The organism is Mycobacterium basiliense (assembly GCF_900292015.1).
In the GTDB taxonomy this organism is placed as follows: Bacteria; Actinomycetota; Actinomycetes; order Mycobacteriales; family Mycobacteriaceae; genus Mycobacterium; species Mycobacterium basiliense.
Genome location: NZ_LR130759.1, coordinates 1,613,207 through 2,074,579, shown reverse-complemented (window position 1 = coordinate 2,074,579; position 461,373 = coordinate 1,613,207). Strand labels below are relative to the sequence as shown.

Genomic DNA, 461,373 nt, shown 5'->3' with positions numbered 1-461,373 from the left:
TCTACGAGCGCCTTGGGATCCCCACCATCGCCACCGTGCCCTGGACAACCGATCGGTTGCTCAACTCGTTGCTGCGGGAAACCGAAACCGCAAAATGGCGTGATCCTACGGGTACCGTCGCGGTCTGCGAGGTCGTCCTGCACGAGGACTGGGTGGGGCGCCGAGTCTTTGAACTGCAGCAGGCTACCGGCGCGCGAGTGGCGTTCCTAATCCGGTTCGGAACCGGCGTGCTGCCGGAACCCAAGACGGTTCTGCAGGCCGGGGATCAGGTGTACGTCGCAGCCATCTCCGGACGGGCGGCCGAGGCCGTGGCCATTGCGGCCTTGCCGCCCAGTGAGGATATCGACTCGGGAACAGGAAAATGAGGCGCAACGAGCCCCACCGACTCCTACCCAGCCGTGGTCGGGGCGTCACGCAGACGAAGGTTCGCAAATGAAAGTCGTTGTCGCAGGGGCCGGCGCGGTCGGCCGTTCGGTGGCCCGCGAACTCATCGGAAACGCGCACGATGTGACGCTGATCGAGCGCAACCGCGATCACCTCGACCCGGACGCTATTCCGGCCGCGCATTGGCTGCTGGGCGATGCCTGCGAGCTGAGCCTGCTGGAGTCGGTACACCTTGAAGATTTCGACGTGGTGGTCGCTGCTACCGGCGACGACAAGGCCAACGTGGTGCTCAGCCTGCTGGCCAAGACCGAATTCGCGGTACCGCGGGTGGTGGCCCGGGTCAACGATCCCCGCAACGAATGGCTGTTCACCGACGCTTGGGGCGTCGATGTCGCGGTGTCGACCCCGCGCATGTTGGCCTCGCTCATCGAGGAAGCCGTCGCGGTCGGTGACCTGGTGCGGCTGATGGAGTTCCGCAGGGGTCAGGCCAACCTGGTGGAGATCACCCTGCCCGACGACACGCCATGGGGCGGCAAGCCGGTGCGCAAACTGCAGCTGCCCCGCGATGCGGTGCTGGTGACGATCCTGCGCGGACCACGCGTCATCGTCCCGCAATCCGATGAGCCCTTGGAAGGCGGCGACGAGCTGCTGTTCGTTGCGGTCACCGAGGCAGAAGAAGAGCTAAGTCGGCTGTTGCTGCCGTCCAGCTCGCCGGCGGAGTGAGCGGCGGCCCGACTGACCGCCGGTTGCGCCGAACTCGCTAACCGGCCGGCTATAGCTCACGGTCGGCATCGGCATCGATGTCAGCCAGTGCCGTCGGCGCGAGGCTATCGACGACGGGCATCGCTCGCCGGACCGCCTTGATTGCCACATACGTCGCCAGCGCCGCTATGGCCGTCAACGGCCAGCCCATGCCGATGCGGGCCACCCCAAGCCAGCCGGTCTTGTCGGCATCGTAGAGCAGCCGCTGAACAATGAACCGCGCAGCAAACACCAGGGTCCAACCCAAGGTGGCGACATCGAACGCGTAGACGGCCCTGGGCACATCGCGCCAGCCCTGATCGCGCCCGCTGGTCCAACTCCAGAGGACACCGACCGCCGGCCGACGGCAAAGGACCGAGAGGGCGAAAATCACCGCCCACAGCAATGACATCCAGATGCCCAGCAGGAAGTAACCCTTGGACTGGCCCACCAGGTAGGCGACCAACGCGCAAGCAGCGACCCCGAAGAACCCGGAAATCGCTGGTTGGGTGGACTCTCGGCGGAGCATGCGGACGAGAAATACCAGCGCCGCGGCGCCCAGCGCGGCGCCAATTGCGGGCAGTAGTCCGGCGGCACTGGAAACTGCGACAAAAATCACTACCGGCAGAGACGAATAGATCAGGCCGCTCACCCCACCGGCCTGCGCCAGGATGCGCTCGGCGCTGACGCGGTTACTGCTCACACCGCGCCCACTACGGGATTGGTCACCGCTGAATTTCGTAGTGCGGGTTGTAGATGGCCTTGCTCCCGTTCTCGAGCTTGCCCAATCTGCCCCGCACCCGCAGCGTACGGCCCGAGTCGATGCCGGGGATCCGGCGTTGACCCAACCACACCAGCGTCACGGTGTCGCTACCGTCGAACAATTCGGCACGAACACCGCCGGAGCAACCTTTGCCGTTGGTTTCCACACTGCGCAAGGTGCCCACCATCGTGACCTCCTGGCCACGCTCACAATCGATCGCGCGTTGCGCGCCGGTATTGACGACTTCGTCGGACAACTCTTCGACGTCGCGTTGTTCCGGGTCTTCGGTCAACCGACGGCTCAGCCGGCGCAGATAACCTTGGGCCCCCATGGCCTCTCCTGACAGTTCAACGTCGTTACCGAAGCTCTAACAACTAGCAGCCTTCCATCTATGCCAACGGTCACCGTAGACCTGTTGGTTCCCGGACGCCACACGGAACGCGGGACGGCGTTGGAGTAGTCGCGATTGCGGGGCACTATCTAGGGGTGCCAGTCAATTTGCGCGGTGTCACAACCGTGTTGTTGCCCGGAACCGGTTCCGATGACGACTATGTCTACCGCGCGTTTTCGGGTCCGCTGCAAGGGGTCGGCGCGGTATTGGTGACCCCGCCACCGCGGCCGGATCACTTGATCGAGGGCTATCGGGCTGCCCTCGATGAGGCGGCGCGCGCGGGTCCCATCTGCGTCGGCGGCGTCTCGATCGGAGCCGCCGTCGCCGTCGCCTGGGCGCTGGCCCATCCCGGCCGCACCCGTGCCGTCCTGGCCGCGCTACCGGCCTGGACCGGAGCGCCCGGAGCAGCGCCCGCGGCCCACGCGGCCCGGCATACGGCGGCACAACTGCGTCGCGACGGCCTGGTGACGACGACAACGCAGATGCGCGCGTCCAGCCCACGCTGGTTGGCCGACGAGCTGGCACGCTCCTGGCAGGTTCAGTGGCCGCGATTGCCCGATGCGATGGAGGAAGCCGCGGCCTACGTGGCGCCCAGCGACGCGGAGTTGGCCTGGCTCGCCGTGCCGCTGGGGGTAGCTGCCGCCGCCGACGATCCGATTCATCCGCTGCAAGTCGGCCTCGACTGGGTGCGCGCCGCGCCCAGGGCGGCGCTGCGCACGGTGACGCTCGCTGAGATCGGCGCGGACGCCGCCGCGCTGGGCGCCGCCTGCGTGGCCGCCGTCGCCGACGCCTAGGAGTTGCGTGGCGCGGCTAGCCGCCCGTGGTGCTGCTGGTACTACGCAACTGCTGCATTGCCGAGCCCTGAGCCCCGCGACGCGGTGCCGGCTGGTCGGCTTCCTGCTCGGCCTCCGCGTGCTGTGCGGCCGCGGCGTCTCTGAGCTGCTCCACCATCGGTTCTGGCAACTGCACCGGCAACGGCGTCCGAACCGGCAGCGGCGTATCTCCGCGGCGGACCACGGTGTCGGCCAACGCCTCGCGCGCCTCGTCGGTGAGCGCGTCGATGGTCTCGTGCGGGCCGTTCACAACGCACCGGACCATCCATCGATATCCATCGACCCCAATGAAGCGCACGGCACCGGAGGCGGTTCCGAGGACCTCCCGGCCCCACGGGCCGTCCTTGATGGTGACCTGCGCCGAGTCTTTGCGCAGCGAGTCGGCCAGCTCCCCGGCGACCTCGCGCCACAGGCCCGCGGACTTCGGCGCGGCATAGGCGGCAATGGTGAAGCGGCCATTGGCGGTGACCACCCACACGGCGCTGGGAACCCCGCTCTCGGTCAGCTCTACCTGCACCTGCCCCCCTTCGGGCATCGGAATCAACACCGATCCCAGGTCGAGTCGAGCCAGCTCAGCGACCGACGGGTCATCGAAATCCTCGATGTCGAACGGGCCAAGCAGCTCATCGTCTTCGGGCGCCTGCTCGGAGGCCTCGTCCGCGGTTGGCGCCTCGGGATCGACCGACCGACTCTCACTCCCACCTTTGCGTCTACCCATTGCCATCACCAATACCTATCGCCATCACAAACTCGCATGTCCGCCGGAGGAACCGTGACCACCATCGCCACGGGTTGTCGGGGCCAGCCCGGCCTCGTCGAACGACGACACCTCAACCAGCTCAACTAGCTCGACCCGCTGCACCAGCAGCTGGGCGATACGGTCACCGCGATGGACCACGATCGGGTTGGTTCCATCCAGGTTGATCAACGCGACCTTGAGTTCGCCGCGGTAGCCAGCGTCGATGGTGCCCGGGCTGTTGACGATCGAAAGCCCCACCCGGGAAGCCAAGCCCGAACGCGGATGAACCAACCCCACCATCCCGAACGGGATCGCGACCGCTACGCCCGTCCGCACCAGGGCACGATGTCCCGGCGCCAGGTGCACCTCTTCGGCGCTGTAGAGGTCTACCCCGGCATCGCCATCGTGAGCGCGGCTGGGCAACGGAAGTCCGGGGTCGAGGCGCACAACGGCCAGAGTGGTCGACACGGGGCCACAGACTACTCTTGACCGGATGTCCGACACGCGCGTCGCGCCGCACAGCGTGCGATATCGCGAACGATTGTGGGTGCCCTGGTGGTGGTGGCCGATGGGTTTCGCGCTGGCGGCACTCATCGCGTTCGAATGCAATCTCGGCATCGCCGCGCTACCCGACTGGCTCCCGTATGCCGTTCTGTTCACGGTCGCCACCGGAGCGCTGCTGTGGCTGGGCCGGATCGAGGTCCGCGTCACAGCAACCGCAAGTGGCGTCGAGTTGTGGGCCGATGCCGCGCATTTGCCCATCACCGTGGTGTCCCGCTCCGCTGAGATCCCGCGCACGGCCAAGTCTGCGGCGCTGGGCCGTCAGCTTGACCCCGCGGCGTTTGTGCTGCATCGAGCGTGGATCGGGCCCATGGTTCTGCTCGTTCTCGACGATCCCGACGATCCGACGCCCTACTGGCTGGTGAGCTGCCGCCACCCGGACCGGGTGTTGTCGGCATTGCGCAGCTGACCGATCAGGCTGCGCAGTCGGTACAGATCATCAAGCCGTTTTTCTCGCTGGCCAGCCGGCTGCGGTGCTGCACCAAGAAGCAGCTCGAGCAGGTGAACTCATCGGCCTGCTTTGGAACCACACGCACCGATAGCTCTTCGCCGGACAAGTCGGCGCCCGGCAGCTCGAACGACTCAGCAGATTCGGACTCGTCCACGTCGACAACCGACGACGCCGCCTCATTCCGTCGAGCTTTCAGCTCCTCCAGCGAGTCCTCTGACACATCGTCAGTCTCGGTGCGCCGTGGAGCGTCATAATCGGTAGGCATTGTTCCGTCCCCTCGCATGCCCTCATCACTTCAAGCAACGCTTTGTACCAGCGTCGAACGCATCCACCAAACGATTCGTGCCCGTATCGGGCAGGATTCAACTGTGATTTACGTCACATTAACCATCGACCGTTGTGATCTCCGCAAAATCGTGCGATTCGCGCGCGGACTAGAGTGCACGTGTGGTCGCACAAATCACCGAGGGTACCGCCTTTGACAAACACGGTCGGCCATTTCGGCGACGCAATCCTCGACCCGCCATTGTTGTGCTGGTCCTATTGGTGGTCGCCACCGGCGTGGTGTGGACCGCTGCCCTGACCCGCCCACGCGATGTCCGAGAGGCCGCGGTGTGTAATCCGCCACCACAGCCGACCGGCACGGCGGCGCCGACCAATCTCGGCGAGCAGGTGTCGCGGACCGAAATGACCGACGTAGCACCCGCGAAACTCAGCGAAACCAAGATCCATGTGCTCAACGCCAGCGGCCGGGGCGGCCAAGCGGCCGATATCGCGGGAGCCTTACAGGATCTGGGTTTCGCTCAACCGACCGCCGCCAACGACCCCGTCTATGCCGGCAGCCGGCTGGATTGTCAGGGCCAGATCCGCTTCGGCACCGCCGGGCAAACGACGGCGGCCGCGGTGTGGCTGGTGGCGCCGTGCACCGAGCTGTTGCACGACAGCCGCGCCGATGACTCCGTCGACCTGGTCCTCGGCACCGACTTCACCACCTTGGCGCACAACGCCGACATTGACTCCGTGCTCACCAGCCTGCGCGCGGGTGCCAGCGAGCCGCCTGACGCCGAACTGGTGGCAAAGATCCACGCCAACAGCTGCTGAGGATTTCAATCCTGGATCGGGGCGAGGCCGTTGAATTGCGCCAGTGCCCCCAGCAGCTGCTCGGCAATTCCCGGCGCAGCGGCGACCACCAATCCGGCGCCAGGCACATCCGGGGCGGGCAACACCACGCGCGCTCCTGCCTCGGCGGCTATTAGCGCACCGGCGGCGCGATCCCACACTTGTAGCCCGTGCTCGTAGTAGGCATCGAGCCGGCCTTCAGCAACCATGCACAGGTCCAACGCCGCCGAACCGATCCTTCGCACATCACGCACCACTGGCAACATCCGGGCCAACAGGTTGGCCTGGGCCGCACGGCGTTGCGGTGTATATGCGAATCCGGTCCCCAACAACGCCAACGACAGATCATCGCCCTTGGCGCAGTGCAATTCGTGAGTCCCCCGATCGTCCGTGACGTGTGCGCCGCCGCCGATTGCCGCCGAATAGACCCTGTTACCGACAACATCGGCGACCGCCCCTGCCACCGACACCCCACCCACTTCGACCCCCACCGACACCGCATATGCCGGGATGCCGTAGACGAAGTTGACGGTGCCGTCGATGGGGTCAAGCACCCAGGTGACGGCGTCGGCGGGAGCAGCAAGCGGCCCGGCGGGCCCACCCCCCTCCTCCCCCAAAATCGCGTCCCCAGGCCGCAGTTGAGCCAAACGATCACGCAGCAACCGTTCCGTCTCAGTGTCGACGACGGTGACCGGATCGGTCGGAGTGCTCTTGGCCTGCACTGCGTCCCCACCAGCACCGTCGGCCGGACGCAGGCCAAATACCTCGGCACGCCGAGCGCGCACGAATGCGGCCGCCTCAGCGGCGAGCGCTTCGGCAACCGAACGTAGACGGGCAGGCTCGTTGTCAGGTCGTGTCACCGCCCTATCGCATCACAGTCGCCGCACTCAGCCCGCATCGTCGCCGGCCCAACCCACCTCGCCCACTCCTCAGCGGGCTCAGCCCGCATCGTCGCCGGGCTAAGGTGATCGGACACAAACGTCTCGCCGAGGAGGTCCGATGACCAGCCCCGACCCCTTGTCCGAAATCGCTGGTGCCGCACCGCAACGTCGTGGCTTCGGAATCGACGTCGGCGGCAGCGGTATCAAGGGCGCAATCGTCGATTTGGACACCGGCCAGCTAATCGGCGAGCGCATCAAACTTCTGACCCCGCAACCGGCCACTCCGTCGGCGGTTGCCAAAACCATCGCCGAGGTCGTTGACGCATTCGGCTGGACCGGCCCACTCGGAGTGACCTATCCCGGCGTTGTCACGCATGGCATCGTCCAGACGGCGGCCAATGTCGACAAGACCTGGATCGGCACCAACGCGCGCGATGTCATCAGCGCCGAACTCAACGGTCAACACGTGACGGTCCTCAACGATGCCGATGCGGCCGGCCTGGCCGAAGAACGCTACGGCGCCGGAAAAGGCCACGCTGGGCTCGTTGTGCTGCTCACCTTCGGAACCGGAATCGGGTCCGCGCTGATCCACAACGGCACGTTGATTCCCAACACCGAATTCGGGCACCTCGAGGTCGGCGGTAGGGAGGCCGAGCAACGAGCCGCGTCATCGGTCAAGGAAAGAAAAGGCTGGAGCTACGAAAAGTGGACCAAGCAGGTGACGCGGGTCCTGGTCGCCATTGAGAACGCAATCTGGCCTGACCTTTTCATCGCCGGCGGCGGTATCAGCCGCAAGGCCGACAAGTGGGTGCACCTGCTGGAAAACCGCACCCCCGTCGTACCCGCCGCCCTGCAAAACGCGGCCGGGATCGTCGGGGCGGCCATGGCGTCTACCACCGACGTGACGCACTGAATTTGCCCGCTGGGCCAGTACTGGTGCGGGTTGAAGTTACAATGGTCGTCGGCGACCGCCCAACCGATAGCGCGCGAGTATTCACGCTGATATCAAACGCCGACATTCGACATAGCAGACACTTTCGGTTAAGCACGCCCAGACCCAACCGGAAGTGAGTACGACCGAAGGGGTGTATGTGGCAGCGACCAAGGCCAGCCAGGCGACCGGTGAGCCGGTGAAACGCACCGCCACCAAGTCCCCGGCCAAAGCCGGCGCGAAGCGACCCGCGGCGAAAGCCGCCAATGGCTCTCCCCCCGCTAAGCGGGCCGTAAAGGCAGCGGGCCGGACGGCCAAGGACGCATCGGCGCCCGAAGACGCCACGACGAGCGACAGCCCGAAGAAGACCCGTGCGGCGGCCAAAGGCGCCAAGTCGCCTGCCGCCCGCGGGTCCAAGGCGGCTGACGGAAGGGATGCGTCGGCGGATCCGGACATCGAGCTGGACACCGCTGAGGACCTTGACGACGATCCCGACATCGACGTTGAGCCTGACGACGACCTCGAACTCGAGGCCAACCTTGGCCTCGACGACCTCGAAGACGGCGACGACGCTGACCTCGACTCGGACGAGGCCGACGAAGATGATGGCGACGACGCCGAGGATGACACCGCGGACACCGAAGACGAGGCAGCACCCAAGGCTGCGAAGCCGAGAACTCCCGCCGACGAGGAAGAGGAGATCGCCGAGCCGAGCGAAAAGGACAAGGCGTCCGGCGATTTCGTGTGGGATGAAGACGAGTCAGAGGCGCTGCGCCAAGCCCGCAAGGACGCCGAACTCACCGCTTCCGCCGACTCGGTGCGCGCTTACCTCAAACAGATCGGCAAGGTGGCTCTGCTCAACGCCGAGGAAGAGGTTGAGCTGGCAAAACGGATCGAAGCCGGGCTGTACGCCACACAGCTGATGACCGAGTTAACCGATCGTGGCGAGAAGCTGCCCGCCGCCCAGCGCCGCGACATGATGTGGATCTGCCGTGACGGTGATCGCGCCAAAAACCATCTGCTGGAAGCCAACCTGCGGCTGGTGGTGTCACTGGCGAAGCGCTACACCGGCCGAGGGATGGCATTTCTCGACCTGATCCAGGAGGGCAACCTGGGCCTGATCCGTGCGGTGGAAAAGTTCGACTACACCAAGGGCTACAAGTTCTCCACCTACGCGACGTGGTGGATCCGCCAGGCCATCACCCGTGCCATGGCCGACCAGGCCCGCACCATCCGGATCCCGGTGCACATGGTCGAGGTGATCAACAAACTGGGTCGCATCCAGCGCGAGCTGCTTCAGGACCTGGGCCGCGAGCCCACGCCCGAGGAGCTGGCCAAAGAAATGGACATCACCCCGGAGAAGGTGCTGGAGATCCAGCAGTACGCCCGGGAACCGATCTCGCTGGACCAGACCATCGGTGACGAAGGCGACAGCCAGCTCGGCGACTTCATCGAAGACAGCGAAGCGGTGGTGGCCGTCGACGCGGTGTCGTTCACGCTCCTGCAAGATCAGCTGCAGTCGGTGCTCGACACACTCTCCGAACGCGAGGCCGGCGTAGTACGACTGCGCTTCGGCCTCACCGACGGCCAGCCTCGCACCCTGGACGAGATCGGCCAGGTCTACGGAGTAACCCGGGAACGGATCAGGCAGATCGAGTCCAAGACGATGTCGAAGCTGCGCCACCCGAGTCGTTCCCAGGTTCTGCGCGACTACCTGGACTGACGCCTCCTCAGACATCGCGCGCGTTGTGCCGCACATGGTCGCGATCTTGCCGGTATCGTTGCCGATCATTGCCCTGGGCTATGGTGCGAGACCATACTGTACGGAATCGTTTGGTACTCGTCGACAGCTCTAACGGTTCCCGGGAGGTCGCGGATGTCCTCTTATGTGTTGGCAACGCCCGAGGCTTTGACCACGGTGTCGTCGGATTTAGCCGGACTCGGAAACGCGATTCGGTCGGCGAATTTGACGGCTGCCCCGTCGACGACGCAGGTGTTGGCCGCGGCACAGGACGAGGTATCGGCGGCGATCGCGCAATTCTTCAGCGGACATGCCCAGCAGTTTCAGGAACTCAGTGCGCGAGCGTCGGCGTTTCACTCCCAGTTCGTGGCGGCGTTGAACAACGCCAGTAGCTCGTATACGGCCGCCGAAGCGGCTAGTTCCTCGCCGCTGCAGGCCCTCGAGCAGAACTTGCTGGCCGCAATCAACGCCCCCAGCCAGGCGCTCACGGGGCGCCCGCTGATCGGCGACGGCGCGCATGGGGCCCCGGGTACCGGGCAAAACGGCGGTGACGGCGGATGGCTGTGGGGCAACGGCGGCAATGGCGGATCAGGGACACCCGGCGGCGCCGGCGGCGCCGGCGGATCGGCCGGCCTGTGGGGCCGTGGCGGCAACGGTGGCGCCGGAGGCGACGCGACGACCGCCGGTGGGCCTGGCGGCAATGGTGGTGACGGCGGTGCCAATGGGCTGATCGGCGGCGGCAACGGCGGTGCCGGTGGTGCCGGTGGTGCCGGTGCCGCCGGCGGCAACGTGGCCGGTGGTGCCGGTGGTGCCGGCGGCATTGGCGGGGCCAACCGCCAGCTGTTTTCGCTAACCGAAACCGGCGGTGCCGGAGGTACCGGGGGCGCCGGAGGTACCGGAGGTCCCGGTGCGGCCGGAGGCGATGCGGGAGCCGGCGGGGCCGGTGGGGCCAATCAGGCGCTGTTGGGCGGCGCCGGCGGTAACGGCGGTAACGGCGGTAACGGAGGCGACGGCGGCACCGGCGGGGGACTCGGCGGCCACGGCGGCCTCGGTGGTACTGGCGGTGCCAACCAGGCGTTGTTGGGTGGTACCGGCGGTCACAACGGCATCGCCGGCCACAACGGCACTGACAGCATCCTCGGAACAGGCTCGACTGGGGTGTACAAGCCCTATGTCGATATCACGCTCTATCCCTACGCGGACGGATCCGGATACAACTTCCAGGACGCCGCCAACGCGGGCATCACAGACGTCACGCTCGCGTTTATCACCGCCGACGCAAATGGCCAAGCGGCCTGGGGTGGATATACGGCCTATGACGTCACCGGCGGCTCCCAAATCTCGTACATCAATAACCAGATCACCAACATGAACGCCGCCGGCATCACCGGGACCATCTCGTTTGGGGGCCAGGCCGGCACCCCGCTCGCTGTGTACGCCGCGACCAACGGTGTGACCGCCGCCGAGCTGGCCCAGCAGTACCAACAAGTGATGAGTACCTACAGCATCTACAGCATCGATTTCGACGATGAAGGCGCCATTTTGACCAACAGCTCAGCACTGACATTGCAGGCGCAGGCGATCGCCCTCGCGCAGGCGTGGGGTACCGCCAACGGCACCCCCGTCACGGTCTCCTACACCGTTCCGGTGACGCCATCGGGTCTGACCGCCGACAGCACCGCCCCCATCAACGCCGCTATCACCAATGGCGTACAAGTCTCCACGGTGAACATCATGGCCATGGATTACTACGACGGCACCACCCAGATGGGTACCGCAGCGGTCAACGCGGCGACCGCCACCCATGGTCAGTTGATGACGCTGTATCCCTCGCTCAGCAGCGATCAAGCCTGGTCCATGCTCGGGGTGACGCCCATGATCGGAGTCAACGACAACACCAGCGAGATCTTCACCCTCACCGACGCCCAGACGTTGACCGATTTCGCGCAGGACAACAACATTGGTCAACTTTCCATGTGGCAGCTACCTCGCGATCAGACGGGCGATATTGGGGTTTCGAACAACAATGGCAGCGGAGTGCAGCAAACGCCGTTCGAGTTCTCCGGGATCTTCGGACAGTACGCCAGCGCGTCCTAGCAACGGCTGCAGCAAAACGCCGTCGTGGTGCCTGCACCCCGTGCTAGGTCCCGCCGAATCGGTATTTAGCTGCAGCACAAGAAAATAAGCTGCGCCCATGCCGGTTTACGTCATACCGTGATGGCCATGTCGGCCGGCCGCTCCACCATTTCGTCAGGATCTGAATTCGAATCAGCCGTTGGCTATTCGCGTGCCGTGCGCGTCGGACCTCACGTCGCGGTGGCCGGGACTACCGGTAGTGGACCCGGCGGTGACATCGCGGCTCAGACGCGAGACGCATTACGGCGCATCGAGGTCGCACTGGAGCAGGCGGGCGCCACCCTTGCCGATGTGATTCGAACCCGCATCTACGTGACCGATATCTCCCGCTGGCGCGAGGTCGGCCAGGTGCACGCGCAGGTCTTCGGCGACATCCGTCCGGTTGCCACTATGGTCGAGGTTTCCGCGCTCATCACACCCGAATTGTTGGTGGAGATCGAAGCCGAGGCCTATGTGCACTCAGCCTGCGGATAGTTACCGGGCGGGCGCTCAAGCCCCGCGCCCGACGGGAAGCTGCCGTCCGGGCCCGGCCGGTACGCGGTCACCTCGACCACTGCCTGCACCGGCAATGGGCCATACAGGTGTGGGAATAGCATCGCCTCCGGATCCGTTGCCACTCCCGGTTCCCACCGCACCGGCGACTCAAGAACGGCGGGGTCGATATGCAGCAGAACCATGTCTGCGCGCCCGCGGAAAAGCCGATTAGCCGGTAGATGTACCTGGTCGGGCGTGGACAGATGGATGAACTGGGCGCCCGCCTGCAGCTGGATGCCGCCGCGGTGACGAGCACGCGACCATTCCTCGGCACCGCACATGTGCACCAGCACATCACCGGTTGCGGAACCATGTGGGGAACCAGTTGAGGGCATACCGTCAGCTTGCCCGACGCGCAGGCCGAAAACTCGTGAGAAACGACACACCTGATAGCGGTCGGGGAACACGGCGAAACCCCCATACGTCTGACAGAGTGAACTTACGCCAGGAACGGAGAAGCCATGAACGCAACTCTGACCAGTCCCGAACTGACTAGAGCGGACCGCTGCGACCGCTGCGGAGCAGCGGCCCGGGTGCGCGCCAAGCTGCCCTCCGGAGCCGAACTTCTCTTCTGTCAGCATCACGCCAACGAGCACGAGGCCAAGCTCATCGAATTGGCCGCCGTGCTGGAGGTCAGCGACCAGTAGATGCGCCGAACTCGCCCGGGGCCAATGTCGGCAGGCCGAGCGGTCTTCGGTAATGCTGGACTGGTATGAGCGACGAAGTCCGCACGCCGTCCCGCCATCACATCTGGCGCATCAGTTTGAGAACCCTCTCCAAGAGCTGGGACGACTCGATCTTCTCGGAATCGGCACAGGCGGGCTTTTGGTCGGCGCTGTCGCTGCCGCCGCTGATGTTGGGAATGCTGGGCAGCCTGGCCTACGTGGCACCGCTTTTCGGCCAGGACACGCTACCCGCGATTGAAAAAACCATAATCTCCGCGACCCACCGCTTCTTCTCCCCCAGCGTGGTCAACGAGATTATCGAACCCACCATTCGCGATATCACCGCCAACGCCCGCGGTGAGGTGGTCTCGGTGGGTTTTTTGATCTCGCTATGGGCGGGATCGTCGGCAATCTCGTCATACGTCGACGCAGTGGTCGCGGCGCACGACCAGACTCCGCTGCGCCACCCGGTGCGGCAACGGTTCTTCGCCCTGTTTCTCTACGTCGTAATGCTGGTGTTCGTCGTGGCGATGGCGCCGGTAGCGGTGGTGGGACCGCGGAAGGTTAGCGAACACATCCCGGACAATCTCGCCAATCTCTTGCACTACGGCTACTACCCGGCGCTGATCGTCGGGCTGACGGTCGGGGTGATCATCCTCTACCGTGTCGCGCTGCCGGTACCGCTGCCCACTCATCGGCTAATACTGGGAGCCGTACTGGCCATGGTGGTGTTTCTGATCGCCACGTTAGGCCTGCGGTTCTACCTGGGGTGGATCACCAGCACCGGCTACACCTACGGCGCGCTGTCCACCCCGATCGCGTTCTTGTTGTTCGCGTTCTTCGGTGGATTTGCGGTCATGATCGGCGCCGAACTCAATGCCTCCATCCAAGAGGAATGGCCGGCGCCGGCCACACATACTCACCGGCTGCGCACCTGGCTAAAGGCACGCACCGCCGCCATCACCGGAACGGCCGATTCAGCGTCGTCTCAGGCTGAGGCGCCGGCGGTCGACCCCCCGTCCTGATCAGTCCCGCTTTAGCCGCTCGTAGATCTGTTTGCAGTCCGGGCACACCGGCGAACCGGGCTTGGCCGCGCGGGTGACGGGAAAGACCTCACCGCACAGCGCCACCACGTGGCTGCCCATGACTGCACTCTCGGCGATCTTGTCTTTCTTGACGTAGTGAAAGTACTTAGGGGTATCGCTGCCGGTGCCGTCGTCGACGCGTTCTTCGGTATCGGTGCGTTCGATCGTCTGCGTCTCCATAGCTGACATTGTGCCTCCTGACCGCCTCCTGCCGGAATCGGCTGGATGTGCAAGAGTGGAATGATGAAGCGAGACTCGGAGCCGAGTTTCGACGACTTCGACGAAACGGGTCGCCCGGTACTGATCACCGGAGCGGCGCCTTCCTACGAGGTGCAACATCGCGCCCGGGTGCGCAAGTACCTGACGCTAATGGCGTTTCGAATCCCCGCACTCATCCTCGCCGCCGTCGCCTACGGCATCTGGCACAACGGCCTGATCTCGCTACTGATCGTGGCGGTGTCGGTGCCGCTGCCGTGGATGGCGGTGCTCATCGCGAATGACCGACCACCCCGTAGCCCGGATGAGCCCCGACGATTCGACAACGCCCGCCGGCGCACCCCGCTGTTCCCGACCGCTGAGCGGCCGGCGCTGCCGGCCCGACCGGACTCGGCACCGCAACCCAACTCCCGGAACGTGGACGATCGCGGGTGGCCGGGTTCCGACTAAGCCGGTGCTGCGGCGCACTTCTCAGGACATTCTCAGGTCATCGGCACATTTCTGCACGTCACGGGGTGTGAGATGGCGCGCTCCCGGGAACTCTGCAATCGGGATTGTCGTTAGACCTCATGACAGCACAAGCCGATCGGGAGGGCGTTATGGCCAACGTAACCACAAGGGCCACCACAAGCCGGGTTGACAGTGATCTGGATGCTCAAAGCCCTGCCGCGGACTTGGTGCGCGTATATCTCAACGGCATCGGCAAGACGGCATTGCTCAACGCCGCGGGCGAGGTAGAACTGGCCAAGCGAATCGAAGCGGGGCTGTATGCCGAGCATCTATTGGAGACCCGTAAGCGCCTCGGCGAGAACCGGAAACGGGAACTCGCCGCCGTGGTACGCGATGGCGCGGAGGCACGTCGCCACTTGTTGGAGGCCAACCTGCGACTGGTGGTGTCGCTGGCCAAGCGGTACACCGGACGCGGCATGCCGCTCCTGGATCTCATCCAAGAGGGCAACCTGGGCCTGATCCGCGCGATGGAAAAGTTCGACTACACAAAGGGATTCAAGTTCTCCACGTACGCCACCTGGTGGATCCGCCAAGCCATCACCCGCGGCATGGCCGACCAGAGCCGCACCATCCGGCTGCCGGTTCATTTGGTTGAACAGGTCAACAAACTGGCCCGGATCAAACGAGAGATGCATCAGAATCTGGGTCGTGAAGCCACCGACGAGGAACTGGCCAACGAATCCGGCATTCCCGTCGAGAAGATCAATGACCTGCTTGAGCACAGCCGTGACCCGGTAAGCCTGGATATGCCGGTTGGTTCAGAAGAGGAAGCCCCATTGGGTGATTTCATCGAGGACGCCGAAGCAATGTCGGCGGAGAACGCGGTCATCGCCGAACTTCTGCACACCGATATCCGTAGCGTGCTCGCCACCCTGGACGAACGTGAACACCAGGTGATCCGGCTGCGTTTCGGCCTGGACGACGGCCAGCCACGCACCCTCGATCAGATCGGCAAGCTGTTCGGCCTCTCCCGCGAACGGGTGCGCCAGATCGAGCGTGACGTGATGTGCAAGCTGCGCCACGGCGAACGCGCCGATCGGCTGCGGTCATACGCCAGTTGAGGTGCGGCCCCACCTCTGAGAAGCTAGGTGCTAGACGGTGTGCCCGCCGCGCTGCGCGGCGGGCATACTGCTGCAGTGGGGTGTTTTGGAGAACCACGTAGGCAGCTGGCCAAGTAGACTCGGCGGCAACGGAGGATGCTGAATGAACGACTTGGTTGATACCACCGAGATGTACCTGCGGACGATCTACGACCTCGAGGAAGAGGGCGTCACGCCCCTGCGCGCCCGAATTGCCGAGCGACTCGACCAGAGCGGTCCCACCGTCAGCCAGACCGTATCCCGGATGGAGCGCGATGGGTTGCTGCGCGTCGCCGGTGATCGCCACCTCGAACTCACCGACAAAGGCCGCGCGCTAGCGATTGCCGTGATGCGCAAGCACCGGCTCGCCGAACGCCTACTCGTCGACGTCATCGGCCTGCCGTGGGAAGAAGTACACGCCGAGGCGTGCCGCTGGGAGCACGTGATGAGCGAGGATGTCGAGCGCCGGCTGGTCAAAGTGCTCAACAACCCGACCACCTCGCCATTCGGCAACCCGATTCCGGGTTTGCTCGATCTAGGGGTGGGCCCGAAATCCGGTGCCGACGATGCCAACCTGGTGCGCCTCACGGAATTGCCCGCGGGATCCCCGGTGGCCGTCGTCGTTCGCCAGCTCACCGAGCACGTTCAGGGTGACATCGATTTGATCACGCGCCTCAAAGACGCCGGCGTTGTGCCCAATGCCCGCGTGACTGTCGAAACCAGCCCGGGAGATGGGGTCACCATCCTCATCCCAGGCCACGAGAACGTCACCCTGACGCACGCGATGGCCCATGCCGTCAAGGTCGAGAAGGTCTGATCTACCCCGCGCATTGCCCCGAAGGGCCAAAGCCCCGTTGCGCCGGCAACCGCACGCCGAGCCGCCTCGCCAGCTGGTAGCCGGTGCCCGCGAGTTCACGGATGTGCTCCGGGCGCAGCCCTGACTGCAACGCGGAATCCAGCATGCCCGCCATCCGATGGCCCGGAGCGGCGCGAAGCGCGGCCTCCAGCGACACCCCGGCCAGTGGCCCATCGCCGCGGGCATACGCGCTGAAGGCAAGCAACACCAGCGCCTCCACCCGCCACGGCTCCGGGAGCGCACGTGCCAGGACCGCCCACAACGACTCTGCCTGGCCGGCGTTCTCACCGACGGCAAGGGCATAGAGGGTGTCGCGCACCTCGACGTCGGTCAGCGCGCACCCCAGCTGCACCAACTCCCGATCGGACAGCGGCTGCCCGTCGGCGAGTCGGGCGGCGACTGCTATCGCGTTTTCCACATCCCGACGTCTACAGCTCGAAGGGTCAGCACGATGTGCGGCTTCCCGCTGGGCCGCCTGTTGCGTTAGCTGGGGGCCTAACGCAACCGCCCGCTCCGAGTCGTCGACCGCGACGACGGCCTGCAGATCGGCACGCCGCGGATAGAGTCGCCGTCCGTCCAGCACGGCCGCAACTGCCAACGGGGATGCCCCCGGGTCATCGATCACGCCGCCGGAGCCGCAGCCGTCGACACAATGCCAGCGGCCTCCCGCGGCGATCCGGTCCACCACATGCGCAGCCAGGAGCACAACGTCGCGCCGCGCAAGGGCCTCGTTGAGCGCATCGCACAGCCGCAGATAGTTTTCGTTGCATCCGGGACATTGGGCTCCGCTCGTGTCGATGATGATCGCGATCGCGGCCGCGGGAGCCGCCGCAGCGGCGAGCTCGGCGAGGTGCTCAACCCGTTCGGCAAGCTCCTCGGTCAGGTCGGCGCGCATGACCGACCCAAGTTCTCCGTCGTCCAATGTCACCAGGACCAGAGATCTTTCCGGCACGAAGCCGAGGATGGCGGGAAGTGCGGCGATCAGCGCTGCTGGGCGATTGAGTTCAAAGTCAGCTCGATGCTTGGTCATAAGCCTCAACGCTGCTGACCTACACCGTCAACTGGTGCGCATTCACGCCGCTGAGTCGCCCTCCTGTGGACGAACTCCACACTGTGCGTTCTACTGTCTATTCCATGGGGTCGATGCGCGAGTACGACATGGTGGTTCTCGGTTCTGGGCCTGGCGGCCAGAAGGCCGCCATCGCCTCGGCCAAATTGGGTAAGTCCGTCGCCATCATCGAACGTGGCCGAATGCTGGGTGGGGTCTGCGTCAATACGGGCACCATCCCGTCAAAGACGTTGCGCGAGGCGGTGCTCTACCTCACCGGCATGAACCAGCGCGAACTCTATGGGGCGAGCTATCGGGTCAAGGACCGGATCACCCCCGCCGACCTGCTGGCACGAACTCAGCACGTAATCGGCAAGGAAGTCGACGTGGTGCGCAACCAGCTGATGCGCAACCGCGTCGACCTGCTGGTGGGCCACGGCCGGTTCATCGATCCGCACACCATCATGGTCGAGGACCAGTCGCATCGGGAAAAGACCACTGTCACAGGCGATTACATCGTCATCGCCACCGGTACCAGGCCAGCACGGCCGTCCGGGGTCGAGTTCGACGAAGATCGGGTGCTCGACTCCGATGGAATCCTGGACCTCAAATCACTACCGTCCTCGATGGTGGTGGTCGGTGCCGGGGTGATCGGGATCGAGTACGCCTCGATGTTCGCCGCGTTGGGCACCAAGGTGACCGTGGTGGAAAAGCGGGACAACATGCTGGACTTCTGCGACCCCGAAGTCGTCGAAGCGCTGAAGTTCCATCTGCGCGACCTGGCCGTGACGTTCCGGTTCAGCGAGGAAGTCACCGCGGTCGACGTCGGCTCGGCGGGCACGGTGACCACGCTGGCCAGCGGCAAACAGATCCCCGCCGAGACGGTGATGTACTCCGCGGGACGCCAGGGCCAAACCGACCACCTCGACCTGCACAACGCCGGCCTGGAGGTCGAGGGCCGGGGACGGATCTGGGTCGACGAAAAGTTCAAGACCAAGGTGGAGCACATCTACGCCGTTGGCGATGTTATTGGCTTCCCCGCCCTGGCGGCGACATCCATGGAACAGGGCCGACTGGCCGCCTACCACGCATTCGGCGAACCGACCGACGGCATCACCGAATTGCAGCCGATCGGCATTTACTCGATACCCGAGGTGTCCTATGTGGGCGCGACCGAAGTCGAACTGACCAAAAACGCCATTCCGTACGAAGTCGGCGTGGCGCGGTACCGCGAGCTGGCCCGGGGCCAGATCGCCGGCGACTCGTACGGCATGCTCAAACTGCTGGTGTCAACCGAGGACCTCACCCTGCTCGGTGTGCACATCTTCGGCACCAGCGCCACCGAGATGGTCCACATCGGACAGGCCGTCATGGGGTGTGGTGGCACGGTGGAATATTTGGTAGACGCCGTCTTCAACTACCCCACATTCTCGGAGGCATACAAGAACGCGGCGCTGGACGTGATGAACAAGATGCGCGCACTCAACCAGTTCCGTCGCTGATCGCAGATGTCCTAGCCCTCAACCAGTCCGTCACATGCCAACGATGGAAAGCCGCCCGCGGCAACACCGGTGTGGCCCGCACAGGCGATGGGCCGGCCGCCCACGCCGGCCGGGTAGCCGGCTACGGTCACACGGGTGCCCGCGGCAGGCGCAACGCCCAACGACCACGCGGGGCCGACCTGTGCCGCCACCGGTCCGTCGCCGCTCACCCGTGCGATCGCGTAATCGGCCCACGGATCCATGCTGGCGATCCAGCGTGCATCGAAATAGACCTGGTCAACCTGCCACCTGCCAGACGGCGTGTCGTCCCCGGACAGACCAGGGACGAAAAACGCCTGCGTATCGCCGCCCGGCAGGCAATGTGCGGCGGTCACAACCAGGTCGCCGCCCGCAGAATGCACCACCGAACCGGTGCATACGTGGATCGGGCCATCGTCGAGGAAGGATTGCGCCCACGCGCGGATCCGGATCCACCGGGTTGGCTACCCGCTGATGGTCGTCCAGCGGGCCGAACTGCCCATCTGACACCCTGCCCCGCGTTTCCGGCTCGCTGGGGATGAAGGCATCATTAGCTGGCCGGTTGCATGATGTGAGTAGCATCGCCACGCTGACCGGCAGATTAAGCACTACCGCCACGGTGCGCATCGGTGACCATCATGCCTGACCACCCGGTGCCACGCTCGGGCGAACACCGCACGACGAATACGCGTTACCCCCGTATGCGCACAAATGAGTTCGCTGTTCGATTATGGGGCCCGTCGATATGAGGGACACTAGACAGGGCACCCTGGTCAGACCCCCGAAAGGAGGCAACACCCATGGCGCACGATCCAGGTCGAGACGAGGCGCAGGATTACCAACCCGGCCAATCCGGCATGTACGAGCTGGAGTTCCCGGCCCCCCAGTTGTCCACGTCCGACGGCCGTGGCCCGGTATTGGTGCACGCGTTGGAGGGCTTTTCCGACGCTGGTCACGCGATTCGACTGGCCGCAGCCCACCTCAAGGCCGCCCTCGATACCGAACTGGTCGCATCCTTTGCGATCGACGAACTGTTGGACTACCGCTCGCGGCGACCGCTGATGACGTTCAAGACCGACCACTTCACCAGCTATGACGATCCAGAGCTCAGCCTGTACGCGCTGCGTGACACGGCCGGCACCCCGTTCCTGCTGCTGGCCGGCATGGAGCCGGACCTGAAATGGGAGCGTTTCATCACCGCGGTGCGCCTCCTATCCGAACGGTTGGGGGTACGGCAGACCATCGGTTTGGGCACCGTTCCCATGGCGGTGCCACACACCCGACCGATTACCCTGACCGCACACTCCAACAACCCGGAGCTGATCGCCGACTTTCAGCCGTGGATCTCCGAAATCCAGGTACCCGCCAGCGCGTCGAACCTGTTGGAGTACCGAATGGCCAAGCATGGCCACGAGGTTGTCGGGTTCACCGTGCACGTCCCCCACTACCTGACGCAAACCGACTACCCAGCGGCCGCCCATGCGCTGCTGGAACAGGTAGCCAAGACGGGATCGTTGGAACTGCCGCTGACGGCACTTACCGAAGCTGCGGCGGAGATCCGCAACAAGATCGACGAACAGGTGCAGGCAAGCGCAGAAGTCGCTCAAGTGGTGGCCGCCCTTGAGCGCCAGTACGATGCCTTCATCGACGCTCAGGAAAACAGATCGTTGCTAACGCGCGACGAGGATCTGCCTAGCGGCGATGAGCTGGGTGCTGAGTTCGAGCGATTTCTGGCTCAGCAGGCAGAGAAGAAGTTCGACGACGACGACCAGGCGTAACGCCCCAAGAGCCCCCAGTCGGCCTGACAATGAGGTTGCCGAGATGAGTGAGCGTAAGCGGAAACTTCGTCCGGTGCGAGAAGTGACTGCGCCTTCGCTACAGTTCCGCACCGTTCACGGTTACAAGCGCGCGTTTCGCATCGCCGGATCCGGTCCGGCGATCCTGCTGATCCACGGCATCGGGGACAATTCCACTACCTGGACGGGAATCCACGCCAAACTTGCGCAGCGGTTCACTGTCATCGCCCCAGACCTGTTGGGCCATGGGAAGTCCGACAAACCGCGTGCGGACTATTCGATCGCCGCTTATGCCAACGGCATGCGTGATCTGTTGAGCGTGCTCGACATCGAACGCGTCACCATCGTCGGGCATTCGTTGGGTGGTGGGGTGGCGATGCAATTCGCCTACCAATTCCCCCACCTGGTCGATCGGCTGGTTTTGGTCGGCGCCGGCGGTGTCACCAAGGACGTCAACGTCGTGTTCCGGTTGGCCTCATTGCCGATGGGCGCCGAAGCGCTGGCATTGTTGCGGTTACCCATGGTGCTGCCCACGGTGCAGTTGCTTGGGCGCGTGGTGGGCCTGGCACTGGGCTCAACCGCAATCGGACAAGACATCCCCAATGTCTTACGGATCCTAGACGACTTGCCGGAGCCGACGGCCTCCTCGGCGTTCACCCGCACCCTGCGGGCGGTAGTGGACTGGCGCGGGCAGATCGTCACCATGCTGGACCGATGTTATTTGACCCAGGCCATCCCGGTGCTGATCATCTGGGGCGGCCGGGACGTTGTCGTCCCCGTCCGACACGCCTTAATGGCTCACGCCGCAATGCCCGGTTCCCAGTTGGAAATCTTTGAGAGCTCCGGCCATTTCCCGTTTCACGACGACGCCGCCCGCTTCATCGACCTTGTCGAGCACTTCATCGACACCACCGAGCCCCCCGAATATGATCAGTCCGCCCTGCGGGAGTTGCTCCGCAACGGCGGTGGAGAAGGCACCGTCTCGGGCCCGCACGACACACGTGTCGCCGTGCTCAGCGCCATGGGTTCTGACGAACGCAGCGCCACCTAGAGGGCCCGCCCGCGGCCAGTTCGCCCGGCGTCGTACAGTCGGGCCATGGGCATCGAGGTCACGGTGTTGCGGGTTTTCACCGATTCAAACGGAAACTTCGGCAATCCACTGGGCGTGGTTGATGCCAGCCAGGTCGAGCCGCGAGATCGCCAGCACCTGGCAACCCAATTGGGCTATAGCGAAACCATATTCGTCGATCTCCCCAGTGCCGGCGCACACACCGCGCACGCCACCATCTACACACCCCGCACCGACATCCCGTTCGCCGGCCATCCGACCGTAGGCGTGTCCTGGTGGTTGCGCGAACAGGGACTGCCGATCAACACCCTGCAGGTGCCGGCCGGTCTGGTACAGGTGAGCTATGCGGACGACCACACCACGATCAGCGCCCGCGCGGAGTGGGCGCCCGAATTCGCGATCTGTGAGCTCGACTCACTCGATGCGCTGGCGGCCGCTAGCCCCTCGGACTATTCCGACGACGCCGCGTATTACCTGTGGACCTGGATCGACGAATCCGCCGGGTCGCTTCGAGCCCGGGTGTTTGTCGCAAATCTGGGAGTCTCGGAAGACGAGGCGACCGGTTCTGCCGCAATGCGAATTACCGACTACCTCAGCCGCGACCTCACCATCACCCAGGGCAAGGGATCTGTGCTGCAAACCACCTGGAGCCCCGAAGGCTGGGTCGCGGTTACTGGACGGGTGGTCAAAGACGGTGTGACACAAGACAACTGATTGCTGGATGGTCACGCCATTCGGCGTAAGGCAGCGGAGAGGTGGTGCTGCAGGGGTTGTCCGACAGCTCCCATTCGCAACGAATACGAGAGCTCGTCGCCGGCGATGCGGAAGGAACGACTCAGCGCGGCTACCTCTTTCGCGGTGGGGGTCAAGCCGACCGTCGTTGTGACCAACTCGATTTCGATGACGCCCCGACTCACCGAATAGGTGCCCACCTCGATTTCGGTGATGCCGCTCGGATGGGCAAGCACCAACTCGACGCGACCGGGACGCGGCACGCGAAGATAGCCGGTCTCGGCGTGCAACGGCTTCCCATCGGCGACCGACCGGGTTTTTTGCCCGTATGCTAGAAAAGGCTTGCCGACATGGGAAAACACGACCTCTTCGAGGTACTCGAACGGCTGAATCGTCGGGTACTCCCCCACGCCCGATCCCGCCCAGGTACCCAACAGCGGCGCCAACACCGTGAGATCAGGATGCAGGTCGGAAGGCATGGAGCCGGTCAGCTCGAGGTCGGCACCTGGCGGTGCGCGCGCAGCGTCTCGATCTCACGCTCGAAGTCCTCGGCCGACGAAAAGGACCGATACACCGACGCGAACCGTAGGTAGGCCACCTCGTCGAGTTCACGCAGCGGCCCCAGTATTGCCAGACCCACCTCGTGACTCGGGACCTCCGGCGAACCCGCGGCGCGAACGGTGTCCTCAACCTGCTGAGCGAGCACGTTGAGTGCATCGTCGTCGACCTGTCGCCCCTGACACGCCCGGCGCACCCCGCTGATGACCTTTTCCCGACTGAACGGCTCTGAGACGCCGCTACGCTTGACCACGGCCAAGACCGCAGTCTCCACGGTGGTGAATCGTCGCCCGCACTCGGGGCAGGACCGGCGCCGCCGAATGGCTTGGCCTTCATCGGTTTCACGCGAGTCAATCACCCGGGAATCGGGATGCCGACAGAACGGACAGTGCATAAAAGCTCCTTCGCCGTCCTGATATCCGGATATCGCAGACCTCTCCGAGAGTACCTGCGCGCCGCCTCGCACTGCCAATGCCGTCACCATCCACGCGCGCTCGACACCTCGGAAACCGCAAAACATTGCCGCGGAGCGATTTTCGCCGTAACCCATGAGCCTGTCAGCCGATCGGGGCGATCAGCGTCTGCCCGGCGGCCGGCGTCGAAACCAGGGCATTGAGTTCGCGGATACGTTCGACCACCTGACGAACCGGAGCGTCCGGTGCCACCCGAGCCGCCACGTCCTGCAACGATTCCCCGGCCTCCACCCGCACGACGGCAAGACGGTCGGGCACATCTGCGGACGAATCGCCGGTTGCTCCGTTGAACATATCGCCGAACTGCGCCATCAAACCTAGCCAGAGGGTAATCATCGAGGCCGCCAGGGCCAGGCCGACCGTCGTCGCCGCGCTGACCGGGCGTTTGCGATGCCCAACCAGTGACATCGTCACGCCGGTGCCCCGGTAGTGCAGCGGTGCGCCAACCGGCCGGGCCGGCACCGGCCGCCGTCTCGGGTAGGCCGGCCCGCTGCGGGCCGCAAGCGGCTCCCGGATCGGCCTCCGCGCGCAACGGGTGCGCGGCGAGACTAGCGAAACTGGCGAATCTAGCGGTGCCTGCATGACGGTCATCTTCGCTCCTCCGGCTGGCGGTTTGTCGCTCGTGTGTTCGACACCATACTCGCCCATCTGTTCGATTACCGAACATTTGATCGAAGCGTGTCGCGCGAGCAAAACGCTAGACCAAGCCACCGACAAGATCCGCGGTCGGCAACCCGCTGCCATACGCCTCGGCATACCCGAGCATCCACAGAGTTACACCTTTGTAATTCGAGAGCTCAGACGCTTCCGGCGGGCGGAGCCGGCTGCGCGACACACTGGTCGAACACATGTTTGATTCTCAAGGGACATGCCGCTACATTCAGTGCCATGAGCGACAGCAACGACACCCTGGTCGGCGGCGGCGCCGCCGGCGCGGCCGAACGATCGCATCCCCTGGACCCGACCCTTACCGAGCGACAGCGCACCATCCTCAATGTCATCCGCGCCTCGGTCACCACCCGTGGATACCCGCCAAGCATCCGGGAGATCGGCGATGCCGTCGGCTTGACGTCGACGTCCTCGGTGGCTCACCAATTGCGCACGCTCGAACGCAAGGGCTATTTGCGCCGCGATCCGAATCGTCCGCGAGCTGTCGACGTGCGGGGAGCCGACGACGCCGCGACAGGCGCGCCGGTCACCGAAATCGCCGGCTCCGACGCCCTGCCCGAGCCCACCTTCGTCCCGGTGCTTGGACGTATCGCGGCCGGCGGCCCGATCCTCGCCGAGGAAGCCGTCGAAGACGTGTTCCCGCTACCCCGTGAGCTCGTCGGCGAGGGCACGCTGTTTCTGCTCAAGGTCGTCGGCGATTCCATGGTCGAGGCCGCGATCTGCGACGGCGACTGGGTCGTCGTGCGCCAGCAGAATGTCGCCGACAATGGCGACATCGTGGCGGCAATGATCGACGGAGAAGCCACCGTGAAGACCTTCAAACGCGCCGGTGGTCAGGTATGGCTGATGCCGCACAACCCGGCCTTCGATCCGATCCCGGGCAATGACGCAGTGGTGCTCGGCAAGGTCGTGACGGTGATCCGCAAGATATAGCGCCGATGACCCCACGCCGTGGGCGGCATGCCGCCTAGTCCGCCTTGATGAAACCGTTGGCCTGGGCGGCCTCTTCGCTGGTGAACCAAATTTCGGCGAGCGTGTCGTAGTACAGCGCGCTGCTGGGCGTGTAGTACAGGCCAAAGCGGGCACTGGCCTTGATCGGATATCCATCCGGCGCCTGGTACGGGTCGTGGTCAAGCGGCATGTGGATCGTCGGCCGTGCTGCCTGCTCTTGCCCCACCGCAACGGGCGGCGCGGAAGCCGCTTCCGCCGTCACCCTGGGGGCCCCTTCCGCCCCTGACACGGACACCTCGTCGGACTCATAGTCTTCCGGCTCGGCGGCGGCATGGCGCCCAATTCGCGGCGGGTGAGTCGCCGTATCCGCTTCCGATCGATCGTCCGCCTCGGGCTGGAGTTCCTCGGCGGGGTCCACGCTCGCCGGGTAGTCATCCGGGTATACATCGGGGAACGTGAGATCCGGAACGGAAGTCTCCCGAACCTCGCTTTCCGCGACCGCAATTTCGGGAACCGCGGTTTCGGGCACAACCGGACGATAGGTTTCTGGAACATCGAATGCTTCCGTGGCCGCGGCCTCAGGCGCAACGGCCTCGGGAAGCGGGGCTTCCAGGAGATCGGCCGGCGTCACGACGGGCGTCGGCGTGGTGTCTACCGCATCGGGGTCTTCGTCCTCGCGTTCAAATTGTTCGAATTCCGGTTCGAAGTCCTCATCGGAGCCGGCCAGCAGATCGCCAGCGTATGCCCCGCTGTCCGGGCCGAAGTCATCGTCAGGGGCGGTGAATCCCGCGCCGCGCGGCCAGCTGACCCGCGACGCCAGGCCCGCATCGGGCGCGGCATATTCCGGCTGCTGACGGTCGTCGGGAGGGAAGTGTTCGGTGCCGAAATCGATCTCGTCGTGCGGCCAGCGGCGATCAGCGGTGTCATAGCCGAGGTCCTCGTGGTCCCCATGGTCCTCGTGGTCCCCGTGATCCCCATGGTCGTATGCGACGGGCTCTTGACCGCCGCGCCGTCGCCGCAGGCCGAACACCACCACCACGAGCAGCACCACCAACAACAGCACCGGGATCACGGCCACCAGCCACCACCAATGCCAGGTGAACTTCTTACCGTGTGGCGGCGCCGCCGACGTGCTGGGCTGGTTCTGCCCGGACACCTGTAGGCCGGACAACAAGGGAGCGAGGTTGGCCGGATCGGTGCTGTAGGCGTTGCTCGCGCGGTTCCACGAGATCGTGCCGCCGGTGAACTTCTGCGACACCACGTCGCCGTCAACGGACTGGTCGGCGACCGGTGCTCCCAACTTGCCGGTCGCACCCTTGAGCTTGTCCCACGCGGCCTTCATGGCACCGCGCACGACGAAAGCACCATGGTCGGGAGTCCAGAAGATCACCGGCTTGTCGGCCGCCGCGAAGGTAGCGATCCGGCTCGCGGGTTCGATGCCGCCGTCGGACTCGTTGGCGATCGGGAAACCCAGATCGCTGCCGACCGGGCCACCCAATGACTCGTATTTCGCCAGAATCTCGCCCTCGACGGCGTTGGCGCCGGTGGCCGGGCTGAAGAACACCTTCCCACCCTCGAAATCCTGGGCGATACCGTCGCCGCCAATCGGGTACTGGCCGCCCTTCTTCGCGCCCAGCGGGCCGGCGGCGCCACCGGCGGCGCGCCAGGCCATGTTGATGGCCGCGGCGGGGTCGATCGCTACCTGCAGCCCATTGAGCTGATCGGCCAACACCGCCGGGGTGGTGGTGAACTCCTTAGACTGCCTGTTCCAGGACACCTCACCGCCGGTGAACTTTTGCGACGTGACCTCGCCGTCGTAGGTTTCGCCCCCTACCGGGGCGCCCAGAACACCGCCCGAGCTACCCAACTTGTCCCACGCCGCGTTGATCGCCCCGCGCACGACGAATGCCCCGTGGTCGGGCGTCCAGAAAATCACCGGGTTGTCGCTGGCGGAGAATGTGCTCACCCGACTGTCGGGTCCGGCAAGGCCGGGAACTTCGTTGATCGTCGGAAAACCCAGATCGCTGCTCGCTGGGCCGCCCAGTTCCTCATATTTGGCCAGTATCGGGCCATACATGAACTTGGCCCCCGTCTCCGGGGTGAAAAACATCTTGCCGCTATCGAAGTCCAACGCGAACCCGTCGCCGACCGGGTAGACGTCACCCTTCCTGGCGCCCAGCGTTGACGTGTCCCCGCCGGCCTTCTCCCACGCGTCCATCATCGCCGCCTCGGCGTCGCCTATCGGCGACGCCGACGCGGTGGGCGCCAACAGTCCCACTGCCAGCGCCGAAGCTGCCAAGCTGAGCAACGCACGCCCGACCAGCCTGCTCAATTGACCTCTCTGCCCGTTCACCAAGCCTCCCAGCCGATGCCCTGCCCGCCCCGCGAGCTGGTGGATCTCCCACTGTGGGCCGTCCCCAGCTTCGATCCGCATCGTTGCCGGGCTCGCATTACTTTGCTCTAGCGAATGACATATGCGAAGCCAATTCGCAAATATTGCGAAAACGGATACCCAGCCGATGTCGAAATGATGCCAGGCCGAGCCCGTTTCGCGAGGAAGCGAACTGCAGCCCACACTGTGGTTAAGTTACCGTGCCGAAGAGCCTAACCCTACTGACGCCGCGAGGAGAAACCCAGCTGATATGGGTGTTTCCGAACTCATCTGGGCTCTCACGATCGTCTTGATCGTGGCCGTCGTGCTCTTCGACTACGTCTTTCACGTCCGCCATGCGCACGTGAACGCTGCGCGAGGCGCGCACGCTGGTACGCGCTCTATGTCAGGATTGCCATCGTTTTCGGCATCGGGGTGGTGGTGTTCACCAATGTCGACAAGGGCATGGAGTACTTCGCGGGCTACTTGAGCAACGATGCCCTGTCCGTCGACAACCTGTTTGTCTTTCTGGTGCTCATCAGCAGCTTTGGGGTTCCGCGAGTAGCCCAGCAGAAGGTGCTGTTGTTCGGCATCGCCTTTGCGCTCGTAGCGCGTAGCGGATCCATCCTCCTCGGTACGGCGCTGATCGAAACTTCAACGCCGCGTTCTGCGTATTCGGCCTGGCCCTGCTGGTGATGGCCGGCAACTCGCCAAACCCGCAGAAGCAGAAGGCCGTAACACCGACAACCTCACCATCCGGCTGGCCAACCGGTTTTGCGAACCTCACAGAACTACCACGGCGACCGATTGTTCATCGTGGACAACGGAAACGCGGGTCATGACGCCGCTCCTGCTCGTCATGATCGCCGTCGGGGCCAGTGTCGTCCTGTTCGCATTCGATTCCATGCCAGCGCTGTTCGGCCTGACCCAAGACGCCTACCTGGTGTTCGCGGCACCCGCGTTTTCGCTGTTGGGCCTGCGCCAGCTGTACTTCTTGATTGACAATCTGCTGTATCGGCTGCCCTACCCGTCCTACTGGCTGGCAGCGATTCTCGGCTTCATCGGCGTGAAACTGATGCTGGAAGCATTGCACCACAACATTGTTCCATTGATCAATGGTGGCAAACCGGTGGAAATCGTGGAAATCAGCACCACGATGTCGTTGCTGGTGATCGTGGGCGTCGTGTTGATCACAACCGTGGTCTCCCTGTTCTCGGCGCGTGGACGTAGGGAAAACGCCATTGCCCGGGCACGCCGGCATGCTCTGGAGTACCTCGACCTGCATTACGAAGCGGATCCGGCCGAGCGCGCGAAAATTTTAGGCGAACTGCTGGCCGCTGAACGTGAGATCGAGGCGCTCGCAACCAAACAACGCACACAATCCGAGGAAGACGAGCTGACCGTGCTGCTACGCAGGGCCCACGCTGCGCACATCGGGAAACCGTGAACCCCACCAGCTCCCACCGCGCCGGCTAAACCCCCAGGGCGCGACCGATGATCTCTTTCATGATTTCGGTCGTGCCACCGTAAATCGTCTGTACTCGCGAATCGAGATAGGCTCGAGCGACCGGGTATTCGCGCATGTACCCGTATCCACCGTGCAGCTGCAAACAGCGGTCGTTCAAGGAGACCTGCTTTTCGGTGGCATACCACTTGGCCATCGCAGCCTGCTCCGCGGTCAGCTTTCCTTCGAGATGCAACGCGATGAATTCGTCGACCATGATGCGTACCACGGTGGCCTCGGTCGCCAGCTCCGCCAGCACGAAGCGGCTGTTCTGAAAACTTCCGATCGACCTACCAAATGCCTTGCGTTCCTTGGTGTATTGCAGCGTCTGCGCCAACACGGCCTCCATGCCCGCGGCGGCCATGATCGCGATCGAGATGCGTTCCTGCGGCAGGTTCTGCATCAAGTAGATGAATCCCATGCCCTCTTCACCCAGCAGGTTCTCGACCGGAACCTGCACATCAGTGAACGACAATTCGGCAGTATCCTGCGCATCCAATCCGATCTTGTCCAGGTGGCGGCCGCGTTCGAATCCCGCCATACCGCGTTCCACCACGAGCAGCGAAAAACCTTGCGCGCCCTTCTCCGGATCGGTCTGCGCCACCACTATCACAAGGTCTGAGTTGATTCCGTTGGTGATGAACGTTTTTGACCCGTTCAGTAAATAGTGGTCACCGTGTTTGACCGCACGGGTCTTGATACCTTGCAGGTCACTCCCGGTACCCGGCTCGGTCATCGCGATCGCCGTAATCAGCTCCCCGGTACAAAATTTGGGCAACCAGCGCTGCTTCTGCTCCTCGTTCGCCAGCGACAGCAGATACGGTGCCACGATGTCGTTGTGCAGGCCAAAGCCGATGCCGCTATAACGTCCGGTGGTCGTCTCCTCGGTGATGATCGTGTTGTAGCGGAAGTCCGAGTCACCGCCGCCCCCGTATTCCTCGGGCACCGCCATGCCGAGGAATCCCTGTTTGCCGGCCTCGAGCCACACCCCGCGGTCGACGATCTTGGCTTTTTCCCACTCCTCGTGATACGGCGCCACGTGGCGGTCCAAAAAACTGCGGTAGGACTCGCGAAACAAATCATGCTCGGGTTCGAACAGAGTGCGCTCGTACTTGATGGTGCTGCCCATGGCTGACCTCCAGCGAAGAGTACTGTGCTGCCCACGGTATACCAACCATACGGTTGGTAGGCAGCTGCCGCGGGGGCTAATCGCACGCCACGGCGCGATCTGGGCAGGCGTTACGTGCGCGGTGTCGTGGATGAGGTAGCGAAATCGCGCAGGCTAGCAGCCAACGCGCTGGGCACCCTGGCTTGGATCCGGGTGCCCTCGGGCGTGTGTTCTGCGTGCCGGACTCGTCCGTCGGCGTGCACGCGGGCCGCCAAGTCGCCGCGGTCATATGGAATCATCACGTCTACCGCGGTGTCGGTGGGAGCCACCAGCTCCGCCATTCGCCGCCGCAGCGCGCCGATGCCGTCGCCGGTGCGCGCGGAGACGAATACCGCGCCGGGCAGCGCGTGCCGCAGCTTGGCCAGTGCCAGATCGCCGGCGGCGTCGACCTTGTTCACCACCAGCAGCTCTGCGGGCGCGCCGGGTTCATCAGCGCCGTGGTCGGCCATCACCTCAGAGATCACCTGGCGCACCGCATTGATCTGAGCCAGCGGATTGAGGTCCGACCCGTCGATGACGTGCAACAGCAGGTCGGCTTCGACCACCTCTTCCAGCGTGGACCGAAATGCCTCCACCAGCTGGGTGGGCAGGTGCCGGACAAAGCCGACGGTGTCGGTGAGCAGGAAGGGCCGGGCTCCCATCGCGTCGGCGTCCAACTCCGCGCGCCGGGTGGTCGGTTCCAAGGTTGCGAACAACGCGTCCTCAACCAGCACTCCCGCCCCGGTTAACGCGTTGAGCAGGCTGGATTTGCCGGCGTTGGTGTAACCGACGATGGCGATCGACGGTACGTCACTGTGCAGGCGCCGGCTGCGCTGGGTGTCGCGGACCTGTTTCATTGCCCGGATCTCGCGCCGTAGCTTTGCCATCCGTTCCCGGATGCGGCGCCGGTCGGTCTCGATCTTGGTTTCGCCGGGGCCCCGCAGGCCCACCCCACCGCCGCTGCCGCCGGCCCGACCGCCGGCCTGCCGCGACATCGATTCACCCCAGCCGCGCAGCCGCGGCAGCATGTACTCCATCTGAGCCAACGACACCTGAGCCTTACCCTCACGGCTGGTCGCATGCTGGGCGAAGATGTCGAGGATGAGCGCGGTTCGGTCGATAACCTTGACCTTGACGGCCTTCTCCAGGGCGGTCAGCTGGGCCGGCGACAGTTCACCGTCACAGATGACGGTGTCGGCACCTGTCGCCACCACGACATCGCGCAGTTCGCGCGCCTTACCAGCGCCGATGTAGGTCGACGGGTCGGGCCGGTCTCGGCGCTGAATGAGCCCCTCGAGCACCTGGGAGCCGGCGGTCTCGGCCAGTGCAGCCAACTCGGCCAGGCTGGCCTGGTTGTCCGCGGCGCTGCCTTCGGTCCACACGCCCACCAGGACCACCCGTTCCAGCCGCAGCTGCCGATACTCGACCTCGGTAACGTCGGCCAGCTCGGTCGACAGCCCGGCGACCCGGCGCAATGCGGATCGGTCTTCAAGAGCGAGCTCGCCGGTGCTGGGCACTGACACCGTCGGGTCGGGAACTTCAGGATTTGTCATAGGCGATTAGCAGTCAATTAGCGGTCGTAGGCAATTAGCGTTCATAGGCAATTAGCAATAGTGCACGCCCAAGCGTCGACATGCATCCGAATTAACGTTGTTGCGCCCGCCACCATTCCTCGCTGAGTTCGCCGCGGGCCACCAGCACCGACGGTCCGCGCAGCAGGCTGGTCGCGTTGGTGATGCTGACCTCGACCTCGCCGCCGGGCACACGCACAATGAGCGTGCCAGTGGCGGCGCCCTCGCCGGCCAACGCGGCGACGACGGCAGCGACCGTGCCGGTGCCGCATGAGCGGGTTTCCCCCACCCCACGTTCATGCACGCGCATCCAGACCACGCCACCGGACGGAGCCGTGAGCACTTCGACGTTGACACCTTCGGGGAACCGCCCGTGGTCGAAATCGACCGGCGCACCGATATCCAGTGCGGCCAGCGCTGCCGGCGTCAGCTGCGGGTCCAGGCACGCCAGGTGGGGGTTGCCGACGTCAACGGCCACGCCGGCAAACCGCTGGCCGCCGATCACGGCCTCCCCCACGCCCAGCGTGTTGGCCTTGCCCATGTCGACCGTGACCTCGGCGTTGGTCTGATCCATCTGGTGCACGGTGACCGGCCGGGGGCCGGCCAGTGACCCGACAACGAATTCGCGACGACGTTCCAGACCGCTGGCATGCAGGTAGTGGGCAAACACCCGTACACCGTTGCCGCACATCTGCGCGGTCGAGCCGTCCGCGTTGCGGTAGTCCATGTACCAGTCGTCCGCGCTGACGCCGTCGGGCAGACGATCGAGCACACCGGCGGCCAGGGCCGCGCGCGCCGTGGTGACCCGCAGCACGCCGTCGGCGCCCAGTCCCTGGCGACGATCGCAGAGCGCGGCGACCTGAGCAGCCGACAGCATCACCTGGGCATCGACGTCGGGCAGCAGCACAAAGTCGTTCTGGGTGCCGTGGCCCTTGGCGAAGATCACCAAATCAGGTTACGTCCCGCCACACTCGCAGTGCGTCACGGACGGTACGGGCGATGCCGTCTGCCGCTCCCACATCGAGCCAGTGCACCCGGTGGTCCCGACGGAACCAGGACCGCTGTCGTCGCGCGTAGCGACGGGTACCCAGGTAGGTGCGCTCGTGCGCGTCGCTCAGCAGCTCGGCGCTCCCGCCGGCGTCGAGTGCCGCGATCACCTGGGCATAACCCAGCGCACGCACCGCGGTAGCCCCATCCCGCAGGCCCAGACGCAGCAATTCGCGCACTTCATCAACCAGGCCCCGGTCGAACATCCCATCGGTTCGCCGTGCCAGCCTTTCATCGAGAACCGTTGTCTCACAATCTAATCCGACGATAACCGTGCCCCACCGAGCGGTGCCGATGCGCGGCGCGGAAGCGGCGAAGGGACGCCCGGTGAGTTCGATGACTTCGAGTGCACGCACAGTGCGCCTGCCGTCGGTGGGCAGGATCGTGGCGGCGGCGGCCGGGTCGCGGCGAGCCAACTCGGCGTGCAGTTCACCCACCCCGACCTCGGCGAGGCGCCGTTCCCAGCTGGCGCGCACGGCTGGATCGGTGCCCGGAAACGACCAGTCATCCAGCAGCGACTGAACGTAAAGCATCGAACCGCCCACCACCAGCGGTACCGCCCCGCGGGCCGCGATCGCCTCGATGTCAACGGCGGCGCACTGCTGAAAGCGGGCCACCGTCGCCGTCTGGGTGACGTCAAGGACGTCGAGTTGATGGTGCGGAATACCCCGGCGCTGCGCGACGGGCAGTTTCGCGGTCCCGATGTCCATGCCCCGGTAGAGCTGCATCGCATCGGCATTCACGATTTCCGCGCCTACCTCGCCGGCAAGCCGCTCCACCACCTCGATCGCCACTTGCGATTTCCCGGTGCCCGTCGGGCCGATAATCGCCAGTGGCCTCATGGCTGCCAAACGCCCACAAAATAGCCCACGCCATAGGGTGCCCCACGGTAGAGCTCCTTTGCCGAACGCGGTCCAGCTTCGACCAGACCCGCAAGCACCTGAAAGGCGACGCGGCCAAGGATCCGTGCGGGTAACCGAGCCAACGCCGGCGCATCACCGGCCGCCAGCGCGTCGGCCAGGCGCAGCTGTGCATCGGCTCCTGTGGGGTCATACCCGCCGGGTGCGCCGGGTGTCAGCGTGTTGACGCCGTCGGCGACTACCAGCACACCGATCGGATCGGGCAGCCGGTCGATCTCCGCGCGCAAGTGCTTGCCCCTGGCCAGCGCGACCGCAGGATCCAGATCGTCGGCGTAGACACGTACCCGTGCAGTGGCCTCCGGCGCGGCCTGGCCCCGCACCCAGGCCGCTACCAGGGCGCAGAGGGGCACATCGGCCGGAACCTCGCACCGATCTGCGCCCGACGGCGCCAGCCGAACCCGCACGTCTGCACCGAAGCCCGCGAACGTGCCGACGGCATTGGAATCGACCACCGCCTCGACGCTTCCCACCCCGACGGCGACCCACCGTGACGGCAACAAGTCCGCCGCCGCGATCACCGCCGACCCGAGGTCGGCCAGTTCAGCAGCGGCACGTCCGGCGAGTTGGGGAACAAGCACCGGCGCCGACGGGACGATCGCGATGGCGCTCAACACGCCACCAAACGTAGTGTCTACCCGCGCAGCCCGAGCACACCGGTCTGGTGGGATCGCGCGCACTCATCAGGTCAGACCGACTGGCCCGCCCTGCGTAATCGGTCCGTTCGGGCGTCGTCGTCAACCGACCGGAACCGCAACGGCACCCCAGACCCAGGCTTTACTACCGGAATGCGGCCGCTCTCGGCCGCCTCCTCGGACACCTTCTCGGCCTCGCCGCGGGCCAGCGCTATCGTCGCAACGAGCACTAACACCACACCGATGGCCACCACAACAAGCCCGGGGCCGCTGGTGTCCAATGTCTCACCAAGCAGCACGATGCCGAGCACCGCACCGATCAGTGGTTTGGCGACCACCACGGTGGGCAACGAGGCGGTCAACGCACCGGCCCGGAACGACGACTGTTGGAAGATCATCCCGCCCAAGGCGGCGGCAATCCATGCGTAGAACTCCGGCGCGCTGAACAGCGCCGCTGCTCCCCCACGGACCACCTCAACAACCGCTTTGGTCAGCACCGCGAACAGGGCCAACGAGCAACCGGCGACCACCGCCAACAGCACCGCGGCCACTGAGCCCGACCAGATCCGTGCGCCCAGCACACAGAACAACATCACCGGACCAAGCACCGCGGCCACCACGATCCAGGTGGTGATTGAGCCGCGTGACGCGCCGACGTCCGGATCACCGACGATGACCACCACGGCGAGCGAAGCGGCCAGCAGCACCGCCCAAGTCCATTCCCAGCGGGTGACCCTGCGTCGGGTGACGCGGGCGTAGATCGGCAGCGCGAAAAGCAACGCCGTCACCTGTAGCGCCGACACCAGCACGACCGATCCCAGCGACAGAGCTGCCGCCTGCAGCAAATAGTTGCCGATCGCCCCGAGGGCTCCCAGCCACCACCGAGTGTCGCGCAGTGAAAGCCAGAACAATCGCAGGTGCCCGACCTCCTGATCGGTGATCTCCTGCGCCGAGCGCTGCCGGGTTACGTTGCCCAATGCGGACGCCAACGCGGCAAGTAGTGCAAGAACAACCGCGATGTCCGCGTTCGTCATGGTCAACCTCCTTGCCGCTGCACGGCCCCCGGGAGCGCTGTGTCCATCCGGTATCCACTACCCGTTTCCCAAACGTTTCCAACCAGGGTGACCCCCTGCGGTCGGCTACAGCCACGTCATTAGGAACGGACCCGAACACTCGCCTGTCCCTAGCTAACGTCGACAACCGTTTAGGAACCTATGCAGAACCTGTGCAGCAGATGTGCTTCGCTTCCGCACGAAACGGCTTGCCGTGGCGACCACCGCCACGGCGCGATACCGGTGGCGCTCCACCCCAAAAACACCAGCACGACCCCCTTAGCCAGGCGCCGCATCCCCCCAGCGCCTGGCCGGCCACGTTACCGGGCCACTAGGGGTCATCGCACGACCCGGCAGATAAACAAGATCGATTCGTTACCGGCGCTAGCGCATGGCCAACTGGCCGGTGGCTTCTATACGGCGGCGCGGCGACGCCATCATCGCGGCCTCGTCGCGGGCCAGGGCTATCGTCGCGGCGACCACCACCGCCACCGCGGCTACCAGCGCGAACAACGCGAATTCACCGGTGTGCAACGTCTCGTCGAGCACACTGATCCCTAGTGCTGAAGCAATCACCGGCCTAGCCACGATGATCGTCGGCAACGAGGCGGTCAGCGCCCCCGCGCGCAACGACGATTGCTGAAGCATCAGCCCCAGGGGCAACACAATGATCCACGCATAGAACTCGGGAGTATCAAACACCGCCGCAAACCCACTACCCAGCACGGTCACCACGCCTTTGGTCAGCACCGTGAAGACCGCCAGCGTTGCCGCCGACGCCACCGCCAACAGCACCGCCGATGGCGCGCCCACGATCATCCGCGCCCCCAACACGCAGAGAAACACCGCGGGAACCATCACCACGGCAACGACTGCCCAGGTCGAGAGCGGGGCTCGCGCATGGCCGGCCGCCGGATCACCCGCCATCACGATGACGGCCACCGAACTGGCGAGCAAAACCGCCCACATCCACTCTTTGGGGGTACAGCGGTGATTGGTCAGCCGGGCATCGATCGGCAACGCGAACAGCAGTGCGGTCGCCTGCAGGGACTGAACCAACACCACCGACCCCATGGTTAGGGCGACGGCCTGCAAGGTGAAGCTGGACAGGGCCGCGGCGCTGCCCAGCCACCACTGCGCGTGCCGCAGCGATAGATGAAACAGCGTGAAGTGACCGACCTCTTCGTCGGTGACCTGCTGCGCGGACCGCTGCAGGACTACATATCCGATGCCGGCCAGCAACGCTGCGGCCAGTGCGAGCAAGGTCGATATCTCGACCTTTGTCATAGGTGACCTCCTAGCGATCCGATTCGGAAGCTGTCGGGTAAACCTCCTGTTAAGCAGTTGTTCAATAATGACCCTTGTGCGGTGGATAAGCAGCACAACTGGGCAATCCCACATAAATGAGTACCGAGCGCAGGCCTCGGGCGAGCCGCTGGCCGCGGGTCACCGGAGACCGCCGACGGTAGGCTTTCGGGACCGCGGCCGCGGCGCTCAACTGCGGCGATGCGGAAGGTCGGCGGTCGCTCCATGTTTGCCGGCCGAGCTCGCCCGCCGCTGGCCGAGACCGCGCGCAGCAGCTAACGGAACGATTGCAGCTGTGGGACGGATGCCGCAGTTTTGGTGCGCCCGCAATGGTGAGGAATTAGCGTCATGGTTGCTGCACCGGGGTATGCGGTCGGCAGGTGGGCCGCCAAGTGCGGCTTGCTGCGATTGCCCGTTGGTCTGAGGAGTCGGCGATGAGCGCCTCCCCGCGAGGTTCGCGAGTAGGTACCCAATTCGGGCCCTACTACCTCAAGCGGCAGCTGGGTAGCGGCGGAATGGGCGAGGTCTATGAGGCCGTCGACACCGTGCGTCAGCGGGTGGTGGCGCTGAAGCTGATGTCGGAGTCACTGAGCCACGATCCCGTGTTTCGCATGCGGATGCAGCGCGAAGCCCGTAACGCGGGCAGATTGCAAGAACCACACGTGGTGCCCATCCACGATTACGGGGAAATCGATGGGCAACTGTACTTGGACATGCGCCTCATCGAGGGCACCCACCTGGCGGTGCTGCTGGAACGATTCGGGCCGGTGACACCGCCGTGGGCGGTGGCGCTGGTGCATCAAGTGGCCTCGGCGTTAGACTCCGCGCACGCGGCCGGGGTGATGCACCGCGATGTGAAGCCGGAGAACATTCTGGTCACCCAGGACGACTTCGTGTATTTGGTTGATTTTGGGATCGCCAGCGCGGCCACCGACGAGAAACTGACGCAGCTCGGCAGCGCGGTCGGCACCTGGCGGTACATGGCCCCGGAGCGATTCTCCGACGCCGAGGTCACCCACCGCGCGGATATCTATTCGCTGACCTGCGTGTTGCACGAGTGCTTGACCGGCACCCCGCCCTACCGAGCCGACAGCGCCGGCATGCTGATCACCGCGCACCTGATGGCGCCGATTCCGCGCCCGAGCCAGCTGCGACCCGGGATCCCGGCCAGCTTCGACGCGGTAATCGCGCGCGGAATGGCCAAACGGCCGGAGGACCGCTATGCGAGCGCCGGTGAGCTGGCCCAGGCCGCGCACCAGGCGCTCAGCGCGCCCCACCAAGCCCAGGAGTTCCGCATCCTCAAACGCAGCGAGGAGGCCGGCGGCCTGCACACCGAGGCCGCGGCCGAAGCGGGCATGATCTTTGCGACGCCCTCGACTTCGCCACCATCGGCGGCCACCCCGGTGGCCCACCCACCCCAGACCTCCCAAGCCTCCCAGACCTCCCAGACCTCCCAGACCTCCCAGACCTCCCAGACCTCCCAGACCATGAGAGCTTCCGGACCCCAATCACCCCCACCAATTCCGTCGTCTCCGGCGTCGCTATCGTCGCCAACCTCGGACGTGAACCTCCCATCGTTCGCGACCGACATCACCTCATGGCCCAACGTGGCCAGCACGCCCCCAGCACAATCGCCGCCGCCGCCACAGACCGGCCCCGTTGCCCCCGCGTCGCCATCGACGCCGTCCAGCCCTGGTCGGGTCGAGTGGGCCGGGCGCCTGCGCAACCCGTGGACGCTGCTGACCGTCGCAGCGGTGGTCGTGGTGCTGGTCTTCGCGGCCCGGGGAATCTGGCTGACCCTGCGACCCGAGACGACGTCGGCTCCCAATGCCGCCACCAGCGCCGCCACCACATCGGCCGCCGCGCCGTCGGCGGTATCGGCGGACGCTTTGGCGCGGCTGCTTAGTTCGCTGCCGTTGGGCTACGCGCCCGGAACCTGCAGGACCTTTCTGCCCCCAAAAGACGGGCTGGCCAGGGTGATATGCGACAAGAACGTCGACGCCGGTGGCCCGTCGCGGGCAATTTTCACACTGTTCGGGGAAACCGCGACGCTGCGCCAGTACTTCGACGGCTTACTGCGCACAGACATCATGGTCGACTGTCCGGGCCAGATGAAGTCGCCAGCCGACTGGCACCGGCCAGACAACGCACAAGTCGGCGGAAGAGTGTTTTGCGCCGTTCAGGACAGCAGCCCGACCGTGGCGTGGACAAACGAAGCTCAAATGATGATGTGCGTGGCCCAAGGCGATCCACAGGGACCCAACCTGGACCAGCTCTTCGGCTGGTGGAGAAAGCACTGGTAATAGCCGGCCGGGTTTGTGAAGCTGTGCAGGCGGGCAGAACACCAACACCGACGTAAGGTGGCGGCGTACCGCCTGACAAGCTGCTTCAATACTGTTGGAAGCGGTCGGCAGTTCCCGATGGCGGCAGGGCCGCCAACCGACAACTGCCGACCGCGGAGGTGTCGCTTCGCGCGGCAGGCGCGCGGGATACGGACCGTGCGGAAGGGTGCAAAGGGTAGGTGACGACCTTATGACTGCTGACGAGCCCCGCAGCAACGATCCGCACCCATCGGTTCCGGGCCCGTCCCCGGGGCCCGTGCCACGTCCGGGACCACGACCTGGCCCGCGTCCGATGCAACGGCCGACGGTGCATCCGTTGGTGCCGCCGCCACACAGCGACCCACACCAGTTCGGACGTGTCGACGATGATGGCACGGTATGGCTGATCACCGCGGCCGGCGAGCGCAGCGTCGGCTCCTGGCAGGCCGGCGATCCCGAGGCCGCGTTCGCCCATTTCGGCAGGAGATTCGATGACCTGAGCACCGAGATCACGCTGCTGGAGGAGCGGCTGACCTCGGGCAGCGGGGATGCTCGCAAGATCAAAGCAAACGCGATAGCACTGGCCGAGACATTGCCGACGGCATGCGTGCTGGGCGATGTCGATGCGCTCGCGGGACGGTTGGCCAGCCTTCAGCAGCACGCCGATGCCGTGGCTACCGCCGAGCGCTCCAAGCGCGACGAGCACCGAGCCACGCAGACCGCACGCAAGGAGGCGCTGGCGGCCGAAGCCGAGGAGCTGGCCGCCGACTCCACCCAGTGGAAGCTCACCGGCGACCGTCTGCGGGCGATCCTCGACGAGTGGAAGACCATCACCGGTCTAGACCGCAAAGTCGATGACGCGCTGTGGAAGCGCTACTCCGCCGCCCGGGAAACGTTTAACCGGCGCCGCGGATCGCACTTCGCCGAGTTGGACCGGGAACGATCGAGTGTCCGGCAGTCCAAAGAACGGCTCTGCGAGCGGGCGGAAGAGTTGTCCGATTCGACGGACTGGAGCGCCACCAGCGCCGAATTCCGCAATCTGCTCACCGAATGGAAGGCGGCGGGGCGAGCGAGCAAGGACGTCGACGACGCCTTGTGGCGTCGGTTCAAGGCTGCGCAGGATTCCTTCTTCACCGCGCGCAACGCCGCGACGGCAGAAAGAGACGCCGAGTTGCACGCCAATGCTGTCGCAAAAGAGGCCCTGCTGGCCGAAGCGGAAAAGCTCGACACCACCAATCACGACGCCGCCCGAGCCGCGCTGCGCACGATCGCTGACAAGTGGGAGGCAATCGGCCGAGTGCCACGGGAGCGCTCCGCGGAATTGGAGCGCCGGCTGCGCGCGGTAGAGAAGAAGGTCCGCGAGGCCGGCGAAGCCGATTGGACCGATCCGCAGGCGCAGGCCCGCGCGGAGCAGTTCCGCGCTCGTGTTGCGCAGTTCGAACAGCAGGCCGAAAAGGCGGCTGCGGCCGGAAAGGTCAAGGAAGCCGAGGAAGCCAGGGCGAACGCCGAGCAGTGGCGCCAGTGGGCAGCGGCGGCCGCTGACGCGTTGACCCGCAGGTCCTAGCGATCACCGTTGCCGGCGGCGGTTCCGTTGCGCGGTTCCTCGGTGTCGCCCAAGGTGTCCAACAACGATTTGGACTGCTGTTCTGCGGCCAGGCGGCGACGCTGCTCCTCGGCGGCAAGTTGCACTACGGTGCGTTGCCACACCACTCGCGCCCAGTGAAACGTCAATAACATCACCGTCACCCACGACACAATGAGCCCGATCCCGGGCCCGGGATGACCCGCTGCCACGGTCTGACGCGACCACACGGCCAACAGTCCGGTGCCACTCGCCAACGCCGAACCCGCCAGGGCCAACCAGGCCAACGCCCAGCGCCGGGTCAGCAGCGCCAGCATCGACAAACCGACGCCGAACACCAACGCCAGCCAGGCGAAGACCCGCGAGGGCAGTGCGACCGCTGCGGCCGCGGCATCGTGGCTGCTGAACAGCACGTCCCACCCCCGCACGTCGCCGGTGTGCGGCAAGATGAAGGATCCCAGCAGAATAAACACCAGAATCGCCACGACGAGCGCTCTTGCGCCCGGATCTATCTCGCGAGCAACACGACGTTCTGCCGCTTCGATTTCGGTCCGGTAGGCGTCGAAATCCGCCACCTCAGCTTCTCCATTCATTCTGCGTGGGCGTGCCGGTCAACCGGGCCGCCGATACCGCATCCCGCGCCGCACGCGACCGCTTCGGCGGCAACGGTAGCGCGCCCGACACCGGGCATTCCCAAACCGACTCCCCGAGCATTCTGCCCGGACGCGTATGCGTCACCCGCGCGAGTGCGGCGGTGGGTCAGTATCCCGGCGTCGGCGATGAGATGGTGCGGGGCGGCGTCGGTGATCACCGCGGTGATAATGTCGCCGGGATGCACCCGCCGGTCGGCACCCTGATCCTCGGCCCTGAAATGGACCAGCCGTCCGTCGCGCGCCCGCCCGCTCATGCGCGATGTACGGGAGTCTTTGCGCCCTTCGCCGGTGGCGACCAGCAACTCGACGGTCTGTCCGACGAGGGCTCGGTTGCCGTCGAGGGAGATTTGCTCCTGTAGCTCAACCAACCGCTCATACCGTTCCTGCACAACGGATTTCGGCAGCTGCGCTGTCAGTTCGGCGGCCGGTGTTCCGGGACGCTTGGAGTACTGGAAGGTGAACGCGGCCGCGAACCTGGCCTGGCGCACCACGTCAAGGGTGGCCGCGAAGTCCTCCTCGGTTTCCCCCGGAAAACCGACGATCAAATCGGTGGTGATGGCCGCATGCGGCATGGCGGCTCGGACTCTCTCGATGATGCCGAGGTAGCGCTCGGCCCGGTAGGACCTCCGCATCGCGCGCAGTATCCGGTCCGACCCGGATTGCAGCGGCATGTGCAGGGCGGGGCAAATGTTGGGTGTCTGCGCCATCGCCTCAATGACATCGTCGGTGAACTCTGCCGGATGCGGGGAGGTGAAGCGCACGCGCTCCAGGCCGTCGATGTCTCCGCAGGCCCGTAGCAGCTCCGCGAAGGCGCCTTTGTTGCGGGGCAACGCCGGATCGGCGAACGAGACCCCGTAGGCGTTGACGTTTTGACCCAACAGAGTGACTTCGAGTACACCGGCATCCACCAGAGACCGGACTTCGGCCACCACGTCAGCCGGATTGCGGTCGATCTCCTTGCCGCGCAGCGACGGAACGATGCAAAAAGTACATGTGTTGTTGCAGCCAACCGAGATGGAAACCCAAGCCGCATATGCGGATTCACGGGCGCTCGGCAGCGAGGACGGGAATTGCTGCAGCGCTTCGGCGATTTCCACCTGGGCAACCCGGTTGTGCCGCGCCCGGTCCAGCAGCGTGGGCAGCGACCCGAGGTTGTGCGTGCCGAACACCACGTCCACCCACGGGGCCTTGCGCAGCACCGCGTCCCGGTCCTTCTGGGCGAGGCAACCACCGACGGCGATCTGCATATTCGGGTTCGTGCGTTTGCGCGGAGCCAAATGACTGAGGTTGCCGTACAGCTTGTTGTCGGCGTTCTCGCGCACAGCGCAGGTGTTGAAGACCACCACGTCGGCGTCTCCGATGGCTGAGCCCTCGGCCGCACGCTGGTAGCCCGCGGCTTCGAGCAGTCCGGCCAACCGTTCGGAATCGTGGACATTCATTTGACAGCCGTAGGTGCGGACCTGATAGGTGCGCACGGCCGACGAAGTATCCCCAGCAGCGGCCTGGGCGCTGGCGGTCACCATCGAAGTCACGGGGCCATGGTACGGCGCCCGAGTGCCACCGGATTAACCAGCAGCTAGACTCGCCGACGCTCCCGTTCGGTGGCCAGCTCGGCGAGGGCGACCTCGCATGCCACCGTTTGGCCGTAGCCGCGCCGGGCCAGCATGGCCACCAGTTTGCGAATCACTCGCGTGTCATCCTCGGTCAGCGCCTCCCGCCGCAACCTGGCGCGAACCAGCTGCTCGGCCCGCGCCCGCTCGGCCCCGGCATCGATCCCGGCCAGCACCTCGGTGATGACGTCGTTGTCGACGCCCTTGTTGTGCAGCTCGGCAGCCAATGCGCGCTTGCTTTTTCCCGAGTTTGCCCGCCGGGTTTGCACCCAGTTTTCGGCGAAATCGGTGTCATCCACCAGACCGACCGAGGCCAGCCGATCCAGTACCCGGTTGCTGATGTCGTCGGGATATCCCCGTTTCGCCAGCTGGCCGGCCAACTCGGCCCGGGTCCGCGATCGCGCGGTGAGCAGGCGCAGGCACAGCGCCCGCGCCCGCTCTTCGCGAGACGGCTCAGAAGTCGACGGGGGCGGGCAGGGCGCTGTCATTTGACTGGTCGTCGGTCACCACCGCACCAATACCGAGCTTTTCCTTGATCTTTTTCTCGATCTCATGAGCCACATCGGCATTCTCCAGCAGGAAGTTGCGGGCGTTCTCCTTACCCTGGCCGAGCTGCTCACCTTCGTAGGTGAACCAGGCACCGGCCTTGCGGATAAAGCCCTGATCCACGCCCATATCGATCAGCGAGCCTTCCCTGCTGATACCTCTGCCATAAAGAATGTCGAATTCGGCCTGTTTGAACGGCGGCGACACCTTGTTCTTGACGATCTTGACCCGGGTGCGGTTACCCACCGCATTGGTGCCGTCCTTGAGCGTCTCGATCCGCCGCACGTCCATACGCACCGACGCGTAGAACTTCAGCGCCTTACCGCCGGTCGTCGTTTCGGGCGAACCGAACATCACCCCGATCTTTTCGCGGAGCTGGTTGATGAAGATCGCTGTGGTTCCCGAGTTGTTCAATGCACCAGTCATTTTCCGCAACGCCTGACTCATCAGCCGAGCCTGCAGACCGACATGGCTGTCCCCCATCTCGCCTTCAAGTTCCGCGCGCGGCACCAGTGCGGCCACCGAGTCGATCACCACGATGTCCAGCGCACCCGAGCGGATCAGCATGTCGGCGATCTCAAGCGCCTGTTCACCGGTGTCCGGCTGGCTTACCAGAAGGGAATCGGTGTCGACACCGAGCTTCTTGGCATACTCCGGATCCAGCGCATGCTCGGCATCGATGAACGCCGCGACACCCCCAGCGGCCTGGGCGTTAGCCACGGCATGCAGTGCCACGGTGGTCTTACCCGAGGATTCCGGGCCGTAAATCTCTATCACCCGGCCTCGCGGCAGACCGCCGATGCCTAGCGCCACGTCCAGTGCGATGGACCCGGTCGGAATGACCGAGATCGGCTGCCGCACTTCGTCGCCCAGGCGCATCACCGAGCCTTTGCCGTAACTCTTCTCGATCTGGGCCATTGCCAGTTCGAGCGCCTTCTCGCGGTCAGGGGCTTGCGTCATGGTGCCTCTCCTGTAGTCGGTGTTCGATGACCGGTCTCGGTCGGTTGGCCGTGACACTAGAGAAGGCCACCGACAAATCGGGTCTCCGAATGATCACCACAGTAGACGAACACTTGTTCGATTCAACTTCGACACGCCGCGTGTGGCAGTATCGGCTACCGATGACCAGATGAACATATCCGCCGAATTAGCCGAAATTCGCTCCTACGGTGGCTTTTTCGCCCTTGCCGTGGGTGGGGACGAAGCAGGATGGCATCCGGTCGCTCAGTCCTACCACGCCGGATTCGCGGATTTGATCGACGCGACCGTCCGGCGCTACCGCACCACGCAGGTGCGCATCGCCGCCTCCCTGGTCCACCTCGGCCATGCCGCCCGCCTATGGTCCCCCGTGCTGGCATGCGTCGTGGGACACGGCGTCATTCCGGACCTGAGCGATCTGCAGCGCGCCGACAACACAGCGCAGCTGCGGCTGCCCAAGCCAGTCGGACAACCCGTCTCGTTGTCCCCGGACCTGCTCTACCGCGCAGTCGTGCGGGACCATCTGGAACGGTTGGCGGCCGGTCTCCCGGTGAACCTGGCGCCCGGCCTGCTGACAGGAAACATCGCGTCCGCGCTGGTCGGAACGTCGCGAATGTTGGTTTCGGCGCGACCAGACCTGCGCGCGCGAATCATCGAGATCACCGACGCCCTGCTGGAAACCGGCGACCTGGCCGGATCGGGGGTGATCACCGGCCCGGAGCTGACCTTTCGCCGTCGCAGCTGCTGCCTCTGGTATCGCCTGCCCGCCGGCGGCAAGTGCGGCGATTGCCCGCTCTAAACGTCGAGTCTGTGCTCAGGCTGGAGCGTTCTCGAGTTCTCGGCGCAGACTCCCGTATCCGGCAGCCATCACCACTGATCGCGGGGGACATCGAAGTCGGCGCACAGCGCGCGCCACACGTCTCGGGGCTCAACACCAGCCTCGATCGCCTGAGCGGCGGTACGCCCGTCAAAACCGCTGAGCACGTGATCGACCAGCACCGAGGCACCGTAGGCAACCCCGAATCGCAGCGTGACCCGCTCGTGGAACTCCGTCAACCGCACGCCAGCCAACATACCCAGCAAGCTAACCCGTCAGCGCGAGCGCTTCGTGGCAGACCCGCACCGGATCGGCGACCCCGGCGATGCTGGCCGCGGCCCGTTGCGCCGCCGTCCGGTATCTCGGTACCGACAGCACCTCGTTGGCCGCGGCCACCAGCGCGTCGTGGGTGAGCGGACGAATCAGCCGCGCGCTCCCCTGGCGCACCACCCGATTGGCCATCTCCCACTGGTCTCCGCCACCGGGAACCACCACCAGTGGCACCCCGGCTAGCAGCGTCTTTGCCACCATCCCATGACCGCCGCCGCAGACGACCAGATCGGCGTGCGTCAACAATTCGGACTGACGCCCCAGCCCGACCACCGCCCAGGGCCGCGCGCACAGATCCTGACCGCCCAGCCGTGAGACCACTAGGCGCGCGCCCGGTGGCAGCGTGTCCCCTGGCACCAGGCACTCCAGCGCGCATTCGGCCAGTCCGATGGTCCCCGTCAACGCGGTGGATGGCGCTATGACCACCACCGGTCCCGAGCCCGGTGGGATCTCGAGCACCCGGTCGGTCGGCTCAAAGTGCAGCGGCCCCACCACGACGGCCTCGGCGGGCCAATCCGGACGAGGCACCTCCAAGGCCGGCAGCGTGGCGATAAGCCGGCGCAGCGGCCCCGGATCGCGCGCCGGCAGTCCGATCTCGGCCCGGACCGCGGCGCGTTGGCGCAGGCCCGCTCGCCAGGACCTGGCCGTCAGCGCTCGCATGGTGGCGTCGCGCAGGCGGCCGCCGATGCCGGTGCCTGGTGCCAGTCCGCTGCCAATCGGTGGCAGACCTTTCGAAGGCAGGTACAGCGGATGGGGGTTGAGTTCGATCCACGGAATATCCAGCAGCTCGGCGGCCAAGCCACCGCCGGCGGTGATCACATCGGAGACCACCAGATCAGGCGCCAGATCGCGTAGCGCGGGCACATTGAGCACCGCCATACGTGCGGCTCGTCGATGGATTCTGGCCCCAGCGTCCAGGTCGTCGTCGTCGGCCACCAGGCCGTCCAACTCCACCGCGTCGATCCCGGCGGCACGGGCAGCCGAGGTCCATTCCTCCCCGGTGAACAACGTCGGTGTGTCGCCGGCCTTCGCAAAACGTCGGCACAACGCGATCGCGGGAAACGAATGCCCCGGATCCGGCCCGGCAACCACGGCGACGCGCATCCGCCTTACCCTGCCACAGCGCTAGGCCGTCGCTCTTGCCGATGCTCGCCTACGCTGGCAACCATGACCGAGCCGACTCAGATAGCTACCGACAACATCCGCACGGTCGAGCGGTTCTTGAACGCGCTGCAGGACGCGGATTTCGAAACCGTAGACGAGGTGTTGGACGACGACCTCGTGTATCAGAACGTTGGACTGCCAACCATCCGCGGCCGCAGCCGAACAATGCGGCTGTTCCGGCGGATGGACGGCCGCATGGGGTTTGCGGTGAAGATCCACCGCGCCGCCGCCGACGGCGCCGCGGTACTCACCGAACGCACCGACGCCTTGATCTTGGGCCGGCTGCGCATTCAGTTCTGGGTCTGCGGCGTTTTTGAAGTCCACGGCGGGCGCATCACGCTGTGGCGGGACTATTTCGACTTCTACGACATGACCAAGGCGTTGGTACGCGGGCTGGCCGCGCTGGCGATCCCGTCGCTCAAGGCGACGATGTAGGAACCGAAGATGCAGGGAACCAGGGCGTCGCGATCGGGCGACTAGCGGCGCGGCAGACCGCCGAGTTCATCGAAGGCCTGCGCCCAGCCGACCAGACGATCGGTGGCGCCCACCAGCTCGTCGCGGTAGCGCTGTTGCGACCCCGGCTCGCCGACCGCGGCACCATTAGCCGATGAAACCAATTGCGCTGCAGCGGTAACCATTTCGTTGTACTGGCGTACGCCGGCGCTCAGCTGCGCGGTGAAGGCGTTGATGGTGGGCACCAGGTAAGAGCGGGATGATTCGGAGTACCGCGCGGCCCGCTCCATCGACACCACCTCAGCGGCGGTGGCCGCCATCGCCGAGGCGGTCTGGTTGGCCGCGTCCGTCAACTCCTGGACTTCAGCTGGCGGCAGCAGGACTCCCCGTTCCATCACGCCTAACAGCGAGAAGAACCCGCGTTCGGAGGCGCCCAGCGCGGACATCGCCGGTCGCGCTGCGGAACCGGGTGGCGGCAGGCGGCGGGTGCTCGCCGGCCGCTGCGCCGGCAGCGGCTCGGACCGTAGCCAGTGATAGCGAAAGAACAACAGCGTCGCGGGAATAACCTGCACGACCGCGATCGCCCCGGTGACCTGTAGCAGCAACGCGAACCAGCCCCAGGCCGCCAGCACCGCGGTCACCAATCCCCAGAACACGCACCCGGCGGTGAAGATGAGGGCCCACCGCAGCGCCCGGCGGCGCCGACGAAGCAACCTGGCCCGCGGGTCGGTGGCGGCGCTGATCCTTCGGGCGGCGAAATCGGACCACTCACCGAGAAAATCCAACCCGCGCTGCAGCGCGGCACGCCAGTGCCCACGCTGAGTCGCCCTAACCGCCACGTGCGGACGCCCGTCCTACTGCTGACCGAAAGGTTTCTCGGCGACCGGTCCGCCGGCTTCGGCCGCCGGGGCGGCGCCGGGAGTGGCACCGCCGGCCGGTAGGGCTTCTCCACGCATCGACGCCCGGATCTGTTCCAACCTGGAATGGCCCGCCATCTGCACGCCGGCCTGCTGGACCTCGAGCATGCGGCCCTGCACCGAGCTCTCGGCCAGCTCGGCCTGCCCGAGCGCGGTGGCGTACCGACGTTCGATCTTGTCGCGCACCTCATCGAGGCTCGGGACGTTGCCCGGGGCGGCGAGCTCACTCATCGACCGCAGCGACGCACTGACCTGCTCCTGCATCTTCGCCTGCTCGAGCTGGCTGAGCAGCTTGGTACGTTCGGCGATCTTCTGTTGCAACACCATCGAGTTCTGTTCGACAGCCCGCTTGGCCTGGGCGGCCGCGTTCAGCGCCTGATCGTGCAGCGCCTTGAGGTCTTCGACGCTTTGCTCGGCGGTCACCAGCTGGGCGGCGAACGCCTCGGCAGCGTTGTTGTACTCGGTCGCCTTGGCGGCGTCTCCGGTTGCGGTGGCCTGGTCCGCTAGAGTCAGCGCCTGGCGCACGTTTACCTGCAGCTTTTCGATGTCCGCCAGTTGCCGGTTGAGCCTCATCTCCAGTTGGCGCTGGTTGCCGATCACTTGCGCGGCCTGTTGGGTCAGCGCTTGGTGGGTACGCTGTGCTTCCTCGATGGCCTGCTGAATCTGCACCTTTGGGTCGGCGTGCTCGTCAATCTTGGAGTTGAACAGCGCCATGAGGTACTTCCACGCTTTGACGAACGGATTGGCCATCAGTTAGCTCCGCCTTCGTTACTTGTATTCCCGGGGTCGGCCCGGATGGGCCCAGTTGGGCTCAGCGCTTACCCTGTCGCTCAATTTAGTGGGTCGGGGCCGATCTCCCCACCCGTGGTCGGATAACTAGTCGCCACCAGCTTCGCCGGTTGACGTTCAAGCCACCGCTAGCGACGCCACGGCTGGAATGACCACCTTGGTCTGGGCATCGATGGTGGCGCCGGTCGCCGTTGCGGCCTGCGTTGGTGCGGCCTGCGTTGGTGCGGCCTGAGAGGCGCGCTCCTCGGACGCCATCCGCTCGCCCGCGCCGACTAGTACCCCCGACAGCGGGATCTGCAACGCGTCACAGATCGCGTTGAGCAGCTCGCTGGACGGCTCCTTGCGGCCGCGCTCCACCTCCGACAGATATCCCAGGCTTACCCGCGCCGCATCGGATACCTCGCGCAGCGTCCGGCCCTGCGAAGTCCGGGCTTCGCGCAGCACGTCGCCAATGACCTCACGCACCAAGGACGTCATCGTGGTCTCCTTCATCCGCCACAAGCCTGTTACGACACCGAATAAGTACCCAAAAGCAATGGTCTTTAGGTGAACGCCGCGCGACGTGGTGTGGTTCCCGGTACCTAGGATCCGCGGTTGGTCGCGCGAATCTCCCTGACTGTCGATAGCAGGTAGTCGATGCCGGTCACCACGGTGAGTACGACGGCAATCGCCATCACCACCACGGCCACCATGTGCAGCGCCCCCGAGAGCGGCAGCACGAACAGACCGATCGCCACCGCCTGTACCACGGTCTTGAGCTTGCCACCCCAGCTGGAGGGAATGACATTGCGGCGAATCAGAGCCAGCCGTAACGCGGTCACCCCGAGTTCGCGGGTCAGGATCAATACCGTCACCCACCACGGCAGATCGCCCAACATCGACAGGCCGATCAGCGACGCCCCCATCAGCGTCTTGTCGGCTATCGGATCGACAAAAGCGCCGAATTCGGTGGCCATGCCATAGTTGCGGGCCAGCAATCCGTCGAAACGATCGGTAATGCTGGCAACCGCGAAAATCGCCCATGCCACAACTCGAGCCGTCGTTTGGTGACCGCCGTCATAGAACAGCGCATACAAGAAAATCGGGACCAGCACCAGCCGCAGGCCAGTCAGGATATTGGCAAGGTTAGCGATACGTGCGGTTCCTGGCATCTGACCCGTTTGCGGCTGCCCTGACACGGCAACAGAATAGCGGTTGATCAGCCCACCCGTCCCCGATGTCGATACTGTTCTCCCGTGACTGAAAGCCAACCGGATTTCCGACCGGTCGTCCGGCGCGCCCGAACTTCAGATGTTCCAGCGATAAAAAAGCTCGTCGACACCTACGCGGGACGGATCCTGCTGGAAAAGAACCTGGTGACGCTTTATGAAGCGGTTCAGGAGATCTGGGTGGCCGAACACGAGGGCAACGTGGTCGGTTGCGGGGCGCTGCACGTATTGTGGTCGGATCTGGGTGAAATTCGCACCGTCGCCGTGGACCCCGCTATGACCGGACACGGTGTCGGGCACGCAATTGTCAATAGGCTGCTCGAGGTCGCCCGGGAACTTCAGCTGGAGCGGTTGTTCGTATTGACCTTTGAGACCGAATTCTTTGGCAAGCATGGCTTCACCGAAATCGAGGGCACACCGGTTACCGCGGAAGTATTCGAAGAGATGTGCCGGTCCTACGACCTCGGTGTCGCCGAATTTCTTGACCTGAGCTACGTCAAACCCAACATCTTGGGCAACACCCGGATGCTGTTGGTGCTCTGATGCGCTGGGCACAGCTGGACGCCCGCTTGGTGGATTGTTCCGCCTGCCGGTCGGCAACACTCGATTCGCCTGCCACCGACCGCTGATGGTAGCCAACTCCGCACCGCTGTCTTCCTGAAATTTCGGCTTCATCCAGGGGATTTTGCCGACCGGGTCCGCCCGATGGCGCCGTCCGGTGCACCGGCGAAACCAAGGCGCGGCCCGACGACGATCAATCCTCGTCTGGCGCGTCGTCGGATCCCCCACCCCTGATCAGTGCCAGCGTTCCGGCCAGCTCGTCGGGCTTGACCAGCACCTCGCGGGCCTTCGAGCCCTCGCTGGGCCCGACGATGTTGCGGGTCTCCATCAGGTCCATCAACCGGCCGGCTTTGGCGAATCCGACCCGCAGCTTGCGCTGCAACATCGAGGTGGAGCCGAACTGACTGGACACCACCAACTCCACGGCCTGCAAGAGCACATCCATGTCGTCGCCGATGTCCGGGTCGACGTCCTTACGCTCGCCGCCGGGTTTGGCAGCCGTGACGCCCTCGGTGTACTCGGGCTCGGCTTGCTCCTTGCAGGCGGTGACGACGGCGTGGATCTCGTCGTCGGTGATGAACGCGCCCTGCAACCGGATCGGTTTGCTCGCGCCCATCGGCAAAAATAGGCCGTCGCCCATGCCGATCAGTTTTTCCGCGCCCGCCTGGTCCAGGATCACCCGGCTGTCGGTCAGCGACGACGTCGCGAACGCCAGCCGGGATGGCACGTTGGTCTTGATTAGCCCGGTAACCACGTCCACCGACGGGCGCTGGGTGGCCAGCACCAGGTGAATGCCCGCGGCGCGGGCCTTTTGGGTGATCCGCACGATGGCGTCCTCGACGTCGCGTGGCGCGGTCATCATCAGGTCCGCCAATTCGTCGACGATAGCCACGACGTAGGGGTAAGGCCGGTACTCGCGCTGGCTGCCCAAGGGCGCGGTGATCGCTCCCGATCGCACCTTGTCGTTGAAGTCGTCGATATGGCGCACCCGGGAAGCCTGCATGTCCTGGTAGCGCTGCTCCATCTCATCGACCAGCCAGGCCAGCGCGGCGGCCGCCTTCTTGGGCTGCGTGATGATCGGGGTGATCAGATGCGGGATGCCTTCATACGGGGTCAGTTCCACCATCTTCGGGTCGATCAGGATCATCCGGACCTCTTCCGGGGTGGCCCGGGTAAGCAGCGACACCAGCATGGAGTTGACGAAGCTGGACTTGCCGGAGCCGGTAGAGCCGGCGACCAGCAGGTGCGGCATCTTGGCCAGGTTGGCCGAGATGAAGTCTCCTTCGATGTCCTTGCCCAGCCCGATCACCAGCGGATGATGGTCACGCCGGGTCGATGGCGCGGTGAGCACGTCGGCCAGCCGCACCATTTCGCGGTCGGTGTTGGGCACCTCGATGCCTACCGCGGACTTGCCCGGTATGGGGGCCAGCATGCGCACGCTCTCGGTGGCCACCGCGTAGGCGATGTTTTTCTGCAGTGCGGTGATCTTCTCCACCTTGACACCGGGCCCCAACTCGACCTCGTAGCGGGTCACGGTGGGCCCGCGGGTGCAGCCGGTGACGGCGGCGTCCACCTTGAATTGGGTGAGCACCTCCCCGATGGCGCCGGCCATATGGCTGTTGGCGGCGCTGCGCTTCTTGGGTGGGTCGCCGGCGACCAGCAGGTCCAGCGAGGGCAGCGTGTAGGGACCTTCGACGACGCGGTCCAGCGGCGGAAGGCTCTGCTTGGCGGACCGAGAGCCACGGCCGCGTTTTGCGCCGCCCCGCGAGACTGCCGGTTCCGGGATGGTCGGTTCATCATCGTCAAGCTCCGACGAGTCAGCCGTCGGCCAGGCCGGTAGTTCGCCCGCGGGTCCGAGCGGGTCCTCGTCGTAGTAGCCGTCCGAGAAGTCCTCGCACGCCACTTCCACGGTGTCGGCATCGTCACCCGCGAAATCGCCGTAGTCCTGGTCGTAGCGGCCGTCGTCAGAGTCTGCACGCTGGAACAACCCGGTGCCGAACAGACCGCGCAAGGCGTCGGGCACCTCGCGGATGGTGGTCCCGGTCAACAACAGCACCCCAAACAGGGCACCGATGAACAACAGGGGGGCGGCCAGCCATGGTGTCAACCCATCCGACAACGGCCCACCGATCGCGAAACCCACGAAACCCGCCGCGTGTTGCCGCAGCGCCGGGGCTTCCGGCGAGCCCGCCCACAGGTGCCGCAGACCGAGGAAGGACAGGGCGATCAGGCTGGATCCCAGGATCAGCCTGGGCCGGGTGTCGGGATTGGGCTGGGTCCGCATCAGCACTATTGCGGTGGCGGCCAGGACGATCGGCAGAAGCACGACGGCCGAGCCGATGAACGTCCGTAACACCGCGTCGACCCCGACACCCACCGGGCCGGCGGCGGCAAACCACGAACTTGCCGCAACGACAAACCCCAGGCCCAGGACAACCAGCGCGATTCCGTCCCGGCGGTGTCCGGGCTCGATGTCGCGGGCTCGCCCGATCGATCGCGCCGCCCCACCGGTCCCCTTGGCCGCCATCATCCAGGTCGCGCGCATGGCCCGGCCGCAAGCGACCCCGGCCAAGGCCAACATCGAGCGATTGCGTCGCCGGGCAGGTCTGCTTGGCCGCTTGGCCGGCCGGCTCGCCGTCTTCTTGGGAGCTGTCGATCTCCCACTTCGAGCGTTGCCCCGCGAAGTGGCCTTTGACCTGCTCGTTCGGGTTCCGGAGCGGGCGGCGGTCTTACTAGCCATGCGTGCCAGCCTAGTCGCAATTACCTCATCCGCACCACATGCCACACTGGTAACGGCAGCTTCTCCAGTACGTGCCCGTCTCGTTATCCGGAGACCTGAGTAGGGTGACGAAAAGTGACCTAGTCATGCCGCCCGTAACCCGCGGAATAGCCAGGAGGCTCAAAGCATGCCCGTCGTTGTCGTCGCCACGCTGACCGTCAAGCCCGAATCGGTCGACACCGTCCGCGACATCCTCACCGCCGCGGTCACCGAGGTACACAACGAACCCGGCTGCCAGCTCTACTCGCTGCACCACACGGGCGAGACCTTCGTGTTCATCGAGCAATGGGCCGACGAAGAGGCACTTCGCGCACACAGCACCGCGCCCGCGGTCGCCAACATGTTCACGGCGGCGGGCGAGCATCTTGCCGGGCCCCCGGACATCAAGCTGATGCAGCCTATTCCCGCCGGCGACGCAGGCAAAGGACAGCTCCGCCCCTGATGGGCCGACCACTCGAAGGCCCCCTAAGCGGCCGGGTCGCGTTCATCACCGGAGCCGCACGCGGTCAGGGGCGTGCGCACGCGGTGCGGCTGGCCGGTGCCGGCGCCAACGTGATCGCGGTCGATTTGTGCGAGCAGATCGACAGCGTGCCATATCCGCTGGGCACCGCCGACGACTTAGCGCTCACCGCCAAGCTTGTAGCGGACACCGGCGCCCACGTCGTGGCCGAGCAAGCCGATGTGCGTGATCGCGCCTCGCTGACCAACGCGTTGCAAGCTGGCCTGGGCGAGTTCGGCCGACTCGATATCGTCATCGCCAACGCCGGCATCGCCCCAATGCAGGCGGGGGTGGACGGTTGGCACGATGTCATCGACGTCAACCTCACCGGCGCCTTCCACACCGTGGATATCGCAATTCCGACCATGATCGAACAGGGCGCCGGCGGATCGATTGTCCTGATCAGTTCGTCCGCCGGGCTGGCCGGTATCGGCAGCGCCGATGCCGGCTCCATCGGCTACACCGCCGCAAAGCACGGACTTGTGGGTTTGATGCGGCTATACGCTAATTTGCTTGCACCGCATAGCATCCGGGTAAACTCGGTACATCCATCGGGGGTTGACACCCCGATGATCAACAATGAGTTCACCCTGCAATGGCTTGCCGAGTTGGCTGCAGGCACAGGTGCGCTGGGCGCAGGAAACGCCTTGCCGGTGCAGATTCTGCAGGCCGATGACATTGCCGATGCCGTTGCGTGGCTGGCGTCCGACGAGGCCCGATACATCACCGGCGTCGCCTTGCCGGTCGACGCGGGCTATGTGAATAAGAGGTAGTTGATGGCCCGAAATCCCGCTGCGCAGACCGCCTTCGGCCCGATGGTGTTGGCTGCCGTGGAACAAAACGAGCCGCCCGAACGTCGGCTGGTCGACGACGACCTGGCGGACTTGTTTCTGCCCAGACCGCTGCGCTGGCTGGTCAGCGCCACCCGACCCGCTCCGATCAGGCGCTTCGTTATCGGCTGGTCAGAGTGGTCCGGCCGGGGACTGTGGGCGAACCTGGCCTGCCGCAAGCGGTTTATCGGCGACAAACTTTCCGAGGCACTCGATGGCATCGACGCCGTCGTCATTCTCGGTGCCGGACTAGACACCCGCGCCTACCGATTGACCCGCCGCATTCGGATGCCGATCTTCGAGGTGGATCTGCCGATCAACGTTGCCCGGAAGGCGAAGACGGTACGACGGGTGCTCGGTGAGCTGCCGCTGTCGGTTCGGCTGGTGGCGTTGGACTTCGAAGAAGATGACCTCCTGACCGCATTGGCCGAGCACGGCTATCTCCCCGACCATCGCGTGTTTTTCATCTGCGAAGGGGTCACCCAGTACCTCACCGAACGGGCGGTCCGGCGAACCCTGGAGGGACTGCGGGTGGCCGCGCCCGGCAGTCGCCTGGTCTTCACCTACGTGCGGCGCGACTTCATTGACGGCACGAATCGGTACGGCACGCGCACGCTCTACCGGTCGGTCCGGCAACGACGGCAGCTGTGGCATTTCGGACTGCTGCCCGAGCAGGTACCGGAATTCCTTGCCGAGTACGGGTGGCGGCTGGTCGAGCAGGCCGGGCCGGACGACCTCGTTCACCGTTATGTCGAACCCACCGGCCGTACGCTCAAGGCATCGCAGATCGAATGGTCAGCGTATGCGGAGAAGATCTGAGCCCCTCAGACCTCGATAACCGTCGGCACAATCATCGGCTGCCGGCGGTAGGTTTCGCCCACCCACTTGCCGAGCGTGCGACGCACACCCTGCGCGATCCGGATGGGGTCAATGACGCTGGCAGCGACCAATGATTCCAGCTCGGCTTCGACCTTGCGCACGGCAGGTTCGAGCGCCTTGGGATCCTCGGAAAAGCCGCGCGAATGCAGATGCGGCACCGCCGCCGGACGCCCGGTGCCACGATGCACCACCACGGTCACGGCGACGAAGCCGGACGACAGGATGAGCCGTTCACCCAGGGTGATCTCGCCGACGTCGCCGGTGATCAGCCCGTCGACGAACATCTTGCCGACCGGCACCGCGCCCGCGATCGAGGCCTTGCCATCAACCAGGTCGACGCTGACACCATTCTCCGCCAACAGAATTGAGTCCTCCGGCACCCCGGCGCTGGCGGCCAGTTTGGCGTTGGCCCGAAGCATCCGCCACGTTCCGTGCACCGGCATGACGTGACGGGGCCGCACCCCGTTGTACAAAAAGAGCAGTTCACCGGCGTACGCGTGGCCGGAAACATGCACTCTGGCTTGGGCGTTGGTGACGACCCGGGCGCCGATCTTGGAGAGCGAATCGATAACGCCGTAAACCGCCTCCTCGTTGCCTGGGATCAGTGACGACGACAGCACGATGAGGTCACCCGAAGTCAGTGTGATGCTGCGATGTTCGCCACGCGACATGCGCGACAGCGCCGACATCGGCTCGCCCTGGGTGCCGGTGGTGATCAGCACCACCTGGTCGGGCGGCAACATCTCGGCGGCAGCGATGTCGACCAGGTCGGAATTGTCAACCCGCAGGAATCCCAGTTCCCGCGCGATACCCATGTTGCGCACCATCGATCGCCCGACGAACGACACCCGCCGGCCCAACGCCACCGCGGCATCGATGATCTGTTGCACCCGGTCCACATTCGAGGCAAAACACGCCACAATGACCCGGCCCCCGGCGCCCCGTATCAGCCGGTGCACCGTCGGGCCCACTTCACTTTCGGACGGTCCGACACCCGGGATTTCGGAGTTGGTGGAATCACACAGAAACAGATCCACACCGGCGTCACCGAGCCGTGACATCCCAGGCAGATCCGTCGGGCGGCCGTCGAGGGGTAGTTGATCGAGCTTGATGTCGCCGGTGTGCAGGACGGTTCCCGCGCCGGTGTAGACGGCGATGGCCAGCGCATCCGGAATCGAATGATTAACTGCGAAGTACTCGCACTCGAAAACCCCGTGTCTGCTGCTCTGTCCCTCCGCGACGTGGACCAACACCGGCTTGATGCGGTGCTCCCGACATTTGGCGGCAACCAATGCCAAGGTGAACTTCGAGCCGACGATCGGGATGTCTGGCCGCAACTTGAGCAGAAACGGGATCGCCCCGATGTGGTCCTCGTGGGCGTGGGTGAGCACCAAGGCGTCGATGTCATCCAACCGATCCTCGATATGCCGCAGATCGGGCAGGATCAAATCGACGCCCGGCTCGTCGTGGGTCGGAAAAAGTACCCCGCAGTCGATGATCAGCAGCCGTCCCAGATGTTCGAAAACCGTCATGTTGCGGCCGATTTCGTTGATTCCGCCGAGAGCGGTGACCCGCAGCCCACCTGCGGCCAACGGGCCGGGCGGGGGAAGGTCTTCGTTCACCTGTGACTCACCTACAGCTCACCGCAGTACCGAGGCCGCGCGCATGTCCGCGGCCAAGGACTCGATCTGCTCCGCTGTCGCGGCCACCTGCGGAAGACGCGGGTCGCCGACCTCGATGCCCTGCAACCGCAGACCCGCCTTGGATAGCGTCACCCCGCCGAGGCGGCCCATCGCGTTGCACAGCGGACTGACCGCGGTGTTGATCTTGCGGGCGGTTGCAATATCCCCGGAACCGAAGGCAGACAACAACTCCCGCAGTTGCCCGGAGGCCAGGTGGCCGATCACGCTGATGAAGCCGATCGCGCCCATGGCCAGCCACGGAAGGTTGAGCGCATCGTCGCCGGAGTAATACACCAGGCCGGTATCGGCGATGATCTGGGCACCACTGGGCAGGTCGGCTTTGGCGTCCTTGACGCCGACAATGTTCGGGTGCGACGCGAGCGCACGCAACGTGACCGGCTCGATCGGCACCGCTGAACGCCCAGGGATGTCGTAAAGCAGCACCGGTAGCTCGGTCGCGTCGGCGACGGCGGTGAAATGCGCCAACAACCCGGATTGGGGCGGTCTCGAGTAGTACGGCGTGACAACCAGCAGGCCATGCGCACCTTCCGCCGCGCAGGCCTTGGCCAACCGGATGCTATGCGCGGTGTCATAGGTACCGGCGCCAGCGATCACCCGGGTCCGATCCCCCACCGCCTCTAGGACGACACGCAGCAATTCGAGCTTCTCGTCGTCGGTGGTGGTGGGTGACTCACCGGTGGTTCCCGAGACCACCAGGCCGTCGCACCCCTGGTCAACCAGGTGGTTAGCCAGTTGCGCCGCGGCGGCAATGTCCAGGGCGCCATCGGGGCCAAATGGTGTCACCATCGCGGTCAGCAGGGTTCCCAGGCGCGCGGGAGCGTCAAATCCGACGGTGCTCACGGTTCCCAAGATTACCTGGCGGGACCAAGCTTTTTCCGCCCGCCGGTCCGGCCACTTGCGGTCGGGCCTCGATGGCAGCCCCTCGACGACCCCGCTCAGCCTTCTCAGCTGCGCCGACTCAGGCTTCGGTGGCAAAAGGGCTGGTGGCAACCTCGGTACCGTCGGCCAGGGTCGAAACCTCGAAGTCGGCAAACACCGCGGGTGCCAGGTCGACGAGCTGGCGCAGGCATTCGATGGCCAACCGGCGGATCTCCACATCGGCGTGCTCGCTGGCCCGCATCGCGATGAAGTGCCGCCAAGCCCGGAAGTTGCCCGTCACCACAATGCGGGTTTCGGTGGCATTGGGTAGCACGGCGCGCGCTGCCTGCCGGGCCTGCTTGCGACGCAGGACCGCGTTCGGCTGATCGGCGAACTTGGCTTCCAGCTTGGCGAGCAATTCGGTGTAGGTGGCCCGGCTGGCGTCGGCCGCGGCCGCCATGATCTGTTGTAGTTCAGGGTCATCGTCCATGCCCGGCGGCACCACTATCTGCGAATCACCTTCTGGCACGTAGCGCTGCGACAGTTGCGAATAGGAGAAATGCCGATGCCGGATCAGCTCATGGGTGCACGACCGCGAAATCCCGGTGATGTAGAAGGACGCGGTTGCGTGCTCAAGCACCGAGAAATGCCCGACATCGATGATGTGCTTGAGGTAACTGGCGTTGGTCGCGGTCCTGGGATTGGGCTTGCTCCAGCTTTGATAGCACGCCCGACCGGCAAACTCGACGAGCGCCGAGCCGCCGACGGCGTCAGTGGTCCAGGGCACGTCAGGCGGCGCCAAGAACTCGGTCTTGGCGATCAGTTCGACGCGTAGCGGCGCGGTTTCGGCCACGGCGCTCACCCTAGCGCCGAGCAAGCATCCGGAGTTGCCCGGCATTCGGTCCGGGTGGGTGTCCAGGTGGGCACGTGGGCGGTCGGCACCGCCGCCGAACGCGACCGTCGCAACGACCCAACAAACACCACGAGCACATCACACCGCAAATATGCATACTGCACACCCGTTCGCTACCGGTTCGGAAGAAATGCCCGTGAATTGCTGCGACAAGCTGTGCATCATTAGCCCGCATGGACGTCATTGCGGCCCCCTGACATGACGATTCCTCCAAACTGCTTTGCCTGTCAGCGAACACCAGCCGACGGCCGAGTTGTCGTGGGTTGCGGAGAGGGTGCACAAATGTGCCACCAGATCGATATTTTATCGCGGGAAGGTTCGCGACGGATGGGTCAACAAACGCCGTGCGACTCCGGGAAAATATCGTGAACTGGTCACGCCCAAAATATGTCGATATCGGCATCCAGCTACCGAAAACAATATGCGCGCTCTAGACCTCTCATATCGATTCGATGCGATAGTAGTCGGCAGTGGCATCGCCGGGCTCACCGCCGGCATCTATCTCCAGCAACAGGGCATTAGCACTCTGATCCTGGAGCGCCGCACGGTTCCGGGCGGACTCTGCGGGACATTTTTCATCGATGGCTACGAGTTTGTCACCGGCTGCAACGACTTCGGTCGCGGCCTGGAACAAAGCCTCGTCGCGCTGGGTGTCAAAGCTGAATTCCTGGCGCCCAAGGCCCGCTTTCATCTCGGAAGTCATGCCATCAATCTGCCGCCGACCGTGTCGACGTCGCTGAAACTCGTTCGCCGATCCCCCGGCATTCTGTCCGCAATCCGCGCTGCGCGCCGGACCCCACAGCAGACGGTTGGCCAGCTCATCGACGCACATCTGCAAGATCCGCTGCTTGCGGCCGCCGCTTGCATTCCTATCTACGCGTTGATGCGTTCCCCAGACGATGTGACGGTCGGCGAAATACAGCAGAATTTCTCCAAAGAACTCGATTACGGCTACGAGAAAAGCCGCACCCCGGTCGGGGGTCCGCGCCGAATGATCGACGCGATGGTCCGGCGTTTTGAGATGCTGGGCGGACAACTGCGTTTTGGGTGTGCATCCCTAGCCGTCGAGCCCGACGGTACCGACAAGCGCGTACACACATCCGCCGGAACTTTTTGGGCGCGCGCCGTCCTGTCCAGCCAGGGCCGTTGGAACCATTTCCCGTCAGGCACTAAACCCGGCCTCGAGGCGGCATTGTTTCTCCTTGCCGTCCGCAAATCCTTTCCCTACCCACGCCGCTACCACACAATCGCATGGTTTCACGCGGGCATCGCTGAGGAGTTGCGCCGACTCGACGCCGGTCTGCGGGCTCATCCACCAAGCTTCCACATCTTTCGTTCTGACCTACCGGAGCAGCCGGATCACTACACCATCAACGCCGTCATTCCCCTGCCACGGGGCGAGCGAAATCCATCCACCGATCGGCGGCAAGAGCTCTGCGCGTACATCCTGAGCACTATCGAACAAAGCATGCCGGGATTCCGGGAATCCGTAATCTATCAGCGCTTCCTATCTCCCGCGGAGTACGAAGACCTCCTCGGCCTTTCCAGCGCCCCGAGCCCATATGTACCGCCGGCCGGCTTTGGCAAGCTTTCCAGCTACGACCCCGATACCGACATCTATTTTCTAGGCACTTCGGTCGGTCCCCCCGGCGAACATGCCGGCGCCGCAGCCAAGTCAGGAAAAAATGCGGCACATATGGCATCGCGACGACTCACCAATTAGCAAGTTCGCTGCACGGTAGGCCATTAGCCGGGCTCCCACCGAAAGGATATTGCCGGTATGGACAGCAAACTGATCACAGTGGTTAAAGACGTTATGGACGATGCCAGACAACGCGGGGTGGTGTTCCTAGACACCGAGGATGAGTATTTTCACGGGCGATCCGTCACGCTCGACGGTCGCACCGTCACCTCCTTCTCGTCGTGTTCCTACCTGGGCTTAGAGTTCCATCCCGCCCTCATCGGCGGCGTCATCGAGGCGGGACAACGCTACGGCACCCAGTTCTCGTGTTCGCGGGCCTATCTTTCACACCCGCTCTACAGCGGGGCCGAGTACATGCTGTCCGAGCTTTTCGGTGGTCACGCCCTGCTGACACCCAGCACGACGTTGGCGCATCTGGCCGCTCTACCTGTATTGGCAGACGAACGGGACGCGATCGTCCTGGATCATCAAGCTCACCATTCGGTACACCTCGGCGCCAACCAGGCGCGTGCGGGTGGGACCCGGGTCGAGTTAGTGCGCCACGAGCAGCTGGAGCGGGCCGGTGACACCATTGCGCAACTGGCTCGCCGGCATCGGACGGTGTGGTTCTGTGTCGATGGCGTCTACTCCATGTATGGCGACCTCGCGCCTGTCCAACTCCTGCAGGAAGCCCTGGCAATCGCGCCCAACGTGCGGCTCTACGTTGATGACGCGCACGGAATGTCGTGGGCGGGACTGCACGGCCGAGGCAGCTTTCTGTCCAGGTTTCCGCGAGACCAGCGGGTAGTGGTCGCGACGTCGTTGAACAAAGCATTTGGCGCGGCCGGAGGCTGTTTGGTGTTCGACGACCCCGCGGAGTTGGATCTGGTCCGTACCAGTGGCGGTCCCCTGATGTTCGGTGGTCCCGTCCAGCCGCCGATGATCGGCGCGGTACGAGCTTCGGCTCTGATACACCTGGGTCCAGAAATTGTCGTGCTGCAGACAGCTCTGCGGGCCCGCGTGGACCGGGTCAATGCGCGGCTGGCCGAGGCCGGGCTCTCGGCCATGGCGATCAATGAGACCCCGATCTTCTTCCTACATTGCGGTCTTCCCCGGGTCGCCTACGAGGTCGCCAGCCGGATGCTCGATGACGGCATCTACGTGAATTCCTCGGTTTTTCCCTCGGTCCCGATGAAGCACGGAGGCATTCGGCTCAGCATCACCGCTGCGCACAGCTTCGCCGAGATCGACCGGGTCGTCGATCGATTGGCCGTTCATATCCCCGCGGTCCTCCGCGATTTCCAGGTGCCCGAGAGTCAATCGACCGATGTGCTCGCAAGCGCGAGCCCGCGCGCGTACCTTACGGCACAGTCGCTGGCAGGCACCGAGCTACGGATGGAGAGCGCGACCTCGATCCGACACCTCGACCGGGCTACCTGGGACAGCGTTTTGGGCGAGGCCGCGCATTGCAGCTGGGAGGCGATGGCTGCCGCCGAGGCAGTTTACGACGTTGGAAACGCAAGGCCCGAGCACCGCTGGACGTTCCGTTATCTCCTTGTCCGCGACCGCACTGGGCGTGTCATCGCGGCTACGTTTGTCACCACACTGCTGTTGAAGGACGACATGCTTTCCGCGGAGGAGGTTTCCCGAGAACTGGAACAGCGGCGCGCAACAGACCCGTACTATCTCACGTCCAAGGCGGTGATGACCGGTTCTCCGTTGTCCGAGGGAAATCACGTCTACCTCGACCGGACAGCCGCCTGGCGGGACGCGCTGCGAATGATATTGGCCGCCGTCGACGACGAAGCCGAACGCAGCGAGGCACGAACGATCATCTTCCGCGACCTGCCCGCCGGCGATCCCGAAATGCAGGCATTCATGCTCGACGAAGGCCTATCGAGGGTGCCGATGCTCGACACTCACACACTAACCCTCGACGGCATGGATGAGGCGAAATGGTATGCCGCGCTTGACAAGAAGAAGCGTTATCAGCTGCGGCCCGTTTTCGAGCACGTGAAGGCAACGGACGTTAGTTTCCACGGAGCCGGACTGGCGTCGTTGACCTTCGAGGAGACCATGCATCTGCACGGCCTCTTTGAGCAGCTGGAGGGAAGAAAGTTGCGGCTCAACCTATTCCGCCTGCCGGCCACGCTCCTGCCAGCGATGCTGCGCAGCCCCTCCTGGGAGCTTGGTGTGATACGGATTCGCGCCGACGCTGGGGGCCCCCCGCAGCCGGTCGCATTCTGGGCCGCGCACAAGCACGGCAAGACCTACGCACCCTTCCTCTGCGGCCTCGACGACAGCTGGCGCGATCACGACATATACCGTTCGATGATTCTGCACTGGGTTCGCAGGGCACGCGCCCTTTCGATGTGCGCACTACGGATGGGTATGGACGCCGAGATCGAGAAGCGCCGCTTTGGCGCCCGTACCGAACACACCTGCCTTTATGTGCGAACCAGTGATGACTACTCCGGCGCCCTACTCAGCGAGGCGGTCGCTAACGTTGCCGTGGGCCAACAGATTCGCCCAGCCGGTGACCAATCCTCGCCGGTGCCGTCGGCCACCGAGAGCAACGAGGATCAGCGGTGCCGCGCCACCGCCGAAACGTAGCCACTCGGGGACCGTTACTCCGGTGTCGCCGCTACCGCCGAACCTCGAGCCGGACCCGACCGGACATCAGCAGCGGAAGCAACGCGTCGCGCAGGACAGAGAGCCTGATGCACTCGGTGCGGTGTGCCTGACACATGGCCCCAAGACTGGTGATCGTCTGCGCCGCCACGCTCGTCAGGCGACGCACATCCGGTACCCGGACATCGAGCAAATCGCGCGGCTGGATGCGCTGGTGACTCCCCGACGTTCCAGCAACCTGCTGTCGTAAGGTGTTGGTGACTTCGGGTTGTCGTAGCGCCGACCACAACGCCGAGGTGTCGATGTCGATGGGCCGCAGTACGACGAACTCCGTGCTTGCCAACGCCATCCGCGTAGGCAGCGTCAGCACGTTCCAGACCCGCGGAATCCTCGGATTGAGCTTTGCGAATAGCACGCACGGCACCGAGAGCACAAACTTTCCGCTCCGTACCGATCCACCGTTGACCAGCTGTGGTTGCGCACCATCGTCGAACGCCGGAAGGCTGAAATGCGCTACGACGTCATCGAATTCTTCAGGATCGAGGAATGCGGCCGAACGAATCGCCAGGCTCGACAGCGGCACGTGGTCGCAGATCGACTCGACAATGGCAATCATCAAGGCCTCTGCGGCCTCGATCACGCGTTGGTTGGCGGCAATCTTGTCGTCGAGGGCGCCGAGCAACTCTGCGACCGGCCGACGTTGACGAGGCTCGAGAACCTGCACCGAAACATCGCGGATCGTCCGCTGATTGAGCAGTGGCTGGCCGGATCCGACGCGGTACTTGTTGAGGCGGCAGAGTTGCAACGCGTAATACCAGAATCGCGTCTCGTCGGCCTCTTTAGCTCGGCACAGATACGCGTTGTCGGTGACCCAGATATCGGCCTCGCAGTAATGCAGGCTGCCGCAATATGATCCGACGCGTCCCACTACGATCAGGGGGCCGGTCGCGTTGTGTTCTGCCGCGAATCCGATCGCGCCGTTGGAGCCATAGACGGGAATGTGCCCGCCCGCCGTGCGCGTGGGCGAGCAACTTCCGTTGCGGAAGTCGAGATGATCACCCAGCCTCACGTGCACCGAAGGCGCTCCACCTGGTCGCGCACGATCTTGTCCAGCCGCGCGGACTCATCGAGCGCGGCCACCAGGTCCGTCGTCAACCGGGCCATCTTCTCGTCAACGGGTTCGGCGTCGCCCAGGCCCGCGGGCGCACCCACATATCTTCCCGGCGTGAGCACGTACCCGCCGGCCCTGATGTCGTCCAGCGAAGCCGATTTGCAGAACCCGGCAACATCCTTGTATACGAGTCTTTTCGCGAACCAGGCGTGGTATGTATCGCCAATGCGGGCAATGTCTTCACGGGTCAGTACGCGCTCCGTGCGGTCCACCAGGTGCCCGAGGCCGCGCGCGTCGATGAATAACACCTGACCAGATCGCTCGCCCTTGTCCCGGGCAAAGAACCACAGACACACCGGAATTCCAGTGCTGCGGAACAACTGGGTGGGCAAGGCGACCATGCACGACACCAGGTCGGCCTGGACGATCCGAGCGCGAATTTCACCTTCCCCGTTGGTTGTCGACGACATCGAGCCGTTGGCCATCACCACACCGGCCTTGCCGCGTGGCGCCAGTTTCGACAGGATGTGCTGAATCCAAGCGAAGTTTGCGTTTCCGGCAGGTGGGACGCCGAAGCACCACCGCGGGTCGTGCTGGTCTCGGGCCCAATCCTTGATATTGAAAGGCGGATTGGCCATCACGAAATCCATCTGAACGCCAGCGTGGTGATCGGTGACGAATGTATCCGCCCAGCAGGTACCCAAGCCGATGTCGTCGATGCCGTGGACCGCCAGGTTCATTTTCGCCATTCGCCAGGTCTGCTCGACACTCTCCTGGCCGTAGAGCAACACCTTATTGCGGTCCCCGTCATGTTGGGCGATGAACCGTTCGGTTTGTACGAACATCCCGCCGGAACCGCAGCACGGGTCATACACCCGCCCCTTTGACGGTTCGAGAACTCCGACGATCACCGCAACAACACACGGCGGCGTGAAGAACTCGCCGCCCCGCTTGCCTTCCGCGCGGGCGAAATTGCCGAGGAAGTACTCGTAGACCTCACCGATCAGGTCACGCGCTCGACGATTACCCGACCTACCGAACCGCGTTTGCCCAAGCACGTCGATCAGTTCTCCGAGCCGACGCCGGTCCACGTTGCGAAACAGCAGCGGCAACATCCCGGCAAGCGACGGATTATCCCGCATCAGCGCCCGCATCGCCTCGTCGACAAGCTGACCGATCGTCGGCGACGTCGCGTTGGCCGCCAACGATTCCCAGTGCGCCGCGGGCGGCACCACAAGTGCGTTGTGCTCCTTGCGCGCGTCAGAGACGTACTTCAAGAAAACAAGCCCCAACACGACGTCCTTGTATTGGCTGGCCGGCAGCGATCCGCGCAGCTTTTCGGCGGCCTTCCAGAGGGTCTCGTTGAGGTCCCTGGTCGTCGAGGTGGCCATCAGCCGGCCCGGGTGATTTCTGTGCGCAACTGCCCGGCCAGATCACCCCGGTCGGAAACGCTGACCCCACCCAGCCCGAGCCAGGACGCCATCGCGGTCAGCTCCCCGGCCAGCGCTGCGGCCACCCGGGGACCGGACACGTCAGGTTCGCCGAAAGTGCCTACCACGCGCAATGTGTCGGCGGCCCGGTCCGCCTTGAGATCCACTCGAGCGACGAGCTGCCCGTCCAGCAGCAGCGGCCACACGTAGTAGCCGTAGCGGCGTTTGGCCGCCGGAGTGTAGATCTCGATCCGGTAGTGAAAGCCGAACAGCCGCTCCACTCGGGGCCGAAAGAAGATCAGCGGGTCAAACGGACACAACAGCGCGGTACCACGGTCTCGGCGCGGCAGCGACCGGCCCGCGGCCAAATACGCCGGCGCAGACCAGCCCTCGACGTTGAGGCGCTCGAGTTCACCGGCAGCCGCCAAGTCCGCGATCGCGGGCTTGACCTGTTGCGCGGACAGGCGAAAATAGTCGCGGATGTCGGCTTCGGTGCCCACTCCCAGAGCGGTGGCGGCCCGCAATGTGAGCTCGCGAACGGCCTCGCCGTCGTCGACCTGCCGGGCCAGAACGTGCGGCGGCAGCACCCGTTCTACCAGGTCGTAATGCCGGGCGAAGCCGACCCGGGTGGCCGTGGTGAGCACTCCCGAGGCGAACAACGCTTCGGCGACCCACTTGGTGTCGCTGCGATTCCACCAAGGGCCCTTGGCCGCAGTCGGCTCCGCCGCCAGGTACGCCTCGATCTGGCCGGCGGTACTGGGCCCCAGCTCGGTGACCGCGGCTACGATGTCGTCGGCCAACCGGGGATTGCCTTTCACGATGTGAGTCTCCCAGCGACCGTGCCGGTATTGGCGCATCCGCCAACGCAGCAGCGGCCAATCGTCGACGGCCATCAGGGCGGCTTCGTGCGCCCAGTATTCGACCAGCAGCCGCGACGAGCGCGGGCCCCAAGTCACCCGGTCCAGCACATCGCGGTCGTACCCGCCGAGCCGGCTGAACACCGGTGCATAGTGCGCGCGCACGGCCACCGAAACCGAGTCCAGCTGAAGAACCTGGATGCGCGAGATGAGCCGCTTGAGGTGCGCCCGCGTGACCGGACCGCTCGGTTTGGGCTCGGCGAGACCCTGTGCGGCGACCGCCACCCGACGGGCCTGCACGGCGGTCAAGGTGCTCATGGCCGGTGGTAGCGGTGCAACCGGTAGCGCAGGCCTGACCGGCTGACCTGCCACGCCCCCGTCTCACCCCGCCACGTCTTGTCGAGCACGGGGGCCCGCGCGTCGCCCTCCTCACCCGCCAGGTCAATCTCGACCTCGGTGACCTCGCACCGGCTGGCCCGCGGTAGCGCCAGCGCGTAGATCTGCCCACCCCCGATCACCCACGTCTCGGACTCGGTCAGCACCGCATCGAGGGACTCGACCACCTCGGCGCCGTCAGCCACGAAATCAGGCTGGCGGCTCAGTACGACATTGCGGCGCCCGGGCAGCGGGCGCACTTCGGCCGGCAGCGACTCCCAGGTGCGCCGACCCATGACAACCGTATGACCCATGGTGACCCGCTTGAAGTGGGCCAGATCCTCGGGCAGACGCCACGGGATATCCCCGCGGCGACCGATCACCCCGGATGTCGACTGAGCCCAGATCAGGCCCAGCCCGTTCATAATGAGGTCATACTGCGACGGGCGCCTTGATCGCTGGGTGCGGGTCGTAATTCTGCACGACGATGTCCTCGTAGGTGTAGTCGAAGATTGAATCCCGATGCGCCAACCGCAGTTCCGGATACGGTCGCGGATCGCGCCGCAATTGCTCGCACACCTGCTCGATATGGTTGTCGTAGATGTGGCAGTCCCCACCGGTCCAGATGAACTCACCCACGCAAAGACCTGCCTGAGCGGCCATCATATGCGTGAGCAGCGCGTAACTGGCGATGTTGAACGGCACCCCGAGGAATAGGTCGGCGCTGCGCTGGTAAAGCTGGCAGCTCAGCCGGCCATCGGCGACGTAGAACTGGAAGAAGGCGTGACATGGCGGTAGCGCCATCTGCGGGATTTCGCCGACGTTCCAGGCCGACACGATGATGCGGCGGGAATTCGGGTCGGTGCGCAACAAGTCCAGCGCCGCACTGACCTGGTCGATGTGTTCGCCTGACGGGGTCGGCCACGATCGCCATTGCACCCCGTAGATGGGTCCGAGATCCCCTGTGCTGCTTGCCCACTCATCCCAGATCGTTACCCCGTGTTCGTGCAGCCAGGCGATGTTGGAATCACCCCGCAAGAACCACAGCAACTCATAGACCACGGATTTGAAATGCACCTTCTTGGTGGTGAGCAACGGGAAACCGGCCGATAGGTCATAACGGATCTGCTGGCCGAACAGGCTGCGGGTCCCCGTGCCAGTGCGGTCGGCCTTGACGGTGCCGGTGTCGAGCACCCGCCGCAATAGGTCCTCGTAGGGCGTCGCGATCGGCACGCGGTCAGCTTAGCGGCGATCGTGGGCGCGGCGAAGTGGGCGCGGCGGGTTGGCGCCGATGAATGTACGTCGAGCCGCGGGGAGTAGAACTGGTGCCATGCCGAACATCACCGACGGCGTCAGCACTCCCGACGGCAACTGCACGGTCAGGTTGTTCACGCCCACCGGGGCCGGGCCCTGGCCCGGTGTGATCATGTTCCCCGATGCCGGTGGGGTGCGCGACACGTTCGAGCAGATGGCGGCCAGGCTGGCCGACGCCGGTTATGTCGTGCTGCTCCCCGACGTCTACTACCGCGAAGGCCAATGGATAGCGTTTGATATGGCCACGGCATTCGGCGACGCCGCAGAGCGCACACGGCTGATGTCTTTGATCGCAACCCTGACACCGGACCGAACTACCCGGGATGCCGACGCGTTGTTCGACTACCTGGCCGGGCGCCCGGAGGTGACCGGAGCACGCTTCGGCGTGTGTGGCTATTGCATGGGTGGACGAATATCGGTGCTGCTGGCGGGCCGCCTGCCGGAGCGCGTCGCGGCCGCCGCTTCCTTCCACGGCGGCGGCCTGGTGACCGATCGCCCCGACAGCCCGCATCTGCTGGCCGACCGGATGCGCGCCGCGGTGTACATCGGGGGCGCCGAGAACGACCAGACGTTCACCGCCGAGGACGCCGAACAGCTCGACAAGGCCCTGACGGCGGCGGGCGTCGAACACCGCATCGAGTGGTATCGGGGCGCCCACGGGTTCGCGGTTCCCGACAATCCGCCCTTCGACGAGGCCTGCGCGGAACGGCACTGGGCCGCGCTGGCGCAGGTCTTCGCCGCGGCGCTGCCGCGCTAACCTCGCCAGCGAGCAGACGCAGAATCGCCCACAACATCGGCGTGTCGCAGGAGTCTGTGTCTGCTCGCCGAACGACTCAGCTCACCGGCAGGTTGACCAACTTGGCCAGCCGAGTGCGGTGCCGGTAGGCGGTGCCCAGCGCCAACTGATCGCTCTTGGCCCGCTTCAGATAAAGGTGTGCAGGATATTCCCAGGTCATCCCGATGCCGCCATGTAACTGCACACACTCCTCGGCAGCATGTAGCGCAACTCCGCTGCAGTAGGCCTGCGCCATGGCAGCGGCGACGGCGGCATCGTCGTCGCGCCGGGCGGCGGTGTCGGCGGCGTAGCGGGCCGCCGCGGTCGCCGAACCGATCTCCAGCCACAGATCTGCCAGTCGATGCTTGATCGCCTGATAGGAGCCGATCGCGCGGCCGAACTGTTTGCGTTCCTTGGCGTAGGCCAATGTCGTGTCAAAACACCACCGCGCAAGCCCGAGCTGTTCGGACGCCAGCAACGCCGCTCCCGTCTGAAGCGCCTCGGCCAGCGCGGCGTCCGCCGGCCCCAGTCGTGACGACGCCGCACCCGAAAACTGCACATCCGCAAGGGGTCTAGTCATGTCGAACGCCAACACCGGCAATACCTCCACACCGGCGGCGTCGGTCGCCACGGTGTGCAACTCCAACCCGTTCGGACCCGCCACCGGCACCACCAGCACATCGGCTTCTCGGGCACCTGCCACACCGCTGACCTGCCCGGTCAGCCCATCGCCACCATTGCTCAATCCGGTGACCGAATCACCCGGTGCGGCCGACAACGGCACCACCAGTGCCGCGGTGCTGGCACCTTCGGCCAACGCCGGCAGCATCTTCGTGTCGCCAGCCCCTAGGAGCGCCACGGTGGCGAGAACCGCGCTGGACAGGAAGGGCACTGGTGCGACGGCCCGGCCAATCTCCTCCATAACGACGGCCGCCTCGCGAGCGCTGGCCCCGGCGCCGCCCAGCGACTCGGGCACCAACAGTCCGGCAACTCCCAGCTCGGCCGCCAACGTGCGCCAGACACCCGAAAAGTCTTGCGGTGGTGAATCATAGGACCGCATCACCGATTCCGCCGGACACCGGTCGGCAAATAATTGCCGAACACTGTCCCGCAACGCCTCCTCGGTGTCGGAGTACAGCAGGTTCGCGGTGGTCATCGAGGCAAGTCCTGCCACGCGACGGTCTTGTCGACGCGGTGCTCGCCGGGCAGGCCCAGAACCCGCTCGGAAATGGTGTTGCGCAGGATCTCCGAGGTACCGCCCTCAATCGAGTTGCCACGGGCCCGGAGATAGCGGTAGCCGGCACCGCGACCTGTCAAGTCGACGGTGTCGGGCCTGCGCAGCGTCCAGTCGTCGTACTGCAAACCCGATTCTGGGTGCAATTCCATTTCTAAGCTCGAGATCTGTTGCGCCAGACGGGCAAAAGCCACTTTCATGCCGGCACCCTCCGGTCCGGGCTGACCGGACGCGGCCTGTTGACGCAGACGTTCGCCACTGAGTCGGAGCACTTCCGCCTCCACCCACAGCCGCATCATCTCGTCGTGCATGGCCGCGTTACGCAGTGCGGGTTCGCCGCGCCACGTCTCGGTGAGCTTGCCGATCATCCCGCCCTCGCGGGGGAGGCCGGTGCGGGATCCGATGGCGACTCGCTCGTTGTTGAGGGTGGTGGTCGCTACGCGCCAGCCGCCGCCTTCCGGACCGAGCCGGTTCGCGTCAGGAACCCGGATATCGGTGAGGAACACCTCGTTGAACTCCGCCTCACCGGTGATCTGTCGTAACGGACGGATGTCAATACCCGGCTGCGTCATGTCGCATAGGAAGTAGGTCAGGCCAACGTGTTTGGGCACGGTCGGGTCGGTGCGCGCAACGAGGATGGCCATCTGCGCGTGCTGCGCCATTGAGGTCCATACCTTCTGCCCGTTGACGATCCAGTCATCCGGATGCTGCGCATCCCGGACGGCGCGGGTCGCCACGGCGGCCAGGTCCGAGCCGGCACCGGGTTCGCTGAACAGCTGGCAGTAGAGGTGTTCGCCGGTGAATAACGGACGCAGGAATTTATCCTTCTGCGCCTCGGTTCCAAACGCCGCAATCGTTGGGGCCGCCATACCGATTCCGATGATGTTTCTGCCGCCACCTGCCGGCGGTGCGCCGGCGGCGGCCAGTCGCGCGTCGACCTGCGCCTGGTAGGTGCGTGCCAGATCGAGCCCGCCATGTCCGGTGGGAAAGTGCACCCAGGCCAGCCCGGCGTCGAATCGTGCGCCCAGGAATTCGCGAGGGTCGCTGAAGGCCGGGTCGTGCTCGTCGAGCAGAGTCCGCACCCGGGCTTCCAGCTCATCGGCGATGCTCACGGTGTGCCTCCCGGCCGCGCCCGGAATCCCGAGGCGTCGCCCAGCAGCAGACCACCGTCGATCACCATTGTCTCACCAGTCATCCAGCTCGCGGCATCCGAGACCAAGAAGGCGACCGCATCGGCCACATCCACCGGTTCACCGATTCGCCCCAGTGCGATGGTCGCTGCCAGCGGATCCTCGTGGTCCTTCCAGAGCGCTTCGGCAAGCCTGGTGCGCACCACCCCTGGGCAGATCGCATTGACTCGCACCTTCGGCGAAAGTTCCAGGGCAAGTTGTTTGGTCACGTGAATCAAGGCGGCCTTGGTGGCGTTGTACATGCCCATGGCCGGCGCTTGATGCATGCCACCGATCGAGGCCGTGTTGATCACAACACCTCCATGCTGGCCCATCCATGCCTTGACGACAAGCGACGTCCACATCAGCGGTGCCCACAGGTTTACATCGAAGATCTTGGTGAAGCGCGCGTGGTCCTGCTCGATCAGCGGACCAAACGCCGGGTTGGTCCCGGCGTTGTTGATCAGGATGTCCACGCCGCCGAAACGCTCTAGCGCCAGGTCCACACAGTCGCGCGCGGCATCTTCATCGACCGCGTGGGCACCAACACCCAGCGCACGGTCGCCGACCTCGCTGGCGGCCGCCTGGGCGGCCTCCTGTGTGCGGGCGGTGAGCACCACGTTGGCGCCCGCATCTGCCAGGCGCTGCGCAATGGCCAATCCGATTCCGCGGGAAGCGCCGGTGATTATCGCCGTGCGGCCGGTCAGATCCAATGAGGTCATTTGCTATGCCTTCGGTCGTTGCCTTGGTGGCCGGGCTCACCGGCCGAACGCTTCGGCTGTACTCGTTTTCTCCGTACAACGTTTCGTCCGCGCATGCCCGTGGTAAGCAAAATGCATGGTAGCGAAACTAAACCCCAGGAAACCACCGATGTGGGCCGGGGTTGTCGCTACTGCTGTCATCGCGTTACCAGCGGAGGACGCCGACCTCGGTGCCGTCGGGCCGCCCACGATAACCGCTGTGATCACCCATGTCGGCGCCGACGATCCGGCTAAAGACCGCTGCAACCTCGCCGGCTGCGGTCCGGGCGGTCCGAACGGTGGCCCGGGTGCACCACCGGGGTTCGATTGCCTACCAAGAATCGGCTGCGGCCCGGGTCCGATATAGCCGGCCCAAATTCGATCGGTTTCGATCGGTTTCGATCGGTCAAGCATCGATAACGGCCGATCTCTTCTCCACGTTTCGCCAACCCCTCCACGTGGTATGCGAAAAGCATGTTAGCGAAATTGAACCTCATGAAACCAATGGTGGTGGCTGGGGCTATCGCTACCGCGATCGCTGCCGCACCAGTTGCCGCAACCGTTGCGGCAGCTGGCCCGGCGACGGCCACCACTGCGATCACCTATGTGGCCACGAATGAACCGGGCGGAGGCGGGTGCGATAGCAATGGCAACTGTGGCTCCGGCGGGGTGACCGGTGGCCCCGGTGGGGGTCCGGGTGGTAGCGGCTGCGTCCCGGGTGTCGGTTGCGGTTCCGGAGGCCAGTTCACCGGCCCCGGCGGCGTGCCGGGTGGTAGTGGCTGCATACCCGGCGTCGGATGCGGTTCCGGCCACGCGTAACAGGTTTGATCCGACCGTCATCAACGCGCCTGGAGGTGGGTGAATCGGGCGCGGTGTCATACGACGACCTGCTTGGGCATGACAATCGGCTTAAATCCGTACCGGGGTCCGGCGAAACCGCCGGCGCCCTTGCCGGCAACGGCCATGCCCGGGGCGCCTGGCATCGCTGCGATTGGTCCGGCCTCCTCAGGCACCGCCCAACCACTGCCGTCCAAAGCGGTGGCGCCGGAAGTCGTAGCCGGAACGGCATTGGACCATTCCACCGGAACCGACAGCTTGCCGACCGACGAGGCGTCTCCCAGACCCGCCGAGACCGGCGTGCCGCCGTAGCCAGCCGGGGTCACGGCATGCCTCAAACTGGCGGCGGGGGCAAGCGCCGGAGCAAGATCGGCGGCAGCGGGTGCACCCACGGCCTCGACCGCGCTGAGCGTGTGCCCGAGGAAGACCGCGTTCGGGACGGCCGCCATCACAAACCAGGCCGCGGTGTTGACCGCTCCGTTGATGGCATTCTGCACGAAGGGAATACCAAGCACGCTGGTGATGTCCTGGATGACCGAGTCCAGTCCGGTGGACGCGGCAACCGCGGCGGCCGGCGACGAGAGCCCCATAATCGCGTTGGGCAGGTTGGTGATCAGGTTGCTCAGGCCGACCTGTCCGATGGTGTTGGACGCGGCCGCTTGGCTGACCGCGGCGGCCTGACTGGCCAGCCCCGCAGGGTTTGCGATCTGCGATGGCGTGGTCAACGGGTTGAGCGTGCCGGCGGCCGCCGACGATGCCGCGTACCCGTACATGGCCAGCGCATCCTGCGCCCACATCTCGCCGTACTGTGCCTCGGTGGCCGCGATCGCGGGGGTGTTTTGTCCCAGAACGTTGGTGGCCACCAGCATGGCCAACTGCGCCCGGTTGGCGGCGACCTCCGCTGGAGGCACGGTGGCGGCAAACGCCGCCTCGAAGGCGGCCGCGGAGGCCGTGGCCTGCGAGCCCGCGCGCGCCGCTGATTCCGCGGTGTAGGTCAGCCAAGCCAGATACGGCTGGGCCGCGGCCGCCATCGACATCGATGCCGGACCCATCCACTGTTCGGTGGTCAGCTGGGTGATCACCGACTCGAAGGATACGGCCGTAGTGCTCAACTCGACCGCCAACCGGTTCCATCCGGCCGCGGCGGCCATCATCGGTGCCGCGCCCGCGCCGGCATACATGCGTGCTGAGTTGATCTCAGGGGGTAATGCTCCGAAATCCATTTTCCCTATCCTTCGTTGTGCGAGTGGTGCGAGTTATGCGCTCGTTGGCTGAATTACGCGTGTTTCATTTGCGGGTAATTGGGCGGCAGTTCGTTTGCTAGCCGGCCGCCGGTTTGGGCATCACGATGGGCTTGACGCCGTAGCGCGGCGCACCGAAGCCGGCACTACTGCGTGCGGCCGAAGCCAATCCCGGCATTCCGGGAATGATGGTCCCCGACACTTCCTGGGCCACGGGCACGGTCCAGCCCGCCCCCCGCAGCGCGCCGGATCCCACGCTCGTCGACACCAAGCTGGCCTGCCCCGCCCAGCTGGGCGACACCGAGGCCGTGGCAATGGCGGACGCCGAACCCAAGCCGGCGGCCATCGGCGCCTCGCCGAGCGCGGCGGCCCCGGCCGCCGAAGCGGCCGCTTCGGCGCTCCCCGCCGCCTCGGCGACGTCACCCTCGGCGGCCTGGACCGCGGCAGGAAGCAACCCACCGCCCGCCAAGGCGAGCAAGTCCGACGAGGCAGAAGCCCAGTTTCCGATGCCGATATTGACCAGGTTGGCGATATCTGACGCGGGGGTCGATGCGGTGAGGGCGTCGATGATGCCCGACAACGGGGATGCAGCGGCCGACGAATTGGCCTCTTCGGTGGCCGCGTACGTGCCGGCGCTCGCCCCGAGGGTGTTGACCAAAAGGTCGTACATCGTCGCCGCTTCGGCGCTGATCTCTTGATAGAGGGTGCCGTACGCGGCGAACAAGGACGCCTGTAGCGCAGATACCTCATCAGCCGCGGCAGGGATCACGCCCGTGGTGATAGGAACCGCCGCGGCGACGTTCTCGGCATTCATCACCGCGCCGATGGCCTCCAACTTGCCGGCCGCGGCGGCCAGCTCCTCAGGTTGTGTAGTCAGGAATGACATCCGGTGTTCCTCCTGTTTGAAACGCGCCCCCCGGTAACGACGGACGACTTTCCTGTATATTTGCTGATCTATTTCTGTGCATTTGCTGATTGGCTCCTGTGCATTGAGATAAGGCTAGTGAGTTACACCCCCGCGTCTCCGGTCGAAAGGCACCAGCGACGAATCCATTTACGGTTTCTTAACGCCAACGCCGGCAGTGCTAACACTGTCCAGTCGAGCGTGTCACTTTGTCCCGGCTAAGCGCACCGGAATGAGATGTGTGGAATGCGATTTCTCTGCGCAATCCGCCGGGTCATCGCAGCGGCGGTCCCCACCGGATCTGGTCGCGCAGTCGTGCCTTGAGCAGTTTTCCGCCGGCGTTGCGCGGCAGCGCGCCGGTCACCACCGTCACATATTGGGGAATCTTGAAGTCGGCCAGTTGCCGGCGGCAGTGTTCGAGCACCTCCGCCACATCGATCGCCGCCGTGCCTCCGAACAGCAACGCACCGACCTTCTCCCCCATGACGTCGTCGGGCACCGCCAGCACACACGCGTCCGCGACATTGGGGGCAGACAGCAGCGCAGCTTCCACCTCGACGCTGGAGATGTTCTCACCGCCTCGGTTGATGATGTCCCTGAGACGATCGACGACGTATACACGGCCTGCGGCATCCACACGGACGACATCGCCGGTGTGCAGCCAGCCGTCGATGATGGTGGCCGAGGTGGCCTCCGGCCGATTCCAGTAGCCAGCGGTCACATTCGCCCCGCGCACCACCAGCTCGCCGATCAGTTCGCGCGGTGCCGGGTGGTCGCCGCGGTAGGCAACCACCCCGAGATCCACTGAGGGGACCGCGTATCCGACCGAATCGGCGTGTTCGAGCGCCTCCCGGTCGGGCAGCACCGTCATCAGCGAGGCGGTCTCGGTCATGCCGTAGCTGTTGAACACGGCGGCTTTCTCGAACGCGTCCTTGACCATTCGCACCAACGACGGCGCGATCGGTGCTCCCCCGTAACAAACCCACCGAACACGGGAGACATCCGTCGTCGCAAAATCCTTGTGTCGCAGCACTAACGAGTACACCGCCGGGACAGTCACCATCAAAGAAACGCGCTCGGCGGGCAGCGTCACCAGCAATTGATCAAGGTCTAGCGTAGGCAGTATTACCGATGCGCCGCCGAGTCGGACGGCCAGCAAGAGCTGCGAGTTGCAGCCGGTCACGTGGAACAACGGCACCGAAATCAAGGTGCGCAGCTCCTCGCCGAGATGTCCGGTGAGTCCGAGACATCGGAGCCCGTTCTCGGTGTTGGTTACGAAGGCCTCGTGGGTGGTCGGCACGCCCTTGGGATGGCCGGTGGTTCCTGACGTATAGAACAGTGCAGCCGTATCCGCGGCACCGACGTGCTCGGTGACGTACGGTTCCCCGTCGGGCAGCGCGGTGTCCGGGCCCAGATCCATCCGAGCCCCAGCGTCGGTGAGAATGAACTCGACCTCCGGCCGGGTCAATCGCGTGTTGATCGGCACCGCAACGCCACCGGCCATGACCGTGCCCCAAAACGCCAGCACCCAATCGATGCCCCCGGGATGCCGAACCGCCACGCGCTCACCGGGTTTCAAACCACCCGCCTGTAGCCCTCCGGCCACCCGCGATGCGCGGCTCCACAGCTGTCGATACGTCAATCGATCGGCGCCGACCTCGACCACCGCCTCACCGTCCGGGCGGGCGTCGACCTGCTCGGCGAGCATATCCAGCAACGTAGCCGGCACGGCACCGTAGTGCGCGATACCCCCGATGCCCCGGTGATCGTAGGAAACACCCGCTTGCGGGAACGGGTTACCGCTACGAGGAATTCCGATCACCGAGGACATTGATGACATGCCCGTGCTTCCCTGTTGTTGGTCGAATCGCCAGTCGCGCAGGCGTCGGATCAGCGCACAAGCGTGCTCCGCCAGCCTACCGCCCGCGGTGGGCGACGCGCCGACTCGGACGGTCACTGCGCCAAGCCCACCAGGTCAGGGGGCTGCCGGGTCAGCCCTCGGGTGAGCCACAGCAGGTAGAGGAAACCGATTCCGGCCCAAGATAATCCAATGATCAGCGCATCCAGCTCCAGATGGGTGAGCAGATACACGTCGACGGCCGCGCCCATGACCGGCAACACGACGTAGCGCCATCGTGACAAGCGATCGCTGCGGTTGCGCAGAAAATAGACCACGACCGACACATTCACCAGCGTGAAGGCGGTGAATGCGCCGAAGTTGATGAATGAAGTCGACGTGGCGACACTGAGCAGGATTGCGATCAGGCCGACCGCACCAGTCAGCACGATATTGACGACCGGGGTGCGAAACTTCGCCGACACCATTCCGAACACGCACCTGGGCAGGACGCCGTCACGACCCATCGCATAGAGCAGCCGAGATACCGCAGCCTGCGCTGCCAGGCCGGACGTGAACTGGCCAATGATTAACGCGGCAAGAAAGATCGCACCGAACAGGTTGCCGCCGATGGTCTTGGCGATGCCCTCGGAAAGCGAATCGGCGTCGGGAAAGTAGCTGCCTGGAGCGACCAAGGTCACCACATAAGCGACGGCAACAAAGATGGCGCCGCCGATGAACGCGATCAGCAGGATGGCCCGCGGGATGGTGCGTGCAGCGTCGTGGGTTTCCTCGGTCAATGTGCTGACGGCATCGAAGCCGAGAAACGAGTACGCGGCCACCGCTGCGCCGGCGACCACCGCTGAGAACCCGCTGTCGCCGACGAAGGGGCCCAGCGATAGCAGTGACTGCGCATGGCCCACCAGATGAGCCACCGTCAGCGCCACGAATATCGCGAGGATGAGAAGTTGAAACACCATCAAGACGAGATTGGCGCGATCGGCGACCTTGAGGCCGACGAGGTTGAGGGCGGTCGTGATGACAGCGAAGCTGACGATCCACACCCAAAACGGCACGGCGGCGAACTGGCCTTGTAGATACGAACCTCCGATCAGCCAGATCACCAGCGGGAGGAACAAATAGTCCAGCAGGATCGCCCAGCCGACGATAAACCCGATGCGCGCATCCAGCGCTTTGCGGACATAGGTATATGCCGATCCGGCCACCGGATAATGGCGTGCCATAAGGCCGTAGCTCTGCGCGGTGAACAACATCGCCACGGTGGCAAGCAGATACGCGCCGGCGCTGCCTCCCTGGGAGCGCTCGGCAATCACCCCGAAGATGCCCAACACGATGATGGGGGTCATGTATGCCAAGCCGAACAGCACGGCCGATCGCATGCCCAGCGTCTTGCGCAGGCCCGAAGCGGTCTGGGCGGTCACCAGGCGAGCCCCTAGCAGTCAGACGAGGTTTTGCTTGGGCATAACGACCGGCTTGACGCCGTAGCGCGGTCCGGCACCAACACGGGCCCCGTTGGCGGCCACGACCATTCCCGCTCCCGAACGCGTCACGCCGACGAGTCCGTCCTCCTCGGGAACCGACCAGTCGGTACCGTCCAACTCCGTGCCGCAAATCACGGCCGGGTCTGCGCTAGACCAGGTTGCCGGCACCGAGAGGCGACCGACCGAGGCTGCCGCGCCCACATTGGCCACCGGGGGTGTCGCCCCGGTGCCCGCTGACGTCGACGTGCGGGTGAAGGCGGCGGCCGCGGTACCCGGGCCGGCGGTACCCGCGGTGACGACGCCGGATTGCGGGGCCAATGCATTGGCGACGGCGGCCCCGGAATAGTCGGCAATGGCACCCAATCCGTGGAACACCGATTCGACGAAGAGTGGAAGATCGAGATAAACGAAGTACTCAATGACTTCGCCCAGCTCCGCCACCAGGGCCACGGCCGTGGCGGGGGACGCGAGACTCATGACGGCATTGGGGACGCTGCTGATCAGGTTGCTCATGCCCACGTCTTGTGCAGAACTGGATGTTGCGGCCTGACCAACAGCGGCGGCCTGGTTGGCAATTCCGGCCGGGTTGGTGGCGGGCGACGGCCTGGCCAGCGGGTCCAGCCTCATCGAGACCGCGGAGGAGGCCGCATACGTGTACATCGCCGTCGCGTCTTGGGCCCACATCTCGCCGTAGCGCGCCTCGGTAGCCGCGATGCGCGCCCCGTTCTGCCCCAGCACGTTGGTCGCGATGAGTTCGGCCAACCGGACCCTGTTGGCTACGACCTCGCTCGGGGGCACGGTCATCGCAAATGCTGCCTCGTAGGCGGCCACCGACGCCATGGCCTGTGTCGCCGCGAGCGCCGAGCATTCGGCGGCGTGGGTCAACCAGGCCAGGAGTGGCTGCGCCGCCGCGACCATCGACAGCGAGGCAGGACCGATCCACGGGTCGGAGCTCAGCCGCGTGGTGACCGACTCGAAGGAAGCCGCAGTGGCGTTTAGTTCGACGGCTGTGCCGTTCCAGGCCGCCGCGGCCTGCAGGAGCGGCGACGAGCCCGCTCCGCCGTACATGCGCGCGGAGTTGATCTCAGGAGGCAGCGCTCCAAAATCCACCCCAAAATCCACCTATGGCATTCCGTTTCTGGTCGAGCGGCGGGTGCTCCAACTGAGGTGTCCATTATTCCATTAGGGTCCCGGCCAGCGCTCGGCTCACGGACGCTGGCGTGCCGCGGCACGGATCCATGCCTGGCGCGCACCGCAACCGAAGCGGGCGGGACCGCTCACTGCATCAGCTGAGCCGCAACGGTTGCACCGAGGTTCCAGCACGCCTCGACGTCGGGCTTTGCCGGCTTGCCCAGCACCACCACGGTCTGGGCGGCCTGCACCCAGCCCAGTCCGGTAGTGATGGCATCGATGGCCCGTTCGGCCCCCTCGGTGCCCTCGTTGCCATGCAGGTAGGCCCCAAATGGTCGCCCACGGGTGGAGTCGAGAATCTGGTAGTAGGCGCCGTCGAAGGCGTGTTTGAGCGCGCCCGAAATGTAGCCGAGGTTGGCCGGGCTGCCCAATAGGTAGCCATCGGCTTCCAGCATCTCGACTGGTGAGACCGTCAGCGCCGCGCGCCGCACGACCTCGACGCCTTCGATCTCCGGGTCGGTCGCACCGGCCACGACCGCCTCGAACATCTCCTGCATATGCGGGGACGCAGTGTGGTGGACGATTAGCAGCCGGGGCACCGGCAACCCTCCCTCGTCAACATGCCGTCGGCATCGAAAGTATCCGCGTGGCTGCTCAACGCCGCCCCTGCAGCTCGACGGCGGTCTTCATGGCCTCGCGGGCCCGGCGGCGATCCCCCGCGTAGTCGTAGGCGCGGGCCAGCCGATACCAGCGCCGCCAATCCTCGGGGTCGTCCGTCACCTCGGCGCGCACGGTGTCGAACAGTGCGTCGGCCGCGGTCCGCTCAACCCGGCCGGCAGCCCGTCGTGGCAGCGCACTGACATCAAGTTCCATTCCGTCGTCAGCGATCAACCGGGCCAATTTCTGGTGTGCAAACCCGGCCCGCAGAGTCGCCACCATCGCCCATAACCCGATGACGGGCATCAGCAACAGCGCCAGTCCCAGACCCACTGCCGCCGCTCGGCCCGAGCCGATCATCACCACCGCGAGCCGCCCGAGCATGACGAAATACGCCAGCAGCGCCACGCACATGAAGGCGATCAGCAACTGGATGCGCACGGCGCGCGCGAGGTCACTCATTGCAGGTTCAGCAGCGGCTCAATGCCAAGGGTCAGTCCGGCCCGTTCCCGGATCCGGCGAACCGCAAGGAGCACGCCGGGCACGAACGACGTTCGGTCCAGGCTGTCGTGGCGGATGGTCAGCGTCTCCCCTTCGGTGCCGAACAGCACCTCTTGGTGAGCAACCAAGCCGGCCAGGCGCACCGCGTGCACCGGGATGCCATCGACGTCGGCGCCGCGCGCGCCCGGTAGGCCGGTGCTAGTGGCATCGGGGATGGGCGGCAGGCCTTTTCGCGCCTCGGCGATCAGCTTGGCGGTACGGGTAGCCGTCCCCGACGGGGCGTCTGCTTTGTGCGGGTGATGCAGCTCGATGACCTCGGCCGAGTCGAAGAACGGGGCGGCTTGTTTGGCGAAGTGCATGGACAACACCGCCCCAATGGCGAAGTTCGGCGCGATCAACACGGCCGTGCTGGATTTCTTTGCCAGCCACGACTCCACCTGCCCGATCCGCTCGGCGGTAAAACCGGTGGTGCCGACCACGGCGTGAATTCCGTTGTCGATCAGGAACTCCAAGTTGCCCATCACCACATCGGGGTGAGTGAAGTCGATGACAACCTCGGTGTTTGCGTCGGTCAGCAGGCTCAACGAATCACCGGCGTCCACCTCGGCGGACAATGTCAAATCCTCGGCGGCGTCGACCGCCCGCACCATCGTCGCCCCGACCTTGCCCTTGGCTCCCAATACGCCTACTCGCATGGCCTTCACCCTAGACCCGGCACCATAATCCCCAGTCCGGCATTCATCCACAGCGGGCATCGACGTACTCCGCCGCAGGCCAGCGGACGCATAGTATTCGAACATGCATTCGATAGTCGCTCTGGTGGACGCGCTCGACGCAGCGGTGGCGGCGATCGGTGAAGCCAACCTCGACCATCTCGAGCCCGCCGTTCGGCTGCGCACGCTGGAAAGGCTGGAAACCGCGCAACGACGCCAGACCGTCGTTGGTCATGACGTGATCGCGAGCCTGGCCGCCGAAGAACCGGCCGACATCGGAGGCCCGGTCCATAAGGTGGTCGCCGACTGGCCACGCATCAGCTACGCCGAAGCCCGTCGGCGCATTCGGGATGCCCAACAACTGTCGCCCCGCGTGGCGCTCACCGGCCAGCAGCTACCACCGGAATTGCCGGCCACCGCGCAGGTGTGGCGACAAGGCCTGCTCGACAGCCAGCACGTGAAGGTGATCGCGGCCTTCACCCACGATCTTCCCCAGGACACACCGGCCGACACGGTGGACCGGGCCGAGAAGTTCCTGGCCCGTCAGGCTGTGCAGTTGCGGCCCGACCAACTCGAGAAGGTGGCCAACCGCGTCGCCCTGCTGATCAATCCCGACGGCAAGTTCTCCGATGCCGACCGGGCGCGCCAGCGCGGCTTCATCTGGCGCGCCCAACGCCCCGACGGCATGAGCATCGGCAATCTGATCGCCACCCCAGAGCTGCGCGCCCACCTCGATGCCTGGCTGGCCCGGTTCGCGGCGCCCGGCATGTGCCACCACGACAACGAAACACCGTGTGCGGAGGTCGAACCCACCGACGATGATGCCGCCAAGGACTTACGCAGTCCCGCGCAGCGCCAACACGACGCACTCAACGCCCTGGTCTACGGCCGCCTCGGCGATCCAAAACTTGGCACACACAACGGGTTGCCGGTGACCGTCATCGTATCGACGACGCTGCAGGAACTGACTTCCGCCACGGGACGCGCGGTCACAGGCGGCGGCACACTACTACCCATGCGCGATGTGATCCGGATGGCCAGCCGCGCCTACCACTACCTGGCGGTTTTCGACGAACATACTGATCGCCCACTATATCTCGGACGGTCCCGACGACTGGCGTCAGCGGATCAGCGACTAGTCCTATACGCGAAGGACCGCGGCTGCACGCACCCCGGCTGCGATGTGCCCGGCTACTGGTGCGAAGCACACCACACCGAGGACTGGTCCGCCGGCGGCTCAACCGACGCCGACCAACTCACCTTTGCCTGCGGATCAGACCACAAACTCGCCGGAAATGGCTGGAAAACAAAGAAACTCCCCAACGGCCGCACCGCATGGATTCCGCCTCCGCAGCTCGACCGCGGCGCACGCACCAACGACTACCACCATCCCGAACGCCTCTTCGGTGACGGGGGCCCTGACCGGGGCTAGCTCTTGAACCGCCCGGCAAACCCGCGTAAAGGGATATCGGCGCTGGTGATCAGGCCGGGTCGCGCCGCCACCACCGATTGGATCGAGCTGAGGGCGGGCATGCCGGTGACCGTCATGCCGATGGAGGCGAAGTTGTCTGGATTGGACAGGTCCACACCGGCTTTAGGGAAGATCATGTGCTTGTTGTATATGCACGGATCGCCCTTGATCTGGGTGATGTAGCAGCCCTTGATCTTCCAGTTCGGATCGGTGTGCGGAGTCATCTGCCACTCCAGGTGAGTCTCGACGCGAGGCACCCCGTCCACCAAGCCCTGATACTTGATGTAGTTGCCGCCCAACGAGCCTTTCGGCAGGATGTACCAGCCCAGATCGACATCCTTGGTGCAGGCGCCGAGTTCATAGGTGAATGTGACCTCGTCCAGTGGCAAATCGAAACAGTCCGCCATCATCAACACGCTATCGGCGAAGACGCGCGTGTACTTCTCCAGCTTGGCCGGAATTTCGGGGTCGTCGACCGGTTGGCCATAGCCGACCTCGATCCAGGTTTCCTTGGAGTGGTGACACGACACATCGACGGACTCGATGGTGGTGACGTTTTCGATCTCGGCGACGTCAGCCGTGCACACCACGCCCAAAATCTGGTTCACACCGGGGTTCATCCCGGTGCCGTAGAAGGTCGCACCACCCTTTTCGCAGGCCTCGGCCAAGAGTTGGGTCACCGATTTCCCCGACGGGTGGGGGTGGTTGTGGTCGCGGTGCCACCCGGTGATCCAGTCGGCGGTCGTGACAATATTGATGCCCGCCTCAAGCACCTTGACGTAGAGATCCTCGTCGGGGAACACACCATGGAAGGTCAGCACATCCGGCTTGGCCTCGATGATGGCCGCAATGCTGCCGGTGGCCGCGACACCGATGGGCCCGATGCCGGCCAATTCCCCGGCATCCTTGCCGACCTTGCCGGCCGAGTAGCAATGCACGCCAACCAACTCGAGGTCCGGCCGCGTTTGCAGCCGCTTGATCATCTCGCGGCCGACGTTTCCGGTGGCGACCTGGAACACGCGCAGCGGTCGGGCCGGTGCAGTCATTCGGGCTAACCTTTCTGCGCTGCAGCGTACGCCTCGGCAGCGCTGCCACCGATGCCGTCCGGATAGAACTGCTTGGCCCACTTGCGAATTGCGGTGAAGCCGGCATACTCGGCGGTGGCCAGGGCCGGCGGGTCAGAGTAGCGCTGGTGAGCCCAGATGTGGATGTCCTGCTCGAACTGTCGAATCACTTCACGGGCGAATTCCCGCGCTTTGAGCTCGGCACGGCCTCGATCCTTACTCGGGGTACGACCGATATACACCATGAACCGAACATCAGAGGTGGACTCGTCGACCGGGGTAATCGCGGAGATGGTGCGGTTGTCGACCATGCCCCAACTCTTGGTCACCGCAACTCCCAGCCCGCCGTTGATGGCTCGCACACCACTGTTGACGTCTTCGATTTTCTTGCCGTCGTCACCTTCGAAGGTGATGGTGAAGTCGACGAAGGACACGGGGCCGTTGAACTCGTGGCGAGTGAATACGGGCACGATCGGGGTGTCGTGCACGTATTTGAAATGCGCGAAATCGACCCCGTTTTCTAGGACGTACTGCGGATGCAGTTCCAGTCGCTGCCGATACAGCCGCTGCTGCGGATGGTAATCGGCGGCGCTGCTGCCGTCATCGAAGCCAGCGAACACGTCTGGCGCATCGAAGAACGGCTCACGCCGTTCGGCATCGTGCCAGACATAGACGGAGTCATTGCGTTCGACTACCGGATAGGTGGAAATGCGTCGCCCACGATTGGGCCGGTCTTGGTAGGGGATACAAACGTTGCGGCCCAAATGATTCCACTGCCAGCCGTGGAATGGGCACTGCAAGACCTCACCGACGACCTTGCCACCGTAACCGAGATGGGCGCCGAGGTGTTCGCAGTAGGCATTCATTACGGTGAGCCGGCCGGACTCGGCGCGCCAGGCGACCATCTCTTGGTCGAAATATTTCATCTCGTGGACGTCGCCGATGCCGATCTCGTCGCTCCAAGCGACCTGGAACCATCCGGTCGGCTTCATCGACAGCGGCGGTTTGGCCATCTGGGCTGTCCTCCTTGCCGGCTTGGTAGGAATGATAATCGGCACGCCGAAGAAATCACAGTCCCTTCTATGAAACTTCACCGCGGCTGGCGCACAACCGATACGATCGGCAGATGACACCGGCCGGAGTCGTGAGCAGAAGGCCAAACCGGCGTGGCTGCGCCACCCGAGAGATCATGCTCGAAGCGGCGCTCAAGTCGCTGCTTCCGGCGGTCACGGCTCGGTATCGGCGAATCGTATCGCCAACGAGATCGGCGCCACCTGGGGCGCGGTGCAGTACCAGTTTGGCGATGCAGACGGTTTCTGGGCCGCCGTGCTGCACCGCACCGCCGAGCGGCGCGAGGCGAGTCTGTCGGCACTTTCACAACCGGTCACATCCGATCAGCCACTGCGGGAGCGGGTTACCGGCGATCATCGAAACCCTGGACCGAGGTTTAGGCTCTGCAGATTCGCGCGCGATCGAAACTCTGCGCGCCGCGCTGCCCCGAGATCCCCTTGAGCTGGAACGCCGCTATCCGCGTACCGCCGCCGAGTTGTTCGCCTGGGGAAAAAGCTGGTTGGACACCTGCCAGCAAGCCTTCGCCGATTTGAACGTCGACCCCAACAGGGTGCACACGGTCGCTACCCTGGTGCCCGGCGCGATGCGTGGCCTGGCATCGGAACGGCAGTTGGGCTCCTACGCCGGCCTCGATCTGGCGCGGCGAGGTTTAACCAATGCATTGGTCGCCTATCTGCAACGAGAGCACCAAAACATCAAGCGTCGATGACCACCCGGTTGCTCTTCGCCCGGGACACACACACCAGCATTTCGTCGTCGCCTTCCGACGTGCGACCGCGGCGATCCACCTGCCCGGCAAGCACTTTAACTTTGCACGTGCCACAAAATCCCTGCTGGCACGAATAAGCCGTCGTCGGGTCGTGGTCGCGCATGACGTCGAGCGCGGTCCGGTTGGCCGGAATACCCAGCACCCGACCCGAGCGCGCGAGTTCCAGCTCGAATGGCTGTCCGTCCACCACCGGAGGCGGGCTGAACCGTTCGTAATGCATTGGGGCGCCCGGGTGTTCATCTCGGGCCGCGCGTATCGCCGCCAACATGGGGACGGGTCCACAGACATAAACAGCGGTTTTCGGTCCGGCCCGCACCAGCAGGTCCTCGACGGTGGCGAAACGGCCATGTTCATCGTCGGCCCACACCGTCACCCGGTCCGGGGCGATGTCCACCAGTTCGTCGACAAACGGCATATACTCCCGACTGCGGCCGGCATATATTGCATGCCAATCGATTCCGCGCTGTTGGGCCACCTGAATCATGGGAAGGATCGGAGTCACCCCGATGCCGCCGATCACGAACAGCGTGTCCCGCTCGGACGCTCCGACGTAGAACGCATTTCGCGGGCCTTCGAAAACAAGTATGTCGCCGGTGCCGTAGGAATCATGCATCTCAATAGAGCCACCGCCTCCGTCGGCGATGCGCCGGATGGCAATTCGGTATGTCGTGCGCCGGCCGGGCGGGCCGCACAGGGAGTATTGCCGGCGCCGGCCGGAGGGCAGTTGGACGTCGATATGCCCACCAGGTGACCACGATGGCAGCAACCCACCATCCGGGTCGGCCAAAGTCAAGGCGACCACGTCGGGCGCAACAAGTTTGCGCTCGATCACCCTGGCCTGATGTGTCCGTCGCACCGGCGTCACCCGCGATGGATCCCACCGCGAGGCCCAGGCAAACCCGCCGAACAAGGTGCGCACGCCCCACAGGGCGGTAGCAAAGCGATCGCGGTGGCTGCGGCCGTATAGATCGGCGGGTCTACTGCGCCAGCTGCTTCCCGTGCCCGCCATTATCCGCAACGCCTAGGTCTGTCGAAGGTCCAAGCGGGCAAACAACCGGATCATCGAGGGGCTGACGCGGCGCATCACGTAGCCCACTTTGGACTCCGCGGCAATGGGCAACACCGCCGGCCCCTTGCGAACGGCCTTCACGATCGCCCTGGCGGTGGCCTCCGGCGTAAAGTTACGGCGCCGGTAGGCGGCATCTGCCCGCTGCCGGGCGCGCTCCTGCTGCTGCACCGACATGCCAGCGTAGACGGTACTTTTCGCGATGTTGGTGTTGACGAACCCGGGGCATACGGCCGTAACGGTGATGCCTTCATCGGCAAGATCGGCGCGCAACGCTTCGCTGAATCCCAATACCGCGGCTTTCGTCGTGCTGTAGGCGACCATGGATTTCGACGGCAGGAATGCGGCGGCCGACGCGACGTTGATGATCGTTCCGCCCGCACCGCGCTCGACCATCTGGGCGCCAAACACCCTGCTACCGCTGAGAACACCGCGGACATTGATCCCGATGATGTCGTCCCAATGCTCGGGGGTGGTTTCCAAAAACCGCCCCGCCATTCCGATTCCGGCGTTGTTCACCAGGATATCGACGACTCCGTGTTCGTCGCGAACCCGCTCGGCAAGGTCAGTCATGGCCGTTTCGTCGCTAACGTCGACTTGATACACTGCGGCCTCGGCACCCGCCGCTCGAACCTGGGCTGCGCTGTCATTAGCCGCGGCGAGGTCTCGATCCACGATCACGACCGTGCGAGCGCCTTGGCGCGCCAGCTCTACCGCGGTGGCCCGGCCGATGCCGGCGCCGGCCCCGGTGACCAGCGCGAGTTTGCCGCACACCTGGCGTGGGCCGCTCAACACCGTCGTCGCCTTCGGCTCCAACGACTCACCGCCGGCGTGGCGACCTCGGTCAACACCGTCGACCCATTCGCCGGTCAGCCGCGCGATGACGTCCGGACGTGACGACACCACCCAGTGCCCGCCCTCGATCGGGACGACCCTGCCGCCTGCCGGAATCGTGCCGGTGAAGCGCTGCAGCGCGGGCGTCACGAACTGGTCTTTGCGTGGCACCAGCACCTGAGTCGGGACCGTCGTCTGTGGGAGCGGCGACCCCGGCGATAGGAATGGCCCAGGCATGTTGGCCCGGTAGAGGTTGAGCCCGTTCACGTAGTCACCGATCGAGCGTGGGGGCGTGCGCCGTTGGCTGCGCGCACTCGACTGGCCGATACGTTCAAGAACACCAACAACTTTCACGCCAATGCGGGAGTGGAAAAACAACTCCGGTACCGCCGGGCACAGGAAAAAGCCGATGTATCCCGAACTCACCAACTGCCTGGCAACGTGCGCCGCCGTCCGCGGGCTGTGCCCCGATCGCAGGAATGCGCCCGCATACTGCAGGTGCGGGCCCGAGATCGAAGTAAATGAGCCGATCTTGCCCATTACCGCGTCGTCGGTAACCGCCGCCCACCCCTGGATGGAACCCCAGTCGTGGGCCAGCAGGTGCACCCGGGCGACTCCCAGGCTATCGACCACCGCGCCGGTGTCACGGACCAACTGTCCTAGCTCGTACCCGACACGGCTTGCCGGGCAGGATGATCCACCGGCGCCCCGCACGTCGTAGGCAGCCACGTTGTAGCGGTCGCCTAGCTGTTCGGCAACCCCATCCCACAGGTGGTGGTTGTCCGGCCACCCATGAATGGCCAGGATCGTGGACCGTTGCGGGTCTATCTCGGTGTAGCGATGGACCGCCAGGGTGACACCGTCGGACGCGGTAACGCCAGCTGTGGAAGCGATGGCCATAGCTCAGTGAGATGCTCGGGCAGCAGGTGAGACCGCCAAGTAGTCGACGGCCCGCTCGAGTCCGCCCAGCTGAGACGGGTGGAAGCCGGGTTTGTAATAGTCACCGACGACCCGGATCAGGCGCCACGGGCCTGGCGTCAAACCCCGGCGCGCCGCCGTGACGTAGTCCCGCCATCGCGGCTTGGTTCCCGGCGGCAGGTGTGGATCCACCGCGTACATGAACCGCACGCCGCGAATCCACAGCAGCAACATCACCGGGGTGACAGCCAACTGGGTACGTACCCGACGCCAGTAGCCAGCGCGGAGATGCTTCATGGTGTCGAACGCGACCGCTTTGTGCTCCACCTCTTCGGCACCATGCCAGCGGAGCATGTCCAGCATCACCGGATCGGTGCCAACAACCTCGAGCTGCGGGGAGTTCAGGATCCATTCGCCCAAAACCGCCGTGTAGTGCTCGATTGCCGAGATGAACGAAACCTGCTCGAGTAACCAGCTGTGCCGTCTCCGGGCACCTCGCCGGGGCCTTTCCGCCAGCAACTTCTCGAAAAGCCAGTTGATTTGGTCGGTATACGGGGTCACGTCGACGCCCTGGGCCTCGAAGTGGGCCAGCACCCCGGAGTGCGCTTGGGAATGCATCGCCTCCTGACCGATGAAGCCCTGCACATCCAGCCTTAGTTGATCGTCCCTGATCAGGGGCAGCGTTTTCTTGAACACCTTGACGAAAAACTCTTCGCCGGCGGGCAAAAGCAGGTGCAGCACATTGAGGACATGCGTGGCCAATGGCTCGTCGGGAACGTAGTGGAACGGCAGGTTGGTCCAGTCGAACTCGACATCTCGTGCTTCAAGGACAAGACGCTCGTGGTCGGCGGCACCCGATTCGCCGGAGTGCGGCCCCACCGCTCGGTCATCGACGGTGAACATTTGGCCCCCTTGCCATGGCGTTTACATTTACGCCGCAAATGTCTCCCCAGTGGACATCATGTGCTGGCAAGTATAGTGACACGCCTGCGTCAGGTGAAGAACAGCGTTTCGCTATCCCGCCTCGGCCCGCTGCTTCAGACGTTGCAGAGTGGTCTGGATATGCTCCGCATTGGCCGCGGCGCGATCCTTGACTCCGGTTGCCATCCTGGCGATCTTTCGAAACCATCCGGGCCGGCGATCCCAGGTGCTCTCGGTGACCCGGCAGCCGCCGTCGGTAGTGACGAGGTCGTATTGCCACCGCGAAACGGGAATCATGGCGCTTCGCACATCGAACGCGAAGATCCGGCCGGGCTCGGCGTCGGTCACGGTGCACGTCGTCTTCCAACGGCGACCGCCGTTCTTGTTGTGACCGACGAAAACCGCTCCGGCGTGGATTCCGTCGCCTTTGCGCAATTGCATCGCCACCGCCTCCTCCGCCAGCGAGGCCAACGTCGGCAGGTCGGTGATCAGTCCATACACCCGTTGCGGACTGGCGCCTATTTGGATGGTGGCGGCCACGGAAGGATCGGTCATGGGCCGATCATAACCAGCCGTTAGCCGGCCCAAGTCAGCCTAGAGTGGCGCCGCTCCGCGCAAGTGCTCGAAGATCAATGATGTCTGGGTGCCTGCGACGTTGATGTCCGCGTTGAGGTTGTCGACCACGAACTTGCGCAGGTCGTTGGTGTCCCGGGCGGCGACGTGCAGCAGGAAGTCGTCAGCCCCGGCGAGGAAATACACGTCCATCACCTGCCGCCGGCGGCGGATTTGTTGAATGAAGCTGCGGATCTTTCCGCGCGCGTTGGCCTGCAGGTTGACCGAGATCATCGCCTGCAGCGGCAACCCCACCGCAACCGGATCGATATCGGTATAGAACCCTCGGATCACGCCGACCTCCATCAATCGGCGAACCCGACCATGGCACGTCGACGGCGCTATCCCGACCGCATGGGCGAGCGCGTTGTTGGTGATCCTGGCGTCGCCGTGCAACAAGACCAGAATCTTGCGGTCTACCTCGTCGAGATCCGCTGGCCGAACATCCTTCGGCGAGGCCGCCGACGCGATAGCGGTTTCCGTTGACTCATCAGTCATGCACTAACTTTACAGAATTATCATCAAGATGATTGCGACATTCTCGAATGTTCTTCACACTTATGGGACCTGATCAAACGCAGGCCCCGAAATATCTGTCCGAACATCTGCAAAGCACCCCACAACCCGGCAGGAGGCAAAAATGCGAGTCGGCATTCCGACTGAGACCAAAGAAAATGAGTTCCGGGTTGCCATAACCCCGGCCGGCGTCGCCGCGTTGACCGGCCGCGGACACGAGGTGCTGATCCAGGCCGGCGCCGGGGAGGGCTCGGCAATATCCGACGCCGACTTCAAGATGGCCGGTGCCCGACTGGTCGACACCGCCGATCAAGTCTGGGCGGACGCGGACCTGCTACTGAAGGTCAAGGAACCGATCCCGTCGGAATACGGTCGCATGCGTAGCGGTCAGACCCTATTCACCTACCTGCATCTGGCAGCATCGCGGTCCTGCACCGACGCGCTGCTGAGCTCCGGCACCACCTCGATCGCCTACGAGACCGTTCAGACCGCCGACGGTGCGTTGCCATTGCTGGCCCCGATGAGCGAGGTCGCGGGACGGCTGTCCGCGCAGTCCGGCGCCTATCACCTGATGCGTGCCCACGGCGGGCGCGGTGTGTTGATGGGCGGCGTGCCCGGTGTCGAACCGGCCAATGTCGTCGTTGTGGGTGCCGGCACCGCCGGTTACAACGCCGCACGGGTCGCCAACGGCATGGGGGCGTCGGTCACCGTCATGGACGTCAACATCAACAAGCTCCGGCTGCTCGACGCGGAGTTCGGCGGCCGTGTCCGCACCCGCTACTCGTCCACATATGAGCTGGAAGATGCGGTCAAAGACGCCGACCTGGTAATCGGGGCCGTCTTGGTACCCGGCGCCAAGGCACCCAAGTTAATTTCGAATTCTCTTGTCGCGCAGATGAAATCCGGCGCAGTTCTGGTGGACATCTCAATTGACCAGGGCGGTTGCTTCGAAGACTCGCGGCCGACGACGCACGACCACCCGACGTTCGCCGTGCACGACACGGTGTTCTACTGCGTGGCAAACATGCCCGGCGCCGTACCCAAGACGTCGACCTACGCGTTGACCAACGCGACGATGCCTTATGTGCTCAAGCTTGCCGACCAGGGTTGGCAAGCCGCCTGCCGGTCCGATCTCGCGCTGGCCAAGGGTCTTTCCACGCACGCCGGCGCGCTGTTGGCCGAGCATGTGGCCGCCGACCTGGATTTGCCGTTCACCGAGCCGGCGAGCGTACTTGGCTGAGGGCAAAACCTTGAGTGCGTAAACCTAGAGTGATCGCACGTCCGGGGCCAGCGAGGCGACTATGTCGGCTGCTGGCCCCGGCTGTGCCTCCCGGTAGGCCGTTCCCGCCCACAGGTTTGTCCCATGCGGGTCGTCGGCTTCGACCGCCGCCGCCCGTATCGGCTTGGTCATCTGGTTGACCTCCGGGTATCCCAACGGCGCCACCTGGTCCAGGAGGCGGGTGAAGTTGTTGGCCAGCCCCCGCGCATACCGACCGGAAAACGCCCGGGTGACCAGGGTGGAGTCGAACTCCGGGTTTTTCAGGGCGACACGATGTACCGGGTTGGTGCCGGCTTCGTCGGCGAGCAGCAGCGCAGTACCCACCTGAGCGGCGACCGCTCCCTTGCGCAATACCGCCGCCACGTCCTCGGCCGTGCCCAAGCCGCCGGCCGCGATCAGTGGAACATCGTGCGCGTTGCCGATCCGATGCAGCAGCTGCTCCAGCGACTCCTCACCGGGTTCCATGTCCGGGGCAAACGTGCCGCGATGCCCACCAGCATTCGGGCCCTGGACGACCAGATTGTCCGCGCCGGCAGCAAGAGCCACGCCGGCTTCGTAGGCCGACGTCACCGTGACCGACACCAACAGCCCCAGTGCGCTCAGCCGGCGAACCACGTCCGGCGGCGGGGCGCCGAAGGTGAAGGACACCACTTCCGGGCGAACGTCGGCCAGCACTTCGAGCTTGCCTTCCCAATCGTCGTCGTCGCCATGGATGGGTTGGCCCACATCGACGCGGTAGTAATCGGCAACTTCTTCGAGTTCTTCTGCGTAATACTCCAGCTGGATCCAGTCGGCGACACTGGGCTGGGGCACAAAGAGATTGGCGCCGATTGGGCCGGTGGTGGCGGCGCGCGCCGCGGCGATATCGTCTGCGAACTGGTCGGCCGTGAGGTAGCCACCGGCCACAAAACCCAGCCCGCCCGCGTTGGACACCGCCGCGGCCAAGGCCGGGGTGCTCGGACCGCCAGCCATCGGCGCACCCACGATGGGTACCGCGATATCCCAGAAGCCCAACACCATTGGGCTAATTTACCATCGCTCGAAGTTGTTGCGGCAGCTGTCGTTTCGATCCGTAGGGGCCCAGAACGGCGGCGCCGTAGCGCTTCACCAATAGCCGACGGGCCACCAAGTTGACCTCCTCGACCGTGACCTGCTCGATTTGCCGCAGGGTCTCCTCGATGCTGCGGTGCCTGCCGTAATTCAATTCGCTGCGACCGATGCGGCTCATCCTCGAGCTCGAGTCTTCCAGCCCGAGGACCAGGCCGCCGCGCAACGACCCCTTGGCAATCCGGCATTCAGCCTCGGTGATGCCGTCGCGCGCCACCGATTCCAGCACGTCCCTGGTCACCCGCATGACATCGTTGAAACGCTCGGGGAGACAAGCCGCGTACACCGACAAGGCGCCGCTGTCGGCGAAGATGTCCAACGCGGAATAGACCGAGTAGGCCAGGCCGCGGGCCTCGCGGATCTCTTGAAACAGCCGCGAACTTAGTCCGCCGCCGAGCACGGTGTGCAGCACCGACAACGCCCAGCGATGCTCCCAGGCGCGCCCGGGTGTGCGGATCCCCAACGACACGTGGGTCTGTTCGGCGTCGCGACCGCCCAGCACCAACCGAGGGGTGCCATTGACCCGGCCCGTGCCTTTCCGCGGCGCCACGGGTCGGTGTCCGCGAACCAGACGCGCCCCGAAGTGCTCCCGTACCAAGGTGACCACCTCGTCGTGATCGACGTTGCCCGCCACCGCGACCACCATCCGCGGTGGTGTATAGCGCCGCACGTGAAACGAGTGCAGCTGAGATCGCGTCATCGCCGAGACGGATTGCGTGCTGCCGATCACCGGCCGGCCCACGGGATGGTCGCCGTACATCGCGGTGAGGAACATGTCCGCCAACGCATCCTCGGGATCGTCGTCACGCATGGCGATCTCCTCGAGGACGACGTCGCGCTCCAGCTCGACATCCTCGGCGGCACAGCGGCCGTTGAGCACTACATCGGCAACCAGGTCAACAGCCAGTTCCAGGTCGGTGTCGAGCACGTGCGCGTAATAGCAGGTGTGCTCCTTGGCCGTGAATGCGTTCAGCTCACCACCAACGGCGTCCACCGCCTGGGCGATATCCACCGCGGTACGGGTCGGGGTCGCCTTGAAGAGCAAGTGCTCAAGAAAATGCGCGGCGCCGGCCACCGTGGCACCCTCGTCGCGCGAGCCCACCCCGACCCATACCCCAACCGATGCGGACCGCACCGCGGGTAAGTATTCGGTTACGACGCGCAGACCGCCCGGCAGAGTGGTACGACGCAGTGCCGCGGCGGCCGCAGGGTCAGCTGCTTGCCGTCGCGGCATCGGCTGGCGCCGGGGAATCGGCAGGTGCGGCATCTTCCTCGGCAACCAAGACCAGCGAGATCTTGCCGCGTTTGTCGATGTCGGCGATCTCCACCCGCAGCTTGTCCCCGACGTTGACGACATCTTCGACCTTGGCGATGCGCTTGCCCTTGCCCAGCTTGGAGATGTGCACCAAACCGTCACGCCCGGGCAACAGCGATACGAACGCCCCGAAATCGGTCGTCTTGACCACCGTCCCCAGGAACCGCTCGCCCACCGTCGGCAACTGCGGGTTAGCAATGGCGTTGATCTTATCGATGGCGGCCTGCGCCGACGGCCCGTCGGTGGCGCCCACGAACACGGTGCCGTCATCCTCGATGGAAATCTGCGCGCCGGTCTCCTCGGTGATGGAGTTGATCACCTTGCCCTTCGGCCCGATGACCTCACCGATCTTGTCCACCGGGACCTTGATGGTGGTCACCCGTGGCGCGTACGGGCTCATCTCGTCGGGCGAGTCGATGGCCTCGGCCATGACCTCAAGAATCGTCAGGCGCGCATCCTTCGCCTGAGCCAGAGCGGCCGCCAGCACCTGGGAAGGAATCCCGTCGAGCTTGGTGTCCAGCTGCAGAGCGGTGACGAAGTCCTTGGTTCCGGCGCACTTGAAGTCCATGTCGCCGAACGCGTCCTCGGCGCCCAGGATGTCGGTCAGGGTGACGAAGCGACGCTCGGTGCTTCCCTCGGCCGCCCCTTCCACTTGGATATCGTCGGACACCAAGCCCATCGCGATGCCGGCCACCGGGGCCTTCAACGGCACACCGGCGTTGAGTAGCGCCAGCGTGGAGGCGCACACCGAGCCCATCGACGTCGAGCCGTTGGAGCCCAGCGCCTCAGACACCTGACGGATGGCGTACGGGAATTCCTCGACGCTGGGCAGCACCGGGATCAGGGCCCGCTCGGCCAGTGCGCCGTGTCCAATTTCGCGGCGCTTGGGCGAGCCGACTCGACCGGTCTCGCCGGTAGAGAACGGCGGGAAGTTGTAGTGATGCATGTACCGCTTGGTGGTCTCCGGCCCGAGCGAGTCGATCTGCTGGGCCATCTTGACCATGTCAAGCGTGGTCACGCCCAAAATCTGGGTTTCGCCGCGCTCGAACAGCGCGCTACCGTGAGCCCGCGGAACCACGGCGACCTCGGCGGAAAGTGCCCGGATATCGGTAATGCCACGGCCATCGATACGGAAATGGTCGGTGAGGATGCGCTGCCGAACCAGTTTCTTGGTCAGCGCGCGGAACGCAGCGCCGACTTCCTTTTCCCGGCCTTCGTGGGTGTCGGCGAGCCGCTCGAGCACCTGCGTCTTGATCTCATCGGTGCGCTGATCGCGCTCGGCCTTGTTTCCGATCGTCAGCGCGGCCGCCAATTCGTCGGTGGCCACCGAGGACACCGAATAGAAAACGTCGTCGCCGTAGTCGGGAAACACCGGGAACTCCGCCGGCGGCTTTCCTGACTTCCCGGCAGCGTCGACGAGCTCCTGCTGCGCGGTGCAGAGCGCGGCGATGAACGGCTTGGCCGCCTCCAGACCCTCGGCCACCACGGTTTCCGTCGGCGCCTGGGCGCCGCCCCCGACGAGCTCGATGACCTTGTCGGTCGCTTCGGCCTCGACCATCATGATCGCCACGTCATCGCCGACAATGCGTCCGGCCACGACCATGTCGAACACGGCGCGCTCGATCTGCTCGACGGTGGGGAAAGCCACCCAGGTGCCGTCGATGAGCGCCACCCGTACGCCCCCGATGGGGCCGGAGAACGGCAGACCACCCAGCTGGGTGGAGGCCGACGCGGCGTTGATCGCCAGGACGTCGTATAGATCGTTCGGGTCCAGACTCAGGATCGTCACCACGACCTGGATCTCGTTGCGCAGGCCGTCAACAAACGACGGGCGCAGGGGCCGGTCGATGAGGCGGCAGGTCAGGATGGCGTCGGTGGAAGGTCGGCCCTCACGCCGGAAGAACGACCCGGGGATGCGACCGGCGGCATACATCCGCTCCTCGACATCAACCGTCAGCGGAAAGAAGTCGAAATGTTCCTTGGGGTTCTTGCTGGCGGTGGTCGCCGACAGCAACATGTTGTCCTCGTCGAGGTATGCGACCACGGCCCCGGCGGCCTGCAAAGCCAACCGGCCGGTCTCGAATCGGACGGTGCGGGTGCCGAAGCTCCCGTTGTCGATGGTGGCGGTGGACTCGAATACACCTTGTTCAATTTCAGCTACAGACATGGGTGTCCGTGCGGCCCTCTCTGGGTTATTCAGCTGTTTCGCGTCGTCACGCACAACCCAGGGCAGACACAGGGCCGGACCGGCCTGCGAGCCGCCCGCGGAGCCTCCCCTAAAGCACGAGCCTGGATGCGGCTACGGCCATCGATCGAAGCGGCCGGACCTGCCCCAGATGCGGGGTGCCCGGCAGCCACTACCGAAGACCGCCCGATACAGGCTGGGCTGCTCCCTTGGACATACCTAGTGACTCGCTGGAACGGCACACGCGGATCTGCGTGAACCGCACCACTTTGCTCGGGCCGAACCGGCCCAGAACATGCCCACTGTACACCTGCCGCGAATCCCCCAGATGCCGAGCCGCGACGATCGGTCCGCAACTCACCCGCGGGCACCGCTGTTCCCGATCTGTTCTAGACCGATTCCAGTTCCGCAAAATCGTCGGCGACCTTGTCGAGATCACCTGTCTCGTGGTCCCAGCAGAAGACCTCGTCCTGCAGCACCGAACCATCCACGTTGGCTAGCAAGACAAGCCGATCCCCGCATCCGTTGGCTCCGATGGCGACGGCATTGGCGGGAAAGCCGGTCCACTCCTTGGCACTTGCCGTCTCGCGGACAATGTCGTTGCAGGTGCGCTTCACCCGCTTCTTGTCGCTGGTGTCGAAGAAGGGGTACAAGTCCCATATTTCTTCGTCCGCGGGGGCCTCAACGGTTCCGCCGTTGTCCGCCATCATCTTGATGCGGAAACCCGATGGGAAGGTAACCCCGAGCTTCTCCTCTGCGGCCAGTATGTACTTCTCATCGACTGGGAAGGGCATCGTCTTCTCCTTGTAGAACGATTAGTAGAACGATCACGCTCAACGCCGCACGGTGAGCGTGCAACGCAATGGTCAGGTTCGGGTCTAATTACCGCACAGCTCCGATACCTCCGGCCCCGCCGGCACCACCGCCGCCACCAAGGCCGCCGTCTGGGGGGCCTCCGGGATGGCCAGCGCTGCCCGGGCCGCCGAAAATAGCGAAGAAGCCGTCATCGAAAGCGCCGCCGTCACCGCCCCGGCCACCATTTCCGCCGGCGCCGCCTGACCCCACAGTGCTGTGGCCGCCGGTGCCGCCGATGCCACCGTTGCCGCCAGCGCCCGCAGTGCCGGTGCCACCAATTCCACCGTCACCGCCATCACCGCCGGGTTGACCCTCAACGTGATTGCTAGTGCCGTCGCCGTTGCTGCCGGCACCGCCGCTACCGCCGTTGCCGCCGGTGACCCCGGTTCCTCCGCGACCGCCCGCACCGCCGTGGGCCCCTGCAGAATTGGTGCCGCCCAGGCCACCGTCTCCTCCGGGCCACCGCGGCCCGACCGCACGGTCTAGGGTCCGCTGCCGACGTCCTCGACGCAGACGGCGAACCGTCGCTGGGTGTAGGCGTAGCCCACCCCGCTGGCACACTGATCGACGCTGACGGGCGGGTCGAGATCTTTGAGGATCTGAGTGACCCGCTGACGGTGCGGCGCCGACGCATCGTTGCAATCGACACGGACAGGGTCGGTCTTGTGGTCCGGATCGATGCTCATGCAGCCGCCAACCACCCAATCGATATCCAGGCAGAAGGTGCCCTCCGCGCGATTCAACCCGTTGCGCATGGAATAGAACGAATCGACATCACCCGGGCACTGCGCACGCTCGGCAACGGCGGCGACGACCTTGAAGTTCGAATCCTGGCTGCCACACGTCGCCTTGGTTGCCTGCGGGCGATCCGGTGCGCCGCCCAGCTTGAGACAGTCCCCCACCTGGAGGTCGGCGATTCTCGCTGACGAACATCCCAGCACCACCACGGCGGTGCCCAGCGCCAGGATCATGGCGCGCATCGCGCCGTGGGTCAGCGACGCAGACCCAGCCGCTCAATGAGCGAACGATAACGCTCCACGTCGATCTGAGAGATGTACTTGATCAGTCGGCGCCGCCGCCCAACCAGCAGCAACAGACCTCGGCGGGAGTGATGGTCGTGCTTGTGCACCTTGAGGTGCTCGGTGAGATCGGCGATCCGCTTCGTCAACAGTGCGATCTGTGCTTCCGGGGATCCGGTATCGGTCTCATGCAGACCGTAGGAACTCAGAATTTCCTTTTTCTGTTCGGCAGTCAGCGCCACGAAACATCTCCATCAATTGGTCCGCGATCAGGGATTCCCGGCGCGGCCACCGCGAACCGCAGCACACGCCGATGTCGTCGGGCAGTCTAGCAGCGGCATCACCGCTGAACATAAACGCCTCAGCCGGCAGCCAGGAGCGCGCGCGTCCGATCCGTATCGGCACCGATCTCTGCGATCAACGCTCGAACGGAGTCGAACTTTTGCTGACCGCGGATGCGCGCGACAAAGTCCAGCGCAACATGCTGACCATAGAGGTCGGCGCTGGTATCGAGCACGAAAGCCTCGACGGTGCGGGTACGTCCGGAAAACGTGGGATTGGTCCCGACGGACACGGCGGCTTGATAGCGCTCTCCCGGAATCACCGCGCCGGTGACCGGTCCATGCCCGAGGACGGTGAACCAGGCCGCGTACACGCCGTCGGCCGGTATGGCCGAATACATCGGTGGTGCGACATTGGCAGTGGGAAAGCCCAGCTCGGCGCCTCGCCCGTAACCCCTGACCACCACGCCCTCGACACGATGCGGGCGACCCAAGGCTTCGGTGGCTGCCATCACATCGCCGGCGTCCACGCATGACCGGATGTATGTGGAGGAGAACGTGACGGTCTCGTTGCTGTGATGCTCGGACACCAGCGACATCGACTCCACCGCGAAGCCGAATCGCTCGCCGGCGCGGCGCAGGGTGCCGACGTTACCGGCCGCCTTCCTGCCGAAGGTGAAATTCTCTCCCACCACCACCTCCACCACGTGCAGGTGCTCGACCAACAGCTCGTGAATGTAGCGATCGGGCGTGAGCTTCATGAAATCGGTGGTGAACGGCATCACCAGGAACACGTCGATGCCCAACTCCTCCACCAGCTCAGCGCGGCGGGTCAGCGTCGTCAGCTGCGCCGGGTGGCTGCCGGGATAGACGACTTCCATCGGATGCGGATCGAACGTCATCAGCACGCTCGGTACGCCGCGAGTACGGCCCGCTTTCACCGCGTGCGCGATCAATTCGGCGTGTCCGCGGTGTACACCATCGAACACCCCGACGGTCAGCACGCATCGGCCCCAGTCCGTGGGGATCTCATCCTGGCCACGCCACCGCTGCACAACCGCAAGCCTAACGGCGCAGCGGGGCTCGCGGTTGTCAGATCCGCGGGTTGTCGGCCGACCTGGGCGCCGTCCAAGCCAGCGCTGCCCGCATCCAGATCCGCGTTCATCGGCAGAAACCCGCCGCACCGGCGATAGCCAATTGATGACCAAAAACACAGATTGGCCGTGGGTTGCCTAGACTTTCTGGTTGTGAGGGGTGACGACGAGCCTGCCGGTCTCACCGCGGTTGCCCAGGATTACCTGAAAGTCATTTGGACGGCCCAGGAATGGTCGCGGGAAAAGGTCAGTACCAAGATGCTGGCGGAGAAGATCGGGGTATCGGCCAGCACGGCATCGGAGTCCATCCGCAAACTCGCCGAGCAGGGTCTGGTCGACCACGAGAAGTACGGCGCGGTGACATTGACCCCTGCCGGGCGGCGGGCGGCCCTGACAATGGTGCGCCGCCACCGGTTGCTGGAGACTTTCTTGGTCAACGAACTCGGCTACAGCTGGGACGAGGTGCACGACGAGGCCGAGGTGCTCGAACACGCGGTGTCGGATCGGCTGGTGGCCCGGATCGATGCCAAGCTCGGCTTCCCGCGGCGCGACCCGCACGGTGATCCCATCCCGGCTTCCGATGGGCATGTGCCCACACCACCGGCGCGCCAGCTGTGGGCCTGCCACGACGGTGACACCGCAACGGTGGCCCGCATCTCCGACGCCGACCCCGAGATGCTGCGGTACTTCGACAGCGTCGGAATCAACCTGGATTCGCAGCTGCGAGTCCTGACCCGACGGGAATTCGCCGGGATGATCTCGGTGGCGATCGAATCGGCCGATGGCGCCGCGACCACCGTCGAGTTGGGCAGCCCCGCCGCCCGGGCGATCTGGGTGGTGGCCTGACGGGGCCCGGCCAAGCGTTAGGCCAGCAGCCCCTTGGCGATGTGGGTTATCTGGACCTCGTTACTGCCGGCATAGATCATCAGCGACTTCGCGTCTCGGGCAAGCTGTTCTACCCGGTACTCGGCCATGTAGCCGTTGCCGCCGAACAACTGGACGGCCTCCATGGCGACTTCGGTGGCGGCTTCTGAGGAATACAGCTTGATGGCCGACGCCTCGGCCAACGAGGTTTCCTTGCCCACCTTCAACTTCTCCAACGTCTGAAAAACCATATTCTGGACGTTGATCCGCGCCACTTCCATCTTGGCCAGCTTGAGCTGGATGAGCTGGAACTGGCCGATGTTCTTGCCCCACAGAGTCCGGGTTTTGGCGTAATCCACGCATAGCCGGTGACATTCGTTGATGATGCCCAGCGCCATCAAAGCCACCCCGAGACGCTCCACGGCGAAATTGGCGCGTGCACTCTCCCGGCCGTCCCCAGCGTCGTGTTGTTCGCTCTCGCCCAGCAACCGGTCCGCAGTCAGCCGCACGCTGTCGAAAAATAGTTCGCCCGTCGGCGAGGACATCATGCCCATCTTCTTGAACGGCTTGCCCTGCGTCAGTCCGGGCATGCCCGAATCGAGCACGAAGACCAGCACCGGGCGGTTGCGCCGGGCCCGATCGGCGTCGCCGCCGGCGTCGTCAGCAAGCTTGGCGTACACCAACAGGATATCGGCGTCGGGCCCGTTGGTGATGAACGTCTTCTGTCCGTTGAGGAGGTAGTCGTCGCCATCGCGGGTGACATGGGTCTTCATACCGCCGAAGGCATCCGAGCCGGAATCCGGCTCGGTAATGGCCCATGCGGCGAACTTCTCCAACGTCATCAGCCCGGGCAACCAGCGCTCCTTCTGAGCCAGGGTGCCGCGACTCATGATGGTTCCCGCGCCCAACCCGAGACTCACCGCAACCGTGCTGAGTAACCCAATGCTGACCCCGGCAAGTTCGGACACCAGGACCGCGGCCATCGAGGCCTGGGGCGCCAGCCCGCCAAGCCCGCCGGAACCGCTTGCACTGTTCCGTCTTTCGGCTTTGTCGCCCTGGTTGGCGCGCTCGCGGTCCAGCATCGACTTGACCGATTCGGCGGCCATCACGTCCAGACCGAACTGGCTGAATAACTTGCGCGCGATCGGATATGGCGATAGCGCACCGCTTTCCAGATCGTCCCGAACGGGCCGGATCTCCTTGTCGATGAATTGGCGCACAGCGTCTCGCAACATCAGATCCGTGTCGGACCACTCGATCAAGGCAGGCTCCCGAATTGCGTTCTGCGGATTAGTGTTCGGCGCGCTGATAGGCGGTGACCACGGCGGCGCCACCCAGTCCTATGTTGTGTTGCAGTGCCGCTGTCACGTTGTCGACCTGGCGTTTGTCTGCCGCACCACGCAGCTGCCAGGTCAGTTCTGCGCATTGGGCCAAACCGGTGGCTCCCAGGGGATGTCCCTTGGAGATCAGGCCGCCGGAAGGGTTGATCACCCAACGCCCGCCGTAGGTGGTGTCGCAGTTGTCGATCAATTTGGCCGCCTCACCTTGGCCACACAGACCGAGAGCCTCGTAGAGCAGCAACTCGTTGGCCGAGAAGCAGTCATGCAGCTCAATCACCTGAAAGTCCTCCGGCCCGAGTCCGCACTGGTCGTAGACCCGACGCGCCGCCTGGACATTCATGTCGTAGCCGATGAGATTCTTTGCACTGCCCCCGAAGGTCGACGCGAAGTCGGTGGTCATCGCCTGGCCGACGATCTCGACCGCTTGACCGGCAAGGCCGTGGCTGTCCACAAACGACTCCGAGGCCAGGATCGCCGCACCGGACCCGTCGGAGGTCGGCGAGCACTGCAGCTTGGTGAGCGGGTCGTAGATCATCCGCGACGCCAAGATGTCGTCGAGGGTGTAGGCGTCCTGGAATTGCGCGTAGGGGTTGTGCACCGAGTGCTGGTGGTTCTTGTAGCCGATCTTGGCAAAGTGCTCGGCGGTGGTGCCGTACAACTGCATGTGTTCGCGCCCGGCAGCACCGAACATCCAGGGCGCCACCGGAAATGCCAAGTCGGCGATCTCGACCATCGCCTTGACGTGTTTGTCCATCGGCTGCGTGCGGTCGTCATAGGCCGCGGACAGGGATCCGGGTTTCATCTTCTCGAAACCAAGCGCGATGGTGCAGTCGGCCAGTCCCCCGCGGATCGCCTGCGCCGCAAGGAATAGCGCGGTCGATCCGGTCGCGCAATTGTTGTTGACGTTGACGATCGGAATGCCCGAAAGGCCTAGCTCGTAGAGCGCCCGCTGACCCGACGTCGACTCACCGTAGACGTAGCCAACATAGCCTTGCTCGATTGCTGCGTAGTCGATGCCGGCATCCCGCAACGCGTTGGTCCCCGACTCCCGCGCCATATCGGGGTAGTCCCATCCCGGGCGGCGCCCCGGCTTCTCGAATTTCGTCATGCCGACGCCGATGACGAAAACCCTCTTCGATCCGTTGTCCGGCATACACGCCCCTTCCGCCGGCTCGCGACGCGATCCCTGGCTTCCAGTGTGCAACCCGGCCACGGCGTGATCCAGGTCGGGTGCCCCTACCCGGTCGCCGGGCGGATGACCACCACGGACTTGGTGCGCGGACCCTCGTCGCGCAATAGCGCGATCACCCGGCCGTCGGCGTCGTGGGCGGCATAGGTGCCGTCGATACCGGCCGGCTCAAGGGATCTGCCGTTGGCGGTGGCCGCGGCCTGCCCGGCGGTAAGCTCCCGATGGGCAAACATCAGCAAACACGCCTCGTCGAGGCTCAGACTCAGCCGCGGGCGCTCGGCCAGCTCATCGAGCGACACCGCCTGGTCCAGGTCAAAGCGACCGACCCGGGTGCGCCGCAATGACGTTAGGTGCCCCCCCACCCCAAGCGCGCCACCTAGATCGCGGGCCAGCGCGCGGATGTAGGTTCCCGACGAGCAGTCGACTTCAACATCGACATCGACAACATCGATGACATCACCGTCACCGACGGCAACGCCGCGTCGCACATCCATCAGCTCGAACCGATCGATACGCACCGGGCGCGCTTGGAGTTCCACGGCGTGGCCCTGCCGGGCCAGCTGATAGGCACGGCGGCCGCCGACCTTGATCGCGCTGACCGCCGAGGGCACCTGGCTGATGTCACCACGTAGCCCGGTGATCGCGGTGGCGATCGCCTGCTCGGTCAGGTGCGCAACCGACGCTGAGTGCAGCAGTTCACCGTCGGCGTCCTCGGTCGAGGTTGCCTGGCCCAGGCGAATCGTGGCGGCATAGGACTTCGATGTCGCCGTCAGCAGGCCAAGTATCTTGGTGGCGCGCTCGATCCCGATCACCAGTACGCCGGTGGCCATCGGGTCCAGAGTTCCGGCGTGGCCTACCCGGCGGGTGGCGAAGATCCGCCGGCACCGCCCGACCACGTCGTGGCTGGTCATTGCGCCCGGCTTGTCGACGACGACGATGCCCGGGCCTAAGCCGCTACCGGCAGACTCCGCCGTCATAGCACGATGGCGGTGAGCACCAGTCCGCGTTCGACCGACCAGCGACCGCGCAACGTGGTCAACGGCGGACCCCAGCGGGCGGTCGCGTCAATCAGGATGCGTGATACAAACCGGCCCGTCGACCCCGAAGCATCGACATCGAACGTGATGTGCGCGTCCTCAAACCCAAGCCACCTGTTGGTCAACGGAAACCACGCCTTGTATGTCGCTTCCTTGGCGCAGAACAAAATTCGGTCCCAATGCAACCCGGCTGGCATAGCCCGGGGCAGCTCAGTGCGTTCCGCTGGGAGGCTGATCGCATCTAGCACGCCGTTGGGCAGCACGTCGTGCGGTTCGGCATCGATGCCCACCGACCGCACCGCGCCACTACGCCCCACCACCGCACCGCGGTAGCCGGTGCAGTGCGTCAGGCTTCCCACAACGCCGTCGGGCCAGCATGGTTGTCCCTTGTCGCCCTTGAGAATCGGCACCGGCCGCACGCCGAGCTGGTCCAACGCGGTGCGGGCACAGTGGCGCACGGTGATGAATTCGTTGCGCCTCTTGTCCACCGATTTGGCGATCAGCGGCTCTTCTTCCGGCATCGGCACCAGACCGGGCGGGTCGGAGTACAGCTCGGCATACGCCAGATCATCGACCACGGTCCCGGGCAACACCGACGACACCAGCATGACGGTCACCGTGACTGCCGCTGCCGCAATCTTTCCCGGAACTGGGCAGCCTGTGACTTCATCTCCGGAGTGATCACGAAATGGCCGCCGAAGTCGTTGAGGTAGCCCGGCGCGTACTGCGGGTCCGGCAGCACTTGGCGCAGCCAACTGTAGGGCTTGCGGCGTCGCCACTCGCGTGGGTAACCCACCGACACCTCCTCGAAGCGGACATCGTCGTGCCATGTGGTGCGCGGAATGTGCAGGTGCCCGTACACCGAGCACACCGCGTTGTAGCGGGTATGCCAGTCGGCGGTCTTGGTGGTTCCGCACCAGAGCGAGAATTCCGGATAGAACAGCGCGTCGCAGGGCTCGCGCACCATCGGGAAGTGATTTACCAGCACCGTCGGTTGCATCCAGTCGAGCTGTTCGAGACGTGCGCGGGTAGCGGCGACGCGATCACGGCACCAGGCATCGCGGGTCGCGTACGGCTCGGGCGACAACAGATATTCGTCGGTAGCCACGATATTGCGCTGCTTGGCGATGGCCATGCCCTCGGCTTTGCTGGTGGCACCCTGCGGCAGAAACGTGTAGTCGTACAGCAGGAACATGGGCACGATGGTGGCCGGACCACCTCGTTCAGTCCACACCGGGAACGGGTGCTCGGGTGTGACGACGCCCATTTCGTCACACATATTGACCAGGTAGTCGTAACGCGCTCGGCCGAAGATTTGCATAGGGTCGCGGTTGGTGGTCCACAACTCGTGATTGCCGGGAACCCAGATCACCTTGGCGAACCGCCTCCGCAGCAAATCCAGCGCCCAACGAATCTCGTCGGTGCGCTCGGCGACGTCGCCGGCGACGATCAGCCAATCGTCCGGCGATGATGGGTACAGCGACTCGGCGACCGGCTTGTTACCGAGGTGGCCGGTGTGCAGGTCAGAGACCGCCCACAGCGTCGGCTGCACCCCGCCGGTCATTTCGTGCCTTGTCACGACTCACCAGCCTAACGATCCGGCGAAGTGGAGACGAAATCCTCGGGTTCCACACCCCGGTGAGCAGCGGCGGGGTTCAAGGACCCGGGGCTACGGGCTCGGTGGTGGGCTGGGGGTATCGGTTTCACTGATCCGGCAGTCCGACTGCGCCGTGAGCGATGAGGCCACCTGGGTGCCCAGTTTGAACTCGACGCCCCCGTGCCCGGCGAGGTAGACGTCATGGTCGCCCGGCTTGTCTTTCATCACCCCAAAGGTGGTGGCGCCGAATTGCTGCCCACCCTCTCTCACAATCTGAACAGCCTGCGGCCACTTGTCGTCGGGAATCGGCCCGCTGAATCCGACCATGAAGTACGCCGCTTTGGCCCTGGTCCACTCGTAATCGCCTCCACACCCATTCCAGCTGTCCACATCCATCGACCAGGTCAACCCCGGCACCAGAGCCGCGATCGCCTCGGCCATCTGGGTCACCGCGGCGCGGTACTGGTCCTTGGCCGCCTCCAGCGAAGGCTTGGCCCGCAACGGGTTCTCCAGTTCAGCAACCTTCTCCGGACTCAACGGACCCTCCTGCTCACCACCACGCCCAAGACCACCAGAACCACATCCCAGCACCAGCACACAAACCAGCGCCAGCAACCCCACCAGCCGCCACCGCATCAATGCCCTCCCGCCAGTTCGTGGCCGGGCGCTGCCGGCATCCCGCCGCGCAGAACCGGCGGGAGCAGCGGCGCGCCGACCTTATTGTCCGGCAGCCCGGCGGCGATCGCCGCCAGGTTATAGCCCGACATCCGCAGCTGTGGCTGCCCGGCGGCATCTTGGAAGACTCGCGGATAATCGCCATGGGCATACACCCCGTCCCGCCAGATCCGGCCGGGATCGAAACCGGCCTGTGACGACAATTCCGTCAACCCGGGAGTCAGATACGGGTCCGGCCCCCAACCGTGCAGCGGGGCCAGCGGGGCGACCACGCTGGTGATCAAGTCGTGCGGCGCCTGCATGACATAAGCATGCCCGTGCTCGAGTCCCAGCTGCGCCGGGGTGTAGAGCTCCAGGCCGGGTGAACCGTAGAACACGACATCGTTGACGGGATGCGCACCGTGGGCGTTGAGGTCCTGCAGGGCCAGCGACGCCGTCAACGAGCCATAGGAGTGCCCCAACACGGTGAGGTGGCCGGAGGGGTTGTTGGCGCGCACCTGTTGCAAATAGCTGGACAAATCGCCGGCGCCCGCACGTGCCTGCCCATCGGTTATGGTCTGCCACAGGTCACCCGCACTTGCGGTGTCAAGCGGGTTGGGGGGCGGCTCATAGCCCATCCAGGCGATCGCGGCGACCGACGTCGGTTGGCCGGCATTCTTCAGCTGCCGCATTTCCTCAAGCCGAAGGTTGCGTGCCTCAGCAACCATGCCTGGCAGGGTGCCCCGGGTGGTGGAACCGACCCCGGGCACGGTCACCGAAACATTGGCGGCGGTGTCCGGATTACCCACGGCCACCGCCGCCAGCACCTGCTGGTGCGGGTCGTCCGGAAGCCGCAACTGGGCCAGGTAGGTTTCCGGGGCACGGCTCAGCGCCTCATCGACAGCATCGAGATCGCCCAGCCGGTCCTTGGCGACGGCCAGCTGATCGTCAAGGGCGGCGAGCTGGCCCATAGCATCGCTGTCGAGGATGCCGTTGTTGTAGTCGCGGACGGCCCGCGCCGCCAGCTGGTCATAACGCCCCTGCAACTGCCCAATCCGGGCTCGCAGCTTGGCGCGTTCCGCACGCAACAGCTCCTCGTTGGCATCGCTGGCCCGCTGGGTCGGTGTCAGCCCCTCGGGGCCCACCGGCGGACCGGCCTCGGCCGGGATCGGGAAATCACCGTCGGCCATGTTGACCGCTGACGCCAATTCCTCGTCGATGGTGTTCGCCTCAACCACAATCGCATCCAGGTCAGCCTGCAGCTCGGCCTGCTTGGCAAGCATCCGCGCCCATTCGGACTCGGTGTGGCGCAGGCCCGGAATCGGCACCACCCGGTTGCTCAGCGCATCGATCTGCAGCTCGGCGGCCGCGGCGGCTTTGCGCAACGCGGCCAACTCCGATTGGACCTTCACAATCCCGCCAGCGGCCCGATCGGCCGCCCGGGCAACGGCCAACGCTTCGTTGCCGTGGGCGTCAAGGTCGCGGCGAAGTCCCGCGTTCTGATGCGCGGCAGCCTCGGCGGTCTTGCCACCGGAGTTGGCAAAAATCGACAGCGTGGCCAGCTGACGCGACACCTCCAAGCTCACCTGGGCTCGGGCGGTGGCCGCGTGGAACACCTCACGAACCGCTTGCGCGTTCCACCGATCGATATCGGCCACCGTCAGCGACACCGATCAGACCTGACGCTCACTGGCCATACCGTCGCCGCAAGCGCCGACGTGCGCGAGCGCGCGGGCTCGCTCCTCCTCCGCCGCCGCATGCGCGGCGGCGGCTTGATGCAGGCCGCGTGCATGATCGCCAATTCTGCTCAACAGCGCCCTCGACGTTTCCAGCCAGCCGTCCATGGTGGCGCCGAGCGCCAGCGCCGACTCGCCTTGCCAGCCGGACTGAGCGGCCTGGATTCGATGGTCGGACGACATATGTCCAACCGCCAAGTCCTCCCCCCGCCCAGCGACATGCGCCGCTGAGCGCACCCATTGCTCCGCGTTGATCTCAAACACCCAGACATTCTTGCGCTGGGCGCCACCAAGCGCACTTCATTGCGGGTCGGGGCAAATCCAAGCTACGCCGCGATCTAGAACAAGTTCTCGTTTGACTGTGGCAGCGCGGAAGCGACTTGTACACTCCGGGCATTGGGACCGCCCAACGTCAGGGGGTGTCGTGCTTAGCAAGGTGCGTCTGATCGGAGCGCTTGGCGCGCTGGTCATCGCGACAATCGGCGGCACATTGGGCTGGCAGCAACCTTCGCCGGCGCCACGCGGCGCGGGAAACGTGGAGCTGCGCTCGACCGCGGCACCCATGTCGACCACCATGAAGAGCCCGATCGTGGAGACCACCAATCCGCGTCCGTTCGACCCGTGCGAAGACATCCCGTTCGACGCCGTACAGCGCCTGGGCCTGGCCTACACGCCTCCCGAACATGAGGACGGGCTGCGGTGTCACTTTGACGCGGGCAACTATCAGATGGCGGTCGAGGCCATCATCTGGCGCAACTACGCTCAGACGCTGCCACCCGACGCCATCGAGACCACCATCGCAGGCCACCGCGCCGCGCAGTACTGGGTCTTGAAGCCGACCTATCACAACAGTTTCTGGTTCTCCTCCTGCATGGTCACCTTCAAGACCAGCTACGGGGTAATCCAGCAGTCGCTGTTCTACTCGACGGTCTACTCCGAACCCGATGTCGACTGCCAACCCACCAACCTGCAGCGGGCCAATGACCTCGCCCCGTACTACGTATTCTGACTCGCATTTGGGGACCTCAACCCGCACTCGGTCCGAGCCACCCAGGCTACGCACGTTGACCGGCCGAGTCGGCGCTAACGCCGTGGGCGCCGCGTTGGGATTGCGCCGCGCGAGCACGCGTTACAGCGTGCATCGCGTCAAAGTCCCGATGCGCGACGGCATCCATCTGGTGGCCGACCACTACTGGCCCGCCACCTCTGCCCCCGCCGGCACGCTGCTGGTCCGGGGACCGTATGGACGCGGGCTTCCAATGTCGTTGGTCTTTGCCAGGCTTTACGCCGCCCGCGGCTACCACGTGGTACTACAGAGCGTCCGGGGAACCTTCGGGTCGGCCGGAGAGTTCGAGCCCATGGTCAACGAGGCGGCCGACGGCGCGGACACCGTCGAGTGGCTGCGAAGGCAATCATGGTTCACCGGTCACTTCGCGACCATCGGCGTTTCCTATTTGGGCTTCACCCAGTGGGCGTTGCTGCAGGATCCGCCTCCCGAGCTGGCAGCGGCGGTGATTACCGCGGGCCCGCACGACTTGCGGGCCTCGGTGTGGGGCACGGGATCGTTTGCGATCAACGACTTTTTGGGCTGGAGCGACGTGGTTGCCCACCAAGAGGATCCGATCCGCATCCGGACCGGCATCCGCCAGCTGACCGCTGCGCGGCGGTTGGCTCGAGCGGCGGCCGAATTGCCCATGGGTGAGTCAGCAAGGACGATGCTGGGCACCGGCGCACCATGGTTCGAATCGTGGGTGGAACACGCCGACCACGCCGACCCGTTCTGGGATCGCATGCGGTTTCCGGCGGCGCTGGATCGAGTGCAGGTGCCGGTACTGCTGGTGGGCGGTTGGCAAGACATCTTCCTGCGCCAAACCCTGCAGCAGTATCAACGTTTGCGCCAACGAGGCGTCGACGTAGCACTCACGGTCGGCCCCTGGACGCACGTGCAGCTGCTCACCAAGGGACTGGCCATCAGCGCACGGGAAACCTTGGAGTGGCTGGACACACATCTGGGCGAGGCGCCACAGCCACGCCGGCCCAGCCCGGTGCGCATCTTCGTCACCGGCCACGGCTGGCACTACCGGCCCCACTGGCCGCCGCCGACCACCGAACACTCGATCTACCTGCAGCCTGGCGGCGGATTGGGCGAGACCCCACCCGAGCCTGGAGCGTCCCCTACGACGTTTCGCTACCACCCGGAGAATCCGACACCGACCACCGGCGGCCCGTTGCTATCCCCGAACGGCGGCTACCGCGACGACGGTCGGCTGGCCGCGCGCGAGGACGTACTTTCGTTCACCGGTGCCGCGCTCCCCCGCGATCTGTATGTGCACGGCAATCCGGTGATCGAGTTGGCGCACACCTCAGACAATCCCAACGTCGACGTTTTCGTCCGGGTCAGCGAGGTCGACGCCAAGGGCCACTCGCGCAATGTCAGCGACGGCTATCAACGATTCGGCGACACGCCCGAAACCGTCCGCATCGAGCTGGACCCGATCGCTCACCGATTCACCGCCGGCTCGCGCATCCGGGTCCTGATTGCCGGAAGCTGGTTCCCACGCTATGCCCGCAACCTCGGCACCCCGGAGCCCGCACTGACCAGCCAGACAATGAAGCCGGCCACGCACTCCGTGCACTTCGGGCCATCCCGGCTGGTGCTACCGGTCGATCCCTCAGCCGACAGCGTCGCGGACCCGGGCGGCGACCTCACCTAGCTCGGCGGCGTCGTGCACCGGCCTGCCCAGGCTGGGCGTGACCGGCAGTTGTACCCAGCTGGTGCATCCCGCATACTCCGGAAGGCGCACCAACCGCACTGGGCGCTCGAGCGGAATCACCGACACCACCAGCACGGCCAGCTTGTGCTTGGGCCGGAAGTCGAGCCGGTCCGCGCGCACCGACTCCGCGGTCCAGATGTGCAAATCCTCGATTTCTCCCAGTCCCGCTGGACGGTTAACCGACAGTGCAGCAACAACTTTCGCTGCAGCACGGACGAGCACGTGTCCTTCGGCGCTGTCGACAGCCGCGGGGGTGAGCAAGTCGCGGTGTTCGGGCCGGACCCGCTGCGCATGGCTGTGCGCGACCGTCGGGAACAACAGGAATTCGTCCGCCGCCACCTCGAACCGCTTCTCGCCGATGCCGCCCTTACGCAACAGGATGCTCTGCCGACCGTCCAGCAGGGCATGCACCGCCGCGCTCCATTCCTTCAGCGCGGGCGTCACTGCGATCGCGTGCCCAGTCGGGCGAGCACCTCGGGCCGGCGCAGCGGTGGGATGCTCTTGGGTGGCTGACGCCGGGGCGGCAGGGCGGACAACAACCGTGTCGTGGTCGCCGTGACTTCGGCGACCGCGGCCTCGAACGCTTCGGCGTTGGCCGCCGACGGATGGGTGATGCCGCTGACCTTGCGCACATACTGACGGGCCGCGGCGGCGATTTCCTGGGCGGTGGCCGGGGGCTCTAACCCGCGCAGTTCGGTGATGTTCCGGCACATGCATCCACGATAGGCGCGGCAGCGTTGGCGCAGGTGACCCTCTACGGTGAGGTGATGACCGACGAGATCCTGCAGATCGCCACCGACGGGCGGGTGCGCACCCTGACGCTGAACCGACCGCAGTCCCGCAACGCACTCTCCAGTGCCCTGCGGGATCGGTTTTTCACAGCCCTCGGTGACGCCGAAACCGATGATGACGTCGACGTCGTCATCCTGACCGGAGCCGATCCGGTGTTTTGCGCCGGACTGGATCTCAAAGAGTTAGGCGGCCAGTCGGCGTTGCCGGATATCTCGCCGCGCTGGCCGGCGATGACCAAACCGGTGATCGGTGCGATCAACGGCGCCGCGGTCACCGGAGGGCTCGAGCTGGCACTGTACTGCGACATTCTGATCGCCTCGGAGCAGGCACGTTTCGCCGACACACACGCTCGGGTCGGGTTGCTACCCACCTGGGGTTTGAGCGTGCGGCTGCCCCAGAAGGTGGGTGTGGGCCTGGCCCGCCGGATGAGCCTTACCGGCGATTACTTGTCGGCGGCCGACGCGCTGCGGGCCGGCCTCGTCACCGAGGTGGTCTCCCACGACCAACTGCTTAGCGCGGCGCGTCGGGTCGCGACGTCCATCGTGGGCAACAACCAAGACGCGGTTCGGGCGTTGCTGGCGTCCTACCACCGGATCGACGAGTCGCAGACCAGCGCCGGGCTGTGGCTAGAGGCAACGGCCGCAAGGCAATTCCGCACCAGCGGGGATGACATCGCGGCTAATCGCGCGGCCGTGCTGCAGCGCGGGCGCTCTCAGATCCGCTAGCCAGATGACCGATTTGTACGACGTTGTCGTCATCGGTGGCGGCCCAGCGGGTTTGAGCGCTGCGCTCACCCTCGCCCGAGCTCGGCGATCCGTTCTGGTCCTTGACACTGGACAAGCACGCAACGAGCGGGCAGCCGGGGTCCATGATTTCCTGACCCGCGACGGTTGTGCGCCGGCAGAGCTGATTTCCGTCGGCCGCGCTGAGGTCACGCGCTATGGCGGGCAGGTCGCCGAGCGGCAGGTGGTGTCCGCGCGCCGTGAGGGGTCGGCCTTCGCGGTTTCGGTCGACGGCGGGGACACCATTCGCGCACGCAAGCTGCTTGTCGCGTCGGGGCTGGTGGACGAGTTGCCCGACATCAAGGGCCTGGCGACGCTGTGGGGCACCGACGTGTTGTACTGCCCGTACTGCCACGGATGGGAATTCAGCGACCAGCACATCGGCGTCCTGGTCACCAGCGCCGAGTCGGTGCATCAGGCCCTGATGTTTCGGCAGTGGAGCCCGCAGATCACGCTATTCCTCAATGGCACAACCGATCCCAGTGGGTCCGAGCGTAGGCAACTCGACGCACGCCAGATCACGGTCGTGACCCCGGTGGTGACCGAGGTCAGCAGCCGCAACGGCCGGCTGGATGCCGTCGTGCTGGCCGACGGCGACCGGGTGGAGCTGGCAGCACTGGCCCTGCTGCCCCGCATGGTGGCTCGATCCGAAATTCTGGCTGGTCTGGGCCTTCGCCGCGTGGCCCACCCGTCGGGGTTGGGCGAGAATTTGCAGACCGACGGCGGTGGCCGCACCTCGGTGCCCGGTGTCTACGCGGCCGGCAACGTCGCGGACATCTCGGCGCACGTCGTCAACTCGGCCTCGTCCGGGCTGTTGGCCGCCATGGCGGTCAACGCCGACCTGGTCGAAGAGGACACCGAGCGGGCCGTGCTGGGCTGAAGGAATGGTTGCGCCCGCTTAGCGGATGCGCGTCTCGGTCTGGCTGTCAAAGAAGCACACCTCATGGGCGTGCGGCGCGATCGCTAATGTTTCGCCGGCGCGCACCGGGGTGCGCCGGTCGGTACGGAACACCACCCGTTGCGCGCGCAAGGACCACCCCTGTTGGGTGACGGGACTTGCGTAGACAAAGGATTCGAAGCCGAGCTCTTCAACCAATTCGACGTGAACGGTCAGAGCTCCCGGAGAATGCGCCGGCAGCAAATCCCAACACTCCGGGCGGACACCGATCAGTACCCGGCCGAGCACCCCGCGTGGGGCCGGTGTCACCAGATCGGGCGACTGCACCACACCCTCGGCCACCTCGGCCTCGATGAGGCTCATCGCCGGGGCCCCGATGAAGGTGGCCACAAAGGTGTTGACCGGGTTGTCATACAGCTCCCGTGGCGTGTCGACCTGTTGCAGGACACCGTCGTTGAGCACCGCAACCCGATCACCCATCGTCATCGCTTCCACTTGATCGTGGGTCACGTAGACCGTGGTGGTGCCCAGTTGACGCTGCAACCCCGATATCTGCGACCTGGTGCTCACCCGAAGTTTGGCGTCCAGATTCGACAGCGGCTCATCCATACAGAAGACCCGGGGTCGGCGTACGATCGCACGCCCCATCGCAACACGTTGGCGCTGGCCGCCCGAAAGCTTTGACGGCTTGCGATCAAGCAGGTCGGTCAATTCCAGCATCTGGGCGACGTCGAGCACACGCCGCCGGGTATCGGCACGCGACATGCCGGAGTTACGCAACGCAAATCCCATGTTCTGCGCCACAGACATATTCGGATAGAGCGCATAGTTTTGGAACACCATGGCGACGTCACGTGCCCGTGCTGGAAGGTGCGTGACGTCGGTTTCGCCGATAGTGATGCGGCCACTGGAAACGGATTCCAGCCCGGCCAGCGTTCGAAGCGTGGTCGACTTGCCGCATCCAGAGGGACCAACCAAGACCAGAAACTCGCCGTCGGCGATCTCCAGGTCCAGGTTGTCGATGGCAGGTGCGTCGGCACCCGGATAGCGATGGGTAACCCCGCAATACTGCACTTTAGCCATGGCGCTGCAGCTTTCGCTTGACTTGGCGGTCCAAGATCACCTGCAACCGCTTTTCGATACTGGCGAACGTTTTTGGCACATCGGCACCGCGCAGGCCGATGGACTCCAACCCGGCGGAGATAATGCGATCACCGCCGGGCAGGAAGACGCGCGCGTAATCCTGCGGACGGGTGTGCGGGAGCTGTTCCAACGCCACTCGGGCTCGCGGATTGGCGGCGAGATATTTTTGCTCGCTCGGTTCTTTGACGGCGGACTTGCGCACCGCCAGATATCCGGTGTGCCGGCTGAAGTAGGCGGTGTTTCTCGGATTGGTGACGTATGCGATGAACTTGAGCGCGTTGAGCTTTCGCTCTTCGGAGAGCTTGGTGGGAATTGCCAGCCCGGCCCCGCCCGTCGGGCAGGCGGGAGCCCCGCCGGGACCGGTGGGCAGCGGCGCCGCCCCAAAGTCGAACTTGGCCGTGTTGGTGATGCCCATCAAGGAGCCGGTCGATGCAACCGCCGATGCCAGGATCCCGGTGGCGAACTCATTGGCCACATCGGTGGCGATCGCGGCGTAGTCCTTAATGTGGACGGAATCCCGATAGAAGTCGCCGGCCGCGATGGTGTTCGGGTCGGTGAACCGCAAGGTCCACTTGTCGGAGTACGCGCCGCCCAATGCCCAGTTCAGGCCTTGAAACGTCCAAGAGATCAGCTCGGCATTTGCCCAGCCATAGGCCGAGTTACCGGCACCGACCACCCGCTGTAGGCGCGGACCCCAGTCGTCGAGTTCTTGCCAGGATTGCGGGCCTCGGTCCGGGAGGCCGACCTTGTTCCACAGCGGCTTGTTGTAATAGAACAGCGGCGTCGAGCGCGCATAGGGCAACGCATAGTGTCGGCCCTCGAACTCGTAGTCGGCCAACAATGAATCGACGTAGTCCCCGGTATCGACTCCGAGTTGGCCGAACAGATCGTCGAGTGGCGCGATGACACCACTGAGGGCAAAGTGAAACCACCAGATGTCGTCCAACACAACGACATCGGGCACGTCGGTGCCAATCAGCGCCGCGTTGAACTTCTGCGCAACTTCGTCGTAGTCCATGCCGGCGTCGATCAGTTTGACCGACAGACCGGGGAACTGGCGTTGGAAACGGTTGATCAGCTCCCGCTCCACCGCGGTGGATTGGCCAGGGTGGTTGGACCAGAACGCGATCGGCCCGTCGCCCGACTTCACCGAATCGCTGCCGCCCATCCCCGCGCAGCCGGCACCCACCCCCCCGACCGCGGCACTGGCCAACGAAAGAAACCGCCTGCGACTCACCGCACCCATCGCAGCTAGCCCTTGACCGCGCCCGCGGTGAGGCCCTTGATCATCTGCCGCTGCAACACGATGAAGATGATAAGGATGGGCAACATCGCCAGCATCGTCACCGCCATCACCGGGCCCCAGTCCGTCACGCCCTCGGCCTGCTGTAGGAATGTCAGACCCACCGGAAGTGGTGCCACCGAATCATCATCGGACATCAGGAACGGCCAAAGGTACTCGTTCCATTCGCCGACAACGGTGATGATGCCGAACGCCACCATCGTGGGCCCGGACATCGGCAAGACCACCCGCACAAGCAGCTGCCACCAGCGCGCACCATCCATTCGGGCGGCTTCGATGATCTCGGCGGGTAACGACAGGAAATGGTTGCGCATCAGGAAGGTGCCAAACGCTACCCCAGCAAGGGGCAGGATGATGCCCGCAAAAGTATTGCGCAAACCCAACTGTGCGATCAACGCATAGTTGGAAATCACGGTGATCTGGTTGGGCACCATCAGGGCGGCGATGATCAACAAGAACACCGCGTTCTTGCCCGGGAACCGGACGAACACCAACCCGAACGCGCTGAGCACGCCGAGCGCGAACTTCACCATCGCCAGCACCGAGGTGATAATCACCGAATTGCGCAGGAACGTCCAGAATGGGATCTGATGGGTGGCCGTCCGGTAGTTCTGCGGATGCCAGCGCGGCGGCCACCAGGTGGTGGGCTGCGAGTAGATGTCCGGCTGGTCCTTGAACGAGGTGAAGAACACGAACAGCAGCGGCCCCGCGATCAGCACGAGGACCAGCAACATTGCCGCATAACCGAGCAAGCGCGCCGCGCGACCGAACCCATCCGGCCTCACCGCTGCGCTCCCCGATCCATGATGCGCACCTGGTAGTAGGTGATGGCCAACAGGATCAGGAACATGATCGTGGCCACGGTCGCACCATAGCCGGCCCGGAAGTTCCGGAACGTTTCCAGATACACCTGGTAGACCATGGTGGTGGTGCCGGTACCCTCCGGGCCGCCGCGGGTCATGACGTTGATCACGTCGAACACCTGCACCGAATTGATGAGCACGGTGATCGACAGGAAGAAGGTGGTCGGCCGCAGTTGCGGCAAGAGCACTCGCCGGAAGGTGGTCCATCGACTGGCGCCGTCGATTTCGGCCGCCTCCAAGAGGTCTCGACGTACCCCCTGCAGCGCCGCCAGATATATGACGAAGCTGTATCCGAGGTTCTTCCAGACATAGGTGACCGTCACCATGAACAACGCCCAGCGGGTGTCCTGGTAGAAGTCGGGCACGCTGACACCGATGCGGCGCAACAGGTCTTGCACCAGACCAAAATGGGGATCGAAGACGAACTGGGCCGCCAGACCGACGGCGGCACCAGAGATCACGAACGGCGCGAACACGGTCGAACGAACCAAATTTCGTCCCCGCAACGGCTGGTCGAGCAACATCGCGAGCACCAGCCCCAGCAGCATCGAGCCAACCACCGCCGCCGTGGTGAACACCACCGTGTTGAGCACTATCTGTCCGGTGTCGGACCTGGTGAACCACTCCGCGTAGTTGGCGAGCCCGACAAATTCCGCCGACCGGTCCGAGATGTTCCAGTCGAAGAAGGACAACCTGATGTTGTCGGCCAACGGCCGGTAAACGAACAACAGCAACAAGCCCAGGTTGGGACCGACCAGCACGACGAACAGCGTGTAATCCCGCCACGACCGATCCCGCCGTGGCCGTGTGGTCGTCATCGGCTGCAGTGTATCGGCGGTTGCCGGCGAGTTCTCGTTGAACTGCCGGCCGGGTGTGGCCGCCTGGTTAGGCCGCCCCGGTCAGCGCCCACCGGCCGCTGATTGCGCGCCATCCGACGAAAATCAGCCGCAGTGCGATGAATGTGCTGAGGCCCGCCCAGATGCCCGCCAGCCCCCAGCCGTACACCAACGCCAACCAGACCAGCGGCAGGAAGCCCAGCAGCGCGCTGACCACCGTGGCGGTTCGCATGAACGCCGCATCACCCGCCCCAAGCAACACCCCGTCGAGCGCGAAAACAATTCCAGCAAAAGGCAATTGGGCCACCAAGAACCACCACGGCACGGCTATCGCGGCCAGCACCGACCGATCGTCGGTGAACAGCCCGGGCAAGACGAACCGCCCCGCCCCCAGCGCCGCCGCCAAGATCCCCGCCGCCAGCAGGGAAAACCCAGTGACTCGTCGCGCCACCCCCTTGGCGTGCGCGACATCGTTGGCGCCCAGCGCGGCACCCACCAACGACTGCGCCGCGATGGCCAGTGAATCGAGAACCAACGCAAGAAAGCCCCACAGCTGCAACACCACCTGGTGCGCCGCCAGCGCGGCCGCACCAAACCGGGCGGCCACGGCGGCGGCCGACACGAAACACACCTGAAAGGCCAGCGTTCGAACGATCAGGTCGCGGGCCATCACCAATTGCGCGCGCAACACCGCCCGGTCTGGTCGCAGCGGCACCCGCTCGGCCAACAGCGCGCTGCCGAACAGCACGGCTGCCAGCCATTGACCGGCCAGATTAGCCACCGCAGACCCGGCCAAACCCATCCTCGGCATGCCCAGCCAGCCATAGACCAGCAGCGGGCACAACACCGCCGACAGCGCGAAGCCCGCGAGAACGTAGCGCAGTGGCCGCACGGTGTCCTGCACGCCGCGCATCCAGCCGTTGCCGGCAAGCGATACCAGAATCGCAGGAGTACCCAGGATCGCGATTCGCAGCCAGGGCAACGCCGCCGCGGCGATGCCAGTGCCGCCCGCGCCGTCGCCGGCGACCACCGACACCAACGGCGCCGCCGCGGCCTCCACGACGACAATCGTCAATGAGCCCAAACCCACCGCCAACCAGGTCGCCTGCACACCTTCCGCGACCGCGGCCACCCGATCGGCGGCCCCGAAGTGGCGCGCCGAGCGTGCGGTAGTGCCGTAGGACAAAAAGGTCGCCTGGGAGCCAACCATGCCGAGCACCAGGCTGCCGATCGCCAAGCCCGCCAACGACAATGCCCCAAGCCGACCGACCACGGCGGTATCGAACAGCAGATATAACGGCTCCGCGGCCAGCACTCCCAGCGCGGGCAGGGCCAGCGCCGCGATCTGCCGGCCACCGGCCGCGGGTCGGCCGGCCGCTGGCCCAACGGTGGTCAAGGGCGGTCAGCCCACGGCCGCCAGTAGCGACGCCACCACATCCTCGATCGAGCCCACGGTCGAATAACCGGCAGCGAGCCGGTGCCCACCGCCACCGAATCCGGACGCCACCGCCCCCAAATCGATGCTGGCCTTGGCACGCATCGATACCGACCACTGCTGTGGGTCGACCTCCTTGAACACCACCGCCACCTCGGCTTGCTGGGTGGTGCGCACGATGTCTACGACGCTCTCCACCTCTTCGGGGCGTGCCCGCAGGAATTCCTGGTGGTCGACGACCACGTAGACCAGTCCCCGGCCATCGACCGCCTCAGGCAACAGCCGCGCCGAGCCGAGCACCCGGGACAGCATCGGCAACCAGGCAAACGGGTGGGTGTCCAGCAGCGATCGGCTGATGGCGGCATTGTTCACACCGATGTCGACCAACCGGGCGGCCAACCGCAACGCGCGTGCGCTCGCCCAGCGGAACGACCCGGTGTCGGTGGTCAGCCCGGCGTAGATGCAGTGCGCGACATCGTGGTCTATGGGTTTGCCCCACGCATCGAGAATCTCGGCGACCAACATGGTGGTCGAATCCGCTGTGGGGTCGACGAAGTTGGCGCTGCCAAACGCGAGGTTGGAAGTGTGGTGGTCGATCACCAGCACCTCCCGGCCCGGATCGGCTAGATCGCCAAGCCCGCCAAGGCGCTTGACGCTTGGAGCATCAACGGTTACCACCAAATCGACATCGCGGCGCATCGCATCCGGGCCGACCAGCAAGTGGCAGCCGGGTAGTGACGCGAGCGACTCCGGCAGCGTCGCGGGCGCGGCGAAGCTCACCTGAACCCGCTTGCCGCACTTGTCCAATACCAACGCCAGAGCCAGGCCGGCGCCGATGGTGTCGGCGTCGGGGTGCACGTGCGAGATCACCGCGACGCTGGCCGCGGCCGACAGCAACTCGGCGGCGCCTAGGGCGTCGACATTCGTTGCGGGACGCCGGATATCGGCCGGGTCAATCTTGGGATCGGTCGTCGTCACGGGTGTTCTCAACCTCGCGCCCGTCGCTCGTTGGAATGCGTAGTCCCCCGGGCCGTTCGCTGGCCAACCCGGCATCACGATACGGGTCGGCGTCCCCCGCCGGCTTGGCGCCCAGCCGGACCCGCGCGAGGTCGGCGTCAGCGGCGCGGGCGCGCGCCAACAATTCCTCCATCCGATGCACATTGTCGGAGGTGGTGTCGCGGGTGAACGTCAGGGTCGGTGTGAAGCGCACCCCGGTTCCCGCTCCGACCTTGGTACGCAGCACGCCCTTAGCCCGTTCCAGCGCCGCCGCGGCGGCGGCGTAGTTGGGCTCCTCTTCCAGCGTGCGACCCATCACCGTGTAATACACCGTCGCATCGTGCAGATCGGCGGTCACCTTGGCTTCGGTGATGGTGACCCCGGCCAACCCCGGATCCTTGATCTCGTACTCGATCGCCGACGCGACGATCGTGTTGATGCGTTTGGCCAGCCGGCGAGCCCGGGCGGGATCAGCCATGACGGCAGCTCCGTTGGCGGCCACCGAGTCGGACCGAGCGGCTCATCAGGCGCGTTCCTTCTGAACCAGCTCGTAAGACTCGATGATGTCGCCTTCCTTGATGTCGGAGTAACCCAGCGTCAAACCGCACTCGAAACCCTCGCGGACCTCGGTCACGTCGTCCTTCTCCCGACGCAGCGACTGAATCGAGAGGTTCTCGGTGACCACGATGTTGTCACGCAACAACCTGGCCTTCGCGTTACGGCGCACGACACCGGAGGCGATCATGCAGCCAGCGATGAGGCCGACCTTCGAGGACCGGAACAACGCCCGGATCTCGGCACGACCGAGCTCGACCTCTTCATAGACCGGCTTGAGCATGCCGCGCAGCGCCTGCTCGATCTCATCGATCGCCTGGTAGATGACCGAGTAGTAACGGATCTCCACACCCTCGCGGTTGGCGAGCTCGGTGGCCTTGCCTTCGGCGCGCACATTGAAGCCGATGATGATCGCGTCCGATGCCGACGCCAAGTTGACGTTGGTCTCGGTGATGCCACCGACGCCGCGGTCGATGACGCGCAGCGCCACCTCGTCGTCCACCTGAATCCCCATCAGGGCCTCTTCCAGCGCCTCGACGGTACCGGCGTTGTCGCCCTTGAGGATCAGATTGAGCTGGCTGGTTTCCTTCAGCGCCGAATCCAGGTCTTCCAGGCTGATCCGCTTGCGGCTGCGCGCCGCCAGCGCGTTGCGCTTGCGGGCGCTGCGCCGGTCGGCGATCTGGCGAGCGATGCGGTCCTCATCGACCACCAGGAAGTTGTCGCCGGCACCGGGCACCGAGGTGAAGCCGATGACCTGGACCGGCCGCGACGGTAGTGCCTCTTCCACGTCGTCGCCGTGCTCGTCGACCATCCGGCGGACCCGGCCATACGCGTCGCCGGCGACCACCGAGTCGCCGACCCGCAGGGTGCCGCGCTGCACCAGCACGGTGGCCACCGGGCCACGACCGCGGTCCAGGTGCGCTTCGATGGCAACCCCCTGGGCCTCCATGTCGGGGTTGGCCCGCAGATCCAGGGCCGCGTCAGCGGTCAGCAGCACCGCCTCCTCCAGCGCCTCAATGTTGGTGCCCTGCTTGGCCGAGATGTCGACGAACATCGTGTCGCCACCGAAATCCTCCGCCACCAAGCCGTATTCGGTGAGCTGTCCGCGAATCTTGGCCGGGTCAGCGCCCTCCTTGTCGATCTTGTTCACCGCCACCACGATCGGCACTTCGGCGGCCTGTGCGTGGTTGATGGCTTCCACCGTCTGAGGCATCACCCCGTCGTCGGCGGCGACCACCAAAATCGCGATATCGGTCGCTTTGGCACCGCGGGCACGCATTGCGGTGAACGCCTCGTGACCGGGCGTATCGATGAAGGTGATCGGCCGCTCCACGCCGTCGTGGTCGACACTCACCTGGTAGGCACCGATGTGCTGGGTGATACCGCCGGCCTCGCCCTCACGCACGTTGGCCTTACGGATGGTGTCCAGCAGGCGGGTCTTGCCGTGGTCGACGTGGCCCATCACCGTGACCACCGGCGGACGAGTCTGCAATTCCGACTCGTCCCCGGCATCTTCGCCATAGGTCAGGTCGAACGATTCCAGCAGCTCGCGGTCCTCGTCCTCGGGGCTGACCACCTGCACGTTGTAGTTCATCTCGCTGCCGAGCAGCTCGAGTGTCTCGTCGCCGACCGACTGTGTGGCGGTCACCATCTCACCGAGATTGAACAGCGCCTGGACCAGCGCCGCCGGGTTGGCGTCGATCTTCTCAGCGAAATCCGACAAAGACGCCCCCCGGGCCAACCGGATTGTCTCGCCGTTGCCGTGCGGCAACCGCACGCCACCGACGACCGGGGCCTGCATCGAGTCGTATTCCTGACGCTTCTGCCGCTTGGACTTGCGGCCACGCCGGGGTGCGCCGCCGGGACGGCCGAACGCGCCGGCCGCGCCGCCACGCTGCCCAGGACGGCCACCGCCACCGCCGCCACCACCGGGGCGGCCGCGGAATCCGCTTCCGGGCGCCGCGCCAACACCGCCGCCGCCGCGGTAGTTACCACCGCCGGAATCCGATCGGCCACCGCCTGGCCCACCGGGCCGGCCACCACCGGGGCGCGGCGCTCCGCTGCGTGGCGGGCGAGGACCACCGGTTGCACCACCGGGACGTGGCGGCATGCTGCCGGGAGAGGCGCCTGGCCGCGGCGCCCCCGGCCGGGGCGCACCGGGGCGCGGCGCCGGTGGCCGCGGAATGGGCCGGTCGACCGGCTGCGCGGACGAGAACGGGTTGTTGCCGACGCGCGGGGTACGAACCCCCGGCTTCGGCACGGGGCCCGGACGCGGCGCCATCCCGGGCGCGGGCGCCTTGGGAGTGGACGGCTGTCCGGGGGTCGGCGTCGGCGGTTGTCCTGGCAGCGGCGCCTTCGGAGGTGCGGGCGTCGCCGCCGCGGGCGCCGCCGGAGTGGCGGGCGCTTCGGTGTTGCCGACGTCGGCGGCCTGGGCGGGCCCGGCAGCCGGCGCTCCGTTGCCCACGGCCTTGTCGAGGGCCTGGTCCAAAGACTGGTCGGGAGCCTTGCCGGCGCTGACGCGGGGCGCCTTCTCGGGGGCCTTGACGGTGCCCTGGTCGGCGGCCTTGTTCGCGCCGGGCTTGTTGCCGCCAAAGGATTCGCGCAGCCTGCGAGCCACCGGCGCTTCCACGGTCGACGATGCCGATTTAACGAATTCGCCCTGTTCGCTCAGCCGGGCGAGAACTTCCTTGCTGGTAACACCGAGTTCCTTAGCTAACTCGTGTACGCGGGCCTTACCTGCCACTACATCTCCTGTCTATGAGGCGACAGTCGTGGGCCGCGCCTCGGGTCTTAGCTATGACGCATTGTCATCGGGACTTCACGTTGTGCTCATGTTCGTTGCTACCTGTTCTGTTGCTCGGTGGGGACGAGCGCATTCGGACCGCAAATGTGCTCGACCACCGTCGATGTATCCGGTGAACCGGTGATGCGCAGCGCTCTGGTGAAAGCCCGCCGCCGGATCGCTTGTTGTAGGCACTGCGGTACGGGATGCAGCCACGCACCCCGCCCCGGCAGACACCTGGTCGAGTCAACGATCACGGCGTAGTTGCCGTTCCCGATCGACTCAGCCACCACTCGAAGCAGTTCGACGGCCAGCTCTCGCTTCCGGCACCCGACACACGTCCGCACCGGTCCGCAAGGACTCTCCGGGCGTCGGTGCGCCACGGCCGAAGGCTCGCGCTGGATCACGGCTCAGTCTAGCGTCAACCGATCGATGCTTAGAACCACCCGGGGAACCGTTGTCCGCCGCGGCGGGCCGGCACAACGATCGCCCCTTCTTTCCCGGTCTTTCCCAGGATCTGGACCCGGATGCGCCCCGCTGTGCGGCGGCGGCGGGTGGCGATGTGCACTGCCGCGCGGTCGCGCCCACACGGCTAGCGGTCGTGCGCCATTCCGTGGCTGGTGCCATGTTCCGGCTGGCCGGCTTGATGCCCCGGCGAGTCACCACGGATGTCGATCCGCCACCCGGTCAGCCGAGCCGCCAACCGCGCGTTCTGGCCCTCCTTACCGATGGCCAGCGACAACTGGAAGTCGGGCACCACGACCCGGGCGGCCCGGGCGGTCTGATCTATCACTGACACCGAGACCACCTTCGCGGGCGACAACGCATTGGCCACGAAGCGGGCCGGGTCCTCGTCGTAGTCGATGATGTCGATCTTCTCGCCAGAGAGTTCGCTCATCACATTGCGGACCCGCTGGCCCATGGGTCCGATGCAGGCGCCCTTGGCATTCAACCCGGGTACGTTGGACCGCACCGCGATCTTGGAGCGGTGACCCGCCTCGCGGGCAACCGCCACGATCTCCACCGAGCCGTCGGCAATCTCGGGGACTTCCAGCGAGAATAGTTTGCGGACCAGGTTGGGATGGGTGCGCGAGAGCGTGATCAGCGGCTCGCGCGCACCACGGCTCACACCGACCACATAGCAGCGCAACCGGTTGCCGTGTTCGTAGCTCTCGCCGGGGACCTGTTCAGCGGCGGGGATCACACCTTCGGAGGCCTTTGTCTCGCTACCAACCCGCACCACTACCAGCCCGCGCGCGTTGGCTCGGCTGTCGCGTTGGATCACCCCGGCAACGATCTCCCCTTCCCGGGTCGAGAATTCACCGAAAGTGCGCTCGTTCTCGGCGTCGCGGAATCGCTGCAGCATCACCTGACGTGCGGTAGTGGCGGCGATACGGCCAAAGCCCTCGGGTGTGTCATCCCACTCGCTGATCAGATTGCCGTCGTCGTCCACCTCACGAGCCATCACCCGCACCACGCCGGTTTTGCGGTCGATCTCAATGCGAGCGTCGGTCTGATGACCTTGGGTGTGCCGGTAGGCGGTAAGCAGCGCCGATTTGATCGTTTCGAGTAACTCGTTGACCGAGATGCCCCGGTCCACCTCGATCGCATGCAGCGCGGCCATGTCGATGTTCATGCTCCGGCCTCCGTCCCAGCGGCCCGCCCCACCTCGGACTTGGTCGCCAGCTCCATCTCCGCGGACGCTGGCGGCGAAAACTCAACCTGCACAACAGCTTTAATAATCGAAGAAAGCGCAATTTCACGGACCGCCCAGTCCCGGCCCCGCCGCACCACCAGCGCGAGCAGGTCGTTGCGTACCTCGCCGACTCGCCCGGTCAGCTGCGATCCGTCCGACAACGCGAGTTCGACCTTGCGTCCGCGCGCCCGACGGAAATGCTTCTCGCTGGTCAGCGGGCGATCTACCCCCGGAGAACTGACCTCAAGGGTGTAGCTGCCGCGAATGTCAGCCAGGCCGTCCAGCAAACCCGAGGCAGCACGCGAGAGCAACGCTACGGTGTCCAGGTCGAGTGCGGTGTCGCCGTCGGCGATCACGGTGATCCGCGGTGGCCGGGCGCGGGTGTCGATGACCACGTCTTCGATCTCGTAGCCGGCGCGCGCAAACTCACCACCGAGTAGCTCGATCACCTGCGTCTGCGAAGGTAGCCCGGTGGTCACGGCGAGCTCCTCATCTTGAGTTGTTCGGTCGGTTGGCGGATATCGCCGCCAGCCGGCTTCCGACGTCCCATCGGCGCGCAAGCCCGGTGGTTCACGGAAACCAGCTACCAACGATACGCCAGGAATCGCAGCTGCAGCGTTGATCGTGTCGTCGAGGTCGCGGCTCGCCGTCCCTGATCGTGCCCAAGCTGGCCCCAATGGCAGGATGTTGCTGTGTTCAGAGCTGTGGCCGGCGTCAACAGGCGGGACGTTCTCGCCGGCAGTGCCGCGCTCGCCGCGCTAGGCGTGGTGGTGTCCGCCTGCGGCGAGTCTCCGCCCAAGCCACCCGCTGTCGAAGAGCTTCTGGCGCCCTTGGACCAGGCCCGCCGCGACAGCGCGTTGGCTTCGGCCGCCGCCGGAGCGATCGGAAACCCCCCACAGATCGCGGCCGCGCTGACCGTGGTCGCCAGTCAGCGCGCCGCGCATGCGCGAGCCTTGGCCACCGAAATCGCTCGGGCCGCCGGCAAGCTGGCATCGGCAACCAGCGAGACGAGCAGCGCAAGCGCCAGCCCCAGCGAGACCGAGGCACCGCCACCTCCACCCCCTCCGCTGTCCGACGTGGTCGACTCACTGCGCAAGTCGGCCGAAGATGCCAGTCGTCTGGTCGCCACTTCGTCGGGCTACCGCGCCGGGCTGCTCGCCTCCGTCGCCGCCTCGTGCACCGCGTCCTACAAGGTCGCGCTCACGCCTGGGGGTCCATCCATATGACCTCATCGGAACCGAGCTTCGGCGCCAGCCCGAAGCGCTCCCCCTCCGGAAAACAGGGCGACACCGCCGCGTTGAGCGAAGCGCTCGCGGTTGAGCACGCGACGATCTACGGCTACGGCATCGTGTCGGCATTGTCGCCGCCCAGCGTCAACGACCTGGTTGTCGAGGCATTCACCCAACACCGGCAACGTCGTGACGACGTCATCGCCATGCTGGCCTCCCGCAAGGTCAACCCGCCGGTCGCGGCCGCCGGCTACCAGTTGCCCAACGACGTGCGCAGCGCAGCCGACGCCGCACGGCTGGCCGCCCGGATGGAGAGCGACGGCGCGACCGCCTGGCGTGCGGTGGTCGAGTACGCCGACACCGCGGACGATCGGGCGTTCGCCGCGACGGCCCTGACCGAAAGCGCGGTAATGGCCGCCCGCTGGAATAAGGTGCTGGGCGCGTGGCCGATCACCGCCGCTTTTCCCGGCGGAAACGAGTAGCAAACCGGACATGCCTTTAGGGCATGCCTTTCTCGGGATTTTTTGCGACCCGACTTTGCATGCGCCGGCCGAGCACCGATTTGTATCGCGCCGTTTCTCGCAAAAACCAGACGCCCGTCAATAATGCGAAAAAGCTGTAAATTACATGCAAGAATGCTGTAAATCGCGCAGCGTGCGGCCCGGTGGCAACTAAGCGGTGGCCACACCCCCCACTCCAGAGACCACCCACTCACGATAGATCAAGCCACCTTTTCCCAGTTCATCTGCCACACAGCGGAAAATGCGTCAGCGTATCAACGTATGACCTACGCACATATCAGCAAATGACCTACGACCCCCCTTGGTGAATTTACGCGTCGTGGCCGATGGCATTTGCACACTCACCTGACACATTCAAAAGCACGGACTTTCGGCAACGAAAGCCGCGGTGGATTAAAAACCCAAGACAATATCGCACCAGCCGCCACGCGGGCCGCCACCCCCGCGCTGAAGGCATAGCAACAGGCACGTGCCTATTCGGAACAAGCCGGAATCGCATTACGCAAGATCAGCGTGGAGCTGGGATTCGCGATTACGGCTGCGTTAGGCCGCCCTGATGCGGCAGGGAAAGGACCACGGAGCACCATGACCGACAACACAGCGCGCCGGCCACGCGGACGACCCCGCGGCACCAACTCCACCACTCGCGAACAAATTCTCGCCAGCGCTCGGGAGCTGTTTGCGCGCAACGGGATCGACCGAACCTCGGTGCGGGCGGTGGCGGCCAACGCGGGAGTGGACGCCGCGCTCGTATACCACTACTTCGGAACCAAACAACAGCTTTTCACCGCTGCCATCCGCGTTCCCATCGACCCCATGCAGGTGCTGGGACCGATGCGGGACACCCCGGTCGAAGAACTCGGGTTCAAACTGCCGTCGGTGCTGTTGCCGCTGTGGGACTCCGAAGCCGGCACCGCGCTGATGGCCAGCCTACGATCGCTGATAGCCGGCGGCGACGTAAGCCTGGCACGCTCCTTCTTGCAGGAAGTGGTCACCGCCGAGGTGGGCGCCAGGGTGGACAACCCACCTGGCACCGGCATGATCCGCGCGCAGTTCGTCGCCTCCCAATTGCTGGGCGTCGTCATGGCCCGCTACATGGTTCAGATCGAGCCGTTCGCGTCGATGCCGGCCGAGCACATCGCGCAAACCATTGGCCCGAACCTGCAGCGCTACCTCACCGAGGAGCTGGCGGACCTGCAAGCGATCTGACCTGGCATCGCGTTGCCATCGGCCAGCTGATCGCCTAGGCACGCCCCGACCGGGTTCGCGCCCGGGCCTATCGCCGACCATTCGGTCCGGCACATTTTGGCCGGTGTCACCCACAGTCGAGTTATGCGCAGTCAGCGCAGGCTGACTAGCATGACTGAACCACGGTGAGGCGATGAGGGCGTGAGCAAGTTGCTGCCGATAGGCACGGTGACACTGCTACTGGCTGATGTTGAGGGATCAACCCGACTTTGGGGAACTCAACCTGCCGAGATGCGTGCTGCAGTCACGCGCCTCCACGCAGCACAGTCCGACGCGGTCGCATCCCATGACGGGGTGCTGCCGGTCGAGCCGGGCGAGGGCGACAGTTTCGTAATCGCTTTTGCGCGCGCCTCGGACGCGGTAGCCGCCGCGCTGGCGTTGCAGCGAGCTCAGTTGGCCCCGATCCGGCTGCGCATCGGGGTGCACACCGGCGAGGCGGAGCTGCACCAGGCGGGCTACTACACCGGCCCGACCGTCAACCAGGCCACTCTCCTCCGTGATCTGGCGCATGGGGGCCAAACGGTGCTCTCGGGTGCCACCGAGGACCTGACCGTCGATCGACTGCCCGACGGAGCCTGGTTGATCGACCTGGGGAACCACCCGCTGGGCGACCTTCGTCGTTCCGAGCGAGTGGTGCAGCTCTGTCATCCGGATCTGCAGATCGAATTCCCGCCCCTGCGGACCACCTTGCGGACCACCGATGTCGATGTGGCGCACGGCTTTCCCGTACAGCTCACGAGCTTCATCGGGCGCGCCGCGCAGATCGACGAAGTCCGCCGGCTCGTGGCCGACCACCGATTGGTCACCCTGACCGGCGTGGGCGGCGTCGGCAAGACACGGCTGGCGGTGCAAGTGGCCGCTCAGGCCGCCGGCGAGTTCGGCGGTGCGTGGTATGTGGATCTAGCACCGATCACCGACCCTGATCTGGTACCGGCCACCCTGGCACGTGCGCTGGGCCTGCGCGATCAGCTCGGCCACCCCATCACCGACACAATCCTGTCGTTCCTGCGCGCGCGTCGAGCACTGTTATTGCTGGACAACTGTGAGCATCTGCTCGATGCGACCACCGCGTTGGTGGTGGCCGTGCTGGAAACGTGTCGGGGCGTGTCCCTGCTGGCGACCAGTCGTGAGCCGCTCGGTATTGCGGGCGAGGTGCGCTGGCGGGTGCGCTCACTGCCGGTGAGCGACGAAGCCTGCCAGTTGTTTTGCGATCGGGCTCGACGGGTCCGGCCGGATTTCCGCCTCATTGGTGACCATGCCACCGCGGTAGTCGAGATCTGCGAACGGTTGGACGGCTTGCCGTTGGCGATTGAGCTGGCGGCGGCCCGGGTGCGGGGGCTGTCCCTGGGCGAGATCATCGATGGTTTGCGTGATCGGTTCCAACTGTTGACCGGCGGCGCGCGCACCGCGATGGCTCGCCAACAAACGCTGCTGGCCTCGCTGGATTGGTCGCACACGCTCCTCAGCGAGCATGAGCGGGCGTTGTTTCGCCGCCTGGGAGTGTTTGTCGGTGGCTTTACCCTGGACGCCGCACAAGCGGTCGCGGGGGGCGCGCATGTCCAGCGCTATCAAGTACTTGACGAACTCATGCTGCTCGTCGACAAGTCGCTAGTGGCCGCCGACGACAGCGGCGGTCGCACGCGCTACCGGCTGCTGGAAACCGTGCGCCAGTACGCGCTGGAAAAGCTCGACGAGTCCGGCGATGCCGACGACGTACGGATGCGCCACCGCGACCACTACGCGATGCTGGCCGGCCTGCTCGACGTCCCGGACAGCGCCGACTACCAACGCCACATCGAGCAGGCCGATACCGAGATGGACAACCTGCGCGCCGCCTTCGGGTGGAGTCGCGAAAAAGCAGACATCGAGATCGCGTTGACGCTGGCGTCCTCGCTGCAGCCGGTGTGGTTGACACGCGGGCGCATCCGAGAGGGACGGACCTGGTTCGACACCGTACTTGCCGACACGGACCACGATATTTACGCGATTGCACCCGCGGTGCGCGCCCGGGCGCTGGCCGACCGGGCCATGCTGGACATCTTTGTCGACGCAACCGCGGGCATGGCACAGGCCCAACAGGCTCTGGCTATCGCGCGCGAAGTCAAAGACACGGCCCTGCTGGCCCGTGCCCTTACGGCCTGCGGCCTCATCTCCGTCGTTGGTGCCTCCGTCGAGGTGGCCGCGCCGTACTTCGACGAGGCTCACGGCCTGGCCCGCCGCATCAACGACCGGTGGCGACTGAGCCAGATCCTTTCCTTCCAGGCGGTCGATGCGATCCTGGCGGGTCGCCCGATCGCGGTGCGCAAAGCCGCGGAGGAAGGGCGCGATTTGGCTAACGCCATCGGTGATCGATCCCGCTCGCGGTGGTGTCGACTGTGTCTCGGGTTCGCCCAGCTGATGCAGGGCGAACTGGCCGGGGCCGTCGCGCAATTCCGCGAGGTCGCGAACGAGGCCGAGGAATCCCAGGACGTGATGCACCGGGCGAACAGCCTGCAAGGCCTGGGCTACGCCTTGGCATACCAAGGTCACATCGACGCGGCGCGCGAGGCGGCCGACGCGGCCCTGGAGGCCGCCGGGCTGGGCGAGTACTTCGCGGGGATGGGCTACTCCGCGTTGGCCACCGCGGCCCTGGCCGCCGGCGACGTGGTGACCGCGCGAGAGGCCAGTGAGTCGGCATGGCACAACCTGGGCGTGGCCATGCCGCAGTCGACAGCGGTGCAGCGCGCGTTCAGTGCCCAGGTCGCGCTTGCCGCAGGCGATCTCGTCGCGGCGCGGCGCTGGAGCGACGAAGCCGTACAGACCGCGGCCGGCCGGCACCTGGCGGTGGCGCTGACGGCGAGAACCCGCATCGCAATCGCTGAAGGCAAACGAGACGACGCCGAACGCGACGCCCGGCGCGCGCTGACCTGTGCGGCCGATCTTGGGGCCTACGTGGACCTTCCCGACGTGCTCGAGTGCCTTGCCGGCCTCGCCAGCGACGCCGGAAGTCACACCGAAGCGGCGAGGTTATTCGGAGCCGCCGAGGCGATTCGGCAACGCATCGGCCTCGTCCGCTTCGGGGTCTACCAAGCCGGCTACGAGGCCTCGGTGACCGCGCTGCGGGATGCGATGGGCGAGCTGGACTTCGATGCCGCCTGGGCGGAGGGCGCGGTGCTGTCGACCGAAGAGGCGATCGACTACGCCCAGCGACTCCGTGGCAGACGCAAGCGGCCGACCAGCGGCTGGGAATCGCTCACGCCGGCCGAGTTCGACGTGGTGCGATTGGTGGGCGAGGGATTGACCAACAAAGACATCGCGACTCGACTTGTCGTATCGCATCGGACCGTACAAACCCACCTGACCCACGTCTACAGCAAGCTCGGGCTGACATCGCGAGTTCAGCTCGCAAAAGAAGCCGGCAGCCGCACCTGAGCAAGCACCACGTCTAACCAGATACGGCCGTCGTGATGTCCACCGCGGCGGTGTCGATCGCCAGCTCACGGGTCTGCCCGGTGAACCGGTCACGCAGTTCGACCACGCCGTTGGCCCAGCCGCGTCCCACCACGACGATCCACGGCATCCCCAGCAGCTCGGCGTCCTTGAACTTGACGCCGGGCGACGCCTGGCGGTCATCGAGCAGCACCCCAACACCCAACCGATCCAATTCGTCGGCCAGGGCCGTGGCTCCGGCACGAGCCTGCGCATCCTTGTTGGCGATCACCAGGTGAACGTCGAACGGAGCAATCGCCGACGGCCAGCGCAGGCCCAGTTCGTCGTGATGTTGCTCGGCGAGCACGCCGACCAGTCTCGACACCCCAATCCCGTAGGAGCCCATGGTCAGCCGCACCGGCTTGCCGTCCTCGCCGAGCACGTCGGCGGCAAACGCGTCGGTGTACTTACGACCCAGCTGGAAGATGTGGCCTATCTCGATACCGCGCGCCATGACCAGCGGACCGGCCCCGTCCGGGGAGGGATCGCCCGCACGCACCTCGGCGGCCTCGATGGTGCCGTCGGCGGTGAAGTCGCGCCCGGCGACCAAGCCCACCACATGCCGACCGGGCTCGTCGGCGCCGGTGATCCAGCTGCTGCCGTCGACCACGCGTGGGTCGACCAGATAGCGCACATCGTTCTTCTGTAGTGCGTTCGGGCCGATATAGCCCTTGACAAGGAAGGGGTATTTGGCGAAGTCGCTGTCGTCGAGCAAGGCGAACTCCGCCGGTTCCAGCGCCGCCCCCAGTCTCTTGTCGTCGACCTCCCGGTCGCCAGGCACACCGATGGCGAGCAGCTCCCAGTCCTGGCCCGGCTGGCGGACTTTGACCAGGACGTTTTTCAGGGTGTCCGCGGCGGTCACCGTGCGCCCCAGACCCGCCTGGTTCGCCCAGTCGACCAGGGTGGCGATGGTGGGGGTATCACCGGTGTCGTGAACAACCGCTTCGGGCTGCCCCTCGATCGGCAGGCTCTCGGGGCGCGAGGTGACGACCGCCTCGACATTGGCCGCGTAACCGGATTCCAGGCACCGCACGAAGGTGTCCTCGCCGATCGGGCTTTCGGCCAAGAATTCCTCGGAGGCGCTGCCGCCCATTGCGCCGGACACCGCCGACACAATGACATAGCCCACCTGCAGTCGATCGAAGATGCGCTGGTAGGCCTCCCGGTGGGCGTGGTAAGACGCTTTGAGCCCGGCAGCGTCGGTGTCGAAGGAGTAGGAGTCCTTCATGACGAACTCTCGGGCACGCAGGATACCCGCCCGTGGCCGCGCCTCGTCGCGGTACTTGATCTGAATTTGATACAGCGTCAGCGGGAAGTCCTTGTAGGAGCTGTACTCGCCCTTGACGGTCAGGGTGAACAGTTCTTCGTGCGTCGGGCCAAGTAGGTAGTCGTTGCCGCGGCGGTCCCGCAGGCGGAAGACCCCGTCGCCGTATTCGGTCCAGCGGTTCGTCGTCTCATACGGCGCCCGCGGCAGCAGCGCGGGAAACAAAATCTCCTGGCCACCGATCGCGTTCATCTCCTCGCGCACGACACGTTCGATGTTGCGCAGCACGCGGAGCCCCAGCGGCAGCCAGCTGTAGAGCCCGGGTCCCACGGGCCGGATGTATCCGGCGCGAATCAGCAGTTTGTGGCTCGGCACTTCGGCGTCGGCGGGGTCGTCACGCAAAGTACGCAGGAACAGCTCGGACATCCGGGTAATCACAGGCGGCAAGCCTAGTGGCGGTCGGGGACCCGGTGACCACGCGGGCCACATCCGCGCGGGTGCGGCGGCCTTCCGGCGCGGACTTCGACGCTCTTGGGCGCGGCGTCGGTCACGGTGGGCACTGCGCTAGCCCACCGCGGGGTTACAGCTCCCCGGCGTCGATCGCTTCCTTGACCTCTTGGGCGTGGGCAACCTGCTCGGGGGTGTAGCCGATAAACAGCGCCATAAGACCGACGATGACCGCCGCCCCGGCAACCCACAGCAGGCCGTAGGTGTAGCCGTGGTCCAGGGCGCCCAGTTGCAGGTCGTTCATGAACTTCACCGGGCCGGTGGTGCCGCCCAGGTACAGCGTGCGCGACGTGATGACGGCCTGGATAACGGCCAACACCAGCGGCCCGCCCAGGCTCTGCAGCATCAGCGCGATCGCCGACACCGGGCCGATCTGGTCGAAGCCCACACCGGCGATCGCCGACAGGGTCAGCGGGACGACGACCATGCCGATCCCGATGCCGCCGACGACGATCGGCATGACCAGGTTGGGGAAGTAGGGCACGCCGCGTTGCATGAACGCCGAGCCATACAGCATCGCGGCCAGCAGCAGCCAGCCGCCGCCGATCGTCAACACCCGTGGCGAAAACCGTGACACCAGCTGCGAGGAGACACCCAGGCCAATGCCCATGGCGATGACGAACGGGATAAAGCCGACACCCGCGCGCAGTGCGCTGTAGCCGAGAATGTCCTGCACGTACAGGCCGATGCAGACGGTCAGACTGAACATCACGCCGCCGGCCAGCAGGATCGCGCTGAACGTGACCAGCCGGTTGCGGTCGCGGAACAAGTGGAAGGGCACGACGGGGTTTTCGGCGGTGCGCTCGACCACGACGAACGCGATGACCGCACCCAACGCGACCACGCCCGAACCAAGGGTGGTGATTGAGAGCCAGCCCTTTTCGGGCCCCATCGAGAAGGCGAAAACCGCGGCGGTGCAAGCCAGCGTGGCCAGCATGGCCCCGGCGGCGTCGAGCTTCATCCGCTCACGGTTGGTTTCCCGCAGTGCGGTACGGGCCAGGTAGATCATCACCAGCCCGATCGGCACGTTGACCATGAACGCCAGCCGCCACGAGACCTCGGTCAGCGCGCCGCCGACCACCAGGCCCATCACCGAGCCGATCGCGGTCATCGCGGCAAACACCGCCGTCGCGGCGTTACGCGCCGGCCCCTTGGGGAACGTGGTCGCCACCAGCGCCAAACCGGTCGGCGATGCGATTGCCGACCCCACGCCCTGCGACAGCCGCGCGACAACCAACGTTGCCTCGTCCCAGGCAACCGCGCACAGCACCGAGGAGATGGTGAACAGTGCCACGCCGACGATGAAGGTGCGCTTGCGCCCGATGGTGTCGCCGAGCCGGCCGCCCAGCAGCATGAGCCCGCCGAAGGTCAGCACATAGGCGGTGATCACCCAGCTACGGCCGGCGTCGGACAGGCTCAGCTCGTCCTGGATCTTAGGAAGCGCGACGATCGCGACCGTGCTGTCCATGGTGGCCAGCAGCTGCATCCCGCCAATGGCGATGACCGCGGCAATAAAGCGACGAGAGGGCAGCCAGGTCGGGTAATACCTGCTAATGCGCTGTGGGGCGGTCTCCGCCGAGCGCGAAGAGCGGGCCGACGTCGAACGCTCTTGCCGCTCCGACGTCCAATTGTGGGCTGCCCGCTCTGTGTCGTTGAGAGCCGTCATAGCGGGTTACCTTACAGTAATCTTAAGAATCGTTTAAACCCCGAACGCGGCGACAGCCCCGATAACGATGATCGCCGGAGGTCGAATCCCCTCCGCGCGGACCTTCTCCGGCGTGTCGACAAGCCTAGCCCGCAACGTGTGCTGAGCGGGCGTCGTCCCATGCTGAACGACTAACACCGGCGTATCCGCAGGTCTACCGCCTTTTAGTAGGGCGTCGACGAAAAGTTCGATGCGTTCGACCGCCATCAGCAAAACAATCGTGCCCGACATCGAAGCCAATGCATTCCAATTCACTAACGATTCGGGGTGGTCGGGCGCGATATGGCCGCTGACCACCACAAATTCATGATTTGTGGCCCGATGAGTGACCGGAACGCCCGCCAAAGCGGGCACAGCTATGGCACTTGTCACACCTGGCACCACGGTCACCGGAATCCCGGCTTCGGCGCATGCCAACACCTCTTCATAACCGCGCGCGAAGACGAACGGATCGCCTCCTTTTAGACGCACCACGAACTTCCCGGATCTGGCCCGGTCGATCATGACGGCGTGGATGGCGTCCTGGGCCATGGCCCGGCCGTACGGGATCTTGGCTGCGTCGATCACCTCCACGTGTGGCGGCAGCTCGGCGAGCAGTTCGGGCGGCGCCAGCCGGTCCGCGACCACAACGTCGGCCTGGGCCAGCAGGCGCCGGCCTCGGACGGTGATCAGTTCGGGGTCACCGGGGCCGCCTCCGACCAACGCCACCCCGCCGCGGACGACATCGGTGCTGTCCGCGCTTTCCGGGCCTTCCGGGGTGATGAGCCCCTGCTGCAACGCCTCCCGGATGGCTGACCGGATCGCCGCCGAACGGCGGTGTTCCCCGCCGGCCAGCACCCCCACCGACAGTCCTGCGTAGCCAAACGTTGCCGGGGTGACCGCGGTTCCGTCGACCGCGATGTCGGCGCGCACGCAGAAGATCTGGCGGCGATCCGCCTCCGCGACGACGGCCGCATTCACCGCGGCGTCATCGGTGGCCGCGATGGCGTACCAGGCCCCCTCAAGGTCGCCGTTCCGATACTCACGCAACGACAACGTGATTTGGTCCATCGCCTCCACCGAGCGGGTGGCGCTGCGACAGATGACGTGCACGTCGGCGCCGCTGGCGATGAGAAGGGGTAGCCGACGCTGAGCAACGGTGCCCCCGCCGACGACGACGACCTTCCTGCCGCCCAGTCGCAGTCCGACGAGGTAGGGGCTCTCGGTCACCCGCCAAGCTTAGTGGTGACCACTGGCGCCGTTGTAACGCCAGGGCGAACTTCGGCGGCGTTTCTCGCCGCGCGGTTACGCGGGCGGCGTGCCCATAGCCGCGGCGGCGCGGGCAACGAAGCGGGCCACGGCTTGGGGGGTGGCCGCCGGGTGGGTGTGCAGATAGGACGCATGCACGCCGGCGTGCACGACGCCGTCTCGCACCACCTCTGCCTCCGGTCCTCGGTACACCCATGCCGGCTGGTAACCCTCGGTGAAGGTGACCGCGGTTCGGTGAAATTCGTGCCCCACCACCCGCTGGCCGGCCGGATACAGCGACGAATCGGCGACCGCAACCGCGTCTCGATATCCGAGCTTGAGGCGCTGGGTGAAGCGTGCCGATCCGGCCAGCACCCCACACATCGGATGCTCGTCGAGTTCGGCGGCCAAATAGATAAGGCCCGCACATTCGGCATGCACGGGCGCACCGGCGGTAGCCAATTCCTTGATTTGGCAGCGCACCGCGTCGTTAGCGGACAACTCCGCGGCGAACTGTTCGGGGAATCCGCCCGGCAACAGCACGGCGTTGGTTTCTTCGGGCAGCGCCTCACTGAGCGGATCGAACTCAACCACGTCGGCGCCGGCCGCCCGCAACAGCTCGGTGTGTTCGGCGTAGCCGAAACTGAACGCCTTGCCCGATGCCATCGCGACCGTGGCACGCCTGCCCAGTGGCCCGCCCACGGCCGTCACCGGATCCCACGGCGGATCCCCGGCGTGGCTTCGCGCGGCCGCCAGCACCGCGGCCAAATCGACATGCCGAGCCACGAGGGCGGTCATCGACTCGACCGCACGCCGCGCCCGGCGGCCGTACTCCGCGGCGGTCACCAGACCGAGATACCTGGTCGGCAGTTCCAATTCGGCCGTGCGCGGGATCGCACCCACCACAGGGACACCGGCCTGATCGCAGGCCTGGCGCAGCACCTGCTCGTGTCGGGCGGTCCCGACCCGGTTGAGGATGACCCCGGCGATCCGGGTCGCGGAATCGAACGTGGAGAAGCCGTGCAACAGCGCGGCCACACTGTGGCTCTGACCACGGGCGTCGACCACCAGGATCACCGGGGCCCCCAACAGAGCTGCCACCTGCGCCGTGCAGCCGGGCGCCGGGCTCGTCGCGGCCGCGCCGATCCGTCCGTCGAAGAGGCCCATCACCCCCTCGATCACCGCAATATCGGCGCCCCCGCAGCCGTGCGAATACAGCGGGCCGATGAGCCGCTCCCCCACCAGAACCGGGTCCAGATTACGGCCGGGTCGCCCTGCAGCCAGGGCATGGTATCCGGGATCGATGAAGTCAGGGCCCACCTTGAACGGCGCAACCGAATGGCCCGCCTGTCGTAGCGCCCCGATCAATCCCGTGGCGACGGTGGTCTTTCCGCTGCCCGACGCGGGGGCGGCGAGAACCACCGCCGGTACCGAGCTCACCACTCGATGCCCTTCTGACCCTTGCGACCCGCATCCATCGGGTGCTTAACCTTGGTCATTTCGGTGACCAGATCGGCGGCCTCAACCAGCCGCGGCGGAGCGTCACGCCCGGTAATCACCACGTGTTGGTGCCCGGGACGGGACGACAACGCCTCGACCACCTCGCCGACGTCGACCCAACCCCACTTGAGGGGGTAGGTGAATTCGTCCAGCACATAGAACTGGTGGCGCTGCGCCGACAGCCGGCGCGCGATCTCGGTCCAGCCGTCCGCGGCCGCCGCGGCGTGATCCTCGTCGCTGCCGGCCTTGCGGGACCATGACCAACCGGCGCCCATTTTGTGCCATTCAACGGCTCCACCAACCCCGTGTTGGTCGTGCAGTTGGCCGAGTTGATAAAACACCGCCTCCTCGCCGACTTTCCACTTGGCGCTCTTGACGAACTGAAACACCGCGACATCGAGGCCGGCGTTCCAAGCCCGCAGCGCCATACCGAAGGCCGCCGTCGACTTCCCCTTGCCGTTGCCGGTGTGGACCACCAGCAGCGGCATATTGCGCCGCGCCCGCGTGGTAAGTCCGTCATCGGGTATCTGAATTGGATTACCTTGCGGCATAAGCGATTGCCTTTCGCGACTTCACGCCACGCGACGGACGGCCTGCGTCAAATGGTCGGCGTGCAACTGTTCGAGACGCACGGCCGGGGCCCCCAACTGGCGAGCCAATTGGGCCGCCAGGCCGAGCCGCACATATGACATTTCGCAGTCGACGACGACCGCAGCGACCCCCTCCGCGAGCAGTCTGGTCGCGGCGATTCGGCTGCGCCCCAACGGGTCCGGTCCGGCGGTGGCTCGGCCGTCGGTGAGCACCACCACCAGAGCGCGTCGAGCGCGATCCCGCACCTTTTCCCGGATAACCAGCTCGCGCGCCGCCAGCAGACCTTCGGCAAGCGGCGTCTTGCCGCCGGTGTCGAACCTCGCCAGCCGCCTGCCCGCGATATGCGCCGACGATGTTGGTGGCAGCAAGATCCTGGCCTCGTTACACCGAAAGGTAATTACCGCCACCTTGTCACGTCGTTGGTAGGCGTCGCGCAGCAACGACATGGTTGCGCCGCTGACCGCGGCCATGCGATCGCGGGCGGCCATCGATCCCGATGCGTCGACGACGAAGATCACCAGATTGCCCTCACGCCCCTCACGAACGGCCCGCCGTACGTCGTCCGGCCGCGGTCGCAATGGCCCGGCGCTTGACGCGTGCTCGGCGGCCGCCAGCAGGGTGGCGAACAGATGCAATCCATGGGCGCCGGAATCGGTTTCGCTTGTCTCGGCGGGCGCCACCACACTGCCGGAGGCGTTCCGCGCTCGCGACCGTCGTCCCGGCGCGCCTTCGCCGACCCCTGGAACGGTCAGGGCGCGGGTACGGAACACCTTGCCGGGCGGGGCGCTGGGCTTGGGCGCTTGTGGTGGCTTCTGTTTGGAATTCTGTTGTTGAGGAGCAGAATCCACGTCAGCGGGCTGTCCACCGCCGGGCGGTTCAGGATCCGGCTCGGGCTGTTGCGGTGATTCGTCGGCGGTCCGCGCCAGCGCCTCGTCCAGCTGCTCGCGATCGATTCCGTGATCATCGAACGGGTCCCGGCGGCGTCGATGCGGCAACGCCAGTTCGGCGGCCACTCGGATGTCCTGCTCGGCGACGGTGTGTGCACCCCGCCACGCCGCGTGCGCAACCGCGGTACGGGCCACCACCAAATCGGCTCGCATACCATCGACATCGAACGCCGCACACAACGCCGCAATCTGTCGTAACTCATTGTCCGCCAGTACCACATCGTCGACTATCGCCCGTGCCTGGGCGATCCGTCCGGCCAGCGCCGCATCAGCGTCGAGATAACGTTCGGCAAACGCATCGGGGTCGGATTCGTAGGCCATCCGCCGCCGGATGACCTCCACCCGCACGTCCACATCGCGGGATGCCTGTACGTCAACGGTGAGACCGAACCGGTCCAGTAGCTGCGGACGCAGCTCACCTTCCTCTGGATTCATGGTGCCTATCAGAACAAAACGGGCCTCATGCGAGTGTGATATGCCGTCGCGTTCAATGTGGACCCGTCCCATCGCGGCGGCATCGAGCAGGATATCGACAAGATGATCGTGCAGCAGGTTGACTTCATCGACGTAAAGCACTCCCCCGTGAGCACGGCCCAGTAACCCCGGGGAAAACGCGTGCTCGCCGTCGCGGAGGACACGCTGCAAGTCCAGTGAGCCAACCACCCGATCCTCGGTGGCGCCCAGGGGCATCTCTACCAGCCCGGCGCCGGCGCTGCCCGTTGCCGCCGACAGCAACGCCGCAAGCCCGCGCACGGCAGTCGATTTCGCGGTGCCCTTCTCGCCGCGGATGAGCACCCCACCGATCTCGGGACGAACGGCCGACAACAGCAGCGCCAGCAGCATTTGGTCATGCCCGACGATCGCGCTGAACGGATAGGCCTTCACGTGTGTGCCGCCGGTCCGGATGCGGGCCGCAACATCGGCAGGTGCGGAATTCCGTCGTCGATGAAGTCGTCACCGTCGCGGACAAAACCGTGTTGGGCATACATGTCGGCCAGATAGAGCTGAGCGTCGATCCGGCATGGGTAATCACCGACCTCGGCCAGCGCGGCACGTAGCAGCCGAGTGGAATGGCCCTGGCCGCGGGCCGAACGCTTGGTACACAGGCGGCCGAGGCGAAACACCTTCTCACCGCCGGCGTGCTCTTCCATCAGTCGCAAGGTGCAAATCACCTCACCGTCGGTCGTCTCCAACCAGAAGTGCCGGGTCTCGGCCAGCAAATCGCGGCCGTCCAGCTCTGGATACGGGCAGGCCTGCTCCACCACGAACACCTCCACCCGCAGTTTGAGCAGCTCGTAAAGCGTCCGCGCATCAAGGTCTTTGGACCAGACGCGACGCAGTGCTTCGCTCATAGGCCGTCCAGCTGCAACGTCTTGGTGGTCCACGACCACACCTCGTCGTACAGCGCGGGCTCTTGGGCCAGCTTGGCGCCCAGCGAGGGCACCATTTCCTTGAGCGTAGGCAGCCACGTCTGGTAGCGGGAGCCAAAACACCGTTGCAAGACCTCGATCATGATCGGCACGGCCGTCGAGGCACCCGGCGACCCGCCCAGCAGCCCTGCGATGCTGCCGTCGGAATCACTCACCATGGTGGTGTTGAACTCGAGCACACCGCCCTTGCGCTGGTCGCGGCGAATCACCTGGACCCGCTGACCGGCCACGGTCAATTCCCAGTCCGAATCGACGGCGCTGGGCACAAATTCACGCAACATGCCGACCCGGTCTGGCGCGGAGAGCTGCAGCTGCCCAACCAGATAGCTCACCAGCCTGCGCTGGGACACACCGACACCGAGCATCGACAGCACATTGTTGCGCGTGATCGACCGGGGCAGATCACTGAAATGGCCGTGCTTCAAGAACTTCGGCGACCAGCCCGCGTACGGCCCGAACACCAGCCACGACCTGCCATTGACGAACCTCAAATCCAGATGCAACGCCCCCAGCGGCGGGGCTCCCGGCGACGGGACTCCGTACACCTTGGCCCCGTGGGCGGCGGTAAGCGCGGGATTGCTGGCTCGCAGAAACCGGCCGCCAATCGGAAAGCCGGCAAAGCCCTTGATCTCCTTGATCCCGGACTTCTGCAGCAACGGCAGTGCGTGGCCGCCAGCACCGACGAAGACGAACTTGGCAGTGATCTTGCGTTTTTCGCCGGTCCGGCGATTGCCGACGGTCAGCGTCCATTTGCCGTCGGACTCTTGGGACAGCTGACGGACCTCGTGGCCGAAAAGAGCGGTGGCGCCGCTGCGCACACAAAACCCGATCAGCTGGCGAGCCAGCGAGCCAAAGTCAACATCGGTACCGTCCTGGGCCCAGTTGAGCGCGACCGGCTTGGAGAAATCGCGTTTGGCGGCCATTAACGGCAGCAGCCGGGCAAACTCATCGGGATCATTGACGAATTGGGCGCCAGCGAACAACGGGTTGCCCGCCAGCGCCGCGTGGCGACGCCGCAGGTAGTCGACCCCCTGGGCCCCGCACACGAAACTCACGTGCGGGACGGCATTGAGAAAACTGGGGATATCGGTCAGGATGCCGTTCTCCACGGCGTATGCCCAGAATTGGCGGGTGACCTGGAACTGCTCGGCGACGTGTACCGCTTTGGCGATATCGATAGAGCCATCGGAGCGCTCCGGCGTGTAGTTCAGTTCGCACAAGGCGGCATGGCCGGTGCCGGCATTATTCCAGGGGCCGCTGCTCTCCGCGCCGACGGCGTCCAGCCGTTCGATCACGACGATCGACAAGTCGGGCTCCAACCGGCTCAGCAACGCCCCGAGCGTGGCACTCATGATGCCCGCTCCCACCAGCACGACATCAGCAGTCCTGGCTAGCTCTGCCACCGATTTGTTGGTCCTTCCCTCGGGCTTGCCGGTCCCCAAGGTTATCCCGACGGCCGCGGTCACATCCCCGCAGCCCGCCATGCCAGCGGCGCCCTGCGCTGGTCGCGCCGGGTAGCGGGTGGACCACCTCGCCACATCATCGCGGTGCGCTGCCGCTGGGCAAGGCCGCCCAACGCGTCGTCGCCAACCGGAAGCCGGGCCCCCGCCCGCGGCATCCCGCCCGGACTGGGCGACGCCGCACGACATCGGGGGTGACCACGCTCTAAGCTGACCCCGTGACTGGCTGGGTGCGCGACGTCCTGCCCGGCTACTGGCAGCACCAGATCCCGCTCGGGTCCGATCCGGACGGCGAGGCCGACATCGTCGCAACGCTGATCCGCCTCGGCCCGGAGGCACCCGCCACCCGCGGTGGGCGCGCGGTCCTGGCGATACACGGCTACACGGACTACTTCTTCCACACCGAGCTGGCCGAGCATTTCGCGCGGCGCGGATTTGCTTTCTACGCGCTGGACCTGCGTAAGTGCGGGCGCTCGCGGCTTCCGAACCAGACGCCGCACTTCATCACCGACTTGTCCCACTACGACCAGGAGCTAAACAAGGCTTTATCGATCATCGCCGAGCAGGCCGGGTCACCCAAAACTCTGATCTACGGGCATTCCGCCGGCGGCCTCATCGTCTCGCTGTGGCTAGACCGGCTGCGTCGGCGCGGCACGACCGACCACGCGGGGGTGGCCGGCTTGGTGCTCAACAGTCCCTTCCTCGATCTGCAGGGTCCGGCGATCCTGCGGCTGCAAGCGACCAGGGCATTCATCGCCGCCGTGTCACGAATGCGACCCAAGGGGGTGGCTCGCGCACCCCGTGAGGGCGGCTACGGCTCCACACTGCACCGGGACTACGACGGCGAGTTCGACTACAACCTGCAATGGAAACCGGTGGGCGGTTTCCCGGTCACCTTCGGTTGGATACATGCCACCCGCCGCGGGCAGACTCGATTGCACCGAGGACTAGACGTCGGAGTGCCCAACCTGATCCTGCGATCGGATCGCACGGTACGCGAACACGGCGACCCGGCCGCATTGCAACGCGGCGATGCGGTGCTCGATGTCACCCACATTGCCCGCTGGGCCGGCTGTATCGGCAACCGCAGCACGATCATCCCAGTGGCAGAGGCCAAACACGACGTGTTCTTGTCGCTGCCGGAGCCCCGCCAGGCGGCCTATCGCCACCTTGATCGCTGGCTGGACGAGTACCTCGGCGCACATGCCGACACCCCGAGGCGACGAGCCTCGGCACCATCGGGGAAAGGGTGAGGAGCCAAACACATGGAAACCTATGATCTCGCGATCATCGGAACCGGCTCGGGCAATAGCATTCTCGACGACCGTTATGCAGCCAAGCGGGTGGCCATCTGCGAGCAGGGCACCTTCGGTGGCACCTGCCTCAACGTCGGATGCATCCCCACCAAGATGTTCGTCTACGCCGCAGACGTGGCGGAGACAATCCGGACCGCGGCACGTTACGGTGTCGACGCGCACATCGACCGAGTGCGCTGGGACGACATGGTCTCCCGGGTGTTCGGCCGCATCGACCCAATCGCGCTCGGCGGCCAGGAATATCGGCGCTCCGCTCGCAATATCGACGTCTACGACGCGCATGCTCGGTTCGGTCCAGTACAGGCCGACGGACGCTATTTGCTGCGTACCGACGCGGGCGACGAGTTCAGCGCCGAGCAGGTGGTGATCGCCGCCGGCTCGCGTCCGGTGATTCCGCCGGCCATCCTCGCCTCCGGCGTCCCATTTCACACCAGCGACACCATCATGCGTATCGCCGAATTGCCGGAGCATCTGGTGATAGTCGGAAGCGGTTTCGTGGCAGCCGAATTCGCGCATGTTTTTACTGCGCTCGGAGTGCGAGTCACCTTGGTAATCCGCGGGAGCTGCATGCTGCGTCATTGCGATGACACCGTGTGCGAAAGGTTCACCCGCATCGCATCGACCAAATGGGAACTGCGCACCCACCGCAACATCGTTGCCGCCGAAAAGCGGGACGCAAGGCTAGCGTTAAAGCTCGACGACGGCGCGACGATCGATGCCGACCTACTGCTGGTGGCGACCGGCCGCAAGTCGAATGCCGATTTGCTGGACGCAGAGCAGGCTGGGATCGATGTGGAGGACGACCGAGTAGCGGTCGACGAATACCAAAGAACCTCCGCGCGTGGTGTTTTTGCGCTCGGCGATGTCTCATCGCCCTATCAGCTCAAGCACGTCGCCAACCACGAGGCCCGGGTGGTGCGGGAAAACTTGCTGCTCGACTGGGATGACACCGAATCGATGACCGCTAGCGATCACCGATTCGTGCCGGCGGCGGTATTCACCGATCCACAGCTGGCGGCCGTGGGACTAACCGAAAATCAAGCTGTGGCAAAGGGTTTTGACATTTCCGTCGCGATACAAGAATACAGCGACGTAGCCTACGGCTGGGCGATGGAGGACACCACGGGCTTTGTCAAACTCGTCGCCGAGCGCGGCAGCGGGCGTCTGCTGGGTGCGCACATCATGGGTCACCAGGCGTCGTCGATCATCCAGCCGTTGATCCAGGCGATGAGTTTCGGGCTGACCGCACCCGAGATGGCCCGCGGCCAGTACTGGATTCATCCCGCGCTTCCGGAAGTTGTGGAAAACGCGCTGCTGAATCTGCGCTGACGCACGCTACCGGATCTGCGCCGACCTCAGCGTCGACGCTGCCCAGGATCGCTCCGTTCGGGTGGTCGGGGGTCGGTGGGGTCATCGAGGTCCTGCACGCTGTCCTGGCAGGCAGGACACAAACCCCGCAGCGTTAGACCCGCTTGCTCCGATAGCGCGAACGAGCTGCCCGCCATCGCGTGCTCCAGAGCTGAACTCAGCTTGCGGGCAGGCACCTCGATAATGGCCCCGCACTGCGTACACACCGCGTGATGGTGCGGGGCGGTGGCCAAGCCGTAGGTGGTGACGCCGCCATCGAGTGTCAGCGCATGCAGCACCGCTTGATCCACCAATGTGGTCACGGTGCGATAGACCGTCGCCAAATCCGGCGGTGCGGCGCCGGTGGGCAGGCTAGCGGCCAGCCGCTGATGGATCTCAGCCACCGAGAGATGCCCGTTGACCGGTTCTAACACCGCCAGCACCTGAATTCGCGACGCCATCCGGCGCAGCCCACGGGCTCGCAGGAATTCGCCGATCCGTTCGGTGACGGCCGGGTCCAGACCGGACGGCTTTGTCGTCACCTGTCCAGTGTTGCGTCAGATCCCCGGGATTGCCAGTGCCCGGGTGGCGCCTTCTTGCAATTGACTTGCATCCAGCGCGCGGACGAACCTACAGTCGGAAATGTTGCGTTGCGCCCAATGCCGGGAAGGACCGACATGGCCGGCAGTGAACTCCAGTTGCAGTCGTCATGGTGGTCGAAAGTGCACCGCACCCTGACACCGTCGGAGTGGTGGCGTCTGGGCATCATGGCGGCGGTTATCGCGACTCTGCATCTGGTGGGCTGGATCACCCTGACCCTGGTGGTGCAACCAGCGCAACTCGCGGTAGGCGGCAAGGCATTTGGCATCGGTATCGGGCTAACCGCATATACCCTGGGCATGCGGCACGCGTTCGACGCCGATCACATCGCAGCCATCGATAACACCACCCGCAAGCTGATGAGCGACGGGCAGCGCCCCCTTGCGGTGGGTTTCTTCTTCTCGCTGGGCCATTCCACGGTGGTCTTCGGGTTGGCCGTACTGCTGGCGACCGGGGTCAAAGCCATCGTCGGCCCGGTGGAAGAAGATTCCTCGTCGCTCCATCACTACACGGGCCTGATCGGTACCAGCGTGTCAGGGGTGTTTCTCTACCTGATCGCTATCCTCAACGTCATCGTCTTGGTCGGCATCCTGCGGGTGTTCTTCCGACTGCGCCGCGGCGAGTACGACGAGGCCGAACTGGAAGCACAGCTGGAAAGCCGAGGGCTGATCAACCGGTTGCTCGGCCGGTTCACCAAATCGATCAGCAAATCCTGGCACATGTATCCGGTGGGCCTGTTATTCGGGCTCGGATTCGACACGGCAACCGAAATCGCGTTGCTGGTGCTGGCGGGCACCAGCGCCGCGGCCGGGCTCCCCTGGTACGCCATCCTGTGCCTACCGGTGTTGTTCGCCGCCGGAATGTGCCTGCTGGATACCATCGACGGTTCCTTTATGAACTTCGCCTATGGCTGGGCGTTCTCCAACCCGGTGCGCAAGATCTACTACAACATCACCATCACCACACTGTCGGTGGCCGTCGCCCTGTTGATCGGCAGCGTCGAACTGCTCGGCCTTTTCGCCGACGAGTTCGGCTGGCGGGGCACGTTCTGGGATTGGGTCGCCGGCCTGAACCTCAACCTGGTTGGGTTCGTTGTGGTGGGGATGTTCGTCATAACCTGGGCGGCCGCCCTGCTCGTCTGGCGCTTTGGCCGTATTGAAGAGAAGTGGATGCCGGCCGCCGAGCAACCCTAACGGTAGGAAGTACCGGTGTCAGTCGTCGGAAGGATCCTCGATCCGCGCGTTGGCAGGTGCTCATCGCGCTACCGGTAGGGACGGAGCCGAGATGCCTTCGTTATCAACGCCGATGACCTTGCGGCACTCAGTGATACCAACTTGTATGGATAACGCCGGAACCGACCTCGACGGAGGACCACTGCTTCTGCCCAAGCACACCCAGCGGTCACGCCTCAGCCCTGTTGCTGCAAATCGTGAGATCCGGTTGGGCGTTTCTGGCGCGCTCCGAGCTGCGCCATGCCGACAATCCGCCGCACTGTCAAACAACTTTCGACGTGCGGCAGTCGCGCTGCCACTACAACGCCGACCCCCAGTCAGTTCGCTCTGAACTCATCCCACCCGAGTTCACCCAACCGCGAGACCCGCGCAATCAAGGCGTGCCGCCGGTGCCGGGTTGACCGGGGGTGCCGGGTTGACCGCCGGCGCCACCAGTGCCGCCGGCACCACCGTTCCCACCGACGGCACCGGCACCGCCGGCGCCCGTTTGGCCACCGTTGTTCCCGCCGGAACCGCCGTCTCCGCCGTCTCCGCCGTTGCCGCCGTCCCCGCCGTCCCCGCCGTCATTACCGCCGGTGCCGTTACCGCCGTCCCCGCCGTCCCCGCCGACCGTGCCATTACCGCCGTTGCCGCCGTTGCCGCCTAGGCCACCGCTGCCGCCTTTGCCAGCAGTACCGCCGACGCCTCCCGTGCCGCCGTCCCCACCTGCGCCACCCACAGCGCCGCTCCCACCGTCGCCACCTTGACCACCGATGCCGGCGGTGCCGCCGTCGCCGCCGTCGCCACCCGTCCTGAAGGTGCCACCAGTGCCGCCAATGCCACCGGTACCGGCATTGCCTCCGGTACCGCCATTGCCACCAGTGCCGCCGTCGGTGCCACCGGTACCGCCGTTGCCCCCATTGCCGGCGGTGCCGCCGGTGCCACCTTTCCCACCGTTGCCGCCGCCGCCTCCGCCGCCATTGCCGCCTTGGCCACCGTTGCCGGCCGTACCGCCGGTTCCGCCGTCTCCGCCAGTGCCACCACCGGTGCCGCCAGCACCGCCATCGCCGCCATTGCCCGTGTCGCCGCCGGCGCCGCCGGCCCCGCCGGCGCCAACAGTGCCGCGGCCGCCCATACCACCGTCGCCCCCGACGCCGGCATTGCCGCCAGCACCGCCGTGCCCGCCACCGTCGCCACCGCCGCCACCGGCACCACCGCCGGCCGCGGCACCGCCCGCACCACCAGCACCACCGGTACCTCCGCCCAAGGCGGCACCGCCTACGCCGCCGATGCCTCCGTCGCCACCGTAGCCACCGTCGCCACCGTCGCCACCACCATTGCCGCCACCACCACCGGTGCCCGCTGCGCCGCCGTCGCCACCGACGCCACCCTCACCACCGGCGCCAGAGGCAGCCCCGGTGCCGCCCCGGCCGCCGGCACCGCCAACCCCGCCGGTGCCGGCGGTGCCGCCCCGGCCGCCGCCGTCGCCACCCATGCCACCGTTGCCGGCAGTGCCGCCCTGCCCGCCGGTTCCGCCAGCGGCACCGGCACCACTCGCGGTGTTGTTGCCGCCTTGACCACCGGTTCCACCCTGACCACCCGTGCCACCATGGCCACCCTGCCCACCGCCGACGCCCCCGATGCCGGCACCACCGGCACCACCGGCACCACCGGCACCGCCGTTGCCACCCTGGTCACCGCTGGTAGGCGTCGCGGAGTCGGTGCCAGCCGCGCCAGTGCCACCGTCACCGCCGTCACCGCCGGTTCCGCCTTGGCCGCCGGTACCGATGTTGCCGCTCGTGCCGCCATCGGTTCCTTGACCCGCAGCCCCGGCGGTCCCGCCTTGGCCGCCGGTCCCGCCAGCGGCACCGTCACCACCCACGGTGTTGTTGCCGCCTTGACCACCGGTTCCACCCTGACCACCCGTGCCACCATGGCCACCCTGCCCACCGCCGACGCCCCCGATGCCGGCACCACCGGCACCACCGGCACCACCAGCACCGCCGTTGCCACCCTGGCTACCGCCGGTAGGCGTCGCGGAGTCGGTGCCAGCCGCGCCAGTGCCACCGTCACCGCCGTCACCGCCGGTTCCGCCTTGGCCGCCGGTACCGATGTTGCCGCTCGTGCCGCCATCGGTTCCTTGACCCGCAGCCCCGGCGGTCCCGCCTTGGCCGCCGGTCCCGCCAGCGGCACCGTCACCACCCACGGTGTTGTTGCCGCCTTGACCACCGGTTCCACCCTGACCACCCGTGCCACCATGGCCACCCTGCCCACCGCCGACGCCCCCGATGCCGGCACCACCGGCACCACCGGCACCACCAGCACCGCCGTTGCCACCCTGGCTACCGCCGGTAGGCGTCGCGGAGTCGATGCCAGCAGCGCCAGTGCCACCGTCACCGCCGTCACCGCCATTGCCGCCGTTGCCTGCCAGCCCGCCGGCACCAAGCGTGCCGACCGCCCCGCCGGCCCCGCCGTTGCCGCCTTGACCTCCCATGCTCCCGCCGGCTCCAACGGCACCCGAGCTGCCGGCCCCACCAGCCCCACCATTGCCGCCCTGCCCCCCGCTGCCATTTGTGCCGCCCGCGCCGCTGTTGCCCCCAGCCCCACCCGCGCCACCGGCACCACCGGCAAAGCCCGCCGCACCAGCCGTACCATCGTCACCCACCCCACCATTACCGCCAGCCCCACCATTACCGCCAGTACCCGCACTACCGGCCTGCCCCGCAGTCCCCGCACCCCCACCAGCAGCACCACCGGCACCCGCGCCGCCGCCATTACCACCAGCCCCACCCGACCCACCCATGCTGCCCACCCCGGCAACACCATCACCGCCAACCCCACCAGCCCCACCACTGCCGCCCTGCCCCCCACTACCGTTCACACCGCCAGCACCGGCCGAACCCCCAGCCCCACCCGCGCCACCGGCACCACCGGCAAAGCCCGCCGCACCAGCCGTACCATCGTCACCCACCCCACCATTACCGCCAGCCCCACCATTACCGCCAGTACCCGCACTACCGGCCTGCCCCGCAGTCCCCGCACCCCCACCAGCAGCACCACCGGCACCCGCGCCGCCGCCATTACCACCAGCCCCACCCGACCCACCCATGCTGCCCACCCCGGCAACACCATCACCGCCAACCCCACCAGCCCCACCACTGCCGCCCTGCCCCCCACTACCGTTCACACCGCCAGCACCGGCCGAACCCCCAGCCCCACCCGCGCCACCGGCACCACCGGCAAAGCCCGCCGCACCAGCCGTACCATCGTCACCCACCCCACCATTACCGCCAGCCCCACCATTACCGCCAGTACCCGCACTACCGGCCTGCCCCGCAGTCCCCGCACCCCCACCAGCAGCACCACCGGCACCCGCGCCGCCGCCATTACCACCAGCCCCACCCGACCCACCCATGCTGCCCACCCCGGCAACACCATCACCGCCAACCCCACCAGCCCCACCACTGCCGCCCTGCCCCCCACTACCGTTCACACCGCCAGCACCGGCCGAACCCCCAGCCCCACCCGCGCCACCGGCACCACCGGCAAAGCCCGCCGCACCAGCCGTACCATCGTCACCCACCCCACCATTACCGCCAGCCCCACCATTACCGCCAGTACCCGCACTACCGGCCTGCCCCGCAGTCCCGAAGATGCCACCGGCGCCACCGGCACCCGCGCCGCCGGCATTACCACCGGCCCCGCCCGACCCGCCAATTCCGCCCGAGCTGCCGGCGCCCACACCACTAGCGCCCGCACCACCAGCACCACCGGCACCACCAGCACCCGCCGACCCCCCGGCGCCCCCCGTTCCGAACAGAAGCGCGTGGTCGGCGCCGCCGGTCCCACCGGTCCCTCCGGCTCCGCCCGCAAAGCCGGCGCCGCCGGCCGAGCCGGCGTCACCCGCACCTCCGGCGCCGCCGGCCCCGCCAACACCGCCGGCACCACCGAACAACGAGTTATTGACGCCTCCAGATCCGCCAGCCCCGCCCGCCCCACCTGCAACGCCAAAGCCCACGCCCGCGCCGCCGGCGCCCCCGGCCCCGCCAGAGCCGGGCGCGGAGGAGCCAGGCACAAGCCATGAGCCAGTGCTTCCACCGTTCCCACCGGCACCACCGGCTCCGCCGCCGACCCCGCCGATGCCGCCCGCGCCGCCGGCGCCGCCACTTCCGAGCAGCAGCCCGCCGTTGCCACCCGCCCCGCCATTGCCGCCGGCCCCACCGGCGACGCCGGCCCCGCCGGCCCCACCTGCCCCACCTTGGCCGAACAATCCGGCTGACCCGCCGGCCCCACCGTTCCCGCTAGCTGCCCCCGACCCGCCGTTGCCGCCGTTGCCGATCAAGATCCCGCCGTCCCCGCCGGCCTCGCCGGTGCCCGATGCGCCGTCGGCACCGTTGCCGATCAACGGACGGCCCAGCAGCGCCTGCGTGGGTGCATTGACCAGCCCAAGCACGTTCTGCTCCACGATCTGCAAGGGCGAAGCGCTGGCGGCCTCGCTCGCCGTGTAGGCACCAGAGGCCGAGCCCAAAGCTGTCACAAACCGCTCATAGGATGCCGCCACTTGCAAGCTCAGGGTCTGATACTCCTGGGCATAATTGCCAAACAACCGCGCGATAGCCTGCGACACCTCATCAGCCGCCGCGGCGGGTAGAGCCGTCGTCGATGCCGCCGACGCGTTGGCCATCTGGATCGCGGATCCAATCCCACGCAAGTCCCCAGCAGCAAACGCAATCGCATCCGGCGAAGCGATTAAATACGACATCAAGCGGCCTCCCACCCTGCCCAAGCAATTCCGGAATCAAGCCACCACCGCAGCCGACTACTACCCAACTTAATTAACTTATGCGCAAATTAGCTATGGTTTCCCCGAATCCGCCCATACTCGACCGAGCGATGCCCCGGCCGATATCGCTGCGGTGCAATCGGTTGGCCGCACCGATTTCGATCCAGCAGGCGTGTGCCACGCAGGACCCGTCCGCGTCGATGCGGCTACCGGCCCGGTACCGGCGCACGTCTGGCAGTAGCGCTCCGCCGCAGCCGGTGATACCGGCGAGCACGCCTACCTGCGCCGCTACCGGCGCCACTGCGGCCCCTGTCACGACAGTTGGTCGGCGTTGGCGAGCCGAAGAATCGTTCCAAGCCACCAATGCCTGATCGAGTGCGATCAATACCAGGTTCGGCACTGACGCCCCTGGCATCGCTAGACCATGCTTGCGCATGCTGTCGTGGCCGCGGCCACCGCGATCGAACGTGACACACAAATCCCGAGTTTCAATCTACGGTCGGCCACAACTAGCCGATGCCACCACCGAAGAAGTTGACCATGGATCTGCGGTCATACGTCTCGCCAGGTTCTGGGACGATCATGACTTGGGTGTAAAAACGATCTCATGGGCCAGCGTCCCTTAGCTCGCTGGATCAGGTGACCAGCGATGCATGAGTTGTCTTTGTGCGAAGCGATCGCCGGCGTGGTCAAGACGCACGCCGAGGGACGCCACGTCGATATCGTCCGGGTCCGGGTGGGGGCGCTACGCGGCGTGGTCCCGGAGTCACTGGCATTCTGCTGGACCCTGGTTCGGGACTCCGAGAACATGCCGGACGCCCAATTGGAACTGGAATGCGTCGCGGCCGAGGTGCGCTGCCGCGCCTGCGGCCGGAAGTCGCAAATCACGTCGGCGTGGTCGATTTGGTGTCCGGAATGCGACAGCCCCGATGTCGACGTGCTTTGCGGCAACGAGTTCCTGGTCACGTCGCTGGACGTCTCATGAAAGGTGTTCGGAATGGGTAGGTTTCATCGCCACGATGACGGCACTGCGCACACCCACGAGCAGGCAACCGATGTCTGCGAACACGACCACGGGGATCACAGCCAGTATGAAACCGGTCCCGCCCGAGTCGATGTGCTCGAAGAGATCTTCGCCGAGAATGACGCGCGCGCCAATCTCAACCGGGCCGCATTCGAAAACAATGGCATCCGCGCGCTCAACCTGATGAGCTCGCCCGGGTCCGGAAAGACCACGGTGTTACAAGCCACGCTGGATGAACTCAGCCGGAACTTTGCGATCGGGGTGATCGAGGGCGATATCGCCACCGATCTCGATGCCGCCAAGCTCAGCGGACGGGGAGCTCAGGTGTCACTGCTCAACACCAGCAACGGCTTTGGCGGTGAATGCCACCTGGATGCACCCATGGTCAATCGCGCCCTACCCGGTCTGGATCTTCCCAGCCTAGATCTGGTTATCATCGAGAACGTCGGCAATCTGGTCTGCCCGGCGGAGTTCGACGTCGGCGAACATGCGAAGGCTATGGTCTACTCCGTCACCGAGGGCGAGGACAAACCGCTCAAGTACCCGGTGATGTTCCGTTCCGTCGACGTAGTGCTGCTCAACAAGATCGACCTGGTGCCCTATCTGGACGCTGACGTCGACGCGTATATCGCACACGTCCGCGAGGTGAATGCCACCGCAACCATTCTTCCGGTCAGTGCGCGCACCGGCGCCGGCATGGCCGCCTGGTTCGGTTGGTTGCGCCGCTTCGCGCAAGACTCCCCGGCTGTGCAGGCGGACTGACCACCGATCCCCAACCAATCCCGGATTTCCGTCCGCTCGGCGAACAGCTGCAAATCGTTTGCAGAATAAGGGCCCAAGAACCTGGCCGAGCGAGCACCAGCGCCGATCCAACATCGATACCCAAATCGCCGAATTCCATTCTGGTCAACCAACATACGATGGCACAGACGGACCATCCGACACAGTGCTGGTGACTCTCCGGTGGCGCCGTCACCGTCGACCATTGACAAGGCCCGACGGCGCGAGTAGACCCAAAAACAGCGCTGTGCAAGTGGGCCGAAGGTCGACTCCGGCAGTGTAGGGGTCTCAGCCCGGCCCCGGAAAGCTGCAACATGCCAACAGAAGCAGCAGTCAAAGCGGAAGAAACCTTGATCCACGTTCTGTGGATCAACGCAGGCCTGAGTTGTGACGGCGATTCGGTGGCGTTGACTGCCGCCACCCAACCCAGCGTCGAGGAGATCGCCCTGGGCGCACTTCCCGGCCTCCCACAGGTCGCCGTCCACTGGCCGCTGATCGATTTCGAATGCGGACCCACCGGGGGAGCCGATGATTTCCTGGAGTGGTTCTTCAAAGCCGACCGGGGCGAGTTAGAACCTTTCGTGCTCGTTGTCGAAGGGTCTATTCCCAACGAGAAGATCAAGGACGAGGGCTACTGGTGCGGGTTCGGCAACGACCCAGCAACCGGTCAGCCGATGACCACCAGCGAATGGCTCGACCGGCTGGCGCCCAAGGCCACCGCCATCGTCGCAGTCGGGACCTGCGCCACCTACGGCGGGATCCATGCGATGGCCGGCAATCCGACCGGGGCGATGGGCGTTCCGGACTACCTCGGGTGGGAATGGAAGAGCAAGGCCGGCATCCCGATCGTCTGTGTCCCCGGCTGCCCGATTCACCCGGACAACCTGTCCGAAACACTGACCTACCTGCTCTACATGGCGACCGGCCAGGCACCGATGATCCCGCTCGACGACGCGCTACGACCAAAGTGGTTGTTCGGGAACACCGTGCACGAGGGGTGTGACCGAGCCGGCTACTACGAGCAGGGCGACTTCGCCACCGAATATGGGTCACCGAAATGCATTGTCAAACTTGGCTGTTGGGGCCCGGTTGTGAAGTGCAACGTACCCAAGCGCGGATGGATCAACGGCATCGGCGGTTGTCCGAATGTGGGCGGCATCTGCATCGGGTGCACGATGCCCGGCTTCCCGGACAAGTTCATGCCGTTCATGGACGAGCCGCCGGGGGGCAAGTTCTCCAGCACCGCGTCGGGCCTGTACGGCACGGTGATCCGCAGTCTGCGCGGCATCACCGAACGCACCCTGGACAAGGAACCGCGCTGGCGCCACACGGGCACCCAACTCACCACCGGGGCCCGCAGAACCTGGTGAGCACCTGGTAGGTCACCCCGCCAGCCCAGCCGTTCATACTCAGTTCAACGGAGAGACTTCGATGACAACTATCGTCCCCGAGCCGACCACCGCGAAGCGTGAACCCGGCCAACTCGTCGAGATGGCATGGGACCCGATCACCAGGATCGTGGGCAGCCTCGGCATTTACACCAAGATCGATTTCGACAACAAGGAAGTCGTCGAGTGCCACAGCACATCGTCGATATTTCGCGGCTACTCGATCTTCATGAAGGGCAAAGACCCGCGCGACGCCCACTTCATCACCAGCCGCATCTGCGGCATCTGCGGCGACAACCACGCGACCTGCTCCTGCTACACGCAAAACATGGCGTATGGGGTCAAGCCTCCGCACCTGGGCGAATGGATCGTCAACCTCGGCGAAGCCGCGGAATACATGTTCGACCACAACATCTTCCAGGAAAATCTGGTCGGCGTTGACTTCTGCGAGAAGATGGTCGCCGAGACCAACCCCAGCATCCTCTCGCAGGCGGAGAAGACGGCCGCACCGCACGCCGACGCGCACGGCTATCACACCATCGCCGACATCATGCGCTCGCTCAACCCGTTCAGTGGCGAGTTCTATCGGGAGGCGCTGCAAGTCAGCCGGTATACACGCGAAATGTTCTGCCTCATGGAAGGCCGCCACGTACACCCGTCCACGCTGTACCCCGGCGGGGTCGGCACCGTGGCGACCGTGCAGCTGATGACCGACTACATGACCCGGCTGATGCGCTATGTCGAGTTCATGAAGAAGGTAGTACCGATGCACGACGATTTGTTCGACTTCTTCTACGAGGCGCTGCCCGGATACGAGAAGGTCGGCCTGCGCCGCACGCTGCTGGGCTGCTGGGGCTCCTTCCAGGATCCCGACGTGTGCAACTTCGAGTACAAGGACATGGAGCGCTGGGGCAACGCGATGTTCGTCACCCCGGGTGTGGTGGTGGACGGCAAGCTGGTCACCCACTCGCTGGTAGACATCAACCTCGGCATTCGGATCCTCTTGGGCAGTTCGTATTACGACGACTGGACCGACCAGGAAATGTTCGTCAAGACCGATCCGCTGGGCAACAAGGTGGACCGGCGACACCCGTGGAACCAACACACCAACCCGCACCCGCAGAAACGTGATTTGGAGGGCGGCAAGTACAGCTGGGTGATGTCGCCGCGCTGGTTCGACGGAAAGGATCACCTGGCGCTAGATACCGGTGGCGGTCCGCTGGCGAGGCTGTGGGCCACCGCGTTGGCCGGCCTGGTCGACATCGGCTACGTCAAGGCAACCGGCACCAGCGTCAAGATCAACCTGCCCAAGACCGCCCTGAAGGGGCCGGTGGAATTGGAATGGAAGGTGCCCAAACACGGCAGCAACACCATCGAGCGTGACCGGGCCCGCACCTACTTCCAGGCCTACGCGGCGGCCTGCGCACTGCACTTCTGCGAGAAGGCTCTCGGTGAGATCCGGGCTGGGCGCACGAAGACATGGGAGACCTTCGAGGTGCCCGACGAGGGCATCGGATGCGGCTTCACCGAAGCGGTGCGCGGCGTACTCAGCCACCACATGGTGATCCGGGACGGCAAGATCGCCAACTACCACCCGTATCCGCCGACCCCGTGGAACGCAAACCCGCGTGACAGCTACGGCACCCCGGGCCCCTACGAGGACGCGGTGCAGGGGCAACCGATCTTCGAGGAGAACGACCGGGAGAACTTCAAGGGGATCGACGTCATGCGCACGGTACGCAGCTTCGACCCGTGCCTGCCCTGCGGCGTGCACATGTACTTGGGCAAGGGCAAGACGCTGCAGAGACTGCACACCCCAACACAGTCACCCGCCGGCGGTGATGATCGCAAGCTCGGCGAGGCCGGGCGCGGCGGGTCATCACCATTTATGGGGTGACACATGGCGGATCGCCCGGAAAGCCCCCCAAGTGACGCACAGTGGCGTACAGCGGGCGATCGGATCCAGACGCTGCTGGATGCCTGTGCGGCAGGTGGCGCGGCCGCACACGACCGCGCCCAACAGCTGGTCCGGGAGGTAGTCGGACTCTACGGGGCCGGGCTGGAGCGCATCATGGGGTCGCTTCACGACCCCGCGTTAGCCGAGCGACTGGCCGCCGACGACCTGGTGGCCAGCCTGCTCCTGGTGCATGGGCTGCACCCGCATGACCTGCACCGGCGGGTGTCCGATGCGCTGCAGCGGGTCCGGCCCTACCTGGGTTCACATGGTGGCGATGTCGATCTGCTCGCGGTCAGTGAGGAAACCGACGGGGCCGGCGTGCTGCTGGCTTTCACAGGCAGCTGCAAGAGCTGCCCGTCGTCGGCGGTGACGCTGGAGCTGGCCGTGCAGGACGCGATCTGGGCGGCGGCGCCCGAGGTCACCTCGATCGAGGTGGTCGCGGCGCCATCCCAACCCACAGCGGTGAACACGTCCGCCATGATTCCCGCCGAATCGCTACTGGCGCAAATCCATCGGGACGGTTCCCATGGCTCGGCCAGCGGGCGGGGTGCAACCACCTGGCACCCGGTGCCCGAGCTGGCCGAGCTGCGGGCCGGCGAAGTCGGCGGCTTTGCGGTCGGCGGGACCGGCGGGACCATCGGGACCAACGTGCTGGCGTGCCGGGTCGGCGAGGAGACATTTGCCTATCGCGACCGGTGTCCGGTTTGCGCAGATTCGCTGGCAGGCGCCACGCTCAATGACGCGCTGCTGCGATGTCCACGGTGTCAGCGGCAGTTCGATGTCGTGCACGCGGGCATCGGCGCGCACGACTGCAAAGACCACCTCGACCCGCTCCCCCTGCTGACCCGCGACGGCGTGCTGTCGGTTGCGCTGCGAGAAGCGTTGGGAACACCGGCATGACGGGCCCCTACGACGTCCTGACACGGATCACGGGCAGCCGCCGCCCCCCGGAGCCGGCCGGCGAACGGTGCGAGATGTGTGCGGAGAACATTCCGGACGAGCACCAACACGTGGTGAATGTGGCGGACCGGCAATTGATGTGTGTCTGTCGCGCCTGCTATCTGCTATTCACCGATGCCACCGCCAAGCTGCGCTACCGTGCGGTGCCCGAGCGCTATCTGTGGTTCTGCGACTTCGCACTGGATCGGCGTGCATGGGAGACGCTCCAGATCCCGGTCGGTGTGGCGTTTTTCTTCACCAACTCCGAGTTGGGCCGCACCGTTGCCTTTTATCCGGGCCCGGCCGGCGCGTGCGAGTGCGAGCTTGACCTGGAGCTGTGGAACGCGATTGGTCAAGCCGACAATCGGGTCGCCCTGTTGGCCGACGACGTGGAGGCCCTGCTGGTCCGTGTGCCCGAACTAGGAGAACCACAAAGCTATCTCGTACCGATCGATGCCTGCTACGAGTTCACCGGACGCTTGCGCGTACTATGGCGAGGCTTCGACGGCGGGCAGCAAGCGAGGACGTTCATCGATGACTTCTTTACACAGATCGCTGACCGTGCACGGCCCACGCCGCTGGCGGGGTCGCGATGAGCGAGCGGCCGATGGACGTGACGTTCGCGGTGCGGGAGGTAGCACCCGAACCATACGCCGTGAGCCCGGTCCTTACCGCCCGCATCGAGATCTCGACCAGCGGCGACGACCGGGTACATGCGATCGCGCTGCGCTGCCAGGTCCGCATCGAGCCATTGCGGCGTCGCTACTCCGACGCCGAAGCCGACGGGCTGGGCGACCTCTTTGGGCCGCGAGACCGCTGGGCGACCACGCAACGCACCTTTCTGTGGCAGCACTGCGCCGCCATGGTGCCCGGATTTTCCGGACACACCACAGTGTCGCTGCCCTTGGCCTGCACCTATGACTTTGAGGTCGCCGCGGCCAAGTATCTTCATGCGCTGCGAGACGGCGCACTGCCCCTTCAATTCCTGTTCAGTGGGACACTTTTCGTCAAGTCAGAGCGCGGCTTTTCGGTGCAACAGGTGTCCTGGGATTGCGAAGACCGATATGACATGCCGGTCGAAGTCTGGCGCCAACTTGTGGCCTTGCACTACCCGAACAGCGGGTGGGTGCGGCTGCGCCACGACACCATCGGCGCGCTGGCCCGCTACAAGTCGGCACACGGGCTGCTCGACTTGGACCACACGGTCAACGCACTGATCGCCGATGCATCCGCACAGAAGGTGCCGCGATGACCTCCGACTGGGACCGGGCGCGCGCCGTCGCTGATGCGGTGCTCTACGAGGGCTACCTGCTCTATCCGTACCGCGGGACATCGAGCAAAAACCAATCCCGCTGGCAATTCGGCGTTTTAGGGCCACCCGGCGCGGCCTCAGCCGGCCTCGGCGAGGAGGACGCGCTGGCCGCGCAATTCCTGGTAGACGGTTCCCAGGCGATCACCGTCGTGGTGCGCTTTCTTCAACTGCAGCATCGCCGGGCCGAACGTCAACGCGATCATTCCGGGCACGACGGCTATGAACTAGTCGACGAACTGAACACACCGTCGGGATCGTGGTTGACCTGGGACGAAGCGGTCGACTGTGAAATATCATACGGTCCACTGGTATTCGATGCTGCTCCCCAACAGTGGACGTTGCCGGTCAAGGCGCCCGCGGGAACAGATATCGAGACGCTCGACGGTGGCCGGCTGGTCCGTGAACGCCAACAGGTGTGCGGCGCACTCACCGTGTGCAGCGAACCCGACGGCAAACTGCTCCGCGTCTCATTGCGACTCGCCAACGTCGGTCCTGCTGCAACGGACAAGACTGACGCGGTTGCGCGGTCGATGATCGGCAGCCATGTGATCGCCGAGGTGCTGGGTGGTCAATTTGTTTCACTACTCGAACCACCGGCCACCGCGGTCGACGCGGTGTCCCGGTGTCGGCAGCATCGCTGCTTTCCCGTGTTGGCGGGCCCGCCGGGCGCCCGCGACGTGCTGCTGATCTCGCCGATCATCCTCTATGACCACCCGGAGATCGCCGAACAGAGCACCACCGCGCTGTTCGACTGCACGGAAATCGACGAGATTTTGACGCTGCGCGTGATGACGATGACCGACGACGAGAAGGCGCAAGCTCGGGCGACCGATCCGCGGGCCGCGGCGATCATCGAGCACTGTGATGCCTTGTCGGCACCAGACCTGGCCCGCTTGCACGGTGTGCTACGCGGTTCGCCCGGCGCGACGCTGAGCGCCGGGCTGGTCCCCGAAATACCTGAGGGGATCGACTGGTGGGACCCGTTGGCCGACAACGTTGTTCGTCCTGAAATCGACGCCGTATTGGTGAATGGAGTCCGTGTTGCGCGGGGTAGTCGGGTCCGGCTACAACCCAGACGAAGTGCCGATGCGCAGGACATTTTTGTTGCCGGCAAGACCGCCCGAGTCACGTCGGTGCACGAGGACGTCGAGGGCAACAAGCATGTCGCGGTTGTGGTCGAGGACGACCCTGCCGCCGACCTACACGATTGGTACGGCCGCTACCTGTACTTCTCACCCGACGAAGTCGAACCACTGGAAGCCCAACACCTTTGAGGAAAGGAGTCTGCTATGGAGATCTTGGGGTGGGTATTCGTTGCGCTCATAGCACTTGTCCTGGTCATCGCGGTGGCGACGGGGGTGGCCTCGCTGCCGGATGCTCGCCGCTACCTCAAGCTGCGGCGTATGTAGGGCGGGGCGACCCAGTCTCATGTCCGCACGCATCCTGGTGGCCGGAATCGGCAACATCTTCCTGGGCGACGACGGTTTTGGCTCCGAGGTCGTCCGTCAGACCGATCTTCCGCAAGAGGATTCCGGTGTGCGGGTCACCGACTACGGCATCCGCGGCATGCATCTGGCCTATGACCTGCTGGAGGGGTGGGACACCCTGGTCCTGGTCGACGCGGTTCCCAACCGCGGCAAGCCGGGCACCTTGCACGTCTTCCAGGCCGATCACGAGTCTTGGTCAGAAGCTGCGGGTTTGGACGCACACGGGATGGATCCGGCAGAGGTGTTCGCCAGCCTGCATGCCCTGGGCGGCAGCCCGCCCTACACCGTCGTCGTCGGCTGTGAGGCGGGCAGTGTCGACGAAGGCATGGGCCTTACCGAACCCGTTGCCGAGGCGGTCCCGCGGGCCGCGCGAGCGGTCAAGGAGATTGTTGCGGCGCTGCAAACTCCGGCGAGCACCGAGTCATTGCGAGAGGAGTGCTGAGCATGTGTCTGGGTATACCCGGTCAGGTGATCAGGATGCTGGATGGCTATGAGGGGCAGCTTGCTCTGGTGGACGTAACCGGCGAGCAACGCAGGGTCAACGTGGGCATGCTGCCCGAGGAATCCTTCGTCCCCGGTGACTGGGTGATCATTCACCTGGGCTTCGCCATCGAGAAGACCGACCGGGCCGGGGCCGAGCAGGCTATGGCCGGCCTGGAATTGATGGGCCGAGGCCCCAGCGACTGCACTTTCCTTACCGATGGCGCCTGACATGGGCGATGGGTCCTTGCTGCTGCGGTCTGCCGATGTCCGGCAACGCTTTGCCGTGCGAGGTGTCGTGCAGGGGGTGGGTTTTCGTCCGTTCGTCCACCGGATCGCCAGCGAGCTGGGCCTGGCCGGGTTCGTCGGCAATGACTCGGGCGCGGTATTCGTGGAGGTCCAGGGAAATCCCGCCGCGGTCGAGCGATTCGCTCGTCGGTTACGTGTCGAGGCACCTCCGCTGGCGCGGATCAGCTCCATCGCGGTTGTCGATATCGCGGCCCAGGCCGGGTGTGCAGCCGATTTCCGGATCGTGGTCAGCCAGCCGGTCGAGGGCCCCCCAACCCCGATTCCACCCGACGTCGCGGTGTGCGACGACTGCGTCGCCGAGATGTTCGACCCGCGCAACCGCCGCTACCGGCACCCATTTGTGACCTGTACCAACTGCGGGCCGCGGTTGACCGTCATCCGCGCCCTGCCTTACGACCGTCCCGCTACCACGATGTCGGTGTTCGCCATGTGTGAGCGGTGCGCCGCCGAATATCACGATCCTGCGGACCGGCGATTCCACGCCCAGCCGATCGCCTGCCCGGATTGCGGCCCGTCGCTGTGGTTTCGTTCGGACGCCGGGCACGTCATCGGTTCCGACGCCGCACTGGCGGCCACCCAGCAGGCGCTGGCCGCGGGTGCGGCGGTTGCCATCAAAGGCATCGGCGGCTACCACCTGGCGTGCGCCGTCGACGACCATACGGCGGTGAGCGCGCTGCGTTCGCGAAAGGGCCGGGGCGGCAAGCCGTTCGCCATGTTGGTCCGCAATCTGGACGTGGCACGGCGCTTCGCGCATGTCGATGATGCCGAGGCCGCGGTGTTGTCCGGTCCCGCCCGGCCCATCGTATTGCTGCGCCGACGACCCGATGCCCCGGTCGCCGGCTCCGTTGCGCCCGGCAGCCCGCTGCTGGGCCTGATGCTGCCCTACTCCCCCATTCACCATCTGCTGCTGACGCCGGTGCCAGGTATCGGCGGCCCGGCGCCCGACGCGCTGGTGTTGACCAGTGCCAATCGCTCCGATGAACCCATTTGTTTCACTAAAGCCGATGCTGTGCACCGCCTTTCGTTGTTATGCGACGCGGTGCTCGACCACGACCGCCCGATCCACGTCCCCTGCGACGACTCGGTGGTGCGCGTGGTAAGAGACCAGGGACGGGCCCGCGAACTGCCGATCCGCCGGTCGCGCGGCTATGCGCCGCTGCCCGTCGACCTGGGACGCATGGGCCCCGCGGTGCTCGCGGTGGGCGGGGAACTCAAGAACACCTTCTGTCTCACCGACGGCCCGCTGGCGTACCTGTCCGGCCATATTGGCGATATGGCGACCTGGGAGACACTGCGTGCGTTCGAGCGGGCGGTGGCTCAACTCAGCGAAATACGGGGCCAGCCGGCGCGATTGGCCGCCGATCTGCATCCGGGGTATCACACCCGCAACTGGGCGGAACGGCAGGTGGGCGATCGACCCCTAGATCTGGTTCAGCATCACCATGCGCACGTGGTGTCCCTACTGGCCGAGCACGACCGGATCGGGGAACCCATCGTCGGCGTCTCCTTCGATGGCACCGGCTATGGCTGTGACGCCACAATTTGGGGTGGGGAGATCCTCGTCCTGGGTACGGACAGTCACCGGTTCGTCCGCGCCGGACATCTGCTGCCCGTGCCGCTTCCCGGCGGGGACGCCGCGGTGCGCAATCCATGGCGGATGGCACTGTCCCAGTTGCGGCTGGCCAAGATCGCCTGGACTCCGGATTTGGCACCAGTCTGCGCCGCCGCACCGCACGAATTGCGGCTTACCCGTTCACAGTTGGAGAGCGGGACCGGATGTGTCCCGTGTTCGAGCATGGGTCGGCTGTTTGACGCGGTCGCCTCCTTGCTGGGGGTGCGTCATCGGATCGACTACGAGGCGCAGGCCGCCATCGAACTGGAGGCGCTGGCCGAGTCGGCCCTAGAGGCCGACGCCGGACTTCAGCTGCCGCTGCCGCTTACGGTGCGACCCGACGGGATCATCGATCCCACCACCATGGTGCAAACGCTGGTGTCGGCGTTGCGCGCCGGCACCCCACCGGCGATCCTGGCCGCGAGCTTCCATCGGGCGGTGGCGGCGGCCGTCACCAAGGTTGTCGGCCAGGTCGCCGGCCGGATCCGACTGGTGGGCCTCACCGGCGGGGTGTTTCAGAACGTACTGCTGCTCCAAACGTGCCGGGAACAGTTGCAGCAGAATGGATTTGAGGTACTAACCCACCACACAGTACCGCCCAACGACGGTGGCCTCGCGCTGGGGCAAGCCGTAGTGTCGATGTTGACAGGACTGGAACAGGATTGGCACAACGATTGATAGAGGACCGCTTCATGACCACCACCGCAATCGATCGCGGGCTCAGCACCGAGCTGGCCGCCGAACTGGCGGCCACGGCTTTCGCAATGGCCAGGCGATTCGCGGCGGGCGCTACCATGTGGTCGATCGCACCCTCGTGGGAACCGCATGCCCTGCATATAGCAGTCGAGTTCGTCCATCCGGTGATCATGGGCAAGCGCGCTCTGCCGGCGGTGGCACTGACCGGACCCGACTTGGTGGACCTGGTGCGGGTTTCGGTGCGACCCGGTGACATCGTGATCGCGGTTTCTAGTGCGGATCACCCCGACGTGCGCTCGGTCATGCGACGCGGCCCGGCCTGGGGCGCCACCACCATCTGGATCGGCAGCGGCGCCCGACCCGACCATGCCGCGGCCGACCATGTGCTCTGGCTCGACGATCCCGACCCGCGAGTGCCCGCGACCGGGGGCTTTGTGCTGTTCTATCACCTGCTGTGGGAGCTGACCCACGTGTGCTTCGAGCATTCCGGGTTGCTCGGGCCCGCCGGCGCCGGCGACGTTTGCATCACCTGCAGCGATGAAGGGCGCCCGGGCGAGGTGGTGTCAGCGTCAACCGCCGGGCTGGCGGCGGTGCGCACCGCACGTGGCATCGAGGAAGTGATGACCAGACTGGTCGACCCGGTCGCCGCCGGTGACCTGGTGCTGGTGCACGCGGGCACCGCAATCAGCCGCTTGGACGAGGACGGCTCATGACACACGAGGAGCCCACCAACTTCCTATATCCGTTCATCGACCCCCAGGAAGAAAACCCGCAATCTCTGTTGGCCGATCTGGCCGCCTCGGCGCAGGCGAAAGCGGCCGAGAGCCTAGCGCTGCGCCGTTCCACCCTGGAATCCAACGTCGAGTTGCTGGACCGGGCCGCCACCGAAATGGCACGACGATTCGCCGCGGGCGGACGCATGTTTGCGTTCGGAAATGGCGGCAGCTGCACCGATTCCACCACCTTGGCGGGCCTGTTCGCCAGACCGCCGATCGGCGGGCCGGCAAAATCCCTCCCCGCGTGGTCGTTGACCGCCGATCAGGCGATCGTCACCGCACTGGGCAATGACGTCGGTTTCGAGTTGGTGTTCGCCCGGCAATTGATCGCCCGCGCCAACAGCGGTGACATCGCAGTCGCCATGTCGACCAGCGGCAGTTCACCCAACCTGCTGGCCGCGCTGGCCGAGGCACGCCAGCGTGGCCTGTACACCGTCGGATTCGCCGGATACGACGGCGGCGCCTTCGCGGACAACCCAAACGTGGACGTCTGCTTCATCGTTCGCTCACAGAGCGTGCACCGAATTCAGGAATCACAGGCGCTGCTGGGCTATCAGCTGTGGCTGGCAGTGCACGAGCGGGGCGCGGGAAACCTGGGGGTCGCATGAGCCAGTCAGCAGGCGAATACCTTTCCTCGGGGCCGCGATTCGCCGAGAACGAGGTCATCGAGCGCATCGAGTCGTTCCGCAGGCGACGCCCCCGGTTGCGTGATGACCACGTCACCCTCGCCCATGGTGCCGGCGGCAAGGCGTCCGCGGCGCTGATCGATGCGGTCTTCGTGGAGGCCTTCCGCAACCCGCTGCTGGAGTCCCTGGGCGATGGCGCTGTCCTCACCTTGCCCAGCGGTGAGCGACTGGCCATGTCGACCGATTCGTTCGTCGTGCAGCCCAGGCGTTTTCCGGGTGGTTCTATCGGAGAACTGGCTGTGCACGGCACGTGCAATGACCTGGCGATGGCCGGAGCCGTGCCGTCGTGGATATCGGCCGCATTCGTGCTCGAAGAAGGTTTTCCGATAGCGGAATTGAAGGAGATCGTGGCCGATATGGCGGCCGCGGCGGCCAGTGCCGACGTGCAGATCGTCACCGGCGATACCAAGGTGGTGCCCCGGGGCGCGGCCGATGGGCTGTTTATCACCACCACCGGAACCGGCATCGTTCCCGCCGGGCGCCGGTTGTCGGCCGGTGCGGTGCGACCGGGCGACAAGGTATTGCTGTCTGGCTCGATGGGCGACCACGGCATGGCGGTCATGCTCGCCCGCGGCGACCTGGCCATCGAAGCCGACATCCATTCGGACACCGCGTCGGTGAGCCCGTTGGTGGAACTTCTCATGGCGGCCGCGCCATCCACCCGCTGGCTGCGGGACGCGACGCGGGGCGGAGTGGGCACCGTCTGCAACGAGCTGGCTCAGACCTGCGAACTTGGGGTGTTGCTCGAGGAGGAGCGGCTTCCGGTTGCGCCCATGGTCAACGGCGCGTGCGAGCTGCTGGGTATTGATCCCCTCTATGTGGCGAATGAGGGCAAGTTCGTCGCCGTCGTCGCGCCCGAGGAAGCCGACGCCGGGATCGCCGCGTTGCGGTCACATCCGTTGGGCACCGACGCGGACCAGGTTGGGGAAATCGTCGCGGAGCCGGCCGAAACCGTCATTCTGCGCACCGGATTCGGTGGTACCCGGATTGTCGACATGCTGGTCGGCGACCCGCTGCCGCGAATCTGTTGAGCGGCAAACCAGGAGAGGATAGCCATGTGCCTTGGGATTCCGGGCCGGATCGTTGAGATCACCGACCCGGCAAACTATTTGGCGAAGGTTGATATCAGTGGCGTACAGCGCACGATCAGCGTGCGGCTACTCGACGACGACATGCCCGAACCCGACGAATGGGTACTGGTTCACGTCGGGTTCGCGATGGCCAAGATCGACGAAACCGAGGCGTTGCTCACCCTGGACGCCATCAAAAAGCTCGGCGATGCATATACCGCCGAAATGGCAGCCTTCGACTCGTCCGCGATCCTCTAGGGGGACTCAGGTGAAATTCGTTGACGAATTCCGTGATCCGGCGGCGGCTCGAAAATTGTTGGCCGCCATAGAACACTTGGCGCTCCTGACGGGGCCCGGTCCCGAACACTTCAAGTTTATGGAGGTGTGCGGCGGGCACACGCACACCATCTACCGCCACGGGATCGAGCATCTGTTGCCCGACAACGTCGAGTTGGTGCACGGCCCGGGATGTCCGGTGTGCGTCATCCCGATGGGTCGCATCGACGATGCCATGTGGCTGGCCGGCCAGCCCGACGTGATCTTCACCTGCTTCGGCGACATGATGCGGGTGCCCGGGTCGGACGGCAGCCTGCTGGATGCCAAGGCGCGCGGCGCCGACGTGCGGTTCGTCTACTCGCCGCTGGACGCCCTCAAGATCGCGCACGACAGCCCGGACAAGCAGGTGGTGTTTTTCGCGATCGGTTTCGAAACCACCGCACCCTCAACGGCGGTGACGCTGGTACGCGCCCAGGACCTGGCGCTGCCCAACTTCAGTGTGTTCTGCAATCACGTCACCATCGTGCCCCCCATCAAGGCCATTCTGGAATCGCCCGATTTGCGGTTGTCGGGTTTCATTGGCCCCGGCCATGTCTCGACCGTCGTCGGTAACCGGCCGTATCGATTCGTTCCCGAGGTGTACAACAAGCCGTTGGTCGTGGCCGGGTTCGAACCGCTGGACATCCTGGCGTCGGTGGCCATGCTGCTGCGCCAGATTCGTGAGGGCCGATGCGAGGTGGAAAACCAGTACAAGCGGGTGGTGCCCGAGCAGGGCAACCCCGCCGCGCTGGCATTGATGGGCAAGGTGTTTGCGCTGCGCCCGCACTTCGAATGGCGCGGACTGGGTTTCATCTCGCAAAGTGCGTTGCGGCTGCATGACGACTTCGCGGAGTTCGATGCCGAGTTGCGGTTCGCCATGCCCGGAGTGCGGGTGGCCGACCCCAAGGCGTGCCAGTGCGGCGAGGTACTCAAGGGCGTCCTCAAGCCGTGGGAATGCAAGGTTTTCGGCACCGCGTGCACCCCAGAGACACCGATCGGAACCTGCATGGTTTCCCCGGAGGGGGCATGCGCAGCCTACTACAACTTCGGCCGCATGCACCGAGACGCCGCCAAGCTGGTGGGGCAGTCCGGGCGGGCGTGACCGGTGTCGACCGCTGACCCACCGGAGGCTCGCGGCGCCGAGATGTTCGCCCGCTACGCTTATGCCCCCAACGCCCTGGGGTACTGCGGTCCCCCGGTTGGTGCCACGTTGCGGGATGGCTCGGTCGCGGACGTGCGCGCCGCGGCGACGAAGTTTTCCGGGGCCTGGCCGTACCTGCGGGTGCTGTCACATCTGACCGGCATCGCTGACCCATTGGACTATCGGCTCGTGCAGTCTTATTGGCTCGGCGGCGGCGTCGGCGCCGACCTGGCGGCTGACCGGTTCTTCGACGAGCTGTTGACCATTATCGGCCCGCAGGCTGGACGGTACTGGTCGCATCTCACGCCGCAGCTCGCGAGTGAGGCCGCCGGCAATCATTGCTTTCATGTCTTCGGCGTCTACCCGTGGACGCGGTTCCTGGGCCGGGGCACCGATGACCATCCGCTCAATGTTTTGGATAACTGCCGGATCACCTGGGCAACAGTGGTTTCCCGCACCGGTGAAGCAGTCGAGGCGTCGTGTCGACGGCTGATCTTCGACGGCCAGACGCTGGGGCTGTCCGAGCCGTCGGTGCGGAGCCTGGACGTGTGGGCCGATGGGTACAGCGCGGTGCCCGACGTTGGCGTCGGCGAGGAGGTCGCCGTGCACTGGGGCCGGTTGTGTGGCCGGCTGCGACCAGAACAAGTTCGTGCGCTGGCCGACAGCACGCATCGACAGCTGCGAGTCACCAATCAAAGGCTCGCACACGTCTAGGCTGGTGCGCGCGCGGAACCTGCCAAACTGAGCGACATGCCGGGTTCGATCTGCGACGTGCTGCCCGCGGTGGCCGCGCTGCTCGGGGTCCCGGGCGCGCCCGACAGGCTGGGAGCGGCAGATCGGGTGGCGCACGTTGATCGCGTCGCGGTGGTTCTCGTCGATGGGATGGGCTGGCACCTGTTGCCGGAACTGGCTGCCGATGCGCCACTGCTCGCCGCCGTCCTCAACGGTGCCGTCGGCAGTCTGGACCAACTGACCTGCACCTTTCCGTCCACCACACCGACCAGCCTGGTGTCTTTGGGTACCGGAGCGCAGCCCGGTGAGCATGGTGTCTTGGGCTTCACCCTCAACGTTCCCGGCACCGATCGGGTGCTCAACCACATCCGGTGGCGCGACGATCCGCCACACACTCAATGGCAGCCGCTGCCCACCTGGTTCGAACGATTGACCCACGCGGGCGTGAGCGCCCGCGTGGTGCTGCCGGAATGGTTTGTCGGCAGCGGGCTCACCGCCGCGGCCTATCGGGGTGCGCAGTTGTGCCCGACTCGGTCGGCCGATGATTACCCCCAGCGCGTGGCCGACGAACTGCGCGCCGCCCCGGGCTTGGTGTACGGCTACACCGCCGACCTGGACACCGCGGCCCACGTGTTCGGCATCGGTTCGCCGCAGTGGCGTGCTGCCGCGTCTCGTGTCGACGTGTTGCTGTCCCGGCTGGTGGCGGAGCTGCCCCCGACCGCGGCGCTCCTGGTGACCGCCGACCATGGCGGGCTCAACGTCCCGGCCGACGCTCGCATCGACCTCGACACCGATCCCCGACTGACGGCGGGCGTTCGCCTAGTGGCCGGCGAGCCCCGGGTGCGCTATCTCCACACCGTGTCGGGTGCCGCACCCGACGTTCTGGCCGCGTGGACTGAGGTGCTCGACGGCTGGGCGGTGGTCCGCAGCCGCGAAGAAGCCATGACCACCGGAATCTTTGGAACGGTGAACCCGCGAAATCTGCCCCGGATCGGCGATGTCGTTGTCACCTGTACCGGCCACACGGCAATCTTGGCAACCGGCCACGAGCCACCCGAAACGGCCCAGCTCATTGGTTTCCACGGCGGGGCGACCGCGGCCGAAACAATGATCCCGTTGATCTACTTCGGTGCCTCCCGGGACGGGATACGGTGAGTTTCTGCCGGCAATAATGCCGCTGAGCCATTAGCGAGGTCTGCTGTCCCGTTTGCGAGAATCCGATGTCGTTTGTGATCACGGTGCCCGAGATGCCGAGTTCGGCGGCAACGGATTTGGCCGGGATCGGCTCGACGCTCAGCGCAGCCAACGCGGTTGCGGCCTTTCCGACGACAGCGATCCTGGCCGCCGCTGAAGACGAAGTTTCAGCCGCGACTGCGGCCCTGCTTTCCGGTCACGCCCAGTCCTATCAAGCGGTCAGTGCGCGGGCGGCCGTGTTTCGGACCCAGCTCGTGCAGGCGTTGACTACCGGCGCGGCGTCCTAAGCGACCGCCGAGGCGCGAGTGCGGCCTCGATTGTCGACCCGTTGCTGGCCGCGGTCAACGCGCCCCCATTGGCGTTGACCGGGCGTTCGCTGATCGGCAACGGCGCCAACGGGTCTCCGGGGACGGGAGCCGACGGGACGCCGGGCGGGTGGTTGCTCGGCAATGGTGGGGCCGGCGGCTCGGGAGCGGCGGGAATGCCCGGTGGTGCCGGCGGCGCGGCCGGGTTGTTGGGTTCTGGAGGTGCCGGCGGGGCCGGCGGCGCCGGTGGACAACTGCTCGGCAACGGCGGCGGCGGTGGCGAAGGCGGGGCCGGCGACGGGGGCGGCGGGCCAGGCGGCAACGCCGTGTTGATCGGCGCCGGCGGCAACGGTGGCAACGGCGGCACCCCCTCAGGCAGCGGCGGCACCGGCGGCACCGGCGGGCTAGTGGGTCAGGACGGGTTCGACGGGTTGCCCTAGCCCCGCGGTGCGCACCGGACCGAGCTGGGCGCTACCCCCGCATCGGCATCGCATCGTCATCGCCGAATCCCGCGAACCCGGTTGAGCACGTTGGCTACTAGCGAATGACTCGCAACTATTTCTGCAAATGGATTGCATCTAGGTGTGCCGTGTAGTTACCTTTTCGTTACAGGACGATTCTTCCGACCCGTAGGGGACGCACATGGCCAGTCCTAGGTTCGCCCGGCAGCCATCGTCACGCTCTCGGCCGCGAGCGACCTTGGCTCCGGGCAGATTACCGCGCAGCTTGCCGATCTGTGATTGCACACCCAGGGCAGAGCAGTGGACGGCTTCGGCCGAGCCCGTGGGCTGAAGACCCGGGTCGGCAAATCTGCTTGGGCAACCCCCCGGCCAAGATCGCCTCCACGCCGGACCGGATCTGATGAGGTGCTGACCGGCTGGTCAGCGCATCCCAACGGCGACGTCCAGAACACCGAGTATCGGTGCAGCTCTGCCCAATTCCGTGGTTGAGCTACAAGATGAAATTCATGACCGTAACGCAACGACTCGGTTTCGGCATCGTACTCGTAGCTGAAACGCGTTAACAATAACTATCTTTCACGAACGCGAGACTAGCCCACCATGCGTTCTTGCCGCGCGTTTGAACACGAGCGCTGCCACCGGAGCCGGAGTTGCCTCCCCAGGAGCAGCCGATGTCATTTGTGCACAGAATATCTGAAACTCTTTTCACTGCAATGCATAGCCTGCAATCTCCCAACACGGCCGTCAGCGCTCACAACGCCACCATGCCGACACCTCTGACCGAGGTGGCCAACACAGCCACCACAGGTTGAGGAAGGAGCGAAGCAAATGGACTACGCAGCGCTTCCCCCGGAAGTCAACTCGGCTCGCATGTACAGCGGACCCGGTGCCGGCCCGATGCTGACCGCCGCCCTGGCTTGGGATGGTCTGGCTACCGAATTAGCCTTGACTGCACGCGATTACGGTTCAGCAATCGCCTCCGTGACCAGCGGCCGGTGGCGCGGCCCAGCGTCGGCGTCGATGGCTTCGGCCGCTGCACCCTATGTGACCTGGATGGCGAGCACCGCCGGCCAAGCCCTGCAGGCATCGCTGCAAGCCAAGGCCGCCGCCGGCGCCTACGAGGCTGCGTTCGCCATGACGGTGCCACCGCCGGTGATCGCGGCCAATCGGTCATTGTTGGCCTCGTTGGTCGCCACCAACCTCCTGGGTCAAAACACCCCGGCGATCGCTGCCACCGAGGCGCTCTACGGCGAAATGTGGGCCCAAGACGCCGCGGCCATGTACAGCTATGCCGCCTCCTCGGCGATGGCGTCAACAATGGCCCCATTCACCGATCCCCCACCGACCACCAATGGCGAAACGGCCACCCTTACCCAGGCCGCAGCCAGCAGCAGTGCGGGCAGCCAGGCCGTGCTGTCACAGCTGATGACCGCGGTGCCCACCACGCTGCAGGGACTCGCCGGGCCATCGGGTTCCAGCTCGGCCGCCACGCAATTGGCGGTCCTGACGGACTGGCTGGGGCTCGGTGGCGTCGACCTGTCCACGCCGAAAGGGATCCTCGCATTTCTGGAGGGAACCGATGGTTCGCCGGTGGGAGCGGCCATCAACGCCGTGGGCCTCAACGCCCTGTCGTCCGGCTTCTACACACCAGGCAATTTTTTTGGCACCATGTGCGACTTTTTCGGGCTGTCCAGCTTTTCGGCGATGGATGCCGCCGAGGATGCCGCCATCGCCGCCAGTGCCGGGGCCGGCCAGACGCTGCCCAGCTTGGGCGGGTTCGGTAGTGCGGTGTCGGCCGGGGTGGGCAATGCGGCCTCGGTCGGTTCGCTATCGGTGCCCCCCACTTGGTCGGCCACGTCTCCGTTGGGAGCCGCGGCGTCGGGGCTGCCGGCCGCAGCTGCCGGCGCGCCGCCGGTCACCCCGGGAGCGCCGAGCATGCTCGGGGGTATGCCGCTGTCCAGCCTGACCGGGCGCAGCTTGGGCGAAGCCCCGCGCTACGGGTTCAAGCCGACCGTCGTGATGCACCCTCCCGCCGCGGGCTAGGGTCCGCACGACCATAGGGAGCTCGCACCCACGACAGGACCACGGTCGCTCCCATCGTCTTGGCATCGCTGTCTTTAAATCGCTTGCCATGGCTGATCACTCGTCGCCGGTGCTAGAGTTGTGGCACTGTGAAGGCGCGGCCCCGGGGTAAACCTCCGCGATGGCGATTGGTGGTTGCCATCCTCGCTGGGCTGTGCCTGTTGACCGCCCTCGTCGGGGGCTGGACGTTGCGGACCCATCTCGCCGTGTCTGCCTCGCAGCAGACGGTAGTCGAGTTGGCAGGTGGGGCAGATGGCGACGCCGATGCTGGCGTCGATACCACTCGCGGACGTTTCGAGAACACCATCCAACCCACCGCTCACCTCGTCTTTGGTACTCAGTCAGGTGACCGGAAGCCCTTCAAAAGCGCTGGGCTAAAGCGTGATCGGCCCCCCAGCTGGTCGCGCTCCGCACCAACGCAGTGGTCGTTGGTTACGCCGGCGTCGATGACTACCCCGCGACGCCCTGCCGTCCTACCGCAATGCCCTGCGCCCGCCACTTCCGAGGGCGGCCAAGACCTGTTGAATCAGCTCTGCGTCGCTCGTCGCTGATCGACTAACCGCAGACCGCCTGTGCCGCAACACCGGGCCTCGCGCGGCCGGTGTGCGAGAGACCCCCATCAACCGCCGCAACCGCGGCGTCGGCGCGACGGCCATTGATGCCGTAGCCACCATCGCAGCAACGGCAAACCCAATCCGCGAGGCCGCGGCGCTGGTCAAGCCCGTCGGGAAGCGGAGCCACACATCGATGTCTTTGAGGAAAGTCCATGTTCGCTTGCATCTTCGAACCTGCAACGCTGGCTGCAGCATCCGCGGCCACAAGGCAATCTGACAACTACACAACCACATTCGACAACCGGGTCGATCGCCCAGTCGCACCGCGGGAGGCGTAGCGATGGATTACGGCGCTCTACCACCGGAAGTCAACTCGGCGCGCATATATAGCGGTCCCGGGTCGGGATCGATGCTGGCCGCGGCGGCGGCATGGGATGGGCTAGCCAGTGAGCTGTATGCCGTGGCAACCAGCTACGGTGCGGTGACTTCGAGCCTGGCCGGCACATGGACAGGACCGGCCGCACAATCGATGACTCAGGCATCCGCACCCTATATCGCGTGGCTGGGCGCCACCGCCGTGCGGGCCGAACACGCGGCCGCCCAGGCCGCAGCGGCCGCCGGAGCATTTGAGGCGGCGCACGCGGCGACGGTGCCGCCGCCGCTGATCGCCGCAAACCGATCACTACTCATGTCCCTGGTCGCGACGAATGTCCTGGGGCAAAACGGCCCGGCAATCGCCGCCGCCGAGGCCCAGTATGACCAGATGTGGGCTCAGGATACCGCCGTCATGTATGGCTACGCCGGCGCCTCGGCGGCCGCCTCGCTACTGACGCCGTTTGTTCAGCCACCGACAACCACCGACCCAAGGGGGTTGACCCGGCAGGGGGTAGCCGTTACCCAGACGGCCGGCTCCACCGCCAGCACGCCGGCGCAAGAACTGGTAGCGAACGGGTCTCAGCTGATTTCAGCTCTACCCCAAGCGCTTCAGGGACTCGCCGCCGTCCCCACGGCAACCTCGATGGACGCGGCGCTTACCTCGCTGACGTCATACGTATCGAAATTCAATACCCTAACCACGCCGATAAAGTTCGCAACGTATCCCATGACGTTTCTGAACCAGGCACTCTCGGCGTCGAAGGCCGTGACTGCGCCGGCCGCGGCCGCCAAAGCGGTGGAATCGGGGCTGGCCAGCGGGGTTTCCGCGGGCACACACGCCTTGGCAGGTCTGGGCACCGGTGACAGCGCTGCGGCGTTTAGCGCGGGCCGCGGCGTTTCGATTGGGGCATTGTCGGTGCCGCATGGCTGGCTCACCGCTTCCACGACGGGTTCGGTAGCCGGCGCGCCGCCGAATGCGAGCTCGACCATCGCGCCCGCTACCGGGCCGAGCGGGGGCGGACCGGCGGGCCTACCCCTAGTGCCGTTGACGAACACGGCGGGACGTGGTGGCGCCGGTCCTGCCGCGTCGCGGTTCGAGCTGCGCCCCAGAGTGATCCCCCATTCGCCGGCGGCCGGATGACCCACCGGGCCCACCGGCTACAACGGAGTTACATAAGCAGAGCTGATACCGCCGTCCACCAAGAATGTCGACGCGGTGATAAACGATGCGTCGTCACTAGCCAGAAATGCTACCGCGGCAGCGATTTCGTCCGGTTCCGCGAATCGGCCCACAGGCACGTGCACCAGCCGCCGAGCCGCGCGCTGCGGGTCTTTGGCGAAAAGTTCCTGCAGCAGTGGGGTGTTGACCGGTCCGGGGCACAGTGCATTGACCCGAATTCCCTGGCGAGCGAACTGTACCCCCAGCTCTCGTGACATGGCCAGCACTCCACCTTTGGAAGCGGTATAGGAGATTTGGGAAGTCGCCGACCCCATGACCGCGACGAACGACGCCGTATTGATGATGGATCCCCGGCCGGCCGGCACCATGTGCCGCAATGCCGCCCGACAGCACAGGTACACCGACGTCAAGTTCACATCCTGGACCCGCTGCCAGGCCGCCAGCTCGGTGTTGTCAATCAGGTCATCTTCGGGTGGCGAAATGCCGGCATTGTGGAACGCGATGTCCACCGAACCGCAAGCCTGGGTCGCCGCATCGAACAGCTTGTTGACCTCGCCCTCGTCGGAAACATTCACCGGCACAAACAAACCGGAAAGCTCTTCGGCGGCCGCCCCACCGGCTTCGACGTCGATATCACCGATGACGATCGTCGCGCCTTCGGCATGCATTCGGCGGGCGGCGGCCAGCCCGATACCACCGCCGCCACCGGTGATCACCGCCACCCGACCTGCCAGCCGTTGACTCAGGTCCATCACTGGCCCTCCTTGACTGCAATGAACACATTCTTGGTCTCGGTGAAATGTAGCGGCGCATCCGGCCCCAGCTCGCGACCCAACCCGGACTGCTTGAACCCGCCAAACGGGGTGTTGAAGCGCACCGACGAGTGCGAGTTCACCGAGAGGTTGCCGGCTTGAATCGCCCGCGACACCCGCAGCGCACGCGAGAGGTCGTCGGTCCAGATGGACCCGGACAACCCGTAGGCGGTGTCGTTGGCCAGCGTTATGGCATCGTCCTCGTCGTCGAATGCCAACACCGTGACCACTGGGCCAAAGATCTCCTCGGTAACGGTACGGTCGGACCGCTGTGGAGTGAGAACCGTTGGTGGGAACCAGAATCCAGGTCCCGATGGCACCGAGCCACGAAATGCGACGGGCGCATCATCGGGCACGTAAGAGGCCACCTTTGCCCGGTGCGCTGCAGACACCAGGGGGCCCATCTGGGTGTCACGTGACCCGGGATCACCGACAACGGTGCCGCGCACCGCTGGCTCCAGCAACTCCATGAAACGGTCGTACACGGGGCGCTGCACCAGGATTCGGCTACGAGCACAGCAGTCCTGACCGGCGTTGTCGAAGACTCCAGCCGGTGCGTTCGCTGCCGCACACTCCAAGTCGCAGTCGGCGAAAACAATGTTGGCGCTCTTGCCGCCCAGCTCCAGCGTTACTCGTTTGACCCGATCCGCCGCACCGGCCATGACCAACTTGCCGACTTCGGTGGAACCGGTGAACACGATCTTGCGGATGTCCGGGTGGCTGATCAACCGTGCCCCCACCACCGCTCCTTGTCCCGGCAGCACCTGCAGCAAGTCTGCGTCCAACCCGGCCTCGACGGCCAGCTCGGCGAGTCGAAGCGTGGTCAGCGGGGTCCACTCGGCGGGTTTGACCAGCACCGCATTGCCGGCGGCGAGGGCCGGCGCGATGCCCCAGCATGCAATCACCATCGGGAAATTCCACGGGGTGATCACGCCCACCACGCCCATCGGTTCGTGAAAGGTGACATCGATGCCACCGGCCACGGGAATCTGACTGCCGCACAATCGTTCCGGACTGGCAGCATAGAAGTTCAACACGTCGCGGACATTGCCGGCTTCCCACTCGGCGGACGTAATTGGGTGTCCCGAATTGGCCACCTCGAGCGCCGCCAGCTCATCGATATGAGAGTCGACCACCGCCGCGAACGCGCGCAGGCCGGCCGCCCGTTCAGCGGGCGAAAGCCGTGCCCATCGTCGTTGGGCACACTGGGCTCGCCGGACCGCGTCATCGACGGCTACGGCATCACAATGCGCGACCGACCGCAGCACCTCCTCGGTCGCAGGGTTAATCAGCTGCCCGGCAGTCATCGGCCCGCATACGAACGTGCGGCATCCACCAATGCGGTGAACAGTCGCAGGTCGTCGAGCGATTTCTCCGGATGCCACTGCACCGCCACCACGAAACCGTCCCCCGGTAGCTCCAACGCCTCCACCACGCCATCGGCGTCCCACGCGCTGACCGTCAAGCCGTCACCGACCTTGTCGATGGCTTGATGGTGGTAGCACGGCGCGTCTGCGCACTCCCCAAGCAGCCCAGCCACCCGGGTGCCCGCCACGGTCCGTACCGGTAACCGGGTGAAGATGCCATTGCCCGCCCGATGGCCGCTGTGGCCGAGCACGTCGGGCAGGTGCTGGTGCAGTGTGCCACCGAGAGCAACGTTGAGCACCTGCGCGCCCCGGCATATGCCCAGCACCGGCAGCCCGCGGTGCAGGGCGCCGCGCAACAGCGCGAACTCCCAAGCGTCGCGGGCGGTGCGTGGCTGATCGGTCTCCGGGTGGGGTTGTTGGTCGTAGCTGGCCGGGTCCAGGTCATAACCCCCGGTGATCACCAGAGCATGCAGGCCGTCAAGCACACAACCGACAGTCTCGGAGTCCGCCGGCTGAGGCGGCAGCAGTACCGCGCTACCGCCGGCCATGATCACGCCCTCGAAGTAGTCGGCGGGAAGATAGCCCGCGGGGACATCCCAGATCCCGGTCCGCACCTGCTCCAGATAAGTCGTCAAACCCACTACCGGTCGACTCGCTCTAGAGACGTTCAAAACCACGCTTCCTCTCCCAATCGGTGACCGCCGCGTTGAACGCCGCCAGCTCGACGCGGGCGTTGTTCAGGTAGTGCGCCACCACGTCGTCGCCAAACGCTTCTCGTGCCAGCGCGGAGGCACCAAACATCGCGGCCGCCTCGGTCAGTGTGGCCGGCAACCGCTCGAATCCGGATTCTTCGTATGCGTTGCCCGCGCAGAGCTCGGGAAGCTCCAGGCGCTGGTCCACACCGGACAACCCGCCCGCAATCAGCGCCGCCACCGCCAGATACTGGTTGACGTCACCGCCGGCGACCCGGCACTCCACCCGCAGACTGTGTCCGTGACCGACCACCCGTAGCGCACAGGTGCGGTTATCCAGGCCCCATGCCACTGCCGTGGGCGCAAAGCTGCTATCAGCAAATCGTTTGTAGGAGTTGATATTCGGCGCGTAGAACAGCGTCAGCTCACGCAACGTGGCCAATTGGCCGGCGAGGAAGCTTTGGAACATCGAGGACATCCCGTGCTGTTGGCCGCTGTCGGCGAACACCGCCGAACCGTCTTTGGCGCGCAGCGAAAGGTGGATGTGACAGCTGTTGCCCTCGCGCTCATCGTATTTAGCCATGAACGTCAGGCTCTTACCGTGCTGGTCGGCGATTTCCTTGGCGCCGTTCTTGTATATGGCGTGGTTGTCGCAGGTGACCAACGCTTCGTCGTAGCGGAATCCGATCTCCTGCTGGCCGTGGTTGCACTCCCCCTTGACCGCCTCGAACCGCAGACCCGCACCCTGCATGCCGAGCCGGATGTCACGCAGCAGCGGATCCATCCTCGACGAAGCCAATATCGCGTAGTCGATGTTGTAGTCGCTGGCCGGAGTCAAATCACGGTAGCCGCTGGCCCACGCCTGGCGATACGGCTCATCGAACACCAGGAATTCCAGCTCGGTGGCGACATCGGCGACCAATCCCCGCTCGCTGAGCCGGTCCAGCTGACGTCGCAAAATGCTGCGCGGCGCGACATCGACTGCATTGCCGTCAGCCCAAGCCAGATCGGCGATCACCAGCGCGGTGCCAGGCAGCCACGGAACCATCCGCAGGGTGTGCAAATCCGGCTTCATCACCATGTCGCCGTATCCGGTCTGCCAGCTTGACATCGCATAGCCGGGCACCGTGTTCATGTCGACGTCGACGGCCATCAGATAGCTGCAACACTCGGCGCCGTGATTGGCCACCTCGTCGACGAAGTACCGGGCCGCGACTCGCTTGCCCACGAGGCGGCCCTGCATATCGGCAAATGCCACGATCACGGTGTCGACGCCACCGACCGTGACCAGCGCTTCCAGCTCACCCAACGGCAACACGGCAGGGCCCGGACTCGCCGTACGGCCGGTCATGACGGAATCCGTTGCGGCACCCGTCTGAGACCGGTGCCCGAATCGCGGCGAAATCTTTTGTAGAAGTTGATGTTCGGAGCATAGAGCACGTCGGCGGGCCGGTCGTGAGGGTGGGTCGACGCCGTGGCCGGCTACCAGCTGCTGGTGCGTAACACGATCTCGGTAGCCAACTGGGCCGTCGACTCCTGCGCGCTGTGGCGCCCGAGGAGGTCCACCACGCGATAATCGGCGTAGACCAGCCGCTGGCTGTTGCTGGCGACTGCACGCATGGCCGCAGAACTCACCAGTACCGTGGTGCTGATCTCCACCGGCGGGCAGTTGCCGTCGCGAATCGCACCGTTGAGATCGGCCACGGCCGGATGTCCACGGTCGATGGCCACCAAACCGGCGAATCGGCCCAGTCTGGTCGCCGCCAACTCCCACGCAAGCTCCGCGCCCGCACGGTCCCCGACCACGACCGCCCACCGTATGCTCAGCACGTCGAGGATGCCGACCACAGACTTTGCGGTCAACCGCGGGTCACCGCCGACGATGAGGGTCCGAAGCGATGCGGTATGCAGGCGCTGACAAACCGCATCGTAGGCGGCAACCGCGCGTTGTTGGTCCCCAAGCAGAACGACGACAACACCGTTCGCGGGACCGGTGAACGCAACCGGGACCCCGAATCCGTCCAGCGTGGTCATCATCGATGGCACCTACGCACGCTACCGTTAATCGATCTGGGCGCGCGAGGATTTCATCTCCTAGCATACGACCGGAACTTCTGGCCGCATGCGGTTAACCGGCCGGTAACGGACCGATGGCGGGTCGCTCGCTTAGTCGGCTGGAAATTAGCGGGCGCCGCGGCGGTGGGCCGGCGAGCAAGCCGGTGACCGCGCCTAGATCCAAATGCTCCGCCAACAGCCCGGCCAGCAAATCCAGTTGAGCGTCGCGCCGGCCGGGCACACTGACATTCTGCGCAACGACGAATCGGCGCCGGCCGGCGGCCTCCGCGACCTGGGCGAGCCATTGCCGACGGAACCCGTCGTTGTCCAGCAGGCCATGCCAGTGGGTGCCGAATACCACGCCGCGCAGAATGCCTTGGGGCTCGCCTGCGACATCGAACCAGGTCGCTTCGGTGCAGCGGGCCAGTCGGCCATGGTGAATCTCGTACCCGGCCAGTGGCGACTGCCAGCGGCGCAGCGTCTTGGCCGCATCAAACACGATGTCGGCGTCCAGCAGGCCCAGACCACTGACCGCACCGGTCCCGGACTCAACCGTGTCCTCGATGCCCCGGCAAAGCATCTGAAACCCCCCGCAGATGCCCAGCACGGGCTTGCCCACACGAGCATGGTCGACGATCCCGCCGGACAGTCCGCGGTCACGCAACCAGGCCAGATCGGCGACGGTGGCCTTGCTGCCGGGCAACACGATCAGGTCAACGTCGGCTAGGTCCGCGGGTTCAATGATCCAGCGCACCCGCACACCCGGTTCGCAGGCCAGCGCCTCGACGTCAGTGGAGTTGGAGATGCGCGGCAGCCGGATCGCACCCACCCGCAACCACTCGGCGCCGAGCGGAGGTTCCGGCGTGCCGACCACGCGGTGGGCAACCACCGACAGCGAGTCCTCGGCATCGAGCCAGAGCTGGTCGGCATAGGGCAGCACCCCGTAGGTTGGCCGACCGGTCAGGCGCTGCAGCTGTCGCAGCCCAGGTTCCAGCAACGCGAGGTCGCCGCGGAATTTGTTGATGATGAAGCCGGCGATGAGTGCCTGATCGTCGGCCTCCAGCACAGCCAACGTCCCGAATAGGTGCGCCAGCAGGCCTCCGCGGTCGATATCGCCTACCAGGACCACTGGCAGGTTCGCGGCCCTGGCCAATCCCATGTTGGCTACATCAGTGGCCCGCAGATTTATTTCGGCTGCAGAACCAGCTCCCTCACAAATAACAACATCGAATTCTTGGCGCAGGCAAGCTAATTCGTCGTTGACGATACCCGCCAGCCGGTTGCGGTGCGTCATATAGTTTGCCGCGGTGACGGACTGGTCCACCTGGCCCCGGATCACCAATTGCGAGGTCCGGTCGCTACCCGGTTTGAGCAGGATCGGATTGAACCGCACCCGAGGTTCCAGACCCGCCGCCCGCGCCTGAATGGCTTGGGCCCGCCCGATTTCACCGCCATCGATGGTGACCGCAGAATTGTTGGACATGTTTTGCGCCTTGAACGGCGCTACCCGAACTCCACCTCGTGCCAGCAGCCGACACAGGCCCGCAACCACAACCGATTTCCCGGCGTCGGAGCTGGTCCCCGCCACCAGGAGTGCACCACTCACCCTGTTGCGGCGGGCACCGGTAACCTCATGGCAGCGTGAGGATCTCGACGCCGGTGTCGGTGACCAGCAGGGTGTGCTCGAACTGCGCTGTCCACTTGCGGTCTTTGGTAACCACCGTCCAACCGTCATCCCAGATTTCGTAGTCCAGCGAGCCCAGGTTGATCATCGGCTCGATGGTGAAAGTCATGCCAGGCTGCATAATCGTCTCGACGGCGGGCTGGTCGTAATGCAAGACCACCAAGCCGTTGTGGAAGGTAGTGCCGATACCGTGACCGGTGAAGTCGCGAACCACGTTGTAGCCAAACCGATTTGCATAGGCCTCGATGACACGGCCAACTACTGACAATGCACGCCCGGGCTTGACGGCGTTGATTGCCCGCATCGTCGCCTCTCGGGTTCGCTCAACCAGCAGCCGGTGCTCCTCAGCGACATCGCCCGCCAGGAAGGTCGCATTGGTGTCACCGTGCACACCATCGAAGTACGCGGTGACATCGATGTTGACGATGTCACCGTCGGCGATCACCGTCGAGTCTGGGATTCCATGACAAATAACCTCATTGAGCGACGTGCAGCACGACTTCGGGAATCCCTTGTAGCCGAGTGTGGAGGGATAGGCGCCGTTGTCGATCATGTAGTCGTGGGCGATCCGATCCAGTTCGTCGGTGGTCACCCCCGGGGCGACCGCCTTCCCCGCCTCGGCCAGTGCGCGGGCCGCGATCCGGCTGGCGACGCGCATTTTCTCGATCACCTCGGGCGTCTGCACCCATGGCTCGGTCCCCTCTTGGGCCGTCGGCTTGCCGACATATTCGGGGCGCGCGATCCACTTGGGCACCGGCCGCATCGGGGACAGATCGCCAGGGGAAAGCATGGTACGAGCAGGCATCCCGCCAGCTTAGCGGTGCCCGCACGGTGTCCCACACCTAACCGGTGGGCCAAGCAGCCGACCGGGGCGATGGTGTGTCTCGCCGGGAGGCCACCGGACAAGATGAGCGCGATGCGGCGCCGATCAGACCTGATAGCGGCGCAGGAGCGCGCGCCGAGGGCCCCTGATGACCACCGAGCCGCACACCATCCGTCCGGTCAGCACGACATGCGGCGTTCCTTCGGCAGGGGCGTCTTTTCTGCGGTCGCTTGCGCTGCCCACGTAGACCTCGACATCGTCGATCGAGGCGCTGGCGCCGTCGGGTAGCCGCAGGTCCAGCGAGCCGAACTTGATGTCCAATTCGATGACCACGACGGGCCCGGCGAAACGGGCCCTGGTGAGATCGAGGTCGATCGAACCTAGCCGGCGCACCAGCGCGAGCCGGGTGGGCACCATCCATTCCCCGTGCCGCTTCAAGGAGCCGGCCCAGCCGCGCAGTTCCACCCGGTCTGCCGCGGACGTGACGATCGCGCCGGGGCCCGGCAGATCCGAGACCAGCCCCTCGAGTTCGCCGTGGGTGCGGGCAAAAGACACTCGCGACGAGCGTTGTTCGAACTCGTTGATGTCGATCAGGCCGAGCGCGACAGCGTTGTGCAGCCGCCGCATGGTGCCGTTCCTGTCGGCGTCGGAGACCCGCAACGCCACCATGTCCCCACCGGAATCCGTCATGGCCTTTCCTGATGCTCTCTCCCCGCTTACACCGCGGGTTTGGCATGGTCGTTGTCGACCGTTTTCCTACCCTTCGCAACTTACCGCTGTTCGGGCATTGGCGGCGGCGCCGCGTGACCCGCCAGGCCCTACCGGGTGGGGGCGGCGGTCTAGGTCAGGTAGCCAGGAGGCATGGATTCGAACATCGTCTTGGTCATCCGGACCGCGTATTCCGAGCTGCCGCCCCCGACGATCAGCGCGGCAAAGGCCAGATCGCCGCGGTACCCGGCAAACCAGGAATGCGATCCGCCCGGGAATTCGGCCTCACCGGTTTTCGCGTAGATCTCGCCGCAGCCGGCGATCTCCTTGCCGGTGCCATTGGTCACCACCAGCCGCATCATCGGCCGCAGCGCATCAACCATTTTGGGACTGATCGGCATCCCGTCGCCCTCCACCGCCGTCGGCCGACCCAGGATGAGCCGGGGCACCGGCGTCTTGCCCGCCGCCACGGTGGCGGCCACCAGAGCCATGCCAAACGGGCTGGCCAACACCTTGCCCTGGCCGAAGCCGTCTTCGGTGCGCTCGGCCAAATCCACCGTGGGCGGTACCGAACCGGTGACGGTGGTCAGCCCTTCCACCTGATAGTCGAGTCCAATCCCATAGCGACTGGCGGCTTGCGTCAGACCACGCGGCGGCATCTGGCTGCTCAATTCGGCGAAGGTGGTGTTGCACGAGCTAGCGAATGCGCGCGACAGCGGCACCACTCCAAGATCGAATCCGCCGTAGTTGGGGATGGTGCGGTGCCCGATGTCCAGCTCGCCGGGGCACCCCAGCATGGTGTTGGGGGTGGCCATATCGCGCTCGACGGCGGCGCCGGCGGTGATCACCTTGAAGGTTGACCCGGGTGGGTACAGACCGGTGGTGGCGATCGGCCCTTCGGCGTCGGCGCCGGCGTTCTGCGCGATCGCCAGCAGCTCTCCGGTCGACGGCTTGATCACGACGATCATCGCCTCGCCGCCCCGGGTATCGACAGCGTGTTGGGCAGCGTTTTGCACGGTCCGGTCCAAGGTGATCGTGATCGACGGCGCCGGTGCGGGCGCGACCTCGTGCAGCACGGCAACGTCGACACCGTTTTGGTTGACGCTGACCACCCGCCAGCCCGCCTCGCCGTCGAGTTCGTCGACCACGGCCTTCTTCACCTCGGTCAGCACGGCCGGCGCGAAATGGTCGTCGGTCGGCAACAGCTCGGCTTGCGGGGTGATGACGACGCCCGGCAGTTTCCCGATCGCCGCGGCGACCTGATTGCTGTCGTCAGCGCGCAGCGTGACACCTAAGTCCAACGGCTGCGTCGAGGAGCTGGCCTGCTCGGCAAGGAGTTGCGGGTCGTTCAACATGTCGTTGAAGGGGTGCAACGCCTCCACCACCGCTTGCGCCGTCATGATCAGGCCCCGGCCGGCCTTGGTCGCATCCAACGCGTAGTGGTACAGGTACCCTGGCGCGAGTACGTCGGTGCCACCGAGTTCGTTGACCGAGGCTCGCCGGGGTGGGTCGGCCCGCAGCGCGAAGGTTTGATGTTCACCCAGCCTGGGGTGCAGCCCGGTTGTCGCCCAGCGCACCTCCCACTGGCCGTCATCGCGGGCCATCTTGAGTTGCCCGTCGTAACTCCAAGTCCGGTTTTTGGGCAGATGCCAGGTGAAGCGATACGCCACCGTGCCCGTGTCCTCGGCAAACTTCGAGCTGAGGATCTGCGCGTCCAGGTGCGTGGCCTGCAGCCCGGCCCACGCGGCATTGAGCGCTTCGCGCGCCTCGTTCGGGTTGTCGGCGAGCTCGGCGGCCGACGCAGTATCGCCGATGGCCAGCACGGCGAAAAACTTCTCGGCGGCTGGGCCCGGACCTTGGGGTCGCGGGGTGCAACCGGGCAGCACAACCACCGCCACGGTCAACAAGGCTGCGACAGAAGAGGCCAGTGTTGTCTGAGTTGTTCGAGTTGCCATCGTTACTGATGTTAAGAACGGCGGCCACGGCGACCGCGCAGACACACCGAGACCCAACTGTTACGTCCAGAACGCGGTGCGCCGGTCAGCGTGTTCGTGGCCCGGCGGACGCTAACCAGGCCGCTTCGGGCCGGACCGAGCGCGCTCAATCGAGGAACACGGTCGCGAAGGTGCCAACCTCCTTGAAACCAACGCGTGCGTAGGCGGCGCGGGCCACCGCGTTGAAGCTGTTCACGTACAGGCTGGCGATGCGCCCGGTTCCGACGATCACCGCGGCAAGGGTCGCGGTGCCCGCGGTGCCCAAGCCCAGGCCACGCCGCTCCGGATGAACCCAGACCCCCTGGATCTGCCCGACGGCCGGGGATTGCGAACCCACCTCGGCCTTGAAGACCACTTCGCCATGCTCGAAACGCGCCCATGCCCGACCGGCCGCGATGAGGCTGGCCACCCGGCGTCGATAGCCACGGCCACCGTCGCCAAGGCGCGGGTCGATGCCAACCTCACCGATGAACATGTCCACAGCGGCCACCAAATAGGCATCCAGCTCTTCGGGACGGACTTGACGGACGCCGGGGTCCATGGCGCAGCTGGGGTGGGAGTTGATCGCCATCAGCGGTTGGTGGTCCCGCACGTCACGCGCGGGACCCCAGACGGACTCGAGGCGCTGCCACATCGGCAGCACCAGATCGGCCCTGCCGACCAGCGATGAACATCGCCGGGCGGAGCTCTTGACCTCGTCGGCAAACGCATTGAGATCGACAAGTGCGCCACGCAACGGGATGAGATTGGCACCGGCAAAGCACAGCGATTCGTCCACGCCGCGGCGGGTCCACAGTTCACCACCGATCGAATTGGGTTCGATGCCATAGTCCGCCACTCGCGCAGCAACCATGCACGATTCGATGGGGTTCTCCCCGAGTACCCGCCACAACGCGGCTGCATCACGCACCACTGACACCCGTCGCTCGCCGACAAGGCGCAAGATGGGCGGAGCCGACATCTCAAAACTCTCTGTGGTGCGATTGACCGCCGGTGCGTTTGGCCACTTTTAGCTTACGGTCACAATAGGCGAACCGCTCGATGTCGTGCCCGGATCATGCTCGCCCTCTTGCGAGCCCATCTCGGAGGCCAGCCGCAATGCCTCCTCGATCAACGTCTCGACGATCTGCGCCTCGGGCACGGTCTTGATCACTTCACCCCGGACAAAGATCTGGCCTTTTCCATTACCGGAGGCAACGCCCAAATCGGCCTCCCGCGCTTCCCCTGGGCCGTTGACCACACAACCCATCACCGCCACCCGCAACGGCACCTCGAGGCCATCCAGGCCGGCGGTCACCTCATTGGCCAGCGTGTAGACATCGACCTGGGCGCGACCGCACGACGGGCAGGACACGATCTCGAGCGACCGCGGCCGCAGGTTCAGCGATTCCAGGATTTGGTTGCCGACCTTGACTTCCTCGACCGGAGGGGCCGACAAGGACACCCGAATCGTGTCACCGATGCCCCTGGACAACAGCGCGCCGAAGGCGACCGCGGACTTGATGGTGCCCTGGAAAGCGGGGCCGGCCTCGGTGACCCCGAGGTGCAGGGGATAGTCGCACTGCGACGCCAGCTGCTCGTAGGCGCTCACCATGATCACCGGGTCGTTGTGCTTGACGCTGATCTTGATGTCGCCGAAGCCATGCTCCTCGAACAGCGAGGCCTCCCACAACGCCGACTCGACCAGCGCCTCGGGCGTGGCCTTGCCGTACTTTTGCAGGAACCGCTTGTCCAGCGACCCGGCATTGACGCCGATGCGGATGGGGATGCCGGCGGCAGCGGCCGCCTTGGCGACCTCGCCCACCCGCCCGTCGAACTCCTTGATGTTGCCGGGGTTCACCCGCACCGCGGCACACCCGGCGTCGATCGCCGCGAAGATGTACTTCGGCTGGAAATGGATGTCGGCGATCACCGGAATTTGGCTGTGCCGGGCGATCTCGCCCAACGCATCGGCATCCTCCTGGCGAGGGCATGCTACTCGGACGATGTCGCAGCCCGCGGCCGTCAACTCGGCGATCTGCTGCAACGTCGAGTTGACGTCATGCGTCTTGGTGGTACACATCGATTGCACCGAGATCGGATGGTCACTACCGACCCCGACATCGCGGACCATCAATTGACGCGTACTGCGCCGCGGGGAAAGCGTGGGCGCCGGAGGCTGCGGCATGCCCAGGCCAATGGTCACGGGAACCCCTTCTCTGTGGTTGGGTTACTGGAACAGCCTGATCGGATTGACCAGGTCAGCGGTGACGGTCAACAGCATGTATCCGATGACGAACACCAAAACGATATAGGTGGCCGGCATCAGCTTGAGGTAGTTCACCGGTGCCGCGGCCACCAAGCCGCGGGCCGAACGGATCATGTTGCGGATCTTCTCGAATACCGCGACGGCGATATGTCCGCCGTCGAAAGGCAGCAGGGGCAGCAGGTTAATCGCGCCGAGTATGAGATTCAGTTGCGCAAGGAAGAACCAGAACGCCACCCACAGCCCGTGATCGACGGTGTCGCCGCCGATGATGCTGGCACCGACCACACTGATCGGCGTTTGCGGATCACGTTGTCCGCCGCCGATGGCGTGCACCAGTGCACCGACCTTGGTGGGGATGGTAACCAGCGCCTTGCCCACCTCAACCGTCAGATCGCCGGCGAAGGCGAACGTCGCGGGCAGCGCGGAAAACACACCGTAGTGCGTGGGCCCCAACTGTGCCGCAGCCACACCGATGGCACCAACGGTAGCGGGCTCAAGCTGGCTACCCTGCGCGTTGGGAACCCACCGCCGGGTGGACTCGATGGCCACGTTGGCCGTGACCTTCCTGCCGTCCCGCTCGACGACGATCGGAACAGTACCGTGCAACTTGCGTATCGCCGCGGCCATCTCGTCGAACGTCGACACCGGGGTGTCACCTACCTTGACCACGACATCACCAGACCGAAGTCCGGCAAGCGCGGCAGGCCCGGGTCCCGTGCACTCTGCAAGCTTGCCCTGCGCGATTTCCGGTGCGACACAGCCCGTTTCGCCAATCACCGCCTGAGTGGGCGGGTGCAGGTTCGGCAGTCCCCAAACCACCGCGATGGCATAGATCAGCACCAGGCAGATGACGAAGTTCATGCCGGGCCCGGCGAATAGCACCGCGACCCGTTTCCAGGTCGCCTGCTTGTACATGGCGCGGTCAAGTTCGTCGGGCTCGAGGTCTTCGACCGGAGTCATCCCGGCGATGTCGCAAAACCCACCGGCAGGAATGGCCTTGACGCCGTACTCGGTTTCACCGCGGCGAGTCGACCACAGCGTGGGACCGAAGCCCACAAAATAGCGGCGCACCTTCATTCCGGTGGCGCGCGCCGCCCACATGTGGCCGCACTCGTGCAGCGCCACCGAGATCAGAATGGCAAGTGCGAACAACACAATGCCGATAACGAACATCATCAGGCGGTCAGGACCTTTCTCACGCCATTCCGGAAACCTTTGCTGAGCTTGCCGCTGTGATCGCGCGCTGGGCCCGCTCTCGCGCCCAGCGTTGCGCGTCGAGTACATCATCCACGGTAGCGGGTGGCGCGCCCCATTGGTCGGCGACGTGCAACACCTCGGCGACGGTTCCCACGATGGCGGGAAAGCCGATCCGGCCGGCGAAGAACGCCGCCGCGGCTTCTTCGTTGGCGGCGTTGTAGACGGCGGTCAGACAGCCGCCGGCTTCGCCGGCACGCCGGGCCAGCTCCACCGCCGGGAAAACGTCGGAGTCCAACGGTTCGAACTCCCATGTCTGGGCCTGGCGGAAGTCGCAGCAGGTGGCCGCGCCGGGTACCCGCCGTGGCCAACCCAGCGCCAACGAAATGGGCAGCTTCATGTCCGGCGGACTGGCCTGGGCGATGGTCGAGCCGTCGATAAAGGTGACCATCGAATGAACAATCGACTGCGGATGCACCACGACCTCGATGCGCTCATAAGGGATGCCGAACAACAGGTGCGTCTCGATGAGTTCAAGCCCCTTGTTGACCAGCGACGCCGAGTTCAGCGTGTTCATCGGACCCATCGACCAGGTCGGATGCGCGCCCGCCTGCTCGGCGGTCACCCGCTCAAGATCGGCGGCCGACCAGCCGCGGAATGGTCCCCCGGAGGCGGTCAACACCAACTTGGCGACCTCGTCGGGGGTACCGCCACGCAGACACTGGGCCAGCGCGGAATGCTCGGAGTCCACCGGGACGATCTGGCCGGGCCGCGCGGCCCGCAACACCAGCGGACCACCGGCGACCAGTGATTCCTTGTTCGCCAGGGCCAGCCGGGCACCCGAGTTCAGCGCGGCCAGCGTCGGTCGCAGACCCAACGCGCCCACCAGCGCGTTGAGGACGACGTCGGCTTCGGTCTCCTCCACAAGCCGGGTAACGGCATCGTCGCCGTGAAATGGGATATCGCCAGCCAGCTGCGCCGCCCGCTCGTCAGCGATCGCGATATTGGCCACCCCGGTCTCGGCGCGTTGCCGCAGCAACGTGTCAAGGTTCGCGCCCCCGGCAGCCAGGCCGACCACCTCGAAGCGGTCCGGATTGCTGGCGATGAGCTCCAGCGCCTGCCTACCGATGGAACCGGTGCTGCCCAGCACCAATACGCGCAGACGGCCGTCGGTGTGCCCGTCGGTCGGGTAAGTCACCACCTCATTGTGCCCCGCCCGGCACCGATGGGGTTCGCGTTGGCCCCGTCGGCGTCCACGCGTTGACCAAACAGAACGATCCAAGACCGTCGTAGCTTCGAATAGTGGGCATGGTCACGCTCGCACTCGTCGGCTTCATCGGCGGCCTGATCACCGGGATATCCCCGTGCATCCTGCCGGTGCTGCCGGTGATCTTCTTCTCCGGCGCCCGGGCCGGCCGGCAGGACACCCCGGCGGCGGACCCGAGCGCGCAGACCTCCCGTCCTTATCGGGTGATCGCCGGCTTGGTAGTGAGCTTCAGCGCGGTGACCCTCGCCGGTTCGGCACTGCTCTCGCTGTTGCACCTGCGCCAGGACACGCTGCGATGGATCGCGTTGGTCGCGCTGGTGGCCATCGGACTGGGATTGATCGTTCCGAGGTTCGAGCAGCTGCTGGAGCGGCCGTTTGCCCGCATCCCGCAAAAACACATCAAGACCCGCGGCAGCGGGTTCGGCCTCGGCCTGGCGCTGGGGGTCCTCTACGTTCCCTGCGCGGGGCCGGTGCTCACCGCGATCATCCTGGCCGGGGCCACCTCGCAAATCGGTCTCAACACCGTGGTGCTCACGTGCTCATTCGCCGTCGGCGCCGCGTTGCCGTTGCTGTTCCTCGCGCTGGCCGGTCGGGAGGCCGCCGAGCGGTTGACCGCGTTTCGCCGTCGCCAGCGCGAGATTCGGGTCACCGCAGGCATCGTGACGATTCTGCTGGCGGTGGCGTTGGTGTTCAACCTGCCCGCGGTGCTGCAACGGGCCATCCCCGACTACACCCACGCATTGCAGGACAAGATCGGCGGCGATGAACGGATCCGGCAAAGCCTCAATCTCGGCGGCCTCGTCACCGACCAGAACGCCCAGCTATCCAACTGCACCAATGGCGCCGCACGGCTGGAGGACTGCGGACCCGCACCCGATATCAGGGGCACCACCGGCTGGCTCAACACACCGGGAAACGCACCGCTTGATCTGAGATCGCTGCGGGGCAAGGTGGTGTTGGTCGACTTCTGGGCGTATTCCTGCATCAATTGCCAACGCGCCGTTCCCCACGTCGTTGGCTGGTATCGGGCCTATCGGGATACCGGCTTCGAAGTGATTGGCGTTCACACCCCCGAATACGCCTTCGAAAAAATCCCGGAAAACGTGGCGGTCGGCGCCGCCGATCTGGGCATCACGTATCCGATTGCGCTGGACAACAACTATTCCACCTGGACGAATTACCGCAACGCGTACTGGCCCGCCGAGTACCTAATCGACGCCAATGGCATTGTGCGCCATATCGACTTCGGCGAGGGTGACTACGACGGCACGGAAAACCTGATCAGGCAGTTGCTCGTCGACGCCGGTTCGGGTGCCCGTCGCGGTGCCGCGTTGCCGCCACCGGTGGGCGCCGCCGACACCACGCCCGCACGACAGCTAACCCCCGAGACGTACTTTGGTGTCGGCAAGATGGTCAACTTCGCCGGCGGGGCGGACTACGAGGCAGGTTCGGCGACGTTCAGCTTTCCGCCAACACTGCCACCGGACACCTTCGCCCTGAAAGGTCCGTGGTCACTGGACTACGAAGGCGCCACCGCGGACGGCGGCGACTGCCGTATCGAACTCAACTACCTCGCCCAGAACGTGTATCTGGTGATCGGCGGCACCGGGACGATCACCGTGACGCGGGACGGCAAGCCGACGACACTGCCGATCAGCGGCGCACCCACATCGCACCAAATCGTGGCGGGTGACCGGGTGGCGCGCGCCACGATCGAGGTGCACCCCAGCAAAGGGTTGCAGATCTATTCGTTCACCTATGGTTAGCCACCTAATCGCTGTGGCACCAATCCAAAATTGCTGCGGCTCCGAATCACAGTCAAAGAACCACCCAACAAACGAAGGAGCTCTCGGCGATGAAATTTCACAATCCAGCAATCAGTTTCGCGGCGGCGGCCGCGGTCGGTCTTGCGATGGCCTCGGCACCGACAGCGGTGGCCAGCCCCACCGGCGCCCTGGTAGGCCCTGGCTGCGCTGCATACGCCCAGGAAGTGCCCACCGGCCCTGGGTCGGTGGCCGGGATGGCGGCCGACCCGGTCGCGGTGGCCGCGTCGAACAACCCGATGCTGACCACGTTGACCTCAGCGCTGTCGGGCCGACTCAACCCCCAGGTGAACCTGGTGGACACCCTCAACGGCGGCCAATTCACGGTTTTCGCGCCCACCAATGATGCGTTCGGCAAGCTCGACGCCGCAACGATCGACTCGTTGAAGACCGACGCACCACTGTTGAAGAAGATCCTCACCTACCACGTGGTGCCCGGGCAGCTGAGCCCAGCGCAGGTTGTCGGCACACACGCCACCGTTGAGGGCGCTTCGGTGACCGTGACGGGTTCCGGCAACAGCCTCGAGGTCGGCGACGCCGCTGTCGTCTGCGGCGGCGTTCAAACGGCCAACGCCCAGGTGTACATGATCGACACGGTGCTGATGCCGCCCATGTAGGTGCCACTACCTGCCGGAACGAAATGTTCCGCTCGCGGAACCTCCGGCCGGATTGGCGGCAAGCCGGCGACCCCGATCTGCGCCCCGCAGGGATGTGCCAGAATATTCGGGACATTCCCGCCTGAAGCAGCCCGAAACCGTGCAGAAGCCAATCCGATCCGGAGGAACCGCTGTGGCCAGTACTGAGGTGGAACCGCTCGCCGTCGACACCGCTGAGGTGCCGTCCGCGGGCTGGGGATGGAGCCGGATCAACTACCGCACCTGGCATATTGTCGGGTTCTTCATTTTCGGATTCCTGCTGGCGATGCTGCGAGGCAATCACGTCGGCCATGTCGAAGACTGGTTTCTGATCGGGTTTGCCGCACTGGCGTTGTTCGTCCTGGTAAGAGACCTGTGGGGCCGACGGCGCGGTTGGATCAGATAGCCGCTACCCGACAACGGCATGGGGCGCCGGGCTCGCCCGATGAATGTCAATATCAGCGGACGCGCTGCGTACCCGTAGGACGAGGGTCTGATCACCCGTCGCGGGGCCGTCGGTCGGCGTCAACAGATTGGTGACAACGCCGGATCCGGTGACGAGGTCTAGCCGCACCGCAGTGCCTTCGACGACCCCCACCGCTACCCCACCGCTGCCAGTGTGCACTAGCACCGAGCCGCAAACGGCGGCCGCGACCGTCACCGATCCAGCTGCCGTCCGTGCCTTCAGGTTGCCGCGCAGAGTCCCGACGGTGAGCGCCCCGCTGGCGGCTTTGACCCTGGCGTCACCGTCGAGGCTGTCGATGCGGACCGCGCCCGAAGCGTTTGTCACCGACGCGTAGCCGGCGACCGTATGCACGGCGACCGACCCGGAGGCGTTGGCCGCCTTGAGTTTTCCGCTCACCCGGTCGACCTCGATGTTCCCGCTACCCGACGCAAACCGGAAATCGGTGAACTCGCCTTCGGCGCTCATAGCGGCCGACGCGAGCGACGCGGACACCCGCGATCGGGACGGCAGCGCAATCTTGACGTCGACGACTCCGACACCAAACCGGGGCAGGCCGCGCTTGGGGCCGGAAACGAGCAGCTTGCCGTCGCCACATTCGACGCGGACATGCTCGGCCGCCCAAACATCCGAGCTGGACGACTCATCGCGAGGGCGCACCTCAACGACGGTGTCGATCCGATCGGTGGCAAGTAGGCGGACCGACCCGGTGCCGGCTTCGATGCGCACGCTGATCGGTTCGGGGGTCTCAAATGTCGGCATCCTAATCTCCTCTGGTGAATGAAGTCAGCGCACCCAACCGGTCACGTGGTGGGCACCTTTGCGGCCGGCCCGGCCGGCGCGCTGACTGGCCCCGGCCGCGGCGCGCACCAGCCAAGCGTTTAGCGACGATCCATCTTGGCGCGCCGCCGCCTCTACACCTGCCCGCAATCCCTCGGGGAGACGCAACGTCACCCGCCAGATGCCACCGTCGTGGTCGTAGCCGGCCATGGTGTCTGCATCGCCTTCGGTGGTTTCCAAGATGTCGAAAGCGGGTTCGTCGAGCGCGGCGCTGACGACGAACTCCGGATCCCGACCCCGCAGCCGGACCTCCACCGACCGCGGCGCGAGTTCGCCGCTGATCTCCTCCGCGGCCGCCGACAACGCTTCCAGCAGGGCCAGCCGCATCGCCGACTCCAGCGGAGCGCTCAACCGGCCGGCCAACTGTTGCGCATCGGCTCCCGCAGCCGCCGCAGCCAGATTCAGTTCATGACGCACCGCGTCGACATAGGGCTGCAGATCCATGGTGTCATTGTGACACCATTATGATGTCACCTCAACTGCACTTTGGTGCGAAGATGGTGTCATCGCCGGATTGCGCCGAGCGGCGCCGAGCGCGCCGGAGCCAACTGGCGACCAACGCGGCGATTACCAAGACGATCAGCAGCACCGCCCACGGCCACGTGCCGTGCTGGTGAACCCAGCCAGCCAACACACCTTGGAGGCGCCCGGCCGCCCCGATCACCCCGTCCCGCGGATCTGCCAGCCGGCCAGCGATCAGCCGTACCTCATACCAGCCGTAGTAGGCGACATACAGCCCGACCAGGATTAGCAATCCACCACTGAGGCGGTTGACCATCGGCAGCATGCGGCGCAATCGGTCGGCCAGCGCCGAACTCGCGGTCGCGGCGGCAATCGCAAGAACTCCGACGACCAGGGTGAAACCCGCGGTGTAGGCCACGTAGATTGCCACGCTGCCCAACGTCGAGCCCGCTCGCAGACCAGCGCCGGTGACCGCAAGAAACGGGCCGACGGTGCACGACAGCGAGGCGATCGCATAACTGACGCCATATCCATACATGGAACCCAACCGTGCCGTCGGCGCCCAGCGTGGACCGAACGGTCGGGGTGTCAGCATCGCCAGCTCGCGCCCCAACAACAGCCAAACACCGAGCACGGTCAGCATGATGCCGATCAAAATTGTCACGTAAGGCAGGTAGCGCTGCACCGTCGTCGCAGCCGAGATGGTGAGCGCGGCGAAGGCACCGAACACCGTCACAAACCCAAGTGCCATCCCTACGGTGGCCGCCAGCGCCCGGCCGACGGCGCCGATCGGCGAAATCGTTTGCTGCTCGACGGTGCGCTGCCCGCGCACCACCAACAGCAGATAGGCCGGCAGCAAGGCAAAACCGCACGGGTTCACTGCAGCCACCAAACCGGCGGCGAAGGCCAAACCGACCAGAGGCTGGTTCACCGGCTAGGACGACAGGGCCGCGACCCGACCGGACAGCTCTTGCTGGGACATGGCTGCGGTGGGGTTGTTGACGAACGTCGACGAACCGTCGGCACGGTAGAACACCCACGCCGGCTGCCAGGGCACGTTATAGCGGGCCCATATCGCACCATCAGCATCATTGAGATTGGTGAAGTTCAAGCCGTACTTGGACACGAAACCCTGCATGGCGCCCACATCCGAATGCGCAGCGACGCCGACGAAAGTGACCCCCGGATTTGCCGCCGCCACCTGACTGAGGCCAGGCGCCTCGGCGTTACAGAACGGGCACCATGGCGTCCAGAACCACAACACCGCCGGCTTACCCTGCAGGCTGGCCCCGTCGAAGGGAGCACCGCTGAGGGTGGTCGCGGCGAAATTGAGACGCTCATCGGCGGCTACGGCGCGTGGCGTGGGGGCCACACCGAACATCAGAAGGACCGCGGCGACGCTGGCCACCGTCAACGCGGAAAGCGCCGCGATCGGGGACATCAGACGAAAACTCATGGCACACCTCATCCACTCGTGTTTGCCATGATGACGAAATAGGCGCCGTGGTGGTTCACCATCCCACTCGTCCCACTCGCCCGCGCTCCAGCTACCCGCCTCCGGCGGCCAGCTGTCCGCAGGCACCACCCCACTCGCCCGCGCTCCAGCTACCCGCCTCCGGCGGCCAGCTGTCCGCAGGCACCACCCCACTCGCCCGCGCTCCAGCTACCCGCCTCCGGCGGCCAGCTGTCCGCAGGCACCACCCCACTCGCCCGCGCTCCAGCTACCCGCCTCCGGCGGCCAGCTGTCCGCAGGCGGCGCTGATCTCGCGGCCGCGGGTGTCTCGGACAGTGCACGAAACCCCTTGTGCACGAATTCGTTTGACAAACTGGCGTTCCACTGGCTTAGGGCTGGCATCCCAGTCGCTGCCCGGGGTCGGGTTAAGCGGGATGAGGTTCACATGGACCAGCCGACCAAGCGCTCGATGCAGCCGCCTGCCCAGCAGGTCGGCCCGCCAGGGTTGGTCATTGACGTCACGGATCAACGCGTACTCCACCGATACCCGCCGACCGGTCACGTCGGCGTAATAGCGAGCGGCATCAAGCGCCTCACCGATTTTCCACCGATTGTTGACCGGTACCAGCGTGTCACGCAGTTCGTCGTCGGGCGCGTGCAACGACAACGCCAGCGTCACGCCGAGGTGTTCGTCCGCCAGCTTGCGGATCGCCGGGGCCAGACCGACCGTCGACACCGTCACCGAGCGGGCCGAGATACCAAAACCAGATGGCGGCGGTTCGGTGATGCGCCGGACCGCGGCCAGCACCCGCGCGAAATTGGCCAGCGGCTCCCCCATCCCCATGAAAACCACGTTGGACAGCCGGTCGCCGAAGTCATCTCGCAGCGCCGCCGCACCGGCACGCACCTGTTCGACGATCTCTGCGGTCGAAAGATTGCGGGTCAAGCCACCCTGGCCGGTGGCGCAAAAAGGGCACGCCATGCCACAGCCGGCCTGCGACGAGATACAGACCGTATTGCGCTGCGGGTAGCGCATCAGCACCGACTCAACGGTGGCTCCATCGATGGCCCGCCACAGCGTCTTCCGGGTCTGGCCGGCGTCGCAGGTGACTTCCCGCGCCGCGGTCAGCAGCTTCGGGAACATCGTTTCAGCGATCTGGTCACGAACAACGGCCGGAAGGTCGGTCATCTGACGCGGATCGGCGATCAGCCGGCCGTAGTACTGATGTGCAAGCTGCTTGGCTCGAAAAGCCGGCAGGCCCAGTTCGGCCACCGCCGATGCGCGCCCGGCAGCGTCTAGATCGGCCAGGTGGCGCGGCGGCTGGCCGCGGCGGGGAGCCTCGAAAACCAATTCTTGGACCATGATCTGTCCAGTATCGCGCGTGCCAGGTCTGCCTAAGGCAGCAGCGTCAGCACTATCCAGGCCGCCACCGCGGACGGAAGCACACCGTCCAACCGATCCATGAGACCACCGTGGCCGGGCAGCAGGCGCCCCATGTCCTTGATGCTGAGGTCGCGCTTCACCTGCGATTCCACCAAGTCGCCCAGTGTGGTGGTCAGTACGAACAGCACCCCCAGCAGGGCACCGACCCAGGGCGCTTTGCCGGCCAGGAAGGTCCCGGTGATCGTTGTCGCGATCATCCCGCACAGCAACGAGCCAGCGAATCCCTCCCAGGATTTCTTCGGACTGATCGCGGGAACCATCGGATGTTTGCCGAACAGCACGCCCACCGCGTAGCCGCCGACGTCGGAAGCGATGACCGCGATCATCATGCAATAGACCCAGCCCGCTCCGTTCTTCGGGTAGACCAGCATCGCGGCAAACGAGCCGAACAACACCACCCAGGTGGCCAGAAAAACGGTGGCCGATACGTCGCGCAAATAGTTTCCCGGCGGTGACGCACCCTGGGCGCTGGCTCCGGGGACGTTGTCCGACCGGCCGTCGCGCATGAATAGGCGCCAGATCATGCACACCACCACCATGGCACCGAAGCCCGCCAACGCGCCGACCGCACCATATGGCCACGTCAGCCAGATGGTGACCTGCCCACCCACCAGCAAGGGGACGACCGGAATCAAATACCCGGCCTCGCGCAGTCGCCGCACCACCTCGTGGCTGGCAATTACCATCGCCAACGCGCAGACTCCCACCCAGCCACGCGGATAGAGCTGCAGGATCGCCACCAGGGACAAACCAATGCTCAGCCCAACCGCGATTGCCGCGGGCAGATCGCGTCCGGCCCGCGATGTCTTCTTGGACCCGTGCACTGGCTCGTCGGCCGGGGTTCCGGCGCCAGCATCGGTGGTTGTCACAGAACTAAACAGCCTTGGCTACTGAGCGGTCGCTAGACCTCCAGCAGCTCGCCTTCTTTGTGTTTGACCAGCTCGTCGATCTGGGCGACATACTGATGGGTGGTCTTGTCGAGGTCCTTCTCCGCACGCACAACGTCGTCCTCGCCGGCTTCACCGTCCTTGCGGATGCGGTGCAGTTCTTCCATCGCTTTGCGACGGATGTTACGCACCGAGACCCGGGCTTCCTCTCCCTTGTGCTTGGCCTGCTTGACCAGCTCGCGTCGACGTTCCTCGGTCAGCTGCGGTACGGCCACCCGAATAACGGTGCCATCGTTGGTGGGGTTCACCCCCAGGTCGGAGTTGCGAATCGCGGTCTCGATGGCGTGCAGCTGATTGGCTTCGTACGGCTTGATCACGACCAGCCGAGCCTCGGGCACATTGATGCTGGCCAACTGAGTGATCGGGGTATTGGTGCCGTAGTAGTCAATCACCACCCGGGAAAACATTCCCGGGTTGGCGCGGCCGGTCCGGATCGTTGCCAAATCATCACGGGCCACCGCGACGGCCTTCTCCATTTTTTCCTCGGCATCGAGGAGAGCCTCATCGATCATTTGCGCCGCTCCTGCTCATCGCTGCGCCCTGCGTCGTCGCAAGCGTGGATCATCGCGTCTTCCCCTTAGGTGGTGACCAGCGTTCCGATCTTCTCACCAGCGACCGCACGGGCGATATTGCCATTGGTCAGCAGGTTGAAGACCAGAATCGGCATGCCATTGTCCATACACAGACTGAAAGCGGTGGCGTCGGCAACCCGCAGCCCCCTGTCAATGACCTCTCGATGGCTGATCACGGTGAGCAATTCGGCGTGCGGATTCTCGCGTGGGTCCTCGGCGAACACTCCATCGACGGCCTTGGCCATCAACACCACGTCCGCGCCGATCTCGAGCGCACGCTGCGCTGCCGTTGTGTCCGTGGAGAAGTACGGCAACCCCATACCGGCGCCGAATATAACCACTCGCCCCTTCTCCAGGTGACGGACCGCACGCAGCGGGAGATAGGGCTCGGCGACCTGCCCCATGGTGATCGCGGTCTGGACGCGGGTAACGATGCCTTCCTGTTCGAGAAAGTCTTGCAGCGCAAGACTGTTCATCACGGTGCCCAGCATTCCCATGTAGTCCGATCGGGTGCGCTCCATGCCGCGCTGCTGAAGTTGTGCACCGCGGAAGAAGTTGCCACCGCCGATAACGACGGCCACCTGGACCCCGCCGCGAACCACCTCGGCGATCTGACGCGCAACCTGGGCCACGACGTCGGGATCCAACCCGACCTGACCGCCGCCGAACATCTCACCACCAAGCTTGAGCAGTACCCGCTTGTACTTCGATGTCGGGCTCGACCCGGGACCCGCCGCAGAACCCGAACCTGGAGATGCCGCTACGCCGTTGGTGCTTGTCGACTCCGGCTTCGGAGTCGCCGCGCCGGCGACATCGGACTCCGTCATATGACTCCTCGCATGAGAGTGCCATCCCGGCAACCACCCGGGACGGCATCTCACATCCTGCCTCATCGCACGGCCGAGAGGTAGCCGGGGGTGGACGCCTCCCGTCCAGCTCAGCCGCAAACGCGCACACTTTCCCGCGACGGACCGCCCTCGGTCGCGCACCGGTACGCCAAGCCGCGGCTCTGATTGCGAGATGACGTCGCGTCCGGATAGGCCTGGGTTCCCCAGCACTGCGACCGCGCCCGTAGCAACCGAACCAATCCCGTATGACGATGTTTGGGCGACCCGCGCCACGGGAATGCGGCCGGTGCGGTCGCAGCATCAGGGTCAACGGCAGCTTGCTGAACTTGATGGAAAGGTGGGCCCGGTCCGGACACGGACCGGGCCCACCGATTGCAGACACGATCGCAAACCAAAGACAGCTGGTTGGCATAAATTTGCCGCCAACCGGGTATCCAGCCATTTCCCCAGCGGTTTCTGACGGGCGGCATAGTTGGCGCTGGTAGGGGGTGGTTGGGCCCTCGCGAGGGGTTGGAGAGGCCTGTTGGAAGTACTGCTGTTGAGCAACGAAGCCGACTTCGAAACTGCGCTACCTCAGTTGGATTCGTTCGCGCAGGCGGTGCACCGCGCGCCGCTGGATGCCTACGGCCCCGAAAGCCTGCGCTCAGCCGATGTCGCAGTGATCGACGCCCGCACCGACCTGGCCGCCGCGCGCCGAGCATGCCGAAGGCTGACTGCCACCGCACCGGCCCTCGCGGTGGTTGCCGTGGTAGCTCCCGCCGACGTCGTCGAGGTTGACATTGATTGGCACTTTGACGATGTCTTGCTTGCCGCGGCGGGCCCGGCCGAGCTACAGGCACGATTGCGGCTAGCGATCACGCGTCGACGCGCCGCCCTCGAGGGCACCCTTGAATTCGGCGATCTCGCTCTAAATCCCGCCAATTACACGGCGAAGCTGGGCGGCCAGGACCTGGGGCTGACGCTGACCGAATTCAAACTGCTCTTTTTCCTCGTCCAGTACGCCGGGCGAGCATTCTCCCGCACCCGGCTGATGCACGAGGTGTGGGGTTATGACTCCAACAGTCGCGTGCGCACGGTCGACGTACACGTGCGCCGGCTCCGGGCCAAGCTGGGAGCCCAGTACGGATCAACCGTCGATACCGTCCGCGGTGTGGGTTACATGGCCATGACACCCCCGCAGCCGCGGTGGATTGTCAGCGAGCCGCCCAGAAAGGTCTTATCGACGGGCGCCGGCGAGACCATTGCTCAATAGTCTGCTCAATAGAGTCACGCTCAATAGTCACCCGAACAGCGGTAGGGCGCGCTTGCGCGTCAACGCGTCCATGCCCCGTTGAATGGTGTCCTCGACCTGCTGGTACTTGGCGTTGACGTAGGCGTCGTCGTCGGCGCGGGCGGGATCGTGATCGACGTCGATCGCGGGCATGAAACGCGTTCTGATCTTGGCGGGCAGCGGTAGCTGCGGAATGGCGGCGGGAGCGACACCCCAGGGCAGCGAAATGGCCAAGGGGAACACCTTGAGCCTGGCCAACCGGTCCAGTTGTAACAGCCGCGCCAGCCGGTCACCGCGGATCAGCACCGGCATGGCGTCGGCGCCTCCCACCGTCGCGATCGGCACGATCGGCACCCCGGCTCGGATCGCCGTCCTGACAAAACCCTTCCGCCCGGCCAGGTTGGCGCGATCGCGTTCGGTCCAGGGCCGCAACGAGTCCACCTCGCCACCGGGCCACAACGCCACGTCACGCCCCTTCGCCAAGGCCGTAGCGATCGCATCCGGGGCGGCGGGAAGCACCCCCATCGACCGGAAATACCGCCCGATACCCGGAATCGCCATAAGCACATCGTGGGCCGTGCCGTGCAACGGCCGCTCGGGTCCAAACCGCCGCCACCATTGCAGACCCACCGTCCAGGCGTCCCAGACGAAGGGGGCACCGGAGTGAATACCGATCAGAAGCGTCGGGGGTTCGGGAATGTTTTCCCAGCCGTCTATCTCCATCCGGAACCAGTAATCGACGAGCAGGTTCCAGAAGAATTTGTGCCGGTGCAGTGTGTTTTCGTCCTGACTATGCAGATCCCACTCGCCGGCTCGGCTGGCCACCCAACCGCCGATCCCGTCAACCCGCTTTTCGCGCTCGTCCGCCATTTTCGCTTGGGCCTCGTCGGCATAGCGCTCGGCCTGTTCGCGTAGCTCCTCCGGCCTGGCATCGCTTGCACTCATAGGAGCGGAGTACCCGATCGAGCCATGCTCAACGCAGACGGGTCTGGTCCCCAGGGACCCACAGATGCGAGCCTCCCCGCGTCGTAGGTAGGACGCGGGGAGGCTCGGCACCATTGGCATGGCGACTGCCGACGGGCCTATGACTCGATGTTGCTGGTCCAAATCAAAACGTCTTGCACGCCGTCGTTGTAGACCACGCCGTTTGGCGGCGGACCGGTCACATCGAAGTACAGCGTCCCGCTTTGGCTGTCGCCCTGCGCGATTGGCGCCGGGTTGAGGCCGCCGGGAACGGGAACTTCGTTGACTACACCGTAGGTCTCACCGTTGGCCGCCCGGGCGTTGAAGCTGGATACCAAGGGCGTCACGGTTCCAGTTACTGACCTAGCCGTGATCTCCGCCGAATAAAGCTCGCCTTGCGGGACGTAACCCGGGATATTGACGTTTGCGGGCTGCAGATTACCCACCGTGTACGAGGTAATCATCGGCCCATCCACCAGTCGTTCGCTGGTGCCGAAACTCTGGATTGTCGGCGGTGCGGCAAACGCCGTCGCTGCGCCGAAAACGCTCACCGCCGCTATTCCCGCGGCACCAATGGCCGTCTTCACAGTGGTCTTCGTGAACTTCACGTTTATCCCCTCTCTTCCGTGTCGTTCAATGCGGTTTATGCCTTGAGCTAACCGCTCGTTGTCGAATTGCCCGACGACGGCTAGCTCAAACCACGCCGCATCCCGAATTGCCCGACTCATGTGCGCAACCTGCACGAACTATCCGCCTTCATTTGCTGCCGCAGTATCATTCGCACTGCCCCGGCAGGCGGCGTCGCATCCCCACCGACGATGTGACAATGCCAATCCGCGCACTGGCCGCAGGGCTGGTGGTGAATCACACGCAGGTCGGCGAAACCGCAGCCGGCACAGACCAACCACCCCGATGCCGCCTGCATGCGGCCGGGTGGTGATCAGGGCTGTCGTAGGTCGGCGGACTTCGAACTGCTTCGCTGCCGAGCTGGCCTCCAGGGGCGTGGTCTACAATGCGGCAGCTCTGTCGACAAGGGAGACGATGTCAAACCACCAAGTTGCTGTACTGATGGCCGATTTGGCATTGATCGTAGTTCTGGCAAGGCTGTTTGGTCGGGTCGCCGAACGCTGCGGTCAACCAGCAGTCGTCGGCGAGATCACGGTCGGCATTTTGGCGGGTCCCACAGTTCTTGACGGAGCGGTGTCCGACGTGATCTTTCCCGCCGAGGTGCGCCCATATTTGCAGGTTTTTGCTGCGATCGGTGTCGTCGTCTTCATGTTTGGCGCCGGGCTAGAACTCGACCGCGGCCTGTTGAACAACGGCCGCCGCCTTGTGCTCACCGTGTCGCTGTTCGCCTACAGTCTGCCGTTTCTGCTGGGGTGCGCACTCGCAGTCGTGCTGCTGGCCCGCCATGAAACCGTCAGCGAGATCGGGTTTGTCCTATTCCTCGGCGCCGCGATCTCGGTGACGGCGTTTCCGGTCTTGGCGCGCATCCTGCATGACAACGGGATGCTGAAAGGCAAGCTCGGCCAATTGGGTCTTGCTTGTTCGGCCATTGACGACCTTGTCGCCTGGTGCGTTCTGGCGATTGTGATCGGAATCGTGCAGGCCCGAATCGATGATCAGTGGCGTTTGCTTCTCCTGGTGCCGCTCATCGCCGGCCTTCGGTTCTTGGTACGCCCGTTGTTGATGCGTTTGCCCACCGACAGAGCGGGCGGGTCACTGCTGGCGGCGGTAGCCGGGTCCCTGGCCTGCGGTGCGATGACCGAGTGGATTGGTCTGCACTACATTTTTGGCGCCTTTCTGTTCGGCGTCGCATTTCCGCGTACACGTCCGGTCGACATGAACGGCGTTCGGGCTGTCAGCGTCTTGTTTCTACCGGCGTTCTTCGTGGTGTCCGGGATGCGGGTCGATCTCGATGCGATCGGCGGATGGGGTCTGGCCGAACTCGCAGCGATCATCGCGGTGGCGGTGGCCGGCAAGCTGTTGGGAACGTATCTGGGCGCCCGCATGATGCGGATGACCAAACGCGACTCGTCTGCGTTGGCCGCGTTGATGAACGCCCGGGGCCTCACCGAGATCGTCATCCTCACCGTCGGCCTCGAACTGCAGGTAATCGACCAGCCGCTCTACTCGCTCATGGTGGTGATGGCTCTGGTGACGACGTCGATGACAGCGCCGCTGCTCAAACTCACCGGCGTGACGTCACGCGCCCAGCACGCCGCTGCAGAGCCGGTTCATTCAGAACCGATCAAGGAGCCCACCTGAGTCCAACTAAGCGGCACTCATGCACTCACCGCTTAGTGACAGCGGTATCACTTTGCACCGCTTCCACCGTATGGCTCGGCCGAACTCAGGACGCCGCACCACCGGTGGCGCCGAGTGTCTGCTGCATGTCGGGCATCATGGCCACCAACTGCGCGTTCCAGTAGCCCCAACTGTGCACTCCGTTGTTGTCGATATTGAACGTCGCGTTGTGCCCTCCGGCCGCCACGTATGCATCCCGGAAGGCCACATTGCTGTTCAAGATCATCTGCTCGATGACCTGACCCGGAATGCTGCCCTCGCCGATCTCCGAGGGTGTGCCGTTGCCGCTGTACACCCACAGGCGGGTGTTGTTACCAGCCAGCCTTCCGGCCTGGACGGTGGGATCGTTGCGCTGCCATCCAGGACCTCCGGTGGGTCCCCACATGTCTTGCGGATTGAAGCCGCCCTCGTCGTTCATGGCCAGCCCAATCAGCATGGGCCCTTGCCCGCTGGAGGGCGTCAGCAACGCCGACAGCGAGGCCGCGAAGGCGAACTGCTGGGGGTGGTAGGCGGCCAATATCAACGCCGAGGACCCCGACATGGACACCCCGACGACAGCGTTGCGGGTCGTCCGCACACCACGGCCCGCCAGGTAGTTCGGTAGCTCGCTGGTCAGGAAGGTCTCCCACTTGTAGGTCACGGGGCCACCGGCGTTGTTGGCCGGCCCATACCAGTCGGCGTAGAAGCTGGACCGGCCGCCGACCGGTGCGACCACCGACATACCCGAACCCAGGTACTCATCGAACGCGTTGGTTTCGATGTCCCAACCGCTGCGATCGTCGCGGGCACGTAAGCCGTCCAGCAGGTAAACCGCCGACGCGCCTCCTTGCTGGAACTCGACGGTGATATCTCGCCCCATCGACGCCGACGGCACGTGCAGGAATTCGGGCTGTGCCGCGCGCGCAGGGGCTATACCCCCAACCGTCCCGGTCAATCCCGGTAACGCCATGGCCGCAACGCCGGCGATCATCAACCGACGCAACCAAGGTCTCCTGGCCATATTCATCTCTACTTTCTCCCCAACGTGGGGTAGCAAATCCACTTCAACGCTGCGTCCAGCAGCTCGGGGTCGCCGCGCCCGTGACGAAGTCGATACCCCGTGTCGTTGCGGGTCAGACCCGGCATCCTAGGAATCACTGCGGCAAATCCGATGGCCGATCAACCAGCGCGGCCCCATCGCCTCCCGGTAGCGAGCGCCCTGTGTATCTGTAACCACTGCAGCTTCGCCTAAAACAGCAAATCAGCGGTCACCAGCCGGTCGAGACGGCCATTCGTTAGTGTCGATTCGTACTAGCAGCGGCACGGTGCCCGTCCCCCGGACGCGGCGAGATGGGAGTGTGATGGCGTTGCCTGCCACGCCGACGAACGGCCGGAGTGGTCCGAACGTTGTGGTTCATGCCTGGCGGAGCGTTAAGCCCGCGGTCTTCATTCCTGCGTCACTGGTGATCATCGCCATGATCGCCGTTTCCGTCGTGTACGCGCAGACCGCTCAAGACGCGTTCGGCCGGCTCAACGCCGCGATCACCGACGGCGTCGGATGGTGGTACATCCTGGTGACCACCGGTTTTGTGGTATTCGCGCTCTACTGCGGTTTCTCCCAGGTCGGCACCATTCGACTGGGCGGCGACGATGAGGTACCCGAGTTCAGTTTCTGGCCCTGGCTGGCCATGCTGTTTAGCGCCGGTATGGGTATCGGATTGGTGTTCTACAGTGTGGCCGAGCCGCTGAGCCACTACGTGCATCCACCGCAGGCATCTGGTGTGCCCGCACACACGGACGCGGCGGCCAATCAGGCAATGGCGCTGACCATGTTCCATTGGGGTCTGCACGCCTGGGCGATCTACGTGCTGGTGGGCCTCGGGCTGGCGTACATGACCTATCGCAGGGGCCGCCCCTTGTCGGTGCGCTGGCTGCTGGAGCCGGTCCTGGGCCGGCGCCGTGTCGAGGGCGTGTTGGGGCACGCTGTCGACGTCATCGCCATCGTCGGAACGCTTTTCGGTGTCGCCACATCGCTGGGTTTCGGTATCACTCAGATCGCGTCCGGGCTGGAATATCTCGGTTGGATCCGGGTGAACAACTGGTGGATGGTCGGCATGATCGCGGTCATCACCGCCACCGCGACGGCGTCGGTGGTCAGCGGGCTCGGCAGAGGATTGAAGTGGCTGTCGAACATCAACATGGCGCTCGCCGCCGCTTTGGCCGCCTTCGTCCTGGTGCTTGGGCCGACGCTGTTCTTACTGCAATCGTGGGTGCAGAATCTTGGCGGCTACGTCCAATCATTTCCGCAATTCATGCTGCGCACCGCGCCGTTCTCGCACGACGGCTGGCTCGCCGACTGGACCATCTTCTATTGGGGCTGGTGGATCAGCTGGGCCCCGTTTGTCGGAATGTTCATCGCACGGATTTCGCGAGGACGCACGATCCGGGAGTTCATCGGGGCCGTGCTGCTGGTCCCCACCGTGATCGCCTCATTGTGGTTCACCATCTTCGGCGACTCGGCGGTGCTGCGGCAACGCAACAACGGAGACCTGCTAGTCAACGGAGCGGTAGACACGAACACATCGCTATTCCAGCTGCTCGGCGGCCTACCCATCGGGGTCATCACCAGCCTGCTGGCGGTGGTGGTGATCGTGTTCTTCTTCGTCACGTCATCGGACTCTGGTTCGTTGGTCATCGACATCTTGTCAGCGGGCGGCGACCTGGACCCGCCCAAACTGACGCGGGTCTACTGGGCGGTGTTAGAGGGGGTGGCGGCCGCCGTTTTGTTGCTGATTGGCGGCGCGGGGTCGTTGACGGCGTTGCGCACCGCGTCGATCGCCACCGCCCTGCCATTCTCAATCGTCATGGTGTTGGCGTGCTATGCCATGGCGAGGGCGTTCCACTTCGACCTGGCCACCACCCCCCGGCTGCTGCACGTCACGGTGCCGGACATGGTTGCGGCCGGAGACCAACAGCGCCACGACGTCTCGGCGACACTTTCCGGGCTTATTGCCGTCCGTGACGTCGACAGCAGCACCTGTTCAGTGCACCCCGACACCGGCGCACTCACGGTCATAGCCCCAACAGATCCTCTGGGCGAACATTCCTTTGACTCCGGCGACCACCAACCCCAAAGCAACACAACATCGTCGACATGAGTGACAGCGCCCCGGTGGCGACTCCGCCACCGACCACGGCCCTGGCCTGATCGCTCATAATCCGCCGGCGCGTCCGGCATATGTCAAGATCATTGACATGGGCCAGGTCGAAGACGCTCCGCTGGGCTTTCTGCTCTATCGGGTAGCGGCTGTGCTGCGGCCCGAGGTGTCCGCGGCGCTGGGTCCGCTCGGTCTCACCCTGCCCGAATTCGTCTGTTTGCGGTTGCTGTCGCTGTCACCCGGGCTTTCCAGCGCCGAACTGGCCCGGCAAACCAATGTCACTCCGCAAGCAATGAACACGGTGCTGCGCAAACTCGAAGAGATCGACGCCGTCGCCCGGCCAACGTCGGTGTCGTCCGGGCGTGCCTTGCCGGCCACCCTGACCACTCCCGGGCGAGCCTTGCTCAAGCGCGCGGAGGCGGTGGTGCTGGGCGCCGATGCACGTATCCTCGCGAAGCTGACAACGGCTCAGCAACGGGAATTCAAGCGGATGCTCACAAAGCTGGGATCGGGCTAACGAGCGCCACCAAGCAGGGTGCCGGGTAGCTGGTCAGACATGTATGCGCGCCCAGGGTCGGGCCTCTTCGAGTTCGTAGGCCAGCTCCAACAGCCGCGCTTCGCGCCCGAGATCGGCGGCCAGCATCATGCCCACGGGCAGCCCCTCCGCGGATTGGGCCAGCGGCAGCGATATCGCCGGCTCCCCAGTGACGTTGTGCAGCGGGGTGAAGGTGACCCACCTGCGCAGCCGATCGATGACCTGGTGGTAATCGGTGGGCGAGAGGTATCCAATCGGGGGCGGTGCGTCTGCCAGCGTGGGAGTCAGCACCGCATCGTAGGTGTCAAAGAATCGCGCGGTGTGCCGCCGGACGCGGCGCAACCGCGCGATCGCCGCGGGCAACCGCAGGGCGTTGCGGGCACCATGTCGGGCCAACCCCAACGTCAGGCTGTCCAGCCGGGTGCGATCGAAACTCTTGCCGAAGGCCAGTCGGCCGATACGCACCTGCGCCCACGCCAGCATCCCCCAGTACAGGACGAAGTCATCGGGCAACGTCGTGGGTACGGGCAATTCCTCGACGTGTTCGACGTGATGTCCCAGCTCCTCGAGGAGTCCGGCTGTCTTCAGCGTCAATGCACGCATCTCCGGGCCGCACTCCTGGTCGACCGAGCGGGTCAACACGGCAATCCGCAGCCGCTGCTTGCTGGGCCCGGTGACGTCCCCGATGGGCGGCAGCCCGGTGGGCCGCCAGTTGCGCTCGACCTCGCGGTAGAGGGCCGCGGTATCCCGCACGGATCGAGTCAGCACGCCATTGGCGGCGATGACGACCGGCATTCGGCGTAGCTCTGGATCTAGCGGCAGCCGTCCGCGCGTTGGCTTGAGCCCGACCAACCCGTTACACGACGCCGGAATCCGGATCGAACCACCGCCGTCGTTGGCGTGCGCGATCGGAACCACGCCCGCGGCGACGAACGCCGCCGATCCCGACGAAGAGGCGCCCGCGGTGTGCTCGGTGTTCCACGGGTTACGGACCGGGCCCAGCCGGGGATGCTCCGCGGCAGCGCTGAACCCGAACTCCGACATCTGCGTCTTACCGAGCTCGATCAATCCGGTCGACCGCAGCACCCGAGTGATCTCGCTGTCGGTGCCGGCGTGACGCGGCGCCCACGCGTCGGTCCCACGCATCGTCGGTAACCCGTTGACGTCGACGTTGTCCTTGATGTAGCTCGGCACTCCGCCGAAGAAGGCACCGCCCTGACTAGGCCGCCGGGTCCGAGCCGCGTTTCGCGCCGCGTCGAAGGCCGCATGCGCCAGACCGTTGAGCTGAGAATTGACCGCTTCGGTGCGCGCTATGGCGGCCTCGGCGACCTCGGCCGCGGTCAGCTGGCCAGAGTTGATGGCATCAGCAAGACCGACGGCATCGAGATCACCCAGGACATCGTCGCCAAAAGCGTGTACACGGGCCATGCTTCGACGCTAGCCGAGTTAGGCCTGCCCCACCTCGAACCGAACGAATCGGGTCACGCTGACACCGGACTCGTCCAGCAACGCCTTGACGGTCTTCTTGCTGTCGGACACCGAGGGCTGTTCGAGCAGCACGGCATCCTTGAAGAAGCCGTTCAACCGGCCCTCGATGATCTTCGGCAGCGCCTGCTCCGGCTTGCCCTCGGCCTTAGCGGTCTCCTCTGCGATGCGGCGTTCGCTGGCCACGACGTCTGCTGGCACCTCGTCGCGGGACAGGTAGCGGGCCTTGAGCGCGGCGATCTGCAGGGCCACCGCGTGCGCCGCCTCTTTTGCTGCGCCAGCCGAGCCGCCGGTGTACTCGACTAACACCCCGACCGCCGGCGGCAGATCGGCCGACCGACGGTGGAGATAGGTTTCCACGGTGCCGTCGAAGATCGCGACGCGCCGCAATTCCAGCTTCTCGCCGATTTTGGCCGACAGTTCCGCGATCGCCTGTTCGACGGTCTGGTCACCGGCGCTCGCGGCTTTGAGGGCATCGACGTCGACGGCCTTGGCGGCAACCGCGGCTGCGACGATCTCATCGGCCAGCTTCTGGAACTCCGCGTTCTTGGCGACGAAGTCCGTCTCGCAGTTCAACTCGATAAGCGCACCGTCCTTGGCCGCGACCAGACCCTCGGCTGTCGCGCGCTCCGCGCGCTTACCCACATCCTTGGCGCCCTTGATCCGCAGCGCCTCGACGGCTTTGTCGAAGTCACCGTCGGATTCGGCCAGCGCGTTTTTGCAAGCGAGCATGCCGGCACCGGTCAGCTCCCGCAGTCGCTTGACGTCGGCAGCGGTGAAGTTCGCCATTTCAGCCTTTCCTAGGATGCATCTGTGGTTGGTTCGCCGGCGCCGGCGACGGCGTCGGTCGGTGCGCTGGCATTAGCTGTAGCAGTTGCGGCTGTTGCGGAGGCCAGCAGCTCCTGTTCCCATTCGGCCAGCGGTTCGCCGGCTTCCGCCTCTGGTTTACCGTCGCCGCGGCCCTGGCCGGCGCGGGCTTGTAGGCCCTCGGCGACCGCGGAGGCGATCACTTTGGTCAGCAACGCCGCCGAGCGGATCGCGTCGTCGTTGCCCGGGATCGGGTAGTCGACCTCGTCGGGGTCGCAGTTGGTGTCCAGGATGGCTATCACCGGGATGCCGAGTTTGCGGGCCTCGCCGACGGCGATGTGCTCTTTGTTGGTGTCGACCACCCAAATCGCCGATGGCACCTTCGCCATGTCCCTGATACCGCCCAGAGACCGCTCCAACTTGTTCTTCTCCCGGGTCAGGCCCAGAATCTCCTTCTTGGTCCGTCCCTCGAAGCCGCCCGTCTGCTCCATTGCCTCGAGTTCCTTGAGACGCTGCAGCCGCTTGTGCACGGTGGAAAAGTTGGTGAGCATGCCACCCAGCCAACGTTGGTTCACATATGGCATGCCGACCCGGGTCGCTTCGGCTGCGACGGATTCTTGCGCCTGCTTCTTGGTGCCGACAAACAGTACGGTGCCTCCGTGGGCGACGGTTTCTTTGACGAACTCGTACGCCTTATCGATGAAGGTCAGCGTCTGCTGCAGGTCGATGATGTAGATGCCATTGCGGTCGGTGAAGATGAACCGCTTCATCTTGGGGTTCCAGCGACGGGTCTGATGCCCGAAGTGGGTGCCGCTGTCGAGCAGCTGTTTCATGGTCACAACAGCCATAGTGAGCCGATGTCCTTAGTTGTCGGTTGTCTGCCAGACGTCGGGTGACGCCGGGCCCTGGCGTCTGCTGCGATGCCGAACCCGTTCCGGAGAAATCCCCCAAAGGGGACCACCGGGCCGGGACCGCTCGGCATGCTGTTGCGGATCCCTGAACTACCGGGTCGCGATGCAGACACGCGAAGTCAGCCCGTAGAAACGAGCTGCGACGAGCAGTTTACACCGATCCCACGGGCGTCCTTACCACGGCGGCTCCACAGCTGGCGACCGCTCCACAAATCGATGCGACGGGGTGTCGGCGCCCCCGGTTCCCCGCTGAACTGGACTCGTGTTGTGGTCGATGCTGCTGTCCCTGATGGTGCTGTGCGCTGCGCCGGCGCACGCCTCCGGTGAACGCCTGGACTGGCCGCTACGTCCGCCACCTGCCGTGTTGCGCGGGTTCGCCGCCCCAACGCCGAACTGGCGGCCCGGCCATCGCGGCGTCGACCTGGCCGGCGCACCTGGTGAGCAGGTGTACGCCCCGGGCGACGCGACCGTGGTGTTCGCCGGAATGCTGGCCGGACGTCCGGTCGTTTCGTTGGCCCATCCGGGTGGCTTGCACACCAGCTACGAGCCGGTTCGAGCCATCGTTCGGGCCGGTCAGCCGGTAGCAGCCGGCGCTCCACTGGGCGAATTGGTGGCCGGACACCCGGGTTGCCCAGCGCCAGCGTGTCTGCATTGGGGCGCGATGTGGGGTGCGGCGTCGGCGGCCGATTACGTCGACCCGCTCGGCCTGCTGAGGTCCACCCCGGTCCGGCTCAAACCGCTGTCCGGTTGATGCGGTTAGGCGCGCGGATGGGCTTGATCGTGCACGGCCCGCAACCGGGCAACCGCGACGTGGGTGTAGAGCTGGGTGGTCGCCAGGCTGGAATGTCCCAGCAGCTCCTGGACAACCCTCAGGTCGGCCCCACCCTCGAGTAGGTGCGTGGCCGCGCTGTGGCGCAGCCCGTGCGGGCCCATGTCGGGTGCGCCGTCCACCGCGGCGACGGTCTGGTGCACCACGGTGCGCGCTTGCCGCACATCGAGTCGGCGACCGCGCGCGCCCAGCAGCAATGCCGACCCGGACTCCGCCGTGACCAGCGCGGGACGCCCCTTCGCCAGCCAGGTTTGCAACGCCTCGGCGGCGGGCTGACCGAAGGGGGCGGTGCGCTGCTTGTTGCCCTTGCCGAGGACACGCACCAGCCGATGCGTGGTGTCGACGTCATCGACGTCTAGACCGCACAGTTCGCTCACCCGGATCCCGGTGGCGTACAGCAGCTCCACGATCAGCCGGTCCCGCAGCGCCAGCGGATCACCCTGCTCGGCGCCTAGCTTCGCGGCGGTCATCGCCGCGCAGGCCTGATCCTGGCGCAGCACAGCGGGCAGCGTGCGATGGGCCTTGGGTATCTGCAACCGGGTCGCAGGATCGGTGGACAACAGACCACGCCGGGTGGCCCAGTCGGTGAAAGCTTTGACCGCCGAGGTGCGACGGGCCAGCGTCGTGCGCGCGGCGCCGGCGCCCGCGGCAGCGGCCAGCCATGACCGCAGCAGCGGCAGGTTCAGCGCGTCCAGGCCTGCTCCGCGTTCGGCGAGAAACGCAAACAGCGAGCGCAGATCACCCAGGTAGGCACGACGGGTGTGTGCCGAGCGGCCACATTGCAGCGCCAGGTAGTCGTCGAACTCCTCGAGAATGCCTTCGCTCACTCCCCCACGGTCGCAGACGCGACGGCGCGGTTCAGTCGACGCGCCGCAGCGTGTCCGGGGTGAGATCTTTGCGCGCGGGATATCCGTCGACCGCCATGATCAGGTCGGTTTCGGCCAACATCGCCCGCAGTACGTGGACGATGCCGGCTACCCCGCCAAGCGCCAGACCGTAGGCGTACGGGCGGCCCACGCCGACCGCAGTCGCACCCATGGCCAGCGCCTTGACGACGTCGGCACCGTTGCGGACCCCGGAGTCGAACAGCACCGGCAGCCCGTCGGCCGCCTCGATCACCGCTGGCAGGCAGTCCAGCGCGGGTAAACCGCCGTTGGCCTGCCGGCCGCCGTGGTTGGAGCAGTAGATACCGTCGACGCCACCGTCTTTGGCGCGTCGGGCATCATCGGGATGGCAAATGCCCTTCACGATCAACGGCAGCTCGGTCAGCGAACGCAGCCAGCCGAGGTCGTTCCACGTCAGGGGCGCTCCGAAAATTTGCACCCAGCGCAGCACGGCACCCTGCGGGTCTTCTTCTGGCGGACGCTGCAGGCTGGCCCGAAACACCGGATCGCTGGTGTAGTTGGCAAGGCAGTGCCCACGCAGCTGCGGAAAGTTCGCCGTGCTCAGGTCACGCGGCCGCCAACCGGTCACCCACGTATCGAGCGTGACGACGATGCCCTTGAAGCCGGCAACTTCGGCCCGCTGCACCAGGCTAGCGGCGACTTCTTTGTCAGTCGGTGTGTACAGCTGGAAGAACCCGGGTGTGTCACCGAATGCGGCGGCGACATCCTCCATGGGGTCGACCGTCAGCGTGGAGGCGACCATCGGCACGCCCGTGCGAGCGGCCGCACTCGCAGTTGCCAGGTCCCCATGCCCGTCCTGGGCGCACAGCCCGATAACGCCGATCGGGGCCATGAACAGCGGCGACGGCAAAGTCAACCCGAACATCTCGACCGAGAGGTCGCGCTGGGCGGCGCCGACGAACATCCGCGGCAGCAAACCCCAGCGATCGAACGCCTCGCGATTGGCCCGCTGGGTGCGTTCGTCACCCGCTCCCCCGGCGACATACGACCACACCGAGGGAGGCAAAGCCACCGCGGCCTTGGCTTCCAGTTCGGTGAAGGCCATGGGCAGGGAGGGCACCACCCCGGCGAGGCCCTGCAAGTAAATCTCGTTTTGGTAGTCGCCGAAATGCGGTGCTGTCTCTGCTCCCATTCGGTAGAGAATGCCAGCCGACCGGCCACGACCCTACTGGGTCCCGGCCTCAGCCTCGGCCAGTTCTTTCTTCCACTGCCGGAATGTCTCTTCGGTACGCCCACGCCGCCAGTAGCCGGAGATCGACGACGCCCATTTCGCGTCCACCCCACGCTCCTTGCGAATGTAGGGCCGCAGGTTGTGCATGACGGTTTGCGCCTCACCATGAATGAAGACATGCACCTGCCCAGGAAGCCACTGCGCGGTGGTAACCGCCTCGATCAACGGAGCATGATCACCGGCGCGATCCTCAGATATCAGATCCGCGCGGCCGCCGCGGTATACCCAGTTCACCTGGACGGAATCCGGTGCGGTCAGCTCGATCTCGTCTTCGGGGCCGGCCACTTCGATGAATGCCTTGCCAACCGCGTTGGCCGGCAACGCCTCCAGGGCGGCCGCGATGGCCGGCAGTGCGGATTCGTCACCAGCCAGCAGATGCCAGTCCGCCGACGGGTTGGGTGTGTAGGCCCCACCGGGCCCCATCAGATGGATCCGCTGGCCGGGTTGAGCCGTCGCGGCCCACTGGCCGGCTATCCCATGTTCGCCGTGCACCACGACGTCAATCACGATTTCACGGGCCGCAGCGTCGATTCGGCGGACGGTCATGGTCCGTACCGAGGGCCGCTTCTCGGGCGGGAGACTAGAAAAACTGTCCATGGTCAACGGCCGGGGCAAGGCCTCGACGTCGACGTCCTCAGCGACAAACACCAGCTTGACGTAGGAATCGGTAAACTCGCCGGGAACGAATGTGTCGAAGCCGTTGCCGCCGAGCCGCACCCGGATCATGTGGGGTGCCAGTTGTTGGGTACCAACGACTTCGAAGGTTTGCAGTGGTCTACCCGCCACTTGTCCTCCTGTTCAAACCCAATGCCCCCGCTCGACTATACGAGCCGAGGCGTTGCCGGCTTGGCCACGACCCGGGCGGGACCGCATCGGGCGATGCGCCATCGGCCTCCGTCACGCTGGGCCAACCCGCGGACCTCGAGGATCGCCAGCGGTCCCAGCACCTGCTCGGCCACCAACCCGGATGCGATGGCGATCTCGTCGACACTGGTGGCGCCGCGACCCGGCAACGCTTCGTACACTCGGCGCTCGATGTCGCTGAGCCCGTCGAAAGCGGTGCTGGGTCGCGTCTCCTCGGCCGCTAGTTCGCCGATTCGACCGACGAACTCAACAATGTCGTCTACTCGGGTGATCAACTCCGCGCCATCGCGCAGCAAGGCATGACAGCCCGCCGACGCCGACGAGGTCACCGGCCCGGGTACCGCCCCTACCACTCGGCCCAGTGCCCTGGCCCACGCGGCGGTATTGGACGCGCCGCTGCGCAGGCCCGCCTCCACCACAACCGCCGCGCCCGCAACGGCGGCGACCAGCCGGTTGCGGGTCAAGAAGCGATGCCGGGCCGGGCGCACGCCGGGCGGGTACTCGCTGAGCAGCAGGCCGTACCGGCCGATGCGGTGCAGGAGCGCCGAATGCCCGCCCGGATATAGGATGTCGATCCCGCCGGCCAACACCGCCACGGTGATGCCGCCGGTGGCGAGCGCAGCGCGATGAGCCGCACCGTCAACGCCGTACGCGCCGCCGGAGACCACCGCAACATCGCGGTCGGCCAGGCCAGCGGCCAAATCAGTCGCCACCTGCTCGCCGTACGCCGTCGCGGCCCGGGTCCCCACCACCGCGGCAGCGCGCTGCGCCACCTCGTCCAGACGCGCGGGACCCAGCACCCATAACGCCATCGGCGGACCGCCGCCCGCCTTGGCCCGCACCGCGGGGCTATCGAACGCGGTGAACGCAAGCATCGGCCATTCGTCGTGGTCCGGCGTGATCAATCGGCCGCCCCGGCGTGCGAGCAGCTCGAGATCCGCGGCGGCCCGATCGACTGTGCGCCTGGCTTGGGTGCGCCGGGCCAGATCGGCGCCGACCAGACCGCGCCGGACCCGGTGCGCCGCCTCTACCGGGCCAACACGGCCCACCAGGGTGGCTAGTTCGGCGCATGGCGGCTCGGCCACCCGGGACAGATATGCCCAGGCCAGCGCGCGGCGATCGCAGCTGCTCATCGGGCGGCACCTGGCTGCCGGAAGCTCAATGCGACACCGACCTCGTCAAGACCCGGCGAAACCCGGCCGGCCAAGTCGGCCAGGCTCCAGGCGACCCGCAGGGTGCGATCCACGCCACGAATGCTGAGCAGCCCCCGATCCAGTGCGGTGCGCAGCGGGTCCATGGCGGCGTTGCCAAGGCGAAACTTCCGCCGCAGCAGGGGCCCGCTGACTTCGGCATTGGTACGGAAGCCATGCGGCCGCCACCGCTGGGCGGCCGCCTCACGGGCTAGCGCGACCCGCTGCCGCACCTGCGATGTCGGTTCACCATCCGCGGCCGAAAAGGCCCCCGCCCGAACCGGATGCAGCTGCACCCTCAGGTCCACCCGGTCCAGCAGTGGCCCGGAAAGCTTGCCGAGGTAGCGGCGCTTAACGGCGCCCGCGCAGATGCAGTCGCGTGGATCGGCCGGGGCACACGGACACGGGTTGGCAGCCAGCACCAGCTGAAACCGAGCCGGGTAGCAGGCAACGCCGTCGCGCCTGGCGAGGCGGATTTCCCCGTCCTCCAACGGCGTTCGCAACGCTTCCAGCGCCCGCACGCTAATTTCAGCGCATTCGTCTAAGAACAACACTCCGCGATGAGCCCGGCTCACGGCACCCGGACGAGCCATCCCCGACCCGCCGCCTACCAGTGCTGCGACGCTGGAACTGTGATGCGGCGCCACCAACGGCGGACGGGTGATCAATGGCGTTTCCCCCGACAGCAGTCCGGCCACCGAATGGATGGCGGTGACCTCCAGCGACTCACTGTCCGATAGCGGCGGCAGCAGCCCAGGAAGACGTTGCGCCAACATTGTTTTGCCCACTCCCGGCGGGCCGGTCAACATCAGGTGATGAGCTCCGGCCGCGGCCACTTCCACGGCGAAGCGCGCTTGTGCCTGTCCCACGACATCGGACAGATCTGCCGATGGCTCGCGGACGGTGGCAACCGCTGCGATCCTCTCGTCCAATTCGGCGCAGCCCTTCAACCAGCTCTGCAGCTGACCCAGACTGCGAACACCCCAGACGTCGATGCCGTCGACCAGGCTGGCCTCGGCCAGGTTGTCCGCGGGAACGACGACGGCCGGCCAGCCCTCGCGCTTGGCGGCCAACACGGCGGGCAGTACGCCACGCACCGCTCGAACCCGGCCGTCCAACGACAGCTCGCCGAGCAACACGGTCTTCTCCAGACGGTGCGACGGGTTCTTCTGCTGCGCCGAGAGCACCGCGGCCGCCAGGGCAATGTCGTAGACCGAACCCATCTTCGGCAGCGTCGCCGGCGACAACGCCAGCGTCAGCCGGGCCATGGGCCAGCTATTTCCGCAATTGGTGACGGCCGCGCGAACCCGATCGCGGGATTCTTGCAACGCCGCATCGGGCAGCCCCACCAGATGCACACCCGGCAGCCCCGAGCTGATGTCGGCCTCGATCTCCACGATTTCTCCGTCCAGGCCGCACACCGCGACCGAGAACGCACGCCCGAGCGACATCAGCCGACACCCTTCAGGTGAGTCAACTCAGGGGTACGGCGACGGCCGATACGCACGCCGATGACATCGATACGGACCGCCGTCCAGCCCTGGTTCTGACCGGCCAACCACAATCCGGCCAAGCGGCGGAGCCGACGCAGCTTCCACTCGGTCACCGCGTGCGCCAGCCCGCCGTACCCGTCGCCGGTGCGCGTCTTGACCTCGATGAACACCACTGCGCCCGTGGCTGGGTCGCCGGCGATCACATCGAGTTCCCCATAGCGGCAGCGCCAGTTGCGGTCCAAGATCCGCAACCCCAGATCGGTCAAATGCTTCACGGCCAGCTGCTCGCCAAAGGCGCCCAGCTCAGCTCGCGTCATGGTCTTCAGGGTCGTCATGCGGCCAAAATGCACGCGGGCACCGACACCCGACACCGTGGCCCATCGCGTTGGCGCGCGGAGGACGCCGGTAATCCACAGTCGCGCATTCATTGACAGCAATGCGATGCGAACTCGGCTCCCCGACAGCTAAGTAATGCGATCTGGCCTGGTATAGACGTTCATCGAATCCTCCCGCAGGAACGCTACGAGCGTTATCCCGGACTGCTCGGCCAGCGAAACCGCCAGCGACGACGGCGCCGAGACCGCGGCCAGCACCGGAATCCCGGCCATCAGCGCCTTCTGCGTGATTTCGAACGACACGCGACCGCTGACCAGCAGCGACGCCGCCCCCAGCGGTACCCGATCATGTTCGAGCGCCCAGCCGATCACCTTGTCGACCGCGTTATGTCGGCCAATGTCCTCGCGCACGGCGAGCATGGTGCCATCCACCTCGAACAACGCCGCGGCATGCAGTCCACCGGTGCTGGCAAAAACCTTTTGCGCACCGCGCAATTGCTTGGGCATCTCCCGGAGGGTGGCCACGTTAACGGTGGCCGGATCGTCACCAGGGGAAAACCGGCTGATCAGCCGCACCGCTTCCAGGGAGGCTTTGCCGCACACCCCGCACGATGAGGTGGTGTAGAAATTCCGGGTGACGCCGAGGTCAGGCAACTCGAGGCCGGGTGCCAATCTCGCATCCACCACGTTGTAGGTGTTGACGCCGTCCTCACCGCGTTCTTGGCAGTAGCGAATCGTCTGCACGTCTTCGCGGTGTGCGATCAACCCCTCGGTAAGCAAGAATCCTTGCGCGAGTTCGATATCCGCACCGGGCGTGCGCATGGTCACCGTCACTGGCGCCCCGTTGACGCGGATCTCCAGCGGCTCCTCGACGGCCAGGGTTTCCGGCCGGGTGATCGCTCGACCGGCGGCCACGTGCTTGACGCGCCGGCGCGCCGTTACGTGGCCCACTGCGACTTCTCCCGCATACCCGGTGCCAGGAGGATCCGGCAACCAGTGCGCTTACCGGGGTAGTCGGCTGAGTGCACAAACACGGCCTCAACCTACCCCGAGCGCGTGCTTGCCACGGCAGGGATCGGCCGCCGTCACACCGCTGAGGCCAACGCTGCCAGCGTGTCCGCCGACGAGTGCGTCGGATACCAACCCAAATACCTCTTGGCCTTCGCGGTATCCATCACCACCGATTGCCGCGTGACATGCAGCCATTCGAGCGCCGAGGGAACCAACGGCAAACGAGCAATCGCCGCCGACGCCGTCGCGGCGGCGACGGCCGGAACCCGCACCGGCCGGCACCGCAGCGCGTTGGCGACATCGGTAACCGTCACTACGCCATCACCGGCGATGTTGTAAGCACCGGCTGGAACCGGGGCGGTAGCCATCAGCGCGATCGCGGCAGCCACGTCGTCATGGTGCACCAGCTGCAAAGCAACACCGGGATCCGGCACGATCGGCTTCAACATCGACACCACCCTGCTCAGCGCCCGCATCGGCGCCGACAGCCGCTTGCATGGCATCGTCTCAGCCAACGCAAGCGCCTCGGGGCCGGCAACGATGCAGGGCCGAAGCACAAAAACCTGCAACGACGAGCCTTTGGTGATCTCGGCCAGTTGAGCCTCGCAAGCCGCCTTCTGCTCGGAGTAACAGTGCTCAGGCGAGCCACGCGGCGGCACGTCCTCGGTGAGGGGCACCGGGTTGTCAGAGTGGTAGCCGTATGCGGCGACCGAGGACCCGTAGACCAGGCGGCGCGGTCGCGGCGCACAAACCGTGGCCTCGAACAGATTTCGGCAGCCCCGCACGTTGATTCGTGCGCTCTCGGCACGCGACCCCGCGACCGCGACGGCGAGGTGAATCACCACATCGGCCCGCCTGACCAACGTATCCACGGCACCGCGATCTAAGGGGTCGCCCTGCAGCCAGGTGGTCTTGGTCCACCCGTACAGCGCCGGGTCAAACGGCCGGCGCGCCATTCCGATGATGGTATGCACAACCGGGTCACGCTCCAGTGCCGTCACCGCCGAGATGCCGACCTCTCCGGTCGGTCCGGTAATGGCGACGGTAATACCCACCCGGGTGGTAATTCCCGACAACGACGCCGTCCAAACGCCGGATCAACACGCGGCGGGTGTGCCGCCCCCCAGTATGGCGATCACGTCGGCCCCGTCGTCACCGCCGGCATTGCGTGAGCGCGGGAGACGAATGATGACGTTGATGGCACCGCCGGGATGACGCCTTGATCGCCATGGTTTCGGTCCGTCTGCGGCGGGGGACACCGAAGGCGCGGCAACCCGGTGGACACCCGGGTGCTCCACCCCGCCGTAGTGGCGAGGCACGCAACCCGGCGGCTATCCACCGTCAATGGCCCTCGCCGGTCCGGCGAGGCACATTACAGTGGCTAACAACGCCGACAACCTCGACTTCGGGCTCGTAGGGTGGCCGGCTCACCGTACGTCGCTGCAGCGCATCCTCGGGCACCTGACGACGTCGCTGAACGAATTGAAAGGCGCTGCCGGAGTTTGCGGGCGAAGCGACAACCGATAATCTACGGCTAGCGCATGGGGGGCTGATCGCCCCGACAGCCGAAGTTAGGGAAGACGTGAGCGTTGCATCGAATGCCAACTCCCCCGACTCGTCACCGGGTGGGCCAATCGCCGACCCGGCAACAGTCTTCGCGGCCCTCGCCGAGATCATTTACCAAGGGGCGGAAGCCTCGGAGATGTATGCCGCCATCTGCGTGGCAGCGACCCTGGTAGTTCCCGGCTGCGACCACGCCAGCCTGCTGGTACGCAGCAATGATCGCTACGTCACCGTCGGCGCCAGCGATCGGCTCGCGCAGCGGGTCGATGAGATCGAACGTCGCGCCGGCGACGGCCCGTGCATCGACGCGATCGAGGAGGAAGTACCCCAGATCGAGCCGGACTTGACCGCAGCAACTCAGTGGCCCAAATTCGCGGCCGCTCTGCTCGCCGACACACCTGTGCGCGGCGCCATGGGTTTTAGGCTGCTAGTCGACAAACGCAAAGGCGCCGCGCTCAACCTGTTCAGCGAGGAGCCCAACCGCTTCGACACGGAGTCCGCCGGCAGCGCGGCGGTGCTGGCATCGTTCGCCAGTGTGGCCGTCAACGCCGTCGCTCACGGCGAGGACGCGGCGAGCCTGCGACGTGGACTGATCAGCAACCGCGAAATCGGCAAAGCGGTCGGCATGTTGATGATGATGCAGCAAATGAGCGAGGACCAGGCATTCGATTTGCTGCGGACCCATTCCCAGAGCCTGAATATCAAGCTGGCAGACGTGGCACGCAAGGTCATCGAAAACCGCGGTGAGCTTCCCCCCGACGGCGACGACAAGCTGCGCAACTCGGCCAGCGTCCACTAAAAAGGCTATTCCGGCAACCGCAGTTCGGGTTTCTCCACTTCCTCGATGTTGACGTCTTTAAACGTCACTACCCGTACCTGCTTGACGAACCGCGCCGGCCGATACATGTCCCACACCCAGGCGTCCGCCAGTCGCAGCTCGAAATACACCTCGCCGTCGGCATTGCGTGGCACCATTTCCACGCTGTTGGCCAGGTAGAAGCGTCGCTCCGTTTCTACGACATAGCTGAACTGGCCAACGATGTCCTTGTATTCGCGGTACAGCGAGAGCTCCATCTCGGTTTCGTACTTTTCGAGATCCTCCGCACTCATCTGCTCAGACGTCCTTCTCCCAGCGTATGTGTCCGACTTCCCGCGTCGGGGCCTCGCGAGGCCCCGACGACCACGAGCGCCCGCTTGGTCGCCGGGTGGGAACTCTTGGCACCATCTTTCCTCACCGGTTGCCACCACGCTCTCTCGGAGGGTCGGGTTGACACTCGGGCACCGGCCGGCCGTTGGCCACCGCTGCCACCCGGCGGACATTGATAAAGGAGTAGCGATGTTGGGGGCTAGGACCCAGCCGGGTCAATGCGAGGCTGTGCGCGGGTGTGCTGTAGCCCTTGTGCTCGGCGAAGCCGTATCCCGGGTACTGCGAATCCATCTCGACCATCAACCGGTCCCGACTGACCTTCGCCAGCACGCTGGCCGCCGCGATACACGCGGCCGCCGCATCACCCCCGACCACCGGCAGCGACGGCACGGGCAGCCCAGGCACCCGGAATCCGTCGCTCAACACATACCCGGGCCGCAGTGACAGCCCGGCCACCGCGCGCCGCATCCCTTCGATATTGGCCACGTGCACGCCGCGGCGGTCGACTTCGACCGAGGGGATGAACACCACGTGGTAGGCCAGCGCGTAGCGGCAGATCAACGGGAACAACTTCTCACGAGCTTTTTCCGACAGCTTCTTCGAATCGTCCAGTTCGGCGAAGCTTTGCAGCCGCGCCGGACCAAGCACACAGGCCGCAACTACGAGCGGACCGGCGCACGCACCGCGGCCAACCTCGTCGACTCCGGCCACCGGCCCCAGACCACTACGGTGCAGCGCGGACTCCAGGGTTCGCATCCCCCGCAATCCCCCAGACCTGCGGATCACCGCCCGTGGTGGCCACGTCGTGGCCACGGCTATTGCCCCTGCTGCGGGTTGACCGAGCGCACCACACCCCACCGCGACGGCGGCCAGACGATAAACCTGGCCTTGCCGATGACGTTGGACACCGGCACGGTCCCGGCCGTGGGATCCACGGTGCACAGCATAGGGCAGTGGGCGCGCGAGTCCGCCGAATGGGTGCGATTGTCCCCCATCACCCACAGCCGGCCGGCGGGCACTTTCACGGGCCCGAACTCGGTGCCCAGGCAGGGGTAGACCGACGGGTCGGCCATCATGGTGTGCGGATCGAGGTACGGCTCCTTAAGAGGCTTGCCATCGACGGTCAGGCCGGTATCGGATCGACACTGAACCGTTTGCCCGCCGACCGCGATCACCCGCTTGACCAGATCGTTCTCATCGGGAGGCACAAAACCGATGAACGACAGCGCATTTTGCACCCAGCGCAGCAAGGTGTTGCTCGACCGAATCGACTTGTAACCGACGTTCCACGACGGTGGTCCCTTGAAGACGATGACGTCGCCGGGTTTGGGTGAGGTGAATCGGTAGGTGAGCTTGTCCACCAAAATGCGATCACCGACGCACGTTGAACAACCGTGCAGGGTCGGTTCCATCGACTCCGAGGGAATCAGGTAGGGCCGCGCGACGAACGTCAACATAACGTAGTAGAGGACCACCGCGATGACGGCCAGGGTGGCCAGTTCCCGCAGTGCCGACTTCTTGGCCGGCTTGGACTCGTCCGCTACCGCTTCCGTCGCCTCCGGGGCGGGGTCCGGTTGAGCAGGCTCGGGTGCGGCGTCCGGCCGCGGGGCAGCCGACTGCAACTCCGAATGACTGGCCTGGGGCTCGCGCTCAGTTGGGGAGTCGGGGGTTTCGGTCACGAGATCAGCGTAGTCAGCATGCGTCGTGGTTTATCCGGCCGGCGCGGCTGGCGAGTCGAACCGCACAGCGAGGCACCGAGACCAGCCGAGGCGGCCGCCAGAGCGGCCCCGGTCAGCGCTTTTCCTTGATCTTGGCTTTCTTGCCGCGAAGTTCGCGCAGGTAGTACAGCTTGGCGCGGCGAACGTCGCCACGGGTCACCAGTTCGATGTGGTCGATGTTCGGCGAATGCACCGGAAAGGTGCGTTCGACGCCGACACCATAGCTTTCCTTGCGCACCGTGAATGTCTCGCGGATACCTCCGCCTTGCCGGCGGATCACCACGCCCTTGAACACCTGAATACGTTCCTTGGCGCCCTCGATGACCTTGACGTGCACGTTGATGGTGTCGCCCGGGCTGAAGGCCGGGATGTCGTCGCGCAGCGACGCCTTGTCGACGAAGTCCAGCCTGTTCATGGGAAAGACACTTCCTCCGGGTCGCGGCTGGGCAAAGGCCGGCACGCAGGCGTGCGACGCTCACCAAGCCAATGGGTACGGGCTTCATGGATGCATCCCGCAGCAGGCGGGAGGCACCTAGGCCGCCGACAACCGCTGGAGACAACTGGTCAATTGTGCCAGACGGTGCGCGTGCCGTGAAAATCACAGGAAATCGAGGCGATTCACGCCGGTCAGAATGCGGCCCCGAATGGTACATATGACTGGGGTCAAACCGCGCGAGTCTAACCCGTGGCTCTGCGTCATGCCCGGGGCAGATAGCAGTGCGGCCGCCCACCTGAACGTCTTCGTGGTGCCCGAGGATGCAAAAGGAGAACGATGCGAGCACGGCCGCTGACCATGCTTGTCGCCGCCGCGGCGGCAGCATCGGTGCTGGTCGCAGGCTGCGAGGCAAAGGTACACGCCAAGGCATCCAACACCGCTGGCAGCAACTCATCCCCACAGCAAGCGCAACCGCAACAGCGGCTGGTCGACTTGTTGCTGCGAGCCATCACACCGCCGGGAGCCCCGGCCGCGGTGTTGCCCGACACCGGACTGGGCGGCGTGCCCGAACGAGTCCAGCAGGCGACCGATGAGGCCACCGCCAAGGGTGCTGCCCTTTCGGTTGCCGTTTTCGACCGCTCCACACGTCAGCTGGTCTCCAACGGCAACACTTCGATCATCGCGACCGCGTCGGTATCGAAACTGTTCATCGCCGACGAGTTGCTGCGGCAGGCGTCCCTAGGGAAAACCGAGCTGTCCCCGGAAGACCAACGCATCCTCGACGTCATGTTGCGGTCGTCCGATGACGGCGCCGCGGAACAGTTCTGGGATCAACTGGGCGGCAGCAACCTCATTACCGATGTAGCCACCCGCTATGGACTGACCTCGACCGCGCCACCCAGCGACGGGCGCTGGTGGAACACCATCAGTTCGGCGCCGGACCTGATCCGCTACTACGAAATGCTGCTTGACGGCACGGGCGGCCTACCGTTGGAACGCGCCGCGATCATCGTCAACGACCTGGCCCAGTACACCCCGACCGGAGTTGACGGCTATCCGCAGCGCTTCGGCATCCCCGACGGGTTACCTGCCGAACCGGTTGCGGTCAAGCAGGGCTGGATGTGTTGTATCGGCACCGCCTGGATGCATCTTTCCACCGGCGTGATCGGAGCGGATCGCCGCTACATCATGGTGATCGGATCGCTGCAGTCCTCCGACGAGGTCACCGCGCGGGAAACGATCACCCAGGCCGTCAAAACGATCTTCCCCAACGGCCGCATCTAGCCTCAACGCGCCGCGCTACTCCGGTGGAGCCAAGTCCGGCCGGCGTTCGCGAGTGCGTTGCAGCGAGACATCCCGACGCCACGCCGCGATTCTTGCGTGGTCCCCGGAGAGCAGGATCTCGGGGACGTCTAGACCACGCCAGCTTGGCGGCCGCGTATAGCTTGGCCCCTCCAGCAGCCGACCCAGGCCGGGCGAGAACGAATCGTCTTGATGTGAGGCGGGATTGCCCAAGACCCCGGCCAGCAGCCGCACCACGGCTTCGATCATCACCACCGCCGCGGCCTCCCCGCCGGGTAGCACGTAGTCGCCGATCGAGACCTCCTCGACCCGCATCCTGCGCGCGGCATCCGCCATCACCCGCTGATCGATGCCCTCGTAGCGACCACACGCAAACACCAGGTGCCCCTCGGCGCTCCAGCGTTGCGCAGTGGCCTGGGTGAACAACGCCCCAGCCGGCGTGGGAACAACCAAAAGTGACTCGCCCGAACAGATTTCGTCGAGTGCCTCACCCCAAACCGGCGCCTTCATCACCATCCCCGGACCGCCACCATAGGGCGCGTCATCGACCGAGTGGTGCACGTCGTACGTCCAGTGCCGCAGGTCATGCACCCGCAGGTCGACTACACCGGACGCAATCGCCTTGCCCGGCAAGGATTGTTGCAATGGGTCCAGGCAGGCAGGGAAAATCGTCACGACGTCGATCTTCATATCCGCCCTAACTCAGATCCAGCAGACCGTCGGGTGGGTCGATCTCGACGACTCCCTCGTCCAGCGATACCGAAGTGACGATCGCGGTGACAAACGGCACCAGCACCTCCCCGGCGTCGCGGGTGACGGCCAACAGCTCGCCACCGGCGGTGTGCAACACCTCGGCAACCACACCAACCCCGACACCCGTTGTGGTTCGAACCGCAAGGCCCTGCAGCTGGTGGTCGTAGTAGGTGTCCGGCTCGTCGATCGGCGGCAGGTCATCGGAGTCGATGACGAACAAGGCGCCGCGCAGCAAGTCGGCAGCGTCGCGGTCGGTCACTCCGGCCAATCGGACCAGCAGCCGTGCCCCGTGGTCGCGCACGCTGTCGATCACATAGCTGCCCTCTTGACCGTGGCGAGATTGCCTCAGACGCAATGTGTTCCCCGGCGCGAACCGGACATCGGGATCGTCGGTGCGGATCTCGACGACAACCTCACCGGTGATGCCGTGCGCCTTCACCACGCGCCCGACTACCAGCTCCATGGGGCTACTGGTCGGTGTCCACCACGTCGACGCGAATGCCCCGGCCACCGATTCCGGCGACCAGTGTGCGCAATGCCGTCGCGGTGCGCCCCCCACGACCGATCACCTTGCCCAGATCGTCCGGGTGCACGTGCACTTCCACGGTGCGTCCTCGGCGACTGGTCACCATGTCCACCCGAACATCGTCGGGGTTGTCCACGATTCCGCGGACCAGATGCTCGACAGCGTCAACCACGACCGTGCTCATCGCGCCGATCAGCTTTCGGTCGACTCGGACTGCTCGGCAGTCTCGGCCGGCGGCTCGGTCGACTCGGTCTGCTCGGCGGCCGCGTCAGCTTCAGCTGCGGCGTCGCTGGCCTTCGCGGTCTTCTTGGGCGCCGACTTCTTCTTCGGCTTGGTGGCCTCAGTGGTGGGACCACCTTCGGCGGCAGCCAGCGCGGCGTTGAACAACTCAAGCTTGCTGGGCTTGGGTGGGGCGACCTTCAATCGGCCCTCCGCGCCGGGCAGGCCCTTGAACTTCTGCCAGTCACCGGTGATCTTGAGCAGCTTGAGGACGGGTTCGGTGGGCTGAGCGCCCACCGAGAGCCAATACTGGGCGCGCTCGGAGTTGATCTCGATGAGGCTCGGCTCTTCCTTGGGGTGGTAGCGGCCGATGACCTCGATGGAGCGGCCGTCGCGGCGGGTGCGCGCGTCGGCGACCGCAATGCGGTACTGGGGGTTGCGGATCTTGCCAAGCCGAGTGAGCTTGATTTTCACAGCCATGGTTACGCGATTTCTCCTGTGTGTGACACGCTGCAATTCAGCGACCCGGGCGGGATGCCAGGATCCGGTTTTGCCTCGCGTGTTGACCGCCGGGCAGCGACCCCGAACTGAACGCGTATGTCGCGCGGCGGACAGCCGCCCATTGTGCCAGAACGAGGTCCCGCGACGAAAATTCGCCGCCAGCGAGAAGCGTCCCGCGTTCCGGGGGCGGCGGTTTGCCGTTCGCCTCAGAGCACCTTCTGGAAGGTCTTGGTCTCGACGCGGCGAGTCATCCGCCAGCCGTCGGGGGTGCGCACGAACTCGTCGTCGTACCACAGCCCGCAGAACAACACCCGCTCCTGGTCTGCGCCGAGCACCATCGGGTTGAAGCAAATTACCCGCGATGAAGCGATATCGCCGTGGATGCGGACCGAGAAGTTGCCGAGCATGTGCGCGTAGACCGGGAAATTCGGTAGCACCTGCGCCAGCCACTTCTTGACTTCGGGATAGCGGCCGTCGATGCCGCCGAGGGCGCGGTAGTCGATGTAGGCGTCCGGGGTGAACACTGTGTCCAGGTCGTCGAATCGGCGTAGGTCAATCGCCGTCGAATAGTCCACCAATAGTTGCTGGATCTCCAACCGGTCGGAGATTTCGGCCAGGCTCAACATCCTTCGATTCAACACCGCCCCGGTCCGCCGAGCTAACCGACATGACCCCCGATGGCCCAGATCCCCCAGATATAGACCAGGGCCACGCTTCTCGGCGTGTCGTGTACTTCGGGTTATGTGTCGCGGCGCCGGTGGCCCATGGGCGTTACCTGCGTCGGCAATCCCTGGAAGTTACACTCAGGGCCCATGCGAAAGCTCATCGCCGCGGTCGCGGCCGCAGCTCTGCTCACCGGCGGCACCATCAGCGCGGGCGCGGCATCGGCCGACACCGGCGTCCAGCCGATCGGTTCGGTCCCGATTCCCGACGGCCCGGCACAAACCTGGATTGTGGCCGATCTCGACAGCGGTCAGGTACTGGCCGGACGTGACCAGCATGTCGCCCACCCACCGGCCAGCACCATCAAGGTGCTGTTATCGCTGGTGGTGCTGGACGAGTTGGACCTGAACTCGACCGTGGTGGCAGACGTCGCCGACACCCAGGTTGAATGCAACTGCGTCGGGGTCAAACCGGGCCGCAGCTATACCGCACGACAGCTGCTCGACGGCCTGCTGCTGGTTTCGGGTAACGATGCCGCCAACACCCTGGCGCACATGCTGGGTGGCCAGGACGTGGCCGTGGCCAAGATGAACGCCAAAGCCGCGGCGCTGGGTGCCGGCAACACCCACGCGGTGACCCCGTCCGGTCTGGACGGTCCCGGCGGCTCGGGCTCGTCGACCGCCCATGACCTGGCGGTCATCTTCCGGGCAGCCATGGCCAACCCGGTGTTTGCCCACATCACCGCCGAACCGTCGGCAATGTTCCCCAGCGGCCCCGCTGAGGGTGACGAGCAACCGATCCTCAATCAGGATGAGCTGTTGGCGCGCTATCCGGGAGCAATCGGCGGCAAGACCGGGTACACCAACGCCGCCCGCAAGACGTTCGTGGGTGCCGCGGCCCGCAACGGGCGCCGGCTGGTGATCGCGATGATGTACGGGCTGGTCAAAGAGGGCGGACCGACGTATTGGGATCAGGCCGCCGGCCTGTTCGACTGGGGTTTTGCCCTCAACCCGCAAGCCAGCATCGGATCCCTGTAACCGCTACTACGCCGGCGCATCTGGCAAAGCCGCCGCGAGCAGCGCCGTGAGCACCGGAATCCGTTGCTCGGCGATGTCCGGCTGCGGCACTACCGCACCCACGATGGCGGCTCCGTCGAACACGTTGGTCAGCAACGCCACGATGACCGGAAACGTTTCCTCCGAAAAGCTCTCCGCGCCGGGCAGCGCCCGGGCGGCGTCGTAGATCTTGGCGCTGTACTGCTCCAGCACGTTGTGCAACGTTTCCTTGAGCTTCGGGTCGGTGCGTGCTGCAATCATGAGCTCGTACAACACGGCGTTGGTCGGTCCGCTGGTGATATCGCGCAGTATTCCCAGCGCCGCTTCCAGCGCCGGCCGGTCGGCCGGTATCTCGGTGACCTGCTTGGCGAAGGTTTCCAGCTGACGACGCAGCACCTCGTATGCGGTGGCCGCCATGAAATCACCCATCGTTTCGAAATGCCGAAACAGGGCCCCTACCGACACTCCCGCGCGTTTGGTGATCACGGCCGCCGAAGCCCGCGCGTACCCGACCTCGACGATGGTGTCGATGCTGGCCTGCAGGAGCCGTGCCACGGTTTCCTCGCGGCGCTGCTGCTGAGTTCTGGCCATCTCAGGCCGACCGGCTCAGGACGTGCTCTTGACGCGCACCCGCCCGCAGGTACCGGCCCGACTTGACCGTCTGCCCGTAGCCGTCGCAAAACTTGCCCGCTCGGAAGACCACGGCGCCACCCACCCCCGTGGCGACCACGGTCTTATCGTTGCGGTTGACCATGCGCCGCAGCCCACCGTAGAAGCCGACCTCCTGCTCGTGATAGCCGTCCACCGATTCGTCCAGGCGAGTCGGGTCGATCACCACAAAATCGGCACGGTCGCCGACCCGCAAGGTGCCGGCGTCGACGCCGAACCACTCGCCCAGTTCGCCGGTCAGCCGATAAATCGCGTGCTGAACGGACAGGAATGGCCGCCCGGCCCGCTCGGCGTCGCGCGTGCGCTTGAGCAGTCGAAGCGGGAAGTTGTAGAAGGCCATGTTGCGCAGATGCGCGCCGGCGTCGGAGAAACCCATATGAATGCTGGGCTCAGCGGCGAGCTTGTTGAGCTGCTTGGGCCGGTGGTTGGCCACGGTGGTTGTCCAACGGACATTGCGCTCACCGTTTTCGACCAGCACATCCAAGAATGCGTCAAGTGGATGGATCCCGCGCTCGTCGGCGATTGCCCCAAAGCTCTTGCCAATCAACGCCTGATCGGGGCACTCGACGATCACCGCATCGTGAAAGTCGCGGTGCCACAGCGATGGGCCGAGCTTGATCCGGTCGAACTCACGCCGAAACCGGCGTCGATAGGACTCGTCGGCCAGTAGTTCGTTGCGCTCCAACTGTTCGCGCAGATGAAGGGCGGCGGTTCCGGCACCGAACTCTTCAAAGACCGGCAGGTCGATGCCGTCGGAGTAGAGCTCGAACGGGACGGGCAGATGCTGGAACCGCACTTGCGAACCCAACAGCTTGTTGAGCACCCGGGTGCCAAAGCCGAACACGTGTACCGCCAGCGGCATCGCCTTGCCGTCGGCGGAAACCAGCATGCTCATCCGAACTCCCTTGCGGCGGTTCAGTATTCGGCTACTGGCCAGGAAGAACAGCAAGGCGGAAGCCGCGTTCTTGACATCGGGTGCACTTTGCAGAATCCGGCCCCGCTTGCGCAACACGTTGATCAGCCGGCGCCGTTCCCGCCACGTCGCAAAGGTGGACGGCAGCGCGCGCGAGCGGAAGCGGTCACCGTCGAGCTTGTCGATCGCCGCATCCATCCCAGACATGCCGAGTACCCCGGCCTCGAGGGCTTCGTCGAGTAGCTGGGCCATGCGGTCCATCTCGGCGTCGGTGGGTCGTACGGCGTCGTCGGTGGCGCGGTCGAGGCCGAGCACCGCGGCGCGCAGATCCGAATGACCAATCAGTGAACTCACATTCGGCCCGAGCGGTAAGCCGTCGATTGCTTCGATGTACTCCGCGGCCGTTTCCCATGTCTTGTTGCTTTCCAACGCGCCCAGAACGAACTCGCGCGGTACCGCCTCGACCCGGCTGAACAGGTCGGCGGCGTCCTCGCAGCTGGCGTAAACCGTCGATAGCGAGCAGTTGCCCAGCAATACCGTGGTGACACCGTGGCGCACCGACTCGCGCAGTCCAGGGTCCAACAACACCTCGGCGTCGTAGTGGGTGTGCACGTCGAGGAAGCCGGGCACGACCCATTTCCCGGCGGCCGCGATCACCTCCGGGCAACCGGTTTCATCCAGCGGGACATCCGCGGGCCCTACCGCCGTGACCACCACACCGTCGCGCACACCCAGGGTTCGGATCTGCGGCTCGCGGCCGGTGCCGTCGAACCACAGTCCATCGCGAATGATCACGTCGTACGTCACAGTTCCTCCAGGTCGTCGGGCGTACGGAAATCTAACATAGATAGCGAGTACTCACAATCTTATATGGGGATGTTGTGCCTCGCGGGACCACCGACGCGGTTGGTCAGCGACCCGGACCGGTCGTCGGTGCGCTCGGTGTGGGCGAGTTTTCCGGCGGGCTTTCCGGCGGCGTTTCCGACGGCGTTTCCGGGGTTGGCGGTGTGGTGGCGGGGTCGGGCACCTTGACCCCGGGTGGCACGTCGCCGACGCGGCTGGCCACCGCCGGGATCCGGATGACGGCTGCCTGTTGGCCGCACTCGTTGCTTTGCACGGTGACCACCATTTCCCCGACCAGGTCGCCGGCGGGTTGCGGACGCAATGACAACACCTGGGTCGTCATCTGGCGGTTCGACGTGCCGTTGGGCCCGATGCAGGCGAACTGCACGGTCTCGGGCCGCGACTGCCACTGGCCCTCACCGAATACCAGGATGATCGGACGAACGGTGGGCTTCGCCCGCGCATGGTCGGTGTCGTCGAGCAGGGTCGCAGCGGCCCGACATTCTGCCGGTGTGCAAGCCGACCGGATAGCCCACCACGTGTTGACGTTCGGCGGCTGCGGACTCGGCGTGTAGTTGTAGGTCTGCTTTGATCGTTGGACCTCGATGCGGTAGGTGCCGTCCAACGGGGCGGGCGCAACGGACGGGGTGCTGGTTGCCGGCGCGCTTGGCGAGCTCGAGGCGCTAGTGACCGGGCCGGCCGCCGATGTGGAGTGCGTCGTTGCGCTCCGCCCTACCAAGATGGCGACCACAAGCGAGCCGACCAGTGCGACCGCGGCCGCTGAAACGAGAAGTACGCGGCGTGACCGACGTTTCCCCGGCTGCCTGGTGGTGGCGGAGAACTTGTCCAGCCGTCGCGCCAACGACGCGGCCGCCGATTGCAACATGGTCCCGCGTCGCGGCGGCGGCGCGGGCGCGAACCTCGGTGCAGCGGGAACTGGTAGCGCTGGCGTCACCGGCCAGCCATAGGCCGGGTAGTCGACGACATCGGTGGGCTGGATGGTAGCCACCCAGGTCGTCTCGACGTCCTGGCCGTCGGGGACCAAGTCACCGGTCGGGATGCCGGCCTGCGCGGTGAAACCCTCGGCGAACTCGCGGCAGCTGGCGTACCTGCCGGCGGGCTCGCTGGCCAGTGCCGTGCAAAACACGTCGTCCAGGCGTGCCAGGTCCGGACGTACATCGCTGAGTTTCGGCGGGCGCGACTGGCCGCTGCCAACCGGTGCCGCGCCGGTCAGCAACTGCCAGGCGGTGGCGGCCAGGGCGTATTGGTCGGCGCGCCCGTCAATATCGGTGCCCCGCAACAGTTCCGGCGCCTGGTAGACCGCCGCGCCACCGAACCCGGCCGCAGCGCGGGTTATTCCGAAGTCTTTCAGCAGGATCCGCGGTTCGCCCTCCCCTGGATTCGTCAGCAGGATATTGGCGGGCGCCACCTCCCGATGGAGCAGTCCACGCTGATGGGCGTAGTCCAGAGCGGCGGCCGCCGCACTGACTATGCCCACTACCTCGGCCACCGGTAGCACCGCCGGAAAACGCTCCTGCATCAGCTGAGCGGCGCTAATGCCGTCAACGTAGTCTTTCGCGATCCACAACCGGCCATTGCACTGGCCATGCTGGTGGACCTCCACGATGTGCGGGTGATAGAGCTGCCCGGCTATCGAGGTTTCCCGCTCGAACCGTTGGCGGAATTCAGCGTCCACGGCCAGCGTCTGCGGAAGAATCTCGAGTGCCTGCCAACCGGGAAAGTTTGGTTGGTGAACCAGGTAGACCTCACCGGACTCGCCCGCGGACAGCCTCCTGACCACGGTGTAACCGGCAAAGGTCGCACCGTTATCCAACGCCACTTCGCGATAGTAACCACGCGGGCAGAAGTGTGCGCGGCCGCCGCCGAACTCCGATTGGCTAGCGACCGGGCCGAAACGGTTCGCCGCGCAGCAGCACCAGGTCGGGATGGCTCAGGAAGCCCGGGCCCTGTCGCGGGTCCTCGGAAAAACACAAGAGGTCAGCCGATGCCCCGTGGTCCAGTCCGGGCCGGCCCAACCAGCGCCGAGCGTCCCAGCATGCCGCGCCCAGCGCCTCGGTAGCGCTCATCCCGACGCTTTTGAGGGCCTCCACCTCGTCGGCGATTCGTCCGTGGCGAATCGTGCTGCCCGCGTCGGTTCCCGCGTATATGGCGATCCCCGCTTCGCGCGCCGCCGCAATGCGCGGATAGGTGTTCGCATAAAGGTCGCGCATATGCGCAGCGTAGGTCGGGTAGCGAACCGCGGAATCGGCGATTCCCGGAAAGTTTTCGACGTTGATCAGCGTGGGGACCAGCGCGGTGCCGTGTTCGAGCATGAGCGCAATGGTGTCGTCGGTCAGGCCGGTGCCGTGCTCGATGCAGTCGATCCCCGCGTTGATCAGGCCGGGCAGCGCATCCTCACCGAAGACATGTGCGGTGACTCGAGCCCCGTGGGCGTGGGCGGCGTCGATCGCGGCCTTCAGCACGTCATCGGACCACAACGGGGCCAGATCGCCGACCTTGCGGTCGATCCAATCACCAACCAGCTTGATCCAGCCGTCACCGCGGCTCGCCTGCTCGGCGACGGCGGCGGGTAGCTGCGATTCATCCTCGAGCTCGTTGGCGAACCCGGGTATGTAGCGCTTGGGTCTGGCCAGGTGTCTACCGGCACGAATGATGCGGGGCAGGTCCGCATGGTCGTCGAGACTGCGGGTGTCGGTCGGGGAGCCGCAATCGCGCAGCAGCAGTGCGCCCGCGTCGCGTTCGGTCTCAGCCTGCGATATTGCTTCGTCGAGTTCGATGGCGCCGTGCTGCCCCAGACCGACGTGACAGTGCGCGTCGACCATCCCGGGCAGGATCCAGCCGCCGGCAAAGACTGTGTCGGCTCCCGCAATCGGCTCGGTGCTGACGCGGCCGTCGACTATCCACAAATCGATCGGGGCCTGGTCGGGCAGTCGCAAACCTCGCACGTGCAGGCGCACGAGGCTGCTACTTCTTGCCCGGGAACTTCAGCTTGGACAGGTCGAAATCGGCCAGCCCGGGCGGCAGCTCGTCGAGGCCCTCGGGCATCTGGGACAGGTCGGGAAAGCCCGCGGGCATGCCCGGCATACCCGGCATGCCGAACGGGCTTTTGACCTTCGGCGGCGTCGGACCGCGTGCCCCCTTCTTGCCTTTCTTGCCGGCCTTTCCTTTTGCGCCCTTGCTCTTTCGGGTCGCAGACTTGCGTCCCATGCCGGGGATACCCATCCCGCCGAGCATCGACGACATCATCTTGCGGGCCTCGAAGAAACGATCGACTAGCTGGTTGACCTCGGACACCGTCACGCCCGAACCGTTGGCGATTCGCAGCCGGCGCGACGCATTGATGATCTTGGGGTCGGCCCGCTCTTCGGGCGTCATGCCACGAATGATGGCCTGCAGCCGGTCGAGGTGTTTGTCGTCGACCTCGGCCAGTGCCTCCTTCATTTGAGCCCCGCCGGGCAGCATGCCCAGCAGGTTGCCGATCGGGCCCATCTTGCGCACCGCCAGCATCTGCTCGAGGAAGTCCTCCAGCGTCAACTCACCGGCGCCGATCTTGGCGGCGGCCTCTTCGGCCTGTTGAGCGTCGAAGACCTGTTCGGCCTGCTCGATGAGGCTCAGCACATCGCCCATACCCAGGATGCGGCTGGCCATCCGATCCGGGTGGAAGACGTCGAACTCCTCGAGCTTCTCCCCGGTAGAAGCGAAAAGGATTGGGACGCCCGTCACTTCACGGACCGACAACGCTGCGCCACCGCGCGCGTCGCCGTCGAGTTTGGTCAACGCCACACCGGTGAAGCCGACCCCCTCGCCAAACGCCTGAGCGGTGGCCACGGCATCCTGACCGATCATCGCGTCCAGCACGAACAGCACTTCATCGGGGCTGATCGCGGCGCGGATGGCCGCCGCCTGGGCCATCAGGTCCTCGTCGATGCCCAACCGTCCGGCGGTGTCGACGATGACGACATCGAAGTGTTTGGTCCTCGCTTCTGCCAGACCCGCCGCCGCGACGGCCACCGGGTCACCGGGGCCGGATTCCGGCGAGGCACCGGGATGGGGCGCAAACACCGGCACTCCGGCACGCTCACCAACGACTTGCAGCTGGTTGACCGCGGCCGGTCGCTGCAGGTCACAGGCCACCAGCAGGGGGGTATGCCCTTGGCCGCGCAGACGCGCAGCCAACTTGCCGGCCAGCGTCGTCTTGCCGGAGCCTTGCAGGCCGGCCAGCATCACCACGGTCGGCGGCGTCTTGGCGAAGACCAGCTCACGCGTCTCGCCGCCGAGAATGCCGATCAGTTCCTCATTGACGATCTTGACGACCTGTTGCGCCGGGTTGAGCGCACCGGATACCTCGACGCCGCGGCCGCGCTCTTTGATCCGATGCACAAAGGCCCGCACCACCGGCAACGAAACATCGGCTTCCAGCAGCGCCAACCGGATCTCGCGGGTGGTTGCCTCGATATCGGCGTCGGTCAGGCGACCCTTGCCGCGCAGCCCCTGTAGGGCACCGGTCAACCGGTCGGACAGCGATTCAAACACGCTCGCCAGCCTAGTGGTTATTGGTGGCGCCGCCGATTGGCGGTCTTGGGGGCCATCCGGGCGGTCGCTGCCAAGCTTGGGGCGCCCGGTAGCCATCGGTTGGCATGGCCCCGGTCAACCGCGAGTCAATGGCGGCACTGCCTGCGGTTGAAAGCCCCCGGGAAAGGCTACTCAACGGCCATGGTGGCGTTCCGAGTTATCGACCCGCGCGGCGCGAGAGTGGCGACGCAGAATTGTGACAGCGCGGAGGCAGCGCACAGCTGGTTCGCCGTCTCGTTGGTGGACCGCTCCGAGCGCGGTTGGCGCATGGAAGTCAACGACGACGGCCGGTGGGCGTTCTTCGATGACACCGGCGGATTCACCGCACCCGCGAGCCGTCCGCGCGCACCACGCTGAAACGCCGACCAGCCCGGGTTGCCGCACCGTTGGGTATTCGGCGCCGACCGGGCCATCACCCGACCGCGGCGCGCCCCCATGTCGCGCATGTGCCGAAAAGTGTTGCCATGCTAGATTTCACACTCGCCACCAAGCCAGGCTGGCTGGTTTTGAGGATTCAAGGTTTTCACTGCACGCGTCAACGGGCCGGTGCGGGGCACGAGCGCGCGCTGCCGCCGCCGGGCGCGGCCTGACAGCTACGGGGGGAGCACGGTCGATGCAGCCGGTGAGCCCCGCCGAGCCCATCGTCGAGGGCAGCCGACCGCTTCGCAGCTGGCAGCGACGGGCACTGGTGAAATACCTGGGTACCCAGCCGCGCGATTTCCTGGCGGTGGCTACCCCCGGATCCGGCAAGACGGCGTTCGCCCTGCGCATCGCGGCCGAACTGCTCTGTCATCGCGCCGTGGAGCAGATCACGGTGGTGGTGCCGACCGAACATCTGAAGATTCAGTGGGCGCAGGCGGCCGGTCGGCATGGCCTTTCATTGGACCCGAAATTCTCCAATTCCAACCCGCAGACGTCGCCGGAATACCACGGGGTGGTGGTGACCTACGCACAGGTGGCCGCACATCCGAGCCTGCATCGGGTGCGCACGGAGCAGCGCAAGACACTGGTGGTCTTCGACGAGATTCACCACGGCGGTGACGCCAAGACCTGGGGCGACGCCATCCGGGACGCGTTCAGTGATGCGTCTCGCCGCCTTGCCCTGACCGGCACCCCATTTCGCAGTGACGACAACCCCATCCCCTTCGTCAGCTACGAGCCCGACGGGGACGGAGTGCTGCGTTCGCAGGCCGATCACACCTACGGCTACGCGCAGGCCCTTGCCGACGGCGTCGTCCGGCCGGTGGTGTTCCTCGCCTACTCGGGACAGGCGCGCTGGCGTGATAGTGCCGGCGAAGAGCACGAGGCGCGCTTGGGCGAGCCGTTGTCGGCCGAACAGACCGCGCGGGCGTGGCGCACCGCGTTGGATCCCGCCGGCGAATGGATGCCCGCGGTGATCGCCGCCGCCGACCGGCGACTGCGTCAACTGCGGGCGCAGGTGCCCGATGCGGGCGGCATGATCATCGCCTCGGACCGCACGGCCGCACGATCCTACGCTGCATTACTGCAGCGGCTGACCTCGGAAACGCCCACGGTCGTGCTGTCCGACGATCCCGGATCGTCGGCCCGAATCAGTGCATTCGCCGACGGCACCAGCCGATGGTTGGTGGCCGTCCGCATGGTCTCCGAGGGCGTTGACGTGCCGCGCTTGTCGGTCGGGATCTACGCCACCAGTGCTTCCACGCCGCTGTTCTTCGCGCAGGCCATCGGCCGGTTCGTACGGTCTCGCCGGGCCGGAGAGACAGCGAGCATTTTCCTGCCGTCAGTGCCCAACCTGTTGCAGCTGGCCAGCGAACTGGAGGCCCAGCGCAACCATGTGCTGGGAAAACCGCACCGGCAATCCGAAGATCCGCTCGATGACGATCCGGCCACCAAGACCCAGACCGAGCCAAGCGAAGTAGACAAGGGCTTCACCTCGCTAGGCGCCGACGCCGAGCTGGATCAGGTCATCTTCGACGGTTCCTCGTTCGGCACCGCTACCCCCGCCGGAAGCGACGAGGAGGCCGACTACCTCGGTATCCCCGGGTTGCTGGATGCCGACCAGATGCGCGCCTTGCTGCATCGGCGCCAAGACGAGCAGCTGCAGAAGCGGGCTCAGCTTCAGACCGGGGACGGCGGTCCGGCGGCCCAGCACGCCACCACTCATGGCCAAATCCGCGAGTTGCGCCGCGAGCTGAACACGCTCGTCGCCATCGCCCATCATCGCACCGGCAAGCCGCATGGCTGGATCCACAACGAACTTCGTCGTCGCTGCGGCGGGCCGCCCATCGCCGCGGCAACCCGCGACCAGCTCAAAGCCCGCATAGACGCCTTACGCCAGCTCAACTCCGAACAGGCGTAGCAGCGTGTCAGTCGCCGACGGGCTCGTCGACTAGCACGTTAGCCTGCGGACCCAAGACGGCTGACAGCTCGCGCTCCACCGCGGCGCGCACCTCCGATTCCTCGGTGTCGGCGGCAACCGTCACACAAAACACGTCGGCCGCGGTCGATCCAAACGTGTTGACCTTGGCCCAAACGATGTTTGCGCCAGCTCGTTCCAGCGCGCGGGTCAGCAATGCCAGCAGCCCCGGCCTATCCACGGCGCGGATTTCGAGGATCAGCTGGTCGGCAGTGGCGGCTTCGAGCCAGAGGATGCGTGGCGGAGCGGTCGAACGCGTGACCGGAACCCCCGCCACCACCTCGCCGGCCCGCTGGGAGGCGTTGCTGGTGGCCTCGCTGTCCCGTTTTTCCACCATGCCCAAGACGTCGATGTCGCCGGCAAGGGCACCAACGAACTGTTGGCGCAATAGGTCGGCGCCGGCCGGGGAACCAAAAAGGGGCGACACCACGAAATCGGTGATTGCGATGCCGTCGTGGCTGTTCACCGACGCCGAGTGGACGCCCAGCGAGTTCAGCGCCAGCACCGCGGCGGCCTTGGAGACCAACCCCGGCTTGTCCGGCGCGGCCATCACCGCCCGGTACATGCGCGCGCTCTCGCCGGGCCCGATCTCCACATGCACACCACGGTCGGCCGCCAGCGAAACATATTGTGGCGCAGTTGGATCCGCCTGCGGCAGCCGCTCACCAGCCATCACCATCCGGCAGCGCGAGACCAAGTTTTGGACCAGGGACGCCTTCCAATCGCTCCATACCCCCGGGCCGGTCGCCTTCGAGTCCGCCTCGGTCAGCGCGTGCAGTACCTCAAGTAACTGGGGGTCCCCGCCTAGGGCCTCGGATACGTCCTCGATGGTCTTGGGGTCGTTCAAGTCGCTTCGGGTCGCCACGATCGGTAGCAGCAGATGGTGACGAACCAATTTGGACAGCAGATCGATGTCGGCCGGCGGAATACCGAGCCGTTGGCCGATCTGCACCACCATCTCGGACCCGAGCACGCTGTGATCAGTTCCCCTGCCCTTGCCGATGTCGTGCAGCAGCGCCCCAAGCGCGAGCAGATCCGGTCGTGACACCCGAGTGGTCAGCGGCGCGGCCTGAACGGTGGTTTCGATCACATGACGGTCCACGGTCCACTTGTGCGCGATATCGCGCGGCGGCAGGTCGCGGATGGCGCCCCACTCCGGCAGCAGCCTGCCCCACAGGCCGGTTCGGTCCAGCGCTTCGATCGTTCCCACGGCGGTGGGTCCGGCGAGCAACACCACCAGCAGGTCATCGAGCACCTCACGCGGCCAAGGTATCGGCACCTCCGGCGCGTTGTCGGCCAGCCGGCGTAGGGTGCCGGCGCCGATGGGCAACCCGCTGTGGGCGGCCGCGGCCGCTACCCGCAGAACCAGGCCAGCGTCCTGTTCGGGCTGGGCGTCGCGGGCGAGCACGATTTCGCTGGCGTACTCGACGACACCGTCGTCGAGGGGGCGCCGTTTCGGTCGTCGCCGCAAGGCGGAGATGCCACGTCGCGGTATCGCGTTGCAAGCGGTGCGCAGCCCGGTTTCGGAGTGATACGCGATGGTGCGACCGGCGCTGGACAGCATGCGCGCCAGGTCGAATCGGTCACCGAATTGCAAAGCCGCGCTGATGTCGTCGGCGTGTTGGGCCAACAGCAGATCACGTCCACGGCCGGACACGCGGTGCAGTTCGGTGCGAACGTTGAGCAGGGTGAGGTAGGCAGCGTCCAGTGAACCTACCGGCATGTCGGGGGCGGCCATGCCGTGGCGATCGATGAGCTGGGCGATCGCCAGCGCATCAAGCAGCTGAACGTCGCGAAGCCCACCGCGACCCGATTTGAGATCGGGTTCGGCGCGGTTGGCGATGCGCCCGCAGCGCAACCAACGATCATGCGTCATCTGGACGAGTTCGCCCATGTGGGAACGAATTCCGCTGCGCCACTGCCGTCGTACGCCGTCAATCAACCCCGCCGAGAGGCCTTCATCGCCAGCGATGTGGCGCGCTTCCAGCATGCCGAGCGCAGCCACGGTATCGGAGCTGGCCACAGCAACGGCATCGGGAACCGTTCGCACGCTGTGGTCGAGGCGAATATTGGCGTCCCACAACGGATACCAGAGCTTGTCCGCAACTTCTGCCAACACCCCGTCAGGCTTGCCGTCGTGCACCAACAGCAGGTCCAAATCCGAATAGGGCAGCAGCTCTCGGCGGCCGAGACCGCCGACCCCAACAATGGCGAAGCCGCTGGTGTCGCTGATCCCGATTTCGGCGGCCTTGTCGACCAGCCAGGACTCGTGCAGATCCAGCCACGCCTGCCGCAGCTCGGCTGGATCGAGCTGACGATGCTCCTCGGACAGCAATTGGCGCCGCGCGGCAGCCAAATCGCTTGCCGCGCGGTCACTCCCTGGTTCCATGACCCCCGATTGAGATGTGCCGGGCGGGTCCGGCGGACCGGCGTTCACGCCCGGCCAGCCCGACCCACTTGGTTCAGCAATGCGCGGCTAGTCTCACAGCGCATCAGACCCGCGTTCACCGGTGCGTACGCGCACGATGGTGTCCACGGGGCTGACCCAGACCTTGCCGTCACCGATCTTGCCGGTACGGGCAGCCCGGACGATGCTGTCAACGACTTTGTCCACGATGGAATCGTCGACGACGACCTCGATCCGAACCTTGGGTACGAAATCAACCGAGTATTCCGCACCTCGGTAGACCTCGGTGTGCCCTTTCTGCCGGCCGTAGCCCTGGATTTCGCTAACCGTCATTCCCAAGACTCCCGCCTCTTCGAGGCTGGTCTTGACGTCGTCGAGGGTGAACGGCTTTACGATCGCTGTGATCAGCTTCATTTCGGTTCCGCCTCCACTTTCTCGCCCACTAGCTCCTCTAGGCCATTACGCGAATCGGCCACCACAGCGCCGGGACGGGGAAGAACCGAACCGCTGGCAACCGCGAAGTCGTAGCCGCTCTCGGCGTGCTCAGCCTCGTCGATGCCCGCAGATTCTTGCTCTGCGCCCAGACGCAACCCGATTGTGTACTTCAGGATAAGGGCCAAGACAAGCGTGATGATTCCAGAGTAGGCCAGAACGCTGCAGGCGCCGACCGCTTGGCGCACCAGCTGGTCGAAACCGCCGCCGTAGAACAAGCCCTTGGAGACGCCCTCGACGCCGTTGATGGCCGGGCTCTCCGGAGCGGCAAGCAGACCCACCAGCAACGTACCGATCAACCCTCCGACCAGGTGCACCCCGACCACGTCAAGCGAATCGTCGAAGCCCAACCGGAATTTCAGTCCGACGGCGAGCGCACACAGCACCCCCGCCGACACGCCGACCGCCAGCGCACCTAAGACATTGACCGACGAGCATGACGGCGTGATGGCCACCAGCCCGGCGACGATGCCCGAAGCCGCACCCAGCGTCGTGGCCTTGCCATCGCGGATTCGCTCGGTGAGTAACCAGCCGAGCATCGCCGCGGCTGTGGCAACGGTGGTGGTAACGAACGTCGTGGCCGCAGTTCCGTTGGAGCTGGTCGCCGATCCGGCGTTGAATCCGTACCAGCCGAACCACAGCAGCCCGGCCCCGAGCATCACGAACGGCAGGTTGTGCGGCCGGAAGAGGGTGGTCGGCCAGCCTTTGCGTTTGCCCAGCACGATCGCCAGAACCAGGCCGGCCACACCGGCGTTGATATGGACAGCGGTACCGCCGGCAAAGTCGATTGCGTGCAGCTTGTTGGCGATCCAGCCGCCATGCTCGGCGACCGAACCGTCGAAGGCGAACACCCAGTGCGCGACCGGGAAATAGACGAATGTCGCCCAGAGTCCGGCGAACAGCAGCCAGGCGCCGAATTTCAACCGGTCGGCGACCGCCCCCGAGATCAGCGCGACCGTAATGATCGCGAACATCAGCTGGAACGCCACGAAGACGGTGGCCGGCAGGGTGCCCACCAGCGGGATATCCGTTGCCGCGGTTCCGGTGCTGGGGTCGGCCGCGGCGCCATTGCCACCGATCAGGCCCTTGAGCCCCCAGTACTGGGAGGGGTTGCCGGCCACGTTGCCCATGTCGTTGCCGAACGCGATCGAGTAGCCGTAGAGCACCCACAGCACCGTCACCACACCCATGGCGCTGATGCTCATCATGATCATGTTGAGCACGCTCTTGGCCCGCACCATGCCGCCGTAGAAGAAGGCCAGGCCCGGCGTCATCAACAGGACGAGCGCTGAACTCGCCAGCATCCAGGCGGTATCGCCGGTATTGGGTACGCCCATGGTCGGAAATTGGTCCACTCGCTATCACCTCCAGTCAGCGTTGGGACGGTCCCAGATTGGATGACTGGTGACCTGATCCAGAACCATGCGCAGTAGTTGTTGCGGCAATGGTGCCGCCGTGTTTCATCAGGATTAACGTAAGACCTGCTGTGTAAGAGCTACTAGCCGAGCAGGGCGTCGACGAAAGCGGCCGGTTCGAACGGCGCCAGATCGTCGGGGCCTTCACCCAGACCTACCAGCTTCACCGGCACGTCGAGCTCCTGCTGGACCCGGAAAACAATGCCGCCCTTCGCCGTTCCATCCAGCTTGGTGAGAACCACTCCGCTGATCTCCACGACCTCCGCAAAGACCCGCGCCTGCGCCAGCCCGTTCTGCCCGATCGTGGCGTCGAGCACCAGTAAAACTTCGTCGACCGCCGCCCGCCGGGTCACCACGCGCTTGACCTTGCCGAGTTCATCCATCAGACCGACCTTGGTGTGCAGCCGGCCGGCGGTGTCGATGAGGACCACATCGGCGCCCATGGCAATCCCCTTGTCGACGGCGTCGAAGGCCACCGAGGCCGGGTCAGCGCCTTCGGCCCCGCGCACGACCTCCGCGCCCACCTGGGCCGCCCAGGTCTGCAGTTGATCGGCCGCGGCCGCCCGGAACGTATCGGCCGCGCCCAACACCGTGCGCCGGCCATCGGCCACCAGCACCCGCGCCAACTTGCCGACCGTGGTGGTTTTTCCCGTGCCGTTCACGCCGACGACCAGTAGTACCGACGGATGGTCGGCGTGCGGCAGGGCACGGATCGAGCGGTCCATGTCGGGGTGCAGCTCGTTGATCAGGACGTCCCGTAGCACACCGCGTGCGTCGGCCTCGGTACGGACCTTTCCGCTGGCCAGCCGGGCGCGCAGGTGCGACACCACCGACTCGGTGACCACCGGCCCCAGATCGGCGACCAGCAGGGTGTCCTCCACGTCCTGCCAGGACTCCTCGTCCAGATCGCCGCCACCGATCAAGCCCAGCATGCTGCGTCCGAACGCGTTTTGGGATTTGGCGAGCCGCCCACGCAAGCGCTCCAAGCGACCTTCCGGCGGCTCTATGGCCTCGACTTCCCGTATTTCCGGTGTTTCCGGCGCCGGCGCGGCCTGGGAGGCAGGGGCCACCGGCGGCGCCGGTTCGGAGATGGTCGGGCCCGATGGCGTGTCGGCCTCGGGTTCGGGTTCAACCTCCGGGAGATGGACTTCGGCGATGGTGCGCTTGGGGGCGTCCCGCGGAACGGTGGCATCGTCACCTACCGCGGGCAGCCCGCTGGTGTCCATTCCGTCGGCGGGTTCGGCCGTCTCGACCGGCGAGGGTGTCTGGCTGAAGGTGATCCCGGACGACGCGGTGTAGCCGCCGGAGCGGTCCAGCGCTTCCGGTCGGGCCGACAGGTTGATCCGCCGCCGACGGTAGCGCACCAGACCGATGACCAGCGCCGCGATGACGACCAGGGCGGCGACGACCGCGATGGCGATCCATAGACCTTCCGACACGCAGACAATCCTTCCAGGGCTAGACGAGATGCGGACAGCGAGGGCGAACGCTGCCCGAGTTCAAGGCGCCCCCCAGAAATGGAGGGGCTGGCAAACCTACGAGGAAGTGGTGGCGAGCCGCTCCACCTGCTGGCCCCGCATCCGTTGCGAAATCACGGCGGTGATGCCATCGCCCTGCATGGTCACGCCGTACAGGGCGTCGGCAACCTCCATCGTCGGCTTTTGGTGCGTGATGATGATCAGCTGGGACCGATCCCGCAGTTGTTCGAACAATCCGATCAACCGGCGCAGGTTGGTGTCATCCAGCGCGGCCTCCACCTCGTCCATGATGTAGAAGGGCGACGGCCGTGCCCGGAAGATCGCAACCAGCATCGCTACCGCGGTCAGCGCCTTCTCGCCACCGGAAAGCAACGAGAGCCGGGTGATCTTCTTGCCGGGCGGGCGGGCCTCGACCTCAATTCCGGTGGTCAGCATGTCGTCGGGTTGGGTAAGGCGTAGCCGACCTTCGCCACCCGGGAAGAGGGAACTGAACACGGTCCGGAATTCCCGTTCGACGTCGACGAACGCGTCACTGAACACTTGCAGGATGCGCGCATCCACATCGGCAATGACGTCGAGCAAATCCTTTCGCGCCGCCTTGACATCTTCGAGCTGGGTGGAAAGGAAGTTGTAGCGCTCTTCCAGCGCAGCAAACTCTTCAAGAGCCAGCGGGTTGACCCTGCCCAGTTCGGCCAGATCTCGCTCGGCACGTTTGGCCCGACGCTCCTGGGTGACCCGGTCGAACGGCATCGGGGCCGGTGCCACCACCTGCTCGCCTCGTTCGCGGGCCTGCTCGAACTCTGCCATTTCCAGCTCGGTGGGCGGCAACGGAATCTGGGGACCGTATTCGGCGACCAGATCGGCCGGTGCCATTCCGAATTGTTCGAGCACCATCTGTTCGAGCTGCTCGATTCGCATCGCCGCCTGGGCGTTGGCCACCTCGTCGCGATGCAGCGAATCGGTAAGCGCGGCCACCGTGGCGCTAAGGGTGTTGGTCTCCTCGCGAACCGCCGCCATCGCCGCGGACCGCTGTTGGCGTTCGGCGGCCAGCTCGTCGCGCAGTTGTGACGCCGAGTCGACCACCCGGTTCAGTCGCCACGCCAGCAGCCGACCCGAGTCCGCGACCGCGGCGGCCACCGCGGCCGAGCGCAGCCGAGCGGCCCGCGCCTGTTCGGCACGCCGCCGCGCCTCTCGCTCCGCGGCCGCGGCGCGGCGCAGCGAATCGGCCCGGCCACGCACCGCGTTGGCGCGTTCCTCGGCGGTCCGCACCGCCAACCGGGCGTCGACCTCGACGGCGCGCGCGCTCTCGGCGGCCGCCGCGATCGCCTGGCGAGTCTGTGCTGGGTTGGGGTCCTCCGCCTGCACATGCTGGGTCTGCTGGGCGTTGCGCAACCGGGTCTCGAGCTCGGATACCTCCTCGAGGGTCTGCGCGCGTCCAACTTCCAATTCCTCACGCTGTCGCAGCAGCCGGGTCCACTCCTCCTCCGACGCGCGCGCCTCCTGACCGAGTCGGCCCAGTTGTTCGTACATCGCCGAGATTGCGGTATCGGATTCGTTGAGGGCCGCCATTGCCTGCTCGGCGGCGTCCTGACGGGTCTCCTGCTCGGTCAGTGCGCCCGACAGGGCCGCGCTCAGTTGCGCCACCTGCGCCTCAGCGGCGTCCAGTTCGCTCCTGGCCCTATCGATCTCCGAAGTGATCTCAAGGGTGCTGGGCTTGCGGTCGGACCCGCCGCTGACCCAGCCGGCCCCCACCAGATCGCCATCGATGGTCACCGCACGCAGTTGGGGGCGAACCGCCACCAAATCCAGCGCTTCAGCCAAGTCGTTGACCACCGCGACCCCGGAAAGCATCGCCGTCAGCGCACCGCGCAATCGCGGCGACACATCGACCAAATCCAGTGCCCACTGCGCGCCGCTGGGCAGCTCACCGGTCGGTACGGGGCCGGTGGGAGCCGGCCAGTCGCTCAGCACCAACGCGGCGCGGCCGCCGTCTGCGTCCTTGAGCGCACGGACGGCGGCACGGGCTGCATCGAAGCTGTCCGCGGCCAGGGCGTCAGCCGCCGAGCCCAGCACCGCGGCCAACGCCGCCTCGTAACCCGAACGCACCTTAACAAGCTGGGCAACCGATCCGAAAAGCCCTGCGCCACCACGATTCCGCGCCAACCAGGCGGCGCCGTCCTTGCGGTCCAAGCCCACCGAAAGCGCGTCGATGCGGGCCCGCAACGACGCCACCTGGCGTTCGGCGTCACGCTCGGCCACCTGTAGCTCAGCGACGCGTCCGTCGGCCAGCCGCAACGCGGCCACCGTCCGTTCGTGCTGCTCATCCAGACCGACCTCGCCCTGATCTAGCTCACCGACGCGGGCCTGCACGGTTTCGAATTCCGCACGAGTGTGCTGGGCGCGCGCAGCGGCCTCATCGATCCGCTCGGACAACCGCGCAACGCTGTCATCGATCGATTCGACGCGCGCCCGCATGGTTTCCACCTGTCCGGCCAGCCGCGCCAGACCTTCGCGCCGGTCGGCCTCGGCTCGCACCGCCGCCAAATGCGCCCGGTCGGCCTCCGCAGCACGATGCTCGCGGTCGGCCAGCTCCGCGCGTGCGGCATCCAGCCGGGCGCGGGCCTCGGCCAGCTCCGCCAGTAGCTGCTGCTCGGCGACGGCCATCTGCTGTGCCTCGTCCTCCAGCGCGTCGGGGTCGGTGTCGCCGCTGATCACCGGCTCGACATCGAGGTGCTGCGCACGCTCACTGGCGATACGCACGGTAGCGCCCACCCGCTCCGCCAGCGCGGACAAGCCGAACCAGGTGTGTTGGACGGCGTCGGCCCGAACCGACAACTCGGCCAGCGCGGCTTCGTGGGTGGCCAGCTCCTCGGATGCCACCGTCAGCCGGGCGGCGGCGTCGTCATGGTCACGGCGCATGGTGGCCTCGGCCTCGAAGATCGCTTCGCGTTCGGACCGCCTGCTGACCAGGTCGTCGGCCGCCAGCCGCAGCCGCGCATCACGCAGGTCAGCCTGAATGGTTTGGGCGCGGCGAGCCACTTCGGCCTGGCGGCCCAGCGGCTTGAGTTGACGCCGCAATTCGGTCGTCAGATCGGTGAGCCGAGCCAGGTTCGCCGACATGGAATCCAGCTTCCGGAGCGCCTTTTCCTTGCGCTTGCGATGCTTGAGCACCCCCGCGGCCTCTTCGATAAAGGCCCGCCGGTCCTCGGGGCGCGATTGCAGGATCTCGTCCAGCTTGCCCTGACCGACGATCACATGCATCTCTCGGCCGATCCCGGAGTCACTCAGCAGTTCCTGGACGTCCATCAAACGGCAACCGCTGCCGTTGATTTCGTATTCGCTGGCACCGTCGCGAAACATCCGCCGGGTGATCGACACCTCGGTGAATTCGATCGGCAGCGCGTTGTCGGAGTTGTCGATCGTGACGGTGACTTCCGCACGACCCAGCGGAGCGCGCGACGACGTACCGGCGAATATGACGTCTTCCATCTTGCCGCCGCGCAGGGTCTTGGCTCCCTGCTCCCCCATCACCCACGCCAGCGCATCGACCACGTTGGATTTGCCGGAACCGTTGGGCCCGACGACGGCGGTAATACCGGGCTCGAACCGCAAGGTCGTCGGCGCAGCGAAGGATTTGAAGCCCTTCAGCGTCAGACTCTTGAGGTACACGAGGGGCCAGATTACCGCTCGCTGAACCCGGCGATCCGCTCCGATGCCCCCGACCAGTCCACCACGACGTTGTCCACCCGTCCGGGTGTGGCGCCACCCCGCAACAGCTGCAGCAATTGCTCCCCCGACCCGCGGGGCCCCTGGGCAACCACCAGCACCCGGCCGTCGGCCTGATTGGCGGCATAGCCGGTAAGGCCCAGCTCGAGCGCACGGCAGCGGGTCCACCAGCGGAAACCGACTCCCTGCACCTGACCGTGCACCCACGCGGTCAGCCGCACGTCAGGCTGGGACATCGGCGACCTCGAATTTGACGGTGGTGCCCGATTTCAACGTGCGCCCCACCGTGCACACCAGGTCGACGGCACGGTCGACGACCAGCATCACTCGCTCTTTCTCCTCGTCAGTCAAGCCCGACAGGTCGAGCTCCAGCGTCTCGGCGAGCAGTGGATAACGTTCCTGGTCGCGGTCGGCCGCACCGGACACCCTGACCACCGCTTGGTAGTCATCGCCGAGCCGACGCGACAGCGGCTGGTCACTGGACATGCCGCTGCACGCCGCGAGGGCGATCTTCATCAGCTCACCCGGGGTGAACACCCCGTCGACATCCTCTGAGCCGACGAGTACCTGCGCTCCTCGCGAGCTGTGTCCCGTGTAGCGGCGGGTGCCCGTGCGTTCGACCCACAGTTCCGTCATGGCTCCTTTTTACTGGTTCCCGCTGAACGGCCCTGCCGCGCCCCATCCCGCCATCAGTCGCGCGCCGGCGCCGCCAGCGGAGGTGGCCGACCACCGTGGCATTGCGTTCAACGTCGGGGCCGCGGCTGGCATCGCGGGCAGTAGTACGACGAGCGGTTCATGAACTTCTCCCTGCGCATCACCGCACCGCAGCGCCGGCAGTTTTCGCCTTCGCGACCATAGGCATCCAGCGACCGGTCGAAGTAGCCGGACTCGCCGTTAACGTTGACATACAGCGAATCGAACGAGGTTCCGCCCTGGGCCAGCGCTTCGCGCATCACTTCGGTGGCCGCAGCCAAGACGGCGCCCAACTGCCGCCGGGTCAGTGTGGCGGCCACCCGGGCACCGTTCACCTGCGCTCGCCACAGCGCCTCGTCGGCGTAGATGTTGCCGATTCCCGACACCACCCGCTGATCGAGAAGCTGGCGCTTGAGCTCGGAATGCTTGCGCCGCAACACTTTAATGACGGCATCGGCGTCAAAACGTGGATCCAGCGGATCACGTGCCAGGTGAGCGACCGGCGCCGGCACCACGCTGGTGTCCACCGTTACCAGGTCGGCAAGCAGCCATCCGCCAAACGTCCGCTGGTCGGCGAAGCTCAGCACTGTCCCGTCGTCGAGCAGCGCCGAGATGCGCACATGATCGGCGCGTGGGACGGTCCCGATCAACATCTGCCCGCTCATGCCCAGGTGCACCACCAGTGCGGTGTCCGGCCCGTCACCGTTGGTCATGGCCGTCGGAGTATCCAGGGTCAACCACAAATATTTGCCGCGTCGATCGGTGCCGACGATCCGCGCGCCGAGCAGCCGCGCCGTCAGGTCGGTGGCTCCGGCCTCGTGACGACGTACCGCACGGGGATGATGAACCCGGACCGCGGTCATCGTCTTGCCCACCACGTGGGCCTGCAAGCCGCGGCGCACCACCTCGACTTCGGGTAGTTCCGGCATCTAGGCCGACGAACTGCCCGGCATCGCGGTATCCAGGACTTCGACCGCCTCGAGCGTTTTGTACGCCGCTGCCGCGGCCTTTTGCTCGGCTTCCTTTTTGGATCGCCCTATGCCCGACCCGTATTCGGTGTCCATCACCACGACCACCGCGGTGAACTCCTTGTGATGGTCTGGGCCCGTGGAGGTGACCAGGTACGACGGCGCACCCAGCCCACGCGACGCGGTCAGCTCCTGCAAGCTGGTTTTCCAGTCCAGACCGGCCCCCAGCGTGGGTGCCGCATCAAGCAACGGACCGAACAAGCGCAGGATCGCCTCGCGGGCCACCTCTATTCCGTGTTCGAGGTAAATGGCACCCAGCAGCGATTCCATGCCGTCGGCCAGGATGCTCGATTTGTTGGCCCCGCCGGTATTCGCCTCGCCGCGGCCCAACAGCATGTGCTCGCCCAGGCCGCCGTCGCAAAGGTTGCGCGCGACGTCTGCCAGCGCCTGGGTGTTGACCACGCTGGCCCGCAATTTGGCCAGGTCGCCTTCCGAACGTTCCGGATGGCGGTGAAAAAGCTCGTCGGTGATGGTCAACCCCAGGACGGCGTCACCAAGAAATTCCAACCGCTCGTTGGTCGGTAGCCCGCCCTTCTCGTAGGCGTAGCTGCGGTGGGTCAGGGCCAGCGAGATGAGCGGATCGGGCAGGTCCACACCGAGCGCGTCGAGCAGAGGTTGTCGCGACGAGGTCACCGCTCACCTCGATCCGGGGTGTCGGCGTTTTCCGGCGCAAACATGTCGGCAAGCTTGGCCCACCTAGGATCGATCTGGTCGTGGTGGTGACCGGGATCGGTGTCCAGCGCGACACCGCACACCGGGCAAAGTCCGGGGCAATCCGGCCGGCATACCGGCGAAAACGGCAGCTCAAGGCCGACGGCATCGATGATCGGCTGCTCGAGATCTATTTTCTCGTCGACGACGCGACCAACCTCTCCTTCCTCGGTGGTTGCCTCGGTGGTGCTGGCGGGATAGGCGAACAATTCGGTGAGGCCGACCTGCACCCGCCCGTGGATTGGGGTAAGGCAACGTGAGCACTCGCCGCTCGTCGGCGCGGCCACCGTCCCAGTCACCAACACCCCTTCCGACACAGATTCCACCCGCAGGTCCAACTCCAGCGGCGCACCCCGCTCGATTGCAATCAACTCCAGACCGATGCGCGCGGGACACTCCACGGTGTCATGCACGATAAACATGGCCCCGGGACGCCGCCCGAGCCGGGCGATGTCCACCGCCATCGGGGCAGTCAGATGTCCGTGTGTTGTGTGGCTGCGCTGCCTGGCCATGGCAGAAATCCTACGGCGCTCGCCGCGGCCCAGTGCCGTTCCGCCGCCTGTTGACGTTTGAGCTTCCAGGACGGCACTAACGCGTCGCGTAGTCGTGCGTGCCCGCCGCGGTGCGCAGCTGGTGGCGGCCTCGCCCGACGGAACGAAGTGTGCCGTTGAGCATTTCTTCGAACTCGGCAAGCTTGGTGTCCACATAAACGTCGCATTCGCCGCGGAGCCGGTCGGACTCGGCATGCGCCGAATCGATGAGGCGCGTGGCTTCTGCGCTGGCGGCTTGCACGACCTCGTTTTGCGATACCAGGCGCTGTTGTTCTTTGATGCCCTCTTGTACCGCGTTCTCGTATGAGACGTTGCCGCTTTCGATCAGGCGATCGCATTCGGATTTGGCGCGGCTGATACTCGCTTCGTATTCCCGCTTCGCCGCGGCCGCTATGCGAACGGCCTCCTCGCGCGCTTCCCCGACCATCCGCTCACTGTGTTGACGCGCCTCACTGACCATCCGATCGGCCTGAGCCTTGGCATCGGACAATATCCGGTCGGCCTCCGCGCGGGCATGGTTCAGCATCGATTCGGACTCGGTGGTTGCCGAGGACACCATGGAGTCGGCGTGTGCTTTCGCCTCGTGCAGCATGGAATCGCGCGCATCCAACACGTCCTGCGCGTCATCCAGTTCACCAGGAATCGCATCTTTGATGTCGTCGAGCAGCTCCAGGACGTCACCGCGAGGCACGACACAGCCCGCCGTCATGGGCACGCCACGGGCTTCTTCGACAATTGCGCTCAACTCGTCGAGCGCTTCAAAGACTCGGTACACGGCCATACCCTCCTGGCATCCCTGGCATTGTGACTGTTACCAGTGTGCCTGGTGTTATCTCTGTGACGCCGCTGGCCGCGCCGGTGTGTCGGGTCCTATTCGGCATTGCTTGGGCATTTCTTGGGCATTTCGGGACCTGCGCGGGCGAGGATCCACGACCACCAACGGCGTCGGCTGCACCGACTGCGGCGCCGGATTCACGGCCGCATTCCGGACCGTCGTCGCACCAATGCGGCAAGCGCTCGGAGCCCCAGGACCATCGGCGACCAGCGACGGCGGCGGCGGCTGACCGCCCCATGGCGCCCATGCACGTCCGTTGTGGATCAGCGGTATGGTGGCGCGGTGAACTGGCGCTCGACCAACAGTAAAAGCGGTGAAAAGCTAACCACACCCGCGCTATATATCTTTCCGCACGCCGGTGGAACCGCGAAGGATTACGTCGCGTTCTCCAAAGAGTTTTCCTCCGACGTCAAACGGATAGCCGTCCAGTATCCCGGGCAGCAAGACGGGTTTGGCCTGCCCCCGTTGGAAAGCATTCCGACGCTCGCCGAAGAGATCTTCGCGATGATGAAGCCGTCGGCCCCGACTGCCAATCCGGTCGCTTTCTTCGGCCACAGCATGGGCGGGATGCTCGCCTTCGAAGTCGCGTTGAGATTCCAATCGGCGGGACATCGGGTGCTGGCGTTTTTCGTGTCGGCCTGCTCGGCGCCCGGACATGTTAGATACAAGCATCTCAAGAGTTACTCGGACAACGATATGTTGGACCTGATCGCCCGCATGACTGGCACGAATCCGGATTTCTTTGCCGATGAAGAGTTCCGGGTGGGCGTGTTGCCCACCTTGAGGGCAGTCCGTGCCATTGCCGGCTATTCGTGCGCACCCGAGACAAAGCTGTCCTGCCCAATTCACGCTTACATCGGAGACAAGGATTGGATCGCGACCCAAGAAGACATGGATCCCTGGCGCGACCGAACGAGTGAAGAGTTTTCGATCCGGGCATTTCCCGGCGACCACTTCTATCTCAACAACAATTTGCCAGGGCTTGTCGAAGATATCGAGGATAAAACACTGCAATGGCTTGAACGCTCATAGTTTTGCCGAATTGTCCTGGCCGCTCAAAGTATTGGTTCCGACGGTGCGGGTAACACCCGGCCCCGAGTTCGCCAGCGGCCGGTGCGCCGCGCCGGCCCGCCGGGCGGCGTACGCAAGCCGCCGCCAGACCTAGGGAGCCGGCAACCCGCCACCCGTCCCCGGCGCGGTCGCGGGCTTGTTACGTTTGTCACAACGGGACGTCGGTCCCAAAACCACTGGCATCCTGGTGGGAGGAAGCCATACCTCAAATCTCACTCAGATGAACATTGGTCACTAATGCAACACATGCCACAGCTTGCGCAGTCCGTCACAACAGAATGCACGTTTGAGGCTTTCTACCCAGCTCACACCACTGCGATACCAGATATTGCCAGCGGAGCACGCTGGGGGAACCCGTTGGATTTTCCCAATAGTGCACGCAGCTGCCCTGGGGGCCGCTTACGCTATATCTAGGGATTCGTTATTCGGGGAACGGGGATTAGTCTAGGGCCGATCACCTGACGCCGCACAGACGTGCTTCGATGGGTGCTAACTGCGAGATCGTCAGGGCGGCCTGGTCAGCGCGGACCAGCAAGTCACAGAGCGCCAAGACGTCTCGCTGTGCGATCGACAGGCGGTTTCACAGCGTCCACAACACATAATTGAGCAGACAGCCGAATGGGAGTGTAGTGCGATGCCGGTGAGCGACCGTTCGATACCCTCTTTGCTACAGGAGCGCGCCAGACAGCAGTCCGACACCGCAGCCTTTACCTACATCGACTATGGATTGGATCCTACGGGGTTTGCTGAGAGCTTGACATGGTCGCAGGTTTACAGGCGCGCTTGCATCATCGCTGAAGAGCTCAAACTATGCGGCGTCCAGGGTGATCGAGTGGCAATTCTGGCACCGCAGGGGCTGGAATATGTCATCGCATTTCTCGGTGCACTACAGGCCGGATTCATTGCGGTTCCTCTTTCGACTCCACAATATGGAATTCACGACGAACGCGTGTCCGCGGTGTTACGGGATTCCCAACCCGTTGCCATTCTCACGACCTCGTCTGTGGTAGGCGACGTAACGAAATACGCGTGCTCACACAACGGCCAGCCCGCCCCGTTGGTCATTGAGGTCGATCTGCTTGATCTGCACTCGCCGCAACCGCTGCAGCCGCTGCAGCCGCTTGCGCAGCCGGCGACCGGCGCAGCATATCTGCAGTACACGTCCGGGTCGACACGCACACCGGCCGGCGTCATCGTGTCGCATGAGAACGTCATTGCCAACGTGACGCAGAGCCTCTACGGGTACTTTGGGGGCCCCGAAAAGATTCCGGGCGACATGTCGGTCGTGTCGTGGCTGCCCCTATTCCACGACATGGGCCTCATTCTCGGAATTTGCGCCCCCCTGGTGGCTGATCGAAGCGCAACATTGCTTAGCCCGATGTCGTTTCTGCGCCGTCCCGCCCGGTGGATGCAATTGTTGGCCAGCAGCGGGCGTTGCTTTTCCGCGGCACCCAATTTCGCATTCGAATTGGCCGTGCGCAGGACCTCCGATGAAGACATGGCCGGACTCGACCTCAGCAACGTCTGCGGAATCGTCAGTGGCAGCGAGCGAATCCATGTGGCCACGGTGAAGCGCTTCACCGAGCATTTTGCTCGCTACCATCTCAGCCCCGCGGCGGTGCGCCCGTCCTATGGGCTGGCGGAAGCGACCCTCTACGTTGCGGCGCCCGAAGCCGGAACCGCCCCCAAGACGGTCCGTTTCGACTACGAGCACCTGACCGCCGGTCAGGCCCGGCCTTGCGGGGCCGAGGGGTCAGTCGGTACCGAACTCATCAGCTACGGCTCTCCGGACCCATCTGCCGTGCGAATCGTCGACCCGGAGACCATGATCGAGAACCCACCGGGCACGGTCGGCGAGATTTGGGCGCATGGCGAGCACGTGGCCATGGGTTACTGGCGCAAGCCCGACCAGAGCGCGCGCACCTTCAACGCCAGGCTGGTCAATCCCGCACCGGGAACTCCCGAGGGACCGTGGCTGCGGACCGGTGACCTGGGCGTCATGTCCAATGGCGAGCTGTTCATCATGGGCCGCATCAAAGACCTGCTCATCGTCGATGGGCGCAACCACTACCCCGACGACATCGAGGCGACGATTCAGGAGATCACCGGCGGCCGCGTCGCGGCCATAGCCGTGCCCGACGACATCACCGAGCAACTGGTGGCGATCATCGAACTGAAGAGACGCGGGGCATCCGCGGAAGACGCCATGCTCAAACTGCGTTCGGTCAAGCGTGAAATCACCTCGGCGATATCGAAGTCGCACAGCCTGCGCGTGGCCGATCTGGTTCTGGTGTCACCGGGCTCGATTCCGATCACCACCAGCGGCAAGATCCGGCGTTCGGCCTGCGTCGAACGTTATCGCAGCGACGGCTTCAAGCGGCTGGACGTGACGGTATGACGGCCAGCATCAACGGCGAAGCTGACCTTCGCCACTGGCTTGTCGACTACCTGGTCACAAACATCGGCTGCACGCCCGACGAAGTGGATCCCAATCTCTCGTTGGCCGACCTCGGGGTGAGTTCGCGTGACGCCGTCGTGCTCTCTGGGGAACTGACGGAGTTGCTGGGCAAAACGGTGTCCCCGATCGACTTCTGGGAACACCCGACGATCAATGCGCTTGCCGCCTACCTCACCGCGCCGCAGCCCGACCCCGGATCGGAGGCCGCGGTAGCGCGTGGGGCCCGCAATTCACTCGAGGAGCCGATAGCCGTCATCGGGATGGGATGTCGGTTCCCGGGAGGGATATCCGGACCCGACGAACTCTGGCAGTTCCTCTGTGACCGGCGTTCCTCGATTGGGCAGGTCCCCGACGAACGGTGGGACCTGTTCGACGACGGCTCGCCCGCGGTGAAGGCATTACTGGCCCGCACCACCCGGTGGGGCTCCTTCCTCCCCGACATCGACGCCTTCGATGCGGAATTCTTCGAAATCTCCACCAGCGAAGCGGACAAAATGGACCCCCAGCAACGCCTGTTGCTGGAAGTGGCCTGGGAAGCGTTGGAACAAGCCGGAATACCGCCCAGCTCGCTGCGACGCTCCCAGACCGGGGTGTTCGCCGGGTCATGCCTGAGCGAATACGGCGCCATCGCTTCCACCGACCTCACCCAGGTGGATGGCTGGAGCAATACCGGCGGCGCGATGAGCATCATCGCCAACCGCCTCTCATATTTTCTTGACCTGCGCGGCCCCTCCGTGGCGGTGGATACTGCCTGCTCCTCATCACTGGTGGCGATCCATCTCGCCTGCCAGAGCCTGCGTACCCAGGACGCCAACCTGGCGATCGCGGCCGGCGTGAATTTGTTGTTGTCCCCTGCCGTATTCCGCGGGTTCGACCAGGTGGGTGCGTTGTCACCGACCGGCAACTGCCGCGCATTCGATGCCGCCGCCGACGGATTCGTCCGCGGTGAAGGCGCCGGCGTGGTGGTCCTCAAGCGATTGACCGATGCACAACGCGACGGCGATCGGGTGCTGGCGGTGATCTGCGGCTCAGCCATCAACCAAGACGGTCGTTCCAACGGCCTGATGGCACCGAACCCGGCGGCCCAAATGGCCGTTCTCCGCGCCGCCTATACCAACGCGGGAATGCAACCCAACGAGGTCGACTACGTCGAGGCCCACGGGACCGGAACTTTGTTGGGCGACCCAATCGAAGCGCGTGCCCTCGGCACGGTGCTGGGCCGCGGACGTCTCGAGGACTCTCCCCTGCTGCTCGGCGCCGTCAAGACCAATCTCGGTCACACGGAGGCGGCCGCTGGCATCGCCGGCTTCATCAAGACCGTGCTTGCGGTCCAACACGGCCAGATCCCACCGAACCAGCGCTTCGAGAGTCCGAACCCGCATATCCCCTTCGCCGACCTACGGATGAAAGTCGTTGACGAACTGACCGATTGGCCGGACACGGGGCATCCGCGTCGGGCCGGTGTGTCGTCATTTGGATTCGGTGGCACCAACGCCCACGTGGTGATCGAGCAGGGACAAGAGGTGCCGCCGACGGCCCAGGAGCACCCGAGCCCGGCGGTGTCCACGCTCGTAGTAGCGGGTAAGACCGCACCGCGAGTGGCGGCGACCGCGGACGTGCTGGCCGACTGGATGGAGGGCGCGGGCGCCAACGTGCCACTGGCCGATGTGGCCCACACGGTCAATCATCACCGCTCACGACAGACCAAATTTGGCACCGTGGTGGCGCGGGACCGCGCCGAGGCAGTGGCTGGATTGCGCGCGTTGGCCGCTGGGCAGCGCGCCCCCGGCGTAGTCAATCCACACGACGGCGCGACCGGGCCGGGCACGGTGTTCGTCTACTCCGGGCGTGGATCGCAGTGGGTTGGGATGGGCCGTCAACTGTTGGCCGACGAGCCGGCTTTCGCCGCTGCGCTCGCCGAACTGGAACCGGTGTTTGTCGAGCAGGCCGGTTTCTCGCTGCGGGACGTCATCGCCGGCGGCCAGGAGCTGGTCGGCATCGAGCAGATCCAGCTCGGACTCATCGGTATGCAGCTGACGTTGACCCAGCTGTGGCGCTCCTACGGCGTGCAGCCCGACCTGGTGATTGGCCATTCGATGGGCGAGGTGGCCGCCGCCGTGGTCGCCGGGGCGCTGACCCCGGCCGAAGGGTTGCGGGTGACCGCCACCCGTTCCCGACTGATGGCGCCGTTGTCCGGCCAAGGAGGCATGGCCCTGCTCGAACTGGACGCGGCCGCGACGCAGGCGTTGATCGCCGACTACCCGCAAGTCACGCTGGGGATTTACAACTCCCCGCGGCAAACCGTCATCGCCGGTCCCGCCGGCCAGATCGATGAGTTGATCACCCGGGTCCGGGCGAAGGACCGCTTCGCGAGTCGGGTCAATATCGAAGTGGCCCCGCACAATCCGGCCATGGACGCGCTGCAGCCCCAGATGCGTGCGGAGCTGGCCGATCTCACCCCACGGACCCCGACCATTCCGATCATCTCGACCACCTACCAGGACTTCAGCACCCAGCCACTGTTCGACGCCGAGCACTGGGCCACCAACATGCGCAACCCGGTGCATTTCCAGCAAGCCATCGCCGCGGCCGGCATCGACCACCACACCTTCATCGAAATCAGCGCCCACCCACTGCTGACCCAGGCCATCACCGATACCTTGCTCAGCGCGCAGCACGGAACCCGATACACCAGCATCGGGACCCTGCAACGCGACACCGACGACACCGTCACCTTCCGCACCAATCTGAACGCCGTCCACACCACCCATCCACCGCACACCCCCCATCCGCCCGAGCCGCACCCACCCATTCCGACGACCCCGTGGCAACACACCCGCCATTGGATCTCCCCAACACGTCCGGTCAATATGGTGGGATCGGCGCCCCGGCCGGGCACGCTGCTCGGCCAACACACCGCGGTGCTATCGAGCCCGCCGGCGAACCTCTGGCAAGCGAGGCTGGCACCGGACGCCAAGCCGTACCCGGGGCGGTACCGATTCCACGGGGTCGAGTTGGTCCCGGCTTCCGTCGTGCTGCACACCCTCCTGTGTGCGGCAGCCGAATTGGGCTACTCCACGCTGACCAGAGTCCGCTTCGAGCAACCCGTATTCATCGACCAGCCACGCCTGATCCAGGTCGTCGCCGGCAATCACTCGATCAGCCTGGCCTCCAGCCCGGCCGGTGAAGCCGACGCACAACGCTGGACGCGCCACGTGACCGCGCAACTCTCGGCCGCATCGGGCGTCCCGGCCGCGTCCGGCGACCCCCATCTGGCCAACGGCCACCACAACGGTCGCAGCGAGAACGGCCACAGCGAACCGACGCCGGACGCCGTTCCCGACCTGGCCGCGCGCTTCGCCGCGCATGGCGTCGATGGCCTGCCGTTCAGCTGGTCTGTGTATTCGTGGACGCCGACGGCAACCGGTCTCAGGGCTGCGATCGAACTGCCCGAAGCGTTGCCGGAAGGTTCGACCGCACCACTGCTGGACGCCGCGGTTCACGTCGCAGCGCTGGCGGACGTGGACGATTCACGGCTCTACGTGCCGGCAAGCATCGAGCGGGTATGGCTCAGCGACGCCGTCACCGCGCCGCGCGGGTCGGTGATCCTGAACCGCATCGCTGACGACGGTGACGAACTCACGGTCGATCTCACCGTCGCCGGGCCCAACAAAATGCCCTGTCTATCGATGCGCTCACTACGGTATCGAGCGCTGGACTTCAGCGAGGGCCAGCCGGCCGCACCGATCGCCCTATCACCTTCCGATGCCAGAGATTTCGTGCACACAATCGAATGGCAACCAAGGACCGATCGAAGCGATGCGAAGGCGCACCCGGTCGCCGGTTTGCGACCCGTCGCAATAATCGGCAATGCCGGCGCCGCGCTGCGACCACGCCTCGAGGAGGCCGGCTATCCACCGGCAGCGCCGTCGGAGGCCAGTTACCTGCTCTACGTCACCGACGCCGACCCGGCGGGCCCCAACGAGACCGACGTCGACTTCGCGGTGCGAGTGTCCGCCGAAATCAGCGACTTGGTCCGGACGTTGGCGGCGAGGGACGCTGACAAGCCGGCCGCGTTGTGGATCATCACCCGCGGAGTGCACGAATCCGTGACGGAGTCAGCGCTGCGCCAGAGCTTCCTGTGGGGCTTCGCCGGCGTCATCGCCGCTGAGCATCCTGAGCTCTGGGGCGGCCTGGTCGACCTCGCAGACCACGACGACATCGAGGGTATGGGACCGGCACTTGCCGGTCTGCTGCAAAACCCGAGCAAGTCCATCCTGGTCCTGCGAGAGGGCATGGTGCTGGCACCAACGTTGGCGCCGGTACGGGGCAATCCGGTGCGAAAGTCTTTGCAGTGCAGGCCAGATGCTGCCTACCTCATTACCGGCGGTATGGGGGCGCTGGGTCTGTTGATGGCGGATTGGCTCGTCAGTTGCGGTGCTCGCCGATTGGTGTTGACCGGCCGCACACCGTTGCCGCCAAGGCGGGATTGGGAGCTCGACAGCCTCGACGCCGGGCTGCGTCAGAAGATCGACGGTATCCGAGCCCTCGAAATGCGTGGTGTGACGGTCGAGGCCGTCACTGTCGACGTCGGCCGCGGTGACGATATGCAAGCCTTGGTGGCCAAGCGCGATCGTGATGGCGCTGCGCCGATCCGCGGCATCATCCACGCGGCGGGGGTCACCAACGATCAACTGGTAACGCAGTTGACCGACGATGCGGTGGCACAAGTGATGTGGCCCAAGATCGCCGGCAGCCGGGTGATCAGCCAGGCGTTTCCGCCCGGCAGCGTCGACTTCTTGTTCTTAACCGCTTCGGCCGCAGGGATATTCGGTATCCCCGGGCAAGGATCGTATGCGGCCGCCAATTCTTACCTGGACGCACTGGCGCGGACGCGCCGCCAGCAGGGTTGCCACACCATGAGTCTGGACTGGGTGGCCTGGCGCGGACTTGGATTTGCCGTCGATGCGCAGATCGTCAGCGACGAGCTGGAGCGCATGGGTTCGCGGGCCATCACGCCGGACGAGGCCTTCACCGCTTGGGAACACGTTCAGGGCTACGACATTGCCCAAGCGGTCGTGGTTCCGGTGCCGTCACCCGGCGGCGCGGACGGATCGACGCTCGGTGAGGCATACCTGATACCGGCACATGACTGGTCGCAGATGTCGGCCACGGATGTGCGCGATGAGCTGCAGAACGGGTTGCGCAGCATCATCGCCGCCGAACTCCGGGTACCGGAGAACGACCTGGATATCGACCGGCCGTTCGCCGAGATGGGGCTCAATTCGCTTATGGCGATGGCTATTCGGCGTGAAGCCGAGCAATTCGTCGGAATAGAACTGTCGGCCACCATGCTGTTCAACCATCCGACGGTTGCGGCCCTGGCCCGGTATCTCGCCAAGCGCGTTGCGCCCCAGGACAGCCCCGAGGAAGATGCGATGACCGCGCTGTCGTCCTCGGCCGGAAGCATCTTGGACAGCCTGTTTGACCGGATCGAATCGGCTTCGACAGAGGCCGAGGGATCGGCGTAATGCGGACTGCGTTCAGCCGGATTTCCGGCATGACCGCGCAGCAACGCGCGGCTCTTGCCGAAGAGTTCAACAAGATCTCCCGAATCGCGGTGGCCGAGCCAATCGCCGTGGTGGGCATCGGCTGCCGTTTCCCCGGCGACGTCAACGGGCCGGACAGCTTCTGGGACCTGCTGGTCGAAGGCCGCAATGCGATCTCGCGGATACCCGCCGATCGATGGGATGCGGACGCCTTCTATGACCCTGATCCGTTGACTCCGGGGCGGATGACCACGAAGTGGGGCGGCTTCGTGCGCGACATCGCCGGTTTCGACGCCGAGTATTTCGGCATCACACCGCGCGAAGCCGCGGCCATGGATCCACAGCAACGAATGCTGCTCGAGGTTGCCCACGAGGCCCTCGAACATGCCGGCATACCAACGGATTCCCTGGCCGATACCCGCACCGGCGTCATGATGGGGGTCTATTTCAACGAATACCAATCCATGTTGGCCTCCAATCTGGAAAATGTGGATGCCTACAGCGGGACCGGAAACGCCCACAGCATCACGGTAGGTCGCATCTCCTACCTGCTGGGGCTGCGCGGTCCGGCAGTAGCGGTGGACACCGCGTGCTCGTCGTCGTTGGTCGCGGTGCACCTGGCATGTCAGAGCCTGCGACTACGCGAAACCGACCTGGCGCTGGCCGGCGGCGTGAGCGTCACCCTTCGCCCAGAGACCCAAATAGCGATATCTGCCTGGGGATTGCTGTCCCCCCAGGGCAGGTGCGCCACGTTTGACGCAGCGGCGGACGGGTTCGTACGTGGAGAGGGCGCCGGCGTGGTGGTCCTCAAGCGGTTGACCGATGCGGTGCGGGACGGCGACCAGGTGCTGGCGGTGGTGCGCGGTTCCGCGGTCAACCAGGACGGCCGCTCCAACGGGGTCACCGCGCCCAACACGGCGGCACAGTGCGACGTGATCGCCGACGCGTTGCGATCCGGCGATGTGGCACCCGAAACCGTGAATTACGTCGAATCACATGGAACCGGAACGATATTGGGCGATCCCATCGAGTTCGAGGCACTGGCCGCCACCTACGGCCGGGCCGAGGGGTCGTGCGCACTGGGCGCGGTAAAGACCAATATCGGCCACCTAGAGGCGGCGGCCGGGATCGCCGGATTCATCAAGGCTACCCTTGCGGTGCAACACGCCACTATCCCGCCGAATCTGCATTTCTCGCAATGGAATCCGGCTATCGACGCCGCATCGACCCGGTTTTTTGTGCCCATCGAGAACGCCCCGTGGCCAACCGTGGAAGGCCCGCGGCGTGCCGCGGTGTCGTCGTTCGGGCTGGGCGGGACCAACGCGCACGTCATCGTCGAGCAAGGGCCCGAGCTGGCTCGGATCTCCGCAGGCGCATCCGCAACCGATGCCGACCCCCACCAAGACACCGAGGTGTCGACCATGGTGATAACGGGCAAGACACCACAGCGGCTGGCCGCTACCGCCGCCGTGCTGGCCGACTGGATGGAGGGCCCCGGAGCCGAGGTACCGTTGGCGGACCTAGCCCACTCCATCAACCATCACCGCGCCCGGCATGCCAAATTCGGCAGCGTGGTGGCTCGTGATCGCGCCCAAGCCGTGGCCGGCCTGCGCGCGCTGGCAAGCGGCCAGCACGCCCCCGGGGTGGTCGGTCCGCAGGACGGCTCGCCAGGGCCGGGCACGGTGTTTGTCTACTCCGGACGCGGATCGCAATGGGCCGGCATGGGCCGCCAATTGTTGGCCGACGAACCCGCCTTCGCCGCGGCCGTCGCCGAACTCGAGCCGGTGTTTGTCGAGCAGGCCGGTTTCTCGCTGCGGGACGTCATCGCCGGCGGCCAGGAGCTGGTCGGCATCGAGCAGATCCAGCTCGGACTCATCGGTATGCAGCTGACGTTGACCCAGCTGTGGCGCTCCTACGGCGTGCAGCCCGACCTGGTGATCGGCCATTCGATGGGCGAGGTGGCCGCCGCCGTGGTCGCCGGGGCGCTGACCCCGGCCGAGGGATTGCGGGTGACCGCCACCCGCTCGCGGTTGATGGCCCCGCTGTCCGGGCAGGGTGGCATGGCCCTGTTGGGCCTCGACGCCTCGGCCGCCGAGGACTTGATCGCCGACTATTCACAGGTGACCGTCGGGATCTACAACTCCCCACGCCAGACGGTGATCGCCGGACCGACCAAGCAGATCGACGAGCTGATCGACCGGGTGCGTGCCGGGAATCGTTTTGCCAGCCGGGTCAATATTGAAGTGGCCCCGCACAATCCGGCCATGGACGCGCTGCAGCCCCAGATGCGTGCGGAGCTGGCCGATCTCACCCCACGGACCCCGACCATTCCGATCATCTCCACCACCTACCAGGACTTCAGCACCCAGCCACTGTTCGACGCCGAGCACTGGGCCACCAACATGCGCAACCCGGTGCATTTCCAGCAGGCCATCGCGCATGCCGCGAGTGACGCCGGCGGCAGCCACCACACGTTCATCGAAATCAGCGCCCACCCGCTGCTGACCCAAGCCATCAACGACACGATCGAAAACGCAGCCGAAACCGGGCCAGCCACACACACGGCCATCGGGACGCTGCAACGCGATACCGACGACACCGTCACCTTCCGGACGAACCTCTACACCGCCGACCCCACGCACCCACCACAGACCCCGCACCCACCGGAACCGCGCGCCCCGCTCCCCACAAGTCCTTGGCAGCACATCCGCCACTGGATCACCACCGAGCCGGGAAGTGCATCGGCGTTCGAACGCCCAAGTCACCCAGGACCTGCCGGGATCGCGTTGAGCCCGAACGGAATCGGTGACAGCGTTATCGACGGGTGGAGCTATCGCCTCACGTGGCCGGTACGCCCATTGCCCAGTGGGCCCGCGGTCACGGGCGGGCACACCGGCTCGTGGCTGGTGGTTTCCGATGCCGGGTTGGCCGATGAGTTCGGCCGCATAACGGCATCGTCCGACCCCGGATCCCGAGCCGCATTCCTCGAGCCCTCCACACTCGAAACCGATGCCACCACGCTGCCCGACCTGATCGGCATTGACAACGTGCTGTACGCGCCGCCGGTCTCGAGCGAACCCGTCGATGTCGACTACGCCTACCGCCTGTTCGGCGCGGCACGCCGGTTGGCCGCCGCGATGATCGCCAGCAATGCATCGAACAATTCGACGTCCAAGCTGATCGTGGTGACCCGCAATGCCCAGCCCATCACCGAAGGCGAGCGCGCCAATCCCGCGCACGCGGTGCTGTGGGGCCTGGGGCGCACGCTGGCGCTGGAGCATCCCGAAATCTGGGGTGGTGTCATCGATCTCGATGAGTCACTGCCAGCCGAGCTGGCCGCGCGGCAGGTGTTGGCGGAAGCCGCCGGTCTCACTGAGGAAAGCAGGGAGGACCAGGTCGTCTACCGATCCGGTGTGCGCCACACGCCCCGCCTCGAGCGGCCCACCAGGCCGGCCGGGCCGCCAGCCACCTTAAGTGAGGACACCAGCCAGCTCGTCATCGGAGCCACTGGAAACATCGGACCCCACTTGCTCCGCCAGCTCGCGCAGATGGGAGCAAAAACGATCGTCACCGTGTCTCGCAATCCCGGCAACCGGCTGGCGGCGCTGGCCGAGAGCCTGGCCGCCGGCGGGACAGACCTCGTTTCAGTGGCCGCGGATGCCAGCGACCCGGCCGCGATGACGGCGTTGTTCGATCGCTTCGGTGTCGACCTGCCTCCGTTGGAGGGAATCTATCTGGCCGCCTTTGCCGGCCAGCCGGTTTTGCTGAGCGAAATGACCGATGACGATGTTGCCGCGATGTTTAAGCCCAAGCTGGACGCCGCACGGCTGCTGCACCGGTTGTCGCTGAAACACCCGGTAAAACATTTTGTTTCGTTCTCCTCGATCTCGGGTCTGATCGGTTCGCGCTGGCTCGCGCACTACACCGCGACCAGCGCCTTCCTGGACAGCTTGGGCTATGCGCGCCGCCTGATGGGACTGCCGGCCACCGTCGTGGCCTGGGGCCTGTGGAAGTCGCTCGCCCAAGCGCAGCAAGAAGCCAGCCAGGTCAGCGCCGAATCCGGCCTGCAGCCCATGGCGGACGACGTCGCCATCGGGGCGTTACCGCTGGCGATGAGCCCGGACGCCGGAGTGCATTCGGTTGTGGTGGCCGCGGATTGGCCGCTGTTGGCGGCCGCCTACCGGACCCGTGGAACGCTACGGATCGTCGACGACTTGCTGCCCGAGGCGGGCCAGGCGGCGTTGCCGGAAAGTGCGTTCCGCAAGGCCCTGCGAGAGTGCCAAGCCGAGCGCCGCCACGACATGTTGTTCGACCACGTCGGTGCCCTGGCCGCCAAGGTGATGGGCATGGCTGCCACCGAATCGCTCGATCCGTCGGCCGGCTTCTTCCAACTCGGCATGGACTCGCTGATGAGCGTGACGCTTCAGCGTGCGCTATCAGAAAGCCTCGGCGAACATCTACCGGCGTCTGTCGTCTTCGACTACCCGACGGTCTACAGTCTTACCGACTACTTGGCCACGACTCTGCCGGAGCTGCTGGACATCGATGACCAGCCACCCGCCGATGCCTACGACGAATTCACCGAAGCCGAGTTGTTGGAACAGCTTTCGGAACGACTAAGAGGAACGCAATGACCGCCGCGACACCGGACCGCCGGGCGATCATCACCGAGGCGCTACACAAGATCGATGACCTCACGGCGCGCCTGGAGATCGCCGAAAAGTCCAGCACCGAACCCATCGCGGTGATCGGGATGGGGTGCCGATTCCCGGGCGGGGTGGGTAACCCCGAACAGTTCTGGGACCTGTTGCGCGACGGCCGAAACGGCATCGTCCGGGTTCCCGACCAACGGTGGGACGCCGACGCCTACTACACCGACGATCACACCGTGCCCGGCACGATATGCAGCCGCGACGGCGGCTTTCTCACCAACTGGCAACCCGACGAGTTCGATGCCGAATTCTTCTCGATCTCCCCACGCGAAGCCGCGGCGATGGACCCCCAGCAGCGGCTGTTGATCGAGGTCGCCTGGGAAGCGCTCGAGGATGCGGGTGTCCCGCCACACACCATCCGCGGCACACAAACCGCGGTATACGTTGGCGTCACCGCCTACGACTACATGCTCACGCTGGCGGGCCGGTTGCGGCCCGAAGACCTGGACGCCTACATCCCCACCGGAAACTCGGCGAACTTCGCCGCCGGGCGGCTGGCCTACATCCTCGGCGCGCGGGGCCCCGCAGTGGTCGTCGACACCGCCTGCTCATCGTCGCTGGTCGCGATCCACCTGGCCTGCCAGAGCTTGCGCTGCCGGGAAAGCGACGCCGCCCTGGTCGGTGGAACCAACCTGCTGCTGAGCCCGGGGCCCAGCATCGCGTGCTCACGCTGGGGAATGCTGTCCCCGGAGGGGCAATGCAAGACCTTCGACGTGTCCGCCGATGGTTATGTGCGTGGCGAGGGCGCCGGGGTCGTGGTACTCAAGCGGTTGGACGACGCGGTGCGCGACGGCAACCGCATCCTTGCCGTGGTGCGCGGTACCGCGGTCAACCAGGACGGTGCCAGCAGCGGGGTGACCGTGCCCAACGGGCCCGCGCAACAGGCGCTGCTGCACCAGGCTTTGGCGTCGTCGAAGTTGAAGCCGGCCGACATCGATTACATCGAGGCCCATGGCACCGGCACTCCCCTGGGTGACCCCATCGAACTCGATTCGCTGAGCAAGGTTTTCAGCGAGCGAGAGAGCCGGGATCCGTTGGTGATCGGTTCGGTGAAGACCAACGTGGGTCACCTGGAAGCGGCGGCGGGGGTCGCCGGGCTGATGAAGGCCGTGCTGGCCATCCGCAACGGCTACATTCCCCGTCACCTCAACTTCCACCAGTTGACCCCGCACGCCAGCGAGGCCGCATCACGGCTTACCATCGCCGCGCAGGGCTCGGAAGGCATGGCATGGCCGACCACAGGTCGGCCGCGACGCGCGGGGGTGTCCTCGTTCGGAGTCAGCGGAACCAACGCACACGTGGTGCTCGAACAGGCGCCCGAACCGGTCGCCGCACCCGGACCGGCGCCGGAACCGGCTCCCGAGCCCGCGGTGACCACGCTGGTCGTATCGGGCAAAACCACACAGCGGGTGGCGGCGACGGCGTCGGTACTAGCCGATTGGATGGAAGGCCCCGGCGCACAAGTGCCGCTGGCCGATGTCGCACACACCCTCAACCATCACCGCCCCCGGCAGACCAAGTTCGGCACGGTGGCCGCAGTTGATCGGGACCAGGCGGTGGCAGGGCTGCGCGCGCTGGCCGCCGGTCAACCGGGTCCCGGAGCGATACCCCCCTGCGAGGGCACCATCGGACCGGGCACGGTGTTCGTCTACTCCGGACGAGGATCGCAGTGGGCCGGCATGGGCCGCCAACTATTGGCCGACGAGCCGGCATTCGCTGCCGCCGTCGCCGAGCTGGAACCGGATTTCGTCGCGCAGGCCGGGTTTTCGCTGCAGGACGTGCTCGCCAGCGGCCACGAGCTGGTCGGCATTGAGCAGATTCAACTGGGCCTGATCGGGATGCAGCTGGCGCTGACCGCATTGTGGCGCTCCTACGGGGTGACACCCGATGCGGTGATCGGTCACTCGATGGGTGAAGTCGCCGCCGCGGTGGTGGCCGGGGCGCTGACTCCGGCCGAGGGGTTGCGAGTGACCGCCACCCGGTCGCGGCTGATGGCGCCGTTGTCGGGGCAGGGCACGATGGCGTTGCTGGAGCTCGACGCCGAGGCCACCGAGGCATTGATCGCCGACTACCCGCAGGTGACGTTGGGCATCTATGCCTCCCCGCGCCAGACGGTGATTTCCGGGCCGACCGCAATGATCGACGAGCTGATCGGCACGGTGCGCGAACAGGGTGGGTTCGCCAGCCGGGTCAGCATCGAAGTGGCCCCACACAACCCGGCCATGGACGCGCTACAGCCACAGATGCGGTCGGAGTTGGCCGATCTCACGCCACGGACCCCGACCATTCCGATCATTTCCACCACCTACGCGAACGTGGCTTCGGTTCCAACGTTCGACGCCGATCACTGGGCGACCAACATGCGCAACCCGGTGCGCTTCCAGCAAGCGATCGCACATGCCGCGAGTGACACCGGCGGTGGACACCACATCTTCATCGAGATCAGCGGGCATCCGCTGCTCACTCACTCGATCACCGACACCCTCAACGGCACCCACGGCACCGCCGGTGACGAGGCCGGTTCTCAGCCCGGTTACCTCAGCATCGGCACCCTGCAACGTGACACCCACGACACTCTGCAGTTCCACACCAACCTCAACGCGGCCCACACCAGCCATCCGCCCCAAACCCCCCACCCGCCCGAACCGCACCCCGCGCTGCCGACCACGCCGTGGCAGCACGGAAGTCACTGGATCAGCGCCACATCGGTTTCGGGGGCCGCGTTCCACATGGCGGACACCCACCCGCTGCTCGGCATCGGGGTCACCGACCCAACCAACGGCACTCGGGTCTGGGAAAGCCACCTCGACCCGGATCTGTTGTGGCTGTCCGACCACGTCATCGACGATCTCGTCGTGCTGCCGGGCGCGGCCTACGCCGAGATCGCGTTGGCCGCCGCGGCGGATACCTTCGACACCTTCCCGACCGAACAAGATCAGTCCTGGACGATCTGCGAGCTCGACCTTCATCAGCTGCTGCACGTCACCGAGGGCACCGTTTTGGTCACCACGCTCACCGGTGACGAGCAGCGGTGCCGGGTCGAAATACGCACTCGCAGCACCTCTTCGGGATGGACCACCCACGCCACCGCCACCATTGCCCGCGCAATCTCGTCGGATCAACAGGCCACCCAAACCGCGGTGGCACCGGTTGATCTGGTGGACGAGCTCGACCCCGAGGACCTGTATCAACGGCTGCGCGGCGCCGGCCAACAGCACGGACCGGCCTTTCAGGGCATCGTGGGTCTCGGCATCGCACCGTCCGGCGCGGCCAGCGCCCAGGTGCGCCTGCCCTCATCGGCCAGAAAGGGCTCCCGCGACTTCTTGCTGCACCCGGTGATGATGGATATCGCGTTGCAGACGCTCGGCGCCACCCGGATGGCGACCGACCTGTCCGGCGGTCAGGCCGACCAGCAAAATGGCGCCCGAAAAAGCATCGTGGTGCCGGTGCGGTACGCCGGCGTACACGTCTACGGCGACATCACTCGCGGTGTCCGTGCGGTCGGCTCACTGGCCGCGACCGGCGATCGCCTCAGCGGCGAAGTAGTTCTGACCGATCCCGAGGGCCTACCCTTGCTGGTGATCGATGAAGTCGAGATGGCCGTACTTGGGTCCGGTAGCGGCGCAACGGAACTCACCGATCGCCTGTTCACGGCGGAGTGGGAGTCCGCACCGCTACAGGAAGCGGCCGACGCTCCCGGCGGGCTGCTGCTGATCGCGGACCTCGCCACCGATGACCCGTTGCCGATCGTGCTGCAGTCGTCCCTGCGCAGCCACTCGCCCAGCGTCGAGCTGGTCGGCGCGGCCGACGATGCAAAGCTGCGCGCGGCGATCACCCGGACCGACGTCGGCTGGGACGGTCTCGTCCTCATCTACCCGCCTCGGGCCAGCGACGAGTCCCTGGCGCACGACGCGCAACTGGAGTTGGCGCGGACGCGCACGCTGCGAGTCGCCAAAGTGGTCGAGACGCTGACGCGGATGGGTACCCGCAAGAGCCCGCGGCTGTGGATCGTCACCCGCGGCGCCGCTCAGCTCGATCCCAGCGAGTCGGTCACGCTGGCGCAGACCGAACTTCGAGGTCTCGCACGGGTACTGACATTCGAGCATTCCGAGCTGAAGGCCACGCTGGTGGACATCGAACCGGACGGCACCGGCTCGCTGGCGGACTTGACCGCCGAATTGCTCGCCGGTTCGGACCAGGACGAGGTCCTTTACCGCGCCGGAGAGCGCTACGTCAACCGGCTGGTGCCTGCGCCCACCACACCCAGCGGTAAACTCGCCGCCGAACCCCGGCACACGGTCGTCAACCTGGACGACGCAGTCCTTCCGGGCGGCCCCGCTGTGCGGCTTGAGATCGATCAGCCCGGGCGGCTGGACGCGCTGACCGTCCACCAGGTCAAGCGGCCCCGGCCACAGGGCGATCAGGTCGAGGTTCGGGTGGTCGCCGCCGGACTCAACTTCAGCGACGTGCTCAAGGCGATGGGTGTGTATCCGGGACTCGACGGTGCCGCTCCGGTGATCGGTGGCGAGTGCGTCGGCTACGTGACGGCCATCGGCGAGCAAGTCGACTCCGTCGAGATCGGCCAGCGCGTCATCGCCTTCGGCCCCGGCACCTTCGGAACGCACCTGGGGACCATCGCCGATCTCGTCGTCCCCATCCCCGACGCGCTGCCCGACAACGAGGCGGCTACATTCGGCGTTGCGTATCTGACCGCTTGGCACTCACTGTGCGAGGTCGGCCGACTCTCCCCCGGCGAACGCGTACTTATCCATTCCGCCACGGGCGGTGTCGGCATGGCGGCGGTTTCGATCGCGAAGATGATCGGCGCCCGCATCTATACGACGGCCGGTTCGGATGCCAAACGCGAGATGCTGTCCGGGCTCGGCGTCGAGTACGTCGGCGACTCCAGGAGCACGGAATTCGCCGACGAAATACTCGAGCTCACCGATGGCTACGGCGTCGACGTCATTCTCAATTCGCTGGCGGGCGAGGCCATTCAGCGCGGTGTTCAGATACTTGCTGCCGGCGGCAGGTTCATCGAACTGGGTAAAAAAGACGTCTACGCCGACGCCAGCCTGGGTTTGGCAAAGCTAGCGAAGAGCGCGTCGTTCTCCGTGGTCGACCTCGACCTGAATCTGAAGTTACAGCCGGCGAAGTACCGCCAACTTCTGCAACACATCCTCGGGCATGTGGCCGACGGCTCATTGGAGGTGCTACCGGTCACCGAGTTCAGCCTGCACCAGGCGGCCGACGCATTTCGGCTCATGGCCTCCGGTAGGCACACCGGCAAGATCGTGATCTCGATACCCAACAGCGGCAACATCGCGGCGGTCGCATCCCCGCCGCCGCAACCCTTGGTCAGCCCAGACGGCGGCTACCTCATTGTCGGCGGCATGGGCGGTCTCGGTTTTGTGGTGGCGCGGTGGTTGGCCGAGCAAGGCGCGGGGTTGATCGTCCTCAACGGACGCTCGGCTCCTAGCGACGAGGTACGGGCGGCCATCGACGACCTCAACGCAACGGGTCACCGGATCGAGGTGGTTACCGGTGATATCGCCGAGCCCGGCACGGCCGAGACGCTGGTGCAAACAATCGAAGACGCGGGCTTCCGCCTGGCCGGAGTCCTGCACAGCGCCATGGTGCTGGCCGACGAAATCGTGCTGAACATGACCGATTCCGCCGCCCGGCGGGTGTTCGCGCCCAAGGTCACCGGCAGCTGGCGGCTGCATGAGGCCACCGCGACGCGAGATGTCGACTGGTGGCTGACGTTCTCCTCGGCCGCCGCGCTGCTCGGCACGCCCGGGCAGGGTGCCTACGCCGCCGCCAACTCGTGGGTCGACGGCCTGGTCGGCTATCGGCGCTCGGCCGGACTTCCCGCCGTCGGGATCAACTGGGGCCCCTGGGCCGAGGTCGGACGTGCACAATTCTTCAAAGATCTCGGCGTCGCGATGATCACCGCCGAGCAGGGCCTGGCCGCGATGCAAACGGTGCTCGCCGCCGATCGCGGGCGCACCGGTGTGTTCAGCCTGGACGCGCGACAGTGGTTCCAGTCATTCCCTGCGGTGGCCGGGTCGTCGCTGTTCGCCAAGTTGCAGGACTCGGCGACCCTGAAGGGAGAGCGGCGGGGCGGCGGTAAGATCCGGGCCCAGCTGGACGCCCTCGATGCGACCGAGCGCCCGGCACACCTCGCCTCCGCCATCGCCGAGGAGATCCGGGGTGTACTGCGCTCGAGCGATCCCATTGACCACAACCGACCGCTGGAAACGCTTGGACTCGACTCGCTGATGGGCCTCGAATTACGCAACCGACTGGAAGCGAGCCTGGACATCACGTTGCCGGTCGCGTTGGTGTGGGCGTATCCGACGATCAGCGATCTTGCGACCGCCCTGTGCGAACGAATGGACTACGCGACACCGGCCACCGCACAGGAATCTTCCGATGAGGAACCCGAATTGTCCGACGAGGAAATGGACCTGCTCTCCGATCTGGTCGACGCCAGCGAGCTGGAAGCCGCAGCGCGGGGCGAGTCATGACGAGTCTGGCTGAGCGCGCGGCGCAACTGTCGCCGAACGCGCGAGCGGCCTTGGCGCGCGAACTGGTGCGCGCCGGAACGGCGTTCCCGACCGACATCTGCGAGCCGGTGGCGGTGGTGGGCATCGGGTGCCGATTCCCGGGGAACGTGACTGGGCCGGACAGCTTTTGGCAGCTGCTGGTCGACGGTGTGGACACCATCAGCGAGGTTCCGCGGGACCGGTGGGATGCGGACGCGTTCTACGACCCCGATCCGTCGGCGTCGGGCCGGATGACCACGAAGTGGGGCGGTTTCGTTCCCGACGTTGACGAATTCGACGCCGACTTCTTCGGAATCACGCCCCGCGAGGCCGTGGCGATGGATCCGCAGCATCGGATGCTGCTCGAGGTCGCCTGGGAAGCGCTCGAACACGCCGGCGTTCCACCGGATTCCCTCAGTGGCAGCCGAACCGGCGTGATGATGGGCCTGTCGTCGTGGGACTACACGATCGTCAACATCGAGCGCAGAGCCGATATCGACGCATACCTGAGCACCGGGACCCCGCACTGTGCGGCGGTGGGGCGGATTTCCTATCTGTTGGGTTTGCGCGGTCCGGCCGTCGCGGTGGATACCGCGTGTTCGTCGTCGTTGGTGGCAATTCACTTGGCGTGTCAAAGCCTTCGCCTGCGCGAGACCGACGTGGCTTTGGCCGGCGGTGTGCAGCTCACCTTGTCGCCGTTCACCGCCATCGCGTTGTCCAAATGGTCGGCGCTGTCTCCGACCGGACGCTGCAATAGCTTCGACGCCAACGCCGACGGGTTCGTACGTGGCGAAGGCTGTGGTGTGGTGGTGCTCAAGCGGTTGGCCGACGCACTTCGCGACCAGGATCGTGTGCTGGCGGTTATCCGTGGCTCGGCCACCAACCAGGACGGTCGGTCCAACGGCATGACCGCTCCGAACGCGCTGGCCCAGCGCGACGTGATCACCTCCGCCTTGCGGCTCGCGGATGTCGCGCCCGAGAGTGTGAACTACATCGAAACGCACGGCACTGGAACAGTATTGGGAGACCCAATCGAATTCGAGTCGCTGGCGGCCACCTACGGTCGTGGTGACGGCTCGTGCGCTTTGGGATCGGTCAAGACCAACATCGGCCACCTGGAGGCCGCCGCAGGTGTGGCCGGGTTCATCAAAGCGGTGCTGGCGGTGGAGCGCGGATTCGTTCCGCGCAATCTGCACTTCACCCGGTGGAACCCGGCCATCGATGCGTCGACCACTCGGCTGTTCGTACCCACCGAGAGCGCACCGTGGCCGGCGGCTCCGGGCCCGCGCCGAGCAGCGGTGTCGTCGTTCGGCCTCAGCGGGACCAACGCGCATGTGGTGATCGAGCAGGCACCGGACACAATCATGCCCGTAGCGCCTGGGAAGCCGCATGTTTCGGCTTTGGTGTTGTCGGGCAAGACGCCCGCGCGGGTGAACTCCATGGCGGCGGTGCTAGCCGACTGGATGTCGGGACCGGGCGCGGGCGTACCGCTGGCCGACGTGGCACACACGCTGGACCAACATCGCACCCGCCACCCGAAATTCGCGGCGGTGCTGGCGCGTGACCACGCGGAGGCCGTTGCCGGGTTACAGGCGCTAGCGGCGGGCCAGCCACGCGTGGGGGTGGTGGATTGCCACCAACACGTCGAAGGGCCGGGCCGGGTATTTGTGTATTCGGGTCAGGGGTCACAGTGGGCTGGGATGGGCCGGCAGCTGCTGGCCGACGAGCCGGCGTTCGCCAAGGCGGTGGCCGAGCTGGAGCCGATATTTGTTGCCCAGACTGGTTTTTCGCTGCAGCAGACGCTTGTCGACGGCGGTGAGGTGGTGGGCATCGACCGCATCCAGCCGGTCCTGGTGGGCGTGCAGCTGGCGCTGACCGAGTTGTGGAAGTCCTACGGCGTGATACCGGATGCGGTGATCGGGCATTCGATGGGAGAGGTGGCCGCGGCGGTGGTGGCCGGCGCGCTGACACCCGAGCAGGGCCTGCGGGTCATCGCCACCCGCTCGCGGCTAATGGCGCGACTGTCGGGGCAGGGGGCGATGGCGTTGCTTGAACTGGACGCCGAGGCCGCCGAGGCGCTGATTGCCGACTATCCGCAGGTGACGCTGGCGGTGCATGCGTCGCCGCGCCAGACGGTGATCGCCGGGCCACCCGAGCAGGTGGACTCGGTGATCTCGGCGGTGGCGGCGCAGAACAGGTTGGCGCGGCGCGTCGAAGTCGACGTGGCCTCCCATCACCCGATCATCGATCCGATCCTGCCGGAGTTGCGAAGCGCACTGGCGGATTTGGCTCCGCAGCCGCCGAGCATCCCGATCGTTAGCACCACCTACGAAAACTCGCGGCCGGTGCTGGACGCCGACTACTGGTCAGACAACCTCCGCAACCCGGTGCGATTCCACCAGGCGGTCGCACATGCGATGAGCGATGCCGGCGGGTGCAATCACACCTTTGTCGAGGTCAGCCCGCACCCGTTGCTCACGCACGCCATCACCGACACCCTCGACGGTGCCGACAACCACTTCGTCACCTGCACCATGAACCGCGACCTCGACCAGACCCTGTTCTTTCACACCCAACTGGCGGCGGTCGGCGGGACCGCATCGGAACGCACCACCGGTCATTTTGTGGACCTGCCACCCACTCCTTGGCAGCACAGCAGGTTTTGGGTCACCGACCGGTCGGCGATGTCGGAGCTGGCCGTCAGTCATCCACTGCTGGGCGCGCATATCGAAATGCCCGGCAACGGCAACCACGTCTGGCGGGCCGATGTGGGCACCGACGTATGCCCATGGCTGGCCGACCACAAGGTGTTCGGTCAACCCATCATGCCGGCCGCGGGATTTGCCGAGATCGCGCTTGCGGCGGCTAGCGAGGCACTCGGCGTAGCCGTCGACGCGGTGCTGGTCAAGCAGTTCGAGGTGGAACAGATGCTCCCCCTCGACGGTCACACCCAGCTAACGACACAGTTGATTCGAAACGGGGACAATTCGTTTCGGGTGGAGATCCATTCCCGCTCGACCAGTGGCGAGTTCACCAGGCACGCCACCGCCCGAATTGACCAAGTACCGTGTGCCGCTGCGCGCCGTTACCACGAACCGCACGGTTCCTCGGGCGGGACGAGGGTGTCACCAGCCGATTTCTATGCCCTGTTGCGCCAGACCGGTCAACACCACGGGCCGGCCTTCGCCGGATTGACCCAGATAGCTCGGCTATCCGACGGCTCCGCGGAAACCGAGATCAGCGTTCCCGACGAGGCTCCCCGGCATCCCGGGTATCGGTTTCACCCCGTCGTGTTGGATGCCGCATTGCAGAGCGTGGGTGCCGCGATACCCGACGGCGAGGTCGCGGGATCGGCCGAAGCCAGCTACCTGCCGGTGTCGTTCGAGACGATCCGGGTGTACGGCGCCATTCCGCGCCAGGTGCGGTGCCGCGCGCACCTGACCAATCTCGACGGCGGCGCCGGTAAGCTGGGCAGGATTGTCCTGATCGACGATTCCGGCTCGGTGTCGGCCGAAGTTGATGGCATCTATCTGCGCCGAGTGGAACGCCGCGCGGTGCCGTTGCCGCTGCAACAGAAGATCTTCGATACCGAATGGATCGAAAGCCCGATGGTGCCCCAGGGCGCGCCGGAGACGGCTACCACGGCAGGCGGAAGCTGGCTGGTGCTCTCCGATTCCACGCTGGATGCCGCGGCCCAATCCCTGACGGACGAGTTCATCGAGCGGTGGCGCTCGCCGCAGCGTCGGGTGCATACCGCCACGCTCGACGACGAACCGGCGATGCTCGCCGCGTTCGCGGAAACAGCGGGCGATCCGGACCATCCGCCCGCCGGGCTGGTCGTCTTCGTCGGCGGTGAATCGACCGGCCTGGACGACGGGCTGGCCGCGGCGCGCGATGCGGTGTGGTCGATCACGACCGTGGTCCGCGCGGTCGTCGGCACCTGGCACGGCCGATCGCCTCGGCTGTGGTTGGTGACCCGGGGCGGGCTTTCTGTGCACGATGACGAGCCCGTGACCCCGGCGACGGCCGCCCTGAAAGGCCTGGTGCGGGTTCTCGCCTTCGAGCATCCGGACCTGCGTACCACCCTGCTCGATCTGGATGTCAGCCAGGATGCGCTGGCCGCGCTGACGGCGGAATTGCCCGGCACCGGTGGCGATGACGTGATCGCACGGCGCGGCGAGCGCCGGTTCGTCGAGCGACTGTCCCGCGCCCATCTCGATGCGAGCAAGCACAACCCGGTGGTGCGCCGGGGAGCATCGTATGTCGTCACGGGCGGTCTCGGCGGTCTCGGCCTGGTCGTGGCCCGATGGCTGGTGGACCGTGGCGCCGGCCGAGTGGTCCTCAACGGCCGTAGCGAGCCCAACGACGAACAGCGCCAGGTGCTGACCGAGTTGGAGGCCCGCGCCGAGATCGTGGTTGTCCGAGGCGATGTGGCGGCCCCAGGCGTGGCAGAAGGCCTGATCGAGGCGGCCGCACAGGACGGGCGCGACCTGCGCGGGATCGTGCACGGCGCGGCGGTCATCGAAGACAGCCTGGTGTTTTCGATGACCAAGGAAAACCTGAATCGGGTGTGGGCCCCCAAGGCCGCTGGCGCGCTGCGGATGCACCACGCCAGCGCCGACTGCGATCTCGACTGGTGGCTTGGATTTTCTTCCGTTGCTTCCCTGTTGGGCTCCCCCGGGCAGGGGGCCTACGCATGCGCCAGCGCATGGCTCGATGCACTGGTCGCCTGGCGCAGGGCGGCCGGCCTGCCCGCGGCGGCGATCAACTGGGGCCCCTGGTCGGAGGTGGGCGTCGCCCAGGCCCTGGTGGGCAGCGTTCTTGACACCATCACGCCGGCGGAAGGCATCGAGGCTCTCGACGCCCTGCTGGCCGACGGCCGGGCCCTGACCGGTGTTGCCCGGTTGCGCACCGACCGGGCGCTGGTCGCATTCCCAGAGATCCGCGGCATCGGCTATTTCACCCGAGTGGTCGAGGAGCTGGACACGGCGGGCGACCTTGGCGACTGGGGCGGACCCGAGGCGCTTGCCGATCTTGACCCCGCCGAGGCTCACCGCCTGGTGACCGAACGGATGTGTGCGCGCATCGCCGCGGTGATGGGCTACGCTGACCGATCGACCGTCGACGCCAGCACACCGCTGACCGAGCTGGGGCTGGATTCCTTGATGGCGGTGCGAATCCGCAACGGTGCGCGAGCCGACTTCGGCGTCGAGCCACCGGTGACCCTGATTCTGCAGGGCGCGTCGCTACAGGACTTGACGGCCGACCTCATGCGCCAACTCGGGCTTTCGGGCTCAGAACAGGCGCTGGAAAATACCGACACTGTTCGCGACCGGGCGCAGCAGCGCGCGGCGGCGCGACACGGAGCCGCGATGCGGCGCCGACCCAAACCTGGAACGCAGGGAGGACAACACCAGTGAGCATCCCCGACAACGCAATTGCGGTGGTCGGCATGGCCGGCAAGTTCCCGGGAGCCAACGATGTGTCGGCTTTTTGGAGCAACCTGCGGCGTGGCAAGGAATCGATCGTCACGCTGTCCGAGCAGGAGCTACGCGATGCCGGCGTCAGCGAGAAGACACTGGCCGATCCGGCGTATGTGCGTCGCGCACCGCTACTCGACGGGATCGAGGAGTTCGACGCCGATTTCTTCGGTTTTCCGCCGCTGGCCGCGCAAGTGCTAGACCCGCAACACCGGTTGTTCCTGCAGTGCGCCTGGCATGCGCTCGAGGACGCCGGTTGTGATCCCGCGCAGTTCGACGGCTCGATCGGCGTGTACGGCACCAGTTCCCCCAGCGGTTATCTGCTGCACAACCTGCTGTCGCATCGGGACCCCAACGCGGTATTGGCCGAGGGGCTCAACTTCGACCAATTCAGTCTGTTCTTGCAGAACGACAAGGACTTTCTGGCCACCCGGATATCGCACGCGTTCAACCTCCGCGGGCCCAGCATCGCCGTCCAGACGGCGTGCTCGTCGTCGCTGGTCGCGGTTCATCTGGCCTGCCTGAGCCTGCTGAGCGGCGAGTGCGATTTGGCGCTGGCCGGTGGGTCGTCGCTGTGCATCCCCCATCGTGTCGGCTACTGGAACTCGCCGGGTTCGATGGTGTCGGCGGTCGGCCACTGCCGGCCCTTCGACGTGCGAGGCGACGGCACGGTCTTCGGCAGCGGTGTCGCCATGGTGGCCCTGCGCCCGCTGCAGGCCGCGATCGACGCCGGGGACCGCATCCACGCGGTCATCCGCGGATCGGCAATCAACAACGACGGATCGGCGAAAATGGGTTACGCCGCGCCTAATCCGGCCGCCCAAGCCGACGTCATCGCCGAAGCGCACGCGGTGTCCGGCATCGATTCGTCGACCGTCAGCTATATCGAGACCCACGGAACCGGCACCCCGCTGGGTGACCCCATCGAAATCCAAGGACTTCGAACAGCTTTCGAGGTGTCCCAAACCCCCCGACCCGGCCCATGCGTCATAGGGTCGGTCAAATCGAACATCGGCCACCTCGAAGTCGCCGCCGGAATCGCGGGTCTGGTCAAAACCATTCTGTGCCTCAAGCACAAGGCGATTCCCGCGACCCTGCACTACACCAGCCCGAACCCGGAACTGCGACTCGAGCAGAGTCCGTTCGTCGTACAGAACAAGTACGGCCCATGGGAATGGGACGGGGTGCTTCGAGCCGGGGTGAGCTCGTTCGGGGTGGGTGGAACCAACGCACACGTCGTGGTGGAAGAACCACCGGCCGTTGCGGCGCACACCGATCCGGCCGGCCCACAGGTGCTGCTCTTATCAGCGAAAACAGCTGCCGCGCTTGGGGAGTCACGAACCGCGTTGGCCACCGCGTTGGAGAAGTCAGACGGTCCGGACCTCTCCGACGTCGCCTATTCACTGACCCGGCGCCGCAAGCACAACATCACGATGGCCGCCGTCGTTCACGACCGTGAGCACGCGGCCAGCGTCTTGAAGGCGGCCGAGCACGACAATGTGTTCGTTGGCGAATCCGCCGCCGATGGCGAGCGTGGTGACACCAGCACACCGGTCACAGACCGGGTCGTGTTCCTGTTTCCCGGGCAAGGCGCCCAGCACGTCGGAATGGCAAAGGGGCTTTACGACACCGAGCCCGTGTTCACCGAGCACTTCGACAACTGCGCCGCGGGATTTCGCGACGAGATGGGCATTGATCTACACACCGAGGTGTTCGGCGGGAGCACAACGGATCTCGAGCGCATCGATCGCTCGCAACCCGCCCTGTTCACAGTGGAATACGCGCTGGCGCGATTGGTCGACACCTACGGGGTGCGGGCCGGAGCGTACATCGGCTACAGCACCGGCGAATACATTGCGGCCACCCTGGCCGGGGTGTTCGATCTCGAGACGGCGATCAAAACGGTGTCGCTGCGTGCCCGTTTGATGCATGAGGCGCCGCCGGGCGCCATGGTCGCGGTGGCTCTCGGCCCCGATGATGTCGAGCAGTACCTTGCTCCGGGCGTTGAGCTGTCCGCGGTGAACGATCCGGGTAACTGCGTGGTTGCCGGGCCAAAAGATGCCATTCGAGCCTTCAGCCAGCGCCTTGACCAGGCCGGCATCCCGGTTCGGCGAGTGCGTGCGACCCACGCATTTCACACCAGCTCAATGGATCCCATGCTGGCGGAGTTCCAGGACTTCCTGTCCCGACAGCAGCTACGTGCCCCGGGTACGCGGATGCTGAGCAACCTGACCGGGACCTGGATGTCCGAGCAGCAGGTGACCGATCCAGCCAGCTGGACGCGGCAGATCAGCTCCGCGATCAGGTTCGCCGACGAACTCGACGTGGTGCTCTCCGAGCCGGGCCGAATATTGGTCGAGGTCGGTCCTGGCGGGAGCCTGACCGGTTCGGCGATGCGGCACCCCAAGTGGTCCGGCGGGCACCGCTCGGTAAGGCTCATGCGCCACCCGATTCAAAACGCCGATGACCGCGATACGTTCCTGCGGGCCCTGGGTGAACTCTGGTCGGCGGGCGTCGAGGTCGACTGGACGCCCCGGCGCGCGGCTCAACCACACCTGGTCTCTTTGCCTGGTTATCCATTTGCCCGACAACGCCATTGGATCGAGCCCAAGCACAACGCCTGGGCCCAGGTGCCCGCCGCGACCAACGGCTCAGCAATCAGCGCGGGCGTGGGCGCTGGGTCCGATGCTGCCGCGGGTGACGCGGCCGACGGCGGGGAATCCCAGACCGAAGCGACCCTGCAGCGCATCTGGTCACAGTGCTTGGGCGTGAACTCGGTGGATCGAAACGCCAACTTCTTCGACATGGGCGGCGATTCCCTGATGGCCATCAGCATCGCGATGAGCGCCGCCAACGAGGGTCTGACCATCACGCCCCAAGATATGTACGAATACCCGACGTTGGCCGCACTGACCGGCGCGGTCGATGCCTCGTTTGCGGCCAGCGGGTTGGCGAAACCTCCCGAACCCGAAGCGAATCCAGCGATCCTGCCGAACATCGCGTACTTCCTCGAGCAAGGATTGCGCGACGCCGGTCGTTGGCGGGTTCCGCTGATCCTCCGGCTGGACCCCAAGGTGGGCGAAGCAGATATCCGGGCCGTGCTGACCGCGGTGGTCAACCACCACGACGCGTTGCGCCTGCACCTCGTCGATCGCGCCGGGATATGGGAGCAGCACATCGCAGCACCCGGGGAGTTCACTCTGCTGTCGACCCGAACGCTGCCAGCCGATGTGCCGGCCGGAAGCCCCGAGGAGCGGACAGCGGTATCCACCATCGTGGCCGAACTGGTCAGCCAGCAAGAGGTGCCAGCGGCACCGCTGGCCGCCGTGCATATCACCGGGGCCCCCGGCAGCCCGCACTACCTGGGTCTTGCGCTACAGGAGCTGGTCAGTGATGACGCATCTCGGCAAATCCTGGGTACCGACCTGCTCACCGCGTTCGGGCAACGGCTGGCGGACCAGGACATCACCTTGGAACCGGTGACCACCGGATGGCGGGAATGGTCAGTGCGCTGCACGGCGCTTGCCACCCATCCGGCGGCCTTGGACAGTCGCTCCTTCTGGCTCGAAAACTTCGACAAGGTAACCCTTTGGCCGGCCAACACCGCCCCCAATGGCGACGCCACACCGCCTGCCGCCGACGACCTGACCCTGTTGTCGTCCACGCTGAGCGGCGAGCAAACGTCGGAGATCGACGATGCACGGCGCCGATTCCGGCGGTCGGTACAGGAAATCCTGCTGGCCGCCCTGGGCCGAACGATAGGAAAGACGATCGGTGAGGGCATGGTCGCCGTGGACCTCGAGGGTGAGGGGCGTTCCGTGCTGCGACCTGACGTCGACGTGCGCAGAACGCTTGGCTGGTTCTCCACGTACTATCCGGTTCCGCTGGCGTGCTCCAAGGGAACGGGCGCAACGGCGCTTCAGGAGCTGGATGCCGTACACGACACCCTTAAATCCGTACCGCACTACGGAATTGGATACGGGCTGCTGCGATACATCTACGCAGCTACCGGCCGAGTCCTGGGTGCGCAACGCACTCCTGACATCCACTTCCGGTATGCGGGCGTGCTCCCCGAGCTACCGTCCGTCGACGCTCCGGTGCAGTTCGACTCCGATATCACCGCGCCGGTGCGTGAAACGGTCCCCGGGCTGGGCCACGCCATCGAACTTCGGGCGTATCGCGCCGGCGGCTCGCTGCACCTGGATTGGTGGTACGACACCCGGCGAATCCCGGCGACAACCGCGGAAGCGTTGATGCAAAACTTCCCGGGCGCGCTGACCGAGCTGATCCAGGAGGGTATCGCCGCAGAGCACGAAGAGAGCGAAACCGTCGGCGTTACCGAGGTGGGTGCGCTGGTCGACCTGTCGAGCCTCGACTGAGGAGATTCAGATGCCCAATAGCAATAAGGCTGTGGTAGTCAGCGAGATTCGCAAGACCTACGGCGACGTAGTGGCCCTGACGGATATCAGTTTCGATGTCGGGCGCGGTGAAGTCATCGGCCTGCTCGGCCCCAACGGAGCGGGCAAGACCACCATGGTGGACATCTTGTCAACGCTGACCAGGCCCGATCGTGGGTCGGCGACGGTCGCCGGCCACGACGTGGTGTCCGAACCGGCCGGTGTACGCCGCTCGATCATGGTCACCGGACAACAAGCGGCCGTCGATGACATGCTGACCGGCGAGCAGAACCTGGTGATGTTCGGTCGTCTGTACGGGCTGAGCAAGTCCAGCGCGCGCACCCGAGCGCAGGAACTGCTCAAGCAATTCGACCTCGTCAACGCCGCCAAACGCCGGGTGAGTACCTACTCGGGCGGGATGCGCCGGCGGATAGACATCGCATGCGGACTGGTGGTTCAACCGCAGGTTGCGTTCTTAGACGAGCCCACCACCGGATTGGATCCGCGTAGCCGGCAAGCAATTTGGGATCTGGTGGCCAGTTTCAAGAAGCTCGGCGTGGCCACCTTGTTGACCACGCAGTATCTGGAGGAGGCGGACGCGCTCAGTGACCGGATCATCTTGATCGACCACGGCACGATCATCGCCGAAGGCACCGCCAACGAGCTCAAACACCGCGCCGGCGACACCTTCTGCGAAATAGTGCCGCGGGATCTGAAGAATCTGGACGCCATCGTTGCCGCGCTCGGTTCGCTGCTGCCCGAGCAAAGCCGGGCCATCCTCACCCCGGAGTCAGACCGCATCACCATGCCGGCGCCGGACGGGACGAGGATCCTCATCGAGGCCGCACGCAGGATCGATGAAGCGAACATCGAGCTGGCCGACATTGCGCTGCGCCGTCCGTCGCTCGACGACGTATTCCTTGCGCTGACAGCCGATCCCAGTGAAGCCCACGCTCTGAGCCACATTGAGTCCGGGGCGATGCGATGAGCGCGCCGGCTTTGGATCCGACCGCGGCCCTGACCTCCAATGGGTCCGGGTCGGGTGTCGGGAACCCGCGCCCGTCGACGCGCACGCAGTGGTGGGTGCTTACGGTGCGCTTCATCGCGCCCGCCCTGACCAACGGCGAGCTGATCACCGCCATCGGCGCATCGGTGGGTTTCACCGCCGGCTTCTATATACCGTTTTCCATACCGTGGAATCACTACGTGGGTGGCTCGGGAATCAGCAGCAGCTTGGGGCAATACGTCACCCCGCTGATCACGCTGCAGGCCGTCTCGTTCGCCGCCATTTCGTCGGCTTTCCGGGCGGCGACCGATTCGCTGGACGGCGTCAATCGGCGCTTCAGGTCCATGCCGATCGCGCCGTTGACGCCGGTGCTGGCGCGGGTGTCGGCCGCCGTGTACCGATGCTGCGTTGGTTTGACGGTGTCGCTGCTCTGTGGCTACGCGATCGGGTTCCGGTTCCATCACGGGCCGCTGTATTTCGCCGGCTTTTGCGCACTGGTGATCGTCATCGGGACCTTGTTGTCCTTCGCCGCGGATCTGGTCGGCACCGCTACCAAAAACCCCGAGGCGATGCTGCCGTTGCTGACGTTGCCCATCTTGATCTTCGGGCTGCTGTCAGTCGGTCTGATGCCGGTCAAGTTGTTTCCGCACTGGATCCAGCCCATCGTCCGCAATCAACCGATCTCCCAGTTCGTGACGGCGCTGCGGGCGCTGGCCGGGGACACCACCAAGTCGGCCGTCCCGGTGACATGGCCGGTCATGGCTCCGACGCTGGCCTGGCTGGTCGGCTTCGTGGTGCTTTTGGTGCCCACATCCATCATCATTTTGTCGAGGCGGCCGTGACCACCATGACAACGCAAGAAGTCGGGTTTGCACCGGTAAGTTTGCGTCACCCGGACAATTCGGTTCGGCTGCTCGTCTCGAATACCTTGGTACAGACCAAACGGATCCTCACCCGGTGGGCCCGCGACCTCATCACCGTCGTTGAGGCCCTCGTGTTACCGATCCTGTTCCTGCTGACGTTGTACATCGTGCTCGGCAACTTGATCTATGCCATGACCCACGACAACGCGCTCTACAGCATCGTGCCGCTCATTGCGTTGGGCGCCGCGATCACCGGCTCGACGTTCGTCGCGATCGACCTGATGCGTGAGCGCACCAGTGGACTGCTTACCCGCTTATGGGTGTTGCCGGTGCACCGCGCATCGGGCCTGCTCGCCCGAATCCTGGCCGACGCGGTCCGCATTCTGTTCACCACCGTGGTAATGCTCGGCGTGGGAATGATTATGGGCTTTCGGTTTCGCGAAGGTGCGCTCGCGAGCCTCGTATGGCTCTGTGTGCCAGTGATTTTGGGCATCGCATTCGCCGTCATTGTCACCACCGTGGCGTTCTACGCCGCGGAGGTATTGGTGGTAGAGGCCGTTGAGGTGGCACAAGCGCTGGCGATCTTCTTTTCTACCGGCATGTTGCCGCTGGACCAATACCCGCACTGGGTTCAGCCGGTGGTCGCGCATCAGCCGGTGAGCTATGCCGTTGCGGCCATGCGCGGATTGTCGGCGGGCGGCCCGGTTTTGTGGCCGATGATCGCGACGGTGTTGTGGAGTGTGGGCATTGTGGCCGCCTGCGCGGTGCCCATGGCCATCGGCTACCGACGGGCCAGCACGCATTGACCCGGCACGTAATGCTCCCATCCGGAGCGAGAAGACGGGAGTCTTGAGGTGTTTCCCGGATCCGTGATCCGAAAGCTGTCGCACAGTGAGGAAGTCTTCGCACAATACGAGGTCTTCACATCCATGACCATGCAGCTGCGCGGTGCGGTGGACGTCGACGCACTGTCAGAAGCGCTCGACGCCCTGGTGGAGGCCCACCCGGTGTTGGCCAGTCACCTCGAGCCCGGCCCCGACGGCGGGTGGAACCTCGTTGCCGACGACCTGCTTCACTCCGGGATACGCGTTGTCGACCGCAGCAACGGGGCACCGTCGGGCGCCGACGAATTGCCGGCCGACGTTCGACTCAGTCAGGCCGAGTCGTTGTTGAACATGCGACTAACCCTTGGCGAGGGAGCTTCAGAGCTGACGGTGTGGCTGCACCACAGCATCGCCGACGGCCACCATGGGGCCGGCCTGCTCGAAGAGCTCTTCACCCGTTACACCGCAGTGGTAAATACCGGCGACCCCGGCCCGATTGTGCCGGAGCCGGCTCCCGCACCGCTCGAGGTCGTGCTGGAGCAGCGCGGCGTGAAAAAGCTGGGTGTAACCGGCGTCGAGCGCTTCATGCCGGTGATGTTCGCCTATGACATTCCTCCCGCGGAGAAACCGACCCTCATCGCGACCCCCGGATCGCCCAAAGCTGTGCCCGTCACCAGAATCCGGCTCACCGAGCAGGAGACAGCGGACGTGGTGGAGTTCAGCCGAGAAAACCGCCTCAGTGTCAATACCGTGGTGGCCGCGGCCATCTTGCTGACCGAGTGGCAAGTCCGCCAAACCCCACACGTCCCGATTCCCTACGCCTATCCGGTCGATTTGCGTTACTTCCTCAATCCACCGGTAAGGCCGACCGAGAGCACCAACCTGGTGGGAGTGGCAACATACCTCGCCGAGATCGGCGCGGACACCGACATAGTCGATCTGGCCGCCGACATCGGGGCGTCCTTTCGGACCGACCTGGCCGACGGTCTGATTCAACAGTCAGCGCTGAATTTCGGCGTGGCTTTCGAGGGCACTCCCCCAGGCCTACCGCCGCTCGTCTTCTGCACCGATGTCAGCGCGTTCGAAGTGCCGACACCGACGGGATTGCAGCTCGGAGAATTTCAGGGCCAATTCTTCTGCTCCATCACCGTGCCTCTCGACTTTTATGGCTGTGGGGTGCAGGACGGAAAGATCGTCATCGAACATCACGGACACATACCGGCGCAGGAAGTCCTCGATGCCATCCGTTCCCTGCTGTGCACTGTTCCGTCGGAATATGGCTGGGTCATGGAGTGACACCCTCGGAGCGGCCAGCCACTGCCGCCTCGGCCACGCCTGCCGCCCCAGAAAGGGTCGCGAACGGTTGACAGGCTCCGCACGCGCGCGGTGCCGCCGCCGCCGGCAGTGAGCCGACCGCCCGGAATTTGTCAGCCCAGGCGAAACCCGATTTGTTCATCGCCTCGACGACGGTCCGACATGTCATGATGCGGCGGTGAGTTCCTCACTTGAAGTCGGGACCGCGACCCAGCCGGCGCAACTCACCCCGGTGTCCGAACCGGTGACCGGGCGCGGCGCCCGCGCCGTCATCGTGCGGCTGGTGCTGGGCAGCTCGGCAATGCTGTTCATCGAACTCGCCCTGATCCGTTGGCTGGGGTCCAATGTGCTGCATTTGTCGTACTTCACCAACTTCGTGCTGCTCGGCTCGTTTCTGGGCATTGGCATGGGCTTCCTGATCTCCCGGAAGAGCTGGTCGATCCTGCCGCTATCGAGCGTGCTGCTGATGCTGTTGGCGATCGCCGTGCATCTGTTTCCGGTCAGATTGCTGAATCGCGGCGGCAACGCCATCATCTACTTCACGTCCGTCAAGCCCAGCGGCCTGCCGGCTTGGATCGCGCTGCCGGCGATCTTCGTCATCGTGGCAGTGCTGCTGGCCGGGCCCGGCGAGGTAGTCGGCCGCTGCTTCGGGCAGCTCGACCCGCTTAGGTCCTACCGCTGGGACCTGATCGGCTCGCTGCTCGGCATCGGGACCTTCACGCTGATATCTTTCCTGCGGGCACCGTCGGTGGTGTGGGGGGCGATTGCGGCCGTCCTGCTGGTGCTGCTGAATCGGCGCGGATTCAAGCTGGTAACGGCGCTCTCGGGGGCCGGGCTGATTCTGGTCCTGCTGGCGGAGTCCACCACGGCCGGCATCTCCTGGTCGCCGTATTACAAGGTGCAGACCTGGGAACACACATCGTGGACCGGTGCGACGAAGGTGATGATCTCGGTCAATGGCATCCCGCACCAGCTGATGGCCCCGGCGGACTGGCTCCTCACCCAATCCGAACCGGCCTATCAGCAATACAGCGCGCCGTATGAGCGGACGAACACCCTCAGCCTGGACAACGTGCTTATTGTCGGGGCGGGGTCAGGATCCGATGTGGGTATCGCGCTGTCCAAGGGAGCCAAGCACGTCGACGCGGTCGACATCGACCCGCGGCTGGTACAGATCGGCGCGGAAAAGAACCCCGATCATGCCTACTCGGATCCGCGTGTCACCGTGTACATCAACGACGGCCGGGCTTTCTTGCAATCGACCGACACCAAGTACGACCTGATTCTCTTCGCACTGCCGGACTCGCTGGCCCTGGTCAACGGCGCGTCGCAGATCCGCCTGGAATCGTTTCTGTTCACCGACCGCGCGCTGCGTACCGCCCACCATCACCTCAAGCCGGGCGGCGTCTTCGCGATGTACAACGCCTATCGCCAGGGTTGGCTGATCGACCGACTGGCCGAGACCACGGCCGCCGCCTTCGGGCATCAGCCGTGCGTCGACCAGACGGCCAGTCACCGTGCGGTGATCACCGTCGCGGTCGATCCCGCCAACCAGAAATGCGCCACCCGCTACTCGCCGCCGAACAACGTCGTCGCACCGTCCACCGATGACCGCCCGTTTCTCTACTACAAAGGCGGCGGGATCCCGGCCCTGTATCTGTGGACGCTGGCCGGCATCATGCTGTTCACGTTGCTTGCGGTCCGCGTACTGGCCGGTCCGTTCCGTTCGATGCGCTCCTACTTCGACCTGTTCTTCATGGGCGCCGCGTTTCTGCTGCTGGAGACCAGCAACATTGCCACCTTCGCGCTGTTGTTCGGCACCACCTGGCTAGTGAACGCGCTGGTGTTCGGCGGGGTGCTGGTGATCGTCCTGGCGGCCGTCGAGACCACCCGGAAATTCCGCACTCCGCCACTACCCGTGGTGTGGGGGGCGATCGTCACGTCCCTGGCGATCGCCTACGTGATAGACCCGGCCTGGTTGCTGGGCTTGCCGTTCTGGCCCCGGCTGATCCTGGCCTGCGTGATCGGCTTCCTGCCGGTGTACCTGGCCAATATCGCCTTTGCCAAGCGCTTCGCCGCCACCGACCACGCCCAGTCCGCGTTCGCCATCAACCTGCTCGGCTCCATTCTCGGCGGGTGCCTCGAATACGGGGCGCTGCTGACCGGCTACCGCAACCTGCTCATCGTCGTCGGGGTGCTCTATCTATTCGCGTTCCTGCTGACCCCGAAACACGACGGGGCGCTGGTCAGCGCCTGACACCCGGACTTCCCGCATGCCGCAGCGGCCCGCAGGCGATGGGTGCAGTGCAACAGAATCCGGATCTAAGATGCCGCGTGCGCAGTCTCCTCCTCGGCCAAGGTGTCAGCTAGGTGCTGGGCCAGTGACCGCCCGGTGTTGTGGGTGGCAAGGACCTTGGGTGTCAGCCGTATTCCGGTTTCGGTTTCGATGTGGGTACGCATCTCGAGCATGCCCAGCGAGTCCAGCCCGTACTCGATGAACGGACGGTCGGCGTCGACCGTGCGGCGCAGGATGATGCTGGCCTGCTCAACGATCATGCGGCGCAGCAGGGCCGGCCACTCATCTTGCGGCTGGGCGATCAGCTCGGCGCGGAACTTGCTTGGGCCCCTTGCGCTTTGCCCGGTGGACGCGAACATCTCACCCCATGGGCTGCGCCGGACCAGATCGGCCAGCCATGGCGCCCCGATGATCGGGATGTAGCCGGTGTAGGTGCGGTCATAGCGCAGCAACGTCTCGAAGGCGTAGGCACCCTCCTCCGGGGCGATCATGATTTCACCGCCCTCGGCCAGGAAGGTAGCGCGGCCTACCTCGCCCCACGCACCCCAGGCGATGGCGTCGGCCGGCAGGTTCTGCGCGCGGCGCCATTGGGCAAAGGCGTCGACCCAGCTGTTGGCCGCCGCGTAGGCACCCTGACCCGGCGAACCCAGCAGGGCCGCGCCCGAGGAGAACAAGCAGAACCAGTCCAGCGGCTGTCCGACGGTGGCGCGATGCAGGTTCCAAGACCCGTAAACCTTTGGCGCCCAGTCGCGGTCGATCAGTTCGTCGCTGATGTTGGTCAACGTGGCATCCTCGACCACCGCCGCCGCGTGCAGCACACCGCGCAGCGGAACACCATCTGCCGTTGCCGCACTCACCAACCGCTCAGCGGTGTCGGGTTCGGCGATGTTTCCGCACTCGACGACGATGTCGGTACCGGCCTTACGCAGCCGCTCAATGGTCTGCCGCGCTTTGGGGTTGGGCTGGTTACGTGCGGTCAGCACGATCCGGCCGCAGCCGCCGGCGGCCAACTTCGATGCGAAGTAAAGACCAAGGCCACCCAACCCACCGGTGATGATGTAGGCGCCATCGCGGCGGAACACTGGCGCCTGCTCCGGTGGCACCACCACGCCGGCGCGCCCGCTGCGCGGTATGTCGAGCAGCAGCTTGCCGGTGTGTTCGGCGTTGCTCATCGCCCGGATTGCGCTCGCCGCATCGGCCAACGGGTAGTGCGTGCGCTCCGGTGCCGCCAGCACACCGTCGGCGGTCAGCTGGAACACCGTGGCCAGCAATTCGCGGACGCGGTCGGGCTGGATGACCGTCATCAGCGCGAGGTCCAGGTAGTAGAACGTCAGGCCGCGGCGGAACGGATACAGACCCATCCGGGTATTGCCGTACACATCGGCCTTACCGATCTCGATGAACCGCCCACCGAAGGCCAGCAGTTCAAGTCCGGCTCGCTGCGCAGCACCGGTCAGAGAGTTCAGCACGATGTCCACGCCGTACCCGTCGGTGTCTCGCCGGATCTGCTCCGCAAACGCCACGCTGCGCGAGTCGTAGACGTGTTCGATGCCCATGTCGTGCAGCAGCGCTCGCTTGCGCGGGTTGCCGGCCGTCGCGAATATCTCCGCACCCGCAGCACGCGCAATCGCGATGGCCGCCTGCCCCACGCCGCCGGTCGCGGAGTGAATCAGCACCTTGTCACCGGCCTTGATGCCGGCCAGGTCGTTGAGCCCGTACCAGGCGGTGGCATTCGCGGTGGCAGCCGAAATCGCCTGCTCATCGGTCAGGGCGGGCGGAAGCGTGACGGCCAGGTTGGCCTGGCAGGTCAAGAACGTGCGCCAACAGCCGCCTTCGGAAAAGCCGCCAACCCGGTCGCCGACGTTGTGGTCGGTAACACCCTCACCGACCGCGGTCACCACGCCCACGAAATCCATACCCAACTGCGGCTCGCGGTCATCAATGATGGGGAACTTGCCAAACGCAATGAGGACGTCGGCGAAGTTGATGCTGGACATGGCGACCGCGACCTCGATCTGCCCCGGCCCGGGCGGAATGCGGTCGCATGCGGCCAGCTCCAGCGTTTGCAGGTCGCCCGGCGTGCGGACCTGCATCCGCAGGCCGTCACGTTCGGGGTCCACCGTGGCGGTGTGCCGCTCCTCATGGCTCAGCGGGCTGGGGCACAGGCGCGCCACGTGCCACTCACCGTTGCGCCAGGCGGTCTCGTCCTCCTCCGACCCGCACAGCAGCTGCTGGGCCAGCTGCTCGGCCTGAGTGTGTTCGTCCACGTCGATCTGGGTGGTCCGCAGCAGCGGATGCTCGCTGCCGATCACGCGCAACAGACCACGCAACCCGGCCTGCTCCAGGTTGATCTCGTCTTCGGGTCGAACAACTTGGGCTTGCCTGGTCACGACGAACAGACGCGGCAACTCGCCCTCCAGTTCGGCCAGCTCCCGGCTGATCCGGACCAGATGACGCACCTGCTCACGCCCCTGCAGCAGACCCGCCTCGTCCGGTGCCCCGGCGCTCGGCCCGCAAAGGATCACCACCGTGTCCGCCGGGCGCGCGCGCAGCTGGCTGTGCAGCCTGCCGACGCTTTCCGCGCTGGCCGGGCTTTGAAGCGCGCCGGCCTGAATCGGCCAGTGCAGGTTTGCGCATTCGGCCCCCTGGGCTTTCAGCGCATCCGCCAACGCAGTGACCAGTAGGTCCGCGGCGTCCGAGGTGTCGATCAGCAACACCGACGCCGCCTCGCTCTCGACGACCTCGGGCAGCGATCGCTGCTGCCACGCCAGGGTCAACAACCGCTCGCTGAGTACGCGAGTGCGCTCACCGCTTTCGGAGGTCCCGGTCCCCATTTGCAGCCCTCGCACGGCCAGCAGCACGGTGCCATCCTCGGCCAGCAGATCGAGGTCGGCCTCGCCGCCGGTGGCCTCGACCTTGGTCACCCGGGTGTAGCAGTAGTGGGTATTGCGGGTCGGGCCGTAGACACGCAGGCTACGCACGCCCAACGGCAACAGCAGTCCGCTGCCGCCAGAGTCGACAACGCCCGCGGCGACGGATTGGAAGCAAGCATCAAGCAGCGCCGGGTGCACCTGGTAGGCGGCCTGCTGGAATCGGATCGACGCGGGCAGCGCCACCTCAGCCAGCACGGTGCTACCGCCGGTCTCCGCGGTGCGCGCGGTCGTGAGGCCGCTGAACGCAGGACCGTGCTGAATACCGCGCTCGACGAATGACTCACGCAACTGCGCACCGTTCACCGAGACCGGATGCGCCTCGAGCAACGCGGCGATGTCGTAGGCCGGTGGCGCGGCACTCCCTTCTTGGGCGCCTGCTAGGGCGGACAGCGCCGCGACGGCGTGCCGGGTGTTTTCGCCCTCCACATGGGTCTCCACCGCGAAGGTGAAGACACCTGACGCCTCCGCCGTCGCGATGCCCTCGACCGAAGTCTCCTCGTCGAGCAACAGCATCTGCTCAAACGCGATGTCGCGAACCTCCCACGACTGCGTTGTCTGCCCGAAAACCTCGCCGGCGGCGGCCAGCGCCATCTCGCAGTAAGCGGCCCCGGGCAGGGCGGCCACGTTGCGCACCTGATGGTCGTCGAGCCAGGTCAACGTCGAAGTACCGACATCGGTCTGCCACACGTGGCGTTCGGGCTCCTCGGTCAGCCGCACATGCGAACCCAGCAGCGGGTGCACGGTGATGGTGCACGCACCCTGCGCCTTCTGCGCTTGCCCGTCGTCGTCGATGAACAACCGCGGGTGGGTCCAGGCCGGCAATGGGGTGTCCACTAGCCTTCCGGCCGGATAGAGCACCGAGAAGTCGACTGCGGCGCCCGCGCTGTGCACATCCGACAGCAGCCCGCGCAACCCCAGCGGCAGCGGCTGCTCACGCCGCATGCCGGCCAGAGCGGCCACCGACATGTCCAGGTTCCGTGCCGTCTGGTCGACCGCGTGGGTCAGCAGCGGATGTGGCGACAGCTCGGCAAAGACCCGAAAGCCGTCTTCCATCGCGGCCTGCACCGCCGCGGCGAACTGCACGGTGTTGCGCAGGTTGTCCACCCAGTAGCGGCCATCGCACAATGGCTGCTCGCGCGGGTCGAACAGGGTCGCCGAGTAGTACGGAACCTTGGGCGCCGTCGGGGCAATGTCGGTCAGTGCGGCGGCCAAGTCGTCGAGGATCGGGTCAACCTGCGGTGAGTGCGACGCGACGTCGACGGCCACCTCGCGCGCCATCACATCACGCTGCTCCCAGCGCGCGACAAGTTCGCGCACCACGTCGGTGGCGCCGCCGATCACTGTGGACTGGGGCGAGGCCACCACCGACACCGCGACGTCATCGATGCCGCGGGCCATGAGCTCCGAATTCACTTGCTTGGCGGGCAACTCCACCGACGCCATGGCGCCCGAACCGGCGATCCGGGACATCAACCGCGAGCGGCGGCAAATAACGCGAGCCCCGTCCTCCAGCGACAGCGCCCCCGCGACAACGGCCGCGGCCGCCTCGCCCAGCGAGTGTCCGACGACCGCGCCAGGCCGGATCCCGTAGGTCTTGTCCGCCGTGGCGGCCAGCGCGACCTGCATGGCAAACAGGGTCGGCTGCACGCGATCGATCCCAGTCACCGTCTGCGGCGCCGTCATCGCCTCGGTGACCGAGAAACCCGACTCCGCGGCGATCACCGGCTCCAGCTCGGCGACCGTCTCGGCGAATACCGGCTCGTTCGCCAGTAGGTCTGCGCCCATGGCGGCCCACTGCGAACCCTGCCCGGAAAACACCCAGACCGGTCCCCGATCGTTTTGCCCCACCGCGGCGTCAAAGAAACCGTCACCCTCGGCGACCTCGCGCAACCGCTCGACCAGCTCGCCCGAGCTGGCCGCCACGACGGTGGTGCGCACCGGCCGGTGCGCACGCCGCCGCGCCAACGTGTAGGCCAGATCCGAAAGGGCGACATCGGGATGCTGTTCCACCCACTCGGCGAGCCGGGTTGCGGTCGCTCGCAATCCGTCGGCGGAACTGGATGACAATGCGAATAGCTGCGGGCCCACGGGCGCGGGGGCCGGTTCGGAAACTTCGGCGGGCGCCTGTTCCAGAATGGCGTGCACATTGGTTCCCGACATCCCGAACGAGGACACCGCAATCCGCTTCGGCGTGCCGTCTCCGTTACTCGGCCAAGGCGTAACCGTCTGCGGCACAAAAATGCCCGTCTCGATCTCAGCGAGTTCATCAGGCAACCGGTTGAAGTGCAGCAAGGGCGGCACCACCCCGTGACGAAGCGACAGCACGGCCTTGATCAGACCGACCGCGCCGGCCGCGGACTCGCTGTGCCCCATGTTGCTCTTGGCCGAGCCCAGCGCGCAGCGGCTGCCAGCGCCGCCATAGACCCGTGCCAAACTTCGGAACTCGATTGGGTCACCGACCGGGGTGCCGGTGCCGTGTGCTTCCACCGCACCGACCGTTTCCGGCGCCACCCCCGCGGCGGCCAGGGCCGCGCGGTACACGGCGACCTGCGCGTCTTCGGACGGCATCGTCAGCGTCTCGGTACGGCCGTCCTGATTGGTGGCCGTGCCGCGCACCACGGCGAGGATTCGGTTACCGTCGCGCAGCGCGTCCGGCAGGCGTTTGAGCAGCACCATCGCGCAGCCCTCGGAGCGCACAAAACCGTCGGCGTCGGCGTCAAAGCTCTGGCAGCGGCCGGTTGAGGAAAGCATGCCCTGAGCGGAGGTGGCGACGCTGCCGTCCGGCTCCAACAGCACCGCGCAGCCGCCGGCCAACGCGAGGTCGCTTTCACCGTCCTGCAGGCTGCGGCAGGCCAGGTGCACCGCCATCAGACCCGAGGAGCACGCGGTGTCAAACGTCATCGCCGGACCGTGCAAGCCCAGGGCATAGGAGATACGCCCGGAGGCCACGCTGTTGTTGAGCCCGGTGACCACGTAGGGGCTGGCCAAACCACCCGCCCCCTTGGTCAGCACCAGGTAGTCCTCGTGCGTGAGACCGGTGTACACCGACGTCGCAGACCCGCTCAGTGACGCCGGATCCAGGCCGGCGTGCTCGATGGCCTCCCACGAGGTCTCGAGCAGTATCCGGTGCTGCGGGTCGATCGAGGTCGCCTCGCGCTCACTGATCCCGAAGAACTCGGCGTCGAAGCCCGCAATGTCATCGATAAACCCGCCCCATCGCGACACCGTGCGACCGGGCACCCCTGGCTCGGGGTCGTAGTAGTTGTCGGCATCCCAGCGCTCGGCCGGAATCTCGGTGACCAGGTCATCACCGCGCAGCAGGGCCTCCCACAGCAGGTCGGGCGAATCAATCCCCCCGGGAAGCCGACATCCCATTCCGATGATCGCAACGGGAGTGACAGGTGTTTCCATCGCTCTTCCAACCTCGTCTCAGCTCAACCGGGATTACCCGACAACGTCACCGAATTTTGATGCGGGAACGAAAATCCCGCAGCACCGCTCACACAACCCCAAAACCGAGCCAACCGGGATGGGCGACACCGAAGGCAGGTCACGGCGCCACAAGCTTAGACGGCATTCGGGAGGCGGAGTAACAAAGCGCCAAATTCCCAGGTCACGCTCAGGTCCGGCGGGGAAGCGGACGCCCAGCCGGCACCAGCGCCCAGTCCGGTGCGACGATGCCATCGCGGCGAACTTCGACAATTCAAAGGCAGGCCGGGAGCGCGGGGTTCCCACCTATGCCGCCGGCGCCCGCCATGCCCGCGAGTGCCGGCCGTGCAGGCGGGCCCCCGGGCCAGCTGCGCCAGCTGATGCTGTGCGACCGCCAAAGAGCGGTGGGCGTCGGTGGCCGCCATAGACCTATTGCAGTGCAACAATTTTCGAGCTAGTTCCAGGTCCGGACGCCGCGATGTCGGCGCGGCCGGAACGAAGCACCGGAAAGGGGGCCCGACGGCGGCCACAAGTCCGTATCGGATCCGCCCCTCGCGACTCCCGGTTCACCCCGGCGTCGGGTGGGCCCGCACCGCGCGAGAATTTTGCAATGGTGCCATCAAATCGCCGCTGAGCTGGTGAAATGTGACTTTTGCGACGCCCCGCGGTGGCCGCCGCCCGGATTCGGGGCAAGGCTGGGACAACGTTTGAGCCAGGCCGGTAACGTGATGCCCATGAGTGTGCGTTCCCTTCCTGCCGCGCTGCGCGCGTGCGCCCGGCTACAGCCCAATGACCCCGCCTTCACCTTCATGAACTACGAACAGGACTGGGGCGGCGTGGCGGAAACGCTGACGTGGTCGCAGCTGTACAGGCGAACCCTGAACGTGGCACAGGAGCTGAGCCGATGCGGCTCGGCTGGTGATCGCGTGGTGATCTTGGCCCCGCAGGGACTCGAATACATCGTCGGCTTCCTGGGCGCGCTGCAGGCGGCGCGGGTCGCGGTGCCGCTTTCGGTTCCCCAGGGTGGCGCCAGCGATGAACGCGCCGATTCCGTGCTCCGCGACGCCTCGCCAGTTGCCATTCTCACGACATCACCTGTAATAGACGATGTCGCCCAGCATGTTACGGCGGGGCCGAATGAAACTGCACCTTCGATCATCGAACTCGACCGACTAGACCTGGACTCTCCCAACGGATCTGGCGGCGCGGACGAGAACTACCCAACCACGGCGTATTTGCAATACACGTCCGGGTCAACCCGGGAACCGGCCGGCGTCATGCTTTCCCATCAGAACCTTCGGACCAATTTCGAACAGCTGATGGCGGGCTACTTCGCCGAGACCGATGGCATCGCGCCGGCGGATTCAACACTGGTGTCCTGGTTGCCCTTCTACCACGACATGGGGTTGGTTCTAGGCGTTTGTGCGCCGATTCTGGGTGGATATCAGGCGGTGCTTACCAGCCCGGTGTCTTTCCTGCAGCGCCCCGCCCGGTGGATGCACATGCTGGCCAACAGTTCTCACGCATTTTCGGCAGCACCGAACTTCGCCTTCGAACTAACGGCCAAGAAGGTGTCCGACGACGACATGACCGGGCTCGATCTTGGCAACGTGTTGACCATCCTCAGCGGCAGCGAGCGGGTGCAGCCGGCGACTCTCAAACGCTTCGCTGACCGCTTCGCCCGCTTCAATCTGGCGGAGAAGGTGATCCGCCCGTCGTACGGCCTGGCGGAAGCAACCGTGTACGTGGCAACCAGCAGACCGGGTCAGCCACCGGAGGTCCTCGACTTCGAGGCGGAGAGTCTGTCTGCCGGACAGGCGAAGCGGTGCGAAAGCGGTTCCGGCACACCATTAGTCAGCTATGTATTGCCACGCTCACCCATCGTGCGGGTCGTCGACCCCGATACCTGCACCGAGTGCCCGGATGGAACGGTCGGCGAAATCTGGGTGCACGGCGATAATGTCGCCATCGGCTACTGGCATAAGCCGGACGAAAGCGAACGCACCTTCGGCGGAAAGATGGCTTCTCCTTCGGAAGGCACTCCGGTAGGTCCCTGGTTGCGAACGGGCGACTCGGGCTTCATCGCCGACGGCAAGATGTTCATCATTGGCCGGATCAAGGATCTGTTGATCGTCTACGGGCGCAATCACTCTCCCGATGACATCGAGGCCACGATCCAGGAGATCACCCGGAGCCGCTGTGCGGCAATATCGGTTCCGGGTGATCGCAGCACCGAGAAGCTGGTCGCCATCATCGAATTCAGAAAGCGTGGCGACTCGGACAAGGATCTGTTGGACACGCTGGTCGATATCAAGCGGGAAGTCACCTCCGCGTTGTCGAATTCGCACGGTCTTAGCGTCGCCGACCTGGTTCTGGTGGCGCCGGGCTCGATCCCGACCACCACAAGCGGCAAGGTGAGGCGAGCGGCCTGTGTCGAACAGTATCGACAGGATCAGTTCGCCCGCCTGGACGTTTAGCGTGTCAACCGACGGTACTCATAGGTCGTCGCGACTCGCCAACCTCCTCGTCATCGCCGCCTGGATCGCGGTGGCGGTGATCGCGAATTCTCTTGTGGCGCTAACGCCAGGGGCCTCGGGCAATACCAGCTCGGCGCTGCTGCCCCAGGATGCCAGGAATTCGACCGCCACCAAGCGGATAGCGGAGGCATTTCCCGGCACCGGCACCAACGCCATCGCATATCTGATGTTGGACGGCCGCGACGCTCTCGGACCGGCGGATCAGCAGTACTATGACGCCGCCGTCAGCGCCCTGCGCGCCGACACCCGCCACGTCGGCTCCGTGCTCGACTGGTGGGCAGATCCCCTCACCGCGCCGCTGGGCACCGGACCCGACGACCGCTCCGCGATCGCGGTGGTTTGGCTGGTGGGCCAGGCGGGCACCGACCAGGCGCGAGAATCGCTGGCTGCCGCACGAACGGTGGTGCGCGACCTGCCACCGAGTGTGGGGCTTCGCGCCCGCATTGTCGTTCCGGCAACCACCGTTGGTATGCCCGTGCACATGACCGCGTGGCAGGGCGCGGTGCTCGTCACCGCCGCGGCGCTCATCGCCGGCCTACTGTTGCTGCGAGCGCGACGGTCCCGGCTTACCGTCGGGATCGCCCTGCTGACCGCTGCGCTCTCCCTCGCGGTGACGTGGCCGCTCGCCGCCTTGGCGCGGCGCGACCATGGCGCGACCCTGTCGGCCTTCGCAGTGTTCTCCACGACCCTGGCCGCCGTTCTTGCGATCGGCACCATCACCGCTTCCGTCGTGCTGGTCTCCCGGCTCCGCTCCGACACCGGCGCTCCGGCGTTGGTACCGCTGGGCCGGCGGGCATATCGTGACAGCCTGCCCGCCTTGGCGCTGCCCGCGGCGTGCGTCGCGTTGCTCACCGGTCCGTTGCTACTTGCCCGCACACCGGCACTGCACAGCGTTGGCATGGCTACGCTGGGAGTCGTTGTGGCGCTTGCGGCTTCGGTGACGCTGCTGCCCGCCCTGCTCGGTCTCGCGGGGCAGCCGTCCTCCTCGCAATCCGACGATGCCGCCCCGACCCGTGCGTCGTCGATCCCGCGCGCGGCCGTCGTCACCGCCGTCGTACTGGCGATCTGTGCGGTACCCGTCATCGGGATGCGGTTCGCTCTTGCCGAGAACCCGGCAGGCCCGGCCGCAACCAGCACCACGCGGTCCCTGCCCTGGAATCCCCTGCCCGACGTGGTGGTGATCGAGGCCGCGAACGACCTGCGAGACCCGGCCGGCCTTATCGCCATCGACCAGGTTAGCCACCGCCTGATGGAGATTCCCGGCGTCCGGAAGGTGGAGTCGGCGGCATGGCCGGCCGGTGTCCCGTGGCAGGACGCCTCGCTCACCGCCGCCGCGGGAAAGCTCAGCGATCAGCTGGACCGCGGGGCCGGATCGTTTATGCCGCAGGTGACCGCGATCAAGACGCTGGGATCCATCGTCAATCAGATGAGCGGCGCGGTCGATCAGTTGGACACCAGCGTGCAGGCTGGTCTCGCCGGGGCGGCCCAGATACAGCAGAACGTGGAGTTGCTGCTGTCCGGTACCCGGAACATCAAGGGCTTGACCGTGGAGCTGTCCGGCTACCTCGACCCGGTCCGCGGCTATGTGGGTGGCGTCGAGAACTGTCCCGCCGACATGCTGTGTACGGCCGCGCGCAAGGTCGTGGATCCCGTCGACAGGGTGGTCGACGACGTGACGTTGCTGTCGGATGGTGCGGACCGCATCGCCGCGGTATCACGCAGGACGGTGGGCGCCTTCGCGACGGCACCTCAGGTGATGGCGCAAATGCGGTCAGCACTGGCACAACTGCAGTCCTTTGTTCCCAACCTGGAAACCACCATCCAGGACACCCTCCCGCAACTTGTGCAGGTGTCGGCTTTTTTGAGGAACCTGCGGCTCGATTTCGCCAGCACCGGCGAGGGCGGTTTCTATTTGTCCGGGAAGGCCATCGCCGATCCGTCGTACCAGCACGTGCGGCAGACAATGTTTTCCTCGCAGGGAACGGTGACCCGCCTATTGGTCTATTCCGACCGCGACAAACTGGATCTGGGCGCGGCGACACGCGCGCAGCAGCTCGAAATCGCCGCGGGCAAGGCGATGAAGTACGGAAGCCTGGTCGACGGCAAGGTCACGGTGAGCGGAGCCGCCCAAATGGCCGCCGACGTCCGCGGTGCGTTGACTCACGATGCCGTGCTGCTGGCGCTTGTACTGCTGGCCGTCGTGCTTGCGGTCAGCATGTGGCGCGGCGCGCTCGGTGGCGTTGTGGTCGGCGTCGGCATGCTCTTGGCCTACCTCGCTGCGCTAGGGATCTCGATCGCGCTGTGGCAAGACCTGGTGGGTAGCCCACTGCAGGCCTCGGTCCCACTGGTGTCGTTCGCCGCCCTGCTGACGTGCGGTATCCCGTACCTGATAGCCGGCCTCGTCGCCACCGACGAAGGGGCGGCGGGCGCAACTCCGGTTCGGCGCGCGTTCGCGCCGCTTGCGGCGTTGTCCGCGGTGTTCGGCGTGGGACTGGTGCTGGTGTCGGGCGGTTCGATCAGCGCCCTAAGTCAAGTCGGTACCGTTCTCGTCGCCGGGGTGGGTGCGCTGATGGCGGTGGCACACGTGTGTGTTCCCGCCGCGATGCAGGACCGGACGCGGGGGATCCAAGCGGACCGATCGGCGGATAGCGCCAGCTAGCTAGTCGATAGTCACCGGTTCATTCCATTTGGACAACGTGACCTCGACCGAACCGGAACCCAGGTCCACGTCTGCCCGCACCAAGCGGTGCGAACCGTCCTGGGCAATCCACACTGTGGCCGGCCGGGGGCTCCTGGCGCCGGGATCCAGGATCTTGACGCTGTCCGTTGGCAGGGTTCCACTGATCTTCTTGGTGGGGATTCCGTCGATGACCTCGCTGCCCTGGGCTTGCAGATTGGTAACTCCTGACAGCAACTTCGTCACCCCGTTGATGGGGTCGAGGACGCGTGAGGCGGACAGGTCCGACACCGAGCCGAGATTGCTCCAGTCGTCGAACAATTTCACCGAGATGTTGTCGCCCTTGATCCGGAATGGGACGCCCGCCTGGCCGTTATAGGTGCACTCCCCCTTGGCCGCCAGCGGATTAGCCCTGATATCGACGTCCGCACTGCTGATGCCGAGCATGCTGTCGACCTTGCCGGTGGTGCGGATTGCCAGATGCGCGCTGGTCAATGCCTTGGTCGCGTCCAGTGACTGCTTGATCTCGGCCACCAGGGCCGGGTCGGCGGGCACGCTGGACGTGCTGGGCGCTTCGGCATCGGGTTTGTCGGAGGAACATCCGGACAGCCACAACGCCAGGCAGGCTCCCAGCGCTAGCACAAGGGCGGAAATGACCGCCGGTTTCCGCTCATTCATTGCTTACCACCTCGCTGCTAGTCGCCCGTACCCGTTGCACCGCAAGCGGCATCGAACGCCGGGCATGAGCCGTCGAGAACGGAATTAACAGCGACCACGTTCACCGCTTCGGCGCGCTGCGCTGTGTCCTTTCTCACCAAATCTCATCAAACTGGCCAACAAAACATTCAGTGCGCCCCACGGTGGCTGCAAACACCATGAGCCCGCTGGCGTTCACGATCGTATCGTGCGCCCGGCATGGCCGCCGTAGGTCCCGCCCGGCTGGCGAATTTGGAAGCGCGTCAGGCCTTTCCAGGACTTTGTCGCGTCGCGTTGTCACCGCCGCACGAGACCGAACTCGCCCTATACCTGCACGGTGACTTTCTCATCGTCAGGTTCGGGCAGCTTTTCCCCATTGGATTGGTGAGCATGGCCCTCGGGGATTTGCTGGTCCACATAATCGGCGACCGCGGCAGGGGTTGGGTGGTCGAAGATCAGGGTGGGTGGCAGGGTCAGTCCGGTAGCTGTCTTGAGGCGGTTGCGCAATTCGACCGCGGTCAGCGAGTCGAACCCGAGGTCTTGGAACCCGGCCTCGGAGTCGATGTCCTCGGGAGACGGCCGGCCCAACACCGCGGCGGCCTGCAGGCACACCAACCCAACCAATAGGTCGCGTCGTTCATCCGAGGCCAGTCCATGCAGGCGCTCGGCCAGCGCCGACTTCGACTGGGCGGCATCACCGGTGTCCTCGATTTGCCGGCGTCGCGGGCGGCGTGCCAACCCACTGAACAGTGGCGGCAGACCACCGCCCTGGGCACGGGCGTCCAGGGCGCCGCGGTCCAGTCGAGTGGCCACCATGAGCGGGTGATTGATCGCTAGGGTGGCGTCGAGCAACTCCAGCGCCTGCTCGGGGTTCATCGGAGCCAACCCGCTGCGGCTCATTCGAGCCAGATCGCGACTGCTCAAATGCGCGGCCATGCCGCCAGGCTGCTCCCAGAGGCCCCATGCCACCGATAGCCCGGCCAACCCGGCGGCCTGCCGGTGAGCCGCCAACCCATCGAGAAACGCGTTGGCGGCCGAATAATTGCCCTGTCCGGGCGAGCCGACCGTGGCCGCGATCGAGGAGCACAACATGAACATCGACAAATCCAGGTCCAGGGTGGCCTCGTGCAGATTCCATGCCGCGTCCACCTTGGCCCGCAACACCGTGTCGACTCGATCGGGGGTCAGCGAGGTGATCACCGCGTCGTCGAGCACCCCGGCGGCGTGAATCAATCCACGTACCGGCGGATACTCGCGGGAGAGCTGGGCCAGCATCGCCTCAACCGCATCGCGATCGGCCACGTCGCAGGCTAACACCGCGACGTTGGCTCCGGCCTCGGACAACTCGGCGGCCAGTTCAGCGGCCCCCTCGGCTTGGTCGCCTCGACGGCTGGCCAACACCACGTGGCGCACCCCGTAGGCGTTGACCATATGTCGCGCCAGGACGGCGCCGACCGCCCCGGTGGCACCGGTGATCAACATCGTGCCGTCAGCAAGACCATCGGCCAGCGCCGAGGGCATGGTCAACACCACCTTGCCGATATGACGGGCCTGGCTCATGAATCGGAAGGCCGCCGGCGCGCAGCGCACATCCCAGGTGGTGACCGGAAGCCGGCGCAGCACCTGGTTGTCGAACAGCTCCCTTACCTCGTCCAGCATCTCCTTCATCCGCACCGGACCGGCCTCGGACAGGTCAAACGCCCGGTACCACACACCGGGATAGTTCGCGGCGATCTTCTGCGCTTCGCGGATATCGGTCTTACCCATCTCCAGGAAACGCCCGCCACGGACCAGGAGGCGCAGCGACGCATCCACGAAATCACCGGCCAGGGAGTCCAGCACCACATCCACCCCGCGGCCTTCGGTGACCTCCAGGAACTTCTCCTCGAACTCGAGCGTGCGAGAGTCACCAATGTGGTCGTCGTCAAATCCCATGGCGCGCAACGTGTCCCACTTGCCGCGGCTGGCAGTGACGAAAATCTCGACCCCCCAGTGGCGAGCCAGCTGCACGGCAGCCATGCCCACGCCACCGGTCCCGGCGTGTATCAACACGGATTCGCCCGGCTTGATCTCGGCCAGGTCTTTCAACCCGAACAGCGCGGTCAGGAACACCACCGGCACCGCGGCGGCCTGGGCGAACGACCAATCCCGTGGCATCTGGGCAATCAGTTGCTGATCCACCACCGCCAGTGGACCGGCCCCGCCAAGAAATCCCATGACCGAGTCACCGACGGCCACACCGGTCACCTCGGGCCCGACCTCGATGACTTCCCCGGAGCCTTCGGCACCCAGCGGCGGGGCCTGGCCCGGATACATCCCCAACGCGGCCACCACGTCGCGGAAATTGACACCGACCGCCGCCACCGCAACCCGGACCTGTCCTGCCTGCAATGGTGCTTGGGCCTCCGGGCAGGGCTGGATAACCAGGTCCTCCAACGTTCCGCCGCCACCTGCGGCCAACCGCCACGCCGACTCCCCTGCCGGCAGCGCCAGCAGCGGCGCGGCCGGACCGAGTCGGGCGGCGTGTACGGCGCCGGCGCGCACCAGAAGTTGGGGTTCCCCGACGCCGACCAACGCCGCCGCATCGATCGGCGCATCGGAGTCGATCAGCACGATCCGACCGGGGTTTTCGGCCTGCGCCGACCGCACCATGCCCCAGACGGCGGCGGCGGCCAGATCGCTGACGTCCTCGCCAGCTAACGCCACGGCACCGCGGGTCAGTACCACCAATGTGCCCGCCCGGTCCCCGTCGAGCCAGGACTGCAGCACCTCCAGGGCGGAGTGGGTGGCCTGATAGACCGAGCCCACCACGTCGTCGCCGGTAGACCCACATTCCCACACCACCACATCGGCTGCGGTCGCACCGTCACCGCCGGCGCAATAGTCCGCCCAAGAGACCACGGCCGGCTGACCAGAACCGTTGGTACCGCTGCCGCTCAACGGTATTGGCGACCACAGAACGTCCAACGGACCCTGCTCCGGCGCACCGCCGGCGGCGGCCATCGCGGCGCGCAACTGCTCGGCGGTAATCGAGCGGGTAACCAGTGACCCCACCGTCATCACCGGCAACCCGGCGGCGTCGGCGATCTCCACCGAGATCGCGTCGGCCCCCGCCGAGGCAAAGCGCGCCCGCACCCGTCCGGCACCGCCGGCGTGTAGCGACACCCCACGCCAGCAAAATGGCAGCCGGGTTTCGGTGGTCTCGATCGCGAGACCTAGGGCATGCAGCACCGCGTCCAACACGGCCGGGTGCATCCCCATCCCGTCGACGTCCACGCCGGTGGGAGCGACCACCTCGGCGAACAGCTCGGTCTCGCGTCGCCAGGCGGCCACCAACCCGTGGAACGTGGGGCCGTAGGCATAGCCGCGGTCGGCCAATTGCGCGTAACCATCGGAGATGTCAACACTCTCCGCACCCTCCGGCGGCCACACCGACAAGTTGGCGTCGGGCTTTGCGGCATCCATGCCCAGCATGCCCTCGGCATTGAGCAACCAACCCTCGGCTTGGTCACCCCGGGAATAGACCGACACCGCGCGATGCCCGGAATCATCGGCAGCACCCACGACCACCTGCACTTGCGCGCCCACACCGGGGTGCAATATCAGGGGTGCGGCCAGCACCAATTCCTCGATGACCGCACAACCCACCTCATCGGCGGCGCGGATCACCAATTCCACAAAGCCCGCACCGGGGAACAACACCACCCCGCCTACCACGTGATCGGCCAACCACGGCTGATCGGCCAGCGACAACCGGCCGGTCAGCACCACCCCATCGGAATCGGGTCGTTCGATCACCGCGCCCAGCAACGCATGCTCGGCACCGCCGAGACCCAGACCGGCCGCATCCGCGGGCCCATCGGCGCCCGGCGTTTCCCAAAACCTGCGTCGCTGGAAGGCATAGGTCGGCAGGTCCACCCGGTGTCCACCCGAGCCGGCAAACACCGCGCACCAGTCCACCGGCACACCGGTGGTGAACAGTTGACCGACCGCACCCAGCGCCGACGACAGCTCCGGCCGATCCTTACCCAGCATCGACACCACCACCGCCTCGGCAGGCGCCAACGACTGTTCGATGGAGCCGGTCAACCCACTGCCGGGGCCGGCTTCGATGAAGTGGGTTGCCCCCAGCGTCTGCAAGTGCCGCACACTGTCGGCAAAACGAACCGGGCGCCGCACGTGGTCCACCCAGTATTGGGTCGATCCGAAACCGACCTCGGGGCCGGCCAATTCGCCGGTTACGTTGGACACCAGCCCAATCTGCGGTTCGCGCGCGTCGACCTGGGCCGCGACCCCCGCGAACTCCTCGAGCATCGGCTCCATCAACGGCGAGTGGAACGCATGCGAGACCGCCAACCGGTGCACTCGCCGGCCTTGCGCGGCGAAGCTGTCCGCGATGGCACTCACCGCGGCCTCCGCACCGGAAACCACCACCGATTCGGGCGCATTGATCGCAGCGATCCCCACCGCATCACCCAGCAGTGGCGCCACCTCGTCTTCGCGAGCCGCCACCGCCGCCATCGCCCCGCCGGCAGGCAGCGCCTGCATCAACCGACCCCGAGCCACCACCAGCATCGCAGCTTCGGTCAGCGTCAACACGCCGGCGACGTAGGCCGCGGACAGCTCCCCAACCGAGTGACCCATCACAAAATCGGGCTGCACGCCCCAGCGCTGCAACACCGCAAAGGACGCCACCTCCACCGCGAACAACGCCGGCTGAGCGAACTCGGTGGTGTCCAGCAGGGCAGCGTCGGCGCCCCAGACAACGTCGCGCAGCGGCAATCGCAGATGCTGATCCAATTCGTCGGCCACCGCGTCGAACGCCTCGGCGAACACCGGCAACTGGGCATGTAGCTCGCGGCCCATCCCGATCCGCTGCGAGCCCTGTCCGGGAAACACGACCACCGTCTTGCCTACCGACCCGGCGTGACCCATGGCCACGCCCGCACCTGGCTCGCCGCTGGCCAACCCCGTCAGCCCCGCGATCAAGGCCTCCCGATCAGCGCCGACTATCACCGCGCGATGCTCGAACACCGACCGGCCCGCCAACGTAGACCCCACATCGACCGGGTCCAGCCCCGAATCGGCCTGCAGGTAGGACAACAATCGGCCGGCCTGTGCCGTCAACGCCTCGGCAGATCGCCCCGAAACCACCCACGGCACCACCGCCAATGTGCGGGCGTCCGAGGGGCCGTCGGACCCCTCGTCAGGGGCCGGCTCGGGAGCTTGTTCCAGGATCACGTGCGCGTTGGTGCCGCTGATTCCGAACGAGGACACTCCGGCACGGCGCGGGCGGCCATCCACCGACCAGCCTCGGGCCTCGGTCAACACCGACACCGCCCCGCTGTCCCAATCCACCCGGGGAGATGGCTCATCGACATGCAACGATGCCGGCATCACGCCGTGTCGCATCGCCTGCACCATCTTGATCACCCCGGCCACCCCCGCGGCGGCCTGGGTGTGCCCCATGTTCGACTTGATCGAGCCCACCCACAGCGGCTGCGTGGCCGGCCGGCCCTGCCCATAGGTGGCCAGCAATGCCTGCGCTTCGATCGGATCGCCCAGGGTAGTGGCGGTCCCGTGGGCCTCGACCACATCCACGTCGGCCGATGTCAAACCCGCGCTGGCCAACGACGCCTGAATCACCCGCTGCTGGGCGAGCCCGTTGGGCGCGGTCAACCCGTTGGAGGCCCCGTCCTGGTTGACCGCGCTACCGCGCACCACCGCCAGCACCTTGTGCCCCAACCGACGCGCATCCGATAGCCGCTCGAGCACCACCACACCGGCGCCTTCACCCCAGCCGGTCCCGTCGGCCGCGGCCGCAAACGCCTTGCACCGCCCGTCGGCGGCCAACCCACGCTGTCGACTGAACCCCACGAAGATCGACGGCAACCCCATCACCGTCACGCCACCGGCGAGCGCCAAATCGCATTCCCCCGAACGCAACGACGCCATCGCCCAATGGATCGCCACCAAGGACGACGAGCACGCGGTGTCCACCGACACCGCCGGGCCCTCCAGCCCCAATACGTAGGACACCCGCCCGGAGGCGACGCTCACCGCCGTGCCGGTCAGGCCGTAACCCTGCAGGCCCCCGGTCTCCCTGCTGCCGTAACTGGGCGCGAAAATCCCGGTGAACACCCCCGTCGACGAGCCACGCAGCGACATCGGGTCAATCCCCGCATGCTCCAGCGCCTCCCACGACACCTCCAGCATCAACCGCTGCTGAGGGTCCATCGCCAGCACCTCACCGGGGGCGATCCCGAAAAATCCGGCGTCGAAACCGGCCGCGTCGTCTAGGAACGCACCCCAGCGCGTGTAGGTCTTACCCTCCGCGTCGGGGTCCGGGTCGTACAGGCCGTCCACATCCCACCCGCGGTCGGTCGGAAATTCCGACACCAGGTCGCGACCCTCCGCCACCACGTCCCACAACGCTTCGGGGCTATCCACTCCGCCCGGAAACCGGCATCCGATCCCCACCACCGCCACCGGCTCGGTCTCGCGTTGTTCGTATTCCCGCAGCCGTGCGCGCGCCTCGTCGAGCTCGACAGCGACCTTCTTCAGATAGCGGAAGAGCTTTTCGCTCTGCGGGTCGGCGCCTTCAACGCTCGTCGTCATTCTCAGTTGCTCCTCTTCATGACTCGCCAAACTCCGAATCGATTAGCTTGAAAATTTCATCGGGGGTCGCAGCATCCTGGATTCGCTTGCCCAGGTGATCCTCGCCGTCGGTCACCGCGCCAAGAAGGGCGCGCAACCGCTCGGCGACGCGCTGCTTCTCGCTATCCGCTATCGCCCCCACCAGCCGTTCGACCTTTTTCAACTCCTCGTCGAGTTGCGCCAGGCCTCTGCCGCCGCTATCCGCTGGACCAGGCGTCACTACTTGGGCCGCCCGCCGGTCCCCGCCGGACAGTTCGGCTTCCAGATATTGGGCCAGCCCCGATATCGAGCCGTAGTCCCAGCCGACCGTCTCCGGCAGCCGGAGCCCCGTGGCGGTGGCCAATCGATTGCAGAGTTCGACCGTCATCTGCGAGTCGAAACCCAGCTCCGAAAACGCGAGATCCCGATTGACCGCGCGCGGGTCCGGCTCGCCCAGCATCTTGGCGGCCTCGGCCGATACCGCCTCGGACACCAACCGGTGGCGCTCTTGCTGCAGGGCGGCCAACCGCTCTTTGAGTGTCACTTCACCGACTTTTCCGACGTCGAACTGCATGTTCGGGGCCGCCCGTCCGCCTCGCTGGGCCCCGGAGCCGGCCCGCGGCTCAACCGGTGAGAGTTCCCATATCGGTTTGACCGGGCTCTGGGCGCGAAGCTCGCCGCGCAGCAGTTTCCCGTTCGGTGTTCGTGGGAGCCGCTCAACAACGGCAAATCGGTGCGGCACCTTGAACGCGGACAGTCGGCCAAGCAACCGCCGGTGAATGTTGCGCATGATCGATTCATCGATGACTGCGCCGCTCGCCGGTACCAGGAATGCCTGCAGTGTGGACGCGCCGGTGGACTCTCGGACGCCGACAACCGCGGCCTCGGCCACAGCGTCGTCCTCGACGACAAGCCGCTCGATCTCGCGCGGATTGACGTTGACCGCCCCGACAACTTCGGTATCGTCCGCCCGGCAGTTGTAGGTAACCCAACCATCGCCATCGACGCAAACCCGATCCCGCGTGTCGAGCCAACCGTCGTTGCCCAGCAGCGGATCCGACCAATTCCAATATGCCGATGCAATCGCTGGCCCGCGCACCCACAGGTCTCCCTCCACACCGGGACCGGCGGTTGCGCCATCCGATGTCGTGACCCGAATTTCATAAGGGGGAAGAACCTTGCCCAGCGTCCCCGGACGCCATTCGTCGACGCTGTTGGACACGAATGTCTGCCCAACCTCGGTCGATCCGATGCCGTCAAGGACCGGGATACCGCCAAAGAATTCGGTGAGCCGTTCGGCCAGACCCACCTCGAGCGCCTCCCCCGCCGATACCACGCAGCGCAGTGAACGGAAGGAGTCGGCCGAACATGCGTCGACCACCCTGGCGAAGAAATTCGGCACGCCGTAGAGCACAGACGGCTCAAATCGTGCGCTGAGCATGGCGGCGGCCTCCGCCCCCACCGGCGACGGACTAATGACCGCGCATCCCCCGGTCGCCAGTGGAAACCAGACCGAATTACCCAGGCCATAGGCGAAGTACATGCGCGCGCTGCACAGCCCGACGTCTTGAGCAGTAAGCCGTAAGGCTTGGTGACACATGGCCTCGACGAACGTCAACGGGTCGGCATGACGATGGATCGCGGCTTTCGGTGGACCGGTGGTGCCGGAGGTGTAGGTGGCGTATGCGAGCGCGTCGCCGTCGAGCGATTCGTACTCTGCCGGCTCGACTCGAGTCGCCTCGGACAACAGCTCTGCGGCTTCGACGACGCCCGAGGGCCGGAACCGATCGCACAGCGCACCGGTGGTGACGACGAGCGCCGGCTCGGTGTCGCGCTCCTGAAATGCGTGGTCGTCACGATGTAGTTCTGGATTCGCTAGGAACGCCACAATCCCGCGAGCCAGACACGCCAACAACAGCTGCACCAGGTCGGGCGAATCCGGCAGACACAGCAGGACACGATCTCCCCTGGACAAGCCGCGTTCACCAAGCACCTGCCCTAGGCGCGCGGCCCCGTCATGGATTTGGCCATGAGTAACTATCTCCGGCGCGTAGTAGGCGGGGTTGTCCCGCCAGCCCGCCGCCGCTGCGCGCTGAGCAAGTATTTCGGCTAAATTCCCATTCCACATTATTGGGTGACCGCCCTGGCCGACACTTTTCTGGCTTGGCGATCGAATGCGATCCACGGGTATGACGTCTGCGACCTGACATCGTCACGGCTAGAGACTGCCGGGGATCCGATCATTAAGTACAAATCGATCTCCACTCCTTGTGTCGATGTCGATTGAATGCTGGCAACGACGGGGTTCTTCACACCGAGCGTCCTCAAATACGCTTCGCAGGAAATACTCGGTGATAATAAGTACCGGTTTGCCACTGGCAATGATGCGATACCGGCGGGCAACGGTTTTCTTGCGTTCGTTCCGATGCCCGTCCAACGCGAGCCAAACCGGTAGATCTCCTTCCCAGACTGTAGCTTCCTCTTTGAAAGTCTCGATGCAACTGGCCGCCATGATTTCACCGATAGGGCGATCGGTCTCGGTCAAGCTTGTCGTGATCGCGGGGGGCAGTAAATCAATGGCAATCAACGATTCCGCGGCCACAAATGGGGTCCCGGAATTCCGACCCTTGAGCAAGATGTCACGCTGAAGAACACGGCCGGCCCCAAATTCCTCCGTTGCCGTCATTTTCGGTGGCACATCGTGAATCTGCTGCTTGATAATCTGTACGACGATCTCATCGTCGGTGACGACGTTGAGAATCCGGGTGAGGGTGCCATTTGTAGCTATAAGTATCCGAAGGTCTCGGCTGAACTTTCGGATTTCTTCATCGGACAGAATACAATCGGTCATTTCTTGTTTCTCAGGTAACTCAACCGACCCGCCGTCATGCCGGGCGGTCCAAGCGGGTGAATTCTTTGTTCAGGTATCGCTCGACGCAGGCTGAGCGTCGAACCTTACCGCTGGTGGTAACCGGGATGGAACCGGGCGCCACCAAGACTACGTCCGCGACGCGCACCCGGTGCGATCTCGATATTGCGGAGGTGACTTCACGTTTGGCCGTGCGCAGCTTGTCTCGCGCCACCTCATCGGTGTAGCCCCAATTGGCGTGTTCGATGATGGTGACCAGCTGCTCAGTGCCATCACCCGGTACGGCTATCGCCACGACCCGGCCGCCGGTGATTTCCTGGATCGTCGCCTCGATATCGTCCGGGTAGTGGTTGGACCCATCGACGATGAGCAAGTCCTTGATGCGACCCGTGATGTACAGGTCGCCTTCAAACACGACGCCAAGGTCTCCCGTCCTCAGCCACGGACCTACCGATGTGCCCGGCGACGGATCGACGAGCTTCGCATCGAACGTGCGCGCGGTAAGCTCGGGGTTTCGCCAATAACCCATGGCAACATTGTCCCCTTGCACCCATATCTCACCGACCGTTCCCTCCGGGTTCTCCGTGCTGGTTTCCGGATCGACGATCCGCACCGTCGACGCCCGCGTGGCACCGTAGCTGACCAGCTTGGCGCCTTCGCCCGTTTCGCTGTCACAACGCTGTGCCCGACCCGCCGACAACTGTTGGTAGTCGAAACAGACACTCTTCGGTGAACATCCAGGTCCAGCGGTAGCAACGTACACGGTCGCCTCCGCGAGCCCGTAGGACGGTCGGATTGCCGTCTCACTGAGGTTAAAGCTGGCGAACCGGTCGATGAAGCGTCTGAGTGTCGCGGGGTTGACGCGTTCGGCACCAGTGGCGATTGCCCGGACGTGCCCCAGGTCAAGGCCGGCCATGTCGTCATCGGAGGTTCGGCGTACCGCCAATTCGAAACCGAAGTTGGGCGCACTGGAAATCTGCCCACGATATTTGCCCAGCAATTGCATCCAGCGGGCCGGTCGTTGCAAAAATGCCATCGGGCTCAGCAACACCCCGGTGTCTTGATTGACCATCGGAAGAATCACGCCCAGCATCAGGCCCATGTCGTGATAGAACGGCAGCCACGACACCGCAGTTGACGGCACCTTCTCGGTATCCCCGAGGTAGTCGGACATCAGCTGTACGCAGTTGGTGATGACGTTCTTGTGCGAAAGGATCACGCCGGCCGGCGAGCGGGTGGACCCCGATGTGTACTGGAGATACGCCGTGCCGGGATGGGTTTGCGGAGTTGCCTCGAGTTCCCGCGGGGAGTCCAGGTCCAGCGAGTCCACCGCCACCACAATCGGTGCACGGCCTTGCACGCCACGCGCGTGCGGCGCATATTTGGTGACCTCATCCATCGCCGACGAGGTCGTGAGAATGATCGTCGGCAAGGAATCCTGCAGTGCCGCGGAAATTCGCTCATCATGAATACCGAACTGCGGCACCGGCAGCGGTACCGCGATGAGACCGGCCTGCAGCACACCCAGGAAAGCAATGATGTAGTCCAACCCCTGCGGGGCCAGTACCGCGACCCGATCACCGCTCGCCCCGTAAATCCGGAGCTCGTCCGCGACGATCATTGTGCGTCGGTAGACCTGCCACCAGGTGAGGGTTTCGGTGAAGCCCGCCGGATCTACCTCATAGTCGATGAACTTGTACGCCGCGCGATTGGGGTACTGGGTAGCCGCCTTGTGCAGCAGATCGGTAAGCGTAGACTCGCTCATCGCGAATCTCGTTCTCATCGCATCCGGCGGTTGTGGTGCTTGCCTATCCGTCCTAGATGCCGGCCGCGTCGTCACCTCGCCCCCGGCATGAAATGAAACAGCGTTGACGTCCATGTTTATCCTTGCCCTCGACCGATGAGACTACGACCGTTTAGCTGCCGTGTCAGTCGAATCCGAATCAGCGCGTTAACCTGCGACGCCCCGGCGGGCCGGAACGCGAAATCGATGAGGCCCCACGGCCATAGCGACGCCCGGCGAGGGCGCCCGGTGCGAGAATTAACCTGGCCGTCACATGCGACCTCCGCTCTGGCCGGAACCCGTTTGGCAGACACGAGGTTTGAGGGTACTCAGCAGCGTGTCCAGTTGGCGTGCCGGGGCCATTGTTACTGGTGTTCCTGAAACGTCCCTGAAATATCCCTGGAAGAGTCGTTCCCGCGGCGTGTCGGCAACGCTCGGTTAGGCCGGCATGTCGCCCAAGGTTCGCACGATTGAATTTCATAAGAACCTCTAGATAAGTTGGCACACGGCATTTTGCGTTTAACGTCGGCAGCCGCACGGATGCTGTGCTCCGCTGAACCCGCGAGCAAACTCCGACCTATACACACAGATTTCAATGGGTGCACTTTGGGGGTCGACCCGCCAGCGACGCAACCGCCGACAAGCACCAACGTCCCTATCGGCCGGGACGCGAGTCTTGAAGTCCGATAATGACTTTGAGTCATTCGCCAGTAGCGCTGGGCCGTACAGAGCGAAATAGCCTGTCGCTCAGAACTGTTCGTACACCACTCGCCGGGCCGGCGGTCCGGAATCTGCGGGCAGGCGCCGGGTTACAGCTTCTTGAGTCCGCGCAGGACCTTGGCGTGCGGCAGGCTCGCCGCGACCGTCTTTCGCAGACTCGGATTAACCAGACTGCCGTTGATAACAAGCAGATACTTCAGGCCGTGATCGCGCCACTCCGCTACCTGATCAATGACCTCGTCCGGCGTCCCGCTGAAGACGACCTCTCTCATCAGGGCCGGCGGAACTTTGGCCGTATAGGACAGCACCGTCTCTTTGTCCATGGTCTGTGGAATCAAGTCCTGCACGCCGGAGAAGTCGGCTCCCATCGGGTGCTCGACGCCGTGACGTGCCCAGGCCTCCCCGGGCACGCCCAGCGCGGTCATTTTCACGATGACGGAATCCAGCGCCTCATCGACGTCGTCGCGGTTCCAGCCGGTGATCACACCACGCACCGCCGAAGGGGTGATCGACATGGGATCGCGACCGGCATCCGACGCCGCGGTGCGCACGGCTTCGAGCGCGCGACTGTAGTCAGCGGGACGAACCACGACAATGGGAACCCAGGCGTCGGCGTAGCGTCCGGTAGCCCGCAGCATCCGCGGCCCATGCGCCGCCACCCAGATTTCGGGCCATTTCCCCCGGTACGGCGGCAGGTCGAACAGGGCATTATGCAGCGGAAAATACGGTGATTCGCGCGAGACAAGCTGCCCGTTGGAATCCCACAACGCGCGAATCGTGGCGAGGCCTTCTTCGAACCGCGCGACCGGTTTGGTCCACTCCACGCCGTAGGGCTCGTTGCCTTCCCGCTCCCCGACACCGATGCCGAGGATGGCGCGGCCCCGGGTAAGCAAATGCAAGGTCGCGGCGGCCTGCGCGGTAACCGCAGGATTGCGCCGACCGACGTCGGTCACGCACACGCCAAGTCGCAAGCGATTGACCCGGTTGCCAGCGGCCAGGTTTCCGAGCATCGTCCACGGCTCATAGTTGGCGTCGATCTTGGGTACCAGCCGAGCCGCGATTCCCAGGTATTCCGGTGTCGCGACCGAGCGCGGCACTAGGGCGTTCAGGTGGTCGCCAACCCAGTACGAATCGGCACCCATGGCAGCGGCGGCCACCGAACTCGCCCTCGGCAACATGCTCGGTGGAAAGCGCGAATGCACAAGCGCATCGACAAACCCAAAGCGAAATCCGCCCATCGTCACCGCCCGCGTACCGCGCCGTCGATCACTGTCACCCCGGGCACGCTACCTCAGCCGGCCCCGGGCCGCGGTCGGACACCCGGAGCCATCAGTGTCTGGCGGCTTACCCAGCCCCCGAGTCGCCATTTTTCCTGCGGGGGGATCGCGCACGTTTCCTGTCTGCCATACTCCTTGCCCATGGCCTTCAGTCGCGTGCACCGCCTCCTCGCCCGTGTGGGCAGTACCTCTATCTACAAGCGAGTTTGGCGGTTCTGGTACCCGCTGATGACCCGGGGACTCGGTTCGGACGAAATCGTGTTCATCAACTGGGCCTATGAGGAGGACCCGCCGATGAACCTTCCGTTGGAAGCGCCCGACGAGCCCAACCGCGCCCACATCAACCTGTACCACCGCACCGCGACCCAGGCGGATCTGACCGGCAAGCGGGTGCTCGAGGTTAGTTGCGGCCACGGCGGCGGGGCCTCATACCTGACGCGAACCTTGAAACCTGCCTCCTACACGGGACTCGACTTGAATGGTGCCGGCATCAAGCTCTGCCAAAAGCGGCACAATCTGCCCGGACTGGAATTTGTGCGAGGCGACGCCGAAAATCTGCCCTTCGACGACGAATCCTTCGACGTGGTTCTCAATGTCGAAGCCTCGCACTGCTATCCACACTTTCCGCGTTTCCTGGCCGAGGTCGAGCGCGTGTTGCGCCCAGGAGGTTACTTTCCCTACGCGGACCTGCGCCCTAGCAACGAGGTCGCCGAGTGGGAGGCGGCCCTGGCCGAGAGTTCGCTGAGACAGCTTTCCCAGAAGGAAATCAATGCGGAGGTGCTGCGCGGCATCGAGAAAAATACCCAGAAGTCGCGGGACCTGGTCGATCGCAATCTACCGGCCTTCCTGCGTTTCGCGGGTCGCGAATACATCGGCGTGGAAGGCACCCAGCTGTTCCGTTACCTGGAAAGCGGGGATATCTCGTATCGGATGTACTGCTTCATCAAGGACTGACACGGGACCACTCCGCACCCACCGAAACAGCCAAATAATCGTGGGGGCCGCTCGGGTAGTGTCAGCCCGATGAGCCCAGCTGAGCGGGAATTCGACATCGTCTTGTACGGCGCCACCGGCTACTCCGGCAAGTTGACCGCCGCACATCTCGCGCACCGAGGGGCACCAGCACGGATCGCGTTGGCCGGCCGCTCGAGCGAACGGCTGCGCGCCGTGCAGGACCTGCTGGGCCCCACCGCCCAGGACTGGCAGCTGATCGTCGCCGACACCTCACAACCGTCCACGCTCGAGGCGATGGCCATCCGCACCCAGGTCGTGCTGACCACCGTCGGACCCTACACGCGCTATGGCCTGCCTCTGGTAGCGGCGTGCGCCCAGGCCGGCACCGACTACGCCGATCTGACCGGCGAATTGATGTTCTGCCGAAACGCCATCGACCAGTACCACAAGCAGGCCGCCGATACCGGGGCGCGGATAGTACTTTCGTGCGGATTCGACTCGATCCCTTCGGATCTGAACGTCTATCAACTGTATCGCCGCGCGACCGAAGACAACACCGGTGAACTGTGCGACACCGACCTGGTGCTGCGCTCGTTCTCCCAGCGCTGGGTCTCCGGCGGCTCGGTCGCGACGTATTCCGATGCGATGCGCACCGCGTCCAGCGACCCCGAGGCCCATCGGCTGGTCAAAGATCCCTATACCCTCACCACGGATCGAGGTGCCGAACCCGACCTCGGCCCGCAGCCGGATTTCCCCTGGCGCCGCGGACGCGACCTGGCCCCCGAGCTAGCCGGCTTCTGGACGGGCGGATTTGTTCAGGGCCCGTTCAACACTCGAATTGTCCGTCGTAGCAACGCGTTACAGGATTGGGCTTACGGCAGACGATTCCGCTACTCGGAGACGATGAGTCTGGGTAAGTCGCTGGCGGCGCCGGTAGCCTCCGCCGCCGTAACCGGCGCTGTCGCGGGCGCGATTGGTTTAGGCAATAAGTACTTCAGCCGCCTACCCCAGCGACTGGTGGAGCGCGTCACGCCCAAACCGGGCACCGGTCCAAGCCGGAAAACCCGCGAACGCGGCCATTACACATTCGAGACGTACACCACGACCACCACCGGCGCCCGCTACCGGGCCGTCTTTGCTCACGATATTGATGCATACAGCTCGACGGCGGTGTTGCTCGGCGAAAGCGGTCTGGCGCTGGCGCTCGACCGCGACCGGCTCTCCGAGTTGCGTGGTGCGCTGACTCCGGCAGCGGCGATGGGCGATGCGCTACTGGCACGCCTGCCGGACGTCGGAGTCACCCTGGAGGCGGTCCGACTCAGGTAGCGGGCGGTCGAATTTCCGAAAACGAGCGGCGCCGCAGACGCCGCACGTGCTCGTCTTTGTCCTGTTCAGGCGGTTTTCGACGAACCCGGACAAGGCCCGCACGGCCGTGGCCGGCCGCGGCCGAGTTAGCCACGAACACGACTTCAAAACTTCCCATACTCTGGACTCGAACGTCGCCGCCGACGGTCTCAATTCGGCGCCGCAAGTATTGGCATTCCAGATTGGGGGCGGTCGTGACCACGACTGATACCAATGTCCGATCGCTGTATCTCGACCTGATTCGACGCAACCTCACCAGCTATGGGATACACGAACAAATGCCCGCGACGTGGCCACTGCGGCGCCGGCTCTTGCTCAAGACCATCAACGCGCTGCAACCGGTGTTCTTGGGGAAAAGTCCGCTGGGTCAACACAAACGCGACTTCGGCCTGGACTGGCCGGCGCAGGCCGAGACGATGATCGGCATGCGCAGACTAACCAGTCTGCAGCACTGCGTTGAGACGGTGCTGGCCGACAACGTCCCCGGCGATCTTGTCGAATGCGGCGTCTGGCGCGGCGGAGCTTCCATCCTGATGCGCGCGGTGCTGGCGGCCCACGGGAATCGGACCAGGTGCGTATGGCTGGCCGACTCGTTCGCGGGATTGCCGCGTCCGGACACGGCAAACTACAAGGCAGACAGAGGCATTCGGATGAGATTCGACCTCTTTGGCACTCTGCTGGCGGTACCGGAGACCGAGGTCAGGGCGAATTTCGCGCGCTACGGGCTGCTCGATGAGCAGGTCCGCTTTCTATCCGGTTGGTTCAAGGACACGCTGCATGACGCCCCGATCGATCGCATCGCGGTATTGCGGCTCGACGGCGATCTCTACGAGTCGACCATCCAAGCGCTTGACGCGCTGTACCCACGGTTGTCCCCCGGGGGCTTCTGCATCGTCGATGACTACATACTCAAACCGTGTCGACGAGCGGTCACCGACTACCGCGAGACACATGGCGTATCCGCGCAGATCGTCGATATCGATGGGACCGGGGCCCTATGGCGCAAGTAGCGCCGACCCAATTGCTGCCGTATACCCTCAGCTCCCGATCAAATCTTGGGGCTGATTCGCTGTTCCGACGACAGAAATTCGTCTAGGTAGGCGGGCGGCTTCAGGTTCAGTAAGCGCTCACGGTCGGCGGCGAGATCGGCGTAGGTCAGCGCTTCGACCTCCGCCGCCGAGTAGGGCAATCGCGACTCCGCCGCTCCCTTTCGAATGATCCCGACACCAAAATCACAATTCAGCACCGCGACCCGCAGATCCGGCCGGGTGCTGCGCAGGTGGACAATCGCTTTCCAAACGTCGCCACTCCAGAACACATCCCACGCACGGTTGTGCGCACGAAAATCGGCATAGGAGGTCGCGGGGAAGCCGATCGAGGCACGTGCCGGGTTGCAATCGTGCAGCACGATGACGCCGTCGTCCCGCAGATAGCGCAGGGTGTTCTCGACGTCACACACCACCTGTTGGTAGGTATGCAGCCCGTCGATCAGGGCGACGTCGATGCCACGCCGCTCGAGCAACGCCGTCTCGTTGGCAAAGAAGTCATCGCTGGTTGTGTCGAAATAGTGGGTGGCGCGCGCCTTAGCGCCAGCGAGCTTGCGGGAGCGGGCCGAGAGCAGGAACTGCGGGTCAACGGCGATCTTCTCGTCAGCGCTGATCCGCCGGAAGGCGAATCCGTGCGAGACACCGATCTCGAGGTAGGCCGGCGCCGCGATCCCCGCAAGGGCCCGCTGCGTGACCCTGATGCGGTTCACCCGACGATCCCTGCCGAGGTAGTACTGACCGTTGTTCCAGAGCTCTTCGCTGGCGCGCCACACGAACGCCTTGGCAGCTTCGGATGCTCGCATGACGGGTTTCCTTTCGCCGAGAGGGAAAACGTTAGCCTTCAGGCGCCATCGAACTATTGTTCGCATGGCGCGATCCGTCGACAGTGGCCGGACGCCACCGCCCGCAAGCCGGCAGCGTTCCCAAACTTACTGCTCGACAAGCTGTTTGGCTTCCTTATCCCGCACAGCGGAGCGCTTATTGGTGGCAAACGACCCTTTCAGGACCGTGCCGCTACCCAGCAGCTGCCGCGGTGGGCAGCTCTTCCGCCGCGGCGCGCAACGCGCTGTCCACATGCTGGGAAAACCGAGCGAAATCTCGCCCGAAGGCCTCGGCCAAGCCGTCGGCGGAGTGTCGGTAGTCGGGCCGACCGAGCACCCGAGTGACAGCCGCTGCTACCCGTCGGCTGCTCAGACGCTCGGTTCGCAACAGCACGCCCGCGCCGGCCCGCTCGATGGCCTCCATGTTCAGGTGCTGATCCAGGTTGCTGGCGATCCCAACCACCGGCACCCCGGCCACCAGGGCCTGCTGCGTCGATAGGCTGCCGCCGTTGCAGACCACCACGGCCGAGCGCGCTGCGGCCTCCTCCCCGGGCAAGTAGTCCGCGACGAAGGCGTTGGCCGGCACGTGGGTCAGATCACTTCGGTGCGCGGTGGCGGCGATCACCGTCACCGGCAAATCGGCCAGGGCATTCAACACCACCTGCAACAGGTTGCGCCCGCCGGACGTACCGAGGGTCGCATACACGATCGGCCGATCCGTCGGCACCGAGTCCCACCACGCCGGGGGCCCGCCGGCGGGCGACCAGAGCAGCGGGCCTAAATACCGGTGATTTGCCGGTAGGTCATACGTCGGCATCAACTCGGGTACGTCGGCATACAGCGTGTAGTCCCCATCGGTGAAAATGCGACATAGATTGAACCCCAGACTCGGCAACCCGTGCTTTCGCCGCACCCAATTGAGGGGCAGGCACTGCAGGGCGAAAAACAGCGGGCGTTCCAATCGATACAGCAATTTGACCAGCCGCACGCCAAACAAATGGGTCCATAACACCTCGGGCAGCGGAAAGCGGCGGCGAGCGTAGGGACTCCAGTAGGCGTTGGCGATGGCGACATAAGGGATGCCGGCCAGCCGGGCGCTGACCGAGAGCGAGATCCGAAGGTCGCCGACGACCAGGTCCGGTTCGACCGCGGCCAGAACCTTGCGGTCCTCCTCGACGTACTCACGCAACGTCCGCATGGTGTAGAAGCGGCCCTGACCCAGATTGCCCAGAAACCGCTCGCTTGGGATGGTCCGGATCGGGTGGTGTGGAAACGGGAGCGCGCCCAGCAGGTCGTTGAACCGCGGGTCGCAGGCGAAGTGGACTTCGTAGCGCTTCGGGTCAAGCGATTGCGCCAGGACGAACGGTCGCACCACGTGCGCCAGGGTCACCGCCTCGGCGATGAACAGGATCCGTCGTCGGCGAGTGGGCGGCCCGGGCGCGTTGAATGCGTTGCTCATCCCGGCGTCCCTTCACACGTCGCAGGCCAACGCCAATCGTTAGACCCCACCCAGAGGCCGTAGCGTACCCTCCTACCGCGCCGGTTCGAGGAAGTCTGCGGAAATGGGGACGGCAAACGGACGACGAACGGACCTGGCCGGTGCCGGCAGTCGCGCGCTAGGCCGCCGACCCAATAGCGTGGTCGTTAGCCAATTTTCACCCGCTTACCAGCTGTTTTTCGTTAGCCTGGACGGGGATCGCGGCCTTGACATGTACCTCCACTGGGTATAACTTGCCCCCCCGAGGGGGCATCTGCCCAAACTGTGATGATCGCCCGAGATTTGCAACCGGAGCGGAGGACCGAGTGGCGGGCACCGTATTGGGAGCGATCGGACACGCGTTGGCCATAACCGGGTCGATGACGTGGGAAATTTTGTGGGCACTCATTCTCGGCTTCACGTTGTCGGCGGTGGTGCAGGCCGTGGTGCGCCGCTCGACGATTGTGGCGCTGATGGGTGATGCTCGGCCACGCACCCTGGCCGTCGCTGCCGGGTTGGGCGCAGCGTCGTCCTCGTGTTCCTACGCCGCGGTGGCGTTGGCACGGTCGCTATTCCGTAAAGGTGCCAATTTTGTCGCCGCAATGGCCTTCGAGATCGGCTCGACCAACCTGGTGGTGGAGTTGGGCATCATTCTGGCCCTACTGATGGGCTGGCAGTTCACCGCCGCGGAGTTTGTCGGTGGCCCACTGATGATCATCGTATTGGCCGTCTTGTTCCGGCTGTTCGTGCGCACCCGACTCATCGACGCCGCCCGCGAACAAGCCGAAAAAGGCGTCGCCGGTTCGATGGAAGGCCATGCCGCCATGGACATGTCGGTCGGCGGCGACGGTTCTTTTTGGCAGCGAATGTTTTCCCGACGGGCGTTTACCTCGGTCTCGCACGTGTTCGTCATGGAGTGGGCGGCGATTCTGCGCGACCTGATCCTTGGCCTGCTCATTGCCGGGGCCATCGCCGCATGGGTGCCCGAAACATTCTGGCAGAGCTTCTTTTTAGCCAACCACCCAAGCCTGTCGGCACTGTGGGGCCCGATCGTGGGACCGATAGTTGCGATCGTCTCTTTCGTCTGCTCGATCGGCAATGTGCCGCTGGCCGCGGTGCTGTGGAACGGCGGCATCAGCTTCGGCGGTGTCATCGCTTTCATCTTCGCCGACCTGCTGATCCTGCCGATCTTGAACATCTATCGGAAGTACTACGGCACGAAGATGATGCTGACGCTGCTCGCCACCTTCTACGCATCGATGGTCGTCGCCGGCTATCTCATCGAACTGCTTTTTGGCGCAACTCATCTCATCCCAAGCCAGCGCAACGCCACGGTCCTGCACGCCGAGATGTCGTGGAACTACACCACCTGGCTCAACATATTCTTTCTCGCCGTCGCTGCGTTGCTGGTGGCCCGGTTCCTCACCAGTGGCGGAATGCCGATGCTGCGCATGATGGGCGGCTCTCCCGGCGCGGAAGGCCACGGTCACGGCCACCAAGAGCACGGGCAACATGGCCAATAGCTCGCTGGGCAGCGGCATCATCCTGCGCGACAATGCCTGACAACCACCCGCTCATTGGCGGCGCACCGCCTCCCCCGGCCGATATCGGCCGGCTACTGCTCCGCTGCCACGACCGCCCCGGAATCATCGCCGCCGTCAGTAGCTTTCTGGCCCAGGCCGGCGCGAACATCATTTCGCTGGACCAGCACTCCACCGCCCCGGAGGGCGGAACCTTCTTGCAGCGCGCCATCTTTCACCTGCCGGGCCTCACCGCCGCCATCGACGGACTGCAACGCGAATTCGGGGCCGCCGTGGCCGACAAGTTCGACATCGATTACCGATTTGCCGAGGCCGCCAAGCCCAAACGGGTGGCGATCATGGCCTCCAAAGAAGACCACTGCTTGTTGGATCTGCTGTGGCGCAACCGGCGCGGCGAGCTCGAGATGTCCGTTGTAATGGTGATCGCCAACCATCCGGAGCTGGCTGAACAGGTACGACCCTTCGGTGTGCCGTTCGTCCACATCCCGGCAACCCGTGACACCCGCGCAGAGGCCGAGCGGCGCCAGCGTGAGTTGCTCTGCGGTAACGTCGATTTGGTGGTTCTTGCCCGCTACATGCAGATCCTCACCCCCGAATTTCTCGACGCGATCGGCTGCCCCCTGATCAATATTCACCATTCGTTTCTTCCCGCTTTCACTGGCGCATCGCCCTACAAGCGGGCACGCGAGCGTGGCGTCAAGCTGATCGGTGCAACCGCGCACTACGTGACCGAAGTGCTCGACGAAGGACCGATCATCGAGCAAGACGTTGTTCGTGTCGACCACAATGACACCGTCGAGGATCTGGTGCGGGTGGGCGCCGATGTCGAACGCGCCGTACTTTCTCGCGCCGTGCTCTGGCACTGTCAGGACCGAGTGATCGTTCACCACAACCAGACCATCGTCTTCTGACGAACCCGGCGCTTAGTGGTTGCCGTCGCGCCATGCCCCCTGGGAGTTCCACCCTCCCCCGGGCGCTCGGCGGTAGCGCTACCCGGTCGGCGCGGTAGCCGAATACAAATGAATTTCGCGAACTGGGCATTGGGGCGGCGCAGAATTTCGTAGGGTCGGGGTCATACCCAATACGTGAGTTACCGGCGCTCACCGCTGGCAAACGGGCGCATAACTCCTACAGCCCTTGTTGGACGGGTGGTTCTGATGAATTTTGCGATGTTGCCGCCGGAGATCAATTCGTTGCGGATGTTTTCTGGTGCGGGGTCGGCGCCGATGTTGGGGGCGGCGGCGGCGTGGGGTGGTTTGGCTGAGGAGTTGGGTACGGCGGCGGAGGCGTTTGCGTCGGTGACCTCGGGGTTGGCGGGTCAGGCGTGGCAGGGTCCGGCGGCGGCGGCGATGGCGGCTGCGGCGGCGCCGTATGCGCGTTGGTTGAGTGCGGCGGCGGCGCGGGCGGTGGGTGCGGCTGGGCAGGCCAAGGCGGTGGCCGGGGTTTTTGAGGCGGCGCGGGCGGCGATGGTGCATCCGTTGGCGGTGGCGGCGAATCGTGATGCGTTTGTGCAGTTGGTGATGTCGAACTTGTTTGGTCAGAATGCGCCGGCGATTGCTGCTGCGGAGGGCATTTACGAGCAGATGTGGGCCGCTGATGTGGCGGCGATGGTGGGTTATCACGGCGGGGCCTCCGCGGCGGCGGCGGCGTTACCGTCATGGCAGACAGGACTGATGCAGGCGCTGTCGGGGCTGCCGGGTGTGAGTCAGCTAACCGCCGCCGCGCAAGCGGCGGGTATCCCGGCGATCAATACAGGCTTGGGAAACATCGGCAACCTCAACCTGGGCAACGGAAACACCGGCGACGGCAACCTCGGCAACGGAAACATCGGCAACACCAACCTGGGCGGCGGAAACACCGGAGACTCCAACTTCGGCGGCGGAAACACCGGCCATGGAAACGTGGGTAACGGCAACTACGGAAATTCGAATCTGGGTAGCGGTAACGGGATCCAGACAATGACCGGTGCCGGCAGCACACAGAACATCGGCAATGGGAATATCGGCAGCCAAAACATCGGCCATGGGAATATCGGCGATATGAACGTCGGTGCCGGTAACACCGGCAGTAACAACATCGGCAACGCAAACATGGGCGACGCCAATAGAGGATTTGGGAACCTCGGGAACGAAAACTTCGGATTCGCCAATCTCGGTAGCGGCAACATCGGATTTGGAAACAGCGGCAACAACAACATCGGATTTGGGCTCACCGGCGATAACCAAATGGGTGTCGGCGCGCTGAACACCGGGCTCGGCAACTTTGGCTTCGGGAACTCGGGTAACAACAACGTCGGCTTCTTCAACTCCGGCGATAATAACGTTGGCATCTTCAACTCCGGCCACGGCAACTTCGGCTTCTCGAACTCGGGAGACACCAATACGGGCTCGGTGAACGCGGGTGACATCAACACGGGCTTCGCCAATGCGGGCAACTCCAACTTTGGATTCGAGAACGGAGGCAACAAGAATGCCGGTTTCGGTAACGCGGGTGCCGGCAACTTCGGCTTCGGGAACTCGGGCACCTTCAACACTGGCGCCTTGAACTCGGGCGGCGCCGCCGGGGTGCCCGGCGGCGGCAACACGGGATTCTCCAACGCGGGTATTTTTAACACCGGATGGGGAAATTCCGGAGACACCAATACCGGCATATTCAACTCCGGAAATCTAAACACTGGAATCGGCAGTATCGCCACTCAAAGCGGTCCAAATTCGGGCTTCTGGAACACCGGTAGCAACAACTCAGGATTCAATAATTCAGGCGAAAACACTTCCGGTTTCTTCAACACCCAGTCGTCCACCAACGCGCCCGTATTCGTGAATGGCTCCCCGGGCGGCACCATCATTTTCAACAACGGCAATTCCGGAATCTTTAATTCCGGCCAGGCAAATGTAGGGATCGGCAATTCCGGTATCGGTTTCAATTCCGGCATATCGAATACTGGCTTCAACAACTCCGGCGTCGGAAACAGCGGGGACAATGCGATTCAAATCACCATCGTCCCGCCCAACCCGGTCACCGTGGTCGTCACCGCAACCACGGGCCTGTTCAACTCCGGCACGAACAGCTCCGGGCTATCCAACGCCCTCAATAACGTGTCCGGTTTCTTCCACTCGTAGCCGACTACCGGGCAGGGCCAGGCACTACCCCGCCGGCCCAGCGAACAAGTAGTCCTCGTGCACGGGTGCGGCGGAGTTCTGCAGTTGGCACCGACGCCGGGTGCCCTCCGTCACCAAGAATGTCCCAAGCTTTCACCAAACGCCGGGCCGCAGCCTTCGATCAACGGCAACCGCCCACCCGCCATCACCAACGATGACCACGAGAGGTACCCATGTTCACTACCCGCATCCGCGCCCTGGCCAGCATGTCGCTGCTGGCGGCGGCCATGGGTTTGGCAGCTGTCGGCGCGGTTGGCGCCGCCAACGCCACCCCCAACCACCAGCCCGAATACGGCACCTACACCTGCTATGACTACGCAACACAAACGTTCTACGAATGCTTCGACCCCAGCTAGTTTCGGCGAAACCGAGCTGACGACCTGGAACGAGCCGACCTAGCCCGGCACGGGCTAGGCCCGTTCACCATCGATCCGTAAGCGCAGCCGCCGGTTGACCGGTTCTGGCAGCAACTCCGAAACATCGCCGCCCAACATCGCCACTTCCTTGGCCAGCGAGGACGACACAAACGAGTACCGCGGCGCGGTTGCGACGAAAAAGGTGTCGACGCCGGCGATGTGCTTATTCATCTGGGCCATCTGCAACTCGTATTCGAAGTCGGTGCCGGTGCGCAGACCCTTGACGATGGCGTTCATACCCTGGGCCCTGACGAAATCGACGACCAGCCCTTGGCCGGCCTGCACCCGCAAGTTGGGCAGGTGCGTTGTCGATTCCGTGATCATTGCGATCCGCTCGTCAAGATCGAACATCCCCCTTTTTGCGGGGTTGATCAAGATGGCCACCACCACCTCGTCGAACTGGGCCGCGGCGCGTTCAAACACATCGATATGGCCCAACGTCACCGGGTCAAAGGAACCCGGGCATACCGCGCCGCTCATACGCGCCGCTCCTCCTCATCGCCTCGACCCCGCAGCCGGCGTTACCCACTGCATCGCCGGCTGCGGTCATGACCGATGACGCTAGCAGGGCTTTGCACCCAGTTCCGCCAGCTCTAGTCGGGTGTCGCCGTAAACCCGCTGCGGCCACCCGCACCAGCCCTGCGGCCAGACCAGGGGAACACCGGTGGCCGCTCGCTCGACTGCTGCGATCGTTCCCTCGCGCGCCCAGCCGTGCGAGCCCAACGCGTCCAGCACGGCCTCGACCTCGGCGTTGTCGACATCGTAAGGGGGGTCGGCCAATACCAGATCCACTGGCGACTCGGGTCCGGCCGCCAGCACGGTAGCCACCGCGGCACGGCGCACCGTCGCGCCGGTCAGCCCGAGTGTCTCGATGTTGCCAGCGATGACGGCTGCAGAGCGTTGATCGGATTCGACGAACATCGCTGACGCCGCCCCACGCGATAGCGCCTCCAGCCCGAGCGCGCCCGAGCCGGCGTACAAGTCCAGCACCGCCAGGCCGGTCAGATCCCGGCGGGCGCTCAAGATGTTGAACAATGACTCGCGCACCCGGTCGGTGGTCGGTCTGGTGCCCCGCGGGGGCACGGCCAGGCGCCGGCCCCCGGCGACGCCGCCGATGATCCGGGTCAGCTCACCACCACCAACAGGTCCCCGCCCTCGACCTGGGCGGTATCCGACACCGCCACTCGGGCGACGGTGCCGTCGTTGGGAGCGGTGATCGGTGCCTCCATCTTCATGGCCTCGATGGTGGCAATGGTCTGTCCGGCGCTTACCTGATCCCCGGTCGATACCGCGACCGTGACAACCCCGGCGAACGGTGCGGCGATGTGTCCGGGATTACCGCGCTCGGCCTTCTCGGCGGCCGGGACCACGCTGGCGATGCTGCGGTCGCGCACCAATACCGGCCGCAGTTGGCCGTTCATGATGCACATGACCGTTCGCATTCCGCGCTCGTCGGGTTCGGAGATAGCCTCCAGGCCGATTAACAGTTCCACCCCGCGCTCCAGCTTTACCCGGTGCTCCTCACCCTGGCGCAAGCCGTAGAAGAATTGGTTGGCCGACATCTGGGAGGTGTCGCCGTAGGTTTCCCGGTGCTCCTCGAATTCCTTTGTCGGAGCTGGGAACAGCAACCGGTTCAAGGTCGCCTGTCGTTTGGGTCCCGGCGCCGCCAGTGCGCTCTGGTCCTCACCGGTGAGCTGACCGACGGGCTTCGCCGGCGCGCGCCCGGCCAGGGCCGCGCTGCGCAGTGGCTCGGGCCACCCTCCGACCGGATCACCCAGCTCGCCACGCAGGAACCCCAAGACCGAGTCTGGAATATCGAATCGCGCTGGCTCCGCGGCGAATTCGTCTGCGCTTACGCCCGCACCCACCAGCGCCAGGGCCAGATCGCCGACCACCTTCGAGGACGGGGTGACCTTGATCAAACGCCCCAGCACCCGGTCCGCCCCGGCATAGGCCTCTTCGACTTCTTCGAACCGGTCCCCCAATCCCAGCGCAATCGCCTGCTGTCGCAGGTTCGACAACTGGCCACCAGGGATCTCGTGGTGATACACCCGACCCGTCGGGCCGGGCAAACCGGATTCAAAGGGCGCGTAGACCTTTCGTACCGCTTCCCAGTACGGCTCCAGCGCGCATACCGCTGACAACGACAGCCCGGTGTCGTATTCGGTGTGAGCGGCAGCGGCAACGATCGAACTCAACGCGGGCTGACTGGTGGTGCCCGCCAACGGAGCGGCCGCACCGTCGACGGCGTCGGCACCCGCCTGCCAGGCGGCAACATAGCTGGCCAGCTGACCGCCCGGGGTGTCGTGGGTGTGCACATGCACCGGCAGATCGAAACGACTGCGCAACGCGCTGACCAGCTGATGCGCGGCCGGGGCCCGCAACAACCCGGCCATGTCCTTGATGGCCAACACGTGGGCACCCGCGTCCACGATCTGTTCGGCCAGCCGCAAGTAGTAGTCCAGGGTGTAGAGCCGCTCCGCGGGATTGGCCAAGTCGCCGGTATAGCACATCGCGACTTCGGCTACCGCGGAGCCGGTTTCGCGCACCGCGTCGATCGCTGGCCGCATGGACTCTAGATTGTTGAGCGCATCGAAGATTCGGAAAATGTCGATTCCGGTCGCGGTCGCTTCCTCGATGAAGGCCGACGTAACCACCTCGGGATAGGGCGTGTATCCCACGGTGTTCCGGCCACGCAGCAGCATCTGCAAACAAATGTTGGGCATCGCCGCACGCAGCGTGGCCAGCCGCTCCCACGGGTCCTCTTTGAGGAAGCGCAGCGCCACGTCGTAAGTTGCACCGCCCCAACACTCCACCGACAACAACTGCGGCATGGTCCGCGCCAGATAGGGCGCCACCCGGCTCAGTCCGCTGGTGCGCAGCCGAGTCGCCAGCAACGACTGGTGGGCGTCTCGGAAGGTGGTGTCGGTGACACCCACCGCGGGCGATTCCCTGAGCCAGCGCGCGAAACCCTCCGGACCCAACTCGACCAGCCGCTGCTTGGAGCCGGCCGGCGGCGGGACGTCCAGATCCACCGCAGGCAGCTTGTCGTTCGGGTACACCTTGGACGGGCGGCTGCCGTGCGGCTTGTTCACCGTGACATCGGCCAGGTAGTTGAGGATCTTGGTGCCTCGGTCGGCCGAGGTACGCGCGGTCAGCAGCTGGGGCCGCTCGTCAATGAACGCCGTGGTGATGCGGCCGGCCTGGAAATCGGGATCATCCAGTACCGCTTGCACGAAGGGGATGTTGGTCGATACCCCACGAATTCGGAACTCCGCCATCGCCCGGCGCGCCCGGTTCACCGCCGTCGCAAAATCCCGGCCTCGGCAAGTCAGCTTGACCAACATGGAGTCGAAATGAGCGCTGATCTCGGCGCCCAGGTTGGTGCTGCCGTCCAACCGGATGCCGGCACCGCCGGGATTACGGAGTGCGCTGATCCGCCCGGTGTCCGGGCGGAAGCCGTTGGCCGGGTCCTCGGTGGTGATCCGGCACTGCAGTGCGGCCCCGTGGGGCCGGATCGCATCCTGCCCCAAGCCCAAGTCGCGAAGCGTCTCCCCCGCGGCAATCCGCAGCTGGCTGGACACCAGGTCGACGTCGGTGATCTCCTCGGTTACGGTGTGCTCCACCTGAATCCGGGGATTCATCTCGATGAAGACGTAGTCACCGCTTCGATCCAGCAAGAACTCGACGGTGCCAGCGCAGCTGTATCCGATGTGACGGGCAAAGGCCACCGCGTCGGCGCAAATCCTGTCGCGTAGCTCGGCCGGCAGATTGGGCGCCGGTGCCAGCTCGATGACCTTCTGATGACGGCGCTGCACGCTGCAGTCGCGCTCGTAGAGATGGATCACGTCGCCGTGTGTGTCCGCCAGGATCTGCACCTCGATGTGGCGGGGGTGCAGCACCGCCTGTTCGAGATAGACGGTCGGGTCGCCGAACGCGGACTCGGCTTCTCGGCTGGCCGCCTCGACCGCTTCCGGCAACGCGGCAGCCTCGTTGACCCGTCGCATGCCACGGCCACCACCGCCGGCAACCGCCTTGACGAATAGCGGAAACCGCATGCCAGCAGCGGCCGCGACCAGCTCCTCCACCGAGGCCGACGGTGCCGAGGACGTCAGCACGGGCAGGCCGGCCGCTCGGGCGGCGGCGATGGCACGCGACTTATTTCCAGTCAGCTCAAGCACTTCGGCGCCTGGACCCACGAAGGTGATGCCCGCCGCCGCGCACGCCGCGGCCAGGTCCGGATTCTCGGACAAGAATCCATAGCCGGGATAGATCGCGTCGGCGCCCGCGCGGCGGGCCGTTTCGACGATCTCGTCCACGGAGAGGTACGCCCGCACCGGGTGACCGACCTCACCAATCTGATAGGACTCATCGGCCTTGGATCGATGCAGCGAATTGCGGTCTTCATGGGCATAGACGGCGACGGTGCCGACACCCAGTTCGTAGGCGGCGCGGAACGCTCGTATCGCGATCTCACCGCGGTTTGCCACTAACACTTTGGAGATCATGCTCGACCCCTTACCTAGCCCAGCCCAGTCAGTTGCCGATCACTCAGATGAGTGTCGCCCAGTAGTTCCAGAAACGGATCATGATCAGCAGAAACACCGCGGTGAACCACAGCACGACGAGCGACCATCGCCACTGAAAAAGCAGGCGCGCGGTAACGCCATTTTGCCCGTCCGTCGGGCGGAACGCCATCGAAGCGACGACCACCAGCAGTGTGACGGTGATCGCCCAGATCACCATGCAATACGGGCACAGGGACCCAATGCGGTACAAGCTTTGGAAGATCAGCCAGTGCACGAACAGCGCACCGGTAAGCATCCCGACTGTCAGTCCGTGCCAATACCAACGGGGCAGAGGCACTTTCGCCACCGAGAGCACACCGGTGACCACCACCACGGTGAAGCTGGCGATGCCGACAAGCGGATTGGGAAAACCCAGAATCGACGCTTGCGGCGTCGACATCACCGAGCCGCACGACACGATCGGGTTGATGTTGCACACCGGCACATAGGTCGGATCCAGCAGGCTCCTGATTTTCTCCACCGTCAACGCACCCGAAGCCAGCAAGCCGAGGACACCGGCGATCAGTACCCACCATGCGCTGAGCGCGGGCACGTGCACACCGCTCGCTTCGCCCGGTGCCAGACCGCTGGAACGCTCGGCAGGTTCGGCTGACACGACAGTGGTCAGGATGTCTCGGCCGCTGCCGCGGAGTCTATGCCCGGAACGTTTCCCACAATTTCCTTGATCTTGGCCACGAACGCATCCGGCGTCGACCATTCATATTCCTCGCCGTTGATCTTGACGGTCGGCGTCGCGTGCACATTTGCGGCCGCAGCCAACCCTTCAACCTTGTCGAGGTACTTTCCGCTGTTGATGCAGTCCGGCACTTTGCCCACGACACCGGCTTCGCGGGCGATTTCAATCAGTTTGGCGTTGTCCGGGAAGTTCTTGCCCACTTCGGGAGGCTGGATGTCCTTGCTGAATAGTGCGGCGTGGAAGCGGCGGAACGCGTCGAGGGATTCATCAGCGACGCAATAGGCGGCGGCGGCGGCCCGCGCCGAATAGTTGTCGTTGTGCGGGCTGGAAAGGATCGCCACCATCGTGTAGTCGGCCGCGATCGCGCCGATATCGATGAGCTTGGAGACCGCCGGACCGAATGCGCGCTCAAAATTGCCGCAGGCAGGGCAGAGGAAATCCTCGTAGAAGGACACCACGGCCTTGGGCTGGTCGGTACCCGGCGCGGTGACCAGCTTGCTCGACGTCACCCGGATCGCGTCGTTTGGACCGGCCACACCGGCCTTCTTGTGGTGCGACGTCACGATGTAGAAGACCAAGGCGACGGCGAACAGCACGATGAACGCGGTGCCACCGATCTGGATGAGCCGGCCGAATTTGCCGTCGGGCGACTTCAGATCGATCCGCGGGGGGCGCTTATTTTTGTCGGCCACGGGCTCGCTCATCCTCACATGTTCGAATTGTCGGCTTTGCTCCCCTTGCGGTGCGCTTGACCTCCGGTGGTGGGGCGCCTCTAGAGTACCGGCGCCAAACCGACGGCGGCCGACACCCGCAGCTCACATCCGGCTCAGGTGCGCGCGCAGCGCGGAGATCAGCTCGCTCGTCGCGGCGGCACTATCGCCCCCGAGCGGAAAAAGATTGATAAAGCCGTGCGTCAGCGACCCCATGTAGCGCAGGTCCACCGGGTTTCCGGCGGCCCGCAAAGCCGTCGCGTACTCCTGGCCTTCATCGCGAAGCGGGTCGAACCCGGCGACGGCGATCAGTGCCGGCGCCAGGCCCGCCAGCGAGTCGGCTCGCAACGGGGACACCCGAGGATCGGTGATCTCGACGCCGGAACCCTTCAAGTACTGCGAATGGAACCAGTCGATGTCTCTCTTGGTCAGCAAGAAACCACGGGCGAACAGGCTTATCGATCGGGTCTGCCCGCCGAAGTCGGTCCTGGGATAGATCAGCCACTGAAACACCGGAGCCGGGCCGCCACCGTCACGTGCCAGCTGGCACACCACGGTGGCCAGGTTCCCGCCCGCGCTGTCGCCACCAACCGCAACGCTTCCCGGGGTCGCACCGAGTTCGCCGGCGTGCGCGTACGCCCATTGGAAGGCTGCAAAGGCGTCATCGATCGCCGCCGGCGCACGATGCTCGGGCGCCAGTCGGTAGTCGATCGACAGCACATGGATGCCGGCATCACGGCAGATCAACCGGCACACCGCATCATGAGTGTCCAGGTCCCCGATGACCCAGCCGCCGCCGTGATAGAAGACCAGCAGCGGCGCTGCTGCACCACCTGGCGGACGGTAGTGTCGGGCCCCGATCTCACCAGCGGGTCCGGGCAGCGCCAGGTGTTGGACCTCAACGTGAATTTGCGGACCGGCGAATCCCATCGTGACTTCTCGCATGTAGGCACGGGAGATCGCCGCGTCGTCGTCGACGACCAGGCCGTCGATTCCTACGGCCCGCATACCCGAGAGCATCAGCTGCAGCGTGGGATCAAGGGTGTTGCCGTCGATGACCACCGAACGACCTCGGGTAAGAAGCCGTTTGGCGGCGTCCGGGAGCCACGGAATGACTTTTACGCCGACGTTGGTCACGCCATTTTGGATGCGACTGGTCCACCGCATCGACTCGCCCGTTGTTCCGGGCTGCAGGTTCGGCACACCTGGCAGGCTCTTGGTCATGGGCTGCTCCCTCGAAAACCCTTCACGCTCAACGACGGTCATCGGGTACCCGCCGTCGGGCTCGACATCTTCCGAATCGAGTCGGCGGACACCAATCGGCGACTGGTCGCCGATTCCGACGTGCCCCGGTAACCAACTCTAGTGGTCGCCGAATTGACCAACCCCGACCAGGGCCGCAAGGCTGGGCGATCGAGCACCAGCACCGGCTGACCCCAGCCGGGTGGCAGGCCATGGCCGCCTGCACGACGTGACCGGACCGCCTCGCAATGCTCACTCCCGGGCCCAGCCGGACGCCATCGACGCGGGCGTTGATTAGGTCGCATATACAACTCGGTAATATCGTGGTCCCCAGGTCGCGGACCCCGAAACGGATTGTGAGCAACTTCGACGTGTTCGACTTCGAACGCAACGCCGGTGAACTGGCGTTGACCTTTCTGACCTCGTCGATCTCGTCGCTCGCGTCGATCACGTCGCTGGACCACGGACCCCGGCTTGGCCCTAATCGGAGAACCTCAATTTCACAGGCAGGTGAGATACGTTGACTGGCGAATCGGGCGGCGCCGCTATCCCCTCAATAACCCTCAATGACGAGAACACCATGCCGGTGCTCGGTCTCGGCGTCGCGGAATTGTCGGAAGACGAAACCGAGCGTGCGGTATCGACGGCGTTGGAGATGGGCTGCCGGCTCATCGACACCGCCGCGGCCTACGGCAACGAGGCCGCAGTCGGCCGGGCGATCGCCGCATCCGGCCTTCCGCGCGCGGAGGTGTTCGTCACCACCAAGCTGGCCACCGCCGACCACGGCTTCACCCTTGCGCAGGAAGCCTGCAGCGCCAGCTTGGAGCGTCTCGGCATGGACTACGTGGACCTGTATCTGGTGCACTGGCCGGCGCCGGCGGTCGGAAAGTATGTGGACGCTTTCGGGGGCATGATCCAATCTCGCGGCGAAGGCCATGCCCGTTCGATCGGCGTATCCAATTTCACCGACGAGCACTTGTCGAACGTGATCGACCTCACGTTCGTCACCCCGGCGGTCAACCAGATCGAGCTGCACCCCCTGCTCAACCAAGACGAGCTGCGCAAAGTCAATGCGCAGCACAACGTCGTCACGCAGTCCTACACGCCGTTGGTGCTCGGCCGGTTGATGGACAACCCCACCGTGACATCGATCGCGGGCGAGTATGGCAAGACCCCCGCACAGGTGCTGCTCCGGTGGAACCTGCAATTGGGTAACGCCGTGGTCTTTCGTTCGGCAAATGCCGAGCACCTGGCCACCAACCTGGACGTGTTTGATTTCGAATTGGCCAGCGAGCACATCGATGCCATGAATGGCCTGGACGACGGCACCCGCGTTCGTGAAGACCCCCTGACCTTCAGCGGCGTGTAGTTGCCGATCCAGCCTGGCACCGCCCTATCGGGTTGGACAGGTGGTCGCCGCCCGGCGCAAAACGCCGGTCGACGCCTCGTCTATCGGTAACGAGTACCCGCGCAGCACCGCGATGAACTGCATGGCGTACTGACACGCAAACGAGGCGTTGGGCGGCATCCACTCCGCGGGCGCCGAATCGCCCTTGTCCTGGTTGGCCTGGCCCTGCACGGCCAGTAGGTTGGCCGGATCGTTGGCGAACCGTACCCGTAGCGGATCCGACCAGCTATACGCTCCCATATCCCAGGCGTAGGACAGCGGGACTATGTGGTCGATCTGGACGGATTGGCCGACGTGGGCTCCGCGTTGGAAGGCAACAATGGCGTTGGTGTACGGATCATGCAACGTCCCGGTGGCCACCGCGTTCGGGCACCGCTTCGTCGCCACGTAAGTCTTGTCCACCAGATCCCTATCGAGGATGTCGTCGCGGGTGTCGCACCCGTTGTGCCCGCCCACCGCATCGTTGTCGTCGTCCCAGGCCGCGCCGAACGCATCCCGGCGGTAGTCGTAGCGGTGGATCCGCTGCGGCAGCACCGCAATACCCGCGAGCACATCGGTACCGGGTTGCACAGTCGGGACGTCGGCGCGCGTGGCGAACTCGTCGGCCTGCCTGGCCCGTGAGGACGTCAGCGTCTGATAGGCAACCACCAGCGCCAACGCGGCAAGCACCGAAAGCCACAACAACAGCCTGCGATTCACGACTTGTCCAGGTACTCGATGCGATCGGTGTTGGTGAATCGTGCTGCCATCAACGCCAAACCGGGGTGCGCGCCGGCGTCTGGGCCCGGTGCCCGGTCTTGGTACGTTTGGTTGCAGAAATCCCGGGCGGACTCGATGAACTGCTGGTGCTCGGCCAAAGACAGCAACCGCAAGGTGATGGCCCGGCCGGACTGGTTGCGGCCCAGCACATCTCCTTCCTTGCGTTCCTTGAGGTCCAGATCGGCCAGCGCGAACCCGTCCATGGTCTCGGCGACTGCGCGCAGCCGCCGTCCCGCCGGAGAGCCCGTCGGGACCCAGCTGGCCAGCAGACACAGACTCGGATGTTCGCCGCGGCCGATGCGGCCGCGCAGTTGATGTAACTGGCTGATGCCGAACCGGTCGGCGTCCATGACCAACATGACGGTGGCGTTGGGGACATCGACGCCTACCTCGATGACGGTGGTACACACCAGCACGTCGACCTCACCGGCCCGAAAGGCCGCCATCGCGGCTTCCTTGTCGTCGGCCGACAACCGTCCGTGCATGAGCGCCAGTCGCAGATCCTTCAGCTCGCCGGCACGCAACCGAGCGAACAGTCCCTCGGCGGTTGCCGAAGGACGGCCACCCTGCTCCGCTTTGTCGGACTCATCGTCCTCGTCGATCCGCGGCGCGACCACGTAGGCCTGGCGCCCGGCGGCGACTTCCTCGATGATGCGCTGCCAAGCCCGCTCGAGCCAGGCGGGCTTGTCCTTGACGAAGATGACGTTGGTGGTAATCGGCTGGCGTCCGCGCGGAAGTTCGCGCAGCGTTGAGGTCTCCAGATCGCCGTAGACGGTGAGGGCAACGGTGCGCGGTATGGGAGTAGCCGTCATCACCAACAGGTGCGGGGTGATGCCGGCCGGCGCTTTGGCGCGCAACTGGTCTCGCTGTTCGACGCCGAATCTATGCTGTTCGTCCACCACGACCATGCCAAGGTTGTGGAATTCCACCGCATCCTGAAGCAGCGCATGGGTTCCGATCACGATGCCGACTTGGCCGCTGGAAATCTCGGCTCGCACCTGCTTTTTCTGGCCCGCCGTCATGGACCCGGTCAACAGGGCCACCCGGGTAGCCACTCCGCCGTCGCTGTCGGCCCCACCCAGCTGTCCACCCATGCCCAACGGACCCAGAACATCGTTGATCGATAGCAGGTGTTGCGCAGCAAGTACTTCCGTCGGCGCCAACAGCGCGCACTGGTAGTCGGCATCAACCATCTGCAACATCGCCAGCACCGCAACAATCGTCTTGCCCGAGCCAACCTCTCCTTGCAACAGCCGGTTCAACGGCCGAGTAGCCGCCAGCCCGTCGGAGAGCTCATCGAGCACCTCACGCTGTCCCGCCGTCAGTTCGAAGGGCAACCGACGCAGCAGTGCTGCCACCAAACCGTGGGATTGCCGGGGCGCCCGGGGCCCCGATTCGGACAGCTCGCCGTGCCGCCGGGAGACGAGCGCCCACTGCAGGCCGATCGCTTCATCGAAGGTCAGTCGCTGGCGCGCCCGCTCCCGTTCGGACTCGTTCTCGGCCAGATGAATAGCACGCAGTGCGGTGTCTTCGGAAATCAGGCCGTGCTCGGCACGCAGCGCCGCAGGCAACGGATCATCTACCGGGTCAAGGACTTCGAGGACCTGACGCACACACTTGAAGATGTCCCAGCTCTGCACCTTGGTGCTGGCCGGATAGATCGGGAAGAACCGCCGTTCGAATTCCTCCATCGCCAGCTCGCCGCTGATGGCTTGGGAGGCATCGGCGATGCTCTTCAACGATCTGGTGCCATGGTTCTTGCCGTCCGGCGAGTCCAGGATCAGAAACGCCGGATGGGTGAGCTGCATGACGCCCTTGAAATACCCGACCTCCCCGGACAGCATCACCCGAGTGTGCTGGGTGAGACCCTTCTTGATGTAGTCCGCGTTGAAGAACGTGGCAGTCACCTTCTCGCGGCCGGAGCCGAGCGTGATCCGCAGACACAACCGTTTGGGGGTCTTCTTCATCGGAAACGACTTTGTTTCGGTGATGACGTCAACAATCGTGATGTGCTCGCCCTCTTCGGGCCGCTGGTCGTCCGCGCCGCGCCTGGCCCCACCCTCGACATAGCTACGTGGGTAGTGCCGCAGCAGGTCGTCGACGGTTCGAATGCCGAATTCTTCCTCTAGAGCGTCGGCGGCCTTGGCGCCCAGAATGAAATCGAGCCGATCGCCCAGTGCCACCACGGCTACTCCACCCCAATCAGCAGCGCATCACCGCGATGACCGGTGCGGTAGGTCACCAGCTCGGAGCCCGGATGATGATCATGCATGTGCTTTTCCAGGATGCCACCCAGTGCGGCGGCATCGTCGTCGTCAAGTTCGGCCCCCAGCAGCACGGTTACCAAGTCGCCCCCCGATGCCAGCAGCAAGTCGAGCAGTCCGGTCGCCGCCGCGGCGACATCATCGGCGACAATCAGCACCTCGTCACCCGCGATACCCAGACCGTCGCCCGGCTTACAGGCGCCGGCCCACGTCAAAGCCTTCTCGGTGGCATTGCGTACCGACCCGTGCCGGGCCGCGCCTGCGGCGCGAGCCATGGTGTAGCCGTCATCGACCGCCTGGCTGCCCGGGTCGTGCACCGCCAGCGCCGCCAACCCCTGGACCATCGATCCGGTCGGCACGGGAACCACTTCGACTCCCCAGCCGATGGCCGCGGTACAGCCCGCCACCAGTTCCTCGGCGGCCACATACCCGTTGGGCAGCAAGATCACCTGCGACGCGCCGGTGTCCACCACCGCACGTACCAACTGATGGGCGCTGATATCGGCGGCGGGAAGGGCGGCGTCCGGGCCGGGGCGCAGCACACAAGCGCCCTCCCCGGCGAACAACTCGGCGGCACCGTCACCGTCGACAACGGCCAGCACGGCGCGTTCCCGCGTCCAGCTGCCTCCCGGACGCCCATTGACGCCGGAGCTAAGCGCCGAGATCACGATCCTGCTCGGCCGCCCGGCCGCCAGTCCGGCTTCTACGGCTGCGCCCGCGTCATCGGTGTGGACATGCACCGAGTAGCTGTGTGCGGACGCGGCCGCGATCGCCACCGAATCTCCCACTTGGCCGAGCCGAGCGCGCAGCGCGTCGGCCGCGGCGGCATCACAATCGGACAGCAGATACATCACCTCAAATTGCGGCGCCGGCCCCTGCACGACCGGGGCGATGGACTGTCGTGGCGACGGCTCGTAGACCGGCCGGGCGGGCGCCTGGCCGGTGATTGTCGATTGCAGTGCATCGAGCATGACCAGCAAACCCCGCCCACCGGCATCCACCACCCCGGCGGCGCCGAGCACATCGAGCTGCTCGGGGGTTTTCTCCAGCGCGCGGACCGCCGCGTCACCGGCGGCAGTGATGGCGGCCGTTAGCCCCTCACCCCCGTCGGCGCACCGCTCGGCGCCGGCGGCGGCGGCGCGCAACACCGAAACGATGGTTCCGGGGACCTCTTCCCCACCCATCGAGACGACGACCAGCTCGACCCCTCGCCACAGCGCGGCGGCCAGCATCGCGGCCTCAATCGTGGGCAAAGCGCCGGCGGAGTCGACCGCAGAATTCGCGGTCACGTCGGCGATGCCTCGCAAGATCTGAGACAAGATCACACCGGAGTTGCCGCGCGCCCCGTTGAGGGCGCCGGCCGCCAGGGCGGCCGCAACCTGGGAGACGTCGGCGTCGCCAGCGCCCGCGCCAGCTTTCGACTCGGCCTCGGCAACTGCGGAACGCATCGTGAACAGCATGTTTGCGCCGGTATCGGAATCGGCGACGGGGAACACATTGAGCCGGTTGATCTCATCGATGTGGGAAATCAGGTCGCTGACCACCGTCTGCGCCCAATCCCGCAGAGCAGAGGCGTCAAGTAGACGTCGTGTGCCCACCCGACCCCACCTCCTTTGCTGCACTTTGCTGGCGCCACCCAGTGGGGGCCAGCGTAGCCCGGCGACGACACCGACAGTTTGCGGCGGTTTCGGTCCTCGGGCACGGCCGGCGGCGGGGCGACCCGGCGCATCGAGCCTAGCCAGCCGGACCGACAGCACTGGTCACGACGCATCCCCGGGCACTGGGTCGTTTTGGCGCTTGCGGAGAACCCCAGCTATCCTGGGACGGCCCGGCTAGCCTGGGCTGTCTCGGCGTGCGCTCCCGGAAGATCGCCGGACCCCAACAGACTTGAGGAGTTGAACAATGGCCGCTGTGTGCGATATCTGCGGGAAAGGCCCCGGCTTCGGCAAGTCGGTGTCGCACTCCCACCGCCGCACCAGCCGCCGGTGGGACCCCAACGTCCAAACCGTGCGCGCCGTGACTCGCCCCGGCGGCAACAAGAAACGGCTCAACGTGTGCACCTCGTGCCTCAAGGCGGGCAAGGTCACCCGCGGCTGACCAGCGCGTACCCGACGGGATAGCGACCGGCTCGCGGATGCTGGGCCGGCCGGTGGGTCCGGCGTGAGCCATTCATTCGCCCAGAAACACCACATGCGTGTTCATGCCGTCGTCCGACTCGCCACGAGTTAGCGCCTTACCGGCTTGCGCCGCGGCGTGGTCCACCAACTCCCGCAGCGCGGTCAATCCCGACAGCGGCAACGCCGCCGCCACGGGTATGGCTGACCATTGACGGCGCGGTCATTTCGATCAGGGCAGCCGCCAATCGATCGGGTCGGCACCCAACTGCGCGAGCAATTCGTTGGTACGACTGAACGGCCGCGAGCCAAAGAACCCGCGCGACGCCGACAGCGGCGAGGGGTGCGGTGACTCGATGGCAACGCAGCTGTCGGCGGCAAGCATCGGTTTGAGTGTCGACGCGTCGCGCCCCCACAGGATCGCCACCATCGGTTGAGAGCGCGCCACCAGCGCGCGGATCGCGCACTCCGTCACCGCTTCCCAGCCCTTGCCCCGATGCGACGCCGGGTTACTGGGACGTACGGTCAGCACCCTGTTCAACAACAACACACCGCGCTGCGCCCAGGGTGTCAGATCGCCGCACGACGGCGGTGGATAACCCAAATCGGCGCCATACTCCTCGAAAATGTTGGCCAAACTGCGGGGCAGCGGACGCACCTCGGGCGCCACCGAGAAGCTGAGACCCACGGCATGCCCGGGCGTCGGGTAGGGATCTTGCCCCACGATCAATACTCGAACCTTGTCGAACGGAAAGGTGAAGGCGCGCAGCACATTCGACCCAGCGGGTAGATACCGACGACCGGCCGCGATCTCGGCTCGCAGAAACTGACCCACCTGAGTTACCTGGTCGGTCACCGGTTCGAGCGCGGCGGCCCAGCCCTGCTCGACCAACTCGGTCAACGGACGTGCGGTCACTGCAATCCCTTCACCAGGAGCACCACCGTATCGGCGCCGGCGTGACGATCTTTCGAGATCTCTTGGTACTCAGGCGATTGCGCCCAAGCACGGAATGCGGCTTCGTCGGGGAACGACATCAGTACCACCTTTTCGCTGTCGGACTGTCCCTCGACTACCTGCGGCGCCTCGTCCGCCGCCAGCAACGTTCCCGAATGACGACGAAAGACATCGAAGAACTTTGCCTGGTAGCGGTCATATGCTGCGCGGTCGGTGAATCTCAGCTGGGCAATCGCGTAGACGGTCACCGCGCCACCCTACTCAATTGCCGTACTACTCGAACGACTGCCAACCCGGGTATCCAGCCCACTCTTGGCCGTCGACGAGCACTCGGGCCGGCCCGTCGCACACCCGTCCAATGACGCGCCAGCCGTCCGGCACCGCACCGCCGAAACAGGCCACCAGAGCATGGTCTTCACCGCCGCCCAACACCCATCGCCAGGGCTCAGCGCCCAGCGCATCGGCGGCCGCGGTCAGCGCATCATGATCGTCGGCCATCGCCTCGGTGGACAGCTCGATGCCCACCGCGGATGCCTCGGCAATGTGTCGCAGGTCGGCCACCAGACCATCGGATATGTCGATCATCGCCTGGGCCCCCGCGGCCGCGGCTACCCCGCCCTGGCCGTAGGGCGGCAGCGGCACCAGGTGACGACGCCGCAGTTCGTCGAATCCATCAATCGCGCTGTGCCACAGTTCATATCCGGCAGACGAGCGACCCAGTTCACCGGCGACCGCGACCGATGCGCCGGGTGTGGCACCCGAGCGCAGCACCGGCGGGCGTCCGTCGAGATCACCCAGCACGGTCACCGACACCACCCACTGCGGGCACCGGACCAGGTCACCACCGACGATGCCGGCACCGATTTTTCCCGCTTCCTCCCACATCCCGTCGGCGAGCGCGCTCACCTGGCCCGCCAGGGTATCGGCGGGAGCCCCGAAGCCCACCACGAAGGCGGTGGGCCGCGCCCCCATCGCGGCGATGTCGGCGGCGTTCTGGGCGATGGCCTTACGACCGACATCATGAGGCGTTGACCAGTCCAACCGAAAGTGCCGATCCTGCACCAGCATGTCGGTCGACAGCACAACGCGGCCGTCACGAGCCGACACCACTGCGGCGTCATCACCCGGCCCCAGCTCAACCATCGCCGGTTGACGACGACCCAGCACCAATCGGTCGATGACGGCGAACTCACCGAGCTGCTGCAGCGTCAACGACTCCGCGGATTGATCGTCGCGCACCCCACCTCCTCCAAGCCGAGGATCTCCGCCGGGCCCATTCGAGGACCGCTGAGCACCAGCGCGACTGCGGTACGTTGGGTCCTGCCCGCCCGGGCGGACCGAGTCAGTGTATGAGATCGGAGGTGGCCGGCCAGGTGACGGGCGATGCCCTTGCCAATCCCGAGGCCGACTCGGACGGTCCGTCACGCGTCGTGATGGTTGCCGCCGTGGTGTTGGCCGTGGCGGCGACCGTAACGATCCTGGCGCTTGCCGCCACCCGGAGCACGCCACAACTGCCGGTGACCGTCCCTGCGGTGCCGGCACCGCAGGCCGCCAGTCCCGCATGCCATGCGCTCCTGACGGATCTGCCGTCGGATCTTGGCGACTACCGGCGCGTCCCCATTGCGCAACCCGCTCCCGAAGGCGCCACCGCGTGGAGTTCGGGACCCAACCACGAGCCGATCATCCTGCGCTGCGGGCTGGACCGCCCGGTCGACTTCGTGATTGGCTCGCCGATCCAGATCGTCGACAAGGTGCAGTGGTTCCGGGTCAGCGACGACCCGCAACCCGGCGGACCCCAGTCACCGGATTCGGGCAGATCGACCTGGTACACCGTGGATCGTCCGGTGTATGTGGCGCTGACCTTGCCGGCGGGGTCCGGGCCAACACCGATCCAACAGTTGTCCGAGCTGATCGACCGCACCGTTGCGGCCGTTCGGATCGACCCGGCACCGGCTCGTTAGCGCAACCCGACGCCGCGCGCCAGCGCCGTGTCCACCATGGTCGCAAGCAAGGTGGGATAGTCGACGCCGCTGGCCGCCCACATCCGCGGGTACATCGAGATCGTGGTAAAGCCCGGCATCGTGTTGATCTCGTTGATCACCGGGCCGTCGTCGGTGAGGAAAAAGTCGACCCGGGCCAGACCCTGACAGTCGATGGCCATAAACGCCCGAATCGCCAGTTGTCGCACCGCGTTAGCGATGTCGTCATCGACCTTGGCCGGCACGTCCAACTCCGCCGCGTCGTCGAGGTATTTGGTGGCAAAGTCATAGAACGAATCCTCGCGTCCACGCACCCCGGCCACCCGGATTTCCCCGAGGGTGCTGGCCTGCAGCGTGCCGTCCGGCAATTCCAACACACCGCATTCCAGTTCGCGGCCGTTGATCGCGGCCTCGATCAGCACCTTTGGATCATGCCGGCGGGCCTCGGCAACCGCGGCGGGCAGCTCATCCCAGCTCGACACCCGGCTCACCCCGATCGACGAGCCCCCGCGAGCGGGTTTGACGTAGACCGGCAGCCCCAGCCGTTGGCGTTCGGGCTGATCCAGCGTGGGTTGGGACGGGCGCAACACGGCGTGCGGCCCGGTCGGGAGCCCCGCGGCGGCCAGCAGTTTCTTGGTGAATTCCTTGTCCATACCGGCCGCACTGGCCAGCACACCGGCCCCGACGTAGGGCACGCCGGCCAGCTCAAGCAAACCCTGGATCGTGCCGTCCTCGCCGTAGGGACCGTGTAGCACCGGAAAAACCACATCGACGGAGGTCAACACCTCACCGACACCCGGTGGCAACGACACCAACCGCCCGCCCCACCGTGGATCCGCCGGCAGGGCCAGCTCGGGACCCGATTGCAGGCTCACCTGGGGAAGTTGCCGGTTGGCGATCGTCAATGCGTCGGGGTTGGCATCGGTGAGCACCCATGACCCTTGTGGGGTGATCCCAATCGCGATCACGTCGAATCGCCGCGGGTCGAGGTTTCGCAGAATGCTGCCGGCGGACACGCACGAGATGGCGTGCTCGTTGCTGCGCCCGCCGAAGACAACGGCGACCCGGACACGCTTTTCACGCCGGTCGGTGGCACTCACAACCTGGAGACGTTACCGGGTCCGGCTCGACCTAGCCCGAACCAGCGCTCCAAGCTGCGGTTTTAGCATCCGGGCCCGGCAGACGGGGGGTGACGTGGTGCGGCATCACGATCACAGCAGCACCTATTCGGGCTTGGTGCTGCGGCCCAGCAGAAGCGCGATCGCCTCGTCCACCGACAATCCCTTGTGGCAGACGCCGTGCACGGCGTCGGTGAGCGGCATTTCCACGTCGTAGCTGCTGGCCAACGCGAGCACCGATTGGCACGACGTCACCCCCTCGACGACGTGGCCGTCCCTGCTGTGCAAGGCCGATGCCAAGCTCTCGCCGCGACCCAGGCGCTCACCCAACGACCGATTGCGGGAGTGCGGAGAGGTGCAGGTGGCCACCAAGTCGCCCACGCCCGCCAGCCCGGCCAGCGTGGCTCCTTTGGCGCCCAGCGCGATACCGAGCCGGATGATTTCCGCCAGCCCCCGGGTGATGATGGCCGCCGCGGTGTTTTCGCCCAGGCCGACGCCGACGGCCATCCCACACGCCAACGCAATGACGTTCTTGCACGCGCCGCCGATCTCGGTGCCGACCACGTCGGTATTGGTGTACGGACGGAAATAACCACTGTTCAATGCCCGCTGCAGCGCCACCGCGCGCCCGGAGTCACTGCACGCGACGACGGTGGCGGCGGGCTGGCACTCGGCGATCTCGCTGGCCAGGTTGGGCCCGGAGATCACCGCGACCTGTGCCGGATCGGCACCGGTCACCGATACGATCACCTGACTCATCCGCATGAGCGTGCCCAGCTCGATGCCTTTGGCCAGACTGGCCAGCGTCGCCCCCGCCGGCAGCAGGGCGGACCATTGTTCGAGGTTGGTCCGCAGTGTCTGCGCGGGCACTCCCAGCAGGACGGTGTCTGCACCGCTTAGCGCCTCTTCGGCATCGGTGGTGGCTCGAATGCCTTCGGGCAGCAACGTCCCCGGAAGATAGTCGGGGTTGTATCGCGTCGTGTTGATCCGGTCGGCCACATCCGCTCGGCGAGCCCACAGCACGACCGTTCCGCCGGCATCGGCCATCACCTTGGCCAGGGCGGTGCCCCAGGCACCGGCGCCCATCACCGTGACGGTTCCCGTGCTGGCCATCCACACACCCCTGGTTGTCGTGTAAGTAGTCTGCTACCGCAGCTATAGCCGCTACACATTAGACCCCGCGCGGGGGTGGCGTCACGCCGATGCGCGGCGGGCTGCTCGCGGGTGACACAGAAGACAGACACAAACCAACGCTGGCAGGATGACCTTCATGAGCGGCACACCGGCCGGCGGTACGGGTGATGTCGGCCTGATCATCGCCGTGAAGCGGTTGGCCGCTGCCAAGACCAGGCTGGCTCCGGTGTTCGCGGCACCGACCCGGGAGCGAGTGGTACTCGCCATGCTGGTCGACACACTGACCGCGGCGGCGCGGGTACGCGCATTGCGTTCGATCACGGTCATCACCCCCGATGACGTGGCTGCGGCCGCGGCGGCCGAACTCGGTGCCAGGGTGCTGGCCGACCCGACGCCGGAGGGCGACATCGATCCGTTGAACAACGCGATCACCGCCGCCGAACGCGCGATGGCCGGCTCCTTTGCAAATATCGTTGTGTTGCAAGGTGATTTGCCAGCGATGCAGACCCAGGAACTGGACGAGGCGATCCGCGCCGCACGCCAATATCAGCGCAGCTTCGTAGCCGACCGGCTGGGCACCGGAACGGCCGCGCTGTTCGCTTTCGGCAGCCCGCTGCGCCCGCACTTCGGCACCGATTCCTGCGCACGACATCGCCGTTCGGGTGCCATCGAGCTCACCGGCGCGTGGCCCGGCCTGCGATGCGACGTCGACACACCGGCGGATCTGGCCACCGCCCGGCGGCTCGGGGTGGGAGCGGCGACCGCGCGCGCCGTCACCAACGCCAGCACGCTGCCCAGGTTGGCCGGGGAGTGAATGGCGCACTAACGGGACGTAGATCTGACTCGTGTGCTGGCACCGTAACGGTTGATAGGCAATGATCGCTGGGTGACCGAAATCGAAACCAGCCCAGTCACGCAGGCGCGGCCAGATGACACCGAGTGGGATCCGGGTGACTCGACCCTGACCGCTCCCCCGGCCGCGACACCGGCTGCCACCAACGACCAGCTGCCCGAGGACCGCTACCTCAATCGGGAACTGAGTTGGCTGGACTTCAACGCTCGGGTGCTGGCGCTGGCCGCCGACAACTCCATGCCGCTGTTGGAGCGCGCCAAGTTTCTGGCAATTTTCGCTTCTAACCTCGACGAGTTCTACATGGTGCGGGTTGCCGGTCTTAAGCGTCGCGACGAAATGGGGCTCTCCGCACTGTCCGCCGACGGTCTGACGCCGCGCGAGCAACTGCGCCGAATCGGTGAGCAGACTCAGCAGATCGCCAGCCGGCACGCACGGGTGTTCCTCGATTCGGTGCTCCCGGCGCTCGTCGAGGAGGGCATCCACATCATCACCTGGGCTGACCTGAATCAGTCCGAACGCGAACAACTGTCAACATATTTCAACGACCAGGTGTTCCCGGTGCTCACTCCGCTCGCGGTGGATCCCGCGCACCCGTTTCCGTTTGTCAGCGGGCTGAGCCTGAATCTGGCAGTCACCGTCAAGCAACCCGATGACGGTGGTCAGCATTTTGCCCGGGTCAAGGTTCCCGACAACGTCGATCGCTTTGTCGAGCTGGGCGGCCAAGACAGTGATGGCACCGAAGGCCAGGCGGTACACCGATTCTTGCCGGTGGAGGAACTCATTGCGGCGTTTCTGCCGGTGCTGTTCCCGGGCATGGACATCGTCGAGCATCACGCATTTCGGATCACCCGCAACGCCGACTTCGAAGTTGAAGAGGATCGCGACGAGGATCTGCTTCAGGCACTCGAGCGGGAACTGGCCCGCCGCCGATTCGGCTCGCCGGTACGACTTGAAGTTGCCGACGACATGACCGAAGGCATGCTGGAGTTGTTGCTGCGCGAACTCGATGTGCATCCCGGTGACGTCATCGAGGTGCCCGGACTGCTCGACCTGTCGTCGTTGTGGCAAATCTACGGTGTGGACCTGCCGGCGCTCAAAGATCGGACTTTCGTTCCGGCCACCCACCCCGCCTTCGCTGAGCGGGAAACGCCCAAGAGCATCTTCGCGACCCTGCGCGAAGGTGATGTGTTGGTGCATCATCCATACGATTCGTTCTCCACCAGCGTGCAGCGGTTCATCGAGCAGGCCGCCGCGGACCCCAACGTGTTGGCAATCAAGCAAACGCTCTACCGCACGTCCGGGGATTCGCCGATTGTTCGAGCCCTCATCGACGCCGCCGAGGCCGGAAAGCAAGTGGTGGCACTGGTTGAGATCAAGGCGCGCTTCGACGAGCAGGCCAATATCCGCTGGGCGCGTGCCCTAGAGCAGGCGGGCGTACACGTGGCCTACGGGATCGTCGGACTCAAAACACACTGCAAGACAGCCTTGGTGGTCCGTCGTGAAGGGCCGCTGATCCGGCGCTATTGCCACATCGGGACCGGCAACTACAACAGCAAAACCGCGCGGCTGTATGAGGACGTCGGTCTGCTGACGGCGGCTCCGGATATCGGCGCGGACCTGACCGATTTGTTCAATTCACTGACCGGCTACTCGCGGAAGTTGTCCTACCGCAATCTGCTGGTGGCCCCCCATGGGATTCGCCGCGGCATTATCGAGCGCGTCGAACGTGAAGTGGCCGCTCACCGCGAAAGTGGTGACGGCCGTATCCGGCTCAAGATGAATGCCCTTGTTGACGAACAAGTCATCGATGCGCTGTATCGGGCGTCGCAAGAGGGCGTACGAGTCGAGGTAGTGGTGCGCGGCATCTGCGCATTGCGGCCGGGTGCGGAAGGCTTTTCCGAAAACATCTTTGTCCGGTCGATTCTGGGTCGGTTCCTGGAACACTCGCGGATCATCCACTTCCGCGCTATCGACGAGTTCTGGATCGGCAGCGCCGACATGATGCACCGTAATCTTGACCGACGTGTTGAGGTGATGGTTCAGGTCAAGGACCCAAGACTTACCGCGCAGCTGGATGAGTTGTACGAGTCGGCGCTGGACCCGTCCACCCGCTGCTGGGAACTTCGACCCGACGGGCAGTGGACCGCGTCGCCCCAGGAGGGCCATACCGTGCGGGACCACCAGTTATCGCTGATGGAGCGGCACCGCAGTCCGTAACACTGGACAACTCCGGCTGATAATCTGCCAAATTCTCGACCGTGCGCGGCCCAGACCGAATTGACCTGCAGGAGTTAAAGTGTCGATCCCCAGCTCGTCGGTCCGCCGGCGGTCGGGAGGCAAGACTGTTTATGCCGCCGGCGCGGTGCTGTGGCGCCCCGGCAATGCCAAGGGGGCAGTTGAGATCGCTGTCATTCACCGACCCCGGTACGACGATTGGTCGCTGCCCAAGGGCAAGGTGGATCCCGGAGAGACCGCGCCGGTGGCCGCGGTGCGTGAGGTGCTCGAGGAGACCGGCTACCACGCCCACCTGGGCAGGCGTCTGGTCACGGTGAGCTATTCGGTCGACCAGGGCGTCAAGAAGGTTTACTACTGGGCCGCGCGCTGCCTGAGCGGGGCGTTTGTCGCCGGCAGCGAGGTCGACAACCTCATCTGGCTACCACCCGCCGATGCCATGAAAAAACTTGACTATGCACAGGATCGAAAGGTCATGCGGAGATTCGTCAAACAGCCCGCCGAGACCAAAACCGTGTTGGTGGTCCGGCACGGGAGCGCGGGCAGCAGGTCACGATTTGCCGGCGATGACGCCAAGCGGCCGTTGGATAAGAAGGGACGCGCTCAGGCGGAGGCGCTCGTCGCGCAGCTATTGGCTTTCGGCGCTACCGAGGTGTACGCGGCCGACCGGGTGCGCTGCCATCAGACGGTGCAGCCACTAGCCGAGGAACTGGAAGTGGCCATCCACAACGAGCCCGCCCTCACCGAGGAGGCCTACGCAAAGAACCCCAAACGAGCCCGGCAACGGCTGCTGCGAATCGCTGCGCACGAGGGCACGCCGGTGATCTGCTCGCAGGGCAAGGTAATTCCGCATCTGATCGCATGGTGGTGCGAACGCGACGGCGTACGATCCGACAAATCGCGCAACCACAAGGGCAGCACGTGGGTGCTCTCGCTAGCCGGCGACCGGCTCATCGCGGCTGACCACATCGGCGGCGCGCTGGCCGCCAACGTGCAGGCATAACACGCGAATACCCCCCGGGCGGCATTGTGCTACCACCCGAAGGGTATCTGCGCCTATACCGATCTACTTGCGACCGCGCCTGGTGCTCGTCGCCTTCTTGGCGGGAGCCTTGGTGGCCGGCCTCTTTGCCGCCGCCTTCTTGACCGGAGCCTTGGTCGCCGCCTTACGCACGGGTGCCTTGGCGGCGGTCTTCTTCACCACAGCCTTGGTCGCCTTCTTGGCGGCTTCTTGGCCGGTGCCTTGGTCGCGGCCTTCTTGGCCGGTGCCTTGGTCGCGGCCTTCTTGGCCGGTGCCTTGGTCGCGGCCCTCTTGGCGGTAGCCTTCGCCGCGGCCTTCCTGGCCGGAGCTTTCTTTGCCGCCTTCTTGGCGGCAGCACTGGCCATCACACCACGCTTCACAGCGGGACCTTCCGATGGGAGACGCTGCGCGCCAGCCACAACCGCTTTGAATTGGGCACCGGGACGAAATGCCGGAACGGACGTCGGCTTAACCTTCACCGTCTCACCGGTACGCGGATTGCGTGCCACGCGAGCCGCGCGGCGACGCTGTTCGAACACACCGAATCCGGTAATCGTGACGCTGTCGCCCTTGTGCACGGCGCGCACAATGGTGTCGACGACATTCTCGACGGCAGCAGTCGCCTGCTTACGGTCCGAGCCCAATTTCTGTGTGAGCACGTCAATGAGCTCTGCTTTGTTCATCCAACCCTCCGAAGCTAGCGGTCCTCGTTTATGGACCGACTAGCGAACACGGTAAACCCTTACCCGCCTGATTTCCAAGAGCCACGCGCAATTTCAGACCCCGCTGAACGCCATTTTCGCAATCCGATTGCCGCCCTTGACCGGTGGCGCGGCCTCAAAATGGGTTCGGCTCGACCGTGTTACCCAGGCTTGCCGGAGTCTGAATTGCGCGTCAGTCGACCGTTCATTGAGCCGGTAAAGTGCGTGGTTTCCAGGCCGGGTAAGCCGCCTCGTAAGACTCGATTTCGTCGAGTTTCCGCAGCGTAAGGGCTATATCGTCAAGTCCTTCAAGGAGTCGCCACGCGGTGTGGTCGTCAATCTTGAACGGCAGCACCACTGTTCCGGCGGTGACAATTCGATCTTGAAGATTGACAGTGATTTCCAAACCCGGACTCTGCTCGATGAGCTTCCAAAGAAGTTCGACGCCATCTTGGTCAACTTCGGCCGCCAACAGCCCCGCCTTGCCCGCGTTGCCGCGGAAAATGTCTCCGAACCGAGATGAGATAACCACTCTGAATCCGTAGTCCATGAGCGCCCAGACAGCGTGCTCCCGGGAAGATCCGGTGCCGAAATCGGGTCCGGCGACCAACACCGAGCCCCGGTCAAAGGGGCTGAGGTTTAGGATGAATGCGGGATCCGAGCGCCAGCTCGCGAACAAACCGTCTTCGAAACCGGTTCGGGTGACACGCTTCAGAAAGACCGCAGGGATGATCTGATCGGTGTCGACGTTGGACCGACGCAGCGGCACACCGATGCCGGTATGGGTGACAAAGGCTTCCATGGCGCTTACCTCTTTCGATTCAATCCAAATCCGACGGCGCGGACAGGGTGCCACGCACCGCGGTCGCGGCGGCCACCGCCGGCGAAACCAGGTGAGTCCGGCCGCCCTTGCCCTGCCGCCCTTCAAAATTGCGGTTGGATGTCGCGGCGCACCGCTCCCCGGGCGCAAGTTGATCGGGGTTCATCCCCAGGCACATAGAGCATCCCGCCTGCCGCCATTCGGCGCCCGCGGCGGTGAAGACTTCGCCGAGTCCCTCCCGATCTGCCTGCTCACGAACCCGCATCGATCCCGGAACAACGAGCATCCGAACCCCCCGGGCCAGCTTGCGGCCCCGTAACACGTCAGCCACCACCCGCAGATCTTCGATACGACCGTTGGTGCATGACCCCACGAACACGGTATCGACGCCGATGTCGCGCATGGCCATTCCCGGCCGAAGATCCATGTACGCCAATGCTTTCTCGGCGGCCTGGCGCTCCGCATCGCCGGTTATCAGCTCGGGATCCGGCACCGCCGCCGACAGCGGCACACCCTGCCCCGGATTGGTTCCCCAGGTGACGAAGGGGCTCAACTCGGCGGCATCGAGGTGAACCTCGGTGTCGAACACGGCACCGGAATCAGTCCGCAGTTGTTGCCAATACCGCAGGGCGGCGTCCCACTGGGCTCCGGTTGGCGCGTGTGAGCGATCACACAAAAATTCGTACGTGGTCTCGTCCGGCGCCACCATGCCCGCGCGGGCGCCGGCTTCGATGCTCATGTTGCAGATCGTCATCCGGCCTTCCATGGACAGCGATTCAATGGCGCTGCCCCGGTATTCGATGACATGACCTTGGCCACCACCGGTGCCGATCTTGGCAATCAGCGCAAGGATGATGTCCTTGGCGGATACCCCCGCGGGCAGGCGCCCGTCGACGTTGACGGCCATCGTCTTGAACGGCCGCAACGGCAACGTCTGGGTCGCGAGCACATGTTCGACTTCGGAAGTGCCGATTCCCATTGCCAACGCGCCAAAAGCGCCGTGGGTGGAAGTGTGGCTGTCGCCACACACAATCGTCATTCCGGGCTGGGTGAGGCCCAGCTGGGGTCCCACGACATGCACGATGCCCTGCTCGATGTCGCCCATCGGATGTAGCCGGATGCCGAATTCTGAACAGTTGCGCCGCAACGTCTCCACCTGAGCACGCGACACGAGGTCGGCGATGGGCTTGTCGATGTCGATGGTGGGCACATTGTGATCCTCGGTGGCGATCGTCAGATCGGGACGGCGCACCCGGCGACCAGCCAGGCGCAGGCCGTCGAAGGCCTGCGGGCTGGTGACCTCGTGCACCAAATGCAGATCGATATAGATCAGATCGGGCTCGCCGTTCTGGCCAGCGACCACAACGTGGTCGTCCCAGACCTTTTCCGCCAGCGTGCGCGGCCTGTCGCTATCGAACGCCATCTCGAATCTCCTCGATTCGCTTCTGCGCGGCTCAGTCAGTCCGAACTGGTATCTCAGAATGCGAGACGCTAGTATCCCTTTGTGAGACAGCATAGCGGCATCGGTGTTCTCGACAAAGCGGTGGGCCTGCTACATACGGTCGCCGAATCTCCGTGCGGACTAGCCGAACTGTGTGAGCGGACGGGACTGCCCAGGGCCACCGCATACCGGCTGGCGGCGGCCTTGGAAGCGCATCGCCTGCTCGGACGCGACGACGGCGGCCGTTGGCACCTCGGGGCCGCAGTCTCCGAACTCGCCGCCCGGGTCAACGATCCCTTGCTGGCGGCGAGCGCGACGATACTGCCTCGATTGCGGGAGACCACCGGAGAAAGCGTGCAGTTGTATCGCCGCGAGGGCATGTCCCGGGTCTGCGTGGCCGCCTTGGAACCGTCTGCAGGCCTTCGCGATACGGTGCCGGTAGGCGCCCGGTTGCCGCTGACTGCCGGCTCGGGAGCCAAAGTGCTGCTGGCCCACAGTGACGCCGCCACCCAACAAGCGGTGTTGCCGGATGCGCAATTCACCGATCGGGTGCTGGCCGAAGTGCGCCGCCGCGGTTGGGCGCAGAGCGTGGCCGAACGCGAGCCCGGCGTGGCAAGCGTTTCGGCGCCGGTGCGCGACGGTCGCGGTGTGGTGATCGCCGCCATCTCGGTATCAGGGCCCATCGACCGGATGGGCCGACGCCCGGGAGCGCGCTGGGCGGCTGACCTACTGGCAGCTGCCGACGAACTCAACCGGCGACTTTAGGTGCACTTGGTCACAAATGCCCGTCCTGCTCGCCTTCCTGCTCGCCGATGACCACACCGGGCCGCGGACTCATTGTCAAACCCGCCGAATGATCCGCCAGGCGCACTTCTTTTTGGCTGTAGTACAGCTGACGAGCCCCGAAATGCGTACCATTCTGCCAACGGGGGTACGGAAGGAGCGCTGATCATCAGAGCCCGGCACGGCCGTCATTTATTCATCAGCGGGTTATTAGGCCAACAACGACCCTCAACGCCCGACCGGCACCATGATCAGCGCAACGCCGACCCCACTCGAAGGGTGCTACCCGCAGTGCGATCTGTCGCACGCCGCTTTGCCTACCGCCCGCGGTCACCGGGCTAGAAGCTCCGCCAACGCTGTCGACTACCGCAACCAACTCCGCGGCCATCTCGGGGTTCACCGCCGTGCAGCGTTCGTCGCGATTCGGCTGTCACCCCCATCCCCGGCTGCCACCGCAACCACTCGATCGCCCCGCTAATGCCCTCGGGGCCAACTAAGTGATGGGAGACATGGACCTATTCGCCAAACTTGTCGCGGACCACCATGATCCGCTAGTGCAAATTTCGCACGCCGTGCATGGCATCGCTACCTTTCCCAAGTTGAGTGCCGCCATCGGGTCACGCATGGTGTGGCGGGAACGCGAATACATCGTATGGAACCTCAACAATTATCTTGGTCTCGCAAATCACCCGGAAGTCCGGTCAGCCGATGCCGAATTCGCCAGTCGGTATGGGCTTGCGACCCCCATGGGCTCGAGAATGATGTCAGGTGAAACGGATGATGTCGAACAGCTCGAACAAGAGCTGGCCGACTACACGAAGAAGCCGGCAGCACTGTTCCTCAACTACGGCTACCAGGGCATGGTCTCACTCATCGATTCGCTGACGACGGCCGCGGACTGGATCGTGTCGGATGCGGAAAATCACGCGTGCATCATTGACGGGATTCGATTGCATCGGAAAGGTCGCGATCAAATCCGAATGTTCTCCCATAACAACATCGACCAGCTGGAGTCGTACCTCATCGAAATCGACCGGGTGCGTGCCGCCGACGCCGGGGTGTTGGTGGTCACCGAGGGTGTCTTCGGAATGTCCGGAGACCAGGGCGCACTACGCGAAATAGTGGAGCTGAAGAAAAAGTACGACTTCCGGCTCCTCGTCGACGATGCCCACGGCTTCGGCGTGCTGGGCGCCAACGGCGGCGGTACCGGGGAAGAACAGGACGTACAGGACGGAATCGACCTCTACTTCGGGACATTCACCAAGGCGGCGGCGGGCGTCGGCGCATTCGTCGCATCACAAGCCGACGTAATTTGGCAGCTTCGGTACACGATGCGGTCCCAAATCTTCTCCAGGGGCCTGCCCGGTCCGATAGTCGCGGGAAACAGAGTGCGCCTGCAGCTGATGCGTACCCGGCCCGAGCTGCGCGAGCGGGCACACACGGTTGCCGGCGAACTGCAAACATCGTTGACGAGCAGCGGCCTGAGTATCGGCAAAACGAATAGTCTGATCACGCCGGTGTACCTGCCCATGGACCCGCTGGCCGCACTCACCTTCCTGACTCGACTACGCCACGAGTACGGAATTTTCTGCTCAGCGGTGACCTATCCGGTGGTGCCGCCGGGGATTGTTCAACTGCGCCTGATTTCAACTGCGGACCACGACATAGGCGACGTGGGTCCGACCGTCAGCGCGATCACCAGCGTCTACCACGAGTCGACCGGGCAATAGCTTGGATAGTGCCGCGCAAGGCGCACCCCCAAAGGAAAGCCGCAGCGCCGCAAATTCTTTCGTGGTTTCGGCCATTCATAAGCGAACAGCCCAGCCTTGGTGCAAGAATTTCACCGACTCGCGGCGCGGCCGAGAATCTCCACGGTCGCGATGGGTTAGGCGCACAGCGACCGTTGCAACCGGACAATGCTGAACGGGAGTTCGATGATCCGCTTCGTGAGGCGCATAGAGGTGCCGATTGTGATGATCGTTCTTGTGGTGGCCAGAACCGGGAACCCGAAGTGCACTCGGCCGCACGCGGTCGCCCGCCGGGCCGCCCAGGGTGACGGACAGGCCATCGGACGTCGCGGCACCGTCGAAACCAGCTACCTAGCGAAATCTGCGTGAGGACCGAACACGCTGCCGGGTGGGCATCCATCGCCCGGATCGTCCAAAAATTACCGATACCGGTCATTGTCCTCTGGGTTGTGTTTACCGTCGGCGCGAACATTGCCGCACCACAGATCGAGGCGGTAGCCAAAGCGCACTCCGTGTCGTTAAGCCCCAATGACGCTCCCTCGCTGGTCGCGATGAAGCGGATCGGCAAGGACTTTCAGCAGTTCGACTCCGATAACACCGTAATGGTGGTTCTGGAGGGTCAGTCCGCGCTCGGTGATGAGGCGCACCGGTATTACGACGCCCTGATTGCCCGGTTGTCGCGGGACACGGCTCATGTCGAGCACATCGACGATTTCTGGGGCGACAGGCTGACCGCGGCGGGCTCGCAAAGCGTTGACGGCAAAGCCGCCTACGTCCAGCTCTACCTCACCGGTGGGCTAGGTAGCGCGCGGGCCAACGATGCCGTCGCTGCGGTGCAACGGATCGTGCAGAGTGTGCCGCCACCGCCCGGCCTCAAGGCCTACGTAACGGGTCCCGGCGCGCTGGGCGCCGATCAAGACGCTTCCGGTAACAGTAGCCTGCAAAAGCTCACCGCCGTAACGATTGCGGTGATCACGATCGTGCTGTTGATTGCCTACCGGTCACTGTCCACAGTTCTTACGATGCTGCTGACCGTTGGGATCGAACTGCTTGCGGCCCGGGGCGCCATTGCCAGTCTGGCCGTCAACGAAATCATCGGACTGTCGACCTTCGCCATCAATGTGCTTACCACGCTGACGATTGCGGCGTCGACGGACTACATCATTTTTTTGGTTGGTCGGTATCAGGAGGCCCGCACCGCCGGTCAGAACCGAGAACTGGCGTATTACAGCATGTTCGGTGGCACGGCTCATGTGGTCCTGGGCTCGGGCCTAACCGTGGCCGGGGCCATGTACTGCCTCAGCTTTACCCGCCTGCCCTACTTTCAGACCCTCGGCGCACCCTGCTCAATCGGACTGCTGGTGGTCGTCGCGGCCTCACTGACCCTGGCACCGGCGGTCATCGCCATCAGCAGCCGATGGACAATCTTTGACCCCAAACGCAACACCACCACCCGCCGCTGGCGACGCATCGGCACCATCGTGGTGCGCTGGCCCGGCCCCGTCCTAGTCGCCACCGCACTAATCTCACTGATCGGCCTGCTGGCCCTACCCAAATACCAAACCAACTACGACGAACGCCACTACATCCCCACCAACGCACCCTCCAGCATCGGCTACCGCGCCTCCGACCGCCACTTCCCCCCGGCCCGGATGGAACCCGAAGTCCTGATGATCGAAACCGACCACGACCTACGCAACCCCACCGACATGATGCTGCTCGACCGCATCACCAAAGCCGTCTTCCACCTACCCGGCATCGCCCGCGTCCAAAGCATCACCCGCCCCCTGGGCTCACCGATCGAACACAGCTCCATCCCCTTCCAACTCAACATGCAAAACACCATCACCCTCGAAAACATCGGCTACCTCAAAAACCGCGTCGCCGACATGTACCGCATGACCGACCAACTCCAAACCATGATCGAACTCGCCCAACGCCAAGAAACCCTGACCCGAGAACTCACCAACACCAACCACGACATGCTCACCCACACCCGACACATGCAAGCCACCACCAACCAACTGCGCGACCAACTCGCCAACTTCGACGACTACTGGCGCCCCATCCGAAGCTACTTCTACTGGGAACACCACTGCTTCGACATCCCCATCTGCGCCTCCCTGCGCGCACTGCTCGACGCCGTCGACGGCGTCGACAAACTCAGCCAAGACATCGCCACCCTCACCACCGACCTCGACCACATCGACACCCTCCAACCCCAACTGCTGGCCCTCATCCACCCCACCATCCTCACCATGCAAACCGTCAAAGACCTCACCCAAACCACCGCCAGCACCTTCTCGGCACTAATCACCCAAATGCAAGACCTCACCCACAACGCCACCGCCATGGGACAAGCACTCGATGCCTCCCACAACGACGACTCCTTCTACCTACCCCCCGAAGCCTTCGACAACCCCGACTTCCAACGCGGCCTCACCCTGTTCCTATCCCCCACCGGCACCGCCGCCCGCTTCCTCATCACCCACCAAGGCGACCCCGCCACCGCCACCGGCATCGCCCACATCGACCCGATCCTGCAAGCCGCCAGCGAAGCCATCAAAGGAACCCCCCTAGCAGCCGCCAACCTCTACCTCGCCGGCACCGCAGCCACCTACAAAGACATCCACCAAGGCGCCACCTACGACCTCATGATCGCCATCGTGGCCTCCCTATGCCTGGTCTTCATGGTCATGCTCGCCATCACCCGAAGCATCGTCGCCGCCGCCGTCATCGTCGGCACCGTCGCCCTCTCACTCGGTGCGGCCTTCGGACTGTCCGTGCTGATCTGGCAACACCTCCTCCACATGCCCCTGCACTGGCTGGTCCTACCCATGGCCATCATCGTCATGCTCGCCGTCGGATCCGACTACAACCTGCTCCTAGTGGCCCGCTTCCAAGAAGAAATCACCGCCGGCCTCAACACCGGCATGATCCGCGCCATGGCCAACACCGGCCGCGTCGTCACCATCGCCGGCCTCGTCTTCGCCTTCACCATGGGCTCCATGATCACCAGCGACCTACGCGTCGTCGGCCAAGTCGGCACCACCATCATGATCGGACTGCTCTACGACACCCTGGTCGTCCGCGCCTTCATGATGCCCGCCGTCGCAGCCCTACTAGGCCGCTGGTTCTGGTGGCCACGCCGAGTCCCTGTCCGCTGCACACGCCCGGTTGACGACACCAGGTGACGCTGGCGCGGTGCGCAACCGTCCGCCGGCCCGCCGGCCGCCGCCGCCTGACAGACTGACGCCATGGGAACAAAGCAGCGCGCCGACATCGTCATGTCCGAGGCTGAAATAGCCGACTTCGTCACCAACAGCCGCACCGGCACACTGGCCACCATCGGCGCCGACGGACAGCCTCACCTGACCGCGATGTGGTACGCCTTGGTCGACGGCGAGGTCTGGCTCGAGACCAAAGCCAAGTCACAAAAAGCCGTCAACGTCAGGCGGGATCCGCGCGTCAGTTTTCTGCTCGAAGACGGAGACACCTACGACACCCTGCGGGGGGTATCTTTCGAAGGCATCGCCGAGATCGTCGACGACGCCGACGCCCTATTCCGGGTCGGGGTCAGCGTGTGGGAGCGCTACACCGGCCCCTACAGCGACGATGTGAAGCCCATGGTCGATCAGATGATGAACAAACGCGTCGGCGTCCGCATCGTCACGCGCCGCACCCGCTCCTGGGATCACCGCAAGCTCGGGTTGCCCAGCATGCCGGTGGGCGGAACCACCGCACCGACCGTGCTGGGATCGGCCAAACCGACCAGTAGCGAATGACACTCTCGCTAAGTTGTAGCCCCGATGGGATTCGAACCCACGCTACCGCCGTGAGAGGGCGGCGTCCTAGGCCGCTAGACGACGGGGCCAGAACCGATCCGAGCTGTCAGCATAGCTCAACCCGGTAAGCCCACCTAATCGCTTGCGGTGGTGGAGCTTTGCTGGGGTACCAGGACTCGAACCTAGAATGGCTGAACCAGAATCAGCTGTGTTGCCAATTACACCATACCCCATTGGCTGCCTAAAACCGCTGGTCAGCGCCATTTTGCGAACTTAACCCGCATCCTGACACGCTGTGGCCAGCCGTTGTCGACCGACGTGCAGACTACCAAAGAGTTCGCCGCCAATCCGCAAGCCGGCTCGATTCTGCGGTCACTCGGTACTCCACTACGGCGAGCCCACCCGCTCGCGGGCATCGCGCAGCCGCTGCAGACTGCGGCCAGAGCCGAGCAGTTCCAACGATTCGAACAACGGCGGACTGATCGTTGTTCCAGTCGCGGCGACCCGGACCGGGCCGAACGCCTTGCGTGGTTTGAGTGCCAGCCCCTCGATCAGCGCTGCTTTCAAGGCGTCCTCGATGTGAGCGGTAGTCCATTCGGTCACACCCTCCAGCGCCGCAACCGCCGCGTCGAGTACCGCGGCGGCGTCAGGACCCAGCTCCTTGGCGGCGGCCTTGGGATCAATCGCGTACTGATCGTCATTCAAGAACTTCAACAGGTCCCAAGCATCACCCAGCACGACTATTCGGGTCTGCACCAAGTTCGCGGCGGTGGCGAATGCCGGTTCGGTCAAATCGAGGCGATGCCCGTGTGTATCCAGATAGGCGCGCAACCTGACGGTGAAGTCGTTCGCGGCTAGCATCCGGATATGTTCGGCGTTGATCGCGTCGGCCTTCTTCTGGTCGAATCTGGCTGGATTGGCGTTTACATCGGCAACGTCGAAGGCGGCCACCATCTCCTCGAGGCTAAACAAGTCGTGGTCGTCGGCGATGGCCCAACCCAGCAGCGCAAGATAGTTCAGCAATCCTTCCGGAATGAAGCCCCGGTCGCGGTGGGCAAACAGATTCGACTGCGGGTCGCGCTTTGAGAGCTTCTTTGTCCCGTCCCCCAACACCGATGGCAGGTGCGCGAATTGCGGAACATACTCGGCTACGCCGATGCGAATCAACGACTGATACAACGCGATCTGTCGCGGAGTCGATGGCAGCAGGTCCTCGCCCCGCAGCACGTGTGTGATCTTCATCAGCGCGTCGTCGCAGGGGTTGACCAAGGTGTACAACGGATCACCGTTTGCCCGGGTCAACGCGAAATCAGGCACCGATCCCACCGCGAACGTGGTGGGACCGCGCACTAGGTCGTGCCAACTGATTTCGGTATCGGGCATCCGCAGCCGCACCACCGGCCGGCGGCCCTCGGCTAAGTATGCCGCGCGCTGCTCGTCGGTCAGATCACGGTCGTGATTGTCGTAGCCCAGCTTCGGGTTGCGGCCGGCGGCAATGTGGCGAGCTTCAACCTCTTCCGGCGTAGAGAAGGCTTCGTAGGCTTCGCCGGCCGCCAGCAACTTGGCAACCACGTCGCGGTAGATGTCGGTGCGCTCCGACTGCCGATAGGGGCCGTAGGGTCCGCCCACCTCAGGCCCCTCGTCCCAGTCCAGGCCGAGCCAACGCAAGGCGTCCAGCAGAGACAGATAGCTTTCCTCGCTATCGCGCTGGGCATCGGTGTCTTCGATGCGGAAAACGAAAGTCCCGCCGGTATGCCGGGCATACGCCCAGTTGAACAGCGCGGTACGGATCATACCGACGTGAGGAATACCGGTGGGCGACGGGCAGAATCGGACCCGGACGCTCGATGAGTTCACGACTTTCCTTTGCGGACTACGGGATTGGTCAACGTGCCGATTCCCTCGATGGTGATGGAGACGTTGTCACCGTCCTCGATGGGGCCGACTCCGGCCGGTGTTCCGGTGAGGATGAGATCACCCGGCAACAACGTCATTACGCCCGAGATCCATTCCACGATCGAACCGATGTCGTGGATCATCAGCGAAGTGCGGGCATGTTGTTTGACCTCGCCGTTCACCTCGGTGCACAGGTCGAGATCGGCGGGGTCTAGCGGATCCAGATCGGTGACGATCCATGGCCCAACCGGACAGAATGTGTCGTGCCCTTTTGCCCGGGTCCATTGGCCGTCGGATTTCTGCTGGTCGCGTGCCGACACGTCGTTGCCGATGGTGAAGCCGAGGATGTTGTCGGCGGCTTGTGCGGCGGGGACGTCCTTGCACGGCCGACCGATCACTATCGCCAGCTCGCCCTCGAAGTGAACCGGTGATGCTGTGTGCGGCAAGCGAATCGGAACATTCGGACCGATAATCGCGGTGCTGGGCTTAAGGAATATCACCGGGTCCGCGGGCACGGGCCCGGTGTGGTGGCCCATCTCAGCGATGTGGTCGGTGTAATTCTTCCCAACGCAGACCACCTTGCTTGCAAGTATCGGGGCCAACAACCGGACGTCGGCCAGCGGCCATGAGCGGCCGGTGAAGTTTGGCGTGCCAAACGGGTGTTCTGCGATTTCACGGACGGTCATTCCGTCCGGATCGTCCAGCTCGCCTTCGATGCTCACGAAGGCGACACCGTCTGGGCTGGCGATTCGACCAAGGCGCATTCGGATGAGCCTAGTGACGGTCGCGAGCGCGGCGCAGCCGGGCGCTGCGGGCCGTCACCATCGCACCTAGCCGGCCGCCTGGTCATACACCCCGCGAGCGGGCGCGGGGGTGTGCAAGCATGAGCTGATGCCAGACGAACCAAGCGGCGTGCAGGAATTGACTCTGTCCGCGCGCTGGTGGATTGTGCTCGTCTCGCTGGTTGCCACGGCGAGCTCGTTTCTCTTCATCAACGGCGTAGCCTTCCTGATCCCCCGGTTGCAAAACGAGCACGCAACCCCTCTCGCCACGGCGGCGTTGTTGGCGTCCATGCCCAGCTGGGGCATGGTGGTAACGCTGGTCGCGTGGGGCTATGTGCTGGACCACGTTGGCGAACGGATTGTGCTGACCGTGGGCTCTGCATTGACCGCAATGGCGGCTTATGCCGCGGCATCGGTGCATTCGCTTTTCCTGATGGGTATCTATCTGTTCCTTGGGGGCATGGCGGCCGCCAGCTGTAACAGCGCCGGTGGCCGGCTGGTCTCGGGTTGGTTCCCACCACACCAACGCGGTCTGGCGATGGGAATCCGGCAGACCGCTCAGCCGCTCGGAATTGCGTTAGGCGCGTTGGTGATCCCCGAGCTGGCCGAACGCAGCATCCATCACGGACTGATGTTTCCCGCGGTGGTATGCACGATGGCGGCGGTGGCCAGCGCCCTGGGCGTGATCGATCCGCCACACAAGTCCCGGAAGAGCGCTACCCGCCAGGAACTGGCCAATCCGTACCGCGGATCGTTCGTGTTGTGGCGAATACACGCGGCATCGGCGCTGTTGATGATGCCTCAGACGGTGACAGTGACCTTCATGCTGGTCTGGCTGATGAATCACCATGGCTGGTCGGTGGCCGCGGCCGGAATTCTGGTCACGGTGTCGCAGCTGCTGGGTGCGCTGGGCCGCATCGCGGTCGGTCGCTGGTCGGATCATGTCGGCTCACGAATGCGGCCGGTCCGCATTATCGCTATCGCCGCTGCCGCGAGCCTGTTCCTACTCGCACTCATCGACAACCAGGGTTCACGCTATGACGTGGCGCTGATGATCGCGATCTCGGTGATCGCGGTCCTCGACAACGGTTTGCAGGCGACCGCGATCACGGAGTACGCCGGGCCCTATTGGAGTGGGCGCGCGCTGGGCACGCAGAACACCACCCAGCGGCTGATGGCGGCCGCCGGTCCCCCACTATTCGGCGCGCTGATCATGACCGCTGCCTATCCGCAGGCATGGTTTCTGTGCGGTCTGTTCCCGCTGGCCGCCGTGCCGCTGGTACCAACCCGTTTGCTTCCGCCCGGCTTGGAGATCAGAGCGCGGACGCGATCCGTTCGCCGACATCGGCGGTGGCACGCCGTTCGTTCCCTCGACTTGCCAGGTAATCCGCGACGGCCCGGTCCACCCGCGCAGCGGCGTCGGCGTGACCCAGGTGGGAAAGCAGCATCGCCACCGACATGATGGCCGCGGTCGGATCGGCGATCCCCTGACCGGCGATATCTGGCGCGCTGCCGTGCACCGGCTCGAACATCGACGGGTTTGCCCCGGTCGCATCGATATTGCCGCTGGCGGCCAAGCCGATACCGCCGCACACCGCCGCGGCGAGGTCGGTGATGATGTCGCCGAAGAGGTTGTCGGTGACGATCACGTCAAAGCGACCCGGATCGGTGATCATATGGATGGTGGCCGCGTCGACATGCTGGTAGGCCACCTCGACGTCGGGGTATTTGCCGCCGATCTCCTCCACGGTGCGCAACCACAATCCGCCGGCGAAGCTCAGCACGTTGGTCTTGTGCACCAGGGTCAGCAGGTTGCGACGCCGCTGGGCTCGTTCGAATGCGTCCTGCACCACCCTTCGCACGCCGAAAGCAGTATTGACGCTCACCTCGGTGGCCACCTCGTTGGGCGTGCCGACCCGAATCGCGCCACCATTTCCGGTGTAGGGACCCTCCGTACCCTCCCGCACTACCACGAAGTCGATGTCCGGATTGCCCGACAGCGGGCTGGCTACGCCCGGATACAGTCGCGCGGGTCGCAGATTCACATGGTGGTCCAGCGCGAAGCGCAGTCTTAGCAACAGGCCGCGCTCCAGAATGCCGCTGGGTACCGACGGGTCACCGATTGCTCCCAGCAGTATGGCGTCGTGCGCGCGCAGCTCGTCGATGACCGAATCTGGCAGGGTTTCCCCTGTGGCATGAAACCGTCGAGCGCCGAGGTCATAGTTGGTTTTCTGCACTCCGGGCAGCACCGCGTCGAGGACTTTGACCGCTTCGGCCACCACCTCCGGCCCAATCCCGTCGCCGGCAATCACCGCCAACTTCATGAGCGTCGCCCTCCCCGGCAAGCGAGCGGCGCCCCCACTGCATCGGCGCCGGTGATCACGACAGATCAACCACCTCAAGCTTGTTGGCGCCGACCGCGGCCGCGATCGTGGACAGCACGTCGTCAGGTACGGCCTGGTCCAGTCGCAGCAATATGGTCGCTCCGGGGCCCTCAACATCCTCGGAAAGCTGAGCCGCATGGATATTTACCCCCGCGGCCCCGAGCAAGGTGCCGATCTTGCCCAGCGCGCCGGGCTGGTCAACGTAGTTGATGACCAGGTTGGTGCCCTCGGCTCGCAGGTCAAAGTGGCGGCCGTTGATCTGCACAATCTTGTGCGTCAGTTGCGGACCGTACAGCGTGCCCGAAACGTTGACGGCCGAACCGTCCGAACCGACCACCCGAACATCGATGACGCTGCGGTGGTTGGGGCTCTCCGAGGCTTTGGTGATCTCGGCGGAAACCCCTCGTTCGGCGGCCAGTGCAGGCGCGTTGACGAAGGTCACCGGATCCTCGATGACCGCCGAGAACAGGCCGCGCAGCGCCGAAAGCTTCAGCACCTCGACGTCTTCGGCGGCCAGCTCGCCACGCACCTGGACCGACAGCGATACCGGCGCTTTGTCCGATAGCGCCGCCGCCAGCACACCGAGCTTGCGCACCAGATCGAGCCAGGGCGCCACCTCTTCGTTGACCGCTCCCCCGCCAATGTTGACCGCGTCGGGTACGAACTCCCCGGCCAGCGCCAACCGAACGCTTGCGGCCACGTCGGTCCCGGCCCGGTCCTGAGCCTCCGCGGTGGACGCACCCAGGTGTGGCGTGACGACCACCTGGGGCAGCTCGAACAGCGGGCTGTCCGTGCAGGGTTCGGTGGCGAACACGTCGATGCCGGCCCCGCGCACGTGGCCGCTGTTGATCGCGTCGGCCAACGCGGCCTCGTCCACCAAGCCACCACGGGCGGCGTTGACGAGGATGACGCCTGGCTTGGTCTTGGCCAGCGCGTCCTTGTCGATCAAGCCCGCGGTCTCGGGCGTCTTCGGCAGGTGCACCGAGATGAAGTCGGCGCGGCCCAGCAAGTCGTCTAGGGATAGCAGTTCGATGCCCAGCTGCGCGGCCCGGGCCGGCGATACATACGGGTCGTAGGCAACGACGTGGGCGCCAAAAGCGGCAACCCGCTGGGCGACTAGTTGCCCAATCCGGCCCAAGCCCACCACACCGACGGTCTTGCCGAAGATTTCGGTGCCGGAGAACGAGGAGCGCTTCCAGGTGCGCTCCCGCAACGACGCGTCCGCGGCCGGAATCTGGCGGGACGCCGCCAGCAGCAGCGCAAGCGCGTGCTCGGCAGCACTGTGAATGTTCGATGTCGGAGCGTTGACCACCAACACACCGCGTGCCGTGGCCGCGTCCACGTCCACGTTGTCCAGCCCGACACCGGCACGAGCGACGATCTTGAGCTTGGACGCGGCCGCCAGCACCTCGGCATCGACAGTGGTGGCCGACCGCACCAACAGCGCGTCGGCTTCGGGCACCGCGGCCAGCAGCTTCTCTCGGTCAGGACCGTCTACCCAGCGCACCTCGACCTGGTCTCCCAGGGCAGCGACCGTTGACTGGGCAAGTTTGTCGGCAATTAAAACAACAGGCAGGTTCACGCGGCCAGCGTAGCGGGGATCGCCAGCGCGGCCGAGCCGGGCGCCGCGGGGTCGCCGTCATCGGCGTAGTCGGCTGTAATCAACAGGTGGACGTCACCGTCGTCGGCAGCGGACCCAACGGACTCGCGGCCGCCGTAATCTGTGCCCGTGCGGGTCTGAAGGTGCAGGTCGTCGAAGCCCAACCGACCTTTGGTGGCGGCACCCGCACCCAGGCCGATTTCGAATTTCCCGGAGTCGAACACGACGTGTGCTCGGCGGTGCACCCGTTGGCGCTGGCGTCGCCGTTTTTCGCCGAATTCGACCTGCCGGCCCGCGGTGTCACACTGGCCGTACCGGAGGTTGCGTATGCCAACCCGCTGCCCAACCGGCCCGCCGCCATCGCATACCACGATCTGGGGCGCACCAGCGCGGAGTTGGAAAATGGAGCCTCCTGGCGACGCCTGCTCGGCCCGCTGGTCGATAACTCCGATGCCGTCGTCACGTTCATGCTGGGCGACAAGCGTTCGGTACCCGATTCGCTGCTGACCGCCGTGCGGTTGGGACTGCGGATACTCGCACAGGGGACCCCGGTTTGGCGGTCACTGGCCGGCGAGGATGCCCGTGCGCTGTTCACCGGCGTCGCAGCCCATGCGATTTCGCCTTTGCCGTCACTGGTGTCGGCGGGCGCGGGGCTGATGCTGGCCACTTTGGCCCATTCGGTTGGCTGGCCGATTCCGGTGGGCGGCAGCCGAGTTGTCGCCGAGGCGATGATCGCCGATCTGCGCGCACATGGCGGCACCCTTACGGCGGGAGTCGAGATCACCGAGCCCCCGGGCGACGTGGTCGTTTTCGACACGGCCCCGACCGCGCTGCTGCGAATTTACGGTGGCGCGCTACCACATGGGTATGCTAAAGCGTTGCGCCACTACAGCTTTGGATCGGGTGCAGCCAAAGTCGACTTTGTGCTCAACGGCGATATCCCGTGGTCGGATCCGCGGCTGCAGCGGGCGCCGACGCTTCATCTCGGCGGCACCCGGGCGCAGATGGCGCACGCCGAAGCCGAAATCGCAGCCGGGCGGCACACACAGTGGCCGATGGTGCTGGCCGCCAGCTCACACATCGTTGATCCACGGCGGGTAGACGACCACGGCCGCCGACCGTTTTGGACCTACGCCCATGTGCCATCAGGGTCCGACGTTGACGCGACGGAGACCGTGACCCGGGTCGTCGAGCGATTCGCACCGGGCTTCCGCGACGTCGTGGTTGCGGCGCGCAGCCTGCCCGCGGCCCGGATGAGCGAGCACAACGCCAACTACGTCGGCGGCGACATCGCGGTGGGCGCAAACACGGTCTGGCGTGCCGTGGCCGGGCCTACCGCGCGTCTAAACCCTTGGCGCACCCCGATTCCCAAGGTCTACCTGTGCTCGGCGGCTACCCCACCCGGCGCCGGCGTGCACGGCATGTGCGGCTATTACGCCGCGCGCACCGTATTGCGCCGCGAATTCGGTATCACCGAAATGCCTATGCTGTCGCCATGACGAAACTCGCGATCATCTACTACTCGGCCACCGGACACGGCACCGCGATGGCGAAACGCGTCGCCGCGGCAGCCGAGGCCGCCGGCGCCGATGTCCGGGTGCGCCATATTGCCGAGACCCGAGACCCGGAATCGTTCGCGCAGAACCCGGCCTGGACGGCGAACTACGAGGCGACCAAGGACCTACCCGCGGCCACCGGCGAGGACATCGTGTGGGCGGATGCGGTGATTTTCGGGTCACCGACTCGATTCGGTTCCACCACATCACAATTCCAGACATTCATGGACTCGCTTGGCGGCCTCTGGGCACAGGGCAAGCTGGCCGACAAGGTCTACGCGGCGTGGACGTCGACCGAATCACCGCACGGGGGTCAGGAGACCACCCTGATGAGCCTGTATGTCTCGCTGATGCATTGGGGCGGCATCATCGTGCCGCCTGGATATACCGATCCGCTGAAGTTCGTCGACGGCAACCCCTACGGCGTGAGCCTGGTCGCCACGCGCGATAACATCAACGATTTCGGGGACGCGACGGCGGCCGCGCTCGACCACCTGGCTCGCCGGGTGGTCGAGACGGCCGGCCGTCTCCGCGACACATAATCTACGTACGCGACACGCCGAAACTTTGTGCCGCAAATTATATTTCGGCGCGCCGGGCCCGCCCGGTGTCCGGACTACGCCGTTTCGGTGATCGGGCGGTCGACCCAGCTCATCAGGTCGCGCAACCTCTTGCCGGTGACCTCGATGGGGTGCTCGGCGTTCTGCTTGCGCAACTGCTCGAGTTCCTTGTTGCCACCCTCGACGTTGGCGACCAGCTTCTTGACGAAGGTGCCGTCCTGGATTTCCCGCAAGATTTCGCGCATCCGCTCTTTGGTGTGGGCGTCGATGACGCGCGGACCCGACAGGTAGCCACCGAATTCCGCGGTGTCAGACACCGAGTAGTTCATCCGCGCGATGCCGCCCTCATACATGAGGTCGACGATCAGCTTGAGTTCGTGCAGCACCTCGAAGTACGCCATCTCCGGCGGGTAGCCGGCCTCGACCATCACGTCGAACCCGGCCTTCACCAATTCCTCGGTGCCACCACACAACACGGCCTGCTCACCGAAGAGGTCGGTTTCGGTCTCATCCTTGAACGTGGTCTTGATGACGCCGGCGCGGGTGCCACCGATGGCCTTGGCGTAGGACAATGCCAGCGCCTCGCCCTTGCCGGTCGGGTCCTGGTCGACGGCGATCAGGCAGGGCACACCCTTGCCATCGACGAACTGGCGACGCACCAGGTGGCCGGGCCCCTTGGGCGCGACCATCGCGACGGTGACCTCGGCTGGCGGCTTGATCAGGTCGAAGTGGACGTTGAGTCCGTGACCGAAAAATAGCGCATCGCCGGAATTCAGGTTCGGCTCGATGTCGTTGGTGAAGATTTCGGCCTGGGCGGTGTCGGGAGCCAACAACATGATCACGTCAGCCCACTCGGCCACTTTCGCCGGCGTGTCGACCTCCAAGCCCTGCTCTTCGACCTTGACCCGGGACTTCGATCCTTCCTTCAGCCCGACCCGGACTTGCACGCCAGAGTCGCGCAGGCTCAGCGAGTGGGCATGGCCCTGGCTGCCATAGCCGATCACACCAACTCTGCGCCCCTGAATGATAGACAGGTCCGCATCGTCGTCGTAGAACATCTCTAATGCCTCAACTGGCACGTGAATATCTCCTTTTTCTGCTTGCTAGCTACTTGGCCGTCCCGATACCGCGCGGGCCGCGGGACAACGACACCATCCCCGATTGGGCGATTTCCCGGATCCCGAACGGCTCCAACACCCGCAGTAGAGCCTCGAGCTTGCCGTGGTTTCCGGTGGCCTCGACGGTCAACGACTCCGGAGATACGTCAATGACGTTGGCACGGAATAGATTCACCGCCTCGATTACCTGACTTCGGGTACCCGCGTCGGCCCGAACCTTGATCAGGGCCAACTCCCGCGACACCGAGTTGTCATCCTCCTGCTCGACGATCTTGATGACGTTGATCAACTTGTTGAGCTGCTTGGTGATCTGCTCGAGCGGCGTCTCCTCGGCCGACACCACGATGGTCATCCGCGACATATCCTTCTGCTCGGTAGCCCCGACAGCCAACGACTCGATGTTGAAACCGCGCCGCGAAAACAGCGCCGCCACCCGCGCGAGCACGCCGGGTTTGTCTTCGACCAACACCGACAAAGTGTGCGTTCTTGGTGCGTTTCCGCTGCTCATCAGGCGTGCCCCTCACTAATGTCGTCAAACAGCGGGCGAATACCGCGAGCGGCCTGGATCTCGTCGTTGCTGGTGCCCGCGGCAACCATCGGCCAGACCTGCGCGTCGGCGCCGACGATGAAGTCGATCACGACCGGGCGGTCGGTGATGGCCCGGGCCTGGTTGATCGCGTCTGCGACGTCCTCTTCGCGCTCACAACGGATTCCGACACAACCGAGCGCCTCGGCCAGCTTCACGAAGTCCGGAATCCGGTGTGAGTGAGTTGCGAGGTCAGTCTGCGAGTAGCGCTCTGCATAGAACAGGCTCTGCCACTGCCGAACCATGCCCAGGTTGCCGTTGTTGATCAGCGCGACCTTGATCGGTATGCCCTCGATGGCGCAGGTGGCCAGCTCCTGGTTGGTCATCTGGAAGCATCCGTCGCCGTCGATGGCCCAGACCTCGGTGTCGGGCAACCCGAACTTGGCGCCCATGGCCGCCGGGATGGCAAACCCCATGGTGCCCAGGCCACCAGAGTTGAGCCAGGTGCGTGGTCGCTCGTACTTGATGAACTGCGCGGCCCACATCTGGTGCTGGCCGACGCCGGCGACGTAGACCGCCTCCGGGCCGGCGATCTCGCCCAGCTTCTCGATCACGTACTCCGGGCTCAGGCTGCCGTCGCTTTGCGGGCCGTAGCTGAGCGGATAGGTGGCCCGCACGCCGTCCAGATATGCCCACCAGTCGGTCATCTCGATGCTGCCGGGAATGTCGTAGTGGTGCAGCATGGCGATGATCTCGGTGATGACGGCCTGCACGTCACCCACGATCGGCACGTCGGCGTGCCGGTTCTTGCCGATCTCGGCCGGGTCGATGTCGGCGTGAATGACCTTGGCCTCCGGCGCGAAGGAGTCGAGCTTGCCGGTCACCCGATCGTCGAAGCGAGTGCCCAGCGCGATCAGCAGGTCACTGCGCTGCAGCGCCGCCACCGCAGTCACGGTGCCGTGCATGCCGGGCATGCCCAGGTTCTGTCGATGGCTGTCGGGAAACGCCCCGCGAGCCATCAAGGTGGTGACCACCGGGATTCCGGTCAGTTCGGCCAACTCCCGAAGCTGCTCGGTCGCCGCGCCGCGGATCACGCCGCCGCCCACGTACAGCACCGGCTTTCGCGCGGCCGCAATCAGCTTGGCGGCCTCGCGGATCTGCCGATTATGCGGCTTGGTGTTCGGCTTATAGCCGGGCAGATCCAGCTGCGGTGGCCAACTGAACGTGCATGGGCCTTGTAGGACGTCCTTGGGGATATCGACCAGCACGGCACCCGGGCGTCCCGACGCTGCAATATGGAAGGCCTCGGCCAGCACGCGGGGAATCTCGTCACCGGAGCGGACCAGGAAGTTGTGCTTGGTGATCGGCATCGTGATACCGGAGATATCGGCTTCCTGGAACGCATCGGTCCCGATCAACCCCCGACCAACCTGGCCAGTGATCGCGACCACCGGTATCGAGTCCATTTGCGCATCGGCTAGCGGCGTCACCAGATTGGTTGCGCCCGGACCCGAGGTCGCCATGCACACCCCCACCCGGCCGGTGACGTGCGCGTAGCCGCTGGCGGCGTGACCGGCGCCCTGCTCATGGCGGACCAGCACATGGCGCAGCTTCTGCGAGTCGAACAGCGGGTCATACACCGGCAGCACGGCACCGCCCGGAATCCCGAAGATGACCTCAACCCCAAGTTCCTCCAGCGATCGGATGACCGACTGTGCACCGGTAAGTTGCTGGGGTGCAATGCGTTTCGACTCTGCCGTTGGCGGCTTTGCGCCGTTGGCCACGCCGCGCGGCTCCGGCTTTGATGTCGGTGAGTGTGGCTTCGCTGGTGCGCTCACTGTCCTCTTAGTCCTCATTGCTCTGGAAGTCTCGATGTAGGCAACAAAAAACCCCCGTCAGCTCAGCTGCTGCACGAGGGTTGCGCGTTGGTGCTCGATTGACCTAGTCAGGCACCAACGCGCCGACCAAGTACTACGAGCATTCCGGGCTTTCCGGCGGTATCCATAGCGTCTGACGGTAGCCTTCGCACAGCTCAACCGTCAAATCCGGTGCTGCGGACGTGTGTCCACAGCCTTGCCGGGCGTTCAACGGCGCGGCCCCGCAACCCGGCACCGAGGCGCCCCGCGATGCGACGGTGGAATGATGCTCGGGTGGCTACCGGTTCGTCTGACCCAACCCCTGCCGGATCATCGCTGGTGATCAAGGTGTCGCCGATGGCGCACTTGGCCGTCGGATTCACCACTCTGGGTCTGCTCATACCCGTGCTGCTCTGGCCGCCAAGCGCCCCTTTGCTGCTCATCCCGGTCGCGCTATCAGCCCTCATCATCAGGCTGCGCACGGTTGCCGACGACCACGGAGTGCGGGTGCGGACGCTCTTGGGGAGTCAGACGGTGAGCTGGGATGACATCGAGGGCCTGCGGTTCCAGCGTGGCTCGTGGGCGCGCGCTCGGCTCAAAAACGGGTCTGAACTGCGATTGCCAGCGGTCACCTTCGCCACCTTGCCGCAGCTGACCGAGGCCAGCTCAGGGCGGGTCCCCAATCCCTACCGCTGAGGACGTTCAGCCGAGCGGGTTCACGCCGTTGAGCAACACCCAGACCGCAATTCCGGCGGCGACGCCGGCCAACAACGCGACAAATGACCCGATAAAGGGTCGGTGGGCCCAGCCCCGGCTCGCGTCGAGACCGTACCGGCCGGGCCCGCACAAGATGACGGCAATGGCCAGCACGACCAGGGTGATCTGGTACTCATGGCCATCCGGCAGAAAGTAGCTGAAGTGCGATCGCGGTCGAGCCGAGACCTCGGCCAGCAGACCATTGATCAGGAAAGCCAGCGCACCCGCGGCGGCCAGCGGGGTGAACAGCCCCAGCACCAGCAGCACTCCAGCGACGATCTCACCGCCGGCACTCACGTAGGCCAGGATGTCCGCGTGCTGGTAACCGACATCGGATAGCGAGTTCTTGAATCCATTGACACCCGATCCGCCCCACCAACCGAATAGCTTCTGCAGTCCGTGGGCGATCAGTACCACGCCCAGCCCGACACGCAAGATCAACAAACCCAGATTCTGGGTGCCGCGCCGGCCGGTGGTGCGCGCTCGCTCGTCGTCCTCGTCGATGTCGATCACGCCAGATGCCGCCGGAATCTGCCGCCCCGCCGCATGGGGCTGGACGTAAGGCAATGGTTCCTGCGCGTCGACCAGGTTGTATCCCGAGCTGATCGCGCCGGAGTTGGCCGGATCGTACGGCGGGATGACGGTGGTGGTTCCGGTGTTCCCAAAGTCGCCCGAATACCCGGCCGGGGTCAAGTCGTCTTCGGGGTCGACCAGGCTCGCCGAGACGGGCCGTCCCGGCGTAGGCCCAGGGGAATCGTCGGGCCGCTGCCAATGTGAGTCATTCGAACTGGTCACTCGTGTCAGGGTAAGGGCATTTAGACCTGAATTGGGGATTTGAGCGGCGCTTTCGCCTGTTTAAATCCGCACTTCGCCCCTACTGGCCCGCCAAACGCGCCAAATCGGCCCTCTGCTGAGCCGCCGGCAGTGATCGCGGCACCTTCGATGGGCTCCCCCCGCGTGCGGAGAGGGCGCGTCGTGGTGGCCGGTGGCGGCGGTAGCGACAATGTCCGTAGCCTGTCGGTCATGCGGATACGGCGGTCGGTTCGATGCGCGCTCGCTGGTGTGTGTGCAGCGGTGCTGGTATCGAGCGGCTGCGCACGGTTCAACGACGCCCAGTCGCAGCCCTTTACCACCAATCCCGAGCTTCGTCCCATGCCCAGCTCGACACCACCCCCGCCACCACCGCTGCCGCCGACGCCATTTCCCAAGGTGTGCCCGGCCCCGGGCGTGATGCAGGGCTGCCTGGAAAGCACCAGCGGTCTGATCATGGGGCTCGACAGCAAGTCGGCGCTGGTAGCCGAGCGCACTACGGGTGCCGTCAAGGAGATCTCGGTCAGCGCCGAGCCCAAGGTCAAAACCGTCATCCCCGTCGACCCGGCCGGTGATGGTGGCCTGCTGGACATCGTGTTGTCGCCCACCTACTCACAGGACCGACTGATGTACGCCTACATCAGTACGCCCACCGATAACCGGGTCATCCGCATTGCCGACGACGACGTCCCGAAGGACATCTTGACCGGGATTCCCAAGGGCGCCACCGGAAACGCCGGCGCATTGATCTTCACCAGCCCCACCACGTTGGTCGTGATGACCGGCGATGCCGGCAATCCTGCGCTAGCAGCCGATCCCAATTCGCTGGCCGGGAAGGTCCTGCGGATCGAACAGCCCACCACCATCGGGCAAGCGCCACCGACGACGGCACTCACCGGCATCGGCGCCGGCGGTGGTTTGTGTATCGATCCCGTTGACGGCTCCCTGTATGTGGCCGACCGCACGCCCAGCGCCGACCGGTTGCAGCGCATCACCAGGAAATCGGAGGTTTCCACGGTTTGGACCTGGCCGGACAAGCCGGGCGTGGCCGGGTGTGCGGCGATGGACGGCACCGTGCTGGTCAACTTGATCAACACCAAGTTGACGGTGGCGGTGCGGCTGGCGCCGTCGACCGGTGCGGTCACCGGTGAACCCGACGTTGTCCGCAAAGACACGCATGCCCATGCCTGGGCGTTGAAGATGTCACCCGACGGCAATGTCTGGGGTGCAACGGTCAACCGGACCGCGGGTGATGCGGAAAAGCTCGACGACGTGGTGTTTCCGTTGTTCCCGCAGGGCGGCGGATTCCCGCGCAACAACGACGACAAGACTTGACCTCGCCGTGGCCGGCCGTGGCTGGTTTCGGCTGGTTGTGTCCCGCCGTTCCGGGGGTCACGGCACGTCGAGGGTGAACCGCAATACGCCGTATCGGCGCAACCGGTCACGCTGCTCGTGGTCGGCGACCGGAGGTGGCGCCTCGTGGCTCGAGTCGAGATCGTCAACGTCGGAGAGGTAGAGCAGTTCTTCGGAGCTTTCGGGGGCCCAGACGCTGATGGGCTGCAGCAGGTAGCACACATGGTCCCCGACATCACTGCGACTGACTACCTTGCCGACGAACCAGGCGAGCGCGTCGTCGAGGATCGGCATTCCGTAGGGGCCGGCGCGCCAGGTGCAGCGCGTGAACTTGCTGATTTGGTCATCCGTGTGGCCGCCGAATAGCTCAGCCAGGGCGCGCTGGCGGCGCGACAAGACGTGCACCGCGACGTGCTCGGAACGACTGGCTACCTCGACAACGTGGTCGCTTCTGAGCATGCCAACCATGAAACTCGGGGGCTGCACGCTCGTTTGGGTGGCGAAACTGACCAGGCAGCCGGCTGGCTGAGCGTCGGCCTGAGTTGTCACCACGAACACCGGTGAGTCCAGCATCGTCATCAGGTCATCGAATAGCTCATCGATCACATCAACATCATGAATCGACATGACGCCCCGCGCCGCCATTTCCGCACGATCACTCAGCAAGTTCACACGTGAACCGCACCATCCTGGACGCGACCGCTGCGCGCTCTAACCGCTCGCCGGGTGGCCGCCGCTAGTCTTGACCGCAGGCCGCCAACACCAATTCGCGCACCCGGGCCGCGTCAGCCTGGCCACGGGTGGCCTTCATCACCGCACCGACGATGGCGCCCGCAGCCGCGACCTTGCCGCCGCGAATCTTTTCCGCCACATCCGGATTGGCGGCCAGGGCCTCATCAACCGCCGCCTGGGTCAGCGAGTCGTCGCGGACCAGTGCCAGGCCGCGAGCGGTCATCACCTGCTCGGGTTCACCTTCGCCGGTCAGCACACCCTCCACCACCTCACGGGCCAGCTTGTTCGACAGCTTGCCGCTGTCGACCAATGCCACCACGGCCGCGACCTGGGCAGGGGTGATGGCCAGTTCGTCCAGTCCGATGCCGGCCTCGTTGGCCTTTTGCACCAGAAAATTTCCCCACCAGGAGCGCGCCTCCTTGCTGGACGCGCCGTGTTTGACCGTCGCAGCCACCAATTCGACCGCACCCGCATTGACCAGGTCACGCATCACCTCGTCGGAAATGCCCCATTCTTGCTGAATCCGCTTGCGGCTCAACCACGGCAACTCGGGGATGGTGCGGCGAAGTTCGTCGACCAACTCACGGCTGGGTGCGACGGGCTCGAGGTCCGGCTCGGGGAAGTATCGATAGTCTTGTGCGGTTTCCTTGGCGCGACCGGGGCTCGTGTAACCCGCCTCGTGAAAGTGTCTGGTCTCCTGGGTGATTTGTCCGCCGGAGACCAAGATCGCGGCTTGACGCTGCATTTCGTAACGGACCGCCACCTCGACGCTCTTGAGCGAGTTGACGTTCTTGGTCTCCGTTCGAGTGCCGAATTCCGTTGCTCCGGTGGGCTTTAGGGACACGTTAGCGTCGCAGCGCAGCGAACCCTGGTCCATCCGCACATCGGAGACGTCCAGGGCGCGCAACAAGTCCCGCAACGCCGTCACATAGGCCCGGGCTACCTGCGGTGCCCTCGCGCCAGCGCCTTCGATGGGCTTGGTGACGATTTCGATCAGCGGCACGCCGGCACGGTTGTAATCGATCAGCGACGTCGTCGCGCCATGGATACGGCCGGTTTCGCTGCCGATGTGAGTAAGTTTGCCGGTGTCTTCCTCCATGTGCGCGCGCTCGATCTCGACCCGCCACGTGGTGCCATCCTCCAGCGGCGCTTCCAGGTACCCGTTGATCGCGATCGGCTCGTCGTATTGCGAAATCTGGTAGTTCTTCGGCATGTCCGGGTAGAAGTAGTTCTTCCGGGCGAAGCGACACCAGGGAACGATCTCACAGTTCAGTGCCAACCCGATGCGGATGGCGGACTCGACTGCGACCCGATTGAGTACCGGCAGCGAACCGGGCAGGCCCAGGCAAACCGGGCATACCTGCGTGTTGGGCTTGGCACCGAATGCGGTGGCGCAGCCGCAGAACATCTTGGTCGCGGTGGACAGCTCAACGTGTACCTCGAGGCCCAGCACCGGATCGAAACGTTCGATGACCTCGTCATAATCCAGCAGGTCAGCCCTAGCAACCGTCATGCCGTCCGATCCTAGTGGTGGTCGCCAGACCGGCGAAGCCGGGCGAAGCGGGCCACCACCAACCAGGCCCGTGGTGGTCGCCAGACCGGCGAAGCCGGGCGAAGCGGGCCACCACCAACCAGGCCCGTGGTGGTCGCCAGACCGGCGAAGCCGGGCGAAGCGGGCCACCACCAACCAGGCCCGTGGTGGTCGCCAGACCGGCGAAGCCGGGCGAAGCGGGCCGGTCAGCCGAAGAAGGCGGCCGCGTCGTCGTAGCGGCTTTGGGGCACCAGTTTGAGCTGACGGACGGCATCTGCCAGCGCAACGCGGCCGATGTCCTGTCCGCGCAGCGACACCATCTGGCCGTACTCGCCGGCATGCGCGGCGTCAGCGGCGTTGACCCCGAACCGGGTGGCCAGCACCCGGTCGTAAGCCGTGGGCGTCCCACCCCGCTGCACATGGCCCAGCACAGTAACTCGGACGTCCTTGTTGATCCGCTTTTCCACCTCCCAGCCGAGTTGGGCGGCGACACCGGTGAAACGCTCGTGTCCGAACTCATCAAGTCCGCCCTCGCGCAACTGCATCGAACCCGAGACGGGCTTGGCTCCTTCGGCCACCACGCAAATGAAGTGCGAATCGCCACGCTGGAACCGCTGTTTGACGAGCCGGCATACCTCTTCGATGTCGAAGGGCTGCTCGGGGATCAGCGTCATGTGCGCGCCCGATGCCAGCCCGGAGTTCAACGCTATCCAGCCCGCATGCCTGCCCATCACTTCCACCAGCATCACCCGCTGGTGGGACTCGGCGGTGCTGTGCAGCCGGTCGATCGCCTCGGTTGCCACGGTCAACGCGGTGTCGTGGCCGAAAGTCACGTCGGTGCAGTCGATGTCGTTGTCGATGGTCTTGGGGACCCCGACCACGGGTACGTTCTCCTCCGACAGCCAGTGCGCGGCGGTCAGCGTGCCCTCGCCGCCGATCGGTATGAGCACGTCAATGCCGTTGTCATCCAACGTCTGTTTGATCTGCGGCAACCCGGCCCGCAATTTATCGGGGTGCACACGGGCGGTTCCCAACATCGTTCCGCCCTTGGCCAGCAGCCGGTCATTACGGTCGTCGTTGCGTAGCTGCAGCCGCCGATTCTCCAGCAACCCGCGCCACCCGTCTTGAAATCCGACCACCGATGAGCCGTACCGGGCGTCGCAGGTGCGCACCACCGCCCGGATTACCGCATTCAGCCCTGGACAGTCGCCGCCTCCCGTGAGAACTCCAATCCGCATGCCCTCATCTTGCCTGGGGCGACGCCCAATGGCGCGAGCAGACGCAAAATCGCATCAAGGCCGAGCCTTTTGTGCGATTTTGCGTCTGCTCGCGCAACTAGCTCGCGCAACTAGAGTGCGCTCGGGAGCGGGCCGCGGGCGGTCTCGTAGGCAGCGCCCACCCGGTAGAGCCGGTCGTCGGCCATGGCGGGCGCCATGATCTGCAGCCCCACCGGCAGCCCGTCATCCGGAGACAATCCCGATGGCACCGACATGCCGCAGTGACCGGCCAGGTTGAGCGGCAAGGTGCACAGGTCGAACAAGTACATCGCCAGCGGATCGTCGACCTTTTCCCCAAGCGGGAACGCGGTGGTCGGGGTCGCCGGCGAGACCAACACGTCGACCGATTGATAGGCCTCGTCCAGATCGCGCGCGATCAGGGTGCGCACCTTCTGCGCCTGGTTGTAGTAGGCGTCGTAATAGCCTGCCGATAACGCGTACGCGCCGATCATGATGCGCCGCTTGACCTCCGGACCGAAACCGGCTGCCCGCGTCAGCGCCATCACTTCTTCGGCACTATGGGTTCCGTCATCGCCGACCCGAAGCCCGTAGCGCATCGCGTCGAAGCGCGCCAGGTTGCTCGACACCTCCGACGGCAAGATGAGGTAGTAGGCGGCCAGCGCGTGATCGAAGTGCGGACAGTCGACTTCGCTCACTTCGGCACCGAGCGTGGTCAGTTGTTCCACGGCGGCCTGAAACGACGCCAGCACGCCGGATTGGTAGCCCTCACCCCGGAGCTGCTTGACCACCCCGATCCGCACCCCCCGCAGATTGCCGGCGGCACCGGCCTGGGCCGCACCGACCACATCTGGTATCGCGGCGGCTATGGACGTGGAGTCGCGTGGGTCGTGGCCGGCGATCACCTGGTGCAGCAGCGCGGTGTCCAGGACGGTGCGCGCACAGGGGCCACCCTGATCCAGGGAGGATGCACACGCCACCAGCCCATAGCGGGACACGGTGCCGTAGGTGGGTTTGACTCCGACGGTTGCGGTGAGCGCGGCCGGCTGGCGGATCGAGCCCCCCGTATCGGATCCGATGGCCAGCGGTGCCTGATATGCGGCCAGCGCCGCGGCGCTGCCGCCGCCGGAGCCTCCGGGTACCCGTTCGACGTTCCACGGGTTGCGGGTCGGGCCGAAGGCAGAGTTTTCGGTCGACGAGCCCATCGCGAATTCGTCCATATTGGTCTTGCCCAAGATCGGGATCCCGGCCGCCCGCAAGCGCACGGTGACGGTGGCGTCATAAGGCGATCGCCAGCCCTCCAGGATCTTGGATCCGCAGGTGGTGGGCATGTCGATCGTGGTGAAGACGTCCTTGAGGGCCAGCGGCACTCCGGCCAATGCGGATGGCAACCGCTCACCCGCGGCCACCGCCTCGTCGACCACGGCTGCCGCCGCCAGCGCCTCATGGGCCGCCACATGCAGAAAGGCGCTGTACCTGTCGTCGGTTGCCGCGATCTGGTCCAGGCACGCCTGGGTGACCTCGACGGACGACAACTCTCGGCCGGCGATCTTGGCGGCCAACGTGGCAGCGTCGGATCGGATGATCTCGTTCACTCGCTGTCCCCCAAGATCTGCGGGACCGCGAACCGGCCTTCGGCCGTCGCCGGGGCCGCGGCCAGCGCTTCTTCCTGTGTCAGGCACGCAGCGATCTCGTCCACGCGCATAACGTTGACGTCCTTGAGCGGATTATCGGTGGCTTCGACGCCGGTGACATCGACGGCCTGGATCTGGCTGACGTGGGTCAGGATGGCGTCCAGTTGGCCGGCAAAGCTGTCCAGCTCGCTTTCGGTCAAGGCTAGACGGGCAAGTCGGGCTAGATGGGCCACCTCATCGCGGGAGATCTGGGACACGAGCGAAAAGCCTAACCGCGCGCTTGGGGCCGGCTTCACGCCCGTCACTCATTGGGCTGCCGGCGGCGCGCGTGTGCCGCCAACCCGACCCTGGTGTGGCCTTTATCAGGCCCCGCCGAAATGCCACCGGTGCATCACTGTGTAACAGTGTTGGCCGTGCCTTCGTATCTGTTGCGCATCGAGCTGGTCGACCGACCCGGCAGCTTGGGTTCGCTGGCGGTCGCGCTCGGCTCGGTGGGCGCCGACATTCTGTCGCTCGACGTGGTCGAGCGCAGCAATGGATACGCCATTGACGATCTGGTGGTCGAGCTGCCCCCGGGAGCGATGCCGGACACCCTGATCACCGCCGCGGAGTCACTCAACGGCGTCCGAGTGGACAGCGTGCGTCCGCACACCGGGCTGCTGGAAGCACACCGCGAGCTCGAGCTGCTTGATCATGTCGCAGCGGCTCGCGATAACACGTCGCGGCTGCAGGTTCTGGCCAACGAGGCTCCCAGGGTGCTGCGCGTGAGCTGGTGCACCATATTGCGCAGCTCGGAAGGCACCTTGCTCCGTCTGGCCGGCAGCCCGGGCGCGCCGGAAACCCGCGCCGACTCCGCGCCCTGGCTACCGATCGAGCGCGCCGCCCCACTCGATGGCGGCGCCGACTGGGTGCCGCAAGCGTGGCGGGATATGGACACCACCATGGTGGCCGCGCCGCTGGGCGACCCGCACACGGCGGTGGTGCTGGGACGTACCGGCCCGGAATTCCGGCCCTCGGAGGTGGCCCGGCTGGGCTATCTGGCCGGGATCGTGGCGACCATGCTGCGCTAGTTCGCGGAGGTCACGGCCGGGTCGTCGTCTTCCCACAGCAACAGTTGACGAACGGCCGGCCGCGGCCCGTAGGGACGAAGCATTTGGCTGGCGGGACGGGGGCGCACCCGCTGGGGCCACCAGAACCAGCGACCGAGAAGCGTTGCCACCGACGGTGTCATGAATGAACGCACGATCAGCGTGTCGAACAGCAGGCCCAGTCCGATGGTGGTTCCTATCTGACCAAGCACCTGAAAACCACTGAACACGAAGGCGCACATGGTCACGGCGAACACCAGGCCGGCCGACGTGACGACCGAGCCCGAGCCGGCCATGGCACGAATGATGCCGGTCTTGAGTCCGGCGCCGATTTCCTCCCGGAACCGGGAGACCAAGAGCAGGTTGTAGTCGGACCCCACCGCCAAAAGTAGGATCACGGCCAGCGCCAGCACCACCCAGTACAGCTTGATGCCAAAGATGTACTGCCAGACCAGCACCGAAAGCCCGAACGAAGCGCCCAGTGACAGCGCTACCGTGCCCACGATGACAAGTGCGGCAACCAGGCTTCGCGTGAGGATCATCATGATCAGCAAGATCAGGCCGAGTGCGGCTATTGCGACGATCATCAGGTCGTACTTGGCGCCATCTTGGATGTCGTAGTAGGTTGCCGCGGTGCCCCCGAGATAAAACCGCGCGTCGCTCATGGGGGTGCCCTTGACGGCTTCGTGGGCGGCCTTTTTAATCGGCTCGATGTGTGAGATCCCCTCAGGGGTCGCCGGATCCCCTTCGTGGGTGATGATCATACGAGCCGCCTTGCCGTCCGGCGACAGGAACAATTTCAGACCGCGTTTGAAATCGGGGTTGTTGAACACCTCGGGCGGCAGGTAGAAGGTGTCGTCGTTTTTTGCGGTGTCGAAGGCGCGTCCCAGCGCCGTCGCGTTCTCGATCGCCGCAGCGGTCTGGGCATAGATGCCGGACAGGGTCGCGTAGTTCGCCATGATCAGGTCCCGGTTGGTCTCTTGGCTGGCGATCTGGGGCGGGATCAACCCGACCAGTCTGGGTTGGAGGGCGTCGAGTCTGTCCAGGGTCGCGGTGAGGTCTTCGAACTTCGCTGTGAGCTGGTCGATACCGTCGAGCGCGTCGTAGATCGATCGCAGCGCAAAGCAGACCGGTATGTCGTAACAATGCTTTTCCCAATAGAAATAGCTGCGAATCGGCCGGAAGAAGTCGTCGAAATTGGCGATCTTGTCGCGCAGATCTTTCATGGTGGCGATCGTGTCGTGAAAACCCTCGGCCTCACTGTGGGTGGTGGCCGCCAGCTCCTGTTGGAGAGCGTATTGCTGTTGCAGAATGTCGATCGTCTTCGACAATTCGCGGGCCTGCGTTTGCAAGTCGTTCGCGCGATCTCGTTGGTAGGTCAGGTTTTCGATCTGATTGGCGCTTTGCGCGCTGATCTGAAAAGCCAGCGAACTGTGGTCGAGCGGGGTGCCCAGTGGCCTGGTGATCGACTGCACCTGCGCGATGCCGGGCACGTGAAAGACCGCTCTGGCCACCCTGTCCAGGATGAGCATGTCGGCTGGGTTGCGCAGGTCGCGATCCGTTTCGATCATCAGCAGCTCGGGCTCCAACCGGGACCGAGAGAAGTGCCGCTCCGCGGCCGCATACCCAACATTGGCGGGCGCACTTGCCGGCATGTAGGGGCGGGTGTCATAACTCGTCTTGTATCCCGGCAGAGCCAGCAAACCCACCAGGGCCAACCCGCACGCGACCGTGAGAACCGGTCCGGGCCAGCGGACGATAGCGGTTCCGATCCGCCGCCATCCGCGGGTTCTCATCGCGCGTTTGGGCTCGAAGAGCCCAAACGCCGAGCCCAAGGTCAGCACCGCCGGACCCAGGGTGAGCGCGGCTAGCAACGCCACCAGAATGCCCAGTGCTGCCGGCACACCCAGGCTGTGGAAGTACGGCAATCGAGTAAAGCTCAGACATGCCACCGCACCGGCAACCGTCAGCCCCGAACCCAGCACGACGTGGGCGGTTCCGCGAAACATCGTGTAGAAGGCCGTTTCTCGTTCCTCGCCGGCACCGCGCGCTTCTTGATAGCGGCCGACGACGAATATCGCGTAGTCAGTTCCGGCGGCGATAACCAGCAACGTGAGCAGATTCGTTGCGTACGTTGACAGCCCGATGATCCCGGCATTGCCCAGATACGCGACGATTCCTCGAGCGGTGGCCATCTCGATGAGAACCGTGACGAGCACCAAGATCATGGTGAAAAACGAGCGGTAGACGAACAGCAGCATCAATGCGATCACCCCGACCGTTATCGAGGTGACCCTGGCCGTCCCGTTGCTACCCACCTCGAACTGATCGGCGATGATGGGTGCGGGCCCGGTGACATAGGCCTTGATGCCCGGCGGGGCTTGCGTATGTTCGACGATGTTGCGGACGGCCTCGACGGACTCGTTGGCCTGCGCCGAACCCAGGTTGCCGCGCAGGTACACCTGAACATAGGCGGCCTTGCCGTCGGCGCTCTGCGCTCCGGCGGCGGTCAACGTGTCACCCCAGAAATCCTGAATGTGCTCGACGTGCTTGGTATCCCGCTCGAGCTGGTGGATCAAGGTGTCGTAGAACCGGTGGGCGTCGGCTTCCAGTGGCTTGTCACCTTCGAGCACAACCATGGCCGCGCTGTCGGAGTCAAATTCGCCGAACACCTGCCCGATACGCTTGGTCGCCTGCAACGACGGGGCATCGGGCGAATTCATCGCCACATTGTGGGTTCTGCCGACCTCCTCCAGTTGCGGTACCAACGCGTTGGTAACCGCGGCCATCGCGATCCACAACAGCAGGATGGGCACCGCAAGCCGGCGGATCGTGCGCGGGATCCGAGGCGGCGCGGATTGCTGATCACTCATCCGGACTTGTCCAGACAGAAGGTGTAGGCCGACGGCGTGTTCACCGTGCGTTCGTCCTTGACTTCTCCGTTGACAGTGATGCGGCAGCCGATGGTGTCGCCGTTGCCCTGGGCCACCACATTGCCGACGACCGCCGGTTGCGTGGTGGTGATGGTGAACGACCAGGGCAGCGGCGCGTCGACGACTTTCTGCGGCTGGGCGTTCACATCGAGGTAGTTGATGGTTGCCACCGCACCCGGTGCGCCGAAGACCTCCAGAACCACGTGCTTGGGATTGAACGGGACGATCTCATTGGAAATGCCGTCGGCGCCCGAAGCATCGTTGCGCGAACCGAAGATGCCGTGCAGGCGATAGATCGCAAATCCCGCGATCGCGACCACAGCCACCGCGACTACCACCATCCACCCCCGCTTGACAAGGGTCGATACCGAAATCTCCTTCACCCATTGGCCTTTCGATGACCGTCCGCGATGGCCGCACTGGTGGCAGCCCTGCTTGGAGTGCGCTCGATTGTTACGAGAGTACGGTACCGGACCGTACTATACAAGAGACGTGCGCGTACACTTTCCGCCGTTCCGGCAAAGGTCCGGGCAATCCCTACCCGTTGCATCGGCACAACCCCGGCAAGAGGAAGTCGTCGACCAGAAGCTGCACGGTACGACGGGTGGGCGGCCGGTTGGGGATGATGGAGCGAAAGATCAGGTACCCGGGCAACAGGTCCCAGAGTTCGTCGGTAACGGCCGCCTCAGCGATCTCACCGCGGTCGACGGCCTGTTGCAGAATGTGCTGAATCAAGGCCCTGCGTTGATCGACAAACTGATGCTGCATGGCGTCGCCGAGGGCCGGGTGGCGCGACACCTCAACGAGCACCGCACGGATGGTGGAGGCCTGTTGGTGTGCCTGCTGGCAGATGATTTCGCCAAGCTTGACTAGATCACCCCGCAGCGTGCCGGTATTCGGTGGCACCGCGACCTGACGTACCCCTTCGATGAATGCGGCCAGCACCAATTCGGCTTTCGAACGCCAGCGACGGTACACCGTGGCCTTGCTGGCTCGGGCGGTATTGGCCACCGCGTCCACCGTTAACCGGTCATAGCCGTGTTCCTGCAACAGCTGCAGCGTCACCGCAAGCAACTCGGCCTCGCGGGGTGACCACGGCGATGCGTCCGCGGGCCGGTCGGCAGTCTGGGTCATAGCGCATACCATAGGGCCACCGGGGCGCTACCGGTAATGCCCCACCGGCCCACAGTTCGCCCTGACGGCCGAATACCATTCGACCACAATTGCTTTCATCGTCAACTTTCTCCTACTGGCTGGCGAGCAGCTTGCCGAGCACCTGCTGGTTGCGTTGCAGCCACTCGGCCTCCTCACCGGGGGCCGGCATGATCAACCCGGCCTCCATCACCGACGTGGAGTCAACCTCATTGAGGCCGATCAACAGCGAGCGAGGGTCCTCGCCGGTGATCGCCACCCAAGATTGCGACAGCTCGGTAAGCAGCCGAGCGCGCGTCTGGCGATCTCTGCCGGCGCGAATGGTCCCACTGATGACCGAACAGCTGTTGGGTCTACCCCCGGTGAAGTAGGCCGTCGGGTCGTATTCGACAAACACGACGTGAACAAATCCGCGAGGCGCACCCGTGACGGTGCAATGGATTTCGGTGATCGCATCGGCCAGCGTGGCACGGGTGTCAGCGCTGAGCGATCCTTGCGGGACGAAGCATTGATAGAACGGCATTCATTACTATTTCACGCTGGCTGCTCGGTGTCAGGGGGTCCTTCGGTCAGCAGCTTTGCAAACCCGTCCTCATCGAGGATTGGTACCCCCAGCTCAACGGCCTTGTCGTACTTCGATCCCGGCGAGTCGCCCGCGACGACGTAGGACGTCTTCTTCGAGACCGAACCAGCGGCCTTGCCGCCACGCGCGACAATGGCCTCCTTGGCCTCGTCCCGGGAAAACCCGGTCAACGAGCCGGTGACCACCACGGTCAACCCGGCGAGGTTGCGCGGCACGCTCTCGTCACGGTCGTCGGCCATCCGCACCCCAGCCGCCCGCCAGTTGTCCACGATCTCGCGGTGCCAGTCGACGGTGAACCACTCCGAAACCGCCGAGGCAATGGTGGGTCCCACACCCTCCACGGCGGCGAGCTGCTCGGTGGACGCTTCGGCGATAGCGTCCAGCCTGCCGAATTCGGTGGCCAGCGCGCGGGCCGCGGTCGGCCCGACGTGCCGGATGGACAACGCCACCAGCACGCGCCACAGCGGCGCGGTCTTTGCCTTGTCGAGGTTGGCCAGCAACCGTTTACCGTTGGCCGACAGGTCGCCGGCCTTGGTGCGGAACAGGTCGGTGCGCAAGAGGTCGTCTTCGGTGAGCGTGAACAGGTCGCCCTCGCTGGCGATCACTCCGGCTTGCAGCAGCGCGACCGCCGCTTCATATCCCAGCACCTCGATGTCCAGGGCACTTCGGCTGGCAACGTGAAACACTCGCTCTCGCAACTGGGCCGGACAGCGCTGGGCGTTGGGACAACGAATGTCGGCGTCGCCTTCCTTCTCCGGCGCCAACGGGGTGCCGCATTCGGGACATGTTGTGGGCATGACGAATTCGTGTTCGGAGCGATCGCGCAGGTCGACCACGGGGCCCAACACCTCAGGGATTACGTCGCCGGCCTTGCGGATCACCACGGTGTCTCCGATCAGCACACCTTTGCGCTTGACCTCAGCGGCGTTGTGCAGGGTGGCCTGGCTCACCGTCGACCCGGCCACCTTGACCGGGGTCATGAATGCAAATGGGGTAATCCGTCCGGTGCGCCCAACGTTCACCTTGATGTCGAGCAGCTTGGTCTGCGCTTCCTCGGGCGGATACTTGTACGCGATGGCCCAGCGCGGTGCCCGCGAGGTGGAGCCGAGCCTGCGCTGTAGGGCGACGTCGTCGATCTTGATAACCACGCCGTCGATTTCGTGGTCCACCTCATGGCGATGCTCGCCCCAAAAGTCGATGCGTTCCTGCACGGCTGACATGTCGTCGACCAACCTGGTGTGCACGGACACCGGCAAGCCCCAGGTTCGCAACGCCAGGTAGGCCTCGTGCAAGCTGACCGGGCGAAAACCCTCGCTATGACCCAGCCCATGGCAAATCATCCGCAGCCGCCGACGGGCGGTGACCGCCGGGTCTTTCTGGCGCAACGACCCCGCCGCGCTGTTTCGCGGGTTGGCAAACGGTGCCTTGCCCTCTTCCACCAGGCTGGCGTTGAGCGCCTGAAAATCGGCCACCCGAAAAAACACCTCACCGCGGACTTCGAGCACGGCGGGCATCGGGTACTCGTCACTGAGGTGTAGCCGTTCGGGGACGTCCTCGATGGTGCGGGCATTGAGGGTCACATCCTCGCCGGTGCGTCCATCTCCCCGCGTCGACGCACGACTCAGCCGGCCCTCCCGGTAGACCAACGACAACGCCACGCCATCGATCTTGAGCTCACACAAATACCGTGCCGCGTCGCCGACCTCGGCATGGATGCGGTTGGCCCAGGCGCCGAGTTCATCGGCGCTGAATGCGTTGTCGAGGCTGAGCATTCTCTCCAGATGGTCAACCGGCTGGAAGTCTGTCGCGAATCCGGCGCCGCCGACCAACTGCGTGGGCGAGTCCGGGCTGCGCAGCTCGGGATATTGCGCTTCGAGCGCTTCGAGATTGCGCAGCAGCTTGTCGAATTCCGCGTCGGTGACGGTGGGCGCGTTTCGCACGTAGTAGCGGAATTGGTGTTCACGTACCTTCTCGGCCAGTTCCTGCCACTGCCGCAACACATCAGGCGGTGTGGGGTCAGCTTCGGGTGAACTCACTCTGGCAGGCTAGCTGAGCACCATGAGCGTCCAGATTGCCGTGGGGTTGTCCGCTGCGCTCGAACACGACCGGGGCGGTAATCTGTGCGCATTTCAGCGGTCCGGGTCTTCGGCGAGCAGCTTTGCGGCTTTGCAAGCCAGCCCGATTGCGCCCCGCGCCCAGCGCGGCGTCGCGGATGCCAGCCCGCATACCGGTGTCACCCAGATGCGGTCCACCAGCTGCCCTCGGGAAAAGCCAAGGCGATCGGTCACCGCCACCACGTCGGCAGCGATCTCTTCGGCCGACGGCTGCCGCTCCGGCGCGCTGGCCGGGACGACCCCGAGCCCAATGCCGCGGCCGGAGTCGACGAACGCCGCCATCTGGTCCAAATCCGCGGCGCGCAGCGTGTGGGCATCCACCGCGACTGCTCTCATGCCGCTGCGTCGCAACAGATCCCATGGCAACTCCGCCGCGCAGCTATGCAGCAGCACGTCGGCGCCGGCCCTCTCGACGCAGGTCTCAAGCAACGCACCGGCCACCGCCTCGTCCAGGGCGGCGACCGGGCTCAGCGCGCTCACCCCGGTCAACCGTCCACCCAACGCATCCGGCAGCAAGGGCTCGTCGAACTGCACCACCACCGGTGTATCGAGCCGCCGGGCCAGGGCCGCGCGGTGAACGGCGACACCTTCGGCCAACGAGGCGGCCAGGTCACGCACGGCACCGAGGTCGGTGATTGCCCGGTGGCCATTGGCCAGCTCCAAGCCAGCCGCCAGCGTGATTGGCCCGCATGCCTGTACTTTGACCAGCCGCCCCCCACCACGAAGACCTGCCTTCTCCCATGCCTCTTCCAGGGCATCCATGTCCTCGTTGAGCATGCTGACGGCTCGGCGGGTCACCGCGCCGGGCCGGGAGACCACCCGGTAGCCGCGCGGCACCGTGTCAACGGCCAGATCGATCAGCAGTGCGCCGGTCCGCCCGATCATGTCGGCCCCCACGCCTCGGGCGGGCAGCTCGACAAGATGCGCCACGGCGTCCGCAAGCTCGCCGACAACGATCTCGGCGGCCGACCGCGCTGCGGTGCCGGGCCAGGATCCTATGCCGGTGGCATTGACGAATGGCGAGACAAATGGCGAAGCGACAGGTGGCGCGAAAACACTCACCCGCCAACCGTATTGGACATCACATCGGGACTGCTTCACCAGGGGTGTTTCCAGGTGGGCTGCGGGGGTAGGTTGCAACCACAGAAGGGTGACAGATGGCGATGCGGATCCGGCGACTGCTGGTGTGTTGCGCGATGCTGCTGACAGCGGGGTGTACGCGAGTGGTGGATGGCGAAGCGCTACCCGCGTTCGGACGTTCCCCCCTCGGCATGCTCGACGCCAACTCGCTGCTGTTGGATCAGTCGCGCATGCGCGCGATCACCGGTGCCGGCGAGAACCTGACCATCGTGCCCGCCATGGACGGTAGCTATCCGGTCGACATCGACGACCTCGCCGAGACCGCACCGCACCCATGCCGGTTCGTCTTTGCCGAAACTGCAACCTTCGGTCCGGATATCGAGGCGTTTCACAAGACCACCTTCCAGGATCCTCCGGATCGCAGCCTGATCTCCGAGGCCGCCGCGGTCTATCGGGACGCCGAGACCGCCCGGCGCGCCTTTGACGCCCTGGTGGCCACGGTGGACAGTTGCGCAGACACCTCAACCGGCTGGCTGTTCATCGACACCTGGCAGGCCGACGACGATTCGCTACAAATCCGGCCCGGTGACTGCGGTCGCGACTACCGGGTGGTTTCGGTCGCCCTGCTAGAAGTCACCTTCTGCGGGTTTCCGGAATCGGTCTCCGACATCGTCTTGACGAATATCGCCGCCAACGTGCCGGGCTAGGGCACCGCGGGCGAGCGGGCCGACGCGCTGGCGATGGTGGCGCTGCCTAATACCTCGTCACCGGCCGGATCCGGGCGGTACATCACCAGGGTCTGACCACGGGCCACACCGCGCAGCGGGGCATGCAACTGTACTAAAAGCTCCTCACCAACCAATTCCGCTACCGCGCTAGCGATTTCGCCGTGCGCACGTACCTGGACGGCGCATTCGATCCGAGCCGAAGGTGCCACTCCCGAAGTGAAGACGGGTGATCGTCCGGACAATGCGCGCACGTCAAGATCGGCGGCACCACCGACGCGAACCGTCCCGGTGTCCGCATCGATGGCCGTGACGTAGCGCGGGCGACCATCCGGGCCGGGCCCGGGAATACCTAGGCCCTTGCGCTGGCCGATGGTGAAACCGTGCACGCCGTCGTGGGTGGCCAGGATCGCGCCGTCCGCATCGACCACGCTCCCCCGACGAACGCCGATGCGCTCACCGAGAAACGCCTGGGTGTTTCCCGAAGGTATGAAGCAGATGTCGTGGCTGTCCGGCTTGGTGGCCACCGCCAGGCCACGACGGGCCGCCTCGGCCCGGATCAGCGGCTTGGGCGTGTCTCCGATCGGGAACACCGCGTGGCGCAGTTGCTCGGCGGTTAGCACGGCCAGCACATACGACTGGTCCTTGTCGTGGTCGACGGCGCGCCGCAGACGGCCATCGGCTAGCCGGGCATAGTGACCGGTTGCCACCGCGTCAAAGCCCAAGGCTAGCGCTTTGGCCGACAATGCCGAGAATTTGATCCGCTGGTTGCATCGCACACAGGGGTTGGGGGTTTCCCCGCGGGCGTATGAGGACACAAAGTCGTCGATCACGTCCTCGTTGAATTTTTCGGCGAAATCCCACACATAAAACGGAATTCCGAGCACGTCCGCGACGCGACGCGCGTCGCCCGCGTCTTCTTTGGAGCAGCACCCCCGTGAGCCGGTGCGCAACGTACCGGGCGCCTTCGACAGCGCCAGGTGCACACCGACCACGTCGTGCCCGGCGTCAACCATGCGGGCGGCGGCCACCGACGAGTCGACGCCGCCACTCATCGCGGCGAGAACTCTCATCCGGGTGCCCCCATGGCGGCCAGGGCGGCCCGTCGGGCACGCGCGACCGCGTTGGGCAGCACTTGCAGAGCCGAGTCGATATCGGCCTCAACAGTGCTGTGCCCCAGGGAAAGACGCAGCGATCCGCGAGCGCTGGCTGGGTCGGCGCCCATCGCGGTCAACACATGCGACGGCTGGGCCACGCCTGCGGTGCAGGCCGAACCGGTAGAGCATTCGATCCCGTTGGCATCCAACAGCATCAACAACGCATCCCCTTCGCAGCCGCGGAAGGTGAAGTGCGCGTTGCCCGCAAGCCGCAACGGGCCGCGGGCACCGTTGAGACGAACGTCGTCGATCTCGGTGAGCACACCGTCAACCAGACGGTCCCGCATCACTCGCAGCCGAGCGGTGTTGACTTCCAGCCCATCGACCGCGATCTGTACCGCTGTCGCCATTCCGACCGCGCTGGCAACATCGGGGGTGCCGGAGCGAATATCGCGCTCCTGACCGCCTCCGTGCAGTAGCGGCACACAGCTGGCGTCACGCCCTAGCACCAACGCACCCACGCCTGGCGGACCGCCGAACTTGTGCGCGGCCACACTGATCGCCGCCAGCTCGCTGGCGCCGAAGTCGACCGGCAACTGTCCGACTGCCTGAATGGCGTCACTGTGCATCGGGACGCCGAACTCGGTGGCGACGGCGGAGAGTTCGGAGATCGGCATGATGGTGCCGACCTCGTTGTTGGCCCACATCACCGACACCAGCGCGACGTCGTCATGGCTCTGCAGCGCTTCGCGCAGCGCGGCGGCCGACACCGAGCCGTCAGCAGCGGTGGGCAGCCAAGTGACCTGGGCACCTTCGTGTTCGACGAGCCAATTGACCGAATCCAACACGGCATGGTGCTCCACCGCGGTGGTGACGATGCGCCGGCGGCCTGGCTCCGCGTCACGGCGGGCCCAGTAGATTCCTTTTACAGCCAGATTGTCGCTCTCGGTGCCGCCCGCGGTGAAGAGCACCTCTGATGGACGCGCGCCCAATTTGTCCGCGATCAGCTCACGGGATTCCTCGATTCGGCGGCGCGCCGTTCTGCCGCTGGTGTGCAGCGACGACGCGTTGCCGACCGTGCCGAGCACGGCCATCATCGCCTCGACGGCGGCGGGGTGCGTCGGGGTGGTGGCGGCGTGATCGAGGTAGACCATGACCCGCCAAGGATACCGGCCAGCTCAGCGACCCCAAACTTGCAAGCAGGGCCGGTCCGGCCGACGAGTTGTTGCCCGGGGTCGGCGGCATCCGGGTCGCGGACCCCTGGGCGCCTAGACCGCCACCGGGTAACCGTGACCCCGGTGCGGCGTGCGGTCCGCCGGGGAGCCCGCCTGCACGGCGGTTTGACAGCGGCCGGCCAGGGTTCGCCGATCGGTACCGGGCAGCTGCAACGATTCGACGTGGACCCGCGCGATGGTACGGCGCACGCGGAGCAACCGGCGGATCGACCGCCACAACGTATCGTCGCCGACGTAGGCGGGAGCCGTCGATACGCTGCCGTCGACGTGGTGATAGGTCAATCGCAGCGGCTGCACGGGCCGGCCGGCATCGATCGCCGCCTGAAACATCGCCGGATAAAAGGGCCCGGGCCCCAAGTGCTGCCCGGGGCTGGCGCCGGCCGCCGCACCGCCGGCGGAGCCCCTGCCTCGAGGCCGCCCAAGACCTGCATCGTCGTGGGCCAGACCGCACCACGTGGTGCCCTCAGGGAAGGCCACCACCGTCTGACCGGCGCGCAGCCGGCGCGCGACGGTGTCCACCACAGCCGGCAACCGCCGCAGGCTCGCCCGCTCGATCGGGATGATCCGCAGGATGCGGGCCACCATCCCGACCACGCCCCCGGTGAACATGTCGGCTCGGGCGACGAAAGATCCCGGCAATACCGAACCGATCGCGAAGACGTCCAACCAGGACATGTGGCTGCTCACCACCAGCACGCCCCGCAGGTTGCGAATCGGACTGCCCGATATCGCGATCCGGACCCCGAAACAGCGCAGCACCAACCGGCAGTAGATCCGCTGTGCCCGCGTCCGGCCCGGCAATGGCATGACCAGCAGTGGCACCCCGGGCGCCAACAGCAGGGCCAACATGACGCGCAGCGCCACCCGCGGCACCACCCTCGGCCCCCGCAACTGCCCAGCGTCGCCGACACCCACGCAGCCGACGCTGCATGATGTGCGCGGCAGCCAGGAGTGCTCGGGTGCGCGCATCGGGCTGTTCACCGGATCTCGCCACCCGCCATGTCCGGGCTCATCGTCGAAGCCGCCGACACCGACCGCAGTCGGCGCAGATACCGGGTATCGGCGTCACGCTTGTCCAGCAGCACACAAAAGTCGCCCACGCCGAAGTCGGGGTCATGGGCGGGCTCACCGCACACGCGCGCACCCAACCGCAGGTAGCCGCGCATCAGCGGCGGAACCGCGGGGCGGGACGGCGGTGGGATGTCCTCGAGGGATCGCCCGTCCACCCGCACCGGCCGGTACGGGCGCACCCGGTAGGGCGCCATGTGGCGAGTGCGCACGAAGTCGCGCACGCCGCGGATCTGGCTTCCCGGTGGATCTGACTCGCCACAGATCGGCACCGACACACAGCCGGTCACATAGTCGTAGCCGTAGCGGTCCAGGTAGGCCAGGATGCCCGCCCACATCAGCAACACCACCCCACCATTGCGGTGACCTTCGCGGACCACGGCACGGCCCATCTCCACCAACGACGGTCGCAGCGGATCCAACGCCCGCACGTCGAACTCCGTCGCGGTATAGAGCCCGCCGGCGGCGATGGCCCCCGCCGGCGGCAGCATCCGGTAGCAGCCGACCAGTTCCTCGGTGTCGTCGTCGCGGACCAGCAGGTGGTCGCAGTATTCGTCGAACGGGTCCACGTCGCGGCAGGCCTCGCCAGTTGTCGGCAGCGCGAAGCCCGGGGTGTTGGTGAACACGTCGTACCGGAGCCGCTGCGCCGCCTCGATCAGGCCGGGATCGGTGGAGAGCAATAACGAATAGTGCGGTCCGCTGGTGGCCCTCGTCGGATCGCGCGGTTTGTCACTTGGAATGAGTACCGAAGCGTTGCTCATGCCAACAACGTGGCGTAATCGGTCAGCGAATTGGCGTCGGCGCTATGACATGTCGGTGCACGTCAGATGACAAAACGTCGCAGCTCGATCACCGCGGTCGCGTGGTGCGCAGAAACCTTGCCGGATCGTGAACAACGATCGAACGCCGCGAAGAATCCCGGAACGGCCCATGTGCGCTAGCTGAATTTGGCATTGAGTTGCGCCCAGCAACAAGCTACGAGGCATTATCCGCCTCGAATGCGGCTGCACGACGCCGCCAAAGACCGGAACCATTTCTCGATTCATACGCCGGCATCCGAATATCCTGTGGCCTCTGCACCTCACCGACCGATCGAACGTTATGTCGTTGTCTCACGGCATAATTCGAGATCCACGCGGGCCTGACGCCGGCCTGCAGCGGCGGGCCGGCGAACAATCCAGAGAAAACAATAAACATAGGGTTGGATTGCCGATACGCTGAGTTTCTGCCTGATGGGCCGACGACAACCGCGTGGGAGGAAAGCGATGTCGTATCTGGTGACAGTCCCAGAAATGCTGGCTTCGGCCGCTACGGATTTGGCGGGCATTGGCTCAGCAATCAACGTGGCCAATGCCGCGGCAGCAGTCCCGACCACAACGCTGGCGGCCGCGGCCGCCGACGAGGTATCGGCGGCGATCGCGGCGGTGCTCGGCACCCATGCCCAGGAGTATCAAAGCCTCAGCGCTCAGATGAGCGCGTTTCATCGACAGTTCGTGCAGACGCTAGCCAACGCGGAAGGTCAGTACGCCGCCGCCGAGGCGGTCAACGCATCGCCGCTGGAAGCCATGCTGGCCCTGATCAACGCGCCCACGCAGGCATTGCTAGGGCGCAAGCTGATCGGCAACGGTGCCGACGGGACGGCTCCCGGCCAAGCCGGCGGGGCGGGCGGGTTGCTGTTTGGCAACGGTGGCAACGGTGCAGCCGGCACAAACCCCGGCGTCACCGGGGGCGCCGGTGGCGCTGCGGGGCTAATCGGCAATGGCGGTATCGGTGGCGCCGGTGGGGCCGGCGCCACCGGCGGTGCCGGCGGGGCCGGCGGGTGGCTCCTTGGCAACGGCGGTGCCGGCGGGGCCGGCGGGTCCGGCCTAGCCGGCGCGCCCGGCTTCAACGGCGGCAATGCCGGGGCCGGCGGCGCAGGTGGTGCCGCCGCGTGGTGGGGCGAAGGCGGAGCCGGCGGGGCCGGCGGAACCGGCGGCGCCGCCGGCGGCATTGACGGAAACAACGTCATCGGCATCTCCGCTGGTAGCGGCGGCAACGGCGGCAGTGGCGGAGCCGGCGGATGGCTGTTCGGCGACGCCGGTTCCGGCGGACAAGGTGGTGCTGGTGGTGACGGAAACGCCAGCGCGCAGGGTCTGTTTGGGGGCAGCGGCGGCACCGGTGGCACCGGAGGTGCGGCCGGACTGTTCGGGGCCGGCGGGCTCGGTGGTGCCGGCGGGGACGGCGGGCTCACCGGGAACGTCGGTGGTGGCGGCAACGGCGGTGGCGGCGGTGACGGTGGCCGGGGTGGGTGGCTCTACGGCAACGCCGGGGCCGGCGGGCACGGCGGAAGCGGCGGCGCCGGCGGCTACATCGACTCCACGGGCAGCTCTGTTCAGACCTACTCCAGCGGTCAGGGGGGCGCCGGGGGCGCCGGGGGCACCGCGGGATTGATCGGCGCCGGCGGCGCCGGTGGAACCGGCGGAACGGGTGGGCTCTTCGGGCTCGACACCACCGGCGCCGGCGGCACCGGTGGTGATGGCGGTAGCGGCGGATGGCTGTTCGGCGACGCTGGGGCCGGCGGTGCGGGCGGGATCGGCGGCGAAGGGCGGCTATTCCTGAGTAGCCACTACGCCCTCGCCGCGGTCGGCGGCGCGGGCGGCTCCGGAGGTAGCGGCGGCGCCGCCGGGCTCTTCGGGACCGGCGGGGTCGGCGGTGCCGGTGGATCCGCCGGGATCGGGGGGATCACAGCAGGCAGCGGGGGTGTCGGCGGCCATGGCGGAGCCGGTGGGCGGCTGTTCGGCAACGCCGGGGATGGCGGACAGGGCGGTGCGGGTGGAGACAGCTACTTCACCTACGGCGACGGCCTTGTGGACTTTGGTGACGTGGGCGGCGCCGGCGGGGCCGGCGGCGGCGGCGGCGCCGCTGGCCTGATCGGTACCGGGGGTGCCGGTGGGACAGGCGGATCCGGCGGGCTCAGCGGAGCCGACAACGGCGGCAGCGGAGGCGCGGGCGGCGCCGGCGGGGCCGGCGGACAGCTGCTCGGTGACGGCGGGGCCGGCGGGCGAGGCGGGGCCGGCGGATCGGGAGTCAACGACACCGACATCGGCTTCGTCGACGGCATCGGCGGCGCCGGCGGGGCCGGCGGCACCGGCGGCACCAGCGGGTGGCTCTACGGAAACGGCGGCGCCGGCGGCAACGGCGGCAGCGGCGGCCTCACCTACTCCGATGGCGTGTCCGGGGGCAACGGCGGAAACGGCGGCGGCGGCGGAGCGGCGCAAATGTTCGGTAGCGGCGGCATCGGCGGGACCGGGGGCGGCGGCGGAGCCGCACCCGGTGCCGCAATCCCAGGCAATGACGGGCTGACTGGGGTCGGCGGCGCCGCGGGCGCGGACGGGGCCCTGTCCGACCAGTCGCTGCTGGGCCGCCCGCTCATCGGTGACGGGGCAGACGCGACATCGCCGGGACAGTCCGGCGGCGCCGGCGGATGGCTCTACGGCAATGGTGGCGACGGCGCGCCCGGCGGTGCCGGCCAGGCCGGTGGCGCCGGCGGCGCGGCGGGATTGATCGGCGACGGCGGCAACGGCGGTGCCGGCGGGGCCGGAGCAGTCGGTGGGGCCGGCGGGGCCGGCGGCTGGCTATTCGGCAATGGCGGAATCGGTGGTGCCGGCGGAGCGGGCGTTGCCGGTGCGTTCGGGTTCAACGGCGGCAACGCCGGTGCCGGCGGCGCCGGCGGAACCGCCGGATGGTGGGGTGCCGGCGGGGCCGGCGGGGCCGGCGGAACCGGCGGAACCGCCGGCGGAATCGACCCGGCCGACCCGGCCGGACTGACCGGTGCCTCCGCCGGCAGCGGCGGCGCCGGCGGTGCCGGCGGCGACGGCGGCTGGGTGGCCGGCGCGGCCGGCGCCGGCGGGCAAGGTGGGTCCGGCGGAAGCGGAAACGCCGCCTCCGGCGGTCTCTTCGGTGGTAGCGGTGGCGCCGGTGGCACCGGTGGCGCTGCGGGTCTGTTCGGCGCCGGTGGCGACGGCGCAGCCGGCGGGGCCGGCGGGATCACCGGGGACTCCAACGGGGGCTCCGGCAACGGCGGCAACGGCGGCGACGGTGGCCGCGGCGGCTGGCTGTACGGCGACGGCGGAACCGGCGGGCAAGGCGGAAGCGGCGGGGCCGGAAACTACACCGCCATCGGCGCCAACACCGTTTCCGGTGCGTTCAGCGGTAGTGGTGGCGCCGGAGGCGCCGGGGGCGCCGCCGGCCTGTTCGGCGCCGGCGGGGCCGGTGCGGTCGGTGGGGCCGGCGGTGTTGCGGGCAATGATGCCACCGGCAACGGCGGCGACGGCGGCAACGGCGGTGCCGGCGGCTGGCTGTACGGCAACGCCGGGGATGGCGGCCAGGGTGGGGTTGGCGGAGACGGGAGCTTCATTTCTGTGTTCGCCGGCAACACGTTTGTGAACAACTCGTTCAACGGGGGCGCCGGCGGTGCCGGGGGCAACGGGGGTGCGGCCGGACTGTTCGGCGTCGGCGGTGACGGCGCCGCCGGCGGGGCCGCCGGGCTCGGCGGATTCGGCGCCGGCGTCGGCGGCCACGGCGGCGACGGCGGAGCCGGCGGACGACTGTTCGGCAACGCCGGGGATGGCGGCCAGGGCGGGGCCGGCGGAGATGGTCGCGTGGTATTCAACGCCAGTTCCATTATCGAGGGCGACTTTGGTGGCAGTGGCGGAGCGGGGGGCAGCGGTGGCGCCGCGGGCCTGTTCGGTTCCGGTGGCGCCGGTGCGGCCGGTGGGGCCGGCGGTCTGAGCGGTTCGTTGAATGCCGGTGCCGGCGGAGCCGGCGGCAACGGCGGCGGCGCTGGGTGGATAGTCGGCAACGGCGGGGCGGGCGGCCACGGCGGTGTGGGCGGTATCGGGGTCAACGACCCCGACGTCGGCCCTCCCTCAGGAATGGGTGGACCGGGCGGCAACGGCGGAGCGGGCGGCGCCAGCGGACGGCTGTATGGCGAGGGCGGCGCCGGCGGAGCGGGCGGCGCCGGCGGCATCACCTACACCCAACGTGTTTCCGGAGGCAATGGCGGCAGCGGTGGCAGCGGCGGGTCCGCCCAGCTGATCGGTAGCGGTGGCGCCGGCGGTGCCGGGGCCACCGGTGGAGCCGCCGCCGCACCGGTCAATCCAGGGAACAGCGGAGAAGACGGGCTCGATGGCGTCGACGGCAAGAGCGGGCTGCGTTACGGCTAACGACGCACCCACAAAATGCAACGGCCCCGCCTACCGCGGGGCCGTTGGCTGCCGTACCGGAGAAGTGTCAGCCCTTGCGAGCCTTGACTCCCTCGGTTAGTTGAGGTGCAACCTTGAACAGATCACCGACCACGCCGTAGTCAGCGATCTCGAAGATCGGCGCCTCTTCGTCTTTGTTGACCGCGACGATGGTCTTCGACGTCTGCATGCCGGCGCGGTGCTGGATCGCTCCGGAGATGCCCAGCGCGATGTAGAGCTGCGGTGACACCGTCTTGCCCGTCTGACCCACCTGGAACTGGCCCGGGTAGTAGCCGGAGTCGACCGCCGCACGCGAGGCACCGACGGCGCCGCCCAACGAGTCGGCCAGCGCCTCGACCACGCTGAAATTCTCCGCGCTGCCCACACCACGGCCACCGGACACCACCACGGTGGCCTCCGTCAGCTCGGGACGGTCACCGGCGACCGCCGGTTCGCGTGAGGTGATCTTGGTCGCATTTTCGGCGGGTGCCGGCACGTCCACGCTGACCCGCTCCCCAGCACCGTCGGCCGGCTCCGCCTCGATCGCTCCGGCGCGCACGGAAATCACCGGGGTGTCGCCGTTGGCCTGAGCCTCGACGGTGAAGGCACCACCGAAGATGCTGTGGATGCCCACTGCACCGGCTTTGACCTCGACCACGTCGACGAGCAGGCCGGATCCGATCCGGGCCGCGAGACGGCCGGCGATCTCCTTGCCATCGGCGGTCGCGGCCACCAGCACGGCAGCCGGCGCCGAGGACTCCGCCAGCCCCGCCAGCACGTCGACAAACGGTGCCACCAGGTACTGATCGACCACGTCGGACTCGGCGACGTAGATCTTGGCGGCACCGGCCGCCTTGAGCCCGTCGATCAGCGGCCCGGCGGCGCCCGGAGCACCGACAACGACGGCCGCCGGCTCGCCCAACACACGCGCGGCGGTAATCAATTCGGCGCTGACCTTCTTCAACGCCCCTTCAGCGTGCTCAACGAGCACCAGTACTTCAGCCATGGGTTATATCGCTCTCTACGTCTGTGGGTAGCGCTCGTCAGATGATTTTCTGGGCCACCAGATACTGCACGATCTGGTTGCCGCCTTCGCCCTCGTCGGTGACCTTCTCACCGGCCGTTTTCGGCGGCTTGGGTGTTGAAGACAGCACCGTCGACCCGGCGTTGGCCAGCCCGACCTCGTCGGCCTCGACACCGATCTCGGCCAGGGTCAGCACGGTGACTTCCTTCTTCTTGGCGGCCATGATGCCCTTGAACGACGGGAAGCGCGGCTCGTTGATCTTCTCGTTGACGCTGACCACCGCCGGAAGCGTGGCTTCGAGAGTGAATACGCCCTCGTCGGTCTCCCGCTCGCCGGTGACTTTGCCGCCCTCCACGGACAGCTTGCGCAAGTGGGTCAGCTGCGGCAGACCCAGGTACTCGGCGATAATGGCCGGCACCGCGCCGCCCACCCCGTCGGTGGATTCGTTACCGGCAATCACCAGCTCGGTGCCTTCGATGGTGCCCAGCGCACGGGCTAGCGCCCAGCCGGTCTGAATGACATCCGAGCCGTGCATGCCATCGTCTTTGAGATGGACGGCCTTGTCGGCGCCCATGGACAACGCCTTGCGGATCGCCTCGGTGGCGCGCTCGGGGCCCGCGGTCAGCACGGTGACCGACCCCTCGCCGCCCTCCCGCTCCCGGATCTGCAGCGCCTCTTCCACCGCGCGCTCGTTGATCTCGTCCAGGACCGCGTCTGCGGCCTCGCGGTCGAGCGTCCAGTCACCCTCGGTCAGCTTGCGCTCCGACCAGGTGTCCGGGACCTGCTTGATCAGGACCACAATGTTCGTCATAGGTGTGGCTCGTCCTCCTCGAAGGCGTCCGGCGGCGTCGGGCTACCGGACTCTGTCACGCGTTTCAAAACCGCACAGGCATGTTACTAGACGGTAACTTTTTGCGGTCTGCCCTCACACCTTAGCGGGTGGTACTGGGCTAATTGCCCGCTCCTCCCCCCGTCAGCCACGCCGGACGCCGTGGGCGTGGACCGCCTCGTTGCTGCACACGTGTCCGGTGCCCGGTTCGCGAATCGGGCGGTACGGGTTAGCCTGCCTTAGCAATGAGCGCATTCATTCCCGAGGTTCGCCCCCAGTCCCCGGCCGACAGCCAGCCGGCGGTCGGTGCGGAGTTGATGCTGACCGGTGAACGCACCATCCCCAACCTCGACATCGAGAATTACTGGTTTCGCCGCCATGAGGTCGCCTACGAACGACTGGCGCCGCGCTGCGCGGGCAGGGAGGTACTCGAGGCCGGCTGCGGCGAGGGCTACGGGGCGGACCTGATCGCCGGTGTGGCTCGTCGGGTGGTCGCCGTGGACTACGACCAGGCCGCGGTGGACCATGTGCGCGCCCGCTACCCGCGTGTACACGTCAGGCAAGCCAACCTGGCCGAGCTACCGCTACCCGACGCCTCAATGGACGTGGTGGTCAACTTCCAGGTCATCGAGCACCTGTGGGACCAAGGCCAATTCCTGCGCGAGTGCGCCCGGGTGCTGCGCCCCTCGGGTTTGGTGATGGTGTCCACCCCGAACCGGATCACCTTCTCCCCCGGCCGCGAAACCCCGATCAACCCGTTTCACACCCGCGAACTCAACGCCGACGAACTCACCGAGCTGTTAGTCGACGCCGGTTTTCCTGAGGTGGAAATGTGCGGTCTCTTTCACGGGACGCGGTTACGTGAGATGGATGCGCGCCATGGCGGCTCGATCATCGACGCACAGATCGCACGCGCAGTGGCCGACGCGCCGTGGTCACCGCAACTGGCGGCCGACGTCGCCGCGGTTACCACCGCTGACTTCGACATTGTCCCGGCCGACCTGGACCAGGCCCACGACATCGACGACAGCTTGGATCTGATTGCGATCGCGGTGCGGCATTGACCAGTCGGGCAGCGACCAATTCGCCAGATCGGGTGCCTGGCATGTTCACCCTGGTGCTGCACACCCACTTGCCCTGGCTGGCCCATCACGGCCGCTGGCCGGTCGGTGAAGAGTGGCTCTATCAATCGTGGTCGGCCGCTTACCTGCCGCTGCTGCGGGTGCTGCGCACCCTGGCCGACGAGGATCGCCGCGGGCTGATCACTCTCGGCATGACACCGGTGGTCAACGCCCAACTTGACGACCCGTATTGCCTGGACGGAATGCACCACTGGCTGGCCAACTGGCGGCTGCGCGCCGCCGAGGCCGCCAGCGTGCGCCACACACCATTGTCGAAATCGGCGAATTACCTATCGTGTACACCGGAAGCGTTGCGCGCCTTCGGAATTCGCGAGTCCGCACAAGCCGAGGAAGCGCTTGACGAGTTCGGCACCTGGTGGCGACACGGTGGCAGCCCCCTGCTGCGCAGCCTGGTGGACGCCGACACAGTGGAACTGCTCGGCGGTCCTCTCGCCCACCCATTCCAGCCACTGCTGCATCCCCGGCTACGCGAATTCGCGCTGCGCGAGGGCCTCGCCGACGCACAGCTGCGGCTCGGGCCGCGAAATCGGGAAAGCCCGAGCGGTATCTGGGCACCTGAATGTGCCTACGCGCCGGGCTTGGAGAACGACTACGCCGCGGCGGGGGTCACCCACTTCATGGTGGACGGCCCGTCGCTGCACGGTGACACCGCGCTGGGCCGGCCCGTCGGGGACAGCGATGTGGTGGCGTTCGGGCGTGACCTCCAGGTCAGCTACCGGGTGTGGTCACCAAAATCGGGGTATCCCGGCCACACCGCCTATCGCGATTTCCACACCTATGACCACCTGACCGGCCTCAAACCCGCCCGGGTCACGGGCCGCAATGTGGCTTCCGAAGCCAAGGCACCCTACGACCCGGAGCGCGCCGACCGCGCGGTCGACGTCCACGTCGCCGACTTCGTCGACGTGGTACGAGCCCGGCTGATCGCCGAATCCGAGCGCATCGGGCGACCCGCCCATGTGGTCGCCGCCTTCGACACCGAGTTGTTCGGACACTGGTGGTACGAGGGGCCGACCTGGCTGCAGCGGGTGCTGCGGGCATTGCCGGCCGCCGGCGTACGGGTGGGAACACTGCGCGATGCGATGAATCGCGGCTACCTCGGCACACCGGTCGAATTGCCGCCCAGCTCTTGGGGTTCAGGCAAAGACTGGCAGGTCTGGAGCGGCGAGCAGGTGGCCGATCTGGTCCAGCTCAACAGCGAGATTGTTGACACCGCATTGACCACCGTCGACAAAGCGCTGACCCAGCGGGCCTCGCTGGACGGGCCCATCCCCCGCGATCGTGTGGCCGATCAGATCCTGCGCGAGACCCTGCTCACCGTCTCCAGCGACTGGCCCTTCATGGTGAGTAAGGACTCGGCCGCAGATTACGCGCGGTATCGCGCGCACCTGCATGCCCACGCCACCCGAGAAATCGCCGGCGCGCTGGCGTCGGGGCGGCGCGACACCGCGCAGCGGCTCGCTGATGGCTGGAACCGCGCCGACGGTCTGTTCGGCGCCCTGGATGCAAGAAGGTTGCCCAAATGACCCCCGTGTCGGGGCAGCTGGACAACCGAGACTGCGGTACCGGCATCCATCCTGCGGCGAGGGCGTGGGAGCCGGTTGGATTCGCGCCCTGGCCGCAGTCTCAGCGACTAAGGCGAAATGGGGGGGCATGAAGATCCTGATGGTGTCGTGGGAGTACCCGCCGGTGGTGATCGGCGGGCTCGGTCGTCATGTGCACCACCTCTCCACCGCATTGGCCGCGGCAGGTCACGAGGTCGTTGTGCTGTCGCGGCGGCCGTCCGGCACCGATCCCAGCACGCACCCCTCCTCCGACGTGGTCAGCGAGGGAGTTCGGGTGATCGCCGCCGCCCAAGATCCGCACGAATTCACCTTCGGCAGCGACATGATGGCGTGGACGCTTGCCATGGGTCATGCCATGATCCGCGCCGGGCTGACGCTTAAGCGCCACGGCGCCGACCAGGCTTGGCAACCCGACATCGTGCATGCACACGACTGGCTGGTGGCACATCCAGCCATTGCCCTCGCCCAGTTCTACGACGTGCCAATGATTTCCACCATTCACGCAACAGAGGCCGGGCGCCATTCCGGGTGGGTTTCTGGAGACCTCAGCCGTCAAGTGCACGCGGTAGAGTCCTGGCTGGTACGTGAATCCGATTCGCTCATCACCTGTTCGGCGTCGATGACTGATGAGATCACCGAGCTGTTCGGTCCCGGACTTCCGGAAATCACGGTTATTCGCAACGGTATCGATGCAGCACGCTGGCCGTTCGCACCGCGCCGCCCGCGCACCAGACCACCAGAGCTGCTCTACGTCGGGCGACTGGAGTACGAGAAGGGCGTGCACAACGCCATCGCTGCGCTACCGCGGATCAGACGCAACCACCCCGGTACCACACTGACGATTGCCGGCGAAGGAACACAACAAGATTGGCTGATCGAGCAAGCCCGCAAGCACCGGGTGCTCAAGGCGACCACGTTTGTCGGCCACCTCGAGCACGACGAACTGCTGGCCTTGTTGCATCGAGCCGACGTCGCCGTATTACCAAGCCACTACGAGCCGTTTGGGCTGGTTGCGCTGGAGGCCGCCGCGGCCGGCACCCCGCTGGTGACCTCCAACATCGGTGGCCTAGGTGAAGCGGTCATCAACGGACTGACCGGAGTATCGTGTCCACCCCGCGACGTGGCGGCGCTGGCCGCCGCGGTGTGCTCGGTGCTCGATGATCCCACCGCGGCACAACGGCGCGCCAATGCCGCCCGGGAGCGCCTGACGTCGGACTTCGATTGGCGGACAGTGGCCGAGGAAACGACTCAGCTATACCTGGCGGCCAAACGTAGCGAACGACAGCCACTGCCCCGATTGCCGATCATCGAGCACGCCTTGCCCGATCGCTAGTCGATACCGATAGCCGCTGCGCAATAGCGCCAAAGCAGCTCGAGCTCATGGTCGCTGTATCGGGTCCACGGCACATAGTGCTCCGGGCGGGTGCGCCGGTCGTGCCAGAAGGTGCCGGTGGGCGGTGCGGGTCTGGTCGCGGCTAACCACACGGCGGTGTCTGCGCCCTCGGCAGGCGTGCGCAGCAGCGGGCCGGTCACGGCGCGAAACCCAGGCAGCGACGAAGCCACACCGGGCGTATCGGCCCAGCCCGGGTGCATGCTGTACGCACCGATGCCGCGGCTCGCCCAGCGGCGCGCCAGGATCGGTGTGAAGGCCACCTGCATCCGTTTGGTGCGGGCGTAGGCGACCGCACCTCGGTACCGGCCACGCCGGTACTCGGGGTCCTCGACGGGCAGCGATTGGGTGTACATGCCGCCCGAGGAGATCAGGATGACTCGCGGCTGGTCCGAGTCGGCCAGGATTGGAAGCAATAGCTCGCTCATCAGGATCGGCCCTAAAATATGTGTGGCCAAACTGATTTCGTGACCGTCAATGGACTCGGTACGGGTAGCGGGCAGCAAGCCGGCATTGTGGATCAGCACGTCCAGTCGAGGAACTCGGCCGCGCAGGTCGGTGGCGAAGGCGCGTACCGCGGTCAGGTCGGACACGTCACACACCTCGACCCGCACCTCGGCGGCAGATTCGGCAGCGATCTCGGCGCGTGCCTGTTCGCCGCTGTCGCGGTCCCGCACGGTCAACAGGACGGTAGCGCCCAGGCGGGCCAAGCCCGACGCGATGGCCTTGCCCAGGCCGCGATTGGCGCCGGTAACCAGCGCGGTCTGACCGCGAAGGGCCGTCGACGGCGGATCCTGCGGCCAACCGAATCGACGGAGCTGATAGCCGATGCGGGTATAGCCCGGGAGGACCGCACGATCGAGTGTGGTGTCAAGCAAGGGACGAATGCCGTCCAAAACGCTCATACCAAACACTATTCCGCTGATCGCCTATCCGCGGCGGCCTACCCACCATTTGGACGGTAACGTCAAGTGATGGGGTTGAGGTATGCGAGCGTGCTGGATGCGCCGCGTGACCAGGTGTTCGAGTGGCACGCCCGGCCGGGCGCCTTCGACCGGCTGTCGCCACCGTGGCAACCCATGAGGTTGGTGGCCGAGGCCGAATCACTAAAGGATGGCCGCGCCACACTCGCGCTGCCTGGTGGCCTGCGCTGGGTAGCCGTCCACCAGGCGGACTGCTACGACCCACCACGACGCTTCGTCGACACCATCGGCATCGCTGGACCGGCCTCGCTGCCGACCCGGATCATGGTGCGGTGGCGGCACACCCACGAATTCGAAGATGCCGGCGAAGGCCGCAGCAGAATGATCGACCGGGTCGATACGCCGGTGCCCGAATCGATGTTGCGCCCGATGTTCGTCTACCGGCACCGTCAGCTCGCCGATGACTTGGCGGCGCACCGGTTGGCCGCCGCCCATGGTTTGGTACCGACCACGGTGGCCGTGACCGGATCGTCGGGACTTGTGGGTTCGGCGTTGACGGCATTTTTGAGCACCGGCGGGCACCGGGTGATCCGCCTGGTCCGTGGCACCCCCCGTGGCTCGCACGAGCGCCGGTGGAACCCCGACGACCCCGACCGGGGATTGCTTAGCGGGGTAGACGCCGTCGTTCACCTGGCCGGTGCCTCGATCGCGGGGAGATTCACCGGTAGTCATCGAAACGCCATCCTCGATAGCCGAATTGGACCGACGCGTCGCTTGGCGCAGCTCATGGCCGACACCATCGACGGGCCTTCGGTGCTGATCTCGGCTTCGGCGATCGGGTACTACGGATACGACCGCGGCGACGAATGGCTCACCGAGGAAAGTGATCGCGGTGAAGGGTTTCTCGCCGATGTCGTGTCCAACTGGGAAGACGCGACCATCCCGGCGGAGCAGTGCGGGGTGCGGGTGATACGAGTACGCACCGGAGTCGTGCAATCCCCGCGCGGCGGCACCCTGCGGTTGCTGCGTCCGCTGTTTGGTGCTGGGCTGGGCGGCCGCCTCGGCGACGGGCACCACTGGTTGTCCTGGATCGGGATCGACGACCTCGTCGACGTCTATCACCGCGCACTCTGGGACACCGCACTCTCGGGTGCGATCAACGCCGTTGCACCACAACCGATCCGCAATGCCGAGTACACCCGAACCCTGGCCCACGTGTTGCGTCGACCAGCCACCCTGCCCGTTCCGGCCCTGGGCCCGCGACTATTGCTAGGCGAGCAAGGCGCGCGCGAACTCGCCTATGCCAGTCAGCGCGTCGCACCCCGCCGACTCGTCCAGGCCCAGCACCGGTTTCGCCAACCTGCACTCGATTCGGCCCTGCGCCATCTGCTCGGCCGCCACCGCTGACCGCCTCGGTCTACCGGCCCGTCGTTAGTCCGCCCAGCGGTGGCTGCGGTGAGTTCAGCGAACTCGAATCGAGGTAGAGCTGCCGCATGACCACATGCCAGGATTGCGCTTCGAGCAGCGATCCGCGCGTACCGTCGAGCAATCCGACAATCACGGCTTGGTTGTCATCGCCCAGCGCATACACCGGGCCGCCGAGGTCTCGTTTGTCTGCAGCCAAGTCGGCAATGCTAAACCGGTTGCCGCTGACGGAACCGACCCGGCCGCCGCAGACTTGCCCGGTCGTCGCTCCGAAATGGCACACCGGCAAGGCCGGCCGCACGCGAAATCCCGGACTGGACTGCAATTGACGTCCAGAGGGCAGCCGGTCGGTGGCGGTCACCTCGGGGCTAAGCCTGATGACTTCATACTCGATTCCGGCCGTGGCGCCATCCAGCGCGACCTCGCCGACGATGTTGCGGCGGGCGAGCAACACCTCACCGACCACACGGCGTTCGCTGTCGGTCACTGTCGGCCCGCCGTTGCACTGACCGGCACTGAGCGCAATCCGCATCTTCGTCTCCACAAACCCCACCGTGCACGCGACACTGCCCTGGCGGATCTGCATACCCGGAAATACCGTGAGGCCAGTCTTGGCCTCAGCGGCCGCCGGTGCGCCCAGGGACACCAGCGCGAGCGCGGTGGCGACCGCTGAACGGCAAGATCCGCCGAACATGGTTCCCATCTGGCCCCAACCACCCTTCGCGTCCGTTAGGGCGTATCCACTCCCGCTAATCCAAGGCTGCACATGACGTCCGGCTAGAGCCGATTACCCGTTCTTGGCCCGGACAAACCATGATGGATGCACTTTAGTTTTGCGGCCGCATGAGTATTCACGGATTCGCGGGATTGGCCGGATTGATTAACCGAGTCGAACTGCCCTGCCAGTAGCCTCTAGGGGTAGCAAGCCAGATCGGAAGCCACCGAACGGAGCCATCTAATGTCGCAGGACACGGGCCGGTACTTCCCATACCGCTACGACGCTCGGCTGGCCCCGATGTGGCTACCGTTTCGATGGCCGGGCCACCAGGGAGTGCTGCTGACCGACGACGGGCGTTTCGTTGCCCGCTACGGCCCGTTTCGTGTCGACGTGCCGTTGTCGAGCGTCGACGACGCGCACATCACCGGCCCGTACCGGTGGTGGACCGCGGTCGGCCCTCGATTGTCCCTGGTCGACGACGGGCTCACTTTTGGAACCAATGCACAGGCCGGGGTGTGTGTACATTTCGAACCGCGCGTGCATCGCGTGCTGGGACTGCGTGACCACTCGGCTGTGACCGTGACCGTGGCAGACCCCGACGGTCTGGTCACCGCGCTCAAGGGCATCGACTAGCGCACCCGATTCCCGTGCGTTTGCCTTTGGCGAAAGCCAATTCGGTTCGCAGCAGTGTTCGCAGTGCGCCGACACGATCAGACGCCGCAACTCTGCCATCGCGGCCGGGGCGCGCCTTCCCGTCGGAGTGAAATCGAACCGGCCGCTGTCGCAGGTGCCGGCTAGTAGTCGAATAATCCTGGCGTAATTGACTATTCGCGGCGACCCATCGGCCAGGTGCGGCGCCCTCGGTGATACGGTCGCCGCCCCTCGGATTGATTAATACTTAAATAACTGAAATACTTGGCATGTGCCGTGGGACTGGCTGGCCGCCGTAGTCACGGGCCGGCGGTCCTGGCTCGTCACATTGGGCACTGCGGTAGCAGCTACCGGGTTCATGGTGCTCATCGGGGGAAACTCGGCAGCGGGTGAGGCGCCACGGACGGTGCCGACCGACTCGGGCTCCGCGAGGGCCGATGCGGTGTCCGCCCGGTTCTTCGGCGGCGATCGCGCTCCGCTGGTACTGGTGGTCAGCCGCGCCGACGCGGCGCCGCTGGCCGCTGCCGAGCTCAGCGCCACCGCGCAAGCCCGCAGCCGGATGCAAGCGATCGCCGACCCCGCCGAACCCCCGACGCCGACGATGGTGTCGGTCGACGGCAGGGCAGCCGTCACCGTGGTCCCGATCAGCGCCGACCTCTCGGGTTTGGCCCTCAACGACACCGTCACCGCGTTGCGCAGTGCCGCCCACCGCGACCTGCCGGCGAGCCTGCAAGCCCACGTCACGGGCGGACCGGCGTTCGGCGCCGATATCGCCAACGCGTTCAGGGATGCCAACATCACCTTGCTGGCGGTCACGGCATCGGTGGTCGCCCTGCTGTTGATCGTCACCTACCGCTCGCCGGTGCTGTGGCTGCTACCACTCCTGGTAATCGGGTTCGCCGATCGGGTCGCGGCGTCGGTCGGCACCGCGGTCGCGTCGCTGACCGGCTTGAATTTCGACGGGTCCACCTCCGGAATCACCAGCGTGCTGGTGTTCGGCGCCGGCACCAACTACGCACTGTTGTTGATTTCCCGGTATCGCCAAGAACTTCCCCGTTACGCCGACCACCGCGACGCATTGCGCCGGGCGGTCCGGATGGCGGGGCCAACAATCGTCGCCAGCAACGCCACAGTGGTGCTGGCGCTGCTCACACTGATCTTCGCCTCGACGCCGAGCACCCGCAGTCTGGGCGCGTTGGCGGCGTGTGGGCTTGTGGTTGCCGCGGCGTCGGTTCTGGTGGTGTTGCCGCCGTTGCTGGCGTTGTGCGGGCGGCGGCTCTTCTGGCCGTTCATCCCGCACGCCGACGCGGGCGCCAATCCCGATTCGGGATGGTGGCTTCGGGTCGCCCAACAGGTCGCGCGCCGTCCGGCCACGGTCGCGGTGGTCGCCATCGCACTGTTGATCTGGCTGGCCTCCGGGCTGCTGGGTACCCGGATCGGGTTGTCGCAGACCGAGCAATTCCGGGTAGATGCCGATTCGGTTTCCGGATTCGACATCGTGTCCCAGCATTTTCCCGCCGGTCTGGTCAACCCGACGGTGGTCATCGCTCCCACCACACGGGCTCGGCAGGTGCGCGACGCCATCGGCGCGACCTCCGGTGTGGTATCGGTAACCACGGCGGATCAGTCCGAGGGCGGGTTGACCCAGTGGTCGGTAGTGATCGATGCGCCGCCGTCGTCGGAGCAAGCGTTCACAACGATTGCAGCACTTCGTGATTCAACGCGAAAGGTCACCACCGACGCCCTGGTGGGCGGCCCGGACGCGCAGGCGCTGGATGTGCGCAACGCCGCGGTTCGTGACCGAGCGCTGCTGATTCCGGCAATCCTGGTCGTCATCGTGGTCGTGCTGTACGTGCTGTTGCGATCCGTAGTGGCGCCGCCGACTCTCTTGGCGATCACGATTCTTGGGGCGTTGGCAGCGCTCGGTCTCGGCGGCTGGGCCAGCCGGCACCTGTTTGGCTTCCCCGCCCTGGATAACAGCACGCCGTTGTATGCCTTTCTCTTTCTGGCGGCCCTGGGCGTGGACTACACCATCTTCCTGGTTACCCGAGCACGAGAAGAGGTGGCGCACAAGGGCGTCCGAGGGACCTCCGAGGGCATGATCCGGGCGGTGTCGGCCACCGGCGGCGTTATCACCAGCGCGGGAATTGTGTTGGCGGCCGTCTTCTGCGTGCTGGGTGTGCTGCCGTTGATCGTGCTAACCCAGTTGGGCATCATCGTCGGCCTTGGCATCCTGCTGGACACGTTCGTCGTGCGCACCCTTGTCATTCCAGCGCTGTTCACCTTGATCGGTGACCGTATCTGGTGGCCCCGCATCCCTAAACCTGTTAGCCATTAACCCTATTCAGCGCACGGCATCCGAACGGAGCAGCTCATGAACAAGTCGATACTGGCCGGCACCGGACTGGCCGTCGCCATCGCGGCAGGCAGTGGAGCCATCGCGAGCCCGGGAAGTACCGGCGACTGGTATCTACGGCTGCGTAAGCCCTGCTACCAACCGCCCAGCGTCGCTTTCCCCGTGGTGTGGACCGCGCTCTACGGCGACATCGCCACCAGCTCGGCGGTGGCGATCGACCGATTCCGTGGCACGGGACAACGCGATAAGGCGCGCCGCTACATCGGCGCGTTGGCGATCAACCTGGTTCTCAACGCCGGATGGAGTTGGCTGTTCTTCCGGTTCCATCGACTCGGGATTTCCGCGTTGGGCGCCGCCGTACTGGCGACCAGCAGCGGCGACCTGGTGCGGCGGACCACCGACGCGGACCGCCAAGCCGGACTGGCGATGCTCCCCTATGCCCTGTGGTGTGCCTTCGCCGCCGTGCTGGCGACCCACGTCTGGCGACTCAACCGCTGAGCCCCCGATGGCACCGGCGCTGTTGTGGTTTCGTCGCGACCTGCGGTTGCGCGATCACCCCGCGTTGGCCGCTGCCGGCGGCAGCGATGATGTGCTCGCCTGCTTTGTGCTCGATCCACGTCTGGAGGCTTCGGCGGGACGCCGTCGCCTGCAGTTCCTGGCAGACTCGCTAAGGCAGCTGCGCGACGGGCTGGATGGCCGATTGTTGGTCACCCGCGGGCGGCCCGAGGAGCGAATTCCCCACATTGTCAAGGATATCGGCGCCACCTCGGTGCATATTTCCAACGATTTCTCACCGTTCGGCAGACGCCGTGATGACCGAGTGCGCTCAGCACTGGGATCGGTGCCACTGGTCGCGACCGGCTCGCCGTACCTGGTTTCGCCGGGCCGCGTCACCAAGAATAACGGCGGCCCCTACAGAGTGTTCACACCGTTTTTCCGCAAATGGCACGAAATCGGTTGGCGGCCACCGGCAAAATCGGGCCCCAATTCCGCGCACTGGCTGGATCCGGCGCAGGTGGCCGTGCACCAGTGCGAAATCCCCGACCCCGGTGCCACCCTTGAGCTTGCGGCCGGCGAGTCCGCGGCGCTGCTGGAGTGGGCGGCGTTCGTCGACGACGGGATAAGCCGCTACCCGCAGGAGCGCGACAGACCCGACCTCAACGGCACCAGCAGGATGTCAGCGCACCTGAAGTTCGGCACCATCCATCCCAGAACCATGGTTGCCAACATGGACTTGCGTGCCGACGGAGAACGAAGTTATTTGCGGGAGTTGGCATTTCGAGACTTCTATGCCACGGTATTGTGGCACTGGCCGGACAGCGTGTGGCGCAACTGGAACACCGACTTCGACGCCATCCAGACCGACACCGGCGCCGAAGCTGAGCGCCTCTTCGAATCGTGGAAGGCGGGCGAAACGGGGTTTCCACTGGTCGACGCGGGGATGCGGCAGCTGCGTGAGACCGGGTTCATGCACAACCGGGTCCGGATGATCGCCTCGTCGTTCTTGATCAAGGACCTACATCTGCCGTGGCAGTGGGGTGCGGCATGGTTCCTGGACCAACTAACCGATGGCGATATTGCGAGCAATCAGCACGGCTGGCAGTGGTGTGCCGGCAGCGGCACCGACGCCGCCCCCTATTTTCGCGTGTTCAACCCCATCACGCAGGCCGAAAGGTTCGATCCCTCAGGGGATTACATTCGGCGTTGGATCCCCGAACTGCGCGACGTCGACGACGTTCACCTGCGTAAAGGTCGACGACCGCCGGGATATCCCCCGCCAATCGTCGATCATGACGCCGAGCGCTCCGAAGCGCTGCGCCGCTATCGCAGCATCAGCGGAGGATGAGCGATTGTCGGATTCGCTTTCCAGGGGGCCGTCTGACATGTCATTATCAGCCGATTCTCAGTTGACCCAGATTTCACTGCCAGGGAGGCGATATGGCTTATTCGATCGTTCGGACATTGCTGGTCTCAGGTGCTGCGTTGGGGGTGATGGCCAGCGCTGGGGCCTGCTCGTGTTCGATCGGTTCGTCGCATTCGGTGAGTAAGGAAGATGTGGTCCAACAGATCACCGCCAAGATGACCGACGCCGCCGGCAACAAGCCCGAATCGGTGACGTGTCCGGGCAATCTACCGGCCAAGGTCGGGGCGCAGCTGAACTGCGAAATGCAGGTCAAAGGCTCGACGTACAACGTGAACGTTACGGTGACCAGCGTCAACGGCAGTGACGTCAAGTTCGACATGGTGGAGACCGTCGACAAGGATAAGGTCGCCCGCATTATCAGCGACAAGCTGTATCAGCAGGTCGGCGAACGGCCCGATGCGCTGACCTGCCCCGACAATCTCAAGGGCGTCGAGGGCGCAACACTGCGTTGCCAACTCACCGACGGCAGCAAGAAGTACGGCATCAGCGTCATCGTCACCAGCGTCGACGCGGGTGATGTCAGCTTCGACTTCAAGGTTGACGACCACCCCGAATAGCGGCGGGCCATCAGGGGTGCCCCGGAATCTCACGACCCACGCCGATCCGGTGGACCCGGGGGTGGCCTAGTGGGCAGTCTTCTTACGTTCGATGTCGGCCAGCGCGGCGGCCAGTTCGGCGCGCTGAGCTGCCGACGTCTCCCAAGACAGCTGACGGTTCTTGACTACCTTGGCGGGCGAACCAACGGCAATCGAATAGTCCGGGATCACGCCGCGGACCACCGCGTGCGCCCCCAGCACACAACCCCGTCCCACGGAGGTGCCGCGCAGCACCGTCACCTTGACACCGACCCAGGTGTCGGGCCCGATCCGCACCGGCGACTTGACAATGCCCTGGTCCTTGATCGGGACGTTGATGTCGTCCATCCGGTGATCGAAATCGCAGACGTAACACCAGTCGGCCATCAACGCCGAGTCACCCAGTTCGATATCGAGGTAACAGTTGATGACGTTGTCGCGGCCGAGCACCACCTTGTCCCCGAACCGCAGTGACCCTTCGTGGGCGCGGATGGTGTTCTTGTCCCCGATGTGCACCCAGCGGCCGATCTCCAGCTGCGCCAGCTCAGGGGTCGCGTGGATCTCCACACCCTTACCGAGAAAGACCAGGCCGCGGGTGATGATGTGGGGGTTGGCGAGCTTGAACTTCAGCAGCCGCCAGTAGCGCACCAGGTACCACGGGGTGTAGGCGCGATTGGCCAGCACCCATTTCAGCGATGCCAGCGTCAGGAATCTTGCCTGGCGCGGATCCCGCAACCGCGAGCCACGCCAACGGCGATGAAGCGGCGCGCCCCACATGCTCGTCATGGCCGGAAAGCCTAGCCTGACGGCCAGAAACCTATCGAGCTGGATGCATGCCACCCGAGAAGCGGTCGGGCGATCAGCCACCCGCGAGTCGGCACGGGTTACCCTCACCTGTACTCGATCGCTGTTGATGCCGATCGGTCGGACCAGCCCGTCAGCGACCCGCGTAGCGGAAGGATTGGGGAACCCTGCGAAATCATCTGGCGCCTGTCCGAGGTCTCCTGACAACCGTTCTCGCAGCCGTGGTCACCGTCGGTCTCGGCGGCTGCGGCAATACCGACTCGTGGGTGGACGCCGCGCCCGCGCAGGGCTGGCCGGCCCAGTACGGCGACGCGGCCAACAGCAGTTACACCACCACCGGTGGGGCCACCAAGCTCGCGCTGCGCTGGACACGGTCGGTCAAGGGAAGCCTGGGCGCCGGGCCAGCGCTGAGCGGGCGCGGATACCTTGCTCTCAATGGGCAGACGCCGGCCGGGTGTTCGCTGATGGAATGGGAAAACGACGACCACGGCCGGCAGCGATGGTGTGTCCGGCTGGTCCAGGGCGGCGGCTTCGCCGGTCCGCTGTTCGACGGGTTCGACAACCTCTACGTCGGACAGCCCGGGGCCATCGTCTCCTTTCCCGTCACTCAATGGACACGGTGGCGGCAGCCGGTGATCGGGATGCCTGCCACCCCAAGATTCCTGGGACATGGCCACCTGCTCGTCACCACGCATTTGGGTCAGATGGTGGTTTTCGACGCCCACCGCGGCATGGTGATCGGCAGTCCGGTGGATTTGGTGGATGGCGTCGACCCGACCGATTCGACGCGCGGCTTGGCCGATTGCGCTCCGGCCCGGCCGGGTTGCCCGGTGGCGGCCGCCCCCGCATTTTCCGAGGTGACCGGCACCGTGGTGGTTGGTGTCTGGCAACCCGGCGCGCCGGCGGCCGGTCTGGTTGGCCTGAAATACCACTCCGGACAGCTGGTCCGAGAGTGGACCAGTGACGCCGTCAGAGACGGTGTGCTCGCCAGCCCGGTGCTGTCCGCCGATGGGGCGACGGTCTACGTCAACGGCCGCGACCAACGGTTATGGGCGCTGCGCGCCGCCGACGGCAAGGTGAAGTGGTCGATACCGCTGGGCTTCCTGGCCCAGACGCCACCCGCAGTCACCCCGGGGGGCCTGATCGTGTCCGGCGGGGGCCCCGACACCCGACTGGCCGCGTTCCGAGACATCGGCGACCACGCCGACCAGGCCTGGCGCCGCGATGACGTCACACCGTTGTCGACGTCCAGCCTGGCCGCCGGCGAGGTCGGCTACACCGTGGTTCCGGGTCCCCCCCATGACGGCGGACCCGGCTTGTCGCTGCTGGTCTTCGACCCGGCCAACGGCCAAACAGTCAACAGCTATCCGCTTCCCGCGGCCACTGGCTATCCGGTGGGGGTGTCGATCGGCCTTGATCGCCGCGTGGTGGCGACCACCAGCGACGGCCAGGTCTACAGTTTCGCGCCGGCTTAACGGCCATACTTGTTGGATGTCGAGCGACGATCAGGCGGTTGTGAGGTCGACCAAAGACAGCGCGCGCGGCCGACCCAGCCGAGCGCTCGACGTCGCCCTCACCATCATCTTCCTGATCGCACACGCCTTCTTGTTCGTGTTGACCATGTTGGTGCTGGGAGTGCTCGTGATGGGTACCGACCCGTGCGGTTCGCAGACCTGTGGTGATCCGTCCTGGGTCGACCGCGCCCTGGCGCTCGGGTTTTGGGCCGGCATCGTGATCTTTCTCGCCGACCTCATCATCACCGTGTTCCGTCTCACGCGGCACGTGGTGGCGTTTGTGGTACCGGTGGGCGGGTGTGTGGCGCAGGTGGCGCTGGGCCTCGGCGCGGCCGCGATGGAGTCGATGGCCGGTCCGGTGTAGATGCTCAGATGGCCAGTTTCGGGATGGCGCTGCGCGGCACCTGGACCTGAGTCGCGCCGGCAAACGACGGCAGCAGCTCACCCTGAGCGAAGTAGAAGATCAGGTCGTCGTCGGTGATGGCGAAATTCTGATAGTGGGTCGGGTCGAGACCGTTGGACGGCAATATCACCACGCCCAGCCCGGTCTGATGCTCTAGCTCTCGCTGCACGATCGGAAAGATGGTGTCCAGCGGCGAGGTGCCGGGGACGAACAGCGTGTCGAAGGTGATGGGCTGCTTGGCCCCAATGTTGTAGTTGAATGCCTTGTACCAGGTAAATGGGTGTGCACCGCCGAGATCCTGAAAGAACTTGAGCACCACGCTGCGGGTGTTGTGCGGTGGCTGGCCGGCGCTGTGTTGTTCGGTGGTGGCGTCCATTTGGTAAGGATGGTCACGCCGTCCGGACGCCTTTGCCACATTGATGAAGCCATCGCGGTTCTGCGTGATGTAGTCGGTCAGCACCTGCTGATCGGGGTAGTCCACCGGAAACGTAATGTCCAGGGTGTAAGTGGATCCCGAGGCATGAATATGGCAAATCTGGGAAGCCTCGAGTGAACCGCCGAGGCTGGCACACGACGGCGGGGCCGCGTTCGCCGGCCACGCTAGCAGGACCGCAGCAGCAAGGACTGCGGTCGCAATCAGAAGACGCATCGTCGAATTCCTCGCAGACCAAAGGGGCAGTGGCGTCGCAAAGGGTTGACCGCCGCCAGCGTACCCGGACGCTACCGCGAGGGGCAGCAAACGAATACCGCTGCGTGACTGGCGCGCCCCGAACCGATACGGGTGATGACCACCGACAGCGGTCGGCTGCCACGCGGCCGCAGCCGTCTGCGCAGAGCGTCGGGGTCCACCGATACGCCTCGAACCAGGATCTCCAACGCTCCGCAATCGAGTGCGGACAGGACCCGACGCAACCGACGCTCCTCGAAGGCCAGCTGCTCGAGTACCTCGAAGCCCCGCACCCCCGCTGGCAGCCGGTCACCGGAGAGATAGGCGATGTCGGGATCGAGTTGCCACAGCCCGTGCCGCCTCGCGTACTGGCGCACCAGGCCGGCTCGGACCACCGCGCCGTCGGGATCGACGATCCATCGCCCGGCCGGCCGCACCCCGCAATCATCGGGCTCGGTATCGGTGATCTGCTCGCCGCGATCGAGAATGCTGGCTCGGCGGCGCACCCCCGGTTCGGCCAGCCCGAGCGACCACAGGCATGCCTCCCGAACCGAACCGCGGTATGACGTCACCTCGATTTCGCCGTCGAAGCCCAAGCCGCTCAACTGGTCGAATGCTAGTCCGGGAGCACATTTCACCACGAGTTGCCGGCCGCGGTAGGTATCCAGCAGCGGGCCCAGCGCGGGCCGGTAATCGGCGGGGCTGAAGCGCCGCCGGCCGTCGCTGCGACGCGCGGGATCGGCGACGACGACCGCATCCCGCGTCACCGGGCGTAACGCGTCGGCGCGGCACAGATCGGCGTCGGGGCCCAGATTGTGGCGCGCCATCAGCAGCCGTACCGGGTCGAGGTCGCTGCCGAGCACCCGAGCCGATACCCGGCGCAGCGCGGCCACCTCGGTGCCGATGGAACAGGTCACGTCGTGCACCACCTGGCCGGCCAGCCGCTCGGCGCGGTGGCGCGCCACGACCGCCACCGTGGCCTGCTGCAGCGCCGTGTCAGTGAAGAGCCAGTCCGCTACATCGTCGAACTCGCCCAGTTGGCCGAGCTTCTCGGGGGCACGTCGCCGCAGCAGCGTCGTTTCTACCAGGACGGCGGCGCGATTGCCGAATCGGGCACGGATCGCAGCGATATCGGCAATGCGGGTGTCATCGGTCAGTGCTAACTCGGCGACCTCTCGCAAGGCCGCGGCACCAGATTCCGACCGCAGGTAGCCGACGTCGTCGGTGCTGAATTCCAGCCCTGTGCAGTCCCCGCTCAGGAGGGTTTAACCCCGGTGATCATCACGTTGTAGAACCAACCCTTAGGCGCAATGTGCCGCCACACGTTGGCGTCCAGCCAGCTCAGCGCCTTCCATCCATTGAACGCGAACTGCGCCCAACCCCAGCCCAGCCGCCCGGGCGGCACCGAGGATTCGAAGGTGCGCACGGGCCAGCCGAACATGGCGGCGCTGAATTCTTCGCTGGCGGTCTCCACGGCAACGGCGCCCGCGTTGGTGGCCATCCGCTCCAGCTCGGCCGGGGTGAAGGTGTGCAGGTCGACGACCGCCTCCAACGCCGCGGCCCGCGAGGATTCGTCGAGCTCGGCCTGCGGTCGCCGCCAACCGCCCAGGCCAGGGAGTTTGGTGACGGTGGTGGCGATGCGCCAGGTCAGGGTGGACAGCGTGCGGGCATATTCGTTGCCGACCGTAGTCGGCTCGCCGGCGAACACGAACCGGCCGCCCGGCTTCAACACCCGCATCACCTCGCGCAGCGATAGCTCGACGTCTGGGATGTGATGTAACACCGCATGCCCCACCACCAGGTCGAAGGTGTCGTCGTCATACGGGATGCCCTCGGCGTCGGCCACCCGACCATCGATGTCGAGGCCCAGTGACTGCCCATTTCGGGTGGCGACCTTGACCATGCCCGGTGACAGATCAGTGACCGAGCCACGCCGGGCCACACCCGCCTGGATCAGGTTGAGCAGAAAAAAGCCGGTCCCGCAGCCAAGTTCGAGCGCACGGTCATACGGCAGTTCGGCGCTGACCTCCTCGGGCACGATGGCGTCGAACCGGCCGCGGGCGTATTCGACGCATCTTTGGTCGTAGGAGATCGACCACTTCTCGTCGTAGGACTCGGCCTCCCAATCGTGGTAGAGCACCTGAGCAAGCTTGCTGTCGTGCCGCGCGGCCTCCACCTGTTCGGCGGTGGCATGTGGCATCGGAGCCGCGTCAGCGGCGACTTCCGACTTCGGAGCCGCGTCAGCGGCGACTTCCGACTTCGGAGCCGCGTCAGCGGCGACTTCCGACTTCGGAGCCGCGTCAGCGGCGACATCGGGCTTCGCTACGGCCTCGTTGCCGGGAATTTGCGTAGTGCTCGTCATGGAGGGCAGCCTAACCGCCGTCGTGGTCGTCCCTGCCGGCACCGCCTTGAGCAGCGGCGAACACTTCGATATAGCGACGCTGTTCGGCGTCCGGTTCGGCGTGTACGACGCTGTTGATGACGGCCTTGGCCGCGGCCAGGGCCGTGGGCGGGCCATCGAGAAAGCGACGCGCCCATGCCACGGCGGCGTCGTACACGTCGTCGGGAGCCACCATGTGGTCGATCAGGCCCAGCGACAACGCTTCCTCCGCGTCAAAGAACCGCCCGCTGAACACCAGCTCCTTGGCCCGGCTGGCACCCACCACCTGAGTCAGGCGCGCCATGCCTCCCCCGCCGGGGATCAGCCCGGCCAGGATCTCGGTCGCACCGAACCGCACGTTGTCACCACTGACCCGCCAATCGGCCGCCAACGCCAGCGTGAGGCCGGCGCCGAGCGCGTAGCCGGTGATTGCGGCCACCGTGGGCTTCGGGATCGCCGCCACCGCCTCGATGGCCGCATGACGCAGCCGGGCCGCGGTTTGGGCCTCCGATACATCAAGAGTCCGCAGTTCGGGCATGTCATCGCCGGCGGAGAAGATTTCGTGACCACCGAACAGGATCACCGCGACGATGTCGTCACGACGGCCTACCTCCTCGGCCGCGGCGACGATTTCCCGGTAGACCTGACGGGTCATCGCGTTGGTCGGCGGTCGCGCGACGATCACCGTGGCCACACCGGCGGGTCCGGCTGGGCCGGCCGGGCCGACGACGCTGACGAACTCGCTCACAGCGGCCATACGGTCGAGCCGCCTGCGATTCGCGCCTGGTTGTAGCGGTCGGAGTCAAAAAACTCGATCTCCCAGTTGTCGCCCTTCAACTCCAGGTTGGGCTGGACCGGCACGATCGTGCGCTCGACGGCCAGCACGTCAGCCACGGTGCGGCCGCTCAGCGCGTCCAGCTGGGTCCAGGTCGGCGGCAGCAGGAAGGTGTGGCCGGCGGCGAAGTCTTCGATGGCTTGCCGCGGCGATATCCAATCCGCGCGGTCTGATTCGGTGTTCTCGCCGTCGGCACGCTGACCCTCCGGCAGCGCTCCCACAAAGAAAAAGGTGTCGTAGCGGCGGGTCCGTTCGGCTTCGGGGGTGACCCAGTTCGCCCAGGGCCGTAGCAGATCCGAGCGCAACACCAGGCTTTCGCGCCGCAGAAAGTCGGCAAAAGACAAGCTGTGATCGGCCAGTGCCGCCCGGGCATCGCGGTAGACCGACGCGTCGCGGACGATGCTGTCGGGGTCACCGGCCGGCCCGGCGAACAGCACCCCGGACTCCTCGAACGTCTCCCGAGCCGCGGCGCAGACCAGCGCTTCGGCCAGGTCGGGTTTGATACCGAAACGTTGCGCCCACCACAGCGGCGGCGGGCCGGCCCAAGCCCCCAACCGGCCCAGTTCGGCGTCGCGGTCGCGGTCATCGACGCCGCCGCCAGGAAACACCATCACGCCGGCGGCGAATTCCATGCCAGCGTGCCGTCGCATCAGGAACACCGACAAGCCGGCCGCCGAATCGGGCTCCGCGTCTCGAACCAGCATCACCGTTGCGGCCGGGCGCGGCACCAACGGCGGGTGTTCTTGCGTTGCATTCATAGCTGCCTCCGATGGGCTGCGCGGCTACGGACCCGCCGAGCGAAATATCGCCCATCGACGAACTCCACTGCGATCTGTTGACCGAACGCGATGGACAGGTTCTCGGCGGTCAGCACGTCGGGCAACAGGCCCGATGCCACCACCGCGCCCTCCGACAACAGCAGGCAGTGACTGAACCCGGGCGGAACCTCCTCCACGTGGTGGGTGACCAGAACTAGGGCGGGTGCGTCGGGGTCGGCCGCCAGATCGGCCAGCCGCGCCACCAATTCCTCCCGTCCACCCAGGTCCAGGCCGGCAGCGGGCTCATCGAGCAGCAGCAATTCCGGATCGGTCATCAATGCCCGGGCGATGAGCACCCGCTTGCGCTCCCCCTCCGACAGGGTGCCGTAGGTGCGGCCGGCCAGGTGTTCGGCGCCCAGGCTTTCAAGCATGTCGAGCGCGCGGCGATAGTCCATGTCCTCGTATCGCTCTCGCCATCGGCCCAACACCGAATAGCCAGCCGAGACGACCAGGTCACGCACCACTTCGTCGGTGGGTATCCGTTGCGCCAGCGCCGACGAACTTAGCCCGATCCGCGACCGCAACTCGGCAACGTCCACCCGGCCCAGTCGTTCGCCGAGCACGAAGGCGACACCCGACGATGGGTGCTCGGATGCCGCGGCGATGCGCAATAACGACGTCTTGCCGGCTCCGTTGGGGCCGATGATCACCCAGCGTTCGTCAAGTTCGACGGCCCAATCCAGCGGACCCACCAAGGTGCGGCCGGCACGGCGCAGGGCAACACTTTTGAAGTCGATCAGGAGGTCGGGGTCGGCCGCATCGTCGGGCACCCGACCATCGTGCCGTACCCCGCCACCGTTACGGCCCTCGGGTCGCAATATCCCGCGAACCTGCCGCCAGCAGACGCAGAATCGCATCAAGATCGACGATCTTGTGCGATTCTGCGTCTGCTCGGCCGTTACAGGTCATTACCGGCATAGGAGAGGTTGAAGCTCTTATTCGCCAGCGGAAAGTCCGGGACGATCGTGTCGGCCATCGCGACCGGCAATGCGGGCCAGTTGAACCATGACGGGTCGACGACCTTGCATCGGGTGATCATCCCGGATGCGTCCACTTCCACCCGCTGCACCACCGCACCGCGCCAACCTTCGACGATTCCTACCCCCGACTGCGCACCCGACGGCGGTGGTGGCGGGGCCACCCACCGCAGGGAGCCGCGGTGATTCTCGATCAAGTCGCAAGCCAGATCGACCGACGCCGCAAATTCGTCACGCCGAATCGTGTAGCGGGCGAGTACGTCCCCCTTTGCAGCACGCATCGCGGCGACCGGCAACGTGGTCGTCGGGTGATCGAGACGGGCATCGGTGGGGATGCCACTGGAACGCGCCACGTAACCCAGACACCCAAGAGCATGCGCGTCGTCGCGACCCAACACCGCGGTGTCGGCGAACCGGTCATAGACCACCGAATTTCGCAGCGTGAGTTCGCTGATCTCGGCAACGTCGGCAGCCAACGCCCGCAGCTCGTCGGGATCCGGAAGCTGTTGCAGCACAACGCCGCCAGGCCGGATAGCGCCACGCAGCAGGCGATGTCCGGTGACCCGGTGATTGATCCGCAACACTCGTTCCCGCACGCCCTGCGCATGGGCGTTGGCCAAGCCAAACCCCACATCGTTGGCTAGCGCACCCAGATCGGTCACATGGTTGTAGAGCCGTTCCAGTTCGACCAGCAGAGCCCGCAGCCGGTGCACCGGGTCGGGCGCATCGAATCCCAAGGCATCTTCGACGGCCAGGCTGTAGGCGAGACAGTGTGCGGCCGAGCTGTCACCGCTGATTCGTTCGGCGAGCGCCACGGCATCGGTGGCGCTGAAGGCATTTCGCCCCTCGAAGAGCTTCTCGATACCGCGGTGCACGAACCACAATCGCGCCTTAAGGCGCAGCACCGATTCGCCGATGACCGAGAAGCGGAAATGCCCCGGCTCGATCAAACCGGCATGGACCGGTCCCACCGGGATTTCGTACACCCCGGGTCCCTCGACGGTGACGAACGGAAACCGTCCCACGGTGGCGAACGGCGGCGGCTGACCGGCGTTCTGGCGCATCGGATGCCAATCTTGCGGCCAATGGGCGTGCCGCACCAACCGGCGTGGTTGTGGATGTCCAACTGGCTCAACGCCGTACAGGTCCATCATTTCCCGCTCGAAGCGGCCCGCCGGGATGGACAGATGCGCCAGCGACGGGATCGACGGACTTCCCGCGCCGATGGTCAGCGTCAGCTCGACTCGACGGTCCGGATGTCCGGCCACCAGCAGGTACACGATTCGCAGCGCGCCGACGTCGTCGTGGGCGGCCACCAGGGCTAACCGATAGCCGGCGGCGAACAGCTCCTGCACCGAATCGGCGAGTTCATCGCCGGATACCGGGTGGCGGACCGTCTTGCTCCCCATCAGCCCGCCCCGAGCTGACCGGCGGCCGCCCCGAACCAGCCGGCGAGCGGGCCGGCCGTCACCCCCAATACGATGCATGCCAATACACCCGCCACCAGCGCCGTCGCCACGGTGGCGGGCGCCGCGATCCGCGGGGCACCGACGGTCGGTGCGCCCAGCAGGATCCGCCGCGCGTTGGCGACCAAGGCGGCGAAAGCCACCACCATCAACAACAACGCGATGCCAAGCGCCCAGGCCAGGCCGGCATCGGCCAGGGACCGAGCGATCGACACCTCGCTGGCGAACATCGCGAAGGGTGGCAACCCGAGCAGCACGATGACGCCGACGGCGAACGAGACACCGACCAATCGGGACCGCGACAGCACCGCCGTGATATCGGCGATGGCCGTCGAGTCATGCGCGGCCTGCAGCTGCCCGCCGGCCAGAAACAGCACCGTCTTACCGATGCCATGTGCAAGCACATGCAGTAGCAAGGCCGCGATCGCCAGCCTGGTGCCCGCGGCCGCCGCGATCGCGATGAGGCCCATATTCTCCATCGACGAGTACGCCAGCATGCGTTTGAGATCCGTGACGACACTGAGCAATAACGCCGCAATGAGCACCGTCGCGAGCCCAACGGTCAGCAGTCCGGAGCGCAAGAAGCCGGGTCCGACCGCGGCGTCGATGATCGGCCGGAGCCGGATTAGTACCGAGAATGCCACCGAGAGCAACACGCCGCTCAGCATCGCGGAGACGGGCGCCGGCGCCTGGCTGTGCGCGTCCGCCAACCAGCCGTGGAACGGAACCAGACCCACCTTCGCCCCGTATCCGACCAACAGCAGACCCGCGGCCAGTCGGGTAACGGCCGGGTCGAGATGCGACGCGCGGGCGAGCAAGACATCGAGGTTGAGCGCGCTAGCACCGGCGGGGCCGGCATGTCGAGCCGCGAAATACAGCATCACCGTACCCAGAAATGCCACCGCGATACCGACCGAGCAGATCACCACGTACTTCCAGGTCGCCTCCAATGCGGTGCGGGTGCGTCGATGGCCAACCAAAAAGGCGGTAATCACCGTGGTGGCCTCGACGGCGACCCAGATTATCCCGATGTTGTTGGCGGACACCGCAACAGCCATGGCCGCCAGGAACGCCGGTGTCAGAGCTCCGTAGAGTCGCGCGTCGTGACGATCGGTATGACCGTGTTCGAGTTCCGCATCGAGGTATCCGATGCTGGCCCAAGTTGCCAGGGTGCCGACGACACCGATGACGACGAGCATGATCACCGACAACGCATCAACGCGCAGCAGACCGCTCGCTGCCAGGTGCGGTCGTGCTGCCGTCTGAACACCAAGAGCAATCCCAGATCCCAGCACAGCCACTGCAGACAGCACGGTCAGCGCCGCGGTCCAGCGGCGCCAGCCACCCACCAGCGCCAGTACCGCCGCGAGCGACGGGGCCAATATCGGGACCACAATCAGAAAAGACATCAGTCTCGCAATCTCTGCAGCCGGTCCAAATCGGTGCCGCCGAACTCCCGCCGCAGCCGTCCGGTGAGTACACCCAGCACGATCAGCGCGAAGAGGATGTCCAACGAGGCCCCCATTTCGACGATCAACGGCACCCCGGCGGTGAGTAGGAACGCTGTAGCCGCGATCCCGTTGTCCAGCATAAGAAATCCCGCCGCCTGGGAGATGGCGTGCCGCCTGGTCACCATGACGAACAGGGCAATCAACACCACCGCCAGGCCACCCGGAGCGGCGCTGACGGCCGCACTGGAATCCAGCTCTACAACGGATCGGGTGACCGCGAGCGCGACGACCGTCAAAACCGCCGCGACCAGTAGCGACGCGGTTGTGTTGACCAGCGGCGTCGCCTCCCGCGGCAGGTCCTCTTCGGCCCCGAGCGCACGGGCTAGCAGCCACGGCAGCAGCCCGGCGCGTAGCGCGAAGAGTGCGACGCCGATACCGACGAGTTCCCAATCACGAAAGTGAACGCCAAGAATTATCGGTATCGCGGCCAGCGCGACGCCTTGGGCCGCGAGCAACCGTACAATGGATCCCAAATCGCGGCGCCAGACGATCAACACCGCGGCCAGCAGCAGACCGCCCGGCGCCAGATCGAGGACACCCGCGTAATTGACATCGGTCATCGCATCACACCTGGGCCGTAAAGAAATTGGCCGACGTGACGGCCAACAGCGCCAGCAGGAAGGACCCGGCCAGTAACTCGGGCACCCGGAATAGCCGCAGCTTGGCGATGAAGACTTCCGCGCCCGCCAACGCGACGGCAGCAACGGCCACCTTGATTCCGATCACCGCGATACCGACCCCGATGCCGATCAGACTTGGCCGCTCACCCGCAATGCCCCATGGCACAAAAAGATTCGCTAACAACGCCAGCAGAACGGTAAGCCGCATCCCGCTGGCCCACTCGATGACGGCCAGTCGTGGTCCGGTGTACTCGAGCACCATCGCCTCGTGCACCATAGTCAATTCCAAGTGGGTCGCCGGATTGTCCACCGGAAGCCGTCCGGTCTCCGCGACCACGACGATCACCAAGGCGACGAAGGCCAGGATCCCCGCGATCGATACCACCTCCGCGGGGTTGTCAACGCTAAAAGCAACGATGGCCCCTAGATTGGCTGACCTCGCCGGAATGGACAACGCGAAGACCGCCAACAGAATCGTTGGTTCCACCAGGGCGGCGATGGCGATCTCCCGACTGGCACCCATGCCGCCGAAGGATGTGCCGGTGTCGATTCCGGCCAGCGTCAGCGCGACGGTGCCCAGGAACAGCAGCCCCACCACCACGAACAGATCGCCGACCGGGTCCAGCGGTGAACCGGTGGCAACCAGCGGTGCGATCGCGGCTGTCAGCAAAGTGGTGGCCGCCAGCACCGTCGGTGCGATCGCAAATACCGATGTGGTTCCTTCGGGGACGACATGTTGCTTGCGCAGCTGCTTGCGCAAGTCTCGCCAAGGCTGTAAAACTCCCGCACCGCAACGTCCTTCAGATCGCGCACGAACTTGCCGCATCAAGCCGATCACCAGCGGCGCTCCGAACATGACGCCACCGATCTGTGCAGCACCGGCCGCGGCGGACATGACGTTCATCGTGCGACCACCAACACGATGAGCACACCGAGCGCTCCATAGCCGAGGTAGAGATGCACACTTCCGTTGTGCGCGAATCTGATGGCTTGGGCGCACCACGACAGGGCGCGCAATGCCGGCGCGTAGAGGCGTTGCTCGACGGCGTCGGTCACCTCGGCGCGATAAGCAATCTTGTCTATGTGATAGCGGGTTCCCTCCAAATGGGTTACCTCGATGCCGGTGTCGGGCCGCAGCAGGTCATCGAAAACGCGTTGCAGCGGCTGGGCAAAGGACGTCGCCGTGTACTGCATGCGTGGCGTGAGTTCGTCTGCACCGCAAGCCCATAGCGGCGCGGTCACCGTGCTCGGTCGATGACGTACGCCCCAACGGGCCAGGACGACCACGATCAGCATGGCTGCGGCCAGGGCCGCGGCCAGCAAGGTGGGCGAGATGGATCCGTCGATACCGGGCAACCGCAGCACCACGCCCAAATCGGTGAGTTCGGCATTGCTGGATGCGGGCAGGGTATCCAGCACCGACTGCAGGGTTGCGGTGGTGACGAACGGCGCTATTGCGACGACGGCACAGCCGATGGCGGCCACGGCCATACCGATGAGCATGCTGACCGGAGCTTCGCGCGCCAGCTGCGCTGCCTCCGACCGTGGCCGCGCCAAGAAGCCGGTACCGAATGCCTTCACCATCGCGGCCACGCCCAGACCCGTGGTCAGTGCGACCGCACCGACCCCCAGCGGCGTCACCAGGCCGACGATGGTGTTGTGTTCGGGTCGCGCGTGAATCAGCGACTGCACCAGCAGCCATTCGCTGACAAATCCCGCACCCAGCGGCAACCCGGACGCGCCCAGCGCGGCAATTCCGAAAAGTACTGTGGTGTATGGCATCCGGCGGGCCAGACCACCTAGCCGATCCAGGTCGCGCTGTTCGGTGGCCAAAAGAACCGATCCGGCGGCCAGAAATCCGAGGCTTTTGAATGCGGCGTGGGCGACCAGGTGCAACAGTGCGGCGGTCATCGCGATGATGGCGGCCGCCCCGGCGCCGGCCGCGGACAGCAGCGTGCCCGCCCCCAGGGCAAGGGTTACCAGCCCCATGTTTTCAATCGTCGAATATCCCAGCAGCCGCTTGAGGTCGGTGGCCACCGACGCCTGCAGCACGCCATACACGGCGGAGACGGCGCCGACCGCCAGCAGTGTCACGCCCCACCACTGTGGCCCCGGCCCGAGCAGCTGCAGATCGACTTTGATGACACCATAAATACCGAGGTTGACCATGGCGGCACTCATCAATGCCGATACCGGACTTGGCGATTCCGGGTGTGCCCGCGGCAGCCAGGCGTGCAGAGGCAACAGGCCCGCTTTGGAGCCGAACCCCAGCAGTGTCGACACGAATACGAAGCCGCGAACTCCATCCGATGACACGGTCATCTCGGCGAAGCGATTCGTCCCTGCCGCTGCGGCCAGCACCGTCATTCCCAACAAGATGGTGGCGAAGCCCAGCTGCGTCATGACCGCGTAATATCCCGCGGCCGAACGAACCTCGGCACGGGAATGATTCGTTGCCACCAGGAGGAGTGAGGTAATCGCCATTACCTCCCAGACCAGCAGAAAGGTGGTCACCGAACCCGCGGCGGGTACCAAAAGCATGGCCGCGACAAACACCGGGAGGGTTATCAACGGGGCGGCACCCAAGCGCTCGCGGCGCGCGTATCCGATGCCATAGATGCCCGCGGCGACGGCCACGGCACCGGTAACGGCGATGAAGAAGCCGCCGAGTCGGCCGACATCGAGATCCACCCCGATCAGCGGCACCAACCAGGATAGGCGAACCTGCGGCAGCACCCCAAAGACCGCAGTGAGCCCCAGCAGTACACCGCATACACCGATAGCGGTGGTCACTGCGCCACTAGCTACAGCGCCAATATCATTGCGGGACAACGCAATATTGCGGGCCGAAGGCACCCCAGCCGGACTTGGCGTCACCGCCCTGTCACCGACCGCAGGGCAGCAACCACCTGGTCGGGCGTGGGCGGACAACCGGAAACCTCGACGTCAACTGGAACCACCTCGCGGACCGCACCCACCACCCCGTACGCGTCGGCAAACACGCCGCGGTTCAACGCGCAGTCACCGCAGGCGATGACCACGCACGGTTGCGGCGTAGCCGCCAAGGTATTGCGCAGTGGTTGGGCCATATTCCGGGTTACCACGCCGGTGACGAGCAGCGCGTCCGCGTGCCGCGGCGAGGCCACCAGGCGGGCACCGAATCGCTCGGCGTCATAAACCGGCCCGAATGCCCCGGAGATTTCCACCTCGCAGCCGTTGCAGGAACCCGCATCGACGTGGCGCACCTGCAACGACCCGTGCACTCCTGTCGGCGGTGCGACCGCCGGTGCCGGACCCTCCCCCAGCGGTTCGGCCAGCCGACCCATCCGCACGATTCTGCTGATCCACCCCATGAGTGCGTCCCTAGTTGTCCGCGCCCGCGCGGCCGGCGCGCAGATCCTCGAGCATCGCGACCTGGCCGCTGAGCATTCCGGTCAGCACGCGGCGCGCGACGGCCATTAGTTCAGCGATCAGGGGCGACGTGATCGAGTAGATCACCGTATTGCCGTCCTTGCTCGCCGTCACCACCCCCGCCCGGCGCAGCACGCCCAGCTGCTGGGACAGGTTCGACGACTCCAACCCCACTTCGGGCAACAGCTCGGCAACCGTGTGGTCGCGCTCGGACAGCAGCTCGAGAATCCGCACCCGAGCCGGGTGCCCGAGAGTCTTGAAGAACTCGGCCTTGAGCTTGTACAGCGGCTCCGACACCCGACCTCGCTTAAAGTTCCATCAATTTAGCAATTGAAAACTTTATCAGGCATTGTGCTCGCGCGCCCCCCGCGAGCAGACGCAGAATCGCACAAAATCGAAGATTTTGATGCGATTCTGCGTCTGCTCGGCCGCCGCGCGGCACCCCGGCTCAGGTGGGGGCTATTCCTCGGGAATTTCGACGCGGCGCATTACACCGTCGACGGTGTCGGCGGCTTCGATCTCACCGCGGGTGACGCCAAGGAGAAACAGCACGGTATCCAGGTAGGGATGGCTTAAGGACGCGTCGGCCACCGCGCGCAACGCGGGCTTGGCGTTGAACGCGATGCCCAGGCCCGCGGCGGCGAGCATGTCGATGTCGTTGGCACCGTCGCCAACCGCGACGGTTTGCTCCATCGGCACCGCAAAAAGCTCCGCGAAGTCACGCAGCGCCGCCGCTTTACCCGGCCGATCAACAATGGGGCCAACGACGCGACCGGTGAGAATCCCGTCGACGATCTCCAGCTCGTTGGCGGCGACGAAGTCCAGGTTCAGCTCCTGCGCGAGGGGCTCGATGATCCGCCGGAAGCCACCGGAGACGACCCCGCAGCGAAAACCCAACCGCTGCAAGGTACGAAGGGTGGTCCGGGCACCGGGCATAAGTTGCAGCTGGGCGGCGACATCGTCGACCACCGTGGCGGGCAATCCGGCCAACGTGGCCACCCGCTGGTGTAGCGACTCCGCGAAATCCAACTCGCCGCGCATCGCTGCCTCGGTAATCGCCGCGACCGCACCCTCGGCGCCCGCTCGAGCCGCCAGCATTTCGATGACCTCTCCCTGAACCAACGTCGAGTCGACGTCGAACACGATGAGTCGTTTGGTGCGCCAGGCCAAGCCGTAGTCCTCGACGGCTACATCGACGCCCTCATCGGCGGCCACCCGCGTCAGGGCCACCTGCAACGGATCGTAGACCCCGTCGGGCACCGAGACCCGTAGTTCCAGGCCGGTCACCGGATAGTCGGAGACGCCGCGGATGAAGTCGATGTTGACGCCCAATGAGGCCGCTTCCTTGGCCACCGCGCCGAAAGCGCGGGCGGTGACCGGGCGGCCCAGCACGAAAATGGTGTGAGTCGACGGCTGCCGGATGACGGGCACGTCGGCGCTGCGCTCGACCGTCACATCCAGTCCCACCTCGTGGATGGCGGACTCGACATCGCCACGCAACCCGGGACCGTCGGCGACCTCCGGCGGACAGGACACCAGGACACCCAGCGTGAGACGGCCACGGATCACGACCTGTTCGACGTTGAGCAGCTCGACACCGTGCTTGGCGAGCACCTCGAAAAGCGCAGATGTCACACCCGGCTGATCGATGCCGGTGACCGTGATCAGCACCGACACTTTGGGTGACGCGGTCACCCGCGGCTGCCGCCCATCCAAGCCATCAGGAGGAAACGCCTACGTCGTCCACCTTGGCGACGTCGCTGCCCTTCGGACCGTGGTCACGACCCACGTGAGCCTCGGCGCGAAGCCGCTCCACCATGTGCGGGTAGTGCAACTCGAAGGCCGGGCGCTCCGAGCGAATGCGTGGCAGCTCGGTGAAGTTGTGCCGCGGCGGCGGGCAACTGGTCGCCCACTCCAGCGAGTTGCCGTAGCCCCATGGGTCGTCGACGGTGACGACCTCGCCGTAACGCCAGCTCTTGAACACATTCCAGACGAACGGGAACATCGACACTCCCAGGATGAATGCCCCGATCGTCGAGACGACGTTGAGTGGCTGGAAGCCGTCGGTGGATAAGTAGTCCGCGTAGCGACGGGGCATACCCATGTCACCGAGCCAGTGCTGCACCAGGAAGGTGGTGTGGAACCCGATGAACGTCAGCCAGAAGTGCAGCTTGCCCAAACGTTCGTCGAGCAGCCGGCCGGTCATCTTGGGGAACCAGAAGTAGGTGCCGGCGAAGGTAGCGAACACGATGGTGCCGAACAGCACGTAGTGGAAGTGCGCGACCACGAAATAGCTATCGGTCACGTGGAAGTCCAACGGCGGGCTGGCCAGCAGCACACCGGTCAGGCCACCCAGCAGGAAGGTGACCAAGAAGCCGATGGAAAACAGCATCGGCGTCTCGAAGGTCAACTGCCCCTTCCACATCGTGCCGATCCAGTTGAAGAACTTGATCCCGGTCGGCACCGCGATCAGATAGGTCATGAACGAAAAGAACGGCAGCAGAACTGCACCTGTCGCGAACATGTGGTGTGCCCACACCGCCACCGACAGCGCGGCGATGGACAACGTCGCATAGACCAGCGTGGTGTAGCCAAAGATCGGCTTACGCGAGAACACCGGGAAAATCTCGCTGACAATCCCGAAGAACGGCAACGCAATGATGTAGACCTCGGGATGGCCGAAGAACCAGAACAGGTGCTGCCACAGCAGCACACCGCCGTTGGCCGGGTCATAGATGTGGGCGCCCAAGTGACGGTCGGCGGCCAGCCCGAACAGCGCCGCTGTCAGCAGCGGGAACGCGATCAGAATCAGGATGGATGTCACCATGATGTTCCAGGTGAAGATCGGCATCCGAAACATCGTCATGCCGGGCGCACGCATACAGACCACGGTGGTGATCATGTTGACGGCGCCGAGGATGGTGCCCAGACCGGCGACGATCAAGCCGATGATCCACAGGTCGCCGCCGGGGCCGGGTGAGTGGATGGCGTCGGTCAGCGGGGTATAGGCGGTCCAGCCGAAATCGGCGGCCCCACCCGGGGTGATGAAGCCGGCCATACCCAGCGTGGCGCCGAATAGGAACAGCCAATACGAGAAGGCGTTCAACCGCGGGAACGCCACGTCGGGGGCGCCGATCTGCAGCGGCAGCACCAGGTTGGCAAAGCCGAACACGATTGGCGTTGCGTAGAACAACAGCATGATCGTGCCGTGCATGGTGAACAGCTGGTTGAACTGCTCATTGGACAGGAACTGCAGGCCGGGCGCGGCCAGCTCGGTCCGCATCAACAACGCCAGCAGGCCGCCCACAAAGAAGAAGACGAAGCAGGTGACGGTGTACATGATGCCGATCACCTTGTGATCGGTGGTGGTGAGCAGCTTGTAGACCAGGTTCCCCTTGGGTCCCATGCGGGCCGGATACGGGCGGATGGCCTCGAGTTCTCCCAAAGGGGGCGCTTCGGCTGTCAACAGCTCCTCCAAACATCCACGACGGGCAGGGCCGCAGTACGCAACACTGAGTGGAATCTTAGCCCCCGATCAGGCGGCCGTCAGGGCTGGTCCTACAAACTGTCGTAAATGCCGGGCGGGTGGTGCCCGGCCGCTCGGGCAGACCGCCTGCAACTGGGCGGATGTTAACGTCGAACGCGTGCAAAGGAACCGGATGCGACGGGCTTTGGCGGTCGCATCGCTGGCCGTCTTGATCCTCACGTGCGCCGGCTGCGGCGGCAGTCGGCCCGCCGCGAAATCGGCTCGCACGGTGGTGACCCCCACCACCCAAATCGCGGGGGCCGGGGTTTTGGGAAACGATCGCAAGCCCGACGAGTCGTGCGCGCGCGATGCGGCCGCGGCCGATCCGGGGCCCGCTACTCGGCCGGCGCGCAACGTCGCGGGCGTCGAACCGGACACGGCCCAAGTGCCAGCCGAGCCGCAGCGCATCGTGGTGCTCTCCGGCGACCAGCTGGACGCGCTGTGCGCGCTGGGCCTGCAAGCGCGGATAGTCGGCGCGGCCCTGCCGGCCGGCTCCTCGACCCAGCCGTCCTACCTGGGCCAGACCGTGTACGACCTGCGCGGGCTGGGCAACCGCAATGCCCCCGACCTGAACGCCGTTGCGGCGGCTCATCCCGATCTGATCCTGGGTTCGGTGGCGTTGACGCCGAATCTGTACCCTCAGCTGGCAGCGATCGCCCCCACGGTGTTCACCGCCGCGCCCGGCGCCGCATGGGAGGACAACTTCCGCAGTGTCGGCGCCGCCACCGCCCGCAGCGGCGCGGTAGAGGCCTTGCTCAGTGGATTCACCCAGCGGGCCAGACAGGTGGGGACCAAGCATGACGCGACCCATTTCCAGGCGTCGATCGTGCGGCTCACCGCCACCACGATGCGGGTTTACGGGGCCAGTAACTTCCCGGCCAGCGTGCTGAACGCGGTTGGCGTGGATCGCCCGGCATCGCAGCGGTTCACCGACAAGCCGTACCTCGAGATCGGCACCACCGATGCCGACCTCGCCAAGGAGCCGGACTTCTCCGCTGCCGACGCCGACATCATCTATGTGTCCTGCGCATCGACTGCGGCCGCCGAGCGCGCGGCAGCCGTCCTCGACAGTGCCCCCTGGCGCAAGCTATCGGCCAATCGCGATAACCGGGTCTTCGTGGTCAACGACGAGATATGGCAGACCGGCGAGGGTTTGATCGCCGCCCGGGGCATCGTCAACGACCTGCGCTGGATCAACGCGCCGATAAACTGAAGCGTCGACCCCTTCGCCTCTGGGGTCGCTGTGAGCGGGTCTTAAGCAGTGGGTGACCGAGCCCACGCTGACCCAAGAACTTAACTTAGCTAATCTTTACAATGGCTTTGCATGCCCACCCAACCTCAGAGGGATTCGCTTATGAGCACTGTTTCGGCATACGCCGCCACGTCGGCGACCGAGCCGCTGACCAAAACCACGATTGACCGTCGCGAGCCCGGCCCGCATGACGTGGCGATTGACATCAAATTCGCGGGGATCTGCCACTCGGACATCCACACCGTCAAAGCGGAGTGGGGGCCACCGAATTACCCCGTGGTGCCCGGCCACGAGATCGCCGGCGTGGTGACCGCGGTGGGATCCGACGTAACCAAATACCAGGTCGGCGATCGGGTCGGCGTCGGCTGTTTCGTGGATTCCTGTCGCGAGTGCAGCAGCTGCCTGGCCGGCATCGAGCAATATTGCAAGCCAGGAGCCAACTTCACCTACAACGCGGTCGGCAAAGATGGCCAGCCCACCCAGGGTGGCTACAGCCAGGCAATCGTCGTCGACGAGAACTACGTCTTACGCATCCCCGACGCCCTGCCGCTGGACGCCGCAGCACCGCTGCTGTGCGCGGGCATCACGCTCTACTCGCCGCTACGGCACTGGAATGCCGGGCCCAACACCCGGCTCGCGATCATCGGTCTGGGCGGTCTGGGCCACATGGGCGTCAAGTTGGGCGCGGCGATGGGCGCCGAGGTGACCGTGCTGTCCCAGTCGTTGAAGAAAATGGAAGACGGGTTACGACTGGGCGCCAACCACTACTACGCCACCTCCGACCCGGACACCTTCCGCAAGCTGCGCGGCAGCTTCGACCTGATTCTCAATACCGTGTCAGCGAACCTGAACATGGGCGATTACCTGAATCTGCTCGACGTCGACGGCACACTGGTCGAGCTGGGCATCCCCGAGCACCCCATGGACGTGCCGGCATTCGCCCTGGCGCTGATGCGACGCAGCCTGTCCGGGTCGAACATCGGCGGGATCGCCGAGACCCAGGAGATGCTGAATTTCTGCGCCGAACACGGCGTCACTCCCGAGATCGAGTTGATCGAGCCGAATTACATCAACGAAGCCTATGAGCGGGTGCTGGCCAGCGACGTGCGCTACCGCTTCGTCATCGACATCTCACAGCTGTGAGGCAACCCGATCGGCCGCCTCGGCGTCATCCTCATCGGGAGGCTCGGCGCTGACGTCGATGCCCGCCAGCGGCCAGCCGGCGGCGGCCAGCGTGCCGGCAACCCGTTGGATGTTCTCCGGCCCGGCGTCGTGGTGTGTTACGCCCGTGATGAATTCCGCGATCTCATCGCGGTTGATCACGCCATTGGCCGTGGCCGCTGACCCCTCCGCGGTGATGTCGCGCACCACCTGCCGGATCTGTTCCTCGGTCAGCGGTGTGCTGCGCAGCAATGCGAGCAGCGGGACCCGGTCGGGACCCGGAACGCCGTTGGGGTAGCCGACCTGCAGCCACTGAACCACCGACCGGAGAAAGTGGGGGTGAGAGGGGGGGAATTTCGCCACCCCACCAGTGTCACGTTAGGCACCGCGCCCGCGCCACCGTGGCGTCGTACCGTGCGGACAATTCATGCGCCGTTCACGGTCCGCACACGTAGTCGCGGCCCTCGTTGCCCTAGAAGTCCCAGTCCTCATCCTCGGTGACGACGGCCTTGCCGATCACGTAGCTCGACCCCGAGCCGGAGAAGAAGTCGTGGTTCTCGTCGGCGTTGGGCGACAATGCCGAGAGGATCGCCGGATTGACTTCGGTCTCATCACGCGGGAACAGCGCCTCATAGCCGAGGTTCATCAGCGCCTTATTGGCGTTGTAACGCAAGAACTTCTTGACGTCCTCGGTCAACCCCACCTCGTCGTAGAGATCCTGCGTGTACTCAACCTCGTTGTCGTACAGCTCAAAAAGCAGCTCGTAGGTGTACTCCTTGAGCTCGGCGCGCTTGACCTCGTCAACCAACGCCAGTCCGCGCTGGAATTTGTAGCCGATGTAGTAACCGTGGACGGCCTCATCACGAATGATCAGCCGGATCATGTCGGCGGTGTTGGTCAGCTTGGCCCGGCTCGACCAATACATCGGCAGGTAGAAGCCCGAGTAGAACAGGAAGCTCTCCAGCAGCGTCGAGGCCACCTTGCGCTTGAGCGGATCATCGCCCCGGTAGTACTCGAGCACAATCTCGGCCTTGCGCTGAAGATTGGGGTTTTCCTCCGACCACCGGAACGCGTCATCGATCTCGGCGGTCGAGCACAGGGTGGAGAAGATCTGGCTGTAGCTCTTGGCGTGCACCGACTCCATGAAGGCGATGTTGGTGAGCACCGCCTCCTCATGCGGAGTCAGCGCGTCGGGGATCAGGCTGACCGCACCGACGGTGCCCTGGATGGTGTCCAGCATGGTCAGGCCGGTGAAGACCCGCATGGTGAGTTGCTTCTCACTGGCGGTCAGCGTGCCCCATGAGGGGATGTCGTTGGACACCGGCACCTTCTCGGGTAGCCAGAAATTTCCGGTCAACCGATCCCAGACCTCGGCGTCCTTTTCGTCTTGGAGTCGGTTCCAGTTGATCGCTGAGACGCGGTCGATCAGCTTTGCATTTCCAGTCACAGGAACTCCACTTCACCAGGACTAATGGGCGGTGTTGCTTAGGCCACAAACACTACCCCTAGGGGCCGACAAGGCGGCGCAACACAACAAGTTGTGTTCGCGTGTCGCCAATTGCGCCTCCGGGACGCGACGTCGGCCTTGACCTATCGGCCACCCGTGGCCGCGAATTGCTGATCGGTCAGGTCTCGGTCAGGTATCAGTCAGGTGTCGGTCAGGTGGTAGTAGGCGGAGCTGAACGCCGCGGCGGCGGTTAGCAGCGCGTCGCGTTCCGCCGTGGTCATCTGCTCGGCAACGGCCCGAATCAGGCTGACCCGCTGGCAGACGAGGTCGTCGAGAATCGAGCGCCCCAGCTCCGTGAGCTCCAGGATGGTGGCACGCCTATTACGCGGCGAAACGGAGCGGGTGATCAGGCCAGCTTCGGCCAGGCGATCGCTAAGTCGGCTAGCAGTCGATGGAACCAGATCCAGGTCCGCACCCAGCTCGGTGACCAGGCTCGGCCCCAGGCGTTGCAAAGACTGCAGCGCGCGCAGCGGCGCCAGCCCGATCCGCTTCTCCATCTGCTCGAGGACCACGACGTTGAGTGCCAACAGCCCCCGTGTCGCGCGCTCCAAATCGGCCGCGTATTCGCCGTCCGAGTCGTCTCCCTCGAAGTCCGATGGCGTTGTTGCCGCGGTCGGATCCTCCTCCATGAAGCCAACAGATTACATCCGTTTTGCAAATCATGCAGATAGCAATTTTATGTTTGCGCATCGTCCGAGTGGAAATGCCTACTACATCGACGTCGCAGCACTCAGACAGGACACCACCAATGGCACGAGACACCAAGGGGCCACCACCGGCCGCAACCTATAGCCTGCGCAGGGTCAGTCTCGACCCACACCACTGGCACCAGGTGCGGTGGTTTTTGGGCGCCGAAGCGGTGGCGGCCAGTAGTTGCGGCGCGGCCGGACTCATCGCGTTCTACGTCGCCGCCCCCACCCGCACCCAGTTCCCGGTCGCCGGGCTCTCCGTGACACCCGGCCTGTGCTGGGTCTTGCTCGGCATCGCGGTGACCGCCGCCGTCGCCGCCTCGAGGCGCCGGCTCGCTCTGCTGTTCACGGCGGCAGCGAGCGTCTGCGCGGTGTCGTTGATGTTCGTCGATGCCATTGCCAGCACCCGCAGCGGTCCCGGACCACTGGGATTTGACCCCGCCGCCATCGTGTTGTGGGGTGTGCTGTTCTGCTACAACTTCGGCCTCGGCATGTGGCTGATTCCCGACCATCTCGAGGGTCCGGACTGGGTTCCAACAGGTCAACGTTCCCGAGACACTTCCCCGGAGCGGGAGCACACCTGATGGGTGCTGCCGCCGGCACTACCCACGTGTTACGCGAGTACGCACTGCTGGCCGACGGCGCGCGCGGTGCCCTGATCGGCCCGCGCGGCGAGATCAGCTGGATGTGCGCACCGCGCTGGGACGACGACGCGGTATTCAGCACCCTGTTGGGCGGTCGCGGCGTGTTCTCCATCACGCCGTCCAACCGCTATGTCTGGGGCGGCCACTACGAGGAGGGCACGCTGATCTGGCGTTCCCGCTGGGTGACGACCGACAGCATCATCGAATGCCGCGAGGCGCTGGCCTACCCGGGCGATCAGGGCCGATTGGTCTTGCTGCGCCGCCTGCTGGCGGTACAGGGCGACGCGCACGCTGAGTTACTGTTCGCCCCAGCCGCCGGATTCGGCCACCACGGCATGGCCGCGGTCACCCTCGATGACCGGGGTTGCTGGCACGCGGACGTGGGCAACCTACGCATGCGGCTGCGCGGCGCCGCGGACGCCACGGCCACCCGCCTGTCCAGCGGCATCCAATCGCTGCAAGCCAGCCTGAAAGCACCCGAGGGCGGTTTCCACGACATCGTCGCCGAACTGTCGGACTCCCCGTCGCAAGAGCGGCCACTCGACGCCCAAACATTATGGGACAGAACCGAAGACAATTGGAGACGAGCCATCCCGCCGATGAGCTCGAGCATCGCGGTCCGTGATGCCCGGCACTCCTACGCCGTCCTGCGGGGGTTGACCAGCCCCAGCGGGGGCATGGTCGCCGCGGCGACGATGAGCCTTCCGGAGCGGGCCGAGCAGGGCCGCAACTACGACTACCGGTACGTCTGGATTCGCGATCAATGCTACGCGGGGCAGGCGGTCGCCGTCGATGAGCCCCACGAATTACTAGACTCCGCAGTCGGATTCGTGTCGCGCCGGCTGCTGGCCGACGGACCGAAGTTGCGGCCGGCCTACACCGTTGACGAAGGTCCGGTGCCCAAAGAAAGATCACTGCGGCTCCCCGGCTACCCGGGGGGCGGCGACATGGTCGGCAACCACGCCCGCGACCAATTTCAGCTCGACACGCTCGGTGAGGCACTGCTGCTGTTCGCCGCCGCCGGCCGCCACGACCACCTCGACAGCGAGGCCTACCAGGCCGTTACCACTGCCGTCGCGGCCATCGTCGAACGCTGGCAGGATTCCGACGCCGGGATCTGGGAACTCGACACCCGGCGCTGGGCACACTCACGACTCACCTGCGTTGCGGGCCTGCGCGCCATCGCGGCACATGCCGCCCACCACGATGCGGCCACCTGGAGTTCCCTGGCCGACACCATCCTGGCCGACACCAGAGAGTGCCAGCACCCGAGCGGCCGGTGGCAGCGGGCACCCGACGACCCGCGCGTCGATGCCGCGCTGCTCATTCCGGCAATCCGGGGCGCAGTGCCCGCCGATGACCCGCGCAGCATCGCCACGCTCGATGCGGTATGCGCAGATCTGGTACATGACGGCTACGTGCATCGGTTCCGGCATGCCGACCGACCGCTGGACCAGGCCGAAGGCGCGTTTTTGCTGTGCGGATTCTGGACCGCCCTGGCCTATCAGCAACAAGGCGACATGATCTCGGCCACACGGTATTTCGAGCGCCACCGCGCGGCCTGCGGGCCACCCGGCCTGTATTGCGAAGAGTACGACGAGGTGCAACGCCAGCTTCGCGGCAATATCCCACAGGCCTTTGTGCACGCACTGCTCATCGAAAGCTCGCTGCGTCTGCCGCATCAACCCGCCAGTGCGGACTCGCAACTGGCCGATCACCGCAGGAGGAGTTATCCATGACCGCACCACGCACGGTGGTAATCACCGGAGCCAGCGCAGGCATCGGACGAGCCGCTGCAAGGGAATTCGGCGCTCGCGGCGACCGCGTCGCTTTGCTCGCCCGCGGCGAAGCCGGCCTGCGGGGCGCCGCAGCAGATGTCACGGCCGCTGGCGGCGAAGCCACCTACATCTCGGTAGACATCGCCGACCACACCCAGGTCGATTCGGCCGCGACCCAGGTCGAAGAGCGATTCGGCCCCATCGACGTGTGGGTCAACGACGCCTTCACTTCGGTGTTCGCCCCGTTCGCCGAGATCACACCCGAAGAGTTCAAACGAGTCACCGAGGTCAGCTACCTCGGCTTCGTCTACGGCACCATGGCCGCACTTTCTCGAATGCGGCCGCGCAATGCCGGCACCGTCGTGCAGGTCGGATCGGCACTGGGCATCAGGGCCATTCCCCTGCAGTCGGCCTACTGCGGTGCCAAACACGCCATCAACGGGTTCACCGAATCGGTGCGCACCGAACTAATCCACGAAAAGAGCAACATCCGCCTCACCGTCGTGCAGATGCCGGCGCTGAACACCCCGCAGTTCTCGTGGGTACGGTCGCGCCTGCCGCACCGGCCACAGCCAGTGCCGCCGATCTATCAGCCCGAAATCGCCGCCCGTGCGGTGGTATTCGCGGCCGACCACCCGCGACGCAAGCAGTATTGGGTGGGCGCCAGCACCGTCGGCACCATCCTGGGCCAGCGCGCGGTGCCAGCACTGCTGGACCGCTACCTGGCTAAGACCGGCTATTCCTCGCAGCAGACCGACCAGCCGGCGAGCGCCGACCGCTCGGGCAACCTCTGGGAGCCGCGGGATGACGACGTCGACCAAGATCACGGCGCCCACGGCGATTTCGACGACAGGTCACGCAGCCACTCCCCGCAGCTATGGCTGGCACGACACCCACGTGCGATGTCTTTGGCGGTGGCCGGCGCGGCGGCTACCGCCGGAGGTGCGGCATGGACACTCCGCCGCAATTGATTTCACCAATCGAAAATGCCTATGAATGACCATCTTTGGAGGAGATATGCCCGATACCGTTAGCGATATTCTATTGGCCCGGCTGCGGGAGTGGGGGGTGCATCAGGTCTTCGGCTTTCCCGGAGACGGCATCAACGGCTTGTTGGCGGCGTGGCAACGCGCCGATGACAAACCTCAGTTCGTACAGGCTCGCCACGAGGAGATGTCGGCTTTTGAGGCCGTCGGTTTCGCCAAGTTCTCCGGGCAGGTCGGAGTCTGCGTAGCTACCAGCGGCCCGGGGGCGGTGCACCTGCTCAACGGCCTCTACGACGCCAAGCTCGACCACGTGCCGGTGGTGGCGATCGTCGGGCAGACCGAGCGTTCGGCGATGGGCGGTTCCTATCAGCAGGAGATAGACCTGCTCAGCCTGTTCAAGGATGTCTGTAGCGACTACGTACACATGTGCACCGTGCCGCAGCAGCTGCCCAACCTGATCGACCGCGCGATCCGGGTGGCCCTCAGCGAGGGTGCCCCGACCGCGATCATCGTGCCCTCGGACGTGTTCGAGCTGAAGTATGAGCCGCCTGCCCACGCATTCAAGCAGGTGCCGTCCAGCCTGGGCATCTCACGGGCCCGCGTGGTACCCGACGATGACGCCGTGCGCCAGGCCGCCGAGCTGCTCAATGAGGGCAACAGGGTCGCCATGCTGGTCGGTCAGGGCGCCCGCGGCTGCGTCGCCGAACTGACCGAAGTCGCCGAATTGCTCGGCGCCGGGGCAGCCAAAGCGCTGCTGGGTAAAGACGTCCTGCCCGACGATCTGCCATGGGTGACGGGCTCGATCGGGCTGCTGGGCACCACCGCCAGCTGGCATCTGATGCAAGACTGCGACACCCTGCTCACCATCGGCTCGAACTTTCCCTACACGCAGTTCCTGCCCGACCTCGACCAGGCCCGCGCCGTGCAGATCGACCGCTCCGGTAAGTGGATCGGGATGCGCTATCCCTACGAGCTCAATCTCGTCGGGGACGCTAAAGCCACTCTGCGAGCGCTGATTCCGCTGCTGAAGCGCAAGTCTGACCGGTCCTGGCGCGAGCAGGTCGAAGCACATGTGGACCGCTGGTGGACCACCGTACAACGCACCGCAATGACCGACGCGGACCCACTGAACCCCATGCGGCTCTTCTGGGAGCTGTCCGAGCGCCTGCCCACCAACGCCATCATCGCCGCGGACTCCGGGTCCTCGGCCAACTGGTACGCAAGACATTTAAAATTCCCTGCGGGAGTGCGTGGTTCACTGTCAGGCACGCTGGCCACGATGGGCCCCGGGGTGCCGTATGTGATCGGCGCGAAATGGGCCCATCCCGAACGGCCCGCGATCGCCTTCGTCGGGGATGGCGCGATGCAGATGAACGGGATGGCCGAGCTGATCACCATCGCGAAATACTGGCGGCAATGGTCGGACCCGAGATTGATCGTCGCCGTCTTGCACAACAACGACCTCAACCAGGTCACCTGGGAGATGCGAGCCATGGAGAATTCACCAAAATTCGTTGCTTCACAGGAACTTCCGGATGTGGACTACGCCGCGTTCGCGCGCAGCCTGGGTCTGCACGGGGACAACCTGGACGACGCCGCAGCTTTGGGCGCCGCCTGGGACCGCGCGCTGGCCGCCGACCGCCCCACGGTGCTGGACGTCCGTTGCGATCCCGACGTACCGCCCATACCGCCGCACGCCACCTTCGAACAGGCCAAGTCGCTTGTCGAGGCGGTACTGGGAGGCGACGAGGACTCGAAGGGGTTCATCAAGCAGGGCGTCAAGCAGAAACTGCAGCAGTTCCTGCCCGGCGAAAAAAAGGAGAGTTCATGAAACCGCTCAGCGCCGCGGTCCATGCGATCCGCACCGGCAAATTCGAACGCACCCTTGCGGCGCTGACCGCCGCCGGAGCCGCGGTGACCACCGCGGAGATCTATCTGTCCCACGACGCGGCCAGCTTCGGCAACAAGATGATGTACTGGCCGGTCGTTATCGTGCCCACGGCCGTGCCCGCTGGCCTTGCCGGGTTCTTCTCCCGGCGTGCGGCGCACACCATCCTGCCCGCCGCCAGCGCCCTGATTGTCGCCAACGGCCTCCAAGGCACCTACCTACACCTGCGGGGAGTCCGCCAGCGTCCGGGCGGCCTGACCAAATACAACATGGAATCCGGTCCGCCCGCATTCGCACCCCTGCTGGCGTCCCTCGTCGGCGGCATGGGGCTACTGGCCGCGTTGCTGCGTCGCGAGGATCTCGAGCTGCTCAAGACGGGAGCAACGCACTGATGCCGTTTCACCCGCCGGGCCGGCACGCGATCACACCTCAGGATCGGGGCAGATTTCCCGGATTCGACGTCCTGGATCGCGTCGAGTCGTGGGATCAGGTGACCGCCGGAGTGATACTGGCGCGCCTGGCGCTGCCCAAGATGCTGTCATTTTTCACACCGACCGAAGTGGCGGTGGCGGCCCCGATGCTCGATCTGCTGCTCGCGCAGGACCGAGATCCCCGAGTGCCGGTCCTCGCGCTCATCGACGACCGCCTATCGATCGGGGAAACCGACGGCTGGCACTACGACGACATGCCCGAAGACGGACAGGCCTGGCGCGCGACCCTGGCGGGCCTGGACAACGATGCGCGCGATCGCTACGGCGTCGGCTATGCCGAGCTCGCCAGACCTCGGCAGGCCAGACTGTTGCAGGACGTCCAGCACCTTGCCGACGCCGGCCGTTCCTGGCACGACTTCGCTGCCGCGCACGTCTGGAGTCTGTGGACCCGCTACGCCTGCACCGCCTTCTACTCGCACCCGTGGGCGTGGAACGAGATCGGCTTTACCGGACCCGCCTATCCTCGCGGATATCTCAATCCGGGCATCAACGCCCGGGAAAGCTTCGAGATACCGGATCGCAACGGCGCGGATCCGGTCCCGTTCGCAGCACGCGTGGAACAGGCCCGGCGGGCCGACGACGACCTACCCAACGCTAATGCGTGAGACGGCAACAACCTTACGTTCGCGCAACGAATCCGCCTGGCTGATCCCCAATGACGGATCGCGCGCCAACCACCGGCTGCGCGCCGACATGCGCAGGTACCGACCGCAAGACGAGGTCGACGTGGTCATCGTCGGCGCCGGTGCCGGAGGGGCGACCCTTGGCCAGCGGCTGGCCCGCGCCGGCTGGTCGGTGGTCATCCTCGATGCCGGGCCTTTCTGGGACCCCGACACCGACTGGGTGAGCGACGAACGCGGGTCACACGGTCTGTACTGGACCGATCCGCGCCAAATCGGCGGCGCCAATCCCGTCCCGCTGGGATCCAACAATTCCGGGCGAGGTGTCGGCGGTTCCATGGTGCATTACGCGGGCTACACTCCGCGTTTTCACCCGTCGGACTTCCACACGTCGAGCGCCGATGGGGTCGGTGCGGACTGGCCGATCGAATACGCCCACCTGCGCCCGTACTACGCCCAGATCGAAGCCGAACTGCCGGTCGCCGGCCAGGATTGGCCGTGGGGCGAGCCACACCGGTATCCCCACAGCCCCCATCCGGTCAGCGGCAACGGCCTAGTTGCGCTGCGCGGCGCCGAGGCACTCGGTATCGACATGCGCGTCGGCCCCGTCGCGATCCCGAACGGGCGCTTCGGCAACCGGCCGCACTGCATCTACCGCGGATTTTGCCTGCAGGGCTGCAAAGTCAACGCCAAGGCCAGCCCGCTGATCACCCACATCCCCGATGCCCTGGCCCACGGCGCGGAGATCCGCGCGGACTCGCATGTCACCCGCGTCCTGGTGGACGACGACGCCGGGCGCGCCACTGGAGTCGAGTATCTGCGCAGTGGAGTGGCCTACCGGCAACGGGCCCGGTCGGTGGTGGTGGCCGGCTATTCGATCGAGACGCCGCGGCTGTTGTTGTTGTCGGCCACAGATCGTTACCGCGATGGGTTGGGCAATGACCACGACCAGCTCGGCCGCCACCTGATGGTGCAAGGCGCCCCGCAGGTTGCCGGGCGTTTCGACGACGAGGTGCGGATGTACAAGTCGCCACCGCCGGAAGTCAGCAGCGAGCAGTTCTACGAAACCGACACCACCAAAGCATATCGTCGTGGCTATTCCATCCAGACGGTGAGCCCGCTGCCGATTACCTGGGCCGAACATGTTGGCGCCCAGGGACATTGGGGGGAGACGCTGCGCGAGTACATGCGCGACTACATTCATTGGGCCACCCTGGGCGCACTGTGCGAACTGCTGCCCCTGCCCGGCAATCGCGTCACCCTGGCCGACGAGGCCGATCGCCACTGCCTGCCCGTCGCGCATTTCACATACAGCCAGTGCGACAACGACAAACGAATTATCGCCGCGGCACGCGACGTCATGTCGGACATCCTTCGCGCCGCCGGCGCTCAGGAGGTCATCGCCATCGAGCGGTACGCCCACCTCGTCGGAGGGGCCCGGATGGCGCTGCGCCCCGAAGACGGCGTCATTGACGCCCACCACCGAGTGTTTGGGGTGGACCGACTCTATGTCGTCGACGGCAGCGTGATGCCCACTCAGGGTGCCGCCAACCCGGCCCTGACCATCATGGCGCTGGCGGCCCGAGCCGCCGACCTAATGACCCGCCACGCCAGCCGATCTTGAATAGGGCGTTATGAATTCGCGCACAATAGATCAGGTCGATGTGGAGACCTACACGGTGCCCACCGCCCAACCCGAGGCCGACGGCACGCTGCAGTGGGACGCCACCACAGCGGTGGTTGTTCGGGTACACGCCGCAGAGGCCACGGGGCTGGGCTGGACCTACAGCTCGCCGGCGGCCGCGGAGGTTGTCAACGGAAACCTGTGCGATGTCGTCACCGGCCGTGACCCCGCCGACGTCGGCGGCGCATGGGCGGCCATGCATCGGGCCTGCCGAAACTACGGCACTCGCGGACTGATCATGCAGGCGCTCAGCGCCGTCGACATCGCGCTGTGGGACCTCAAAGCCCGCCTGCTGGACACGCCCCTTGCTATCCTCTTCGGCCGCTGCCGGTCCGCGGTACCTATCTACGGGTCCGGAGGCTTCGTCGACCTCGAATACCAGCGGCTGGCCGAACAGGTCCACTTTTGGCAACAAATCGGGTGTACCGCGATGAAAATCAAGATCGGCCAGGACTGGGGTAGCAAAATTGAACGAGACCTCAAGCGGGTCAACCAGCTCCGCGACATGGCCGGCGACGGGGTGCAGCTCATGGTGGACGCCAACGGCGCCTTCACATGCGCTCAGGCCAGGCGTATCGGCGCCGCCCTGGACGACCTCGGTGTGTCCTGGTTCGAAGAGCCCGTCAGCAGCGACGACGCCGATGGCCTGGGTAGGCTGCGCGATTGCCTGGGCTGCGACATCGCCGCAGGCGAGTACGTCGCCGACAGCCACGACGCCCGGCGCCTGGCACCCGTGGTCGACTGCCTCCAACTCGACGTCACCCGCTGCGGCGGCTACAGCGGGTGGCTGGCCGCCGCGTCTATCGCGGCCGCCCACAATCTCGAGGTTTCGGCGCACTGTGCACCGGCCTTGCACGCGCCGGTCGCCGCCGCGATCCCACACCTGCGCCACATCGAATACTTCATCGACCACACCCGGTTGGAACCAAGGCTTTTCAACGGTGTACCCCGCGCCGCTGACGGACAGCTTCGGCTAGATCTGTCCCGACCCGGCCACGGCATGACCGTGGCCGCGGGGGCAGAACAATACCGGAAGGCGCCGTAGGCGGAGGACACAACGACGATGACGACACGTCCGGCCACACGGCACCGCAGCATCGAAGTGCTCCGGGGGGCATGGGGCGCCGCGTTGGTGGCCGCCCCGCACCGCGTGCTCGGCCCCATACCTGGGATACAGGTCGACTCCAGAAGCCGCTTCATCGCGCGCATCCTCGGCGCCCGCCATCTCACCCAGGCCACATTGTCCGGTTACCGCTCGAGCCCCGAAGTGCTGGCGATGGGAGTCTGGTGGACGCCGCCCTCGCAGCGACCGCGCGGGCTGGCGGTGGTCGATTCAGGACGCGCCCGCGCCGGCGTCAGCGACGCCGTCATCGCCGCCTGCGGGCCGGGGCCGGGTACCGCGACCTCAAAGGTGCCCGCGCGACCGCACCGGCACATCAAGGGATCCGCGATCGGCTCGCGGTCGGCGTCCTGGGCCATGCCCCGGCGGGGAATATCCTGCTGCGCCGGTTCGGTCGAGTATGCCAGCGTGCCCAGCATCCGACGGCCGCCGGTGAGGTCTAGGCAGAACCCCATGCGATATGTACCATTTGGTACATGATTACCGGGCACAGTGTTGAGATCGATGCGCCACCGGAAACCGTCTGGGCGGTTTTCAGCGACGTTGAACGGTGGCCCGAATGGACCGCATCGGTGACCTCGCTGGTTGGGCTGGACGGGCCGGCCCTGGCGTCTGGCAAACGGTTCGAAATCAAGCAACCCCGCATGGCCAAACTGGTCTGGACGGTCACCGAGATCGATCCGGGTGTCTCCTGGACGTGGGAACAGCGCTCCCCGGGCGCGCTGGCGCGCGCTCGCCACGACGTCATCCCGCAGCCTGGCGGCCGCACGCTGGTGCGCCAGCGACTCGACCAGCGCGGCATACTCGGCGCCCTCGTCGGCCGGCTGATGGCCAACATGACCAAGCGCTACCTCGACCTGGAAGCCAACGGCCTCAAGGACAGGGCCGAAGAGCTCAGGCGCGCCGGTGGCGCGCACGCCTGACCTGCAGCGGCGTCGGCAACTACTGGACGCGCTGGTTGCGAACTTCGCCGCACATGGCGTCGGTGACCGATCGCTGCGCGACGTCGCGACCGCGGTCGGCACCAGCCATCGAATGCTGCTGCACCACTTCGGATCTCGAGAGAATCTGCTGGTGGCGGTGGTCGACGAGGTCGAGCGCCGACAGATGGGCCTGATGCCTGATTTGCCGACGAGCCCCGCGCACAGCTTCGCCGCCATGTGGGCCGATGTTCGCCGGCCCGAACTGCGCCAGCTAGAACGTCTCTTCTTCGAGTGTTACTCCCGCGCCGCACAAGGCGAAAAGCCGTTCGCTCAAATGGTCCCCGGCGCGGTCAACAACTGGCTGGCCGAAGCCGACGCCGTCGCCCAAGGCGCGGTCGATGCGGCTATGGTGCGCCTCGGGCTGGCGGTGATCCGTGGTCTGTTGCTGGACCTGGTCGCCACCGACGACGATGCCGGGGTAGACGCGGCCGCAACGGCCTTCGCGGAGCTACTCAGCCGCTGACGCCGCAGCCCGGCGGGGCTTGCTGCCGACCCCGAAGAACTGGTACTCCTGCGGCTTGACCGACCGGGTGCCCATCCAGTACTGCCAGGTGTAGCCGCCCCATAGCACGGTGTTCCTACCGTGCTCGTCGAGGTACCAGCTGCGGCAACCACCGCTGTTCCACACCGAGCCGGCCAGCTTTCGTTGCAGTTCCTCGTTGAATCGGTCCTGCGCTTCGCGGGTCGGCGCCAGCGCCTGGGCCCCCCTCTTGTCGCACTTGGCGATCGCATCGGCGACGTAGTGGATCTGGGACTCGATCATGAACACCACCGAGTTGTGTCCCAGGCCGGTGTTGGGACCCAGCAGGAAAAACAGGTTGGGGACATCGGCCACGGTGATACCGCGGTGCGCCCCGATGCCCTCGCGGTTCCACCGATCCACCAGATCCTCACCGTGCCGACCCTTGATCTGCACATAGGTGTAGGAGTCGGTGACGTGGAACCCGGTGGCATAGACGATCACGTCGACCGGGCGTTCGGTGTCATCGGCGGTGACAATCCCGTTGCGCGTGATTCGGCGGATGCCGTCGATGATCAGCTCGGTCTTCGGGTTCGCGACGGCCGGGTAGTAGCTGGACGAATTCAGGATGCGTTTGCAACCGATGCGATAGTGCGGGGTCAGCTTGCGGCGCAACTCACCATCCTTCACCGAGCGGCGAATGTTGTACTTACCGTAAGCCTCAACAACTTTCAGCATGTTCGGCCGCTTGGTCATGCCGTAGGCCAGCGCCTCCTGCGCCCAGTACAGGCCCAGGCGCACCAGGGCGCGTAGCCCCGGGACGTTCTCCATGGCCCGGCGCAGTGCTGGCGGGAGTTCGGGGTTGGAGCGCGGCACCACCCAGGGCGGAGTGCGTTGGTAGAGATGAAGTTCGGCCACTTTGTCAACGATCTCCGGCACGATCTGGATCGCGCTGGCGCCGGTGCCGATGATGGCCACCCGCTTGCCGGTGAGATCGACGCTGTGATCCCACTCCGCGGAGTGGAACGCGGGCCCGGCAAATTCATCACGGCCCTCGATGTCCGGGAGGGATGGGATATGCAGTGCGCCGGCCCCCGAGACCAAGAACTGGGCAACGTATTCGCGGCCATCGGCGGTGAAGACGTGCCAGCGACACTCCTCGTCGTCCCAGTAGCCGCGATCGACCAGGGAATTGAATTCGATGTAGCGGTGTAATCCGTACTTTTCGGTGACTCCCTTGAGGTAGTCCCAAATTTCGGGTTGATAGGAGAACGGGTTGCGCCAGTCCGGCTTGGGCTCGAACGAGAACGAGTACAAATGCGACGGGATGTCGCAGGCGCAGCCCGGGTAGCTGTTGTCTCGCCAGGTACCGCCGACGTCGTCGGCCTTCTCCAAGATGACGAAGTCCACGCCCTGCTTCTGCAGCGCGATGGCCATGCCCAGACCGGAGAACCCGGTCCCGATGATGACGGCGCGGGTATGAACCGGCGGCTTGGGTGCCGGCGATTCCCCGGATTCAGCTGTTTCGGTAGTGGGGATCACGACATCAGTCATGGTGGGTCTTTCCTGTTGTGAGAGCGCGCGCAACTACCACGATAGGCGCCTAACTGTGCGCAAATACCCAGTACCCCGGGTATCGGATACCACGAGTGTTGTCGATTGCCGCAACGATGTCAACGGCGCTCAGCTGGCGGCGGATTTGCTGGGCACCGCGTCGTGGATCGGCTTGTCGGGGTCCATCGCAATGCCCAGCGTCTCGGCAGTGCCCACGATGACTCCCATCATGATCGTCGTCAGGTGGGCGACGAACTGATCATGCGACATCCGTCGCGGGCTCTCCGGCTCGGGACCCAGCCACCATTCGGTGGCCGACGCGGCGGCTCCGAATGCGCTGTGTGCGGCAAGCTCGAGCGCCGCGCGGTTCAAGTCCATTTCGCGCAGTTCGTTGTTGAACAGCTCCGCGAAGGTCAGCGTGATCTCGCGACCCTCGTTGAGGGTGCGCACCGTCGCCTCGGACTGCTTTGCCGAGCGGCCCTGAATAAAGACCCGCAGCACGTTGGGATGCTTGTCCACTAAGGTGACGTACTCGTCGACACTGCGCCGGATCACCTCGCGCGCCGAGTCGGTGGCCAGATTGATAGACGGGAATATCGCCGCCCACAGCATGTCGCGCAGACGTTCTCCGATCGCCACGAACAGATCGGACTTATCGGCGAAATGACGGTAGATCTTGGGCTTGGCGGTGCCGGCCTCTTCGGCGATCTCGCGCACGCTCAGCTCGGGCCCCAAGCGGTCGATGGCGCGGAAGGCCGCTTCGACGATTTCGCTGCGCACCTTCTTGCGGTGCTCGCGCCAACGCTCGCTGCGCGCGTCGACTTTGACCCCAGGTTTCGCGCTGGGATGGGGTCTAGCAGCTCGAGGCATTCTCACCACGTCAAGCACCTTACCGCGTTGCAGCCGTTGACCTGGGCAGACTCGGCACTACACCGCGGGCGCCCTACAGCATGCAGGAGACGCAGCCCTCGACCTCGGTTCCTTCCAACGCCATCTGGCGCAGCCGGATGTAGTACAGGGTCTTGATCCCCTTGCGCCAGGCGTAGATCTGCGCCTGGTTCACCTCGCGGGTAGTGGCGGTGTCCTTGAAGAACAACGTCAGCGAAAGCCCTTGATCCACATGCTGCGTGGCCGCCGCATAGGTGTCGATGATCTTCTCGTAGCCGATTTCGTAGGCGTCCTGGTAGTACTCCAGGTTGTCGTTGGTCATATACGGCGCCGGATAGTAAACGCGGCCGATCTTGCCTTCCTTACGGATCTCGACCTTCGACACAATCGGGTGGATCGACGATGTCGAATGGTTGATGTAGGAGATCGACCCGGTCGGCGGCACCGCCTGCAGGTTCTGGTTGTAGATACCGTGCGCTTGCACCGATTCCTTCAGCCGCTGCCAGTCGTCCTGCGCCGGGATGCGGATTCCTGCATCGGCGAAAAGCTGGCGCACCCGTTCGGTTTTGGGCTCCCAGATCTGGTCGGTGTATTTGTCGAAGAACTCCCCCGACGCATACTTCGACCGCTCGAACCCTTTGAAATGCGTGCCACGTTCAATCGCGATCCGGTTCGATGCCCGCAATGCGTGATACAGCACCGTATAGAAGTACATGTTGGTGAAGTCGATGCCTTCTTCAGAACCGTAGAAAATCCGCTCGCGGGCCAGGTAGCCGTGCAAGTTCATCTGCCCCAGCCCGATGGCGTGGGAATCGTTGTTGCCCTGCTCGATTGAGGGTACGGAGCTGATGTGGGTCTGGTCGCTTACCGCGGTCAGCGCTCGGATCGCCACCTCGATACTCTGGGCGAAGTCCGGCGAATCCATCGTCTTGGCGATGTTCAGCGACCCAAGGTTGCATGAAATGTCTTTGCCGACTTTGGCATAGGACAAGTCGTCGTTGAACAACGACGGCGTGGACACCTGCAGGATCTCCGAGCACAGGTTCGAGTGCGTGATCTTGCCCTCGATCGGATTGGCGCGATTGACGGTGTCCTCGAACATAATGTAGGGATAGCCGGACTCGAACTGCAGCTCGGCCAGCGTCTGGAAGAACTCGCGCGCCTTGATCTTGTTCTTGCGGATGCGCGCGTCGTCGACCATCTCGTAGTACTTCTCGGTTACCGAGACATCGGCGAACGGCACGCCATAGACCCGTTCCACGTCATAGGGCGAGAACAGGTACATGTCCTCGTTCTTCTTGGCCAGCTCGAAGGTGATGTCGGGAATCACCACGCCCAGGCTTAGCGTCTTGATCCGGATCTTCTCGTCGGCGTTCTCCCGCTTGGTGTCTAGGAAGCGGTAGATGTCGGGGTGATGCGCGTGCAGGTACACCGCGCCGGCACCTTGGCGCGCACCCAGCTGGTTGGCGTAGGAGAACGAATCCTCGAGCAGCTTCATGATGGGGATGACGCCCGATGACTGGTTTTCGATGTTCTTGATCGGGGCGCCGTGCTCGCGAATATTGGTCAGCAGCAGGGCAACTCCCCCACCGCGCTTGGACAGCTGCAGCGCGGAGTTGATTGACCGCCCGATGGACTCCATGTTGTCTTCGATGCGCAGCAAGAAGCAGCTCACCGGTTCGCCGCGCTGCTTCTTGCCGGAATTCAAGAACGTCGGGGTGGCCGGCTGGAATCGGCCGTCGATGATCTCGTCAACCAGCTTCTCGGCCAGCACGGTGTCGCCGGCGGCGAGGGTTAGCGACACCATGACCACGCGATCCTCGAAACGTTCGAGGTAGCGCTTCCCGTCGAAGGTCTTCAGCGTGTACGAGGTGTAGTACTTGAAAGCGCCAAGGAATGTCGGGAATCGGAACTTCTTGGCGTAAGCGCGGTCGAGCAGGGTCTTGACGAAGTTCCGCGAGTACTGGTCGAGCACCTCACGCTCGTAGTAGTTCTCGCGGATCAGGTAGTCAAGCTTCTCGTCCTGGTTGTGGAAGAACACCGTGTTCTGGTTGACGTGCTGCAGAAAGTACTGGTGGGCGGCTTCCCGATCCTTGTCGAACTGGATCTTGCCGTCCGCGTCGTACAGATTCAGCATGGCGTTCAGCGCGTGGTAATCCACTTCGGCCGGTGCCCCGGAAAAGTGCGCGTGCGCGCCAGCGGTTACAGGCTCTGCAGTGACGGTTGGTGGCACGTCTGTTCCTTCCAGAATTCGGCCCAGAAATTGGCTAAGCCCGCGCGGACGGCTTCCACGTCGTCCTCGGTGCCCATCAGTTCGAAACGGTAGAGGTAGGGGACGCCGCACTTGCGCGAGATCACATTGCCCGCGTAGGCGAATTCGGCGCCGAAATTGTTGTTACCCGCGGCGATGACGCCGCGGATCAACGAGCGGTTGCGCTCGTCGTTCAAAAAGGCGATGACCTGCTTGGGGACATAGCCGCCAGCGTTGAGGTCCGGGGTGGCACGACCGCCGCCGTAGGTGGGCAGTATCAGCACGTACGGCTCGTCGACCTCGATTCGGCCGCGCAGCGGTATCCGGGTGGCGGGGACACCCAGCTTCTGGACGAAGCGGTGGGTGTTCTCCGACACGCTGGAGAAATAGACCAGGTTGCGCCCCGCAACGTCCATGGCACCGCAACCTCCTTACTCGTCGTCTACCCGCTAGGCGCTCAACGCAGACTTGGCGAGCGCCTTGATGCGATCGGGCCGGAAGCCGGACCAGTGGTCATCTCCGGCCACCACCACGGGCGCTTGCAGATAGCCCAGGGCCATGACGTAGTCCCGCGCCTCAGAGTCCAGGCTGATGTCGACCTTCTCGTAGGCGGTGCCTTGCTTGTCCAGCGCCTTGTAGGTGGCGCTGCACTGCACGCATGCGGGCTTGGTGTAAACGGTGATGGTCATGGGTGTACCGCTCCTTTGCGGAAATCGGGGAACGTGACAGGAACTGGCAACGACTCTGGTGGTGCATCTTCGCTATGTTCAGCGGCCCGGCGAGCCCCCAGATTCCCGTCATACGACCACCATGTCCGTCGACTTGGCGATGCTGATGCCGAGCTGCTCATTGGGCCCCGTGAAACCTGGCGGGGCCTGATGAACCTGGGTTCTGCCGGTGCTCGAAACACTACACCTAGGGGGTGACAACGAGAAGAGATACAAGATGTTCTGAATAACATTTCTGAAATTCCCTGGTCGTGAGGCCGCATCGGGCCCAGCCTCGGCGTGTCGCAGGTCACAACATCCGTCGGCGGCCCACATGCCGGTCTTCCTACCACCGACCACCGACAACTCCGCGGTCCGGTCGCGCCAGCTGGATCGGCAGCAAACCTTTCCCGAACCCCTCCACGGACCCGGGATCCGAGCACGACGACGAAAAACAAGCGGAGCTGGCCGACGCCGGCAACGTCTTCACCGGCGCAGCTACGGCCTGGTTCCGACAAAGAAGAAGCCCGCCAGCGTGCCGCCGGTATTTGAGACGCCCGAGACGAATGCCGGCGTCACCAAACCCGTATTACCAGGCCGGAGATAGTGCCACCCAAGTTGAGGATGCCGGACTGCAACGCACCGACGTTGAGCAAGCCGGAGCTACCAGGGCCGGCAACCGAGAAGTTGAGGAAGCCCGAATTGCCACCACCGCTGTTGCGAGAAGTCGGTGATCGGGATTTCGTATGGGCCGAATGTTCCCGGTCCAATGTCATAGTGATAGGTGTTGTCCCACAAGAAGTTCAACGGGATCGGGTCGAAAGTGGTGGTGTCAATGGTGACCGGTCCGAAATCGTAGAAGATGTAGTACGGCGCAAATGCTAGGTAGGCCTCGAAGGGTGGGCTATTTATGGTGAATTCGTTGAGGGTCATGTCGCTGACCACACCGGTGAACGGTATGTGCACGGAAATGTCCACGACACCGACCGCCGCGAATGCGGCCCCCACGTTGTGACTACCGGTATTGGCCAACCCCACATTGCCGGCACCGGTATTGTCCCACCCCAGGTTCTCCTCCCCCACATTGGCAACGCTCACACCATATAACGGCCCACATTGGCCGCACCAATATGGTAATCACCCACATTGCCCGGCCCCACGTTAAAACTACCCAGGTTCGCCGAACCAACATTGAAACCACCAACATTGCCGTGACCCACATTGCCGCCACCCACATTGCCCAACCCCAGATTGAAGTCACCCCGATTTGCCGCACCCACGTTTCCGTTGCCGATGTTGGCAAAGCCCAAATTCAGGTTGATCGAGCTGCTGCCGAGAACAGTTTCTGCCGCGGCGCGTGCACCGGCTGGGCTAAGAGCCGTCAGCCGAAGGGGCGTCAGCGCCGCGGCGATCGCCGACGCCCCGGCATGGTAATCCAGCATCGCCGCCACGTCCTGCGCCCACATCTGCTCGTATTGAGCTTCGGCAGCCGCGATGGCCGGCGCGTTTTGCCCGAAGAGGTTGGACCGAGCCAGCGACACCAGCTGTCCTCGATTGGATGCCACCAGTCCCGGATGTACCGTCGCCGCCCGGGCCGCTTCGAAGGCTCGCGCCGCGGCGTTGGCCTGCTCCGCAGCTTGTTCTGCGTGCGCCCCGGCCACGCTTAGCCAGTCGATATGCCTCGCCGCCGCGGCCGTCATCGCCATCGACGCCGAACCCTGCCAGGCCCTGTCCGCCAGCCCTGAAACCACCGACAAGAACCCTGAGGCGCCAGATCGCAGCTCGGTTGCCAACTCGGCCCAGCCCGTGGCCGCGGCCAACACCGGCCCGGGTCCCGGACCACCGAACAGCCGCTCGGAATTAACCTCTGGCGGTAGGGTCGCGAAGTTCATCTACCCCCGGCCTCGAGTTGGTCGTTGGGCACGACCCCAAGCGCCATGGTCTCCCGACTTCCTGGCCACCGGCCGCCGCACATTCTCGCGACCACCCCGCGACGCAAATCAATAGCCATGCCTCCTGCGCCATTGTGGCGTTGCGCCATGGTGCCGTCGCGCCGTTTCGAATCGGCAATTTGCAGATGATCTTCCGTTCGCGAAAATGCTAAGACAAACGCACAACGGATGCTGCGATTCGGCAAAACATGGCGAGCTAAGATGTGCATGGCGCATCGTCGCATTTGAGCGGAGATAATTGCGCAGCCCGACCTAATAGAATCCGAATATAATTCGGAGTTGATCGGAACTTCGCGTGCTTATTCGCGCAATCCGATATAAACGACCACGTTCCCAGATCAGCTAACTTCGGCGGCGAGCTTGCCCACTACGTCGCGCACATTCGCCGACAGCTCGGCGTTATCTGTGAGCGGGGTGGCACCCAGACTCTGCAACGGCACTGAGAGTTTTATCGTGTCGATCACGCGGGTGCCGGCGATGGCAAACGATTTGCGGGTTTCGTCGTGGGCCCACACCCCGCCGTATCGGCCCATGGCTCCGCCGATGACCGCGAGTGGCTTGCCTTTCAATGCGCCGTCCCCGAACGGCCGGGACAGCCAGTCGATCGCGTTCTTGACCACCGCGGGAATGGTGCCGTTGTACTCGGGAGTGACCACCAGGGCCGCGTCCGCGTTTGCCGCCGCGGTGCGCAATGCGGTGACCGCCGCGGGAACGGCGCCGGCTGTATCGATGTCCTCGTTGTAGAACGGCAACTCGCCCAGTCCATCGAATAGGTTCACGTGGACGCTATCCGGTGCAACATCGGTAGCGAGCTCGGCGATCTGGCGGTTGATCGACGCCGCACGCAGGCTTCCCACCAAAGCCAGTATCTGGATATCGGACTTCATCGTTGACACGGGCGTGTTCCCTTCCCTCGCTGGTCTACATCTTCGCACGATCGAACCGGACTATGGTCCGCTTTATTCCATCCGGGTTAGAGTGCAGAAATGAGCGGTGTCCAGAAGTTGGGCGAGTTGTCCGTGTCCGCTCGGCAGGAACCGCCCACCGAACGCGGCGACGCAGCGCGCAACCGCGCGCTGCTGCTGGAAGCCGCGCGTCGCCTCGTCGCCAAACGAGGCGCCGACGCGATCACCACCGACGAGATTGCCACTGCCGCCGGTGTCGGCAAGGGCACACTGTTCCGCCGGTTCGGTAGTCGGGCCGGCCTCATGATGGTGCTGCTCGACGAGGACGAGCGCACGAGTCAGCAGGCTTTCCTGTTCGGTCCGCCACCGCTGGGCCCAGACGCCCCACCGCTGGATCGCCTGATCGCGTTCGGTCGTGAGCGGATCTGTTTCGTCCATACGCACCACGAGCTGTTGTCGGAGGCCAACCGCAATCCGCGGACCCGCTACGGCCCCGCGACCTCGGTGCACCGTACCCATGTGCGCGCACTACTACAGTCGGCCGACACCAGCGGGAATCTTGATGCCCAAACCGATGCGCTGCTAGCCCTCCTGGACGCCGATTACGTCGAACATCAGCTCAGCGAGCGCGGTCATACCCTGGATACGCTGGGCGACGCATGGGAAACCCTGGCACGCAAGCTGTGCGGCCGATGATTCCTGCCCTCTGGTGTGCCCTTTGGTGGACCGCCCGGGATGTGAGGCCAACTCACTCCGCGCTCGCGCCGGTCACCGGCTTTGGCCGTAGCGCGCGGGTAAAGATCACATTGACCTGGCGCATCGCCACGCTATAGGGCCACCACGCCAGCCGCTTGAAGGCGTACAGCGCACGGATATCCGACGACGTATAGATCAGGTATCTGTTCTTGGCCACCCCGGCCAGGATCTTCTCGGCCACCCTTTCCGGCGACACGGCGTGACCGCTGAAGCGGTCGACCCAGCGGCCGACCTGGGGGTCATCGCGGTCGACACCGGCGATTTCCACCGTGTCGACCAACGGAGTCCGCACCGCACCCGGTACCACGACCGACACCCCGATACGGTGCCGGGCCAGATCGAAACGCAGCACCTCGGATAGTCCCCGCAGTCCATACTTGCTGGCGCTGTAGGCAGCATGCCAGGGCAGCGCGACCAGGCCCGCCGCCGAGGACACGTTGACCACATGCCCACCGCGGCCCGCGGCGATCATCGGCGGGACGAAGGTCTCGATGACGTGGATGGGACCCATCAGATTGATCGCGATCATCTTGCTCCATTGATCGTGCGTCAACCGGTCGACGGTCCCCCATGCCGATACGCCAGCAATGTTCAGCACGACGTCCATACTGGGGTTACCGGCGTGGACGTCCGCCGCGAACGCGGCGACCGCTTCGTAGTCGGAGATGTCGAGAACACGGTGTGCGCTCACCTGCGCGCCCAGCGCTACGGCGTCGGACACGGTCTGCGCCAAGCCGGCGTCATCGCGGTCGGTCAGATAGAGTTCGGCGCCCTGCGCCGCAAGCCGCAACGCGGTGGCGCGGCCGATACCACTGGCCGCACCAGTCACCAGACACCGCTTGCCCGCGAAATACCGCCCCTGCACCATGGCGGTGACGATACCGGCGGTAACGCGATGACAAAGCCGGCCCCGACCACTTAGACCGTGGCCGGACCCCCCCACAGCGCGTTGAGCCACATCTGCTCGAGCACCCGCACCAGGCGGTCCAAGTCGCTGTCGCGACCTACCAGCAGCGGGTCGCCGGTCAGCATCAGTGCGGTCGTGGCCGCCAACGTGCGAATCAGCGTCGGCAGGTCGTCACTGATCGGGTTCGCCGTACCGGCCTTCATCTCGGCATCAACCACCCCGACAATCTGGCCTAGCACCACTTCGAACTGCTGCTCGAGAATGTTGCGGATCTCAATGTCGCTATGGCGGGCGGCGTTGCAGGCCATCATCACGGGGTCGTTGTGGGCATAGACAACGGCGGCGCTACCGACCATCCGCCGGGCGAACTCTTCCGGTGATTCCCCCGGCTGCCGGGGGGCGAAGTATTGGGTAAGTTCTTCGAGTTCCTCGGCGGCTTCCGCCAAGATCTGGGCGAGCACGGCATATTTGGAATCGAAGTAGAAGTAGAAGCCGGAGCGGGCTAACCCCGCCCGATTACTGATGGCGCTGACCGACAGCTCGGCAAATGGCCGCTCCTGCAAGAGCTCACGCACCGCCTGCAGGATCGCTTGTCGATGTTTGTCCCCGCGTCGCCGCAACGCGGGCTCGCGCTGCTGCTCACCGGTGGCATGGCCGTTCACCGTTCGATCACCACCCGACCTTGCACCAAGCCAGGCGAAAAGGGAACTTGACAGCCGTCAAGTTCGTCCTGAGGATAGGTGGATAGTGGCGGCCGCCACAACCGGTAAGGAGCGTCAATGGCCACTATCAGCACCCCGGCTTACCTCCTTGACCAAGCCCAGCGCCGGCTCACCCCCTCGTTCAACAACTTTCCCGGTATGGGTCTTGTCGAACGCTGGCTGCTGAACACGCAATTTCCGGAGAAGAAACTGGCCGACCCGCCGCCGGGTAGCGGGCTCAAGCCGGTGGTGGGCGATGCGGGGTTACCGATCCTCGGCCACTTCATCGAGATGTTGCGCGGCGGACCGGACTATCTGATGTTCCTCTACGAGAGCAAGGGTCCGGTGATCTTCGGCGACTCACCAGTGCTGCCGGCCGTCGTTGCACTGGGCCCCGACGCCGCCCAAGTGATCTATTCCAACCGAAACAAGGACTACTCACAGCAGGGCTGGGTCCCCGTGATCGGGCCTTTCTTCAATCGCGGACTCATGCTGCTTGACTTCGAAGAACACATGTTTCACCGGCGGATCATGCAGGAAGCTTTCGTGCGGTCCCGGCTGGTCGGCTATGTCGAGCACATGGACCAGGTGGTATCGCAGGTGATCGCAAACGATTGGGTGGTCAACGACGCGCGCTTTCTGCTCTACCCGGCGATGAAAGAACTCACCCTCGACATCGCGTCGATGGTGTTCATGGGCCATCAGCCGGGCACCGACCGAGAGCTGGTCACCCGGGTGAACAAGGCGTTTACCACGACCACCCGGGCGGGCAACGCCATCATCCGCACCAGCGTGCCCCCATTTACCTGGTGGCGAGGCCTCAAGGCACGAGAATTGCTGGAGAAGTACTTCGCCGAGCGGGTCAAGGAACAGCGCGGCAAGGACGGCAACGACCTGCTGACGGTCTTGTGCCAGACCGAGGACGACGACGGAAACCGATTTTCCGACCAGGACATCATCAACCACATGATCTTTTTGATGATGGCCGCCCACGACACATCGACCTCGACGGCCACCACGATGGCCTACCAGCTGGCCGCCCATCCGCACTGGCAGCAGCGCTGCCGCGACGAATCGGATCGCCTCGGCGACGGGCCACTGGACATTGAATCCCTGGAGAAGCTGGAATCGCTCGACCTGGTCATGAACGAATCGATTCGGTTGGTGACGCCGGTCCAATGGGCGATGCGGCAGACAGTGCGCGACACCGATCTGCTTGGCTACTACCTACCCAAAGGCACCAACGTCGTCGCATATCCGGGGATGAATCATCGCTTACCGGAATTCTGGACCGATCCGATGACCTTTGACCCGGAACGATTTACCGAGCCGCGCAATGAGCACAAGCGACACCGCTACGCGTTCACGCCATTTGGTGGCGGCGCGCACAAGTGTCTCGGGATGGTGTTCGGCCAGCTGGAGATCAAGACGATCCTGCACCGGCTGTTGCGTCGCTACCGACTCGAACTCGCCCGACCGGATTACCGGGCGTGCTGGGACTACAGCGGCATGCCGGTCCCGATGGACGGGATGCCGATCATGTTGCGTCCCCTCTGATCGGCTCATTTCGCCGGGCGTCAGTCGTGTAGCCGGTTAACGCAGGCGATCAGCGCGCGCAGCGCGGACTGAGTCGGATCGACCGACCAACCCATTGCCCACTCGACGCGAATTCCGTTGGTTCCCCGGATGAAGGTTGCCGTGCAACCGCCGGCCTGCATCTGATGGAACTTCAGCGTCTCCACCGCAATTCCGCGGCCGTGCAGCATCGCGGTGAGAGCCGCGACTGGTCCACCGGCGGCAGCGGTCGACGCGCACATCCGGTCTCCCACTGCGATCATGGCGCGGAAGTGGCGGGCCTGCGGACCCAACCGCCCGGCAGGTCGACGCGCGTCGGTGCACTCCCAGTGCCCCAACCGGACCGGACCTGCGTTGTGGCCGTAGGCCGCGACGAAGCGATCCCATGACATCGCGGCGGATTGCTCCCGCAGCCCGCGCGGCAACCCGACACCGAAATGGCCCGAAAACCATGCGTCGGCAGTCGGCTGGTGCGGCGAACCACCGCTGGAATTCAGATCGAGGGAGGGGGAGTACATGTGCCGGTCTTCTCTGATTCGCAGGAGCGACCGACGGGTAGTAGCCTCCGACCCACAGCGGGGAGTCGGTCTGGATCAGACCCCGCTGCGGGTGCTGGCTACTACGGCACGCTCAAGAAGACGCACGAACGGTGACACTAGACGCCGCATACCGGCCGCGCAACCCGTTTTTTTGGCCGCCTCACCCGTTTGCCCGTATATCAAGCCGCGGCACCGAGGGAAGATGCCAAAACCGCTCACAGCGTCAATTGATGGCGATAGCATCTGTTGGCGGTAGAAATCGCAGACTCCGGTGATCTGGCCAAACGAAGGGGGCGGTCAATGAGTGCGAGAAAAGCCAGCAAAGGAATGCAAGCGGTTCGGATGGTGGTCGTGGTGCTATCCGCGGCATTAGCGGTCGCGGCGGCGGGCTGCACCGCACAGCGGGAGGTCCCCGTGGAGCCGACGTTTACCGAACCAACAGGGCAAGAGGGTTAGTACGCCAATTCGGCGAGCGGTCCGACGGACCCGGCCGCGTTGGCTTGGACAGGTAACCGGACGACCGCGTTGGCGGTCGGTCCGCGTCGCGCCGGCGACTCACCAGCTTCGCGCCGCGGAACTCCTCGCCGATAGTCGGAAACGACGCATCGGCGAGGACTACCGGCTATAGCATCGCAACACTGCACGGAGAATGTTCGGCCACGCTCATGAACGGCAACAGAAAGGTACCGCCATGGCAAAGACCAAAACCTTCCGACTAGTGGCAGCTGCGCTCTTTGCGGCCTGTGCGCTATTCGCCGTCGGCTGCTCCTCCGAGGTCAACGAACCACCCGCTCCCACGATGACGAGTTCGTTCCCGCGATAACCACATTCCCGTCGGACGGGTTGCTTGCCACCGCGCTGCGCTAGCCCATCTGCTTCGGCATTGGGCTTAGCCGCAGATATGCCTGGATGGTCGTTCCTTTTGCGGTGGTGTGGGTACGCACCAGATCCGCCATCGCGTTGACCAGAAACAGGCCCCGGCTAGCGGTTCCGGTGCCACCGGGCGGCCGACGGCCCACCAGCGGATCGTTGAGTTGTCCGTCGTCGCGCGCTTCACAGACCAGATGCTCATCGTGTCGCCAGAAGGCCAGCCGGCAGGCACCACCGGCATGCTGCAAGCTGTTGGTGGCCAACTCGGTAGCGATCAGCTGTAGATCTTTGAGGCCCTCCTGCGACAAGCCGACCCATCCCGCGTAGTCGATGGCAAACGACCGTGCGGGCCGCAGGTCTGCGCCCCCGCGCACCAGGTAAGTCACCGCTCCCGGATTCGACGGCAGCGGCTGATTGCACCGCGCCAAAACCTCCTCCGGCGCATAGTCGGCGCTTCGGTGCACCGACCCGCACTTCCATAACAATGGGTGGGTCGCGCGTGCGGCCGCCAGCACATCGTCCTGCATCCGCTCCGCGTCGTAGAGACACAGGGCCGTCACACGCTTATTTGCCAGCGCCCCATTGACCAGCGCCTCATGCTGCACACAAGCCAGACACTCGTCGGCCGTGCGCCCCGGCCAGACAAGCTGGCCGACGATCCGCACCCGCCGATCGGCGTATTTCGCCAGGAAGGAATTCGCTATCGCCAGAAACCGGCTTGGATTACGAGCTACCTCCGTGATGTCGACCATCCGCAGTTGGGCGACCGAAGGCGGGAACACGCGCCGTGGCAACGCGCGCACCAATTCAAGCCGATCCCCCGGAACCGCGACCAGAACCGGCTCCCCCATTGCGATTCCGTCGCCGATGAACGTTGCGACGCACTCCAGATACTCCCGTTGGGAGTGATACAGCAGCGCGGAGTGGACGAAACCACCGTGCTCGGTCTCCGTGCCCCCCGTGCTCTGCACGCTCATTGTCATGTCAGCGCTCCAACCTGTGCCGGCACTCCGCTGGGCCGACTACCCCGTTGGATACCTACATACCCGCCCAGTGCGGTGGATATGCGTGAGCTGTGCAAATTCTGGAAGCTGCGGTTTGGCGCTACAACCACCATGAAGCTGCCGCGTCGAGGTGACGACGGATGCGGTATCGGGCCAGGCTGTCGTCACCGTGGTTGATCGCGTCGAGAATCCGTAGGTGGGCGTGTTCGACGGCGACGACGTCGCTCCAGGTCGGCTGCTCTTGCCCGGTGCTGGACCAATGACGGTGAAACAGCTCGACGATTATCCGCAGGAACAGGTCCAGCAGCGCATTGCCGGCTAGGTGGGCCAGTCCGATATGAAACCGAAATTCCTCGACCGCGGCCTTACGGGCATCGACGACATCTCCGGCATCGACGGAGATGAAATCCCTGGGCGGCCGCAACTCGTCGAGCACGGTCTGCACCCGCGGTTCGGCGCGGAGCTGGACAAGGTTGGCCACGTTGGCAATCTCGATGACCTCGCGCACACCGCGTAGGTCTTCCCGGCTCGGCTTGCGGTACTGCAAGTACAGCGCAATGGTGTCGATGCTGGCTTGCGCCCGGGGCCGTGTCACCACCAGCCCACCGCCAGGCCCGCGGCGCATCTGGGCAATCTCGTGATATTCCAGCAGCCGCACCGCCTCACGCAACGCGGCACGGCTCACTCGGTAACGTTCCAGCAGCCCGGTCTCGGTCCCAAAGACCGAACCGACCTGCCAGCCGCTGGCCGCGATGTCGTCGCCGATCGTGGCCGCCAGTACCTCGGCGAGCTTGCCACGGGGCGCCTCGTGATCAAGCCTGGGCGCCCGGCCCGGCGCCCGCGCCGGCCTGGACCCGGCGCCGTCCTGGTGATCCCGCAACCAACTGGTCACCGCTTGCGCGTGTCGCTCGCTCAGCGTCTTGGCGCGCGCCGAATCGCCCGCGGTCACGGCCGCCGCTATTTCCGAGTGGTCGTGGTGCACGTGATCGACCGCCACCCGCGCCGTCTCGTTGGCCACGGTTGCCGAGTCGGTGCGTGCAGCGTATCTCCTGGTCATCCTCATCAGTACTTCGATAAACAGTTGCAGGACAGGATTTTTCGATTGCTGGGCGAGCGCGACGTGAAACTCGTCGCGCGCCGCGGGGAGACCCGGCTTCTGCTGTTCCTCGGCGAGTAAAACGGCTCGCAACCGATCGATGCCGGCCTCGTCGATATGCTCCGCTGCCAGCGACGCCGCGAGCGGCTCGAGTACCAGACGGGCATCGAGCAGGTCACTCAACGTGGTGCCCACATACTCGAGGTAGATGACGACAGCGCGGGTGGCAGGCCCGGCGTCGGGGGCACAGATCAGCAGCCCACCGTTGGGCCCGCGGCGCATCCGCGCGACCTGGTGGTGCTCGACCAGCCGAACCGCTTCGCGCAGCACCGATCGACTTGCCCCATAGCGTTGTTGCAGGGCTCTTTCCGAACCCAGCGATTCCCCAACCGTCCAACCGCGACGGACAATGTCGGCCTCGATGCAACGGGCGATCTTCGCCGCTCGCTTGTCCGTCCGAACCGTGTCCGGCTGCAGATTCACGTCAGCGGCGCCCGGCTGAGTCAACATGTGAGCAGCATGCATCCCGCGACGGGACCACCACCCACCGAGACCACGCCGACCTCTGGGCGTTTCGCTAGCTGCCGCGGTCCGGCCTCACCCCGTAGCTGCAGACACCCTTCATGCAGCGCCCAGTAGCCGTGCATGCGCCCCGCCGAAAGCTGCCCCCCGTAAGTGTTGAGCGGTAGCTCGCCGTCACGCGCTATCCGCGTCCCGTCCTCGACGAACGGTCCGCCGTCGCCGTCGGCACATATGCCGAGGGCCTCCAACCAGGCGATGGTCAGAAACGTGAAGCCGTCGTAGAGCTGCGCCACGTCGAGGTCGGCCGGAGTGAAATCCGTCCGGGACCACATCTGCGCCGCCGCGTCCGACATCGCCATCTTGGGGTAATCGTCGCGATGAAACCAACCGCCGGCGCCGTCGGATCCGCCGATCGCCGCAACGGCCACGGCGCGGTGCGGACAATCGCGCGCATACTCCGCACCGGACACCACCACCGCGATGGAGCCATCGATCGGCACATCACAGTCCAGCAGTCCGAACGGCGTCGAAACCGGTCGCGCACCCAGATAATCAGCCATCGTTATCGGTTCGCGGTAGACGGCAAGGGGATTCAATGCCGCATTCCGCCGGCCGTTGAGCGCGACCCAGCCCAACTGCTGCTTGGTGGTGCCGTACAGCTCCATGTGCCGGCGACAGTTCAGCGCCAACCAATTCGCGGCGGAGTAGGCCTGGGCCGCAATGAGATCGGTGATGTCGTCCATCGGCCCGACGGCGGGACGCGGAGCCCCTTCGGGGACTTCCAGCATGCGCGCAAGCGGTGGGGCCGGTGCGTCCTGCTGAGGTGTTACCGGCACGGTGCCGCCGAGCATTTGGATGGTCCGGTAGACGATCACATGACGAGCACGCCGCTCGGCGACAGCCCGGCACGCCGACATCACCGGGCTCAGCAGACCACCGGTGCCGAACCCGCTCCCGCAGTCCACGGCATCGATCCGCAGTTCGGCGTTGACCTCGCCGGCCGGGGTGTCGCCCAACGTCGCGATCCCGTCGATGTCGGCCGCGGTCAGGCCCGCATCATCGATGGCGGCCCGCACCGCCGCCATGGTCAGCTCGAGCCCCGGTATGCCGGTGCGACGGCCGATCCGCGAGATGCCGATGCCGGACAGGATCGCGTCCTGCTCGAAATACTTCATCCGCACCGCCCACCAGACCAGGTCCACCAGAATCAATAGAGTGTACTGTATTGATCGTGTCCGCCGAGCCGACCTCGCCGTTGCTCGTCGAGCGCTGCGAGGCTTGCGCCCGCTGGGCGCATCCCGCGACCGGAGAATGCCCGGACTGCGGCGCACCGCTGGTGGTACGGCCGGTGTCCGGGCAGGGCATCGTGTTCACCTTCACGGTCAACTACCACCCGTATAACCCGGACATCCCGACGCCCTATGTGATCGCCCTGGTGGAACTCGATGAACAGCGCGGGCTGCGGGTGGCCGCCAACATCGTCGATTGCGAGCCCGATGCGGTGCGGTGT

381 protein-coding genes, 2 tRNA genes and 16 pseudogenes (2 of these 399 only partly in view) are annotated in these 461,373 nt (G+C 65.5%); 151 read left to right on the top strand and 248 right to left on the bottom strand.

The window, feature by feature from the left end; translation table 11 throughout:
- Both MB901379_RS08880 and MB901379_RS08875 read left to right on the top strand, forming a co-directional pair.
- Positions 1 to 365 carry the 3' portion of a potassium channel family protein gene (locus tag MB901379_RS08880; protein ID WP_162334348.1) on the top strand. The gene continues 319 nt to the left of window position 1, outside the view, so the window shows 365 of its 684 coding nt (coding positions 320-684); its start codon lies beyond the left edge, outside the window; its stop codon occupies positions 363 to 365.
- A gap of 67 nt (positions 366 to 432) precedes the next feature.
- Entirely contained in the window at positions 433 to 1,107 is a 675-nt protein-coding gene (locus MB901379_RS08875) for a potassium channel family protein (RefSeq protein WP_158016282.1), read from the top strand.
- A 49-nt stretch (positions 1,108 to 1,156) separates the two neighbouring features.
- Here the strand turns inward: MB901379_RS08875 and MB901379_RS08870 are convergent, their stop codons facing one another.
- Both MB901379_RS08870 and MB901379_RS08865 read right to left on the bottom strand, forming a co-directional pair.
- Complete coding sequence (locus tag MB901379_RS08870) at positions 1,157 to 1,828, bottom strand: DUF3159 domain-containing protein (RefSeq protein WP_158016281.1); 672 nt, start codon at positions 1,826 to 1,828, stop codon at positions 1,157 to 1,159.
- A gap of 22 nt (positions 1,829 to 1,850) precedes the next feature.
- Positions 1,851 to 2,219 carry an OB-fold nucleic acid binding domain-containing protein gene (locus tag MB901379_RS08865; RefSeq protein WP_158016280.1) on the bottom strand — a complete coding sequence of 123 codons (369 nt, stop codon included), beginning with the start codon at positions 2,217 to 2,219 and terminating at the stop codon, positions 1,851 to 1,853.
- A gap of 155 nt (positions 2,220 to 2,374) precedes the next feature.
- Here MB901379_RS08865 and MB901379_RS08860 point away from each other — a divergent pair, with 155 nt between their 5' ends.
- A complete protein-coding gene (locus tag MB901379_RS08860) occupies positions 2,375 to 3,073 on the top strand; it encodes an alpha/beta hydrolase (RefSeq protein ID WP_158016279.1) in 699 nt (232 codons plus the stop codon).
- 16 nt (positions 3,074 to 3,089) lie between these two features.
- Here the strand turns inward: MB901379_RS08860 and MB901379_RS08855 are convergent, their stop codons facing one another.
- Entirely contained in the window at positions 3,090 to 3,836 is a 747-nt protein-coding gene (locus MB901379_RS08855; RefSeq protein ID WP_158016278.1) for a DUF3710 domain-containing protein, read from the bottom strand.
- 18 nt (positions 3,837 to 3,854) lie between these two features.
- Complete coding sequence (gene dut, locus MB901379_RS08850) at positions 3,855 to 4,319, bottom strand: dUTP diphosphatase (RefSeq protein ID WP_158016277.1); 465 nt, start codon at positions 4,317 to 4,319, stop codon at positions 3,855 to 3,857.
- 25 nt (positions 4,320 to 4,344) lie between these two features.
- Between dut and MB901379_RS08845 the strand changes: the two genes are divergently transcribed.
- Complete coding sequence (locus MB901379_RS08845) at positions 4,345 to 4,821, top strand: DUF3093 domain-containing protein (RefSeq protein WP_158016276.1); 477 nt, start codon at positions 4,345 to 4,347, stop codon at positions 4,819 to 4,821.
- Between the two features lie 4 nt (positions 4,822 to 4,825).
- Here the strand turns inward: MB901379_RS08845 and MB901379_RS08840 are convergent, their stop codons facing one another.
- Entirely contained in the window at positions 4,826 to 5,128 is a 303-nt protein-coding gene (locus MB901379_RS08840; protein WP_158016275.1) for a DUF4193 domain-containing protein, read from the bottom strand.
- A gap of 182 nt (positions 5,129 to 5,310) precedes the next feature.
- On the opposite strand from MB901379_RS08840, the gene cei reads away from it, so the two are divergent.
- Positions 5,311 to 5,964 (top strand): envelope integrity protein Cei, encoded by a 654-nt coding sequence (gene cei, locus MB901379_RS08835; RefSeq protein ID WP_158016274.1) that lies wholly within the window; start codon positions 5,311 to 5,313, stop codon positions 5,962 to 5,964.
- A gap of 5 nt (positions 5,965 to 5,969) precedes the next feature.
- Here cei and MB901379_RS08830 read toward each other — a convergent pair whose 3' ends face one another.
- On the bottom strand, positions 5,970 to 6,842 hold the full coding sequence (locus MB901379_RS08830; protein WP_158016273.1) for an inositol monophosphatase family protein: 873 nt from the start codon (positions 6,840 to 6,842) through the stop codon (positions 5,970 to 5,972).
- A 139-nt stretch (positions 6,843 to 6,981) separates the two neighbouring features.
- Between MB901379_RS08830 and ppgK the strand changes: the two genes are divergently transcribed.
- The 4 genes and pseudogenes from ppgK to MB901379_RS08810 form a co-directional block, all read left to right on the top strand.
- Complete coding sequence (gene ppgK, locus MB901379_RS08825; protein WP_158016272.1) at positions 6,982 to 7,776, top strand: polyphosphate--glucose phosphotransferase; 795 nt, start codon at positions 6,982 to 6,984, stop codon at positions 7,774 to 7,776.
- A gap of 178 nt (positions 7,777 to 7,954) precedes the next feature.
- Positions 7,955 to 9,517 (top strand): RNA polymerase sigma factor, encoded by a 1,563-nt coding sequence (locus tag MB901379_RS08820; RefSeq protein WP_158019046.1) that lies wholly within the window; start codon positions 7,955 to 7,957, stop codon positions 9,515 to 9,517.
- 153 nt (positions 9,518 to 9,670) lie between these two features.
- Positions 9,671 to 11,632, top strand: a complete 1,962-nt coding sequence (locus MB901379_RS08815) for a PE domain-containing protein (protein ID WP_158016271.1) — start codon at positions 9,671 to 9,673, stop codon at positions 11,630 to 11,632.
- 126 nt (positions 11,633 to 11,758) lie between these two features.
- Positions 11,759 to 12,185: pseudogene (locus MB901379_RS08810) on the top strand (RidA family protein); the annotation flags it as partial.
- Here MB901379_RS08810 and MB901379_RS08805 read toward each other — a convergent pair.
- Positions 12,181 to 12,540: pseudogene (locus MB901379_RS08805) on the bottom strand (DUF952 domain-containing protein); the annotation flags it as partial. The pseudogenes MB901379_RS08810 and MB901379_RS08805 sit on opposite strands and share 5 nt — an antisense overlap.
- 126 nt (positions 12,541 to 12,666) lie before the next feature.
- On the opposite strand from MB901379_RS08805, the gene MB901379_RS08800 reads away from it, so the two are divergent.
- Both MB901379_RS08800 and MB901379_RS08795 read left to right on the top strand, forming a co-directional pair.
- Complete coding sequence (locus tag MB901379_RS08800; protein ID WP_158016268.1) at positions 12,667 to 12,852, top strand: DUF7455 domain-containing protein; 186 nt, start codon at positions 12,667 to 12,669, stop codon at positions 12,850 to 12,852.
- A 65-nt stretch (positions 12,853 to 12,917) separates the two neighbouring features.
- The gene (locus tag MB901379_RS08795) at positions 12,918 to 13,895 is read left to right on the top strand and encodes a YihY/virulence factor BrkB family protein (protein WP_158016267.1); all 978 of its coding nucleotides are present in this window, start codon (positions 12,918 to 12,920) and stop codon (positions 13,893 to 13,895) included.
- Here the strand turns inward: MB901379_RS08795 and MB901379_RS08790 are convergent, their stop codons facing one another.
- Positions 13,896 to 14,135, bottom strand: a complete 240-nt coding sequence (locus MB901379_RS08790) for a DUF3039 domain-containing protein (RefSeq protein ID WP_197717877.1) — start codon at positions 14,133 to 14,135, stop codon at positions 13,896 to 13,898.
- A 45-nt stretch (positions 14,136 to 14,180) separates the two neighbouring features.
- Between MB901379_RS08790 and MB901379_RS08785 the strand changes: the two genes are divergently transcribed.
- The 3 genes from MB901379_RS08785 (at position 14,181) to ideR (ending at position 16,577) form a co-directional block, all read left to right on the top strand.
- Positions 14,181 to 14,621 (top strand): DUF3099 domain-containing protein, encoded by a 441-nt coding sequence (locus MB901379_RS08785; RefSeq protein ID WP_158016265.1) that lies wholly within the window; start codon positions 14,181 to 14,183, stop codon positions 14,619 to 14,621.
- Positions 14,622 to 14,770: 149 nt separating this feature from the next.
- Positions 14,771 to 15,742 (top strand): sigma-70 family RNA polymerase sigma factor SigB, encoded by a 972-nt coding sequence (sigB, locus tag MB901379_RS08780; protein WP_158019045.1) that lies wholly within the window; start codon positions 14,771 to 14,773, stop codon positions 15,740 to 15,742.
- 142 nt (positions 15,743 to 15,884) lie between these two features.
- Positions 15,885 to 16,577, top strand: a complete 693-nt coding sequence (gene ideR / locus MB901379_RS08775) for an iron-dependent transcriptional regulator IdeR (RefSeq protein ID WP_158016264.1) — start codon at positions 15,885 to 15,887, stop codon at positions 16,575 to 16,577.
- A gap of 1 nt (position 16,578) precedes the next feature.
- On the opposite strand, the gene MB901379_RS08770 is transcribed toward ideR, so the two are convergent.
- Complete coding sequence (locus MB901379_RS08770) at positions 16,579 to 17,646, bottom strand: DUF4192 domain-containing protein (protein WP_158016263.1); 1,068 nt, start codon at positions 17,644 to 17,646, stop codon at positions 16,579 to 16,581.
- A gap of 113 nt (positions 17,647 to 17,759) precedes the next feature.
- On the opposite strand from MB901379_RS08770, the gene sthA reads away from it, so the two are divergent.
- A complete protein-coding gene (sthA, locus tag MB901379_RS08765; RefSeq protein WP_158019044.1) occupies positions 17,760 to 19,166 on the top strand; it encodes a Si-specific NAD(P)(+) transhydrogenase in 1,407 nt (468 codons plus the stop codon).
- Between the two features lie 11 nt (positions 19,167 to 19,177).
- Here the strand turns inward: sthA and MB901379_RS24510 are convergent, their stop codons facing one another.
- Positions 19,178 to 19,591 carry a trypsin-like serine peptidase gene (locus MB901379_RS24510; protein WP_158019043.1) on the bottom strand — a complete coding sequence of 138 codons (414 nt, stop codon included), beginning with the start codon at positions 19,589 to 19,591 and terminating at the stop codon, positions 19,178 to 19,180.
- A 393-nt stretch (positions 19,592 to 19,984) separates the two neighbouring features.
- Between MB901379_RS24510 and MB901379_RS08755 the strand changes: the two genes are divergently transcribed.
- From MB901379_RS08755 to MB901379_RS08745, 3 genes are read left to right on the top strand one after another with little or no spacing between them, the layout of a single operon-like run.
- Positions 19,985 to 20,962: a proteasome assembly chaperone family protein gene (locus MB901379_RS08755; protein WP_158016262.1), complete on the top strand. Its 978-nt coding sequence runs from the start codon at positions 19,985 to 19,987 to the stop codon at positions 20,960 to 20,962.
- 43 nt (positions 20,963 to 21,005) lie between these two features.
- Entirely contained in the window at positions 21,006 to 22,031 is a 1,026-nt protein-coding gene (locus MB901379_RS08750; protein ID WP_158016261.1) for an alpha/beta fold hydrolase, read from the top strand.
- Positions 22,032 to 22,076: 45 nt separating this feature from the next.
- A complete protein-coding gene (locus tag MB901379_RS08745) occupies positions 22,077 to 22,763 on the top strand; it encodes a PhzF family phenazine biosynthesis protein (RefSeq protein WP_158016260.1) in 687 nt (228 codons plus the stop codon).
- Between the two features lie 11 nt (positions 22,764 to 22,774).
- Here the strand turns inward: MB901379_RS08745 and MB901379_RS08740 are convergent, their stop codons facing one another.
- The 3 genes from MB901379_RS08740 to MB901379_RS08730 all read right to left on the bottom strand — a co-directional run bounded on the left by MB901379_RS08740 (position 22,775) and on the right by MB901379_RS08730 (position 24,394).
- On the bottom strand, positions 22,775 to 23,260 hold the full coding sequence (locus MB901379_RS08740; RefSeq protein ID WP_158016259.1) for a peroxynitrite isomerase: 486 nt from the start codon (positions 23,258 to 23,260) through the stop codon (positions 22,775 to 22,777).
- Positions 23,261 to 23,268: 8 nt separating this feature from the next.
- Positions 23,269 to 23,733, bottom strand: coding sequence for a transcriptional regulator NrdR (gene nrdR / locus MB901379_RS08735; protein WP_158016258.1), 465 nt, complete (start codon positions 23,731 to 23,733; stop codon positions 23,269 to 23,271).
- A 163-nt stretch (positions 23,734 to 23,896) separates the two neighbouring features.
- A complete protein-coding gene (locus MB901379_RS08730; protein WP_408632372.1) occupies positions 23,897 to 24,394 on the bottom strand; it encodes a hypothetical protein in 498 nt (165 codons plus the stop codon).
- Positions 24,395 to 24,700: 306 nt separating this feature from the next.
- Between MB901379_RS08730 and lexA the strand changes: the two genes are divergently transcribed.
- Positions 24,701 to 25,414: a transcriptional repressor LexA gene (lexA, locus tag MB901379_RS08725; protein ID WP_158016256.1), complete on the top strand. Its 714-nt coding sequence runs from the start codon at positions 24,701 to 24,703 to the stop codon at positions 25,412 to 25,414.
- A 34-nt stretch (positions 25,415 to 25,448) separates the two neighbouring features.
- Here the strand turns inward: lexA and MB901379_RS08720 are convergent, their stop codons facing one another.
- Positions 25,449 to 27,785, bottom strand: a complete 2,337-nt coding sequence (locus tag MB901379_RS08720) for an LGFP repeat-containing protein (RefSeq protein WP_197717876.1) — start codon at positions 27,783 to 27,785, stop codon at positions 25,449 to 25,451.
- Between the two features lie 289 nt (positions 27,786 to 28,074).
- On the opposite strand from MB901379_RS08720, the pseudogene MB901379_RS08710 reads away from it, so the two are divergent.
- Positions 28,075 to 29,250: pseudogene (locus MB901379_RS08710) on the top strand (TerC/Alx family metal homeostasis membrane protein).
- A gap of 25 nt (positions 29,251 to 29,275) precedes the next feature.
- Here MB901379_RS08710 and MB901379_RS08705 read toward each other — a convergent pair.
- From MB901379_RS08705 to MB901379_RS08675, 7 genes are all read right to left on the bottom strand, one after another.
- The gene (locus MB901379_RS08705) at positions 29,276 to 30,436 is read right to left on the bottom strand and encodes an acyl-CoA dehydrogenase family protein (protein ID WP_158016253.1); all 1,161 of its coding nucleotides are present in this window, start codon (positions 30,434 to 30,436) and stop codon (positions 29,276 to 29,278) included.
- Positions 30,437 to 30,546: 110 nt separating this feature from the next.
- Positions 30,547 to 32,007 (bottom strand): GTPase HflX, encoded by a 1,461-nt coding sequence (gene hflX / locus MB901379_RS08700; RefSeq protein ID WP_158016252.1) that lies wholly within the window; start codon positions 32,005 to 32,007, stop codon positions 30,547 to 30,549.
- A 91-nt stretch (positions 32,008 to 32,098) separates the two neighbouring features.
- Positions 32,099 to 32,971: a diaminopimelate epimerase gene (gene dapF, locus MB901379_RS08695; protein ID WP_158016251.1), complete on the bottom strand. Its 873-nt coding sequence runs from the start codon at positions 32,969 to 32,971 to the stop codon at positions 32,099 to 32,101.
- Positions 32,972 to 32,975: 4 nt separating this feature from the next.
- On the bottom strand, positions 32,976 to 33,914 hold the full coding sequence (gene miaA, locus MB901379_RS08690) for a tRNA (adenosine(37)-N6)-dimethylallyltransferase MiaA (RefSeq protein WP_158019042.1): 939 nt from the start codon (positions 33,912 to 33,914) through the stop codon (positions 32,976 to 32,978).
- Positions 33,911 to 34,606 carry a class III extradiol ring-cleavage dioxygenase family protein gene (locus MB901379_RS08685; protein WP_158016250.1) on the bottom strand — a complete coding sequence of 232 codons (696 nt, stop codon included), beginning with the start codon at positions 34,604 to 34,606 and terminating at the stop codon, positions 33,911 to 33,913. Before MB901379_RS08685 ends, miaA begins: the two co-directional genes overlap by 4 nt.
- Before the next feature lie 71 nt (positions 34,607 to 34,677).
- Entirely contained in the window at positions 34,678 to 35,658 is a 981-nt protein-coding gene (locus MB901379_RS08680; protein WP_158016249.1) for a DMT family transporter, read from the bottom strand.
- Positions 35,659 to 36,060: 402 nt separating this feature from the next.
- Positions 36,061 to 36,963 carry a DMT family transporter gene (locus tag MB901379_RS08675; RefSeq protein ID WP_158016248.1) on the bottom strand — a complete coding sequence of 301 codons (903 nt, stop codon included), beginning with the start codon at positions 36,961 to 36,963 and terminating at the stop codon, positions 36,061 to 36,063.
- Positions 36,964 to 37,415: 452 nt separating this feature from the next.
- Between MB901379_RS08675 and MB901379_RS08670 the strand changes: the two genes are divergently transcribed.
- The gene (locus MB901379_RS08670) at positions 37,416 to 39,284 is read left to right on the top strand and encodes a serine/threonine-protein kinase (protein WP_158016247.1); all 1,869 of its coding nucleotides are present in this window, start codon (positions 37,416 to 37,418) and stop codon (positions 39,282 to 39,284) included.
- Between the two features lie 229 nt (positions 39,285 to 39,513).
- Entirely contained in the window at positions 39,514 to 40,866 is a 1,353-nt protein-coding gene (locus MB901379_RS08665) for a DUF349 domain-containing protein (RefSeq protein WP_158016246.1), read from the top strand.
- Here the strand turns inward: MB901379_RS08665 and MB901379_RS08660 are convergent.
- Genes MB901379_RS08660 through recA form a run of 4 tightly spaced genes read right to left on the bottom strand, consistent with a single transcriptional unit; the run spans position 40,863 to position 44,653 of the window.
- On the bottom strand, positions 40,863 to 41,477 hold the full coding sequence (locus tag MB901379_RS08660) for an Rv2732c family membrane protein (protein ID WP_158016245.1): 615 nt from the start codon (positions 41,475 to 41,477) through the stop codon (positions 40,863 to 40,865). The two genes, MB901379_RS08665 and MB901379_RS08660, sit on opposite strands and share 4 nt — an antisense overlap.
- On the bottom strand, positions 41,474 to 43,060 hold the full coding sequence (gene miaB / locus MB901379_RS08655; RefSeq protein ID WP_158019041.1) for a tRNA (N6-isopentenyl adenosine(37)-C2)-methylthiotransferase MiaB: 1,587 nt from the start codon (positions 43,058 to 43,060) through the stop codon (positions 41,474 to 41,476). Before miaB ends, MB901379_RS08660 begins: the two co-directional genes overlap by 4 nt.
- A gap of 53 nt (positions 43,061 to 43,113) precedes the next feature.
- Entirely contained in the window at positions 43,114 to 43,635 is a 522-nt protein-coding gene (gene recX / locus MB901379_RS08650) for a recombination regulator RecX (protein WP_158016244.1), read from the bottom strand.
- Positions 43,601 to 44,653, bottom strand: coding sequence for a recombinase RecA (recA, locus tag MB901379_RS08645; protein WP_158016243.1), 1,053 nt, complete (start codon positions 44,651 to 44,653; stop codon positions 43,601 to 43,603). The genes recX and recA overlap by 35 nt, the downstream gene beginning before the upstream one ends.
- Before the next feature lie 169 nt (positions 44,654 to 44,822).
- Here recA and MB901379_RS08640 point away from each other — a divergent pair, with 169 nt between their 5' ends.
- Positions 44,823 to 45,470: a (2Fe-2S)-binding protein gene (locus MB901379_RS08640; protein WP_158016242.1), complete on the top strand. Its 648-nt coding sequence runs from the start codon at positions 44,823 to 44,825 to the stop codon at positions 45,468 to 45,470.
- Between the two features lie 68 nt (positions 45,471 to 45,538).
- Here MB901379_RS08640 and MB901379_RS08635 read toward each other — a convergent pair whose 3' ends face one another.
- The gene (locus tag MB901379_RS08635) at positions 45,539 to 45,733 is read right to left on the bottom strand and encodes a DUF3046 domain-containing protein (RefSeq protein ID WP_408632340.1); all 195 of its coding nucleotides are present in this window, start codon (positions 45,731 to 45,733) and stop codon (positions 45,539 to 45,541) included.
- Positions 45,734 to 45,755: 22 nt separating this feature from the next.
- A complete protein-coding gene (locus MB901379_RS08630; RefSeq protein WP_158016240.1) occupies positions 45,756 to 46,922 on the bottom strand; it encodes a glycosyltransferase in 1,167 nt (388 codons plus the stop codon).
- A 63-nt stretch (positions 46,923 to 46,985) separates the two neighbouring features.
- Here MB901379_RS08630 and MB901379_RS08625 point away from each other — a divergent pair, with 63 nt between their 5' ends.
- Positions 46,986 to 47,417 carry a limonene-1,2-epoxide hydrolase family protein gene (locus MB901379_RS08625; RefSeq protein WP_158016239.1) on the top strand — a complete coding sequence of 144 codons (432 nt, stop codon included), beginning with the start codon at positions 46,986 to 46,988 and terminating at the stop codon, positions 47,415 to 47,417.
- Between the two features lie 41 nt (positions 47,418 to 47,458).
- Here MB901379_RS08625 and pspM read toward each other — a convergent pair whose 3' ends face one another.
- The 4 genes from pspM to pgsA all read right to left on the bottom strand — a co-directional run bounded on the left by pspM (position 47,459) and on the right by pgsA (position 50,292).
- On the bottom strand, positions 47,459 to 48,274 hold the full coding sequence (pspM, locus tag MB901379_RS08620) for a phage shock envelope stress response protein PspM (RefSeq protein ID WP_158016238.1): 816 nt from the start codon (positions 48,272 to 48,274) through the stop codon (positions 47,459 to 47,461).
- Positions 48,275 to 48,289: 15 nt separating this feature from the next.
- Positions 48,290 to 49,102 carry a phage shock protein PspA gene (gene pspA / locus MB901379_RS08615; RefSeq protein WP_158016237.1) on the bottom strand — a complete coding sequence of 271 codons (813 nt, stop codon included), beginning with the start codon at positions 49,100 to 49,102 and terminating at the stop codon, positions 48,290 to 48,292.
- Between the two features lie 156 nt (positions 49,103 to 49,258).
- Positions 49,259 to 49,618 carry a transcriptional regulator ClgR gene (gene clgR / locus MB901379_RS08610; RefSeq protein ID WP_158016236.1) on the bottom strand — a complete coding sequence of 120 codons (360 nt, stop codon included), beginning with the start codon at positions 49,616 to 49,618 and terminating at the stop codon, positions 49,259 to 49,261.
- Positions 49,619 to 49,722: 104 nt separating this feature from the next.
- Positions 49,723 to 50,292, bottom strand: coding sequence for a CDP-diacylglycerol--glycerol-3-phosphate 3-phosphatidyltransferase (gene pgsA / locus MB901379_RS08605; RefSeq protein WP_158019040.1), 570 nt, complete (start codon positions 50,290 to 50,292; stop codon positions 49,723 to 49,725).
- A gap of 84 nt (positions 50,293 to 50,376) precedes the next feature.
- Between pgsA and MB901379_RS08600 the strand changes: the two genes are divergently transcribed.
- A complete protein-coding gene (locus tag MB901379_RS08600; RefSeq protein WP_158016235.1) occupies positions 50,377 to 50,892 on the top strand; it encodes an amino-acid N-acetyltransferase in 516 nt (171 codons plus the stop codon).
- A gap of 211 nt (positions 50,893 to 51,103) precedes the next feature.
- Here MB901379_RS08600 and MB901379_RS08595 read toward each other — a convergent pair whose 3' ends face one another.
- On the bottom strand, positions 51,104 to 53,650 hold the full coding sequence (locus MB901379_RS08595; protein WP_232022022.1) for a DNA translocase FtsK: 2,547 nt from the start codon (positions 53,648 to 53,650) through the stop codon (positions 51,104 to 51,106).
- Between the two features lie 166 nt (positions 53,651 to 53,816).
- On the opposite strand from MB901379_RS08595, the gene MB901379_RS08590 reads away from it, so the two are divergent.
- The 3 genes and pseudogenes from MB901379_RS08590 (at position 53,817) to MB901379_RS08580 (ending at position 55,856) form a co-directional block, all read left to right on the top strand.
- A complete protein-coding gene (locus tag MB901379_RS08590; RefSeq protein ID WP_158016234.1) occupies positions 53,817 to 54,131 on the top strand; it encodes a putative quinol monooxygenase in 315 nt (104 codons plus the stop codon).
- Positions 54,131 to 54,961, top strand: a complete 831-nt coding sequence (locus MB901379_RS08585; protein ID WP_158016233.1) for a mycofactocin-coupled SDR family oxidoreductase — start codon at positions 54,131 to 54,133, stop codon at positions 54,959 to 54,961. The genes MB901379_RS08590 and MB901379_RS08585 overlap by 1 nt, the downstream gene beginning before the upstream one ends.
- 3 nt (positions 54,962 to 54,964) lie before the next feature.
- Positions 54,965 to 55,856, top strand: a pseudogene (locus MB901379_RS08580) (SAM-dependent methyltransferase).
- Here the strand turns inward: MB901379_RS08580 and MB901379_RS08575 are convergent.
- The 3 genes from MB901379_RS08575 to thyX form a co-directional block, all read right to left on the bottom strand.
- Positions 55,843 to 57,519 carry a ribonuclease J gene (locus tag MB901379_RS08575; protein ID WP_158016231.1) on the bottom strand — a complete coding sequence of 559 codons (1,677 nt, stop codon included), beginning with the start codon at positions 57,517 to 57,519 and terminating at the stop codon, positions 55,843 to 55,845. The pseudogene MB901379_RS08580 and the gene MB901379_RS08575 overlap by 14 nt on opposite strands.
- 18 nt (positions 57,520 to 57,537) lie before the next feature.
- Complete coding sequence (gene dapA / locus MB901379_RS08570; RefSeq protein ID WP_158016230.1) at positions 57,538 to 58,440, bottom strand: 4-hydroxy-tetrahydrodipicolinate synthase; 903 nt, start codon at positions 58,438 to 58,440, stop codon at positions 57,538 to 57,540.
- A gap of 118 nt (positions 58,441 to 58,558) precedes the next feature.
- Positions 58,559 to 59,311, bottom strand: coding sequence for an FAD-dependent thymidylate synthase (gene thyX, locus MB901379_RS08565; protein ID WP_158016229.1), 753 nt, complete (start codon positions 59,309 to 59,311; stop codon positions 58,559 to 58,561).
- A 481-nt stretch (positions 59,312 to 59,792) separates the two neighbouring features.
- Here thyX and MB901379_RS08560 point away from each other — a divergent pair, with 481 nt between their 5' ends.
- Positions 59,793 to 61,094 carry a phytoene desaturase family protein gene (locus MB901379_RS08560; RefSeq protein ID WP_158016228.1) on the top strand — a complete coding sequence of 434 codons (1,302 nt, stop codon included), beginning with the start codon at positions 59,793 to 59,795 and terminating at the stop codon, positions 61,092 to 61,094.
- A 57-nt stretch (positions 61,095 to 61,151) separates the two neighbouring features.
- A complete protein-coding gene (locus MB901379_RS08555; RefSeq protein ID WP_158016227.1) occupies positions 61,152 to 63,665 on the top strand; it encodes an aminotransferase class I/II-fold pyridoxal phosphate-dependent enzyme in 2,514 nt (837 codons plus the stop codon).
- Between the two features lie 31 nt (positions 63,666 to 63,696).
- Here the strand turns inward: MB901379_RS08555 and MB901379_RS08550 are convergent, their stop codons facing one another.
- The 5 genes from MB901379_RS08550 to MB901379_RS08530 are packed head-to-tail and all read right to left on the bottom strand — an operon-like array spanning position 63,697 to position 68,689.
- Positions 63,697 to 64,758 carry a restriction endonuclease subunit S gene (locus MB901379_RS08550; protein WP_158016226.1) on the bottom strand — a complete coding sequence of 354 codons (1,062 nt, stop codon included), beginning with the start codon at positions 64,756 to 64,758 and terminating at the stop codon, positions 63,697 to 63,699.
- Positions 64,749 to 66,185, bottom strand: a complete 1,437-nt coding sequence (locus tag MB901379_RS08545; protein ID WP_158016225.1) for a class I SAM-dependent DNA methyltransferase — start codon at positions 66,183 to 66,185, stop codon at positions 64,749 to 64,751. The genes MB901379_RS08550 and MB901379_RS08545 overlap by 10 nt, the downstream gene beginning before the upstream one ends.
- Positions 66,185 to 67,399: a winged helix-turn-helix domain-containing protein gene (locus MB901379_RS08540; RefSeq protein ID WP_158016224.1), complete on the bottom strand. Its 1,215-nt coding sequence runs from the start codon at positions 67,397 to 67,399 to the stop codon at positions 66,185 to 66,187. The genes MB901379_RS08545 and MB901379_RS08540 overlap by 1 nt, the downstream gene beginning before the upstream one ends.
- A complete protein-coding gene (locus MB901379_RS08535) occupies positions 67,396 to 67,881 on the bottom strand; it encodes a dihydrofolate reductase (protein ID WP_158016223.1) in 486 nt (161 codons plus the stop codon). Before MB901379_RS08535 ends, MB901379_RS08540 begins: the two co-directional genes overlap by 4 nt.
- A gap of 7 nt (positions 67,882 to 67,888) precedes the next feature.
- Entirely contained in the window at positions 67,889 to 68,689 is an 801-nt protein-coding gene (locus MB901379_RS08530; protein ID WP_158016222.1) for a thymidylate synthase, read from the bottom strand.
- 97 nt (positions 68,690 to 68,786) lie between these two features.
- On the opposite strand from MB901379_RS08530, the gene MB901379_RS08525 reads away from it, so the two are divergent.
- Positions 68,787 to 69,527, top strand: a complete 741-nt coding sequence (locus MB901379_RS08525) for a dienelactone hydrolase family protein (protein WP_158016221.1) — start codon at positions 68,787 to 68,789, stop codon at positions 69,525 to 69,527.
- Between the two features lie 76 nt (positions 69,528 to 69,603).
- On the opposite strand, the gene MB901379_RS08520 is transcribed toward MB901379_RS08525, so the two are convergent.
- From MB901379_RS08520 to MB901379_RS08510, 3 genes are read right to left on the bottom strand one after another with little or no spacing between them, the layout of a single operon-like run.
- Positions 69,604 to 70,701, bottom strand: a complete 1,098-nt coding sequence (locus MB901379_RS08520) for an acyl-CoA dehydrogenase family protein (protein ID WP_158016220.1) — start codon at positions 70,699 to 70,701, stop codon at positions 69,604 to 69,606.
- A complete protein-coding gene (locus MB901379_RS08515; RefSeq protein ID WP_158016219.1) occupies positions 70,698 to 71,891 on the bottom strand; it encodes an acyl-CoA dehydrogenase family protein in 1,194 nt (397 codons plus the stop codon). Before MB901379_RS08515 ends, MB901379_RS08520 begins: the two co-directional genes overlap by 4 nt.
- Positions 71,888 to 72,670: an SDR family oxidoreductase gene (locus MB901379_RS08510; protein ID WP_158016218.1), complete on the bottom strand. Its 783-nt coding sequence runs from the start codon at positions 72,668 to 72,670 to the stop codon at positions 71,888 to 71,890. The genes MB901379_RS08515 and MB901379_RS08510 overlap by 4 nt, the downstream gene beginning before the upstream one ends.
- A gap of 513 nt (positions 72,671 to 73,183) precedes the next feature.
- Here MB901379_RS08510 and MB901379_RS08505 point away from each other — a divergent pair.
- The gene (locus tag MB901379_RS08505; RefSeq protein WP_158016217.1) at positions 73,184 to 73,507 is read left to right on the top strand and encodes a PE-PGRS family protein; all 324 of its coding nucleotides are present in this window, start codon (positions 73,184 to 73,186) and stop codon (positions 73,505 to 73,507) included.
- A gap of 56 nt (positions 73,508 to 73,563) precedes the next feature.
- Here MB901379_RS08505 and MB901379_RS08500 read toward each other — a convergent pair whose 3' ends face one another.
- The 8 genes from MB901379_RS08500 to dapB form a co-directional block, all read right to left on the bottom strand.
- The gene (locus MB901379_RS08500) at positions 73,564 to 74,748 is read right to left on the bottom strand and encodes a PPE family protein (protein ID WP_158016216.1); all 1,185 of its coding nucleotides are present in this window, start codon (positions 74,746 to 74,748) and stop codon (positions 73,564 to 73,566) included.
- A 97-nt stretch (positions 74,749 to 74,845) separates the two neighbouring features.
- On the bottom strand, positions 74,846 to 75,652 hold the full coding sequence (locus tag MB901379_RS08495) for a PPE family protein, SVP subgroup (protein WP_158016215.1): 807 nt from the start codon (positions 75,650 to 75,652) through the stop codon (positions 74,846 to 74,848).
- Positions 75,653 to 75,944: 292 nt separating this feature from the next.
- Positions 75,945 to 77,501: a class I adenylate-forming enzyme family protein gene (locus MB901379_RS08490; protein WP_158019038.1), complete on the bottom strand. Its 1,557-nt coding sequence runs from the start codon at positions 77,499 to 77,501 to the stop codon at positions 75,945 to 75,947.
- 122 nt (positions 77,502 to 77,623) lie between these two features.
- Positions 77,624 to 78,949 (bottom strand): APC family permease, encoded by a 1,326-nt coding sequence (locus MB901379_RS08485; RefSeq protein ID WP_232022021.1) that lies wholly within the window; start codon positions 78,947 to 78,949, stop codon positions 77,624 to 77,626.
- An 18-nt stretch (positions 78,950 to 78,967) separates the two neighbouring features.
- Positions 78,968 to 80,119, bottom strand: a complete 1,152-nt coding sequence (locus MB901379_RS08480; protein WP_158016214.1) for a PPE family protein — start codon at positions 80,117 to 80,119, stop codon at positions 78,968 to 78,970.
- A gap of 167 nt (positions 80,120 to 80,286) precedes the next feature.
- A complete protein-coding gene (locus MB901379_RS08475; RefSeq protein WP_158016213.1) occupies positions 80,287 to 80,739 on the bottom strand; it encodes a flavodoxin family protein in 453 nt (150 codons plus the stop codon).
- Between the two features lie 55 nt (positions 80,740 to 80,794).
- A complete protein-coding gene (locus MB901379_RS08470) occupies positions 80,795 to 81,259 on the bottom strand; it encodes a hypothetical protein (protein ID WP_158016212.1) in 465 nt (154 codons plus the stop codon).
- A complete protein-coding gene (gene dapB / locus MB901379_RS08465; protein WP_158016211.1) occupies positions 81,256 to 81,993 on the bottom strand; it encodes a 4-hydroxy-tetrahydrodipicolinate reductase in 738 nt (245 codons plus the stop codon). The genes MB901379_RS08470 and dapB overlap by 4 nt, the downstream gene beginning before the upstream one ends.
- 103 nt (positions 81,994 to 82,096) lie before the next feature.
- Between dapB and MB901379_RS08460 the strand changes: the two genes are divergently transcribed.
- Positions 82,097 to 83,443, top strand: coding sequence for an HNH endonuclease signature motif containing protein (locus MB901379_RS08460; RefSeq protein ID WP_158016210.1), 1,347 nt, complete (start codon positions 82,097 to 82,099; stop codon positions 83,441 to 83,443).
- Here MB901379_RS08460 and MB901379_RS08455 read toward each other — a convergent pair.
- Positions 83,440 to 84,528, bottom strand: coding sequence for an NAD(P)H-dependent amine dehydrogenase family protein (locus MB901379_RS08455; protein ID WP_158016209.1), 1,089 nt, complete (start codon positions 84,526 to 84,528; stop codon positions 83,440 to 83,442). The genes MB901379_RS08460 and MB901379_RS08455 overlap by 4 nt on opposite strands.
- Before the next feature lie 5 nt (positions 84,529 to 84,533).
- On the bottom strand, positions 84,534 to 85,559 hold the full coding sequence (locus MB901379_RS08450; RefSeq protein ID WP_158016208.1) for a Rieske 2Fe-2S domain-containing protein: 1,026 nt from the start codon (positions 85,557 to 85,559) through the stop codon (positions 84,534 to 84,536).
- Between the two features lie 113 nt (positions 85,560 to 85,672).
- Here MB901379_RS08450 and MB901379_RS08445 point away from each other — a divergent pair.
- A pseudogene (locus tag MB901379_RS08445) lies at positions 85,673 to 86,326 on the top strand (TetR/AcrR family transcriptional regulator).
- Here MB901379_RS08445 and MB901379_RS08440 read toward each other — a convergent pair.
- From MB901379_RS08440 to aldR, 5 genes and pseudogenes are all read right to left on the bottom strand, one after another.
- Positions 86,313 to 87,395 carry a PDR/VanB family oxidoreductase gene (locus MB901379_RS08440; protein ID WP_158016207.1) on the bottom strand — a complete coding sequence of 361 codons (1,083 nt, stop codon included), beginning with the start codon at positions 87,393 to 87,395 and terminating at the stop codon, positions 86,313 to 86,315. The pseudogene MB901379_RS08445 and the gene MB901379_RS08440 overlap by 14 nt on opposite strands.
- A gap of 12 nt (positions 87,396 to 87,407) precedes the next feature.
- Positions 87,408 to 89,186 (bottom strand): SDR family oxidoreductase, encoded by a 1,779-nt coding sequence (locus MB901379_RS08435; protein WP_158016206.1) that lies wholly within the window; start codon positions 89,184 to 89,186, stop codon positions 87,408 to 87,410.
- Between the two features lie 3 nt (positions 89,187 to 89,189).
- Positions 89,190 to 90,123, bottom strand: a pseudogene (locus MB901379_RS08430) (metal-dependent hydrolase).
- 95 nt (positions 90,124 to 90,218) lie between these two features.
- Complete coding sequence (locus MB901379_RS08425) at positions 90,219 to 90,680, bottom strand: SRPBCC family protein (RefSeq protein WP_158016204.1); 462 nt, start codon at positions 90,678 to 90,680, stop codon at positions 90,219 to 90,221.
- 39 nt (positions 90,681 to 90,719) lie between these two features.
- Positions 90,720 to 91,235 (bottom strand): HTH-type transcriptional regulator AldR, encoded by a 516-nt coding sequence (gene aldR, locus MB901379_RS08420; protein ID WP_158016203.1) that lies wholly within the window; start codon positions 91,233 to 91,235, stop codon positions 90,720 to 90,722.
- Between the two features lie 142 nt (positions 91,236 to 91,377).
- Between aldR and ald the strand changes: the two genes are divergently transcribed.
- Complete coding sequence (gene ald, locus MB901379_RS08415) at positions 91,378 to 92,493, top strand: alanine dehydrogenase (RefSeq protein WP_158016202.1); 1,116 nt, start codon at positions 91,378 to 91,380, stop codon at positions 92,491 to 92,493.
- Between the two features lie 24 nt (positions 92,494 to 92,517).
- On the opposite strand, the gene MB901379_RS08410 is transcribed toward ald, so the two are convergent.
- The 8 genes from MB901379_RS08410 to MB901379_RS08375 all read right to left on the bottom strand — a co-directional run bounded on the left by MB901379_RS08410 (position 92,518) and on the right by MB901379_RS08375 (position 100,349).
- Positions 92,518 to 93,552, bottom strand: coding sequence for a nitronate monooxygenase (locus MB901379_RS08410; protein WP_158016201.1), 1,035 nt, complete (start codon positions 93,550 to 93,552; stop codon positions 92,518 to 92,520).
- Between the two features lie 4 nt (positions 93,553 to 93,556).
- The gene (locus MB901379_RS08405) at positions 93,557 to 94,873 is read right to left on the bottom strand and encodes a M16 family metallopeptidase (RefSeq protein ID WP_158016200.1); all 1,317 of its coding nucleotides are present in this window, start codon (positions 94,871 to 94,873) and stop codon (positions 93,557 to 93,559) included.
- Positions 94,851 to 97,121 carry a polyribonucleotide nucleotidyltransferase gene (locus MB901379_RS08400; protein ID WP_158016199.1) on the bottom strand — a complete coding sequence of 757 codons (2,271 nt, stop codon included), beginning with the start codon at positions 97,119 to 97,121 and terminating at the stop codon, positions 94,851 to 94,853. The genes MB901379_RS08405 and MB901379_RS08400 overlap by 23 nt, the downstream gene beginning before the upstream one ends.
- A 407-nt stretch (positions 97,122 to 97,528) precedes the next feature.
- A complete protein-coding gene (locus MB901379_RS08395; protein ID WP_158016198.1) occupies positions 97,529 to 97,933 on the bottom strand; it encodes an SMI1/KNR4 family protein in 405 nt (134 codons plus the stop codon).
- An 88-nt stretch (positions 97,934 to 98,021) separates the two neighbouring features.
- Positions 98,022 to 98,555, bottom strand: coding sequence for a hypothetical protein (locus tag MB901379_RS08390; RefSeq protein WP_197717875.1), 534 nt, complete (start codon positions 98,553 to 98,555; stop codon positions 98,022 to 98,024).
- Entirely contained in the window at positions 98,477 to 98,974 is a 498-nt protein-coding gene (gene lppU, locus MB901379_RS08385) for an LppU family putative lipoprotein (RefSeq protein WP_158016197.1), read from the bottom strand. Before lppU ends, MB901379_RS08390 begins: the two co-directional genes overlap by 79 nt.
- 11 nt (positions 98,975 to 98,985) lie before the next feature.
- Entirely contained in the window at positions 98,986 to 99,255 is a 270-nt protein-coding gene (gene rpsO / locus MB901379_RS08380) for a 30S ribosomal protein S15 (protein WP_158016196.1), read from the bottom strand.
- A gap of 119 nt (positions 99,256 to 99,374) precedes the next feature.
- A complete protein-coding gene (locus tag MB901379_RS08375) occupies positions 99,375 to 100,349 on the bottom strand; it encodes a bifunctional riboflavin kinase/FAD synthetase (RefSeq protein WP_158016195.1) in 975 nt (324 codons plus the stop codon).
- A gap of 192 nt (positions 100,350 to 100,541) precedes the next feature.
- Here MB901379_RS08375 and mntR point away from each other — a divergent pair, with 192 nt between their 5' ends.
- The gene (mntR, locus tag MB901379_RS08370) at positions 100,542 to 101,234 is read left to right on the top strand and encodes a manganese-binding transcriptional regulator MntR (protein WP_158016194.1); all 693 of its coding nucleotides are present in this window, start codon (positions 100,542 to 100,544) and stop codon (positions 101,232 to 101,234) included.
- A gap of 17 nt (positions 101,235 to 101,251) precedes the next feature.
- Here mntR and MB901379_RS08365 read toward each other — a convergent pair whose 3' ends face one another.
- The 8 genes from MB901379_RS08365 to MB901379_RS08330 form a co-directional block, all read right to left on the bottom strand.
- Positions 101,252 to 102,514, bottom strand: a complete 1,263-nt coding sequence (locus MB901379_RS08365) for an acyl-CoA dehydrogenase family protein (protein ID WP_158016193.1) — start codon at positions 102,512 to 102,514, stop codon at positions 101,252 to 101,254.
- Between the two features lie 28 nt (positions 102,515 to 102,542).
- Complete coding sequence (locus MB901379_RS08360) at positions 102,543 to 103,745, bottom strand: lipid-transfer protein (RefSeq protein WP_158016192.1); 1,203 nt, start codon at positions 103,743 to 103,745, stop codon at positions 102,543 to 102,545.
- Between the two features lie 83 nt (positions 103,746 to 103,828).
- Positions 103,829 to 104,758 carry a tRNA pseudouridine(55) synthase TruB gene (gene truB / locus MB901379_RS08355; protein ID WP_158016191.1) on the bottom strand — a complete coding sequence of 310 codons (930 nt, stop codon included), beginning with the start codon at positions 104,756 to 104,758 and terminating at the stop codon, positions 103,829 to 103,831.
- Positions 104,755 to 105,435, bottom strand: coding sequence for a 4'-phosphopantetheinyl transferase PptT (pptT, locus tag MB901379_RS08350; protein ID WP_158016190.1), 681 nt, complete (start codon positions 105,433 to 105,435; stop codon positions 104,755 to 104,757). Before pptT ends, truB begins: the two co-directional genes overlap by 4 nt.
- On the bottom strand, positions 105,432 to 106,382 hold the full coding sequence (locus MB901379_RS08345; protein ID WP_158019036.1) for a metallophosphoesterase family protein: 951 nt from the start codon (positions 106,380 to 106,382) through the stop codon (positions 105,432 to 105,434). Before MB901379_RS08345 ends, pptT begins: the two co-directional genes overlap by 4 nt.
- A gap of 105 nt (positions 106,383 to 106,487) precedes the next feature.
- On the bottom strand, positions 106,488 to 107,051 hold the full coding sequence (locus tag MB901379_RS08340; protein WP_158016189.1) for an LppA family lipoprotein: 564 nt from the start codon (positions 107,049 to 107,051) through the stop codon (positions 106,488 to 106,490).
- Positions 107,051 to 108,739 carry an alpha/beta hydrolase family protein gene (locus MB901379_RS08335; protein WP_158016188.1) on the bottom strand — a complete coding sequence of 563 codons (1,689 nt, stop codon included), beginning with the start codon at positions 108,737 to 108,739 and terminating at the stop codon, positions 107,051 to 107,053. The genes MB901379_RS08340 and MB901379_RS08335 overlap by 1 nt, the downstream gene beginning before the upstream one ends.
- A 3-nt stretch (positions 108,740 to 108,742) precedes the next feature.
- Positions 108,743 to 109,069, bottom strand: a complete 327-nt coding sequence (locus tag MB901379_RS08330; RefSeq protein ID WP_158016187.1) for a WXG100 family type VII secretion target — start codon at positions 109,067 to 109,069, stop codon at positions 108,743 to 108,745.
- A 160-nt stretch (positions 109,070 to 109,229) separates the two neighbouring features.
- On the opposite strand from MB901379_RS08330, the gene MB901379_RS08325 reads away from it, so the two are divergent.
- Positions 109,230 to 109,814, top strand: a complete 585-nt coding sequence (locus MB901379_RS08325) for a DUF3558 domain-containing protein (protein WP_158016186.1) — start codon at positions 109,230 to 109,232, stop codon at positions 109,812 to 109,814.
- Positions 109,786 to 111,519 carry a CocE/NonD family hydrolase gene (locus tag MB901379_RS08320; protein ID WP_158016185.1) on the top strand — a complete coding sequence of 578 codons (1,734 nt, stop codon included), beginning with the start codon at positions 109,786 to 109,788 and terminating at the stop codon, positions 111,517 to 111,519. The genes MB901379_RS08325 and MB901379_RS08320 overlap by 29 nt, the downstream gene beginning before the upstream one ends.
- Here the strand turns inward: MB901379_RS08320 and MB901379_RS08315 are convergent.
- The gene (locus MB901379_RS08315; RefSeq protein ID WP_158016184.1) at positions 111,478 to 112,023 is read right to left on the bottom strand and encodes a DUF1802 family protein; all 546 of its coding nucleotides are present in this window, start codon (positions 112,021 to 112,023) and stop codon (positions 111,478 to 111,480) included. The two genes, MB901379_RS08320 and MB901379_RS08315, sit on opposite strands and share 42 nt — an antisense overlap.
- Complete coding sequence (locus tag MB901379_RS08310; RefSeq protein ID WP_158016183.1) at positions 112,020 to 112,292, bottom strand: DUF2277 domain-containing protein; 273 nt, start codon at positions 112,290 to 112,292, stop codon at positions 112,020 to 112,022. The genes MB901379_RS08315 and MB901379_RS08310 overlap by 4 nt, the downstream gene beginning before the upstream one ends.
- Positions 112,293 to 112,346: 54 nt before the next feature.
- Here MB901379_RS08310 and MB901379_RS08305 point away from each other — a divergent pair, with 54 nt between their 5' ends.
- Complete coding sequence (locus MB901379_RS08305) at positions 112,347 to 113,096, top strand: enoyl-CoA hydratase (RefSeq protein WP_158019035.1); 750 nt, start codon at positions 112,347 to 112,349, stop codon at positions 113,094 to 113,096.
- A 4-nt stretch (positions 113,097 to 113,100) separates the two neighbouring features.
- A complete protein-coding gene (locus MB901379_RS08300) occupies positions 113,101 to 114,033 on the top strand; it encodes an NAD(P)/FAD-dependent oxidoreductase (RefSeq protein ID WP_158016182.1) in 933 nt (310 codons plus the stop codon).
- A gap of 18 nt (positions 114,034 to 114,051) precedes the next feature.
- Here the strand turns inward: MB901379_RS08300 and MB901379_RS08295 are convergent, their stop codons facing one another.
- The 11 genes from MB901379_RS08295 to rimP form a co-directional block, all read right to left on the bottom strand.
- Entirely contained in the window at positions 114,052 to 115,134 is a 1,083-nt protein-coding gene (locus MB901379_RS08295) for an ABC transporter ATP-binding protein (protein WP_158016181.1), read from the bottom strand.
- Positions 115,127 to 116,440 (bottom strand): ABC transporter substrate-binding protein, encoded by a 1,314-nt coding sequence (locus tag MB901379_RS08290; RefSeq protein WP_158016180.1) that lies wholly within the window; start codon positions 116,438 to 116,440, stop codon positions 115,127 to 115,129. The genes MB901379_RS08295 and MB901379_RS08290 overlap by 8 nt, the downstream gene beginning before the upstream one ends.
- Positions 116,441 to 116,445: 5 nt before the next feature.
- Positions 116,446 to 117,231: a carbohydrate ABC transporter permease gene (locus MB901379_RS08285; RefSeq protein ID WP_158019034.1), complete on the bottom strand. Its 786-nt coding sequence runs from the start codon at positions 117,229 to 117,231 to the stop codon at positions 116,446 to 116,448.
- Between the two features lie 47 nt (positions 117,232 to 117,278).
- Complete coding sequence (locus MB901379_RS08280; protein ID WP_158016179.1) at positions 117,279 to 118,178, bottom strand: carbohydrate ABC transporter permease; 900 nt, start codon at positions 118,176 to 118,178, stop codon at positions 117,279 to 117,281.
- 67 nt (positions 118,179 to 118,245) lie between these two features.
- Complete coding sequence (locus MB901379_RS08275; protein WP_158016178.1) at positions 118,246 to 119,592, bottom strand: MATE family efflux transporter; 1,347 nt, start codon at positions 119,590 to 119,592, stop codon at positions 118,246 to 118,248.
- 6 nt (positions 119,593 to 119,598) lie between these two features.
- Positions 119,599 to 120,609, bottom strand: a complete 1,011-nt coding sequence (locus MB901379_RS08270) for a DHH family phosphoesterase (protein WP_158016177.1) — start codon at positions 120,607 to 120,609, stop codon at positions 119,599 to 119,601.
- Positions 120,584 to 121,105, bottom strand: a complete 522-nt coding sequence (gene rbfA, locus MB901379_RS08265) for a 30S ribosome-binding factor RbfA (RefSeq protein WP_158016176.1) — start codon at positions 121,103 to 121,105, stop codon at positions 120,584 to 120,586. The genes MB901379_RS08270 and rbfA overlap by 26 nt, the downstream gene beginning before the upstream one ends.
- 45 nt (positions 121,106 to 121,150) lie before the next feature.
- Positions 121,151 to 123,925, bottom strand: a complete 2,775-nt coding sequence (infB, locus tag MB901379_RS08260; RefSeq protein ID WP_158016175.1) for a translation initiation factor IF-2 — start codon at positions 123,923 to 123,925, stop codon at positions 121,151 to 121,153.
- A 98-nt stretch (positions 123,926 to 124,023) separates the two neighbouring features.
- Positions 124,024 to 124,254 (bottom strand): YlxR family protein, encoded by a 231-nt coding sequence (locus MB901379_RS08255; RefSeq protein ID WP_232022020.1) that lies wholly within the window; start codon positions 124,252 to 124,254, stop codon positions 124,024 to 124,026.
- A gap of 302 nt (positions 124,255 to 124,556) precedes the next feature.
- Complete coding sequence (gene nusA / locus MB901379_RS08250; RefSeq protein ID WP_158016173.1) at positions 124,557 to 125,600, bottom strand: transcription termination factor NusA; 1,044 nt, start codon at positions 125,598 to 125,600, stop codon at positions 124,557 to 124,559.
- Positions 125,597 to 126,139, bottom strand: a complete 543-nt coding sequence (gene rimP, locus MB901379_RS08245; RefSeq protein WP_158016172.1) for a ribosome maturation factor RimP — start codon at positions 126,137 to 126,139, stop codon at positions 125,597 to 125,599. The genes nusA and rimP overlap by 4 nt, the downstream gene beginning before the upstream one ends.
- Positions 126,140 to 126,352: 213 nt before the next feature.
- Here rimP and MB901379_RS08240 point away from each other — a divergent pair, with 213 nt between their 5' ends.
- From MB901379_RS08240 to MB901379_RS08225, 4 genes are all read left to right on the top strand, one after another.
- A complete protein-coding gene (locus MB901379_RS08240) occupies positions 126,353 to 126,886 on the top strand; it encodes a twin-arginine translocation signal domain-containing protein (RefSeq protein ID WP_158016171.1) in 534 nt (177 codons plus the stop codon).
- A complete protein-coding gene (locus MB901379_RS08235) occupies positions 126,883 to 127,371 on the top strand; it encodes a ferritin-like domain-containing protein (protein WP_158016170.1) in 489 nt (162 codons plus the stop codon). Before MB901379_RS08240 ends, MB901379_RS08235 begins: the two co-directional genes overlap by 4 nt.
- Before the next feature lie 624 nt (positions 127,372 to 127,995).
- On the top strand, positions 127,996 to 128,619 hold the full coding sequence (locus MB901379_RS08230; protein WP_158016169.1) for a TetR/AcrR family transcriptional regulator: 624 nt from the start codon (positions 127,996 to 127,998) through the stop codon (positions 128,617 to 128,619).
- Positions 128,620 to 128,799: 180 nt separating this feature from the next.
- The gene (locus MB901379_RS08225; protein WP_158016168.1) at positions 128,800 to 132,069 is read left to right on the top strand and encodes a LuxR family transcriptional regulator; all 3,270 of its coding nucleotides are present in this window, start codon (positions 128,800 to 128,802) and stop codon (positions 132,067 to 132,069) included.
- Between the two features lie 13 nt (positions 132,070 to 132,082).
- On the opposite strand, the gene MB901379_RS08220 is transcribed toward MB901379_RS08225, so the two are convergent.
- The 8 genes from MB901379_RS08220 to mqo all read right to left on the bottom strand — a co-directional run bounded on the left by MB901379_RS08220 (position 132,083) and on the right by mqo (position 142,700).
- On the bottom strand, positions 132,083 to 133,828 hold the full coding sequence (locus MB901379_RS08220) for a proline--tRNA ligase (RefSeq protein WP_158016167.1): 1,746 nt from the start codon (positions 133,826 to 133,828) through the stop codon (positions 132,083 to 132,085).
- A gap of 142 nt (positions 133,829 to 133,970) precedes the next feature.
- Positions 133,971 to 135,563 carry an MFS transporter gene (locus MB901379_RS08215; RefSeq protein WP_158016166.1) on the bottom strand — a complete coding sequence of 531 codons (1,593 nt, stop codon included), beginning with the start codon at positions 135,561 to 135,563 and terminating at the stop codon, positions 133,971 to 133,973.
- A gap of 33 nt (positions 135,564 to 135,596) precedes the next feature.
- Positions 135,597 to 136,811 carry a uroporphyrinogen-III C-methyltransferase gene (gene cobA, locus MB901379_RS08210; protein ID WP_158016165.1) on the bottom strand — a complete coding sequence of 405 codons (1,215 nt, stop codon included), beginning with the start codon at positions 136,809 to 136,811 and terminating at the stop codon, positions 135,597 to 135,599.
- A 75-nt stretch (positions 136,812 to 136,886) separates the two neighbouring features.
- Positions 136,887 to 138,269: a cobyrinate a,c-diamide synthase gene (locus MB901379_RS08205; RefSeq protein ID WP_158016164.1), complete on the bottom strand. Its 1,383-nt coding sequence runs from the start codon at positions 138,267 to 138,269 to the stop codon at positions 136,887 to 136,889.
- Positions 138,266 to 138,880 carry a cob(I)yrinic acid a,c-diamide adenosyltransferase gene (gene cobO, locus MB901379_RS08200; RefSeq protein ID WP_158016163.1) on the bottom strand — a complete coding sequence of 205 codons (615 nt, stop codon included), beginning with the start codon at positions 138,878 to 138,880 and terminating at the stop codon, positions 138,266 to 138,268. The genes MB901379_RS08205 and cobO overlap by 4 nt, the downstream gene beginning before the upstream one ends.
- Positions 138,881 to 138,901: 21 nt before the next feature.
- Complete coding sequence (locus MB901379_RS08195) at positions 138,902 to 140,752, bottom strand: magnesium chelatase subunit D family protein (protein WP_158016162.1); 1,851 nt, start codon at positions 140,750 to 140,752, stop codon at positions 138,902 to 138,904.
- Positions 140,749 to 141,219 carry a GNAT family N-acetyltransferase gene (locus MB901379_RS08190; RefSeq protein ID WP_158016161.1) on the bottom strand — a complete coding sequence of 157 codons (471 nt, stop codon included), beginning with the start codon at positions 141,217 to 141,219 and terminating at the stop codon, positions 140,749 to 140,751. Before MB901379_RS08190 ends, MB901379_RS08195 begins: the two co-directional genes overlap by 4 nt.
- Positions 141,216 to 142,700, bottom strand: a complete 1,485-nt coding sequence (gene mqo, locus MB901379_RS08185) for a malate dehydrogenase (quinone) (protein ID WP_158016160.1) — start codon at positions 142,698 to 142,700, stop codon at positions 141,216 to 141,218. Before mqo ends, MB901379_RS08190 begins: the two co-directional genes overlap by 4 nt.
- Positions 142,701 to 142,975: 275 nt before the next feature.
- On the opposite strand from mqo, the gene MB901379_RS08180 reads away from it, so the two are divergent.
- Positions 142,976 to 144,010, top strand: a complete 1,035-nt coding sequence (locus MB901379_RS08180; RefSeq protein WP_158016159.1) for an alpha/beta hydrolase — start codon at positions 142,976 to 142,978, stop codon at positions 144,008 to 144,010.
- Between the two features lie 12 nt (positions 144,011 to 144,022).
- Positions 144,023 to 145,402: a mycothione reductase gene (gene mtr, locus MB901379_RS08175; RefSeq protein ID WP_158016158.1), complete on the top strand. Its 1,380-nt coding sequence runs from the start codon at positions 144,023 to 144,025 to the stop codon at positions 145,400 to 145,402.
- Positions 145,403 to 145,428: 26 nt separating this feature from the next.
- Here the strand turns inward: mtr and MB901379_RS08170 are convergent, their stop codons facing one another.
- On the bottom strand, positions 145,429 to 145,962 hold the full coding sequence (locus MB901379_RS08170) for a Fur family transcriptional regulator (RefSeq protein ID WP_158016157.1): 534 nt from the start codon (positions 145,960 to 145,962) through the stop codon (positions 145,429 to 145,431).
- A gap of 135 nt (positions 145,963 to 146,097) precedes the next feature.
- Between MB901379_RS08170 and nicT the strand changes: the two genes are divergently transcribed.
- Positions 146,098 to 147,213 carry a Nickel transporter NicT gene (nicT, locus tag MB901379_RS08165; RefSeq protein WP_158019033.1) on the top strand — a complete coding sequence of 372 codons (1,116 nt, stop codon included), beginning with the start codon at positions 146,098 to 146,100 and terminating at the stop codon, positions 147,211 to 147,213.
- A gap of 412 nt (positions 147,214 to 147,625) precedes the next feature.
- On the opposite strand, the gene MB901379_RS08160 is transcribed toward nicT, so the two are convergent.
- Together MB901379_RS08160 and MB901379_RS24505 are read right to left on the bottom strand one after the other, a co-directional pair.
- Positions 147,626 to 151,993, bottom strand: a complete 4,368-nt coding sequence (locus tag MB901379_RS08160) for a PE family protein (protein ID WP_158016156.1) — start codon at positions 151,991 to 151,993, stop codon at positions 147,626 to 147,628.
- 73 nt (positions 151,994 to 152,066) lie between these two features.
- Entirely contained in the window at positions 152,067 to 152,315 is a 249-nt protein-coding gene (locus MB901379_RS24505; protein ID WP_232022019.1) for a hypothetical protein, read from the bottom strand.
- 348 nt (positions 152,316 to 152,663) lie between these two features.
- On the opposite strand from MB901379_RS24505, the gene MB901379_RS08155 reads away from it, so the two are divergent.
- From MB901379_RS08155 to MB901379_RS08050, 22 genes and pseudogenes are all read left to right on the top strand, one after another.
- Positions 152,664 to 152,999, top strand: coding sequence for a hydrogenase maturation nickel metallochaperone HypA (locus tag MB901379_RS08155; protein ID WP_158016155.1), 336 nt, complete (start codon positions 152,664 to 152,666; stop codon positions 152,997 to 152,999).
- Positions 153,000 to 153,011: 12 nt separating this feature from the next.
- Positions 153,012 to 153,800 (top strand): hydrogenase nickel incorporation protein HypB, encoded by a 789-nt coding sequence (hypB, locus tag MB901379_RS08150; protein ID WP_158016154.1) that lies wholly within the window; start codon positions 153,012 to 153,014, stop codon positions 153,798 to 153,800.
- 332 nt (positions 153,801 to 154,132) lie between these two features.
- A complete protein-coding gene (locus tag MB901379_RS08145; RefSeq protein WP_158016153.1) occupies positions 154,133 to 155,188 on the top strand; it encodes an NADH-quinone oxidoreductase subunit B family protein in 1,056 nt (351 codons plus the stop codon).
- A 61-nt stretch (positions 155,189 to 155,249) separates the two neighbouring features.
- A complete protein-coding gene (locus MB901379_RS08140; RefSeq protein WP_232022018.1) occupies positions 155,250 to 157,103 on the top strand; it encodes a nickel-dependent hydrogenase large subunit in 1,854 nt (617 codons plus the stop codon).
- Positions 157,104 to 157,106: 3 nt separating this feature from the next.
- Positions 157,107 to 158,063: a NifU family protein gene (locus MB901379_RS08135; RefSeq protein ID WP_158016152.1), complete on the top strand. Its 957-nt coding sequence runs from the start codon at positions 157,107 to 157,109 to the stop codon at positions 158,061 to 158,063.
- Positions 158,060 to 158,698 (top strand): DUF5947 family protein, encoded by a 639-nt coding sequence (locus MB901379_RS08130; RefSeq protein ID WP_158016151.1) that lies wholly within the window; start codon positions 158,060 to 158,062, stop codon positions 158,696 to 158,698. Before MB901379_RS08135 ends, MB901379_RS08130 begins: the two co-directional genes overlap by 4 nt.
- Positions 158,695 to 159,354: a DUF6084 family protein gene (locus tag MB901379_RS08125; RefSeq protein WP_158016150.1), complete on the top strand. Its 660-nt coding sequence runs from the start codon at positions 158,695 to 158,697 to the stop codon at positions 159,352 to 159,354. Before MB901379_RS08130 ends, MB901379_RS08125 begins: the two co-directional genes overlap by 4 nt.
- Positions 159,351 to 160,740 (top strand): annotated as a pseudogene (locus MB901379_RS08120) (hypothetical protein). Before MB901379_RS08125 ends, MB901379_RS08120 begins: the two are co-directional and overlap by 4 nt.
- Positions 160,704 to 160,823, top strand: coding sequence for a DUF6893 family small protein (locus MB901379_RS25285; protein ID WP_408632339.1), 120 nt, complete (start codon positions 160,704 to 160,706; stop codon positions 160,821 to 160,823). The pseudogene MB901379_RS08120 and the gene MB901379_RS25285 overlap by 37 nt, the downstream one beginning before the upstream one ends.
- A gap of 19 nt (positions 160,824 to 160,842) precedes the next feature.
- Positions 160,843 to 161,343, top strand: a complete 501-nt coding sequence (locus tag MB901379_RS08115; protein ID WP_158016148.1) for a hydrogenase maturation protease — start codon at positions 160,843 to 160,845, stop codon at positions 161,341 to 161,343.
- 2 nt (positions 161,344 to 161,345) lie between these two features.
- A complete protein-coding gene (locus MB901379_RS08110) occupies positions 161,346 to 161,612 on the top strand; it encodes a HypC/HybG/HupF family hydrogenase formation chaperone (RefSeq protein WP_158016147.1) in 267 nt (88 codons plus the stop codon).
- Between the two features lies 1 nt (position 161,613).
- Positions 161,614 to 163,980, top strand: coding sequence for a carbamoyltransferase HypF (gene hypF, locus MB901379_RS08105; protein ID WP_158016146.1), 2,367 nt, complete (start codon positions 161,614 to 161,616; stop codon positions 163,978 to 163,980).
- Between the two features lie 14 nt (positions 163,981 to 163,994).
- On the top strand, positions 163,995 to 164,711 hold the full coding sequence (locus tag MB901379_RS08100) for a HypC/HybG/HupF family hydrogenase formation chaperone (RefSeq protein WP_158016145.1): 717 nt from the start codon (positions 163,995 to 163,997) through the stop codon (positions 164,709 to 164,711).
- Positions 164,708 to 165,382, top strand: coding sequence for a D-sedoheptulose-7-phosphate isomerase (locus MB901379_RS08095; protein ID WP_158016144.1), 675 nt, complete (start codon positions 164,708 to 164,710; stop codon positions 165,380 to 165,382). The genes MB901379_RS08100 and MB901379_RS08095 overlap by 4 nt, the downstream gene beginning before the upstream one ends.
- Positions 165,379 to 166,491, top strand: a complete 1,113-nt coding sequence (gene hypE, locus MB901379_RS08090) for a hydrogenase expression/formation protein HypE (RefSeq protein ID WP_158016143.1) — start codon at positions 165,379 to 165,381, stop codon at positions 166,489 to 166,491. The genes MB901379_RS08095 and hypE overlap by 4 nt, the downstream gene beginning before the upstream one ends.
- Before the next feature lie 24 nt (positions 166,492 to 166,515).
- On the top strand, positions 166,516 to 166,788 hold the full coding sequence (locus tag MB901379_RS08085; RefSeq protein WP_158016142.1) for a HypC/HybG/HupF family hydrogenase formation chaperone: 273 nt from the start codon (positions 166,516 to 166,518) through the stop codon (positions 166,786 to 166,788).
- A gap of 10 nt (positions 166,789 to 166,798) precedes the next feature.
- The gene (gene hypD / locus MB901379_RS08080; RefSeq protein ID WP_158016141.1) at positions 166,799 to 167,947 is read left to right on the top strand and encodes a hydrogenase formation protein HypD; all 1,149 of its coding nucleotides are present in this window, start codon (positions 166,799 to 166,801) and stop codon (positions 167,945 to 167,947) included.
- Between the two features lie 3 nt (positions 167,948 to 167,950).
- Positions 167,951 to 168,700 carry a DUF6390 family protein gene (locus MB901379_RS08075; protein ID WP_158016140.1) on the top strand — a complete coding sequence of 250 codons (750 nt, stop codon included), beginning with the start codon at positions 167,951 to 167,953 and terminating at the stop codon, positions 168,698 to 168,700.
- 36 nt (positions 168,701 to 168,736) lie between these two features.
- A complete protein-coding gene (locus MB901379_RS08070; protein ID WP_158016139.1) occupies positions 168,737 to 169,873 on the top strand; it encodes an alkaline phosphatase family protein in 1,137 nt (378 codons plus the stop codon).
- Between the two features lie 65 nt (positions 169,874 to 169,938).
- Positions 169,939 to 170,639 (top strand): annotated as a pseudogene (locus MB901379_RS24990) (PE family protein); the annotation flags it as partial.
- Positions 170,640 to 171,506: 867 nt separating this feature from the next.
- Positions 171,507 to 172,721, top strand: coding sequence for a PPE family protein (locus MB901379_RS08055; RefSeq protein WP_158016136.1), 1,215 nt, complete (start codon positions 171,507 to 171,509; stop codon positions 172,719 to 172,721).
- A 933-nt stretch (positions 172,722 to 173,654) separates the two neighbouring features.
- On the top strand, positions 173,655 to 174,830 hold the full coding sequence (locus MB901379_RS08050; protein WP_158016135.1) for a PPE family protein: 1,176 nt from the start codon (positions 173,655 to 173,657) through the stop codon (positions 174,828 to 174,830).
- A 17-nt stretch (positions 174,831 to 174,847) separates the two neighbouring features.
- On the opposite strand, the gene MB901379_RS08045 is transcribed toward MB901379_RS08050, so the two are convergent.
- The 13 genes from MB901379_RS08045 to dxr form a co-directional block, all read right to left on the bottom strand.
- A complete protein-coding gene (locus MB901379_RS08045; protein WP_162334345.1) occupies positions 174,848 to 175,624 on the bottom strand; it encodes a 3-oxoacyl-ACP reductase in 777 nt (258 codons plus the stop codon).
- Entirely contained in the window at positions 175,621 to 176,988 is a 1,368-nt protein-coding gene (locus tag MB901379_RS08040; RefSeq protein WP_158016134.1) for an aldehyde dehydrogenase family protein, read from the bottom strand. The genes MB901379_RS08045 and MB901379_RS08040 overlap by 4 nt, the downstream gene beginning before the upstream one ends.
- Complete coding sequence (locus MB901379_RS08035; RefSeq protein WP_158019031.1) at positions 176,985 to 177,740, bottom strand: gamma-glutamyl-gamma-aminobutyrate hydrolase family protein; 756 nt, start codon at positions 177,738 to 177,740, stop codon at positions 176,985 to 176,987. Before MB901379_RS08035 ends, MB901379_RS08040 begins: the two co-directional genes overlap by 4 nt.
- Complete coding sequence (locus MB901379_RS08030; RefSeq protein WP_158016133.1) at positions 177,706 to 179,091, bottom strand: glutamine synthetase family protein; 1,386 nt, start codon at positions 179,089 to 179,091, stop codon at positions 177,706 to 177,708. The genes MB901379_RS08035 and MB901379_RS08030 overlap by 35 nt, the downstream gene beginning before the upstream one ends.
- Before the next feature lie 131 nt (positions 179,092 to 179,222).
- Positions 179,223 to 179,777 (bottom strand): alpha/beta hydrolase, encoded by a 555-nt coding sequence (locus tag MB901379_RS08025; protein ID WP_158019030.1) that lies wholly within the window; start codon positions 179,775 to 179,777, stop codon positions 179,223 to 179,225.
- Between the two features lie 91 nt (positions 179,778 to 179,868).
- Positions 179,869 to 181,401 carry a cobyric acid synthase gene (locus tag MB901379_RS08020; RefSeq protein WP_158016132.1) on the bottom strand — a complete coding sequence of 511 codons (1,533 nt, stop codon included), beginning with the start codon at positions 181,399 to 181,401 and terminating at the stop codon, positions 179,869 to 179,871.
- Between the two features lie 25 nt (positions 181,402 to 181,426).
- Positions 181,427 to 182,284: a type I methionyl aminopeptidase gene (gene map, locus MB901379_RS08015; RefSeq protein WP_158016131.1), complete on the bottom strand. Its 858-nt coding sequence runs from the start codon at positions 182,282 to 182,284 to the stop codon at positions 181,427 to 181,429.
- A gap of 123 nt (positions 182,285 to 182,407) precedes the next feature.
- Positions 182,408 to 182,992 carry a DUF1707 SHOCT-like domain-containing protein gene (locus tag MB901379_RS08010; RefSeq protein ID WP_158016130.1) on the bottom strand — a complete coding sequence of 195 codons (585 nt, stop codon included), beginning with the start codon at positions 182,990 to 182,992 and terminating at the stop codon, positions 182,408 to 182,410.
- 149 nt (positions 182,993 to 183,141) lie between these two features.
- Positions 183,142 to 184,965 (bottom strand): penicillin-binding transpeptidase domain-containing protein, encoded by a 1,824-nt coding sequence (locus MB901379_RS08005; protein ID WP_158016129.1) that lies wholly within the window; start codon positions 184,963 to 184,965, stop codon positions 183,142 to 183,144.
- Positions 184,966 to 185,110: 145 nt separating this feature from the next.
- Positions 185,111 to 185,965, bottom strand: a complete 855-nt coding sequence (locus MB901379_RS08000) for a GNAT family N-acetyltransferase (protein ID WP_158016128.1) — start codon at positions 185,963 to 185,965, stop codon at positions 185,111 to 185,113.
- A gap of 48 nt (positions 185,966 to 186,013) precedes the next feature.
- Positions 186,014 to 187,189: a flavodoxin-dependent (E)-4-hydroxy-3-methylbut-2-enyl-diphosphate synthase gene (gene ispG / locus MB901379_RS07995; RefSeq protein WP_158016127.1), complete on the bottom strand. Its 1,176-nt coding sequence runs from the start codon at positions 187,187 to 187,189 to the stop codon at positions 186,014 to 186,016.
- Positions 187,190 to 187,213: 24 nt separating this feature from the next.
- Positions 187,214 to 188,428 carry a M50 family metallopeptidase gene (locus tag MB901379_RS07990; protein WP_158016126.1) on the bottom strand — a complete coding sequence of 405 codons (1,215 nt, stop codon included), beginning with the start codon at positions 188,426 to 188,428 and terminating at the stop codon, positions 187,214 to 187,216.
- Between the two features lie 19 nt (positions 188,429 to 188,447).
- Entirely contained in the window at positions 188,448 to 189,644 is a 1,197-nt protein-coding gene (gene dxr / locus MB901379_RS07985; RefSeq protein WP_158016125.1) for a 1-deoxy-D-xylulose-5-phosphate reductoisomerase, read from the bottom strand.
- 110 nt (positions 189,645 to 189,754) lie between these two features.
- Between dxr and MB901379_RS07980 the strand changes: the two genes are divergently transcribed.
- The 3 genes from MB901379_RS07980 (at position 189,755) to MB901379_RS07970 (ending at position 192,577) form a co-directional block, all read left to right on the top strand.
- Positions 189,755 to 191,479: a cytochrome c biogenesis protein DipZ gene (locus MB901379_RS07980; RefSeq protein ID WP_158019029.1), complete on the top strand. Its 1,725-nt coding sequence runs from the start codon at positions 189,755 to 189,757 to the stop codon at positions 191,477 to 191,479.
- A gap of 89 nt (positions 191,480 to 191,568) precedes the next feature.
- Positions 191,569 to 192,153, top strand: a complete 585-nt coding sequence (locus MB901379_RS07975; protein ID WP_158016124.1) for a fasciclin domain-containing protein — start codon at positions 191,569 to 191,571, stop codon at positions 192,151 to 192,153.
- Positions 192,154 to 192,325: 172 nt separating this feature from the next.
- Entirely contained in the window at positions 192,326 to 192,577 is a 252-nt protein-coding gene (locus tag MB901379_RS07970) for a DUF2631 domain-containing protein (RefSeq protein ID WP_158016123.1), read from the top strand.
- A gap of 3 nt (positions 192,578 to 192,580) precedes the next feature.
- Here MB901379_RS07970 and MB901379_RS07965 read toward each other — a convergent pair whose 3' ends face one another.
- From MB901379_RS07965 to pyrH, 8 genes are all read right to left on the bottom strand, one after another.
- A complete protein-coding gene (locus MB901379_RS07965) occupies positions 192,581 to 193,396 on the bottom strand; it encodes a DUF4097 family beta strand repeat-containing protein (protein ID WP_158016122.1) in 816 nt (271 codons plus the stop codon).
- Between the two features lie 24 nt (positions 193,397 to 193,420).
- Positions 193,421 to 193,918, bottom strand: coding sequence for a histidine kinase (locus tag MB901379_RS07960; protein ID WP_158016121.1), 498 nt, complete (start codon positions 193,916 to 193,918; stop codon positions 193,421 to 193,423).
- A gap of 31 nt (positions 193,919 to 193,949) precedes the next feature.
- Positions 193,950 to 194,867: a cytochrome c biogenesis CcdA family protein gene (locus MB901379_RS07955; protein WP_158016120.1), complete on the bottom strand. Its 918-nt coding sequence runs from the start codon at positions 194,865 to 194,867 to the stop codon at positions 193,950 to 193,952.
- A gap of 3 nt (positions 194,868 to 194,870) precedes the next feature.
- Positions 194,871 to 195,392 (bottom strand): protein disulfide oxidoreductase, encoded by a 522-nt coding sequence (locus tag MB901379_RS07950; protein ID WP_158016119.1) that lies wholly within the window; start codon positions 195,390 to 195,392, stop codon positions 194,871 to 194,873.
- A gap of 265 nt (positions 195,393 to 195,657) precedes the next feature.
- Complete coding sequence (rlmN, locus tag MB901379_RS07945; RefSeq protein ID WP_158016118.1) at positions 195,658 to 196,752, bottom strand: 23S rRNA (adenine(2503)-C(2))-methyltransferase RlmN; 1,095 nt, start codon at positions 196,750 to 196,752, stop codon at positions 195,658 to 195,660.
- A 32-nt stretch (positions 196,753 to 196,784) separates the two neighbouring features.
- On the bottom strand, positions 196,785 to 197,702 hold the full coding sequence (locus MB901379_RS07940) for a phosphatidate cytidylyltransferase (protein ID WP_158016117.1): 918 nt from the start codon (positions 197,700 to 197,702) through the stop codon (positions 196,785 to 196,787).
- Positions 197,703 to 197,734: 32 nt separating this feature from the next.
- Positions 197,735 to 198,292, bottom strand: a complete 558-nt coding sequence (gene frr / locus MB901379_RS07935) for a ribosome recycling factor (RefSeq protein WP_158016116.1) — start codon at positions 198,290 to 198,292, stop codon at positions 197,735 to 197,737.
- Positions 198,293 to 198,357: 65 nt separating this feature from the next.
- Entirely contained in the window at positions 198,358 to 199,179 is an 822-nt protein-coding gene (gene pyrH, locus MB901379_RS07930) for a UMP kinase (protein ID WP_158016115.1), read from the bottom strand.
- 544 nt (positions 199,180 to 199,723) lie between these two features.
- Here pyrH and MB901379_RS07925 point away from each other — a divergent pair.
- Positions 199,724 to 200,452, top strand: coding sequence for a winged helix-turn-helix domain-containing protein (locus MB901379_RS07925; RefSeq protein WP_158016114.1), 729 nt, complete (start codon positions 199,724 to 199,726; stop codon positions 200,450 to 200,452).
- A 27-nt stretch (positions 200,453 to 200,479) separates the two neighbouring features.
- Here MB901379_RS07925 and MB901379_RS07920 read toward each other — a convergent pair whose 3' ends face one another.
- Both MB901379_RS07920 and MB901379_RS07915 read right to left on the bottom strand, forming a co-directional pair.
- Complete coding sequence (locus MB901379_RS07920) at positions 200,480 to 201,415, bottom strand: lysophospholipid acyltransferase family protein (protein WP_158016113.1); 936 nt, start codon at positions 201,413 to 201,415, stop codon at positions 200,480 to 200,482.
- A gap of 137 nt (positions 201,416 to 201,552) precedes the next feature.
- Positions 201,553 to 202,041: an MPT63 family protein gene (locus tag MB901379_RS07915; protein WP_158016112.1), complete on the bottom strand. Its 489-nt coding sequence runs from the start codon at positions 202,039 to 202,041 to the stop codon at positions 201,553 to 201,555.
- A 433-nt stretch (positions 202,042 to 202,474) separates the two neighbouring features.
- Here MB901379_RS07915 and MB901379_RS07910 point away from each other — a divergent pair, with 433 nt between their 5' ends.
- On the top strand, positions 202,475 to 203,701 hold the full coding sequence (locus MB901379_RS07910; protein WP_232022017.1) for a cation:proton antiporter: 1,227 nt from the start codon (positions 202,475 to 202,477) through the stop codon (positions 203,699 to 203,701).
- A gap of 85 nt (positions 203,702 to 203,786) precedes the next feature.
- On the opposite strand, the gene MB901379_RS07905 is transcribed toward MB901379_RS07910, so the two are convergent.
- Positions 203,787 to 204,746: an esterase family protein gene (locus MB901379_RS07905; RefSeq protein ID WP_174237079.1), complete on the bottom strand. Its 960-nt coding sequence runs from the start codon at positions 204,744 to 204,746 to the stop codon at positions 203,787 to 203,789.
- A 334-nt stretch (positions 204,747 to 205,080) separates the two neighbouring features.
- On the opposite strand from MB901379_RS07905, the gene MB901379_RS07900 reads away from it, so the two are divergent.
- Both MB901379_RS07900 and MB901379_RS07895 read left to right on the top strand, forming a co-directional pair.
- Positions 205,081 to 206,877, top strand: coding sequence for a BCCT family transporter (locus MB901379_RS07900; protein ID WP_158016109.1), 1,797 nt, complete (start codon positions 205,081 to 205,083; stop codon positions 206,875 to 206,877).
- Positions 206,878 to 206,974: 97 nt separating this feature from the next.
- Positions 206,975 to 207,394 carry a MarR family winged helix-turn-helix transcriptional regulator gene (locus MB901379_RS07895; RefSeq protein ID WP_158016108.1) on the top strand — a complete coding sequence of 140 codons (420 nt, stop codon included), beginning with the start codon at positions 206,975 to 206,977 and terminating at the stop codon, positions 207,392 to 207,394.
- A gap of 33 nt (positions 207,395 to 207,427) precedes the next feature.
- Here the strand turns inward: MB901379_RS07895 and MB901379_RS07890 are convergent, their stop codons facing one another.
- Genes MB901379_RS07890 through rpsB form a run of 3 tightly spaced genes read right to left on the bottom strand, consistent with a single transcriptional unit; the run spans position 207,428 to position 210,552 of the window.
- The gene (locus MB901379_RS07890; RefSeq protein ID WP_158016107.1) at positions 207,428 to 208,840 is read right to left on the bottom strand and encodes an amidase; all 1,413 of its coding nucleotides are present in this window, start codon (positions 208,838 to 208,840) and stop codon (positions 207,428 to 207,430) included.
- Positions 208,841 to 208,858: 18 nt separating this feature from the next.
- Positions 208,859 to 209,686, bottom strand: a complete 828-nt coding sequence (gene tsf, locus MB901379_RS07885; protein ID WP_158016106.1) for a translation elongation factor Ts — start codon at positions 209,684 to 209,686, stop codon at positions 208,859 to 208,861.
- 11 nt (positions 209,687 to 209,697) lie between these two features.
- Positions 209,698 to 210,552 carry a 30S ribosomal protein S2 gene (gene rpsB, locus MB901379_RS07880; protein WP_158016105.1) on the bottom strand — a complete coding sequence of 285 codons (855 nt, stop codon included), beginning with the start codon at positions 210,550 to 210,552 and terminating at the stop codon, positions 209,698 to 209,700.
- A gap of 364 nt (positions 210,553 to 210,916) precedes the next feature.
- On the opposite strand from rpsB, the pseudogene MB901379_RS07875 reads away from it, so the two are divergent.
- Positions 210,917 to 211,360, top strand: a pseudogene (locus MB901379_RS07875) (murein hydrolase activator EnvC family protein); the annotation flags it as partial.
- Between the two features lie 11 nt (positions 211,361 to 211,371).
- On the opposite strand, the gene MB901379_RS07870 reads toward MB901379_RS07875, so the two are convergent.
- The 8 genes from MB901379_RS07870 to MB901379_RS07835 all read right to left on the bottom strand — a co-directional run bounded on the left by MB901379_RS07870 (position 211,372) and on the right by MB901379_RS07835 (position 219,528).
- Positions 211,372 to 212,271, bottom strand: a complete 900-nt coding sequence (locus MB901379_RS07870) for a tyrosine recombinase XerC (protein WP_158016104.1) — start codon at positions 212,269 to 212,271, stop codon at positions 211,372 to 211,374.
- Positions 212,272 to 212,302: 31 nt separating this feature from the next.
- The gene (locus MB901379_RS07865; RefSeq protein ID WP_158016103.1) at positions 212,303 to 213,481 is read right to left on the bottom strand and encodes a lactate 2-monooxygenase; all 1,179 of its coding nucleotides are present in this window, start codon (positions 213,479 to 213,481) and stop codon (positions 212,303 to 212,305) included.
- 33 nt (positions 213,482 to 213,514) lie between these two features.
- Positions 213,515 to 214,366 carry a siderophore-interacting protein gene (locus MB901379_RS07860; RefSeq protein ID WP_158016102.1) on the bottom strand — a complete coding sequence of 284 codons (852 nt, stop codon included), beginning with the start codon at positions 214,364 to 214,366 and terminating at the stop codon, positions 213,515 to 213,517.
- Positions 214,367 to 214,401: 35 nt separating this feature from the next.
- Positions 214,402 to 215,577 (bottom strand): DNA-processing protein DprA, encoded by a 1,176-nt coding sequence (gene dprA, locus MB901379_RS07855; RefSeq protein WP_158016101.1) that lies wholly within the window; start codon positions 215,575 to 215,577, stop codon positions 214,402 to 214,404.
- Positions 215,574 to 217,085 (bottom strand): YifB family Mg chelatase-like AAA ATPase, encoded by a 1,512-nt coding sequence (locus MB901379_RS07850; protein ID WP_158016100.1) that lies wholly within the window; start codon positions 217,083 to 217,085, stop codon positions 215,574 to 215,576. Before MB901379_RS07850 ends, dprA begins: the two co-directional genes overlap by 4 nt.
- The gene (locus MB901379_RS07845; RefSeq protein WP_158016099.1) at positions 217,085 to 217,462 is read right to left on the bottom strand and encodes a YraN family protein; all 378 of its coding nucleotides are present in this window, start codon (positions 217,460 to 217,462) and stop codon (positions 217,085 to 217,087) included. The genes MB901379_RS07850 and MB901379_RS07845 overlap by 1 nt, the downstream gene beginning before the upstream one ends.
- Before the next feature lie 129 nt (positions 217,463 to 217,591).
- A complete protein-coding gene (gene fdhD / locus MB901379_RS07840) occupies positions 217,592 to 218,413 on the bottom strand; it encodes a formate dehydrogenase accessory sulfurtransferase FdhD (protein WP_158016098.1) in 822 nt (273 codons plus the stop codon).
- Between the two features lie 134 nt (positions 218,414 to 218,547).
- Positions 218,548 to 219,528: an NAD-dependent epimerase/dehydratase family protein gene (locus MB901379_RS07835; protein WP_158019027.1), complete on the bottom strand. Its 981-nt coding sequence runs from the start codon at positions 219,526 to 219,528 to the stop codon at positions 218,548 to 218,550.
- A gap of 527 nt (positions 219,529 to 220,055) precedes the next feature.
- Between MB901379_RS07835 and MB901379_RS07830 the strand changes: the two genes are divergently transcribed.
- Entirely contained in the window at positions 220,056 to 220,835 is a 780-nt protein-coding gene (locus MB901379_RS07830) for a GAF and ANTAR domain-containing protein (protein WP_158016097.1), read from the top strand.
- Between the two features lie 5 nt (positions 220,836 to 220,840).
- On the opposite strand, the gene MB901379_RS07825 is transcribed toward MB901379_RS07830, so the two are convergent.
- The 4 genes and pseudogenes from MB901379_RS07825 to rplS all read right to left on the bottom strand — a co-directional run bounded on the left by MB901379_RS07825 (position 220,841) and on the right by rplS (position 223,316).
- A complete protein-coding gene (locus MB901379_RS07825) occupies positions 220,841 to 221,146 on the bottom strand; it encodes a DUF2469 domain-containing protein (protein ID WP_012393608.1) in 306 nt (101 codons plus the stop codon).
- Positions 221,143 to 221,996 (bottom strand): annotated as a pseudogene (locus MB901379_RS07820) (ribonuclease HII). The gene MB901379_RS07825 and the pseudogene MB901379_RS07820 overlap by 4 nt, the downstream one beginning before the upstream one ends.
- Before the next feature lie 2 nt (positions 221,997 to 221,998).
- Positions 221,999 to 222,862 carry a signal peptidase I gene (gene lepB, locus MB901379_RS07815; protein WP_158016095.1) on the bottom strand — a complete coding sequence of 288 codons (864 nt, stop codon included), beginning with the start codon at positions 222,860 to 222,862 and terminating at the stop codon, positions 221,999 to 222,001.
- 112 nt (positions 222,863 to 222,974) lie between these two features.
- Complete coding sequence (gene rplS, locus MB901379_RS07810; RefSeq protein ID WP_158016094.1) at positions 222,975 to 223,316, bottom strand: 50S ribosomal protein L19; 342 nt, start codon at positions 223,314 to 223,316, stop codon at positions 222,975 to 222,977.
- 357 nt (positions 223,317 to 223,673) lie between these two features.
- Between rplS and MB901379_RS07805 the strand changes: the two genes are divergently transcribed.
- Positions 223,674 to 224,621, top strand: a complete 948-nt coding sequence (locus MB901379_RS07805) for a serine hydrolase (RefSeq protein WP_158016093.1) — start codon at positions 223,674 to 223,676, stop codon at positions 224,619 to 224,621.
- Positions 224,622 to 224,636: 15 nt separating this feature from the next.
- On the opposite strand, the gene trmD is transcribed toward MB901379_RS07805, so the two are convergent.
- From trmD to MB901379_RS07780, 5 genes are all read right to left on the bottom strand, one after another.
- Complete coding sequence (gene trmD, locus MB901379_RS07800) at positions 224,637 to 225,329, bottom strand: tRNA (guanosine(37)-N1)-methyltransferase TrmD (RefSeq protein WP_158016092.1); 693 nt, start codon at positions 225,327 to 225,329, stop codon at positions 224,637 to 224,639.
- 7 nt (positions 225,330 to 225,336) lie between these two features.
- Entirely contained in the window at positions 225,337 to 225,855 is a 519-nt protein-coding gene (rimM, locus tag MB901379_RS07795) for a ribosome maturation factor RimM (RefSeq protein ID WP_158016091.1), read from the bottom strand.
- 4 nt (positions 225,856 to 225,859) lie between these two features.
- Positions 225,860 to 226,102: an RNA-binding protein gene (locus MB901379_RS07790; RefSeq protein ID WP_003878715.1), complete on the bottom strand. Its 243-nt coding sequence runs from the start codon at positions 226,100 to 226,102 to the stop codon at positions 225,860 to 225,862.
- An 8-nt stretch (positions 226,103 to 226,110) separates the two neighbouring features.
- Complete coding sequence (gene rpsP, locus MB901379_RS07785; RefSeq protein WP_158016090.1) at positions 226,111 to 226,617, bottom strand: 30S ribosomal protein S16; 507 nt, start codon at positions 226,615 to 226,617, stop codon at positions 226,111 to 226,113.
- A 227-nt stretch (positions 226,618 to 226,844) separates the two neighbouring features.
- Complete coding sequence (locus MB901379_RS07780) at positions 226,845 to 227,264, bottom strand: nuclear transport factor 2 family protein (RefSeq protein WP_158016089.1); 420 nt, start codon at positions 227,262 to 227,264, stop codon at positions 226,845 to 226,847.
- Between the two features lie 186 nt (positions 227,265 to 227,450).
- On the opposite strand from MB901379_RS07780, the gene MB901379_RS07775 reads away from it, so the two are divergent.
- On the top strand, positions 227,451 to 228,338 hold the full coding sequence (locus tag MB901379_RS07775) for a D-alanyl-D-alanine carboxypeptidase family protein (protein WP_158016088.1): 888 nt from the start codon (positions 227,451 to 227,453) through the stop codon (positions 228,336 to 228,338).
- A 6-nt stretch (positions 228,339 to 228,344) separates the two neighbouring features.
- On the opposite strand, the gene MB901379_RS07770 is transcribed toward MB901379_RS07775, so the two are convergent.
- The 5 genes and pseudogenes from MB901379_RS07770 to ffh all read right to left on the bottom strand — a co-directional run bounded on the left by MB901379_RS07770 (position 228,345) and on the right by ffh (position 235,335).
- Positions 228,345 to 228,947, bottom strand: coding sequence for a TetR/AcrR family transcriptional regulator (locus MB901379_RS07770; RefSeq protein ID WP_158016087.1), 603 nt, complete (start codon positions 228,945 to 228,947; stop codon positions 228,345 to 228,347).
- Between the two features lies 1 nt (position 228,948).
- Positions 228,949 to 230,783 (bottom strand): annotated as a pseudogene (locus tag MB901379_RS07765) (N-acyl-D-amino-acid deacylase family protein).
- Between the two features lie 65 nt (positions 230,784 to 230,848).
- Complete coding sequence (locus MB901379_RS07760) at positions 230,849 to 232,621, bottom strand: serine/threonine-protein kinase (protein ID WP_158016085.1); 1,773 nt, start codon at positions 232,619 to 232,621, stop codon at positions 230,849 to 230,851.
- A 58-nt stretch (positions 232,622 to 232,679) separates the two neighbouring features.
- Positions 232,680 to 233,759, bottom strand: a complete 1,080-nt coding sequence (locus tag MB901379_RS07755) for a metal-dependent hydrolase family protein (protein WP_158016084.1) — start codon at positions 233,757 to 233,759, stop codon at positions 232,680 to 232,682.
- 7 nt (positions 233,760 to 233,766) lie between these two features.
- Positions 233,767 to 235,335, bottom strand: coding sequence for a signal recognition particle protein (gene ffh, locus MB901379_RS07750; protein ID WP_158016083.1), 1,569 nt, complete (start codon positions 235,333 to 235,335; stop codon positions 233,767 to 233,769).
- Between the two features lie 180 nt (positions 235,336 to 235,515).
- On the opposite strand from ffh, the gene MB901379_RS24500 reads away from it, so the two are divergent.
- Together MB901379_RS24500 and MB901379_RS07740 are read left to right on the top strand one after the other, a co-directional pair.
- Positions 235,516 to 235,731: a hypothetical protein gene (locus MB901379_RS24500; RefSeq protein ID WP_158016082.1), complete on the top strand. Its 216-nt coding sequence runs from the start codon at positions 235,516 to 235,518 to the stop codon at positions 235,729 to 235,731.
- A 256-nt stretch (positions 235,732 to 235,987) separates the two neighbouring features.
- Complete coding sequence (locus MB901379_RS07740; RefSeq protein WP_158016081.1) at positions 235,988 to 237,715, top strand: DEAD/DEAH box helicase; 1,728 nt, start codon at positions 235,988 to 235,990, stop codon at positions 237,713 to 237,715.
- A gap of 7 nt (positions 237,716 to 237,722) precedes the next feature.
- Here the strand turns inward: MB901379_RS07740 and MB901379_RS07735 are convergent, their stop codons facing one another.
- From MB901379_RS07735 to sepIVA, 11 genes are all read right to left on the bottom strand, one after another.
- On the bottom strand, positions 237,723 to 240,161 hold the full coding sequence (locus MB901379_RS07735; protein WP_158016080.1) for a [protein-PII] uridylyltransferase: 2,439 nt from the start codon (positions 240,159 to 240,161) through the stop codon (positions 237,723 to 237,725).
- A gap of 93 nt (positions 240,162 to 240,254) precedes the next feature.
- The gene (gene glnB / locus MB901379_RS07730; protein ID WP_158016079.1) at positions 240,255 to 240,593 is read right to left on the bottom strand and encodes a nitrogen regulatory protein P-II; all 339 of its coding nucleotides are present in this window, start codon (positions 240,591 to 240,593) and stop codon (positions 240,255 to 240,257) included.
- The gene (locus MB901379_RS07725; RefSeq protein WP_158016078.1) at positions 240,590 to 242,026 is read right to left on the bottom strand and encodes an ammonium transporter; all 1,437 of its coding nucleotides are present in this window, start codon (positions 242,024 to 242,026) and stop codon (positions 240,590 to 240,592) included. The genes glnB and MB901379_RS07725 overlap by 4 nt, the downstream gene beginning before the upstream one ends.
- A gap of 143 nt (positions 242,027 to 242,169) precedes the next feature.
- Complete coding sequence (gene ftsY / locus MB901379_RS07720) at positions 242,170 to 243,525, bottom strand: signal recognition particle-docking protein FtsY (protein WP_158016077.1); 1,356 nt, start codon at positions 243,523 to 243,525, stop codon at positions 242,170 to 242,172.
- A gap of 96 nt (positions 243,526 to 243,621) precedes the next feature.
- Positions 243,622 to 247,233, bottom strand: coding sequence for a chromosome segregation protein SMC (gene smc / locus MB901379_RS07715; RefSeq protein ID WP_158016076.1), 3,612 nt, complete (start codon positions 247,231 to 247,233; stop codon positions 243,622 to 243,624).
- An 11-nt stretch (positions 247,234 to 247,244) separates the two neighbouring features.
- Positions 247,245 to 247,526, bottom strand: a complete 282-nt coding sequence (locus MB901379_RS07710; protein WP_158016075.1) for an acylphosphatase — start codon at positions 247,524 to 247,526, stop codon at positions 247,245 to 247,247.
- On the bottom strand, positions 247,513 to 247,926 hold the full coding sequence (locus tag MB901379_RS07705; protein WP_158016074.1) for an OsmC family protein: 414 nt from the start codon (positions 247,924 to 247,926) through the stop codon (positions 247,513 to 247,515). Before MB901379_RS07705 ends, MB901379_RS07710 begins: the two co-directional genes overlap by 14 nt.
- A 107-nt stretch (positions 247,927 to 248,033) precedes the next feature.
- Complete coding sequence (mutM, locus tag MB901379_RS07700) at positions 248,034 to 248,912, bottom strand: DNA-formamidopyrimidine glycosylase (protein WP_158016073.1); 879 nt, start codon at positions 248,910 to 248,912, stop codon at positions 248,034 to 248,036.
- Positions 248,913 to 249,644 carry a ribonuclease III gene (gene rnc, locus MB901379_RS07695; RefSeq protein ID WP_158016072.1) on the bottom strand — a complete coding sequence of 244 codons (732 nt, stop codon included), beginning with the start codon at positions 249,642 to 249,644 and terminating at the stop codon, positions 248,913 to 248,915. It abuts the gene before it with no gap.
- Positions 249,641 to 250,234, bottom strand: coding sequence for a YceD family protein (locus tag MB901379_RS07690; protein WP_158016071.1), 594 nt, complete (start codon positions 250,232 to 250,234; stop codon positions 249,641 to 249,643). Before MB901379_RS07690 ends, rnc begins: the two co-directional genes overlap by 4 nt.
- Positions 250,235 to 250,310: 76 nt before the next feature.
- The gene (sepIVA, locus tag MB901379_RS07685) at positions 250,311 to 251,048 is read right to left on the bottom strand and encodes a cell division protein SepIVA (protein ID WP_158019026.1); all 738 of its coding nucleotides are present in this window, start codon (positions 251,046 to 251,048) and stop codon (positions 250,311 to 250,313) included.
- Between the two features lie 318 nt (positions 251,049 to 251,366).
- Here sepIVA and MB901379_RS07680 point away from each other — a divergent pair, with 318 nt between their 5' ends.
- The 12 genes from MB901379_RS07680 (at position 251,367) to MB901379_RS07625 (ending at position 287,587) form a co-directional block, all read left to right on the top strand.
- Positions 251,367 to 252,140: a thioesterase II family protein gene (locus MB901379_RS07680; RefSeq protein WP_158016070.1), complete on the top strand. Its 774-nt coding sequence runs from the start codon at positions 251,367 to 251,369 to the stop codon at positions 252,138 to 252,140.
- Between the two features lie 673 nt (positions 252,141 to 252,813).
- Positions 252,814 to 254,577 (top strand): long-chain-fatty-acid--AMP ligase FAAL26/FadD26, encoded by a 1,764-nt coding sequence (fadD26, locus tag MB901379_RS07675; protein WP_158016069.1) that lies wholly within the window; start codon positions 252,814 to 252,816, stop codon positions 254,575 to 254,577.
- A complete protein-coding gene (locus MB901379_RS07670; RefSeq protein ID WP_158016068.1) occupies positions 254,574 to 260,168 on the top strand; it encodes a type I polyketide synthase in 5,595 nt (1,864 codons plus the stop codon). The genes fadD26 and MB901379_RS07670 overlap by 4 nt, the downstream gene beginning before the upstream one ends.
- A complete protein-coding gene (locus MB901379_RS07665) occupies positions 260,168 to 264,820 on the top strand; it encodes a type I polyketide synthase (protein ID WP_158016067.1) in 4,653 nt (1,550 codons plus the stop codon). The genes MB901379_RS07670 and MB901379_RS07665 overlap by 1 nt, the downstream gene beginning before the upstream one ends.
- Positions 264,817 to 271,428, top strand: a complete 6,612-nt coding sequence (locus MB901379_RS07660) for a type I polyketide synthase (RefSeq protein WP_158016066.1) — start codon at positions 264,817 to 264,819, stop codon at positions 271,426 to 271,428. Before MB901379_RS07665 ends, MB901379_RS07660 begins: the two co-directional genes overlap by 4 nt.
- Positions 271,425 to 276,866, top strand: a complete 5,442-nt coding sequence (locus MB901379_RS07655) for a type I polyketide synthase (RefSeq protein WP_158016065.1) — start codon at positions 271,425 to 271,427, stop codon at positions 276,864 to 276,866. Before MB901379_RS07660 ends, MB901379_RS07655 begins: the two co-directional genes overlap by 4 nt.
- On the top strand, positions 276,863 to 281,305 hold the full coding sequence (locus MB901379_RS07650) for a type I polyketide synthase (RefSeq protein ID WP_158016064.1): 4,443 nt from the start codon (positions 276,863 to 276,865) through the stop codon (positions 281,303 to 281,305). Before MB901379_RS07655 ends, MB901379_RS07650 begins: the two co-directional genes overlap by 4 nt.
- A 10-nt stretch (positions 281,306 to 281,315) precedes the next feature.
- The gene (locus tag MB901379_RS07645) at positions 281,316 to 282,311 is read left to right on the top strand and encodes an ATP-binding cassette domain-containing protein (RefSeq protein ID WP_158016063.1); all 996 of its coding nucleotides are present in this window, start codon (positions 281,316 to 281,318) and stop codon (positions 282,309 to 282,311) included.
- Positions 282,308 to 283,171, top strand: a complete 864-nt coding sequence (locus MB901379_RS07640; protein ID WP_158016062.1) for an ABC transporter permease — start codon at positions 282,308 to 282,310, stop codon at positions 283,169 to 283,171. Before MB901379_RS07645 ends, MB901379_RS07640 begins: the two co-directional genes overlap by 4 nt.
- Positions 283,168 to 283,998, top strand: a complete 831-nt coding sequence (locus MB901379_RS07635; RefSeq protein WP_158016061.1) for an ABC transporter permease — start codon at positions 283,168 to 283,170, stop codon at positions 283,996 to 283,998. The genes MB901379_RS07640 and MB901379_RS07635 overlap by 4 nt, the downstream gene beginning before the upstream one ends.
- A 48-nt stretch (positions 283,999 to 284,046) precedes the next feature.
- Positions 284,047 to 285,312, top strand: a complete 1,266-nt coding sequence (locus tag MB901379_RS07630; protein ID WP_158016060.1) for a phthiocerol/phthiodiolone dimycocerosyl transferase — start codon at positions 284,047 to 284,049, stop codon at positions 285,310 to 285,312.
- 196 nt (positions 285,313 to 285,508) lie between these two features.
- The gene (locus MB901379_RS07625) at positions 285,509 to 287,587 is read left to right on the top strand and encodes a spermine/spermidine synthase domain-containing protein (protein ID WP_197717874.1); all 2,079 of its coding nucleotides are present in this window, start codon (positions 285,509 to 285,511) and stop codon (positions 287,585 to 287,587) included.
- 65 nt (positions 287,588 to 287,652) lie between these two features.
- Here MB901379_RS07625 and pks2 read toward each other — a convergent pair whose 3' ends face one another.
- The gene (gene pks2 / locus MB901379_RS07620) at positions 287,653 to 293,970 is read right to left on the bottom strand and encodes a sulfolipid-1 biosynthesis phthioceranic/hydroxyphthioceranic acid synthase (RefSeq protein WP_158016059.1); all 6,318 of its coding nucleotides are present in this window, start codon (positions 293,968 to 293,970) and stop codon (positions 287,653 to 287,655) included.
- 752 nt (positions 293,971 to 294,722) lie between these two features.
- Here pks2 and fadD28 point away from each other — a divergent pair.
- Both fadD28 and MB901379_RS07610 read left to right on the top strand, forming a co-directional pair.
- A complete protein-coding gene (gene fadD28 / locus MB901379_RS07615; RefSeq protein ID WP_158016058.1) occupies positions 294,723 to 296,465 on the top strand; it encodes a fatty-acid--AMP ligase FAAL28/FadD28 in 1,743 nt (580 codons plus the stop codon).
- Position 296,466: 1 nt separating this feature from the next.
- On the top strand, positions 296,467 to 299,184 hold the full coding sequence (locus tag MB901379_RS07610; protein WP_158016057.1) for an MMPL family transporter: 2,718 nt from the start codon (positions 296,467 to 296,469) through the stop codon (positions 299,182 to 299,184).
- On the opposite strand, the gene MB901379_RS07605 is transcribed toward MB901379_RS07610, so the two are convergent.
- From MB901379_RS07605 to MB901379_RS07580, 6 genes are all read right to left on the bottom strand, one after another.
- Positions 299,185 to 299,880, bottom strand: a complete 696-nt coding sequence (locus MB901379_RS07605; protein ID WP_158016056.1) for an LppX_LprAFG lipoprotein — start codon at positions 299,878 to 299,880, stop codon at positions 299,185 to 299,187.
- A 342-nt stretch (positions 299,881 to 300,222) separates the two neighbouring features.
- Entirely contained in the window at positions 300,223 to 306,516 is a 6,294-nt protein-coding gene (locus MB901379_RS07600; protein ID WP_158016055.1) for a type I polyketide synthase, read from the bottom strand.
- 16 nt (positions 306,517 to 306,532) lie between these two features.
- On the bottom strand, positions 306,533 to 308,662 hold the full coding sequence (locus tag MB901379_RS07595; protein WP_158016054.1) for a p-hydroxybenzoic acid--AMP ligase FadD22: 2,130 nt from the start codon (positions 308,660 to 308,662) through the stop codon (positions 306,533 to 306,535).
- 90 nt (positions 308,663 to 308,752) lie between these two features.
- The gene (locus tag MB901379_RS07590; RefSeq protein ID WP_158016053.1) at positions 308,753 to 309,385 is read right to left on the bottom strand and encodes a chorismate--pyruvate lyase family protein; all 633 of its coding nucleotides are present in this window, start codon (positions 309,383 to 309,385) and stop codon (positions 308,753 to 308,755) included.
- Between the two features lie 34 nt (positions 309,386 to 309,419).
- On the bottom strand, positions 309,420 to 311,168 hold the full coding sequence (locus tag MB901379_RS07585) for an AMP-binding protein (protein ID WP_197717873.1): 1,749 nt from the start codon (positions 311,166 to 311,168) through the stop codon (positions 309,420 to 309,422).
- Positions 311,169 to 311,995: 827 nt separating this feature from the next.
- Entirely contained in the window at positions 311,996 to 313,144 is a 1,149-nt protein-coding gene (locus MB901379_RS07580) for an LLM class flavin-dependent oxidoreductase (RefSeq protein ID WP_158016051.1), read from the bottom strand.
- Positions 313,145 to 313,324: 180 nt separating this feature from the next.
- Between MB901379_RS07580 and MB901379_RS07575 the strand changes: the two genes are divergently transcribed.
- The 3 genes from MB901379_RS07575 (at position 313,325) to MB901379_RS07565 (ending at position 316,512) form a co-directional block, all read left to right on the top strand.
- Positions 313,325 to 314,137, top strand: a complete 813-nt coding sequence (locus tag MB901379_RS07575; protein ID WP_158016050.1) for a phthiotriol/phenolphthiotriol dimycocerosates methyltransferase — start codon at positions 313,325 to 313,327, stop codon at positions 314,135 to 314,137.
- Between the two features lie 69 nt (positions 314,138 to 314,206).
- Positions 314,207 to 315,463, top strand: coding sequence for a saccharopine dehydrogenase family protein (locus MB901379_RS07570; protein WP_158016049.1), 1,257 nt, complete (start codon positions 314,207 to 314,209; stop codon positions 315,461 to 315,463).
- Positions 315,464 to 315,696: 233 nt separating this feature from the next.
- Complete coding sequence (locus MB901379_RS07565; RefSeq protein ID WP_158016048.1) at positions 315,697 to 316,512, top strand: TylF/MycF/NovP-related O-methyltransferase; 816 nt, start codon at positions 315,697 to 315,699, stop codon at positions 316,510 to 316,512.
- 38 nt (positions 316,513 to 316,550) lie between these two features.
- Here MB901379_RS07565 and MB901379_RS07560 read toward each other — a convergent pair whose 3' ends face one another.
- Positions 316,551 to 317,351, bottom strand: a complete 801-nt coding sequence (locus MB901379_RS07560) for a class I SAM-dependent methyltransferase (protein ID WP_158016047.1) — start codon at positions 317,349 to 317,351, stop codon at positions 316,551 to 316,553.
- 211 nt (positions 317,352 to 317,562) lie between these two features.
- A complete protein-coding gene (locus tag MB901379_RS07555) occupies positions 317,563 to 318,828 on the bottom strand; it encodes a glycosyltransferase (protein WP_158016046.1) in 1,266 nt (421 codons plus the stop codon).
- A gap of 290 nt (positions 318,829 to 319,118) precedes the next feature.
- On the opposite strand from MB901379_RS07555, the gene MB901379_RS07550 reads away from it, so the two are divergent.
- The 5 genes and pseudogenes from MB901379_RS07550 to MB901379_RS07535 all read left to right on the top strand — a co-directional run bounded on the left by MB901379_RS07550 (position 319,119) and on the right by MB901379_RS07535 (position 323,901).
- Positions 319,119 to 320,369 (top strand): permease, encoded by a 1,251-nt coding sequence (locus MB901379_RS07550; protein ID WP_269462789.1) that lies wholly within the window; start codon positions 319,119 to 319,121, stop codon positions 320,367 to 320,369.
- A gap of 32 nt (positions 320,370 to 320,401) precedes the next feature.
- The gene (purU, locus tag MB901379_RS07545) at positions 320,402 to 321,298 is read left to right on the top strand and encodes a formyltetrahydrofolate deformylase (protein WP_158016044.1); all 897 of its coding nucleotides are present in this window, start codon (positions 320,402 to 320,404) and stop codon (positions 321,296 to 321,298) included.
- Positions 321,299 to 321,544: 246 nt separating this feature from the next.
- A pseudogene (locus MB901379_RS25420) lies at positions 321,545 to 322,840 on the top strand (PPE domain-containing protein); the annotation flags it as partial.
- A gap of 111 nt (positions 322,841 to 322,951) precedes the next feature.
- A complete protein-coding gene (locus MB901379_RS25415; RefSeq protein WP_456319951.1) occupies positions 322,952 to 323,506 on the top strand; it encodes a pentapeptide repeat-containing protein in 555 nt (184 codons plus the stop codon).
- 212 nt (positions 323,507 to 323,718) lie between these two features.
- Positions 323,719 to 323,901: a hypothetical protein gene (locus tag MB901379_RS07535; protein WP_158016042.1), complete on the top strand. Its 183-nt coding sequence runs from the start codon at positions 323,719 to 323,721 to the stop codon at positions 323,899 to 323,901.
- Between the two features lie 54 nt (positions 323,902 to 323,955).
- On the opposite strand, the gene coaD is transcribed toward MB901379_RS07535, so the two are convergent.
- From coaD to MB901379_RS07505, 6 genes are all read right to left on the bottom strand, one after another.
- The gene (gene coaD, locus MB901379_RS07530) at positions 323,956 to 324,441 is read right to left on the bottom strand and encodes a pantetheine-phosphate adenylyltransferase (protein WP_158016041.1); all 486 of its coding nucleotides are present in this window, start codon (positions 324,439 to 324,441) and stop codon (positions 323,956 to 323,958) included.
- Positions 324,442 to 324,522: 81 nt separating this feature from the next.
- The gene (gene rsmD / locus MB901379_RS07525) at positions 324,523 to 325,089 is read right to left on the bottom strand and encodes a 16S rRNA (guanine(966)-N(2))-methyltransferase RsmD (RefSeq protein WP_158019024.1); all 567 of its coding nucleotides are present in this window, start codon (positions 325,087 to 325,089) and stop codon (positions 324,523 to 324,525) included.
- Entirely contained in the window at positions 325,086 to 328,469 is a 3,384-nt protein-coding gene (locus MB901379_RS07520) for a pyruvate carboxylase (RefSeq protein ID WP_158016040.1), read from the bottom strand. Before MB901379_RS07520 ends, rsmD begins: the two co-directional genes overlap by 4 nt.
- Before the next feature lie 43 nt (positions 328,470 to 328,512).
- A complete protein-coding gene (locus tag MB901379_RS07515; protein WP_232022015.1) occupies positions 328,513 to 329,145 on the bottom strand; it encodes a vitamin K epoxide reductase family protein in 633 nt (210 codons plus the stop codon).
- An 8-nt stretch (positions 329,146 to 329,153) separates the two neighbouring features.
- Positions 329,154 to 329,918: a DsbA family protein gene (locus tag MB901379_RS07510; RefSeq protein WP_158019023.1), complete on the bottom strand. Its 765-nt coding sequence runs from the start codon at positions 329,916 to 329,918 to the stop codon at positions 329,154 to 329,156.
- 123 nt (positions 329,919 to 330,041) lie between these two features.
- A complete protein-coding gene (locus tag MB901379_RS07505) occupies positions 330,042 to 331,160 on the bottom strand; it encodes an alpha/beta hydrolase (protein ID WP_158016038.1) in 1,119 nt (372 codons plus the stop codon).
- Between the two features lie 287 nt (positions 331,161 to 331,447).
- Between MB901379_RS07505 and MB901379_RS24495 the strand changes: the two are divergent.
- A pseudogene (locus MB901379_RS24495) lies at positions 331,448 to 331,692 on the top strand (hypothetical protein); the annotation flags it as partial.
- A gap of 6 nt (positions 331,693 to 331,698) precedes the next feature.
- Entirely contained in the window at positions 331,699 to 332,547 is an 849-nt protein-coding gene (locus MB901379_RS07500; protein WP_158016037.1) for an aldo/keto reductase, read from the top strand.
- Between the two features lie 24 nt (positions 332,548 to 332,571).
- Here the strand turns inward: MB901379_RS07500 and MB901379_RS07495 are convergent, their stop codons facing one another.
- From MB901379_RS07495 to MB901379_RS07485, 3 genes are read right to left on the bottom strand one after another with little or no spacing between them, the layout of a single operon-like run.
- Entirely contained in the window at positions 332,572 to 333,285 is a 714-nt protein-coding gene (locus MB901379_RS07495; protein ID WP_158016036.1) for an HNH endonuclease family protein, read from the bottom strand.
- Complete coding sequence (recG, locus tag MB901379_RS07490) at positions 333,282 to 335,531, bottom strand: ATP-dependent DNA helicase RecG (protein WP_158016035.1); 2,250 nt, start codon at positions 335,529 to 335,531, stop codon at positions 333,282 to 333,284. The genes MB901379_RS07495 and recG overlap by 4 nt, the downstream gene beginning before the upstream one ends.
- A gap of 2 nt (positions 335,532 to 335,533) precedes the next feature.
- Positions 335,534 to 337,207: a DAK2 domain-containing protein gene (locus MB901379_RS07485; RefSeq protein ID WP_158016034.1), complete on the bottom strand. Its 1,674-nt coding sequence runs from the start codon at positions 337,205 to 337,207 to the stop codon at positions 335,534 to 335,536.
- 304 nt (positions 337,208 to 337,511) lie between these two features.
- Between MB901379_RS07485 and rpmB the strand changes: the two genes are divergently transcribed.
- Positions 337,512 to 337,706, top strand: a complete 195-nt coding sequence (gene rpmB, locus MB901379_RS07480) for a 50S ribosomal protein L28 (RefSeq protein ID WP_158016033.1) — start codon at positions 337,512 to 337,514, stop codon at positions 337,704 to 337,706.
- A 72-nt stretch (positions 337,707 to 337,778) separates the two neighbouring features.
- Here the strand turns inward: rpmB and MB901379_RS07475 are convergent, their stop codons facing one another.
- Genes MB901379_RS07475 through MB901379_RS07460 form a run of 4 tightly spaced genes read right to left on the bottom strand, consistent with a single transcriptional unit; the run spans position 337,779 to position 339,917 of the window.
- Complete coding sequence (locus MB901379_RS07475; protein WP_158016032.1) at positions 337,779 to 337,919, bottom strand: hypothetical protein; 141 nt, start codon at positions 337,917 to 337,919, stop codon at positions 337,779 to 337,781.
- A 36-nt stretch (positions 337,920 to 337,955) separates the two neighbouring features.
- Positions 337,956 to 338,639 (bottom strand): uracil-DNA glycosylase, encoded by a 684-nt coding sequence (locus tag MB901379_RS07470; protein WP_158016031.1) that lies wholly within the window; start codon positions 338,637 to 338,639, stop codon positions 337,956 to 337,958.
- Positions 338,636 to 338,926, bottom strand: coding sequence for a DUF1330 domain-containing protein (locus MB901379_RS07465; protein ID WP_158016030.1), 291 nt, complete (start codon positions 338,924 to 338,926; stop codon positions 338,636 to 338,638). The genes MB901379_RS07470 and MB901379_RS07465 overlap by 4 nt, the downstream gene beginning before the upstream one ends.
- Positions 338,927 to 338,951: 25 nt before the next feature.
- The gene (locus MB901379_RS07460) at positions 338,952 to 339,917 is read right to left on the bottom strand and encodes a thiamine-phosphate kinase (protein ID WP_158016029.1); all 966 of its coding nucleotides are present in this window, start codon (positions 339,915 to 339,917) and stop codon (positions 338,952 to 338,954) included.
- Between the two features lie 110 nt (positions 339,918 to 340,027).
- On the opposite strand from MB901379_RS07460, the gene MB901379_RS07455 reads away from it, so the two are divergent.
- Entirely contained in the window at positions 340,028 to 340,639 is a 612-nt protein-coding gene (locus tag MB901379_RS07455; RefSeq protein ID WP_158016028.1) for a DUF3515 domain-containing protein, read from the top strand.
- On the opposite strand, the gene MB901379_RS07450 is transcribed toward MB901379_RS07455, so the two are convergent.
- Both MB901379_RS07450 and MB901379_RS07445 read right to left on the bottom strand, forming a co-directional pair.
- Complete coding sequence (locus tag MB901379_RS07450; RefSeq protein WP_158016027.1) at positions 340,636 to 341,757, bottom strand: D-alanine--D-alanine ligase family protein; 1,122 nt, start codon at positions 341,755 to 341,757, stop codon at positions 340,636 to 340,638. The two genes, MB901379_RS07455 and MB901379_RS07450, sit on opposite strands and share 4 nt — an antisense overlap.
- Positions 341,758 to 341,880: 123 nt before the next feature.
- Positions 341,881 to 342,888 carry an NAD(P)H-dependent glycerol-3-phosphate dehydrogenase gene (locus MB901379_RS07445; protein ID WP_158016026.1) on the bottom strand — a complete coding sequence of 336 codons (1,008 nt, stop codon included), beginning with the start codon at positions 342,886 to 342,888 and terminating at the stop codon, positions 341,881 to 341,883.
- A 157-nt stretch (positions 342,889 to 343,045) separates the two neighbouring features.
- On the opposite strand from MB901379_RS07445, the gene cofC reads away from it, so the two are divergent.
- The 3 genes from cofC to mutT1 all read left to right on the top strand — a co-directional run bounded on the left by cofC (position 343,046) and on the right by mutT1 (position 346,997).
- Entirely contained in the window at positions 343,046 to 343,723 is a 678-nt protein-coding gene (gene cofC, locus MB901379_RS07440) for a 2-phospho-L-lactate guanylyltransferase (RefSeq protein ID WP_158019022.1), read from the top strand.
- 51 nt (positions 343,724 to 343,774) lie between these two features.
- The gene (locus MB901379_RS07435) at positions 343,775 to 345,979 is read left to right on the top strand and encodes an RNA degradosome polyphosphate kinase (protein ID WP_158016025.1); all 2,205 of its coding nucleotides are present in this window, start codon (positions 343,775 to 343,777) and stop codon (positions 345,977 to 345,979) included.
- A gap of 79 nt (positions 345,980 to 346,058) precedes the next feature.
- Positions 346,059 to 346,997, top strand: coding sequence for an 8-oxo-(d)GTP phosphatase MutT1 (gene mutT1, locus MB901379_RS07430; RefSeq protein ID WP_158016024.1), 939 nt, complete (start codon positions 346,059 to 346,061; stop codon positions 346,995 to 346,997).
- A gap of 63 nt (positions 346,998 to 347,060) precedes the next feature.
- On the opposite strand, the pseudogene MB901379_RS07420 reads toward mutT1, so the two are convergent.
- The 3 genes and pseudogenes from MB901379_RS07420 to leuC all read right to left on the bottom strand — a co-directional run bounded on the left by MB901379_RS07420 (position 347,061) and on the right by leuC (position 349,959).
- Positions 347,061 to 347,698 (bottom strand): annotated as a pseudogene (locus MB901379_RS07420) (HU family DNA-binding protein).
- Positions 347,699 to 347,921: 223 nt separating this feature from the next.
- Positions 347,922 to 348,518, bottom strand: a complete 597-nt coding sequence (gene leuD / locus MB901379_RS07415) for a 3-isopropylmalate dehydratase small subunit (protein WP_158016021.1) — start codon at positions 348,516 to 348,518, stop codon at positions 347,922 to 347,924.
- A 19-nt stretch (positions 348,519 to 348,537) separates the two neighbouring features.
- Entirely contained in the window at positions 348,538 to 349,959 is a 1,422-nt protein-coding gene (gene leuC / locus MB901379_RS07410) for a 3-isopropylmalate dehydratase large subunit (protein ID WP_158016020.1), read from the bottom strand.
- An 81-nt stretch (positions 349,960 to 350,040) separates the two neighbouring features.
- On the opposite strand from leuC, the gene MB901379_RS07405 reads away from it, so the two are divergent.
- The 5 genes from MB901379_RS07405 (at position 350,041) to MB901379_RS07385 (ending at position 356,293) form a co-directional block, all read left to right on the top strand.
- On the top strand, positions 350,041 to 350,742 hold the full coding sequence (locus MB901379_RS07405) for an IclR family transcriptional regulator (protein WP_158016019.1): 702 nt from the start codon (positions 350,041 to 350,043) through the stop codon (positions 350,740 to 350,742).
- A gap of 527 nt (positions 350,743 to 351,269) precedes the next feature.
- Positions 351,270 to 352,490, top strand: a complete 1,221-nt coding sequence (locus MB901379_RS07400) for an aminotransferase class I/II-fold pyridoxal phosphate-dependent enzyme (RefSeq protein WP_158016018.1) — start codon at positions 351,270 to 351,272, stop codon at positions 352,488 to 352,490.
- Positions 352,491 to 352,721: 231 nt separating this feature from the next.
- Positions 352,722 to 352,877, top strand: a complete 156-nt coding sequence (locus tag MB901379_RS07395) for a hypothetical protein (RefSeq protein WP_232022014.1) — start codon at positions 352,722 to 352,724, stop codon at positions 352,875 to 352,877.
- Positions 352,874 to 355,702, top strand: a complete 2,829-nt coding sequence (locus MB901379_RS07390) for an MMPL/RND family transporter (RefSeq protein WP_158016016.1) — start codon at positions 352,874 to 352,876, stop codon at positions 355,700 to 355,702. Before MB901379_RS07395 ends, MB901379_RS07390 begins: the two co-directional genes overlap by 4 nt.
- Positions 355,703 to 355,765: 63 nt before the next feature.
- Complete coding sequence (locus MB901379_RS07385; protein WP_158016015.1) at positions 355,766 to 356,293, top strand: PPOX class F420-dependent oxidoreductase; 528 nt, start codon at positions 355,766 to 355,768, stop codon at positions 356,291 to 356,293.
- A 16-nt stretch (positions 356,294 to 356,309) separates the two neighbouring features.
- Here the strand turns inward: MB901379_RS07385 and MB901379_RS07380 are convergent.
- From MB901379_RS07380 to MB901379_RS07365, 4 genes are all read right to left on the bottom strand, one after another.
- Positions 356,310 to 356,382, bottom strand: a tRNA-Glu gene (locus MB901379_RS07380).
- 72 nt (positions 356,383 to 356,454) lie between these two features.
- Positions 356,455 to 356,526, bottom strand: a tRNA-Gln gene (locus MB901379_RS07375).
- A 154-nt stretch (positions 356,527 to 356,680) separates the two neighbouring features.
- Positions 356,681 to 358,150 (bottom strand): glutamate--tRNA ligase, encoded by a 1,470-nt coding sequence (gltX, locus tag MB901379_RS07370; protein ID WP_158016014.1) that lies wholly within the window; start codon positions 358,148 to 358,150, stop codon positions 356,681 to 356,683.
- A complete protein-coding gene (locus MB901379_RS07365; RefSeq protein WP_158016013.1) occupies positions 358,147 to 358,953 on the bottom strand; it encodes a fumarylacetoacetate hydrolase family protein in 807 nt (268 codons plus the stop codon). Before MB901379_RS07365 ends, gltX begins: the two co-directional genes overlap by 4 nt.
- 127 nt (positions 358,954 to 359,080) lie before the next feature.
- Between MB901379_RS07365 and MB901379_RS07360 the strand changes: the two are divergent.
- A pseudogene (locus MB901379_RS07360) lies at positions 359,081 to 360,151 on the top strand (MFS transporter); the annotation flags it as partial.
- Between the two features lie 133 nt (positions 360,152 to 360,284).
- Here the strand turns inward: MB901379_RS07360 and MB901379_RS07355 are convergent.
- Positions 360,285 to 361,295: a 3-isopropylmalate dehydrogenase gene (locus MB901379_RS07355; protein WP_158016012.1), complete on the bottom strand. Its 1,011-nt coding sequence runs from the start codon at positions 361,293 to 361,295 to the stop codon at positions 360,285 to 360,287.
- Positions 361,296 to 361,350: 55 nt separating this feature from the next.
- A complete protein-coding gene (gene serA, locus MB901379_RS07350) occupies positions 361,351 to 362,937 on the bottom strand; it encodes a phosphoglycerate dehydrogenase (protein WP_158016011.1) in 1,587 nt (528 codons plus the stop codon).
- 86 nt (positions 362,938 to 363,023) lie between these two features.
- Between serA and MB901379_RS07345 the strand changes: the two genes are divergently transcribed.
- Both MB901379_RS07345 and wrbA read left to right on the top strand, forming a co-directional pair.
- Positions 363,024 to 364,454: a phytoene desaturase family protein gene (locus MB901379_RS07345; RefSeq protein ID WP_158016010.1), complete on the top strand. Its 1,431-nt coding sequence runs from the start codon at positions 363,024 to 363,026 to the stop codon at positions 364,452 to 364,454.
- Positions 364,451 to 365,053 (top strand): NAD(P)H:quinone oxidoreductase, encoded by a 603-nt coding sequence (gene wrbA / locus MB901379_RS07340; protein WP_158016009.1) that lies wholly within the window; start codon positions 364,451 to 364,453, stop codon positions 365,051 to 365,053. The genes MB901379_RS07345 and wrbA overlap by 4 nt, the downstream gene beginning before the upstream one ends.
- Before the next feature lie 74 nt (positions 365,054 to 365,127).
- Here wrbA and ilvC read toward each other — a convergent pair whose 3' ends face one another.
- The 3 genes from ilvC to MB901379_RS07325 are packed head-to-tail and all read right to left on the bottom strand — an operon-like array spanning position 365,128 to position 368,553.
- A complete protein-coding gene (gene ilvC / locus MB901379_RS07335; RefSeq protein ID WP_158019021.1) occupies positions 365,128 to 366,129 on the bottom strand; it encodes a ketol-acid reductoisomerase in 1,002 nt (333 codons plus the stop codon).
- A gap of 49 nt (positions 366,130 to 366,178) precedes the next feature.
- On the bottom strand, positions 366,179 to 366,697 hold the full coding sequence (gene ilvN / locus MB901379_RS07330) for an acetolactate synthase small subunit (protein WP_158016008.1): 519 nt from the start codon (positions 366,695 to 366,697) through the stop codon (positions 366,179 to 366,181).
- Positions 366,697 to 368,553 (bottom strand): acetolactate synthase large subunit, encoded by a 1,857-nt coding sequence (locus tag MB901379_RS07325; RefSeq protein WP_158016007.1) that lies wholly within the window; start codon positions 368,551 to 368,553, stop codon positions 366,697 to 366,699. Before MB901379_RS07325 ends, ilvN begins: the two co-directional genes overlap by 1 nt.
- A 375-nt stretch (positions 368,554 to 368,928) precedes the next feature.
- Here MB901379_RS07325 and MB901379_RS07320 point away from each other — a divergent pair, with 375 nt between their 5' ends.
- On the top strand, positions 368,929 to 369,267 hold the full coding sequence (locus tag MB901379_RS07320) for a PH domain-containing protein (protein WP_158019020.1): 339 nt from the start codon (positions 368,929 to 368,931) through the stop codon (positions 369,265 to 369,267).
- Between the two features lie 6 nt (positions 369,268 to 369,273).
- Here MB901379_RS07320 and MB901379_RS07315 read toward each other — a convergent pair whose 3' ends face one another.
- Complete coding sequence (locus MB901379_RS07315; protein WP_158016006.1) at positions 369,274 to 370,122, bottom strand: DoxX family protein; 849 nt, start codon at positions 370,120 to 370,122, stop codon at positions 369,274 to 369,276.
- Positions 370,123 to 370,350: 228 nt separating this feature from the next.
- On the opposite strand from MB901379_RS07315, the gene MB901379_RS07310 reads away from it, so the two are divergent.
- Positions 370,351 to 371,472: a PQQ-dependent sugar dehydrogenase gene (locus MB901379_RS07310; RefSeq protein WP_158016005.1), complete on the top strand. Its 1,122-nt coding sequence runs from the start codon at positions 370,351 to 370,353 to the stop codon at positions 371,470 to 371,472.
- 57 nt (positions 371,473 to 371,529) lie between these two features.
- Here MB901379_RS07310 and MB901379_RS07305 read toward each other — a convergent pair whose 3' ends face one another.
- The 5 genes from MB901379_RS07305 to gatC all read right to left on the bottom strand — a co-directional run bounded on the left by MB901379_RS07305 (position 371,530) and on the right by gatC (position 376,879).
- Complete coding sequence (locus MB901379_RS07305; RefSeq protein ID WP_408632370.1) at positions 371,530 to 372,135, bottom strand: flavin reductase family protein; 606 nt, start codon at positions 372,133 to 372,135, stop codon at positions 371,530 to 371,532.
- Positions 372,136 to 372,226: 91 nt separating this feature from the next.
- Positions 372,227 to 373,735: an Asp-tRNA(Asn)/Glu-tRNA(Gln) amidotransferase subunit GatB gene (gatB, locus tag MB901379_RS07300; RefSeq protein ID WP_158016004.1), complete on the bottom strand. Its 1,509-nt coding sequence runs from the start codon at positions 373,733 to 373,735 to the stop codon at positions 372,227 to 372,229.
- Positions 373,736 to 373,959: 224 nt separating this feature from the next.
- Positions 373,960 to 374,991: an ATP-dependent 6-phosphofructokinase gene (locus MB901379_RS07295; RefSeq protein WP_158016003.1), complete on the bottom strand. Its 1,032-nt coding sequence runs from the start codon at positions 374,989 to 374,991 to the stop codon at positions 373,960 to 373,962.
- A gap of 110 nt (positions 374,992 to 375,101) precedes the next feature.
- Positions 375,102 to 376,583 carry an Asp-tRNA(Asn)/Glu-tRNA(Gln) amidotransferase subunit GatA gene (gatA, locus tag MB901379_RS07290; RefSeq protein ID WP_158016002.1) on the bottom strand — a complete coding sequence of 494 codons (1,482 nt, stop codon included), beginning with the start codon at positions 376,581 to 376,583 and terminating at the stop codon, positions 375,102 to 375,104.
- On the bottom strand, positions 376,580 to 376,879 hold the full coding sequence (gatC, locus tag MB901379_RS07285; RefSeq protein ID WP_158016001.1) for an Asp-tRNA(Asn)/Glu-tRNA(Gln) amidotransferase subunit GatC: 300 nt from the start codon (positions 376,877 to 376,879) through the stop codon (positions 376,580 to 376,582). Before gatC ends, gatA begins: the two co-directional genes overlap by 4 nt.
- 156 nt (positions 376,880 to 377,035) lie before the next feature.
- Here gatC and MB901379_RS07280 point away from each other — a divergent pair, with 156 nt between their 5' ends.
- Entirely contained in the window at positions 377,036 to 377,692 is a 657-nt protein-coding gene (locus tag MB901379_RS07280) for an ACT domain-containing protein (RefSeq protein ID WP_158016000.1), read from the top strand.
- Here MB901379_RS07280 and MB901379_RS07275 read toward each other — a convergent pair.
- The 6 genes from MB901379_RS07275 to MB901379_RS07250 all read right to left on the bottom strand — a co-directional run bounded on the left by MB901379_RS07275 (position 377,689) and on the right by MB901379_RS07250 (position 385,554).
- Positions 377,689 to 380,583 carry an MMPL/RND family transporter gene (locus MB901379_RS07275; protein WP_158015999.1) on the bottom strand — a complete coding sequence of 965 codons (2,895 nt, stop codon included), beginning with the start codon at positions 380,581 to 380,583 and terminating at the stop codon, positions 377,689 to 377,691. The genes MB901379_RS07280 and MB901379_RS07275 overlap by 4 nt on opposite strands.
- Positions 380,580 to 380,984, bottom strand: coding sequence for an MmpS family transport accessory protein (locus MB901379_RS07270; protein WP_158019018.1), 405 nt, complete (start codon positions 380,982 to 380,984; stop codon positions 380,580 to 380,582). The genes MB901379_RS07275 and MB901379_RS07270 overlap by 4 nt, the downstream gene beginning before the upstream one ends.
- Positions 380,985 to 381,180: 196 nt before the next feature.
- A complete protein-coding gene (locus tag MB901379_RS07265) occupies positions 381,181 to 381,789 on the bottom strand; it encodes a TetR/AcrR family transcriptional regulator (RefSeq protein ID WP_158015998.1) in 609 nt (202 codons plus the stop codon).
- Between the two features lie 100 nt (positions 381,790 to 381,889).
- The gene (locus MB901379_RS07260) at positions 381,890 to 382,318 is read right to left on the bottom strand and encodes a tautomerase family protein (protein ID WP_158015997.1); all 429 of its coding nucleotides are present in this window, start codon (positions 382,316 to 382,318) and stop codon (positions 381,890 to 381,892) included.
- An 11-nt stretch (positions 382,319 to 382,329) separates the two neighbouring features.
- Complete coding sequence (gene ligA / locus MB901379_RS07255; protein WP_158015996.1) at positions 382,330 to 384,414, bottom strand: NAD-dependent DNA ligase LigA; 2,085 nt, start codon at positions 384,412 to 384,414, stop codon at positions 382,330 to 382,332.
- Positions 384,415 to 384,507: 93 nt separating this feature from the next.
- Positions 384,508 to 385,554, bottom strand: coding sequence for a uroporphyrinogen decarboxylase/cobalamine-independent methonine synthase family protein (locus MB901379_RS07250; RefSeq protein ID WP_197717870.1), 1,047 nt, complete (start codon positions 385,552 to 385,554; stop codon positions 384,508 to 384,510).
- Positions 385,555 to 385,649: 95 nt separating this feature from the next.
- Between MB901379_RS07250 and MB901379_RS07245 the strand changes: the two genes are divergently transcribed.
- Entirely contained in the window at positions 385,650 to 386,279 is a 630-nt protein-coding gene (locus MB901379_RS07245) for a sensor domain-containing protein (protein ID WP_158015994.1), read from the top strand.
- Here the strand turns inward: MB901379_RS07245 and mnmA are convergent.
- From mnmA to MB901379_RS07225, 4 genes are all read right to left on the bottom strand, one after another.
- Positions 386,276 to 387,370 (bottom strand): tRNA 2-thiouridine(34) synthase MnmA, encoded by a 1,095-nt coding sequence (gene mnmA / locus MB901379_RS07240; RefSeq protein ID WP_158015993.1) that lies wholly within the window; start codon positions 387,368 to 387,370, stop codon positions 386,276 to 386,278. The genes MB901379_RS07245 and mnmA overlap by 4 nt on opposite strands.
- Positions 387,367 to 388,548 (bottom strand): cysteine desulfurase family protein, encoded by a 1,182-nt coding sequence (locus tag MB901379_RS07235; protein ID WP_158015992.1) that lies wholly within the window; start codon positions 388,546 to 388,548, stop codon positions 387,367 to 387,369. Before MB901379_RS07235 ends, mnmA begins: the two co-directional genes overlap by 4 nt.
- A gap of 114 nt (positions 388,549 to 388,662) precedes the next feature.
- Positions 388,663 to 389,598: a lysophospholipid acyltransferase family protein gene (locus tag MB901379_RS07230; RefSeq protein ID WP_158019017.1), complete on the bottom strand. Its 936-nt coding sequence runs from the start codon at positions 389,596 to 389,598 to the stop codon at positions 388,663 to 388,665.
- Between the two features lie 8 nt (positions 389,599 to 389,606).
- The gene (locus MB901379_RS07225; RefSeq protein WP_158015991.1) at positions 389,607 to 390,458 is read right to left on the bottom strand and encodes a GNAT family N-acetyltransferase; all 852 of its coding nucleotides are present in this window, start codon (positions 390,456 to 390,458) and stop codon (positions 389,607 to 389,609) included.
- 504 nt (positions 390,459 to 390,962) lie between these two features.
- Here MB901379_RS07225 and MB901379_RS07220 point away from each other — a divergent pair.
- Positions 390,963 to 394,901, top strand: coding sequence for a PE family protein (locus MB901379_RS07220; RefSeq protein WP_158015990.1), 3,939 nt, complete (start codon positions 390,963 to 390,965; stop codon positions 394,899 to 394,901).
- Positions 394,902 to 394,968: 67 nt separating this feature from the next.
- Here the strand turns inward: MB901379_RS07220 and MB901379_RS07215 are convergent, their stop codons facing one another.
- Positions 394,969 to 395,925, bottom strand: coding sequence for an electron transfer flavoprotein subunit alpha/FixB family protein (locus MB901379_RS07215; protein WP_158015989.1), 957 nt, complete (start codon positions 395,923 to 395,925; stop codon positions 394,969 to 394,971).
- Positions 395,926 to 395,962: 37 nt separating this feature from the next.
- Positions 395,963 to 396,754, bottom strand: coding sequence for an electron transfer flavoprotein subunit beta/FixA family protein (locus tag MB901379_RS07210; protein ID WP_158015988.1), 792 nt, complete (start codon positions 396,752 to 396,754; stop codon positions 395,963 to 395,965).
- A 263-nt stretch (positions 396,755 to 397,017) separates the two neighbouring features.
- Here MB901379_RS07210 and MB901379_RS07205 point away from each other — a divergent pair, with 263 nt between their 5' ends.
- The 3 genes from MB901379_RS07205 to MB901379_RS07195 all read left to right on the top strand — a co-directional run bounded on the left by MB901379_RS07205 (position 397,018) and on the right by MB901379_RS07195 (position 400,812).
- Positions 397,018 to 397,836 carry a class I SAM-dependent methyltransferase gene (locus MB901379_RS07205; RefSeq protein ID WP_158015987.1) on the top strand — a complete coding sequence of 273 codons (819 nt, stop codon included), beginning with the start codon at positions 397,018 to 397,020 and terminating at the stop codon, positions 397,834 to 397,836.
- A 41-nt stretch (positions 397,837 to 397,877) separates the two neighbouring features.
- Positions 397,878 to 399,440: a 1,4-alpha-glucan branching protein domain-containing protein gene (locus MB901379_RS07200; RefSeq protein WP_158015986.1), complete on the top strand. Its 1,563-nt coding sequence runs from the start codon at positions 397,878 to 397,880 to the stop codon at positions 399,438 to 399,440.
- Positions 399,441 to 399,567: 127 nt separating this feature from the next.
- Positions 399,568 to 400,812, top strand: a complete 1,245-nt coding sequence (locus MB901379_RS07195; protein ID WP_158015985.1) for a glycosyltransferase family 4 protein — start codon at positions 399,568 to 399,570, stop codon at positions 400,810 to 400,812.
- On the opposite strand, the gene MB901379_RS07190 is transcribed toward MB901379_RS07195, so the two are convergent.
- Positions 400,809 to 401,774, bottom strand: a complete 966-nt coding sequence (locus tag MB901379_RS07190) for an SDR family NAD(P)-dependent oxidoreductase (protein WP_158015984.1) — start codon at positions 401,772 to 401,774, stop codon at positions 400,809 to 400,811. The genes MB901379_RS07195 and MB901379_RS07190 overlap by 4 nt on opposite strands.
- Positions 401,775 to 401,843: 69 nt before the next feature.
- Here MB901379_RS07190 and MB901379_RS07185 point away from each other — a divergent pair, with 69 nt between their 5' ends.
- Complete coding sequence (locus MB901379_RS07185) at positions 401,844 to 403,199, top strand: TIGR01777 family oxidoreductase (protein WP_158015983.1); 1,356 nt, start codon at positions 401,844 to 401,846, stop codon at positions 403,197 to 403,199.
- Positions 403,200 to 403,209: 10 nt separating this feature from the next.
- Here MB901379_RS07185 and MB901379_RS07180 read toward each other — a convergent pair whose 3' ends face one another.
- Positions 403,210 to 403,920 carry an Rv1815 family serine proteinase gene (locus MB901379_RS07180; RefSeq protein WP_158015982.1) on the bottom strand — a complete coding sequence of 237 codons (711 nt, stop codon included), beginning with the start codon at positions 403,918 to 403,920 and terminating at the stop codon, positions 403,210 to 403,212.
- Positions 403,921 to 404,175: 255 nt separating this feature from the next.
- Between MB901379_RS07180 and MB901379_RS07175 the strand changes: the two genes are divergently transcribed.
- The 5 genes from MB901379_RS07175 to MB901379_RS07155 all read left to right on the top strand — a co-directional run bounded on the left by MB901379_RS07175 (position 404,176) and on the right by MB901379_RS07155 (position 409,423).
- Positions 404,176 to 404,568: a hypothetical protein gene (locus MB901379_RS07175; protein WP_158015981.1), complete on the top strand. Its 393-nt coding sequence runs from the start codon at positions 404,176 to 404,178 to the stop codon at positions 404,566 to 404,568.
- A 289-nt stretch (positions 404,569 to 404,857) separates the two neighbouring features.
- A complete protein-coding gene (locus MB901379_RS07170) occupies positions 404,858 to 406,924 on the top strand; it encodes an MMPL family transporter (RefSeq protein WP_158015980.1) in 2,067 nt (688 codons plus the stop codon).
- Positions 406,925 to 406,960: 36 nt separating this feature from the next.
- Positions 406,961 to 407,440 carry a TspO/MBR family protein gene (locus tag MB901379_RS07165; protein WP_158015979.1) on the top strand — a complete coding sequence of 160 codons (480 nt, stop codon included), beginning with the start codon at positions 406,961 to 406,963 and terminating at the stop codon, positions 407,438 to 407,440.
- A 7-nt stretch (positions 407,441 to 407,447) separates the two neighbouring features.
- Positions 407,448 to 408,788, top strand: a complete 1,341-nt coding sequence (locus tag MB901379_RS07160) for a cryptochrome/photolyase family protein (RefSeq protein WP_158015978.1) — start codon at positions 407,448 to 407,450, stop codon at positions 408,786 to 408,788.
- A gap of 92 nt (positions 408,789 to 408,880) precedes the next feature.
- Positions 408,881 to 409,423, top strand: coding sequence for an anti-apoptotic protein (locus MB901379_RS07155; RefSeq protein ID WP_158015977.1), 543 nt, complete (start codon positions 408,881 to 408,883; stop codon positions 409,421 to 409,423).
- A gap of 66 nt (positions 409,424 to 409,489) precedes the next feature.
- Here the strand turns inward: MB901379_RS07155 and MB901379_RS07150 are convergent, their stop codons facing one another.
- Complete coding sequence (locus tag MB901379_RS07150; protein WP_158015976.1) at positions 409,490 to 410,227, bottom strand: acyltransferase; 738 nt, start codon at positions 410,225 to 410,227, stop codon at positions 409,490 to 409,492.
- A gap of 197 nt (positions 410,228 to 410,424) precedes the next feature.
- Here MB901379_RS07150 and MB901379_RS07145 point away from each other — a divergent pair, with 197 nt between their 5' ends.
- The gene (locus MB901379_RS07145) at positions 410,425 to 411,720 is read left to right on the top strand and encodes an outer membrane protein assembly factor BamB family protein (protein WP_408632369.1); all 1,296 of its coding nucleotides are present in this window, start codon (positions 410,425 to 410,427) and stop codon (positions 411,718 to 411,720) included.
- 16 nt (positions 411,721 to 411,736) lie between these two features.
- A complete protein-coding gene (locus MB901379_RS07140) occupies positions 411,737 to 412,123 on the top strand; it encodes a hypothetical protein (protein ID WP_158015975.1) in 387 nt (128 codons plus the stop codon).
- Positions 412,124 to 412,127: 4 nt separating this feature from the next.
- Here the strand turns inward: MB901379_RS07140 and MB901379_RS07135 are convergent, their stop codons facing one another.
- From MB901379_RS07135 to ctaD, 15 genes are all read right to left on the bottom strand, one after another.
- A complete protein-coding gene (locus MB901379_RS07135) occupies positions 412,128 to 412,811 on the bottom strand; it encodes an esterase (RefSeq protein WP_158015974.1) in 684 nt (227 codons plus the stop codon).
- A 71-nt stretch (positions 412,812 to 412,882) separates the two neighbouring features.
- Positions 412,883 to 414,088, bottom strand: coding sequence for a THUMP-like domain-containing protein (locus MB901379_RS07130; protein ID WP_408632368.1), 1,206 nt, complete (start codon positions 414,086 to 414,088; stop codon positions 412,883 to 412,885).
- The gene (locus tag MB901379_RS07125) at positions 414,085 to 415,029 is read right to left on the bottom strand and encodes a class I SAM-dependent methyltransferase (protein ID WP_158019014.1); all 945 of its coding nucleotides are present in this window, start codon (positions 415,027 to 415,029) and stop codon (positions 414,085 to 414,087) included. The genes MB901379_RS07130 and MB901379_RS07125 overlap by 4 nt, the downstream gene beginning before the upstream one ends.
- A 172-nt stretch (positions 415,030 to 415,201) precedes the next feature.
- Positions 415,202 to 415,957 carry an enoyl-CoA hydratase gene (locus MB901379_RS07120; RefSeq protein WP_158019013.1) on the bottom strand — a complete coding sequence of 252 codons (756 nt, stop codon included), beginning with the start codon at positions 415,955 to 415,957 and terminating at the stop codon, positions 415,202 to 415,204.
- Entirely contained in the window at positions 415,954 to 416,802 is an 849-nt protein-coding gene (locus MB901379_RS07115; protein ID WP_158015973.1) for an NUDIX hydrolase, read from the bottom strand. The genes MB901379_RS07120 and MB901379_RS07115 overlap by 4 nt, the downstream gene beginning before the upstream one ends.
- Positions 416,799 to 417,680 (bottom strand): ABC transporter ATP-binding protein, encoded by an 882-nt coding sequence (locus MB901379_RS07110; RefSeq protein ID WP_408632367.1) that lies wholly within the window; start codon positions 417,678 to 417,680, stop codon positions 416,799 to 416,801. Before MB901379_RS07110 ends, MB901379_RS07115 begins: the two co-directional genes overlap by 4 nt.
- Before the next feature lie 80 nt (positions 417,681 to 417,760).
- Complete coding sequence (locus tag MB901379_RS07105; protein ID WP_158015971.1) at positions 417,761 to 419,248, bottom strand: hydrogenase large subunit; 1,488 nt, start codon at positions 419,246 to 419,248, stop codon at positions 417,761 to 417,763.
- Entirely contained in the window at positions 419,248 to 420,714 is a 1,467-nt protein-coding gene (locus MB901379_RS07100; RefSeq protein WP_158015970.1) for a proton-conducting transporter transmembrane domain-containing protein, read from the bottom strand. Before MB901379_RS07100 ends, MB901379_RS07105 begins: the two co-directional genes overlap by 1 nt.
- The gene (locus tag MB901379_RS07095) at positions 420,714 to 421,376 is read right to left on the bottom strand and encodes a hypothetical protein (RefSeq protein WP_158015969.1); all 663 of its coding nucleotides are present in this window, start codon (positions 421,374 to 421,376) and stop codon (positions 420,714 to 420,716) included. Before MB901379_RS07095 ends, MB901379_RS07100 begins: the two co-directional genes overlap by 1 nt.
- A 4-nt stretch (positions 421,377 to 421,380) precedes the next feature.
- Positions 421,381 to 422,331, bottom strand: coding sequence for a respiratory chain complex I subunit 1 family protein (locus tag MB901379_RS07090; RefSeq protein WP_158019012.1), 951 nt, complete (start codon positions 422,329 to 422,331; stop codon positions 421,381 to 421,383).
- A gap of 5 nt (positions 422,332 to 422,336) precedes the next feature.
- Entirely contained in the window at positions 422,337 to 424,292 is a 1,956-nt protein-coding gene (locus tag MB901379_RS07085) for a proton-conducting transporter transmembrane domain-containing protein (RefSeq protein ID WP_232022092.1), read from the bottom strand.
- Between the two features lie 17 nt (positions 424,293 to 424,309).
- Positions 424,310 to 424,789 (bottom strand): NADH-quinone oxidoreductase subunit B family protein, encoded by a 480-nt coding sequence (locus MB901379_RS07080; RefSeq protein WP_158015967.1) that lies wholly within the window; start codon positions 424,787 to 424,789, stop codon positions 424,310 to 424,312.
- Positions 424,790 to 424,799: 10 nt separating this feature from the next.
- Positions 424,800 to 425,144: an ArsR/SmtB family transcription factor gene (locus MB901379_RS07075; protein WP_158015966.1), complete on the bottom strand. Its 345-nt coding sequence runs from the start codon at positions 425,142 to 425,144 to the stop codon at positions 424,800 to 424,802.
- A 162-nt stretch (positions 425,145 to 425,306) separates the two neighbouring features.
- Positions 425,307 to 426,542 carry a phosphoserine phosphatase SerB gene (gene serB, locus MB901379_RS07070; RefSeq protein ID WP_158015965.1) on the bottom strand — a complete coding sequence of 412 codons (1,236 nt, stop codon included), beginning with the start codon at positions 426,540 to 426,542 and terminating at the stop codon, positions 425,307 to 425,309.
- A gap of 25 nt (positions 426,543 to 426,567) precedes the next feature.
- Positions 426,568 to 428,313: an aa3-type cytochrome oxidase subunit I gene (gene ctaD, locus MB901379_RS07065; RefSeq protein ID WP_158015964.1), complete on the bottom strand. Its 1,746-nt coding sequence runs from the start codon at positions 428,311 to 428,313 to the stop codon at positions 426,568 to 426,570.
- A 193-nt stretch (positions 428,314 to 428,506) separates the two neighbouring features.
- On the opposite strand from ctaD, the gene MB901379_RS07060 reads away from it, so the two are divergent.
- Together MB901379_RS07060 and MB901379_RS07055 are read left to right on the top strand one after the other, a co-directional pair.
- Entirely contained in the window at positions 428,507 to 429,586 is a 1,080-nt protein-coding gene (locus MB901379_RS07060) for an iron-siderophore ABC transporter substrate-binding protein (protein ID WP_158015963.1), read from the top strand.
- 141 nt (positions 429,587 to 429,727) lie between these two features.
- Positions 429,728 to 430,768, top strand: a complete 1,041-nt coding sequence (locus tag MB901379_RS07055) for an NAD(P)-dependent alcohol dehydrogenase (protein ID WP_158015962.1) — start codon at positions 429,728 to 429,730, stop codon at positions 430,766 to 430,768.
- Here the strand turns inward: MB901379_RS07055 and MB901379_RS07050 are convergent.
- From MB901379_RS07050 to MB901379_RS07040, 3 genes are all read right to left on the bottom strand, one after another.
- Positions 430,757 to 431,149 carry a DUF3349 domain-containing protein gene (locus MB901379_RS07050; RefSeq protein WP_174237001.1) on the bottom strand — a complete coding sequence of 131 codons (393 nt, stop codon included), beginning with the start codon at positions 431,147 to 431,149 and terminating at the stop codon, positions 430,757 to 430,759. The genes MB901379_RS07055 and MB901379_RS07050 overlap by 12 nt on opposite strands.
- Positions 431,150 to 431,258: 109 nt before the next feature.
- Positions 431,259 to 432,233 (bottom strand): class 1b ribonucleoside-diphosphate reductase subunit beta, encoded by a 975-nt coding sequence (gene nrdF / locus MB901379_RS07045; RefSeq protein ID WP_158015961.1) that lies wholly within the window; start codon positions 432,231 to 432,233, stop codon positions 431,259 to 431,261.
- 200 nt (positions 432,234 to 432,433) lie between these two features.
- Entirely contained in the window at positions 432,434 to 432,922 is a 489-nt protein-coding gene (locus MB901379_RS07040) for a MarR family winged helix-turn-helix transcriptional regulator (protein WP_158015960.1), read from the bottom strand.
- Between the two features lie 119 nt (positions 432,923 to 433,041).
- Here MB901379_RS07040 and MB901379_RS07035 point away from each other — a divergent pair, with 119 nt between their 5' ends.
- From MB901379_RS07035 to MB901379_RS07000, 8 genes are all read left to right on the top strand, one after another.
- Positions 433,042 to 433,566 carry a hypothetical protein gene (locus MB901379_RS07035; protein ID WP_158015959.1) on the top strand — a complete coding sequence of 175 codons (525 nt, stop codon included), beginning with the start codon at positions 433,042 to 433,044 and terminating at the stop codon, positions 433,564 to 433,566.
- Positions 433,566 to 435,365, top strand: coding sequence for a glycoside hydrolase family 15 protein (locus MB901379_RS07030; RefSeq protein ID WP_158015958.1), 1,800 nt, complete (start codon positions 433,566 to 433,568; stop codon positions 435,363 to 435,365). Before MB901379_RS07035 ends, MB901379_RS07030 begins: the two co-directional genes overlap by 1 nt.
- On the top strand, positions 435,362 to 436,375 hold the full coding sequence (locus MB901379_RS07025; RefSeq protein WP_158015957.1) for an SDR family oxidoreductase: 1,014 nt from the start codon (positions 435,362 to 435,364) through the stop codon (positions 436,373 to 436,375). Before MB901379_RS07030 ends, MB901379_RS07025 begins: the two co-directional genes overlap by 4 nt.
- A gap of 46 nt (positions 436,376 to 436,421) precedes the next feature.
- Positions 436,422 to 438,221 (top strand): thiamine pyrophosphate-requiring protein, encoded by a 1,800-nt coding sequence (locus MB901379_RS07020; RefSeq protein ID WP_158019010.1) that lies wholly within the window; start codon positions 436,422 to 436,424, stop codon positions 438,219 to 438,221.
- Positions 438,218 to 438,670: a hypothetical protein gene (locus tag MB901379_RS07015; RefSeq protein WP_158015956.1), complete on the top strand. Its 453-nt coding sequence runs from the start codon at positions 438,218 to 438,220 to the stop codon at positions 438,668 to 438,670. Before MB901379_RS07020 ends, MB901379_RS07015 begins: the two co-directional genes overlap by 4 nt.
- On the top strand, positions 438,670 to 439,374 hold the full coding sequence (locus MB901379_RS07010; protein ID WP_158015955.1) for a gluconate 2-dehydrogenase subunit 3 family protein: 705 nt from the start codon (positions 438,670 to 438,672) through the stop codon (positions 439,372 to 439,374). The genes MB901379_RS07015 and MB901379_RS07010 overlap by 1 nt, the downstream gene beginning before the upstream one ends.
- 88 nt (positions 439,375 to 439,462) lie before the next feature.
- A complete protein-coding gene (locus MB901379_RS07005; protein WP_232022091.1) occupies positions 439,463 to 441,013 on the top strand; it encodes a GMC family oxidoreductase in 1,551 nt (516 codons plus the stop codon).
- Positions 441,014 to 441,023: 10 nt separating this feature from the next.
- Positions 441,024 to 442,118 (top strand): enolase C-terminal domain-like protein, encoded by a 1,095-nt coding sequence (locus tag MB901379_RS07000; RefSeq protein WP_158015953.1) that lies wholly within the window; start codon positions 441,024 to 441,026, stop codon positions 442,116 to 442,118.
- A 203-nt stretch (positions 442,119 to 442,321) separates the two neighbouring features.
- Here MB901379_RS07000 and MB901379_RS06995 read toward each other — a convergent pair whose 3' ends face one another.
- Positions 442,322 to 442,648: a hypothetical protein gene (locus MB901379_RS06995; RefSeq protein WP_158015952.1), complete on the bottom strand. Its 327-nt coding sequence runs from the start codon at positions 442,646 to 442,648 to the stop codon at positions 442,322 to 442,324.
- Between the two features lie 21 nt (positions 442,649 to 442,669).
- Between MB901379_RS06995 and MB901379_RS06990 the strand changes: the two genes are divergently transcribed.
- Positions 442,670 to 443,116 carry an SRPBCC family protein gene (locus MB901379_RS06990; protein ID WP_158015951.1) on the top strand — a complete coding sequence of 149 codons (447 nt, stop codon included), beginning with the start codon at positions 442,670 to 442,672 and terminating at the stop codon, positions 443,114 to 443,116.
- Positions 443,100 to 443,639 carry a TetR/AcrR family transcriptional regulator gene (locus tag MB901379_RS06985; RefSeq protein WP_158015950.1) on the top strand — a complete coding sequence of 180 codons (540 nt, stop codon included), beginning with the start codon at positions 443,100 to 443,102 and terminating at the stop codon, positions 443,637 to 443,639. The genes MB901379_RS06990 and MB901379_RS06985 overlap by 17 nt, the downstream gene beginning before the upstream one ends.
- Here MB901379_RS06985 and MB901379_RS06980 read toward each other — a convergent pair.
- From MB901379_RS06980 to MB901379_RS06945, 8 genes and pseudogenes are all read right to left on the bottom strand, one after another.
- A complete protein-coding gene (locus MB901379_RS06980) occupies positions 443,625 to 445,190 on the bottom strand; it encodes a flavin-containing monooxygenase (protein ID WP_158015949.1) in 1,566 nt (521 codons plus the stop codon). The genes MB901379_RS06985 and MB901379_RS06980 overlap by 15 nt on opposite strands.
- A gap of 129 nt (positions 445,191 to 445,319) precedes the next feature.
- Positions 445,320 to 446,060: a TetR/AcrR family transcriptional regulator gene (locus MB901379_RS06975; RefSeq protein ID WP_158019009.1), complete on the bottom strand. Its 741-nt coding sequence runs from the start codon at positions 446,058 to 446,060 to the stop codon at positions 445,320 to 445,322.
- Positions 446,061 to 446,133: 73 nt separating this feature from the next.
- A complete protein-coding gene (gene nrdE / locus MB901379_RS06970; RefSeq protein ID WP_158015948.1) occupies positions 446,134 to 448,311 on the bottom strand; it encodes a class 1b ribonucleoside-diphosphate reductase subunit alpha in 2,178 nt (725 codons plus the stop codon).
- Positions 448,281 to 448,745, bottom strand: coding sequence for a class Ib ribonucleoside-diphosphate reductase assembly flavoprotein NrdI (gene nrdI, locus MB901379_RS06965; protein ID WP_158015947.1), 465 nt, complete (start codon positions 448,743 to 448,745; stop codon positions 448,281 to 448,283). The genes nrdE and nrdI overlap by 31 nt, the downstream gene beginning before the upstream one ends.
- A gap of 33 nt (positions 448,746 to 448,778) precedes the next feature.
- The gene (locus MB901379_RS06960; RefSeq protein WP_158015946.1) at positions 448,779 to 449,018 is read right to left on the bottom strand and encodes a redoxin NrdH; all 240 of its coding nucleotides are present in this window, start codon (positions 449,016 to 449,018) and stop codon (positions 448,779 to 448,781) included.
- A 681-nt stretch (positions 449,019 to 449,699) separates the two neighbouring features.
- A complete protein-coding gene (locus MB901379_RS06955) occupies positions 449,700 to 450,134 on the bottom strand; it encodes a pentapeptide repeat-containing protein (RefSeq protein WP_158015945.1) in 435 nt (144 codons plus the stop codon).
- 26 nt (positions 450,135 to 450,160) lie between these two features.
- A pseudogene (locus MB901379_RS06950) lies at positions 450,161 to 450,928 on the bottom strand (PPE family protein); the annotation flags it as partial.
- Positions 450,929 to 451,326: 398 nt separating this feature from the next.
- Positions 451,327 to 451,884, bottom strand: coding sequence for an NAD(P)H-dependent oxidoreductase (locus MB901379_RS06945; protein WP_158015943.1), 558 nt, complete (start codon positions 451,882 to 451,884; stop codon positions 451,327 to 451,329).
- Between the two features lie 90 nt (positions 451,885 to 451,974).
- On the opposite strand from MB901379_RS06945, the gene MB901379_RS06940 reads away from it, so the two are divergent.
- Positions 451,975 to 452,589 (top strand): TetR/AcrR family transcriptional regulator, encoded by a 615-nt coding sequence (locus tag MB901379_RS06940; RefSeq protein WP_158015942.1) that lies wholly within the window; start codon positions 451,975 to 451,977, stop codon positions 452,587 to 452,589.
- A gap of 52 nt (positions 452,590 to 452,641) precedes the next feature.
- Here MB901379_RS06940 and MB901379_RS06935 read toward each other — a convergent pair whose 3' ends face one another.
- Positions 452,642 to 453,517 carry an SDR family oxidoreductase gene (locus MB901379_RS06935; protein WP_158015941.1) on the bottom strand — a complete coding sequence of 292 codons (876 nt, stop codon included), beginning with the start codon at positions 453,515 to 453,517 and terminating at the stop codon, positions 452,642 to 452,644.
- A 50-nt stretch (positions 453,518 to 453,567) separates the two neighbouring features.
- Positions 453,568 to 454,218 (bottom strand): TetR/AcrR family transcriptional regulator, encoded by a 651-nt coding sequence (locus MB901379_RS06930; protein ID WP_158015940.1) that lies wholly within the window; start codon positions 454,216 to 454,218, stop codon positions 453,568 to 453,570.
- 117 nt (positions 454,219 to 454,335) lie between these two features.
- On the opposite strand from MB901379_RS06930, the gene MB901379_RS06925 reads away from it, so the two are divergent.
- Positions 454,336 to 455,814 carry a cytochrome P450 gene (locus MB901379_RS06925; protein ID WP_158015939.1) on the top strand — a complete coding sequence of 493 codons (1,479 nt, stop codon included), beginning with the start codon at positions 454,336 to 454,338 and terminating at the stop codon, positions 455,812 to 455,814.
- 20 nt (positions 455,815 to 455,834) lie between these two features.
- On the opposite strand, the gene MB901379_RS06920 is transcribed toward MB901379_RS06925, so the two are convergent.
- Complete coding sequence (locus tag MB901379_RS06920; RefSeq protein ID WP_158015938.1) at positions 455,835 to 456,350, bottom strand: 2-isopropylmalate synthase; 516 nt, start codon at positions 456,348 to 456,350, stop codon at positions 455,835 to 455,837.
- Positions 456,351 to 456,671: 321 nt separating this feature from the next.
- Here MB901379_RS06920 and MB901379_RS23965 point away from each other — a divergent pair, with 321 nt between their 5' ends.
- Positions 456,672 to 456,827, top strand: a complete 156-nt coding sequence (locus tag MB901379_RS23965; protein ID WP_174237000.1) for a hypothetical protein — start codon at positions 456,672 to 456,674, stop codon at positions 456,825 to 456,827.
- 407 nt (positions 456,828 to 457,234) lie between these two features.
- Here the strand turns inward: MB901379_RS23965 and MB901379_RS06915 are convergent, their stop codons facing one another.
- The 3 genes from MB901379_RS06915 to MB901379_RS06905 form a co-directional block, all read right to left on the bottom strand.
- A complete protein-coding gene (locus MB901379_RS06915) occupies positions 457,235 to 458,224 on the bottom strand; it encodes a sensor histidine kinase (RefSeq protein WP_174236999.1) in 990 nt (329 codons plus the stop codon).
- A gap of 121 nt (positions 458,225 to 458,345) precedes the next feature.
- A complete protein-coding gene (locus MB901379_RS06910; protein ID WP_158015937.1) occupies positions 458,346 to 459,851 on the bottom strand; it encodes a FadR/GntR family transcriptional regulator in 1,506 nt (501 codons plus the stop codon).
- Positions 459,845 to 461,038, bottom strand: a complete 1,194-nt coding sequence (locus MB901379_RS06905) for a thiolase family protein (RefSeq protein ID WP_158019007.1) — start codon at positions 461,036 to 461,038, stop codon at positions 459,845 to 459,847. Before MB901379_RS06905 ends, MB901379_RS06910 begins: the two co-directional genes overlap by 7 nt.
- Positions 461,039 to 461,094: 56 nt before the next feature.
- Here MB901379_RS06905 and MB901379_RS06900 point away from each other — a divergent pair, with 56 nt between their 5' ends.
- A protein-coding gene (locus MB901379_RS06900; protein ID WP_158015936.1) for a Zn-ribbon domain-containing OB-fold protein crosses the window boundary here: on the top strand, positions 461,095 to 461,373 show its 5' portion. 72 nt of this gene lie beyond the right edge of the window; only the first 279 of its 351 coding nucleotides appear in the window; it begins with the start codon at positions 461,095 to 461,097; its stop codon lies off the right edge, out of view.

Bases quoted from the DNA above. Each gene is read 5' to 3' on its own strand.
- MB901379_RS08875 (WP_158016282.1), top strand. From the start codon at position 433: ATGAAAGTCGTTGTCGCAGGGGCCGGCGCGGTCGGCCGTTCGGTGGCC.
- MB901379_RS08865 (WP_158016280.1), bottom strand. From the start codon at position 2,219: ATGGGGGCCCAAGGTTATCTGCGCCGGCTGAGCCGTCGGTTGACCGAA.
- MB901379_RS08855 (WP_158016278.1), bottom strand. From the start codon at position 3,836: ATGGCAATGGGTAGACGCAAAGGTGGGAGTGAGAGTCGGTCGGTCGAT.
- MB901379_RS08845 (WP_158016276.1), top strand. From the start codon at position 4,345: ATGTCCGACACGCGCGTCGCGCCGCACAGCGTGCGATATCGCGAACGA.
- MB901379_RS08840 (WP_158016275.1), bottom strand. From the start codon at position 5,128: ATGCCTACCGATTATGACGCTCCACGGCGCACCGAGACTGACGATGTG.
- ppgK (WP_158016272.1), top strand. From the start codon at position 6,982: ATGACCAGCCCCGACCCCTTGTCCGAAATCGCTGGTGCCGCACCGCAA.
- MB901379_RS08815 (WP_158016271.1), top strand. From the start codon at position 9,671: ATGTCCTCTTATGTGTTGGCAACGCCCGAGGCTTTGACCACGGTGTCG.
- MB901379_RS08800 (WP_158016268.1), top strand. From the start codon at position 12,667: ATGAACGCAACTCTGACCAGTCCCGAACTGACTAGAGCGGACCGCTGC.
- MB901379_RS08795 (WP_158016267.1), top strand. From the start codon at position 12,918: ATGAGCGACGAAGTCCGCACGCCGTCCCGCCATCACATCTGGCGCATC.
- MB901379_RS08790 (WP_197717877.1), bottom strand. From the start codon at position 14,135: ATGGAGACGCAGACGATCGAACGCACCGATACCGAAGAACGCGTCGAC.
- MB901379_RS08785 (WP_158016265.1), top strand. From the start codon at position 14,181: ATGTGCAAGAGTGGAATGATGAAGCGAGACTCGGAGCCGAGTTTCGAC.
- sigB (WP_158019045.1), top strand. From the start codon at position 14,771: ATGGCCAACGTAACCACAAGGGCCACCACAAGCCGGGTTGACAGTGAT.
- ideR (WP_158016264.1), top strand. From the start codon at position 15,885: ATGAACGACTTGGTTGATACCACCGAGATGTACCTGCGGACGATCTAC.
- MB901379_RS08770 (WP_158016263.1), bottom strand. From the start codon at position 17,646: ATGACCAAGCATCGAGCTGACTTTGAACTCAATCGCCCAGCAGCGCTG.
- sthA (WP_158019044.1), top strand. From the start codon at position 17,760: ATGCGCGAGTACGACATGGTGGTTCTCGGTTCTGGGCCTGGCGGCCAG.
- MB901379_RS08755 (WP_158016262.1), top strand. From the start codon at position 19,985: ATGGCGCACGATCCAGGTCGAGACGAGGCGCAGGATTACCAACCCGGC.
- MB901379_RS08750 (WP_158016261.1), top strand. From the start codon at position 21,006: ATGAGTGAGCGTAAGCGGAAACTTCGTCCGGTGCGAGAAGTGACTGCG.
- MB901379_RS08745 (WP_158016260.1), top strand. From the start codon at position 22,077: ATGGGCATCGAGGTCACGGTGTTGCGGGTTTTCACCGATTCAAACGGA.
- MB901379_RS08740 (WP_158016259.1), bottom strand. From the start codon at position 23,260: ATGCCTTCCGACCTGCATCCTGATCTCACGGTGTTGGCGCCGCTGTTG.
- nrdR (WP_158016258.1), bottom strand. From the start codon at position 23,733: ATGCACTGTCCGTTCTGTCGGCATCCCGATTCCCGGGTGATTGACTCG.
- MB901379_RS08730 (WP_408632372.1), bottom strand. From the start codon at position 24,394: ATGCAGGCACCGCTAGATTCGCCAGTTTCGCTAGTCTCGCCGCGCACC.
- lexA (WP_158016256.1), top strand. From the start codon at position 24,701: ATGAGCGACAGCAACGACACCCTGGTCGGCGGCGGCGCCGCCGGCGCG.
- MB901379_RS08705 (WP_158016253.1), bottom strand. From the start codon at position 30,436: ATGGGCAGCACCATCAAGTACGAGCGCACTCTGTTCGAACCCGAGCAT.
- hflX (WP_158016252.1), bottom strand. From the start codon at position 32,007: ATGACAAATCCTGAAGTTCCCGACCCGACGGTGTCAGTGCCCAGCACC.
- miaA (WP_158019042.1), bottom strand. From the start codon at position 33,914: ATGAGGCCACTGGCGATTATCGGCCCGACGGGCACCGGGAAATCGCAA.
- MB901379_RS08680 (WP_158016249.1), bottom strand. From the start codon at position 35,658: ATGACGAACGCGGACATCGCGGTTGTTCTTGCACTACTTGCCGCGTTG.
- MB901379_RS08675 (WP_158016248.1), bottom strand. From the start codon at position 36,963: ATGACAAAGGTCGAGATATCGACCTTGCTCGCACTGGCCGCAGCGTTG.
- MB901379_RS08670 (WP_158016247.1), top strand. From the start codon at position 37,416: ATGAGCGCCTCCCCGCGAGGTTCGCGAGTAGGTACCCAATTCGGGCCC.
- MB901379_RS08665 (WP_158016246.1), top strand. From the start codon at position 39,514: ATGACTGCTGACGAGCCCCGCAGCAACGATCCGCACCCATCGGTTCCG.
- MB901379_RS08660 (WP_158016245.1), bottom strand. From the start codon at position 41,477: ATGAATGGAGAAGCTGAGGTGGCGGATTTCGACGCCTACCGGACCGAA.
- miaB (WP_158019041.1), bottom strand. From the start codon at position 43,060: ATGGTGACCGCCAGCGCCCAGGCCGCTGCTGGGGATACTTCGTCGGCC.
- recX (WP_158016244.1), bottom strand. From the start codon at position 43,635: ATGACAGCGCCCTGCCCGCCCCCGTCGACTTCTGAGCCGTCTCGCGAA.
- recA (WP_158016243.1), bottom strand. From the start codon at position 44,653: ATGACGCAAGCCCCTGACCGCGAGAAGGCGCTCGAACTGGCAATGGCC.
- MB901379_RS08640 (WP_158016242.1), top strand. From the start codon at position 44,823: ATGAACATATCCGCCGAATTAGCCGAAATTCGCTCCTACGGTGGCTTT.
- MB901379_RS08630 (WP_158016240.1), bottom strand. From the start codon at position 46,922: ATGCGCGTCGCCGTGGTTGCCGGGCCGGATCCGGGGCATTCGTTTCCC.
- MB901379_RS08625 (WP_158016239.1), top strand. From the start codon at position 46,986: ATGACCGAGCCGACTCAGATAGCTACCGACAACATCCGCACGGTCGAG.
- pspA (WP_158016237.1), bottom strand. From the start codon at position 49,102: ATGGCCAATCCGTTCGTCAAAGCGTGGAAGTACCTCATGGCGCTGTTC.
- clgR (WP_158016236.1), bottom strand. From the start codon at position 49,618: ATGACGTCCTTGGTGCGTGAGGTCATTGGCGACGTGCTGCGCGAAGCC.
- pgsA (WP_158019040.1), bottom strand. From the start codon at position 50,292: ATGCCAGGAACCGCACGTATCGCTAACCTTGCCAATATCCTGACTGGC.
- MB901379_RS08595 (WP_232022022.1), bottom strand. From the start codon at position 53,650: ATGGCTAGTAAGACCGCCGCCCGCTCCGGAACCCGAACGAGCAGGTCA.
- MB901379_RS08590 (WP_158016234.1), top strand. From the start codon at position 53,817: ATGCCCGTCGTTGTCGTCGCCACGCTGACCGTCAAGCCCGAATCGGTC.
- MB901379_RS08585 (WP_158016233.1), top strand. From the start codon at position 54,131: ATGGGCCGACCACTCGAAGGCCCCCTAAGCGGCCGGGTCGCGTTCATC.
- MB901379_RS08560 (WP_158016228.1), top strand. From the start codon at position 59,793: ATGCGCGCTCTAGACCTCTCATATCGATTCGATGCGATAGTAGTCGGC.
- MB901379_RS08555 (WP_158016227.1), top strand. From the start codon at position 61,152: ATGGACAGCAAACTGATCACAGTGGTTAAAGACGTTATGGACGATGCC.
- MB901379_RS08545 (WP_158016225.1), bottom strand. From the start codon at position 66,185: ATGGCCACCTCGACGACCAGGGACCTCAACGAGACCCTCTGGAAGGCC.
- MB901379_RS08540 (WP_158016224.1), bottom strand. From the start codon at position 67,399: ATGAGCACCTTGACCGCCGTGCAGGCCCGTCGGGTGGCGGTCGCCGCA.
- MB901379_RS08535 (WP_158016223.1), bottom strand. From the start codon at position 67,881: ATGAACGGGCTGGGCCTGATCTGGGCTCAGTCGACATCCGGGGTGATC.
- MB901379_RS08525 (WP_158016221.1), top strand. From the start codon at position 68,787: ATGCCGAACATCACCGACGGCGTCAGCACTCCCGACGGCAACTGCACG.
- MB901379_RS08520 (WP_158016220.1), bottom strand. From the start codon at position 70,701: ATGACCACCGCGAACCTGCTGTACTCCGACACCGAGGAGGCGTTGCGG.
- MB901379_RS08510 (WP_158016218.1), bottom strand. From the start codon at position 72,670: ATGACCTCATTGGATCTGACCGGCCGCACGGCGATAATCACCGGCGCT.
- MB901379_RS08505 (WP_158016217.1), top strand. From the start codon at position 73,184: ATGAAACCAATGGTGGTGGCTGGGGCTATCGCTACCGCGATCGCTGCC.
- MB901379_RS08500 (WP_158016216.1), bottom strand. From the start codon at position 74,748: ATGGATTTCGGAGCATTACCCCCTGAGATCAACTCAGCACGCATGTAT.
- MB901379_RS08495 (WP_158016215.1), bottom strand. From the start codon at position 75,652: ATGTCATTCCTGACTACACAACCTGAGGAGCTGGCCGCCGCGGCCGGC.
- MB901379_RS08490 (WP_158019038.1), bottom strand. From the start codon at position 77,501: ATGTCCTCGGTGATCGGAATTCCTCGTAGCGGTAACCCGTTCCCGCAA.
- MB901379_RS08470 (WP_158016212.1), bottom strand. From the start codon at position 81,259: ATGAGTGACCTCGCGCGCGCCGTGCGCATCCAGTTGCTGATCGCCTTC.
- dapB (WP_158016211.1), bottom strand. From the start codon at position 81,993: ATGCGAGTAGGCGTATTGGGAGCCAAGGGCAAGGTCGGGGCGACGATG.
- MB901379_RS08460 (WP_158016210.1), top strand. From the start codon at position 82,097: ATGCATTCGATAGTCGCTCTGGTGGACGCGCTCGACGCAGCGGTGGCG.
- MB901379_RS08455 (WP_158016209.1), bottom strand. From the start codon at position 84,528: ATGACTGCACCGGCCCGACCGCTGCGCGTGTTCCAGGTCGCCACCGGA.
- MB901379_RS08450 (WP_158016208.1), bottom strand. From the start codon at position 85,559: ATGGCCAAACCGCCGCTGTCGATGAAGCCGACCGGATGGTTCCAGGTC.
- MB901379_RS08440 (WP_158016207.1), bottom strand. From the start codon at position 87,395: ATGGCGGGCACGGGAAGCAGCTGGCGCAGTAGACCCGCCGATCTATAC.
- MB901379_RS08435 (WP_158016206.1), bottom strand. From the start codon at position 89,186: ATGGCCATCGCTTCCACAGCTGGCGTTACCGCGTCCGACGGTGTCACC.
- MB901379_RS08425 (WP_158016204.1), bottom strand. From the start codon at position 90,680: ATGACCGATCCTTCCGTGGCCGCCACCATCCAAATAGGCGCCAGTCCG.
- aldR (WP_158016203.1), bottom strand. From the start codon at position 91,235: ATGACTGATGAGTCAACGGAAACCGCTATCGCGTCGGCGGCCTCGCCG.
- ald (WP_158016202.1), top strand. From the start codon at position 91,378: ATGCGAGTCGGCATTCCGACTGAGACCAAAGAAAATGAGTTCCGGGTT.
- MB901379_RS08410 (WP_158016201.1), bottom strand. From the start codon at position 93,552: ATGGTGTTGGGCTTCTGGGATATCGCGGTACCCATCGTGGGTGCGCCG.
- MB901379_RS08405 (WP_158016200.1), bottom strand. From the start codon at position 94,873: ATGCCGCGACGGCAAGCAGCTGACCCTGCGGCCGCCGCGGCACTGCGT.
- MB901379_RS08400 (WP_158016199.1), bottom strand. From the start codon at position 97,121: ATGTCTGTAGCTGAAATTGAACAAGGTGTATTCGAGTCCACCGCCACC.
- MB901379_RS08395 (WP_158016198.1), bottom strand. From the start codon at position 97,933: ATGCCCTTCCCAGTCGATGAGAAGTACATACTGGCCGCAGAGGAGAAG.
- lppU (WP_158016197.1), bottom strand. From the start codon at position 98,974: ATGCGCGCCATGATCCTGGCGCTGGGCACCGCCGTGGTGGTGCTGGGA.
- MB901379_RS08360 (WP_158016192.1), bottom strand. From the start codon at position 103,745: ATGCCGGACAACGGATCGAAGAGGGTTTTCGTCATCGGCGTCGGCATG.
- truB (WP_158016191.1), bottom strand. From the start codon at position 104,758: ATGACGGCGGAGTCTGCCGGTAGCGGCTTAGGCCCGGGCATCGTCGTC.
- MB901379_RS08345 (WP_158019036.1), bottom strand. From the start codon at position 106,382: ATGACCGGCGGGGTGCAGCCGACGCTGTGGGCGGTCTCTGACCTGCAC.
- MB901379_RS08340 (WP_158016189.1), bottom strand. From the start codon at position 107,051: ATGCGGTGGCGGCTGGTGGGGTTGCTGGCGCTGGTTTGTGTGCTGGTG.
- MB901379_RS08320 (WP_158016185.1), top strand. From the start codon at position 109,786: ATGACCTCGCCCCGTACTACGTATTCTGACTCGCATTTGGGGACCTCA.
- MB901379_RS08310 (WP_158016183.1), bottom strand. From the start codon at position 112,292: ATGTGCCGGAACATCACCGAACTGCGCGGGTTAGAGCCCCCGGCCACC.
- MB901379_RS08305 (WP_158019035.1), top strand. From the start codon at position 112,347: ATGACCGACGAGATCCTGCAGATCGCCACCGACGGGCGGGTGCGCACC.
- MB901379_RS08300 (WP_158016182.1), top strand. From the start codon at position 113,101: ATGACCGATTTGTACGACGTTGTCGTCATCGGTGGCGGCCCAGCGGGT.
- MB901379_RS08295 (WP_158016181.1), bottom strand. From the start codon at position 115,134: ATGGCTAAAGTGCAGTATTGCGGGGTTACCCATCGCTATCCGGGTGCC.
- MB901379_RS08290 (WP_158016180.1), bottom strand. From the start codon at position 116,440: ATGGGTGCGGTGAGTCGCAGGCGGTTTCTTTCGTTGGCCAGTGCCGCG.
- MB901379_RS08285 (WP_158019034.1), bottom strand. From the start codon at position 117,231: ATGTTGCTGGTCCTCGTGCTGATCGCGGGGCCGCTGCTGTTCGTGTTC.
- MB901379_RS08280 (WP_158016179.1), bottom strand. From the start codon at position 118,178: ATGACGACCACACGGCCACGGCGGGATCGGTCGTGGCGGGATTACACG.
- rbfA (WP_158016176.1), bottom strand. From the start codon at position 121,105: ATGGCTGATCCCGCCCGGGCTCGCCGGCTGGCCAAACGCATCAACACG.
- nusA (WP_158016173.1), bottom strand. From the start codon at position 125,600: ATGAACATCGACATGGCCGCGCTGCATGCGATCGAGGTGGACCGGGGC.
- MB901379_RS08235 (WP_158016170.1), top strand. From the start codon at position 126,883: ATGACCTCATCGGAACCGAGCTTCGGCGCCAGCCCGAAGCGCTCCCCC.
- MB901379_RS08230 (WP_158016169.1), top strand. From the start codon at position 127,996: ATGACCGACAACACAGCGCGCCGGCCACGCGGACGACCCCGCGGCACC.
- MB901379_RS08215 (WP_158016166.1), bottom strand. From the start codon at position 135,563: ATGACGGCTCTCAACGACACAGAGCGGGCAGCCCACAATTGGACGTCG.
- cobO (WP_158016163.1), bottom strand. From the start codon at position 138,880: ATGCCGCAAGGTAATCCAATTCAGATACCCGATGACGGACTTACCACG.
- MB901379_RS08190 (WP_158016161.1), bottom strand. From the start codon at position 141,219: ATGAGCGAAGCACTGCGTCGCGTCTGGTCCAAAGACCTTGATGCGCGG.
- mtr (WP_158016158.1), top strand. From the start codon at position 144,023: ATGGAAACCTATGATCTCGCGATCATCGGAACCGGCTCGGGCAATAGC.
- nicT (WP_158019033.1), top strand. From the start codon at position 146,098: ATGGCCGGCAGTGAACTCCAGTTGCAGTCGTCATGGTGGTCGAAAGTG.
- MB901379_RS08160 (WP_158016156.1), bottom strand. From the start codon at position 151,993: ATGTCGTATTTAATCGCTTCGCCGGATGCGATTGCGTTTGCTGCTGGG.
- MB901379_RS08155 (WP_158016155.1), top strand. From the start codon at position 152,664: ATGCATGAGTTGTCTTTGTGCGAAGCGATCGCCGGCGTGGTCAAGACG.
- hypB (WP_158016154.1), top strand. From the start codon at position 153,012: ATGGGTAGGTTTCATCGCCACGATGACGGCACTGCGCACACCCACGAG.
- MB901379_RS08145 (WP_158016153.1), top strand. From the start codon at position 154,133: ATGCCAACAGAAGCAGCAGTCAAAGCGGAAGAAACCTTGATCCACGTT.
- MB901379_RS08140 (WP_232022018.1), top strand. From the start codon at position 155,250: ATGACAACTATCGTCCCCGAGCCGACCACCGCGAAGCGTGAACCCGGC.
- MB901379_RS08135 (WP_158016152.1), top strand. From the start codon at position 157,107: ATGGCGGATCGCCCGGAAAGCCCCCCAAGTGACGCACAGTGGCGTACA.
- MB901379_RS08130 (WP_158016151.1), top strand. From the start codon at position 158,060: ATGACGGGCCCCTACGACGTCCTGACACGGATCACGGGCAGCCGCCGC.
- MB901379_RS08125 (WP_158016150.1), top strand. From the start codon at position 158,695: ATGAGCGAGCGGCCGATGGACGTGACGTTCGCGGTGCGGGAGGTAGCA.
- MB901379_RS25285 (WP_408632339.1), top strand. From the start codon at position 160,704: ATGGAGATCTTGGGGTGGGTATTCGTTGCGCTCATAGCACTTGTCCTG.
- MB901379_RS08115 (WP_158016148.1), top strand. From the start codon at position 160,843: ATGTCCGCACGCATCCTGGTGGCCGGAATCGGCAACATCTTCCTGGGC.
- MB901379_RS08110 (WP_158016147.1), top strand. From the start codon at position 161,346: ATGTGTCTGGGTATACCCGGTCAGGTGATCAGGATGCTGGATGGCTAT.
- hypF (WP_158016146.1), top strand. From the start codon at position 161,614: ATGGGCGATGGGTCCTTGCTGCTGCGGTCTGCCGATGTCCGGCAACGC.
- MB901379_RS08100 (WP_158016145.1), top strand. From the start codon at position 163,995: ATGACCACCACCGCAATCGATCGCGGGCTCAGCACCGAGCTGGCCGCC.
- MB901379_RS08095 (WP_158016144.1), top strand. From the start codon at position 164,708: ATGACACACGAGGAGCCCACCAACTTCCTATATCCGTTCATCGACCCC.
- hypE (WP_158016143.1), top strand. From the start codon at position 165,379: ATGAGCCAGTCAGCAGGCGAATACCTTTCCTCGGGGCCGCGATTCGCC.
- MB901379_RS08085 (WP_158016142.1), top strand. From the start codon at position 166,516: ATGTGCCTTGGGATTCCGGGCCGGATCGTTGAGATCACCGACCCGGCA.
- MB901379_RS08070 (WP_158016139.1), top strand. From the start codon at position 168,737: ATGCCGGGTTCGATCTGCGACGTGCTGCCCGCGGTGGCCGCGCTGCTC.
- MB901379_RS08055 (WP_158016136.1), top strand. From the start codon at position 171,507: ATGGACTACGCAGCGCTTCCCCCGGAAGTCAACTCGGCTCGCATGTAC.
- MB901379_RS08050 (WP_158016135.1), top strand. From the start codon at position 173,655: ATGGATTACGGCGCTCTACCACCGGAAGTCAACTCGGCGCGCATATAT.
- MB901379_RS08040 (WP_158016134.1), bottom strand. From the start codon at position 176,988: ATGACTGCCGGGCAGCTGATTAACCCTGCGACCGAGGAGGTGCTGCGG.
- MB901379_RS08030 (WP_158016133.1), bottom strand. From the start codon at position 179,091: ATGACCGGCCGTACGGCGAGTCCGGGCCCTGCCGTGTTGCCGTTGGGT.
- MB901379_RS08025 (WP_158019030.1), bottom strand. From the start codon at position 179,777: ATGATGACCACGCTGGACGGATTCGGGGTCCCGGTTGCGTTCACCGGT.
- map (WP_158016131.1), bottom strand. From the start codon at position 182,284: ATGCCTGCTCGTACCATGCTTTCCCCTGGCGATCTGTCCCCGATGCGG.
- MB901379_RS08010 (WP_158016130.1), bottom strand. From the start codon at position 182,992: ATGACGGATTCCGGTGGGGACATGGTGGCGTTGCGGGTCTCCGACGCC.
- MB901379_RS08005 (WP_158016129.1), bottom strand. From the start codon at position 184,965: ATGGCAACTCGAACAACTCAGACAACACTGGCCTCTTCTGTCGCAGCC.
- MB901379_RS08000 (WP_158016128.1), bottom strand. From the start codon at position 185,965: ATGTCGGCTCCGCCCATCTTGCGCCTTGTCGGCGAGCGACGGGTGTCA.
- MB901379_RS07990 (WP_158016126.1), bottom strand. From the start codon at position 188,428: ATGATGTTCGTTATCGGCATTGTGTTGTTCGCACTTGCCATTCTGATC.
- MB901379_RS07980 (WP_158019029.1), top strand. From the start codon at position 189,755: ATGGTCACGCTCGCACTCGTCGGCTTCATCGGCGGCCTGATCACCGGG.
- MB901379_RS07975 (WP_158016124.1), top strand. From the start codon at position 191,569: ATGAAATTTCACAATCCAGCAATCAGTTTCGCGGCGGCGGCCGCGGTC.
- MB901379_RS07965 (WP_158016122.1), bottom strand. From the start codon at position 193,396: ATGCCGACATTTGAGACCCCCGAACCGATCAGCGTGCGCATCGAAGCC.
- MB901379_RS07960 (WP_158016121.1), bottom strand. From the start codon at position 193,918: ATGGATCTGCAGCCCTATGTCGACGCGGTGCGTCATGAACTGAATCTG.
- MB901379_RS07950 (WP_158016119.1), bottom strand. From the start codon at position 195,392: ATGAGTTTTCGTCTGATGTCCCCGATCGCGGCGCTTTCCGCGTTGACG.
- rlmN (WP_158016118.1), bottom strand. From the start codon at position 196,752: ATGGTCCAAGAATTGGTTTTCGAGGCTCCCCGCCGCGGCCAGCCGCCG.
- frr (WP_158016116.1), bottom strand. From the start codon at position 198,292: ATGATCGATGAGGCTCTCCTCGATGCCGAGGAAAAAATGGAGAAGGCC.
- pyrH (WP_158016115.1), bottom strand. From the start codon at position 199,179: ATGACGGAGTCCGATGTCGCCGGCGCGGCGACTCCGAAGCCGGAGTCG.
- MB901379_RS07920 (WP_158016113.1), bottom strand. From the start codon at position 201,415: ATGAGTGCAAGCGATGCCAGGCCGGAGGAGCTACGCGAACAGGCCGAG.
- MB901379_RS07910 (WP_232022017.1), top strand. From the start codon at position 202,475: ATGTCAAACCACCAAGTTGCTGTACTGATGGCCGATTTGGCATTGATC.
- MB901379_RS07905 (WP_174237079.1), bottom strand. From the start codon at position 204,746: ATGAATATGGCCAGGAGACCTTGGTTGCGTCGGTTGATGATCGCCGGC.
- MB901379_RS07900 (WP_158016109.1), top strand. From the start codon at position 205,081: ATGGCGTTGCCTGCCACGCCGACGAACGGCCGGAGTGGTCCGAACGTT.
- MB901379_RS07895 (WP_158016108.1), top strand. From the start codon at position 206,975: ATGGGCCAGGTCGAAGACGCTCCGCTGGGCTTTCTGCTCTATCGGGTA.
- MB901379_RS07890 (WP_158016107.1), bottom strand. From the start codon at position 208,840: ATGGCCCGTGTACACGCTTTTGGCGACGATGTCCTGGGTGATCTCGAT.
- tsf (WP_158016106.1), bottom strand. From the start codon at position 209,686: ATGGCGAACTTCACCGCTGCCGACGTCAAGCGACTGCGGGAGCTGACC.
- rpsB (WP_158016105.1), bottom strand. From the start codon at position 210,552: ATGGCTGTTGTGACCATGAAACAGCTGCTCGACAGCGGCACCCACTTC.
- MB901379_RS07865 (WP_158016103.1), bottom strand. From the start codon at position 213,481: ATGGGAGCAGAGACAGCACCGCATTTCGGCGACTACCAAAACGAGATT.
- dprA (WP_158016101.1), bottom strand. From the start codon at position 215,577: ATGAGCAGCTGCGATCGCCGCGCGCTGGCCTGGGCATATCTGTCCCGG.
- MB901379_RS07850 (WP_158016100.1), bottom strand. From the start codon at position 217,085: ATGTCGCTCGGGCGTGCGTTCTCGGTCGCGGTGTGCGGCCTGGACGGA.
- MB901379_RS07845 (WP_158016099.1), bottom strand. From the start codon at position 217,462: ATGACGACCCTGAAGACCATGACGCGAGCTGAGCTGGGCGCCTTTGGC.
- MB901379_RS07825 (WP_012393608.1), bottom strand. From the start codon at position 221,146: ATGAGTGCGGAGGATCTCGAAAAGTACGAAACCGAGATGGAGCTCTCG.
- rplS (WP_158016094.1), bottom strand. From the start codon at position 223,316: ATGAACAGGCTGGACTTCGTCGACAAGGCGTCGCTGCGCGACGACATC.
- MB901379_RS07805 (WP_158016093.1), top strand. From the start codon at position 223,674: ATGCGAGCACGGCCGCTGACCATGCTTGTCGCCGCCGCGGCGGCAGCA.
- trmD (WP_158016092.1), bottom strand. From the start codon at position 225,329: ATGAAGATCGACGTCGTGACGATTTTCCCTGCCTGCCTGGACCCATTG.
- rimM (WP_158016091.1), bottom strand. From the start codon at position 225,855: ATGGAGCTGGTAGTCGGGCGCGTGGTGAAGGCGCACGGCATCACCGGT.
- MB901379_RS07790 (WP_003878715.1), bottom strand. From the start codon at position 226,102: ATGAGCACGGTCGTGGTTGACGCTGTCGAGCATCTGGTCCGCGGAATC.
- rpsP (WP_158016090.1), bottom strand. From the start codon at position 226,617: ATGGCTGTGAAAATCAAGCTCACTCGGCTTGGCAAGATCCGCAACCCC.
- MB901379_RS07780 (WP_158016089.1), bottom strand. From the start codon at position 227,264: ATGTTGAGCCTGGCCGAAATCTCCGACCGGTTGGAGATCCAGCAACTA.
- MB901379_RS07775 (WP_158016088.1), top strand. From the start codon at position 227,451: ATGCGAAAGCTCATCGCCGCGGTCGCGGCCGCAGCTCTGCTCACCGGC.
- MB901379_RS07770 (WP_158016087.1), bottom strand. From the start codon at position 228,947: ATGGCCAGAACTCAGCAGCAGCGCCGCGAGGAAACCGTGGCACGGCTC.
- MB901379_RS24500 (WP_158016082.1), top strand. From the start codon at position 235,516: ATGGTGGCGTTCCGAGTTATCGACCCGCGCGGCGCGAGAGTGGCGACG.
- MB901379_RS07740 (WP_158016081.1), top strand. From the start codon at position 235,988: ATGCAGCCGGTGAGCCCCGCCGAGCCCATCGTCGAGGGCAGCCGACCG.
- MB901379_RS07735 (WP_158016080.1), bottom strand. From the start codon at position 240,161: ATGGAACCAGGGAGTGACCGCGCGGCAAGCGATTTGGCTGCCGCGCGG.
- glnB (WP_158016079.1), bottom strand. From the start codon at position 240,593: ATGAAGCTGATCACAGCGATCGTAAAGCCGTTCACCCTCGACGACGTC.
- MB901379_RS07710 (WP_158016075.1), bottom strand. From the start codon at position 247,526: ATGTCCCAGCCTGACGTGCGGCTGACCGCGTGGGTGCACGGTCAGGTG.
- MB901379_RS07705 (WP_158016074.1), bottom strand. From the start codon at position 247,926: ATGACGGAACTGTGGGTCGAACGCACGGGCACCCGCCGCTACACGGGA.
- mutM (WP_158016073.1), bottom strand. From the start codon at position 248,912: ATGCCGGAACTACCCGAAGTCGAGGTGGTGCGCCGCGGCTTGCAGGCC.
- MB901379_RS07690 (WP_158016071.1), bottom strand. From the start codon at position 250,234: ATGGCCAGGCAGCGCAGCCACACAACACACGGACATCTGACTGCCCCG.
- fadD26 (WP_158016069.1), top strand. From the start codon at position 252,814: ATGCCGGTGAGCGACCGTTCGATACCCTCTTTGCTACAGGAGCGCGCC.
- MB901379_RS07670 (WP_158016068.1), top strand. From the start codon at position 254,574: ATGACGGCCAGCATCAACGGCGAAGCTGACCTTCGCCACTGGCTTGTC.
- MB901379_RS07665 (WP_158016067.1), top strand. From the start codon at position 260,168: ATGCGGACTGCGTTCAGCCGGATTTCCGGCATGACCGCGCAGCAACGC.
- MB901379_RS07660 (WP_158016066.1), top strand. From the start codon at position 264,817: ATGACCGCCGCGACACCGGACCGCCGGGCGATCATCACCGAGGCGCTA.
- MB901379_RS07655 (WP_158016065.1), top strand. From the start codon at position 271,425: ATGACGAGTCTGGCTGAGCGCGCGGCGCAACTGTCGCCGAACGCGCGA.
- MB901379_RS07645 (WP_158016063.1), top strand. From the start codon at position 281,316: ATGCCCAATAGCAATAAGGCTGTGGTAGTCAGCGAGATTCGCAAGACC.
- MB901379_RS07640 (WP_158016062.1), top strand. From the start codon at position 282,308: ATGAGCGCGCCGGCTTTGGATCCGACCGCGGCCCTGACCTCCAATGGG.
- pks2 (WP_158016059.1), bottom strand. From the start codon at position 293,970: ATGGAAACACCTGTCACTCCCGTTGCGATCATCGGAATGGGATGTCGG.
- fadD28 (WP_158016058.1), top strand. From the start codon at position 294,723: ATGAGTGTGCGTTCCCTTCCTGCCGCGCTGCGCGCGTGCGCCCGGCTA.
- MB901379_RS07605 (WP_158016056.1), bottom strand. From the start codon at position 299,880: ATGAATGAGCGGAAACCGGCGGTCATTTCCGCCCTTGTGCTAGCGCTG.
- MB901379_RS07600 (WP_158016055.1), bottom strand. From the start codon at position 306,516: ATGACGACGAGCGTTGAAGGCGCCGACCCGCAGAGCGAAAAGCTCTTC.
- MB901379_RS07595 (WP_158016054.1), bottom strand. From the start codon at position 308,662: ATGTGGAATGGGAATTTAGCCGAAATACTTGCTCAGCGCGCAGCGGCG.
- MB901379_RS07590 (WP_158016053.1), bottom strand. From the start codon at position 309,385: ATGACCGATTGTATTCTGTCCGATGAAGAAATCCGAAAGTTCAGCCGA.
- MB901379_RS07585 (WP_197717873.1), bottom strand. From the start codon at position 311,168: ATGAGCGAGTCTACGCTTACCGATCTGCTGCACAAGGCGGCTACCCAG.
- MB901379_RS07580 (WP_158016051.1), bottom strand. From the start codon at position 313,144: ATGGGCGGATTTCGCTTTGGGTTTGTCGATGCGCTTGTGCATTCGCGC.
- MB901379_RS07575 (WP_158016050.1), top strand. From the start codon at position 313,325: ATGGCCTTCAGTCGCGTGCACCGCCTCCTCGCCCGTGTGGGCAGTACC.
- MB901379_RS07570 (WP_158016049.1), top strand. From the start codon at position 314,207: ATGAGCCCAGCTGAGCGGGAATTCGACATCGTCTTGTACGGCGCCACC.
- MB901379_RS07560 (WP_158016047.1), bottom strand. From the start codon at position 317,351: ATGCGAGCATCCGAAGCTGCCAAGGCGTTCGTGTGGCGCGCCAGCGAA.
- MB901379_RS07555 (WP_158016046.1), bottom strand. From the start codon at position 318,828: ATGAGCAACGCATTCAACGCGCCCGGGCCGCCCACTCGCCGACGACGG.
- purU (WP_158016044.1), top strand. From the start codon at position 320,402: ATGCCTGACAACCACCCGCTCATTGGCGGCGCACCGCCTCCCCCGGCC.
- MB901379_RS07535 (WP_158016042.1), top strand. From the start codon at position 323,719: ATGTTCACTACCCGCATCCGCGCCCTGGCCAGCATGTCGCTGCTGGCG.
- coaD (WP_158016041.1), bottom strand. From the start codon at position 324,441: ATGAGCGGCGCGGTATGCCCGGGTTCCTTTGACCCGGTGACGTTGGGC.
- MB901379_RS07520 (WP_158016040.1), bottom strand. From the start codon at position 328,469: ATGATCTCCAAAGTGTTAGTGGCAAACCGCGGTGAGATCGCGATACGA.
- MB901379_RS07505 (WP_158016038.1), bottom strand. From the start codon at position 331,160: ATGACCAAGAGCCTGCCAGGTGTGCCGAACCTGCAGCCCGGAACAACG.
- rpmB (WP_158016033.1), top strand. From the start codon at position 337,512: ATGGCCGCTGTGTGCGATATCTGCGGGAAAGGCCCCGGCTTCGGCAAG.
- MB901379_RS07455 (WP_158016028.1), top strand. From the start codon at position 340,028: ATGAGATCGGAGGTGGCCGGCCAGGTGACGGGCGATGCCCTTGCCAAT.
- MB901379_RS07445 (WP_158016026.1), bottom strand. From the start codon at position 342,888: ATGGCCAGCACGGGAACCGTCACGGTGATGGGCGCCGGTGCCTGGGGC.
- cofC (WP_158019022.1), top strand. From the start codon at position 343,046: ATGAGCGGCACACCGGCCGGCGGTACGGGTGATGTCGGCCTGATCATC.
- leuD (WP_158016021.1), bottom strand. From the start codon at position 348,518: ATGGAAGCCTTTGTCACCCATACCGGCATCGGTGTGCCGCTGCGTCGG.
- leuC (WP_158016020.1), bottom strand. From the start codon at position 349,959: ATGGCGTTCGATAGCGACAGGCCGCGCACGCTGGCGGAAAAGGTCTGG.
- MB901379_RS07400 (WP_158016018.1), top strand. From the start codon at position 351,270: ATGGACCTATTCGCCAAACTTGTCGCGGACCACCATGATCCGCTAGTG.
- MB901379_RS07385 (WP_158016015.1), top strand. From the start codon at position 355,766: ATGGGAACAAAGCAGCGCGCCGACATCGTCATGTCCGAGGCTGAAATA.
- MB901379_RS07365 (WP_158016013.1), bottom strand. From the start codon at position 358,953: ATGCGCCTTGGTCGAATCGCCAGCCCAGACGGTGTCGCCTTCGTGAGC.
- MB901379_RS07355 (WP_158016012.1), bottom strand. From the start codon at position 361,295: ATGAAGTTGGCGGTGATTGCCGGCGACGGGATTGGGCCGGAGGTGGTG.
- wrbA (WP_158016009.1), top strand. From the start codon at position 364,451: ATGACGAAACTCGCGATCATCTACTACTCGGCCACCGGACACGGCACC.
- ilvC (WP_158019021.1), bottom strand. From the start codon at position 366,129: ATGTTCTACGACGACGATGCGGACCTGTCTATCATTCAGGGGCGCAGA.
- ilvN (WP_158016008.1), bottom strand. From the start codon at position 366,697: ATGAGCAGCGGAAACGCACCAAGAACGCACACTTTGTCGGTGTTGGTC.
- MB901379_RS07320 (WP_158019020.1), top strand. From the start codon at position 368,929: ATGGCGCACTTGGCCGTCGGATTCACCACTCTGGGTCTGCTCATACCC.
- MB901379_RS07310 (WP_158016005.1), top strand. From the start codon at position 370,351: ATGCGGATACGGCGGTCGGTTCGATGCGCGCTCGCTGGTGTGTGTGCA.
- MB901379_RS07305 (WP_408632370.1), bottom strand. From the start codon at position 372,135: ATGGCGGCGCGGGGCGTCATGTCGATTCATGATGTTGATGTGATCGAT.
- gatB (WP_158016004.1), bottom strand. From the start codon at position 373,735: ATGACGGTTGCTAGGGCTGACCTGCTGGATTATGACGAGGTCATCGAA.
- MB901379_RS07295 (WP_158016003.1), bottom strand. From the start codon at position 374,991: ATGCGGATTGGAGTTCTCACGGGAGGCGGCGACTGTCCAGGGCTGAAT.
- MB901379_RS07275 (WP_158015999.1), bottom strand. From the start codon at position 380,583: ATGAGTGATCAGCAATCCGCGCCGCCTCGGATCCCGCGCACGATCCGC.
- MB901379_RS07270 (WP_158019018.1), bottom strand. From the start codon at position 380,984: ATGGTGGTAGTCGCGGTGGCTGTGGTCGCGATCGCGGGATTTGCGATC.
- MB901379_RS07265 (WP_158015998.1), bottom strand. From the start codon at position 381,789: ATGGTATGCGCTATGACCCAGACTGCCGACCGGCCCGCGGACGCATCG.
- MB901379_RS07260 (WP_158015997.1), bottom strand. From the start codon at position 382,318: ATGCCGTTCTATCAATGCTTCGTCCCGCAAGGATCGCTCAGCGCTGAC.
- MB901379_RS07245 (WP_158015994.1), top strand. From the start codon at position 385,650: ATGGCGATGCGGATCCGGCGACTGCTGGTGTGTTGCGCGATGCTGCTG.
- mnmA (WP_158015993.1), bottom strand. From the start codon at position 387,370: ATGAGAGTTCTCGCCGCGATGAGTGGCGGCGTCGACTCGTCGGTGGCC.
- MB901379_RS07235 (WP_158015992.1), bottom strand. From the start codon at position 388,548: ATGGTCTACCTCGATCACGCCGCCACCACCCCGACGCACCCCGCCGCC.
- MB901379_RS07230 (WP_158019017.1), bottom strand. From the start codon at position 389,598: ATGCGCGCACCCGAGCACTCCTGGCTGCCGCGCACATCATGCAGCGTC.
- MB901379_RS07225 (WP_158015991.1), bottom strand. From the start codon at position 390,458: ATGAGCAACGCTTCGGTACTCATTCCAAGTGACAAACCGCGCGATCCG.
- MB901379_RS07220 (WP_158015990.1), top strand. From the start codon at position 390,963: ATGTCGTATCTGGTGACAGTCCCAGAAATGCTGGCTTCGGCCGCTACG.
- MB901379_RS07215 (WP_158015989.1), bottom strand. From the start codon at position 395,925: ATGGCTGAAGTACTGGTGCTCGTTGAGCACGCTGAAGGGGCGTTGAAG.
- MB901379_RS07210 (WP_158015988.1), bottom strand. From the start codon at position 396,754: ATGACGAACATTGTGGTCCTGATCAAGCAGGTCCCGGACACCTGGTCG.
- MB901379_RS07205 (WP_158015987.1), top strand. From the start codon at position 397,018: ATGAGCGCATTCATTCCCGAGGTTCGCCCCCAGTCCCCGGCCGACAGC.
- MB901379_RS07200 (WP_158015986.1), top strand. From the start codon at position 397,878: ATGTTCACCCTGGTGCTGCACACCCACTTGCCCTGGCTGGCCCATCAC.
- MB901379_RS07195 (WP_158015985.1), top strand. From the start codon at position 399,568: ATGAAGATCCTGATGGTGTCGTGGGAGTACCCGCCGGTGGTGATCGGC.
- MB901379_RS07190 (WP_158015984.1), bottom strand. From the start codon at position 401,774: ATGAGCGTTTTGGACGGCATTCGTCCCTTGCTTGACACCACACTCGAT.
- MB901379_RS07185 (WP_158015983.1), top strand. From the start codon at position 401,844: ATGGGGTTGAGGTATGCGAGCGTGCTGGATGCGCCGCGTGACCAGGTG.
- MB901379_RS07180 (WP_158015982.1), bottom strand. From the start codon at position 403,920: ATGGGAACCATGTTCGGCGGATCTTGCCGTTCAGCGGTCGCCACCGCG.
- MB901379_RS07175 (WP_158015981.1), top strand. From the start codon at position 404,176: ATGTCGCAGGACACGGGCCGGTACTTCCCATACCGCTACGACGCTCGG.
- MB901379_RS07165 (WP_158015979.1), top strand. From the start codon at position 406,961: ATGAACAAGTCGATACTGGCCGGCACCGGACTGGCCGTCGCCATCGCG.
- MB901379_RS07160 (WP_158015978.1), top strand. From the start codon at position 407,448: ATGGCACCGGCGCTGTTGTGGTTTCGTCGCGACCTGCGGTTGCGCGAT.
- MB901379_RS07155 (WP_158015977.1), top strand. From the start codon at position 408,881: ATGGCTTATTCGATCGTTCGGACATTGCTGGTCTCAGGTGCTGCGTTG.
- MB901379_RS07150 (WP_158015976.1), bottom strand. From the start codon at position 410,227: ATGACGAGCATGTGGGGCGCGCCGCTTCATCGCCGTTGGCGTGGCTCG.
- MB901379_RS07140 (WP_158015975.1), top strand. From the start codon at position 411,737: ATGTCGAGCGACGATCAGGCGGTTGTGAGGTCGACCAAAGACAGCGCG.
- MB901379_RS07135 (WP_158015974.1), bottom strand. From the start codon at position 412,811: ATGCGTCTTCTGATTGCGACCGCAGTCCTTGCTGCTGCGGTCCTGCTA.
- MB901379_RS07125 (WP_158019014.1), bottom strand. From the start codon at position 415,029: ATGCCACATGCCACCGCCGAACAGGTGGAGGCCGCGCGGCACGACAGC.
- MB901379_RS07115 (WP_158015973.1), bottom strand. From the start codon at position 416,802: ATGAATGCAACGCAAGAACACCCGCCGTTGGTGCCGCGCCCGGCCGCA.
- MB901379_RS07105 (WP_158015971.1), bottom strand. From the start codon at position 419,248: ATGGGGAGCAAGACGGTCCGCCACCCGGTATCCGGCGATGAACTCGCC.
- MB901379_RS07100 (WP_158015970.1), bottom strand. From the start codon at position 420,714: ATGTCTTTTCTGATTGTGGTCCCGATATTGGCCCCGTCGCTCGCGGCG.
- MB901379_RS07095 (WP_158015969.1), bottom strand. From the start codon at position 421,376: ATGACCGATGTCAATTACGCGGGTGTCCTCGATCTGGCGCCGGGCGGT.
- MB901379_RS07090 (WP_158019012.1), bottom strand. From the start codon at position 422,331: ATGTCCGCCGCGGCCGGTGCTGCACAGATCGGTGGCGTCATGTTCGGA.
- MB901379_RS07080 (WP_158015967.1), bottom strand. From the start codon at position 424,789: ATGGGGTGGATCAGCAGAATCGTGCGGATGGGTCGGCTGGCCGAACCG.
- MB901379_RS07060 (WP_158015963.1), top strand. From the start codon at position 428,507: ATGCGACGGGCTTTGGCGGTCGCATCGCTGGCCGTCTTGATCCTCACG.
- MB901379_RS07055 (WP_158015962.1), top strand. From the start codon at position 429,728: ATGAGCACTGTTTCGGCATACGCCGCCACGTCGGCGACCGAGCCGCTG.
- MB901379_RS07040 (WP_158015960.1), bottom strand. From the start codon at position 432,922: ATGGAGGAGGATCCGACCGCGGCAACAACGCCATCGGACTTCGAGGGA.
- MB901379_RS07035 (WP_158015959.1), top strand. From the start codon at position 433,042: ATGGCACGAGACACCAAGGGGCCACCACCGGCCGCAACCTATAGCCTG.
- MB901379_RS07030 (WP_158015958.1), top strand. From the start codon at position 433,566: ATGGGTGCTGCCGCCGGCACTACCCACGTGTTACGCGAGTACGCACTG.
- MB901379_RS07025 (WP_158015957.1), top strand. From the start codon at position 435,362: ATGACCGCACCACGCACGGTGGTAATCACCGGAGCCAGCGCAGGCATC.
- MB901379_RS07020 (WP_158019010.1), top strand. From the start codon at position 436,422: ATGCCCGATACCGTTAGCGATATTCTATTGGCCCGGCTGCGGGAGTGG.
- MB901379_RS07015 (WP_158015956.1), top strand. From the start codon at position 438,218: ATGAAACCGCTCAGCGCCGCGGTCCATGCGATCCGCACCGGCAAATTC.
- MB901379_RS07010 (WP_158015955.1), top strand. From the start codon at position 438,670: ATGCCGTTTCACCCGCCGGGCCGGCACGCGATCACACCTCAGGATCGG.
- MB901379_RS07005 (WP_232022091.1), top strand. From the start codon at position 439,463: ATGCGCAGGTACCGACCGCAAGACGAGGTCGACGTGGTCATCGTCGGC.
- MB901379_RS07000 (WP_158015953.1), top strand. From the start codon at position 441,024: ATGAATTCGCGCACAATAGATCAGGTCGATGTGGAGACCTACACGGTG.
- MB901379_RS06995 (WP_158015952.1), bottom strand. From the start codon at position 442,648: ATGGGGTTCTGCCTAGACCTCACCGGCGGCCGTCGGATGCTGGGCACG.
- MB901379_RS06990 (WP_158015951.1), top strand. From the start codon at position 442,670: ATGATTACCGGGCACAGTGTTGAGATCGATGCGCCACCGGAAACCGTC.
- MB901379_RS06980 (WP_158015949.1), bottom strand. From the start codon at position 445,190: ATGACTGATGTCGTGATCCCCACTACCGAAACAGCTGAATCCGGGGAA.
- MB901379_RS06975 (WP_158019009.1), bottom strand. From the start codon at position 446,060: ATGCCTCGAGCTGCTAGACCCCATCCCAGCGCGAAACCTGGGGTCAAA.
- nrdI (WP_158015947.1), bottom strand. From the start codon at position 448,745: ATGGACGTTGCGGGGCGCAACCTGGTCTATTTCTCCAGCGTGTCGGAG.
- MB901379_RS06960 (WP_158015946.1), bottom strand. From the start codon at position 449,018: ATGACCATCACCGTTTACACCAAGCCCGCATGCGTGCAGTGCAGCGCC.
- MB901379_RS06940 (WP_158015942.1), top strand. From the start codon at position 451,975: ATGAGCGGTGTCCAGAAGTTGGGCGAGTTGTCCGTGTCCGCTCGGCAG.
- MB901379_RS06935 (WP_158015941.1), bottom strand. From the start codon at position 453,517: ATGGTGCAGGGGCGGTATTTCGCGGGCAAGCGGTGTCTGGTGACTGGT.
- MB901379_RS06925 (WP_158015939.1), top strand. From the start codon at position 454,336: ATGGCCACTATCAGCACCCCGGCTTACCTCCTTGACCAAGCCCAGCGC.
- MB901379_RS06920 (WP_158015938.1), bottom strand. From the start codon at position 456,350: ATGTACTCCCCCTCCCTCGATCTGAATTCCAGCGGTGGTTCGCCGCAC.
- MB901379_RS23965 (WP_174237000.1), top strand. From the start codon at position 456,672: ATGAGTGCGAGAAAAGCCAGCAAAGGAATGCAAGCGGTTCGGATGGTG.
- MB901379_RS06915 (WP_174236999.1), bottom strand. From the start codon at position 458,224: ATGACAATGAGCGTGCAGAGCACGGGGGGCACGGAGACCGAGCACGGT.
- MB901379_RS06910 (WP_158015937.1), bottom strand. From the start codon at position 459,851: ATGTTGACTCAGCCGGGCGCCGCTGACGTGAATCTGCAGCCGGACACG.
- MB901379_RS06905 (WP_158019007.1), bottom strand. From the start codon at position 461,038: ATGAAGTATTTCGAGCAGGACGCGATCCTGTCCGGCATCGGCATCTCG.